The sequence below is a fragment of the Pseudomonas sp. ATCC 13867 genome (assembly GCF_000349845.1).
In the GTDB taxonomy this organism is placed as follows: domain Bacteria; phylum Pseudomonadota; class Gammaproteobacteria; order Pseudomonadales; family Pseudomonadaceae; genus Pseudomonas.
The window spans coordinates 1541208-2002580 of the sequence record NC_020829.1 but is presented as its reverse complement, the minus strand read 5'-3'; the positions used below and the strand labels follow the sequence as shown (position 1 = coordinate 2002580).

The 461373-nt window shown below is 65.3% G+C and carries 422 protein-coding genes, 6 tRNA genes and 4 pseudogenes (2 of these 432 running past the window's edge); 159 read left to right on the top strand and 273 right to left on the bottom strand.

Annotated features, from left to right (window positions below):
* The 9 genes from ccmI to ccmA form a co-directional block, all read right to left on the bottom strand.
* A protein-coding gene (ccmI, locus tag H681_RS09180; protein WP_015476578.1) for a c-type cytochrome biogenesis protein CcmI crosses the window boundary here: on the bottom strand, positions 1–161 show its 5' end (the start). The gene continues 1051 nt to the left of window position 1, outside the view; 161 of the gene's 1212 nt are visible here — the first part of the coding sequence; the start codon lies at positions 159–161; its stop codon lies beyond the left edge, outside the window.
* Complete coding sequence (locus H681_RS09175) at positions 158–628, bottom strand: cytochrome c-type biogenesis protein (protein ID WP_015476577.1); 471 nt, start codon at positions 626–628, stop codon at positions 158–160. Before H681_RS09175 ends, ccmI begins: the two co-directional genes overlap by 4 nt.
* Positions 625–1167: a thiol:disulfide interchange protein DsbE gene (dsbE, locus tag H681_RS09170; protein WP_015476576.1), complete on the bottom strand. Its 543-nt coding sequence runs from the start codon at positions 1165–1167 to the stop codon at positions 625–627. Before dsbE ends, H681_RS09175 begins: the two co-directional genes overlap by 4 nt.
* Positions 1168–1169: 2 nt before the next feature.
* On the bottom strand, positions 1170–3143 hold the full coding sequence (locus H681_RS09165) for a heme lyase CcmF/NrfE family subunit (protein ID WP_015476575.1): 1974 nt from the start codon (positions 3141–3143) through the stop codon (positions 1170–1172).
* 1 nt (position 3144) lies between these two features.
* Complete coding sequence (gene ccmE / locus H681_RS09160) at positions 3145–3630, bottom strand: cytochrome c maturation protein CcmE (protein WP_015476574.1); 486 nt, start codon at positions 3628–3630, stop codon at positions 3145–3147.
* Positions 3627–3803 (bottom strand): heme exporter protein CcmD, encoded by a 177-nt coding sequence (gene ccmD, locus H681_RS09155; RefSeq protein WP_015476573.1) that lies wholly within the window; start codon positions 3801–3803, stop codon positions 3627–3629. Before ccmD ends, ccmE begins: the two co-directional genes overlap by 4 nt.
* On the bottom strand, positions 3800–4546 hold the full coding sequence (locus tag H681_RS09150) for a heme ABC transporter permease (RefSeq protein WP_086009556.1): 747 nt from the start codon (positions 4544–4546) through the stop codon (positions 3800–3802). Before H681_RS09150 ends, ccmD begins: the two co-directional genes overlap by 4 nt.
* Positions 4547–4613: 67 nt before the next feature.
* Positions 4614–5285 carry a heme exporter protein CcmB gene (gene ccmB / locus H681_RS09145; RefSeq protein WP_015476571.1) on the bottom strand — a complete coding sequence of 224 codons (672 nt, stop codon included), beginning with the start codon at positions 5283–5285 and terminating at the stop codon, positions 4614–4616.
* Complete coding sequence (gene ccmA, locus H681_RS09140; protein ID WP_086009555.1) at positions 5282–5938, bottom strand: cytochrome c biogenesis heme-transporting ATPase CcmA; 657 nt, start codon at positions 5936–5938, stop codon at positions 5282–5284. Before ccmA ends, ccmB begins: the two co-directional genes overlap by 4 nt.
* Positions 5939–6196: 258 nt before the next feature.
* Here ccmA and fliK point away from each other — a divergent pair, with 258 nt between their 5' ends.
* Positions 6197–7768 carry a flagellar hook-length control protein FliK gene (gene fliK, locus H681_RS09135; RefSeq protein ID WP_015476569.1) on the top strand — a complete coding sequence of 524 codons (1572 nt, stop codon included), beginning with the start codon at positions 6197–6199 and terminating at the stop codon, positions 7766–7768.
* Positions 7769–7770: 2 nt separating this feature from the next.
* Positions 7771–8100, top strand: coding sequence for an EscU/YscU/HrcU family type III secretion system export apparatus switch protein (locus tag H681_RS09130; RefSeq protein WP_041712524.1), 330 nt, complete (start codon positions 7771–7773; stop codon positions 8098–8100).
* Between the two features lie 9 nt (positions 8101–8109).
* On the opposite strand, the gene H681_RS09125 is transcribed toward H681_RS09130, so the two are convergent.
* The 17 genes from H681_RS09125 to H681_RS09045 form a co-directional block, all read right to left on the bottom strand.
* Complete coding sequence (locus H681_RS09125; protein WP_015476567.1) at positions 8110–8535, bottom strand: hypothetical protein; 426 nt, start codon at positions 8533–8535, stop codon at positions 8110–8112.
* A 457-nt stretch (positions 8536–8992) separates the two neighbouring features.
* Positions 8993–9403 carry a DUF2802 domain-containing protein gene (locus H681_RS09120; protein ID WP_015476566.1) on the bottom strand — a complete coding sequence of 137 codons (411 nt, stop codon included), beginning with the start codon at positions 9401–9403 and terminating at the stop codon, positions 8993–8995.
* Between the two features lies 1 nt (position 9404).
* Positions 9405–9884 carry a chemotaxis protein CheW gene (locus H681_RS09115; RefSeq protein WP_015476565.1) on the bottom strand — a complete coding sequence of 160 codons (480 nt, stop codon included), beginning with the start codon at positions 9882–9884 and terminating at the stop codon, positions 9405–9407.
* Between the two features lie 71 nt (positions 9885–9955).
* Positions 9956–10849, bottom strand: coding sequence for a CheW domain-containing protein (locus H681_RS09110; protein ID WP_015476564.1), 894 nt, complete (start codon positions 10847–10849; stop codon positions 9956–9958).
* A gap of 91 nt (positions 10850–10940) precedes the next feature.
* The gene (locus tag H681_RS09105) at positions 10941–11729 is read right to left on the bottom strand and encodes a ParA family protein (protein ID WP_015476563.1); all 789 of its coding nucleotides are present in this window, start codon (positions 11727–11729) and stop codon (positions 10941–10943) included.
* Positions 11730–11776: 47 nt separating this feature from the next.
* On the bottom strand, positions 11777–12661 hold the full coding sequence (motD, locus tag H681_RS09100) for a flagellar motor protein MotD (RefSeq protein ID WP_015476562.1): 885 nt from the start codon (positions 12659–12661) through the stop codon (positions 11777–11779).
* A gap of 13 nt (positions 12662–12674) precedes the next feature.
* Complete coding sequence (locus H681_RS09095) at positions 12675–13415, bottom strand: flagellar motor protein (RefSeq protein WP_015476561.1); 741 nt, start codon at positions 13413–13415, stop codon at positions 12675–12677.
* Positions 13415–14527 carry a protein-glutamate methylesterase/protein-glutamine glutaminase gene (locus H681_RS09090; protein WP_015476560.1) on the bottom strand — a complete coding sequence of 371 codons (1113 nt, stop codon included), beginning with the start codon at positions 14525–14527 and terminating at the stop codon, positions 13415–13417. Before H681_RS09090 ends, H681_RS09095 begins: the two co-directional genes overlap by 1 nt.
* 56 nt (positions 14528–14583) lie before the next feature.
* The gene (locus H681_RS09085; RefSeq protein WP_015476559.1) at positions 14584–16821 is read right to left on the bottom strand and encodes a chemotaxis protein CheA; all 2238 of its coding nucleotides are present in this window, start codon (positions 16819–16821) and stop codon (positions 14584–14586) included.
* 31 nt (positions 16822–16852) lie between these two features.
* Entirely contained in the window at positions 16853–17638 is a 786-nt protein-coding gene (locus H681_RS09080; protein ID WP_015476558.1) for a protein phosphatase CheZ, read from the bottom strand.
* 66 nt (positions 17639–17704) lie between these two features.
* Positions 17705–18079: a chemotaxis response regulator CheY gene (locus H681_RS09075; protein ID WP_085988857.1), complete on the bottom strand. Its 375-nt coding sequence runs from the start codon at positions 18077–18079 to the stop codon at positions 17705–17707.
* 177 nt (positions 18080–18256) lie between these two features.
* Positions 18257–19006, bottom strand: a complete 750-nt coding sequence (gene fliA / locus H681_RS09070; RefSeq protein ID WP_041711844.1) for an RNA polymerase sigma factor FliA — start codon at positions 19004–19006, stop codon at positions 18257–18259.
* On the bottom strand, positions 19003–19833 hold the full coding sequence (gene fleN / locus H681_RS09065; RefSeq protein WP_015476555.1) for a flagellar synthesis regulator FleN: 831 nt from the start codon (positions 19831–19833) through the stop codon (positions 19003–19005). Before fleN ends, fliA begins: the two co-directional genes overlap by 4 nt.
* Positions 19834–20001: 168 nt before the next feature.
* A complete protein-coding gene (gene flhF / locus H681_RS09060) occupies positions 20002–21303 on the bottom strand; it encodes a flagellar biosynthesis protein FlhF (RefSeq protein WP_015476554.1) in 1302 nt (433 codons plus the stop codon).
* Positions 21304–21339: 36 nt separating this feature from the next.
* A complete protein-coding gene (gene flhA / locus H681_RS09055) occupies positions 21340–23463 on the bottom strand; it encodes a flagellar biosynthesis protein FlhA (protein WP_015476553.1) in 2124 nt (707 codons plus the stop codon).
* A gap of 181 nt (positions 23464–23644) precedes the next feature.
* The gene (locus H681_RS09050) at positions 23645–24580 is read right to left on the bottom strand and encodes a p-hydroxyphenylacetate 3-hydroxylase reductase component (protein ID WP_015476552.1); all 936 of its coding nucleotides are present in this window, start codon (positions 24578–24580) and stop codon (positions 23645–23647) included.
* An 87-nt stretch (positions 24581–24667) separates the two neighbouring features.
* Complete coding sequence (locus tag H681_RS09045) at positions 24668–25840, bottom strand: p-hydroxyphenylacetate 3-hydroxylase oxygenase component (protein ID WP_015476551.1); 1173 nt, start codon at positions 25838–25840, stop codon at positions 24668–24670.
* A gap of 307 nt (positions 25841–26147) precedes the next feature.
* Here H681_RS09045 and H681_RS09040 point away from each other — a divergent pair, with 307 nt between their 5' ends.
* Positions 26148–27392: an MFS transporter gene (locus H681_RS09040; RefSeq protein WP_015476550.1), complete on the top strand. Its 1245-nt coding sequence runs from the start codon at positions 26148–26150 to the stop codon at positions 27390–27392.
* On the opposite strand, the gene H681_RS09035 is transcribed toward H681_RS09040, so the two are convergent.
* From H681_RS09035 to hpaR, 3 genes are all read right to left on the bottom strand, one after another.
* Complete coding sequence (locus H681_RS09035; protein WP_015476549.1) at positions 27346–28551, bottom strand: Bcr/CflA family multidrug efflux MFS transporter; 1206 nt, start codon at positions 28549–28551, stop codon at positions 27346–27348. The genes H681_RS09040 and H681_RS09035 overlap by 47 nt on opposite strands.
* A 66-nt stretch (positions 28552–28617) precedes the next feature.
* Positions 28618–29535 carry a 4-hydroxyphenylacetate catabolism regulatory protein HpaA gene (hpaA, locus tag H681_RS09030; protein WP_015476548.1) on the bottom strand — a complete coding sequence of 306 codons (918 nt, stop codon included), beginning with the start codon at positions 29533–29535 and terminating at the stop codon, positions 28618–28620.
* A 58-nt stretch (positions 29536–29593) separates the two neighbouring features.
* Complete coding sequence (gene hpaR / locus H681_RS09025) at positions 29594–30016, bottom strand: homoprotocatechuate degradation operon regulator HpaR (protein WP_015476547.1); 423 nt, start codon at positions 30014–30016, stop codon at positions 29594–29596.
* 422 nt (positions 30017–30438) lie between these two features.
* On the opposite strand from hpaR, the gene H681_RS09020 reads away from it, so the two are divergent.
* The 9 genes from H681_RS09020 to H681_RS08980 all read left to right on the top strand — a co-directional run bounded on the left by H681_RS09020 (position 30439) and on the right by H681_RS08980 (position 39180).
* Complete coding sequence (locus H681_RS09020) at positions 30439–31098, top strand: fumarylacetoacetate hydrolase family protein (protein ID WP_015476546.1); 660 nt, start codon at positions 30439–30441, stop codon at positions 31096–31098.
* 10 nt (positions 31099–31108) lie between these two features.
* Positions 31109–31882 (top strand): fumarylacetoacetate hydrolase family protein, encoded by a 774-nt coding sequence (locus H681_RS09015; protein ID WP_015476545.1) that lies wholly within the window; start codon positions 31109–31111, stop codon positions 31880–31882.
* A 17-nt stretch (positions 31883–31899) separates the two neighbouring features.
* A complete protein-coding gene (gene hpaE, locus H681_RS09010) occupies positions 31900–33360 on the top strand; it encodes a 5-carboxymethyl-2-hydroxymuconate semialdehyde dehydrogenase (RefSeq protein WP_015476544.1) in 1461 nt (486 codons plus the stop codon).
* 113 nt (positions 33361–33473) lie between these two features.
* Entirely contained in the window at positions 33474–34397 is a 924-nt protein-coding gene (gene hpaD, locus H681_RS09005) for a 3,4-dihydroxyphenylacetate 2,3-dioxygenase (protein ID WP_015476543.1), read from the top strand.
* Positions 34398–34407: 10 nt separating this feature from the next.
* Complete coding sequence (locus H681_RS09000; protein WP_015476542.1) at positions 34408–34800, top strand: 5-carboxymethyl-2-hydroxymuconate Delta-isomerase; 393 nt, start codon at positions 34408–34410, stop codon at positions 34798–34800.
* 51 nt (positions 34801–34851) lie between these two features.
* The gene (locus H681_RS08995) at positions 34852–36156 is read left to right on the top strand and encodes an MFS transporter (protein WP_015476541.1); all 1305 of its coding nucleotides are present in this window, start codon (positions 34852–34854) and stop codon (positions 36154–36156) included.
* Positions 36157–36169: 13 nt separating this feature from the next.
* On the top strand, positions 36170–36973 hold the full coding sequence (gene hpaH, locus H681_RS08990; RefSeq protein WP_015476540.1) for a 2-oxo-hept-4-ene-1,7-dioate hydratase: 804 nt from the start codon (positions 36170–36172) through the stop codon (positions 36971–36973).
* 43 nt (positions 36974–37016) lie between these two features.
* On the top strand, positions 37017–37823 hold the full coding sequence (gene hpaI, locus H681_RS08985) for a 4-hydroxy-2-oxoheptanedioate aldolase (RefSeq protein WP_015476539.1): 807 nt from the start codon (positions 37017–37019) through the stop codon (positions 37821–37823).
* A gap of 97 nt (positions 37824–37920) precedes the next feature.
* A complete protein-coding gene (locus H681_RS08980; protein WP_015476538.1) occupies positions 37921–39180 on the top strand; it encodes an OprD family porin in 1260 nt (419 codons plus the stop codon).
* Between the two features lie 52 nt (positions 39181–39232).
* Here the strand turns inward: H681_RS08980 and flhB are convergent, their stop codons facing one another.
* The 12 genes from flhB to H681_RS08920 all read right to left on the bottom strand — a co-directional run bounded on the left by flhB (position 39233) and on the right by H681_RS08920 (position 48884).
* A complete protein-coding gene (flhB, locus tag H681_RS08975; RefSeq protein WP_015476537.1) occupies positions 39233–40369 on the bottom strand; it encodes a flagellar biosynthesis protein FlhB in 1137 nt (378 codons plus the stop codon).
* Between the two features lie 6 nt (positions 40370–40375).
* Entirely contained in the window at positions 40376–41152 is a 777-nt protein-coding gene (gene fliR / locus H681_RS08970; RefSeq protein ID WP_015476536.1) for a flagellar biosynthetic protein FliR, read from the bottom strand.
* A complete protein-coding gene (gene fliQ / locus H681_RS08965; RefSeq protein WP_015476535.1) occupies positions 41152–41421 on the bottom strand; it encodes a flagellar biosynthesis protein FliQ in 270 nt (89 codons plus the stop codon). Before fliQ ends, fliR begins: the two co-directional genes overlap by 1 nt.
* A 106-nt stretch (positions 41422–41527) precedes the next feature.
* Positions 41528–42262, bottom strand: coding sequence for a flagellar type III secretion system pore protein FliP (fliP, locus tag H681_RS08960; protein WP_442961262.1), 735 nt, complete (start codon positions 42260–42262; stop codon positions 41528–41530).
* 53 nt (positions 42263–42315) lie between these two features.
* Complete coding sequence (gene fliO / locus H681_RS08955; RefSeq protein WP_015476533.1) at positions 42316–42792, bottom strand: flagellar biosynthetic protein FliO; 477 nt, start codon at positions 42790–42792, stop codon at positions 42316–42318.
* 1 nt (position 42793) lies between these two features.
* Positions 42794–43264 (bottom strand): flagellar motor switch protein FliN, encoded by a 471-nt coding sequence (gene fliN / locus H681_RS08950; RefSeq protein ID WP_015476532.1) that lies wholly within the window; start codon positions 43262–43264, stop codon positions 42794–42796.
* Between the two features lie 16 nt (positions 43265–43280).
* A complete protein-coding gene (fliM, locus tag H681_RS08945; protein WP_015476531.1) occupies positions 43281–44252 on the bottom strand; it encodes a flagellar motor switch protein FliM in 972 nt (323 codons plus the stop codon).
* 9 nt (positions 44253–44261) lie between these two features.
* Positions 44262–44786, bottom strand: a complete 525-nt coding sequence (fliL, locus tag H681_RS08940; RefSeq protein ID WP_015476530.1) for a flagellar basal body-associated protein FliL — start codon at positions 44784–44786, stop codon at positions 44262–44264.
* Between the two features lie 307 nt (positions 44787–45093).
* On the bottom strand, positions 45094–46380 hold the full coding sequence (locus H681_RS08935; protein ID WP_015476529.1) for a flagellar hook-length control protein FliK: 1287 nt from the start codon (positions 46378–46380) through the stop codon (positions 45094–45096).
* A 77-nt stretch (positions 46381–46457) separates the two neighbouring features.
* Positions 46458–46799 (bottom strand): Hpt domain-containing protein, encoded by a 342-nt coding sequence (locus H681_RS08930; RefSeq protein WP_015476528.1) that lies wholly within the window; start codon positions 46797–46799, stop codon positions 46458–46460.
* 53 nt (positions 46800–46852) lie between these two features.
* Entirely contained in the window at positions 46853–48550 is a 1698-nt protein-coding gene (locus tag H681_RS08925) for an ATP-binding SpoIIE family protein phosphatase (RefSeq protein WP_015476527.1), read from the bottom strand.
* Positions 48551–48578: 28 nt separating this feature from the next.
* Positions 48579–48884 carry an STAS domain-containing protein gene (locus H681_RS08920; protein WP_015476526.1) on the bottom strand — a complete coding sequence of 102 codons (306 nt, stop codon included), beginning with the start codon at positions 48882–48884 and terminating at the stop codon, positions 48579–48581.
* Positions 48885–49207: 323 nt separating this feature from the next.
* On the opposite strand from H681_RS08920, the gene H681_RS08915 reads away from it, so the two are divergent.
* Positions 49208–49924 (top strand): TorF family putative porin, encoded by a 717-nt coding sequence (locus H681_RS08915; protein WP_015476525.1) that lies wholly within the window; start codon positions 49208–49210, stop codon positions 49922–49924.
* 146 nt (positions 49925–50070) lie between these two features.
* Here H681_RS08915 and H681_RS08910 read toward each other — a convergent pair whose 3' ends face one another.
* Positions 50071–50880 carry an aminoglycoside phosphotransferase family protein gene (locus H681_RS08910; protein WP_015476524.1) on the bottom strand — a complete coding sequence of 270 codons (810 nt, stop codon included), beginning with the start codon at positions 50878–50880 and terminating at the stop codon, positions 50071–50073.
* A 132-nt stretch (positions 50881–51012) separates the two neighbouring features.
* Between H681_RS08910 and H681_RS08905 the strand changes: the two genes are divergently transcribed.
* Positions 51013–51684 (top strand): hypothetical protein, encoded by a 672-nt coding sequence (locus H681_RS08905; protein ID WP_015476523.1) that lies wholly within the window; start codon positions 51013–51015, stop codon positions 51682–51684.
* A 13-nt stretch (positions 51685–51697) separates the two neighbouring features.
* Positions 51698–52375 (top strand): tetratricopeptide repeat protein, encoded by a 678-nt coding sequence (locus H681_RS08900; RefSeq protein WP_015476522.1) that lies wholly within the window; start codon positions 51698–51700, stop codon positions 52373–52375.
* A 3-nt stretch (positions 52376–52378) separates the two neighbouring features.
* On the opposite strand, the gene fliJ is transcribed toward H681_RS08900, so the two are convergent.
* From fliJ to H681_RS08760, 28 genes are all read right to left on the bottom strand, one after another.
* The gene (gene fliJ / locus H681_RS08895) at positions 52379–52822 is read right to left on the bottom strand and encodes a flagellar export protein FliJ (protein ID WP_015476521.1); all 444 of its coding nucleotides are present in this window, start codon (positions 52820–52822) and stop codon (positions 52379–52381) included.
* Between the two features lie 28 nt (positions 52823–52850).
* Positions 52851–54206 (bottom strand): flagellar protein export ATPase FliI, encoded by a 1356-nt coding sequence (gene fliI / locus H681_RS08890; protein WP_015476520.1) that lies wholly within the window; start codon positions 54204–54206, stop codon positions 52851–52853.
* Positions 54196–54978: a flagellar assembly protein FliH gene (gene fliH, locus H681_RS08885; RefSeq protein WP_015476519.1), complete on the bottom strand. Its 783-nt coding sequence runs from the start codon at positions 54976–54978 to the stop codon at positions 54196–54198. The genes fliI and fliH overlap by 11 nt, the downstream gene beginning before the upstream one ends.
* On the bottom strand, positions 54979–55995 hold the full coding sequence (fliG, locus tag H681_RS08880; RefSeq protein WP_015476518.1) for a flagellar motor switch protein FliG: 1017 nt from the start codon (positions 55993–55995) through the stop codon (positions 54979–54981). It abuts the gene before it with no gap.
* Between the two features lie 6 nt (positions 55996–56001).
* Entirely contained in the window at positions 56002–57792 is a 1791-nt protein-coding gene (gene fliF / locus H681_RS08875; RefSeq protein WP_015476517.1) for a flagellar basal-body MS-ring/collar protein FliF, read from the bottom strand.
* An 11-nt stretch (positions 57793–57803) separates the two neighbouring features.
* Entirely contained in the window at positions 57804–58136 is a 333-nt protein-coding gene (gene fliE / locus H681_RS08870; protein ID WP_015476516.1) for a flagellar hook-basal body complex protein FliE, read from the bottom strand.
* A gap of 392 nt (positions 58137–58528) precedes the next feature.
* Entirely contained in the window at positions 58529–58867 is a 339-nt protein-coding gene (locus tag H681_RS08865) for an endonuclease domain-containing protein (RefSeq protein WP_015476515.1), read from the bottom strand.
* Between the two features lie 151 nt (positions 58868–59018).
* Positions 59019–60425, bottom strand: a complete 1407-nt coding sequence (gene fleR / locus H681_RS08860; protein ID WP_015476514.1) for a sigma-54-dependent response regulator transcription factor FleR — start codon at positions 60423–60425, stop codon at positions 59019–59021.
* Between the two features lie 5 nt (positions 60426–60430).
* Positions 60431–61657, bottom strand: a complete 1227-nt coding sequence (locus H681_RS08855) for a sensor histidine kinase (protein ID WP_015476513.1) — start codon at positions 61655–61657, stop codon at positions 60431–60433.
* 120 nt (positions 61658–61777) lie between these two features.
* Positions 61778–63253: a sigma-54 dependent transcriptional regulator gene (locus H681_RS08850; RefSeq protein WP_015476512.1), complete on the bottom strand. Its 1476-nt coding sequence runs from the start codon at positions 63251–63253 to the stop codon at positions 61778–61780.
* A 259-nt stretch (positions 63254–63512) separates the two neighbouring features.
* Positions 63513–63809, bottom strand: coding sequence for a flagellar protein FliT (locus tag H681_RS08845; protein ID WP_015476511.1), 297 nt, complete (start codon positions 63807–63809; stop codon positions 63513–63515).
* Between the two features lie 14 nt (positions 63810–63823).
* On the bottom strand, positions 63824–64204 hold the full coding sequence (gene fliS / locus H681_RS08840) for a flagellar export chaperone FliS (RefSeq protein WP_015476510.1): 381 nt from the start codon (positions 64202–64204) through the stop codon (positions 63824–63826).
* A gap of 126 nt (positions 64205–64330) precedes the next feature.
* Positions 64331–65782, bottom strand: coding sequence for a flagellar filament capping protein FliD (fliD, locus tag H681_RS08835; RefSeq protein ID WP_015476509.1), 1452 nt, complete (start codon positions 65780–65782; stop codon positions 64331–64333).
* 81 nt (positions 65783–65863) lie between these two features.
* Positions 65864–66214: a flagellar protein FlaG gene (locus H681_RS08830; protein ID WP_015476508.1), complete on the bottom strand. Its 351-nt coding sequence runs from the start codon at positions 66212–66214 to the stop codon at positions 65864–65866.
* A 77-nt stretch (positions 66215–66291) separates the two neighbouring features.
* Positions 66292–67803: a flagellin gene (locus H681_RS08825; RefSeq protein ID WP_015476507.1), complete on the bottom strand. Its 1512-nt coding sequence runs from the start codon at positions 67801–67803 to the stop codon at positions 66292–66294.
* Positions 67804–68209: 406 nt separating this feature from the next.
* Positions 68210–69511 carry a flagellar hook-associated protein FlgL gene (flgL, locus tag H681_RS08820; RefSeq protein WP_015476506.1) on the bottom strand — a complete coding sequence of 434 codons (1302 nt, stop codon included), beginning with the start codon at positions 69509–69511 and terminating at the stop codon, positions 68210–68212.
* A 15-nt stretch (positions 69512–69526) separates the two neighbouring features.
* Positions 69527–71551, bottom strand: a complete 2025-nt coding sequence (flgK, locus tag H681_RS08815; RefSeq protein ID WP_015476505.1) for a flagellar hook-associated protein FlgK — start codon at positions 71549–71551, stop codon at positions 69527–69529.
* 279 nt (positions 71552–71830) lie between these two features.
* Complete coding sequence (flgJ, locus tag H681_RS08810) at positions 71831–73030, bottom strand: flagellar assembly peptidoglycan hydrolase FlgJ (RefSeq protein ID WP_015476504.1); 1200 nt, start codon at positions 73028–73030, stop codon at positions 71831–71833.
* A gap of 10 nt (positions 73031–73040) precedes the next feature.
* Positions 73041–74123, bottom strand: coding sequence for a flagellar basal body P-ring protein FlgI (locus H681_RS08805; RefSeq protein WP_041712513.1), 1083 nt, complete (start codon positions 74121–74123; stop codon positions 73041–73043).
* Between the two features lie 95 nt (positions 74124–74218).
* On the bottom strand, positions 74219–74911 hold the full coding sequence (gene flgH, locus H681_RS08800) for a flagellar basal body L-ring protein FlgH (protein ID WP_015476502.1): 693 nt from the start codon (positions 74909–74911) through the stop codon (positions 74219–74221).
* A gap of 61 nt (positions 74912–74972) precedes the next feature.
* The gene (gene flgG / locus H681_RS08795; RefSeq protein WP_015476501.1) at positions 74973–75758 is read right to left on the bottom strand and encodes a flagellar basal-body rod protein FlgG; all 786 of its coding nucleotides are present in this window, start codon (positions 75756–75758) and stop codon (positions 74973–74975) included.
* A gap of 46 nt (positions 75759–75804) precedes the next feature.
* Complete coding sequence (locus tag H681_RS08790; RefSeq protein ID WP_015476500.1) at positions 75805–76554, bottom strand: flagellar basal body rod protein FlgF; 750 nt, start codon at positions 76552–76554, stop codon at positions 75805–75807.
* Positions 76555–76884: 330 nt separating this feature from the next.
* Positions 76885–78399 (bottom strand): flagellar hook protein FlgE, encoded by a 1515-nt coding sequence (locus H681_RS08785; protein WP_015476499.1) that lies wholly within the window; start codon positions 78397–78399, stop codon positions 76885–76887.
* A gap of 162 nt (positions 78400–78561) precedes the next feature.
* Positions 78562–79254, bottom strand: a complete 693-nt coding sequence (flgD, locus tag H681_RS08780) for a flagellar hook assembly protein FlgD (protein WP_015476498.1) — start codon at positions 79252–79254, stop codon at positions 78562–78564.
* Positions 79255–79270: 16 nt separating this feature from the next.
* Positions 79271–79714, bottom strand: coding sequence for a flagellar basal body rod protein FlgC (flgC, locus tag H681_RS08775; protein ID WP_015476497.1), 444 nt, complete (start codon positions 79712–79714; stop codon positions 79271–79273).
* A gap of 5 nt (positions 79715–79719) precedes the next feature.
* On the bottom strand, positions 79720–80127 hold the full coding sequence (gene flgB / locus H681_RS08770; RefSeq protein WP_015476496.1) for a flagellar basal body rod protein FlgB: 408 nt from the start codon (positions 80125–80127) through the stop codon (positions 79720–79722).
* 306 nt (positions 80128–80433) lie between these two features.
* Positions 80434–81255 carry a protein-glutamate O-methyltransferase CheR gene (gene cheR, locus H681_RS08765; protein WP_015476495.1) on the bottom strand — a complete coding sequence of 274 codons (822 nt, stop codon included), beginning with the start codon at positions 81253–81255 and terminating at the stop codon, positions 80434–80436.
* 128 nt (positions 81256–81383) lie between these two features.
* Positions 81384–82322 carry a chemotaxis protein CheV gene (locus H681_RS08760; RefSeq protein WP_015476494.1) on the bottom strand — a complete coding sequence of 313 codons (939 nt, stop codon included), beginning with the start codon at positions 82320–82322 and terminating at the stop codon, positions 81384–81386.
* A 118-nt stretch (positions 82323–82440) separates the two neighbouring features.
* Between H681_RS08760 and flgA the strand changes: the two genes are divergently transcribed.
* The 4 genes from flgA to H681_RS08740 all read left to right on the top strand — a co-directional run bounded on the left by flgA (position 82441) and on the right by H681_RS08740 (position 84953).
* Positions 82441–83148, top strand: coding sequence for a flagellar basal body P-ring formation chaperone FlgA (gene flgA, locus H681_RS08755; protein WP_015476493.1), 708 nt, complete (start codon positions 82441–82443; stop codon positions 83146–83148).
* Positions 83149–83280: 132 nt separating this feature from the next.
* Positions 83281–83595 carry a flagellar biosynthesis anti-sigma factor FlgM gene (gene flgM, locus H681_RS08750; protein WP_015476492.1) on the top strand — a complete coding sequence of 105 codons (315 nt, stop codon included), beginning with the start codon at positions 83281–83283 and terminating at the stop codon, positions 83593–83595.
* Positions 83596–83643: 48 nt separating this feature from the next.
* Complete coding sequence (locus H681_RS08745; protein ID WP_015476491.1) at positions 83644–84105, top strand: flagella synthesis protein FlgN; 462 nt, start codon at positions 83644–83646, stop codon at positions 84103–84105.
* Positions 84106–84203: 98 nt separating this feature from the next.
* The gene (locus H681_RS08740; RefSeq protein ID WP_015476490.1) at positions 84204–84953 is read left to right on the top strand and encodes a flagellar brake protein; all 750 of its coding nucleotides are present in this window, start codon (positions 84204–84206) and stop codon (positions 84951–84953) included.
* Positions 84954–85003: 50 nt separating this feature from the next.
* Here the strand turns inward: H681_RS08740 and H681_RS08735 are convergent, their stop codons facing one another.
* The 8 genes from H681_RS08735 to H681_RS08700 all read right to left on the bottom strand — a co-directional run bounded on the left by H681_RS08735 (position 85004) and on the right by H681_RS08700 (position 96065).
* Entirely contained in the window at positions 85004–86338 is a 1335-nt protein-coding gene (locus H681_RS08735) for an MFS transporter (RefSeq protein WP_015476489.1), read from the bottom strand.
* Positions 86339–86598: 260 nt separating this feature from the next.
* Positions 86599–87837 (bottom strand): glutamine synthetase family protein, encoded by a 1239-nt coding sequence (locus H681_RS08730; RefSeq protein WP_162140836.1) that lies wholly within the window; start codon positions 87835–87837, stop codon positions 86599–86601.
* A gap of 459 nt (positions 87838–88296) precedes the next feature.
* On the bottom strand, positions 88297–89319 hold the full coding sequence (locus tag H681_RS08725) for a transporter (protein ID WP_015476487.1): 1023 nt from the start codon (positions 89317–89319) through the stop codon (positions 88297–88299).
* 162 nt (positions 89320–89481) lie between these two features.
* Positions 89482–90612 (bottom strand): TIGR03364 family FAD-dependent oxidoreductase, encoded by a 1131-nt coding sequence (locus tag H681_RS08720; RefSeq protein ID WP_015476486.1) that lies wholly within the window; start codon positions 90610–90612, stop codon positions 89482–89484.
* 131 nt (positions 90613–90743) lie between these two features.
* Positions 90744–91769, bottom strand: a complete 1026-nt coding sequence (locus H681_RS08715) for a putative 2-aminoethylphosphonate ABC transporter substrate-binding protein (RefSeq protein WP_015476485.1) — start codon at positions 91767–91769, stop codon at positions 90744–90746.
* Positions 91770–91863: 94 nt separating this feature from the next.
* Positions 91864–93567 carry a putative 2-aminoethylphosphonate ABC transporter permease subunit gene (locus H681_RS08710; protein ID WP_015476484.1) on the bottom strand — a complete coding sequence of 568 codons (1704 nt, stop codon included), beginning with the start codon at positions 93565–93567 and terminating at the stop codon, positions 91864–91866.
* A 1-nt stretch (position 93568) separates the two neighbouring features.
* Positions 93569–94624: a putative 2-aminoethylphosphonate ABC transporter ATP-binding protein gene (locus H681_RS08705; protein WP_015476483.1), complete on the bottom strand. Its 1056-nt coding sequence runs from the start codon at positions 94622–94624 to the stop codon at positions 93569–93571.
* Between the two features lie 589 nt (positions 94625–95213).
* Positions 95214–96065 carry a LysR substrate-binding domain-containing protein gene (locus H681_RS08700; RefSeq protein ID WP_015476482.1) on the bottom strand — a complete coding sequence of 284 codons (852 nt, stop codon included), beginning with the start codon at positions 96063–96065 and terminating at the stop codon, positions 95214–95216.
* Between the two features lie 250 nt (positions 96066–96315).
* On the opposite strand from H681_RS08700, the pseudogene H681_RS08695 reads away from it, so the two are divergent.
* Positions 96316–96804, top strand: a pseudogene (locus H681_RS08695) (UDP-N-acetylglucosamine 2-epimerase); the annotation flags it as partial.
* A 170-nt stretch (positions 96805–96974) separates the two neighbouring features.
* Here H681_RS08695 and H681_RS08690 read toward each other — a convergent pair.
* A tRNA-Arg gene (locus tag H681_RS08690) sits at positions 96975–97051 on the bottom strand.
* Positions 97052–97144: 93 nt separating this feature from the next.
* Between H681_RS08690 and H681_RS08685 the strand changes: the two genes are divergently transcribed.
* Positions 97145–97630, top strand: a complete 486-nt coding sequence (locus H681_RS08685; protein ID WP_015476479.1) for a GNAT family N-acetyltransferase — start codon at positions 97145–97147, stop codon at positions 97628–97630.
* 6 nt (positions 97631–97636) lie between these two features.
* On the opposite strand, the gene phnN is transcribed toward H681_RS08685, so the two are convergent.
* On the bottom strand, positions 97637–98200 hold the full coding sequence (gene phnN / locus H681_RS08680) for a phosphonate metabolism protein/1,5-bisphosphokinase (PRPP-forming) PhnN (RefSeq protein WP_041711840.1): 564 nt from the start codon (positions 98198–98200) through the stop codon (positions 97637–97639).
* A 479-nt stretch (positions 98201–98679) separates the two neighbouring features.
* Here phnN and amrZ point away from each other — a divergent pair, with 479 nt between their 5' ends.
* Positions 98680–99012, top strand: coding sequence for a transcriptional regulator AmrZ (gene amrZ / locus H681_RS08675; RefSeq protein ID WP_015476477.1), 333 nt, complete (start codon positions 98680–98682; stop codon positions 99010–99012).
* A 139-nt stretch (positions 99013–99151) separates the two neighbouring features.
* Here the strand turns inward: amrZ and mgtE are convergent, their stop codons facing one another.
* Positions 99152–100594, bottom strand: a complete 1443-nt coding sequence (gene mgtE, locus H681_RS08670; RefSeq protein WP_015476476.1) for a magnesium transporter — start codon at positions 100592–100594, stop codon at positions 99152–99154.
* A 323-nt stretch (positions 100595–100917) separates the two neighbouring features.
* On the opposite strand from mgtE, the gene H681_RS08665 reads away from it, so the two are divergent.
* Positions 100918–101430, top strand: coding sequence for a DUF4124 domain-containing protein (locus H681_RS08665; RefSeq protein ID WP_041711838.1), 513 nt, complete (start codon positions 100918–100920; stop codon positions 101428–101430).
* A 69-nt stretch (positions 101431–101499) separates the two neighbouring features.
* On the opposite strand, the gene H681_RS08660 is transcribed toward H681_RS08665, so the two are convergent.
* The 22 genes from H681_RS08660 to H681_RS08555 all read right to left on the bottom strand — a co-directional run bounded on the left by H681_RS08660 (position 101500) and on the right by H681_RS08555 (position 125351).
* Positions 101500–101576 (bottom strand) — tRNA-Arg (locus H681_RS08660).
* A gap of 98 nt (positions 101577–101674) precedes the next feature.
* Positions 101675–101751: transfer RNA gene (locus H681_RS08655), tRNA-Arg, on the bottom strand.
* A gap of 110 nt (positions 101752–101861) precedes the next feature.
* Positions 101862–101952, bottom strand: a tRNA-Ser gene (locus H681_RS08650).
* A 60-nt stretch (positions 101953–102012) separates the two neighbouring features.
* Positions 102013–102198: a carbon storage regulator CsrA gene (gene csrA, locus H681_RS08645; protein ID WP_003085981.1), complete on the bottom strand. Its 186-nt coding sequence runs from the start codon at positions 102196–102198 to the stop codon at positions 102013–102015.
* A 185-nt stretch (positions 102199–102383) separates the two neighbouring features.
* Positions 102384–103619 carry an aspartate kinase gene (locus H681_RS08640; RefSeq protein WP_015476474.1) on the bottom strand — a complete coding sequence of 412 codons (1236 nt, stop codon included), beginning with the start codon at positions 103617–103619 and terminating at the stop codon, positions 102384–102386.
* A 245-nt stretch (positions 103620–103864) separates the two neighbouring features.
* Positions 103865–106489 (bottom strand): alanine--tRNA ligase, encoded by a 2625-nt coding sequence (alaS, locus tag H681_RS08635; protein ID WP_015476473.1) that lies wholly within the window; start codon positions 106487–106489, stop codon positions 103865–103867.
* A 121-nt stretch (positions 106490–106610) separates the two neighbouring features.
* Positions 106611–107615, bottom strand: a complete 1005-nt coding sequence (ltaE, locus tag H681_RS08630) for a low-specificity L-threonine aldolase (RefSeq protein ID WP_015476472.1) — start codon at positions 107613–107615, stop codon at positions 106611–106613.
* Positions 107616–107789: 174 nt separating this feature from the next.
* The gene (gene astE, locus H681_RS08625; RefSeq protein ID WP_015476471.1) at positions 107790–108788 is read right to left on the bottom strand and encodes a succinylglutamate desuccinylase; all 999 of its coding nucleotides are present in this window, start codon (positions 108786–108788) and stop codon (positions 107790–107792) included.
* 50 nt (positions 108789–108838) lie between these two features.
* On the bottom strand, positions 108839–109120 hold the full coding sequence (locus H681_RS08620; RefSeq protein WP_015476470.1) for a hypothetical protein: 282 nt from the start codon (positions 109118–109120) through the stop codon (positions 108839–108841).
* A 151-nt stretch (positions 109121–109271) separates the two neighbouring features.
* A complete protein-coding gene (astB, locus tag H681_RS08615; RefSeq protein ID WP_015476469.1) occupies positions 109272–110618 on the bottom strand; it encodes an N-succinylarginine dihydrolase in 1347 nt (448 codons plus the stop codon).
* Entirely contained in the window at positions 110618–112084 is a 1467-nt protein-coding gene (gene astD / locus H681_RS08610) for a succinylglutamate-semialdehyde dehydrogenase (RefSeq protein ID WP_086009554.1), read from the bottom strand. The genes astB and astD overlap by 1 nt, the downstream gene beginning before the upstream one ends.
* A gap of 25 nt (positions 112085–112109) precedes the next feature.
* Entirely contained in the window at positions 112110–113129 is a 1020-nt protein-coding gene (gene astA, locus H681_RS08605) for an arginine N-succinyltransferase (RefSeq protein WP_015476467.1), read from the bottom strand.
* A gap of 11 nt (positions 113130–113140) precedes the next feature.
* Positions 113141–114157, bottom strand: coding sequence for an arginine/ornithine succinyltransferase subunit alpha (gene aruF / locus H681_RS08600; protein WP_015476466.1), 1017 nt, complete (start codon positions 114155–114157; stop codon positions 113141–113143).
* A gap of 155 nt (positions 114158–114312) precedes the next feature.
* Positions 114313–115533: an aspartate aminotransferase family protein gene (locus H681_RS08595; RefSeq protein WP_015476465.1), complete on the bottom strand. Its 1221-nt coding sequence runs from the start codon at positions 115531–115533 to the stop codon at positions 114313–114315.
* 342 nt (positions 115534–115875) lie between these two features.
* Positions 115876–116859, bottom strand: coding sequence for a transcriptional regulator ArgR (gene argR, locus H681_RS08590; protein WP_015476464.1), 984 nt, complete (start codon positions 116857–116859; stop codon positions 115876–115878).
* A 34-nt stretch (positions 116860–116893) separates the two neighbouring features.
* Complete coding sequence (gene aotP / locus H681_RS08585) at positions 116894–117658, bottom strand: arginine/ornithine transport ATP-binding protein AotP (protein ID WP_015476463.1); 765 nt, start codon at positions 117656–117658, stop codon at positions 116894–116896.
* Between the two features lie 17 nt (positions 117659–117675).
* On the bottom strand, positions 117676–118788 hold the full coding sequence (locus tag H681_RS08580) for a succinylglutamate desuccinylase/aspartoacylase family protein (RefSeq protein ID WP_015476462.1): 1113 nt from the start codon (positions 118786–118788) through the stop codon (positions 117676–117678).
* 10 nt (positions 118789–118798) lie between these two features.
* Positions 118799–119497 (bottom strand): ABC transporter permease, encoded by a 699-nt coding sequence (locus H681_RS08575; protein WP_015476461.1) that lies wholly within the window; start codon positions 119495–119497, stop codon positions 118799–118801.
* A gap of 16 nt (positions 119498–119513) precedes the next feature.
* Positions 119514–120203 (bottom strand): ABC transporter permease, encoded by a 690-nt coding sequence (locus H681_RS08570; protein WP_015476460.1) that lies wholly within the window; start codon positions 120201–120203, stop codon positions 119514–119516.
* 141 nt (positions 120204–120344) lie between these two features.
* The gene (locus tag H681_RS08565; protein WP_015476459.1) at positions 120345–121124 is read right to left on the bottom strand and encodes an ABC transporter substrate-binding protein; all 780 of its coding nucleotides are present in this window, start codon (positions 121122–121124) and stop codon (positions 120345–120347) included.
* Positions 121125–122298: 1174 nt separating this feature from the next.
* Complete coding sequence (acs, locus tag H681_RS08560) at positions 122299–124254, bottom strand: acetate--CoA ligase (RefSeq protein ID WP_015476457.1); 1956 nt, start codon at positions 124252–124254, stop codon at positions 122299–122301.
* A 149-nt stretch (positions 124255–124403) separates the two neighbouring features.
* Positions 124404–125351 carry a LysR family transcriptional regulator gene (locus H681_RS08555; protein WP_015476456.1) on the bottom strand — a complete coding sequence of 316 codons (948 nt, stop codon included), beginning with the start codon at positions 125349–125351 and terminating at the stop codon, positions 124404–124406.
* A gap of 348 nt (positions 125352–125699) precedes the next feature.
* Between H681_RS08555 and H681_RS08550 the strand changes: the two genes are divergently transcribed.
* Both H681_RS08550 and H681_RS08545 read left to right on the top strand, forming a co-directional pair.
* Entirely contained in the window at positions 125700–127847 is a 2148-nt protein-coding gene (locus H681_RS08550) for an FUSC family protein (protein ID WP_015476455.1), read from the top strand.
* 454 nt (positions 127848–128301) lie between these two features.
* A complete protein-coding gene (locus tag H681_RS08545) occupies positions 128302–128565 on the top strand; it encodes a DUF2790 domain-containing protein (protein ID WP_041711835.1) in 264 nt (87 codons plus the stop codon).
* Positions 128566–128675: 110 nt separating this feature from the next.
* Here the strand turns inward: H681_RS08545 and H681_RS08540 are convergent, their stop codons facing one another.
* A complete protein-coding gene (locus tag H681_RS08540; RefSeq protein ID WP_015476453.1) occupies positions 128676–129971 on the bottom strand; it encodes a hypothetical protein in 1296 nt (431 codons plus the stop codon).
* A gap of 222 nt (positions 129972–130193) precedes the next feature.
* Here H681_RS08540 and H681_RS08535 point away from each other — a divergent pair, with 222 nt between their 5' ends.
* Positions 130194–131858, top strand: a complete 1665-nt coding sequence (locus H681_RS08535) for an MFS transporter (protein WP_015476452.1) — start codon at positions 130194–130196, stop codon at positions 131856–131858.
* A 212-nt stretch (positions 131859–132070) separates the two neighbouring features.
* On the opposite strand, the gene H681_RS08530 is transcribed toward H681_RS08535, so the two are convergent.
* Positions 132071–133408, bottom strand: coding sequence for a DEAD/DEAH box helicase (locus H681_RS08530; RefSeq protein WP_086009601.1), 1338 nt, complete (start codon positions 133406–133408; stop codon positions 132071–132073).
* 160 nt (positions 133409–133568) lie between these two features.
* On the opposite strand from H681_RS08530, the gene H681_RS08525 reads away from it, so the two are divergent.
* The 4 genes from H681_RS08525 (at position 133569) to H681_RS08510 (ending at position 136934) form a co-directional block, all read left to right on the top strand.
* Positions 133569–134933 carry an MFS transporter gene (locus H681_RS08525; RefSeq protein ID WP_015476450.1) on the top strand — a complete coding sequence of 455 codons (1365 nt, stop codon included), beginning with the start codon at positions 133569–133571 and terminating at the stop codon, positions 134931–134933.
* A 96-nt stretch (positions 134934–135029) separates the two neighbouring features.
* Positions 135030–135575 carry a dihydrofolate reductase family protein gene (locus H681_RS08520; RefSeq protein WP_015476449.1) on the top strand — a complete coding sequence of 182 codons (546 nt, stop codon included), beginning with the start codon at positions 135030–135032 and terminating at the stop codon, positions 135573–135575.
* Positions 135572–135979 carry an NUDIX hydrolase gene (locus tag H681_RS08515; RefSeq protein ID WP_015476448.1) on the top strand — a complete coding sequence of 136 codons (408 nt, stop codon included), beginning with the start codon at positions 135572–135574 and terminating at the stop codon, positions 135977–135979. Before H681_RS08520 ends, H681_RS08515 begins: the two co-directional genes overlap by 4 nt.
* A gap of 394 nt (positions 135980–136373) precedes the next feature.
* The gene (locus H681_RS08510; RefSeq protein WP_015476447.1) at positions 136374–136934 is read left to right on the top strand and encodes a C40 family peptidase; all 561 of its coding nucleotides are present in this window, start codon (positions 136374–136376) and stop codon (positions 136932–136934) included.
* 39 nt (positions 136935–136973) lie between these two features.
* On the opposite strand, the gene rarD is transcribed toward H681_RS08510, so the two are convergent.
* From rarD to H681_RS08425, 16 genes and pseudogenes are all read right to left on the bottom strand, one after another.
* A complete protein-coding gene (rarD, locus tag H681_RS08505) occupies positions 136974–137885 on the bottom strand; it encodes an EamA family transporter RarD (RefSeq protein WP_015476446.1) in 912 nt (303 codons plus the stop codon).
* Positions 137882–138751 carry a carboxylate/amino acid/amine transporter gene (locus H681_RS08500; protein ID WP_015476445.1) on the bottom strand — a complete coding sequence of 290 codons (870 nt, stop codon included), beginning with the start codon at positions 138749–138751 and terminating at the stop codon, positions 137882–137884. The genes rarD and H681_RS08500 overlap by 4 nt, the downstream gene beginning before the upstream one ends.
* A gap of 139 nt (positions 138752–138890) precedes the next feature.
* Positions 138891–140110 (bottom strand): annotated as a pseudogene (locus tag H681_RS25710) (IS3 family transposase); the annotation flags it as partial.
* A gap of 110 nt (positions 140111–140220) precedes the next feature.
* Complete coding sequence (gene rpsA, locus H681_RS08485; protein ID WP_015476443.1) at positions 140221–141903, bottom strand: 30S ribosomal protein S1; 1683 nt, start codon at positions 141901–141903, stop codon at positions 140221–140223.
* Between the two features lie 228 nt (positions 141904–142131).
* Entirely contained in the window at positions 142132–143511 is a 1380-nt protein-coding gene (locus tag H681_RS25500) for a sulfotransferase family protein (protein WP_015476442.1), read from the bottom strand.
* Positions 143508–144668, bottom strand: coding sequence for a glycosyltransferase family 2 protein (locus H681_RS08475; protein WP_269078309.1), 1161 nt, complete (start codon positions 144666–144668; stop codon positions 143508–143510). Before H681_RS08475 ends, H681_RS25500 begins: the two co-directional genes overlap by 4 nt.
* 53 nt (positions 144669–144721) lie before the next feature.
* On the bottom strand, positions 144722–146185 hold the full coding sequence (locus tag H681_RS08470; RefSeq protein ID WP_080636266.1) for a glycosyltransferase family 4 protein: 1464 nt from the start codon (positions 146183–146185) through the stop codon (positions 144722–144724).
* A gap of 22 nt (positions 146186–146207) precedes the next feature.
* Positions 146208–147005, bottom strand: coding sequence for a glycosyltransferase family 2 protein (locus H681_RS08465; protein WP_086009553.1), 798 nt, complete (start codon positions 147003–147005; stop codon positions 146208–146210).
* Positions 147006–147016: 11 nt separating this feature from the next.
* The gene (locus H681_RS08460; RefSeq protein ID WP_015476438.1) at positions 147017–148744 is read right to left on the bottom strand and encodes a sulfotransferase family protein; all 1728 of its coding nucleotides are present in this window, start codon (positions 148742–148744) and stop codon (positions 147017–147019) included.
* Positions 148741–149970 carry an ABC transporter ATP-binding protein gene (locus tag H681_RS08455; protein WP_015476437.1) on the bottom strand — a complete coding sequence of 410 codons (1230 nt, stop codon included), beginning with the start codon at positions 149968–149970 and terminating at the stop codon, positions 148741–148743. Before H681_RS08455 ends, H681_RS08460 begins: the two co-directional genes overlap by 4 nt.
* 12 nt (positions 149971–149982) lie before the next feature.
* The gene (locus H681_RS08450; RefSeq protein WP_041711830.1) at positions 149983–151107 is read right to left on the bottom strand and encodes a glycosyltransferase family 4 protein; all 1125 of its coding nucleotides are present in this window, start codon (positions 151105–151107) and stop codon (positions 149983–149985) included.
* Positions 151108–151213: 106 nt separating this feature from the next.
* A complete protein-coding gene (locus H681_RS08445) occupies positions 151214–153040 on the bottom strand; it encodes a hypothetical protein (RefSeq protein ID WP_015476435.1) in 1827 nt (608 codons plus the stop codon).
* Between the two features lie 507 nt (positions 153041–153547).
* Positions 153548–155854 carry a type II secretion system protein GspD gene (locus H681_RS08440; RefSeq protein ID WP_041711828.1) on the bottom strand — a complete coding sequence of 769 codons (2307 nt, stop codon included), beginning with the start codon at positions 155852–155854 and terminating at the stop codon, positions 153548–153550.
* Complete coding sequence (locus H681_RS26345; RefSeq protein WP_162140828.1) at positions 155838–156311, bottom strand: hypothetical protein; 474 nt, start codon at positions 156309–156311, stop codon at positions 155838–155840. The genes H681_RS08440 and H681_RS26345 overlap by 17 nt, the downstream gene beginning before the upstream one ends.
* 524 nt (positions 156312–156835) lie before the next feature.
* Positions 156836–159111 (bottom strand): annotated as a pseudogene (pvdQ, locus tag H681_RS08430) (bifunctional acylase PvdQ).
* A gap of 347 nt (positions 159112–159458) precedes the next feature.
* Complete coding sequence (locus tag H681_RS08425) at positions 159459–160490, bottom strand: AraC family transcriptional regulator (protein WP_015476432.1); 1032 nt, start codon at positions 160488–160490, stop codon at positions 159459–159461.
* Positions 160491–160612: 122 nt separating this feature from the next.
* Between H681_RS08425 and H681_RS08420 the strand changes: the two genes are divergently transcribed.
* On the top strand, positions 160613–161506 hold the full coding sequence (locus H681_RS08420; protein ID WP_015476431.1) for a TauD/TfdA dioxygenase family protein: 894 nt from the start codon (positions 160613–160615) through the stop codon (positions 161504–161506).
* Between the two features lie 11 nt (positions 161507–161517).
* A complete protein-coding gene (locus H681_RS08415; RefSeq protein ID WP_015476430.1) occupies positions 161518–162300 on the top strand; it encodes a 2-keto-4-pentenoate hydratase in 783 nt (260 codons plus the stop codon).
* Positions 162301–162477: 177 nt separating this feature from the next.
* Here the strand turns inward: H681_RS08415 and H681_RS08410 are convergent, their stop codons facing one another.
* Entirely contained in the window at positions 162478–163713 is a 1236-nt protein-coding gene (locus tag H681_RS08410; RefSeq protein WP_015476429.1) for an NADH:flavin oxidoreductase/NADH oxidase family protein, read from the bottom strand.
* A 79-nt stretch (positions 163714–163792) separates the two neighbouring features.
* Here H681_RS08410 and H681_RS08405 point away from each other — a divergent pair, with 79 nt between their 5' ends.
* Together H681_RS08405 and H681_RS08400 are read left to right on the top strand one after the other, a co-directional pair.
* Positions 163793–164305: a MerR family transcriptional regulator gene (locus tag H681_RS08405; protein ID WP_015476428.1), complete on the top strand. Its 513-nt coding sequence runs from the start codon at positions 163793–163795 to the stop codon at positions 164303–164305.
* Positions 164306–164695: 390 nt separating this feature from the next.
* The gene (locus H681_RS08400) at positions 164696–165658 is read left to right on the top strand and encodes a bifunctional GNAT family N-acetyltransferase/nucleoside diphosphate kinase regulator (protein ID WP_041711826.1); all 963 of its coding nucleotides are present in this window, start codon (positions 164696–164698) and stop codon (positions 165656–165658) included.
* 303 nt (positions 165659–165961) lie between these two features.
* Here H681_RS08400 and glcC read toward each other — a convergent pair whose 3' ends face one another.
* The gene (gene glcC, locus H681_RS08395) at positions 165962–166732 is read right to left on the bottom strand and encodes a transcriptional regulator GlcC (RefSeq protein WP_015476426.1); all 771 of its coding nucleotides are present in this window, start codon (positions 166730–166732) and stop codon (positions 165962–165964) included.
* 231 nt (positions 166733–166963) lie between these two features.
* Between glcC and glcD the strand changes: the two genes are divergently transcribed.
* From glcD to H681_RS08370, 5 genes are all read left to right on the top strand, one after another.
* Positions 166964–168463 (top strand): glycolate oxidase subunit GlcD, encoded by a 1500-nt coding sequence (gene glcD, locus H681_RS08390; protein ID WP_015476425.1) that lies wholly within the window; start codon positions 166964–166966, stop codon positions 168461–168463.
* Entirely contained in the window at positions 168463–169503 is a 1041-nt protein-coding gene (gene glcE / locus H681_RS08385) for a glycolate oxidase subunit GlcE (RefSeq protein WP_015476424.1), read from the top strand. The genes glcD and glcE overlap by 1 nt, the downstream gene beginning before the upstream one ends.
* A complete protein-coding gene (gene glcF, locus H681_RS08380) occupies positions 169503–170777 on the top strand; it encodes a glycolate oxidase subunit GlcF (protein ID WP_015476423.1) in 1275 nt (424 codons plus the stop codon). The genes glcE and glcF overlap by 1 nt, the downstream gene beginning before the upstream one ends.
* Positions 170756–171154: a heme-binding protein gene (locus H681_RS08375; protein ID WP_015476422.1), complete on the top strand. Its 399-nt coding sequence runs from the start codon at positions 170756–170758 to the stop codon at positions 171152–171154. Before glcF ends, H681_RS08375 begins: the two co-directional genes overlap by 22 nt.
* Before the next feature lie 229 nt (positions 171155–171383).
* Complete coding sequence (locus H681_RS08370) at positions 171384–173072, top strand: lactate permease LctP family transporter (RefSeq protein ID WP_015476421.1); 1689 nt, start codon at positions 171384–171386, stop codon at positions 173070–173072.
* A 113-nt stretch (positions 173073–173185) separates the two neighbouring features.
* On the opposite strand, the gene arfB is transcribed toward H681_RS08370, so the two are convergent.
* Positions 173186–173599, bottom strand: a complete 414-nt coding sequence (gene arfB, locus H681_RS08365) for an alternative ribosome rescue aminoacyl-tRNA hydrolase ArfB (protein WP_015476420.1) — start codon at positions 173597–173599, stop codon at positions 173186–173188.
* A gap of 370 nt (positions 173600–173969) precedes the next feature.
* Here arfB and H681_RS08360 point away from each other — a divergent pair, with 370 nt between their 5' ends.
* Positions 173970–174764 (top strand): nucleoside-binding protein, encoded by a 795-nt coding sequence (locus H681_RS08360; protein ID WP_086009600.1) that lies wholly within the window; start codon positions 173970–173972, stop codon positions 174762–174764.
* A gap of 315 nt (positions 174765–175079) precedes the next feature.
* Here the strand turns inward: H681_RS08360 and H681_RS08355 are convergent, their stop codons facing one another.
* The 4 genes from H681_RS08355 to hppD all read right to left on the bottom strand — a co-directional run bounded on the left by H681_RS08355 (position 175080) and on the right by hppD (position 178841).
* On the bottom strand, positions 175080–175457 hold the full coding sequence (locus tag H681_RS08355) for an MliC family protein (RefSeq protein WP_015476418.1): 378 nt from the start codon (positions 175455–175457) through the stop codon (positions 175080–175082).
* A 92-nt stretch (positions 175458–175549) separates the two neighbouring features.
* Complete coding sequence (locus H681_RS08350; RefSeq protein WP_015476417.1) at positions 175550–176965, bottom strand: amino acid permease; 1416 nt, start codon at positions 176963–176965, stop codon at positions 175550–175552.
* Between the two features lie 100 nt (positions 176966–177065).
* Positions 177066–177707 (bottom strand): maleylacetoacetate isomerase, encoded by a 642-nt coding sequence (gene maiA, locus H681_RS08345; protein WP_015476416.1) that lies wholly within the window; start codon positions 177705–177707, stop codon positions 177066–177068.
* 48 nt (positions 177708–177755) lie between these two features.
* Positions 177756–178841, bottom strand: coding sequence for a 4-hydroxyphenylpyruvate dioxygenase (gene hppD / locus H681_RS08340; RefSeq protein ID WP_015476415.1), 1086 nt, complete (start codon positions 178839–178841; stop codon positions 177756–177758).
* Positions 178842–179142: 301 nt separating this feature from the next.
* On the opposite strand from hppD, the gene H681_RS08335 reads away from it, so the two are divergent.
* The 3 genes from H681_RS08335 to H681_RS08330 all read left to right on the top strand — a co-directional run bounded on the left by H681_RS08335 (position 179143) and on the right by H681_RS08330 (position 181872).
* Entirely contained in the window at positions 179143–179910 is a 768-nt protein-coding gene (locus H681_RS08335; protein WP_015476414.1) for an AraC family transcriptional regulator, read from the top strand.
* Between the two features lie 809 nt (positions 179911–180719).
* Positions 180720–180881 carry a DUF1427 family protein gene (locus tag H681_RS25700; RefSeq protein ID WP_015476413.1) on the top strand — a complete coding sequence of 54 codons (162 nt, stop codon included), beginning with the start codon at positions 180720–180722 and terminating at the stop codon, positions 180879–180881.
* Positions 180882–180915: 34 nt separating this feature from the next.
* On the top strand, positions 180916–181872 hold the full coding sequence (locus H681_RS08330) for a quinone oxidoreductase family protein (RefSeq protein ID WP_015476412.1): 957 nt from the start codon (positions 180916–180918) through the stop codon (positions 181870–181872).
* A gap of 28 nt (positions 181873–181900) precedes the next feature.
* Here the strand turns inward: H681_RS08330 and H681_RS08325 are convergent, their stop codons facing one another.
* A complete protein-coding gene (locus tag H681_RS08325; protein ID WP_015476411.1) occupies positions 181901–182692 on the bottom strand; it encodes a TenA family transcriptional regulator in 792 nt (263 codons plus the stop codon).
* Between the two features lie 76 nt (positions 182693–182768).
* The gene (locus H681_RS08320; RefSeq protein WP_015476410.1) at positions 182769–185162 is read right to left on the bottom strand and encodes an EAL domain-containing protein; all 2394 of its coding nucleotides are present in this window, start codon (positions 185160–185162) and stop codon (positions 182769–182771) included.
* A gap of 394 nt (positions 185163–185556) precedes the next feature.
* On the opposite strand from H681_RS08320, the gene H681_RS08315 reads away from it, so the two are divergent.
* Positions 185557–186660, top strand: coding sequence for a helix-turn-helix transcriptional regulator (locus H681_RS08315; protein ID WP_041711822.1), 1104 nt, complete (start codon positions 185557–185559; stop codon positions 186658–186660).
* A gap of 119 nt (positions 186661–186779) precedes the next feature.
* Positions 186780–187658 (top strand): class I SAM-dependent methyltransferase, encoded by an 879-nt coding sequence (locus tag H681_RS08310; RefSeq protein ID WP_015476408.1) that lies wholly within the window; start codon positions 186780–186782, stop codon positions 187656–187658.
* Here the strand turns inward: H681_RS08310 and H681_RS08305 are convergent, their stop codons facing one another.
* The 5 genes and pseudogenes from H681_RS08305 to H681_RS08285 form a co-directional block, all read right to left on the bottom strand.
* Entirely contained in the window at positions 187659–189452 is a 1794-nt protein-coding gene (locus H681_RS08305) for an ABC transporter ATP-binding protein (RefSeq protein ID WP_015476407.1), read from the bottom strand.
* Positions 189445–190047 carry a DsbA family protein gene (locus H681_RS08300; protein WP_177324597.1) on the bottom strand — a complete coding sequence of 201 codons (603 nt, stop codon included), beginning with the start codon at positions 190045–190047 and terminating at the stop codon, positions 189445–189447. Before H681_RS08300 ends, H681_RS08305 begins: the two co-directional genes overlap by 8 nt.
* A 36-nt stretch (positions 190048–190083) precedes the next feature.
* Entirely contained in the window at positions 190084–191019 is a 936-nt protein-coding gene (gene trhO, locus H681_RS08295) for an oxygen-dependent tRNA uridine(34) hydroxylase TrhO (RefSeq protein ID WP_015476405.1), read from the bottom strand.
* A gap of 329 nt (positions 191020–191348) precedes the next feature.
* Positions 191349–191654, bottom strand: coding sequence for a BolA family protein (locus H681_RS08290; protein ID WP_015476404.1), 306 nt, complete (start codon positions 191652–191654; stop codon positions 191349–191351).
* 46 nt (positions 191655–191700) lie between these two features.
* Positions 191701–192256 (bottom strand): annotated as a pseudogene (locus H681_RS08285) (DUF2059 domain-containing protein).
* A gap of 121 nt (positions 192257–192377) precedes the next feature.
* Here H681_RS08285 and H681_RS08280 point away from each other — a divergent pair.
* The 3 genes from H681_RS08280 to H681_RS08270 all read left to right on the top strand — a co-directional run bounded on the left by H681_RS08280 (position 192378) and on the right by H681_RS08270 (position 195492).
* On the top strand, positions 192378–193391 hold the full coding sequence (locus H681_RS08280; protein WP_015476402.1) for a DUF2804 domain-containing protein: 1014 nt from the start codon (positions 192378–192380) through the stop codon (positions 193389–193391).
* A gap of 90 nt (positions 193392–193481) precedes the next feature.
* Positions 193482–194876 carry a class II fumarate hydratase gene (locus H681_RS08275; protein ID WP_015476401.1) on the top strand — a complete coding sequence of 465 codons (1395 nt, stop codon included), beginning with the start codon at positions 193482–193484 and terminating at the stop codon, positions 194874–194876.
* Positions 194869–195492 (top strand): NAD(P)H-dependent oxidoreductase, encoded by a 624-nt coding sequence (locus H681_RS08270; protein WP_015476400.1) that lies wholly within the window; start codon positions 194869–194871, stop codon positions 195490–195492. The genes H681_RS08275 and H681_RS08270 overlap by 8 nt, the downstream gene beginning before the upstream one ends.
* Positions 195493–195718: 226 nt before the next feature.
* Here H681_RS08270 and H681_RS08265 read toward each other — a convergent pair whose 3' ends face one another.
* The 12 genes from H681_RS08265 to H681_RS08210 form a co-directional block, all read right to left on the bottom strand.
* Positions 195719–198277: a TonB-dependent receptor gene (locus tag H681_RS08265; RefSeq protein ID WP_015476399.1), complete on the bottom strand. Its 2559-nt coding sequence runs from the start codon at positions 198275–198277 to the stop codon at positions 195719–195721.
* A 236-nt stretch (positions 198278–198513) separates the two neighbouring features.
* The gene (locus H681_RS08260) at positions 198514–199464 is read right to left on the bottom strand and encodes a FecR family protein (RefSeq protein ID WP_015476398.1); all 951 of its coding nucleotides are present in this window, start codon (positions 199462–199464) and stop codon (positions 198514–198516) included.
* Positions 199461–199988: an RNA polymerase sigma factor gene (locus H681_RS08255; protein ID WP_015476397.1), complete on the bottom strand. Its 528-nt coding sequence runs from the start codon at positions 199986–199988 to the stop codon at positions 199461–199463. Before H681_RS08255 ends, H681_RS08260 begins: the two co-directional genes overlap by 4 nt.
* 186 nt (positions 199989–200174) lie before the next feature.
* A complete protein-coding gene (locus tag H681_RS08250; protein ID WP_015476396.1) occupies positions 200175–201134 on the bottom strand; it encodes a DMT family transporter in 960 nt (319 codons plus the stop codon).
* Between the two features lie 113 nt (positions 201135–201247).
* On the bottom strand, positions 201248–201667 hold the full coding sequence (locus H681_RS08245; RefSeq protein ID WP_015476395.1) for an MAPEG family protein: 420 nt from the start codon (positions 201665–201667) through the stop codon (positions 201248–201250).
* 329 nt (positions 201668–201996) lie between these two features.
* The gene (locus tag H681_RS08240; protein WP_015476394.1) at positions 201997–202212 is read right to left on the bottom strand and encodes a TOBE domain-containing protein; all 216 of its coding nucleotides are present in this window, start codon (positions 202210–202212) and stop codon (positions 201997–201999) included.
* A gap of 39 nt (positions 202213–202251) precedes the next feature.
* Positions 202252–203064 carry an aliphatic sulfonates ABC transporter ATP-binding protein gene (ssuB, locus tag H681_RS08235; protein ID WP_015476393.1) on the bottom strand — a complete coding sequence of 271 codons (813 nt, stop codon included), beginning with the start codon at positions 203062–203064 and terminating at the stop codon, positions 202252–202254.
* On the bottom strand, positions 203061–203855 hold the full coding sequence (gene ssuC / locus H681_RS08230) for an aliphatic sulfonate ABC transporter permease SsuC (protein ID WP_015476392.1): 795 nt from the start codon (positions 203853–203855) through the stop codon (positions 203061–203063). The genes ssuB and ssuC overlap by 4 nt, the downstream gene beginning before the upstream one ends.
* Positions 203856–203984: 129 nt before the next feature.
* Positions 203985–205130, bottom strand: coding sequence for an FMNH2-dependent alkanesulfonate monooxygenase (ssuD, locus tag H681_RS08225; RefSeq protein WP_015476391.1), 1146 nt, complete (start codon positions 205128–205130; stop codon positions 203985–203987).
* A 159-nt stretch (positions 205131–205289) separates the two neighbouring features.
* Positions 205290–206246, bottom strand: a complete 957-nt coding sequence (locus tag H681_RS08220) for a sulfonate ABC transporter substrate-binding protein (RefSeq protein ID WP_015476390.1) — start codon at positions 206244–206246, stop codon at positions 205290–205292.
* A 135-nt stretch (positions 206247–206381) separates the two neighbouring features.
* Entirely contained in the window at positions 206382–206975 is a 594-nt protein-coding gene (gene ssuE / locus H681_RS08215) for an NADPH-dependent FMN reductase (RefSeq protein WP_015476389.1), read from the bottom strand.
* Positions 206976–207462: 487 nt separating this feature from the next.
* Positions 207463–208101 carry a peroxiredoxin gene (locus H681_RS08210; protein ID WP_015476388.1) on the bottom strand — a complete coding sequence of 213 codons (639 nt, stop codon included), beginning with the start codon at positions 208099–208101 and terminating at the stop codon, positions 207463–207465.
* A gap of 280 nt (positions 208102–208381) precedes the next feature.
* Between H681_RS08210 and H681_RS08205 the strand changes: the two genes are divergently transcribed.
* Complete coding sequence (locus tag H681_RS08205) at positions 208382–208591, top strand: DUF6316 family protein (RefSeq protein WP_015476387.1); 210 nt, start codon at positions 208382–208384, stop codon at positions 208589–208591.
* Positions 208592–208835: 244 nt separating this feature from the next.
* Here H681_RS08205 and H681_RS08200 read toward each other — a convergent pair whose 3' ends face one another.
* Both H681_RS08200 and H681_RS08195 read right to left on the bottom strand, forming a co-directional pair.
* On the bottom strand, positions 208836–210020 hold the full coding sequence (locus H681_RS08200; protein WP_015476386.1) for a thiolase family protein: 1185 nt from the start codon (positions 210018–210020) through the stop codon (positions 208836–208838).
* A gap of 180 nt (positions 210021–210200) precedes the next feature.
* Entirely contained in the window at positions 210201–219341 is a 9141-nt protein-coding gene (locus H681_RS08195; protein ID WP_162140827.1) for a retention module-containing protein, read from the bottom strand.
* Between the two features lie 548 nt (positions 219342–219889).
* Between H681_RS08195 and H681_RS08190 the strand changes: the two genes are divergently transcribed.
* The 3 genes from H681_RS08190 to H681_RS08180 all read left to right on the top strand — a co-directional run bounded on the left by H681_RS08190 (position 219890) and on the right by H681_RS08180 (position 224879).
* Entirely contained in the window at positions 219890–221179 is a 1290-nt protein-coding gene (locus tag H681_RS08190) for a TolC family outer membrane protein (protein ID WP_442961253.1), read from the top strand.
* A gap of 179 nt (positions 221180–221358) precedes the next feature.
* Positions 221359–223521 (top strand): type I secretion system permease/ATPase, encoded by a 2163-nt coding sequence (locus H681_RS08185; protein ID WP_015476383.1) that lies wholly within the window; start codon positions 221359–221361, stop codon positions 223519–223521.
* A gap of 5 nt (positions 223522–223526) precedes the next feature.
* Complete coding sequence (locus H681_RS08180; RefSeq protein WP_015476382.1) at positions 223527–224879, top strand: HlyD family type I secretion periplasmic adaptor subunit; 1353 nt, start codon at positions 223527–223529, stop codon at positions 224877–224879.
* A 103-nt stretch (positions 224880–224982) separates the two neighbouring features.
* Here the strand turns inward: H681_RS08180 and soxR are convergent, their stop codons facing one another.
* Positions 224983–225444: a redox-sensitive transcriptional activator SoxR gene (gene soxR, locus H681_RS08175; RefSeq protein ID WP_015476381.1), complete on the bottom strand. Its 462-nt coding sequence runs from the start codon at positions 225442–225444 to the stop codon at positions 224983–224985.
* 73 nt (positions 225445–225517) lie between these two features.
* Here soxR and H681_RS08170 point away from each other — a divergent pair, with 73 nt between their 5' ends.
* On the top strand, positions 225518–225874 hold the full coding sequence (locus H681_RS08170; protein ID WP_015476380.1) for a hypothetical protein: 357 nt from the start codon (positions 225518–225520) through the stop codon (positions 225872–225874).
* Positions 225875–225984: 110 nt separating this feature from the next.
* Here the strand turns inward: H681_RS08170 and H681_RS08165 are convergent, their stop codons facing one another.
* The 4 genes from H681_RS08165 to H681_RS08150 form a co-directional block, all read right to left on the bottom strand.
* Positions 225985–226374: an acetyltransferase gene (locus tag H681_RS08165; protein WP_236620534.1), complete on the bottom strand. Its 390-nt coding sequence runs from the start codon at positions 226372–226374 to the stop codon at positions 225985–225987.
* A 232-nt stretch (positions 226375–226606) separates the two neighbouring features.
* On the bottom strand, positions 226607–228217 hold the full coding sequence (locus H681_RS08160; RefSeq protein WP_015476377.1) for an ABC-F family ATP-binding cassette domain-containing protein: 1611 nt from the start codon (positions 228215–228217) through the stop codon (positions 226607–226609).
* 298 nt (positions 228218–228515) lie between these two features.
* A complete protein-coding gene (locus tag H681_RS08155) occupies positions 228516–229115 on the bottom strand; it encodes a tRNA-uridine aminocarboxypropyltransferase (RefSeq protein ID WP_015476376.1) in 600 nt (199 codons plus the stop codon).
* Entirely contained in the window at positions 229112–230008 is an 897-nt protein-coding gene (locus H681_RS08150) for a LysR family transcriptional regulator (RefSeq protein WP_015476375.1), read from the bottom strand. The genes H681_RS08155 and H681_RS08150 overlap by 4 nt, the downstream gene beginning before the upstream one ends.
* A gap of 288 nt (positions 230009–230296) precedes the next feature.
* Between H681_RS08150 and speB the strand changes: the two genes are divergently transcribed.
* From speB to H681_RS08120, 6 genes are all read left to right on the top strand, one after another.
* Positions 230297–231256, top strand: a complete 960-nt coding sequence (gene speB, locus H681_RS08145; protein ID WP_015476374.1) for an agmatinase — start codon at positions 230297–230299, stop codon at positions 231254–231256.
* 16 nt (positions 231257–231272) lie between these two features.
* Positions 231273–231683: a YybH family protein gene (locus H681_RS08140; RefSeq protein WP_015476373.1), complete on the top strand. Its 411-nt coding sequence runs from the start codon at positions 231273–231275 to the stop codon at positions 231681–231683.
* A 25-nt stretch (positions 231684–231708) separates the two neighbouring features.
* Positions 231709–233223 carry a purine-cytosine permease family protein gene (locus H681_RS08135; RefSeq protein ID WP_015476372.1) on the top strand — a complete coding sequence of 505 codons (1515 nt, stop codon included), beginning with the start codon at positions 231709–231711 and terminating at the stop codon, positions 233221–233223.
* Between the two features lie 114 nt (positions 233224–233337).
* On the top strand, positions 233338–234729 hold the full coding sequence (locus H681_RS08130) for a sodium:solute symporter (protein ID WP_015476371.1): 1392 nt from the start codon (positions 233338–233340) through the stop codon (positions 234727–234729).
* An 85-nt stretch (positions 234730–234814) separates the two neighbouring features.
* On the top strand, positions 234815–236416 hold the full coding sequence (locus H681_RS08125) for a 5-guanidino-2-oxopentanoate decarboxylase (RefSeq protein ID WP_015476370.1): 1602 nt from the start codon (positions 234815–234817) through the stop codon (positions 236414–236416).
* 201 nt (positions 236417–236617) lie between these two features.
* Positions 236618–237343 carry an MBL fold metallo-hydrolase gene (locus tag H681_RS08120; RefSeq protein ID WP_015476369.1) on the top strand — a complete coding sequence of 242 codons (726 nt, stop codon included), beginning with the start codon at positions 236618–236620 and terminating at the stop codon, positions 237341–237343.
* A 75-nt stretch (positions 237344–237418) separates the two neighbouring features.
* Here the strand turns inward: H681_RS08120 and H681_RS27045 are convergent, their stop codons facing one another.
* The 4 genes from H681_RS27045 to H681_RS08105 all read right to left on the bottom strand — a co-directional run bounded on the left by H681_RS27045 (position 237419) and on the right by H681_RS08105 (position 241045).
* On the bottom strand, positions 237419–237553 hold the full coding sequence (locus H681_RS27045; protein ID WP_269078304.1) for a PA1414 family protein: 135 nt from the start codon (positions 237551–237553) through the stop codon (positions 237419–237421).
* Positions 237554–237729: 176 nt separating this feature from the next.
* Positions 237730–238650, bottom strand: coding sequence for a DMT family transporter (locus H681_RS08115; RefSeq protein ID WP_015476368.1), 921 nt, complete (start codon positions 238648–238650; stop codon positions 237730–237732).
* A gap of 171 nt (positions 238651–238821) precedes the next feature.
* The gene (locus H681_RS08110) at positions 238822–239919 is read right to left on the bottom strand and encodes an extracellular solute-binding protein (protein WP_015476367.1); all 1098 of its coding nucleotides are present in this window, start codon (positions 239917–239919) and stop codon (positions 238822–238824) included.
* 85 nt (positions 239920–240004) lie between these two features.
* The gene (locus H681_RS08105) at positions 240005–241045 is read right to left on the bottom strand and encodes a histone deacetylase family protein (RefSeq protein ID WP_015476366.1); all 1041 of its coding nucleotides are present in this window, start codon (positions 241043–241045) and stop codon (positions 240005–240007) included.
* Between the two features lie 255 nt (positions 241046–241300).
* Between H681_RS08105 and H681_RS08100 the strand changes: the two genes are divergently transcribed.
* A complete protein-coding gene (locus H681_RS08100) occupies positions 241301–243733 on the top strand; it encodes a DUF3772 domain-containing protein (RefSeq protein WP_015476365.1) in 2433 nt (810 codons plus the stop codon).
* Positions 243734–244061: 328 nt separating this feature from the next.
* Complete coding sequence (locus H681_RS08095; protein WP_015476364.1) at positions 244062–245105, top strand: class I SAM-dependent methyltransferase; 1044 nt, start codon at positions 244062–244064, stop codon at positions 245103–245105.
* Between the two features lie 177 nt (positions 245106–245282).
* Here H681_RS08095 and H681_RS08090 read toward each other — a convergent pair whose 3' ends face one another.
* The 4 genes from H681_RS08090 to H681_RS08075 form a co-directional block, all read right to left on the bottom strand.
* Positions 245283–245498: a DUF3079 domain-containing protein gene (locus H681_RS08090; protein ID WP_015476363.1), complete on the bottom strand. Its 216-nt coding sequence runs from the start codon at positions 245496–245498 to the stop codon at positions 245283–245285.
* A gap of 119 nt (positions 245499–245617) precedes the next feature.
* Positions 245618–246637 (bottom strand): AraC family transcriptional regulator, encoded by a 1020-nt coding sequence (locus H681_RS08085; protein ID WP_015476362.1) that lies wholly within the window; start codon positions 246635–246637, stop codon positions 245618–245620.
* A gap of 226 nt (positions 246638–246863) precedes the next feature.
* The gene (locus tag H681_RS08080) at positions 246864–248045 is read right to left on the bottom strand and encodes a vWA domain-containing protein (protein ID WP_015476361.1); all 1182 of its coding nucleotides are present in this window, start codon (positions 248043–248045) and stop codon (positions 246864–246866) included.
* Positions 248046–248150: 105 nt separating this feature from the next.
* Entirely contained in the window at positions 248151–248996 is an 846-nt protein-coding gene (locus H681_RS08075; RefSeq protein WP_015476360.1) for an AAA family ATPase, read from the bottom strand.
* A 298-nt stretch (positions 248997–249294) separates the two neighbouring features.
* On the opposite strand from H681_RS08075, the gene cysK reads away from it, so the two are divergent.
* The 3 genes from cysK (at position 249295) to H681_RS08060 (ending at position 253082) form a co-directional block, all read left to right on the top strand.
* On the top strand, positions 249295–250269 hold the full coding sequence (gene cysK / locus H681_RS08070) for a cysteine synthase A (RefSeq protein ID WP_015476358.1): 975 nt from the start codon (positions 249295–249297) through the stop codon (positions 250267–250269).
* Between the two features lie 212 nt (positions 250270–250481).
* Complete coding sequence (locus tag H681_RS08065) at positions 250482–251576, top strand: polyamine ABC transporter substrate-binding protein (RefSeq protein WP_015476357.1); 1095 nt, start codon at positions 250482–250484, stop codon at positions 251574–251576.
* Between the two features lie 600 nt (positions 251577–252176).
* Positions 252177–253082 carry a DMT family transporter gene (locus H681_RS08060; RefSeq protein ID WP_015476356.1) on the top strand — a complete coding sequence of 302 codons (906 nt, stop codon included), beginning with the start codon at positions 252177–252179 and terminating at the stop codon, positions 253080–253082.
* A 48-nt stretch (positions 253083–253130) separates the two neighbouring features.
* Here H681_RS08060 and H681_RS08055 read toward each other — a convergent pair whose 3' ends face one another.
* Together H681_RS08055 and H681_RS08050 are read right to left on the bottom strand one after the other, a co-directional pair.
* Complete coding sequence (locus H681_RS08055; protein WP_015476355.1) at positions 253131–254036, bottom strand: DMT family transporter; 906 nt, start codon at positions 254034–254036, stop codon at positions 253131–253133.
* An 85-nt stretch (positions 254037–254121) separates the two neighbouring features.
* On the bottom strand, positions 254122–254619 hold the full coding sequence (locus tag H681_RS08050; protein WP_015476354.1) for a GNAT family N-acetyltransferase: 498 nt from the start codon (positions 254617–254619) through the stop codon (positions 254122–254124).
* Between the two features lie 140 nt (positions 254620–254759).
* Here H681_RS08050 and aceK point away from each other — a divergent pair, with 140 nt between their 5' ends.
* The gene (gene aceK, locus H681_RS08045; RefSeq protein ID WP_015476353.1) at positions 254760–256496 is read left to right on the top strand and encodes a bifunctional isocitrate dehydrogenase kinase/phosphatase; all 1737 of its coding nucleotides are present in this window, start codon (positions 254760–254762) and stop codon (positions 256494–256496) included.
* A gap of 249 nt (positions 256497–256745) precedes the next feature.
* Here aceK and H681_RS08040 read toward each other — a convergent pair whose 3' ends face one another.
* The 4 genes from H681_RS08040 to H681_RS08025 all read right to left on the bottom strand — a co-directional run bounded on the left by H681_RS08040 (position 256746) and on the right by H681_RS08025 (position 259109).
* Complete coding sequence (locus H681_RS08040; protein WP_015476352.1) at positions 256746–257270, bottom strand: DUF2937 family protein; 525 nt, start codon at positions 257268–257270, stop codon at positions 256746–256748.
* A 78-nt stretch (positions 257271–257348) separates the two neighbouring features.
* Positions 257349–258122, bottom strand: coding sequence for a class II glutamine amidotransferase (locus H681_RS08035; RefSeq protein WP_015476351.1), 774 nt, complete (start codon positions 258120–258122; stop codon positions 257349–257351).
* Between the two features lie 3 nt (positions 258123–258125).
* Entirely contained in the window at positions 258126–258572 is a 447-nt protein-coding gene (locus H681_RS08030; protein WP_015476350.1) for an HIT family protein, read from the bottom strand.
* A 66-nt stretch (positions 258573–258638) separates the two neighbouring features.
* Positions 258639–259109 carry a hypothetical protein gene (locus H681_RS08025; RefSeq protein WP_015476349.1) on the bottom strand — a complete coding sequence of 157 codons (471 nt, stop codon included), beginning with the start codon at positions 259107–259109 and terminating at the stop codon, positions 258639–258641.
* A gap of 104 nt (positions 259110–259213) precedes the next feature.
* Between H681_RS08025 and H681_RS08020 the strand changes: the two genes are divergently transcribed.
* Positions 259214–261274, top strand: coding sequence for a S9 family peptidase (locus tag H681_RS08020; protein ID WP_015476348.1), 2061 nt, complete (start codon positions 259214–259216; stop codon positions 261272–261274).
* On the top strand, positions 261274–261615 hold the full coding sequence (locus H681_RS08015; RefSeq protein ID WP_015476347.1) for a CPCC family cysteine-rich protein: 342 nt from the start codon (positions 261274–261276) through the stop codon (positions 261613–261615). The genes H681_RS08020 and H681_RS08015 overlap by 1 nt, the downstream gene beginning before the upstream one ends.
* Positions 261616–261622: 7 nt before the next feature.
* Here H681_RS08015 and H681_RS08010 read toward each other — a convergent pair whose 3' ends face one another.
* Positions 261623–262072: a YcgN family cysteine cluster protein gene (locus H681_RS08010; RefSeq protein ID WP_015476346.1), complete on the bottom strand. Its 450-nt coding sequence runs from the start codon at positions 262070–262072 to the stop codon at positions 261623–261625.
* Between the two features lie 266 nt (positions 262073–262338).
* Here H681_RS08010 and H681_RS08005 point away from each other — a divergent pair, with 266 nt between their 5' ends.
* Positions 262339–262932, top strand: coding sequence for a nitroreductase family protein (locus H681_RS08005; protein WP_015476345.1), 594 nt, complete (start codon positions 262339–262341; stop codon positions 262930–262932).
* Positions 262933–263060: 128 nt separating this feature from the next.
* On the opposite strand, the gene H681_RS08000 is transcribed toward H681_RS08005, so the two are convergent.
* The 3 genes from H681_RS08000 to rnd all read right to left on the bottom strand — a co-directional run bounded on the left by H681_RS08000 (position 263061) and on the right by rnd (position 265687).
* Positions 263061–263993, bottom strand: coding sequence for a D-2-hydroxyacid dehydrogenase (locus tag H681_RS08000; RefSeq protein WP_015476344.1), 933 nt, complete (start codon positions 263991–263993; stop codon positions 263061–263063).
* 251 nt (positions 263994–264244) lie between these two features.
* Entirely contained in the window at positions 264245–264538 is a 294-nt protein-coding gene (locus tag H681_RS07995; RefSeq protein WP_015476343.1) for a YcgL domain-containing protein, read from the bottom strand.
* 15 nt (positions 264539–264553) lie between these two features.
* The gene (gene rnd, locus H681_RS07990) at positions 264554–265687 is read right to left on the bottom strand and encodes a ribonuclease D (RefSeq protein WP_086009599.1); all 1134 of its coding nucleotides are present in this window, start codon (positions 265685–265687) and stop codon (positions 264554–264556) included.
* A 140-nt stretch (positions 265688–265827) separates the two neighbouring features.
* Between rnd and H681_RS07985 the strand changes: the two genes are divergently transcribed.
* Complete coding sequence (locus H681_RS07985; RefSeq protein ID WP_015476341.1) at positions 265828–266889, top strand: SMP-30/gluconolactonase/LRE family protein; 1062 nt, start codon at positions 265828–265830, stop codon at positions 266887–266889.
* Positions 266890–266912: 23 nt separating this feature from the next.
* On the opposite strand, the gene H681_RS07980 is transcribed toward H681_RS07985, so the two are convergent.
* Positions 266913–267707 (bottom strand): lysophospholipid acyltransferase family protein, encoded by a 795-nt coding sequence (locus H681_RS07980; RefSeq protein WP_015476340.1) that lies wholly within the window; start codon positions 267705–267707, stop codon positions 266913–266915.
* Positions 267708–267794: 87 nt separating this feature from the next.
* Here H681_RS07980 and H681_RS07975 point away from each other — a divergent pair, with 87 nt between their 5' ends.
* From H681_RS07975 to H681_RS07960, 4 genes are all read left to right on the top strand, one after another.
* On the top strand, positions 267795–268649 hold the full coding sequence (locus tag H681_RS07975; RefSeq protein ID WP_015476339.1) for a sulfurtransferase: 855 nt from the start codon (positions 267795–267797) through the stop codon (positions 268647–268649).
* A gap of 112 nt (positions 268650–268761) precedes the next feature.
* Positions 268762–269415 (top strand): tetratricopeptide repeat protein, encoded by a 654-nt coding sequence (locus H681_RS07970; RefSeq protein WP_015476338.1) that lies wholly within the window; start codon positions 268762–268764, stop codon positions 269413–269415.
* A 181-nt stretch (positions 269416–269596) separates the two neighbouring features.
* Complete coding sequence (locus H681_RS07965) at positions 269597–270076, top strand: hypothetical protein (RefSeq protein ID WP_015476337.1); 480 nt, start codon at positions 269597–269599, stop codon at positions 270074–270076.
* 185 nt (positions 270077–270261) lie between these two features.
* Positions 270262–271536, top strand: coding sequence for an outer membrane protein transport protein (locus H681_RS07960; protein ID WP_015476336.1), 1275 nt, complete (start codon positions 270262–270264; stop codon positions 271534–271536).
* Between the two features lie 184 nt (positions 271537–271720).
* Here H681_RS07960 and H681_RS07955 read toward each other — a convergent pair whose 3' ends face one another.
* A complete protein-coding gene (locus tag H681_RS07955) occupies positions 271721–272290 on the bottom strand; it encodes a MarR family winged helix-turn-helix transcriptional regulator (protein WP_015476335.1) in 570 nt (189 codons plus the stop codon).
* Between the two features lie 114 nt (positions 272291–272404).
* On the opposite strand from H681_RS07955, the gene H681_RS07950 reads away from it, so the two are divergent.
* The 3 genes from H681_RS07950 to H681_RS07940 are packed head-to-tail and all read left to right on the top strand — an operon-like array spanning position 272405 to position 273178.
* Positions 272405–272629: a hypothetical protein gene (locus tag H681_RS07950; RefSeq protein WP_015476334.1), complete on the top strand. Its 225-nt coding sequence runs from the start codon at positions 272405–272407 to the stop codon at positions 272627–272629.
* Positions 272630–272639: 10 nt separating this feature from the next.
* Complete coding sequence (locus H681_RS07945; RefSeq protein ID WP_015476333.1) at positions 272640–272894, top strand: DUF2024 family protein; 255 nt, start codon at positions 272640–272642, stop codon at positions 272892–272894.
* A 5-nt stretch (positions 272895–272899) separates the two neighbouring features.
* Positions 272900–273178 carry a Rho-binding antiterminator gene (locus H681_RS07940; RefSeq protein ID WP_041712494.1) on the top strand — a complete coding sequence of 93 codons (279 nt, stop codon included), beginning with the start codon at positions 272900–272902 and terminating at the stop codon, positions 273176–273178.
* A gap of 18 nt (positions 273179–273196) precedes the next feature.
* Here H681_RS07940 and H681_RS07935 read toward each other — a convergent pair whose 3' ends face one another.
* Positions 273197–273736: a DUF2058 domain-containing protein gene (locus tag H681_RS07935; protein ID WP_015476331.1), complete on the bottom strand. Its 540-nt coding sequence runs from the start codon at positions 273734–273736 to the stop codon at positions 273197–273199.
* Between the two features lie 149 nt (positions 273737–273885).
* Between H681_RS07935 and H681_RS07930 the strand changes: the two genes are divergently transcribed.
* The gene (locus H681_RS07930) at positions 273886–274818 is read left to right on the top strand and encodes an aspartyl/asparaginyl beta-hydroxylase domain-containing protein (RefSeq protein ID WP_015476330.1); all 933 of its coding nucleotides are present in this window, start codon (positions 273886–273888) and stop codon (positions 274816–274818) included.
* A gap of 157 nt (positions 274819–274975) precedes the next feature.
* Here H681_RS07930 and mazG read toward each other — a convergent pair whose 3' ends face one another.
* The 6 genes from mazG to H681_RS07900 form a co-directional block, all read right to left on the bottom strand.
* Complete coding sequence (gene mazG, locus H681_RS07925; RefSeq protein ID WP_015476329.1) at positions 274976–275809, bottom strand: nucleoside triphosphate pyrophosphohydrolase; 834 nt, start codon at positions 275807–275809, stop codon at positions 274976–274978.
* The gene (relA, locus tag H681_RS07920) at positions 275802–278060 is read right to left on the bottom strand and encodes a GTP diphosphokinase (protein ID WP_015476328.1); all 2259 of its coding nucleotides are present in this window, start codon (positions 278058–278060) and stop codon (positions 275802–275804) included. The genes mazG and relA overlap by 8 nt, the downstream gene beginning before the upstream one ends.
* Before the next feature lie 92 nt (positions 278061–278152).
* Positions 278153–279505, bottom strand: coding sequence for a 23S rRNA (uracil(1939)-C(5))-methyltransferase RlmD (gene rlmD / locus H681_RS07915; RefSeq protein WP_015476327.1), 1353 nt, complete (start codon positions 279503–279505; stop codon positions 278153–278155).
* Between the two features lies 1 nt (position 279506).
* On the bottom strand, positions 279507–280406 hold the full coding sequence (gene cysM / locus H681_RS07910; protein WP_015476326.1) for a cysteine synthase CysM: 900 nt from the start codon (positions 280404–280406) through the stop codon (positions 279507–279509).
* A gap of 69 nt (positions 280407–280475) precedes the next feature.
* Positions 280476–281858 (bottom strand): HAMP domain-containing sensor histidine kinase, encoded by a 1383-nt coding sequence (locus tag H681_RS07905; RefSeq protein ID WP_015476325.1) that lies wholly within the window; start codon positions 281856–281858, stop codon positions 280476–280478.
* On the bottom strand, positions 281845–282552 hold the full coding sequence (locus H681_RS07900) for a response regulator transcription factor (protein ID WP_015476324.1): 708 nt from the start codon (positions 282550–282552) through the stop codon (positions 281845–281847). The genes H681_RS07905 and H681_RS07900 overlap by 14 nt, the downstream gene beginning before the upstream one ends.
* 127 nt (positions 282553–282679) lie before the next feature.
* On the opposite strand from H681_RS07900, the gene H681_RS07895 reads away from it, so the two are divergent.
* The 4 genes from H681_RS07895 to H681_RS07880 all read left to right on the top strand — a co-directional run bounded on the left by H681_RS07895 (position 282680) and on the right by H681_RS07880 (position 287356).
* Positions 282680–285460 carry a response regulator gene (locus H681_RS07895; RefSeq protein WP_015476323.1) on the top strand — a complete coding sequence of 927 codons (2781 nt, stop codon included), beginning with the start codon at positions 282680–282682 and terminating at the stop codon, positions 285458–285460.
* 12 nt (positions 285461–285472) lie between these two features.
* Positions 285473–286459, top strand: a complete 987-nt coding sequence (locus H681_RS07890) for a 2-hydroxyacid dehydrogenase (RefSeq protein ID WP_015476322.1) — start codon at positions 285473–285475, stop codon at positions 286457–286459.
* Positions 286460–286520: 61 nt separating this feature from the next.
* A complete protein-coding gene (locus tag H681_RS07885) occupies positions 286521–286961 on the top strand; it encodes a hypothetical protein (protein ID WP_015476321.1) in 441 nt (146 codons plus the stop codon).
* Entirely contained in the window at positions 286958–287356 is a 399-nt protein-coding gene (locus tag H681_RS07880; RefSeq protein WP_015476320.1) for an META domain-containing protein, read from the top strand. Before H681_RS07885 ends, H681_RS07880 begins: the two co-directional genes overlap by 4 nt.
* Before the next feature lie 18 nt (positions 287357–287374).
* Here the strand turns inward: H681_RS07880 and dinB are convergent, their stop codons facing one another.
* A complete protein-coding gene (gene dinB / locus H681_RS07875; RefSeq protein WP_041712491.1) occupies positions 287375–288448 on the bottom strand; it encodes a DNA polymerase IV in 1074 nt (357 codons plus the stop codon).
* A gap of 310 nt (positions 288449–288758) precedes the next feature.
* Between dinB and H681_RS07870 the strand changes: the two genes are divergently transcribed.
* The 6 genes from H681_RS07870 to H681_RS07845 all read left to right on the top strand — a co-directional run bounded on the left by H681_RS07870 (position 288759) and on the right by H681_RS07845 (position 295824).
* Positions 288759–290681 carry a tyrosine-protein phosphatase gene (locus H681_RS07870; RefSeq protein ID WP_015476318.1) on the top strand — a complete coding sequence of 641 codons (1923 nt, stop codon included), beginning with the start codon at positions 288759–288761 and terminating at the stop codon, positions 290679–290681.
* Between the two features lie 98 nt (positions 290682–290779).
* A tRNA-Met gene (locus H681_RS07865) sits at positions 290780–290856 on the top strand.
* Positions 290857–290982: 126 nt separating this feature from the next.
* Positions 290983–291059, top strand: a tRNA-Met gene (locus H681_RS07860).
* A 145-nt stretch (positions 291060–291204) separates the two neighbouring features.
* Entirely contained in the window at positions 291205–293850 is a 2646-nt protein-coding gene (gene mprF, locus H681_RS07855; RefSeq protein ID WP_086009551.1) for a bifunctional lysylphosphatidylglycerol flippase/synthetase MprF, read from the top strand.
* Between the two features lies 1 nt (position 293851).
* On the top strand, positions 293852–295126 hold the full coding sequence (locus H681_RS07850) for a virulence factor family protein (protein ID WP_015476316.1): 1275 nt from the start codon (positions 293852–293854) through the stop codon (positions 295124–295126).
* Positions 295127–295260: 134 nt separating this feature from the next.
* Positions 295261–295824, top strand: a complete 564-nt coding sequence (locus tag H681_RS07845) for a cytochrome b (RefSeq protein WP_015476315.1) — start codon at positions 295261–295263, stop codon at positions 295822–295824.
* Positions 295825–296195: 371 nt separating this feature from the next.
* Here the strand turns inward: H681_RS07845 and H681_RS07840 are convergent, their stop codons facing one another.
* Positions 296196–298100 (bottom strand): potassium transporter Kup, encoded by a 1905-nt coding sequence (locus tag H681_RS07840; RefSeq protein ID WP_015476314.1) that lies wholly within the window; start codon positions 298098–298100, stop codon positions 296196–296198.
* A gap of 243 nt (positions 298101–298343) precedes the next feature.
* Between H681_RS07840 and rimO the strand changes: the two genes are divergently transcribed.
* The 4 genes from rimO to tsaA all read left to right on the top strand — a co-directional run bounded on the left by rimO (position 298344) and on the right by tsaA (position 301551).
* A complete protein-coding gene (gene rimO, locus H681_RS07835; RefSeq protein ID WP_015476313.1) occupies positions 298344–299666 on the top strand; it encodes a 30S ribosomal protein S12 methylthiotransferase RimO in 1323 nt (440 codons plus the stop codon).
* Between the two features lie 49 nt (positions 299667–299715).
* On the top strand, positions 299716–300177 hold the full coding sequence (locus tag H681_RS07830; RefSeq protein WP_015476312.1) for a DUF1456 family protein: 462 nt from the start codon (positions 299716–299718) through the stop codon (positions 300175–300177).
* A gap of 7 nt (positions 300178–300184) precedes the next feature.
* Positions 300185–300553: a DUF2784 domain-containing protein gene (locus tag H681_RS07825; RefSeq protein ID WP_015476311.1), complete on the top strand. Its 369-nt coding sequence runs from the start codon at positions 300185–300187 to the stop codon at positions 300551–300553.
* Between the two features lie 299 nt (positions 300554–300852).
* Positions 300853–301551: a tRNA (N6-threonylcarbamoyladenosine(37)-N6)-methyltransferase TrmO gene (gene tsaA / locus H681_RS07820; protein WP_015476310.1), complete on the top strand. Its 699-nt coding sequence runs from the start codon at positions 300853–300855 to the stop codon at positions 301549–301551.
* Between the two features lie 6 nt (positions 301552–301557).
* Here the strand turns inward: tsaA and H681_RS07815 are convergent, their stop codons facing one another.
* Positions 301558–301860 (bottom strand): putative quinol monooxygenase, encoded by a 303-nt coding sequence (locus H681_RS07815; protein ID WP_015476309.1) that lies wholly within the window; start codon positions 301858–301860, stop codon positions 301558–301560.
* A 60-nt stretch (positions 301861–301920) separates the two neighbouring features.
* Between H681_RS07815 and H681_RS07810 the strand changes: the two genes are divergently transcribed.
* Positions 301921–302334, top strand: a complete 414-nt coding sequence (locus H681_RS07810) for a VOC family protein (protein WP_015476308.1) — start codon at positions 301921–301923, stop codon at positions 302332–302334.
* A 277-nt stretch (positions 302335–302611) separates the two neighbouring features.
* On the opposite strand, the gene fpr is transcribed toward H681_RS07810, so the two are convergent.
* Entirely contained in the window at positions 302612–303388 is a 777-nt protein-coding gene (fpr, locus tag H681_RS07805) for a ferredoxin-NADP reductase (RefSeq protein ID WP_015476307.1), read from the bottom strand.
* A gap of 222 nt (positions 303389–303610) precedes the next feature.
* Here fpr and H681_RS07800 point away from each other — a divergent pair, with 222 nt between their 5' ends.
* Complete coding sequence (locus H681_RS07800; protein WP_015476306.1) at positions 303611–304537, top strand: LysR family transcriptional regulator; 927 nt, start codon at positions 303611–303613, stop codon at positions 304535–304537.
* Between the two features lie 120 nt (positions 304538–304657).
* On the opposite strand, the gene H681_RS07795 is transcribed toward H681_RS07800, so the two are convergent.
* Positions 304658–305029 (bottom strand): diacylglycerol kinase, encoded by a 372-nt coding sequence (locus H681_RS07795; protein WP_015476305.1) that lies wholly within the window; start codon positions 305027–305029, stop codon positions 304658–304660.
* A gap of 87 nt (positions 305030–305116) precedes the next feature.
* The gene (gene erdR, locus H681_RS07790; protein ID WP_015476304.1) at positions 305117–305767 is read right to left on the bottom strand and encodes a response regulator transcription factor ErdR; all 651 of its coding nucleotides are present in this window, start codon (positions 305765–305767) and stop codon (positions 305117–305119) included.
* Positions 305768–306006: 239 nt separating this feature from the next.
* Between erdR and H681_RS07785 the strand changes: the two genes are divergently transcribed.
* Positions 306007–306891, top strand: coding sequence for a DMT family transporter (locus H681_RS07785; RefSeq protein WP_015476303.1), 885 nt, complete (start codon positions 306007–306009; stop codon positions 306889–306891).
* Between the two features lie 136 nt (positions 306892–307027).
* Here the strand turns inward: H681_RS07785 and H681_RS07780 are convergent, their stop codons facing one another.
* Positions 307028–307753 carry a tRNA-uridine aminocarboxypropyltransferase gene (locus tag H681_RS07780; protein WP_015476302.1) on the bottom strand — a complete coding sequence of 242 codons (726 nt, stop codon included), beginning with the start codon at positions 307751–307753 and terminating at the stop codon, positions 307028–307030.
* Between the two features lie 245 nt (positions 307754–307998).
* Here H681_RS07780 and H681_RS07775 point away from each other — a divergent pair, with 245 nt between their 5' ends.
* Together H681_RS07775 and H681_RS07770 are read left to right on the top strand one after the other, a co-directional pair.
* Complete coding sequence (locus H681_RS07775; protein WP_015476301.1) at positions 307999–308406, top strand: quorum-sensing-regulated virulence factor family protein; 408 nt, start codon at positions 307999–308001, stop codon at positions 308404–308406.
* Between the two features lie 12 nt (positions 308407–308418).
* On the top strand, positions 308419–308634 hold the full coding sequence (locus H681_RS07770; RefSeq protein ID WP_015476300.1) for a DUF3820 family protein: 216 nt from the start codon (positions 308419–308421) through the stop codon (positions 308632–308634).
* Between the two features lie 39 nt (positions 308635–308673).
* Here the strand turns inward: H681_RS07770 and H681_RS07765 are convergent, their stop codons facing one another.
* A complete protein-coding gene (locus tag H681_RS07765) occupies positions 308674–310950 on the bottom strand; it encodes a xylulose 5-phosphate 3-epimerase (RefSeq protein ID WP_236620511.1) in 2277 nt (758 codons plus the stop codon).
* On the opposite strand from H681_RS07765, the gene H681_RS27040 reads away from it, so the two are divergent.
* The 3 genes from H681_RS27040 to H681_RS07755 all read left to right on the top strand — a co-directional run bounded on the left by H681_RS27040 (position 310942) and on the right by H681_RS07755 (position 313862).
* Positions 310942–311076: a hypothetical protein gene (locus H681_RS27040; RefSeq protein ID WP_269078303.1), complete on the top strand. Its 135-nt coding sequence runs from the start codon at positions 310942–310944 to the stop codon at positions 311074–311076. The genes H681_RS07765 and H681_RS27040 overlap by 9 nt on opposite strands.
* A gap of 126 nt (positions 311077–311202) precedes the next feature.
* Complete coding sequence (locus tag H681_RS07760) at positions 311203–312624, top strand: MBL fold metallo-hydrolase RNA specificity domain-containing protein (protein WP_015476298.1); 1422 nt, start codon at positions 311203–311205, stop codon at positions 312622–312624.
* Positions 312625–312788: 164 nt separating this feature from the next.
* Positions 312789–313862 (top strand): TIGR00730 family Rossman fold protein, encoded by a 1074-nt coding sequence (locus H681_RS07755; protein WP_015476297.1) that lies wholly within the window; start codon positions 312789–312791, stop codon positions 313860–313862.
* Positions 313863–313917: 55 nt separating this feature from the next.
* On the opposite strand, the gene recX is transcribed toward H681_RS07755, so the two are convergent.
* The 3 genes from recX to H681_RS07740 all read right to left on the bottom strand — a co-directional run bounded on the left by recX (position 313918) and on the right by H681_RS07740 (position 316056).
* Entirely contained in the window at positions 313918–314382 is a 465-nt protein-coding gene (gene recX, locus H681_RS07750) for a recombination regulator RecX (RefSeq protein WP_015476296.1), read from the bottom strand.
* Positions 314383–314387: 5 nt separating this feature from the next.
* Positions 314388–315443, bottom strand: coding sequence for a recombinase RecA (gene recA / locus H681_RS07745; RefSeq protein ID WP_015476295.1), 1056 nt, complete (start codon positions 315441–315443; stop codon positions 314388–314390).
* An 85-nt stretch (positions 315444–315528) separates the two neighbouring features.
* Positions 315529–316056 (bottom strand): CinA family protein, encoded by a 528-nt coding sequence (locus tag H681_RS07740; protein ID WP_015476294.1) that lies wholly within the window; start codon positions 316054–316056, stop codon positions 315529–315531.
* 82 nt (positions 316057–316138) lie between these two features.
* Here H681_RS07740 and mutS point away from each other — a divergent pair, with 82 nt between their 5' ends.
* Positions 316139–318712, top strand: a complete 2574-nt coding sequence (gene mutS / locus H681_RS07735) for a DNA mismatch repair protein MutS (protein ID WP_177324581.1) — start codon at positions 316139–316141, stop codon at positions 318710–318712.
* A 65-nt stretch (positions 318713–318777) separates the two neighbouring features.
* Positions 318778–319101 (top strand): ferredoxin FdxA, encoded by a 324-nt coding sequence (gene fdxA, locus H681_RS07730; RefSeq protein ID WP_015476292.1) that lies wholly within the window; start codon positions 318778–318780, stop codon positions 319099–319101.
* Between the two features lie 431 nt (positions 319102–319532).
* Here fdxA and rpoS read toward each other — a convergent pair whose 3' ends face one another.
* The 8 genes from rpoS to H681_RS07690 form a co-directional block, all read right to left on the bottom strand.
* The gene (gene rpoS / locus H681_RS07725; RefSeq protein ID WP_015476291.1) at positions 319533–320537 is read right to left on the bottom strand and encodes an RNA polymerase sigma factor RpoS; all 1005 of its coding nucleotides are present in this window, start codon (positions 320535–320537) and stop codon (positions 319533–319535) included.
* A gap of 95 nt (positions 320538–320632) precedes the next feature.
* On the bottom strand, positions 320633–321484 hold the full coding sequence (locus tag H681_RS07720; RefSeq protein ID WP_051070428.1) for a peptidoglycan DD-metalloendopeptidase family protein: 852 nt from the start codon (positions 321482–321484) through the stop codon (positions 320633–320635).
* 70 nt (positions 321485–321554) lie between these two features.
* Positions 321555–322190 carry a protein-L-isoaspartate(D-aspartate) O-methyltransferase gene (locus tag H681_RS07715; protein WP_015476289.1) on the bottom strand — a complete coding sequence of 212 codons (636 nt, stop codon included), beginning with the start codon at positions 322188–322190 and terminating at the stop codon, positions 321555–321557.
* A 22-nt stretch (positions 322191–322212) separates the two neighbouring features.
* Complete coding sequence (gene surE, locus H681_RS07710) at positions 322213–322971, bottom strand: 5'/3'-nucleotidase SurE (RefSeq protein WP_015476288.1); 759 nt, start codon at positions 322969–322971, stop codon at positions 322213–322215.
* Positions 322959–324017: a tRNA pseudouridine(13) synthase TruD gene (gene truD, locus H681_RS07705; protein WP_015476287.1), complete on the bottom strand. Its 1059-nt coding sequence runs from the start codon at positions 324015–324017 to the stop codon at positions 322959–322961. The genes surE and truD overlap by 13 nt, the downstream gene beginning before the upstream one ends.
* Complete coding sequence (gene ispF / locus H681_RS07700; RefSeq protein WP_015476286.1) at positions 324014–324487, bottom strand: 2-C-methyl-D-erythritol 2,4-cyclodiphosphate synthase; 474 nt, start codon at positions 324485–324487, stop codon at positions 324014–324016. Before ispF ends, truD begins: the two co-directional genes overlap by 4 nt.
* An 89-nt stretch (positions 324488–324576) precedes the next feature.
* Positions 324577–325428, bottom strand: a complete 852-nt coding sequence (gene fghA, locus H681_RS07695; RefSeq protein WP_015476285.1) for an S-formylglutathione hydrolase — start codon at positions 325426–325428, stop codon at positions 324577–324579.
* A 51-nt stretch (positions 325429–325479) separates the two neighbouring features.
* Positions 325480–326592: an S-(hydroxymethyl)glutathione dehydrogenase/class III alcohol dehydrogenase gene (locus H681_RS07690; RefSeq protein WP_015476284.1), complete on the bottom strand. Its 1113-nt coding sequence runs from the start codon at positions 326590–326592 to the stop codon at positions 325480–325482.
* A 216-nt stretch (positions 326593–326808) separates the two neighbouring features.
* On the opposite strand from H681_RS07690, the gene H681_RS07685 reads away from it, so the two are divergent.
* The 3 genes from H681_RS07685 (at position 326809) to yedF (ending at position 329212) form a co-directional block, all read left to right on the top strand.
* Positions 326809–327702, top strand: a complete 894-nt coding sequence (locus tag H681_RS07685; protein ID WP_015476283.1) for a LysR substrate-binding domain-containing protein — start codon at positions 326809–326811, stop codon at positions 327700–327702.
* Between the two features lie 69 nt (positions 327703–327771).
* Complete coding sequence (gene yedE, locus H681_RS07680; protein WP_015476282.1) at positions 327772–328998, top strand: selenium metabolism membrane protein YedE/FdhT; 1227 nt, start codon at positions 327772–327774, stop codon at positions 328996–328998.
* Complete coding sequence (gene yedF, locus H681_RS07675; RefSeq protein WP_015476281.1) at positions 328964–329212, top strand: sulfurtransferase-like selenium metabolism protein YedF; 249 nt, start codon at positions 328964–328966, stop codon at positions 329210–329212. Before yedE ends, yedF begins: the two co-directional genes overlap by 35 nt.
* Positions 329213–329302: 90 nt before the next feature.
* Here the strand turns inward: yedF and ispD are convergent, their stop codons facing one another.
* The 23 genes from ispD to rpsB form a co-directional block, all read right to left on the bottom strand.
* Positions 329303–330001, bottom strand: coding sequence for a 2-C-methyl-D-erythritol 4-phosphate cytidylyltransferase (gene ispD / locus H681_RS07670; protein WP_015476280.1), 699 nt, complete (start codon positions 329999–330001; stop codon positions 329303–329305).
* Positions 329998–330282, bottom strand: a complete 285-nt coding sequence (ftsB, locus tag H681_RS07665; RefSeq protein WP_041711814.1) for a cell division protein FtsB — start codon at positions 330280–330282, stop codon at positions 329998–330000. The genes ispD and ftsB overlap by 4 nt, the downstream gene beginning before the upstream one ends.
* A gap of 63 nt (positions 330283–330345) precedes the next feature.
* A complete protein-coding gene (gene eno, locus H681_RS07660) occupies positions 330346–331635 on the bottom strand; it encodes a phosphopyruvate hydratase (protein ID WP_015476278.1) in 1290 nt (429 codons plus the stop codon).
* Between the two features lie 107 nt (positions 331636–331742).
* A complete protein-coding gene (gene kdsA / locus H681_RS07655) occupies positions 331743–332588 on the bottom strand; it encodes a 3-deoxy-8-phosphooctulonate synthase (protein WP_015476277.1) in 846 nt (281 codons plus the stop codon).
* A gap of 2 nt (positions 332589–332590) precedes the next feature.
* Complete coding sequence (locus tag H681_RS07650; RefSeq protein ID WP_015476276.1) at positions 332591–334219, bottom strand: CTP synthase; 1629 nt, start codon at positions 334217–334219, stop codon at positions 332591–332593.
* 169 nt (positions 334220–334388) lie between these two features.
* Entirely contained in the window at positions 334389–335717 is a 1329-nt protein-coding gene (gene tilS / locus H681_RS07645) for a tRNA lysidine(34) synthetase TilS (RefSeq protein WP_041711812.1), read from the bottom strand.
* Between the two features lie 69 nt (positions 335718–335786).
* Positions 335787–336737: an acetyl-CoA carboxylase carboxyl transferase subunit alpha gene (accA, locus tag H681_RS07640; RefSeq protein WP_015476274.1), complete on the bottom strand. Its 951-nt coding sequence runs from the start codon at positions 336735–336737 to the stop codon at positions 335787–335789.
* A gap of 114 nt (positions 336738–336851) precedes the next feature.
* Positions 336852–340382, bottom strand: coding sequence for a DNA polymerase III subunit alpha (dnaE, locus tag H681_RS07635; protein WP_015476273.1), 3531 nt, complete (start codon positions 340380–340382; stop codon positions 336852–336854).
* A gap of 154 nt (positions 340383–340536) precedes the next feature.
* Positions 340537–341148 carry a ribonuclease HII gene (gene rnhB / locus H681_RS07630; protein WP_015476272.1) on the bottom strand — a complete coding sequence of 204 codons (612 nt, stop codon included), beginning with the start codon at positions 341146–341148 and terminating at the stop codon, positions 340537–340539.
* Positions 341148–342290: a lipid-A-disaccharide synthase gene (gene lpxB / locus H681_RS07625; RefSeq protein WP_015476271.1), complete on the bottom strand. Its 1143-nt coding sequence runs from the start codon at positions 342288–342290 to the stop codon at positions 341148–341150. The genes rnhB and lpxB overlap by 1 nt, the downstream gene beginning before the upstream one ends.
* Positions 342291–342292: 2 nt before the next feature.
* A complete protein-coding gene (gene lpxA / locus H681_RS07620) occupies positions 342293–343069 on the bottom strand; it encodes an acyl-ACP--UDP-N-acetylglucosamine O-acyltransferase (RefSeq protein WP_015476270.1) in 777 nt (258 codons plus the stop codon).
* Complete coding sequence (fabZ, locus tag H681_RS07615) at positions 343066–343506, bottom strand: 3-hydroxyacyl-ACP dehydratase FabZ (protein ID WP_015476269.1); 441 nt, start codon at positions 343504–343506, stop codon at positions 343066–343068. Before fabZ ends, lpxA begins: the two co-directional genes overlap by 4 nt.
* A 48-nt stretch (positions 343507–343554) precedes the next feature.
* Positions 343555–344616 (bottom strand): UDP-3-O-(3-hydroxymyristoyl)glucosamine N-acyltransferase, encoded by a 1062-nt coding sequence (lpxD, locus tag H681_RS07610; RefSeq protein WP_015476268.1) that lies wholly within the window; start codon positions 344614–344616, stop codon positions 343555–343557.
* Positions 344616–345119 carry an OmpH family outer membrane protein gene (locus H681_RS07605; protein WP_015476267.1) on the bottom strand — a complete coding sequence of 168 codons (504 nt, stop codon included), beginning with the start codon at positions 345117–345119 and terminating at the stop codon, positions 344616–344618. Before H681_RS07605 ends, lpxD begins: the two co-directional genes overlap by 1 nt.
* Before the next feature lie 48 nt (positions 345120–345167).
* Positions 345168–347522 carry an outer membrane protein assembly factor BamA gene (gene bamA, locus H681_RS07600; RefSeq protein ID WP_015476266.1) on the bottom strand — a complete coding sequence of 785 codons (2355 nt, stop codon included), beginning with the start codon at positions 347520–347522 and terminating at the stop codon, positions 345168–345170.
* A gap of 73 nt (positions 347523–347595) precedes the next feature.
* Complete coding sequence (gene rseP, locus H681_RS07595) at positions 347596–348948, bottom strand: sigma E protease regulator RseP (RefSeq protein WP_015476265.1); 1353 nt, start codon at positions 348946–348948, stop codon at positions 347596–347598.
* Positions 348949–348964: 16 nt separating this feature from the next.
* Positions 348965–350155 (bottom strand): 1-deoxy-D-xylulose-5-phosphate reductoisomerase, encoded by a 1191-nt coding sequence (gene ispC / locus H681_RS07590; RefSeq protein ID WP_015476264.1) that lies wholly within the window; start codon positions 350153–350155, stop codon positions 348965–348967.
* On the bottom strand, positions 350152–350967 hold the full coding sequence (locus H681_RS07585) for a phosphatidate cytidylyltransferase (protein WP_015476263.1): 816 nt from the start codon (positions 350965–350967) through the stop codon (positions 350152–350154). The genes ispC and H681_RS07585 overlap by 4 nt, the downstream gene beginning before the upstream one ends.
* The gene (gene uppS, locus H681_RS07580) at positions 350961–351716 is read right to left on the bottom strand and encodes a polyprenyl diphosphate synthase (RefSeq protein ID WP_015476262.1); all 756 of its coding nucleotides are present in this window, start codon (positions 351714–351716) and stop codon (positions 350961–350963) included. The genes H681_RS07585 and uppS overlap by 7 nt, the downstream gene beginning before the upstream one ends.
* A gap of 16 nt (positions 351717–351732) precedes the next feature.
* Positions 351733–352290 carry a ribosome recycling factor gene (gene frr / locus H681_RS07575; RefSeq protein ID WP_015476261.1) on the bottom strand — a complete coding sequence of 186 codons (558 nt, stop codon included), beginning with the start codon at positions 352288–352290 and terminating at the stop codon, positions 351733–351735.
* Between the two features lies 1 nt (position 352291).
* Positions 352292–353029, bottom strand: coding sequence for a UMP kinase (gene pyrH / locus H681_RS07570; RefSeq protein ID WP_015476260.1), 738 nt, complete (start codon positions 353027–353029; stop codon positions 352292–352294).
* A 205-nt stretch (positions 353030–353234) separates the two neighbouring features.
* On the bottom strand, positions 353235–354104 hold the full coding sequence (tsf, locus tag H681_RS07565; RefSeq protein ID WP_015476259.1) for a translation elongation factor Ts: 870 nt from the start codon (positions 354102–354104) through the stop codon (positions 353235–353237).
* 124 nt (positions 354105–354228) lie between these two features.
* On the bottom strand, positions 354229–354969 hold the full coding sequence (rpsB, locus tag H681_RS07560; RefSeq protein WP_015476258.1) for a 30S ribosomal protein S2: 741 nt from the start codon (positions 354967–354969) through the stop codon (positions 354229–354231).
* Positions 354970–355268: 299 nt separating this feature from the next.
* Here rpsB and map point away from each other — a divergent pair, with 299 nt between their 5' ends.
* From map to dapC, 3 genes are all read left to right on the top strand, one after another.
* Positions 355269–356051 carry a type I methionyl aminopeptidase gene (gene map / locus H681_RS07555; protein ID WP_015476257.1) on the top strand — a complete coding sequence of 261 codons (783 nt, stop codon included), beginning with the start codon at positions 355269–355271 and terminating at the stop codon, positions 356049–356051.
* Positions 356052–356380: 329 nt separating this feature from the next.
* The gene (locus H681_RS07550; RefSeq protein WP_015476256.1) at positions 356381–359080 is read left to right on the top strand and encodes a [protein-PII] uridylyltransferase; all 2700 of its coding nucleotides are present in this window, start codon (positions 356381–356383) and stop codon (positions 359078–359080) included.
* Between the two features lie 39 nt (positions 359081–359119).
* Positions 359120–360316, top strand: coding sequence for a succinyldiaminopimelate transaminase (dapC, locus tag H681_RS07545; protein WP_015476255.1), 1197 nt, complete (start codon positions 359120–359122; stop codon positions 360314–360316).
* 110 nt (positions 360317–360426) lie between these two features.
* Here the strand turns inward: dapC and H681_RS07540 are convergent, their stop codons facing one another.
* A complete protein-coding gene (locus tag H681_RS07540) occupies positions 360427–362088 on the bottom strand; it encodes a Na+/H+ antiporter (protein ID WP_015476254.1) in 1662 nt (553 codons plus the stop codon).
* Between the two features lie 163 nt (positions 362089–362251).
* On the opposite strand from H681_RS07540, the gene H681_RS07535 reads away from it, so the two are divergent.
* From H681_RS07535 to H681_RS07515, 5 genes are all read left to right on the top strand, one after another.
* Positions 362252–362611 (top strand): ArsC family reductase, encoded by a 360-nt coding sequence (locus H681_RS07535; RefSeq protein WP_015476253.1) that lies wholly within the window; start codon positions 362252–362254, stop codon positions 362609–362611.
* An 11-nt stretch (positions 362612–362622) separates the two neighbouring features.
* Entirely contained in the window at positions 362623–363249 is a 627-nt protein-coding gene (locus H681_RS07530; protein WP_015476252.1) for a LysE family translocator, read from the top strand.
* A 43-nt stretch (positions 363250–363292) separates the two neighbouring features.
* Positions 363293–364327 (top strand): 2,3,4,5-tetrahydropyridine-2,6-dicarboxylate N-succinyltransferase, encoded by a 1035-nt coding sequence (dapD, locus tag H681_RS07525; protein WP_015476251.1) that lies wholly within the window; start codon positions 363293–363295, stop codon positions 364325–364327.
* Positions 364328–364421: 94 nt separating this feature from the next.
* Positions 364422–365627, top strand: a complete 1206-nt coding sequence (locus H681_RS07520; RefSeq protein WP_015476250.1) for an aminotransferase class V-fold PLP-dependent enzyme — start codon at positions 364422–364424, stop codon at positions 365625–365627.
* Positions 365624–366034, top strand: a complete 411-nt coding sequence (locus H681_RS07515; RefSeq protein ID WP_015476249.1) for a SufE family protein — start codon at positions 365624–365626, stop codon at positions 366032–366034. The genes H681_RS07520 and H681_RS07515 overlap by 4 nt, the downstream gene beginning before the upstream one ends.
* Before the next feature lie 79 nt (positions 366035–366113).
* Here H681_RS07515 and tcdA read toward each other — a convergent pair whose 3' ends face one another.
* Positions 366114–366920 (bottom strand): tRNA cyclic N6-threonylcarbamoyladenosine(37) synthase TcdA, encoded by an 807-nt coding sequence (gene tcdA / locus H681_RS07510; protein ID WP_015476248.1) that lies wholly within the window; start codon positions 366918–366920, stop codon positions 366114–366116.
* Positions 366921–367219: 299 nt separating this feature from the next.
* Here tcdA and H681_RS07505 point away from each other — a divergent pair, with 299 nt between their 5' ends.
* The 5 genes from H681_RS07505 to H681_RS07485 all read left to right on the top strand — a co-directional run bounded on the left by H681_RS07505 (position 367220) and on the right by H681_RS07485 (position 372461).
* The gene (locus H681_RS07505) at positions 367220–369817 is read left to right on the top strand and encodes a glycosyltransferase (protein ID WP_015476247.1); all 2598 of its coding nucleotides are present in this window, start codon (positions 367220–367222) and stop codon (positions 369815–369817) included.
* A 125-nt stretch (positions 369818–369942) separates the two neighbouring features.
* A complete protein-coding gene (dapE, locus tag H681_RS07500) occupies positions 369943–371100 on the top strand; it encodes a succinyl-diaminopimelate desuccinylase (RefSeq protein ID WP_177324580.1) in 1158 nt (385 codons plus the stop codon).
* The gene (locus H681_RS07495; RefSeq protein WP_041711810.1) at positions 371097–371276 is read left to right on the top strand and encodes a hypothetical protein; all 180 of its coding nucleotides are present in this window, start codon (positions 371097–371099) and stop codon (positions 371274–371276) included. Before dapE ends, H681_RS07495 begins: the two co-directional genes overlap by 4 nt.
* A complete protein-coding gene (locus tag H681_RS07490; RefSeq protein WP_015476245.1) occupies positions 371270–372079 on the top strand; it encodes a putative RNA methyltransferase in 810 nt (269 codons plus the stop codon). Before H681_RS07495 ends, H681_RS07490 begins: the two co-directional genes overlap by 7 nt.
* Before the next feature lie 10 nt (positions 372080–372089).
* Positions 372090–372461, top strand: coding sequence for a hypothetical protein (locus tag H681_RS07485; RefSeq protein ID WP_015476244.1), 372 nt, complete (start codon positions 372090–372092; stop codon positions 372459–372461).
* Positions 372462–372527: 66 nt separating this feature from the next.
* On the opposite strand, the gene H681_RS07480 is transcribed toward H681_RS07485, so the two are convergent.
* From H681_RS07480 to H681_RS07455, 6 genes are all read right to left on the bottom strand, one after another.
* Positions 372528–372737 carry a cold-shock protein gene (locus H681_RS07480; protein ID WP_015476243.1) on the bottom strand — a complete coding sequence of 70 codons (210 nt, stop codon included), beginning with the start codon at positions 372735–372737 and terminating at the stop codon, positions 372528–372530.
* A gap of 367 nt (positions 372738–373104) precedes the next feature.
* Positions 373105–374076: a DUF4340 domain-containing protein gene (locus H681_RS07475; RefSeq protein ID WP_015476242.1), complete on the bottom strand. Its 972-nt coding sequence runs from the start codon at positions 374074–374076 to the stop codon at positions 373105–373107.
* Between the two features lie 10 nt (positions 374077–374086).
* Positions 374087–375925 (bottom strand): GldG family protein, encoded by a 1839-nt coding sequence (locus H681_RS07470; protein WP_015476241.1) that lies wholly within the window; start codon positions 375923–375925, stop codon positions 374087–374089.
* A gap of 10 nt (positions 375926–375935) precedes the next feature.
* A complete protein-coding gene (locus H681_RS07465) occupies positions 375936–376670 on the bottom strand; it encodes an ABC transporter permease subunit (RefSeq protein WP_015476240.1) in 735 nt (244 codons plus the stop codon).
* Complete coding sequence (locus tag H681_RS07460; RefSeq protein WP_015476239.1) at positions 376667–377590, bottom strand: ABC transporter ATP-binding protein; 924 nt, start codon at positions 377588–377590, stop codon at positions 376667–376669. Before H681_RS07460 ends, H681_RS07465 begins: the two co-directional genes overlap by 4 nt.
* A 184-nt stretch (positions 377591–377774) precedes the next feature.
* Complete coding sequence (locus H681_RS07455) at positions 377775–378242, bottom strand: YMGG-like glycine zipper-containing protein (RefSeq protein ID WP_015476238.1); 468 nt, start codon at positions 378240–378242, stop codon at positions 377775–377777.
* 169 nt (positions 378243–378411) lie between these two features.
* On the opposite strand from H681_RS07455, the gene plsB reads away from it, so the two are divergent.
* From plsB to H681_RS07430, 5 genes are all read left to right on the top strand, one after another.
* Complete coding sequence (plsB, locus tag H681_RS07450) at positions 378412–380919, top strand: glycerol-3-phosphate 1-O-acyltransferase PlsB (RefSeq protein ID WP_015476237.1); 2508 nt, start codon at positions 378412–378414, stop codon at positions 380917–380919.
* A 98-nt stretch (positions 380920–381017) separates the two neighbouring features.
* Positions 381018–381497, top strand: a complete 480-nt coding sequence (locus tag H681_RS07445; RefSeq protein WP_015476236.1) for a low molecular weight protein-tyrosine-phosphatase — start codon at positions 381018–381020, stop codon at positions 381495–381497.
* A 78-nt stretch (positions 381498–381575) separates the two neighbouring features.
* Positions 381576–382718, top strand: a complete 1143-nt coding sequence (locus H681_RS07440) for a glycosyltransferase family 4 protein (RefSeq protein ID WP_015476235.1) — start codon at positions 381576–381578, stop codon at positions 382716–382718.
* A gap of 126 nt (positions 382719–382844) precedes the next feature.
* Complete coding sequence (locus H681_RS07435) at positions 382845–383243, top strand: YbaY family lipoprotein (protein ID WP_015476234.1); 399 nt, start codon at positions 382845–382847, stop codon at positions 383241–383243.
* A 110-nt stretch (positions 383244–383353) separates the two neighbouring features.
* Complete coding sequence (locus H681_RS07430; RefSeq protein ID WP_015476233.1) at positions 383354–384031, top strand: DUF4197 domain-containing protein; 678 nt, start codon at positions 383354–383356, stop codon at positions 384029–384031.
* 111 nt (positions 384032–384142) lie between these two features.
* Here the strand turns inward: H681_RS07430 and H681_RS07425 are convergent, their stop codons facing one another.
* Together H681_RS07425 and H681_RS07420 are read right to left on the bottom strand one after the other, a co-directional pair.
* Positions 384143–384841, bottom strand: coding sequence for a GntR family transcriptional regulator (locus H681_RS07425; protein WP_015476232.1), 699 nt, complete (start codon positions 384839–384841; stop codon positions 384143–384145).
* Positions 384842–384913: 72 nt separating this feature from the next.
* Positions 384914–385648, bottom strand: coding sequence for an SDR family NAD(P)-dependent oxidoreductase (locus H681_RS07420; RefSeq protein ID WP_015476231.1), 735 nt, complete (start codon positions 385646–385648; stop codon positions 384914–384916).
* Positions 385649–385950: 302 nt separating this feature from the next.
* Between H681_RS07420 and H681_RS07415 the strand changes: the two genes are divergently transcribed.
* From H681_RS07415 to H681_RS07405, 3 genes are all read left to right on the top strand, one after another.
* Positions 385951–386979 carry an ABC transporter substrate-binding protein gene (locus H681_RS07415; protein ID WP_015476230.1) on the top strand — a complete coding sequence of 343 codons (1029 nt, stop codon included), beginning with the start codon at positions 385951–385953 and terminating at the stop codon, positions 386977–386979.
* A gap of 124 nt (positions 386980–387103) precedes the next feature.
* Entirely contained in the window at positions 387104–388201 is a 1098-nt protein-coding gene (locus tag H681_RS07410) for a phosphotransferase (protein WP_015476229.1), read from the top strand.
* Positions 388198–389520: an aspartate aminotransferase family protein gene (locus H681_RS07405; protein ID WP_015476228.1), complete on the top strand. Its 1323-nt coding sequence runs from the start codon at positions 388198–388200 to the stop codon at positions 389518–389520. Before H681_RS07410 ends, H681_RS07405 begins: the two co-directional genes overlap by 4 nt.
* 81 nt (positions 389521–389601) lie before the next feature.
* On the opposite strand, the gene H681_RS07400 is transcribed toward H681_RS07405, so the two are convergent.
* Both H681_RS07400 and H681_RS07395 read right to left on the bottom strand, forming a co-directional pair.
* Positions 389602–390066, bottom strand: a complete 465-nt coding sequence (locus H681_RS07400) for a hypothetical protein (protein WP_015476227.1) — start codon at positions 390064–390066, stop codon at positions 389602–389604.
* A 104-nt stretch (positions 390067–390170) separates the two neighbouring features.
* Entirely contained in the window at positions 390171–391100 is a 930-nt protein-coding gene (locus H681_RS07395; protein WP_015476226.1) for a LysR family transcriptional regulator, read from the bottom strand.
* 93 nt (positions 391101–391193) lie between these two features.
* On the opposite strand from H681_RS07395, the gene H681_RS07390 reads away from it, so the two are divergent.
* Positions 391194–391793 (top strand): short chain dehydrogenase, encoded by a 600-nt coding sequence (locus H681_RS07390; protein ID WP_015476225.1) that lies wholly within the window; start codon positions 391194–391196, stop codon positions 391791–391793.
* Positions 391794–391894: 101 nt separating this feature from the next.
* Here H681_RS07390 and H681_RS07385 read toward each other — a convergent pair whose 3' ends face one another.
* A complete protein-coding gene (locus H681_RS07385; RefSeq protein ID WP_015476224.1) occupies positions 391895–392293 on the bottom strand; it encodes a DUF488 domain-containing protein in 399 nt (132 codons plus the stop codon).
* Between the two features lie 86 nt (positions 392294–392379).
* Here H681_RS07385 and H681_RS07380 point away from each other — a divergent pair, with 86 nt between their 5' ends.
* On the top strand, positions 392380–393048 hold the full coding sequence (locus H681_RS07380) for a COG3650 family protein (RefSeq protein WP_015476223.1): 669 nt from the start codon (positions 392380–392382) through the stop codon (positions 393046–393048).
* Positions 393049–393130: 82 nt separating this feature from the next.
* Here H681_RS07380 and H681_RS07375 read toward each other — a convergent pair whose 3' ends face one another.
* The 10 genes from H681_RS07375 to H681_RS07330 form a co-directional block, all read right to left on the bottom strand.
* Positions 393131–393820 carry an aspartate/glutamate racemase family protein gene (locus tag H681_RS07375; RefSeq protein ID WP_015476222.1) on the bottom strand — a complete coding sequence of 230 codons (690 nt, stop codon included), beginning with the start codon at positions 393818–393820 and terminating at the stop codon, positions 393131–393133.
* 4 nt (positions 393821–393824) lie between these two features.
* Positions 393825–394925 (bottom strand): PLP-dependent cysteine synthase family protein, encoded by a 1101-nt coding sequence (locus H681_RS07370; RefSeq protein ID WP_015476221.1) that lies wholly within the window; start codon positions 394923–394925, stop codon positions 393825–393827.
* A 27-nt stretch (positions 394926–394952) separates the two neighbouring features.
* Positions 394953–395858 (bottom strand): DMT family transporter, encoded by a 906-nt coding sequence (locus H681_RS07365; RefSeq protein WP_015476220.1) that lies wholly within the window; start codon positions 395856–395858, stop codon positions 394953–394955.
* Between the two features lie 193 nt (positions 395859–396051).
* Entirely contained in the window at positions 396052–396387 is a 336-nt protein-coding gene (locus H681_RS07360; RefSeq protein WP_015476219.1) for a Na+/H+ antiporter subunit G, read from the bottom strand.
* A complete protein-coding gene (locus H681_RS07355; protein WP_015476218.1) occupies positions 396384–396653 on the bottom strand; it encodes a K+/H+ antiporter subunit F in 270 nt (89 codons plus the stop codon). Before H681_RS07355 ends, H681_RS07360 begins: the two co-directional genes overlap by 4 nt.
* Complete coding sequence (locus H681_RS07350; protein WP_015476217.1) at positions 396638–397138, bottom strand: Na+/H+ antiporter subunit E; 501 nt, start codon at positions 397136–397138, stop codon at positions 396638–396640. The genes H681_RS07355 and H681_RS07350 overlap by 16 nt, the downstream gene beginning before the upstream one ends.
* Positions 397135–398637 carry a monovalent cation/H+ antiporter subunit D gene (locus H681_RS07345; RefSeq protein WP_015476216.1) on the bottom strand — a complete coding sequence of 501 codons (1503 nt, stop codon included), beginning with the start codon at positions 398635–398637 and terminating at the stop codon, positions 397135–397137. Before H681_RS07345 ends, H681_RS07350 begins: the two co-directional genes overlap by 4 nt.
* Positions 398634–398975: a Na+/H+ antiporter subunit C gene (locus H681_RS07340; RefSeq protein ID WP_015476215.1), complete on the bottom strand. Its 342-nt coding sequence runs from the start codon at positions 398973–398975 to the stop codon at positions 398634–398636. Before H681_RS07340 ends, H681_RS07345 begins: the two co-directional genes overlap by 4 nt.
* Positions 398975–401776 (bottom strand): monovalent cation/H+ antiporter subunit A, encoded by a 2802-nt coding sequence (locus H681_RS07335; protein ID WP_015476214.1) that lies wholly within the window; start codon positions 401774–401776, stop codon positions 398975–398977. The genes H681_RS07340 and H681_RS07335 overlap by 1 nt, the downstream gene beginning before the upstream one ends.
* A 245-nt stretch (positions 401777–402021) precedes the next feature.
* On the bottom strand, positions 402022–402486 hold the full coding sequence (locus tag H681_RS07330) for a glycine zipper 2TM domain-containing protein (RefSeq protein ID WP_015476213.1): 465 nt from the start codon (positions 402484–402486) through the stop codon (positions 402022–402024).
* A 194-nt stretch (positions 402487–402680) separates the two neighbouring features.
* Here H681_RS07330 and H681_RS07325 point away from each other — a divergent pair, with 194 nt between their 5' ends.
* Positions 402681–402917: a hypothetical protein gene (locus H681_RS07325; protein WP_015476212.1), complete on the top strand. Its 237-nt coding sequence runs from the start codon at positions 402681–402683 to the stop codon at positions 402915–402917.
* On the opposite strand, the gene H681_RS07320 is transcribed toward H681_RS07325, so the two are convergent.
* The 6 genes from H681_RS07320 to dinG all read right to left on the bottom strand — a co-directional run bounded on the left by H681_RS07320 (position 402902) and on the right by dinG (position 411734).
* Positions 402902–404041: a glycerate kinase gene (locus H681_RS07320; protein ID WP_015476211.1), complete on the bottom strand. Its 1140-nt coding sequence runs from the start codon at positions 404039–404041 to the stop codon at positions 402902–402904. The genes H681_RS07325 and H681_RS07320 overlap by 16 nt on opposite strands.
* Before the next feature lie 175 nt (positions 404042–404216).
* Entirely contained in the window at positions 404217–404864 is a 648-nt protein-coding gene (gene pdxH / locus H681_RS07315) for a pyridoxamine 5'-phosphate oxidase (protein WP_015476210.1), read from the bottom strand.
* A 108-nt stretch (positions 404865–404972) separates the two neighbouring features.
* The gene (locus H681_RS07310; RefSeq protein ID WP_015476209.1) at positions 404973–405746 is read right to left on the bottom strand and encodes an OmpA family protein; all 774 of its coding nucleotides are present in this window, start codon (positions 405744–405746) and stop codon (positions 404973–404975) included.
* Positions 405747–405975: 229 nt separating this feature from the next.
* Complete coding sequence (locus H681_RS07305) at positions 405976–407121, bottom strand: serine hydrolase domain-containing protein (RefSeq protein WP_015476208.1); 1146 nt, start codon at positions 407119–407121, stop codon at positions 405976–405978.
* Positions 407122–407233: 112 nt separating this feature from the next.
* Positions 407234–409510 (bottom strand): beta-galactosidase, encoded by a 2277-nt coding sequence (locus tag H681_RS07300; protein ID WP_015476207.1) that lies wholly within the window; start codon positions 409508–409510, stop codon positions 407234–407236.
* A gap of 79 nt (positions 409511–409589) precedes the next feature.
* Positions 409590–411734, bottom strand: a complete 2145-nt coding sequence (gene dinG, locus H681_RS07295; RefSeq protein ID WP_015476206.1) for an ATP-dependent DNA helicase DinG — start codon at positions 411732–411734, stop codon at positions 409590–409592.
* Between the two features lie 122 nt (positions 411735–411856).
* Here dinG and H681_RS07290 point away from each other — a divergent pair, with 122 nt between their 5' ends.
* Positions 411857–412321, top strand: a complete 465-nt coding sequence (locus H681_RS07290) for a CopD family protein (protein ID WP_015476205.1) — start codon at positions 411857–411859, stop codon at positions 412319–412321.
* A 37-nt stretch (positions 412322–412358) separates the two neighbouring features.
* Here the strand turns inward: H681_RS07290 and H681_RS07285 are convergent, their stop codons facing one another.
* The 3 genes from H681_RS07285 to H681_RS07275 form a co-directional block, all read right to left on the bottom strand.
* Complete coding sequence (locus H681_RS07285; RefSeq protein ID WP_015476204.1) at positions 412359–413123, bottom strand: hypothetical protein; 765 nt, start codon at positions 413121–413123, stop codon at positions 412359–412361.
* Complete coding sequence (locus H681_RS07280) at positions 413116–413418, bottom strand: DUF1145 domain-containing protein (RefSeq protein ID WP_015476203.1); 303 nt, start codon at positions 413416–413418, stop codon at positions 413116–413118. Before H681_RS07280 ends, H681_RS07285 begins: the two co-directional genes overlap by 8 nt.
* A 122-nt stretch (positions 413419–413540) precedes the next feature.
* Positions 413541–414173, bottom strand: coding sequence for an OmpA family protein (locus tag H681_RS07275; protein WP_041711805.1), 633 nt, complete (start codon positions 414171–414173; stop codon positions 413541–413543).
* Between the two features lie 140 nt (positions 414174–414313).
* On the opposite strand from H681_RS07275, the gene H681_RS07270 reads away from it, so the two are divergent.
* The 3 genes from H681_RS07270 to H681_RS07260 all read left to right on the top strand — a co-directional run bounded on the left by H681_RS07270 (position 414314) and on the right by H681_RS07260 (position 416013).
* Positions 414314–414802 carry a DUF6231 family protein gene (locus H681_RS07270; protein WP_015476201.1) on the top strand — a complete coding sequence of 163 codons (489 nt, stop codon included), beginning with the start codon at positions 414314–414316 and terminating at the stop codon, positions 414800–414802.
* Between the two features lie 2 nt (positions 414803–414804).
* Positions 414805–415278, top strand: a complete 474-nt coding sequence (locus H681_RS07265) for a YchJ family protein (protein WP_015476200.1) — start codon at positions 414805–414807, stop codon at positions 415276–415278.
* A 108-nt stretch (positions 415279–415386) separates the two neighbouring features.
* Positions 415387–416013: a trimeric intracellular cation channel family protein gene (locus H681_RS07260; protein ID WP_015476199.1), complete on the top strand. Its 627-nt coding sequence runs from the start codon at positions 415387–415389 to the stop codon at positions 416011–416013.
* On the opposite strand, the gene H681_RS07255 is transcribed toward H681_RS07260, so the two are convergent.
* Entirely contained in the window at positions 416014–416568 is a 555-nt protein-coding gene (locus H681_RS07255) for a hypothetical protein (RefSeq protein ID WP_015476198.1), read from the bottom strand.
* A 122-nt stretch (positions 416569–416690) separates the two neighbouring features.
* Between H681_RS07255 and H681_RS07250 the strand changes: the two genes are divergently transcribed.
* The 4 genes from H681_RS07250 to H681_RS07235 all read left to right on the top strand — a co-directional run bounded on the left by H681_RS07250 (position 416691) and on the right by H681_RS07235 (position 420868).
* The gene (locus tag H681_RS07250; RefSeq protein WP_041711803.1) at positions 416691–417176 is read left to right on the top strand and encodes an LEA type 2 family protein; all 486 of its coding nucleotides are present in this window, start codon (positions 416691–416693) and stop codon (positions 417174–417176) included.
* An 8-nt stretch (positions 417177–417184) separates the two neighbouring features.
* Positions 417185–417394 carry an SEC-C metal-binding domain-containing protein gene (locus tag H681_RS07245; protein ID WP_015476196.1) on the top strand — a complete coding sequence of 70 codons (210 nt, stop codon included), beginning with the start codon at positions 417185–417187 and terminating at the stop codon, positions 417392–417394.
* A gap of 170 nt (positions 417395–417564) precedes the next feature.
* On the top strand, positions 417565–420105 hold the full coding sequence (locus H681_RS07240; RefSeq protein WP_015476195.1) for a penicillin acylase family protein: 2541 nt from the start codon (positions 417565–417567) through the stop codon (positions 420103–420105).
* A gap of 196 nt (positions 420106–420301) precedes the next feature.
* Positions 420302–420868, top strand: a complete 567-nt coding sequence (locus H681_RS07235) for an AAA family ATPase (RefSeq protein WP_015476194.1) — start codon at positions 420302–420304, stop codon at positions 420866–420868.
* Between the two features lie 41 nt (positions 420869–420909).
* Here the strand turns inward: H681_RS07235 and dcd are convergent, their stop codons facing one another.
* Together dcd and apbC are read right to left on the bottom strand one after the other, a co-directional pair.
* On the bottom strand, positions 420910–421476 hold the full coding sequence (dcd, locus tag H681_RS07230) for a dCTP deaminase (RefSeq protein WP_015476193.1): 567 nt from the start codon (positions 421474–421476) through the stop codon (positions 420910–420912).
* A gap of 94 nt (positions 421477–421570) precedes the next feature.
* Positions 421571–422665: an iron-sulfur cluster carrier protein ApbC gene (apbC, locus tag H681_RS07225; protein ID WP_015476192.1), complete on the bottom strand. Its 1095-nt coding sequence runs from the start codon at positions 422663–422665 to the stop codon at positions 421571–421573.
* 277 nt (positions 422666–422942) lie between these two features.
* On the opposite strand from apbC, the gene metG reads away from it, so the two are divergent.
* The 11 genes from metG (at position 422943) to H681_RS07170 (ending at position 432465) form a co-directional block, all read left to right on the top strand.
* On the top strand, positions 422943–424979 hold the full coding sequence (metG, locus tag H681_RS07220; protein WP_015476191.1) for a methionine--tRNA ligase: 2037 nt from the start codon (positions 422943–422945) through the stop codon (positions 424977–424979).
* 120 nt (positions 424980–425099) lie between these two features.
* Entirely contained in the window at positions 425100–425345 is a 246-nt protein-coding gene (locus tag H681_RS07215; protein ID WP_015476190.1) for a type II toxin-antitoxin system CcdA family antitoxin, read from the top strand.
* The gene (locus H681_RS07210; RefSeq protein WP_015476189.1) at positions 425345–425656 is read left to right on the top strand and encodes a CcdB family protein; all 312 of its coding nucleotides are present in this window, start codon (positions 425345–425347) and stop codon (positions 425654–425656) included. Before H681_RS07215 ends, H681_RS07210 begins: the two co-directional genes overlap by 1 nt.
* 29 nt (positions 425657–425685) lie before the next feature.
* Positions 425686–426270 (top strand): electron transport complex subunit RsxA, encoded by a 585-nt coding sequence (gene rsxA, locus H681_RS07205; protein ID WP_015476188.1) that lies wholly within the window; start codon positions 425686–425688, stop codon positions 426268–426270.
* Positions 426267–426833 (top strand): electron transport complex subunit RsxB, encoded by a 567-nt coding sequence (gene rsxB, locus H681_RS07200; RefSeq protein ID WP_015476187.1) that lies wholly within the window; start codon positions 426267–426269, stop codon positions 426831–426833. The genes rsxA and rsxB overlap by 4 nt, the downstream gene beginning before the upstream one ends.
* On the top strand, positions 426830–429139 hold the full coding sequence (rsxC, locus tag H681_RS07195; protein WP_015476186.1) for an electron transport complex subunit RsxC: 2310 nt from the start codon (positions 426830–426832) through the stop codon (positions 429137–429139). The genes rsxB and rsxC overlap by 4 nt, the downstream gene beginning before the upstream one ends.
* Positions 429139–430176: an RnfABCDGE type electron transport complex subunit D gene (locus H681_RS07190; protein ID WP_015476185.1), complete on the top strand. Its 1038-nt coding sequence runs from the start codon at positions 429139–429141 to the stop codon at positions 430174–430176. The genes rsxC and H681_RS07190 overlap by 1 nt, the downstream gene beginning before the upstream one ends.
* Position 430177: 1 nt before the next feature.
* A complete protein-coding gene (gene rsxG / locus H681_RS07185) occupies positions 430178–430831 on the top strand; it encodes an electron transport complex subunit RsxG (protein WP_015476184.1) in 654 nt (217 codons plus the stop codon).
* Entirely contained in the window at positions 430824–431540 is a 717-nt protein-coding gene (locus tag H681_RS07180; protein ID WP_015476183.1) for an electron transport complex subunit E, read from the top strand. The genes rsxG and H681_RS07180 overlap by 8 nt, the downstream gene beginning before the upstream one ends.
* Positions 431537–432175: an endonuclease III gene (gene nth, locus H681_RS07175; RefSeq protein ID WP_015476182.1), complete on the top strand. Its 639-nt coding sequence runs from the start codon at positions 431537–431539 to the stop codon at positions 432173–432175. The genes H681_RS07180 and nth overlap by 4 nt, the downstream gene beginning before the upstream one ends.
* A 107-nt stretch (positions 432176–432282) precedes the next feature.
* Positions 432283–432465, top strand: a complete 183-nt coding sequence (locus H681_RS07170; RefSeq protein WP_015476181.1) for a PA3496 family putative envelope integrity protein — start codon at positions 432283–432285, stop codon at positions 432463–432465.
* A gap of 153 nt (positions 432466–432618) precedes the next feature.
* Here the strand turns inward: H681_RS07170 and ppnN are convergent, their stop codons facing one another.
* The 4 genes from ppnN to H681_RS07150 all read right to left on the bottom strand — a co-directional run bounded on the left by ppnN (position 432619) and on the right by H681_RS07150 (position 437168).
* Positions 432619–434010, bottom strand: a complete 1392-nt coding sequence (gene ppnN / locus H681_RS07165) for a nucleotide 5'-monophosphate nucleosidase PpnN (RefSeq protein WP_041712481.1) — start codon at positions 434008–434010, stop codon at positions 432619–432621.
* 298 nt (positions 434011–434308) lie between these two features.
* Positions 434309–434701 carry a lactoylglutathione lyase gene (gloA, locus tag H681_RS07160; protein WP_015476179.1) on the bottom strand — a complete coding sequence of 131 codons (393 nt, stop codon included), beginning with the start codon at positions 434699–434701 and terminating at the stop codon, positions 434309–434311.
* Between the two features lie 156 nt (positions 434702–434857).
* On the bottom strand, positions 434858–436075 hold the full coding sequence (locus H681_RS07155) for an argininosuccinate synthase (protein ID WP_015476178.1): 1218 nt from the start codon (positions 436073–436075) through the stop codon (positions 434858–434860).
* Between the two features lie 133 nt (positions 436076–436208).
* A complete protein-coding gene (locus H681_RS07150) occupies positions 436209–437168 on the bottom strand; it encodes a MotY family protein (RefSeq protein WP_041711800.1) in 960 nt (319 codons plus the stop codon).
* 139 nt (positions 437169–437307) lie between these two features.
* On the opposite strand from H681_RS07150, the gene pyrC reads away from it, so the two are divergent.
* Together pyrC and rnt are read left to right on the top strand one after the other, a co-directional pair.
* The gene (pyrC, locus tag H681_RS07145) at positions 437308–438354 is read left to right on the top strand and encodes a dihydroorotase (protein WP_015476176.1); all 1047 of its coding nucleotides are present in this window, start codon (positions 437308–437310) and stop codon (positions 438352–438354) included.
* Positions 438351–439031: a ribonuclease T gene (rnt, locus tag H681_RS07140; RefSeq protein ID WP_015476175.1), complete on the top strand. Its 681-nt coding sequence runs from the start codon at positions 438351–438353 to the stop codon at positions 439029–439031. Before pyrC ends, rnt begins: the two co-directional genes overlap by 4 nt.
* Positions 439032–439271: 240 nt before the next feature.
* On the opposite strand, the gene H681_RS07135 is transcribed toward rnt, so the two are convergent.
* Positions 439272–439874: a peroxiredoxin gene (locus H681_RS07135; protein WP_015476174.1), complete on the bottom strand. Its 603-nt coding sequence runs from the start codon at positions 439872–439874 to the stop codon at positions 439272–439274.
* A 277-nt stretch (positions 439875–440151) separates the two neighbouring features.
* Between H681_RS07135 and H681_RS07130 the strand changes: the two genes are divergently transcribed.
* Both H681_RS07130 and bfrB read left to right on the top strand, forming a co-directional pair.
* Positions 440152–440367 (top strand): bacterioferritin-associated ferredoxin, encoded by a 216-nt coding sequence (locus H681_RS07130; RefSeq protein WP_015476173.1) that lies wholly within the window; start codon positions 440152–440154, stop codon positions 440365–440367.
* A gap of 219 nt (positions 440368–440586) precedes the next feature.
* Positions 440587–441063 (top strand): bacterioferritin BfrB, encoded by a 477-nt coding sequence (bfrB, locus tag H681_RS07125; RefSeq protein WP_015476172.1) that lies wholly within the window; start codon positions 440587–440589, stop codon positions 441061–441063.
* 49 nt (positions 441064–441112) lie between these two features.
* Here bfrB and H681_RS07120 read toward each other — a convergent pair whose 3' ends face one another.
* From H681_RS07120 to H681_RS07105, 4 genes are all read right to left on the bottom strand, one after another.
* Positions 441113–442276, bottom strand: coding sequence for an MFS transporter (locus tag H681_RS07120; RefSeq protein ID WP_041711798.1), 1164 nt, complete (start codon positions 442274–442276; stop codon positions 441113–441115).
* A 60-nt stretch (positions 442277–442336) separates the two neighbouring features.
* Positions 442337–442663, bottom strand: a complete 327-nt coding sequence (gene grxD, locus H681_RS07115; RefSeq protein WP_015476170.1) for a Grx4 family monothiol glutaredoxin — start codon at positions 442661–442663, stop codon at positions 442337–442339.
* 132 nt (positions 442664–442795) lie between these two features.
* Positions 442796–444889: a molybdopterin oxidoreductase family protein gene (locus H681_RS07110; RefSeq protein ID WP_015476169.1), complete on the bottom strand. Its 2094-nt coding sequence runs from the start codon at positions 444887–444889 to the stop codon at positions 442796–442798.
* 202 nt (positions 444890–445091) lie between these two features.
* On the bottom strand, positions 445092–445529 hold the full coding sequence (locus H681_RS07105) for a hypothetical protein (protein WP_015476168.1): 438 nt from the start codon (positions 445527–445529) through the stop codon (positions 445092–445094).
* Positions 445530–445816: 287 nt separating this feature from the next.
* On the opposite strand from H681_RS07105, the gene argF reads away from it, so the two are divergent.
* The gene (argF, locus tag H681_RS07100; protein ID WP_015476167.1) at positions 445817–446734 is read left to right on the top strand and encodes an ornithine carbamoyltransferase; all 918 of its coding nucleotides are present in this window, start codon (positions 445817–445819) and stop codon (positions 446732–446734) included.
* Between the two features lie 149 nt (positions 446735–446883).
* A complete protein-coding gene (locus tag H681_RS07095) occupies positions 446884–447969 on the top strand; it encodes an ABC transporter ATP-binding protein (protein ID WP_015476166.1) in 1086 nt (361 codons plus the stop codon).
* Positions 447970–447972: 3 nt separating this feature from the next.
* On the opposite strand, the gene H681_RS07090 is transcribed toward H681_RS07095, so the two are convergent.
* Together H681_RS07090 and ybaK are read right to left on the bottom strand one after the other, a co-directional pair.
* Positions 447973–448755, bottom strand: a complete 783-nt coding sequence (locus tag H681_RS07090) for a PhzF family phenazine biosynthesis protein (RefSeq protein WP_015476165.1) — start codon at positions 448753–448755, stop codon at positions 447973–447975.
* A 106-nt stretch (positions 448756–448861) separates the two neighbouring features.
* Positions 448862–449332, bottom strand: a complete 471-nt coding sequence (ybaK, locus tag H681_RS07085) for a Cys-tRNA(Pro) deacylase (RefSeq protein ID WP_015476164.1) — start codon at positions 449330–449332, stop codon at positions 448862–448864.
* A gap of 171 nt (positions 449333–449503) precedes the next feature.
* On the opposite strand from ybaK, the gene glpK reads away from it, so the two are divergent.
* From glpK to H681_RS07065, 4 genes are all read left to right on the top strand, one after another.
* Positions 449504–451018, top strand: a complete 1515-nt coding sequence (gene glpK / locus H681_RS07080; protein WP_015476163.1) for a glycerol kinase GlpK — start codon at positions 449504–449506, stop codon at positions 451016–451018.
* A gap of 157 nt (positions 451019–451175) precedes the next feature.
* Positions 451176–451931, top strand: coding sequence for a DeoR/GlpR family transcriptional regulator (locus H681_RS07075; protein WP_015476162.1), 756 nt, complete (start codon positions 451176–451178; stop codon positions 451929–451931).
* A 145-nt stretch (positions 451932–452076) separates the two neighbouring features.
* Positions 452077–453618, top strand: a complete 1542-nt coding sequence (gene glpD / locus H681_RS07070) for a glycerol-3-phosphate dehydrogenase (RefSeq protein ID WP_015476161.1) — start codon at positions 452077–452079, stop codon at positions 453616–453618.
* A 106-nt stretch (positions 453619–453724) separates the two neighbouring features.
* Positions 453725–454051 (top strand): GlpM family protein, encoded by a 327-nt coding sequence (locus H681_RS07065; protein ID WP_177324596.1) that lies wholly within the window; start codon positions 453725–453727, stop codon positions 454049–454051.
* A 332-nt stretch (positions 454052–454383) separates the two neighbouring features.
* Here the strand turns inward: H681_RS07065 and H681_RS07060 are convergent, their stop codons facing one another.
* A complete protein-coding gene (locus H681_RS07060) occupies positions 454384–455379 on the bottom strand; it encodes an alpha/beta fold hydrolase (protein ID WP_015476159.1) in 996 nt (331 codons plus the stop codon).
* Positions 455380–455572: 193 nt separating this feature from the next.
* On the opposite strand from H681_RS07060, the gene H681_RS07055 reads away from it, so the two are divergent.
* Positions 455573–456016, top strand: coding sequence for a CopD family copper resistance protein (locus tag H681_RS07055; protein WP_015476158.1), 444 nt, complete (start codon positions 455573–455575; stop codon positions 456014–456016).
* 9 nt (positions 456017–456025) lie between these two features.
* Here H681_RS07055 and metE read toward each other — a convergent pair whose 3' ends face one another.
* Positions 456026–458338 carry a 5-methyltetrahydropteroyltriglutamate--homocysteine S-methyltransferase gene (metE, locus tag H681_RS07050; protein ID WP_015476157.1) on the bottom strand — a complete coding sequence of 771 codons (2313 nt, stop codon included), beginning with the start codon at positions 458336–458338 and terminating at the stop codon, positions 456026–456028.
* A 123-nt stretch (positions 458339–458461) separates the two neighbouring features.
* Between metE and metR the strand changes: the two genes are divergently transcribed.
* Entirely contained in the window at positions 458462–459382 is a 921-nt protein-coding gene (metR, locus tag H681_RS07045) for a transcriptional regulator MetR (RefSeq protein WP_015476156.1), read from the top strand.
* 117 nt (positions 459383–459499) lie between these two features.
* Here metR and H681_RS07040 read toward each other — a convergent pair whose 3' ends face one another.
* Together H681_RS07040 and H681_RS07035 are read right to left on the bottom strand one after the other, a co-directional pair.
* Positions 459500–460756, bottom strand: a complete 1257-nt coding sequence (locus H681_RS07040) for an OprD family porin (RefSeq protein WP_015476155.1) — start codon at positions 460754–460756, stop codon at positions 459500–459502.
* Between the two features lie 52 nt (positions 460757–460808).
* Positions 460809–461373: the 3' portion of a 3-oxoadipyl-CoA thiolase gene (locus tag H681_RS07035; protein WP_015476154.1), read on the bottom strand. It continues 638 nt past the right edge of the window; 565 of the gene's 1203 nt are visible here — the last part of the coding sequence; its start codon lies beyond the right edge, outside the window — the gene reads right to left on this strand; it ends in the stop codon at positions 460809–460811.

The following is a 461373-nucleotide window of genomic DNA, read 5'->3' as shown; positions in this document are numbered from 1 at the left end:
CGCTGGGCGCCCAGCTCGGCCAGGCGCTCCTGGTACAGGGCGACGTTGAGGGCAGTACGGTCTTCCTCGGCCTGGGCCTTGCGACCGCGCAGCAGAGGGACGAGGAGAAATGCCAGGGCTACCAGCAACAGCAGGCCGGCGGCGAGCCAGAAATCGATCATTTGTCTTGGTTATCCAGCAATTGGTCGAGACGCGCCTGCTCCTCGGCGGACAGCGTGGTGGAGGTGGCAGCGGCCGGGCGACGGCGACGGACGACGATGGCGCCGATGACGATCACGCCCAGGCCCAGCAGCGCGGCAGGGCCGAACCAGAGCAGCCAGGTGCGCTCGCTGACTTCGGGCTTGTAGCGCACGAACTCGCCATAGCGGTCGACCATGTAGTCGATGATCTGCTGTTTGCTCTTGCCGGCCTGCAACTGGGTGTAGATCTGCTTGCGCAGGTCGGCGGCGATGGGCGCGTTGGAGTCGGCGATATCCTGGTTCTGGCACTTGGGGCAGCGCAACTCGGTGGTCAGGTCGCGGAAGCGCGCGCGCTCGGCGTCATTGGCGAACTCGTAGGTGTCGATGGCGGCGTGGGCGATGCCGGTCAGGCAAAGCCCCAGCGCGGCGGCGGCAAGCAGACGCTTCATTTGCCCTCCGCCTCGTCGACCAGGCCCTGGTAGATCGGCGCCAGCTGTTCACGCCAGACCTTCTCGTCGACGGCGCCGACCAGCTTGTGGCGGATGATGCCGTCCTTGTCGATGATGTAGGTCTCCGGCGCGCCGTAGACGCCCAGGTCGAGGCCCAGGGTGCCCTGCGCGTCGGCGATGTTCATCAGGTAGGGGTTGTGCAGCTCCTTGAGCCACTTCTGTGCGGCAGCGCCATCGTCCTTGTAGTTGATGCCGTAGATCACCACGCCCTTGGCGGCCAGGTCGGTGAGCACCGGATGCTCGAAGCGGCAGGTCGGGCACCAGGTGCCCCAGACGTTGACCAGCGCCGGCTTGCCCTTGAGGTCGGCCTCGGTATAGGTCTTGCCCGGCTCGGTGACGCTGGGCAGGGAGAACGCCGGGAACGGCTTGCCGATCAACGCCGAGGGCAGCTCGCTGGGGTCCAGCCACAGGCCACGGAAGAGGAATACCGCGACGACCAGGAAGATCGCCAGGGGCAACAGCAGGATCGCACGCTTCACACTCAGGCTCCCTGTCCGGCGAGGCCCAGGGCCTCGCGTACACGCGTTTTCACTTTCAGGCGGTAGCGACGGTCCAGCGCCGCCAGCACGCCACCCAGGGCCATCATCAGGCCGCCCAGCCAGATGAAGCGCACGAACGGCTTGATGTGCACCCGCACTGCCCAGGCGCCGTTCTCCAGCGGCTCACCCAGGGCGACGTAGAGGTCGCGGGTCAGGCTGCCGTGGATGCCGGCCTCGGTCATCATCGAGTTCTGCACACTGTACAGACGCTTCTCCGGGTGCAGCACCGCCACTTCGGAACCGTCGCGGGTCACGCGGATGGTGCCCTTGTCGGAGGTGAAGTTCGGGCCTTCGAAGTGATGGGTGCCCTCGAAGCGGAACTGGTAACCGGCCAGCTCCACCGACTCGCCCGGCTCCATGCGCAGGTCGCGCTGGGCGCTGAACTGGCTGGTGAGGACCACGCCGATGGCGCAGATGGCGATACCGAAGTGCGCCAGCTGCATGCCCCAGTAGCTGCGATTGAGGCCCGCGGCACCGGCGATTACCCCCTTGTGGCGGACCTTGTCGAAGAAGTCACGCACGCCGGCCAGCACCACCCAGGCGGCCAGCAGGAACACCGTCAGCACTTCCCAGTGCAACTCGCCATAGAGGAAGCTGCCGGCCACGCCCAGCACCAGGGTACCGATCAGCACCGGGGTGAGCATGCCGCGCAGCCAGCGGGTCGGGGTGTCCTTCCAGCGCACCAGCACGCCGACCGCCAGGGCCAGCATGAGGATGGCGATCAGCGGCACGAACAGCGCGTTGAAGTACGGCGGACCGACCGACAGCTTGGCGCCGCTGATGGCGTCGAGCACCAGCGGGTAGAGGGTGCCCAGCAGGATCATCGAGGCGGTGACCACCAGGATCAGGTTGTTCAGCAGTAGCAGGGTCTCGCGGGACCACAGGGCGAAGCCGACCTGACTCTTGACCACCGGCGCGCGCAGGGCGAACAGCGTCAGTGAGCCACCGACCACCATCAGCAGGAAGGCGAGGACGAACACGCCGCGCTCGGGGTCGGAGGCGAAGGCGTGCACCGAGGTCAGTACGCCGGAGCGGACCAGGAAGGTGCCCAGCAGGCTCAGGGAGAAGGCCGCGATGGCCAGCAGCACGGTCCAGCTCTTGAACACGCCGCGCTTCTCGGTCACCGCCAGCGAGTGGATCAGCGCGGTGCCCACCAGCCAGGGCATGAAGGAGGCGTTTTCCACCGGGTCCCAGAACCACCAGCCGCCCCAGCCCAACTCGTAGTAGGCCCACCAGGAGCCGAGCACGATGCCGATGCCGAGGAAGGTCCAGGCCACCAGGGTCCACGGACGCGACCAGCGCGCCCAGGCGGCGTCGAGGCGGCCGCCGAGCAGCGCGGCGATGGCGAAGGCGAAGGCCACCGAGAAGCCCACGTAGCCCATGTAGAGCATCGGCGGGTGGAAGATCAGGCCGGGGTCCTGCAGCAACGGGTTGAGGTCGTTGCCGTCGGCCGGCACCTGCGGCAGCAAACGGCTGAAGGGGTTGGAGGTGATGATCAGGAACAGCAGGAAGCCGGTGCTGATCATGCCCATCACGGCGAGTACGCGGGCCAGCATCACTTCCGGCAACTGGCGGGAGAACACCGACACGGCGAAGGTCCAGCCGCCGAGAATCAGCGCCCAGAGCAGCAGCGAGCCTTCGTGGGCGCCCCACACGGCGCTGAACTTGTAGAACCAGGGCAGCGCGCTGTTGGAGTTGCTGGCGACGTAGGCCACCGAGAAATCATCGTGGAGGAAGGCCCAGCTCAGGCAGCCGAAGGAGAACAGCAGGAAGGCGAACTGCCCCCAGGCCGCCGGGCGCGCCAGGCTCATCCACTGGCGATCGCCGCGCCAGGCGCCGATCAGCGGGAAGAAGGACATCACCAGCGCCATGCACAGCGCGAGGATCAGCGAAAGGTGGCCGAGTTCGGGAACCATGTCAGTTGCTCCCCTGCTGAGGCGCGGCGTTGCCGCTCTGGCTGGCTTCGTAGTGCTCCAGCTTGCCGCTGTCCTTGAGCGCCTTGGTGACTTCCGGCGGCATGTATTTCTCGTCGTGCTTGGCCAGCACTTCATCGGCGGTCAGCACGCCATTGGCGTCGATCTTGCCCAGGGCGACGATGCCCTGCCCTTCGCGGAACAGGTCCGGGAGGATGCCGCGGTACTTCACCGTGACTTCCTTGGCGAAGTCGGTGACCACGAACTCCACGTCCAGCGAATCCGCGGAGCGCTTGAGCGAGCCCTTCTCCACCATGCCGCCGGCGCGGATGCGCGTGTCGTGCGGGGCCTCGCCGTTGGCGATCTGGGTCGGGGTGTAGAACAGGTTGATGTTCTGCTGCAGCGCCGACAGCGCCAGGCTGACGGCGACGCCCACGCCGGCGACGATGGCGAGTACGATGTACAGGCGCTTCTTGCGGACCGGATTCACTTGTTGGCCTCCCGGCGCAGACGACGCGCCTCTTCTTGCAGGTATCGCCGGCGCGCCAGCAGCGGCGAGACGACGTTGATCGCCAGCACCACCAGACTGATGGCGTAGGCGGACCACACATAAGGGCCATGATGCCCCATAGCGAGGAAATCACCGAAGGACTGGAAACTCATAGCACGCGCTCCACTTCAGCCTTGACCCAGCTCGCACGGGCCTCGCGCTTGAGCACTTCCAGGCGCATGCGCATCAAGAGCACCACGGCGAAGAAGCAGTAGAAGCCGGCGACCATGAGCAGCAGCGGAATCCACATCTCCGGCGGCATCGGCGGCTTCTCGGTGAGGGTGAAGGTGGCCGGCTGGTGCAGGGTGTTCCACCAGTCCACCGAGTACTTGATGATCGGGATGTTCACCACGCCGACGATTGCCAGCACCGCACAGGCCTTGGCCGCGCTGTCGCGGTTGGTGATCGCCTGGCCGAGGGCGATGACGCCGAAATAGAGGAACAGCAGGATCAGCATCGAGGTCAGGCGCGCGTCCCACACCCACCAGGCGCCCCAGGTCGGCTTGCCCCAGATGGCGCCGGTGACCAGCGCGACGAAGGTCATCCAGGCACCGATAGGTGCGGCGCACTGCACGGCGACGTCGGCGATCTTCATCTTCCAGATCAGGCCGATGGCGCCGGCCACGGCCAGCATCACATAGCAGGACTGGGCGAGGAACGCCGCCGGAACGTGGATATAGATGATGCGGAAGCTGTCGCCCTGCTGGTAGTCCGGCGGCGCGAAGGCCAGGCCCCAGACGATGCCGACGCTCATCAGCAGCGCCGCGGCGACGGCGAACCAGGGCATCCAGCGTCCGCTGATCTCGTAGAACCACTTGGGCGACCCAAGCTTGTGAAACCAAGTCCAGTTCATCATCAGGCTCTGTAATTCAGGGCTCTAGTTTCAGTCGCCGGTACCGTTTCCCGATCCGGCGATCGTTCGTTCACTCGCCGACGCTGATCTTCAGCCCGGCGGCGATGGCAAAGGGCGTCAGCGTCAATGCTAACGCCGTCAGGCTGGCCAGCCACAACAGGTGCCCGGCGGTCGGCAACCCCTGCAGGGAGGCCTGCAGCGCACCGCTGCCGAGGATCAGCACGGGTATGTACAGCGGCAGGATCAGCAGCGCCAGCAGCAGGCCGCCGCGCTTCAGGCCCACCGTCAGTGCCGCACCCACCGCGCCCAGCAGGCTCAGGACCGGCGTACCCAGCAACAGTGACAACAGCAGGTCCGGCAGGCAGCGCGCCGGCAGACCCAGCATGAGCGCGAACAGCGGGGACAGCAGAACGAGCGCCAGCCCCGAAATCAGCCAGTGTGCCAGTACTTTGGCCAGTACCAGAAGTGGCAGGGGGTGCGGCGAAAGGACCCACTGCTCCAGCGAACCATCCTCGAAGTCGCTGCGGAACAGGCCATCCAGCGACAGCAGCACCGCCAGCAATGCCGCGACCCAGACCAGGCCCGGCGAGAGGTTCTTGAGCATTTCCGATTCGGGGCCGACCGCCAGCGGGAACATCGCGATGACGATGGCGAAGAACACCAGCGGGTTGGCCAACTCCGCCGGACGGCGGAACAGCAGGCGGGTCTCGCGAGCGAGCAACAGGGTGAAGACGCTGCTCATCGGGCCGCTACCTCACGCGCATGCTGGCCGAGATCGAGCGCCCGATACCCCTCGGGCATCCGCTCCAGGGTGTGGTGGGTGGTCAACACGACCAGGCCGCCGCGCTCGCAATGGCCGGCCAGGTGCTCCTCCAGTTGCGCCACGCCCTGCTTGTCGAGGGCGGTGAAGGGTTCGTCGAGGATCCACAGCGGCGGCGCATCCAGGTACAGGCGCGCCAGGGCCACGCGGCGCTGCTGGCCGGCGGACAGGGTGTGGCAGGGAACGTCTTCGAAACCGCGCAGGCCGACGGCGGCCAGGGCTTCCCAGATGGCGTCGCGGCTGGCCGGCTGGTGCAGGGCACAGAGCCAGGCGAGGTTCTCCTCGGCGCTGAGCAGGCCTTTGATGCCGGCGGCGTGACCGATCCACAGCAGCAGGCGGGCCAGTTCGCCGCGCTGATCGCGCAGGGGCTTGCCATTGAGCAGCACGTCGCCGGCGGTGGGCTGCATCAGCCCGCTGAGCAGGCGCAGCAGGCTGGTCTTGCCGCTACCGTTGGGGCCGACGATCTGTAGCATCTCGCCAGCGCCCAGTCGCAAATCGAGACGCTCGAACAGCATGCGCCAGTCCCGCTCGCAAGCGAGCGCCACGGTTTCGAGAAGTGGATGGGTCAAGGACATCGGCAACCGTCGGGCAGAAAACAGTCAGTGGAGCAAAAATGCGGCCATACCGTCCGGGCCGCCAAGCACGGCCTCGGGCGGCGCATTATACACAGCCGTTCCTACGCCCGACGTCAGGTTTTTCGACAGGGTGTAACGTCAAAACAGCGCACCCCGCCCTTCCCTGAGCCGCCCCGTCGCCGCCGGACGGTCTAAAGTGCCCGCAGCGCACGCCGATACACTGGGCGTCAACCCGTCCCGCTACCCTGCAGGTCTCCGATGCCGAGCGAAATTGGCGCTCCCCGCCCGCTCCCTCCCACGCCGCCGTCGCGCAGCGCCCCAAGCGCCGCGGAGCTGACCCTCAAGCTCGCGCAGAGCCTGGGCGACCTGCTACCGCCGGGTGAAAAGGCGCTGGCCGAAGTCGTCGCGGTACGCGACACCCAGGTCAGCTTCCAACTCCTGCTGCGCCTGACGCTGGCCAGCGGCCAACAGACCCTGGTCAGCGCGGAAAGCCCGCAAGCCCTGCCCCAGGGCAGCACGCTGCAACTGTCGGCGCTGTCCCAGACCCACCTTGCCGTCACCCTGCTGAACCAGGGCATGGCCGGACAGGCGCCCCTGGACAGCCTAGACCTCGACCTGCTGCCGGTAGGCACCCTGCTGCAGGGCAAGGTCGAAGCCAGCCAACTGATCGCCCAGGGCAAGGCGGACCAGGCCCTCTACCAGGTGCTGGTCCGCCTGCTGAACACACCACTGGCGGGACGCCAGTTGAGTCTCGAGTCGCCCCACTCGCTGCCCCTGGGCAGCCTGCTCAGCGCGCGGGTCCAGGGCCAGCAGGCCCTGCAGTTCCTGCCGCTGACCAGCCGTCTCGACCAGCTCGACCTCAACCAGCAACTGGCCGCCCAGCAGGGCCGGCAAGGCTCGCTGGAAGGACTGTTCCACGCGCTGCAGGGCGCGGGACGCGGCCAATCGCTCAGCCCCGAGCTGCGACAGGCGGTGGACAAGCTGCTGAGCGCCCTCCCCGAGCCCCGCCAACTCGGCGACGCCAAGGGCGTGGCCCAGGCCATCCAGCAGAGCGGCGTATTCCTCGAAGCCCAACTGTTGCGCGGTGCGGAAGGTTTGCCACAGGACCTCAAGGGCAATCTGCTGCGCCTGATCGCCCAGTTGCTGCCCGCCCAGAACGGCACTGCCGCCTCGGTGCTGGGCAATCTCTCGGGCAACGCCCTGGCCGGAGCCAGCCATCTGGCGCAGTCGCTGCCGGCCTTCGTACGCAATGCCCTTGGCGTAATCGGCCAGACGGGCGGACGTACGCCGTCGCCGGTCGGTTTCCCGCTGCCCAGCCGCCTGGCGCGCCAACTGGAGGAAGACGGCGACCTGGAATCCCTGCTCAAGCTGGCCGCCGCCGCGGTGGCGCGCCTGCAGACCCACCAGTTGTCCAGCCTGTCGCAGAACGAAGTGCTGCCCGACGGCACCCTGCTCAACACCTGGCAGATGGAAATCCCCCTGCGCCAGCAGCACAACCTGGTGCCACTGCAAGTACGCATTCAGCAGGAAGAACGACAAGGCAGCGAACGCGAGCAGCCCGACACGCTCTGGCGCGTGGAACTGGCCTTCGACCTCGACCCGCTCGGTCCGCTGCAAGCCCAGGCCACCCTCGCCCACGGCAGCATCACCAGCCAGCTCTGGGCCGAGCGCGCCAGCACCGCCAGCCTGATCGACCGCGAGCTGGGCGCCCTGCGCCAGCGCCTGAACGACGCCGGACTCAGCGTTGGCGAACTGTCCTGCAACCTGGGCAAACCGCCCCAAGGTACACGGACCGCCGTGGAGCAACGCTGGGTGGATGAAACCGCATGAGCATGTCGAAGAAAGCCCCGCGCCAGGTCATCGCCCTCAACTACGACGGGCAGAGCGCACCGACCCTCACGGCCAAGGGCGACGACGAACTGGCCGAAACCATCCTCGCCATCGCGCGCCATCACGACGTGCCGATCTACGAGAACGCCGACCTGGTGCGCCTGCTGGCTCGGCTGGAGCTGGGCGAAGCGATTCCCGAGGCGCTCTATCGCACCATCGCCGAGATCATCGCCTTCGCCTGGTACCTGAAAGGCAAGAGCCCGCTGGACGCAACGGCCCCCGCTGGCGAACCGCTGCAGTTGGAAGGACCCGGCCCCCGGACCGACCGATAGCGCTCGACCTCAGGCACGGCCTCGGCGCGGCGTCTCGGGCACCTGGTAATCCTGGAGCTCGCTCACGGATGCTCGAATCGGCTGCTCATCCTCGCCGTGGTAGAGCACCAGGCTGTCGGTGATCTCACGCAACTGCGCCAGGGAGACCGGCTTGTCCAGCACCCGCAGCAGCGGCACGCGATGCCGCCACGCCCACTGGAAGAGCCCGGTCTTTTCTTCAGCGCTGTAGCTCCCGACCAGCACGAACTGGCGGAAGGCGTTGCTCTGGCCAAGGGTTTTCAAGCTCACCAGCTCATCGGGGCCGGGCACGAAGTCGTCGTGGATGAACAAGCTGTAGCGCTGCTGGCTGGCCAGCACCTTGCGCACCTCGTCCAGGTCCTGGCAGAGGCTCAGGTGATAGAACTCCAGGCAATTGAGCAGTGCGCCGTAATCCATCAATCGGCCCGGATGCGCGCACAACACCATAGCCCGTCGCGAAATGGCGGCCATATCGGTGGCCCTCAGGAAAGTTTCTGACAGGGCCAATCTAACGATGATCCGACCAAATTTTTATCAGGCAAATCCGAAATACGCGTAGCTAATGCACTACAACGAACGATTCCGAAGAATCCATCGGACGCCCTGGCCCCACTACAGAGCCTCCCACCCCGTACAGGGCCGCGAGCATTCGCTCCCCGGCAGAGCGCGGCGGAAGCCTTCGAACGAAAGCTGGAACCCGTTCAGCAATGGTCTACACGCTGCTGCTCGCCGCGGTCATCGTCGCGCTGGGACTTGTCGCGCTGGGACTTGTCGCGCAGCGCTTCGATACCGGCACGAAGAACCGCAAAGCCTGAGCGAACGCGGGCTGAAAACAGGGCCCCGCTTCCGGGGCCTTGTTTTTGCGGACGACGGGCTAGTCGCGCGCCTTGCCCTGATGCAGGCGAGCGACCAGTTCGGCCTCGGCCTGGGACAGGCCGCAGCTCTGGGTCAGGTCCTCGGGACTCGCCCCCATGCCGACCAGGCGCGCGGCCTGACTGAAGGTCAGACTGGCGGGATCGCGCTGCTCCATGCGCGTCAGGCGCTCGGGCAAGGGCGCAACCTGCTTGCCGAGTTCGCGCAATTCCTCGCCCATGCGGACGTTGATCTGCTGGTAGGACTCGATGCGCTTGCCCAGCTCCTTCAGGCGCTGCTCCAGCTCGGCGATCCGTCCGGCCTGTTCCGCCGCCTGCGCCTGCTGGACGCGCTGACGCCCCGCCAGCCAGACGCAGGTCCCGGCAAGGCCCGCACAGGCCAGCCCGAGGATCACCAGTGCAATCGACAGCACCTCAGATGCTCTCCAGCTCCGACCACTCTTCCTCGGTCATCATCTTGTCCAGCTCGACCAGGATCAGCAGTTCGCCGTTCTTGTTGCACACGCCCTGGATGAACTTGGCCGATTCCTCGTTACCGACGTTCGGCGCGGTCTCGATCTCGGACTGGCGCAGGTAGACCACCTCGGCGACGCTGTCGACCAGGATGCCCACCACCTGCTTGTCGGCTTCGATGATGACGATGCGGGTATTGTCCGAGACCGGCGCCGGGTCCAGGCCGAAGCGCTGGCGGGTGTCGATCACGGTCACCACGTTGCCGCGCAGGTTGATGATGCCCAGCACGTAGCTCGGGGCACCCGGCACCGGCGCGATCTCGGTGTAGCGCAGCACTTCCTGGACCTGCATCACGTTGATGCCGTAGGTCTCGTTGTCCAGGCGGAAGGTGACCCACTGCAGAATCGGATCTTCGGCACCTTGCGCTGACGTTTTCTTCATATCCCCTCGCCTCTTCGTCGAACCACGCCGCCGGGGGCATGGTGAATTTCGTTAAATGGATCGGCGCGCACTCAATGCCGAGGGCGCCGCGTTGCGCCGCTGGCGATCAGTTCGGCCAGCGCCGAGACGTCCAGCAGCGCGCACATCTGCTCGATCACCGTGCCGGCCAGCCACGGGCGTTGCTGGCGCTGGGTGCGCCACTTCACCTCGGACGGATCCAGGCGCACCGAGCGGCTGACCTGGTGCACCGCCAGCCCCCACTCGTAGCCCTGCACGGAAATCACATACTGCAAGCCTTCGCGATAGTCGTCGCGGTAGCGCTCGGGCATCACCCAGCGCGCGGTGTCCAGCACCTTCAGGTTGCCGGCCTGACCCGGCAGGATGCCGAGGAACCAGTCCGGCTGGCCGAACAGCGGAGTCAGATCGTGGCCCGCCAGCGGATAGATCGAACCCAGGCAGACCAGCGGCACCGCCAGGGTCAGCCCGGCGACGTCGAACAGCAGGCATTCGAAAGGTTCGGCGGCCCATACCGGCCGGCCGTCGTCCAGCAGCGCCAGCGGCGCGACCGGCAGTTCGGCGCTGCCCGGCTGGCGCAGTTCGATGACCTGCGCGCTCTGCGCCGGAGACGCGGTGTGCGGCACCACCGGCTCGGCCCCGACCGGACGCGCAGCGGGCTCGTGGGCAACGCTCAGCCGGGCATCACGCACCTGCTCCTCGAGCACCGCGGCTTCAAATTCATCCAGGCTGACGCTGTCGCGCTGCGGCGACACCAGGGTCGACGGGGGCTCGACAACGGCCGACGCCACGATCTCGGCACTGGCCAGGGCAACCGCTGCCGGAGCTTCGGGCGCGACGACGGGCGCCGGCGGTTCGTCGGCGAACTCTTCGAAAGCATCCTGCAGCAGCGCGTCCAGATAGGACTGCAGCGCAAGCTGGGGGCGCGTGGCGGTAGCGGAACGACTCATGGTTGATGACCGCGCAAAGGGACTTTCCAGCCTATCGGCCGCTGGGTGACGAGACTTGAACGCTCTCGTCGGAAATTCAGGCTCGCCATGCTCAAGCCACCTGCGCCGCCGGCACCTGGGTCAGCAGGTGCTTGAGCAAGGCGCGGTAGGCGATCACGCCCCGGCTGCCGGCCTCGTTGCGCGAGGGCACCAGGCCGTGGCGGCTGGCGTCGCGCAGCTTGGTATCCACCGGCACGAAGGCCTGCCAGAGCGTCTCGGGATAGGTGTCGCGCAACATCCGCAGCGCGCCCAGCGATGCCTGGGTACGACGGTCGAACAGGGTCGGCACGATGGTGAAGGGCAGCGCCTGCTTGCGCGAGCGGTTGACCATCTTCAGGGTGTTGACCATGCGTTCCAGGCCCTTCAGGGCGAGGAACTCGGTCTGCACCGGGATCACCAGGTGCTGGCTGGCCGCCATCGCGTTGACCATCAGCACGCCGAGCAGCGGCGGGCTGTCGATGATCGCGTGGTCGAACTGGCTCCACAACTGCGCCAAGCTCTTGGCGATCACCAGGCCCAGGCCGTTCTGCCCCGGCGACTGGCGCTCCAGGGTGGCCAGCGCGGTACTCGACGGCAGCAGGCGGATGTTCTCGTGACTGGTGGGCAGCAGCAGCGACTCCGGCAGCCCCTCGGGCACGTTGCCCTGGTGCAGGAACAGGTCGAACACGCTGTGCTCCAGGGTGTCCGGGTCGTGGCCGAAATAGCTGGTCATCGAGCCGTGCGGATCGAGGTCGACGATCAGCACACGCTTGCCGGCGTCGGCCAACAGGCCCGCCAGGGCGATGGAGGATGTGGTCTTGCCGACGCCACCTTTCTGGTTGGCTACCGCCCAGACTTTCATAGTGCTCGCTCCCCGCTTGCACAGGATCGGTTCAGGGTCGTCACGTTTCACTCTCCCGCAACCGACGTCGAAGAATTGACGGCGCCACTGCCGGGCGCCTCGCTGGCAACCACCGGTGCAGGTTGCGTGCCAGCGTGACGCAGCGCCGGATCGGGCTGCGCCTTGCCGCTGCCCACGCCGCTCACGCTGCGGCGCACCTCGAGGTTGCGGGAAATCACCAGCACCACCCGACGATTGCGGGCTCGCCCGTCCGCCGTGGCGTTGTCGGCCACCGGCTGAAACTCACCATAGCCCACCGCCGCCAGCCGGCCGGCATCCAGCCCGTCCTGGGCGAGCATGCGCACGATGCTCGCGGCGCGGGCCGCCGACAGTTCCCAGTTGGTCGGGTACTGGGCATTGTGGATCGGCACGTTGTCGGTGAAGCCTTCGACATGCACCGGGTTGCGGTAAGGCGCCAGAATCCTGGCGACCTTCTCGATGATGCCAAAGGCGGTGTCATTGGGAATCGCATCGCCGCTGGGGAACAACAGGCTGGAATTGAGGGTGATCTCGATCCAGAACTCGTTGCCGCGCACGCTGACCTGATCGCTCTTGATCAGTTCGCCGAACGCCTCGCGCATGCTGCTGGATATCTGCTGCAAGGTATCCGGGCTGCCCTGGGCCTGACCTTCGTCCTGCGGCTCGTTCAGCGACTGGTCCGGCTGCTGGGTACGTGGCCGCTCCTCGCCGATGGGGATCGGACGCACCGAGCGGTCGGCCTGGTTGAACACGCCGGTCAGGGTTTCCGAGAGGATCTTGTACTTGCCCTCGTTGATCGAGGAGATCGAGTACATCACCACGAAGAAGGCGAACAGCAGGGTGATAAAGTCCGCGTAGGACACCAGCCAGCGTTCGTGATTCTCGTGTTCCTCGTGGCGGCGACGGCGAGGCATTGATGTCCCCTCCTCAGCCGACGAAGCCTTGCAGCTTCAATTCGATGGAGCGCGGGTTCTCGCCCTCGGCGATGGACAGCAGGCCCTCCATCAGCATTTCGCGGTAGCAGGACTGGCGCAGCACGATGCTCTTGAGCTTGTTGCCCACCGGCAATAGCAACAGGTTGGCCAGGCCCACGCCGTAGATGGTGGCAACGAAGGCCACGGCGATGCCATTGCCCAGCTGGCTGGGGTCGGCGAGGTTGCCCATCACGTGGATCAGGCCCATGACCGCGCCAATGATGCCGATGGTCGGCGAGTAGCCGCCCATGCTTTCGAACACCTTGGCCGCCGCCAGATCGCGGCTTTCCTGGTTGTACAGGTCGACTTCGAGAATGCTGCGGATGGCTTCCGGCTCGGCGCCGTCCACCAGCAATTGCAGACCCTTGCGCGCGTAAGGATCGCGTTCGGCGTCGGCGACGCCTTCCAGGCCCAGCAGGCCTTCCTTGCGCGCGGTCATGCTCCAGCCGACCACGTGGCCGATGCCGCCGACCAGGTCCACCCTGGGCGGCAGGATGATCCAGCGCAGCATGTGCAGCGAACGCTTGAGCACCGCCACCGGGGTCTGCAGCAGCGCGGCGGCCAGGGTGCCACCGACCACGATCAGCGCCGCCGGGCCGTTGGCCAGCGCGCCGACATGCCCGCCCTCGAGGAAGTTGCCGCCGATGATGGCGACCAGCGCGAGGATCAGGCCGACCAGGCTGAGCACATCCATCAGCCGCAGGCCTCGGTGAGGTGGCGGCCGATGTCGTCCAGGCTGTACACCGCGTCGGCCAGGCCCGCCTTGGCGATCGCCATCGGCATGCCGTAGATCACGCAGCTGGCTTCATCCTGCGCCCACACCTGGGCACCGCCCTGCTTGAGCATGCGCGCACCTTCGCGGCCATCGGCGCCCATGCCGGTGAGGACCACCGCCAGCACCTTGTCGCCGTAGGCCTTGGACGCGGAACCGAAGGTCACGTCGACGCAGGGCTTGTAGTTCAGGCGCTCGTCACCGGGCAGGATGCGGATCGCGCCACGGGCGTCGACCATCATCTGCTTGCCGCCGGGGGCCAGCAGGGCCACACCGGGGCGCAGCAGGTCGCCGTCCTCGGCTTCCTTGACGGTGATCCTGCACAGTTTGTCCAGGCGCTCGGCGAAGGCCTTGGTGAAGGCCGCCGGCATGTGCTGGATCAGCACCAGCGGCGCGGGAAAATTGGCGGGCAACTGGGTCAGGACCCGCTGCAGCGCCACCGGCCCACCGGTGGACGTACCGATGGCCACCAGCCGGTAGGCCTTACGCTTTGGGGCGGCGGAGGTCGCCGGCGCGGGAGCGGCGGGCGCCTGGCCGCCGGAGGGGGCCGTCGCGGCCTGGCGCGGGGTACCGCCGGCGGCGGGCGCGGAAGCCGAAGCGCTACCGGAGTAGGAGGCGTAGGCGGCGAAGCGGCGATTGCTCTTGGCAATGGTATGGACCTTCTCGCACAGCAGTTGGCGGACCTTGTCCGGGTTGCGCGAGATGTCCTCGAAGTTCTTCGGCAGGTAGTCCACCGCGCCGGCATCCAGCGCGTCCAGGGTCACCCGCGCGCCCTCGTGGGTCAGCGAGGAGAACATCAGCACCGGCGTCGGGCAGCGCTGCATGATGGTCCGCACGGCGGTGATGCCGTCCATCAGCGGCATCTCGTAGTCCATGGTGATCACGTCGGGCTTGAGCGCCAGCACCTGGTCGATCGCCTCGCGGCCATTGGTGGCCGTGCCGACCACCTGGATCTGCGGATCGGCGGAGAGGATCTCCGAGACACGGCGACGGAAGAATCCCGAATCGTCCACCACCAGGACTTTGACAGCCATAGACACTCCTGAATGAAGCCTTGCCACGCGCGCGGGCGCCCCCACACGCGCAAGAATCAGATACGCCGCGCGTAGCGCTTGAGCATGCTCGGCACATCGAGGATCAGCGCGATGCGCCCGTCCCCGGTGATGGTGGCCCCGGCCATGCCCGGCGTGCCCTGCAGCATCTTGCCCAGCGGCTTGATCACCACCTCTTCCTGGCCCACCAACTGGTCGACCACGAAGCCGATGCGCTGGGTGCCCACGGAGAGGATCACCACGTGGCCCTCGCCCGGCTCGTCATACTGCGCGCCCGGCACCAGCCAGCGCTTGAGGTAGAACAACGGCAGGGCCTTGTCGCGGACGATCACCACTTCCTGGCCATCGACCACGTTGGTGTTCGACAGGTCGAGGTGGAAGATCTCGTTGACGTTGACCAGCGGGAAGGCGAAGGCCTGGTTGCCCAGCATCACCATCAGGGTCGGCATGATCGCCAGGGTCAGCGGGACCTTGATGACGATCTTCGAGCCCTGACCCTTGGCCGAGTAGATGTTGATGATGCCGTTGAGCTGGGAAATCTTGGTCTTCACCACGTCCATACCGACACCACGGCCGGAGACGTCGGAGATCTCGGTCTTGGTCGAGAAGCCCGGGGCGAAGATCAGGTTGTAGCAGTCGGACTCGGACAGGCGATCGGCCGCATCCTTGTCCAGCAGGCCCTTCTCCACGGCCTTGGCGCGCAGCACGTCCGGGTCCATGCCTTTGCCGTCGTCGGAGATCGACAACAGGATGTGGTCGCCTTCCTGCTCGGCGGACAGCACCACCTTGCCCGAACGCGACTTGCCGGCGGCCTCGCGCTCGTCGGGGCCTTCGATGCCGTGGTCCACGGCGTTGCGCACCAGGTGCACCAACGGGTCGGCCAGGGCCTCGACCAGGTTCTTGTCGAGGTCGGTCTCTTCGCCGATCAGTTCCAGGTTGATCTCTTTCTTCAGGCTGCGAGCCAGGTCGCGGACCTGTCGCGGGAAGCGCCCGAAGACCTTCTTGATCGGCTGCATGCGGGTCTTCATGACCGCTGACTGCAAGTCAGCGGTGACCACATCGAGGTTGGAGACGGCCTTGGCCATCGCCTCGTCGCCGCTGTTGGCGCCCAGGCGCACCAGGCGGTTACGCACCAGCACCAGTTCGCCGACCATGTTCATGATCTCGTCCAGGCGCGCGGTGTCCACGCGCACGGTGGTTTCCGCTTCGTTGGCCGGTTTCTCTGCAGCGGCAGCGGCGGGCTTGGCCGCAGCAGGCTTGGCGGCAGCGGCCGGCGCCGGAGCGGCAGCGGGCTTGGGCGCAGGTGCAGCAGCCGCTTTGGGCTGTGCATTGGATGGTGCAGCTGCGACCGGCTCTTCCTTCGCGCCAGTGAACTGGCCCTTGCCGTGCAGCTCGTCGAGCAGCTTCTCGAATTCGTCGTCGGTGATGTTGTCGTCGCCACCGGCAGCCGGAGCTTCCTCGGGCTTGACCTCGGCAGCAGCAGCCTCGACGGGAGCAGCGGCTTCTTCCTTCGCGCCGGTGAACTGGCCCTTGCCGTGCAACTGGTCGAGCAGCGCTTCGAACTCGTCGTCGCTGATCTCGTCGCCAGCACCGGCGGCGGGCGCCTCGGCAACCGGTGCCGGAGCCGCGCTGACGGGTTCCTTGGCAGCAGCGCTGAACTGGCCCTTGCCGTGCAACTGGTCGAGCAGTGCTTCGAATTCGTCGTCGGTGATGTCGTCGCCACCGCTGCCAACCGGCGCAGCAGGCGCTTCTGCGGCAGGCTCGAGGGCATCCATCAGCTGTTCGAACTCGGCGTCGGTGATGTCGCCATACGCGGCCGCAGCGGCCGGGGCTTCTTCAACGACAGGCTCGGCAACGACCGCAGCGGGAGTTTCGGCGGGAGCGGCCCCCGGCTCGGCCAGGCGCGACAGCGCCGCCAGCAGCTCAGGCGTGGCCGGGGTCGGCTCTTGCGCATCGCGCACTTGCTGGAACATGACGTTGACGGTGTCCAGCGCCTGCAGGACCACATCCATCAGTTCGGCATCCACGCGACGCTCGCCCTTGCGCAGGATGTCGAACACGTTCTCGGCGATGTGGCAGCACTCCACCAGCGCGTTCAGCTGGAGAAAGCCCGCGCCGCCCTTGACGGTGTGGAACCCACGGAAAATCGCATTGAGCAGGTCCATATCATCGGGTCGGCTTTCCAGCTCGACCAGTTGCTCGGACAGTTGCTCGAGGATCTCGCCGGCCTCCACCAGGAAGTCCTGGAGGATCTCGTCATCGGCGTCGAAGCTCATTCGGTGCTCCCTCTACAGCGTCAGCGGACGCCTAAAAACCAAGGCTGGACAACAGATCGTCGACATCGTCCTGACCGGATACGACGTCCTTTCTTGTATCGGCAGCGATCTGCGGACCTTCACCCTTGGACGATCTTTCTTTTTCCACCGCGTCGCGCATGCCGTCGTGGTCGTGCTCGATGCCCGCGTAACGGTCCACCTGGCCGGCCATCCAGACCAGCTTGACCAGGTTCGCCTCGACCTCGGTGACCAGCCTGGTGACGCGCTTGATCACCTGCCCGGTGAGGTCCTGGAAGTCCTGTGCGAGGAGGATGTCGTTGAGGTGCGCGGAGAGCTTGCGGCTGTCCTGGGCGCTGATGTAGAGGAACTGCTCGACGCGCTTGGCCAGGTCGCGGAAGGCGTCGGGGCCCAGCTCGCGACGCATGAAGCGCGACCAGTCTTCCTGCAGCGCCTTGGCCTGGGTCTCGATGTGCATCACCACCGGGGTGCACTCTTCCACCAGGTCCATGGTGCGGTTGGCCGCTTTCTCGGTCATCGTCACCACGTAGGACAGGCGGTCGGTGGCGTCGGCGATCTGCGAGACTTCCTGGGCGCGCGGGGAACTGGGATCGATCTGGAAGTTGACGATGGCGTTGTGCAGCTCGCGGGTGAGCTTGCCGACTTCCTGGTAGAGCCCGCGATCGCGCGCCTGGTTGAGCTCGGAGATCAGTTGCACGGCGGTCTGCACATCACCCTGCTCCAGGCAATCGACCAATTCGCGCGCGTGTTTTTTCAGGGTCGACTCGAAGTCACCCGCGGATTCGTTGACGAGATCCATGACGCCCTCTTGATGCGAGGGGCTGTTGGTGTTTCGGCGCAAGCGGCGAAACATCAACAGACCCTACTAGCTGCCGACCCGCTCGAAAATCTTCTCGATCTTTTCTTTCAGCACCTGAGCGGTGAAAGGCTTGACCACATAGCCGTTGACCCCGGCCTGGGCCGCTTCGATGATCTGGTCGCGCTTGGCCTCGGCGGTGACCATCAGCACCGGCAGGTGCTTCAGGCGCTCGTCGGCGCGCACCGCGCGCAGCAGGTCGATGCCGGTCATGCCGGGCATGTTCCAGTCGGTGACGAGGAAGTCGAAATTGCCGCTGTGCAGCATCGGCAGCGCGGTGGTGCCGTCGTCGGCCTCCGCGGTGTTGGTGAACCCCAGGTCCCGCAGGAGGTTCTTGATGATGCGCCTCATCGTGGAAAAATCGTCCACGATGAGAATTTTCATATTCTTGTCCAAACCGACCTCCATCGATACCAGGCACGTCCTGGCGGGCGTACCGTCAATTCATTGAGCGGCGTGCGCTCATCCCGTGTGGGCGGCGTCAAAGGGACGGCGCCCAGGAGAAAACTCAAGACCTGAGGCTTTCTCGCAAGAAAAATCCGACGCGAAACTACCCGAAGCTCAGTGCGCTCGCCACTCCGCCAGGCGTGCCCGCAGGCGCGCGGCGCACTGGCTGTGCAACTGGCTGACCCGGGATTCGCTGACGCCCAGCACTTCGCCGATCTCCTTGAGGTTCAGTTCCTCGTCGTAGTACAGCGCCAGCACCAGCCGCTCGCGTTCGGGCAGCTTGGTGATGGCGTCGGCGAGCGCCGCCTGGAAGCGTTCGTCTTCCAGACCGTGGGCGGGCTCGTTGCCCTGGTGCGAAGCATCTTCGGCCAGGCCGCTGCCCTGCTCGCCGTCCTGCAGCAGATCGTCGAAGCTGTACAGCCGGCTGCCCTGGGTGTCGCTGAGGATGCCGTAATAATCTTCGAGACTCATATTGAGTTCGGCAGCAACTTCCTGATCTTTAGCGTCACGACCGGTTCTGGCCTCGACGGCGCGGATCGCATCACTGACCATGCGGGTGTTGCGATGCACCGAACGCGGGGCCCAGTCGCCCTTGCGCACCTCGTCGAGCATGGCGCCACGGATGCGGATGCCAGCATAGGTTTCGAAGCTCGCGCCCTTGCCGGCGTCGTATTTCTTCGAGGCTTCCAGCAGGCCGATCATGCCGGCCTGCATCAGGTCCTCCACCTGCACGCTGGCCGGCAGGCGGCCGAGCAGGTGGTAGGCGATACGCTTGACCAGCGGCGCGTACCGCTGGATCAGTTGGTCCTGGGAGTTCTGCGCCTGCGCCTTGCTGTACATACGCGCTCCGGAGGCCGTCATCATACGGCCGAACCCGTGGTCGGATGCTGCACCAGGCGTTCGACGAAGAACTCCAGGTGCCCTCGCGGATTGGCCGGCAGCGGCCAGCTGTCGACTTTCTGCGCTATCGCGCGGAAGGCCAGGGAAGCCTTGCTGCGCGGAAACGCCTCATACACCGAACGCTGCTTCTGCACCGCCTTGCGCACCGATTCGTCGTACGGGATGGCGCCCACGTACTGCAGCGCCACGTCGAGGAAGCGGTCGGTGACCTTGGTCAGCTTGGCGAACAGGTTGCGGCCCTCCTGGGGGCTGTGCGCCATGTTCGCCAGTACGCGGAAGCGGGTCATGCCGTAGTCGCGGTTGAGCAGCTTGATCAAAGCGTAGGCATCGGTGATGGAAGTGGGTTCATCACAGACGACCAGCAGCACTTCCTGCGCTGCGCGGACGAAGCTCACCACCGAGTCGCCGATGCCGGCGGCGGTGTCCACCACCAGCACGTCGATGTTGTCGCTGATGTCGCTGAAGGCCTGGATCAGGCCGGCGTGCTGCATCGGCGTGAGGTGCACCATGCTCTGCGTGCCGGAGGCCGCCGGGACGATGCGCACGCCGCCGGGGCCCTGGAGGATCACGTCGCGCAGGTCGCATTCGCCTTCGATGACGTCGGCCAGCGTGCGCTTGGGCGTCAGGCCCAGCAGCACGTCGACGTTGGCCAGGCCCAGGTCGGCGTCCAGCAGCATGACGCGACGGCCCAGATCGGCCAGCGCCAGCGACAGGTTCACCGACACATTGGTCTTGCCGACACCACCCTTGCCGCCGGTGACTGCGATTACCTGTACAGGATGCATGCCCATATCAATACCTTGTCTCGTCGTTCGACCGCCGCGCCCCCTGGCGCTGCGGCCCTGCCGGCCGCGGTGCTCTACCGCTTCCGGCGTTCGCGGATCGTCTCCCAGAGCATCCGCATCGCCGGGTGGCCCTGTCGGCCGCCCTTCGCCCCACCACGGGGCCGTTCAATTCGCTCAACCGGCGCAACGCACCGGCTGCTGGTACAGGCCGGCGAACATGTCGGCCATTGCATCCTCGCTCGGTTCTTCCGGCGCCTGCAGACTCACCGCGCGGCTGACCAACTGGTGACTGCGCGCCACCTGCAGATCATCCGGAATCCGCGGACCATCCGCCAGATAGGCTACCGGGAGACGCTGACCGATAGCCAGAGCCAGGGCTTCGCCGAGGCTGCCGGCTTCGTCCAGCTTGGTCAGGACGCACCCGGCCAGGCCGCACGAACGATAGTTCTGCCAGGCGGCCTTGAGCACCTGGCTCTGGCTGGTCGCGGCCAGCACGAGGTAATTCTTCACGTTCAGGCTCTGCGCGGCCAGCGCTTCGAGCTGCATGCGCAGCGCCGGATCGGTGGCGGGCAGGCCGGCGGTATCGATCAGCACCAGGCGCTTGCGCGCCAGCGGCGCCATCGCCTGGATCAGCGACTGGCCCGGATCGACCAGGGTCACCGGCACGTTGAGGATGCGGCCGAGGGTCTTGATCTGCTCCTGCGCGCCGATGCGGAAGCTGTCCATCGACACCAGGGCGATGCTCTGCGCGCCGTACTTCAGTACGTAGCGAGCGGCCAGCTTGGCCAGGGTGGTGGTCTTGCCCATGCCTGCCGGACCGACCAGCGCGACCACTCCGCCCTGCTCCAGCAGGTCGATTTCCGGGGTGCTGATCGAGCGTGCCAGGTGCGCCAGCAGCATGCGCCAGGCCTGTTTCGGCTCGGCGATGGAGGCCACTTTCTCCAGCAGGCTGCGCGACAGGTCCGCCGGCAGGCCCATGCGCTGCAGGCGACGCCACAGGTTGGCCTGCTTCGGACGCTGGTTCTGCAACTGGTTCCAGGCAATGGAGCCCAGTTGCACTTCGATCAGTTCACGCAGGCCGTTGAGCTCGAAGCGCATGGCGTCCAGCGCCTGTTGGCCGACGCTGGCGGCCGCCGGTGCGGTCATGGTTTCGGCGAGGGTTTCGGCAGCGCTGCGACGCGGCGCTTCGGCGCCGTACATTTGACGGTCCTTGCGCACGGCCTCGCTCATGCGAGCCGGCTCGCTCAGTTCGGCCTTGGCCTCGGCGATGCGCGCCTGGGTCTTGCGCAGTTCGGCTTCCAGCGCCGGGTTCGGCTTGCTCGCCGCCACCGGGGCCTGGTAGTCCAGCGCCGCGGTCAGCTCGACGCCGCCGGCGACACGGCGATTGCCGATGATCGCGGCGTCCGGGCCCAACTCGTCGCGGACCAGTTTCATGGCCTGACGCATATCGGCGGCGAAGAAGCGTTTTACCTGCATGGCCTGGGACCTCGATGCACTCTATCCAACTTCCGACTATTGCTGCCCAACGGTGGCAACGATAGTGACTTGTTTGTTGTCCGGGATTTCCTGGTAAGCCAGCACGTGCATGGTGGGGACCGCCATCCGCGCGAATCGGGACATCATTGCGCGGACCGGACCGGCCACCAGCAGGATCGCCGGCTTGCCGAGCATTTCCTGGCGCTGCGCCGCCTCGACCATCGAGCGTTGCAGCTTTTCGGCCATTCCGGGCTCCAGCAACATGCCGTCTTCGGAGCCCTGTCCGGCCTTCTGAAGACTATTGAGCAATATCTGTTCCAACCTGGGTTCCAGGGTAATCACAGGCAGCTCCGGCTCTAGTCCCACAATGGTTTGCACGATTGCGCGGGACAGCGCGACGCGAACCGCCGCCACCATCGCGGCGGGATCTTGACTCTTGGCGGCAACGTTGGCGATGGCCTCGGCGATGGTGCGGATGTCACGCACCGGCACCTGCTCCTGCAGCAGCGCCTGCAGGACCTTGAGCAGAGTCGACAGGGAAATCATCCCCGGCACCAGCTCTTCGGCGAGCTTGGGCGAAGTCTTGGCCAGCAGTTGCATCAGTTGCTGGACCTCCTCGTGGCCGAGCAGCTCGTGGGCGTGCTTGTGCAGCACCTGGTTGAGGTGGGTGGCGACCACGGTGCTGGCGTCCACCACGGTGTAGCCCAGGGACTGCGCCTGGTCGCGCTGGGACGGCTCGATCCACACCGCTTCAAGCCCGAATGCCGGGTCCTTGCCGGCAATACCGTTGAGGGTGCCGAACACCTGGCCAGGGTTGATCGCCAGCTCGCGGTCCGGGTAGATCTCGGCTTCGGCCACGCTCACGCCCATCAGCGTCAGGCGGTAGGCGTTGGGCAGCAGGTCGAGGTTGTCGCGGATGTGTACCGAGGGCATCAGGAAGCCCAGGTCCTGGGACAGCTTCTTGCGTACGCCCTTGATCCGCGCCAGCAACTGGCCGCCCTGGTTGCGGTCCACCAGCGGAATCAGGCGGTAACCGACCTCCAGGCCAACCATGTCCACCGGGGTCACGTCGTCCCAGCCCAGTTCCTTGGTTTCCTGGGCGCGCTGGGCCGGCAGCAGTTCCTGCTGGCGCTGGGTTTCCTGCTCGGCCTGCTGCGCCGCCTGGCGCTGGCGTTGCCAGATCAGGTACGCGCCGCCAGCAGCCAGACCGCCGAGACCAATGAAGGAAACGTGCGGCATGCCCGGCACCAGCCCCATCGCGATCAGGATCGCGGCGGAAATCGCCAGCGCCTTGGGCGAGGCGAACATCTGCCGGTTGACCTGCTGGCCCATGTCCTCGGCGCTGGAGACGCGGGTCACCATGATCGCCGCGGCAGTGGACAGCAGCAGCGACGGCAACTGCGCCACCAGGCCGTCACCGATGGTCAGCAGGGCGTAGACCTTGCCGGCGTCGCCGAAGCTCATCGAGTGCTGGAGCATGCCGATGGCGATGCCACCGATGAGGTTGATGAAGAGAATCAGCAGGCCGGCGACGGCGTCGCCACGGACGAACTTGCTGGCACCGTCCATCGAACCGTAGAAGTCCGCCTCCTGGGCCACCTCGGCGCGGCGCTTCTTGGCCTCCGCCTGCTCGATCAGGCCGGCGTTGAGGTCGGCGTCGATAGCCATCTGCTTGCCGGGCATGGCGTCGAGGGTGAAGCGCGCGCTCACCTCGGAGATACGCCCGGCGCCCTTGGTAACCACCACGAAGTTGATGATCATGAGGATCGCGAAGACCACGATGCCGACCACGTAGTTGCCGCCGATCACCACCTCGCCGAATGCCTGGATCACCTTGCCTGCGGCAGCGTGGCCGTCATGGCCGTGGAGCAGCACCACGCGGGTGGAAGCGACGTTCAGCGCCAGGCGCAACAGGGTTGCGACCAGCAGGATGGTCGGGAACACGGCGAAGTCCAGCGGCCGCAGCGCGTACACGCAGACCAGCAGGACCACGATGGACAGGGCGATGTTGAAGGTGAACAGCACGTCCAGCAGGAACGGCGGGATCGGCAGGGTCATCATGCCCAGCATGGCCAGCAGCAGCAGCGGCACGCCGAGATTGCCCCGGCCCAGGCCCGCCAGATTGCTGCGAACGTTGCTGATCAGTTGCGTGCGGTCCACCCTCGACTCCCCTGCCCTGCGGCGGGACTCGCGCCCGCCGGATCAAACTTTTGACGCCCAAGCGGGCGTTTGCAGAGGGTTTAGCAGGAAGCGTTCCAACTTTTTGAAAGCGCGCCGATTTCACATCGGCAGAACAGGCCGGGCGCCCTGCGATCGGCTCGCCCGGCCTGCGCAGTCAGCCCTATAGAGGGCGAATCAAGCCTTTCAGCACCTCCGTGAATGTGTCGATCTGCGCCGGAGTAAAGCGCGCAAAAGTCTTTGCCTGCTGCTCCTCGGCGATGTGCCACAACATCTCAGCCTGGTCAATGCCCGCCGGGGTTAGTCCGCAGCCATTCTCACTGACCTGCAACCAGCCCTTGCGCAATAGGTTTGACTGCGCCTCGTCGATTTCGCGCGACGGCATTGCCACCAGCGACTGGAGAGTCGGGACATCCACATTGGCGTCCTTCTCCAGCACCATGAGCATGCGAGCCTCGCTGGTTCGCAAGCCGCTCGCCATCTGCCGAGGCTGATAGTCAGCCTGATAGCAACGCAGAGCCTGGGTCATCAGATAGTAGAGGTTATGATTCAGGCGTCCCTGGAAAGTGGTACGCGGCACTCCCGCCCGGGTTTCCCGCAAACGCGGATGCGGCAGCACACTGGAATACACGCCCTGATGATAGAGCAGAGGTGAACGCCCCAAATCGTCGAATGCCAGTACACGACCGATGAGAATCCAGTGGTCGCCACCATCCACCCGCTGGTGCAGCTCGCATTGGAAGCGCGCCGCACAACCCGGCAATAGCGGCGCGCCGCCAACGCCTGTCTCGCAAGCCACCCCTGAAAACTTGTCTGCACAGGGTCTGGCAAACTGATTGGACAGGTCGATCTGGTCTGCCGCCAGTACGTTGACCGCATAGTGTGTGGCGCGCTCGAAAACCGCCAGGCTGGTCGAGCGCTTATCGATGCTCCACAGAACCAGCGGCGGATCGAGGGATACCGAGTTGAAGCTATTGGCGGTCATGCCGACCCGCTCACCGTCGGAGGCGGCCGTCATCACCGTAACGCCGGTGGCGAAATTGCCAAGGGCACGGCGGAAGGCGCGGGAGTCCACGCCCACTTCATTGTTCCGGTTCATCACAGATTCCTCCACGCCGGCGCGAGACCGGCGGGATAGCGAGATAGTCTTTGCAAGCGAATACGCTTCCAGGGCACGGGCAGACGCTCAGACCATACTCGGATCCGGCTCCAGGCCCATCAGCTCACGGCCGAGGATCTGCGCACAGACGTCGTAGTCGGTGTAGGCGTGGGCGCCGGTCATGTGCGAGTCGCGGAACAGACGCTGCATCTCGTTGCTCTCGAACCAGGCTCCGCCACCAGCAGCCTCGAACAGGCGATCCACCGCCTGGATGCACATCTTCACCGCATAGCCCTGGTTGGTGCGCCAATAGGCCAGGGTCTGGCGGTCCGGGTAGCGCTTCTGCCGGCCATGTTCGGCGTGTTCTTCCCAGGTCTTTTCCAGGAAGGCGCGGGCCGCCGCGACCTGATGGGTGGACTCGGCCAGGCGCATCAGGGCCGGCGTGGCGGTACCGACACTGGCGCCGGTGTAGGCGCGCACGCGGTTCTTGGTCTTCTCGGCGAAGGCTGTGAGCATGCGCTCGGCGATGCCCAGGCTGATGGAGGCGAAGCCGCTGGCGAAGTAAGGGCGGTACGGGGTGTAGAAAATCTTGCTGTCGGGGTACAGGCCGAAACCGGCCGAGCGCCCTTCCATCATGTCCTTGGCCGCTTCGATGCGGTGGTTGGGAATGAACACGTCCTTCAGGAACAGCGTCTTGGTGCCGCTGCTGCGCATGCCGCAGACGAACCAGTCATCACGAATCTCGTACTCGCTGCGCGGCACCACGCCGAAGCAGTACACCGGCGGCTCGCCTTCGCCGGCCTGACGGCGGAAGCCGAGGATGGCCCATTCGGCGTGGTCGCAACCGCTGCTCCAGCCCATCTCGCCGTTGAAGATGACGCCGCCTTCGGTCTCTTCCACGCGACCGAACGGCGCGATACTGCTGCTCGCGGTTGCGTCGGGATTGCTGCCCCAGAATTCGTCCTGCGCCTGCCTGGAAAACATCGCCATCTGATGGCTGTGGGTGCACAGCAGGCTGAAGGCCCAGGCGGTACCGCCGCAGGCGCCGGCGAGGGCGATCACGCACTCGGTGAATTCGGGCAGGGAGATTTCCATGCCGCCATAGGCTTTCGGCTGGAAGGCGCGGTGCATGCCGATGCCCTTGAGCAGGGCGATGTTTTCGGCGGGCACCATCCGGTCCTTCTCCGCCTGGGCGGCGTTGGCGGCGATGGCCGGCAGGATGGCTTTCAGGTCTTCGAGGAGCGGGTTTGGCTTTTTCATGTTATCGGCCCTGATTGTTTTTGACTGATTGCCGGAGTGGCGCGTGGGGCGTCGATGCGACCCGGGCCTATCCGACAGGGCTCTCGAGTGAGATGGCGAGAGTGGCAGGGCGATTATGGGACGCTGTCGCGGCCTCCCTGAATGCAACTTCCAAAGGCTAGATTGCACTTTTCGCAGAATTTCATTTCGTTATTAACGATCTAAGTGGCAGGCCCAATATCACGAAAAACAAAGCTTCCTATCGGTTTTTCTCGGAAACTCATTAATATATGAACTTCTCGCCATCGCAGTCCGCCCAAGGAACTCCATGCCCTCACCCACGACCTGGCCCGCCTCGCTGCGCGCACTCCGTCACCGCAATTTCCGCCTGTATTTCCTCGGTCATGCCGTTTCCACTCTCGGCACCTGGATACAGCAGGTGGCGCTCGCCTGGCTGGTCTATCGGCTGACCAACTCCGCCGCCCTGCTCGGCGTGACCACCTGCGTCGCGCTGCTGCCGCAATTGCTGGTCGGCCCGCTGGCCGGTGCCTGGATCGATCGTCACGACAAGCGCCTGCTGCTGCTCGGCACCCAGACCCTGCTGGCGGTACAGGCGCTGACCCTGGCCGGGTTGACCGCCAGCGGGATGATCGGCCCGACGCTGATCGTCGCAATGTCCGCCCTGCTCGGCGTGCTGAACGCGGTGGACACGCCGCTGCGTCAATCGTTGCTGAGCCGCTTCGTCGACGACCGCGACGACCTGCCCAACGCCCTGGCGCTGAACGCCACGCTGTTCACCTGCTCGCGCTTCATCGGCCCGCCGCTGGCCGGACTGCTGCTGGCGATGGTCAGCGAGGCGACCTGCTTCGCGCTGAATGCCGCGTCCTACCTGGCGCTGGTCATCGGCCTGCTGCTGGTGCGATTGCCGCCGGCGATGCGCGCCACGGGCAGCATGGGCAGCGTGTTCCGCGAAGGGCTGAACTACGCGCTGCAGACGCCCAACGTGCGCATGATGATGCTCAGCGTGCTGATGGTGAACCTGACGGCATCCAGCTATGCCTCGCTGCTGCCGGTATTCGCCCGCGACATCTTCGCCGGCGACGCGCGCACCCTTGGCTGGCTGTGGGGTGCAGCCGGGCTCGGCTCGCTGCTGTCTTCGGTATTTCTCGCCGCGCGGCAGAACGTCGGCGCCCTGCCCCGGCTCATCCTGCTTTCCGCCATCGCCAACGGCGCCGCCCTGCTCGTCTTCGCCGTCAGCCGCAACCTGCCCTTGTCGTTGCTGGCGATGGCCGTGCTGGGCTTCGGCGTGACGATCAACAACGTCGGCACCAACATCATTCTGCAAGGCCAGGCGCCGGAAGAGCTGCGCGGGCGCGTGGTATCGCTGTACACCTCCACCCGCTTCGGCTTCGACGCCATCGGCGGCCTGCTCGCCGGGCTGATCGCAGCGAGCTTCGGCGGTCCCTGGGCGATGGCGGTGGCCGGCGGTCTGCTGCTCGCCTACTGCGTCTGGCTGGGCACCCGGCCTAGGCCGGCTCCGCCAACTGACGCGCATTCCCGGCCCGCAACATGAGGAAGGCAAGGAAGCAGCCGATACCGGCGCTTCCTACCACTGCGCACATCGGCAGCGGCGTGCCGTTTGCCAGGGCCCCGACCAGCGCGCTGAGGCCTGCGCCAATGGCGAACTGTCCCGCCACCGCCAGGCCGGCCGCTGCGCCCGCCTGACGCGGGAATAGCGCCAGCAAGCTCGCAACACAATTGGCGCCGAGCAATCCGGTGACGCTGACATAGGCCAGAAGGCAGGCCGCGATCGCGGGCAAGCCGCCGATTCCGGTGCTGCCACAGAACAGCAGTCCAAGCCCCGCCAGCAGCGCCACCAGCGAACCAAAACCAAGCATGCGCTGCGGCCCGAGCCGGCCGACCAGGCGCGCGTTCAGCCACGTTACGACGATGATCCCGCCGATGTTCATGCTGAACAGCCAGGCGTAGGTCTGCGGCGAGACGCCGAAGAGCTCGATGTAGACGAAGGGCGACGCAGTGATGAAGGCGAACATGCCGCCGAACGGCAGCCCCATGCACAGCAGGTAACCGATGGCGCGCGCATCTGTGGCGATGATCCAGTAGGCGCGGAAGGCGTCCGCCACGCTGCGGCCGCGATTGTCCGATGGGTGCGTCTCCGGGATACGCAGCGTCACCGCCAGCAGGCACATCAGGGCGAAACCCAGCAGCGCGGCGAAGATCGCCCGCCACCCGGCGATGTCCGCCAGCAGACTACCCAGCAGCGGCGCCACCAGGGTGGCGAACATGGTCACCAGGTGCATCAGCGACAGCACCCGCGCCGCCTCGGCCAGTGGGAACAGGTCGCGGACGATGGCCCGCGCCAGCACCGCCGCGGAAGCACCGCCCAGTGCCTGAAGGAAGCGCCAGAGAATCAGGCTGGTGGAACTGTCGGCCACGATGCAGCCGATCGTCGCCAGCAGATAAAGAACGATCCCGCCAAGCAGCAGCCGACGACGGCCGAAGCGATCGGACAGCGGCCCGTACCCCAGCATGCCCAGGCACAGCCCGGCGAGGAACACGCTGATGGTCATCTGCACATCGCTCTCCCCTGCACCGAGGTCGCGGGCGATCAGGGGCAGGCTGGGCAGGTAGGTGTCGATGGACAGCGGCGCGAAGGCTACCAGGGCGGCGAGCAGCGGGATCAATCGCTGCGGCCTGGCGAGGATGGACATGGAAGGCTCCGGTGGAATTCAAACGGAGCACAACGTTAACAAGTTAATGAAATGCGGGAAAGACGGTCAGCGCCAGGCTTCTTCCTTGTCCCCCGCCTTGCTCTGCCGATACTCGCCCGGTGCCATCCCGGCATTGCGGGTGAAAAAGCGGCTGAAATAGGCCGGGTCCTTGAAGCCTAGGTGGTAGCAGATCTCGTTCACCGAACTGCCGGTGAACAGCAGCAGGCGCTTGGCCTCCTGCATCACGCGTTCGTGCACCAGTCGCTTGGAGGGAAGTCCCGCCACGCGACGGCAGATATCGTTGAGCCGCGCTTCGGTCACGCCGATCTGGCTGGCGTAGTCGGTCAGCGGCCAGTGCTCCGCGTAGTGCTCCTCGATCAGCGCATTGAAGCGGTGGAAGAACTGCAGGTCGTCGCGCCGTGTCGGCTGCGCCTTGAGCGAGCGCGCGGAAAGCCGCAGCAGGCTGATGAAGATCAGCCGGGTCAGGGACACCAGGCTCATCTCGCGCCCCGGCCGCGCCGCGCGGAACTCCTCGCGCAGCATGTCGAACAGCCGGTCGACGCGCTCCACCTCGTCGCGGTAGGTCTCGTCCAGTTCGCTGAACGCCACGCACACCGCGCCGATGCGCGGCCCGCCAGCCAGCCCCTGCTCCGGCTCGAGCAACGGCCAGAGCAGTTGCTGGCGGACCGTGAGTACATGGCCGTCGGCATCCGACTCGGTGACGAAGGCATGGGGAATGGTCGGCGGCGTGAGGAAGAACAGCGGCCCCTGCTGGTGGTAGTGCTCTTCGTCGAGGTAGACGCGCACCGAACCGCTCTTCACGTAATGCACCTGGAAGAAGCGGTCGTGCCGATGCACCGGCATGTTGCGGCCGAAGAAGTCCGCCAGCTTGCCGAGTTCCTCGTAGTGCACCTCGGCATCGGCATAGCGCAGGTCGTAGACCTGGCCGATGTCGATGTTGGGAATGGGTGCGCGGGTGGCCATGGCGGAATCTCCGTATTCGGAGCGAAGGATCGCGAGCAAGCTCGCTCCTACGAGAACCTCAGGGCTTGACCTGCTTCAGGTCGTTGAGCAGCTGCAGCAACTGGTCGAGCTTTTCCTCGCCGAATTGCTCCTGGATCTTGCGGTAGTTCGCCTCCATCCCCTCGCTCATGGCGATGTAGCACTGCTGGCCCTGCTCGGTCAGGCAGACGAACACCCGGCGCTGGTCCTGCTCGGACTTCCAGCGGCGCACGATGCCGTCGCGCTCCAGGCGCGACAGCACGCCGGTCATGCTCGGCTTGAGGATGCACGCCTGGTGGGCCAACTGATGGCTCTCCAGCTCGCCGCGCTGGCGGAGGATACGGATCACCCGCCACTGCTGCTCGGTCAGGTCATGCTCGTTGAGCAGCGGACGGAAGAAGCCCATTACGGCCTCGCGGGCCTGCAGCAGCGTGAGGGCAAGGGAAGTGCGTGAACTTTGCATGAGGTGGCGCTCGCTCCTGAATGCCCCTTGAATAACAGGATTTTAACCAGCAACGCGGCCCCGTGGGCAATTCCCCCTGCCCCGCAGCCGGCCCACGGCAGCAACTGTCTTCTGGTTTCCCGCGTCCGCGAGGATGACGGAGTTCCCAGATGACGCCATATAGCTCCCAACTCCGTCATCCTCGCGAACGCGGGGATCCAGAATTCAGGTGGCAGCCACCTGTCATTCTCGATCAAGCCGCTGGCAGCGCGGAACAATTCCGCCATGCGCTTTCCCGATTAAATCCATGCCACAGGTCGACAGCGGAAACATTGCCGCTTGACCTTCATTAACATGTTAACTATAAACGTTTCCATGTTAACGAAATGCGCGCCGGGAGATCGAACCGGTGCGAAAACGAATTCCCAGTTCAGGAGAGCACCATGCGCCGCGCAGTCAGCGAAGTCGCTCAAGGCACCCTGTTCGGCGTCGCGCTGAACTACCAGGGCTTGCTGGAAAGCCGTCTCGGCGAATTCAACGAGCCGCCGTACCAGAAGCCGCCGGTCAAGCCGGTGTTGTTCATCAAGACGCCGAACACCCGCAACGCCAACGGCGAGCCGGTGATCTTCCCGCGTGACGTGCAGCGCCTGCAGCCCGGCCCGGCCCTCGGCGTGGTGATCGGCAGGAATGCCAGCCGCGTCAGCGCCGACAGCGCCATGCAACACGTCGCCGGCTATGTGATCGTCAACGAATTCAGCCTGCCGGAAGACAGCTACTACCGCCCGGCGGTGAAGGCCAAGTGCCGCGACGGCTTCTGCCCTATCGGCCCGGAAGTGGTCGGCACCGGCGAGATCGCCGATCCGCACGCCCTCGCCCTGAAAGTGTTCGTCAACGGCGAACTGCGCCAGCAGAACAGCACCGCCAACCTGGTGCGCAGCATTCCCCAACTGATCGCCGAGATCAGCGAATTCATGACCCTCCACGAAGGCGACGTGCTGATCACCGGCACCCCGGAAGGCCGCGTCGATGTGCAGCCCGGCGACCGTGTGGAAGTCGAGATCGACGGCCTCGGGCGTCTCGTCAGCAACGTGGTAGCGGAGTAAGGAGCCAGCCATGAAACACGCACGCATCCGCTATCAGGGCGAAACCTTCGCCGTCACCGTGGAAGAAGGCAACGCCGTCCGCCTGCCCAATGGCCGCCTGCTCGCCGAATCCCGGGTGGAATGGCTGCCGCCCGCCACCGGCAGCATGTTCGCCCTCGGCCTGAACTACGCCGACCACGCCGCCGAGCTGTCCTTCAAGGCACCCACCGAGCCGCTGGCGTTCATCAAGTCCAAAGGCACCTACACCGGCCACAACCAGGTCACCTGGCGCCCGGACGACGTCGCCTACATGCACTACGAGTGCGAACTGGTGGCGGTGATCGGCAAGCCGGCGCGCAACGTCAAGCGCGAGGACGCGCTGGACTACCTGGCCGGCTACACGGTGTGCAACGACTACGCGATCCGCGACTTCCTGGAGAACTACTACCGGCCCAACCTGCGAGTGAAGAACCGCGATGCCACCACGCCGGTCGGCCCGTGGATCGTCGATACCGCCGACGTGCCGGCCCCGTCGAAGCTCACCCTGCGCACCTGGGTGAACGGCGAGCTGAAGCAGGAAGGGACCACCGCGGACATGATCTTCGACATTCCCTACCTGATCGAATACTTCTCCAGCTTCATGACCCTGCAGCCGGGCGACATGATCGCCACCGGCACGCCGGAAGGCCTGGCCGACGTGGTGCCGGGCGATGAAGTGGTGGTGGAAGTGGAAGGCGTCGGCCGCCTGGTCAACCGAATCGTCAGCGAGGCCGAGTTCTTCGCGAACCGCGCCGGCCAGCAATGAATAGAGGCAACAGCAGCATGATCAAGCACTGGATCAACGGCCGCGAGGTCGAGAGCAAAGAAGTCTTCGAAACCATCAACCCGGCCACCACCGAAGTGATCGCCGAAGTCGCCAGCGGCGGCGCGCAAGAGATCGCCATGGCGGTCGCCGCGGCCAAGGAAGCCTTCCCGAAATGGGCCGCCACCCCCGCCAGGGAACGCGCGAAGCTGATGCGGAGGCTCGGTGAGCTGATCGACCAGAACGTGCCGAACCTGGCCGAGCTGGAGACCCTGGACACCGGTCTGCCGATCCACCAGACCCGCAACGTGCTGATCCCGCGCGCCTCGCACAACTTCGAGTTCTTCGCCGAAGTCTGCACCCGCATGGATGGCCACAGCTACCCGGTCGACGACCAGATGCTCAACTACACCCTGTACCAGCCGGTTGGCGTGTGCGGCCTGGTGTCGCCGTGGAACGTGCCGTTCATGACCGCCACCTGGAAGACTGCACCGTGCCTCGCGCTGGGCAACACGGCAGTGCTGAAGATGTCCGAGCTGTCGCCACTGACCGCCAACAAACTGGGACGCCTGGCGCTGGAAGCCGGCATCCCGGCCGGAGTGCTGAACGTGGTGCAGGGCTACGGCGCCACCGCTGGCGACGCCCTCGTCCGCCACCCGGACGTGCGCGCGATCTCCTTCACCGGCGGCACCGCCACCGGCCGCAGGATCATGCAGACCGCCGGCCTGAAGAAATACTCCATGGAACTGGGCGGCAAGTCGCCGGTGCTGATCTTCGATGACGCCGACCTCGACCGCGCCCTCGACGCCGCGCTGTTCACCATCTTCTCGCTGAACGGCGAACGCTGCACCGCCGGCAGCCGGATCTTCATCCAGGAGAGCGTGTACGACACATTCGTCGCCAAGTTCGCCGCCCGCGCCAAGCGCCTGATCGTCGGCGACCCGCAGGACCCGAAAACCCAGGTCGGCTCGATGATCACCCAGGCCCACTACGACAAGGTCACCGGCTACATCCGCATCGGCATCGAGGAAGGCGCGACCCTTCTCGCCGGCGGCCTGGAACGTCCGGCCAACCTGCCGGCGCACCTCGCCAAGGGGCAGTTCATCCAGCCCACCGTGTTCGCCAACGTGGACAACCGTATGCGTATCGCCCAGGAGGAAATCTTCGGCCCGGTGGTGTGCCTGATGAAATTCAAGGACGAGGCCGAAGCGCTGCGTCTGGCCAACGATACCGAATACGGCCTGGCCTCCTACATCTGGACCCAGGACATCGGCAAGGCCCACCGCCTGGCCCGCGGCATCGAGGCCGGCATGGTGTTCATCAACAGCCAGAACGTCCGCGACCTGCGCCAGCCATTCGGCGGCGTGAAGGGTTCGGGCACCGGCCGCGAAGGTGGCGAGTACAGCTTCGAGGTGTTCGCCGAAGTCAAGAACGTGTGCATTTCCATGGGCAGCCATCACATCCCCCGCTGGGGCGTGTGAGCGCGACCCGATGACAGAGCGGCCGTCCGAGGCCGCCAGCATCGCCGGCGTGCAGCCACAATCACAAGAATCCGGGCGCCCCGCAGGCGGCGCCCAACACCAGGAGAATTGTCATGGGCAAAGTCGCTCTGGCTGCCAAGATCACTCACGTTCCATCGATGTACCTCTCCGAATTGCCCGGCCCGCGCCAGGGCTGCCGCCAGGCGGCCATCGACGGCCATCGCGAAATCGGCCGCCGCTGCCGTGAGCTGGGCGTGGACACCATCGTGGTGTTCGACACCCACTGGCTGGTCAACGCTGGCTACCACATCAACTGCGCCCCGCATTTCCAGGGCGTGTACACCAGCAACGAACTGCCGCACTTCATCTCCAACATGGAGTACGAATTCCCCGGCAACGCCGAACTCGGCCGCATCCTCGCCAGGAGCTGCAACGACCTGGGCGTGGAGACCCTTGCCCACGACGCCACCACTCTCGGTCCCGAATACGGCACCCTGGTGCCGATGCGCTACATGAACGAAGACCAGCACTTCAAGGTGATTTCGGTCTCGGCACTGTGCACCGTGCATTACCTCAACGACAGCGCGCGCCTCGGCTGGGCGATGCGCAAGGCCGTGGAAGAGCACTACGACGGCACCGTGGCCTTCCTCGCCAGCGGCTCGCTGTCCCATCGTTTCGCCCAGAACGGCCAGGCCCCGGAATTCGCCGACCGCGTCTGGAGCCCCTTCCTCGAAGTCCTCGATCACCAGGTGGTGGAGATGTGGCAGCAGGGCCGCTGGCAGGAGTTCTGCGGGATGCTCCCGGAATACGCCGCCAAGGGTCACGGCGAGGGATTCATGCATGACACCGCGATGCTTCTCGGTGCGCTCGGCTGGTCGAAGTACGACGGCAAGGCAGAGGTCGTGACGCCCTACTTCGGTTCCTCCGGTACCGGCCAGATCAACGCGATCTTCCCGGTCACGCCGCAGGACGGCTCGGCGATTCCAGACGCCCAGGCGTCGAATCCCGGCGCGAATCCTTCCGCAGGCCGTCTCTGAGGAATCGCCCATGCCGCACTTCATCGCCGAATACACCGACAACATCGAGCAAGACGCCGACCTGCCCGGGCTGTTCGAAAAGGTCCATGCCTGCCTGGGCGCCAGCGGCGTGTTCCCGCTCGGCGGCATCCGCAGCCGCGCCGTGCGCCTGGACACCTGGCGCATGGCCGACGGCAGGCACGACTACGCGTTCGTCCACATGACCCTCAAGGTCGGAGCCGGGCGTGATCTGGAGACCCGCCGCAAGGTCGCCGAGGAACTGTTCGCGGTGATCACCGCGCACTTCGCCGAACTGCAGGGACGACGCCTGCTGGCGCTGTCGTTCGAGATGACCGAGCTGCACGCCGAGTTGAACTTCAAGCAGAACAACGTCCATGCGTTCCTCAAGGGTCAGGCGAGCTGAGCACAGAGCCCATCCGAACCCACTGCACTCACACACAAGAAGCATAAAGCCATGAGTCCAGCCATCCCCGCGAACACCATCGACCTGCCCGTCAACGACAGCATCCACAGGAGGATCACCTGGCGGCTGATGCCGCTATTGCTGGTCTGCTACATCTTCGCCCACCTCGACCGCATCAATATCGGCTTCGCCAAGCTGCAGATGAGCGGCGACCTGCACTTCAGCGAAACCGTCTACGGCCTGGGCGCCGGCCTGTTCTTCGTCGCCTACGCCATCTTCGGCGTGCCCAGCAACCTGATGCTGGAGCGCGTCGGCCCGCGTCGCTGGATCGCCACCCTGATGGTGGTCTGGGGCCTGCTTTCCACCGCCATGCTGCAGGTCACCAGCGCCGAAGGCTTCTACACCCTGCGCCTGCTCCTCGGCGTGGCCGAAGCCGGTTTCTTCCCCGGCATCCTGGTCTACATCAACCGCTGGTTTCCGGCTCATCGCCGTGGCCAGGTGACCGCTCTGTTCGCCATTGCCGTGCCCATGGCCGGGGTGATCGGCGGGCCGCTGTCGGGTTGGATCCTCGACGGCTTCCACGACTTCCTCGGCATGCGTGGCTGGCAGTGGATGTTCCTCATCGAGGGCCTGCCGGTGGCCCTGCTCGGCATCCTGGTCTGGTGCAAGCTGCCGGAAAGCTTCGAGGACGTCCGCTGGCTCAGCGACGAGCAGAAAGCCGGCCTGCGCAGCCAGATGAACAGCGAGGAACAAGGCAAGTCGATCACTTCGTTCTCCGGCATCCTCCGCGACGGCCACGTCTGGCTGATGGTGGCGATCTACTTCGCCGTGATGCTCGCCGTGAACACCATCGCCTTCTGGATGCCCAGCCTGATCCACACCGCCGGCATCGCCCAGGACAGCCGTATCGGCATGCTCAGCGCCATCCCCTACCTGGCCGGCTGCATCTTCATGGTCGCCCTCGGCCGCTCCTCCGACAGCCGCCGCGAACGCCGCTGGCATCTCTGCGTACCGCTGCTGATGTCCGCCATCGGCCTCGTCGCCGTCGCCCTGGTTCCGCAGAACGCGCTGCTGGTGATGGTCGGGCTGGTGGTCGCCGGCATGGGCGCCAGCGCCGCGCTGCCGATGTTCTGGCAACTGCCGCCGGCCTTCCTCGCCGACCGCACCCAGGCGGCCGGCATCGCGCTGATCAGCTCGTTCGGCAGCGTCGCCTCGTTCCTCGCGCCCTACCTGATCGGCTGGATGCGCGACACCACCCAGAGCGCCAGCCTCGCCCTGTACCTGCTGGCCGCGCTCATCACCCTCGGTGGCCTGCTGGCCCTGAAAACCCCGGCCGCCGTGGTCAACCCCCGTTAAGAGATTGCTCGTCATGCTCGACCAGAACCTCATCCAGCAAGCCGCCGCCCGCCTCGACGCCGCCGAGCGCGAGCGCACCCAGGTGCGCCAGTTCTCCCTGGATTATCCGGAAATCACCATCGAGGATGCCTACGCCATCCAGCGTGCCTGGGTGGCGAAGAAGATCGCGGACGGGCGCAGGCTGATCGGCCACAAGATCGGCCTGACCTCGCGCGCCATGCAGGTCTCCTCCAACATCACCGAGCCGGACTACGGCGCGCTGCTCGACGACATGCTCTTCGAGGAAGGCAGCGATATCCCCTTCCAGCGCTTCATCGTGCCGCGCATGGAAGTGGAACTGGCGTTCATCCTCGGCAAGCCGCTGCGCGGGCCGAACTGCACCGTCTTCGACGTGCTCGACGCCACCGAATGGGTGATCCCGGCGCTGGAGATCATCGACGCGCGCATCCAGCAGATCGACCCGGACACCAGGGCCACCCGCAAGGTCTTCGACACCATCTCCGACAACGCCGCCAACGCCGGCATCGTGATGGGCGGCCGCGCCGTGCGCCCGACGGAGATCGACCTGCGCCGCGTGCCGGCGATCCTCTACCGCAACGGCGTGATCGAGGAATCCGGCGTCTCCGCCGCGGTGCTCAACCACCCGGCCAAAGGCGTGGCCTGGCTGGCGAACAAGCTGGCGCCCTACGACGTCACCCTGGAAGCCGGGCAGATCATCCTCGGCGGCTCGTTCACCCGCCCGGTCGCCGCCGCGCCCGGCGACACCTTCCACGTCGACTACGACCAGCTTGGCTCGATCGCCTGCCGATTTGTCTGACCGTCTCTTCGTAGGAGCAAGCTTGCTCGCGAAAGGAGTTCCCATGCACGTCCCAATCAACGACTTCAAGGCTCGCCTGAAGTCCGGCGAAGCGCAGATCGGCCTCTGGCTCGGTCTGGCCGATCCGTACTGCGCCGAGCTGGCTGCCAATGCCGGCTTCGACTGGCTGCTGATCGACGGCGAACACGCACCCAATGACCTGCGCAGCCTGCTCGGCCAACTGCAGGCGGTAGCGCCCTACCCCAGCCACCCGATCATCCGTCCGGTACTCGGCGATACCGCGCTGATCAAGCAACTGCTCGACATCGGCGCCCAGACCCTGCTGGTGCCGATGGTGGAGAGCGCCGAACAGGCTGCCGAGCTGGTCCGTGCCATGCGCTATCCACCCTCCGGCATTCGTGGCGTCGGCAGCGCCCTTGCCCGCGCCTCGCGCTGGAACAGCATTCCCGGCTACCTCGACAAGGCCGACGAGCAGATGTGCCTGCTGGTGCAGATCGAGAATCTCGAAGGCCTGGCCAACCTCGATGCCATCGTCGCCGTCGAAGGCGTGGACGGCGTCTTCATCGGCCCCGCCGACCTCAGCGCCGCCATGGGCCACCGCGGTAATCCCGGCCATCCCGAAGTACAGGCCGTGATCGACGACGCCATCGTTCGTATCCAGCGAGCGGGCCGGGCAGCCGGCATCCTCAGCGCCGACGAGAGACTCGCTCGGCACTATCTGGAGCTGGGAGCCCGGTTCGTCGCAGTAGGTGTCGACACCAACCTGCTAATGCGCGCGCTTCGTGATCTGGCAGAGCGTTTCAAAGGCTCCGCCGTCACCTTTGCGCCGACGGTACCGGCTGTGTACTGACCCGCCAGCTCACCGGATACCCCTGCTGTGCCGTACTTCGGCACAGCAGGGGCTATTGCTCGATGGGCAGGCATAACAAGAATAACAAGGAGCCACCATGAACAGCATTCCCTCCCAGATAGAGCGCGCAACCCGTCGCTCCCTGCTTCTCGTCGGACTTCTCCCCCTGGCCGTTCAGGCCTCTTTCGTCGACGATAGCAGCGGTCGCCTGGACCTGCGCAACTTCTACCAATTGCGCGACTTCCGCCAGCACGATGCCCGGCAATCCCAGGCCGGCGACTGGTCCCAGGCTTTCGTCCTGCGCCTGCAATCGGGCTTTACCGAGGGCACTGTCGGTTTCGGCCTGGATGCCACAGGGCTGCTAGGTGTCAAGCTGGACTCCGGAGCCGGGCGCAGCGGCGACGGTACCTTGCCATTCGGCCCGCAATCGCATGAGCCCGTGGACAACTTCAGTCATGCCGGGCTGACCGCTAAGGTGCGCTATGCCAAAAGCCAGTTGAACATCGGCTTGCTCGAGCCACAACTGCCCGTGGTATTCCGCGACGACACCCGACTCCTGCCGCAGACATTCCAGGGCGCCCTGCTGACTTCCAGCGACGTCGACAAGCTGACCCTGACCGTTGGCCAGTTGTGGCAGAACCGTCCACGGGACTCATCCGCCGCCGACAACATGTACATCATGGGACGCAGCAGCGAGTTCAACAGCAACCAGTTCAACATCGCTGGCGCCGGCTACGCCCTGACACAGAACCTCAGCGCCAGCTATTTCTATGGCCAGCTCAAGGACATCTACCACCAGCAGTATGCTGGCCTGCTGCATGATCTGCCCCTGCGCGATGGCCTATCGCTGCGTAGCGACCTGCGCTACTTCGACAGCAACGACGATGGCCAGGCGCGCTCCGGAGCGGTGGACAACCGCAACCTAAGCATGATGTTCACGCTACGCGGCGGTGCCCACTCAGTCTCGGTCGCCTATCAGAAGATGATGGGCGACAACGGCTTCCCTACGCTGAACGGATACACCCCGCCTTATTCGCCGAACCTGATGACAGTCCAGACTTTCACCTTGCCCGGTGAAAAGTCCTGGCAGTTGCGCTACGACTATGACTTCGCCTCGCTGGGCCTGCCCGGCCTGACCTTCATGACCCGCTATGCTCGCGGCGACGACATCGAACTCGGAGCGAGCTTGCAGGATGGACATGAATACGAACGAGACAGTGACCTGGCCTATACGCTGCAGAGCGAGTCGCTGAAGGGGCTTTCGCTGCGTTGGCGCAATGCCTCCGTACGCACCAGCTACGGGCCGGACATCGACGAAAACCGCTTGATCGCCAACTACAGCATTCCCCTCTGGTAAAGAGACAGGCCAACGCAACGGGAACATCGTGCCGCCCGCCAGCCCGACGGGCTCACTCGTCCCGCCGCAAATCCGGCGGGATCGGCAGGTCCGGCATCGGCCCCGGGCGCTTGCCCTTGCCGGCGCGGAACTGCTTGAGCTGGTAGACGTAGGCCAGCACCTGGGCGACGGCGAGGTAGAGACCGGCGGGAATCTCGTGCTCCAGTTCGGTGGAGTAGTACACCGCCCGCGCCAGCGCCGGCGACTCCAGCACCGTGATCTTGTGCTCCTGGGCCACCTCGCGGATCTTCAGCGCCATGAAGTCGTTGCCCTTGGCCAGCAGGCGCGGCGCACCGGAGGCTGCGGGGTCGTACTTGAGGGCGACGGCGAAGTGCGTCGGGTTGGTGATCACCACGTCGGCGTCCGGCACCGCCTGCATCATCCGCCGCTGCGCCATCTCGCGCTGCATCTGGCGGACCTTGGCCTTGACCTCCGGCTTGCCCTCGGAGTCCTTGTACTCGTCGCGCACTTCCTGCTTGGTCATCATCAGCTTCTGGCGGTTGTCCCAGAGCTGGTAGGGCACGTCCACGGCGGCGATCAGCATCAGGCTGCAGGCCAGCCAGAAGGCGCTCCAGCCGACCACCTTGGCGGAGTGCAGCAGCGCCTGCCCGGTGGGCTCGTGGGCCATCGCCAGCAGGTCGTCCTTGTCCGACTGCAACACCAGGATCGCCACGGCGAGCACCACGGTGAACTTGATCAGCGCCTTGAACAGTTCCAGCAGGGATTTGGCGGAAAACATCCGCTTGACCCCTTCCAGCGGGTTCAGGCGGTTGAACTTGGGTGCCAGCGCCTCGCTGGAGAACAGCCAGCCGCCCAGGGCCACCGGCCCCAGCAGGGCCGCCACCAGCAGCAGCGCGAGGATCGGCCACAGGCCCTCGCCGGCGATCCGTCCGGCAGTGGCCAGCAGGCTGAGCATGTTGTCGCTGTTCATCACCGTCTCGCGGGACAGCTCGAAGCTGCCGCGCATCAGGCGCATCAGCGCGTCCGCCAGGCCCGCGCCATAGATCAGCAGGCCGCCGGCGCCGGCGACGAGCACGGCGAGTGTATTCAGCTCCCGCGAACGCGGCAGTTGACCTTTCTCGCGCGCCTCCCGGCGCCGTTTCTCCGTGGGTTCCTCTGTCTTGTCCTGACCGCTCTCGCTTTCAGCCATCGCCGGCTACCTCGCTCGAACCAGTTCGCGGAGCAGTTGCAGCCCTTCGCTGGCGAGGGACTGGTACTGCGACAGAATGTCGGCGCTGCCGATCCAGACGATGATGAAGCCCATCACCAGGGTCAGCGGGAAGCCGATGGAGAAGATGTTCAGCTGTGGCGCGGCGCGGGTCATGGCGCCGAAGGCCAGGTTGACCACCAGCAGCGCGGTGATCGCCGGCAACGCCAGCAGCAGGCCGGCGCCGATGATCCAGCCGAGCTTGCCGGCCACGGTGATGAAGTGATTGCTCGACAGCCCCTCGCCCACCGGCAGGGTGACGAAACTTTCCGCCAGCACCTCGAACACCACCAGGTGTCCGTTCATGGCCAGGAACAGCAGGGTCACCAGCATGGTGAAGAACTGCCCGAGCACCGGAACCGAAATACCGTTGGTGGGATCGACCATCGAGGCGAAGCCCAGGCCCATCTGCATGGAGATGATCTGCCCGGCGATGACGAAGGCGTGGAACATCAGTTGCAGGGTGAAACCGAGCATGGCGCCGATGAGGATCTGCTCGCCGATCAGCAACATGGCCTTCACGCTCAGCGCGTCCACCTGCGGCATGGGCGGCAGGTTCGGCACCAGCACCACGGCGATCGCCAGGGACAGGTAGAGGCGCACGCGGGTCGGCACCAACTGCGTGCCGATGATGGGCATCACCATCAGCAGCGCGGCGATGCGGAACAGCGGGAACAGGAAGGCCCCGACCCAACCGCCGATCTGCGCGTTGGTGAGCTCCAGCATCAGCCGATCAGCGTCGGAATGCTGTTGAACAGCGTCTGGGTGTACTCCATCAGCTGCCGAATCAGCCAGGGCCCCAGCACGATCAGGGTGAGCAGCACCACGATCAGGCGCGGCAGGAAGCTCAGGGTCTGTTCGTTGATCTGGGTGGCGGCCTGGAACATCGCCACCACCAGGCCCACCAGCAGGCTGGGCAGGATCAGGATGGCGACGATCATCGCCGTCAGCCAGAGCGCTTCGCGAAACAGGTCTACCGCGACTTCGGGGGTCATATCTGCTCCAGTCGTTCAGCAGCGTGCAGGAGCGAGCTTGCTCGCGAACCGCAATGGTACAAGAGCCTCGCGAGCAAGCTCGCTCCTACGGAAGAGCCGTGCATCGCTACACCGTCCCGAAACTGCCGGCCAGGGTGCCGATGATCAGCGCCCAGCCGTCCACCAGCACGAACAGCATGATCTTGAACGGCAACGAGATGATCAGCGGCGACAGCATCATCATGCCCATCGCCATCAGCACGCTGGATACCACCAGGTCGATGATCAGGAACGGGATGAAGATCATGAAGCCGATCTGGAACGCGGTCTTCAACTCCGAGGTGACGAAGGCCGGGACCAGGATCGTCAGCGGTGTGGCGTCGGCACTCTGGATGTCGGTGCGCTTGGACAGGCGCACGAACAGCTCCAGGTCCGACTGCCGGGTCTGCGCCAGCATGAAGGCTTTCAGCGGCACCTCGGCGCGGCTGATCGCCTCCTGCGCCGGGATCTGCTCGTTGAGGTAGGGCTGCAGCGCGTTGGCGTTGATCTTGTCGAACACCGGCGCCATGACGAACAGGGTGAGGAACAGCGCCAGACCGATCAGCACCTGGTTCGACGGCGTGCTCTGCAGGCCCAGCGCCTGGCGCAGGATGGAGAAGACGATGATGATCCGGGTGAAGCTGGTCATCAGCATGACGAACGCCGGGATGAAGCTCAGCGCGGTCATGATCAGCAGGATCTGCAGGCTGACCGAGTACTCCTGCTGCCCCTGCGCGTTGGTGGTCACGGTGATCGCCGAGATCTGCGTCGGATCGGCGGCAAAAGCCTGCGGCACGACCAGCGCCAGCAGTCCCAGAAGCAACGGCGCGCTGCGCTTGAGCGCGCCGAGCAGAGCGGAAGGATTCGGCGAACGGGTCACTGCGGGCGGCCCTTGTCCTTGTTCAGCAACTCCAGCAGGCGCTGGGCGAATTCCGGCTGCGCCGGTTCCGAGTCGGCGGCGTGCACCGGCTGGCGCAGCACGTGCAACGGGGTGATGCGGCCGGGGGTCAGGCCGAGCAGGATCTGCTCCTCGCCCACCTGCACCAGCACCAGCCGGTCACGCGGGCCGAGGGCCTGGCTGGACACCAGGCGGATCGCCTGGTTGCCGCGCGGACCGACCTGCTGCACGCGACGCACCAGCCAGGCGAGCAGGAAGATCAGCCCGACCACCAGCACAAGGCCCAGCAGCAACTGCATCAGCTGCGCGCCGGCGCTGCCGGTGATCACACTGGGCGTGGAGCTGGCATGGACGATGGCGGGCGTCGACACCGGCGCCTTGCCGTCCTCGCCGAACGCCAGCAGGGACAGCCCCGCCAGCGGCAGGGCGCTGAGGATCGCGGACAGGCGGGCCATGTCAGCGCAACTTCTTGATGCGTTCGCTGGGACTGATCACATCGGTGAGGCGGATGCCGAACTTCTCGTTCACCACCACCACCTCGCCGTGGGCGATCAGGGTGCCGTTGACCAGCACGTCCAGCGGCTCGCCGGCCAGGCGATCGAGTTCGATCACCGAGCCCTGGTTGAGCTGCAGCAGGTTGCGGATGCTGATGTCGGAATTGCCGACCTCCATGGAAATGGTCACCGGAATATCCAGGATCACGTCCAGGTTCGGACCTTCCAGGCCGGCGATGGTCGGCGCCTTGGGCGCCATGCCGAATTCTTCCATCGGCGCGCGCGGCGCGGCCGCTGCCACCGGGGTGGCGCCGCCCTGGGCCATCAGCGCATCGATGTCGTCCTGGGTGGCGTCGCCCGCCTCGGAGAGCGCAGCGGCCCACTCATCGGCCAGGGCCTGTTCTTCGGGAGTCACGTTGTCTTCGTCTGCCATTGGTGGGTCCTCTTGCTCAGCGCGGGCGCTCGAGCGGGTCGAGAATCTGCAAGGCCAGGTTGCCCTTGTGCGAACCCAGCTTGACCTTGAAGGAAGGCACGCCGTTGGCGCGCATGATCATGTGTTCGGGCAGCTCCACCGGGATCACGTCGCCCGGCTGCATGTGCAGGATGTCGCGCAGCTTGAGCTGGCGGCGCACGACGGTGGCGCCCAGCGGCACGCTGACGTCGAGGATGTCCTCGCGCAGGGCGTTGATCCAGCGCTCGTCCTGATCGTCCACGTCGGACTGGAAGCCGGCATCGAGCATCTCGCGGATCGGCTCGATCATCGAATACGGCAGGGTGATGTGCAGGTCGCCGCCGCCGCCGTCCAGTTCGATGTGGAAGGTGGACACCACCACCACTTCGCTGGGGCTGACGATGTTGGCCATCGCCGGGTTCACCTCGGAGTTGACGTACTCGAAGGTGATCGGCATCACCGCGTGCCAGGCCTCGGCGAGATCGACGAAGGCCTGCTCGATGACCATCCGCACCACTCGCAGCTCGGTGGGGGTGAACTCGCGGCCCTCGATCTTGGCGTGCCGGCCGTCGCCGCCGAAGAAGTTGTCCACCAGCTTGAACACCAGCTTGGCGTCGAGGATGAACAGCGCGGTGCCGCGCAGCGGCTTCATCTTCACCAGGTTGAGGCTGGTGGGCACGTACAGCGAGTGCACGTACTCGCCGAACTTCATCACCTGCACGCCGCCCACGGCGACGTCCGCCGAACGGCGCAGCAGGTTGAACATGCTGATGCGGGTGTAACGGGCGAAGCGTTCGTTGATCATCTCCAGGGTCGGCATGCGACCCCGGACGATACGGTCCTGACTGGTCAGGTCGTAGGACTTGATCGTCCCCGGCTCGACGTCGGACTCGGTTTCCACCAAGCCGTCGTCGACGCCGTGCAGCAGCGCGTCGATCTCGTCCTGGGAAAGTAGATCCTGCATGGCCATGACGGGCACCTACTGCAATACGAAGTTGGTGAAAAGCACTTGCTCCACGGTCAACTGACCGGTGGCCTTCTTCGCCAGTTCCTGAAGACTGGCCGTGGCCTGCTGGCGCAGCATTTCCTTGCCCACCGGGGTCACCAGCGAGTCGAAATTCTGGCTGGAGAACAGCATCACCAGTTGGTTGCGCACCAGCGGCATCTGCTCGCGCAGCGCATCCATCCGCCCCTGGTCGCGGCCCATCAGCGCCACCGACACCTGAAGGTAACGCTGGCGGCCGTTCTGATTGAAGTTGACCACGAAGGATGGTGCGAGGATTTCGTAGATCGCCTGCTTGCGGGCGGGCGCCGCGCCGTCCTCGGCTTTCGCCTCGGCCTCGGCGGCGGGCTTGGCGTTCTTGCTGAGGAAGAACCAGGTGCCGCCGACCGACAGCCCCACCGCCAGCAGGAACGCCAGGGCGATAAGGATGATGAGCTTCAGCCTGCCCTTGCCGGGGGCCTGGTCATCAGGGAAGGGAGGCGTCTGATCTTTCTTGGCCATGCCAAATATCCGTCACTTTTCCGGCGCGATGCGCAGATACCGGAGGTAGGAGCAAGGGCTGTGCCAGTTTGTACTTGTCGGACTGGCGCCGCCGCGGATATTACAGGCTAGACGGAGGATGTCACGGGGCGGGGAGAGAAATTTCCGGGGCGTGGGAATTAGCCGTGGACTTCGACGGCGGCCCGCAGGCAGTGGCCAAGTAGCCATTCTGTAGGAGCGAGCTTGCTCGCGAACAGATTTCCCCGGCCACATCGGTGCCGGGCGATTCGCGAGCAAGCTCGCTCCTACAAGAACGCCCGAGCCGCTATCAGGCGTAGTAATCCACCAGCCCCCGGCCCTGCGCCGCCACCCGCGGGCGAATCTCGGACACGCCGCCGATCATCGGCTCGTCATCCCCACTCTCGGAACGGCCGGCGCGTCGGGAGGCACCGCGCTCGTCCCCACCCTGCTGCTGCCAGCCACGGGCGGACTGGTCGGAAACGTTGACGTCCAGTTGCCCCATGCCCTGCTGACTGAACATCTCGCGCAGACGGTGCTGCTGGCTGTCCAGCGCTTCGCGCACGCCGGCGTTGGCGCTGACGAAGTTGACCTGGGTCTGGTCGGCGCTCATGTGGATGCGCACTTCCAGGCGGCCAAGGTCGGCCGGGTCCATCTGGATCTCGGCGGACTTGAGGTTCTGCGAGGACATCCACATCACCCGGTCCACTACCTGATCGGTCCAGCCGTTCTGCTGCACCGACACCGGCTGCCCCGGCACCAGTGGGTTCACCGGGCGGTTGGTCAGGGCCTGGGGGGTGTTGAGCGCCTGGGTCAGGGAGTCCAGCCGCGAGGCAAACGACTCGTTGCGCGGCGCCTCGGGCTTGGTTTCGACCTGCAGCTCCGGCAGTGGCTGGCTCAGGTCGGCCTGCAAGGCTCCTTCGGCAAGCTTGCCGTCGGCAGCCTTTGCCGTGGCATCCGGGTTCAGCGCGGAAAGCATCGCCGACAGGTCGGCCTTGGCATTGCCGTCCACCGGTTTGTCGCCGGCCTTGGCCGCCACGTCACCGGCCACCTGGGCCTGCTGGAGTTGCTGCGCCTGGTCCTGGGCGCCCTGATCGAGGGCCAGTCCCACGCCGGGTAGCGCGTTGAGCTTTTCCAGATCGCCATCGGTGCTGGCCGCGGTCTGCTGGCCAATGCCACTGCTGATCACCAGCGGCGGCGCCTCGCTGACCGGCAACTGGCCGGTCATGCCCAGCATCAGCAACGGATCGAGAGTGGCGTCGGGCTTCTCCTCGCCCTCGCCCAACCGGCTGTCACCGTCAGCCGGCAAGCCCTTGCCGTCATCGGCAAGCGCTGGCTTGTCGGCGGCAGCCGGCTCCTTGGCAGCGTTGCTGTCGACCGCCTTGCCGGAGGCGTCCCCGGGCTTCTCGGTCTTGGGCTTGGCGGCCTTGTCCGGGCGCTCGCTGGCCGCCGGACGCTTCTCCCGCGAGTAGACGTCGGCGAAGCTGGAACCCTTGTCGCTGGCGGCATCGGGCGAATTTTGCGCAGGCTTGGAGAGCGCCGCCTTGGGCCTGGGATCAGGCGTAGGCGTCAATAAAATATCCGGGGCGACAGCCATCGGAGTTCTCCGTTGATGTGAATATCCACCACGGAGATAGCAAGGGGCGGGCCAAGTCGCTTTTCAGGTAGGGAGGGTCAGGTGCGGCCGGGCAGCAACAGGGTGCGGACGATGGAAAATTCGCGCTCGACTTTCGCGATCAGCCCCTGCGCGGCGGCCAGGTCGTTGTGCCGGGCAGCCTCTTCGAGCTGCTTGCACAGGCCGCTCAGCACGGTGGCGCCCATGTTCCCGCAACTGCCCTTGAAGCTGTGCGCCGCATGGCGCAACGCAGCGCCATCGGCCGTCGCGAAGGCCGCACGGATACCACGCAGACGCTCCTCGGAATCGCTCAGGAAGGTCTCCACCAGCAACGGGTACTCGTCTTCCATGATCGACAGCAGGTTGCTCAGCACGGCGCCATCGAGATGCGGCTCGGACATTCGGCACTCCCGGTAGGTCAGCTCGCCACCCGGCGGGGCGAGCGAAGGCCGGATTATGCCTGAGCCGACCAGAAGAACTCCACGGAGACCGATGTGCCATCAGCCGACCACTGGCAGCGGTCCGCCAACTGCCGTACCAGCGCCAGGCCGCGCCCGCAGAGGCTACCGGCGGCGCGCTGGGAGGCCAGTACCGCACCAACGTCGAAGCCATCGCCACTGTCCTCCACCCGCACCAGCAGGCGCCCGCCCTCGCCGTGGGGCGCGAGGTCGAGGTGGAAGCGCACGAAGCCGTCGCGCAATTCCGCCAGGCGCTGGCTGCGCTGCTGGTAATAGCGGGCGAAACCGGCGGCGTCGCATTTGAGCGAGGAATCCAGGCCCATCACGCCGTGCTCCAGGGCGTTGGAATACAGCTCGGCCAGCACGGTGTAGAGCGCACCGCCCTTGGGCCGCAGGTCCTGCACTTCCATCAGCAGCTGCAGCAGGAACGGCAGCGGGTTGAAATGGCGCAAGGTCGGCGCGCGAAACTCGAAGCTGGCGGACCAGTCCAGCGGGCCGCTCAGGCCGCTGTCGGAGAAGGCCAGCGGCGGCCGTTGCAGCGAGTGCTCCGGCACCAGCACGACTTCCAGCATGCTGACGTCGTCCTGCACCTCGCCGCGGAAGCGCGCCAGCGCCGACTGGATGCTGTCGAACAGGCGCGACGGCGACGGCTCGCTTTCGTAGACCTCGCGCAGGCGCTGCTCGCCGAACATCTCGCCGGCGGCATTGCGCGCCTCGGTCACGCCATCGGAGAAGAGGAACACGCGGTCGCCCTCCTCCATGCCGTAGACCTCGCAGTGTTCATTGAACGCCGCCGCATCCAGAATACCCAGCGGCAAGTGGCGCGACACCAGCGGCAGCGCTTCGCGCTTGTCCTGGCGCAGCAGGTAGCCATTGGGCAGGCCACCGTTCCACACCTCAACCAGGCCGCGCTGGAAGCTCAGGTTGAGCATGGTCGCGCAGCAGAACACGCCCACCGGGAGGATGCGCTTGAGCTTGGCGTTCATCTCGCGAAGGATGTCCGCCATCGGATAGCCCTTGGCGGTCATGCCATAGAACACCTCGGCCAGCGGCATGGCGCCGATGGCCGCCGGCAGGCCGTGGCCGGTGAAGTCGCCGAGCAGCACGTGCATGCCGCCGGAGGGCTTGAACGCCGCCAGCAACAGGTCGCCGTTGAACAGCGCGAAGGGCGATTGCAGGTAGCGGATGTTCGCCGCGTTGAGGCAGCCCGAGTGCGCCACCTTGTCGAACACCGCCTTGGCCACCCGCTGCTCGTTGAGCAGGTGTTCGTTGTGCCGGGCGATCAGGTCGCGCTGCTCCAGCACCATCCGCTGCAGGTGGTGCAGGCGGCCCATCGCGCGAATCTTGGCTTCGAGGATGACGCGGTTGTAGGGCTTGGAGATGAAGTCATCGCCGCCCGCCTCCAGGCTCTGCACCAGCGCCTCGGTCTCGCTCAGCGAAGTGAGGAAGATGATCGGCACCAGCTCTTCGCCGGCCTGCCGGCGAATCCTGCGCGCGGCCTCGAAGCCATCCATCACCGGCATCAGCGCGTCCATCAGCACCAGTTGCGGGCGCTCCTGGGCGAACAATGCCAACGCCTCCAGGCCATTGGCGGCGGTAATCACCCGATGCCCCTGGCGGCTGACGATGGTGGACAGCAGCAGGCGGTCGGCGGCGTTGTCGTCGGCGATCAGGACCGTGAGGAAGTCAGCCATGTCCGCGCTCGTCTGGCAGACAGCCGGTTCAGCTGATCGTGAACAGCTGTTCGAAGTTGGAGATGGCGAGGATCTTGCGCACGTCCGAGTTGCAGTGCTCCAGGCTGATCTGTGCGTTCTCGCCGCCGGCATGGTCGCGCAGCAGGAGCAGCATGCCCAGCGCCGAGCTGTCCAGGTAGGTGGCGCCCTTGAGGTCCACCACGTAGCGCTTGGGCGTGGTGTCGACGCGTTCGTAGGCGTCGCGAAACTCCTGGTGCGCGCCGAAATCGAAACGCCCCTGGATCACGATGGTCAGTTCCTGCCCGTCAGCGGAAGGTACGGAAGTGATGGCCATGCGGTTCTCCTTTGGGGCCTGTTCAAGGTCACGCCGGGCTCAGCCGGGCGCGGTGGGAACGAGTGAAACGAAGCGTAGCGCAGTGGCAAGCCCGAGACCGCTCCGAAGGGCGAGCACGGCGCGTCTGAAGATGTAGCAGCAAGTCATGGCAGCGGCAACCTCGGAAGCTATCGGAAAGCCATCACCGGGCCCTGCCGAATTTCAGCGAAATGGACCATCGGCCCACACGGACAGGGCAAATGCCGTTACCCTTTTGTGCTGCGATACCCGACCGAGGCTCGCCAGAAGCCTGCGCCGGGTTGCGCTCTGCAATGGAGGGGAGCATGCACAAGTCCATTCTCATCGTGGCCTGCGCTGTTTGCACGGTGCCGTATGCGAATGCCCAGGTGATGCAGCGCGAGCTGGGCGATTTCGAGCTGAAACTCGCCAATTCACCGACCCGCAGCATGGCCCAGGGGCTGGTCCAGCCTGGCCAGGCGAACAGCGCCCAGGGCGGTGTGGACGTCAGCCACTCCAGTGGCTGGTACGTCGGCAGCTGGACCTCGAACCTCGAGCAGGAAAAGCCACTGGAGATCGACACCTACACGGGCTTCAAGCACCCGCTGGGCAACGGCAAGCTGGGCTACGAACTGGGCACCCTGCGCTACACCCGCCCCGAACAGCCGGACTTCGACAGCCAGGCGCTGTACGGCGGCCTCTCGGTGTTCGGCAGCCGCCTCGGCGCGGCCTACAGCAGCCAGGGCGGCCGCAGCAGCGCGACGCTGTTCACCGACCTGGGCCTGGAACAGGACGTGGGCTTCGACCTGTCCTTCAAGTATTCCACCTACAGCCTCGCCGAGCCGGCGAGCCTGAGCGGCGGCGGCAGCGTCAGCGACTTCGGCGACTGGTCGGTGAACCTCAGCCGGCCCTGGCTGGGCATCGACCTGAACTTTTCCTACAGCGGCAGCAGCCTGACCGGCAGCGATTGCAGCGCCTACTCCGGGCACAACACCTATTGCGATACCGCCTTCATGTTCAAGGCTTCGCGGCCGTTCTTCTGACTCGCGCACCAACGCATTTCGTCGCGGCGAGCTTGCTCGCGAACCCGCCCAACGCCGATGTCGCCGGGGAAACCCGTTCGCGAGCAAGCTCGCTCCTGCGGGTCGCCATCCTGGCCATGCCGATGAGGAGGCGTGACCCGCGTCGATCAGGCACGGCATGACATCCGGTCCAGTTCCGCCGCAGCCAGGTGCGCCACCGCCAGGTCGCTGTCGGCGGCCATGTCATCGTCGAGGAACCAGGCGGCGGACAGCCCGGCGAAGGCCAGCACCCACTCCAGCAGGCGGCGCCGGTCCAGTCCGCCGTGCTCGACCAGCACGTCCAGCTGGCGAAGGAAGCGCCGACGCTCGCGGGAGGTCGGCAGGTCCGGGTTGCAGAGCAGGTTGGCGTAGTCGAACAGACGCTCGCCGTGGAGGCGCTTGGGATCGATCACCAGCCAGCCACGCGGGCCGAAGTCGAGGATGTTGTCGTGGTGGATGTCGCCGTGCAGCACGGCCTTGTCGTGCTCGCTGGCCAGCAGCGCTTCGGCGGTGTCCAGGCAGCGCGGGAACAGGCCGCCGTAGCGTGCGGCGGCGGGCGCCAGGTCGCGGAACCAGGCGCGCAGGCCGATCAGCTCCGGCAAGGGTTTGCCGCGCGGCCGGTGCAAGTGCCGCACCACGTCGCAGGCGATGCGGCTGGCCTGGTCGTCCTCGCCGTGCAGGGCCATGTGCATCAGCGAGCGCGTGCCCTCGGCGCGCTCCATCAGGATCACCTCGCCGTCGTGGGCATAGACCCGCGCCGCGCCCTCTCCGTCCCACCAGCGCATGACCCGCGAGCCGGCCTGTTCTTCCGCCTCGAGGGCGATCTTGATCATCGCCGCGCGGCCCTGCCAGCGCACCGGCAGCAGGTGGCTGCTGTGGGTAACGATGGGATCGCCGTCGATGCCCAGGTTCCACCGTTTCAGAAAGTCGTCGAACATCCGCTGCCTGACCGTTGAGCCTGTCTGGGGGAAAAAAGCTTAACACAGCCACACGGATCCCCCTGCGCAGGTGCGTCGGCAGCTCTGTTCCGGTACGCTCCCCGTGTCCCCAACCCTGTCATGGATGATCCGATGCGATATTTCCAGCGCTTCCCCGGCCTGCTGCTGGGCGTGATGTTCGCCGCCACGGCGAATGCCCAGGATGAAACGCCCGAGCAACTGTTCTCGACCTTCTCGCGCTGCGACGCCAGCTTCTTCCAGGCGCTGCAGGCCAACCCCGCAACCGTCGCCGCCCACATGGAGCTGTCCAGCCAGAATGGCGTCAGTTCGCCGCGCGTGGCCAACCGCCTGCAGGAAGGCGGCCGCTACCAGGCGTTCCGCGAGCCGCTGGTGGTCAACGGCGTACGCCTGCTGGGTTATTACGACGAGGCCATGACGCTCTCCGAGGTCGGCAACTTCCTGTTCTGGGGCTTCGTGGCCGAAGGCGACGTGGAACAGGTGGCTGGCAAACTCCGCCCCCTGGTCGCCGACAACGCGCGCTTCGTGACGCAACGCAACGCGGTCACGCGGCCGGAGATGCGCCGGGTCGGCGACCCGATCCAGCACTGGCGCACCGAGAACCTGCCGGGCCCCGGCAATGCGACGCCCTTCGGCAATGTGGAGCGCATCCTGAGCGTCGAGTCCGGCGGCGACAAGCCCCCCTTCGCCGGCGGCTCCAAGGTGTTCTGCTCGCTGCAGGGCACCGTCACCGCGCCGCTGCTGCAGGTCTATCGCCCCGATCTGGACGCCCATCTGTTCGACTGACAAGGACGCTTCGATGAAAGCCACCTGGATACTCCTTCTCGCCACCCCCGCCCTGCTCGCCGGTTGCGCCGGCCGCCAGGCCGACCCCAACTTCGCCTACTGCACGGCGACCAGCCAGGCGCACAAGGACGGCGACTATGCGCGCGCCGTGGAACAGGCCGACCTGTGCCAGCAGAAGAACACCCTGTCGCCTCGCGGGCTGAGCGCGCTGTACTCGATCCAGGCGGACGCCTACGAACAGCTCAAACGCTACCCGGAGGCCATCGCCACCCAGGAAAAATCCATCAAGGTCGATCCGCACACCTATGGGCGCGACGTCCTGACCCTGAGCCGCTACTACCGGGTTGCGGGTAATCCGCAGAAGGCCCTGGAACTGGTCGAGTCGAACCTCGACAAGGGGCTGGGCGAAGCAGGCGTTGGCGCCGGATTCCACATGCCGACCTACTATCACCAGGGCCTGGCGCTGCTCGATCTGGGGCGCAACCGCGAGGCGGCCGAGGCGCTGAGCGCGGGGCTGATGAAACAGCCCGACTACGCCTGGGCCCATTACTATCGCGGCGTCGCGTACGACCGGCTGGGGCAGAGATCCGACGCCCGCAGCGACTTCCAGGCGTTCGCCAAGAGCGTCGACAAGCAATACGTCGAGCCCGAACACAAGCAGCAGTTGGAGCAGTATCAGATCAGCCTCTGAGGCTCAGGGCCCGCCCGGCCTCAAACGCTGGGCGAATTCATCGAGCTGCTTCTGCTCGTACTTGTCGGCGGCGGCGCGCGCTTCCTCGCGGTAGCGTTCCACCAGCTTGCGCAGGCCTTCCAGGCGGGCGTACTTCTCCTGCCAGGCGGCGCGGGCCTTGTCGACGCTGCCCTGGTGCCATTCCACCGCGCGGTTCTGCTGCTCGACAGCGGTTTCCAGCTGCGAGAGGAAGCGCTGGTAGTTGATCAGCCACTGCCCGGTTACGCCCTGCTGGCCGTTGCGAATCCACTGCTGCTGGTAGTCCAGGCGATAGCGTTCGAGCTCGGCGAGCTTGCGCTGCGCCTGCAGCAGTTGGTTCTGCACCAGGCCGAGCTGGCGCGCGGATTCGCGCTCGGCCTTGAGCGCCATGTCCACCACCGGCGCGAGGCGTTCGGCGCGGCGGTTCATGGTCGGTCCTTACGGAAGCCGCCGGGCATCAGCCGGCCTTGCCGCTGACCACGGCGTCGAGCAGCAAACGGCTGTCGTCGAGGTTCTGGCTCTCGTCCAAGGCCTGGCGGAGGAACTGGCGCATGATCGGGAAGCGCTGGATCGCCAGGTCGGTCTCCGGGTCGCCGCCGGCCACGTAGGCGCCGACGCTGATCAAATCGCGGCTCTGCTGGTAGCGTGACCACAGCTGCTTGAAGCGCTGGGCGTCGCGCAGGTGCTCGGGGCTGGTGACCTGCGGCATCACCCGGCTGATCGAGGCTTCGATGTCGATGGCCGGGTAATGGCCTTCCTCGGCCAGCCGGCGCGACAGCACGAAGTGGCCGTCGAGCACGCCCCGGGCGGCGTCGGCGATCGGGTCCTGCTGGTCGTCACCCTCGCTGAGCACGGTGTAGAAGGCCGTGATCGAACCGCCGCCCTTCTCGCCGTTGCCGGCGCGCTCCACCAGGCGTGGCAGCTTGGCGAACACCGACGGCGGATAGCCCTTGGTCGCCGGCGGCTCGCCGATGGCCAGGGCGATCTCGCGCTGGGCCTGGGCGTAGCGGGTCAGAGAGTCCATCAGCAGCAGGACGTTCTTGCCCTTGTCGCGGAAATATTCGGCGATGCGCGTGCAGTACTGCGCGGCACGCAGGCGCATCAGCGGCGCGTCATCCGCTGGCGAGGCGACGACCACGGAACGCTTCAGGCCTTCCTCGCCGAGAATGTGCTCGATGAATTCCTTCACCTCGCGGCCCCGCTCGCCGATCAGCCCGACCACGATGATATCGGCCTTGGTGAAGCGGGTCATCATGCCCAGCAGCACCGACTTACCCACACCGGTACCGGCGAACAGGCCCAGGCGCTGGCCGCGGCCGACGGTGAGCAGGGAATTGATCGAGCGGATGCCGACGTCCATCGGCTCGTGGATCGGGTCGCGCGCCAGCGGGTTGATGATCGGGCCTTCCATCGGCACCCAATCCTCGGCGCGCATGCCGCCCTTGCCGTCCAGCGCGCGGCCGACGCCATCGAGCACGCGGCCGAGCATCGACATGCCCATCGGCAGGCGGCCGGAATCCGGCAGCGGCACCACGCGAGCGCCGGGGGCGATGCCGGCGAGGCTGCCCACCGGCATCAGGTAGATCTTGCTGCCGGAGAAGCCCATCACCTCAGCCTCTACCTGCACCGGGTGGTAACCGCCGTCGTTGATCACCTGGCAACGGCTCCCGACCGACGCCTGCAAGCCTTCGGCCTCCAGGGTCAGGCCGACCATGCGCAGCAGGCGGCCTTCCACCACCGGCTGCGCCGGCAGGGTCACCGCCTCGCTGTAGCCTTGCAGGCGGCGGGCGAAACTGACCCGCTCAAGACGCATCGGTCGAGCCCAGGTCGATATGCAGGTCCGGCGCCAGCGCGTGGGTCGCCTGCTCGCGCTGTTGTTCGAAGAGCTGCTTGATCGCCTGGGTCAGGCGCGTCTCGATGCTCGCGTCGATACGCGAGTGTTCGGTCTCGATACGGCAGCCGCCCGGCAGCAGGCTGTCGTCCTCGACGATACGCCAGCTTTCCTCATGACGGTCACGCAGTGCCTTGACCAGCTCGAAGTCCTGCGGGTTGACCTGGATACGGATATTGCCCGCGCCCATCGGCAGCAGCTTCAGCGCCTCGCGCAGCACCTGGCGGATCTGGCTCGAATCGGTGGCCAGTTCGCGCTGCACCACCTGGCGCACCACGTGGGTCACCAGACTGAGCATGCCCTGCTCGAGCATCTGGTCCTGTTCGGCGATGGGGTCGAACAGTTGCCCCATCAGGGTTTCCAGGGATTGCAGGCGCAGTTGCAGGGCGGCGTCGGCTTCCTGGCGCGCCTTCAACTGGCCGGCATGAAAGCCGTCCTTCTCGCCGGTGGAGAAGCCCTCGTTGTAGGCGTCCTGGCGGATCGCCTCGAGCTCTTCCAGCGTCAGCGGCTTGACCTCTTCCTCCGGCACTTCCTCGATCTGCGGCTCCTCGGCCACGGGTTCGGGTTCAGGCTCGGGTTCGGGCAGCGGCTTGACCGGGTCGAAGCTGGGCAGCGACCAGCGGTCGAAGCCCGAGACGTCGCGGGCGCGGATCAGCTCGCTGAGCTCCTGTTCGTCTTTCGCCGGGGGCACCACTTAGATCATCTCCTCGCCGCCCTTGCCGCCGAGCACGATCTCGCCGGACTCGGCCATGCGCCGCGCGATGGTGAGGATCTCCTTCTGCGCGCTCTCCACTTCGCTGACGCGCACCGGCCCCTTGGCCTCCAGGTCGTCGCGCAGCAGTTCGGCGGCACGCTTGGACATGTTGCGGAAGATCTTCTCGCGGATCGCCTCGTCGGAGCCCTTGAGCGCCAGCACCAGCACGTCGGAGGACACCTCCCGCAGCAGCGCCTGGATGCCACGGTCGTCGACGTCGGCCAGGTTGTCGAAGACGAACATGAGGTCTTCGATCTGCCCGGAGAGGTCTTCGTCCACGTCGCGGATGGCATCCATCAGCGCGCCTTCCACGGAGCTGTCGAGGAAGTTCATGATGTCCGCCGCGCGCTTCACGCCGCCCATCGTGGTGCGGGTGGAATTGGCGTTGCCGGCGAACTGCTTCTCCAGGATCAGGTTCAGTTCCTTGAGCGCGGACGGCTGCACAGTGTTCAGCGAGGACACGCGCAGGACGATGTCCAGGCGCACCTTGTGGTCGAAGTGGCCGAGCACTTCGGCGGCCTGATCCGGATCGAGGTAGGCGACCACGATGGCCTGGATCTGCGGGTGCTCGTAGCGGATCACGTCGGCCACGGCGCGCGGCTCCATCCGCTTCAGACTGTCCAGGCCGCTGGTGTTGCCGCCCAGCAGGATACGGTCGATCAGGTTGTTGGCCTTGTCCTCGCCCAGGGCCTGGGTGAGCATCTTGCGGATGTAGCTGTCGGCGCCGACGCCCAGGCTGGTCTGGTCGCCGACGATCTCGACGAACTCGCCCATCACCTGCTCGACCTGCTCGCGGTGCACGTTGCGCATCTGCGCCATCGCCACGCCGACCTTCTGTACTTCCTTGGGCCCCATGTGCCGCAGCACCTGCGCCGCGTCGGTCTCGCCGAGGGACAGCAGGAGGATGGCGGCCTTGTCGACCTTGTTCAGTTTGGCGTTCGCCCGAGGTTCGCTCATGTGCGGTCACTCATCGGAATTGATCCACTCTTTCACCACCTGAGCGACACGCCCGGGGTCCTGCGCGACCAGGCTCTTGATCGCATTGAGCTGCGCATCGTACCCCTCGGAAGGGCTGGGCAGCAGAATACTGGCGGGGCCACCGAGGCTGACGCGGTCGTCCGACAGCTCGCCGTCCAGGCCGCCCAGCTCGCCCAGGCCGCCGTCGGCGCCAACGCCGCCGGCCATCAGGGCCTTGCCCTTGCTGCCGGACAGGTTGTTCAGCACCGGGCGCAGCACGCCCAGCACCAGCACCAGGATGAAGACGATGCCCAGCACCTGCTTGACCACGTCCCAGAACCAGGGCTGCGAGTAGAACGGCGGGGAAACGATCTCCTCGCCCTGCTCGGGGGCGAACGGCGCGTTGATCACGCTGACACTGTCGCCACGGCTGGCGTCGTAGCCCACGGCATCCTGCACCAGGCGGGTGAAGCGCGACAGCTCGTCGGCGCTCCACGGCTGGCGGGTCACCTCGCCGGTCTTGGCGTCGGTGATCATCCGGTCATCCAGCACCACCGCGACGGAAAGCCGGCGCAGGCGGCCCTGCTGCTGCTTGGTGTAACTCACCGAGCGGTCCAGCTCGTAGTTGCGGGTGTTCTGCTGGCGCTTGTCGGTCGGGTACGGCGCCAGTTCCGGCTTGCCGGTCTTCGGATCGATGATCGGCTGGCCGTTGGCGTCCTTCAGCGGCTGGCCCGGCGCGACATAATCGGACGGCGCGTTCTGCGCGGTGGTCTGCGGCGCGCTGGACGGCCCCGGCGGCTGGTTCGACAACGCCCCCGGCACGCCTTGCGGGCCGTTGCTGTTCTGCCGTTCCTCGTTGTTGCTCTGCTCGCTGCGCAGCGCCGGCTGGTCGGGGTTGTAGGATTCGGAGGTGGACTCCACCGCGCTGAAGTCGACGTCGGCGGAGACTTCGGCCTTGTAGCGGCCGCTGCCCAGCACCGGCTGCAGGATGCTGTGCACGCGCTGGTTGAGGTTGCTTTCCATGCGGCGGGTGTAGTCGAACTGCTTGCCGGCCATCGTCAGCTCGGAGAGCTCCTGCTGGTCGGACAGCAGGTTGCCCTTCTGGTCGACCACCGTGACCTGGGACTTGTCCAGTTCCGGCACGCTGGTCGCCACCAGATTGACGATCGCCATCACCTGGCTCGGCTCCAGGCTGCGGCCCGGATACAGCTCCACCAGCACCGAGGCGCTGGGCTTGCGGTCGTCGCGGACGAACACCGAACTCTTCGGGATCGCCAGGTGCACGCGGGCGGCCTTGACGTTGTTCAGGCTGGAGATGGTGCGCGCCAACTCGCCTTCCAGGCCGCGACGGTAATTGGTCGCTTCCATGAACTGGCTGGTGCCCAGGGCCTGTTCCTTGTCGAGGATTTCGAAACCGATGTTGTTGTCGGTCGGCGCAACCCCGGCGCTGGCGACCTTCATGCGCGCGCGCCCCAGGTCGTCGGCCTTCACCAGCAGCGCGCCGGAATTGGGTTCGACCTTGTAGGCGATGTCGGCGGCGCCCAGTGCTTCGACCACCTTGTTGGCATCGACGCCGTTGAGGCTGCCGTACAGCGGCTTGTAGTCCGGCTGCTGCGACCAGAGCACCATGCCGAAGCCGATGGCGATGCTCGCGGCGAGACCGACCAGCAGGCCGACCTGGCGCAGCACCGGCATGTCCGCGAGGTTTTCGAGGAAGGTCAGGCCCAGCAGCGGCTTTTTCGACGCATCGGCGCCGAGCTTGGCGGGAACCTGACTGTCTACGGTGGCTTCAGCCATGACCTGCTACCTCAGACCGGCATCTGCATGATGTCCTGGTACGCCTGGACGAGCTTGTTGCGTACCTGGGTCATGGCCTGGAAGGACACACTGGCTTTCTGCGAGGCGATCATCACGTCGGTGAGATCGACGCCGCTCTGGCCGACTTCGAAGGCGGAAGCCATGTCGGTGGCGACCTGCTGGGTGCCGTTCACCTTGTCGACCGCCTGGGTGAGCATCTGCGAAAAGCTCGGCGCGCCAGGCTCGGCCGGTTGCGCAGCCTGCGCCTTCGACTTGGCCATCGCCTCCATCTGCATGGAGCGCATTTCCAGCAGCAGACGATTGAATTCGACACCCTGACTCATTACCTACCCCTCCGACTGGCCGCGGGTTTTTGACGCTACGCGGCGCTTTGCACAGGGGATTGCAACTTGGGTGCCAGGTTTTCAGGATGGATGGGATCGTTGAGCAACAGCTCTGGAATCAGGCATTCAAGGCGAGTCCGGAACAGAGCAAGAGCCCCTCACCCCAGCCCTCTCCCAGAGGGAGAGGGGGTAGATCGGCGCCTGCGTGAAGGACGGTGCTTCGCCGGAAACTTCGGTGAGACTTCGTGAATCATGAATCCGCTGCCACTCAATAGGCGTTCCTCGCTACCAGCGCGAGTCTTTCACCGCGCACCTATCAGGACGAACGCCAATATTCCGATGGGCAGAGGACAGCCCCCTCTCCCTCCGGGAGAGGGTTGGGGTGAGGGCAATCAGCCCACGCCGGACTCGACCACCAAACGAATAGCCTCCAGCACACTATCAGTTCGCACCAGAGCGTCATGATTCCAGAAGCGCAAAACCCTAATCCCCTGCCGCACCAACCAGGCATCCCGCTCAGCATCGTATGCAGACTCCAAGTGCTGCCCACCATCCAGCTCCACCGCCAGCTTCAACTCATGGCAGTAGAAGTCCAGAACGTACATTCCGCAGGGCACCTGCCGGCGAAACTTCAATCCGAGAAATCTTCGATCTCGAAAACATCCCCACAACCGCCGCTCCGCATCGGTTTGCCGTCGCCGCAGCTCCCTCGCAAATTCCACGTCGTCCATAACCCACTCCCTGATAGCCAACCAGGAAGACGGTCCGGCATTTCGAATCCGCCTGCTGCCGGACGAGGGTTGTTTCTCACCGAAGAAACCACCGAGCGCCACCAAGAAAAAGCCCGCACAACGGCGGGCCAAGAGGGGAACTCGCAATCCATCAACTGGCGTACAGATAGGCCTCCACATCCATCCCCGCATCGCGCATCTGCGCCAGCTTGTAGCGCAGGGTACGTGGGCTGATTCCCAGGCGTTCGGCGGCTTCCTTGCGGCGGCCGCGCTCGCTGCGCAGGGTGTCGATGATCATCTGGAACTCCCGGCGCTTGAGGTCTTCCCCCAGCGCGCCCGCGTCCTGCACGGCCGGCGACGGAAATTCGACGCTGGCCGGAGCCTGCGGCATGGGCACGGCGGCCAGCACCGGACGCGGCGCATGGCCGATAGGCGCGGTCAGGCACAGGTCGGCAGCCTGCACCTGACCGCCCTGCTGCAGGATCAGTGAGCGCTGGATGGCGTTGTCCAGTTCGCGCACGTTGCCCGGCCACGGGTGCGCCAGCAAGGCGGCGCGGGCATCGGCACCGAGGCTGACCGGCGCCAGGTTCATCTTGCGGACGTACTTGGCCAGCAGCCGCTCGGCCAACGGCAGGATGTCGGCGGGACGCTCACGCAACGGGCGCCAAGCCAACGGGAAGACCGAAAGACGGTAGTACAGGTCCTCGCGGAAGCGCCCCGCCGCCACTTCGCCGAGCAGGTCGCGGTTGGTGGTGGCGAGCACGCGGATGTCCAGGCTGAGCGGCTTGCGTGCGCCGACGCGCTCCACTTCGCGCTCCTGCAACACGCGCAGCAGCTTGGCCTGCAGGCCCAGCGGCATCTCGGAGATTTCGTCGAGGAGGATGGTGCCGCCGTCGGCCAGTTCGAACTTGCCCGGCTGGGCGGCGATGGCGCCGGTGAAGGCGCCCTTCTCGTGGCCGAACAGGGTGGCCTCGAGCATGTTGTCCGGGATCGCCGCGCAGTTGATCGCCACGAACGGCTTGGCCGCACGCGGCGATTGCTGGTGGATGTACTGCGCCAGCACTTCCTTGCCGGTGCCGGACTCGCCGGAGATGAGCACGGTGGAATCGCTGCGCGCCACGCGGGCGGCCAGTTCCAGCAATTGCCGACTGGCCGGCTCCAGCGCCACCGGCCCGTCGTCTTCGCCGCTGGTGACGGTTCCGAGGGCATGACGCGCCACCAGCTCCAGCAGGGCCTTCGGCTCGAAAGGTTTCACCAGGTAATCCGCCGCGCCCTGGCGCATGGCTTCCACCGCGCGGTCCACCGCGCCGTAGGCGGTCATCAGCAGCACCGGCAGCTGTGGATAACGCGCGCGGATCAGGCCCAGCAACTGGTGCCCGTCCATGCCCGGCATGTTCACGTCACTGATCACCAGGCTGAAGGCGTCTTTCTCCAGCGCCGGCAGCGCGGCCTCGGCACAGTCGACGGCGACGAAGTCGTGCCCGCCGAGCATCAGGGTGTCGGACAAGGCTTCACGCAGGGCACGGTCGTCTTCGACCAGCAGGACTTTGGCGGTCATGGTGTTCATTCCTTGTGAGCGATGGATTGAGCCACGATCAGCGGCAGGATCAGGGTGGCGCAGGTGCCTCGGCCGGGGCGCGAGCGCAGGCGCAGCTCGCCCTGGTGGGCCTTGGCGACGGCCTTGACCACAGCCAGCCCGAGGCCGGTGCCGGTGGTCCTGGTGGTGAAGAAGGGCTCGCCCAGGCGCGCCAGGGTTTCGGCGCTCATGCCCGGCCCGTTGTCGCTGATGGACAGGCGCAGGCTGTCGCCGCGCGCATACAGGTGCACCTTCAGCCGCACTTCGCGGCCGGCGGCCTGGATGGCGTTCTCCACCAGGTTGAGCAGCGTGCCGACCAGGGTGTCGCGGTTGCACAGCAGCTCACCTGCGCGGGCGTCGCACTGCCAGCGGACATTCAGGCCGGTGACATGGGATTCGGCAGCGGCACGCAGGCTGGCGAACAACTGCGGCGGCGCCAGTCGATCCGGCAGCGGCAGTTCGCCACGGGCGAACACCAGCATGTCGCGCACCTGGTTTTCCAGCTCGTGCAGGCGCTCCTTGATGCGCCCGGCGAAACGCTGCTGCTGTTCCAGTGGCAGGGCCTGCTCGCTCAGGTGGCTGGCATAGAGCATGGCGGCGGACAGCGGCGTACGGATCTGGTGAGCCAGCGAGGCAACCATGCGGCCCAGCGCGGACAGGCGTTCGTGGCGGGCCAGTTGGTCCTGCAGGCGACGGGTTTCCGTCAGGTCGTTGAGCAGGATGAGCTGGCCGGGCTCGCCGTTCAGCGAGCGAATGGCGATGGACACGCGGCGCCCATCGCGCAGGGACACTTCATGGCCGTCGTCGGCGCGCGGGGCGAAGCTGCGGGCGATCACTTCGCGCCAGAGCATGCCCACCAGCGGCTTGCCGAGCAGCGCCACCGCCACCGGGTTGGCGTCGCGCACCACACCCTGGCCATCGATCACGATAACGCCGCCGGGCAACACGTCGAGCAGGCTCTGCAGGCGGTTGGCCAGGCGCTCCTTCTCGGCCAGCTCCTGCATGCGCTGGGCGCTGACCAGGGCCAGTTGCCCCTTGAGCTCGGTGACGCGCGCTTCCAGCAGGCTATAGGACTCGCTGAGCTGGCTGGACATCTGGTTGAACAGGGCGAAAGCCTGTTCCAGGTTCGCGCGGCTGCTTTCCTCCAGCGAACCGCTCACGGCGACGGGAGCGTGGGAGGTCGTTTCGGGCTGGCGTTGGGCGACTGGCATCATGCGGTTCTCTCATCCGTCCGACGTCGTAGAACTGTCGGTCGGATGAGTCTTAGCAAACCGCGTGCCTAAAAATTAATCGTTTACTTTCAATGACTTATAGAAACGAGCATGACGGAGGCGTCAATCCTCCGCCATTTCCTCTTCACGACGGCTCATGCCGTACTTGCGCATCTTCTCCACCAGAGTGGTGCGGCGGATGCGCAGGCGTTCGGCGGCACGGGCAACCACGCCGGAGGCATCGTCCAGCGCCTGCTGGATCAGCCCCTGCTCCAGGTTGGCGAGATAGTCCTTCAGGTCGATGCCCTCGGCCGGCAGCATGGCCGGCGAGTCGAGGCCCGGCAGGCCGGCGGTGATCGCCGCGCGCTCTTCCAGTTCCTCGCGCAGGCTGCTCGCCAGTTGCTCGTCCTCGTCGTCGACGTGGCGGAATTTCTTCGGCAGCTCGCCCACGCCGATCACGCCATAGGGGTGCATGATCGCCAGGCGCTCGACCAGGTTGGCCAGCTCGCGCACGTTGCCCGGCCAGTCGTGGCGGTAGAGCGACATGATGGCGGCGGAGTTGAAGCGGATCGACCCGCGCTTCTCGTGCTCCATGCGCGAGATCAGCTCGTTCATCAGCAGCGGGATGTCCTCCACGCGCTCGCGCAGCGGGGCCATCTCGATGGGGAAGACGTTGAGGCGGTAGTACAGGTCCTCGCGGAAGCTGCCGTCCTCGATCATCTTCTCGAGGTTCTTGTGGGTCGCGGCGATGATGCGCACATCGACGTTCTGCGTCTTGTTGCTGCCCACACGCTCGAAGGTGCGCTCCTGCAGCACGCGCAGCAGCTTGACCTGCATCGGCAGCGGCATGTCGCCGATCTCGTCGAGGAACAGGGTGCCGCCGTTGGCCAGTTCGAAGCGGCCGGCGCGGCTGGTGATGGCGCCAGTGAAGGCGCCCTTCTCATGGCCGAACAGTTCGCTTTCCAGCAGCTCCGCCGGGATCGCGCCGCAGTTGACCGGCACGAAAGGCGCGTCGCGGCGCTTGGAGTGGTAGTGCAGGTTGCGCGCCACCACTTCCTTGCCGGTCCCGGACTCGCCGAGGATCAGCACGCTGGCGTCGGTGTCGGCGACCTGCTGCATCATCTGCCGCACCTGCTGGATGGCACGGCTGGTGCCGACCAGGCTGCGGAACAGGTTGGGCTCGCGCTGACGGCCGCGTTCGCGGGCCTGGTCGTACATCTCGCGGTAGACCTGGGCGCGGTGCAGGGAGTCGAGCAGCTTGTTGTAGCTGGGCGGCATCTCGAGACTGGCCAGCACGCGGCGGCGCAACTCCTCGGGCCAGTCGCCGGGCGCCGGCTCGCCGAGCAGCAACACGGGCAGGTACTCGTCCCAGCTCGCCAGTTGCTTGAGCAGTTCCAGCGATCCGCCCTTGCTTTCCACGTTGCCGAGCAGCACGCAGAGCACGTCGCGGCTGCCGTTGGGCAACGCGTCGACCGCCTGGCGCCACTCGCGGCTGCCGCAGGAGAGTTGGTCTTCACCCAGGAAACCGATGATGACCGAGAGGTCACGGCACCGATCCTGGTTGTCGTCGATCAGGAGAATTTTGGTTTCGCGCCACATCTTTAGCTTGTCATCCCGGGGCTTTGAGGCCGTCGAACGGCTGCTGACACGAGACTGGCGATGACACAATTCCTCGCATTCGCCAGCATTTGGCCACTAGTAAAGTCAAAAATGTGGCAAGAGTCAAATTTATGGCGTGCTTTTTTTGATGTGGCCCGACGAAGGGTGTTGATCCGGGTCATGGCATTGGAACTGAGAGCCAGTTCGCACGAACTCGACGGCGGCCCGTGGACCGCCCGGGGAAACCGATCCGAACGGATCAGCCGAACATCTGGTAGACCTTGGCGCCCTGGCTGGAACGGCGCACGGCGGTCAGTTCCTCGCCGATGGCGGTGCGCTGGGCGGTGCAGACCTTGACCAGTTCGCCGTAGAGCGCCAGCAGCTGCTCCATCATTTCGCGCAGGACCTGCTCGTCGCGCCCGGCGTCCTGCATGGCCACGTCCACCTGCTCGCGGCACGCGCGGTCCAGCTCGCCAATGGCGTCCCAGTCCTTGCTGTGCATCGCGGCGGAGAGTGCCGCGCGGGTTTCGTTGAGTTGTTGCATGGCCTGGTTCATGGCTCTTCCTTCTTTCAGGCGGCGATCGCATCCCAGCCCGATTTCACTTCACGCAGCAGGCCGGACACCTCGTCGAGGATCGCGCTATTGCCGCTGCGATTGACCTCCAGCAGACGCTCGGTCATGTAACCGTAAAGCCTGTCGAGGTTCGACGCCAGTTCACCGCCCTGTTCCAGGTTCAGCGCCTCGCGCAGGCCGCCAACGATGCCGATGGCCTTGCTGATCAGCTCGCCACGCTCGGCCAACTGGCCGCGCTCGATGGCGCCACGCGCCTGCGCCATGCGCTCCAGGCCACCCTGCATCAGCATCTGGATCAGAGCGTGCGGCGAGGACTCGGCAACGCGCGACTCCAGGCTGACTTGCTGGTATTGCTTCATGGCTCTCATGGCGTACATGGCAGGCTCCTGCTGGAAATTCATCTACTGACCAGGGTATCGGCCAGTAAGGCAGGAGCTTGAAGGCTTCTTGAGGTTTTTTTGCCGTGCCCGGCTTCACGCCGAGCACGGCACGATGGCTATCGATCAGCTCTTGGCGAACGGCAGGCTGGCCAGCTGGCTGGTCAGGCTGTTGGCGGTGGACTGCAGGCTGCCGACCAGGGCATCCATCGCGTTGAACTGCTTGAGCAGGCGTTCCTGGAGCGACGTAATCCGGCGATTCAGGTCTTCCTGCTGCTTGTCGACGCTCTGCAGAGTGGTCTGCAGCGCCTTGTTGCGCAGTTCGAGTACACCGCCGGTATCGGTATAAGGCTTGAGCGTGCTGGTCAGGCGAGTCGCCAGCCCGTTGTCGCCGACGAAGAGATTGGCCACGTCTTCGAAATTGGAACCGACCATCTTGTCGAGCTTCTTCGTATCCAGCTCCAGGGTGCCGTCCTGCTTGGTGGTGATGCCCAGGTCGGCGAGCACACGCACACCGCCATCGCCCTGGGTGGCTACCAGCTCGTTGCGCACGTTGCTCAGCAGGCTGCGGACGGTGGCATCGCCGACCAGCGCGCCGGTAACCGGTGCCTTGTCCTCGCCGACCTTGGTGACGACGGTCTGTTCCTTGATGGTGCCCATCAGCTTGTTGTAGGCATCGACGAACTTCTTGATGTTGTCCTTGACGCCATCGGTATCCAGGCTGACACCGACGCTCAGCGGCTTGCCGGCTTCGGTCACGCCCTTCAGGTTGAGGGTCACGCCTTCCAGCGCGTTCTCCACGGTGTTGGAGTCGCTGATGACCTTCAACCCATCGATGGTCAGCTCGGCACTCTTGGCGCGACTCAGCATGCGGGCGGCAGCCGGGTCGCTCGGCACCGGCGGGTCGGTGGCGTCGGGGTCGGTCGGTGCGGCGCTGGGGGTGAAGGCCAGGCTGTTCAGGCTCGCACTGCCGCTGCCGTCGTCGCCGCTGACGGCAACGGAAATATCCTTGCCATCACCCATCTTGCTGCTGCTGAGCACCAGGCGCGAACCGTGGGCATCGGTGACGATGGTGGCGCTGACCCCCTCGTCCTTGCCGGCCTTGTTGATCGCATCGCGCAGCCCGGCCAGGGTGTTGTTGCTCTCATTGACCTCGATGGCCGGCAACGCGGTGTCGCCGAGCTTGATGGTCAGGCTGCCCTTGCCAAAGGTCGCGGCCTGGTCGCCATTGGACGGCACGGCGCCCAGGGCGACCTTGCTGCCCTGGGCCAGTTGCTGGATTTCGACCTGATAGCTGCCGACGCCGGCCTTGGCGGTCCCCGAGGCGGCGAGCAGATCGGTCTTGGAGGAGCTGACGGTGCGCCCCTGGAACTTGTCGATCTTGTTCAGATCGGCCAGGGCCGTCTGGAAATCGCTGATGGCGCTCTTGAGGCTGCCCAGCGCAGTGATCTTGGCGGTGGTGTCCTTGCTCAGCTTATCGATCTGGTTCTGCTTGGGGGCCTTTTCCGCCGCCACCAGCGTACTGACGATGTTGTTGATGTCGAGGCCCGAGCCAAGGCCGGTGATGGTGGTAGCCATTTCCCTTCTCCGTCAAGAAACTGCGCGAAACTCCGCTTGGCATAAGCCAGAGCAAGAACTGCGCCAATTACCTCTCCCGCGTCAGGCGCGGGCTTCGAACATCAGGCTGCGCATGTCTTCCAGGCGGGCGGCAAGTTTCAGCACTTCCTCGGAAGGAATTTGCCGCACGACCTTGCCGGATTCCCCATCGATGACCTTGACCACCACGTCGCCGGTCGCGTCGTCGATGCTGAAGTTGAGATTGCGACGAACGCCCTGTACATGCTTCTGGATATCCGACACGGCGGCATCCAGGCGGGCGCGTACGTCACGCGCATCGCTTCCGTTCGCCTCCGCATTCTGCTGCGCGGCGACGGGAGTGGAAGGAGGCGCGGGCTCGCTGCGCGAGGCGCCCTGGAACGCCGATGATCCGGCTACGTTGCCAACGTCCATGATTCACTCCTTCGCAAAGCCAAAAGGGAGGAAGGGTTGCCCCTTCCTCCCGTAGTCGGATCGACGATCCCTCAACCTTAGCGGAGCAGGCTGAGCACCGACTGCGGCAGCTGGTTGGCCTGGGCCAGGATCGCGGTACCGGCCTGTTGCAGCACCTGGTTCTTCGACAGGGTCGCGGTTTCCGCGGCGAAGTCGGCGTCCTTGATGCGGCTGCGGGCAGAGTCGACGTTCTCGGCGATGCTCTGCAGGTTGGCGATGGTATTGTCGAAGCGGTTCTGCACCGCACCCAGGCTGGAACGGGTGTTGTCGATCTGGGCCAGGGCCGAGTCGATGATGCCGATGGCCTGCTGGGCGCCGTTCACGTCGCTGATGTCGATCGACTGCACGGTGTCCATAGCGGAGTTGGTCGCAGTAGTGGCGAAGATTTTCCCGTCAGTGGCAGACGCCTGAATACTGAAGCCACTCAGAGCAGTGGCACGGATATCGCCAGTTACCAACGTAGAGTCGTCAGTCGCCGTCAGACTCGCAGTACTTACAACGTTATCGTCAAAATCATAGGACTTGACGGTTGCAGTAGCCGCAGTACCGGTAAGGGCACCCACCTTCAGGTCAGTGATACCGATATTGTCGCCAGCCTTCGACTCCAGGGTCAGGCTACCTTTGTCGTCGATCTTGGCGGTAATGCCAGTGGACGAGCTCTTGGCATTGATCGCGTCGCGCAGGCTGGAAAGATCAGTGGCATCGCTGATGTTCGCAGTGATCGGTACAGCTGCCCCTCCTTTACCCGTCAGCGACAGAGAGACATCACCGACACCACCGAGATCGGAAATCACGGTCTTGGTACGAGCCTCTGCCTTGACGCCGGTTTTCGACTCCTCGGCATTGATGGCTGCGGCCACGGCTGCAGCGCTGCTACCGGTGGCTCCACCAACGCTGGCCGTGGTCGCCTGACCATCCGGACCAGTGATGGTCAAGGTGCTGGCGGTCATGCCGTTGGTAGTCGGAAGAGCGGCGGCCGCCGCGGTTGCCGTACCGAAGGAAGTGGTAGCGGCAGCGGAACGACCTTTGACGGCGTGGGTCCCCAGATCGTCGGAGCTAGCAGCACCGACGGAAACGCTGATGGTTTCACGGGCGTTGGAGCCAACCTGGAAGTCAACGTTGGTGAAGGAACCGTCCAGCACCTTGCGGCCACCGAAGGTGGTGGTGTCGGCGATACGGGTCAGTTCATCCTGCAGGGCGCTGACTTCCTTCTGCAGGGCCTTGCGGTCGGTGGCGTCGTTGGTGCCGTTGGCCGACTGCAGGGACAGGTCACGCATACGCTGCAGGATGTTGGTGGACTGCTGCAGGGCGCCTTCGGCGGTCTGCGACAGGGAGATACCGTCGTTGGCGTTGCGCACCGCAACGTTCAGGCCGCTGATCTGGCTGGTCATACGGTTGGAGATCTGCAGGCCGGCGGCGTCGTCCTTGGCGCTGTTGATGCGGTTGCCGGTGGACAGGCGCTGCAGCGAGGTGTTCAGGGCGTTCGACGAGCTGCCGAGGTTGCGCTGGGTGTTCAGGGAAGCAATGTTGGTATTGACGGTAAGGGCCATGATGGTCTCCTTCAGAGGTCCTGTTCGTTCCTGAGCTTGCGATATCTCGGCCTGCTTGCTCAGGGACACCAAGAATTCGCATTCGTCCTATGTATCGGCGTTGCTCCAGGGAGCTTTAGGAAAAAATTCAAGAGATTTTTTCAGCTTTTGAATCAGTCACTTGCAAACCATCTCCAGCCAAAGTCGGTGAATGGTTGCAGCGGGATATGCACACCGATCCGCGATGCCGTGTCCGCTCCTGCGAAAAGCCCCATGCCACCCTCCCCTGTAGGAGCGAGCTTGCTCGCGAATGAGCTTCCCGGCGGCTTCGATGCAGGGCGGTTCGCGAGCGAGCTCGCTCCTACGAAAAACAAATGAAAAAGCCCACGAGTTCAGGCTCGTGGGCTTTCTCATTGTCCAGGCGGGCTCAGTTGAGGAAGTTGAACAGGCTCAACCCGCTGATCTTCACGTAGCTCTGCTGCGCGGCCTGGAGGATGGTGGACTGCATCGACAGACGCGACAGCGCCTCGGCGTAATCCAGGTCCTGCAGGTCGGAGATAACACCAGCGTTCACCAGCTTCACGTCGTCGATGAAGGTCTCGGTGGAGTCGATGGTGTTCAAGCGCGCACCGATCTGCCCCCGCCCCTTCAACACCTGGCCACTGGCCGAGTCCAGGTTGGAGATCGCCACACCGGTGGCATCGCGGATCGCCTTGCTGCTCTCGGTGTCGTCGCCCGCTTTTTCCAGCGCCTTGCGCAAGTCCGATACCACGTTGAGCAGGCTGCGTTTCTCGTGCTCCGGGTCGCGCGTGATGCTGAACTCGTCGCCGGCCTTCGGCGTACCGTCGAGGATCACGCTGACGCCGCCGTAACGGATGTAATCCTTGGTCAACGGATCGTCATCGATGGCGCCAGTGGTGAGCTGGCCGGCAGGCGGCGAGGTCGGGTCGTAGGTGCTCCAGTCATAACCCGCCGGCAACTGCACAGGGTCATAGACCACGTAGTTGTTCTGGTCGAGGAAGTGGATACCCACGCCATCGGTGGCCGACGGCGGATTGCTCGACGGGAACACCGTGTCGTAGTCGACCTTGTCGTCCACCATGCCCAGCGAAATACGGCCGGTACCGGTATTGCCCGTGGCGCCGGCAGTGATCACCCGATTGGCGTTGGGCACATCCTCGAACAGCGCCTTGCCGCTGTCGCTGATGCCCAGCAAGGTGCTGCTGGCGATCTGCACCTGGCGTTGACTTTCATCGCCCTGATAGCTGTAGGTGCCATCCGCATTGCGCACGAAGGGCTGCTGATCGCCCTGGCTGCCGGAGAACAGGTACTTGCCGCTGGCGTCCTTGCTGTTGAGCAGGTTCAGCAACTCATCCTCGCGTTGCGCCAGTTCGGTGGCCAGCGCCTTGCGGTCGGAATCGTCCCGCGCGCCGTTGCCCGCCTCCACCGCGATCTCGCGGATGCGCTGCAACACGTTGCCCACCGAATCGAGGATGGATTCCTCGGTGGTGAGATTGTTCTTCGCCGCCGTAATGTTGCTCTTGTACTGGTCGTTCAGCGCCTGCTCCTGGCTCAGCTGCAACAGGCGCACCGAGGCCACCGGGTCGTCCGCCGGGGTGAGGATGCGTTTGCCGGTGCTGATCTGCTCCTGGGTGCGGGTGATGTTGGAGTAGTTGCGCTGCAGGCCGCCGACCGAGTTGTTGTATGCCTGGATGGTGGAGATTCGCATGGTCAACTTCCTCTATCAGCGGAACGCGCCGATCAGCGTGTCGAACAGTGAACGGGCGACCTGGATCACCTGGGCCGAGGCGCTGTAGTACTGCTGGAACTGGATGAGGTTGGCCGCCTCCTCGTCGAGGTTCACCCCCGACAGCGAGTCGCGGTTGTCCTGCGCCTGCTTGAGCACGGTGATGCTGGCATCGGCGTTGTTGCGCACCTGCGCGGTCAGGGTGCCGATACGCTCCACCAGGCCGCCGTAGGCGTCGTTGAAGCTGGCGCCGGTGCTGCCGGTGCCGCCCACGCTGGCCTTGCTTTGCAGGCCGGAGAGCGCCAGGGCGTTGCTGTTGTCGGAGATGCCCTTGCTGTTCATGCCCAGGGTAAAGGTGTCGCCGGCCTGGGGAGCGCCGCTCAGGGTGAACTCGTAGCTGTACTGGTTGCCGGTGTTCGGGTCGGTGTAGTCCAGGCGCAGGGTGTTGGTCTGCCCGGAGGTCAGGCCGGCGCTATCGGGCGAGACGTAGCTCAGGCTGGCGCCCGGCGGCAGCGTGCCGTTCAGTTGCGTGCCACCGGCGTCCAGTTGCAGGCTCAGTCCACCGCCGAACAGGCGCTGCAGATCGTCGACCACCACCGGCGACGGGCCGCCGGTGAGCGTGGGCTGGCCGATGGTGCCGGTGCCGCGGTTGTTGGTGGTGGCTTCGCTGCGCGCGGTGCCGGCGAAGGCCAGTTGATCGCCCTTGGTCAGCACCGTTTCGATGTCCGCCGCGCCGCGGCGAGTGGGTTGCAGGGTGAAACCGTCGCCGGCCGGCGGCAAGGCATTGAGCGTCACCTCGAAGCCCTGGCCGACTCCGGCCTGGTCGGCGAAGCTCAGGGTGTACGGGCCGGTACCGCTCACCTTGACCTCGATGGGCGCGTTGTCGCTCAGGCGGCGTGCCGTGAACTTGGCGCCGTCATATTCCAGGCGGTAGTCGCTGGCGCCGAGCTTGCTGGTGTCGGTGATCTGCAGTTGGGCATCGACCGTTCCCGTGTTGCTGGACTGCGCCAATACCCGCAAGCGGGCGATGTCCGATGCATTGATGTCGCCGAACAGCTTGCTGCCGGCGTTACCGGACAGGTCCAGGCCTTGTCCGAGCTGCTTGTTGACGGCGTCGGCGAAGGTCAGGGCGATCTGCCCGAGTTTGTTGTACGAGGCGTCCAGCGCGGTGTCGCGGTAGGCCAGCAGGCCGCCCATCTGGCCACCGGAAATCTGCGTGGTGATGGTCTGCACGGCGCTGCCGCTGGCCAGTTGCACCTGGAAGCGGGTCGGGTCGTCGATACCCGGCACCACTTGCAGCGTCGAGGTGGTGGTGCCCACCACCAGCGGCTGGCCGGTGCCGATGAACAGGTTGATGGTGTTGTCGTCCTGGGGCACGGCCTGCACGCCGATCAGCTCGGAGAGCTTGCGGATGGTTTCTTCGCGGGCGTCGATCAGGTCGTTGGGCTGGCCGCCGGCGGCCTTGGCCTTGGCGATGGCGTCGTTGTAGCTGGCGACGCTGGACGCCAGGGAATTGACCTGGTTGGCCAGCGAATCGAGCTGCTGGTTGATCAGGCTGTTCTGCTTGTCGAGCTGGTCGTACAGGGTGTTGAAGGACTTCGACAGTCCCTGCGCCTCGGCCAGCAATGCCTCGCGGCCTTCGGTGGCCGAGGGGTTGGCGGCGGCGGTCTGCAACGCGGCGAAGAACTTCTGCAACGCCGGGCTGATGCCGGTGGTGGTGTCGGACAGCAAGGCGTCGAGCTGCTCGATCTGCCCCTGGAAAGCGTTGAGTTCATTGGCCTGGCTGGTGGCGGTGCGCACCTGGGAGAACAGGAAATCGCTGGCCAGCCGGCGTACGTCGACCACCTGGCTGCCCGAACCGATGTAGCCGGCGCCGTTGAACTGCGGGATGCCGGTCTGCTGCACCGATTGCTGGCGGGAATAGCCGGGGGTGTTGACGTTGGCGATGTTGTGGCCGGTCACCCCCAGCGACGTCTGGTTGGACCGGATGCCGGACAGGCCGATGGACAGTAGATCGCTCATTGCTTGTTTTCCTTAGGGCCTGTCGGTGTTTCGTTGTGAGCCGCGTTGCTGCGCCAAATCGCGCCAGGCCAGACGCGGGACGCAGGCAATGGTCAGTCCCTTGGCAAGTCCCGCAACGCAGCATGGCGCGATTTGCCGCGCAACCCGAAGGGACGGTTCCTGTTTTGCGCAGCGTGCGCTGCTGGGTTGTCTATTTGAAATCACTAAAACTTCTCCTTGCGCCCTACCCTGCGCAAAACGGGAACCGTCGAGGCCACAACGGAGCATCGACAGGCCCTACTAACCCAGGGGCGGGGTGTCCGCCGCGGCGACCGCCTGGTACACCTGCATCTGCTTGGCGATCTGCGCGACCTTGCGGGCGTAGTTCGGATCGGTGGCATAGCCGGCGCGCTGCAGTTCCTTCATGAACTGCTCGGGGCGCCGGGTGGAGTCCAGCGCGTCCGAATAGCGGTCGTTGTTCTGCAGGAAGCTCACGTAGTCGTGGAAACTCTGCTCGAAGGAGTCGTAGGAGCGGAACGCGGCGACTTCCTTCACCTTCTTGCCGTTCACGTATTCGCTGGTCACCGCCCGCGCGGAATCGCCGTCCCAGCGCGAACCGGACTTGATGCCGAACAGGTTGTGGCTGCTGGAGCCATCCTGCTCGCGGATGATGGATTTGCCCCAGCCGGTTTCCAGCGCGGCCTGGGCCACCAGGTAGCGCGGGTCGACGCCGATGCGCTCGGCGGCCTTCTGCGCCATCGGCAGCATGGTGGAGATGAACTCATCCCGCGAGCCGAACGCCGACTTGCCCGGCGCCAGCGGCGGCTGGGCGTAGCGGCGGCCGCTGAGGTCCTGGGCGCCGGCGGCGGCGTCGATGGCGTCCACGGCGCTGGCGTAGGACTTGGCGGTCTGCCAATCGTTGCTGGCCAGCGGCTTGCCCGGCCCTTCCGCGCTGGCGGCGCCCGGCACGATGCCGGCCATCACGCGGTCGGCCAATTTGCCCGGCAGGGACAGGCGACGGGCATTGAGCAGCCTGGAGTCGTCGCGGCCTTGCGCCGGTTGCGGCAAGGTCTTGCCGCTGGCGTTGACACCCTGGGTGGACGGCCAGGTGGACGTCTCGGCAACCTTGGCGAAGGGGTTCGCCGCCGCGCTGCGCTTGCCGCCGTTCATCTGCGACAGCTGGCGGGTCAGCACGTCCGACAGGCCGATGCCGTGGCCCTTGGTGGACAGGCTGACGGCCAGTTGCTGGTCGTACATTTCCTGGTACTGCTTGGTGGTCGAGGTGTTCATGAAGTTGCCTTCGGCGAGCACGTCGTTGGCCGAGCGCATCGACTTGAGCATTTCGTTCATGAACAGCGATTCGAACTCCTGGGCGACCTTGCGGATGTTGCCTTCGCTGTCGCGTCCGGCGCCGCTTTTCAGCTGCGCCAGGCGGTTGAGGTCGGTGTAGGCCCCGGAGTTGCCGCCGGAGGTGCCGGCAGAGAAGAGTTTGGCGTCCACGCTGGCGTCCTCAGATCACGATCAGGTCGGCTTGCAGCGCGCCGGCCTGTTTCAGGGCTTCGAGGATCGCCATCAGGTCGCTGGGCGCGGCGCCCACCTGGTTAACGGCGCGGACGATTTCATCCAGCGTGGTGCCCGGGCCGAACTTGAACATCGGCTTGGCTTCCTGGTCGGCGTTCACCCGCGAGCGCGGCACCACGGCGGTCTGGCCGTTGGAGAAGGGGCCGGGCTGGCTGACGATGGGGTCTTCGGTAATGGTCACGGTGAGGCTGCCGTGGGTCACGGCGGCCGGCGACACGCGCACGTTCTGGCCGATCACGATGGTGCCGGTGCGCGAGTTGATGATGACCTTGGCCACGGCTTCGCCGGCCTGCACGTCGAGGTTTTCCAGGACCGACATGTAGTCCACGCGCTGGTTAGGGTCCAGCGGCGCGCTGACGCGAACCGAGCCACCGTCGATGGCCTGGGCCACGCCCGGGCCGAGCAGGTCGTTGATGCGGTCGACGATGTGCTTGGCGGTGGTGAAGTCCGGGCGGTTGAGGTTCAGGGTCAGGCTGTTGCCCTGGTCGAAGCCGCTGGGCACCGCGCGTTCCACGATGGCGCCCGCCGGGATGCGGCCGGCCGACGGCACGTTGACGGTGATCTTCGAGCCGTCGCGGCCTTCGGCGTCGAAGCCGCCGACCACCAGGTTGCCCTGGGCCACGGCGTAGGTCTGGCCGTCGATGCCCTTGAGCTGGGTCATCAGCAGGCTGCCGCCGCGCAGGCTCTTGGCGTTGCCGATGGAGGACACGGTGATGTCGATGGCCTGGCCCGGCTTGGCGAAGGGCGGCAGGTCGGCGTGCACGGACACCGCCGCGACGTTCTTGAGCTGCACGTTGCCGACGTTGGCCGGCACCTTGATGCCGAACTGCGCCAGCATGTTGTTGAAGGTCTGCAGGGTGAACGGCGTCTGGGTGGTCTGGTCGCCGCTGCCGTTGAGGCCCACCACCAGGCCGTAGCCGATCAGCTGGTTGTTGCGTACGCCCTGGATGCTGGCGATGTCCTTGAGCCGCTCGGCATGGGCGGCCGGCACGGCCAGCAGCGCACAGAGCATCAGGAAGATGTAGGAGCGAGCTTGCTCGCGAACACCTTTGGCAGAGAATTTCGCGAGCAATCTCGCTCCTACGATGAGCATGACATTCACCCTGTTCAGAACGGGAACAGCGGGCTGAGGAAGAAGCGATCGAACCAGCCCGGCTGGCTCGCATCGGCGAACGCACCGGTGCCCGAGTAGGTGATGCGCGCATCGGCCACGCGAGTGGACGGCACGGTGTTGTCGGTGGCGATGTCGTCGGCGCGGATCAGGCCTGCGATGCGCACCAGCTCGTTGCCGGTGTTCAGGGTCATCCACTTCTCGCCGCGCACGGCGAGGATGCCGTTGGGCATGACGTCGGCCACGGTGACGGTCACCGAGCCGGTCAGGCTGTTGCTCTGCCCGGCCTGGCTGTCGCCCTTGGCATCGCGGGAACCGCCGTACTCGGCGCTCAGGCTGAGGTCGCCGCCGCCAATGGGGTTGTTGGTGGTCAGGCCGCTGCCGAACATCGAGGTCAGGCCGAGCTTGGTGTTGCTGTCCTTGGAGATGTCCGAGTTGGCTTTCTTGCTGGCCTGGGTCTTCTCGTTGAGGGTGATGGTGATGATGTCGCCCACGCGGAAGGCCTTGCGGTCGCCATAGAGGTTGTTGTCGAAACCGGCCTGGTAGATCGAACCGTTGTTCTGCGCGGCGGGCACCGGGGTGCGCGGCAGCACGGGGGCGTAATAGGGGTCGTCCGGTTTCGGCGGAGGACTGACGCACCCGGCCAGCGCGGCGATGGCCAGCAGCGGAAGAAGGTGGGAACGGTTCATTTACAGCTACCTCTCGGGGAGAGCGATTACGACTCACGGGAGCCTGGGGCTCCGTCATTCACTACAAGTTCTGGGTGACGAAGGAGAGCATCTGGTCGGCGGTGGAGATCACCTTGGAGTTCATCTCGTAGGCGCGCTGGGTGGTGATCATGTTCACCAGTTCCTCGACCACGTTGACGTTGGAGTTTTCCAGGGTGTTCTGCTGCACGGTACCCAGGCCGTTCAGCCCCGGCGTGCCGACCTGCGGCGCGCCGCTGGAGCCGGTCTCCAGGAACAGGTTGTTGCCGATCGCCTGCAGGCCGGCCGGGTTGATGAAGTCGGCGGTCTGGATGTTGCCGATGATCTGCGGCTGCGGGTTGGCGTTGGTGGTCACCGAGACGGTGCCGTCCTGGCCGACGGTGAAGGTCTGGGTCTCGTTCGGCACCACCACGGCCGGCTCCAGCGCGTAGCCGTTGGCGGTGACGATCTGGCCGTCGGAGTCCAGGTGGAAGCTGCCGTCGCGGGTGTAGCCGACGGTGCCGTCCGGCATCAGGACCTGGAAGAAGCCGCGGCCGTTGACCGCCATGTCCAGCGGCTGGTCGGTAGTCTGCAGGCTGCCTTCGGTAAAGTTCTTCTGGGTGCCGACGATGCGCACGCCGGTGCCCAGCTGCAGGCCCGACGGCAGTTGGCTGTCCTGGGTGGAATTGGCGCCCGGCTGACGTTTGATCTGGTACAGCAGGTCCTGGAACTCCGCGCGGTCGCGCTTGAAGCCCGTGGTCGAAACGTTCGCCAGGTTGTTGGAAATGGTGGTCAGGTTCATGTCCTGGGCCGAAAGACCCGTCTTGCTGACCCACAGTGCCGGAAGCATCGTCGTTCTCCTCGGGCGCCGGATTCATGGCGCCTCGATCAGGTGATTAGCTGAATTGCAAAACCCGCGCCATCGCTGCCGAATCGTCTTCGGCAGTGCGCATCATCTTTACGTGGAGCTCGAACTGGCGGGACAGCGAGAGGATCGAGGTCATCTCTTCCACCGCGTTGACGTTGCTCGCTTCGAGGAAGCCCGACTCGATCGTGGCGTTGGCGTCGGCCTGCGGCGCCGGCTGGCCCGGCTGCTGCTTGACCCGCACCAGGCCGTCGAGGCCCTTCTCCAGTTGCCTGGGGTCCGGGGTGACCAGCTTGATGCGGTCCACCTCGGCCACCACGCTGGGGTTGTCGCCCAGGCCACGGATGCTGATGGTGCCGTCTTCGCCGATGTCGATCTTTTCCTGCGGCGGCACGGCGATCGGCCCGCCATTGCCGATCACCGGCAAACCGTCGCCGGTGCGCAGTTGGCCGAGGGCGTCGATTTCCAGGCTGCCGGTGCGCACATAGGCTTCACTGCCGTCGGGCGCCTGCACGGCGATCCAGGCGTCGCCCCTGGCGGCGACGTCGAGGTCGCGACCGGTTTCCTGCAGGCTGCCGGCGGAGAAGTCGGTGGCCGGGCGCTCGCTCATGGCGTAGACCCGCGACGGGAAACTGTCGCCGAACACCTGCATCGAACGCGCCTGCTCGAAGTCGCGGCGGAAGCCGTTGGTGGAAATGTTCGCCAGGTTGTTGGCGTGAGCGCGCATGGCCAGGGTGTTCTGGCTCGCCCCGCTCATCGACACGTACAGCATCTTGTCCATCGAATCCTCCAGGCCCGCGTCGATTGCCGCTCGCGGGCGTTTGAAGGCTATTCAGCAAGGGACGTGCCAGAACTAGAGAACGAGCGTAAGAGTTTGATCTACAAGGGCTTATAAAAAGAAAAGGCTCCCGAAGGAGCCTTTCGAAGCCGGCGGCGGCGATGCCCTGCCGCCACCGGCAAGGGGCCTTGCCGCTCTCTGCAGGATGGCGCCGAGCGAAGCGGTACCCAGCGCGGCGGATAACGTTGTGTTCCTACGAAAAGCATTGCGAACGAAGTCCACTCTACAGTTGAACGTCGGCGCAGGTGGCCAGTTGCAGGAGCGAGCAGGGCCTTAGCGCAGGTTGATGATGGTCTGGGTGACCGCATCCTCGGTCTGGATGGTCTTGGCGTTGGCCTGGTAGTTGCGCTGGGCGACGATCAGGTCCACCAGTTCGTTGGACAGGTCGACGTTGGACGCCTCCAGCGCACCGGACTGCAACGCGCCAAGGGTGCCCGAACGCGGGGTGCCGATCACCGGCTCGCCGGACTCCGAGGACTGCACCCAGGAGGTCTTGCCGATCGGGTTCAGGCCCTGGACGTTGGCGAAGTTCGCCAGCACCACCTGGCCCTGCACCTTGGACTGGCCGTTGGTGTAACGGGCGAAGATGTTGCCCTGATCGTCGATTTCCAGGCCCGATAGCTGGCCGGTGGTGTAGCCGTCCTGGTTGACGCTGTTCACCGCGAAGGCCGTGGCGTACTGGGTGGACTTGCGCACGTCCAGGGTGATGCCACCCGTGTTCGGGGTGGCGCCGTTGGCGTTCCAGGTCGGCGGGGTCTTGCCGTCGGAGATCGCCGGGATCCAGTCGCCCAGCACCAGGGTGCCGTCGCCATTGGGGTTCGGGGTGAAGCCATCGCCCGTGAGGTTGTTCACCGGCGTCTGGGTCAGCAACTGGCCGGCCGCGCTGAAGGTCAGGTTGACCTGGTACGGGCTGCTGCCCATGCCGTTGACCGCGGCAAGCACGCTGGCCGCGGTGGCGCCCGGAGCATTGGCCGCTGCGGTGGCGGCGGCGACGGCAGCCGCCGAGGCACCGGCGGCAGGGTCGCTGACCGCCGCGAGAACGCTCGCCGCATCGGCCCCCGTCGCACCCGCCGCATTGGTCGCAGCGGTGATGGCGGCGGTATCGTCGGTCGGATTGCCCGGGTTGCGGCCGTCAACCAGCACATTCATGGTCCAGTCGTTGGGACCGGTCTTGGTGAAGTACTGGGTCAGCACATGGGCATTGCCCTGGCTGTCGTAGACGTTCACCGAGGTCGAGGAGTTGTAGGTGGTCGGGTCGTTGGCGTTGAACGGGGTGACCGTCGGCGTGGTGTTGGTGGAGTTCAGGTTGAAGGTCTGGGCGATCTGGCTGGTGGCCTTCGGCGCCTGGTTGCCGGTTTCGATGCGCAGGTCTCCGACCACGCCATTCTGCAACTGACCCTGGCCGTTCACCGGGTAGCCCTGCAGGCGGTAGCCGTTGTTGTCGACCACATAGCCGTTCTTGTCGGTACCGAAGTAGCCGGCACGGGTGTAGCTGATCGCGCCGTTGTTGCTGGTGACGAAGAAGCCGTTGCCGTTGATGGCCATGTCCAGCGCGTTCTGCGTGGAATCGATGGTGCCCTGGTTGAACAGCTGCGAGACGTTGGACAGCAGCACGCCGCTGCCGACCGGGTTGCTGCCGGAGCCCAGCACGGAGGCGGCATAGACATCGGAGAACTCCGAACGTGACTGCTTGAAGCCGACGGTGCTGGCGTTGGCGATGTTGTTGCCGGTGGTGTTCAAGTCACTGGAGGCGGCCTTGATGCCGCTGAGTCCGATATTGAAAGACATCTCTAATCTCCTTGTCGGTATCGCCGACGCGAATCTGTTCAGGAGCCTCTGCGCGTCGGCTGGGCGGTGTTGGAAGCGGGCTCGGACGGCTCATTTGCAAACCGCGTCCTCGTCCACTTCCGCCTTGCCCAACGCCAGCTCGATGGCTCCTGGTCTGGTCCGTTACTGGCCGATGATTTGCACTTTGGACAGGCCGATGCTGCCCAGCCCGGCGAGGTTCAGCGTCAGCTCGCCGCCGTTCTGTCCGAGGGTCACGCTGTCGACGTTGGCCGGCAGGAAGGTGGTCAGGCCGTAGGTCTGGCCTTCGTAGTTGGTCTGCGCCTCGAACTTGTAGCGTCCCGGCGGCATGAGATTGCCGCTCGAATCCTTGCCGTCCCACATGAAGTTGACGTTGCCGGCGGTCTGCTGGCCCATCTCGATGCGGTTCACCAGGGTGCCCTTGTCGTCATAGATGTTGACCCAGCTGTTGGCCGTGGAAACCGGCAGGGTGTAGGTGCCCTTGAAGGTTTCGGCGGTGTCGACCATCGACTTGTCGGTCGGCACGATGACCTTGCGCCCCACCAGCGACGAGGCCTGCAGGGCCTGGGACGACTGGTAGTTGGAGAGGATGCTGTCCATGCTGCTGTTCAGCGACTGGATGCCTTCCACGGTACTGAACTGCGCCAGTTGGGCGATGAACTCGCCGTTTTCCTGCGGCGACATCGGGTCCTGGTTGTTCATCTGCGCGACCAGCAGCTTGAGGAACTCATCCTTGCCGAGGTTGTTCTTGCCGGTCGTGCCCTTGCTGTCGTTCTGGATCGAGTACTGGTCCAGAACCGAGCCGGTGCCATTGATGCTGCTGTTGTCGATGCTCATCGTGCTTCCTCAGCGCTTACTGACCCAGGGTCAGGACCTTCTGCATCATCTGCTTGGCGGTGTTCATCATTTCCGCGTTGGTCTGGAACGCACGGCTGGCGGAGATCATGTCGGCCATCTCCTCCACCACGTTGACGTTGGGGTAGTAGACGTAGCCATCCTTGTCGGCGGCCGGGTGGTTGGGCTCGTAGCGCGGGATCAGCGAGCTCTTGTCCTCGACCACGCCCAGCACCTGCACGCCGGTGCCGGCCTGGTCGGTCTCGCCGAACAGCGAACCCTGGTCGCCGCCCCGGGCCTGCTGGAACAGGGTGGCAAACACCGGGTGGCGGGCACGGTAGGTCTGGTCGACGCTGGAGGAGACGGTCTCGGCGTTGGCGATGTTCGACGCGGTGGTGTTCAGACGGGTGGTCTGGGCACTCATGCCGGTACCGGCGATGTTGAAGACACTGGCGAGCGACATGGCGATTACTCCCCGCGCAGGGCGTTCATCAGCCCTTTGAACTTGTTGTTGAGGAAGGTGAAGGAGGCCTGGAACTGCACGGAGTTCTCCGCGTAGTTGGACTGTTCGATCTGTTCATCGACGGTGTTCTGGTCGATCGACGGCTGGGTCGGGTTGCGGTACTTCAGCGACTCGTCGCCCATGCCGAAACCCTCGGCGGCAATGTGGTGCGCGTTGGTCCGGGTGGCGTTGAAGGTACCGTTCTTGAGCTTGTCGGACTGGGCCGCCAGCACCGAGGCGAAATCCAGGTCACGCGCCTTGTAGTTCGGCGTGTCGGCGTTGGCCAGGTTGTTGGCCAGCACTTCAGCGCGCTGGGAGCGGAAGCTCAGCGCTTGCTGGTGGATGCCGAGGGCTTTGTCGAAGCTGATGCTCATGGTCGCGAACCTGTTTGCCGGTGTGGGCTTGCCAACACTTCAGCAAGGTGCGTGCCAGATTTACATATCCTTTAATATCAATGGCTTGAGTGCATACCGAGAGCGGCAAGGGGCGGCAAACAGCGGCAAGCGGCAACCGGTTTCCTTGCCGCCGGGAGCAAGGCGGCAAGCGCGCCGCCCTTCTGCACCGCTGCCGCTTCTGGTTGCCTTTCGTAGGGGCGGAGCGACGCAGAAACACCGACCAAGACGGCGGATAACGCTTGAAACGTCATTCATCCTGAAAAACCATCAAGCCCCCGCCCCCCATCACTTGGCCTTGTAGATGATCCCCGGACTGCACTGGACCATCTGGTAATGGTCCGGCAACGCATTGAGCGCTTCCGACGCACCGAGGAACAGGTACCCGCCCGGCTTCAACGTGGCATGGATGCGCAGCAGGATGTCGCGCTTCATCTCCGCCGAGAAATAGATCAGCACATTGCGGCAGAACACCATGTCGAACTTGCCCAGCGTGGCATAGCTGTCCAGCAGGTTCAGCGCGCGAAACTCCACGCGGCTCCTGATCGCCGGCTTGACCGTCCAGCGCCCCGGCGTCTTCTGGTCGAAGTAGCGGGCCAGGCGCTCCTGCGACAGGCCGCGGCCGATCGCCAGGCTGTCGTACTCGCCGGCGCGGCAGGCAGTGAGCATGGAGCCGGAAAGATCGGTGGCGACGATCTGCACGCCGGCCTTGAGCTGGCCGAGGTTGGTGCGCTCGAATTCGTCGATGGACATCGACAGCGAATAGGGTTCCTGTCCCGAGGAGCAGGCCGCCGACCAGATGCGCAGGCGCTGGCCGGGGCTGGCCTTGATCATCTCCGGCAGCACCCGGCTTTTCAGCACGTCGAAGGGATAGGTATCGCGAAACCACAGGGTCTCGTTGGTGGTCATGGCGTCCACCACCTGCTCGCGCAACTGGCTGCGGCCCTGGACCTTCTGCACCAGTTCCCCGAGGGACTTGATGCCCTGCTGCTCCATCAACTTGTTCAAGCGGCTGGCGACCAGATACTGCTTGTTGGCGCCCAGAAGGATGCCGCAGGTCTTCTCCAGGAAATCCCGGAACAGCTCGAAATCAGCATTGGTGGATGTCACAGATACGCCTCTTTACTCATGGACGGTTGCCGTCGACACGGCGGCAACTGCCTGACCGGTGTTCAAAAACCATAGCCGAAGACCGGGGGGCGGCACCGGCGCCGCCCCATTGACCCGCACGGGCCTACTCAGGCCGCCGTGCCGTCCACCGCCTTGATCCGGTCCGCCACGCGGGCGGCCAGGTCGTCGGGACGGAACTTGGCGAGGAAGTCGTCAGCGCCGACCTTCTTCACCATCGCCTGGTTGAACACCCCGGACAGCGAAGTATGCAGGAGAATATGCACATCCTGCATGCGCGGGTCGTGACGGATTTCCGCGGTCAGGGTGTAGCCATCCATTTCCGGCATCTCGATGTCCGAGATCACCATCAGCAGCTCGCTGCCCGGATGCCCGCCCGCCTCCACCATCTGCCGCAGGTAGTCCAGCGCCTGGCGGCCATCGCCCAGCGCCAGTACCTCGACGCCGACGGTCTCCAGGCAGCGCACCAGTTGCTTGCGCGCCACCGAGGAATCGTCCACCACCAGCACGCGCTTGCTCACCGCGCGGGCCTGGGTGTCGGCGTCCAGCACGCCCTCGGAGATGTCTTCCGGGGTTGGCGCCACCTCGGCGAGGATCTTCTCCACGTCGATGATTTCCACCAGTTGGTTATCGACTCGCGTCACCGCCGTCAGGTAGTGGTCGCGGCCGGTGCCCTTGGGCGGCGGGTGGATCGACTCCCAGTTCATGTTGACGATGCGCTCCACCGAGTGCACCAGGAAGCCCTGCACCTTGGTGTTGTACTCGGTGATGATCACGAAGCTGTTGCCGATGTCCCGCAGGGCGTGACGCCCCGTGGCCAGCGCCAGATCGAGGATCGGAATGGTGCCGCCACGGATGTTCGCCACCCCGCGCACCACCTGGCTGGACTTGGGCATCACGGTCAGGCGCGGGCACTGCAGTACCTCTTTCACCTTGAACACGTTGATCCCGTACAACTGGCTGCCGTTCAGCCGAAACAGCAGCAGCTCGAGACGATTCTGGCCGACCAGCTGCGTCCGCTGGTTGACTGAATCCATGACTCCGGCCATTGAGCCTCCCCTGCACGCAACGCCGCCCGACCCCGTCAGGCGGCACGACCATTGCTTAACCCGTTGCATGAAACAGGCAACGACATTTTTCCGACAGTTCCGAAGCGCGCGCGACCTCATGGCCGCCCTGCTCGGTGTATGTGCCGCACTGGCCGCCGGCCCCACGAGGGCCGGCGGCTTCACCGCGCCTGAAATCCTTATCGGCTCCACCCAGGGCTTTCTTGAGTTCAAAGTGGAAGATTATCTGCGGACCAGCGGAATCGACGCGCGCTATGAAATCGAAGTGGCGCGCATCGACCCCCGTCTGCGCCTGGTGCAATGCGACAAGGACTTGACGCAGGCCCTGGAAAGCCCGGCCCAGCCGGTCGGCCGCGTCACCGTACGGGTACGCTGCGACGGCAGTTCGCCGTGGACGGTATTCGTACCGGCCACGGTGAAGCTGTTCCGCCAGGTGGTCGTCACCACCCTTCCGCTCAAGCGCGACCACGTCATCGAAGCCGCCGACATCTCGATGGTGGAGCGCGACGTCGGCCCGCTGACCCAGGGCTACCTGACCGACCCGGAGCGGGTAATCGGCTTCAAGCTCCGGCGCCCGGCAATGATCGACCAGGTGCTCGCACCGGTCTTCCTGGAACAGGCCGAGGCGATCCGCAAGGGCGACCAGGTGGTGATCCGCGCCCGCACCAGCGCCATCCACGTGATGATGCCCGGCGAAGCCCTCTCCGACGGCGTGCCCGGCCAACAGATCCGCGTGCGCAACCTGCGTTCGCAGCGTATCGTCAAGGCGCGCGTGGTGGAGCCCGGAGCCGTCGAAGTCAACCTGTAGTGCGCCGAGTCTGGCATGATGGGCGCAGCCTTCACTAAACTGTGCTCGGGTGCGCAAAAAATCGGCCTAAAGTTTTCCGCCTGCCGGCCGAAAAGCTTGGCAAGCGTCCAAATACCTCCAGAGGTTTCCAACATGGTTATCGACTTCAACCGGCTGAACCCGGCCTCTACGCCAGCCACCACTGGCCGTAGCGGTGCTGCGCAGAACGGTCGCAGCGAAGCCCCGGCCGAGCCCGCCACCGCCAACGCTCCGACCAAGAGCGGCGAATCGGTACAGCTCAGCGATACCGCCCAGCAGTTGCAGAAAGTCAGCGATCAACTGAAGGACCAGCCCGTGGTCGACAAGGAAAAGGTGGCCCGCATCAAGCAGGCGATCGCCGATGGCAGCTATCAGGTCGACAGCCAGAAAGTCGCCAGCAAGCTGCTCGATTTCGAGTCCCAGCGCTGACGCCTGCGTCGCGCTGGGTAACCCGCTAGCCCGAGTGCCGAGCCCAAGATGTCCGATGCCCTGCTTTCCCTGATCGACGGCGACATCGACGCAGCCCGTCAGTTGCTGCAGTTGATCGATGACGAGTACCAGGCGCTGCAAGCGCGCGATCTGGCGCAGCTGCAACAGTTGCTCGAACGCAAGGTACCGTTGATGCAGCAGCTCGAACGCAATGGCCGCGAGCGCGCCACCGCGCTGCAGCAAGCGGGTGTCAGCGTGGATCGCCAGGGACTGACGCAACTCGCCGAGCGCAGCGGCAACGCCGAACTGCTGGCGCGTGGCGATGAGCTGGGCGCGCTGCTCGAACGATGCCAGGACGCCAGCCAGCGCAACGGCCGGATCATCCGCGCCGGCCAGGCCAGCACCGGCCGCCTGCTCGACATTCTGCGCGGGCAGGACACTCCCAATCTCTACGACCGTCGCGGCAGCTCGACTCAGGGCAGCCGACAGCGTCCGCTCAGCCAGGCCTGAGCACTGGCCTGGCGGCCGGCCTTTGGGCACAATGCCATCATCGGCATGTCCCATGCCCTATCCATAACAAACACAATCAAGATGGAGATCCGCGGACCGTGGCCAACCTGTTTGTCGAGGAAAACGGCCCTCAACCACCGAAGCGGCTCAAGGCCCCAGTGGAGATCCATGCCAGCCTGCGGATGCTCATGGACAGCCACGATCCCCTGGTGATCACCTTCGACGACCGCAACCAGCGCTTCCAGAGCTTCGTCGTCGCGGTCAACCGCGAGCGCAACCTGATCGCCCTGGACGAACTCATCCCCAACGACGGCGAGCGCTTCCTGCAGAACGGCGAAGCGTTCCGCATCGAAGCCTTCCACGAGGGCGTGCGCATCGCCTGGGAATGCCGGCAGAACGCCTATTTCGCCGAGATCGACGGCGCCCGCTGCTACTGGCTGCCCGTGCCGGACGAAGTGCTCTACCACCAGCGCCGCAATGCCTTCCGCGCCAGCGTCAGCCAGGGCCAGCCGGTGGCAGTGGAAATCGCCGGCGAAAAGCTCAAGGCCCCGATCAAGGGCAACCTGATCGACATCTCCGCCACCGGCTGCAAGATTCGCCTGGACGGCAACGCCAGCGACCGCCTGCAACCGGGACAGGTCTACGAGCGCTTCACCGCCCGCCTGCCCTTCGGCGCCATCACCCTGGAAGTGGAACTGCGCCACGTGCACTTCGAGGAAAAGGTCGGCGTCAGCTTCGCCGGCGTGCGCTTCCTGCAGGTCAGCGGCCTGGTCCAGCGCAACATCGAGCGCTTCGTCTACCAGTTGCAGCGCGAAGCCCGGCGCTTCGAGAAGGACGAGCTGTTCTGACCCGCACCTGACGCCGGGCGGCAAGCGTTTGCCGCCCTCCTCACGGCCCCTCAGGCGGGCCGGCTTTCCTCTTCCGCTTCCGGCGCCGACACGCTGCTGTCGTTGCCCTTCATCTGCTCTTCCACCGCCGCTTCATCGACCCGCGGATCGAGTGCGGCGGACAGCGGCGAGGACGCCAGGCTGTCCGGCGTGGCCACGTGCTTGACCGGCGCCTCGTCGACCCGGTGCACGCCGCTGACCTTCTCCGGCTGCACGCGCCAGATCAGGATCAGCGAACAGGCGCTGACGAAGGCATACAGCATGTTCGCACCGAACACCTTCATCAGCGCACCGGCCGCCAGCGGCCCGATGCAGGCGCCGACACCGAAGGTCACCAGCAGCATCGCCGTCAATGACACGCGGCGATCGCCCTCGACGTGGTCGTTGGAGAACGCCACCGCCAGCGGATAGAGGGTGAACTGCACCAGGCAGACCAGGAACCCCATCGGCAGCAGCAGCGCCAGGGACAACGACATCTCCGGCAGCGGCAACATCGGCAGCAGCGCCAGCGGCAAGGCGAACAGCAGCAGCAGGATCGCCGCATTGCGGATCAGCACGGCGCGGTCGTAGCGGTCAGACAGCCAGCCCAGCGGCCACTGCACCAGCAGGCCGGCGAAGATGCAGCCGCCCATGAACAGGCCGACCTGCTCGTTGGAAAGGCCCTGCCGCGTGGCGTACAGGGGGGCCAGGCCGTAGAAGGAACCGATCACCAGCCCGGACACCAGCACCGTGGTCAGCGACTGCGGCACACGCTGGATGAAGAAACGCGGCTCCAGCGGCGCCGGGCGCAGCGGCGCGGGGTGAACCTTGTGGGTGATAGCCACCGGCACCAGCGACAGGGCGAAGCTCAGCGCGATCATCATCGGCAGTTCCTGGCCCAGGGTCGGATGCACCACCAGCACCAGTTGGCCAGCCACCAGGCCAAGGTAGGACGCCACCATGTAGCCGGCGAACACCGCGCCGCGCTGGCGCGCCTCCGCCTGCTCGTTGAGCCAGCTTTCGATGACCATGTACTGGCACATCATCCCCAGGCCGATCAGCGTCCGCAGTACCAGCCAGCCCGACAGCCAGGGCAGCAGGCCGATGCCCAGCACCGCCGCGGTGACCACCCCGCCGCAGGCGACATAGGCGCGGATGTGGCCGACGCGGGCGATCAGCCGGTGGCCGATCTTGCCGCCCAGCACCAGCCCCAGGTAATAGGCCGCCATCATGGCGCCCACCCACAGCCCATCCACCTTCGCCTCCGCCAGGCGCAGGGCGAGGTAGGTACTGAGCAGGCCGGAGCCGGTCAACAACATCACGGTGGCGAAATAGAGTGCGCGGAAGGCGGTGAAAATCCGGTGCATCGGACCTCCTGGTCCAGAACGGCCCCGAGCGCGGCTGGCGGCGCCCGGACAGCGGAAAGCGGGACGTGCGATGACACCTTAGAGCGTGCCGGAGGGCGCGTCGAGAGCCCTGCCGGGCGTGGAACAGAGGGGGTCGCGAAGCGTATTGCGGAGCATCCTGGAGGATGGCGGCGGGATGCGCGAGGATGCTGGAGAAATGCCCGCCGATCGCAGCCGCACCAGTGTTTCGGCGCGACTGTGTCGGCGTGCCCGCGCAGCGGTCAGGCCTGGGCGGCCAGCACGCGGCGCTCCCACGGGGTGATCTCGTCGAAGAAGCTGGTCAGCTCCATCGACTTGGTCGCCACGTAGCCGTCGATGAACTCGTTGCCGAACGCCTCGCGGGCCAGCTCGCTGCGCTTCAGGCGCTGCAGGGCGTCGTACATCGTGCAGGGCAGCAACAGTTCCTCGGGGACCTCGAACTCGCCCTGGATCGCCTCGGTCGGCTCCAGTTCGCGCTCGATGCCGTGCAGGCCGGCCGCCAGGCTGGCGGCGATGGCCAGGTAGGGGTTAGCATCGGCGCCCGGCAGGCGGTTTTCCACGCGGCGGGCCACCGGCGCGCTGGCCGGAATGCGCAGGCCGGCGGCGCGGTTGTCGTGGGACCAGCAGGCGTTGTTCGGCGACGCGTACGGGTGGCACAGGCGCTGGAAGGAGTTCACGTTCGGCGCGAACAGCAGGGTGAAGTCCGCCAGGCACGCCTGCTGGCCGCCGATGAAGTGACGGAACGCCGGCGTAGCCTCGCCGTTGGCATCGGTGAAGATGTTGCGCCCTTCGCCGTCGACGACGCTCTGGTGGATGTGCATCGAACTACCCGGCGTGTGCGCCAGCGGCTTGGCCATGCAGACCACGATCAGGCCGTGCTTGAGCGCCACTTCCTTGAGCAGGTGCTTGAACAGGAAAGTCTGGTCGGCCAGCAGCACCGGGTCGCCATGCAGGAAGTTGATCTCGAACTGGGTAGTACCCATCTCGTGCATGAAGGTGTCGCGTTCCAGCCCCACCGCTGCCATGCAGCGGTAGACGTCCTGGAAGAACGGGCGCAGGCCGTTGTTGGAAGACACGCTGAAGGCCGAGTGGCCGATCTCGCTGCGACCGTCGAGGCCCACCGGCGCCTGGAAGGCTTCGCTGGCGTCGGGATTGGGCGCGAAGACGAAGAACTCCAGCTCGGTCGCCACCACCGGGCTCCAGCCGCGCTCGGCATAGCGCGCCAGCACTCGCTTGAGCAGGCCGCGGGTGGACAGACCGGAGGGCTGGCCGTCGAGCTCCACCGCGTCGCAGATGGCGAAGGCGCGTGGCTCGTCGCTCCAGGGCAGACGGTGGATCTGGGTCGGCTCGGCGACCAGGGCGAGGTCGCCGTCATCGCTGCCATAGAATTTCGCCGGCGGGTAGCCGCCCATGATGCACTGCAACAGGACGCCACGCGCCAGTTGCAGGCGGCGGCCGGTGAGGAAACCTTCCCCGGTCATCACCTTGCCACGCGGCACCCCGTTGAGGTCGGGGGTGACGCACTCGATCTCTTCGACTCCAGCCAGACGCTCGGCGAGCGGGCTGCGCAGATCGCTACTCATGACTTCTTATCCTTGTAATACGAGGCCGCGCACGGTGCGTAGCCTGTACAAAATACGCACCACTCGTTCGATATTTCAAGCAGCGAGGAGAAGGAAGTTTCCGTACAAGCGGACGTCGTCCGCGATGCTCTTCTGTCGGCTTGGCGGCCGAATCGCGGACAGAGTCCGCTCCTGCAGGAAAGGCCATGCCGTCCGCGCCTACGGGACCCGCACCACCGTATGAGCGCGCCTTGCGCGCGATTCGCAGGCATGGCCCGCTTACAGGAAGATCCGCCAATGGGTCAGCCCAACCTTGTAGGAGCGAGCTTGCTCGCGAACCCGAGGGGCATTCCCCTCGACAGAAGAGCTGCCGGGCGCTCAGTAATCATCCCGCTTGCGAAACGCCCAGCGTCCCGCCAGGCCGGTGAAGCTGGCCACCAGCACCACCAGGATCCAGAACCCCTCCGGATCGCCGGAAAACGGAATACCGCCGACGTTCATGCCGAAGAAGCCGGCGATGATGTTGATCGGCAACGCCAGCACCGTGACCACGGTGAGGGTGAACAGCGTGCGGTTGCTCTGCTCGTTGATCTTTGCAGCGATCTCTTCCTGCAGCAGCTTGATGCGTTCGCCCAGCGCGGTGAGGTCGTTGATCACCAGGGAAAACTCTTCGGTGGCCTCGCGCAGCACCCGCACGTCGTCGTCCTTCAACCACTCCGGCGGACGGTTGAGCAGGCGCATCAGCGCGCCCGGCTCCAGCGCCAGCAGGCGTTGCAGGCGTACCAGCACACGGCGCATGGCGCCCAGGTCGGCGCGGCTGGTCGAGAGGCGCGAGGACAACAGCTGGTCCTCGATGCGATCGACGCTGGTGCTGGTCTCGCGGACGATGCGGGTGAGGATCTCAGCCTGGTCGCGCAGCAGATGGATCAGCAGCTCCAGCGGCGAGTGGAAGCACTCGCCGTGCTTCACCGAGGAACGCAGGGTATCCACCGAGCGCAGCGGCTGGGCGCGGGCGGTGACCAGCAGGCGGCCGCGGGCGCACACCCACAAGGTGGAGACGTCCGAGGACATGCGACTGCCGAAGTCGAACACCACATCGTTGACCACCGCCAGCAACGCGCCATCCACATGCTCGATGCGGGTCGAACGCGAGCCTTCGCGCAGGGTTTCGAAGAAGTAGTCCGGCAGCTCCAGGTACGACTTCATCCAGCGCTCGCAAGCCGCGTGCGCCAGGTTCAGGTGCAGCCAGAGAAACTCGTCCGCCGCGCGCGGCTCCCGCAGGCGCTGCAGCGCGGTGGGCGAATCGATTTCCAGGCCAGGCTGGCCGGGACGGAAGCTGAAGCCATAGAGCAGGCCGAACAGGTCGGAATCCTGATGGCTCTGGACGATGCTGTGGTTCATGGGACTCCGCTGCGGACGTATGTCCAACCTTGTAGGAGCGAGCTTGCTCGCGAACCCGCACGGCACGGACTGTTCGCGAGCAAGCTCGCTCCTACGAAGAGCAGATCACACCCGCCCCTTGGTGTTATCAGATGCCCATGAAAGTCAGGTGACAGCTACATGTCAGCCGAACAGGGCCGCGACGGTCCGCTCGCCCAGCTCCGGCCCGACGCTCATGCCCACGCCCGTATGCATCAACACCGCAGTGACCCCGTCCGCCGCCTGCAGCACCGAGAACGGACCCGGCCCGCGCGAGCCATAGACGCCCTGCCAGCGCTCGACCACCTCCACGCACATGCCCAGGGTGTCCTCGGCCAGCGCCAGCATCAGCGTGTCCACAGCCTCCGCATTGAACGGCGCGGCATCGCTACCGTAATGATGCGAGTCGCCGATGATCAGCTCGCCATAAGGCGTCGGGCTGATCAGCAGGTGGATGCCCTGCGCTTCCAGCTCCGGCGTCTCGCGGCGAATCTGCCCCCGGATCGCTTCAGCTTCCGGCAGGTCGGCGAAGGCGCCGTAGTGCACGCAGCTCAGCCCGGTGAGCAGCGCATGGCCCAGGCCGAAGTCGAACTGCGGACGCGCCCGCAGCATCTGCAGGCGGCACACCTGCGGCTCCAGTGGCGCGATGGCCTCGGCCAGCAGCGTCTGGTAGTCGTGGCCGGAGCAGACGATCACCTGCCCGGCGGTGAAGGTGCCCGCCGTGGTGCGCAGCACGCCGGTATCGACGTCGCGGACCAGGGTGGAGAAATGGAACCGCACGTCCAGTTCGCGGCGCAGGTATTCGATCAGCGTCGGCAGTGCCTCGCGGGAGTACAGCTGCTGGTCGTCGAAGCCGTGCAGCGCCGCGCGGTGATGGCGGAAGTGGCCCTGGTAGAGGTCGTTCAGCGCACTGTCGCGCAGCAGCTCGACCTTGTACTCCTGCTCCTTCGCGCGGCCAGCGCAGAAGGCTTCCAGCAGCGCTTCTTCGGCCTCGGTGCGGGCGAACAGCAGCGAGCCGTTGCGGCGCAGGGAGAACCCGGCCCGCTCGGCCCAGTGCGCCCAGATCGACCGGCTGGCCCGCGCCAGGCCCGACATCACGCCCGGCGGCTGGCCGGTGACCAGCGCCTGGCCGAAGTTGCGCACCGAGGCGCCCAGGGGCGTGGCGGAGCGCTCGAAGACGCGCACGCAGAGGCCGCGGCGGGCGGCGGCGTAGGCGTGGGAAAGGCCGAGGATGCCGGCGCCGACGATGGCGACGTCGCAGTGGGTCTGGCTCATGGAGGAATCCTTCTTGCGAGGTGCCCGTCGCGCCTGCCGCACGGATGGCGGCAGGCGCGAGGGTTCAACGATGTGGCCGCGCCGTCGTCGGCGCGGCGCCCTCTTCCGGTGCGCGAAGAGGGCTTGCGCGCTTACTTCTGCGCGACCTTCTCCGACTTGCCGTCGTAGCGCTTGCGCCACTCGGCGAGGATGCTGTCGCGGTTCTTCGAGGCCCAAGCGAAGTCGTTCTTGATCAGGCGCTGCTCGTAGTCGGCCGGCAGTTCGGTCTGCGGCTTGGCGATGCCCGGCTGTGCCAGCACGGCGAAGTTTTCCTTGTACAGCTCCATCGCCTTGGGGCTGGCGGAGAAGTCGGCGAGTTTCTTCGCCGCAGCTTCATGCTGGGTGCCCTTGATGATGCCGGTGGCTTCGATTTCCCAGCCCAGGCCCTCTTTCGGCAGGACGATGTCCAGCGGCGCGCCCTGGCGCTTGAGCTGCACGGCCGGGTACTCGAAGGAGATGCCGATCGGGAACTCGCCGGCGGCGGCCAGCTTGCACGGCTTGGAGCCAGAGTGGACGTACTGGCCGATGTTCTCGTGCAGGGCGTCCATGTAGGCCCAGCCCTGCTTCTCGCCGAAGGTCTGCAGCCAGGCGGAGACGTCGAGGAAGCCAGTGCCGGAGGACGCCGGGTTCGGCATGACGATCTTGCCCTTGTACTCGGGCTTGGTCAGGTCCTGCCAACTGATGGGTTTTTCCAGGCCCAGCTTCTCGGCCTCGATGGTGTTGAAGCAGATGGTCGCGGCCCACACGTCCATGCCGACCCAGGTCGGCGGATTGGCGGCGTCGCGGTAGTTCTTGCCGATGGCGTCCAGGTGCTTGGGCGCGTAGGGCTCGAGCATGCCCTGCTGGTCGAGGATGGCCAGGCTGGAAGCAGCCAGGCCCCAGACGGCGTCGGCCTGCGGACGGTCTTTCTCGGCCAGCAGCTTGGCGGTGACGATACCGGTGGAGTCGCGCACCCACTTGATCCGGATGTCCGGGTTCTCGGCTTCGAAGGCCTGCTTGTAGGCGCTCAGCTGTTCCGGTTCCAGGGCGGTGTAGACGGTCAGCTCGGTGTCGGCGGCGTGCGCCTGTGCGGCAAAACCAGCAACCACGGCGGCGGCGAGGGCAAGACGTTTGAACATGTGGAGCTCCTTTTATTCCTGGGGCCCCGGCTTCGCGGGGATGACGATCAGTGCAACGGTGAGAGTTCAACGAGGTGCAACGGAAAACCGGTGGTCACTTCCTCCAGGCCTGGGAGCGGCGCAGCAGCCCTCGCGAGGCGCCGGCCAGCAGCAGCGACACGGCGGCGGAGGTGAGCAGGATCAGGGTGGACATGGCGGCGGCGCCGCCGACGTTGCCGGAGTCGTCCATGTTCAGCACGGCGACGGCGGCGAGGATGGTGTCCGGGTTGTAGAGGAAGATCGCCGCCGAGACGGTGGTCATCGCCGAGACGAACAGGTAGCGGATGATGTCCAGCAGCGCCGGCAGGCAGATCGGCACGGTGATGCGCAGGTAGTGGCGCCACAGCGGCATCTTCAGCGACAGCGCGGCGGCCTCGAACTCGCCGTCGAGCTGGCGCAGCGCGGCGGTGGCGGTCATCTGCGCGGTGGTCAGGTAGTGGGCGATGGTGCACACCACCAGCAGCGCCATGCTGCCGTAGAACACATGCAGCGGGTTGCTCGGCAGGTTGAAGAAGAACACGTAGCCCAGGCCCAGCACCAGGCCCGGCACGGCCATCGGCACGAAGCAGAGCATGCGCAGCAGTTGGTTCAGCCATTGCTGCTCGCGGGTCTTCTCGATCAGGTAGGCGCCGGTGAAGATCACCGCGCTGCCGATGATCGCCGTGCAGGCGGCCATCGTCAGGCTGTTGCGGTAGGCCAGCCAGCCGCCGCCGGCGGTGGCGTCGAAGTCATAGTGGCGCAGCGACAGCGACAGGTTGTAGGGCCAGAACTTCACCAGCGAGGAGTACACCGCCATGCCCAGCACACCCAGCAGCACCGCGCAGATCGGCACGACGATGGCGAGGAAGGCGGCATCGCGACGACGCGACGGCTTCGGGTGGTAGACCTGCGCGCGGCCGCTCATGGCGTCGCGCTGGCTGCGGCGCAGCCAGGCGTCCACGGCAAAACTGAGCAGCGCCGGCAGCAGCAGGACCATGCCGATCTGCGCGCCGCGGCCGAACTGCTGCTGGCCGACCACCGCCTTGTAGGCTTCCAGCGCCAGCACCTGGTAATCGCCGCCCACCACGACCGGCACGCCGAAGTCGGTGATGGTCAGGGTGAACACCAGGCAGAAGGCGGCGAACACGCCCTGCCGCGAGGCCGGCCAGGTGATGCTGCGAAAAGCCCTCCACGGACTGGCGCCCATGCTGGAGGCGGCGTCGAACAGCCGCGCATCGGCCAGCGACAGGGCCGACAGCAGGATCATCAGTGCATGGGGGAAGGTGTAGATGGCCTCGCCCAGGACGATGCCCCAGAAGCCGTAGATGTTGTCCGGTATCCAACCGCGCAGCAGGCCCTGGTTGCCGAACAGGTAGATCAGCGCGATGCCCGGCAGCATCGACGGCGCCAGCAGCGGCAGCAGGGAAATCCCGCGCCACAGGCCCTTGGCCGGGATCAGCGTGCGTTGCAGCGCATAGGCGAACAGGTAGGCGGCCGGCACCACGATGGCCGCCACGCCCAGGGAAACCTTCAGGCTGTTGCCCAGCAACCAGTGGAAGTTGTCGCTGCGCAGCAACTCGCTCATGGCGGCCAGACCACCGCCCTGCCCCGCTTCGCCGCTGAAGCCGCGCCAGAAGATCGCCAACAGCGGCAACAGCACGGCGAGGATGAGCAGGACCAGCAGCAGCCACTTGCCGCCACGCACGAACAGACGATCGCCCAGATCGCCACGGAGCTTGTCGACGGCCAGCGCCGGACTGCGATTCACCACGGCCTCCATCTCAGGCGAACACCTGCAGGCTGCGCGGAGGCAGCGACACCCAGATATCCGGGGTGCCCAGGCGCGGCATGTCTTCCGGCGCCAGCTCCGCCAGCAGCGCATGTCCCGGCAGTTGCTCCAGCTCGAAGCTCATGCGGCAGCGGTTGCCGAGGAAGGTGATCTCGCGGATCTGCGCGCGGAACAGGTTCTCCTGGTGCACCGCCGGGTTCACGCTGATCGCCTCCGGGCGGCAGAACAGTCGGCCCGAGGCGCTCGCAGCCTGGTCCTGCAGGCGCAGGCTGAGAGTGCCGACGCGAACCTGGCCGTCACTGCCACGCTCGAACGGCAGCCAGTTGCCCTGGCCGACGAACTCGGCGACGAAGGGCGTGCTCGGGGCGCTGTAGATCTCCTGGGCGGTGCCGTACTGCTCGATGCGCCCGTGGTTCATCACCGCGATGCGATCGGCCATCAGCATGGCTTCGTCCTGATTGTGGGTGACCATCACGGTGGTGATGCCCAGGCTCTTCTGCAACTGGCGCAACTCGCCGCACAGGTGCTCGCGGACGCGGGCGTCCAGCGCCGACATCGGTTCGTCGAGCAGCAGCAGCGACGGGCTCGGCGCCAGCGCGCGGGCCATCGCCACGCGCTGCTGCTGGCCACCGGAGAGTTGGCCGGGATACTTCTTCTCGCTGCCTGCCAGGCCGACCAGTTCCAGCATCTCGCCGACGCGGCGGCGGGATTCGTCCTTGCTGGCATTGGCCAGGCCGTAGGCGATGTTCTGCTCGACGGTCAGGTTGGGGAACAGCGCGTAGGACTGGAACAGGATGCCGTAGTCCCGCGCCTGCGGCGGCAGCAGCGAGACATCGCGCTCGCCCAGGTGCAAGCTGCCTTCGTCCTGGCGCTCCAGGCCGGCGATGCAGCGCAGCAGCGTGGTCTTGCCGCAACCGGAGGGGCCGAGCAGACAGACCAGCTCACCGGCCTTGACGTCCAGCGACACGCCGTCGAGGGCGATGAACTGGCCGAAGCGTTTACGGATGTGGCGCACGCTGAGCGGCGTGCCGGCGAGGGTGGGATGCATGGCGGTACCTCGTGCTCCTGTGACTCACGCGCCGTGGGCAGCGGCGTGACTTGACGAGGCTCATGCTAGGGAGCGAATGCGACGGCTCTATTGCGATGATGAAAAGTGCACCGATAGATCCATAGGCAAATTTTGGTATGAGGGTGAAAAATTTTGCGAAACGGCGGGATTGAGTGGTTTGGTCTGCGGCCTAGTCGTCAAGCGGATCGCGGACGGAGTCCGCTACTACGAGAGCACAGCTTCCGCTCTGGCTCTCGCCTTATAAGGCTTCCAGAGAAACCTCCGCACACGCCGGAACGCCCCTTCAGGAGGCCGAGTGGAATCGGAGTTTCAGGGGTTGAGCGACATGGATGTCGCGAGAGCGTCGTTGGGCCATGGATGGCCCATCGACGCGGGCCCCTGAAACTTCGATGGAGCGGGGGAACCCCGGCGAAGCCGGGGCCGGATGCAGGGGCAAGCGCTTTGGTTACTTTCTCGCGTTTGAGAAAGTGACTCGCCCGAGAGGGCGAAACAAAATCTACCAACACACGCCGAAGCGACGCGGAAATTCCTAAACCCAAAAGAAAAGCACCGCGGACGGAGTCCGCTCCTACACCTGCGCCAACCCCAGGAACGCACTCGGCAACCGCGCCTGCCGCCGATCCTTCAGGCAATACAGATACTCATCGATCCGCCGCGCACCAACGATCTCCAGCACGCTCAGTTGCGGATTATCCGGCACCTCCTGGCGAGAAATGATGCTCACGCCCAGGTTGCGGATCACCGCCTCGCGGATCGATTCGCGGCTGCCGATTTCCAGCATCGAGGCCGGCGTCACCCCGGCTTCCTGCAACATCGCCTCGGTGAGTTCGCGAGTGGTCGAACCCGCCTCGCGCATCAGCAGGCAGTGATTGCGCAGATCACCCAGGGCCACCGACGCCTGCATCGCCAGCGGATGGCTGCGGTGCACCGCCAGCACCAGCGGATCGCTGCCGAGCACCACGCGGGTCAGGCGCGCATCGTCCACCTGCTGCGAGGACGCCGCCAGGTCGACCCGGCACTCCACCAGCGCTTCGAGCACCTGCTGGGAGTTGCCGATCTCCACCGACACTTCGATTTGCGGATGACGCTCGCGGAAGCTCTTGATCAGCCCGAGCACGTAGTAAGGAGAGGTGGCGCCGATGCGCAGCGCCCCCTGCATCTGCCCGCAATTGCGCAGGTAGAACTCGATGTCGGCTTCCTGCCGCAGCAGCGCCTCGACCATCGGCAGCAGGCGCGCGCCCTCGTCGCTCAGGGTCAGGCGGCGACCGCCACGGTAGAACAGCTCCACCGCGTACTGGCTTTCCAGGTTGCGGATCTGGGTGGTGACGGTGGGCTGGCTCAGGCCGAGCTTCTTTGCCGCCTGGGTGATGCTACCCAGCTTCGCCACCCGATAGAACGCTTTCAGTTCTGCACTCAGCATCCGCTAGACCCGCTGGTTCGTAAAATTCATCAACATTTTTCCAAGCGCCGCCGGCAATCCGGCGCCAGCCCTCTGACCACGGGCCTGACCGTCTGTCCGCAGCGTCAGAAAGATCAACATGCATGACCTATATGACTGGCAAAGGCCCTTGGGCCTGGGCAGCACGGGCCTCAACGACTTTCATTGCCCTTTGGAAAATTCCCACACGGAAATCAATCGAGGCCTCACGAGGGCCGCTCAGGGAGCACTGATGAAGTACAAGGTCACAATGGTCTTCGAGACACGCCCCGAGGCCATCAAGATGGCGCCGCTGGCCAGGGTCCTGCGACGCACCCCGGAGATCGAGCTGCGTATCTGCTCCACCGGCCAGCACCGGGAGATGCTACAGCAAGTGCTGGAATCCTTCGAACTGGAGGTCGACGAAGACCTTGACGTGATGACCCAGGGCCAGACGCTCAACGGCCTGTCGCAGCAGTTGGTGGCACGCCTGGATGACAGCTACGACCGCCACCACCCCGACATCGTGCTGGTGCATGGCGACACCGCCACCAGCTTCATCGCCGCCCTCACCGCCTTCCACCGGCAGATTTCGGTGGCCCACGTCGAGTCGGGCCTGCGCAGCGGCAACATCCGCCAGCCGTAGCCGGAAGAAGCCAACCGCCGGCTCACCGCGGTGATCGCCGATCTGCACTTCCCGCCGACCAAGAAGTCCCGCAGCAACCTGCTGCGCGAAGGGGTGAACTGGCCTGTCCCGGGCTGACTGTTCACACCGTAACAGGCGAACACAGCAAAGAGCCAGACCCCATCCCGCGGAAGTCCAGCAAGGCACCGTAATTGCCTGCTGCTGGTAGCGTGCTGTCAAACGAAGAGCGAAGAGAAAGCCGAATAGGCTCGATGCAGCGGAAAACGTGGTGTCCCGGAGAGGGGTCGAACCTCCAACCTTCCCCTTAGGAGGGGGACGCTCTATCCAATTGAGCTACCGGGACACGATCGGGTCGGCATGTTAACGAGCGGTGGCGAATTTGTCATGCCGCTGCCACCGGGCGGGCCCATAATTTTTTCGACAGGGGAGGAATACCGTGAACAACAACCCACCGGACCACCAGGCGACGCCCGACTCGCCTTTCGCCACATTCGACGTACGCGTCGCCACGCCGGACGACGCCCCGACCCTCGCGCCGCTGCTGCGGCAACTGGGCGCCCAGGACCCCAGCCCGGATGTCGCCTTGCTGGCATTGGAGCTGGGCAATCAGCGCCCGACGCGGGTCACGCTGGTGGCCGAACGCGACGGCACCCTGCTGGGCACCTGCACCCTGCATCTCATCGAGCACATCGCCCACGGCTTCGCGCGCTCGGCGATCCTCGAAGACATGGTGGTGGACAATCGCGCCCGTGGCCAGGGCATCGGCCAGGCGCTGATCCGACGCGCCGTGGAGTGGGCCGGCGGTTGGGGCTGCTATAAACTGGCGCTGTCCAGCCACCAGGATCGGGAAATGGCCCACCGATTCTACGCGGCGATGGGCTTCGCGCCCCACGGCGTCAGCCTCTCGCTGCAACTGGGTTGACCGGACTCAGACCGCCTCGGCGGTAGGGCCATCCAGCACTTCGAGCAAATCGCGCACCGTCGTATCCAGCGACAGGGAATTGTCCAGTTCGACCAGCGGCCCCGGCAGGCCATCGGCGAAGTGCGCATTGCGCGCCAGCCGTGCCTCGACCTGCGGCAGGCTCTCCCGTCCTCGCGCCAGCAGGCGCGCCCGCAGGACATCCGGCGAAACCCGCAACAGCACCGCCAGCAGCTGTGGATAAAGCTCCCTGGCCCGAGGCAGGTACTTGCGCGAGCCATTGACCAGCACATCGTGCCCCGCCGCCAGCCAGTCATCGATTTCACGGGGGATGCCGTAGTACAGGCCATTGGCACGCCAACTCATGGCAAAGGCGGCCGCCTGTTCCAGGCGTTCAAATTCTTCGCCCGTCACCGGGCGTGCATCCTCTCCCCGGGCTTCCGCCGAACGGGTTATCACCCGCCGCGCGATACGGCAGTCCCGCGCGGCCAGGGGGACGGCGGCGGCTTGCAACAGGCTGTCCTTGCCGGAGCCCGAAGGGCCCATCAGATAAATGAGTCTGCCTGGGGTCATGACACTCTCTGGAGCCGGCGGCTCGGCATTACGTCGTTTCTGATCCGCAGGCCAGATGATACCGTCCGCTGCGCAGGAGATCAGAAGAATTGCTATCGGAAATGGCCTTAAGATCGACCGGCCCTGCATGCGGCCAGCTCACTGTGCCATCATGCGCCCGCCCTCCATCGGATGCACACCGCCCCCTGTCGCAATGATGGCGCGGGGCCCTCTGCGCTTCGGCTACGCTGCCAACATCGGGCCTGACGTCACCTGAACCCATCGAAAGGGCGGTCTGCCGAGGGCATCGTATTTCGGATGATTGGTGCTGGCATTTAGCCTCCATCCGAGCCACAATAAGTCGCAGATTTGACGTCAAGTTATTGGTGTTTTTCAAAAACCATTGACGACACGCTGAACGGCCAACGGAAATTGCTGTCAAAGGGCCTGAACGAACGCTGACCCCTGGCATCGGCCTCCCTGACTTACAGGTTTAATGTATGCGCCCACTGAAACAGGCAACTCCTACCTACTCCAGCCGCACCGCTGACAAATTCGTCGTACGTCTGCCGGAAGGCATGCGCGAGCGTATCGCTGAAGTCGCTCGCAGCCACCATCGCAGCATGAACTCCGAGATCATCGCGCGCCTGGAGCAGAGCCTGCTTCAGGAAGGCGCACTGCAGGACAATCTCGGCATTCGTCTGGACAGCCCGGAGCTGAGCCTGCACGAGCGCGAGTTGCTGCAACGCTTCCGCCAACTGACCCATCGCCAGCAGAATGCCCTGATCGCCCTGATCGCGCACGACGCCGAGATGGCGCAGAACGACGCCTGAGTCGTAAGCAGTACCGAAAACAGCCGGCCTCGAGCCGGCTTTTTCATGTCTGCAGTTTCGCTTCCAACAGCGACTCGCAACAGGCACAAAAAAGCCGCCTCCCAGGCGGGCCTTTTCGGCGTCTCTGGCGGAGCCGGGACTACATCAGGAACAGCGTGGCCAGCCCGAGGAAGATGAAGAAGCCGCCGCTGTCGGTCATGGCGGTGATCATCACGCTGGAGCCCATCGCCGGATCGCGCCCCAGACGCAACAGGGTCATGGGAATCAACACGCCCATCAATGCCGCCAGCAGCAGGTTCAGGGTCATGGCGCCGGTCATCACCGCACCCAGCTCCCAGTTGCCGTACAGGTAGAAGGCGACGAAACCGATCACCCCACCCCACACCAGGCCGTTGACCAGCGCCACACCCAGCTCCTTGCGCAGCAGGCGGTTGGCGCTGTTGGTCTGGATCTGATCCAGCGCCATCGCGCGGACGATCATGGTAATGGTCTGGTTGCCAGAGTTGCCGCCGATGCCGGCGACGATAGGCATCAGCGCGGCCAGCGCCACCAGCTTCTCGATGGAGCCTTCGAACAGACCGATCACCCGCGAGGCGATGAAGGCGGTGATCAGGTTGGTGGCCAGCCAGGCCCAGCGGTTGCGCACCGACTTCCAGACCGAGGCGAAGATGTCTTCCTCTTCTCGCAGACCGGCCATGCTCAGCACTTCGCTTTCGCTCTCCTCACGGATCAGGTCGACCATCTCGTCGATGGTCAGACGACCGATCAGCTTGCCGTTCTTGTCCACCACCGGGGCGGAAATCAGGTCGTAACGCTCGAAGGCCTGGGCGGCGTCGTAGCCGTCCTCGTCGGGGGTGAAGGTCACCGGATCGGTCGCCATGACCTCGGCCACGTCCTTGTCCGGGTCATTCACCAGCAGGCGCTTGATCGGCAGTACGCCCTTGAGCACGCCGTCATAGTCGACCACGAAGAGCTTGTCGGTGTGGCCGGGCAGTTCCTTGAGGCGGCGCAGATAGCGCAGCACCACTTCCAGGCTGACGTCATCGCGGATGGTGACCATCTCGAAGTCCATCAGCGCGCCGACCTGGTCTTCCTCGTAGGACAGCGCCGAACGCACACGTTCGCGCTGCTGCTGATCGAGGCTTTCCATCAGTTCGTGGACTACGTCGCGCGGCAGTTCCGGCGCCAGATCCGCGAGTTCGTCGGCGTCCATGTCCTTGGCGGCGGCGAGGATCTCGTGATCGTCCATGTCGGCGATCAGGGTTTCCCGCACGGCGTCGGAGACTTCGAGGAGGATGTCGCCGTCGCGCTCGGCCTTGACCAACTGCCAGACCGTCAGGCGGTCGTCCAGCGGAAGGGATTCGAGGATGTGGGCGATGTCGGCCGGGTGCAGCTCTTCCAGCTTGCGCTGGAGTTCCGCCAGGTTCTGGCGGTGCACGAGGTTTTCGACGAGGTCTTGATGCTGGCCTTCCTGACGGTGCGTCAGGTCTTCCACCAGCTTGTGCTTGTGCAGCAGGTCGACCACCTGGTTGAGGCGGTCCTGCAGGCTTTCCTGCGGCTTCTTGGCTTCTACTTCGGTCATAGCACGCTCCACCCCCAGTGGCAGAACGCGCCATTGGGGATCAGTACATCAGGTCGTGTGTACGCAATCGGGGTTCTGAGTAACTACTGGGTAAGTCCATGGTGGTTGTCCCATGCGCCCATCAAGGGCAGATGCGGGAAATGATAACACTCCGGGGTGCAATAGGCGTTACAAAATCACGGCTAGAACAATCGCTTGCGCCCGAAAGCTCAGCGTCGGTTCATCGCACGGTTCGACGCGCGAAATCCCCGACAAGACACCCGGCACCGGCTTACAAATTCCCCTCCTAGGCTGCTGGCAGGCCCGCCGTCATGGAGGACATCATGCGCCTGCCCGTCACGCTGTTTTCAATCCTGCTTCTGCTACCGACCGCTGAGGCGGCAGCGGTGTTCCGCTGCACTGCCGCGGACGGCAGCGTACTCTTCAGCCAGTATGGCTGCCCCGGCGACCGGCTGCAGAGCAATCAGGAAGCCTCAAATCCCACGCCAGGAGGCGACAAGCCGGCCCCCCTGGCGAACCCCATGCCCACACCGCGAACCCGCCCTGTAGCGCGCGAGAAGGGCCAAGAGAACGACAAGGCCATCGTCGTCGTGGGAGAGCAGCAGAATGGCTGCGGCAATCGCGTGACCGGCTCAGCCAGACGCAAAGCGATCATCGAAGGCAGGATCAGGAGCGGAATGACCCGCGGCGACGTGGAAAGCACGCTGGGGCGACCGGACAAGGTCAGCCAGAACAATGGAACACTGCGCTACCACTACAAAGCGGACAGGCAGCACGGTGTGCGCACCGTGACTTTCGACGAGGACGGCTGCGTGGCAGGCAAGGCGAAACGCTGAGATTCGCGGCGTCGTTTTTTTCACGGGACAAAGAAAAAGGGCCTGCATTGCTGCAGGCCCTTTCGTATATGGCGCACTCAGGAGGATTCGAACCTCCGACCGCTCGGTTCGTAGCCGAGTACTCTATCCAGCTGAGCTATGAGTGCGTCGTCGGTAAAGTTTAACCAGATTCACCAACTGGTTGCAGCTAATGGCTTTTCAGCCCTTTCGCCACTGAAGCCCTGCTTTCGCGCTACTTCGTATATGGCGCACTCAGGAGGATTCGAACCTCCGACCGCTCGGTTCGTAGCCGAGTACTCTATCCAGCTGAGCTATGAGTGCGCTGATGAGGGCGCAAATTCTAGCGCTATCTTTCTGACCTGTCAACAAGATTTTTTCAATCTTTTCAGTCACTTACGTAACCGGACAACTCACTGCACCAGGAGATGCAATGGCGGAGAGGGGGGGATTCGAACCCCCGACACCCTTTTGAGATGTACTCCCTTAGCAGGGGAGCGCCTTCGGCCACTCGGCCACCTCTCCGCAACACGGGGCGCATAATATCCAGGTTTTCCCCGTTTGCAAAGAAAATTTTTAGAAAAATTAATGGTTTGGTTCTTGGTCTTTCTCTTTCTGGATGCGCTGGTAGATTTCCTCACGGTGCACAGCGACTTCCTTCGGCGCATTCACACCGATACGCACCTGATTTCCCTTGACACCCAACACAGTCACGGTGACGTCATCACCGACCATCAGGGTCTCTCCGACCCGGCGAGTCAGAATCAGCATTCCTTTCTCCTTACGAATTACGGATAAACAGTCTGCAAAAAAGAAATGGTGGCAGATTCGTGCAGTTCAAGTGCGCGAATCCTTCACCCAAGTATTGACCAGTCTTGTCGGAATGAAAGTTCCTAACGGCCAGTCAAAAACGACAAAAGGCGCGGGTTAGCCGCGCCTTTCTGGGTCCACTCCCCTTATTCGCCCTGGTGGGCCGGGGCGTCGAGCTCGAACGCCATGTGCAGGGCACGCACCGCCAGCTCCAGGTACTTCTCTTCGATGACCACGGAAACCTTGATTTCCGAGGTGGAGATCATCTGGATATTGATGGACTCCTTGGCCAGCGCCTCGAACATGCGGCTGGCAACACCGGCATGGGAACGCATGCCGACACCGACGATGGAAACCTTGGCGATGTTGGTGTCGCCGGTAGCTTCGCGCGCACCGATGCTGATGGCGGTCTGCTTGAGGATCTCCAGAGCGGCCTGGTAGTCGTTGCGGTGCACGGTGAAGGTGAAGTCGGTGGTGTTATCGTGCGAAACGTTCTGCACGATCATATCGACTTCTACATTGGCGGCACTGATCGGGCCAAGAATCTTGAAAGCAACGCCGGGGGTATCCGGTACGCCACGGATGGTCAGCTTGGCTTCGTCGCGATTGAAGGCGATGCCGGAGATGATCGGCTGTTCCATGGATTCCTCTTCATCAAGGGTAATGAGGGTGCCCGGACCCTCCTGGAAGCTGTGCAGCACGCGCAGCGGGACGTTGTACTTGCCGGCGAACTCGACCGAACGGATCTGCAGGACCTTGGAGCCGAGGCTGGCCATTTCCAGCATCTCCTCGAAGGTGATCTTGCTCAGGCGGCGCGCCTGCGGCACGACGCGTGGGTCAGTGGTGTAGACGCCATCGACATCTGTGTAGATCTGGCACTCGTCGGCCTTCAGCGCCGCGGCCAGGGCCACGCCAGTGGTGTCGGAACCGCCACGGCCGAGGGTGGTGATGTTGCCGTGCTCGTCCACCCCCTGGAAGCCTGCGACCACTACAACACGGCCAGCTTTCAGATCTGCACGAATATTCGCATCGTCGATGCTCAGGATACGCGCCTTGGTGTGGGAACTGTCGGTCAGGATACGAACCTGATTGCCGGTGTAGGACACCGCCGGCACGCCGCGCTTCATCAGCGCCATGCTCAGCAGCGCGATGGTCACCTGCTCGCCGGTGGATACCATCACGTCCAGCTCGCGCGGAATCGGCACGTCCATGATCTGTTTCGCCAGACCAATCAGGCGGTTGGTCTCGCCGCTCATGGCGGATACCACCACGACGATGTCATCGCCCGCTTCACGGAATTTCTTCACCTTCTCGGCCACCTGCTCGATTCGCTCGACGGTGCCGACGGAGGTCCCTCCAAACTTCTGTACGATCAAAGCCATTTCAAAAGCCGCCTGATTCCTGAAGGGCGCCCATTTAACATGCATCACCGCATGCTGCCAAGGACCGCCGGACGCGCTGCGGACCCCGGTATTTCAGGGCCTTTAGAGCCTGTTTACGATCTCGCGAGCTAGAGCAGAACAAGGCGAAATCGGTTGAGGGAGCGGAGTTTACACACAGTAAATGAGCATCCCGAAACCGATTTCAACGCCGTTATGCCGACGCGCAGCAGATCGTAAGCAGGTTCTTAGAGGCCCTGTTCGACAAATGTACGCGCCAGCGTCAGAGCCTCGTCCAGCTTGCCGGCATCGACGCCACCGCCCTGGGCCATGTCCGGGCGACCACCGCCCTTCCCGTCCACGGCCGCAGCGGCCTGCCTCATCAGATCGCCAGCTTTCAGCTTGGCGGTCAGGTCCTGGGTCACACCGGCAACCAGCACGACCTTCTCCTCGAACACGCCGCCCAGCAGGATCACACCGCTGCCGAGCTTGTTCTTGAGCTGGTCGACCAGAGCCAGCAGCGCCTTGCCGTCCAGGCCGTCGAGACGGGAGGACAGCACCTTCACGCCGCCGACTTCCACGGCGGAGCCCGCCAGGTCATCCCCGGCCGCGCTGGCAGCCTTGGCCTTGAGCTGTTCCAGCTCTTTCTCCAGCTGACGATTGCGCTCGATCAGGCCGGAGAGCTTGTCCAGCAGGTTGTCACGACTACCCTTGACCAGGCCGGCCGCTTCCTTGAGCTGCTCTTCGGCACCGTTGAGATAAGCCAGCGCAGCGCCGCCGGTGACCGCTTCGATACGGCGAACGCCGGAAGCCACACCGCCTTCGCTGGTGATCTTGAACAGACCGATGTCACCGGTACGGGACACGTGGGTGCCGCCGCACAGCTCGACGGAGAACTTGCCGCCCATGCTCAGCACACGTACCTGGTCGCCGTACTTCTCACCGAACAGTGCCATTGCACCCTTGGCCTTGGCGGTGTCGATGTCGGTTTCCTCGGTCTCGACCTCGGAGTTCTTGCGGATTTCGCGGTTGACGATTTCCTCCAGCTGCTTCAATTGCTCGGGCTTGATTGCCTCGAAGTGGCTGAAGTCGAAGCGCAGGCGCTGGCTGTCGACCAGCGAGCCCTTCTGCTGGACGTGATCGCCCAGCACCTGGCGCAGCGCAGCGTGCAGCAGGTGGGTAGCGGAGTGATTCAGCGCGGTGGCCTGGCGCACGGTGGCGTCGACCTCGGCTTTCACAGCAGCGCCAACGCTCAGGCTGCCTTGGGCAACCACGCCGTGGTGCAGGTGGGCGCCGCCCGCCTTGGTCGTGTCGCGCACGTCGAAGCGCACGCCGGCACCGGCGAGGTAGCCGCAGTCGCCGACCTGGCCGCCGGATTCGGCGTAGAACGGGGTCTGGTCGAGGACGACCACGCCCTCCTCGCCTTCGCCCAGTTGCTCGACGGCCTTGCCGTCCTTGAACAGGGCGACGATCTGGCCGGCGCCGGAAACGCCCTGGTAGCCGAGGAAGCGGGTGTCGCCATCCACTTTCACCAGGCTGTTGTAGTCCATGCCGAAGGCGCTGGCGGAGCGGGCACGCTCGCGCTGGGCCTCCATCTCGCGCTCGAAGCCTTCCTCGTCGAGGGTCAGGCTGCGCTCGCGGGCGATGTCGTTGGTCAGGTCCACCGGGAAGCCGTAGGTGTCGTACAGCTTGAACACCACGTTGCCCGGGATGACGCTGCCCTTGAGCTCGGACAGGTCTTGCTCGAGGATCTTCAGGCCCTGCTCCAGGGTCTTGGCGAACTGCTCTTCCTCGGTCTTCAGCACGCGCTCGATGTGCGCCTGCTGCTGCTTGAGCTCGGGGAAGGCCTCGCCCATCTCGCCGACCAGCGCGGCGACGATCTTGTGGAAGAAGGTGCCCTTGGCGCCCAGCTTGTTACCGTGGCGGCAGGCGCGACGGATGATGCGGCGCAGCACGTAGCCGCGGCCTTCGTTGGACGGCAGTACGCCGTCGGCGATGAGGAAACCGCAGGAACGGATGTGGTCGGCCACCACTTTCAGCGACGGTGCGTCGTCGTTGGCGCAGCCGATGGCGTCGGCCGAGGCCTTCAGCAGGCTCTGGAACAGGTCGATCTCGTAGTTCGAGTGGACGTGCTGCAGCACCGCGCTGATGCGCTCCAGGCCCATGCCGGTGTCCACGCTCGGCGCCGGCAGCGGGTGCATGACGCCGTCCGCGGTGCGGTTGAACTGCATGAACACGTTGTTCCAGATCTCGATGTAGCGGTCGCCGTCTTCTTCCGGCGAGCCGGGCGGGCCGCCCCAGATGTCGGCGCCGTGGTCGAAGAATATCTCGGTGCACGGGCCGCACGGGCCGGTGTCGCCCATCGCCCAGAAGTTGTCCGAAGCGTAGGGAGCGCCCTTGTTGTCGCCGATGCGGACCATGCGCTCGGCGGGAATGCCGACTTCCTGGGTCCAGATGTCGTAGGCCTCGTCATCGCTGGCGTAGACGGTGACCCAGAGTTTTTCCTTGGGCAGGTTCAGCCACTTGTCCGAGGTCAGGAATTCCCAGGCGTAGGTGATGGCGTCGCGCTTGAAATAGTCGCCGAAGCTGAAGTTGCCCAGCATTTCGAAGAAAGTGTGGTGGCGCGCGGTGTAGCCGACGTTTTCCAGGTCGTTGTGCTTGCCGCCGGCACGCACGCACTTCTGGCTGGTGGTGGCGCGGGTGTAGGCGCGCTTTTCCAGGCCCAGGAAGCAATCCTTGAACTGGTTCATGCCTGCGTTGGTGAACAGCAGGGTCGGGTCGTTCGCGGGGATCAGCGAACTGGACGCTACGCGGGTGTGCCCCTTCTCTTCGAAGAAGCGGAGGAAGGCTTCACGGATTTCAGCGCTTTTCATAGGTTCTTCCACGGAAAAATGCGGCCACGAATCGCCGGCAAAGGGCCGCATTATATCGGCCCCGCATCAAGGTTGTAGTGTCTTTGCGCGATAGTTAACCCCTATCGCGCAATAATTTCTGTCAGGAACGACGAAAGGCGGCAAAAGCTTCGACGATACGCGGGATATCGGCGTTTTTCACATCCAGGTGGGTGACCAGGCGCAGGCGCGCCGCCGGGCTGACGCGGATGCCCTGCTTGGCAAGGTGCTCGCCCAGGGCGCCGGCCTGCTCGCCGATGCCAACGTAGACCATGTTGCTCTGCACCGGCTCGATGGCGTAGCCCAGTTCGGCCAGGCCACGGCCCAGCGCTTCGGCGTTGGCGTGGTCCTCGGCCAGGCGCTCGACCTGATGGTCCAGCGCATACAGCGCCGCCGCCGCGAGACCACCGGCCTGGCGCATGCCACCGCCGACCATCTTGCGCAAACGCCGTGCGCGGCCGATCAGTCCGGCATCGCCACAGAGCACCGACCCCACCGGCGCACCGAGCCCTTTGGACAGGCACACCGAGACGGAGTCGAAGTGGCGAGTGATCTCGCGGGCGTCCACGCCCAGCTTCACCGCCGCGTTGTACAGGCGCGCGCCGTCCAGGTGCAGCGCCAGGCCACGACGGCGGGTCATCTCCCGCGCGGCAGCCAGGTAGGTCAGCGGCAGGACCTTGCCCTGCATGGTGTTTTCCAGCGCCAGCAGGCGGGTGCGGGCGAAGTGGAAATCGTCCTGCTTGATCGCCGCCTCGACCTTGGCCAGGTCCAGCGAGCCATCGGCTTCACCCTCGATGGGCTGCGGCTGGATCGAGCCCAGCACGGCGGCGCCGCCGCCTTCATATTTATAGGTGTGCGCCTGCTGGCCGACGATGTACTCGTCGCCCCGGCCGCAGTGGGCCATCAGGCCGAGCAGGTTGCTCATGGTGCCGGTGGGCACGAACAGCGCGGCGGCGAAGCCCAGGCGCTCGGCGAGGGTCACTTCCAGGCGGTTCACCGTCGGGTCTTCGCCGTAGACGTCATCGCCCAGTTCGGCCCGCGCCATCGCCTCGCGCATGCCGGTGGTGGGCAAGGTCACGGTGTCGCTGCGAAGGTCGATGATGGACATGGTGGAGTTCCTCGGGCATCAGGCGGAAAGGGCCGATGCTAAGCGCTCGCCAGAGGAGGAACAAGGGTTGAGTGCGCAGGGTCGAGGGGACGCCCAGTTCTTGCTCGCGAACACATTTTCCCGGCGACTTCGGCGTCGGGCGGTTCGCGAGCAAGCTCGCTCCTACAAACGCCGTCAAAGCTCGGTGGGAACGACCAGGATTCCGGCGCGCAAGCCGTTCTTCACCCGCGGGTTGGGGAAGATGATTCGTGCGCCCTGCTCTTCCACGATCCAGCGGGTGCCGCCGATGTCCTCGGCGAGCAGGTAGCCCTGGTCCAGTTCGGTGAAGTTATCCACCGCGTCGTCCAGGTGCAGGCGAAAATGGTCGCTGTGCTTGATCACTTCGCGGGATACGGCGAACAGCTTCAGGCCATCGAGTGGCGCCCCATCGACGACGGCGGCGTCGCCACGGATCAGGCTCTGCAGCATGGCTTCCAGACGATCGAGGTTGACCACCTGGTTCTGTCCGAACGGCCGTGCCTTGCCCAGTTCCAGGGTAAAGGCTTCGGCGTCGAGGCGACTGTAGGTGTAAGCACTGAAGGTAATGCCCGGCTTGTTCTGCAGCAGTACCGCATCGATGCCGGCACTGCGCAGGCGCGCCAGTTCATCGCGGGAGTGCTGGCGACCCTCGCTCCAGGGATAAAGGGCAAACTGTTCGATCTTCGACCCACGGATGGCGGTATGCAGGTCGTAGTGCAGGCGGGTACGCCCGGCACGGGCGAAGAAGGCGGCAGCCAGACGCTCCAGTTCGGCGGCGCGCAAGGCTTCGTTGCCGCTGCCCTCCTCGTGACGACCGCAGAACAGGCGGTTGATATCCTGCTCCAGGTAGCGCTCGCCACGGCGCATGGCCTCGGGGTTGCCCAGCAGGATCAGGGTGCGCGCCGCAGGCTTGAGCTCGCCACGGGCAATGCGTTGCACCAGACGGTCGAGCAGTTCGATGGGCGCGGTCTCGTTACCGTGGATGCCCGCCGAGAGCAGCAGGTCGCGACCCTGGTCGCGGGTGGTCGAAGGGGTGATTTCCAGCGCGCCTTCCGCCAGCCAGTGCAGGCGGGTGCCATCCGCGGTGAGCTGGATCTTTTCCGTCGGCTCACGGCCGGCGAGGGTCAGTTCGAGCAGTTTGCCCAGGGCTAGCATGCGGACGCCTCCATCATTCCCCGCGGCCGGAGCGGCCGCGGGCTCCGCGATCAGTGGTGGTGGTCACATCCACAGTCTGGACCATGTTCGTGGACTTCGGCGGCTTCCAGTTCAAGGCTCAGGCCCAACTGGTTCACCGCCTGCGGACGCACCACCAGCAGCGGGATCTCGGCGTCGTCCTCATGGGAGTCGGCGTAGATCGTAAGGCCGCCCTTGCCATCGGCCTCCAGCCACAGCTCGCGCCCTTCCAGGCGGATGGCCAGGCGCGCGGTGTGGGTCTCGCGGCGCTCGCCCTGGTTGTCTTCGAGAATCAGCGGGAGGCTTTCGGTCATGTCAGTCACCTGACCCGTTCAATGCCTCACCGAGCGCAGCTCAGGCGAGGCAAGAACAGGCGAAAGAGCGCAGTTTACGCGCTGTAAATGAGCATCTTGAGCCTGTTTTTAACGCTGCATGAGCAAGCGCAGGCAGGCAGTGAACGGGTCATCAGATCTGCTGGAACGGATAAACCGAGCCCAGTTTAAGGATCTGGCTCAATTCATCCAACGCCGTCCGGCACTCGACGAGCAATTGCGGGTCGGCCAGGTCGGCTTCGGCCAGGCGATCGCGGTAGTGCTTGTCGACCCAGGTGACCAGGGTGTCGTGCAGGGTCGGGGTCATGATCACGCCTGGATTCACCGCTGCCAGCTCGGCGTCATTGAGCGCCACGCGCAGTCGCAGGCAGGCCGGGCCACCACCGTTCTGCATGCTCTGCTTGAGGTCGAACACCTTCACCTCGCGGATCGGCCCGTCCTCGGCGGTCAGGCGCGAAAGGTATTGCCACACGCGCTCGTTCTTGCGGCACTCCTCCGGGACGATCAGCAGCATGTTGCCGTCGGCACGGGTGAGCAGTTGGCTGTTGAACAGGTAGGACTTCACCGCGTCCTCGACCGTGACCTGGTCACGCGGCACGCACACGGCGCGGAAGCGACCGCCACGGCGGCCCAGCTTGTCGTGCAGCTCGGCGAGCACGCGCTCGGTGTCGAGGAAGGCGTCTTCGTGGTGGAACAGCACTTCGCCGTTACCGACCGCGATCACATCGTTGTGGAACACGCCCTGGTCGATTACCGCCGGGTTCTGCTGGGCGTAGACCACGCCGTCGTCACTCAGGCCGTGCAGGCGGGCGACCGCCTGGCAGGCTTCCAGGGTCTGCCGCGCCGGGTAGCGCTGCGGTGCCGGGAAGCGGCTGTCGAAGGCGCTGCGACCGAACACGAAGAACTCGACGCCGGCTTCGCCATAGGACTTGCAGAAGCGCGTGTGGTTGGCCGCGCCCTCGTCGCCGAACTGGGCGACTGCCGGCAGCGCGGCGTGGTGGGCGAAGTGCTGCTCGTCATTGAACATCGCCGCGAGGATGCGGCTGGTCTGCGGATGCTCGATGGAACGGTGGAACTTGCAGTTCAGGTTGGCGGCGGTGAAGTGCACGCGGCCATCGGCAGTGTCGGCACCGGGGCTGACAGTGGCGGCGTTGGCGGTCCACATGCAGGACGCAGAGCTGACGGCGGCGAGCAGCGGCATGGCCTCTTTCGCGGCCCTGGCGATCACCTCGGCATCAGTGCCGGAAAAACCCAACGCGCGCAACGAGGCCACGGCCGGGCGCTCCTGCGGGGCGAACACGCCCTGCTTGAAGCCCATCTCCATCAGCGCCTTCATCTTCGACAGGCCCTGCTTTGCCGCTTCGCGCGGGTTGGAGGCCGCCTGGCTGTTGCTCTGCGAAGCCACGTTGCCGTAGGACAGGCCGCCGTAGTTGTGCGTCGGCCCGACCAGACCGTCGAAGTTCATTTCATAGGCGGTCATCACAGGCTCACTCCCGGAGTCAGGGTTGCAGGCAGGCTCAGGCTGTCGCTTTCCAGCGAGGCGACCGGGTACGCGCAGTAGTCGGCTGCGTAGTAGGCGCTCGGGCGGTGGTTGCCGGAGGCGCCGATGCCGCCGAACGGCGCGCTACTGGCGGCGCCGGTCAGTTGCTTGTTCCAGTTGACGATGCCGGCGCGGCTCTCGATGAGGAAGTCCTCATAGCGCTCTCGGGAGTCCGACAGCAGGCCGGCGGCGAGGCCGTACTGGGTGGCATTGGCTTCACGCACGGCGGCGTCGAAGCTTGAGTAACGGATCACCTGCAGCAGCGGGCCGAAGAACTCTTCGTCCGGGCGCTCGCTGACGGCGCTCACGTCGAGGATGCCGGGGGTCAGCAGCGCGGCCGTGGCCAGCGGCTGGGTCATCGCCAGCAGCGGCTTGGCGCCCTTGGCCAGCAATTGTTCCTGGGCCTTGATCAGGTGCTGCGCGGCGGCCAGCGAGATCACCGAGCCCATGAAGGGCGCCGGCTGCTCGTCGAAGGCGCCGACCTTGATGGTCGCGGCCACGGCCACCAGGCGCTCGATCAGCGCGTCGCCCCAGGCGCCCTGCGGCACCAGCAGGCGGCGGGCGCAGGTGCAGCGCTGGCCTGCGGAAATGAAGGCGGACTGGATGATGGTGTAGACGGCGGCGTCCAGGTCCTTCACCTCGTCAACGATCAGCGGGTTGTTGCCACCCATCTCCAGCGCCAGGATCTTCTGCGGGCGGCCGCCGAACTGGCTGTGCAGCAGATTGCCGGTGCGGCTGGAGCCGGTGAAGAACAGGCCATCGATATCGTCGTTGCCAGCCAATGCCACGCCAGTATCGCGGGCGCCCTGCACCAGGTTGATCACGCCGGCGGGGATGCCGGCTTCTATCCAGGCCCGCAGGGTCAGTTCGGCGACCTTCGGGGTCAGCTCGCTGGGCTTGAACACCACGGCATTGCCCGCCAGCAGGGCCGGCACGATGTGGCCGTTGGGCAGGTGGCCGGGGAAGTTGTACGGGCCGAACACCGCGACCACGCCGTGGGGCTTGTGGCGCAGCACGGCAGTGGCGTCGGCCAGGGGCCCGCTCTTCTCGCCGGTGCGTTCACGCAAAGCCTGGACCGAGATGGCGACCTTGTTGACCATGCTGGTCACTTCGGTGGCAGCTTCCCACAGCGGCTTGCCGGTTTCCTCGCCAATGGCACGGGCCAGCTCCTCGGAACGGCCCTTGAGGGCAGCGGCGAAGCGCTCCAGCACGGCGATGCGCTCTTCCAGCGGGCGGCGCGCCCAGGCCGGGAAGGCGCTGCGCGCGGCGGCGACGGCGGCGGCGACCTGCGCGGCCGAGGCGGCGTGACCGCTCCAGACCACGGTCTGGCTGACCGGGCAGAGGGATTCCAGCAGCTCGCCTTCGCCCGCCAGCCACTGGCCGGCAATGTAGTGGGTATTCATCATCAGGCTCCCCTGACGCCTCGCGGCGTCAGTTGCGTTTTCCGGAGAGGGGCACCGCGCGGACCGAAGCCCCGGCGGACAGGCGCAGGCGCTTGGCAGTCTGCGCATCGACCACCAGCGAGCCGGCGGCCACGCGCGCCGGCGCCGCGGTGATGCGGCACTCCTCGCGCTTGCGGTTGTGGATCAGGTAGGGCTCGGCGTCGTCGCCCGGCGTGCCGATGGCCAACACCAGGTTCTGGCTGTCGGCGATGGCACGGATCTTCTCGGTCGGCGCCTCGATGGCGGGGCCGGCGTCGAAGATGTCGACGTACCCCTGGTAACTGAAGCCCTCGGCCTTGAGCATGGCCAGCGCCGGTTCGGTGTGCGGGTGCACGCGGCCGATCACCTCCCGCGCATCCTCGGAGAGGAAGCAGGTGTAGAGCGGGAACTTGGGCATCAGCTCGGCGATGAAGGACTTGTTGCCCACGCCGGTCAGGTAGTCGGCCTGGCTGAACTCCATCTTGAAGAAGTGCCGGCCCAGGCTTTCCCAGAACGGCGAACGGCCGTCGCCATCGGACATGCCGCGCATCTCGGCGATCACCTTGTCACCGAACAGTTCGCGGAACTCGGCGATGAACAGGAAGCGCGCCTTGGACAGCAGGCGGCCGTTGAGGCCGGTGCGATGGTCGGCATGCAGGAACAGCGAGCACAGTTCGGACTGGCCGGTGAGGTCGTTGGCCAGGAACAGCGTGGGAATCTCGCGATGGATACCCAGTTCCTGGGAGGCGCTGACGGTCAGGCCGACACGGTAGTTGTACCAGGGCTCGCGCAGGCCGACGGCGCCGGCCACGGCGGAAATCCCCACCACCTTGCCGTCGTCGCTCTCTAGGACGAACAGGTAGTCGGCATCGGCGCGCTCGGCCTCGCCACGGAAGGCCTTCTCGGCCCAGCTCACGCGGTGCTGCAGGCGCTGCTCGTTGGCCGGCAGCGTGGTCAGGCCGGTGCCGGTGCTGCGCGCCAGGTCGAACAGGGCCGGAAGGTCGGCGCTGGTTACGGGACGGACGATCATGCTCTCTCCCCTCAGATCGCGACCAGGCGCACGCTGGCGCCCTCGCCGATACCCAGGGCGTCGGCGGTTTCCTGGTTCAGGGTCACCGGCTTGCCGGGTGCCCAGTCGAGTTCGGTGACAATGGCGCGGAAGTCCTGCAACTGGCCGTTGGTGACCAGATAACCACGGTTGCCCTTGCCGCTCGCGCCGATACGCACCGGTACCTGCCGGCTCTGGGCGATGGAGCGGATGCTGGAGGTGGGCGCGTGCAGGGTCGGGCCGCCGTCGAAGATGTCGACGTAGTTGTCGGACTCGAAGCCATCGCGCATCAGGATGTCGAAGGTGATCTGCGCACGCGGGTGCACCTGGCCCATAGACTCCTGCGCCTCGTCCGGCAGCAGCGGTACGTAGATCGGGTAATGCGGCATCAGTTCGGCGAGGAAGGTCCGGCTCTTCAGACCCGAGAGCTTCTCGGCCGCGGAGTAGTCGAGGTCGAAGAAGTTGCGCCCGATGGCGTTCCAGAACGGCGACTGGCCCTGGTCGTCGCTGTAGCCGACGATCTCCACCACCACCGCATCGGCGAAGCGTTCCGGATGGCTGGCCATGAACAGCAGGCGGCCACGGGAGTTAAGCTCGGCGATGGGTGTGTTCACCAGGTCGCGCTCGACGTAGAAACTGGTCAGCAGGCTGTTGCCGGTGAGGTCGTGGCACAGCGAGAGGACGTGGATCTTGTTGTGGATCGAAAGCGACCGGGAAGCGTGCACGAAGGTCTCGTTGCGGAAGCTGTAGAACGGCTCGGAGAAACCGGCCGACGCAACGATCGCCGAGCAGCCGACCAGGCGGCCGCTGACGCTGTCTTCCAGCACGAAGAAATAGCTCTCTTCACCGTTGAAGCTCACTTCGGCGGCGAACGAGGCCTCCGAGGCGAGGATCTTTTCCCGCAGGCGTTCCGCGTCGTCCGGCAGCGACGTGACGCCGACCGGGCTGTCCGCGGCAAGACGCTGCACCTGCTGCAGGTCGGCCACTTGGGCGGGGCGCATCACCAACATGGCGTCACTCCTCTAACCAGACAAAAGTTTCATGATTCGTGGGCGCGACACGACTCGTGCCGCACTCACCAGGGCATTTTCGAAAACCGGCCGGGGTATCCCGGCCGGTGGGGCGGCGAAATCGCTCCGCCGCCGATTCAGCTTAGCCGCAGGCGTCAGCCGCGGGTCAGCTTGGCGATGGCGCGCTCGAGGCGATCCAGACCTTCGTCGATGTCCGCGTCAGGGATCACCAGGCTGGGCGCGAAGCGCACCACGTCCGGGCCGGCCTGCAGGACCATCACGGCCTCTTTCTCGGCAGCGTTCAGCACATCCTTGGCCTTGCCTTTCCAGGCATCGGCCAGTACGGCGCCGATCAGCATGCCTATGCCGCGCACCTGGGTGAAGATGCCGTACTCGGCGGCAATCTTCTCCAGGCGGACCTTGAAGCGCTCATGCTTGGCTTTCACGCCTTCGAGTACTTCCGGGGTGTTGATCACGTCGAAGGCCGCGCCGGCGACGGCGCAGGCCAGCGGGTTACCGCCGTAGGTGGTGCCGTGGGTGCCGACGACCAGGTGCTCGGCAATCTTCGCGGTGGTCAGCATGGCGCCGATCGGGAAGCCGCCGCCCAGGCCCTTGGCACTGGAAAGGATGTCCGGGTTCACCCCGTAGTACTGGTGGGCGTAGAGGTAGCCGATACGGCCGAAGCCGCTCTGCACTTCGTCGAAGATCAGCAGCGCGTTGTTCTCGTCGCACAGCTTGCGCACGCCTTCCAGGTAGGCCTGGTCGGCCGGCAGCACGCCACTCTCGCCCTGCACCGGTTCGAGGATCACGGCGCAGGTCTTGTCGGAAATGGCCGCCTTCAGGGCTTCCAGGTCGTTGAACGGAATGTGGGTGATACCTTCGATCTTCGGGCCGAAACCATCGGAGTACTTGGCCTGGCCACCGACATTGACGGTGAACAGGGTACGGCCGTGGAAGCTGTTGACCATCGAGATGATCTCGTACTTCTCGGGGCCGTAGACATCGTGGGCATAGCGGCGCGCCAGCTTCAACGCGGCCTCGTTGGCCTCGGCGCCGGAGTTGGCGAAGAACGCGCGCTCGGCGAAGGTGGCGTCGATCAGCTTCTTGGCCAGGCGCAGGGCCGGCTCGTTGGTGAACACGTTGGAGACGTGCCAGATCTTGCCGGCCTGCTCGGTCAGCGCCTGCATCAGCGCCGGGTGCGCATGCCCCAGGGAGTTCACTGCGATGCCGCCGGCGAAGTCGATCAGCTCTCGGCCGTTCTGGTCCCAGACTCGCGAGCCCTCGCCACGCACCGGAATGAAGGCAGCCGGCGAGTAGTTGGGAACCATGACCTGGTCGAAGTCGGAGCGTTGGACCTGAGCTTGCGGAGCAGACATCGGTGTTCTCCTGCCTGGTTGAGGCGGCTATCGATGGAAGGATTGTAGGGACGATTGTCGGGTCGGCATTGTCGCCATGCGACAACTTGTTATAGCGCCAACCCACGGATTGCCGAGCTTTACGGAAATGCGACAGAAAGCGTCGGGAAGGCGCAGTGTACGGCCTGCGGGCTGCTGCGGGTACACGCGGGCGTGGAATTTGTTCGCTGCACGAACCAGGGAAAACGGAATAAGGCAGGAAGAGGATTCGCTGTAGGAGCGAGCTTGCTCGCGAACCGCACTACACCGATACATCCGGCCAGATGGTTCGCGAGCAAGCTCGCTCCTACGAAGAGCAGTGACTCAGCCGCGCTCGGCTGCAACCGGAGCGGCTTCGGTGGCGCCCTGGCCGCGACGCTGGTTGCGGTCTTCGCGCGGGGTCACGCCGAAGAAGTTGCGGTAGGCGCTGGAGAAGTGCGGGCCGCTGGAGAAGCCGCAGGACAGGCCGATCTGGATGATCGATTTGCTGGTCTGCATCAGCATCTGCCGCGCGCGGTTCAGGCGCAGCTCCAGGTAGTACTGGCTGGGCACGCGGGTCAGGTACTGCTTGAAGATGCGTTCCAACTGGCGGCGCGAGACGCACACGTGTTGGGCGATCTCGTCGGTGGTCAGCGGCTCCTCGATGTTCGCCTCCATCAGCAGCACCGCCTGGGTGAGCTTCGGGTGGCTGGAGCCGAGGCGGTTCTTCAGCGGGATGCGCTGGCGCTCGGAGCCTTCGCGGATACGCTCCACCACCAGTTCTTCGGAGACCGCGCCAGCCAGTTCCGCACCGTGGTCGCGGGAGAGCACGGCCAGCAACAGGTCGAGCACGGCCATGCCACCGCAGGCGCTGAGACGGTCGCGATCCCATTCGAACAGATGGTTGGTGGCGATGACCTTGGGGTGACGCTCGGTGAAGTCGTCGTGCCAGCGCCAGTGCACGGCGGCGCGGTAGCCGTCGAGCAGGCCCAACTGCGCCAGCGGGTAGATGCCGGCGGACAGCGCGCCGATGCTCACGCCGCTGCGCGAAAGTTGCTTGAGCGCGGCGGCCAGCGGCGCGGAGACCGGCTGGGGAATCTCGTCGGCCACCAGGAAGATGCGCTGGCACTGCTCCAGCACGCCGTTCCAGGACTGCCCCGGCAGACGCCAGCCATCAGCCTCGGCGACCGCTTCGGCGCTCATGAACACCGGTTCGTAGAGTGCTTCGGGGTGCAGCCGGCGGGCGACCCGCAGGGCCTCCTCGGCCAGCGCCAGGGTCAACGCCCGCGTATGCGGCCAGAGGAGGAATCCGATGCGTTGTGCGGTCATGCGGCTAGATCACCAGGCGACGATGACAGACAGCTTACTTCAAGCTGCCGGAAAGGAACTGCTTGAGGCGTTCCGATTGCGGATTGGCCAGGACTTCCTTCGGACAGCCCGCCTCTTCCACCAGCCCCTTGTGCAGGAACACCAACTGGTTGGATACCTCGCGGGCAAAGCCCATCTCGTGGGTCACCACCACCATGGTGCGGCCTTCCTGGGCCAGGTCCTGCATCACCCGCAGGACTTCGCCGACCAGCTCCGGGTCGAGCGCCGAGGTCGGCTCGTCGAACAGCATGACTTCCGGCTCGACCGCCAGGGCACGGGCGATGGCCACGCGCTGCTGCTCGCCGCCGGACATGTGGGCCGGGTAGGCATCCTTGCGGTGCGCCACGCCGACTTTCGCCAGGTAGTGCTCGGCCTTCTCCAGCGCTTCCTTCTTCGACACGCCCAGCACGTGGACCGGCGCCTCGATAACGTTCTCCAGGGCGCTCATGTGCGACCACAGGTTGAAGTGCTGGAACACCATCGACAGGCGCGAGCGCATGCGCTGCAACTGCTTGGCGTCGGCGGCCTTGAGCGCGCCGTCCTTGTTCGGCACGAGCTTAAGCTCTTCGCCGTTGAGCAGGATCTTGCCCGCATGGGGCTGCTCGAGCAGGTTGATGCAACGCAGGAAGGTGCTCTTGCCCGAGCCGGAGGAGCCGATGATGCTGATCACGTCGCCTGCTTTCGCCGCCAGGGAGACGCCCTTGAGCACCTCGTGGGTGCCGTAGCGCTTGTGCAGGTCCTGGATTTCCAGTTTGTACATGGTGTCGGTTCTCGAATTCAGTCGTTGATCAGCCGGCCCTTGCGGAACGGCTCACGCCCGGCCACCTTGGCCAGCCAAAGCCCCGGCTGGGCGTAGCGCCCACGCTCGATGGCGAACAGCACGCCGGAAGTCCCGGCGCGAACGGTGCTGACCTGGTCGTTCAGCGGGTCGACCACTTCGAACAGTGCGTCGCCCTTCTCCACCCACTCCCCCGCCTTGCGCAGGAAACTCACCACGCCAACGTGGGGTGCGTAGAGATATTCGGTGCCTTCGAAGGGCATGCCTTCGCAGCATTCGGCCGGCGCCGCCGGCCAGTCGCCGGCGATCAGGCCCTGCTCGGCGAGGAAGCCGAGGATTGCCTCGGCATTGGCCTGCCCTTGATCGACGCGGGTATCGCCCACGCCGCCCAGCTCGACGGTCGTGGCCAGGCACGCGAGCGGAATCGCCGCCTGCGGGAAGGCCTGCGCCAGGCGCAGCCAGGGCAGCGAGCAGGATTCGTCGAAGGAGCTGCCGCCGGAATCTTCGGCAAGCAGAGCGACGCCGGCTTTCAGACGCGCAGCCAGCGACTTCCAACGCGGCCAGTGCTGCGGAATCGCGTAGACGTGGATGGCAGCGTCGAAGTCGCAGTGCAGGTCGAGCACCACTTCGGCGTCGCAGGCGTGGCGCAGCAGGATGCGCTGCATGCCCTGCAGCTCGGACGAGGCCGGCGGCAGCGCGTCGAGCCCGTCACGCATGGCCTGGCGGATCAGCTCGACGTTGGCAGCTTCATCGACGCCCAACTGGTCGCCGACGCGCTCGGCAACCAGAGCGCTCAGCTCGACGAAATCGCGGTTGAAGTTCTTCCCGCTGGCGAACTCGAAGCGTCCCAGGTGGCTGGCCTGCAGGGTCTGGCCCAGGCCGATGGGGTTGGCCACCGGCACCAGTTCGACGACGCAGTTCAGTTGCCCGCGCGATTCCAGGTCGGCCAGGCGCTGCTTGAGTTCCCAGGCGGTGCGCATGCCCGGCAGTTCGTCGGCGTGCAGGCTGGACTGGATGTAGACCTTGCGCGGGCCCTTGCCGTAGCGGAACACGCTCAAGCGGCGCTCGCTGCCCAGGCTGCTCCACGGCAACAGATGATCGATACGTTCCACAGTCGACTCCTCAGTGCTTGCGCGGCGCGAGATAGGCCAGCCAGCGGCGTTCGGCCAGCTTGAACAGGCGCACCAGGGTGAAGGTCATGATCAGGTAGAAGATGCCGGCGGTGATGAACGCTTCGAACGGCAGGTAGTACTGCGAGTACACGGTGCGCGCGGCACCGGTGATGTCCACCAGGGTCACGATGGACGCCAGGCTGGTGGTCTGCAGCATCATGATCACCTCGTTGCTGTACTGCGGCAGCGCGCGGCGCAGGGCCGAGGGCAGCAGGATGCGGCGGTACATCTTCAGGCGCGACATGCCCATCGCCTTGGCGGCCTCGATCTCGCCGTGGGGCGTGGCCTTCAGGCTGCCGGCGAGGATTTCCGCGGTGTAGGCGCTGGTATTGATGGCGAAGGCTGCGCAGGCGCAGAAGGTGGCGTTGGACAGCAGCGGCCACATTGCGCTTTCGCGAACCGCCTCGAACTGCGCCAGGCCGTAGTAGATGAGGAACAGTTGCACCAGCATCGGGGTGCCGCGGATCACGTAGGTGTACAGCCAGGCCGGCAGGTTCACCGCCGTATTCTTCGAGCAGCGCATCAGCGCCAGCGGCACGGCCGCCACGAGACCGAAGAACAGCGAGATCGCCAGCAGCTTGAGGGTCACCAACAGACCGCTGAAGTAGAGCGGCAGGCTGTCCCAGATGACGGAGAAGTCGAAAATCATAGTGGCGCTCCCGGACTCAAAGCTCAGCGACTTTCACGCCGACCGAATAGCGGCGTTCGAGCATGCGCAGCAGCAGCAGGGAGACGCTGGTGACCACCAGATACAACGCCGCCACGGCAAGGAAATAGGTGAAGGGTTCGCGGGTGGCGTCCGAGGCCTGCTTGGCCTTGAACATCATGTCCTGCAGGCCGACCACGGAGATCAGCGCGGTGGCCTTGACCAGCACCAGCCAGTTGTTGGTGAAGCCGGGAATGGCCAGGCGGATCATCTGCGGCACCTGGATGCGGAAGAACACCTGAAGCGGGCTCATGCCGTAGGCGAAGCCGGCCTCGCCCTGCCCTTTCGGGATGGCCATGAAGGCGCCACGGAAGGTCTCGGACAGGTAGGCGCCGAAGATGAAGCCCAGGGTGCCGACACCGGAAGCGAAGGGATTGAGGTCGATGTAGTCGTCATAGCCGACCATCGGCGCGATCCAGTTCACCGCGGCCTGGCCGCCGTAGAAGATCAGCAGGATCAGCACCAGGTCCGGTACGCCGCGGATCACGGTCGCATAGAGGTCGCCACACCAGGCCAGCCACTTCACCGGCGACAGGCGGATGGCGGCACCGAGCAATCCCAGGGCGATCGCCAGAGCCATCGACAGCAACGACAGCTGAAGCGTCAGCCAGGCACCATCGACGATGGTGGCTCCGTAGCCATTGAACATAGTTTCGTACCTCTAGACCGAAAGCGGCTCGCAATCACACGGACGCTGCTGGGGCGATCACCCGACGCCGGATCGCCCCCAATAAAAAAGTGGCACAAACTTCAGGTTCAAGCCTGGGTCTGTGCCACTTCCGGACGTGGATCAGTTCTCGCCGTAGACGTCGAACTTGAAGTACTTGTCCTGTACTTCCTTGTACTTGCCGTTGGCACGGATGCCGGCGATGGCAGTGTTGAATTTCTCGGCCAGGGCGGTATCGCCCTTGCGCACGGCGATGCCGGCGCCGCCACCGAAGTACTTCGGATCGTTGTATTCCGGACCTACGAAGGCGTAGCCCTTGCCAGCGTCGGTTTTCAGGAAGCCATCGTCGAGGTTGACCGAGTCGGCCATGGTCGCGTCGATGCGGCCGGAGACCAGGTCCATGTTGGCTTCGTTCTGCGAGTTGTAGCGCACGACCTCGATGCCGGCCGGGGCCAGGACGTCGGTGGCGTAGCGGTCATGGGTGGAAGCGCGCAACACACCAACCTTCTTGCCCTTGAGGTCGACCAGCGGATCGTTCAGGGTCACACCCTGCTTCATCACGAAGCGCGCGGGGGTGTGGTAGTACTTGTTGGTGAAGTCGACGGACTTCTTGCGCTCGTCGGTGATGGTCATGGACGAGAGGATGGCGTCGATCTTGCGGACCTTCAGCGCCGGGATCAGGCCGTCGAACTCCTGCTCGACCCAGGTGCACTTGACCTTCATCTCTTCGCACAGGGCGTTGCCGATATCCACGTCGAAGCCGGCGAGCTTGCCGTCGGGAGTCTTGAAGGAGAACGGCGGATAGCCGGCTTCGATGCCGATGCGAACCGGCTTGTCGTCAGCGTGGGCAACCAGGGAAAGCGCGGACAGGGCCAGCGCACCGAGAAGTGCAAACTTCTTCATCAGTAACTCCTTCGAGGGTAGGACTTCGATTGGCAGGAGAAAGGGGTTGTCCCAGGCTGCCCGTGCAGAAGTGAAGGTTGTTGTTTTCTGCGCATTGCCGGCGTCTTTCTCGTGGAAAAGCACGCCTACCGGGGTGAGCGGCATTCTAGCGACAGCCCCTGAGCGGTTATTTCTTCAATGCGACAAGTAATTATAGAAGCGCCGGAGAGAGGACCCCGGCAGCTTGACGTCGCGGAGTTTACGTGATCCGAAAGCGGATAGTAAAACCCAATTTACCTGCAGTAATTGGGCCACAAATACCGAACCCCAGACACCTTGTGGGGTGCGCGATATCGACCCACTCCTGGCAGACAAGAAAGACGCACCGAAGCTGTGCAAATTGTTTCCTGGCGCCTCATTTTGTCGCAGGAAAATGTTACCGGTGGGTGAGTAGCACACCGTAGGAAGGGCGGGGGCGCCTGGCCCATGCCCGCGATCCGCCGGCAAGGCCGGCACCTGCTTCGGCTTCGGTGTTACAGGCCTGCGGCTTCGGATCCGGTGTTTTTGCGCCGCTGCGGCTTGCGCGTGGACTCCATGTTTCGCCCCCTCGGGCGAGTTACCTTTCCAAACGACGGAAGGCCGCCCCCAAAAAGTAACCAAAAAGCTCGCCCCTGCCATCCGGCTTTTCGCTTCGCGAAAAGTACCCTCGGTTCTTCGGCCTCCTGAAAGGGGCACTCGGCGTGCGCGGATATTTCGCTGGAAGACATCAAAAAACAAAGCTCGAGACAGAGCAGCGCGGCATGGCTTTTCGTAGGAGCAACTGTCTTCTTCCGGGATAACCCCTGCCCATGCTTTCCCCTCACCCCAGCCCTCGACTTTGGCATCCTGCCTCGCTCTACCTCCTGCATCCATGCAGTGCGTAGGGCGCATAACCCGGCACGGGTTATCCGCCCTACGGTCTGTTCGCGAGCAAGCTCGCTCCTGCAGCCCAGCCCATACGCCGGTGTGCTTTTCGTAGGAGCGAGCTTGCTCGCGAACCGCATCCTGCCGGCGCGGGGATCGATGGGTATCGCTGTGCTCCACGCCATCCTACGTTTGTTCTTCGTAAGGATTTCGGCGCCGACCGCCGTCCGGCATAAAAACCCAGAAATGAAAAACGCCCCGGCAAGCAGGGCGTTTTTCATCGAGCCTTGGATCAGGCGGCGCACATGGACTGGTGCGTCTCGACCAGATGCTGCACTACACCCGGATCGGCCAGGGTGGAGATATCCCCCAGCGAATCGTACTCGGCCGTGGCGATCTTGCGCAGAATGCGGCGCATGATCTTGCCCGAGCGGGTCTTCGGCAGGCCGGGCGCCCACTGGATCACGTCCGGAGTGGCGATCGGGCCGATTTCCTTGCGCACCCAGGCCTTCAGTTCCTGGCGCAGTTGCTCGTTGTTGTCCACACCAGCATTCAGGGTGACGTAGACGTAGATGCCCTGCCCCTTGATGTCGTGCGGCACGCCGACCACCGCGGCCTCGGCCACTTTCGGGTGGGCGACCAGGGCGCTCTCGATCTCGGCGGTGCCCATGCGGTGGCCGGAGACGTTGAGCACGTCATCCACCCGACCGGTGATCCAGTAGTACCCATCTTCGTCGCGACGGGCACCGTCACCGGTGAAGTACATGCCCTTGAAGGTCTTGAAGTAGGTGTCCACGTAGCGATCGTGGTCACCGTACAGGGTACGCGCCTGGCCCGGCCAGGAATCGAGGATCACCAGGTTGCCCTCGGTGGCTCCTTCCAGGATGTTGCCCAGGTTGTCCACCAGCGCCGGCACCACGCCGAAGAACGGCTTGGCGGCAGAGCCCGGCTTCAGGCCGTGAGCGCCCGGCAGCGGGGTCATCAGGCACGCGCCGGTCTCGGTCTGCCACCAGGTGTCGACGATCGGGCAGCGCGACTGGCCGACGGTCTCGTAGTACCACTGCCAGGCTTCCGGATTGATCGGCTCGCCAACCGAACCCAGCAGACGCAGGCTGGAGCCATCGGCGCCTTCGACCGCGGCCTTGCCCTCGGCCATCATGGCGCGGATCGCGGTCGGCGCGGTGTAGAGGATGTTGACCTTGTGCTTGTCGACGATCCTGGCGACACGGGTGATGTCCGGATAGTTCGGCACACCCTCGAACAGCACGGTGGTCGCACCATTGGCCAGCGGGCCGTAGACGACGTAGGTGTGACCGGTGACCCAACCGATGTCGGCGGTGCACCAGAAGACTTCGCCCGGACGGTAGTCGAACACGCGCTCATGGGTCAGCGAGGCGTAGACCAGGTAGCCGCCGGTGGTGTGCAGCACGCCCTTGGGTTTGCCGGTGGAGCCGGAGGTGTAGAGGATGAACAGCGGGTCCTCGGCACCCATTTCCTTCGGCGCACAGGTGGAGCCTGCGACCTTCATCAGGTCCTCGAACCACACGTCGCGGTGCTGGTTCCACTTGATCGGGGAGCCGGTGCGCTTGCAGACGATGATCTTCTGCACGCTGCTGGTTTCCGGGTTGGTCAGCGCGTCGTCGACGTTGGCCTTGAGCGGGGTTTTCTTGCCGCCGCGCAGACCTTCGTCGGCGGTGATGACGACCTTGGAGCGGCAGTCGATGATGCGGCCGGCCAGGGCCTCGGGGGAGAAGCCGCCGAACACCACGGAGTGGATCGCGCCGATGCGGGCGCAGGCCAGCATGGCGACAACGGCCTCCGGGATCATCGGCATGTAGATGGTCACCACGTCACCACGGTGCACGTCCTGGCCACGCAGGGCGTTGGCGAACTTGCAGACCTGCTCGTGCAGCTCGCGGTAGGTGATTTCCTTGTGCTCGGAAGGATCGTCGCCTTCCCAGATGATGGCGAGCTGGTCGCCGCGCTCGGCCAGGTGGCGGTCGAGGCAGTTGTAGGAGAGGTTCAGGGTGCCGTCGGCGAACCACTTGATGTCGACGTGGTGGTCGTCGAAGGACGTCTGCTTGACCTTGGTGAACGGCTTGATCCAGTCGATCCGCTGGGCCTGCTCGCGCCAGAAGCCGTCGGGGTTGACCACCGACTGTTGGTACAGCTTCTTGTAGGTGGCCTCGTCGGTCAGAGTATTGGCGGCCACTTCGGGACGCACGGGATACACGGATGCCGCTGTCATGGCGTACTTACCTCGGTCAGGAGTGTTGTTTTTGTTGCCGTCAGTTGTAACGGTGCCACCCTCCCCTAACCATACGACCATCGTCTTACCATTGGAGCCCCATACTGACGGGCCCCATCAGCGCGGCTTCTGCCGGCGCCGCACGGGCGTTAGACCAAGGTCGGACGCCCGTGCTCGACCATCATCCGCTCATGCTCCTCGAGCATCCCGGGCACGCAATCGCGAAGGAACTCCACCCAGGTGCGGATCTTCGCGTCGAGGTACTGGCGCGACGGATACAGCGCATAGACGTTGAGGTGGAACAGGCTGTAGCCCGGCAGCACGCGCACCAGGCTGCCGTCCTTCAGGCCCTGCACGGCGGAGTACACCGGCAGCGCACCGATCCCCATGCCGGCGCGCACCGCCTCGGTCATGGCGTCGGCGGTGTTGACCTGGAAATGAGTATGGTTGATGCCGACCAGTTCCTGTCCGTCCGGGCCGTCGAACAGCCACTTGTCCAGGGACATCACCGAATTCACCAGACGCAGGCAGCGATGCTCGGCGAGCTCCGCCGGCTTGTTCGGGAAGCCATGACGGGCCACGTACTCGGGCGACGCGCAGAGCACGCTGTAGGTCTTGCCGATGCGCTTGGAGACGAAGCCCGAATCCGGCAACTCCTGGGCGATGACCACGGAGATGTCATAGCCCTCGTCGAGGATGTCGGTGATGCGGTTGGCCAGGGTCAGGTCGAAGCTGACCTCGGGGTAGATCTCGCAGTACTGCGAGATCGCGCGGATCAGATAATGCTGGCCGATGCCGGTCATGGCATGCACCTTCACCTTGCCGTGGGGCCGCGCGTGGGCGTCGCCGGCCTCGGCCTCGGCCTCCTCGATATAGCCGAGGATCTGCTGGCAACGCTGCAGGTAGCGCTGGCCGGCTTCGGTCAGGGCGATGCGGCGGGTAGTGCGGTGCAGCAGGCGGGTGTGCAGGTGCGCTTCGAGTTTGGCCACCGTCCGCGAGACATAGGCGGTGGTGAGGTCCATGCGCTGGGCGGCGGCGGTAAAGCTGCCGGTCTCGGCGACACAGACGAAAGCACGCATGTTGTGCAGCAGGTCCATCATTTCTCCGTAAGAGCCTGTCCACGCCACGGCGGGCGGCCTCGGCAACGACACTCGACCGAGCAACGCCTTGTTACAGATTCATGACGGGCGGCGAATTGTCGCACACCTGTCACGACGGGATTATTGTCTTTTCAGGCAACAATAATTCATCCAACCGTCAGCTTATCCTGCCCCCCGGCGCACTTCTAGAATCGCCGTCCCCAACGCGGCCCGCCGCGACACCCCAGGATTCGCACCCGTGCTCCGCCTTTCGTGCAACGTGCTTCCACCCCTTCGCTCCGCCTTCGAACTACAGGGTTCCGAAAACCCGATCCAGCCCGACTACCGCCTGCCGAGATAAGACCGATGAGCAGTCTCTCCGTGCGCCTGCCCAAGGCCGCCGCGCTGCGCTTCGCCCTGTCCGACTGGGCGCACACCGACGGCGTCACCTGGATGTTCATCCTCAAGACGCTGATCACCGCCTTCACCGCCTTGTGGCTGGCCTACCGCCTGGAGCTGCCGCAGCCCAACACCGTGCTGGTGAGCGCCTTCATCGTGCTGCAGCCGCAGAGCGGCCAGGTGCTGGCGAAGAGTTTCTACCGCATCCTCGGTACCCTCGCCGGGCTCACGGTAATGGTCACCTTCATCGCCCTGTTCGCCCAGGAGCGCGTGCTGTTCCTGCTCTGCGTGGCGATCTGGGTCGGCCTGTGCACCGCCGGCGCCGCGCGCTACCGGGATTTTCGCGCCTATGCCTGCCTGCTCGCCGGCTACACGGCGGTGATGATCGGCATCCCCGCCACCCTGCACCCCGAAGGCGCCTTCATGCAGGCGCTGTGGCGGATGATCGAGATCACCCTGGGGATTCTCTGCACCGGCGTGGTCAGCGCCATCGTTCTGCCACAGACCAGCACCGCCGCCCTGCGCAATGCGCTGAACACCCGTTTCGGCGACTTCGCCGGCCTCGCCAGCGCGGGTCTCAACGGCACCCTGGAGCGCGAGCGTTTCGAACAGGCCAGCGCGCACATCGCCGCCGAAGTGGTGGGCCTGGAAAGCCTGCGCAACGTCACCGCCTTCGAAGACCCGCATATGCGCCTGCGCAGCGGCCGCCTGGCGCGCCTGAACAGCGAGTTCATGCAACTGACCACGCGCTTCCACGCCCTGCAGCGCCTGCTCGATCGCCTGCGCCAGCGCCAGGCCAGCAACGTGCTGGAAGTGCTGATGCCGTGCCTGATCGACGTCAGCAAGCTGCTCGCCAGCTGGCACGGCCGGCCGCTCGGCGAAGCGGACGCCGAGCGCCTGAGCGTGCAGCTGGAACTGTGCAAGCACCACCTGATGCCGCGCATCCGCGAAGCCCGCGCCACGCTCGGCCACACCTGCCCGCGGGAGGCCGACCAACTGGATTTCGAGACCGCCGCCGAACTGCTCTACCGCTTCGCCGACGACATGCACAACTATGCCCAGACCCACACTTCGCTCGCCGCGCACAAACACGAGCGCGAGCAGTGGAAGGAGCGCTTCACGCCCAAGGCCAACGCCCTCGCCGCCGCGGTCGCGGGCTTCCGCTGCGCGCTGCTGGTGATCGTCGGCGGGGTATTCTGGATCGAAACCTCCTGGCTCAGCGGCGCCACTTTCGCACTCACCTCGGTGCTGATTGCCGCCCTCTCCTCCGCCTCGCCCAACCCCAAGCGCCTGTCGTTGCAACTGACCCTCGGCACCCTGCTCGGCGCCACGCTCGGCTTCATCCTCACCTTCCGCGTGCTGCCGCACATCGACGGTTTCCCGCTGCTGTGCTTCGTGCTCGCGCCGGTGTTCGCCCTCGGCGCCTTCCTGATCACCCGGCCCAAGTGGAGCGGCTACGGGGTCGGCCTGCTGGTGTGGTTCTGCATCGCCTCGCTGCCGGCGAACCTGGCGCGCTACGACGCCTACACCTTCATCAACGAGTACCTGGCGATGCTCCTGTCGATGGGCATGGCAGTGGTGGCGGCGACCGTTATCCTGCCGCCCAATCGTCCGTGGTTGTGGGAGCGCCTGGAAGCCGAACTGCGCCTGCGCGTGGTACGGGTGATCAGCGATCCGCTGAAGGGGCTGTCATCCGGTTTCGAGAGCGGCACCCGCGACCTGCTCAACCAGGCCTATGGCTTATCCACAGGCCGCCCGGACGTGCAGCGCCGACTGCTGCGCTGGACCTTCCAGGTGCAGGAGATCGGCCTGTCGATCATCGAGCTGCGCCGCGAGCAGGAAGCGCTACCCAAGGAGCCCTGGTACGCCGAGCGCATGCCCTGGCGGCGGGCGATCCGCGCCCTGGGCCGCGCACTGATCCGCCTGTTCATCCAACCCAGCGAGGGCAACCGCCAACGGGCGCTGGCGGCGGTGGAGCATGCCATCCACGCGACTCGCTCGACGGATGATCGTCGGCCGCCGCACTTCGACTCCTCGCCCCTGCGCCGGGTGTGCAGCTACCTGCACTTCATTCGTACCTCGCTGCTGGATCCGCAATCGCCGTTGCGCGATTGAGGCCGGCGGGTTCGCGAGCAAGCTCGCTCCTACGAAGAGCGTCAGGTTTTCCCTGTAGGAGCGAACTTGCTCGCGAACCGCACAGCACAGCCATGCTCCGTAGGAGCGGACTCCGTCCACGATGATCTCCGGCGCGCCGCGGACCTATCGCGGACAGAATCCGCTCCTACGCCAGCCGGCAACCCCGCGCGCGCCCTCGAGCCTGCGACAGCCCGCCGCAACACCACCCCTGGAACCCGCGTACCGCCTGGATTGTTGCCGCTGAGTACGAAGTCTTGTTGGCGCCTGGATATATGACTCAGACCAGGTAAACCCTATTATTTCCGTGCTGTTACAGCGCGCGCCGCAACACTACCCAAGACCCATCATCATCCCCAACGCTTCCCGACGGAGCCCTCGGCTCAGCGTCACGGACCCGTCATGTCCGGACACCGGGAACAAGGCAGGTAAATTCATGAAAGCTGTAGTCATCCTGGCCATGCTGGGCTTCTCCTCGCTCGCCCTCGCCGAGCAGGCGAACGCCGCCGACCAGGCGCAAAGCGCGGCCGTGGAGCAGTACACCTACGACATGAAACTGGACGTTGCCCATGTAATCTCGACCACCGACGTCTCCAACCAGTGCGGCATCGTACCGGCGCGCATGACCTACGAAGACTCCCAGGGTCAGCGCCACACCGTCGAATACCAGGTGTGGGGCAACGGCTGCTCCGGCGGCTGACAGGCTTGGAACCGGCTCCTGATCAGCCACGCGCCAGCTCAGGAGCGGTTCCAAGGCATTCCCGTCGGGGCACCACGCCGCCCCGCCGGGAGTGCTCCGTCTCTACCTGCCTACGGCTGCAGGGCCGCCTTCGCGATATTGCGACTGTGCGCGCCGAAGTGCCGGATCAATTGCAGAATCTGCTCATCCAACGCCTCATCGTGGCGGAATGACGCCGGTGAGTTCCCCGCGCTGAAGTCCCCCGCCGGCGCCTTCTCGTTTTCCAGCCAGTGCCCGATGGCCGCATCGAACGCCGCCGCATGGGCATGGGACTCGCTCGCCACCACCTCGCGCAGATAGTCCGTCGAATACGGTGGATAAGTACCGTCCGTGCCGACATCGGCATAGGCCGCCAGCAACGACGACTGCCCGCCCTGGCGCAGCGTCTCGCGCAGCCAGTCCACCTGATAACGCTCCACGCCCGTATGCCGGTCCGCCACGCGCTGGATCGCCGCCTGCTTGTCGGCATCGAAGCCGGCCATCGACTTGCCCGCCGTCCACAACATGCTGGCGGTGGTCTCGCCCGGCAGCGGCGTCGAGTGGTAGGGCTGGGTCATGTCCTGGATGTAGTGCATCGCCCAACCGAGGAAGCGATAGCCCCAGTACGGGTGCCCCTTGTCGAACGCGAAGCGCGCCAGGCCGTAGAACTGGTAGGCGCGCCACTCCGGCCAGTTGCGCTGCAGATACGGCGCGCCGGCGAAGATGATCGCGTCCTCGTGGTAGAAGCCCATGTGGAATGGCGCCTGGGAGCTGAACTCGTAGCGCGGGTCGCCGAACGGCTGGGTGCCGAAGCCGTAGCGCTGGCCAGCCTCACCCGGGTTGTCGCTGAACAGGTTGATGTCGTGACCGAAGTCCGGCTCGTCGGCGGCGCTGGCCAGCACGTCCAGCGCCGGAATCTTCTCGCCCGCCTGCAGTTGCACGAAACGCCATTGATTCCAGCCCGACAGATTACGGAACACCAGCACATCGGCCGGCCTGAGCGCGGCATGGCCTGGCAGCTCACCGCCTGGCGGCGGCTGCACGGCGGTGGCCAGCTTGATCTCCGGGTTCAGGCGCAGCGCCATGAGGAAGGCCTTGCCCAGGTCCTCGCGGCCATCCTCGGTCAGACGCAGGTCATCCGGGCGCGGCGGGTACTCGCGAAAGTGTTCGCGGGCGTAGGTTTCCTGCTCGTCGAGCAGCTTCACCAGGCCGGCGCGCTGCTGGCTGAGGAAGCTTTCCAGCGGCTCAACCTCGACCTCCGGCGCCTGGGCGAGCGCCGGCAACTGCTGCAGGGCGATATAGCTGCCCAGGGTGTGATTGGACCAGGCCCAGAGGCTTTGCGGCAGGGCCAGCAGGCCGGCCAGCAGGCAGGTGGAAAGTCGCTTCATCGGCTCTTCGCTCTTTTATTCGGCAATACAAAAGGAAATTTCACACGCAGCCTAACAACCCGAAGCCGCTACGGCACTGTCGAAGCTGGCCAGTGCGAGTCACGGATAACGCCACGGCTGACCATCATCAATGGCACGAACCGTACCAGCCACTACACTTGCCCGGCATGGAAAGTCGCCGGCACGGTTCCGCCGCCGGCCTATCGGTATAAGGGCGCTCCCATGCTGCAGTCCGTTTCACCCAAGCACGACCTCCCCCTCAAGCCCGATCCAGCCGAACCCCGCAGTGGCGTCCTCGCCCCCTTCAGCATCGCCGCGTTCCGCATCATCTGGATCTGCAACCTGTTCGCCAACCTGGGCACCTGGGCGCAGTCGGTAGCGGCCGCCTGGGTGGTTACCGAGGCTCATGCCAGCCCGTTGATGGTGGCGATGATCCAGGTCGCCTCGGCGCTGCCGCTGGTGCTGCTGTCGATCATGTCCGGCGTGCTCGCCGACAACCACGACCGCCGCAAGATCATGCTGGTGGGGCTTTCTGTCGAACTCTCCGGCGCCGCCCTGGTGACGGTGCTGGCCTTCCTCGGCTACCTCGACCCGCTGATGCTGATCGTGTCGATCCTCTGGTTGTCGCTGGGCAGCTCCATCACTATCCCGGCCTGGCAGGCGGCGGTGAACGAACAGGTGCCGCCGCGCATGGTGGGCGACGCGGTACTGCTCAACAGCGTCAACTACAACGTCGCCCGCGCCGTCGGCCCGGCCATCGGCGGGTTGCTGCTGTCGGCCACCGGGCCGTCCTGGGTGTTCCTGTTCAACTGCCTGTGCTACGCGGCGCTGATCTGGGCGATCTGGCACTGGCGCCGCGACGTGCCCCAGCGCACCCTGCCGCCGGAGCACATCTTCGAAGGCGTGATCGCCGCGCTGCGCTTCACCCAGTATTCCAGCGTTACGCGCCTGGTGATGATGCGTTCCTTCGCCTTCGGCCTGTCCGCCAGCGCCATCTGGGCGCTGCTGCCGCTACTGGCGCACCGTAACCCGGACGGCAACGCCTCGGTGTACGGCTACATGCTCGGCGCGCTGGGCCTGGGGGCCATCGTCGCCAGCACGATGGTCAGCAAGGCCCGCCAGTTGCTCGGCAGCAGCCGGCTGATCAGCTTTTCCGCCGCCGTGCTGGGGCTGGTGATGCTGACTCTGGGATGGGTCGACAATCTCTGGGTGATCTTCCCGGCGCTGATTCTCGGCGGCAGTTGCTGGATCGCAGCCGTGGCCACCTACAACTCCGCGGTGCAGATCCTCGTGCCCGACTGGGTCAAGGCCCGCGCCCTGGCGCTGTACCAGACCGCTCTGTACGGCGGCCTCGCGGCGGGCTCGTTCCTCTGGGGCCATTTCGCCGAAACCCTGGGCGTACAGGGGTCGCTGGTCGCCGCCGGCTGCCTGCTGCTGGTCTCGGTGGCGCTGCTCTACAACTCGCGCCTGCCGGAACTGGACGCCGCCAACATCGCCCGCGCACCGGGCGGTATGCCGGGCCAGCCAACCTTCGTATTCAACCCCGAACGGGGTTCGGTGCTGGTGTCCATCGAGTACCGCATCCCGGCCGAGCGCACCCGTGACTTCGTCCGCGCCGCCAAGCCGTTGCGCCGCCTGCGCCTGCGCAACGGCGCGGAACGCTGGGCGTTGTACCGTGACGTGAGCAACCCGGAGATCTGGCAGGAGCTGCTCCTGGTGGACAACTGGATCAGCCACCTGCGGATGCTCGATCGCATGACCATCGAGGACAAGACCATCATCGATAACGTCACCAGCCTGCATGCGGGCGATGCGCCTCCGGTGATTCACCACGGAGTGAGCTACGAGTCAGGGAGCTACGAGGCGCCGCCGGAGACGCTGGGGTAATACGCGGGCCTTAAGAATCCCTCCCTCTCCCGACGAGAGAGGGAGCCCTCCAGGACAGTGGGCAGGAAGGAGGTCTGCCGGACGCATCGCAGGGAGCGACTGGCAAACCTGGGACCTGAACAGCACTCTCCCTCGGGGAGGCGACTGCATGGATGCGGGATGCCAAAGCCGAGGACTGGGGATGAAGAGCCCCCAATCCCGAGAAGAACGCCTTACTCCGCCGCCGGCTTCTTGCGCTTCAGGGGCGCCATGCCATCCTGGCTCACCACCCTGGACGGGCCAGCCTTGGGCTTGGCGGCCGGCTTCTTCTTCGCCGGCGCCTTGCCGCCGGTCTTCTTCGCATCGTCCTTTTTCTTCTTGGTGCCGGCGGCCTTGCCCGACGCCTTGACCTTCTTCGGCCCCTTGTAGGTGCCCTTCAGCTCCTTGATGACACGCAGCTCGAAACGCAGCTTGAGGTAGCGCTCGATGCTCGACATCAGGTTCCAGTCGCCATGACCGACCAGCGAGATCGCAGTCCCCGAGGCACCCGCGCGGCCGGTGCGGCCGATGCGGTGCACGTATTCGTCGCCACGACGCGGGATGTCGAAGTTGATCACCAAATCCAGGCCGTCGACGTCCAGGCCACGGGCGGCCACGTCGGTGGCGACCAGCACCTTCACCGCGCCCTGCTTCAGGCGCTCGATGGCCAGCTTGCGGTCCTTCTGGTCCTTCTCGCCGTGCAGGACGAAGACCTTGTGGCCGGCAGCGATCAGGCGGCCGGTGAGGCGGTCGGCGGCAACGCGGGTGTTGGTGAAGACGATGGCCTTCTCATAGGTCTCGTTGGTCAGCAGCCACTGCAGCAACTCTTCCTTGTGGCCGACGTGGTCGGTCAGGATCACCTGCTGGCTGACATCCTCGTTCAACTCGCTGACACGGTTGAGCTGCAGGGTCTCCGGCTCGCGCAGGACCTGCTCGACCATCGCATGCAGGCCGCTGCCGCTGGTGGCGGAGAACAGCAGGGTCTGGCGCTCGGCCGGGCACTGCGCGGCGAGCTTGAGCACGTCCTCGGAGAAGCCCATGTCGAGCATGCGGTCGGCTTCGTCGAGCACCAGCACTTCCACGTCACCCAGCGGCAGGTTGCCAGCGTTGAACTGCTCGTTCAGGCGGCCCGGGGTGCCGATGATGATTTCCGGGTTCTTGCGCAGGCGCGCGCCCTGCACCTTGAAGTCTTCGCCGCCGGTGATCAGGCAGGCCTTGATGAAGGTGAACTGGGCGAAGCGCTCGACTTCCTTGAGGGTCTGCTGGGCCAGTTCGCGGGTCGGCAGCAGGATCAGCGCGCGGGCGCCGCTCCTGGGCTTGTCCTCGGTGAGCAGGCGATGCAGCAACGGCAGCACGAAGGCGGCGGTCTTGCCGCTGCCGGTCTGCGCCGTCACCCGCAGGTCGCGTCCCTCCAGGGCCTTCGGGATGGCCGCGGCCTGGACCGGGGTCGGCTCGGAGAAGGACAACGAATCGAGCGCCTTGAGCAGGCGTTCGTGCAGGGCGAATTGGGAGAACAAGGCAGACCTCGATATCACGAAAAGACCAAATAGCTGCATAGCGTAACCGATGCGCGGGTTTTATTCGCCGGTCGCAATCGGCATGGCCCACGTCGCGTGCGGGACAGCCACCGGTGGAAGCCGCTCCCAGACTGGCCGCAACCCTGTCCAGGAACGCCGAACAAGGAATGCCGCGATGATGCACCGCCCGACCGCCGCCGAGCGCCTGGAGCGCCTACCGCTGAGCCCCTATCACCGGCTGATCTTCGTGATCATCGCCCTGGCGTTCTTCTTCGACTCCGTGGACCTGGCGATGATGACCTTCCTGCTCGGCTCGATCAAAGCCGAGTTCGGCCTCTCCAGCGCCCAGGCCGGGTTGCTGGCCAGCTCCAGTTTCGTCGGCATGGTGATCGGCGCGGCGCTGTCCGGACTGCTCGCCGACCGTTTCGGGCGCAAGCCGGTGTTCCAGTGGAGCATCGTGCTCTGGGGCATCGCCAGCTACCTCTGCTCCACCGCCGCCGACGTGCAGCAGTTGACCCTCTACCGTGTGCTGCTGGGGATCGGCATGGGCATGGAGTTCCCCATCGCCCAGTCGTTGCTCTCGGAAATGATCCCGGCGCAGAAACGCGGCAAGTACATCGCCCTGATGGACGGTTTCTGGCCGCTGGGCTTCCTTGCCGCCGGCTGCCTGTCCTACTTCGTCCTGCCGCTGGCCGGCTGGCGCAGCCTGTTCCTGCTGCTGGCCTTCCCGGCGCTGTTCGTCCTGGCGATCCGCTTCATGATCCCCGAGTCGCCGCGCTGGCTGGAACAGGCCGGGCTGCAGGACAAGGCCGAGCGCTCACTGGAGCGCATCGAGGCACGGGTGATGGCCTCGCTGAAGCTGACCAACCTGCCCGAACCACGCCCGCTGGCCCGCCCGGAACCGAGCGCGCCGGGCTTCTTCCGTGCCTTCGCCGAACTCTGGTCGCCCACCTACCGGCACCGCACCCTGACGGTCTGGAGCCTGTGGTTCCTTGCCCTGCTCGGCTTCTACGGACTGACCTCCTGGCTCAGCGCGCTGATGCAGCAGTCCGGGTTCGCCGTCACCCAGTCGGTGTACTACACCGTGCTGATTTCCCTGGCCGGCATTCCCGGCTTCCTCTGTGCGGCCTGGCTGGTCGAGCGCTGGGGCCGCAAACCCAGTTGCGTGCTGATGCTCCTGGGCGGCGGCGTCATGGCTTACGCCTACGGACAGACGGCGGTATTCGGCGGCAGCCTGGGCCTGCTGATCGGCTTCGGCCTGGCCATGCAGTTCTTCCTGTTCGGCATGTGGGCGGTGCTCTACACCTACACGCCGGAGCTCTATCCCACCTCGGCGCGCGCCACCGGCTCGGGCTTCGCCTCGGCGGTCGGTCGCGTCGGCTCGCTGCTCGGCCCCACCCTCAGCGGCCTGATCCTGCCAGTGGCCGGCCAGGGTGGCGTGTTCACCCTCGGCGCACTGTGTTTCCTGCTGGCTGCCGGCGTGGTCTGGGCCTTCGGCATCGAAACCCGTGGCCGAACCCTGGAGGAACTTGCCGGCTGATGCACCGCCCAACGTAGGTAGGAATCGGACAGACGCACCAGCACCCCGCAGCCGTCGTGCCATGCTCTGATCGTGCCCCCTGCAACGGAGAAACAGGTGCAAGCGACACTCATCTATTTCGTGGCCGCCAGCCTGGACGGATACATCGCCCGCCCCGATGGCAGCGTGGACTGGCTGCAAGGCTACGACAGCGCGACTGACGACCACGGCTACGGCGCCTTCTACGCCAGTATCGACGGCCTGTTGATGGGGCGCGCCAGCTACCTGCATTGCCTGGAGCAGGGCGACTGGCCCTATCCGGACAAGCCGACGCTGGTCATGACCCGCGCCAACCACATGCCCCTGGCGGGCCCTCGGATCGAACTGGTCCACTGTCCGCCGAGCGAGGCCCTGGACGCCCTGCAAGCCAAAGGCTGCGAGCGCATCTGGCTGGTCGGCGGGGGCAGCCTGGCGGGGAACTTTCTCGCCGCGGGCTTGCTCGACGAACTGATCGTCAGCATCATCCCCCACCTGCTCGGAGCCGGCATTCCACTGTTCAGCATCGGGCTCGAACAGCGCCTGCAACTGCTGGAACAGCGCAGCTTCCCCAGCGGCATCGTGCAACTGCGTTACCAAGTCCTCAAGGAAAGTCCCTCGCCATGACCCTCGTCACGATCAACATCGCCGCCGCCTGCCTGCTCGACGACAGCGGCCGACTGCTGCTGGTGCGCAAGCGCGGCACCCAGGCCTTCATGCTGCCGGGAGGCAAGCACGAGCCCGGCGAAACGTCGGTGCAGGCCCTGCTGCGGGAACTGGATGAAGAGCTCAACCTGCGCCTGACGGAAAACGCACTTGCCCCGCTGGGTCGCTTCCAGGCCGACGCCGCCAATGAGCCCGAGACCCGGGTCGACGCACAGGTCTACGTGGCAGCCCTGCCTCACCCGGTCAGCCCGGCGGCGGAACTGGAAGAGCTGGCCTGGCTGGACACCACCGGCAACACCCCGCACAGCCTCGCGCCACTGCTGCGCGAACAGGTACTGCCTGCCCTTCTCCGACACCTGGCCTGATCCCGGACCGCTGCAAAAGCCTGCATTTCGTCGGGTTTTTATCCGCGACACCGCGCCACGCCTGGCTTTGCGCCATCAGCGGCAGGGCGCCCTCCGTCATAGCCGAAACCCCCATGCCATAGGGCTTCCCGCTATAAGGCCCAGGCGTGACCAAAGGGTCTTGATACATGTCACGGAACCTCCGGCAAGTCACATGACGACCGCCAGAATCGACAGGCGGTAAGAACTGTCATGAAAACTCGTTCAGAATGCGTGGAATTTTTGAGCGGACAAAGGAAACCACGCCGCAGAACAACGGCGATCCAGCGGAGTCTGGGTGACATCAACCAGCAAGAAGACATGCCGAATGCGACGTAACATTTTGACATGCCTTTCCATAGGCTTGGCGACCCTCTTGGCCGCCACCGAGGCAACTGCCTCCTCCAAGATCACGCGCACCTACCACCCCGCGCCGGTCGACCTGCGCGTCCCGGTCCAGGGCAGCGCCCTGCTGACCATGACGCCCAAGGCTGAAAAACCTGCCAAGAGCGAGGCGCACCAGGTTACCCAGCGCGCCTTCAGCATGATCGGAACCCCCTACCGCTGGGGCGGCACCTCGCCCAAGCGCGGCTTCGACTGCAGCGGATTGGTCAACTACGTCTTCCAGAACATCGATGAAGTCGACCTGCCGCGCACCGCGCGCGAAATCTACAGCATGCGCGGCAACCCGAAGGTGGCCCGCGGCGACCTGCAGCCAGGCGACCTGGTGTTCTTCCGCATCCACAACCGCCGCACTGTCGACCACGTCGGCATCTACGTTGGCGACAACCAGTTCGTCCATGCTCCACGCCGTGGCCAGAAGGTTCGCGTCTCCGACCTCAATGGCGACTACTGGAAACGCCACTACACCGCCGCTCGCCGCATCCTGCCGGAAACCCTGGCCAAGGCCGACATGGACAACCATCGCTTCGACTGACGGCCTACGCTCTCCCCTTGCGGGAGAGCGCTTCCCACCTCAGCCCTTCACCTTGAAGGCATCGCGACGCGCCTGACGGCGCAGCAGACGCGCGCTATCCCAGCCCGTCAGCAGCACCGCGATCCAGATCGGCCCGTAGGTCCAGATCTGCGCCGACTGAAACGCCTCGCCGAGGAACAGCACGGCAATGGCGAACAACAGCACCGGCTCCACGTAGCTGAGAATCCCGAACAGCCCCATCGGCAACAGCCGGCTGGCCGCCATCATGGCGCCAAAAGCCAGAGCGCTGATCAGCCCCAGCACCGGCAATAACGCCCATAGCCGTGGCGTTTCCTCCAGCACCTGTCCGCTGCCGGTCAGCCACAGCGCCAGGAAGGCGAACGGCAGCAGCACGGCCATCTCGAAGACGAAGCCGGACAATGCATCCACACCCATCCTGCGGCGCAACATGAAATACGGCGGGTAACCCAGCGCGGTGATCAGGGTGAACCAGGAAAACGCCCGGGTCAGCCACAGTTCGTGCAGCACGCCGGCCACCGCGAAGGCGACGGCAACGGCCTGCAATGGCGTCAGGCGTTCGCCGTAGAACACCCGACCACAGAGCACCATCGTCAGCGGCAGCAGGAAATACCCCAGGGACAGCTCCAGGGTGCGCCCGACCATAGGAGCCCAGATGAACACCCCCCACTGCACCAGCATCATCGCCGCCGTCAGCGGGAAACAAGCCAGCAGCCACGGCTCTCGCAGCAGACGCCGACCCGACTCACGCAGCACGCCGCCCTGGCGAGTGAACCACACCAGCAACAGCACCATCGGAATCGACCAGACCACCCGGTGAGCGATCACCTGGATACTGGTCAGCGGCTCCAGCGAATGGATATAGCCCGGCAGGGTCACGAACAGTACGGACGACGCCAGGGATAGCGCCACACCACGTCCGGAGATATTCATGCGTGAAGCTCCCGCTGGCGACGCAATCCCAGGCGATTGACGCCCAGCGACGCAACGATCACCGCCCCGCCCAAAGCCAGGCGCGGCAGGTCCGCCGCCTCATTCCAGATCAGCAGATTGATCAGCAATCCCACCGGCACATGCAGATTGTTCATCACCGCCAAGGTGCCAGCATCGACCAAGGTGCCGCCCTTGTTCCACCAGAACTGCCCCAGCGCGGTAGCCAACAGCCCCATCCACACCAGCACGCCCCATTGCACGTCGGTAGTCGGCAGCTTCTGCGGATTGCCGAACAGCAACCAGCCCGGCAGCGCAATCAGCAGCGCGCCGACGAAGAAATAACCGAAACGGCGGAATTGCGGGATATCCGAGGGATAGCGCTGCACCAGATGCTTGTACATCACCTGGCCGGCCGCGAAGGTGGCGTTGGCCAGTTGCAGCAGCAGGAAGCCTTCGACGTAGTCGCCGCTGACGCCGTCGTAACGGATGATCCCGGCACCCAGCACCGCCACAGCTGCGGCCAGCAGCGCCCAGACGTTGAAGCGACGATTCAAGGCATCGTCGATCAGCGCCACATGCAACGGCGTCAGCACGGTGAACAGCAGCACCTCCGGCACCGTGAGCACACGGAAGCTCTGGTACAGGCAGACGTAGGTGATGCCAAACTGCAACGCTCCCACCAACATCACCCCCGCGACGAAGCGAGGATGCACACCGCGCCAGCGAGTCAGCGGCAGGAACACCAGGCCGGCCAGCACGACACGGGTCAGCACCGCGAAATAGCTATCGACCTGCCCGGCGAGATACTCACCGATCAGGCTGAAGGAGAACGCCCAGAGGACGGTAACGAAAAGCAGGTATGGCATGAGTGGCGCGACCGGAACGGGGCAAGCACCATAGCGCCTGTCTCACATCGGAGAAAGCGCTGCGCGCCCGCCGCCAGCGAAAGGCAGTGTCTAGTCCTGAAATAGGTTTACACCTCTGAGGGTTGGCACCAGACCTCAAAAACGCCCGATGCATTGCATCGGGCGTTTTGTATTTCAGAGCGTGGTGGGGACGCTCCCGGTTATAGATATCGACGGCCTCGTGCACCATTCGACGCGCCTGGGCCAGGTCTGCCGGGGGCTGTATCAGTAGCTCATTCTTCAGGATGCCGTTGACCCGTTCGGCCAGCGCATTCTGGTAGCAGTCATAACCATCGGTCATCGAGCAGGTGATGCCGTGTCGTGCATGCAGGCGCTGGTAATGCGCAGAGCAGTACTGGATACCGCGGTCCGAGTGATGCACCAGGGCATGCCGCGTCCTGCGTCGCTGTAACGCCAGGCTGAACGCGCGGGCCACCGACTCGGCATGCAGGCTGTCATGGACATGGTGACCGACGATCTTGCGCGAATAGGCGTCGGTGACCAGGCTCAGATACAGCGGGCCGCTCAGGCTTGGCAGGTAGGTGATATCGGCCACCCAGACGCGCTCCGGAGCGCTGGGCAACACCTGTTGCGGGCCAGGCTTGAGCAGATTGGGGTGGCGGTAGAAGCGGTGAAAGCTGTGAGTGGTCTTGTGGTACGCCCGCTTGGGCGCAACCAGTAGGCGCTGCTCCGCCAGGACGCGAAACAAGCGATCCCGCCCCACGCGAAGCTCTGCGCGGGCCTGTTCCTGAAGCAGAAAATGCAGCTTGCGCGTGCCCAGCCGAGGCTGACGCATCCGCACCTCCCGGACAAACTGAACAATCTGTCGATCCTGCTGGGAGCGCCGATCCGCCGCGCGGTTGCGCTGGTAATAGGCCTGGCGACTGACGCCCAGAAACTGGCAAGCCCTGCTAATGCTCAGCCCTTGGACTTGCCTTTGCGTGAGGACTTGCCGGGACGCTTTTTTACGATGGAGACGCCGTAGTCATTCTTCAGGACATCCACCACCGCCTCGAAGAACTGAGCCTTTTGGCTCATGACCTCAAGCTGCTGCTCAAGCTCCTTGATTCGCTGCTCCGGCGTCAGCGGTGTTTTCTCATCAGTCATCGAACCCCTCCGACTAGAGCGAATGGATGCGCCCTGGCTCCAGTTCTGTCGGCCGTGCTTGCGTAGCCACACCAACACCGTCGAGCGCCCCTGGATACCGTAGCGGGCCTGGGCCTGCTTGTAACTCATTTCGCCTTTTTCGACCTGCTCGACCACCGCCAGTTTAAAAGCCAGCGTGTAATCACGCTGACTACGACGCACACCTTCTGCCATCGGAGTTCTCCTGAAAATAAGGGCGAAGGTGTAAACCTTATTCAGGACGGGACACAGAAACGAAAAAGGGCGACCGAAGTCGCCCTTTTCCCTGGATGAGGAAGCAGGGATTAGCCCTGGTTCTCCATCTGAGCACGGATCAGGTCACCAATGGTGGTCGGGCCAGTGCTTTCTGCGTCTTGCTTGCTACGCAGTTCTTTCATCGCATCCTTCTCGTCATCAACGTCCTTGGACTTGATGGAGAGGCTGATGACGCGGCTCTTACGGTCGATGCTGATGATCTTGGCTTCGACTTCTTCGCCTTCTTTCAGAACGTTGCGAGCATCTTCAACGCGGTCACGGCTGATTTCGGAGGCTTTCAGGATGCCCTCGATTTCGCCACCCAGGCTGATGACAGCGCCCTTGGCGTCAACTTCCTTCACGGTACCGCGAACGATGGTGCCTTTCTCGTTGAGCGATGCGTAGTTGGAGAACGGATCGTCTTCCAGCTGCTTGATGCCCAGGGAGATGCGCTCACGCTCCGGATCAACGGAGAGGATGACGGTTTCCAGCTCGTCACCCTTCTTGAAGCGGCGAACGGCTTCTTCGCCAACTTCGTTCCAGGAGATGTCGGACAGGTGAACCAGACCGTCGATGCCACCTTCCAGACCGATGAAGATACCGAAGTCGGTGATCGACTTGATGGTGCCGGAGATCTTGTCGCCCTTGTTGAAGCGGCCGGAGAAGTCTTCCCACGGGTTGGACTTGCACTGCTTGATGCCCAGGGAGATACGACGACGCTCTTCGTCGATGTCCAGAACCTGAACTTCCACTTCGTCGCCAACCTGAACAACTTTCGACGGATGGATGTTCTTGTTGGTCCAGTCCATTTCGGAGACGTGTACCAGGCCTTCCACGCCCTCTTCCAGCTCGGCGAAGCAGCCGTAGTCGGTGAGGTTGGTGACGCGGGCCATGACGCGGGTGCCTTCCGGGTAACGAGCCTTGATGGCAACCCACGGGTCTTCGCCCAGTTGCTTCAGGCCCAGGGATACGCGGTTGCGCTCGCGGTCGAACTTCAGAACCTTGACATCGATCTCGTCGCCAACGTTGACGATCTCGGACGGATGCTTGATGCGCTTCCAGGCCATGTCGGTGATGTGCAGCAGACCATCGACGCCGCCCAGGTCAACGAATGCACCGTAGTCGGTGAGGTTCTTGACGATACCCTTGACCTGCTGGCCTTCCTGCAGGGATTCCAGCAGAGCTTCGCGCTCGGCGCTGTTCTCGGCTTCCAGGACGCTGCGGCGGGAAACGACAACGTTGTTGCGCTTCTGGTCCAGCTTGATGACCTTGAACTCGAGCTCTTTGCCTTCCAGGTGAGTGGTGTCGCGTACCGGACGCACATCCACCAGGGAGCCCGGCAGGAACGCGCGGATACCGCTGACGTCGACGGTGAAACCGCCTTTGACCTTGCCGTTGATGACGCCCTTGACCACTTCGTCAGCGTTGAAGGCAGCTTCCAGAACCAGCCAGGATTCTGCACGCTTGGCTTTCTCGCGGGACAGCTTGGTCTCACCGAAGCCGTCTTCTACCGCGTCCAGCGCAACGTGGACTTCGTCACCCACATTGATGGTCAGCTCGCCCTGTTCGTTGTAGAACTGCTCGACCGGGATGACGCCCTCGGACTTCAGGCCGGCATGAACGGTAACCCAGTCACCGTCGATGTCGACCACGATGCCGGTGATGATTGCACCCGGCTGCATGTCGAGGGATTTCAGACTTTCTTCAAAGAGTTCTGCGAAGCTTTCGCTCATGTTTATACCTGTAGTCAAAGGCTTGTAAGCCCGATTCCGCGTCACCAGCAAACACGGTCAAGTGATGAAAAAGAAGCCAGCAGGATCAAGACTGGTATCCTGCCGGCCCCCTGTTGCACCCGCCGAAACGGGCACTCCACATTCAGATTTTAAGGGAGCGATCCGCCTGATATGGACGAAACCCTCCCGATATAAGGTCTGGAATGTTAGCAACGCTCCACGGCTGCGTCAATTGGAGCTGAGCGATGCACGCAAGCTCCACCACTGCATGACGCGCCGCAATGGGGCTGTCAGGCGCCAGGAGCGGCTGTTGAGGACCTGGTCCAGGTGGAGCTGCAAGCCATCGGCATGACACCGCAGCGCATTCAGATCCTGTACCAAGCCCTGCACCTGCACCTGAGAGGCACCCAGGTCCTGTGCCAGGACCGTGATCCGCTGAGTAGACCTCTGCAATTGCTCCCGCCAGCCACTCTCGGCCTGGCGGAACCAGTTTTCGGCCTCTGCACGCCCGGCCTGCTCTTGACGGATGACATCTTCAAGCGTCGAAATCCACGCCACCTGCTCCCGACTGTTGCTCTCAACGTTGCGGAGCCAGCTTTCAGCCTCCGAGCGTCCAGCCTGCTCCTGGCCTATGGTGTATTCGAGCGTCGAGATCCACCCCATCAGGTCTGTCTCACGACTCAGCCACTCTTCTTTATACTGACGCAAATACGTCTCTTGCAGTTGGCAAAACTGGCCGATCGTCCATAGTTCCATGTCCCACTGGCCACATTGACGGAGGATGGGCCAAAGCTCTTCGAATCGCCCAACGAGCCGCTCAATGCCGCAAGACAAGGCCGGGGCGTGAACATGGGCCTGATCGACACTCAAAGCGAGCAGAGTCCGATACAGACGCACCAGTTCAGGAAAACTATCCGGATGCTGCTCCAGCGCATCCAGATCGTAGGTGGCATGACGCAGCCCGGGATCAAACACTTGATCCCGAAATCGCTCCAGCATCCGCGGGTCGGGCTGCAGTCCCAGCCATGCGGCCAGCTCACCCAGAGCCGCCTCCGGCTGTTCGAGGAAGCGGTCATAGTCGACGACCACGAATCGCTTGCCGCCAGTGAACCGCAACGCCCTCACCATGTGCTCATACCAGAGCAACAGGCCTTTGCCGGTCGAGAAACCATCCCGGGCAGTCAGCGACGCCGCCACACTGAGAGGGTTTCTCAAGGGAATCAACAGCCAGTAGTCGATCTTCAGACGATCCAGCACCGGCGACCAAATATCTATCAAGCGTGGCAGACGCGGATCCTTGAGACCAAGCAGTCCTTCGCCCCTCAGCCGGGGCTTCAACCATCGGGCGATCTGCAGTTGAAAACGCCAACGAGCGCCGGCGGCCATCCGCGTGCAGTCCACCCCCAGCGTCGAGGACGTCACCCCCAACGCCTGGTACATGCGCTCGTTAAGCTCCACCACGACCCGATCTTCCCAGAACCCCTTGGGATTATCCGGGGCCGGTCCTATCAGCTCATTGCCATATTCAACGCCCAGCCCCTCCAGCGCAGCGGAAAGCAGACTCGTACCCGAGCGGTGCATACCGAGAGTTATCACCAGCCGCTTCACTGCAGCCCCCCAGCCGCTCGTCCCAACGACATTTCCGGCGTCAATTTCCCCCGGTCTGGCAATACCCATTGATCGACGACCGGGCGAGTCCTCAAGTAGTTTTCATAGAACAGAGCAAACTGCGACCGTTCCATCAGCTCAGGTAAGCGGTACACCACATCGGCAATGGCATCGATCCACGACGGCAGTTTCCGTTCGGTCTCAGACAACACATGCAGAGAATGGCAGCCAAGGCGTACCGCCAGGATCTCCGGCGAGATGTCTTCGGCCCGGCTATCCGTCCCCAGATACAGGGTAAACACTCCTTTCGGATACCGCCGATACCGTGAGGGATGCGATAGATTGCAAAACGGGTTTCCGGTCGGTCTGCGTCGATAGCCCGCCATCAACCCGCTCCTCCAAGCGGCATCATGAAACAAGCGCGGATGGGCTCGACGCAGTATTTTTTTAACTTTCCTGACCTGGTGATTTGCCAGCCCAAGCCGCGACTCACCATGCTTCCGGTAAAGCAACATCGGTTCCTTGAGCACCTTTCCCCTGGTACCCAGGCTGGCTATACGCATCCAGAAATCCCAATCCTCATACAGCAACCCACGGTCCTCACTGAAACCGCCCACCCGCACCCAATCGTCCCGATGAAATACAGCGGAGACACCAAGATGGTTGACGAAGCGCAACAAGCCGGGGTGCAGGTCAAAGGTGCGTCGGATGCCACTCTCGTTGCCAAAGAGCCTTATCCAGCCATGCACCAGGCGTATGCCCAGGTCGCTTTCAAGCATTACGGCGCACTTCTCCAGATAGGAGTCAACCAGGCAGTCATCGGAATCCAGACAGCAGATATAACGACCTCGCGCATGTCGAATCCCCAGATTGCGCGCAGCGCCCGGCCCAGCATTGGGCTGGCGTAACAGCCGAATGGCGGTCATCTGCTTGAGCAACGCCAGCAGTTGCAGAGTGCTTTGCTCCGTCGATCCGTCATCCACCACGATGACCTCGAAATCCTGCAGTGTCTGCGAGCGCAGGCTGCGCAACGTGTCCAGCAGGAATCGACCGTGGTTATGGCAAGGCACGACAACACTGATAAGCGGCTGACTGGAGTCCCAGCACTCAACCTTTACCGTCCCCTCCAGTGTTGGTATTCGAGAGTATTGATGCATGAGCCGGAGCAAAACCGAGCGTCCTGCTCGCCGGACAACAGAGTGAAGACGCCTCATGGGCATCTGGCTTCAGTAGTGGTAACGGCAACCTGCGGAACATATCCGGGAATGGCCAAAACTCCGGATTTGAAAACCTGCCAGGAGTGCCGTTGCAGCACCATCACCTGGGCGCCCAGCGCCCTTAGGCGCGCACCCTCGGCATCGCCGAGAATTTCCCGTAGGGCCTGAATAAAGCGCGGAGCCTCCGCATCTGCCGGTAGCAGATACCCTCGAGCATCGGACACCAACTCGGCAACTCCGCCCACGTCTGGCGTCACGATGGGAAGCCCGGCTGCCGCTGCCTCCAGCAGGACATTGGGCAACCCGTCATAGGCCGAGGTATAGAGAAACGCTGCGTAATGACCAGCCTGGGCGATGCTCCAGAAGTCATCGAAGGCGCCCGCCATTCGAACATTCGGCAACTCCCGCAAGCGCCGCAGCAGCTCGACATCGTATTCCGGCGCAGCCTCACCGAAGACATCGAACACGATGTCCGGAGCCGACGCAGCGATGGCATAGAGGAGTTCAGGACGTTTCTGAGAAGCCAGGCGGCCGGCCCATAGCACCCTGGCGCCAGTTAGAGAGGGCTCGCTGATACGTCCCACGTAGGGAAAATACAAGGTATGAAGATTTTCCGCCGGCACACCGTCGCGTCGCTGGATATCAGCCTTGAATTGCTGGTTATCCGTGATGATTCCTGCCAAGTGCATGCTGGTAGTCGGCACGTAGTCGGTGGCGTACCCACAACGAATGCCATTGCGATCGAAGTCGTCACAATACAGGCTGGCATACAACGCCTTACCGCTGCTGACCAGAGCTTTGCCGAAGCTTTCAAACAGTTGCCAACCCAACTGCGAATTAATGAGATGCAGGGTGGCGGCGGGTGACTGAAGCAGCAGTCGCAGCAGTACCAGGCGTCGGTCTTCTTCCGATGCCTCTCGGGCCATGCGACCGTACTCAACGACACGAACACTACTGGGCAAGCGGTGCAACCAGGGAGAAGTCACATCGCGCGTCACTACCACGGTCGTTCTCCATCCCAGCTCATCACAGAGCTGGACATGATGAAGAACACCTAGATCGGCTCCCCCACGCATCATGTGCGGAATGAGAAAGATGATCTGTGGCCGGATCTCGATGAAGTCACTCACCAGTTGTCGATACAGGTGGGCGGCATAGGTATCCTCGACGGGCTGCCAGGCATGATAGCGAGTCAGCAACTCCGGGGCTGGATACAGAGCCGGCTCGATAGCCGCCAGTTCGCGAAACTCATCGACAATCCATGTAGGCAGCACGGACGAAGCTGTACCGGATGCCCCACTCTGCACAGGCTGCGTACCAATCGGTGCATCCAGGAAATAGTGGCGACGTATCCGACGGCAGAGTCGGACAAATCGCCGCATCTGATGTTCATTCAGACACCGACGCAACACTCGCGCCAGCAGAAAATACCAGTGCCATGCGCTACGGGCGAGCATGCCATCGACTCTCAACTTCATACTATTGCCTACCGCCCCACAAAGGGGCTGCAAAGAAGGGACCGGGGCGTACCACAACCTTCTGCTGCACCCCCAGATTCTGACGCGAGCCCACAGCCTTGCGTCGATAGAAGAGCGCAGTCCTGGGAGCAGTCGTGTGCTTGTATCCCGCAGCCAGCACACACAGACTCCAGTCCCAGTCTTCATAGCCGAAGCCGTTGTATTCCATGTTGGCCTGACGATAGGGACACTGGTCGAACAGATCTCGTCGGGCGAATACCGTGGATGCCCATAGATGGTGTTTGAAGCAAGTTTCCTGGCTGCCGGCGCCGGTCAGTTGATCGGTCTGTCGCGTCATTTCCCAACTGCCACCGAAGGTCAACAGATAGTCGGTATGCACCACAACCTGACGCTGGCTGAGCAACACTCGAACCGACTCGACTATCCAATTCGCAGTGCAATAGTCATCGCCGTCCAGAATGCCTATCCACTCACCGGACGCGTGCTCAATACCGTGATTTCTCGCGAGGCCAGGATCGCCGTGCAACGATTTCAACACTCGATCACCTTCGCGCAACGTCGGATGCGATATCACCACTTGTCGGGTGTATTCATCCGCTCGATCCAGGACCGCGACCAGTTGCACCTGCAGCCCCGCCTTTTCTGCAACAACGCGCATCCGCTCGAAGCCCAACAGAGCCCAATGTGCGACGCCACCTTCTGCATGGAAGGTCATCACCACTGAGACCTGGCCATTTTCTCCAGGTGGCATCGCGAGTTCATCGCAACTTTCCACAGGAACTTCTTCATTACGAGTCATGGATACCCTACTCACAGAATGTATTGCAGACGCTCGGCTACATCGCGCAACACGCTGGCGACCAAATCACGCTCATGAGGCGGCAGCTCTTTCCGCCACGTGATGGGGGTCAGGGCTGGCAATGAGTCTTGAGTCAACAACAGAGCTGTCATCTTCTCAGGTGCAGAGACCAAATCTTCGTAGCGCATCCAGCGTACCCGTGGGCCAGCATCCAGTAACTGGACGACCAGGAAACGCCACCAGAGCGCTCGCCGCAGCGCCAGATTGCCAACATTGGCAATCTCTCTAAGTGCTGAGCGATTTCGTTCGCTGAGTGCAGGATCGTCAGGATTACCCAGCGGCTGGGACAGCAGATCAGCATTGCGTAAATGCTCGAATGTCGACGCCCAGGAGATGAGGCAGTCATAGGGGTGGCGGACCAGAGCGACGACCTTAGCCTTTGGCATCACCCGCAGTAGAGCTGGCAGGCGGACCAAGTAGGCCAAGGTATTCTTGGTTCCCAAGGTAAACCCGTACGCAGGCGAGGAAACCTGGTAAGGCAGCGCAACGTCCTGCTGACGGGCTGTATCGTCGATCAGACGGCCGTTGATGTGTTTATTCAGCACCGGCCTTCCGGCCAGAATTTCTCGCCGCAGCTCTGCATAGAAGCAAGGAATCCCCCAGGGTTCAGGTTCCTTCAAACGCTGGAATATCTGCGCTGGTTCATTGATGATCACCGTCTGCGGGTGTTCGGAAAGCAGCCGGCATAGGAAACTGGTACCACTTCTGGGCAACCCGGTTATGACGAGATCCGTATTCTCACGATCAACCTCTTGTGCAGGCATGGTAGTGCGCAGCACTGCCTTCATGTCACTGCAGACCTGACGCCAGTCCGGATAGAGTTCAAGAGTCCGAGTCAGCTCAGGCCAATGCGATTGCAGCGCGTGCAGGTCTCGCAGCAACGCCGGCTCCCGAGCCAGAACCTCGGGGTCATGGTAGTGACAGAAGCAAGGATCGTTGCCTGCCTCCAAGGGCTTGCGATGCAGCGGATAGTTGTAGCCTTCGCCCAATACTTCCGTGCGCAGCTGCAAGTGAGCCAGGGCCAGCGGCAAGGCCAGTTGATCCAGCCAAGGCCACTTATCCCCAATGTCGGTAGCGGCTTCGATCTCGTGAGCAATTCGCTGCCATTGCTGCGCGAACTCCGTCGCCCCACGTATCCAAATGAAACCGGCATTGAAATAGGGGGGCATCAGATCACCCGATAGACTGGCCAGTACCCGAGTCTCAGGCAACTCCAGCCCCACCAGTGAATACAAACGTCCCCAATAGCCCGCGGAAGTGGGTACCAGCGCAAGATCGGCAGGCTTCAGGGCAGCCTCATGCCGTTGCAGATAGACGAAGTCCGGTGCAGCTCGACAGTACATATCGCTGTCGAGGAACAAGCAGTGGCCATCGGGACCGCCGAGTGCCAACGCAGCGAACTTGTTTCCAATGGGATAGCCAGAGCCGAAGGGATTCTCGATCGGCAAGCATTCGATCTCCAGACGCGTGAGAAGCTGTTCCGTCGACGGGCTCAACGCGCCCCAAAGATGATCCGGCGTGGCCACTGCCGCGATGATGCGTAGCCTGTGGTCAAAGCCGAGCCTGGCCCGCAACGAAGCCGCCAAAATCGCCGACTTAGCCTCCAGCACACCGCCGTGGATAACAAAGACGAGAGTGATTACTCCATGTCGATATTCGTGATGAGCGCTCGGGTTCATGCGGGTAACACCTCGGCCGAACCGTGCAGATTCACCACTGCGTCAAAGCGCTTCCGCGGACTTTCCACCCGAAAGGAGAGAACGCCCACTCGCTTGTCCAACAATACTTGGACCTTTTCCGACAATGCATCGTCGAGACGCAAGGTCAATGCATAATCACCATCCTGTAAGTCCGCGACAAAGCTGAAGCGCACGCGAATCAGGCCGCTGCCATCTACAACCAGCGTGAGTCCCAACTGGCTATTGTTGACGGCATACAGGTTGTAGCCGCGAGCATCGCGCAGAACCAGAGTGATTCTGGGACAACGCACGGGCTCGAATAGCTGGAGACTCACATCCAAACTGACACGCTCACCACTGACGAAGTAGCCACGCTCCGCACCATCACCAACAAGAACCGCAGACTGGATGCGGCCATGCCCGTTGCCGAATGCCAAGCTATCCTGGCGGCTCTCCAGAGACCCTGCCGAAACGGCTCTGGTAGCTGGCGTCGTGTCTCGTAGATAAAGCTCACAACCGGTTTCGCAGTCTCCGTCGAACTGGACAAGCCCGCCTTTCAAATAGATCACCCGGTTGCAGTAGGCCTTTATCAGTTGCAAGTCATGAGAAACCAGTACGACCGTCACCCCTCGCTCAAGAAGTTGATCCAGGCGGTTCAAGCACTTGAACTGAAACTGGGCATCCCCAACTGCCAATGCCTCATCGACGATGACTATATCGGCATCAACATGGGCAGTGATTGCGAAAGCAAGGCGCACCACCATGCCACTGGAATAGGTTTTTACCGGCTGATCAATGAACTCGCCGACTTCAGCAAATTCGATGATCGACTCCTGACGCAATGCAAGCTCTTCGCTGCTCAAGCCAAGCAACCGGGCAGTGAACTCGACGTTCCGACGGCCGGTTTCCTCTGGATCGAAACCGGTACCCAGTTCCAACAATGCTGCAATACGGCCCAGACGAGTGACAGTGCCAACAGACGGCGAGACGGTACCGGCGAGCATTTGCAGCAGAGTCGATTTGCCACTGCCATTGCGCCCTATGACCCCCAATACCTCACCACGTGCCAGATCGAAAGAAATATCCCGTAGCGCCCAGAACTCTCGATGAAAACCAAAGCGCTCGCCCAGTAATGCATGCAGAAAGCGCAGTCCAGGTCTTTCGAATATATGGAACATCTTCCCCAGTCGGTCGGTACGAATGACCGAAGTCGAATCATCAGCCATGTGCAGCAATACTCATGAGAAGCAAGAAATCATCTTTTCATTGATCATCCGAACGTCAAACTTTGCCTCAGCAATTCTTCGACTTTCCCGTCCCATCTTTGCAATCAGCTGTGGATTGTTGATAAACCTCTCCATCGACTCGGCGATATGCTGCGGACTTCTTACCGGAACTAAGAATCCATTGACCTCATCCTCGATGCTTTCGCGGCACCCGACGGAATCAGTAGTAATGATTGGCCGGCCAACGGCCATAGCCTCCTGAATGGCCCTAGGCAAGCCTTCACGATAATAAGACGGGTAAACCAATACACTGGAGTTGGCCAGCCACTCCCGCACATCGGGAACTTTCCCTACCCAACGGATCGTCCCCTCACTCACCCACTGGCTGACTTCCTCCCGGAGTATCGAACCTGGATTAGCATCCACGTCGCCAACCACCACGAACTCAACCGAGGAGTATTTAGCTTTGACTAGTTTGGCGGCAGTGACGAAGTCCGCTACCCCCTTCTCACGCAATAGGCGTCCCACGAAAGAAAAGATCACCGGTTCGACAACTGGTTTCTGCTCGGTGAACCGTTGGAGATCCAGACCAATTCCCGGCAGCATGGTAACTTTTCGGCCATCGACCAAACCCCTACCTACGAACAATCGGTAGTCGTCCGTATTCAGCAGAAAGACCCGCGACGATGAACCGAGGCTGAGGCGATACAAACAGCTGACCAAGACCTTCAGAAGTGCACGAGGAAAGGACACAGCGCTCTCAGAATAAACATACCCTGCGCCCTCGATGAGGGAATAAACACAACTAACCCGCGAAAACCTTGCAGCCAACCCGCCATAGATAACAGGCTTAGTAAAGTAGCTGAGCACTGCATCTATTCTTAGCTCTTTCAGACGCACAACCAATTCCCAAATCGTTCTTATTGCGGAGATAGGGCTAAGCCCTACTCGATCCATTCCAACTGTTACAGGCGTGGCGCCAAGCGCACGAATCTGATACTCCGTTCGCTCATCGTAGTCTGGCGCAAACGCAAAAACCTCAACTCCACGCAAAACCAGGTCGCGAATGAGATCCCCGCGGAAGTTGACAATAGAGAATGCTTGATTCGACACGATGGCCATACGATGAAATTTCATCTACACAAAGCCTTTATGGAAATTTCGCACAACCAACCATTCAAACCAAAAACAAAGAAAGAGGCAGCATCCTAGCTGCCTCCTCCCACGCAGCTAATAAGTCTAGTTAGTTGCGGTTGTTGCCTGCCTTGTGATTGGTGACGGTAGAAGGACCAGAGTCACCGTTGAAGTTACCCTGCGTAGTGCCAGTCATGTTGTTCAGGCTACCGTCCGGAGCGCGGATCAGGCCCAATGCCTCACAGGTTGGGAACTCGCCTTCCATGACTAGGCGGGCTCGGCCGCCGGCACCATTCCAGTCATTGCCGTTAACACCGAAGGCAGTAGCAACTTCCTTGATGCTATACACACCCGTCTCGTGGGCTTTCAGAACGCTCTTGCCAACACTGTCGGTAATATATGCACTGCCAGTTGCCGGATAACGCTTGCCATTCTGGTCGTACAGAACACCACGCACCTTGCCATTGCGACCATCATCACTGGTGTTGGTCAAGCGGATGAAGAACGCATCCTGGTTGTTGGCTGGCGGCAGGTTGAACAGGCTAGCAACGCAACTGCTTTTCCAGAAGTGGTCGATCTGAGCACCATTGATCACACGATCCACATAGCGTACGTTACCGAAATCAACGGTCAGAGGACCAACGTTGAAGTTCTGCTGAGCCATCATTGCGGCAGTACCACTAGCGACGGCGCAGATGTTGTAGGTCTGGTTGACATCTTCGTTCTTAAGGGCGATCGCCAACTTTGAAACACCATCCACTCCTGAGCTCTTAGCAATTTCTGCAGAGCTCCAGGAATAGACAGCGGCGAGTGCACCGCTTGCGTAGTCCGAGCAACTTCCGTTAACCAGTCCAATGGACGAAAGACCCGAGAAATTACCTGCAATATAGCTCTCGAGCTTGTCACTGCCGTTGAAGCCGAATACGTTCCGACCATCCTCGTTGAGCACATCAGTGTTCACACCCATGCGGACGGATCCAAGCCGCTGGTAGTTGGAACCATAGTTCGCTGGATCGCTGGCACCGGCTTGGGCGGTGACATTCGGATCGAATGTTTTATCCTGATTTGCCAGATCCAGAGAATTGAGGACCTGATAAGACCCCCATTGATTGGTGTTCATTACATCCCAGTAAACTGCCGGCAAGGATGTGAAGACCATGAATGGAGCGGCAGAATCGTTATTGGCAGAGCTCAGTGCATTGGCACCTGTAGTGGTATCCAGCTGGGCGGATACCGTTACTTGGAATCGGCGCTCATTCAGTGGATCGTTCAGCAGCGAGACTTGCGGATTGAACGATTGGCCAACGAAAGTGGCATCGCCTTGCAGTGGTGCGCGCAGATGGTCGACTTTGGCAGGAGCAGAAGAGACACTGCCATTGGTGCGGAACAGGAAGTGAACGACACCGTGCTCGGGAGCTGTTGCAGTCGCAGCTGCGATTTCGGCGGCACCTGCAGCATCCAGAGTAAGGCTCAAGGTGTTCACACCAACACCGGAGGTAATCGCGAATCCTGCTCCCGGAGCCAAGGTACCGATCTGAATCTGATTAGGAGAGATCTGATTGGCGAACTGAGCGACTGTACGGTCGAGCGTCAGCTTGATGGTGTGCCCTTGTGCAGCCTTTGCTGCCTTGGCTGGGTCGATCGCATAGTCCAGATCCGGCAGGTCAAACTGGGTGGACTCGGAGAGGTTGCCGAATATTTCTTGGGCAATGGTGATGTTCGCAGCGCGACTGGAATAGTTCGCACCAGTCTCGACACTCACACCAGGAACATAGTTCGCCTGACTAGGCGCATACTGATCCACATCACCCGGAGAGTTCTCGGTCACAGATGGATTTGAACTCTGACCAACGATTATTTTGACTACGCCAGCATTCGCAAAATTAGCAAACATGACAGATGCAATCGCAGCACCCAGCAGCGTTTTCTTCAACATATAGATAACTCCTAATATCATCGACTAGTCATTTATTTTCTTGCCCTCAGCAAGCCTGAGGTATGGAACGTTCGACGTCCGATAGTAGGGAGCGACCATCAGCTCTCTGCATATTCACTCACTACCGCTCGTGATCCTCAGCAGTTGGCCAACTGCTGAGACTTTACCGAGCTCGTTGTCGAATACCTTTAGCTGCCCAGCCCCATATATAGCTTGGCTTACTACAGCAAAAACCGCCCCTCTCGGGATTACGATTTCCGAAGGTTTTATACAACCACAAGGGAGTTTCAACAACAGAAGCAGAGAGCATTAGCGGGCAAAACCAGAAACAAAGAAATTTCCTCAAGCACTCAGGAATAAATCCTTCAGATTCTTCCCTGGCATTTAAAGAACTTCCTACAGATACCATAAATAATCAAAAAAATGCCCCATACCAACGGCACAGGGCATTTTTTAAATATTGACCTAGATCAAACTATCAGAGATATAAAAAACCCAAGTACACCATCAGCCACAAGCCCCCGGACTCTTGTGACATGACAGCTCAGGCTCAATCATCTGCCTGAGCCTCTCAGTGACATCCCTGGCCTCATCAGCCCCCTCGATAATGTAGGGCTGTATAAGCATCACAACCTCACTCCTCGACTTGTTCACGCTACTCTTCCCAAAGAGATATCCAAGCACTGGAACATCCTTTAACCAAGGAATACCGGATTTTCCGTCATCTCCATTCTCTCGAATCAATCCGCCCATGAATATCGAACCACCACTCTGTAGCGTCAGCGCCGTCTCCATAGATGTCCTGGTTATGGTGGGAGTCAAGCTATCAGATCCATCCGATGAGCCACCACTACTTCCGCCGGCTCCGGAAGAGCTAACCTCCTGACTAACAGTCAGATCCACTCTATTATTAGAATAGACAACAGGCGAAACGTTCAATATCACACCTGTAGACCGATAAGATATCCCCTGAATAATGTTTGAAGTACCGTCTGTACTGCTTCCATCGTTCTGACGCGTTGTCGTGACGGGGATATCTGAGCCCACATTTATATTGGCTTGCTGACCACTTTTTACCAGGACCCTGGGAGTAGCCAATATTCTGGCACGATTGTTTTGCGCAACCGCGCTTAACAGCGCATGCGCACCACCCGCAGTATTAATCAGATAGCTGAACTCACCCTTTGGGCCTAGTTCAATTTTCTTGCCAATTTCTTTCAGATCACTGAAATCGCCCGTACCAAAAGACCAGTCGATTCCGAAGCTTCTATTATCAACGAGATCCACACTGGCTATGGTTACTTCAATCAGAACCTGCCGCGCCGGCCTATCCAACTGTTTAAGCATCGGCTGCAACTGTTGCCATGTACGCCCAGGCCCCCGGAAAAGAATGGCATTGCGATTCTCATCTTCGACCAACGTGCCTCCCCCCATCATGCTTGATGCGAGGCTGTCCATCAGGCCGCTATTTCCTGCCCCCCCCAAGAGCGCCTGGGTGCCCGCCAACTGCAACAAGGGCGAAACTCCAGCGTTTCTAGTGCTGCCCATGTCGCCTGAGCCAGGGCGATTGGGCACGGCACTATCGACTGCAGCACGCTTGGAGGCACTGTTGCTCAGATCAGGCGTCAAACCATAAGCGCCCCCACCACCCAAGCCAGACATCAGCGAACGCAGAGACTTCGCCAGATCAGTGGCCCGAGTGTTACGCACTTCATAGAAGAACAGCCCCTCCTTAGCGCTTCCCGATCCGTCCTCGACTGCGCTGATTGCGGGCGCACGATCTGCCTGCTCAGCCCACTCCCGAACCAGGCGGAGCAAAGACTGTTGATTGGCAAAGACAATCAGGCCGTTCGAACTTTCCAGCGGCACCAACACGATACTGCCGGACGCCTCTCCCAATCCGACGCTGTAGCCCTGGGCCACCAGCAAGGTCTTGAGTTGCTTGGCAAGTGTCTCCGACGAAACAAAGGCCGGGTCGATACGCAGGCTGTACTGCCCCCGCATGAAAGGTTGATCCAATAACTCGACAGCTTTGGCTGCCTGAGTGACGATGGATGACATCCCTTTCAGCATCAGCCCACCACGAGCACCATCAGCGGTGGCTGTAAGGCCCGATTTTTCATACGCACTGCTGAGCCAAGGGATCACATCCTTGGCATCGACATTGTGTAACTGGACAAACTGGAACACCGGCCGATACGCAATAGGCACATCAGGACGTGCATCACCACTGATGAGAATCGGCGGCTCGTCCGGGCTCAGGCCGATCTGCTTGATCTGGAAGCGCAGCACATCGCCTTGCTTGACGATTTCCACACCATAGTTCGCCATTACCTGCGAGGCCACGTTGTAAACCATCTGCGAGGTCTGAGGCTGTTCGAGCCGCAAAGTCACACGGTCCGCTTTGTTCTTCAGGTTGTTATCGATTTCAAAGGAAAGCCCCAGGATGTTCCCGAATACCTCATTGATGAAGGCAGCCAACGTCACGTCCTCAACGTTGACGGTGACATCGGCCTTTCCATCATCCAGCTTCACACGGTCCAGCTTGTCCACTACCCCGGCCTGAGCACTCCTGCCCGCCTGGGGCGTTGTCCCGAACGCGGGCCCCTGGGCTTCTCTTGAACCACCATTGCCTGTGCCGGGAGAACTTGCGTTTCCAGGCACCGCTTCGGCTTCCTCCGCCGAGGCCCCGGTACGCAGTGATTCTGGAATTTTCATCGGTTCGGTAGTACATCCTCCTATTGCGCCCCCACAGAGCGCCGCCAGAAGTGCGCGCCGCACGAATGGTAGAAGGACTTTATTCGGCTGGTACATAGAGTTTCCTTTCCTGATCGCCCCCTTCGTCAGGGAGAGAAAAACGAATTCCTTGAGCGTCAATCATCTCCAAGCGCTCGCCACCCGGCAGGGACTCTCCTGGCAGATATCGCTTGGGTTGGGCGTTGGCGTCCTCCGCTACCAGCGCATAGCGCTTGTTAGCCATCAAGACCACGCCTTTGAAGCACCAGGCCACCTTGCGCTTGACGACGGTTGAGGCCTCATGGCTGCCCTGCATTGCCAGCGACTCGTGCTTCTCTCCCCACCATGAGAGGGAAGAAATGTCTGTAGCGACGGTGGGGCCAAATGGTTTTTGCGGAGGCTCAGGCAGGCTCCAATCAGTTTCCAGATTGCTTTCCGGGGGGCCAAGCTGGGCCGGCCGGAGCAGTGACCCGACAGCAATCCCCAACCCAGCGATCAGCAGATAAGGACGAAGAGTTTTTTGCGAAATCATCAAGCATTGTCAGAACGAGGAAACTGACCGCCAGGCCAGCAGAGCCTGTAATTCTGTCATTCCTGAACCGACACAAATGACGACAGATGTGAGTGAAATTTCCGTACTTGCTGCCTTATCGGATGAACTTCGCAGCGCGGCGCGTAACCCGAGGCATACCTGCGCTAACGACTTTTCCCCAGCGAGGTAATCAAGTGCTCCTGGGAAGGCATCAGAACTGATACAGGACGGTGATCCGTGAAGCTGGCCGTCCCCCGCCAACCTTCTCCCGAGCAGGGTAAAGCCGCCGAACAAAGGGGGGACTGAACACGAAGGACCCCATCAAGGCATCGTAGGATCCGTACTGTGCAGACGTAGGGTGGATAACATTCGACGCTATCCACCGCGTGTTCTTCATCGCACACACCGGGCCCGACCATAAGCCGGGCAGGCACCGCATGCGCCGGCGTACAACCGCGAACGGTTGTACGCCTTACGGTGTTCAGGGGTTGGAGCGGGCCATCCCGGAAGAGCGGGCCCTCCATCACTCAAGGTTCCCGCAGGTCCAACACCTTCAGCGCGGGATCGGCCTTGATCTGTTCCTCGGTGAACGGCAACTCCGGCCACTGCTGCCTGGCGAACAGTTCGGTCTGGTCGCGGTAGTGCGGCGAGCCGGGCTCGCTGGATTGCGAGAAGGCCAGCAGCCCCCGTGCCTGCGGGCCGTCGTCGGTGAAGCTCACCAGCTGGATGTAGCTGCTGCCGCTGAGCACCCGGTAGTGATCGCCCTGCCACTCCGAGTGAATCGCGTTGTATACGCCCTCCTCCCCGGTGCCGCCGGGAATGCCCAGGCGTGCGTTCAGGTCGCCCACGCCCTGCAGTTGGCCCCAGGTTTCATCGGCGCGGATGTTGCGTCCATCGATTTCCTTCGCCGCCGCCAGCAGCGCCTCCCGGGCCTGGCGCCGGACCTCGGGCTGGTCCAGGGCGATACCCGATGGGGTCGCCAGCGGCAGCTTGGGGTCGAAAGGCCGGCGCCAGGCGTCGGGGATCTTCTCGAAGCGATCGACGAAGGCCTGGAAGTAGGCGAAACCTGGGTTGCTGTCGAGGTTCACATGGCGGTCCCAGGCGCCCAGCGCCGAGCAGGCCGCGGCGGCACCGTCGGGTACTGGCTGGCAGAGTTGCAGCAGGTCGTCCAGCAGCAGGTCGGCGAGGTACACGCGGTTGTCGGTGACCATTTTCCGCAGGTCGTCCGGGCTGATCTTGCCGTCGCCCTTCAGACGCGTCAGGGCGAAGCGGGTGCGGGCACCGACCGGGATCGAGTCGCGGCTGACCAGCGGCGAGAAACCGGTCAGCGGCGCCTGAGGGTTGCTCAACCAGGCGCTGTCGTTGGAGTTCTGCACGAAGTCCTCGCGCAGCAGCGCGGGCATCTGCGTCGGCGGCGTCAGGCCCGGACGGGCACCCGGCGCACCGCCCAATCGCAGGCCCGGCGACTGCCCTGCAGTACCGGCAGCCCCTGTTTCTGGAATCCGGCGACAGTGCAGTCAGCCAGTTGCTGCGCGCTGAGATAAGGCACCACCGACTGGTTGAGGTAGAGCACCTGGCCACCGGCGTCGGTGGCCAGGGTATTCACCCACGGGATGCCCTGCAGGCGCTCGATGCTGCCACGCAGTTCGTCGAGGCTACGTGCGTGGTCGATGGCGTACCACTGCTGCAGCACCCGGTCGTTGTTCAGGTTGGCGTCGCGCAGGGCGAAGGCTTCCCCGGCGCTCCAGGGAAACTTGCCGGGGACGCTGAGCAGCGGACCATATTCGGATTCGTACAGCGTATGGCTGCGCGTGCTCATGCGTCCGTCAGCCTCGCGTACCCGCACCCGTAGCGTGACCTCGCGCAGCGGGCGCGACTGACCGTCGACGCGGTAGCGGTGGCTGTCCTGCGGATCGAGCTCGAGGCGATACAGGGTAAAGTGGCTGGAGGTATCCACGGTGTGGCTCCAGGCCAGGTCACGGCTGAAGCCGATGTTCACCAGCGGCATGCCCGGCAGCGCGGCGCCCATCACGTCGAGTTGGCCGGGAATGCTCAGGTGCATCTGGTAGAAACGCAGCGCGCCGGACCAGGGAAAGTGCGGATTGCCCAGCAACAGCCCGCCGCCCTCCGCCGAACGCTCGCTGCCCACTGCCACTGCGTTGCTGCCGTGGTCCTGGTGGAAGGTCGCGCGGCGCTCCATCGAGGCCAGTACCTCGTCGTCGCTCACCACCGAGGTCGTCGCTTGCCCGGGAGGTGTGGCGGCCAGCATCGCTTCGGCGAACTGCCCGGCGCCGGACTGCACCAGCAGGCGACGGGTCAGACGCAGCAGATCGTCGGCCTCGATCGGCCGCAACCACGCCTTGCCCGCGCATTGCGTAGCGGTCGCCTGGGTTTCCCACAGCCAGCGGTTGTAACCCGCGGCGTAGCCGTCCAGCAGATCGCGGATCGGCTGCGGCTGCGCGCCGTGCATGCGGTGCAGGGATTCGCTGTCGTTGAGCCAGGTGTAGAAGAAGTCCGAAGGCAGGTTGCCGATACCGGCGGACGACTTGCCATCCGCGCCGAAATAGCGCGAACGCTCGCCACGCGCAGTGACGATTTCCTCAGCCAGCAGGCAGGCGTTGTCACGAGCGTAGGCATAGCCGATGCCGTAGCCCAGGCCCAGTTCATCCTTCGCCTGGATGTGCGGAATGCCGTAGCGGGTCCAGCGGATCTGCGCCTGCAGTTCGCTGGCGCCGGCCTGCGCGGGTACTCCAGCGGCCAGCAGGCAACCCAGCGCGGCGGCCGTTCGGAAGGTCTTGCTCATCGAATCCCTCAATCCTCGGGTAACGGCCGGAAGCCCGGCCAGGGGCACACGGTCGCGCCGCTTGCGCGGCCGCCGGTGCAAGCGGTGGATGGCGGCTCACGCCGGCCAATGCAGTGCGGTGGAATGCGTTTCGGCGTCCGTTCCAGGGCCCGTGCGCGGACAGGTTGCTGAGGGCATGACGTTCTCCTTCTTGTCATGGGCGCATCGCGGGAAAAGGCGATGCGCCTCTTCAGGGCAACGGATGGGACGCGCGCGAAATTAATCCTCGCGGGATGGCTAACCGCCAGCTTGCGAGGCTCTATCTCGGTATTCCTGCCCATTCCAGAGGCTTCGCGGGCGGTTCGACTTCAGCGCGTCGGCAGGGTTCCGGACTGACGTTTCCAGCGTCCCGGCGACTGCCCCGTCCAACGCCGGAAAGCACGGGAAAAACTCGCCGCCTCAGCATACCCCAGGCACTGCGCGATGCCCTGCAGGTCCATCGGCGACTCGCGTAAAAGACGTTCGGCAAGACGCTGCTTGATGCCATCGTTGAGCACCTGAAGACTCTGCCCTTCCTCCGCCAGACGCCGTTGCAGCGTGCGCTCGGAAAGGCCCAGCCGCTCAGCCACCTGCGCGGCGCCCAGCAGGGTCGCGGAGTCGCGCAGCAGCAATTGCTGCACCTGCCGCGCAGTGGCTGTGGCGGCCAGGGTCAGGGCCAGTTCGCCGCACAGGCGTTCGCACAGTTGCTCGCCGCTGTCGCGGGCGCTGATCTGCGCCTGGGGCAACGGCACCCGCAAATCCTCCGCGGCAAACAGCATTGCGTTGCGCGGAGCATCGAAGCTGGGCGCGATGCCGAACATCTCGCGGAACGCTCCGTCATCCGCCGGCGCGGCACAGCGCAGCTCGATGGCCAATGGTTGCAGCGGTCGTTGCAGCAATTCGCCGGACAGTTGCCAGCACCCGGCGATACCCCGTTCCACCACAAAGGCGCGGGCGTCCTCGGGCAGCACGCGGTCATCGAACAGCAGCCACAGCCCGCGCGCCTCCAGCTCGCTGCTGACCGGACAAAGGGTCAGCGCGAGGCTCTGGAAGCGCCCGAAGGTCTCGAAGGCCTCCTGCAGCGTACGGCTGGCGAGCATGGTGAAACCCAGCAACCCCAGCGAGGTGAGGTGATAGCGCCGTCCGGTAGACAGGCCAAGACCGGGCCGAGCGACCCGCTGCAGCAGATTGCGGATCACCGCCAGCTCCTGCCATGCCTGGATACGCCCGGCGCGTGCCTGCAGGTCCGCCGGCGCAATGGCGCTACCCACCAGGCACTCGTCCTCGGCCAGCCCCTCCTCGCGGGCGCTGTCGAGCAGGTAGCGTACGCCGGTGATCTCACGGGTCTGGCGCCAATCCATCGCGGGCTCCTTGGTGGTTTGCTCTGGCGGAAAAAATCAATTTTTGGCGGATTTCATCATGGAAGAAAGCCCGCGCGCTGACCATCCTTGAGTGGCCAACAACACCCACAAGAGGCATCCCCATGTTCGAGTTCTTCTACGCACTGCCGAGTCAGAACCGCGCAGCCGACTACCGCCACTTCAGTATCGTCCCCGCCACCGGCGCCATCGGTGCGGACGTCACCGGCGCCGATCTCAAGCAACTGGGCGAGGAAGGGTTCGCCGAGCTGCGCCAGGCCCTGCTGGCACACAAGGTGCTGTTCATCCGTGGCCAGTCGCTCAGCGTGGAAGACCTCGAAGCCGTCACCCTGCGTTTCGGCGAGTTTGGCCGTGAGCCCTATGTGATCGGCATGCAAGACCATCCTCATGTGGTGCGGGTGGTCAAGGAAGCCAACGAGAAGACCCCGGTGGTGTTCGGTGGCGCCTGGCACACCGACTGGTCCTTCCAGGAGCGCCCGCCCGCCTTCACCCTGCTCTACGGCCACGATATCCCGCCGTTCGGCGGCGACACCCTCTACGCCAACCTGGCACTGGCCTACGAATGGCTGTCGCCCAAGCTGCGCGCCCAGCTGGAGACCCTGGACGCCATCCACAGCCCGGAGCGCGCCTACGGCGCCGAGGCCAAGCACAACGACCTGATGGAAAACATGGCAGTGCGCTACGGCAACCACGACGGCGAGGTGCGCTCCCACCCGCTGGTGACCCACCACCCGGAAACCGGCAAGAAGATCCTTTTCATCAACCCCGCCTACACCAGCGGCATCAAGGGCATGCGCCCCGCCGAGTCGCAGCCGTTGCTGGAGTACCTGTTCAGCATCGCCACCCAGCCCGCCTTCACCTGCCGCATGCGCTGGACCCAGGGTACCCTGGCGATCTGGGACAACCGCAGCACCTGGCACTACCCGGTATCGGACTACCACGGCATGCGCCGCGAGATGTATCGCACCACCGTGGTCGGCGAAATCCCTTGCCGCTGAGGAGACGCGCCATGAGCACCGACAACCATCACGCCGCCGCCCGCGCCCTGGCCCACGCGCGGGCCAGCCGAACGCCCCTCGCCGCACCGGCGGCGACCTACGTCCTGAGCGGGCTCGACGACGCCTACCGCGTGCAGGCGCTGGGCATCGACCTGGCGCTGGCGGCCGGGGAACACCTGGCGGGCGCCAAGGCCGGCCTGATCTCACCGGTGATGCAGGCGGCGCTGAAAGTCGACGAACCGGTCTACGGCCGACTGCTCGCGTCCCTGCGCTGCCAGCCTGGCGCACGCATCCCCCGCGACCGTCTGCTGCAACCCCGCATCGAGGCGGAAATCGCCCTGCTGGTGGGACGCGACCTGCCCGCCAGCGAGCCGGACCTTGCCGACCTGAGCGCCTGCATCGACGGCGCCGTCCCGGCCATCGAGATCAACGACAGCGCCGTGGCCAACTGGCAGATCGGCCTGCTCGACTCCATCGCCGACAATCTCTGTGCGGGCCTCTACCTCACCGGCGGCCAGCCGGTCGCACTGAAGACGCTGGAAGGCACGGCGCTGGCGGTACAACTGTTGCGCAATGGCGCGCCGGCCTTTCCGCCGACCCAGACGAACATTACCGCCGTACTCGACATCGCCCTCTGGCTGGCACGGCGCATGGCGCGCCTCGGCGCACCGCTGAAGGCCGGCGATGTACTGCTCTGCGGGGCGCTGGCGCCGATGTCGCAAGTCACGCCCGGGGATGACTTCGAGCTGGAGATCGAAGGACTGGGACGGATCGGCTGCAGCTTCGAGGGTTGATGGTTCTGCAAGCACGCTCGCTCGGCTGATGCGAGCTGTTCGTGCCCCTCGCCCCCGTCAGCCGTGGCGCCTGCAGCACGCTGCTACCCGGCGGTTCGCCGGGCGCAGCGACAAGCAGATCGCCATCGCAGCCTGCACGCCTGGCGGACGCTATCCGCCGCTAGCATTCGCCACAGCTCAGGCCCCCGACTGCCCGTCCATCCAGCGCCGGTACTGCCGGGTGCGCCGTTGCGTGCGCCATTGCTCCAGCAACAACGCGCGCAGCGGCGAGGCTTGCGGATCGGGGCGGCGGCTGTCGCCCAGGCGGCGCAGTTGCAACTTGACCAAGGCCATGTAGGCCAGCGCCGCCAGCGGCTTCGAGCGCCAGCGGATCGGCCGCAACTGCGGCTGCGCATCGTGGCCGGCGCGCCAGTGCTCGACCAGCCCCGGCTCCAGCGCCAGCGCAGTGCCGATGCCGACCATGTCCAGGCCACTGTCCAGCACCTGTTCGGCGACCGCCAGGCGGCGGATCCCCCCGGTGACCATCAGCGGCATCCGCGCGCCATCGCGCATTTCGCGGGCAAACTCGAGGAAATAGGCCTCGCGGGCCAAGGTGCGCCCATCGCGTGCGTCGCCCTGCATCGCCGGCGCCTCGTAGCTGCCGCCGGAGAGCTCGACCAGGTCCACCGATTCGGCATTCAGCCAACCGATGACCTGCCGGGCGTCGCTGGCATCGAAACCGCCGCGCTGGAAATCCGCCGAGTTGAGTTTCACCCCGACGCAGAAGTCCGGCGAGACTTTCGCACGCACCGCCCGGACGACCTCCAGCAACAGGCGCGCGCGGTTCTCCAGCGTACCGCCCCAGCAATCCCGGCGCCGGTTGCTCAGCGGCGAGAGGAACTGGCTGAGCAGGTAGCCGTGGGCGGCGTGGATCTGCACGCCGCTGAACCCGGCCTGCTCGGCGAGAACGGCGGCGCGGACGAAGCGTTCGATCACCTCGGCGATATCCGCGTCGCTCATTTCCCGAGGCACCGCGAACAGCTTGGAGAAGCGCCCCATCTCCAGCGGCACCACCGACGGCGCCAGCGCGCCCTGGCCGAGATTGGCCTGTACCTGGCGGCCGGGGTGGTTGAGTTGCAGCCAGAACTGCGCGCCGGCGGAGCGCCCGATGCGCGCCCATTCGCGGAAGCGCGCCAGTTGCCGCTCATCCTCCAGCACCACGCCGCCGGGACCGGTCATGGCGCGGCGGTCGATCATCACGTTGCCGCTGATGATCAGGCCGACGCCACCCTCAGCCCAGGCCTGGTACAGGCGCAGCAGTTCGGCCGAGGGCGCCTGATCGGCGTCGGCGAGGTTCTCCTCCATAGCGGCCTTGGCGATGCGATTGGGGACTTCGCCGCCGTTGGGCAGGCGCAGGGGCTGGAAAGGGGACATGGCAGGCCTCCATTGTTGTGGTGCCGGCGAGGTTAAGTTTAAAGTTCACTTTAAGGTCAAGCCCCTTTCGGAGCCCTTCATGAAAATCGGTGAACTGGCCAGCCTCAGCGGGCTGGCGCCCTCGCGCATCCGCTTCTACGAAGCCAGCGGCCTGATCGCCCTGGTGCGTCGTGGCGCCAACGGCTACCGCGAGTACCCGGCGGAAACCCTCGACCTGCTGGAGATCATCCGTTGCGCCCAGCAGACCGGCTTCAGCCTGGAGGAAATCCGCAACCTGCTGCCCCACTCCGCCCCGGCCCTGAAGAATGGCCACGACGAGCTGCTCGCCAGCCTGCGTCGCAAGGTGGCGGAAATCGAAGCGATGGAGCAGCAGTTGCGGCAGAACCGGGAACAGTTGCTGGCGGTGATCGACGGCATCGAGAACAAGCCCGCCGGCATGGATTGCCAGGCCAATGCCGAGCGCATGGTGGCCGAGATGCGCGAACGCAAGGGACGCAGCGAGAAGCCCGAACCTGCAGGAGCGGGCCATGCCTGCGATGAGCGGACAAAGTCCGCCCCTGGAGCGAAGCGCCCTGCCCCCACCGAATCCTGACTTCGCACTCCGGCCGGTAGCCGGCCCGTCACGCAATCACGGGCATGGCCCGCTCGCGGCATTCGCGCGACCGAACTGGCAGTGCTGGAGGTGGGCGGCGTGCTCTACCCCTGCGGCGCAATTCGCCCCGAGGTCTATCTGCGGGCTGGGATGACCAAGGGCTGCCAGGGTGCTGGCCGCGACTGGCGACGTGGATACGTGGGCCATCGGCTCATGGATCACAGCACGCCGTATCTGACGGTCGATCATGGGCTTGCGTTTCCGGCGCCCCGTGGATGCTGGCCCACCGAGGAAACTACCGTGGGACGTCCGGCAAGCCCCTGGCCCCTCACCGTGATTCGGCATTATTCGCGATATGCCTTAAGATGAGCGGTTGCCGAAAGAACCGTCATGGCCATAGCCATGAAGGGCTTTCATTCTTTACAAATAAGTATGGTGAAGATGAACAAGCCTTTCATTTCGCTGTGCCCTGAAATTACTCGGGCACACGCGCTGACGCTGATGGATTGGTTGGAGGATGAGCGCGTAACCTGCTATCTGAGCGATTCGCATCATGTCTCCCGCTCCATCGAACAAGCCATCAATCGGACTCAATTGCCGATCCTGACCCATCTATTCAACCGGGGCGGCCGATTCTTCATGGCCTATGACCGACATGACACCCCGGTGGGCTTTGTCCGTCTCATCAAGACCGGCTCGAATTGCGAGATAGTCCTGGTCATCGGAGACAGCGACAAATGGGGCCGGAACCTTGGCACCCGCACAATCCGCGAAGGCATGAAACTGGCCTTCCTCGACATGCGGGCCGAGAAGCTCATCGCCAAGATCCACCCGGACAACGGGCGCTCGCTGAAGGCCTTTCTGCGCAGCGGCTTTCTGCTGGAGAACGAAACGCCGGCATTGAAGTCGTTTTCCATGACCGCGGGGCGCTATCTCCAGTTCTTGCGCGAAGGTGCCGTTGGCGACTCCACTGAGATCTACATCACTGAAATCGACAAGGCCAGGCTCGAGAGTCTGATCGCGTTCGAGCACGGCCCGGCCGTTGTTGAACTCGAACATGAGCTTGAGCGAGCCATTGTCGTCAAGCCGCAGCAGGTGGCGCGCAATGTCGTGACGATGAACTCCAGAACCTTGCTGCAGCTGGACGACGAAGAGATCGAGGTGGCCTTGGTCTACCCTGAAGACGCGGACAGCAGCGCCGGGAAGCACTCCGTGTGCTCCGACATCGGTGCCGCCATCCTGGGCTATCAGGAGGGAGACGCCATCGACTGGCGAATTTCTGATCGGACCCGCCGGATTGGGATCAGGAAAGTACTTTACCAGCCGGAAGCCGCGGGCGATTTCCACCTGTAATTGCGCCTTTAGCTCAGTGTTCGTCCATCGGCGCGAAGATTCCCCAGATGCGGACCGTCTCGCGCTGTTCACCGTCTATGACTGGGCTGCAGCGGACGGCTGGTCGAAATCGCGCGTTCGGCCAGCTCAAGGAATTTGACGACGAGCGAGCGGAAAAGACCATGGACGCATAAAACCTGATGACCGCCGAACTCAAATACGCCATGCACCGTGACGCGCCATTCTCGTGGGCGAAGTCCCGGAATGTACAGGATGGTGTGTTTGGCGGCGTAAGCAGGTTTCACACCTAAAGCCGAATAACCGTTATTTCCAGCCCTCCAGCCGCAAGGTCGCCCGCACCAGCCGCTGTTCCTCCTGCTCGATCTCCCGCAGGTTGTCGCGCACGCTGTGGATATGTTCGCGGGCGGCGCGCTGGGCCTGTTCCGGCTGGCGTTCGCTGATGGCGCGATGCAGCCGCGCGTGCTGGCGGTCGATCTGGCGCTTCTGCGGCGGGCGGTTGTAGAGGTTGTTCACCGAGGCGAACACGGTGCTGAGCATCAGCTCGTTGAGCGACTGCAGCGTGTGCACCAGCACCGGGTTGTGCGAGGCCTCGCTGATCGCCTGGTGGAAGGCGTGATCGCGCCGCGCATGCTCGCGCGGGTCCAGCGGCTGCGGTTCGTCGTAGGCGGCGTGCATCTCCTCGAAGCGCCGGTCGATCAGCACCAGGTCGGCCTCGGTGGCGCGCAGCGCGGCCAGGCGCGCGGACTCCCCTTCCAGCAGCGCGCGAACCTCCAGCAGGTCGTAGAGCGTGCGCGGCTGCGAGCGGAACAGGTGCAGCAGCGGTGACACGTCGTCGGCGCCGGTCAAATCGGCGACGAACGAACCGCGCCCCTGTTCGGTATCGACGATGCCGCGACCACGCAGCGCACGCAGACCTTCACGCAACGCCGAGCGCGAGCATCCCAGTTTTTCCACCAGCCGCCGTTCGGAGGGCAACGCCTGGCCGACCTTGAGCACGCCGTCGACGATCAACCGCTCGATTTTCTCGGCCACCTGGTCGGCGACACGCTGCTTGCCCTGTGCATAAGTCGTCATCACGGCTCTCCGTAACTGGTAGGACCAGCAGGCTCTCACCCGCACGGCTGTCCAGAACCCTAGCTGTCAGGACTGGGGCTTTCCAGTGTACGACCGTACAAGAACTGGTAGGACCAGCGCCGATGCCAGTGGACGCGACCTGATCGGCGGTCGCATTTTCAGCGTGCCGTGGCTCCACGCGACCGCCTGGCGGGCGCGAACAAAAAAACAAAATCAGAGCACCGTCAGCCTATGAACATCCTCTACGACGAACGCGTCGATGGCGCGCTGCCTGCCGTCGACAAGTCCGCCCTGCTGGCCGAGCTGCGTGCGGCCCTGCCCGACCTCGAACTGCTGCACCGCGCCGAAGACCTCAAGCCCTACGAATGCGACGGCCTTTCCGCCTACCGCACCGTGCCCATGCTGGTGGCGCTGCCCGAGCGCATCGAGCAGGTACAGGCGCTGCTCAGGCTCTGCCATGCGCGCAAGGTGCCAGTGGTCGCGCGCGGCGCGGGCACCGGGCTCTCCGGCGGCGCGCTGCCGCTGGAGAAAGGCATCCTGCTGGTGATGGCGCGCTTCAACCGGATTCTCGAGGTGAACCCGCAGGGGCGCTACGCCCGCGTTCAGCCCGGCGTACGCAACCTGGCGATTTCCCAGGCCGCCGCGCCGCACGGGCTGTATTACGCGCCGGACCCATCCTCGCAGATCGCCTGTTCCATCGGCGGCAACGTCGCCGAGAACGCCGGCGGCGTGCATTGCCTGAAGTACGGCCTGACCGTGCACAACCTGCTGAAGGTCGACATCCTTACCGTCGAGGGCGAGCACCTGACGCTGGGCAGCGACGCCCTGGACAGTCCCGGTCTCGACCTGCTGGCGCTGTTCACCGGTTCCGAGGGCATGCTCGGCATCGTCACCGAAGTCACCGTCAAGCTGCTACCGCGTCCGCAGGTGGCGCGGGTGCTGCTGGCCAGTTTCGATTCGGTGGAAAAGGCCGGCCGCGCGGTGGCCGACATCATCGCCGCCGGCATCATCCCCGGCGGGCTGGAGATGATGGACAACCTGTCGATCCGCGCCGCCGAGGACTTCATCCACGCCGGCTACCCGGTGGACGCGGCGGCCATCCTGCTGTGCGAACTGGACGGAGTGGAAGCCGACGTGCAGGACGACTGCGAGCGCGTCGACCGCGTGCTTCGGGCAGCCGGCGCCACCGACGTGCGCCTGGCCTGTGACGAAGCCGAGCGCGTGCGCTTCTGGGCCGGACGCAAGAACGCCTTCCCGGCGGTGGGGCGCATCTCGCCGGACTACTACTGCATGGACGGCACCATCCCGCGTCGCGAGCTGCCGCGCGTGCTGCATGGCATCGCCGAGCTGTCGCAGGAATTCGGCCTGCGCGTGGCCAACGTGTTCCATGCCGGCGACGGCAACATGCACCCACTGATCCTCTTCGACGCCAACGTGCCCGGCGAGCTGGAACGCGCCGAGGCCATCGGCGGGAAAATCCTCGAACTCTGCGTGGCGGTGGGCGGCAGCATCACCGGCGAGCACGGCGTGGGGCGCGAGAAAATCAACCAGATGTGCGCGCAGTTCAACAGCGACGAGCTGACCCTGTTCCACGCGGTGAAGGCGGCGTTCGACCCGGACCGCCTGCTCAACCCCGGCAAGAACATCCCCACCCTGCACCGCTGCGCCGAATTCGGCGCGATGCACGTGCACCACGGGCAACTGCCCTTCCCCGACCTGGAGCGCTTCTGATGCCCGACGCCAGCAGCGAACTGCTCGAGCAGGTGAACCAGGCGCTCGCGGCGCACACGCCGTTGCGCATTCGCGGCGGCGACAGCAAGGCCTTCCTCGGCCGCCCGGTGAACGGCGTGGAACTGGACATGCGCCCGCACAGCGGCATCGTCAGCTACGACCCGACCGAACTGGTGCTGACCGCCCGCGCCGGCACGCCGCTGGCGGAGATCGAAGCGGCGCTGGAGGCGGCCGGACAGATGCTGCCGTGCGAGCCACCCGATCATTCGGGCGCGACCTTCGGCGGCGTGGTCGCTGCCGGGCTCTCCGGCCCGCGCCGCCCCTGGTCGGGCTCGGTGCGCGACTACGTGCTGGGCACGCGGCTGATCACCGGCCACGGCAAGCTGCTGCGCTTCGGCGGCGAGGTGATGAAGAACGTCGCCGGCTACGACCTGTCGCGCCTGCTGGCGGGCAGCTTCGGCTGCCTGGGAGTGATCACCGAAGTCTCGATGAAGGTGCTGCCCAAGCCGCGGATGTGCGCCAGCCTGCGCCTGGAAATGGGCGTCCGTCAGGCGCTGGGTGAACTCGCCGAATGGGGTGCGCAGCCGATCCCGATCACCGCCGCCTGCTACGACGGCACCGCGCTGCACCTGCGCCTGGAAGGCGGCGAAGGCTCGGTGTGCTCCGCGCGCCTGCGCCTGGGCGGCGAGGAGATCGACAGCGGCTACTGGCAGGACCTGCGCGAGCAGCGCCTGGGCTTCTTCGCCAGCCCCGGCACGCTCTGGCGGCTGTCGCTGCCCAACGCGACGCCGGCGCTGTCCCTGCCGGGCGAACAACTGATCGACTGGGGTGGCGCGCAGCGCTGGCTGAAGTCCGAGGCCGATGCCGAGCTGATCCGCCACAGCGTCGCCGAAGTCGGCGGCCACGCCCTACGCTACGCACCCGGCGACGACGGCTTCCACCCGCTGCCCGCCGCCCTGCTGCGCTACCACCGCAGCCTCAAGCAGCAGCTCGACCCGCAAGGCCTCTTCAACCCCGGCCGGATGTACAGGGAGCTCTGATGCAAACCAACCTGAGCGAACAGGCCAGGCACCTGCCACGCGCCGAGGAAGCCGAGCGCATCCTGCGCTCCTGCGTGCACTGCGGCTTCTGCACCGCCACCTGCCCGACCTACCAGTTGCTGGGCGACGAACTGGACGGTCCGCGCGGGCGCATCTACCTGATCAAGCAGGTGCTCGAAGGCGCGGAGCCCAGCGCCAGCACCCGCGAGCACCTGGACCGCTGCCTGAGCTGCCGCAACTGCGAAACCACCTGCCCTTCCGGCGTGGACTATCACAACCTGCTGGACATCGGCCGCGCGGTGGTCGAGCAGCAGGTGCCGCGTACCTTCAGCGAACGGGTGATGCGTCGCGGCCTGCGCGCCGTGGTGCCGAATGCCGCGCTGTTCGGCGCGCTGGCCAAGGCCGGTCGCACCTTCTACCCGCTGCTGCCGAACAGCCTGCAGAGCAAGCTGCCGCGCCATCCGCATCCGCCCGTGGAGCGCCCGAAGCCGCGCCACACGCGGCGCATGCTGATGCTCGAAGGCTGCGTGCAGCCGGCCCTTTCGCCCAACACCAATGCCGCCGCCACGCGGGTGCTGGATCGTCTCGGCATCAGTGTGATCCCGGCGGCAGACGCCGGTTGCTGCGGCGCCGTGGACTATCACCTGAATGCCCAGGAACAGGGGCTGGAACGGGCGCGCAGGAACATCGACGCCTGGTGGCCGTCGATCCAGGCCGGCGCCGAAGCCATCGTGCAGACGGCCAGCGGCTGCGGCGCCTTCGTCCGCGACTACGGCCATCTGCTGGAGCGCGATGCACAGTACGCGGCCAAGGCCCGGCGGGTCAGCGAACTGTCGCGCGATCTGTCCGAAGTGCTGCGCGACGAGCCGCTGGAGGAATTGCACCTGCACGGCGATCGCCGCCTGGCCTTCCATTGCCCGTGCACGCTGCAGCACGCACTGAAGCTCGGCGGCGCGGTGGAAGGCGTGCTCACACGGATGGGCTTCAGCCTCACCGCCGTGCCGGACAGCCACCTGTGCTGCGGCTCCGCCGGGACCTATTCGCTGACCCAGCCGGAGCTGTCGATACGCCTGCGCGACAACCGCCTGCAGGCGCTGGAAAGCGGCCGGCCGGAAGTCATAGTCACCGCCAACATCGGCTGCCAGACGCACCTGGACGGCGCCGGCCGTACGCCGGTGCGGCACTGGATCGAACTGGTGGAAGAGGCGCTCGCCGATGCGCCTTTGGAATCCCGTCAAGACGAGGTGCAAGCATGCTCAACAAAGCCGTTCTGACCCAGCAGGAAGTCGGCCGCATCCTCGCCGCCGCCCGCGCCGAAGCGCAGCGCAACCACTGGGCGGTGTCCATCGTGGTGGTCGACGACGGCGGCCACCCGCTGGCCCTGGAGCGCCTCGACGGCTGTGCCCCGGCCAGCGCCTACATCGCCACCGAGAAGGCCCGCAGCGCGGCACTGGGCCGGCGCGAAACCAAGGGCTACGAGGACATGGTCAACGGCGGCCGTACCGCCTTCGTCACCGCGCCACTGATCACCTCGCTCGAAGGCGGTGTGCCAGTGGTGCTGGACGGCCAGGTGATCGGCGCGGTGGGCGTTTCCGGAGTGAAGGCCGGCGAGGATGCGCAGGTCGCCAGCGCCGGAGTGGCCGCGCTTTGAAAGCGCTCACGCGGCCCTGGCGACAGACAGCCACCGGCCGGGTGGAGGTCGTCGCCGGTCACAAGCGAGCCGGCGACGACACCCCGAAATGCTTGCCAGAATCAGCTTTCAAAAGCCCCGCTACGCGCCGCGTTGCGGGGCTTTTTCAATACCTGCCGGCGCGTGCGCCACCTGAAAGAGTTATCCACCGCTGACGCTTTGCCACCGACAACAACAAGGGACAAACCCCATGCAAACCTGGCAGCAGCTCTATACCCCGCTCGGCAGCCTCGGCCTCTCGGCCCTGGCGGCCCTCGTGCCGATCATTTTCTTCTTCCTCGCCCTGGCAGTGTTCCGCCTCAAGGGCCACGTCGCCGGCGCCATCACCCTGGTGCTGTCGCTGCTGATCGCCATCACCGTCTACCACATGCCGGTGGACAAGGCGCTGGCCTCAGCGGTCTACGGTTTCTTCTACGGGCTCTGGCCGATCGCCTGGATCATCGTGGCGGCGGTGTTCCTCTACAAGCTGACGGTCAAAAGCGGGCAGTTCGAGATCATCCGCAGCTCGGTGCTGTCGATCACCGTCGACCAGCGCCTGCAGGTGGTGCTGATCGGCTTCTCCTTCGGCGCCTTCCTCGAGGGCGCGGCGGGCTTCGGTGCGCCGGTGGCGATCACCGCGGCGCTGCTGGTGGGGCTGGGCTTCAACCCGTTGTACGCAGCCGGCCTGTGCCTGATCGCCAACACGGCGCCGGTGGCCTTCGGCGCGCTGGGCATCCCGATCATCGTCGCCGGGCAGGTGTCGGGCGTGGATGCCTTCAAGATCGGCGCCATGGCCGGGCGGCAGTTGCCGATCCTGTCGGTGATCGTGCCCTTCTGGCTGGTGGCGATGATGGACGGCTGGCGCGGCATTCGCGAGACCTGGCCGGCGCTGCTGGTGGCCGGCGGCACCTTCGCCATCAGCCAGTTCCTCACTTCCAACTTCATCGGCCCGGAATTGCCGGACATCACCTCGGCGCTGCTGAGCATGGTCTGCCTGACCCTGTTCCTGCGCGTGTGGCAGCCGGCGAACGTGCGTGAGACGGAGTTCTCCAGCATCAACGCCGACGGCACGGCGACGCTGGGCGGCCTCGGTAGCGGCGGCCAGCGCCAGGAGTCGCAGTACAGCTTCGGACAGATCTTCAAGGCCTGGTCGCCCTTCCTGATTCTCACCGTACTGGTGACCATCTGGACCATGAAGCCGTTCAAGGCGATGTTCCTGCCCGGCGGCGCGCTGGAGAACTGGGTGGCGGTGATCGCCGTGCCCTACCTCGACCAGTTGGTGCTCAAGGCGGCGCCCATCGTCGCCAACCCGACGCCCATTCCGGCGATCTACAAGTTCGACCTGGTGTCGGCCAGCGGCACGGCAATCTTCCTCGCGGCGCTGATCTCCATGGCCATCCTGCGCATCGGCGCAAAGAGCGGCGCAGCGACTTTCGGCGAGACGCTGAAGGAGCTCAAGTGGCCGGTGCTGACCATCGGCATGGTGCTGGCCTTCGCCTTCGTCACCAACTACTCGGGGATGTCCACCACCCTGGCGCTGGTGCTGGCGGGAACCGGCGCGGCCTTCCCGTTCTTCTCGCCCTTCCTCGGTTGGCTGGGGGTTTTCCTGACGGGGTCGGACACCTCGTCCAACGCCCTGTTCGGCTCACTGCAGGCGACCACCGCGCACCAGCTCGGGGTCAGCGACACGCTGCTGGTAGCGGCCAACACCACCGGCGGGGTGACCGGCAAGATGATCTCGCCGCAGTCCATCGCCGTGGCTTGCGCGGCCACCGGAATGGTCGGGCGCGAGTCGGACCTGTTCCGCTTCACGGTCAAGCACAGCCTGATCTTCGCCGCCTTCATCGGGTTGATCACGCTGGCGCAGGCCTATGTGTTCACGGGGATGCTGGTGCACTGACGTCATTCGTACCTGGCGTCAGGATTCACTGTAGGAGCGAGCTTGCTCGCGAACCGACTCCGCTGCGGGTGCTGGTTCGCGAGCAAGCTCGCTCCTACAAAAACAGCAGCCCCTCAGTAATCCACCTTCCCCCGCCCCGCCTTGATCGCCCCGCGCTTGCTCTTGCCTTCCAGCCGGCGCGTCTTCGAGCCCAGCGTCGGCTTGGTCGGGCGGCGCTTCTTCTCCACCTTCGCCACGCTGCGGATCAGCTCCGCCAGGCGGTTCAACGCGTCCTCGCGGTTCTGCTCCTGGGTGCGGAACTGCTGGGCCTTGATCACCACCACGCCATCGCCGGTGATGCGCTGGTCGCTCAGCGTGAGCAGGCGCTCCTTGTAGAACGCCGGCAACGACGAGGCCTGGATGTCGAAGCGCAGGTGCACGGCGCTGGACACCTTGTTGACGTTCTGCCCGCCAGCGCCCTGGGCGCGGATGGCGTTCAGCTCGATCTCGGCATCGGGGATCTGCACGGTGTTGGAAATCTGCAGCATGGGAAGGATTCAACGAAGAAATAATGGGCAGGATACCGCGCACCGCCGCACCTGTCCCGAAGCCATCTAGTTCGCCACGCAGCCCCCGTTTCTGACTTTCGCGTCAATTTTTGTATACGAACTTGTGTACAAATTTTTCTTGCAATGTCAGCAATTCACCATTAGAACCCAGCCTGTCACCGACCGCAGTTCACCCTGCGGGACGCCGGCCCCGAAGCCACAAAAAATAAGAACAACACAGAGGTGCAGCATGGTTTCTTCCGCGATGACGGCCCTTGGCGCCGCCCGCCCCCAACCCCGTTCCAGTCGCCGCCTGAGCACCGGCCGCCGGATCGCCCTCGGCACCGCGCTGGTGCTCGCCCCGCTGGGCATGGCGCAGGCCGACGATGACCGTTTCTTCGAGTGGACCAGCAACACCCTCGGGTTCCGCTACGGCAAGGGCTTCACCAACCCGAACAACCCGCACGACATCAGCAAGCGCATCTTCAGCTTCAGCCACGCGGACGGTTACCGCTACGGCAGCAACTTCTTCCACCTCGACGTGCTGCAGTCCGACAGCGACGACCCGCGCAAGGGCACCGACCACGGCAGCAGCGAGGTCTACGGGGTATTCCGCAGCCAGCTGTACGCCTCGCGGGTGTTCGACCTGCCGCAGGGCAAGGGCCTGGTGAAGGACCACGCCTTCACCTTCGGCTTCGACGCCAGCCGCAACAACAACCTCGGCTCGGCGAAGAAACGCGCGCTGGTGTTCGGCCCCACGGTGAAGTTCAACAGCCCCGGCGTACTCGATCTCTCGCTGTTCTACTACCGCGAGAAAAACCACTCCGGCATCCCCAACGTGAAGCACCCGGACCATACCTTCGACACCACCTACATGGTCAACCTGACCTGGCTGCGGCCGTTCCAGCTGGGCGACCACGGGGCGAAGTTCCAGGGTTTCCTGAACTACACCGGGGAAAAGGGCGAGGACTATAACGACAACGACACCGCGCCGGAAACGCTGGTGCGCACCTCGCTGATGTTCGCCACCCTGCCGGGCAACAAGCGCCAGCCGAACCTGTGGCTGGGCGTGGGCTACGAGTACTGGCACAACAAGTTCGGTGTGGACGGCGGGCGCGGCACCCGTACCTCGACGCCGACGGTGAACCTGGAGTTCACCTTCTAGCGTCGGGAGTGGCGGCGGTTCGCGAGCAAGCTCGCTCCTACGAAAAGCAAGCCTGCGCGATCACTAACCTGTAGGAGCGAGGGGGACGCCATCGTTATTGCTCGCGAACCCGCCCGGCACCAATCCCACCGATCGAAAGCCCATGAAAAAGCCCGGCAGGTCGTAGGGCGCATAACCTGGAACAGGTTATCCGCCGTTGCCGCGCGGCGGATAACGCTGGCGCGTTATTCGCCCTACAAAAGCTCCGCCCCTTGGCGCTGACATGAAAAAGCCCGGCTCGTGCCGGGCTCTTTCATTCGGACGCCACAAGAGGAATCAGCTCTCCTTGCAGGCCACACCATCAGCGGGTTCACCGCCTTTCCAGTCCTTGTACAGGGTGGCGTCTTCACCCTTGGTCCACCAGATGTACTGGCCGGCGGCGTACTTGGCGCCGGAGGCGGAGATGACGTTGGCGAAGACCAGGCTGGAAGCGTCGGTCACCGGCACCACGGCCAGGCTGTTGTCGCCCTTGTTCAGGTACTGCACGCTGATCTTGCGGCCGTCCTCGCACTTGTACGAGACGCTGCGCGAATCCAGCTTGGCATCGCCGGGCAGGACCAGCGCGTCGACCTGGGGTGCTTTCTTTTCTTCGCCGCCGCAGGCGACGAGGAGAACCGGCACGGCGGCCGCGAGCAGCCAAAGTGCTTTTTTCATGAGTTTCCCTCTGACGAAAAATGGCCCGGTCACTCTAGGAAAGGTCGGGCCGCACGGTCAATCGCGGGCGGCCCGTCTCAAAGTCGGGTCGCTCAGTCCGCCAACGCCGTCCGCACCTCGCCACGCACCCCGCCCTGGCGCTTGAGGCGATAGCAGCCGTACATCACCAGCAGCCACACCGGAATCGCATAGACCGACACCTGGATGCCCGGGGTGAGCAACATGACGCCGAGGATGAACACCACGAAGCCCAGGCATAGCCAGTTGGCCGCCGGATACGCCACGGCGCGGAAGGCGGTGCGCTTGCCGTCGGCATCCATGCGCGCGCGGAACTTCAGGTGCGCCAGGCTGATCATCGCCCAGTTGATCACCAGCGCGGCGACCACCAGGGACATCAGCAGCTCCAGCGCACGTGCCGGGACCAGGTAGTTCACCAGCACGGCAAGGAAGGTCACCGCCGCCGAGACCATCAGCGAACGCACCGGCACGCCACGGCTGTCCACCTTGGCCAGCGCGCGCGGGGCATCGCCCTGCTCCGCCAGGCCCACCAGCATGCGGCCGTTGCAGTAGGTGCCGCTGTTGTAGACCGACAGCGCGGCGGTGAGCACCACGAAGTTGAGGACATGGGCCGCGGTGCCGCTGCCGATCATCGAGAAGATCTGCACGAAGGGACTGCCGCTGTAGGAGTCGCCGGAGGCATTAAGCGTCTGCAGCAGGCTGTCCCACGGCGTCAGCGAGAGCAGCACGGCCAGCGCGCCGATGTAGAAGATCAGGATGCGGTAGATCACCTGGTTGATCGCCTTGGGAATCACCTGCTTCGGCTGGTCGGCCTCGGCGGCGGTGAAGCCGAGCATTTCCAGGCCGCCGAAGGAGAACATGATGATCGCCATGGCCATCACCAGCCCGCTGATGCCATTGGGGAAGAAGCCGCCGTGGGCCCACAGGTTGCTCACCGCCGCCTGTTCGCCGCCGGTGCCGCTGGCCAGCAGGTAGCAGCCCAGGGCGATCATGCCGACGATGGCGGCGACCTTGATGATGGCGAACCAGAACTCCGCCTCGCCGAAGGCCTTCACGTTGAACAGGTTGATCGCGTTGACCACCACGAAGAACAGCGCGGCGGTGGCCCAGGTCGGCACCTCCGGCCACCAGTAGTGGATGTACTTGCCCACCGCGGTGAGTTCCGACATGCCCACCAGGATGTACAGCACCCAGCAGTTCCAGCCCGAGAGGAAACCGGCGAAGCCGCCCCAGTACTTGTGCGCGAAGTGACTGAAGGAGCCGGCGACGGGCTCCTCGACGATCATCTCGCCGAGCTGGCGCATGATCAGGAAAGCGATGAAACCGGCGATGGCATAGCCGAGGATCATCGACGGGCCGGCGGACTTGAGCACCCCGGCCGAGCCGAGGAACAGCCCGGTACCGATGGCGCCGCCGAGGGCGATCAGCTGGATATGGCGATTCTTCAGGCCGCGCTGGAGCTGGCCTGCGTGTTGAGTTTCACGCGTCATGCGTCACCTGTTGTTTTTATCTGTGACGGGAATCGGCCGCCCGGCTCGTGGCTGGGCGGTGCGGGCAAGGCAAGGCTAAAGAGCGGTGGAACGAGGGAGCTTACTGGGCGTCGGGCTGCACCTCCGGGGCGGCCTGCTGGAAGGCGTCGAGGGATTCGCAGCGCGCGGCGATGGCGAGCAGGCGCGGGCAGGCGGAGAGGTCGCAGTCGAAGCGACGGGCGTTGTACAGCTGGGGAATCAGGCAGGCCTCGAAGTACCCGGGGCGCTCGCCGAGGGACAGCGGGCCGGGCAGCACGTCCAAACCGGCCTCCACTGCGCGCAGGCCGGTCTCGACCCAATGGCGAATCCAGGCATTCTTCGCCTCGTCCGCCACGCCCAGCGGACCGCTGAGGTACTGCAGCACGCGCAGGTTGTTCAGCGGGTGGATGTCGCAGGCGATGTGCAGGGACAGCGCGCGGACCTGGGCGCGTTGCAGCGCATCGCGCGGCAGCAGGCTGGGTTGCGGGTGGGTTTCCTCGAGGTACTCGAGGATGGCCAGGGACTGGGCGATGCGCGCCTCGCCGTCCACCAGCAGCGGCACCAGTTCCTGCGGGTTGAGCGCCTTGTAGGCGTCGGCGTGCTGCTGGCCGCCCTCCTTGACCAGGTGCACCGGCACCTGGCGGTAGGCCAGGCCCTTGAGGCCGAGGGCGATACGCACCCGGTAGGCGGCGCTGGAACGCCAGTAGGAATAGAGGGTCAGCATGACGGCTCTCCGGCGCCGACCGCGAAAAGCGGCCGGCGCGAGTGACGGTTACTTGGTCTCGGAGATCACGCCACGGCGAATCTGGTCTTCCTCGATGGATTCGAACAGGGCCTTGAAGTTGCCCTCGCCGAAGCCCTGGTTGCCCTTGCGCTGGATGATCTCGAAGAAGATCGGGCCGATCACCGTGTTGGTGAAGATCTGCAGCAGGATGCCGTCATCGCCCGGCGCGCCGTCGATGAGGATGTTCAGCTCGCGCAGTTGCTCCAGCGGCTCACCGTGACCGGCGACGCGGGTGTCGACCTTGGCGTAGTAGGTGTCCGGGGTGCTCATGAAATCCACGCCGTTGGCGCGCAGCTGGCGCACGGTGGCGTAGATGTCCTCGGTGGTCAGGGCGATGTGCTGGATGCCTTCGCCGTGGTACTCGCGGATGAATTCCTCGATCTGCGACTTGTCGTCCGCCGACTCGTTGATCGGGATGCGGATCTTGCCGCAGGGCGCGGTCATGGCGCGGGACAGCAGGCCGGTGAGCTTGCCTTCGATGTCGAAGTAGCGGATCTCGCGGAAGTTGGCGATGCGCTCGTAGAAGCCGGACCAGACGTCCATCTGGCCGCGCTTGACGTTGTGGGTCAGGTGGTCGATGCACAGCAGGCCGACGGCGTTGTCGCGGGCGGTGCGGCCTTCGATGAATTCGAAGTCGACGTCGTAGATGCTCTTGTCGCCATAACGGTCGACCAGATACAGCAGCGAACCGCCGATGCCTTCGACGCAGGGGATGTTCAGCTCGCCGAAGTTGGCGTGGCTGCCCACCAGTTTCGCGCCCTGGGATTCGACGTACGCGGCGGCCTGCGCTGCGTTCTTCACCCGGAAGGCCATGGCGCAGGCGCTCGGGCCGTGTTTTTTGGCGAACTCGTGGACATGGCCGGTGGGGCTGCCGTTGAGCACGATGTTGATGTCGTTCTGCTGGAACAGGAAGACTTCCTTGGAACGGTGCTTGGCGGTCTCGGTGAAGCCCATGCCGGTGAACAGCTGGCGCAGCTGCTGGATGCCCTGGGCGTCGGGGGCGGTGAATTCGACGAACTCGAAGCCGTCGGTGCCGATGGGATTGTGTTGTTCGATCTTGGTCACGGCGTTCATCCGGCCTCCTCGTTGTCGTTATCGGCTGGATCGGCGCGGGGCCGTCCAGGCGTCTGGAATACCTTCATCTCAACCGTCCGCGCCGCCGTGGACAAGCCACTCCGACACGCCGCCACCCGGCCTCGCGGGGGCGGCATGGCAAGAAAACCTTACGCCCGCCAAAGCCCCCTGCGGCGAGCCGTCGCACCGTAAAGATTTCATTACAAGGTGGTGCGCCAGCGTGCCACCGCGAGCAGCCCGGCTCGCCAGCGGGCGCGGTCAGCGGCTACCATTCGGTGCATCTCCACCGCCGAATCCGTTCATGGCCCACGCCGCTCCTCCCGACTTCGACGCCACCACCGCGTCGCTCCGCGCCCTGGCCCGCAGCTACCCGCGCGGCCTGCACATCGAGTCGCACTCCCACGACTGGGGGCAGGTGCTCTATGCGATGTCCGGGGTGATGTGGGTGGAGACCCCGCAGGAAGCCCTGCTGGTGCCCCCCAACCGCGCCGTCTGGCTGCCGCCGCAGGTGCCCCACGGCATCCGCGTGGTCAGCGAGTTGCAGATGCGCAATATCTACCTGCGCCCCGGCACCGCCGACTCGCTGGGCGAGCGGGTACAGGCCTTCGAGGTCGGCGGCCTGCTGCGCGAGCTGATCGTGCATCTGGTCGAGCATGAGCGCGCACCGGACACCGACTATTACCAGGCGCTGTCGCACCTGGCCGTGCTGGAACTGCAGCGTGCCCGCAGCCTGCTGCTGCGCGTGCCGCTGCCGGACGAGTCGGACCGCCGCCTGCTGAATCTCTGCCATGCGGTGATGACCGAGCCCTCGCAGGAAATCCCCTTCGAGCAACACGCCGCCGACGCCGGCGCCAGTGTGCGCACGCTCGCCCGCCTGTTCCAGCGCAGCCTGGGCATGGGCTTCGCCCAGTGGCGCCGGCAGGTGCAGTTGGCCACTGCCGTGGCGCAGCTCAACGAGGGCGTGCCGGTGGGCCAGATCGCCCACGCCCTGGGCTACCAGCCGGGGAGCTTCAGCGAGATGTTCCGGCGGGAGTTGGGGATGGCGCCGTCGGAGTATTGCGGGAAGTAATCGCCTCACAGGATCGCAGCAGGTTTCTGCTGCCTATGCGTTATCTGCCGTCTCGTACGGCGTTTCTGCGCCGCTTCGGCATGTGCTGAAAGATTTTGTTTCGCCCCCTCGGGCGAGTCCCTTTTGGGCCCCAAAAGGAACCAAAAGGGCTCGTCCCGACATCCGGCCTCCTGACGGGACTCTGTGCGCGCCTGCAACTTTGGCTGTTTCATGCTGGATGGTTCTTCGTAGGAGCGAGCTTGCTCGCGAACCGCCCAGCGCTGATGCAGCCGGGACATTTGTTCGCGAGCAAGCTCGCTCCTACAAAAATCGGTTTCCAGAGAAACCTCCGCACACGCCGGAGCGCCCCTTCAGGAGGCCGAGTGGAATCGGAGTTTAAGGGGTTGAGCGGCATGGATGCCGCGAGAGCCGCGATGGGCCAGGGATGGCCCTTCGCGGCGTGCCCCTGAAACTTCGATGGAGCGAGGGAAGTCCCGCGAAGCGGGACCCGGATGATGGGGCAAAGACCTTTGGTTACTTTCTGTCGTTTGAGAAAGTAACTCGCCCGAGGGGGCGAAACAGAAGACATCCGAGCACGCCGAAGCAGCGCAGGAACACCGGGCAAGACGGCGGATAATGCTACGCGTTACTCGCCCTACAAGAGCATCGCGGACGGAGTCCGCTCCTACGGGAGCCAGTGAGCCAACCCCGTCCAATCCCCCACCACACATCTGTCCGATATTCCGAAGCCGATGACCGGCGCCAGCCGGTCCCCCGCCCTAGACTTCACTCATCCCCCTTCAACCGCCGAGCCTCGCGCGGAGGACACCATGAGCTACCTGATCTCCCTGGCCATCGGCCTCGCCGTCGGCCTGGCCTACCACTTCCTCGATTTCCGTTCGCCGGCCCCACCGCTGGTGGCGCTGGTCGGCCTGCTGGGCATGCAGATCGGCGAGAACGCCCTGCCGCTGCTCAACCGCTGGCTGCACTGACTCGACCTTCCTCTCACTGTTACGGACCCGTGCCATGAAAGCCCTGCAATTCGACCGTACCGGCGACCTCGCCGCCCTGAGTTTCACCGAACTGCCCGACCCGGTGCCCGCCGCCGGCGAGGTCCTGGTGGAAATCCATGCCGCCGGCCTGAACCCCAGTGACGTGAAGAACGTCCTCGGCCGCTTCCCCTACACCACCCTGCCGCGCGTGCCGGGCCGCGATTTCGCCGGGACCGTGGTGAAAGGCCCGGCCGAGCTGCTCGGCAAGTCCGTCTGGGGCACCGGCAAGGGGCTGGGCTTCACCCGCAACGGCAGCCATGCGCAACTGATGAGCGTGCCGGCCGGCGGCGTGGCGCCGATGCCCGAGCGCATGAGCTTCGCCCAGGCCGCCAGTTGCGGCGTGCCCTACACCACCGCCTGGGACGCGCTGGAGCGCAGCCAGGTGTGTGCGGGCACCCGTCTGCTGGTGATCGGTTCGGGCGCCGTCGGCGCCGCCGCCATCGCCCTGGCCAAGGCCCGTGGCGCCGAGGTGCTGGTCGCGGTGCGCCGCACCGGGTCGCAGGCGGAACTGCAGGCGCAAGGTGTCCGGAGCATCCTGCTGGGTTCCGCCGAAACGCTGCCCGCGCAGGTGGAAGAGCACTTCCCCGGCGGCGCCGAGGTGATCTTCGACACCACCGGCTTCTGGCTGCCGGCAGCCGTCACCGCCTTGGCCACCTTCGGCCGCATCGCCATCATCGCCGCGCCGGTGGACGGCCACGTGCACCTGCCGACCCTGGCGCTGTACCGACGCGGCGGCTCGGTGGTGGGGGTGAATTCACTGCTGTACGACACAGTCGCCTGCGCCGCGATGCTGCGCGAGTTCGGCCAATGGTTCGACGATGGCAGGCTACCGCTGCCGACCGGTCTGCGCGAAGTGCCGCTGAGCGAGGGGGTGCAGCGTTATCACGAGGTCAATGAGGGGAGCAGCGAGAAGATCATTCTCGTGCCCTGAGGCTGGACGGGGCCAGGAGGTTCCCCTCTCAGCCCGCCGCCTGCTGCATCGGCCGTCGCCGCGAGTCGCCTTGCGCCTGCTCCAGCGCCATGCAGTGGTCGAGGAACATGCGCATGTAGCCATAGCTCTTGCAGATCGCCTCGCACAGCGCCAGGCAGCGCGACACCGCGAGTTGCGGGCCGCAGAGGGTGCAGATGATCTCCAGCGCCTCCCACGGATGATCGTCGTCGTAGCGGGCGTGCATCTTCAGCCAGCGCATGCCGTCCTTGCGGCTGCCCGCCGGCAGAGTGCGTTCGTAGGCGTCGGTGGAGCAGACCAGCGCCGACCACTCGCCGGTGGCGCCCTCGATGGCGTAGTTGGTGGCCGCCATCGCCAGCGCCAGCTCGTCGCTGGCGCTGGTGTGCCAGCACCAGTGGCTGAGGGCATGCAGCTCGGCCGGCACCAGTTGGACCTTGAGTTCGCCCAGGGTCACGCCGTAGGTTTCGGCCCAGCGCAGCCAGTAATCGGCGTGGTTGAGCTCGACGCGGATGTTGCGCATCAGCCAGCGCCGCGCCATGTCCTCGCCGGGGCTGCGGCCGAAGCGGGTCTTGAGCAGGTTCTGCGACATGTACAGGGGGAACTGCTCCACCACCGGCCAGCCGCCGATGAGGAAGGCGCGCAGGGTCTGGCGGCTGAGCTGGCCGTCACGCATGCGCGCGTAGAGCGGATGGCCGACCACCGCCTGGCGGCTGCTCTCGCAGTCCTGCACCAGGCGCTGGGCCCAGAGGGGATAACTGGAAAGCTCCTTGAGCGGCCCACTGCGAACAAAGGTTTCGTTCATCCAAGGCTCCGTTGCCGATCGATCCATGCAAGCACCGGTAAGACTGGCCTCAGATTAGTCCTCTGCGCGCCTGGCGTCACCGTCCGGAGGTTGTGTTCGACCCAACGGTCGCCATTTCCGTCTCGCGCAGGAAGCTCCGGTTGAAAGGTTGCGGCCGAGCCAGGCCATACCCCTGAGCGTAATCGACGCCGATTTCCCGCAACACTTCGAGGATTTCCAGCGACTCGACGAACTCGGCCACCGTGCGCTTGCCCATGACGTGGCCGATCTGGTTGATCACCTGGACCATCGCCCGGTCGATGGGGTCGTCGAGCATGTCCTTGATGAAGCTGCCGTCGATTTTCAGGTAGTCCACCGGCAGGTGCTTGAGGTAGACGAAGGAGGACATGCCGGCGCAGAAGTCATCGAGGGAGAAGCGGTAGCCCAGGGCCTTGAGCTCCTGGATGAAGCGCGTGGCGTTGACCAGGTTGGCGATCGCGCTGGTTTCGGTGACCTCGAAGCAGATGCTCGCCGGGGCAATGCCGTAGCGCGGCTGCAGGTCGCGCAGGAAGTCGAGGAAGGTGTCATCGCCGACGGTTGCCCCGGACAGGTTGATCGCGCAGGTCTGGATCGGCTCGTAGTCCCCCTCCGCCGCACGGGCGGCCAGGGTCTTGAAGGCGCTCTCGACCACCCAGCGGTCGATGTCCGGCATCAGGCCATAGCGCTCCGCGGCGGGGATGAAGTTGATCGGTGCCACCAGCCGGCCGCACTCGTCGTTCAGGCGCAGCAGCAGCTCGACGTGGGCGCCCTCCTGCGCGCGCGGATCGACCGGGAAGATCGGTTGTGCGTAGAGGCAGAAGCGCTCCTCGTCCAGCGCCAGGCGGATGCGCTGGACCCACGCCATCTCGCCGACGCGGGTCGACAGCTCGGTATCGTCGGGACGGAACACCTGGGCCCGGTTGCGGCCCTTTTCCTTGGCCATGTAGCAGGCCATGTCGGCGCAGCGCAGCGCCTCTTCCACCGACACCAGCAGCGACGACACGTGCACCACGCCGATGCTGACGGTGATGTTGAACGGCCGGGCTTCCCAGATGAAGTGCAGGCCCTGGACGGTCAGGCGGATACGCTCGCCGATCTGCTCCGCCATTTCTGGCGGACAGTTCTCCAGCAGGATGCCGAACTCGTCGCCCCCCAGCCGCGCCAGGGTGTCGCCGTCGCGCAGGCACTGCTGCAGCACCGAGCAGACCTGGCGCAACAGCTCGTCGCCGGCGGCGTGGCCGCAGGTGTCGTTGACCAGCTTGAACTGGTCCAGGTCCAGGTACATCAGCGCATGGCGGTCATCCATGTGCGCGGAGCGTTCCAACGCCTGCTTGAGGCGAAACTCGAACTCGCGGCGGTTGGTCAGGCCGGTCAGGGCGTCGTGGGTCGCCTGCCACGACAGACTGGCCATGTACTGGCGTTCGCGGGTCATGTCATGCATCACCAGCACCACGCCAACCACGCGACCGTCGGCATGGATCGGCGTGCCCACCAGGGTCACCGCCACGCTGGTGCCGTCCAGCCGCTGGATCAGCTTGCTCGACTCGCTGCCGCCATCCACCTCGCCCCGCAGGATCTGCCCCACCAGCGGCAAGCCCTCCTCCTGGTCGCTCTCGTCGAACACCCGCAGCAGCGAGCGCAGCGGCAGGCCGACGGCCATCGCGCTGTCCCAGCCGATCAGGCGTTCGGCGGCGGGGTTGAAATAGGCGATGCACTCCTGGGAATCGAGGGTGACCACGCCGTCGCCGATCGCCGCCAGGGTGGTCTGCGCACGCTCCTTCTCGGTGTCCAGGGCACTTTCGAAGGCTCGTTGCTGGCGCACCAGCTTGCGGGTCCGCCAGACCGCCAGGATGATCAAGGCCAGCCCCACCAGGCAATTGACCACCAGCAGCATCCACATCAGCATCCGCGAGCCCTTGCCCAGGGCGGCGGAGAAGGCCATAGCGGCGGGCGTCACACCGTCGTTGATGCCCTGGATACGGCTGCTCCAGTAGCTCAGGTCGCCCGGGCTGACGGTGCCGGCCTGGATCCGTGCATGCATTTCGTCGGCCACTTGCAGGAGCTGGTCGAGGTAGGCGTCCCCGACGATCCAGCGCTTCACCGCCTCATCGAAGAAGCTGTATTCGTGGAAGTAGCGGTACAGCCAGATCAGGCTTCCGACGTCGTCCGGGTGGTTGCCACCGTCCAGCGCGCCACGCCGCGCCCGCTCGATATCGGGCGGCACCTGATCGAGGGCCGTGCGGAAGGTACGGTCGCCCAGCGGAATGGCGATGGCCGCCTGGTAGCGGCGGTAATCTTCCGTATCGCGGGTCTGGCCGTAGCGCTGCAGGTAATGGATGGCGTCCTTCTGCCCCTTCGACCAGAGACTTTCGCCGCCCACGTAGGCCCGTACGCCGGAAAGAATGTACAGACTGCCCGCGCCGATCAGCGCCTGCAGCAGTACCACCGCCATGAACGGCCATACCAGCCGCAGCAGCCGGGTTCTTCGACGGATTGGCAAAAGTCCCAAGGCATCCATAACGCGCTTCGACTTCCTTTCTTCTTATCCCTGGCAAGCCACACCGGGCGGCTCGGGTTCGCGCCGCCGTGGGGACTTTCTGTCTGACTACCTTTTACTCATAGCCGATCACGGAAAATCCTCAAACCGCATGGCCGGGCGCCTGGTCGGCTGACGAAGCGTCGACCCGGCCAAACACTGGTAGCACGGTGCCTTTATTCACCATTCGTCGGAAGCCCCGCATCCGACCGACGGGCAGTGGTGGCGCGCCTTTGCGCTGCCTTGCGCGACACAAGGCCATGTGCCATACCTCAGCCAATCGTGCAATCTGCAAGGCCGGAGAAATCCCATGCCGTCTCGGGACATGGAAGCGCTGTACGACCAACTGGTGGGGCTTTCCTATGAATGCGTACTCGACGAGGGCGCCTGGCTGCCCTTGCTCTCCGGCCTGATCGATGCCACCGGCCGCCAGCAGGGCGCCCTGCTGTTCTGGGACCAGACCCGGGACGACGCCCTGGCCAGCGAGATCAACCTGTGCGACCCCAGCGCCATCGATCTCTATAACCGCGACTACTGCAATATCGATCCGTCCAAGGGCTTCATGCTCCACCGCCCCGTGGGCAACTGGTACCACGACCTGGCGGAGTACGGCCCGGAGCGGATCTGCCGCGATCCCTATTACCAGGAGTTCCAGCGCCCCAACGGGATGCAGAACATCTCCTGCCTGAAGATCAACGAGCAGACCAGCGCCGGCATCTACCTGTCGGTGCTGACCAGCGTCGGCGCGCGCGACCCCACCCCCGCCGAACAGGCCCTGCTGAGCCGCCTGAGCCAGCATCTGGTCCGCGCGGCGCAGATGTTCGAACGGGTCGGCGACATGCGCCAGGAGCTGGCCAAGCGCGACCTGCTGGTCGACCTGCACCCCACGCCGCTCTGGCTGCTGGATGGCGATACCCGGGTGCTCTACGCCAACCAGGCCGCCCAGCAGCGGCTCAGGCAGCACAAGCCGACGTTTCATGAAATCTTCGGCCGCCTGCAATGCCGCCAGCACAACGCCCGCCTGCAATCGCTGGTGCGCCATGCCGCACCGCGCCAGGGCAAGGGACAGGCGGGCTGGCTGCCACTGAGCGACGGCAGCGGACTGGAGCTGCTGGTCACCCCCGTGCCGGCCGAGGCCGGCTTCAACCAGAGCTTCCAACGCCCGCTGGCCCTGCTCGCCCTGCTCGATCCGCAACGCCAGGGCAGCCTGCTCGGCGAACTCTTCGGCCTCACCCCGGCCGAGCGGCGCCTGGGCGACCTGCTGGTCCGCGGCCTGACGCCGGAACAGTGCGCCGAACACCTGGGTACCTCGATCAATACCATCCGCAGCCAACTGCGCGCACTGTTCCGCAAGACCCAGACCAGCCGCCAGGCCGAACTGGTCAGCCTGCTGGTGCGCCTGGGGCAACGCTGATCCGGCGAGCGGCGTCATTCATTCAGATGATGGCCAAGGGCTTCGCCCGCCCTACCGTGGTAACTGGACTACCGGCCCGAAGGGGTCGGCCACGCAATCGGACCCCCGGGTGGACAGCAATGGACAATCTGACCCAGCAGAATCCGGAATCGCTCAGGCAAGCCATCGAAGAACTCGAACAGCAACTGCACCGCATCAAGGACAGCAACTCCGAGCTGCTGGCATTGGCCACCGGCCACGCAAGCCTCGAGGAACGCCCCCGTGTGCTGCCCTTCCCCCGCCGGCGAGAGCGGCCAATGGGCGAAGGCGCCGGCAATGCCGTGCTGATGGATTACCTCTACGGCATCGACAGCACCCTGCTGCCCGACGGCCCCACCGACGAGCTGTTCCGCTACGCCTGCTCCGCGCCCGCCTCGCGCGCCCTGCGCTCGCGCCGCCAGTTGCTGGCCCGGGAGATCGACCGCACCTGTGAACAGCTCGGCGGCCAGGCACGCATCCTCTGCGTGGGCTGCGGCCACCTGCGCGAGGCGGATCTTTCGCGGGCCCTGCGCGACGGGTACTTCCGCGAGTTCATCGCCCTCGACGCGCAACTCCAGCCGCTGCAGACCGTGGAGTCCTGCTACGCCTCGCAGGGCATACGGGCCGTGCAGTGCAGCCTCGACGAACTGTTCTATGGGCGAACCGACCTGTGCCATTTCGACCTGATCTACTGCGCCGGGCTCTATGAAGTCCTCGGCGACCAGGACGCCCGCGATCTCACCCGCAACCTGTTCGCCCGCCTGTTGCCGGGCGGACGCCTGTTGCTGAGCAATTTCCTGCCGGGAATACCGGACATCGCCTACCTGGAAGGGCTCCTGGACTGGAAACCGAACTACCGCAGCGACGCCGAACTGCTCGACCTGCTGCTGGGCATTGCCTACAACGACATCGGCCAGGCGCGGATCTTCCATGACCTGGGCAATTGCGTGACCTTCCTCGACGTCACGCGCTACGGCTGATCAGCTCTGCTGCAGATGCCCGTACAGGCGGGCATAGAGCCCGCCTTCGGCGATCAACTGCTGGTGGGCGCCGTCCTCGGCGATGCGCCCGCCATCGAACACCAGCACCCGGTCGGCCTGCTTAACCGCCGACAGGCGGTGGGCAATGATCAGCGTGGTGCGCCCTTCGAGGAAGCGGCCCAGCGCCTGGTGCAAGGCATACTCGGTGGCGGCGTCCAGCGCCGAGGTCGCCTCGTCGAGGATCACCACCTTGGGTTCGGCCAGCACCATCCGGGCAATCGCCAGACGCTGCCGCTGGCCGCCGGAGAGGCGTACGCCGGAGCGGCCGACCACGCTGTCCAGCCCCTGCGGCAGCGCGAGAATGGTGTCCGCCAGTTGCGCCACTTCCAGCGCGCGCCAGCAGGCCTCGTCACTGCGCTCGCGGCCCAGGGTCAGGTTGGCGCGCACGCTGTCGTTGAACAGCGCCGGATGCTGCAACACCACTGCCACATGCTCGCGCACGCACTCCAGGCCGATCTCCTCCAGTGCTACGCCGCCGTAGCGGATGCTGCCGGATTGCGGCTGGTAGAGGCCGAGCAGCAACTGTACCAGGGTGCTCTTGCCGCCGCCGCTGGCGCCGACGATGGCGACCTTCTCGCCGGGGGCGATGTCCAGGTCCATGCCATCGAGCACGCGTTCGTCGCGGTAGGCGAAACTCAGGTCGCGCACCTGGATACCAACCGTGCCGTGACCGACGAAGGGATCGCGGCGCGGCGGATACTGCGGCTCGTCGGCACGGGCCAGCAGCTCGTTGATCCGGGCCAGCGCGCCACCGGCGGCATAGAAGGCGTATTGCAGGCTGAGCAGTTGTTCGACCGGGCCGATCATGAACCAGAGGTAGCTGAACACGGCGAGCATCTGGCCGATGGACAGGTCGGAGAACAGCACGGTAAGCATGGCCGCGGCGCGGAACAGGTCGATGCCGAACTGGAACAGCAGGCCGCTGGCGCGCCCGGCGGCGTCGCTCTTCCACTGCGAGGCGACGGCGTAGTCGCGCACTTCGCGAGCGCGCACGCCGAGACGTCCGAGGAAGAAGCCCTGGCGATTGCCGGCGCGCACTTCCTGGATGGCCTCCAGGGTTTCGGTCAGCGCCTGGGTGAAGCGCGAGGTGCTGTCGTTCTCCAGCTTCTTCAGGTGCTTCACGCGTTTGCCCAGTTGCACCGTGGCGAAGATCACCAGCGGGTTGAACAGCAGGATCAGCAGCGCCAGCTTCCAGTGCATCCAGATCAGGATGCCTGCGGTACCGCAAAGGGTCAGCAGCGCCACCAGGAAGCGGCTCAGGGTGTCGCCGACGAACTTGTCGAGGGTATCGAGATCGGTCACCAGATGCGCGCTGACCGACCCGCCGCCGAGGGTTTCGTATTCGCTCAGGGAGATGTGCTTTAGCCGTTCGATCAGGCGCAGGCGAATGCGGTACACCACGTCCTTGGACAACCGCGCGAACAGCTTGGCCTGGAGGACGTTGAACACCAGCGCGCAACTGCGCAGCACCAGGGTCACCAGCAGCATCAGGCCGATGTAGCCGACCGGCTTGTGCCAGCCGTCGGGCAGCCAGTGGTTCATCACCTGCAGGGCGACGTCGCCCTTGCCCAGCAGCACTTCATCGACCAGCAGCGGCAGCAGCAGCGGGATCGGCACACTGCAGGCGGTGGCCAGCACGGCGACCAGGTTGGCGAGGATCAGGGCCTTGCGGTGACGGAAAGCGAGCCGACGAATCTCCGCCCAGCTCAGGCGGTCAGCGGACAGCTCAGGCATGCCGCCCGCGCTCCAGCCAGCGCTCCAGCAGCGGGGCGAGTTCGCCCAGCGGCTGGTAGCCGTTGGTCAGCAGGGCCAACTGGCCGTCGCGCTCGGCCAGCAGTGTGGGAAAGCCGGCGATGCCCAGGTCGCGGGCCCAGGAAAAGTCGGCCAGGGTCGCCAGATGGTTGTCCTGGCTGTCGAAGGCTTCGGCGAACTCGATGCGCGGCAGGCCGACCTGTTCGGCCAGATCGGTGAGCACCGCGGCCCGGGTGACGTCGCGGCCTTCGGCGTAGAACGCCCGCTGGATTTCGCCGACCAGCGCCCAGGCGCAGTCCTCGTCCAGGCGGCGCGCGGTGACCACCGCGCGGCAGGCCGGCTCGGTGTCGTAGACGAAGCCGTCGGGCAAGGCGTTTTCGAAGCGGAACGGCTGGCCGGTGGCTTCATGCACCGCGTGCCAGTGTTCGAGGATGTAGCGCCTGGTGGTCGGCTCCAGCGCGGCGCCCTGCCCCGTGCGCAGTCCGCCCATCACCAGCGCCAGCGGCACGCCCGCGGCGCGCGCCTGCTCCACCAACTGCCTGGCCACCGGGGCGAAACCCCAGCACCAGGAGCACATCGGGTCCATCACGTAGAGCAGGCGGCTGGTCATGGATCAGTTCTCCGCGCGGGGGTCACGGCCAATGGGGTGCGGCAGGTTGCGCTGGCGCGCCAGCTCGATCTGCTTCTGCCGCTCGCGGGCGCTGGCTCGGGTCTTCTCCGACAGCGAGTCCCAGCAGTGCGGGCAACTGATGCCCGGCGCATAGTGCTCCGAGGCGCGATCGAGGGCCGAGATCGGGTTGCGGCAGGCATGGCACTGATCGTAGTCGCCTTCGGTCAGGTCATGGCGCACGGTCACGCGGTTGTCGAACACGAAGCAGTCGCCGCGCCAGAGGGTCTGCGCCTCGGGTACTTCCTCCAGGTACTTGAGGATGCCGCCCTTGAGGTGGAAGACCTCTTCGAAACCTTCGCTGAGCATGTAGCTCGACGCCTTCTCGCAGCGAATGCCGCCGGTGCAGAACATCGCGACCTTCTTGTGTTTCGCCGGGTCGTAATGCTCGCGGATGTAGTCGGGGAACTCGCGGAACGACTTGGTCTTCGGGTCGATGGCGCCCTCGAAGGTACCGATGGCCACTTCGTAGTCGTTGCGGGTGTCGATCAGCAGCACCTCCGGGTCGGAGATCAGCGCGTTCCAGTCCCGGGGTTCGACGTAGGTGCCAACCTTGGCGTTCGGGTCCACGCCCGGCACGCCGAGGGTGACGATTTCCTTCTTCAGCTTGACCTTGGTGCGGTAGAAGGGTTGCTCCTCGCAGTAGGACTCCTTGTGGTCGACATCGGCCAGGCGCGGGTCGTTGCGCAGCCAGGCCAGCAGGCCGTCGATGCCGGCGCGGGTGCCGGAAACGGTGCCGTTGATGCCTTCCTCGGCGAGTAGCAGGGTGCCCTTCACGCCGTTGTCCAGCAGGGTCTGCAGCAAGGGCTCGCGCAGGGCGACGTAGTCGGGCAGGGAGACGAACTTGTACAACGCCGCGACGACGATTCTTTCGGTGGTCATGCATCACTCCAGTGGTCGCCCGCGTAAAGGGCGGACCGGGTTCTTTGGCTCGACAGCTGAATCAGAAGCTGAAAATGACAGCGCCGGCAGAAGCCGGCGCTGGGAGTCGCATTCTACACGGAGCGGAGCTTGCCTCACATTCCGGTAGTCGGTTGAGAGCTCGCGAGCTAGAGCCATGCAAGGCGAAACGACCAGCGGAAGTAACAGCCGAAGGCTGGCCCGAAGGGTGAGCGCCAGCGAATAAAATCGAGCGAAGTGCGGAGTTTACGTTTTGTAAATGAGCAACTTCGATCGATTTCCAACGCAGCAGGGCCGACGCGCAGCAGCTCTCAAAGATCGTGCTTGCTGCCGCCACGGCAGGTCGGCGAATCCGGTGCTTGTCCCTGCTGCGCCCACTCCTCGGGGGTGTAGGTGTGCATCGCCAGGGCGTGGAACTGGCTCATCAGATCGCCGAGCGCGCCGTAGACCTTCTGATGCCGCTTCACCGCGTTCAGCCCGGCGAACGCCGGGCTGACGATCACGGCCTTGTAGTGCGTTTCCTGCCCGCGGCTGTGCATGTGGCTCTCGTCGAACACCTCCAGGTGCTGCGGTTCGAGGGCGCCCAGGGCGGTCTGGATACGGTCACGCATGCTCATGTCGGGTCTCGCTGTAAATCAGGCGGTTCATGAAAAGCCGTAAAAGTCAGGGCTTCTTGGCCGGAGCCGGGGCTTTCACACCCAGTTCCTTGTCCATGTCGGCCATCAGCTTGTTCACCGGCTCGACTGCGGTCTGCAGCTTGGCCTGGGTCAGTTGGGCGGATTCGGCGGTCAGGCGCGGCATCTTGTCCAGCATCTTGCGGCCCACCGGCGAGGCATAGAAATCGTTGATCTGCTTGAGCTCGGACTCGCTGAAGTTGCTGGTGTAGAGCTTGACCAGTTCAGGCTTGAGCTTGTCCCAGCCGACCGCGCGATCGAGTTCGGCATTGGCCTTGGCCTGATAGCGCTCCAGTACGGCCTTCTTGCTGTCGGGCGCCTTGGCCTCGGCGAAACGCTGGGCGAGCATCTGCTGGACCTGTGCATAGACCGGCACGGTGAGCTTGTCGGCGTGAACCTGCTTGAGGAACTTCTCCGCCTCGGTGTTGGCGTCGGCCAGGGCAAGAGAGCTGAAACCCACCAGTAGAGCTGCGGTGCAGAGGGTACGAAGAACGGTCATGGGGCGGTCCTTGAGTCTGAAGGTGTGTCCGGGTGGGACCCGCCATTCTGCGCCTAAGTTCGGAAAGTGCTCAAGAGACCGCCGAACAGCAGGGAGGTGACCCATTTCTCTTGTCGACGTATCGGCAAACCGGCATGCTGCGTCGCGTTGCCACATGGATGTGTCCAATGAACACCTTCACTCACATGCCGCCCTACGCGAACTCACCGCCCTTGTGCGACCCCCAGGGCCGCCTGAACGCCAGCGCCGTCGGCTGGTCCAGCCGGCCGCAGGTCCTCTGCCACCTGCCGGGCAATCCGGGCCGCCGCAAACGCTGGAACCACTGGTGCATCAACGCGCCGGGGTGGATGCTCTCGCTGACCGTCGCCGACCTCGACTACCTGGGCTACGGCGCCCTCTACTTCCTCGACCTGGAATCCGGCCGCTCGGTGCACCGCACCCGGATCACCGCGCTGGGCCGGGGCTGCGAACTGCCCGAGGTGCCCAACCAGAGCCACAGCTTCCAGCATGGCGACCTGAGCCTGAACTTCGTCGAACAGCCCGGCCAATTGCGCATCACCGCCTGCGCCCCCGACCTCGGCGGCCAGCCGCTGGACCTGGCGCTGGAAGTCCAGCGTCCCGCGCACCTGGAGTCGGTCAACCTGATCGTGCCCATGAGCGGCCACTGCTTCCACGCCTGCAGCCGGCAGATGGGCCTGCCGGTGCGCGGCAGCCTGCAGCTCGGCCGCAGCGTCTACCAGTGCAGCGCCGGCGAAAGCTTCGCCGCCCTGGACTTCGGCCGGGGCGTGTGGCCCTTCCGCACCCACTGGACGCGCGCCGCCTTCGCCGCGCCCGGCGGCATCGCCGGCAACTTCGGCAGCGGCTGGACGGACCACACCCCGCTCAAGGAAAACGCCCTGTGGTTCGGCGGCGAACTGCAACGCCTGGAACACGACGTCGAGATCCACCAGACGCCCCACGATCCCCTGGCTCCGTGGCGCCTGCTCAGCCCCTGCAAGCGGGTCGACCTGACCTTCACGCCGCGCAAGCTGCACCGCGCCTGCCCTCGCCTGGGGCCGCTGTTCGCCGAGACCAGCCAGTGGTTCGGCCACTTCGACGGCTCCCTGCGCAGCCTCGACGGCGAGCACGTCCCGGTACGCGAAGCATTGGGCTGGGTCGGCGCCACCCGGGCGCGCTGGTGAACGGGCTCTATCAGGGCAATTGATCCGACGCGGAACCCGGAGCGCTGACAACGGCCTAAACTGCCCGAGTCATTCCAGGAGGAACGCATCATGAGCCGCACCGAAACCGACAGCCTTGGCCCCATCGAAGTCCCCGACGATGCCTATTGGGGGGCGCAGACCCAGCGTTCGCTGGAAAACTTCGCCATTGGCGGGCAGCGCATGCCGCTGGCCGTGGTGCATGCCCTGGCGCTGGTCAAGAAGGCCGCGGGCCGCGTGAATGCCCAATTGGGCGAACTGCCGGAAAACATCACCAGCCTGATCGAAGAAGCCGCCGACGAAGTCCTCGCCGGCGAGCACGATGATCAGTTCCCGCTGGTGGTCTGGCAGACCGGCAGCGGCACCCAGAGCAACATGAACGTCAACGAGGTGATCGCCGGTCGCGCCAACGAGATCGCCGGCAAAGGTCGCGGCGGCAAGTCGCCAGTACACCCCAACGATCACGTCAACCGCGCACAGAGCTCCAACGACAGCTTCCCCACCGCCATGCACCTCGCCGCCGCGCGCGCCGTGCATGACGACCTGCTGCCGGCCATCGCCGAGCTCAGCGGCGGCCTTGCCCAGCAGGCCGCCCGCCACGCCAGCCTGGTGAAGACCGGCCGCACCCACCTGATGGACGCCACGCCGGTCACCTTCGGCCAGGAGCTTTCCGCCTTCGTCGCCCAGCTGGACTATGCCGAGCGCGCCATTCGCGCCGCGCTGCCGGCGGTCTACGAGCTGGCCCAGGGCGGTACCGCCGTCGGTACCGGGCTGAATGCGCCGAAGGAGTTCGCCGACGCCATCGCCGCCGAACTGGCCGACCTTTCCGGCCTGCCCTTCGTCTCCGCGCCGAACAAGTTCGCCGCATTGGCCGGGCACGAGCCGCTGGTGATTCTCTCCGGCGCCACGAAGGCCCTGGCCACCGCCCTGATGAAGATCGCCAACGACCTGCGCCTGCTCGGCTCCGGCCCGCGCGCAGGCTTCGCCGAAGTGAAGCTGCCGGCCAACGAGCCCGGCTCCTCGATCATGCCCGGCAAGGTCAACCCGACCCAGTGTGAGGCCCTGTCGATGCTCGCCTGCCAGGTATTCGGCAACGACGCGACCATCACCTTCGCCGCCAGCCAGGGTCACCTGCAGTTGAACGTGTTCAAGCCGGTGATCATCCACAACCTGCTCGAATCGGTGCGCCTGCTCGCCGACGGCTGCCGCAACTTCAACAGCCACTGCGTGGCCGGCATGGAGCCGGACGCGGCAAAGATGCGCGAGCACCTGGAGCGCGGCCTGATGCTGGTCACCGCGCTGAACCCGCACATCGGCTACGACAAGGCCGCCGAGATCGCCAAGAAGGCCTACGCCGAGGGCAAGACCCTGCGCGAAGCGGCGCTGGAGCTGGGCTACCTGAGCGACGCCGAGTTCGATCAGTGGGTACGCCCGGAAACCATGCTGGAGGCGGGACAGAATGGTTGATGCGGCCAAGCATGGCGCCACCCCCATCGAAGGCGACGGCAAGCGCGTGCTGCTGGTGCTCGGCTCGCCCAAGCCCGGCGGCTTCTGCCACGCGCTGGCGGAGGCCTACGCCCAGGGCGCGCGCAACAAGGGCCACGTGGTGCACAGCCTGAAGCTCGGCGAGCTGAACTTCGACCCCGTGCTGCGTGGCGGTTACGAACAGAGCCAGAGCCTCGAGGCGGACGTGCTGGAGGCGCAGCGGCAGATTCACTGGGCGCAGCACCTGGCGTTCATCTACCCGGTCTGGTGGGGCGGCTTGCCGGCGCTGCTGCAGGGTTTCTTCGACCGCGTGCTGCAACCGGGCTTCGCCTTCCGCTACCGCTCGGCCGAATCCCGCGAGTTCGAGCCGCTGCTCAGCGGGCGCAGCGCCGACCTGCTGGTCAGCCACGACCAGACCCACTGGCACTACCGCCTGCGCCAGGGCGCTCCGGCGCACCGCCAGATGACCCGCTGCATCCTCGCGCCCTGCGGTATCGAGTTCCATCATCTGGAGGAGTTCAGCCCGATCCGCGGCTCCAGCGAGGAACAGCGCCAGACCTGGCTGCGCCGCGCGGAGCAGTTGGGTACGCAAGCCTGATGCGCTGGCCTTCGGCCTGGCGCTGGCGCTGATCCCCTGATCAGCATCCCGCTCGACAATACCTCGCTGAACCCGGCGCGCAACCTGGGCGAGGCGATCTTCGCCGACCCGCTGTTCATGAAGCAGCTGTGGCTGTTGCGGGTCGCCCCGCCGGTGAGCAGGGTGATCGGCGCGCTGACGGCCTTGCGCAAACGGGCGCGCCGGGGCGCCCGTTTGCGCTCATCGTTCAGAAGTACTGGGTGATGCTGAGCTTGGCGTTGCGGCCCTGGCTGTAGACACTGTCGCCGGACAGCGCTGGCTGGTAGCTGCGGTTGAACAGGTTGTCGACGGTGAAGTTCAGCTCGGTGTCTTCCAGCCCGAGACGGCGCGGCTTCCAACTGGCGAACAGGCGCTGGGTATCGTAGCTGTCGTTGGCCTGCTGGTCCCAGTAGCGGTCGCCGAGCAGGGTGCCCATGCCGCCGGAATACTTGTCGCTGGGCAGGCGGTCGGTCTTGCGCACGAACTCGCCCTGCCAGCCGATCTGGGCGTCCCACGCCGGGATCTTGCTGCCCAGGGTCGCGACCCACTTGGCCGGCGGCACGTCGCGCGCCCACACGTTCGGGCCCCACGGGTTGCTGTAGGCGCCATCGTGCTTGCCGCTCACCCAGGAGTAGGACAGCCCGCCGAACAGCCAGGGGCTGTCGTAGAAGCTCTCGATCTCGAAGCCCTGGTAGGTGACGCCCGGCAGGTTGCGGTAGTTGCCCAGCGGCATGTACTGGCGGCAACTACCGGAGACCGTGCCGTTGCTGGCCGACTGTTCCGCGCAGGCCACGCTGCGGGTGCGGAAGATTTCGTCCTTGACCTTGTTCTGGAACAGCGTGGTGCGAACCTGCAGGTTGTCGCCGTTGATGAACAGGTCCGGCAGGTTGACCACGCTGCCGAAGCGCAGTGCGTGGATGCGCTCCGGATCGAGGTCGCGACTGGTGCCGGTGATGCTGCCCAGGCCCTGCACTTCGTACTGCTCGTCCAGCACCGGTGCGCGCCAGGTGCGTGTGTAGTCGGCGAACAGGGCCAGGCGCTCGGTGGCGGTCCAGAACAGCGACAGGCGCGGCGACCAGCCGGTGTAGGTCTGCGCCCGGTAGTCATGGCCAAGCACCTGGTTGTCGTAGATCGGCGCGAGGTTGTGGTCGCCGTTGTTGCGTACTCGGTCGAAGCGCAGCGACGGGGTCACGGTCAGCCGGCCCCAGGTCAGCGCGTCCTGCACGTAGGCGCTCCGGGTATCCTGGCGGCCACTGGGCATGAAGGCCGGCTGGAAGGTGCCGTAGTTGTATTTCGGCTTGTCGTAGGTCTTGCCGGGGATGTACATCAGGCTGTCGCGGTCGTGCCGGTGCAACTGGGTGCCGACGGTGACGGCATGCTGCAGCGGACCGGTATCGAACAGGCTGGTGTTGCGCAGCTCGAAGACCTTGTCCTGGTATTCGGTGCGGGTCCTCTGGCCGCCGGTGGCGATCTGTACGAAGGCGTCCTTCTCACGCTCGTCGGTCTGATCCACGTCGGATTCCGAGTAGCTCACCATCAGGTCGACCAGCGGGTTGTCGACGGGGTGGAAGTTGTACTTGGCGGACCAGGTCGTGTCGGTGGTGTCGCGCTGGGCGAGGAAGCGCTTGAGCGCGCCTTCGTAGCCGTACTTGTCGATGTTGGTCTGGCTCGGCGGCGTCGGGTAGCTGGCCGAGGAGAACGGCGTCCAGCGGCTGGTCTCGGAGCGGCTGTAGGACAGGCCGAGGTCGTGGTTCTCATCGGGGTGCAGGTTGAGCTTGAACAGCCCGGCGTCGAGGTCCTGGGCGCTATTGGGCAGGCGCTTGGGGTTGACCGGGTACTGGCCGTTCGGATCGGGGATATGCCCGGCGAGCTTGATGTCGCGGCCGTCGCGGGCGTTGAGGTAGACCAGTGCGTCGACCTTGTGGTCGTCGCTGCGGCCGTAGAGCGCGCCGCTGTAGATCTTCTGCTGGTCGTTGGAGTGGTAGCCGTACTTGAGCATAGCGCCGACGTTCTGGTCATCCCGCAGCAGGTCCGGCGCATCCTTGGTCTCCATGTGCACGGTGCCGCCGAAACCACCGTTGCCGTTGAACACCGAATGCGGGCCCTTCTCCACCTCGATGCGCTTGATCAGTTCCGGCTCGATGAACACGGTGCCTTGCTGGTAGCGCTCGAAGCCGCTCTTGGGCGCGCCGTCGAGGGTGAACGGCACGTCTTCGGCGTCGCCGAACCCCCAGATGTTGACGGTCTGCCCGCCCGGCTTGGGCGAGCCGCCCATGCTCACGCCGGGTAGCGTATCGAGCAGGCTGGGAATGTTGTCGGCCTGGATACGCTCGATGTCCTTGCGGGTCAGGGTCGAGCGGCCGACGCTGGCGGCATCCACCGACTGCCCGGTACCGACGATGGTCTGCGAGTCCAGTTCGATGGCGTTGTCGTTGAAGCTGTCCACCTTGCCGCGGCGACGTACCACGAAGCCGTCGCCGACCTCCACCAGTTCCAGCGAGGAGCCCGAGAGCAGCCGTTCGAGTGCCGCGCGCACGCTGTAGAGCCCGCTCAGTGCCGGAGCCTGCTGCCCCTCCAACTGAGCGGCGTCGTACAGCACCTGCACGCCGGCCTGATGCGACAGGCTGCCGATGGAAGCGCTCAGCGATTGCGCCGGCAGGTCGATCTGCCAGTCGGCGGCGCGGCCGTACTCGGCCACCATCAGGCTGCCGAGCAGAACGGCGCAGCCCAGCGGGCGGGCGAACGGGAAGTTGAAACGAGACTGCATGAAGACCCTCCCCAGGGACGAAAAGCACTGCGTGTTTCGCAGCGAACGACGGGGAAGACCCTCATTCGAGAAAAATCCTCACCTGCAAATAAAAATATTTCTCAAAAAAGATTCACAGCTGTGCCGTTCGAGCTCTTTGTAGGAGTGGACTCCGTCCGCGATGCGCAACCGGCCAGCTCAGAGCTGCCGGGAGTCTGCCCCTACGCAATGGGCCAGCACCCGCAGGAACGGGAAAGTCAGCGCGGCAGGATGACCGCGCTGCCGTCGGCCTTGCGTTGCACGCGCACATCCAGCAGTACCGGCAGGGCGGAGAGGAAGTCGTCCGGGCGGGCCAGGCGCACGTTGCCGGAGACGGGTTTCTGCGCGAGGCGCTCGTCACCCAGGCGAATGGGAGCGGCACGGTATTGCGACAGTTCGTCCACCAGCGTACCGAGCGGCTGGTTACGGAAGGCGAGCATGCCGTCGCGCCATGCTGCGATGGAGGCGATAGGCACACGGTCCACCCGTGCCACCCCTACCCCGCTCGGCAACCGGGCGCGGTCGCCCGCAGTCAGCATCTGCTCGCCCGGCGCATCGCGCTGCGCCTGCAACGCCACCTTGCCGTGGCGCACGGCGACGGTCAGCACGCCGCTCTCGCGACGTACGTCGAAGCCGGTACCGAGTACGCGCACCCGGCTGTCACCGACGGTCACGCGGAAGGGTCGGTCGGCATCGTGAACCACTTCGAAATAGGCTTCTCCACGCAGCAGCTGCACATCTCGGAAGCCATCGGAGAAGTCCAGCCGCAGCGCCGAATCCGCCGCCAGGAACACCCGCGTGCCATCGACCAGCGTCACCTCGCGCTGCTCGCCCGGCGCGGTGGATTGCACCTGCTGCGGATCGGCCAGCCGCCCGCCGCTGAAATCGTTGGCCAGCAGCAATGCCGCGCAGAACACGCTGGCGGCGGCGAATCCGCGCCAGGGCAGACTGGAACGGCGTCGCGGAGCGATGGTGGGCCGGTACACCTGGTCGAGATCACTCCACAGCTGCTCGATTTCGCGGTACGCCGATTCATGTGCAGGGTCTTCCGCCAGCCAGTCGACGAAGGCCTGGCGCTCGCGGGCGTCACAGGCATCCGAACGCATGTGGCTGAACCACTTGGCGGCCAGCTCGTCGATCACCCGCTGGCGTTCCTGTCGCGGCGTCATGCCTCGCCCTCCCCTTGTACGTGCCGCTTGCAATGCAGCAAGGCACTGGCGACATGCTTCTCCACCATGCTCAGGGAAATCCCCATTCGTCGGGCCACCTCGGGCTGCGAGAGGCCCTCGAACTTGTGCAGGACGAACGCCTCGCGGCGACGCGGCGGCAATGAGTCCAGCGCTTCGGAAAGCCGGCGCAGGTAGCGCTGCCGCTCGAGCTGAACCACCGGTTCGCCTCCTTCGGCAGCCGGACGCAGGTCTGCCTCGCCGCCCAGCTCCGGTTCGCCGACCTCCGCGGCCTTGTGCTGGCGACGCCAGTGATCGCGCAGGAGATTGCGCGCGACCTGGAAGAGAAACGCGCGCGGCTGTTCGACGTCATGCCGCGAAGATGACTTCAGCCATTGGGCGAAGGCATCCTGGGCCAGGTCGGCAGCATCGGCCGAGCCGTTCAGTTGACGGCGCAGGAAGCGCAGGAGTTCGCCGTGGAACGAACGATAGACCTGCGACACCGAGCGCGAGAAACGCTCATCCATCGACGCACGCTCCCCGCCATAGCCACCCGCTTACCCTGCACACCACCACATCGCCCCCTGGATCGATGCGTCGGCGCATCGGCAAATCTCCAATCACACAAATGATAATACATATCATTTGCAAAAATGAAGCTGATTCGCCAGACAGTAAAAGGCCGCCCCGACGGCGGCCCTTTCACAGTGGCTTCAGACATCCGCCAGGCGCTGGCGGCGGGCCCGGTAACTGCGCAGCAGCGAAGGCGCCAGGGCGGTCAACGCCGAGCCGCCCACCACCAGCAACGCGCCGACGTAGGCCAGGCCGTTGAGGTTTTCCGGGTGCACGTAGTCGGGCCACCACGAAGCGGCCAGTGCCACCGAGGCAAAGGTCACCAGCGGCGTGATGGCCAGCGTGGCGCTGACGCGGGAGGCCTCCCAGTGCGCCAGCGCCTCGGCAAAGGCGCCATAGGCGACCAGGGTGTTCAGGCAACAGGCCAGCAGCAGCCAGCCCTGCAACGGGCTCAGTTGCAACGCCTCCAGCGGATACGCCCAGGGCGTGAGCAGCGCGGCGCAGCCGAGGTAGATCACCATCATCACCTGCACCGACGTCCACTGCGTCAGCAACTGCTTCTGCGCCAGGCCGTAGGCGGTCCAGACGAACGCGGCGAACACCACGATCAGCACGCCGGTGGTGTAGTCGCCCAGCGAGCCGAACAGTTCCGCCAGGCGCTGGTTGAAGAACAGCCCGAAGCCGGTCAGCAGCACCGCCAGCCCGAGGCCCTGGCCGACGCTGAAACTCTCCTTGAACACCAGCAGACTGCCCAGCAGCAGGAGGATCGGTGCGATCTGGATCACCAGTTGCGTGGTCCCCGGCGTGAGCATGCGCAGGCCGATCAGGTAGAACACGTAGTTGCCGGTCAGTCCGAGAATGGCCGCCAGCACCAGACCCGCACCGCGCCGGCCGATGGGGCGAAATGCCGGCAACTGGCGGGTCAGCGTCAGGTAGACGAGCAGCACGCCACCGGAGACCACCAGGCGAAACCAGGTCACGGTGACCGGGTCCATGACCTTCAGGACTTCCTTGAGCTTGATCGGCAGGATGCCCCAGAGCACGGCGGTGATCAGGGCAAGAAACAGGCCGAATTGCCAGCGGCCGGATGAAACATGCATGGGAGCCTCGACGGATGTGCGGTTCGCCATGCTAAGTCATGGCGGTATCACGCCATAGGAACAGTTGCGCCACGCAACTGTTCCGGTCGTCCGGCGGCAGGTGCGAGTCGCCCCTAGACCAGGCTGGCCAGGCGCAGCAGCCACCAGATCAGGATCAGCAACTGGACGAAGAAGGCGGCGAAACGAATCCACACCGCCAGCGCCGAGGTGCTGATCAGGTGCACCGCCGACTGCGCGATGCGCGCGGCCAGCAGGATCGGGGCCAGGGGATCGGTCAGCAGGGTCTGGCCGGTGGCCATCGCGTAGAGCAGCACTGCGGCGAACAGCGGCACATTCTCCACGCAGTTGGCGTGGGCCCGCACCAGGCGCTGGCCGAAGGCGCCGGGGGTATTGCTGCCATCGGCAGCGAAGGCGTTGACCTTCATGCGGCCGGACATCACCAGCAGCCCGCGCTGGTTGACCAGCAGCAGGATCAGCAGCACGCTCCAGGCGACCAGGCCGAGCAGGGCGAAGGCGGAGGGACTCAGGGACATGCGGGACTCCATTCTCTTGTTGGTTTGAGCGGAGTCTAGGGGAAGTAGAGTAATTGCTCTAGTCGTATGAAGGTGGGGTATTGGTAGGAGCGGACTCCGTCCGCGATGTGCCACCAGCCAGCTCGGAGCTGCCGGAAATCGATCGCGGACGGAGTCCGCTCCTACACACGCCGAGTGTGGAGTAGCCGCCCCCATTGTAGGAGCGAGCTTGCTCGCGAACAGAGTTCCAGGCCATTCGGTGCCGGGCGGTTCGCGAGCAAGCTCGCTCCTACGCAAAGCAAGAACGGGCAGCCCGTCGCCGGAGTGCCCGCCCTCCTCTCTTGCCCGCATCACAGCTTGGCGATGGACACCTCGGTGGATTTCACGAAGGCGATCACCTCGCTGCCGATGGTGAGTTCCAGTTCGCGTACGGAACGGGTGGTGATCACCGAGGTGACGATGCCGGCGGCGGTCTGCACGTCGATTTCCGACAGCACATCGCCTTCGACGATTTCCTTGATGGTGCCTTTGAACTGGTTGCGGACGTTGATGGCTTTGATGGTCATGGCGTAGCTCCTTGGGAGAATGAGGTTTTCACTGATGGATCAAAGCGCCCAGCGCAATTGCGTGGGCAGTGGGGATACGGGTTCCGGCTCGGGCGGCTGGGCCGGCAGCGACAGCACGCGCTCGAGTACTTCGGCTTCCAGTGCGGCCAGGCGCGCCGAGCCACGGGCGCGGGGCCGGTGCAGGTCGACGTCGAGATCCAGGCCGATCTCGCCGTCCTCGATGAGGATCACCCGGTCGGCGATGGCCACCGCCTCGCTGACGTCGTGGGTCACCAGCAGCACGGTGAATCCATGTTGCTGCCAGAGGCGTTCGATCAACTGCTGCATCTCGATACGGGTCAGGGCATCCAGCGCACCGAGCGGTTCGTCGAGCAGCAGCAGGCGCGGCCGGTGGATCAGGGCGCGAGCCAGGGCCACGCGCTGTTTCTGTCCACCGGACAAACCCGCCGGCCACTCGTTGGCGCGGTCGGCCAGGCCGACTGCCTCCAGCGCTTCCAGCGCCTGGCCGCGCCAGTCGCCGTCGAGGCCCAGGCCAACGTTGTCGATCACCCGCTTCCACGGCAGCAGGCGCGAGTCCTGGAACATCAGGCGCGTGCCCTCGCGGGCGCTTTCCAGCGGCGCCGAGCCAGCCAGCAACCGGCCTTCGCTGGCGTCGTCGAGCCCGGCCAGCAGGCGCAGCAGGGTGCTCTTGCCGCAGCCGCTGCGGCCGACGATGGCGACGAACTGGCCGGCGGGAATGCGCAGGTCGATGCCTTTGAGCACCTCGCGCTCGCCGAAGCGCTTGGCCACGCCCTCCACCGCCAGGGGGATGCCCGGCTTGAGCTGTTGCGGCAAGGGATTCAGGGCATTCATGCGGCACCTGCCTTGGCCTGGTAGGCCGGGTGCCAGCGCAGCCAGATGCGTTCCAGGCCACGGGCGGCAAGGTCGGCGAGCTTGCCGAGCACGGCGTAGAGCAGGATCGCCAGTACCACCACGTCGGTTTGCAGGAACTCCCGGGCATTCATCGCCAGGTAGCCGATGCCGGCGTTGGCAGAGATAGTCTCGGCGACGATCAGGGTCAGCCACATGAAGCCCAGGGCGAAGCGCACGCCGACCAGGATCGACGGCAGCGCGCCGGGCAGGATCACCTGGCGGAACAGCGCGAAACCGGACAGGCCGTAGCTGCGCGCCATTTCCAGCAGGCCCGGGTCGATGTTGCGGATGCCGTGGTAGGTGTTCAGGTAGATGGGGAACAGGGTGCCGAGGGCGACCAGGAAGATCTTCGCCGACTCGTCGATGCCGAACCACAGGATCACCAGCGGGATCAGCGCCAGGTGCGGCACGTTGCGGATCATCTGCACCGAGCTGTCGAGGAAGCGCTCGCCCCACTTCGACAGGCCGGTGATCAGACCCAGGGCGAGACCGATGACACCGCCGATGACGAAACCGACGGCGGCACGCCAGGTGCTGATCGCCAGGTGTTGCCAGAGCTCGCCGCTGACCACCAGGTGGTAGCCGGCTGCGGCCACCGCGCTGGGCGCGGGCAGGATGCGGCTGGACAGCCAGCCGAACTCCACCGCCAGCTGCCAGATGAGCACGAGGCCCACCGGCAGAGCCCAGGGCGCGAGGCGCTGGGCGAATGTATTCACATGTTTGTTTACCATTGCTCGATTCCTTCGCAGGAGCAACTGTCTTCGTTCCGCTGCGAGGTCTGTTCGCGAGCAAGCTCGCTCCTACAAGGCAAGGCCGCCCCCCGTAGGAGCGAGCTTGCTCGCGAACCCCGCTCCTACATGTCAGCTCGCCGCCGCCTTGGGCAGGATGTCGTTGGCCACCATTTCGCCGAACGGGCTGACGTAGCCGCGCGCCTGCGGTTGCTGTGGACGGGCGAGGTCCAGGTGTGGGAAGAGCAGTTCGGCGACCCGGTAGGATTCTTCCAGGTGCGGGTAGCCGGAGAAGACGAAGGTATCGATACCCAGCTCCGCGTATTCCTTCACACGGGCCGCCACGGTCGGGCCATCGCCCACCAGCGCGGTGCCGGCGCCGCCACGCACCAGGCCGACACCGGCCCAGAGGTTGGGGCTGACTTCCAGGTTGTCCCTGTTGCCGCCGTGCAGCGCGGCCATGCGTTGCTGGCCGACGGAGTCGAAGCGCGCCAGCGAAGCCTGGGCGCGGGCGATGGTGTCGTCGTCCAGATGGGAGATCAGGCAGTCGGCGGCCTGCCAGGCTTCCTCGTTGGTCTCGCGGACGATCACATGCAGGCGGATACCGAAGCGCACGCTGCGGCCCTGCCTGGCGGCCTTCTCGCGGACCTGGGCGATCTTCTCGGCGACAGCGGCCGGCGGCTCGCCCCAGGTCAGGTACAGCTCGACCTGCTCGGCGGCGAGGTCCTGGGCGGCATCGGAAGAGCCACCGAAATACAGCGGCGGACGCGGCTGCTGGATCGGCGGATAGAGCAGCTTGGCGCCCTTCACCTGCAGGTGCTTGCCGTCGTAGTCGACGGTCTCGCCTTCCAGCACGCGGCGCCAGATACGGGTGAACTCGACCGAGGCTTCGTAGCGCTCAGCGTGGCTCAGGTGCAGGCCGTCACCGGCCAGCTCGTCCGGATCGCCCCCGGTCACCAGGTTGAACAGCGCGCGCCCGCCGGAGAGCCGGTCGAGGGTCGCGGCCTGGCGGGCGGCCACGGTCGGGGAAATGATGCCCGGGCGCAGGGCGACCAGGAACTTCAGGCGCTGGGTCACCGGGATCAGCGAGGCGGCGACCAGCCAGGAGTCCTCGCAGGAGCGGCCGGTGGGGATCAGCACGCCGCCGAAGCCGAGGCGGTCGGCGGCCTGGGCGACCTGCTGCAGGTAGCCGTGGTCCACGGCACGGGCGCCTTCGGCGGTGCCCAGGTAGTGGCCGTCGCCGTGGGTGGGAAGGAACCAGAAGATGTTGAGACTCATCGCAATAACTCCAGATAAGCGCACCGGCGCGGCGTGGCCGCGCGATGATGGGATTGGTGTGTGTGTTGCTCTTCGTAGGAGCGAGCCTGCTCGCGAACGGATTCCCCGGTGGCTCTGGAGCCGGGCGGGTTCGCGAGCGAGCTCGCTCCTACAGGGGGATCACTGGGCGGTGGCGACCTTTGCCGGAGCCGTCCACACCACATCCTTGATGCTCAGCGCCTTGGGGATCAGCTTCAGTTGGGTAAAGGTGTCGGCGATTTTCTGTTGCGCGGCGGTGACTTGCGGGGTGATCGGCTGGGCGCCGTAGCCCTGGCGTTTCACCGCGGTCAGGGTGATGTCCGCCGGCAGGCCGAGCAGCGGCGCGACCTGGTCGGTCACCTGCTGCGGGTTCTGCTGCGACCACTCGCCCACCGAGCGCACTTCATCGATCAGGGTGGTGAGCACCTGCGGGTGCTGGTTCGCGTAGGGACGGGTGGCGAGGTAGAACTGGTGGTTGTCCACCAGGCCGGAGCCATCGACCAGAGTGCGCGCGGAGAGCTGCTGCTCGGCGGCGGCCTGGTACGGATCCCAGATCACCCAGGCATCCACGCTGCCGCGCTCGAAGGCGGCGCGGGCGTCGGCCGGCGGCAGGTAGACGGGCTGGATATCGGTGTATTTCAGGCCGGCCTTCTCCAGGGCGCGCACCAGCAGGTAGTGCACGTTGGAGCCCTTGTTCAGGGCGACCTTCTTGCCCTTGAGTTCGGCGACGGACTGGATCGGCGAATCCTTGGGCAGCAGGATCGCTTCGCTGGTCGGCGCCGGCGGTTCGTGGGCGACGTAGACCAGATCGGCGCCAGCGGCCTGGGCGAACACCGGCGGGGTTTCGCCGGTGACGCCGAAGTCGATGCTGCCGACGTTCAGGCCCTCCAGCAGCTGCGGGCCGCCGGGGAACTCGGTCCATTGCACCTTGACGCCCTGCTCGGCCAGGCGCTTTTCCAGCGTGCCGCGGGCCTTGAGCAGCACCAGGGTGCCGTATTTCTGGTAGCCGATACGCAGAGGTTCATCTGCCTGGGCGTTGTAGGACAGGGCTGCGATCAGCAGGGCCGCCAGTCCACTACGCAACGTGAGGGTCCGCATGGGGGGTGCTCCTTCGTCGAGTGTGCTTGCCGGACCTGCGCTCCCGTTATCGGGACGGTGAGGGCCTTGGGTTTTTTGACGCGGTGGGCGCCTGCCGGGTTGGGGCTTGGCGTTCGCCTGCGTTGGTGTTGTCGGTCAGATGCTCCAGCGGGCGTTGATCAGCCGTTCGTTGAGCAGATTCGGATCGATGGGCTTCGGGCGGCGCGCCAGGGCGCCGTGGAACTGTTCCAGGGAGTCCAGCAGGCGATGCAGCAAGGCCGGGGCGAGACGCGCCGGGGCGCTGCCGTCCGGGTACTGCACCTGGTTGTCCTCGGCAAACACGCCGTGCAGGGTCTCCTGGGCCTTGAGCGCGGCCAGAACCGGCTTGAGCGCGTAATCCACCGCCAGCATGTGGGCGGTGCTGCCGCCGGTGGCCAGGGGCAGCACCACCTTGTGCGCCAGCGCCCGCTCCGGCAGCAGGTCCAGCAGGACCTTCAGCGCGCCGGCGATGGACGCCTTGTACACCGGCGTTGCGATCACCAGGCCATCGGCGCGGGACACCTGCTCGATCAGCTCGACCACGCGCGGGCTGTCGAAGCGCGCATGCAGCAGGTCCTCGGCCGGGAAGTCGCGCACCGCGTAGGAACGTACTTCCGTGCCACGCTCATGCAGCCAGTGCCGCGCGATGTCCAGCAGGACAGCGGAACGGGAACGCTGGCTGGGGCTGCCGGCAAGGGTGACCACATACATTTGCACAATTCCTTATAACTATCTTGTCGATATAATCACAGATACGCCAACTAATATGCATATACCTTAACAGCCCGCCACATATTCCAATAAATGTTATTTATTCATTTAGTTAGACCATTTGGTTTTATATGTAGGAGCGAACCTGCTCACGAATGCTGGCTGGCAGCCCCGGCATCAGGCGGTTCGCGAGCAAGCTCGCTCCTACAAGGGCCCCTCTTCCGCAACGGGAGAGGGCGGGATGAGGGGCTGATGCAGTTCGGTCAATGCAACGCTGCCGGGTGGAATGGCCCAGAGCCGTTCCCCTTGGCGTGCGGACTGACATCTTCTCCCCGTTTGGCGGGCCAGCCAGGGCAGATGAAGTACGAGCGGAAGAAAAAAGCGCGGCGTGGCCCGCGCGAGAACGATAAAAAAGTGGGCCGGCGGACCGGCCCTATTGCCCAGCTCGAGGTTCAACGCATGGAGGGGTCGGCGACGCGTCGACGCATCACTTGTTGGGTTGCGGGGTCAGGCGCAGGTAGGGCCTGACGGCGCGGTAGCCTTTGGGGAAGCGCTGCTTGATCTCATCCTCGTCCTTGAGCGAGGGCACGATCACCACCTCGTCGCCGTCCTGCCAGTTCCCCGGCGTGGCCACCTTGTGGTTGTCGGTCAACTGCAGCGAGTCGATCACCCGCAGGATCTCGTTGAAGTTGCGCCCGGTGCTCGCCGGGTAGGTGATGGTCAGGCGCACCTTCTTGTTCGGGTCGATGACGAACAGCGAGCGCACGGTCAGGGTGTCGTTGGCGTTCGGGTGGATCAGGTCGTACAGCTCCGACACTTTGCGATCCGCGTCGGCGATGATCGGGAAATTGACCACGGTGTTCTGGGTTTCGTTGATGTCATCGATCCACTTCACGTGGGAGTCCACCGGGTCGACCGAGAGGGCGATCACCTTGACGCCACGTTCGGCGAACTGGTCTTTCAGCTTGGCGGTCAGGCCAAGCTCGGTGGTGCACACCGGGGTGAAGTCGGCAGGGTGGGAGAACAGCACGCCCCAGCTGCCGCCCAGCCATTCATGGAAACGGATGCGGCCTTCACTGGATTCCTGTTCGAAGTCGGGGGCGATATCGCCAAGTCGCAAGCTCATGGGTCTCTCCTTGTTCGTGTTGAGGTCAACTATGCACAAGGTCTTTTTTCATTAAAAAGAATATATTTTGATTTTCTTATAACCAAAAATCATTCTTACGACCCTGTCCGGGCGGTATTCGCCGCCGGCACTTCAGCATAGTCAACGCCGTTCGAATCCTCCCCCGCCGGCCTGTTGCCCCCCTGGAGCGAAACCCTGCCGTTCGTCGAAAGCCCGGTGGCGCCTGGGCCCGCCGCATACACTCCTAGGTAATTGATCCTTATGTACGGGAGGTCACTTCATGGTTGGCCAACGGTCCGGCGATATCCAATCGGCAACCCACTACCGCAGCGACCGGATCAGTTCGGTCAATGGCCAGTATTTCTTCTCCACCCGGGAAGGGACGCTGGAGGGACCGTACTTCACCCGCTTCGATGCCGAACGCGAGGTGGCGAAGTACATCGCCCGCATGAAGCTGGCGTCTGGCCTGTACGCCCGCCTGGCGCGCTGAACGGTCGCACGCAACGGAGACTCCCGGGATCTTTGTCTTGGGGAAGCGCCGTTAGCGAGCCTGCGCGCGCCTGCCCGGCGCAAAGGGTTGTCCGACGATGCCAGGCGCCCGGCCAGCGGATGGCCGGCAGCGCAGAGTCCCACACCCGGAATGAAAAAGCCCCCGGCACTCGTGCCGGGGGCTTTTTCGTCGCGACGGCCCGCTTGCGTGGAGCGAGCCGGTGGAACGCGGTATCGGAGGGGGCTCAGCGCACCGCTTCGAACAGTCCCGTGGCGCCCATGCCACCGCCCACGCACATGGTGACGATGCCGTAGCGCAGGTTGCGGCGCTGCAGTTCGCGCACCAGGTGGCCGACCTGGCGCGAGCCGGTCATGCCGAAGGGGTGGCCGATGGAAATGGAGCCGCCATTGACGTTGTACTTCTCGTTGTCGATGCCCAGGCGGTCGCGGGCGTAGAGGCACTGGGAGGCGAAGGCTTCGTTGAGCTCCCAGAGGTCGATGTCGGCGACCGAGAGGCCCTTGGCCTTGAGCAGCTTGGGCACCGAGAACACCGGGCCGATACCCATCTCGTCCGGTTCGCAACCGGCGACGGTGAAGCCACGGAAGAAGGCCTTGGGTTTCAGGCCCAGTTCCAGGGCCTTTTCCAGGCTCATCACCAGGGTCATGGAGGCGCCGTCGGAGAGTTGCGAGGCGTTGCCGGCGGTGACCGAGCCGTCCTCGGCGAACACCGGCTTGAGGGCCTTCAGACCTTCGAGGGTGGTATCCGGGCGGTTGCAGTCATCGCGGTCGACCACGCCGTCGAGCACCTTCTTCTCGCCGGTGGCCTTGTCTTCCACCAGGTACTTCACGCTCATCGGCACGATTTCATCGTTGAACAGGCCCTCGGCCTGGGCGCGGGCGGTGCGCTGCTGGCTCTGCAGCGAGTACAGGTCCTGCTGCTCGCGGGTGACGTTGTAGCGGCGGGCGACGATCTCGGCGGTCTGGCCCATCGGGTAGTAGATGCCGGGGAACTCGGCCTCCAGGCGCGGGTTCACGAAGTTGTCGCGGTTCTGCTTGCCCGCCGTCATGGTGATCGACTCGACGCCGCCGGCCACCAGGATGTCGCTGCAACCGGAGGCGATCTGGTTGGCGGCGATGGCGATGGCCTGTAGGCCGGAGGAGCAGTAACGGTTGAGGGTCATGCCGGCGACCTGGATGCCCAGCTTCGACAGCACCGCGGCGTTGCGACCGATGTTGTGGCCCTGGGCGCCTTCGTTGGAGCCGGCGCCGACCACGCAGTCGTCCACCAGCAGCGGATCGAGGTTGTTGCGCGCCAGCAGCGCGTCGATGCAATGGGCGACCATGTCGTCCGGACGGGTCATGTTGAATTTGCCACGGAAGGACTTGGCCAGGCCGGTACGGACGCTGTCGACGATCACCACTTCACGCATGGGAAACCTCATTGCTTGTTGTTCGATGGAGAGGAAAGTGTGCCCCGAGCATAGGCGGCAGTGAGGACGCAGGGCGACGATCATTCACCAGCCGTATAGCCCTGCCCCCAGCCTCGTTGGGCGGGGCACGAACGAAACCGCCGCCCGGAGGCGGCGGTTTCGAGGGTGGGACAACGGCGATCAGACGGTGTCGGTCTTGATCACATGGTCGCCCAGCAGGCCGTTGAGCACCTGGTGGGTGTCCCCCGCCGAGAGCACGCCGTTGCCGACATGGCCCGCGTACTTGGCGGAGAGATCGACGTTGGCCAGGTCGATGGTCTGGGTGGCGGAACCGCCACTGGTTGGGCTGACGCCGATGCTGGTGGTGCCGGATGTGACCGAGAAGCTCAGGTACTGCGAGAGCGAGTCGGCGGTGGGCAGCGCGCCCTGCAGCAGGTCGGCCAGGTTCAGCGTGTCGCCCTCGGCGATGCTGAAGTCCTTGATCACGTCGTGGCCGGTATCGCCGGATTTCCAGATGAACTCGTCCGCGCCGGTACCGCCATACAGGATGTCGTCGCCCGGCCCTCCGATCAGCTTGTCGTTGCCGCCCTGGCCGAACATCAGGTCGTTGCCGGCGCCGCCTTCGAGGATGTCATTGCCGCCGCGGGTGTCACCGGCGACGTTGAACTGATCCGCGTGCTGGACGATGTAGTTGCTCAACTGCGCCACTGTCGGCGCGCTGCCATTGGTGGCTGTCAGGTAGTCCACCAGTGCCTGGAAGCCCTGGCCGTTGTGGGTTCCTGCGGCATGTCCGGCCCAGGACAACTGGTCGGTGTTGATCACATCGCCGAACAGGATGTCGTTGCCGGCCCCACCAACTAGATGGTCGTTGCCCACGGTGACCGGCGTGCTGGTGCTGAAGCCTTCCTGCAACGCCGCCTGCAGCTGTTCGGCGGTGTTGATGACCTGCGGCTGGCCCACCGAGTTGGTGATGTTCTGGCCATCCACGTTGATCGTGCCGCTGCCGGTGGTATCGGTGTTGTCGAAGAACTTCAGGTAGTTGCTGTTGATACCGTTGCCGATACCGATGGCGTTGACGTCCACCGCATTGGCGCCGGTGAGCGCGCCAGCGCCGTGGAGCATGTCGTGGCCAGAGCTCAGCGCGACGCTGATGTCATTGAAGTTGGTGGTGTCGCCACTGCCGTTGTAGCCGTTCCACACCGTGGGGTTACCGTCGGTGAGGAAGAACGCGAGGTTGACGTAGCCGTGGGCGGCGTCGGCGTGATTGACGCTGACCTGGGTGTTGAACCAGGCCGAGGCCTTCTGCATGGCATCGTCGTAGTTGGTCGCACCGTTGGCGCTGAGGGAGTTGATCGCGGCGATCAGCAGCGTCACGTTGGCCGTGGTCAGGCCATTGAAGCTGACGCTCTTGGCGCTGTCGGCGAAGGACACCAGGTTGACGTTGATGACCCCGTCATGCCCCTTGATGGTGTTGACCAGGTTGATCAGCGCGTTCTTCGCCAGGGCCATGCGTGACATGCCGCTGCCCGACGGGTCGACCATGCTGCCGGAGGTGTCGACGATCAGCGAGATGTTGTAGTTCTTGCCCGGCTGGGTATAGACCGACACACCACCCGGATCGCCGATCAGCACGTCGCTGCCGCCACCGCCGCTGATGGTCCCGGATTTGTCCACATCCTGCGGGTTGGGCAGGGTGTGCTGGGTGCTGGAGCCATCGTTGTCGCTGCTGTTGCTGCCCACCACCAGCAGGGGCTGGGGCGTACTCAGGTCCAGGCAGAGGTTGAGCGAAGTGCTGTCGCCATCGCCGTCGGTGATGCCCAGGTGGAAGTCCAGGTCCACGTCATCGGGCAGGACCGATTGGCCGGCGGAGACGCTGACCACGCGGTAGTCACCGCTGTTGCTGCTCAGCACGACGGTATTGAAGCCGCCCTCGGAGAGCTGGAAGGCCGAGCCACTGGTGAAGTGGCCATCGGTCAGCAGGTTGAAGGAGATCGAGCTGTTCTCCCCATAGCCGGCCGGCGGCGAGAAGGTGCCGGTCGCCAGTACCACACCGCCTTCGCCAAGCACTTTCCAGCTCAGCACATCGCTGGTGGAGAGTTTCTGCACATCGAAGCTGGCGTCGTAGATCTTCTCGCTGAAGGCGATGTTGAGATTCTCACCGGGGGTGATGAGGTTGTTGCCGCCCACGCCCATGCCGTTGTCGGACGGGTTCACATTGCCGTTGGGGCTGGTGAAGACCACCGACAGGCCATCGGACGTCAGGGTGATCGAAGGCCGCGGGCCGCCGGCGGAGACCTGGGTCAGGTCGTATTCCACCGTGGAGATCGGCCGCGAATTGAGCACCTCGAAGCTGTAGGTACCATCGGCGTCGACCTTGAGGACGAAGAAGGCCTCGTTGGAACCGTCATAGGCGGTCAGCTGCGAGCCGCCACCGGGCAGTTGGGTGACCACGTAGGTCAGGCCGTCCGGCGCGGTGTTGCCGCTCAGGTCGAATGCACCGAGCCCGTCGCCGCCGAAGCTGACGTCGAGCGTGCCGTTGAGCACGAAGCCCTGCACGTCGGAGACGTCCTGGCACGGCGGCTCGCTGTGCACCACCGGCAGGTCGTCCTGCACGTTGATCACCAGCGAACCGCTGCCCAGGCTGACCGGATCGCCGTCTCCATCGGTGGCCTTGATCAGTCCACCGAGGTTGAGCGAAAGCTGCTCCGCGTCACTGCCATTGTGCAGCGGATGGTCCAGCGGACCAGAGAGCTTGAACTCGTAGTTGCCCGCCGCATCCAGCGACAGGGTGAAGATGGTCTGGGTACCGGCCGTAGCAGTCAGCAGGTTGCCGACCACGCTATAGGCAAGCGCCAAGCCTCCGGAGGTCAGGTGCTGCGAGGTCAGCGAGGAGTAGTCGCCGGTCAGCGAGAAGGCACCGGGGCCGTCCGCGCCGAAGTTCACCAGGCCGGAGAGCGAGCCCTTGGCCACAGTGGTATCGCCGGCGCCGTCGGGGTTGCCGTGGGGCAGTGCATCCTCCATCACTTGGCCGGTCACGCTGCCATTGGCGACAAGCACCGGGCCGTCGTCGTTGAACACCAGCTTGCCGCCCAGATCAATGCTGGCCGATTTCTGGTCGCCGTCGCCATCAGTGATGGTCGCCACCAGGGATATCTTGTCGCCCAGCAGGCTGACCGAGTCGTTGGGGGTGGTGGTGTCAACGTGCCTGAGCGCCAGTTGCTGGTCGAGCTTCAGCTCGCCGGTGGTGGCATTCAGCGTCACGCTGAAGGCGGTCGCGCCATTGATGTCGCCGACCCGCCCTTCGACCTGGGTGGCGCTGACCCGCACCAGCACGATGTCGGTGCCGTCGGTGGTCTGCAGTCCGCTGGGGGCTCCGGTGGTGGCGGTCAGGCTGTAGCTCACGCTGCCGCCGTCGGCGCCGGTGGTGGCGCTGAAGGCGCCGCTGAAGTTGGCGGTGGCGTCGGTGGCCAGCGCCGTTTCATCCACCGTCAGCGTCGGCGCTTTGCCGACATCGGCGCTGATGCTCGGGGCATCGTCGTGGAATACCAGTTTGCTGCCCAGGTCGATGGAGGCGCTCTGGCTGTCACCGTCCTTGTCGGTGATGGTGCCGATCAGGCTGATCTTGCCGCTGGCGATGCTCAGCGTTTCATCGTCGTTGCTGCTGTCAGGATGGATGAACGCCATGCGCTGATCGAGGGTCAGCGCCCCCCCATCGAGACGAACCACGAAGGCGATGGCGCCGCTGCCTTCGACCTTGCCGACCACGCCATTGCCGTCGTTGAACAGCAGGATGCGCGCGCCGCTGGCGGTTTCGCGCAGGCCGCTGTCGGTACCGTCCACGGTGGTGACCTTATAGGTGATCGAGCCGGCCCCGTCAGCGCCGAAGTCCGCGGTGAACAGGTTGGCCACCAGGGGCGCTTCGACGCGCGCGTCGCTGGCGAGGTTGGACTCGTCCACTTCCAGGCGGATATCGGCGTCGGTGCACGGCTCGATGTGCGGGCCGTCGTCGAGGAAGGTCAGCTTGCTGCCCAGGTCCACGCTGGCCGACTCGTGGTCGCCGTCGCCATCGGTGATGGTCGCGGTGAGGGCGATCTTGCCGGTACCGATACCCAGCGGATCATTGGCATCGGTGGTCACCGGATGCACCAGCGCGCGTTGCTGATCGAGGGTGATTGCGCCGTTGTTGACGGTCACGCTGAACGCCACCTGACCGCTGCCGTCCACGCGGCCTTCGACGCCGTTGGCGGTGTTGAAGAGGAAGATCTTGTTACCGGTAGCAGTGTCCTTCAGGCCGCTGTCGGTGCCGTCGGTGGTGGTGATCTTGTAGGTGATCGCGCCGGCACCGTCATTGCCGAAGTGGCTGGTGAACAGCGCCGCGACGTCGTTCGCCGAAGCCTTGTCGTCGACCGCCAGTTTCGTCTCATCCACCGTCAGGCGGATATCCGCGTCGGTGCACGGTTCGATGTGCGGGCCATCGTCGTAGAACACCATCTTGCTACCCAGGTCGACCTGGGCCGAGGCCTTGTCGCCGTCGCCATCGACGATCGTGGCGGTGAGGGTGATCTTGCCGCTGTCCAGGCGCAACGGATCATCGGAGTCGCTGGTGTCAGGGTGCTTGAGCGCCAGGCGCTGGTCGAGCATGAGCGCGCCGTTGTCCTCGCTGACCACGAAGGCGACCGCACCACTGCCCTGTACGCGGCCTTCCACGGTGCCGTTGACGTTGTAAAGCAGAATGGCATCGCCCTGAGTGGTCTTCAGGCCACTGTCAGTTCCATCCACAGTGCTGACCTTGTAGGTGATGCCACCAGCGCCGTCGGCGCCGAAGTGCGACTCGAACAGCAGCGAAACCAGGCTGGACTCGACGCGTGCGTCGTTGTCGAGGTTGGACTCGTCCACTTCCAGGCTGATGTCGTAGATGCTCGACGGGGCGATGCTGGGGCCGTCGTCGAGGAAGGTCAGGCTGCTGCCCAGATCGATATGGGCGCTGGCGCTATCGCCATCCTTGTCGGTAATGGTGGCGGTGAGGGTGACCTGGCCGCTCAGGCTTAGTGCATCATCGGCATCGCTGGTATCCGGATGCACCATCGCGCGCAGCTGTTCCAGGGTGACCTTGCCGTCGCCATCCACGGATACGCGGAAGGCCACGGTATCGGTGCCCTGCAGGCGGCCTTCGATGCCGTTGGCAGTGTTGTACAGATAGACCTTCTGCCCGGTCTCGGTGTCCTTGAACCCGCTGTCGCTATTGTCGGCCCCAGCCAGTTTGTAGGTAATGGAACCGGCGCCATCGGCACCGAAGTGGGTGGTGAACAGGTCGGCCACCGAAGCGCTGCTGGTGTCGGGCACGCCGAGGTGGGTCTCGTCCACGGTCAGCTTGATGTCCGCATCGTTGCAGGGCTCGATGCTCGGGCCATCGTCGAGGAAGGTCAGCTTGCCGCTCAGGTCGATGTGGGCCTGGGCGCTGTCGCCGTCCTTGTCGGTGATGGTCGCGGTGAGGGTCACACTGCCCGTGGCGAGGCTGACGCCTTCGTTATTGTCGCCAGGAGTCGGGTGCACGACAGCGCGCACCTGGTCGAGGGTGATCTTGCCATCCTGCCCCAGGGTCACGCGGAAGGCGACGGTGCCGTCTTCCCCACCCACGCGACCCTCCACACCGCTGGCGGTGTTGAACAGGAATATCTTGCTGCCGGTCGCCGTGTCCTTCAGGCCGCTGTCGGTGTTGTCGTTGGTCTCGACCTTGTAGGTGATCGCGCCCGCGCCGTCGTTGCCGAAGTGCGCGGTGAACAGGTCGGACACCGTGGCGGAACTGGTGGCATCGACGTTCAGGTGGGTCTCATCCACCGTCAGCTTGATGTCCACGTCCTCGCACGGCGCGATGCTCGGACCGTCGTCGAGGAAGGTCAGCTTGCTGCCCAGGTCGATTTTCGCCGAGGAGCTGTCGCCGTCCTTGTCGGTGATGGTGGCGGTCAGGGTCAGGGTGTTCGCATCGAGGCTGACCCCTTCGTTGTTGTCACCCGGAGTCGGATGCACGACGGCGCGCACCTGGTCGAGGGTGATCTTGCCGTCCTGGCCCAGGGTCACGCGGAAGGCGACCGCGCCGTTCTCGCCACCGACCCGGCCTTCTACACCGCTGGCGGTGTTGAACAGGAAGATCTGGTCACCGCTGGCCGTGTCCTTCAGGCCGCTATCGGTGTTGTCCTCGGTCTCGATCTTGTAGGTGATCTGCCCCGGACCATCGGCACCGAAGTGCGCGGTGAACAGGTCGGAAACACTGGCAGTGCTGGTGGCATCCAGGTTCAGGGTGGATTCATCCACGCTCAGTTGGAGGTCATGAGCGGTGTTCGGCGTGATGCTCGGACCATCGTCGAGGAAGGTCAGCTTGCCGCCCAGGTCGATCGAGGTGGTCGCGCTGTCGCCGTCCTTGTCGGTGATGATCGCGCTGAGGGCGATCTTGCCGGCCAGGTTCAGCGAATCATTGGGATCACTGGTGTCGGAATGCACCAGCGCGCGCAGTTGCTCCAGGGTGACCTTGCCGTCCGGCCCGAGGGTCACGCGGAAGGCAGTTTCGCCGCTGGTTTCCAGGCGCCCTTCCACTCCATTGGCGGTGTTGAAGAGGATTACCCGCTGGCCACTGGCGATATCGGTCAGGCCGCTGTCAGTGTTGTTGGCGGCTTCGATCTTGTAGGTGATCGACCCTTCGCCATCGGCGCCGAACTGGCCGTTGAACAGCTCGGCCACCGAGCCAGTGCTGGTTGCCGGTTGGCCCAGGGTGGTTTCGTCCACGCTCAGGTGCAGGTCGCCGCCTTCGATGGGCGCGATGCGCGGGCCGTCGTCGAGGAAGGTCAGCTTGCTGCCCAGGTCGAGCCCGGCGCTCTGATGGTCGCCATCGGCGTCGGTCACGGTAGCGGTCAGGCTGATCTTGCCGGCACCCAGGCTCAGCGGATCATTGGAGTCGGTGTTGTCGAGGTGCACCAGCGCACGGACCTGGTCCAGGGTGATCTTGCCGTCCTGCCCGAGGGTCACGCGGAAGGCGACTTCGCCATTCACGCCCCCCACGCGGCCTTCAACGCCGCTGGCGGTGTTGAACAGGAATATCTGGCTGCCAGTGGCGGTGTCTTTCAGGCCGCTGTCGGTGTTGTCCTGGGTCTCGACCTTGTAGGTGACCGAGCCGGCACCGTCAGCACCGAACTGGGCGTTGAACAGATCGGCCACCGAACCGGTGCTGGTGGCGTTCTGACCGAGGTCGGACTCGTCCACCGTCAGGTGCAGGCCTTCGGTGCTACCCACAGAAATGCTCGGGCCGTCGTCGAGGAAGGTCAGCTTGCTGCCCAGGTCGAGCCCGGCGCTCTGATGGTCGCCATCGGCGTCGGTCACGGTGGCGGTCAGGCTGATCTTGCCGGCACCGATGCTGAGCGGGTCGTTGGAGTCGGTGTTGTCCGGGTGCATCAGGGCACGGACCTGGTCGAGGGTGATCTTGCCGTCCTGCCCGAGGGTCACACGGAACGCAACTTCACCGTTCACGCCGCCCACGCGGCCTTCCACGCCGCTGGCGGTGTTGAACAGGAAGATCTGGCTGCCGGTGGCGGTGTCTTTCAGGCCGCTGTCGGTGTTGTCCTGGGTCTCGACCTTGTAGGTGATCGAGCCGGCGCCGTCCGCGCCGAACTGCGCATTGAACAGGTCGCCTGCCGCCACGCTGCTGGTGGCGTCGGTCCCCAGGGCGGACTCGTCCACCGTCAGGTGCAGGTCTTCGGTGTTGCCCACGGCAATGCTCGGACCGTCGTCGGTGAAGCTGACACGACCGCCGAGGTCCAGCGAGCTGCTGGAGGAAACGCTGTCGCCATCACGGTCGGTTACCGTCAGGTTGCCCTGCAGTTGCACCAGGCCGGAATCGAGCACGGCATTCTGGCTGGCGTAGTTGCCGTCGCTGCCCGGCAGCCCGTGGTCCACGGCGCTGAACTGGGTCAGGGTGACCACACCGATATCGCCGTTCACCGACAGGCTGAAGATGGTGTTCTCGCCGGTGATGCCAGCGGCGCTGGCGGAGGTGGAAGCGACGATGGCGCCGCCCACGCTGTACAGGTAGATGGTCGCGCCGCCGCTGGTCAGGCCCGAGTCGCTGCCGTTGCCGCTCACCAGGTTCAGGTTGTAGCTGAGCTGGGTGGTGCCGGCACCGTCGCCGCCATAGTTGGCCGTCACCTGGAAGGCCGAGCTGTAATCAGCGGTGGAGGTGTCGAAGGCAGCGCCAGCGGTGTTGGCGTCATGGGTCTGCAGCAGCACGTCCACGCCAATGTCGGCGGACAGGCTGGCCTGCGGCGCATCGTCAACGATGCCCACGGTCAGCGTGCCGTTGGCCGGGGTGCCGTTGCCGTCGGTGATGGTGTAGGGGATATCGAAGTTCAGGGTGTCTTCGGAACCCTTGACCGGGTGATCCACCGGCTGCAGCAGGGTGACCTCGAAGGCACCGGTGTTGATATCGGTGAGAGTCACGGTGAAGACCGGCGTGCCATTGGCGCTGCCGGTAAGCACATGACCATCGGGGCTGACGCTATAGGTGATGGCGACGCCACCGGAGGTCAGGCTGGGCAGCCCTGCGGTGCCCCAGGAGAAGCTGCCAACGCCATCTGGCCCGAAGCTGTAGCCCAGGGTGCCGGAGTGGGTCGCCCCCTCCCCCACACCATCGGGAATACCACCGGGCAGGCCGGCCTCGAACACATTGGCGCCACCAGGGCCACTGGGGCCGGCGCTCGGCACGCCATCTGGCGGGACCACGGGCGGTTCGGCCTCGAGGCGTACATCCGGGGTGCCGTCGAACTCACGCAGGGGCAAGGGCCCGGAGCCGATGGGCCCGGTCGGGAAGCCGATGGTCGGGTCGATATGCCCGCCCACTTCGGTCAGCAGCACGAAGGAGTGTCCGCCGCCGGGCTTGCCGCTGGAGGCGCTGCCGGCGCTCGGGCCGGCGGCCGTGGCTTCGGCCGCCTGGGTCGGGTCCACGCCGGCGGCGATCGCGGCTTGCAGGGCCTTCACATCCGTGACGTCCTGCTGGCTCGGCGCTACCGGCTGCTGGGCAACGGATTGCTGGTCGCCACCGTCCGACTGGTGGGCGGCAGCCTGCAGTTGCGCGGTCATCGGCAGAGAGCTGTCGCGCCCGAGCACGATTTCGCCTCCACCGGCAACCTGCAGCGCCACCGAGCCATTGGCGCCAGTGACCAGCTGTTCGCCAACGAACACCTTGTCTCCCTGGCCCAAAGGACGACGCGATCCATCGGCGGCTACCGCAAACACTTCGCCGACCACTTTACTGACGACACCCATCAACGTAGCCATGAGTCCTTCCTCCGCTCCACTGCCAACACCGGTTCCACCGGCACGCAGGTATCCGAAACAGGCCAAGGCACGCATGTATTCGGATGTTGCGAAGAAAGTTGCGAAGGGTGCGAAAAGGACTGGTAGCGCTTCAGCATCAAAAAGCCAGCGACAATTTTTTGTCATTCTGACGACGCTTTTTCTTGTCCTTCTGCCGTAGTCCCCGCCCTAACTGCTACAAACCGTACCTGGCTTCGTTTGCAAGCGCCGTCACCGCCCATACCCAGGAAATACCGGGGCTTGCTGGCATAAACAATGTGCTGCTTTTCAGATGTGTCATAAGACTTTTTCCGAATAACTCATGTGAGAAATTCTTCTGAGCTTTCCAAAAAGTTGTTCTTAGCTGTGATGTTACAGGCGTGAAACGCTTGATAAGAGAAAAAAGCCAATAAATTGGCGACTAAAGAGCATCGAAGTAAGAGAACACCAGGAGCAAAGCCATGCGCAGTCGTAACGCGGCACTATGGAGCGGTGTATTTATGGCAGTGTCTTGCGCTCATGGGCAGGCCATGACGCTGACCGAAGCTATACAAAGTACGCTGCAATACCACCCGGAGATCAGTCAGAGCGTGAACAGCCGCCTGACCGCGGACGAGGAACTCAAGTTTGCCAGGGGCGGCTATCTGCCAACGGTCGATCTGCTGCTCGGCTACGGCCGAGAAAACACCGACAGCCCATCCACCCGCGCCATCGGCGACCACAACGACGAAACCATGAACCGCGGCGATGCCGAAATCCGCCTGCGGCAAATGCTGTTCGACGGTTTCGGCACCCCCAACGAAGTCAAGCGCAACGAAGCCAACGTCAACTCCAAGGCATTTCGGATCCTCGGCACCTCCGAGACCGCAGCCCTGCGCACCGTCGAGGTCTACCTCGAAGTGCTCAAGCGCCGCGAAATGGTGACCCTGGCGAAGAACAACCTGCAGGCTCACGAACGCATCGGCGACCAGATCCGCCTGCGCAGCGAGCGCGGCGTGGGCAGTACCGCCGACAACGACCAGGCCATCGCCCGTCTGGCCCTGGCGCAGAACAACCTCTACACCGAAGAGGTGAACCTGGCGGACGCCGAGGCCAACTTCTACAGTGCCACCGGCAAGATGCCGGACCAGTTAGAGTCGCCCTCCACCGTCAAGGCGGAGATGCCCGCGGACCTGCTGTCGGCGCGCCAGACGATGGTCAGCGAAAACCCGCTGCTCAAATCCGCCCAGGCCGACGTCAATGCCGCGGAGAGCCAGTACGAGGCCGCCAAGGCGCCCTTCTATCCACGCTTCGACCTGGAGTTGGCCAAGGCCGCCAACAACAACGTCGACGGTGACGAAGGCCACTACAACTACTGGGAAGCCCAGGTGGTGATGCGCTACAACCTGTTCAACGGGATGCGCGACAAAGCCCACCTGAACGCCACCACCCACCAGATCGACGAGTCCAAGGACATCCGCAACAACGCCCTGCGCCTGCTCAACGAGAACCTCTCGCTGGCCTGGGACGCGATGGAAAACGCGCGCAAGCAGACCCAGCCCGCCCGCGAGTACGCCGACTACACCCGCAAGGTGCGCGAGGCGTATCAGCAGCAGTTCACCCTAGGCCAGCGCACCCTGCTCGACCTGCTCGACAGCGAGAACGAACTGTTCACCGCCAACCGCCGCTACACCGACGTGCGCTACACCGAGGAGTTCTCGATGTACCGCGTGCTCTCCAGCATGGGCGCGCTGCTCAAGTCGCAGCGGGTGGTCGTTCCGCACGAGTCGGTTGCACTCTCGGATGTGAAGAACGAGGCACGCCTGCCTGATCTGAAATAAGAAAGTCGCTCGCGACCGTCCTCCGTGCCCCGTGCCATCCGGCAACGGGGCGGCGGCCGTGCAGCGATACGACAGGGCACGGAGCCGTCGTGCGGCGACATGCCGGCGCACCTCGCGGGTGTCGGCCGGCGCGCAGCGACGTCAGGCGGCGACGCGGCCCGGGAGGAAGTAGCGTGACCATGATCATCCAGGAGCGCAGCACATCAGCGCCCGGCGACCCACGCCTGAGCCATGACGATCCCCTACTCGACGGCCTGCTGATTCTCTGCCGCCTGCACGGCTGCGCGGTCAGCCGCAACAGCCTGTCCGCCGGCCTGCCGCTGCACGACCAGTGCCTGTCCGCCAGCCTGCTGCCCCGCGCGGCGGCCCGCGCCGGGTTGCAGGGCCGCCTGCTGCGCCGCGAGTTGAAAAGCATCTCCAACCTCAACCTGCCGGTGCTGCTGCTGCTCAACGACGGGCGCAGCGCGGTGCTGCGCCAATGGCGCGACGACGGCCAGGCGCTGATCCTGCCGTGCGAAACCGAAGGCGGCGAGCAGTGCGTCAACGCCGACGAGCTGACCGCCCAGTACAGCGGCCAGGCCCTGTTCGCCCGCCCGCGCCACGAACTGGAAGCCGCGCGCAAGCCGCTGGTGCCGCGGGTCGAAGCCTGGTTCCGCGACACCTTGAGTCTGTCGCGCTGGCTCTATACCGACGCGCTGGTGGCCAGCCTGCTGATCAACCTGCTCGGCATGCTGGTGCCGCTGTTCGTCATGCAGACCTACGACCGCGTGGTGCCCAACCAGGCGCTCTCGACCCTCTGGGTGCTGGCCGTCGGCCTGCTGCTGGGCACGATGTTCGAGCTGCTGCTGCGGGTACTGCGCTCCAACCTGCTGGACATGGCCGGCAAGAAGACCGACGTGGTGCTTTCGGCGACCCTGTTCGAACGCATCACCGGCATGTCGATGGTGGCCAAGCCCGAGACGGTCGGCGGCTTTGCCCAGAGCATCCACGACTTCCAGGGACTGCGCGAATTTCTCACCGCCCTGACCCTGACCAGCCTGATCGACCTGCCCTTCTCCCTGCTGATGATCCTGGTCATCGGCCTGCTCGGCGGCTGGCTGATCGCGATCCCGCTGCTGGCCTTCCCGATCACCATCGTCTTCGCCCTGATCATCCAGAGCCGCCTGCGCGACACGGTACAGAAGAGCCTGACCCTGGGCGCCGAGCGCCAGGCGCTGCTGATCGAAACCCTCGGCGGCCTGGAAACCCTCAAGGCCTGCGGCGCCGAGAGCGAGCGCCAGTACCGCTGGGAAACCACCCACGGCGCCCTGGCGCGGCTGGACAACCACGCCCGCTTCCTCTCCGCACTGGCCACCAACGGCACCCTGTTCCTCCAGCAGTTCGCCGGCATGGCGATGATCTGTGCCGGGGTCTACAGCATCCTCGACGGCAATCTCAGCGTCGGCGCGCTGGTCGCCAGCTACATGCTCAACAGCCGCGTGCTCGCCCCCCTGGGACAGATCGCCGGGCTGATCACCCGCTACCAGCAGGCGCGCCTGACCATGACCAGCACCGACGCGCTGATGGCCCTGCCGCAGGAGCGCCAGCCGCGCCAGCGCCCGCTGGAGCGCACGCAACTGCACGGCGCCCTGGAAGTCCGCCAGCTCAGCTTCAGCTACCAGGGCCAGAGCACCCCGGCGCTGAACCACATCGGCCTGCGCCTGGCTCCCGGCGAGAAGGTCGGCATCATCGGCAAGAGCGGCTCCGGCAAGAGCACCTTCGGCCGCCTGCTGATGGGCTTCTACCATCCCGACGAAGGACAGATCCTGCTCGACGGCCTGGACCTGCGGCAGATCGACGTCGCCGACCTGCGCCAGCAGATCGGCTACGTCGCCCATGACCTGCCGCTGCTGGCCGGCAGCCTGCGCGACAACCTGACCCTCGGCGCCCGCTACATCAGCGACGCGCGGATGCTGGAAGTCGCCGAACTGACCGGCGTCAGCGAGCTGGCCCGGCAGCACCCGCTGGGCTTCGACCGCCCGGTGGGCGAGCGCGGCCAACTGCTTTCCGGCGGCCAGCGCCAGGCCGTGCTGATGGCCCGCGCGCTACTGCTCGACCCACCGATCCTGCTGCTCGACGAACCCACCAGCGCGATGGACAACAGCAGCGAGGAGATCCTGCGCAAGCGCCTGCACGAGGCCTGCCGCGACAAGACCCTGCTGCTGGTCACCCACCGCACCTCGATGCTCAGCCTGGTCGACCGACTGCTGGTGCTCGACAGCGGCCGCATCGTCGCCGACGGCCCGAAAGACGCGGTCATCGAAGCATTGCGCAAGGGCCACGTCGGCCCGGCAGCGGGGTAATCGCCATGCAGTTCTCGCAATCGATCCGCAACTACCTGGGCGGCAGCGGCGCCCGCGACACCGAGTTCATGCCCGAGGTCCAGGGTACCTTGCTGGAAGACTCGCCCAACGCCACCCGCATCACCCTGTGGTCCGCGCTGGCGCTGCTGGTGGTGGCCGTTACCTGGGCCTACTTCGCCGACATCGAGGAAGTCACCAAGGGCGAAGGCAAGGCCATCCCCTCCTCCAAGGTGCAGACCATCCAGAACCTGGAGGGCGGTATCGTCTCGGAGATCTTCGTCCGCGATGGCCAGGTGGTGGAAAAGAACCAGCCGCTGCTGCGCCTGGACGACACCCGCTTCGCCTCCAACAAGGGCGAGACCGAGGCCGACCGCAATTTCCTGGAAGCCCGCGTGGAACGTCTGAGCGCGGAGGTCGATGGCCGCCAACCCGCGTTCGCCGATGAACTGAAGAAGGACGCGCCGCAAGTGGTGGAAGACCAGTTGGCCCTCTACCAGACCCGCCAGCAGCGGCAGAACAGCGAGCTGAGCATCCTCCAGGAACAGCTGCGGCAGAAGACCCAGGAGCTCCAGGAGTTCCGCGCCAAGCAGCAGCAGTACCGCTCGAGCCTGGGCCTGGTGCAGCAGGAGATCAACATGTCCGAACCGCTGGTCAAGAGCGGCGCCGTCTCCCCCGTGGAACTGCTGCGCCTGCGCCGCAGCGCCGTGGAGATCAACGGCGACCTCAACGCCACCAGCCTGGCCATCCCCCGCGCGGAAGCGGCGGTGAATGAAATCCAGCGCAAGGTCGAGGAGTCGAAGCTTGGCTTTCGCAGCGACACGCTGAAGGAACTCAACGAGGCCCGCACCGAGCTCAACAAGCTCACCGCCACCAGCCGCGCCATCGACGACAAGGTCAACCGCACCCTGGTGGTTTCACCCATGCGCGGCATCGTCAAGCAGCTCAAGGTCAACACCATCGGCGGCGTGGTGCAGCCGGGCAGCGACATGGTGGAAATCGTCCCGTTGGAAGACAACCTGCTGGTGGAGGCCCGCGTGCGCCCGCAGGACATCGCCTTCCTCCATCCCGGCCAGCCGGCGACCGTGAAATTCACCGCCTACGACTACACCATCTACGGCGGGCTCAAGGCCAAGCTGGAACTGATCAGCGCCGACACCATCACCGACGACAAGGGCAACAGCTTCTACCTGATCCAGGTGCGCACCGACAAGAACCACCTGGGCACCGACGCCAAGCCGCTGCTGATCATCCCCGGCATGGTGGCGACGGTGGACATCATCACCGGCGAGAAAAGCGTGCTCGACTACATCCTCAAGCCGGTGCTGAAGGCACGCTGGGAGGCGTTGCGGGAGCGCTGAGTTTCATCGCCCCGGCCCCGCTCGCGTAGCGCGAAGGCCCCGCCACCGCACCCGTGCTGCCGAATGAACACCTGTAGGAGCACGCTTGCTCGCGAACCCTCCATCACTCGTCGCCCCGCCAATGCGCCCCCGGCCCCTCCTCCGCCAGTCGATCCCCCGGATTGCGCAGCGGGCACGCCTCCATCGACAGGCAACCACACCCAATGCAGCCGTCCAGTTGATCGCGCAGCAACAACAGCTTCTCGATCCGCTCGTTCAGATCATTCCGCCAGCGCTCCGACAGCCGCGCCCAGTCCGCCGCCGTCGGACTATGGCCGCTGGGCAGCGAATCCAGCGCCTCGGCGATCTCGCCCAGGGGAATGCCAACCCGCTGCGCAACCTTGATCACCGCCACCCGGCGCAACGTATCGCGCGGATAGCGGCGTTGATTGCCGGCATTGCGGCGGCTGCTGATCAGCCCCTTGGCCTCGTAGAAATGCAGGGCCGACACCGCCACGCCGGCGCGTTGCGCCAGTTCGCCGACACTCAGCTCCCGATGGATCGGGCAGGAAGATGATTTTTTCATGGGCTCTTGACCTCAACTTAAGTTGAGGTTTTACCCTTGTCTGGCATTCGGTTCAAGACAGGAGCCAAGAACCATGACCCAGCCCGGCCCGATCCACGCCCATGCCTGCGTGGACAATCCGCACTTCGTCCTGCAGATCGAGATCGACGTCACGCCACAGCGGCGCCCACACATCGCCGCGAAACTGGGTGATTACCTGGAACACCTCCAGCAACTGTTCCACCTGCATCCCGGCTACCTCGCCAGCGAACTGCACGCCGAAGGCGAATCCCAGCGCCTGATCGGCCGCCTGCACTGGCGCCGCCGGGAGGACTGGGAGGCCGCCTGGGATTGCCGCCACGCCGCCAGCGACCTGTTCGCCGACAGCCTGCTGAAGCTCGGTGCGCGGAGCATTCGCTTCGGCAGCGGCGAAACGGAACACAGCGCGTAGAACTGTTGTAGGAGCGAGCTTGCTCGCGAACCCGCTTGACTCCGGGCCTGCCGGAAAATCTGCTCGCGAGCAATAACGAAGGCGTCCCCCTCGCTCCTACGAAGAACCGCTTACGCCTCGTCCGGCAGGCCCATGTGCAGCAACGGGAACGGCCGCCCCTCGCCATCGGTGGGCGAACGACCGGTCTGGACGAAGCCGTAGTGCCGGTAGAACCCCACCGCCTGCGGGTTCTGTTCGTTGACATCGACGCTCAGCGCACCGCGCGCTTCACGCACGAAGTCCAGCAGCGCGCGGCCGATGCCCCGGCCACGCAGCTCCGGGTCGATGAAGAGCATTTCCACATGAGCCTCGTTGAGGCCGATGAAGCCCAACGGACGGTCCTCGGCATCCACCGCCACCCACACCTCGACAGCGGGCAGGTAGAGGTCGCGGACCAGGGGCAACAGGCCGTCGATATCGGACGCCTGGAGAAAATGATGGGTGGCGCGCACGGCGCCCAGTCAGATGTCGAGCAGCCGCGGATTGTCCGCAGCGATGCGTTGGCGAATGAGCATGAATGCATCCTGATTCAGCGAATCACATAGGGATAGCACGCCACGAAAGGTGGCGGCCGGTGGAGCGTCGGCAGCATGAATGCCCGCTTCGCGATTCAACGCCTGGGCGGAACACGGCAGAGGCAGCCGGAAAGAGAGGGAGGTCGATCCTACCCAACCCTTCCCGGCCGGTAAAGCCTCACTCGACCCGCCAGTGCCAGCCGCCCTCCGCGCACTCCAGCCGTGCCTCCAGCTCCAGCCGGTCAAGAAACGCAGCGTCATGAGACACCACCAGCAACGCTCCCCGGTATTGCCGCAGCAGGTTTTCCAGCGCCTCGCGGGACGGCAGGTCGAGGTGGTTGTCCGGCTCATCGAGCAACAGCAGTTGAGCCGGATGCTCGGCGTAGAGCTCGCACGCCAGCGCCGCCTTCAAGCGCTCGCCACCGCTGAGCAGACCGCTGGGCAGATCGACCCGCGTCACCGGCAGTCCCAGCTGCGCCAAGCGCGTACGCAGCACGGACGGGGCCGCCGTGCGGTTGCGCGCCTGCAATAGTTCCAGCACCGAGCGCGCGGGCAACAGCGCGGCGAGGTGCTGATCCAGATAGGCGCTGCGTACCTTCACGTCGCACGAGCCAGCGGCAGGGCCGAGCACGCCTGCGATCACCTTGAGCAGAGTCGACTTGCCGCTGCCGTTGCGCCCGGTGACCGCCACGCGGCGCGGGCCGTTCAACTGCCAGTCCAGCGGCGCTACATTGCCGAATGGCAGGCGCAGCGCCTCCAGCAGCAATACGCCACGGGACTCGGGCAACTCGCAGGCCGGCGCATTCAGGACGACCGCGCTATCGTCGCGCAACTGCCCGAAAGCCTCCTGAACCTCCCGCGCCAGCTGTTCGCGGCGCTCGCCGTGCTGCGTGGCCAGGCGCGCGATGCTGGTCTGGCTGCGCTCCTTCTGCCGGTCGACCAGGATCTTCGCCTGGTTGGCTTGTTTCGCCTCCTTGCGCCCCTTCGCCTGTCGATGCTCCTGGCGCTCGCGCTGTTCCTGCATGGCGAGCTGCTGGCGATCACGTTCCAGCTTGCGCCGCTGCAATTCGCGCAGGGCGCTGTCCTGTTCCTGCTGGCGCATCTCGCGGTAGAAGGCGTGGCCCCCGGAGTAACTGCGCAGGCCGGCGGACGACAGCTCGACGATGCGCTGCATGTCGTCCAGCAGCAGGCGGTCATGGCTGATCAGGATCAGCCCGCCGCGCCAGCGTTGCAGGTGCCCGCGCAGGGCTTCGCGGCCGACGCGGTCAAGGTGGTTGCTCGGCTCGTCGAGGATCAACCAGTCCGCCTCGCTGAGCCAGGCACCGAGCAACGCGACCCGCGTGCATTCACCGCCGCTGAGGCGCGCAGCGGGCGTATCCGGCGACAGGTGAGCGAGCCCGCTGGCGGCCAGTTCGGCTTCCAGGCGGGCCCGGATATCCCAATGGCCATCGAGCCGCTCGAAGTCAGCGGGATCGACGCCTCCCGCCTCGATACGAGCCAACGCATCCAGCAGCGGCTGCACACCGGCCAGGTCCGCCACGCTGCGGAACGCCTGCGGCTCGATGCGCTGTGCCAGGTAGTGCGCCGGGCCGGAGCACAGGCAGCGTCCGGCACTGGGCTGCAACTGGCCAGCCATGATCCGCGCCAGCATGGATTTGCCCACGCCATTGCGCCCGACCAGCGCGGTGCGGCGGTCATCGAAGGTTTCGTTGAGGTCGCTCAGCAACGACTCGCCGCTGGGCAATTGAAAGGAGACGCCTTGCAGCGCCAGGGTGAACGGGCTCGTCATGCGCAGTACCAGATTGATGCCGGAAATCCCCCGGGAACGGGCCAGGGAAGGAAAACGGGCCGTGAAACCACGGCGGCATCAATTGCGCATCGGACGAACACCTCGCGAAGGGGAATGAGCGGCGCAGTATAACGAGTCGACCGCAGCAAGCGAATCCGCCGGCCGGCCCGGCACATGCTTTTCGTAGGAGCGAGTTTGCTCGCGAACCCGCCTGACGCCGTCGTTGCCGGTACTCGTTCGCGAGCGAGCTCGCTCCTACAGGTGGAGACCGCGTCCGGATACCAGGCAGGGTCCGCCGTCAGGAGATGGAACGCGGCCCGTGGTTGCGCAGGAAGGTTTCCTCCCCCATCGCCGCGATCTGCCCTTCGATCAGCGCATCGAACGGGCGCAACAGGTCGGCGTGGGACCGCGGCGCATCCAGCGCATCGAGCGCATGCACCACCGCCTCGATGGTGGACAGCGCGCCTTCAGCCGGCGCCTTGCGCAGGCGGTAGCGCGAGGTCAGCCCTTCCGGCAGGACGACGCGCGGCAGCGCCGCCAGGTTCGGGCTCAGATGCAGCAGCTTGCGCGCCTTGCGCCAGGTGCCGTCGGGCACCACCAGCAGGCGCGGCTTATCCACAGGCTGCGTAGCCAGATCGGCCAACACCACGGCGGACTCGCCGGGGAACAACAGCCAGGCGTCCCAGGCGGACAGATCGAGATCGCTGAAATCCTCGCCCACCATCAACTCCGCATTGGCCAGGCCAAGTGCCGCCAGGCGCGCGGTATTCAGCGCATGCCCGACCTCGCTCGGGTGCTGCAGCAGGAGCACGCGGGTACGGTTGTCCAGGCGCGGGATCAGCGCGCACAGGCAGTGGTTCAGCGGGCGCTCGCAGCGCGGGCAGCGGGCACGGCTCATGACTGGCTCGGCTGGGTGCGCAGCAGGTCGCGGAAGTTCTGGATCAGCGGCTCGCGGGAGCGGCCACGGCGCAGGATCAGCGAGAACGGCGCCTGGTAGCCGAAGGTCGCCGGCAGCAATGCGCGCAGGCGGCCCTGCTCCACCCAGGAATGGGCGTAGTGCTCCGGCAGATAACCGATGTAGCCGCCGGAGAGAATCAGGATCAGCTGCGCCTCCATACTCTCCACGGTGCCCGCGCTGTGCTTGAAGCCGTGCCGCGCCAGTTCCGCCTGGCTCCAGTAGCCACGTCCGACCATGCGCTGCTGGGTGATCAGCTCGGCCGGGATGCGCCGGCCGTCGAACAGCGGGTGGCGGTCGCTGCAATACAGCCAGTGCTGTTCTCTATAAAGAGGCTGGTAGACCAGCCCGTTCATCCGGCTGAAGAAGGAGCCGATGGCCAGGTCCAGGCGGTTGTCCAGCACCGCCAGCTGCAGCTCGTAGGGACTCTGCACCTGCAGGTGCAGGTGCACCGCCGGGTGCAGGCTGCTGAAGGAGCCAATGACATCGGCCAGCGGCAGCGCCGGATCGCTCACGGTGGAATCCAGCACGCCGAGATTCAGGGTGCCGCGCAGCTCGCCCTTGAGGGTCGCCGCATAGCGTTCGAAGCCTTCGAGTTCGCCGAGGATGCGCAGGGTTTCCTGATGGAACAGCTCACCCTTGCTGGTCAGCCCGAAGCCGCCACGGCCGCGATGGCAGAGCACGATGCCCAACTGGTTCTCCAGCTGGCTCATGTAGGTACTGATGGCCGAGGTCGACAGGTTGAGTTCCTGCTGGGCAGCGGCGAAGCCCTGGCTGCGCACCACGCAGGCGAAAATCCGCAGCAGTTTGACGTCGGGCAGTGCGCTCGCGCTCATGAAGACTCCGCAAAACCGCGGCCAGGCCGCTCTAGTTCAATACTTTCTGTACCTGAAAAACGGATGATAGCAAGCCAGCTATCTATTCAGGAACCGCAGCCCACAAGCCCGGCGAGCCGTCTGCTGCGGCAAGGTGGCGCAGTCTAGCGGTGCTGATTAGTTTAGAAAACTCTGAAGTGATTATTTGTAGCCAGCGATTTTTTCCACTACCCGGTCTGATGAGAATCCGGTCTCAGTATTCAACAAGCCTGTTTCCACGAAGACAGCGATCAGCCTGAGGCCCTCCCCATGGACAAGAAACTTCACCAGCCCCTGGGCGGTAACGAAATGCCGCGTTTCGGCGGCATCGCCACCATGATGCGCCTGCCGCACATCCAGTCCCCCGAAGAGCTCAACGAGCTCGATGCCGCCTTCGTCGGCGTGCCTCTGGACATCGGCACCTCCCTGCGCTCCGGCACTCGTTTCGGGCCGCGCGAAATCCGCGCCGAGTCGGTGATGATCCGTCCGTACAACATGGCCACCGGCGCCGCGCCGTTCGACTCGCTGAACATCGCCGACATCGGTGACGTGGCGATCAACACCTTCAACCTGATGGAAGCCGTGCGCATCATCGAAGAGGCGTACGACAAGATCCTCGACCACGGCATCCTCCCGCTGACCCTGGGCGGCGACCACACCATCACCCTGCCGATCCTGCGTGCCATCCACAAGAAGCACGGCAAGGTCGGCCTGGTCCACATCGACGCCCACGCCGATGTGAACGACCACATGTTCGGCGAGAAGATCGCCCACGGCACCACCTTCCGCCGCGCGGTGGAAGAAGGCCTGCTGGACTGCGACCGCGTGGTGCAGATCGGCCTGCGTGCGCAGGGCTACACCGCCGAAGACTTCAACTGGAGCCGCAAGCAGGGCTTCCGCGTGGTGCAGGCCGAAGAGTGCTGGCACAAGTCGCTGGAACCGCTGATGGCCGAAGTCCGCGAGAAAGTCGGCGGCGGCCCGGTTTACCTGTCCTTCGACATCGACGGTATCGACCCGGCCTGGGCGCCCGGTACCGGCACCCCGGAAATCGGCGGCCTGACCACCATCCAGGCCATTGAGATCGTCCGTGGCTGCCAGGGTCTGGACATCATCGGCTGCGACCTGGTCGAGGTCTCCCCGCCCTACGACACCACCGGCAATACCTCGCTGCTCGGCGCCAACCTGCTGTACGAAATGCTCTGCATCCTCCCGGGCGTAGAGCGCCGCTGAGCGCACGAGCACACACATGAATAACGACGCCTGCGTAGCACAGGTGCTGGAGGCTGCCCGCGTTCTCGTGGCAGCCTTCGCGCGCACCGACACCGAAGCCTACTTCGCCGCCTTCAGCGAAGACGCCAGCTTCATCTTCCACACCTGGCCGCAGCCGCTGCTTTCGCGCGCGGCCTACCGCGAGGTGTGGGAAAGCTGGCTGCGTGACGATGGTTTCGAGGTCCTTGACTGCCTTTCGAGCAACACCTTTGTGAGCCTGCAGGGCGAAGACGTGGCCGTGTTCTGCCACGACGTCGCCACGCGGCTGCGCATCCAGGGAGAGGAAAGCCTGAACCACGAACGGGAGACCATCATCTTCCGCCGTGATCCGAAACAGGGCCGATGGCTGGCCACACACGAGCACCTGTCACCGTCTGCGACGCCATAAAGACAGGGCTCCCCGGGAGGAAGTCATGGATAACAAGAACAACACACACGCCATCACAACAATCGAGACATTCGGGGTCGAACAGATCCCGGATCACGAGCGCAACGCCACGCCCACCGACCTGTTCCGCATGATCTTCGGTGGCGCCAACACCTTCGCCACCGCCGTGCTGGGCAGCTTCCCGGTGCTGTTCGGCCTGTCGTTCCAGGCCGGCGTCTGGGCCATCGTCCTGGGCGTGCTGGTCGGCTCGATCATCCTCGCTCCGATGGGCCTGTTCGGCCCGCTCAACGGCACCAACAACGCGGTCTCCTCGGGCGCCCACTTCGGCGTGCACGGGCGGATCGTCGGCTCGTTCCTCTCGCTGCTCACCGCCGTCGCGTTCTTCTCGCTCTCCGTGTGGAGCTCGGGCGATGCGCTGATCGGCGGCGCCAAGCGCCTGTTCGACCTGCCGGAAACCGACCTGACCCTGGGCCTGGCCTACGGCCTGTTCGCCGTGCTGGTGCTGATCGTCTGCATCTACGGCTTCCGCTTCATGCTGATGGTCAACAAGATCGCCGTGTGGGCCGCGAGCCTGCTGTTCCTGCTCGGCCTGTTCGCCTTCTCCGGCCCCTTCGACGCCGGCTACGCCGGTACCGTGCAGATGGGCAGCGAAGGTTTCTGGGCCGCCTTCATCGGCGCCGCCCTGCTGGCCATGAGCAACCCGGTATCGTTCGGCGCCTTCCTCGGTGACTGGGCGCGCTACATCCCGCGCCAGACCTCGCAGAAGCGCATCATGCTGGCGGTGATCTGCGCCCAGCTGGCGACCCTGATCCCGTTCCTGTTCGGCCTGGCCACCGCCACCATCGTCGCGGTCAACGCCCCGGATTACATCGCCCAGAACAACTACGTCGGCGGCCTGCTGGCCGTTTCGCCGAGCTGGTTCTTCCTGCCGGTGTGCCTGATCGCGGTGATCGGCGGCATGTCCACCGGCACCACCTCGCTCTACGGCACCGGCCTGGACATGTCCAGCGTGTTCCCCCGCCTGCTGAGCCGCGTGCAGGCCACCCTGCTGATCGGCCTGCTGTCCATCGCCTTCATCTTCATCGGTCGCTTCGCCGCGAATCTGGTGCAGAGCGTGTCGACCTTCGCCGTGCTGATCATTACCTGCACCAGCCCGTGGATGGTGATCATGATTCTGGGCCTGATCATCCGCCGTGGCTTCTACCACGCCGATGACCTGCAGGTGTTCACCCGTGGCCAGGAAGGCGGCGCCTACTGGTTCCACAACGGCTGGAACTGGCGCGGCATGGGTGCGTGGATCCCCAGCGCGGCCCTGGGCCTGTGCTTCGTCAACCTGCCGGGCCAGTTCGTCGGCCCGCTGGGCGACCTGGCCGGCGGCATCGACATCAGCCTGCCGGTCACCCTCGGCATGGCCGCCCTGCTCTACGTCGCCCTGCTGCGGACCTTCCCGGAACCCGCCGGCGTCTACGGCCCCAAGGGCCCGTGCTGGGTCGGCAGCCACGACCGCCCGGTGCGCGGCATCAACGAACCGGCCGCCTGAAGCGACACCCACAAGACCCGTGAAATCGCACCGGACCGGCCGCGCCGATCCGATGCCCCACCGCACGCCACGAGCGCGCGGCAACAATGACAATGCACGCGTGAGGACCCGAAGATGGGCTTGGATATTCTCGTAGTACTGATCTATGCCGCCGGCATGATCGCTCTGGGTTGGTACGGCATGCGCCGCGCCAAGACCCGCGACGACTACCTGGTTGCCGGGCGCAACCTCGGCCCGGGCTTCTACCTGGGCACCATGGCCGCCACCGTCCTGGGCGGCGCCTCCACCATCGGCACCGTGCGCCTGGGCTATGTCCACGGCATCTCCGGCTTCTGGCTGTGCGCGGCCCTGGGCCTGGGCATCGTCGGCATCAGCCTGTTCCTCGCCAAGCCGCTGCTGAAACTGAAGATCTACACCGTCACCCAGGTTCTGGAGCGCCGCTACAACCCGGCCGCCCGCACCGCCAGCGCGATGATCATGCTGGTGTACGCCCTGATGATCGGCGCCACCTCGACCATCGCCATCGGCACCGTCATGCAGGTGCTGTTCGGCCTGCCATTCTGGGTATCCATCCTGATCGGCGGCGGCGTCGTGGTGCTGTACTCCACCATCGGCGGCATGTGGTCCCTGACCCTGACCGACATCGTGCAGTTCCTGATCATGACCGTCGGCCTGGTTTTCGTACTGATGCCCATGTCGCTGGACCAGGCAGGTGGCTGGGACGCGCTGGCGAGCAAACTGCCGGCCAGCTACTTCTCGCTGACCGCCATTGGCTGGGACACCATCCTCACCTACTTCCTGATCTACTTCTTCGGCATCTTCATCGGCCAGGACATCTGGCAGCGCGTGTTCACCGCCCGCAGTGAAACCGTCGCCAAGGTCGCCGGCTCCGCCGCAGGCATCTACTGCATCCTCTATGGCCTGGCCTGCGCCGCCATCGGCATGGCCGCCAAGGTGCTGCTGCCGGACCTGGACAACGTCAACAACGCCTTCGCCAGCATCGTCGACCACACCCTGCCGTCCGGCATCCGCGGCCTGGTCGTCGCCGCCGCCCTGGCTGCCCTGATGTCCACCGCCAGCGCCGGCCTGCTGGCCGCTTCCACCACCCTGGTGCAGGACCTGATCCCGCGTCTGCGCAAGGGGCGCGGCATGAGCGGCAACGGCGACGCCCACGAAAACCGCATCTCCACCCTGGTGCTGGGCATCGTGGTGCTGGGCATCGCCCTGGTCGTCAGCGACGTGATCAGCGCCCTGACCCTGGCCTACAACCTGTTGGTGGGCGGTATGCTGATCCCGCTGCTGGGCGCCATCTACTGGAAGCGCGCCACCACCACCGGCGCCATCACCAGCATGGCCCTGGGCAGCCTGACATCCCTGGCGTTCATGCTGATCGACGGTCTGGAAGCCAACACCCCGATCTACTACAGCCTGGCCATCGGCCTGGTCAGCTTCATCGTCGTCAGCCTGCTGTCGCGCCGCCCGGCGGCCGCCGCCAGCGTCGCCTGAGCGCGAGACAGCCAATAAAAAGGGCGCGGCGAGTCGATCACCGCGCCCTCTTTCATTTCACGACCTCTCCCTGTAAGGAACTGCCATGACCACCTGCGGCGAATTCCTCGTCAAACAACTCGAAGCCTGGGGCGTCGACACCGTCTTCGGCATCCCCGGCGTACACACCGTCGAGCTGTATCGCGGCCTGCCCCACAGCGGCATCCGCCACATCACCCCGCGCCACGAACAGGGCGCCGGCTTCATGGCCGACGGCTACGCGCGCGTCACCGGCAAGCCGGGCGTGTGCTTCATCATCACCGGCCCGGGCATGACCAACATCCTCACAGCGATGGGCCAGGCCTACGCCGACTCCATTCCCATGCTGGTGATTTCCAGCGTCAACGAGCGCTCGCGCCTGGCCCACGGCAACGGCTACCTGCACGAACTGCCCAACCAGCGCGCCATGACCGCCGGGGTGAGCGCCTTCAGCCATACCCTGATGAGCGTCGAGGAGCTGCCAGCCGTACTGGCCCGCGCCTTCGCCGTGTTCGACAGCGAGCGCCCGCGCCCGGTACACATCGAGCTGCCGCTGGACATCATTACCGCCCCGGCCGACCACATGCAGGTGCTGCCGCGCGTGCAACTGGCGCGTCCGGCTCCGGCCCGCTCGCCGCTGCACGAGGCCGCCGCCAAGCTGGCCAAGGCGCAGAAACCGCTGCTGCTGCTCGGTGGCGGCTGCGTCGCCGCGCAAGCCGAGGCCCGCGCCCTGGCCATCGCCCTTGATGCACCAACCGCGCAGACCATCAATGCCAAGGGCCTGCTGCAGCCGGACCACCCGCTGCTGGTCGGCAGCAACCAGTCGCTGGTCCCGGTCCGTGAACTGGCGCTGGAGGCCGACGTGGTGCTGGCCATCGGCACCGAGCTGGGCGAGACCGATTACGACGTGGTGTTCGACGGCAACTTCAAGATCGGCGGCGAACTGATCCGCATCGACATCGACCCGCAGCAGCTGATGCGCAACTTCGCGCCGCAGATCGCCATCCAGGCCGACGCCCGCACCGCCATGCGCGCCCTGCTGGAACTGCTGCCGGCGCGCGAGGCCGACGCCACCAGCCCCGGCTCCCGGCGCGCGGCCAAGGTGCGCGCGCAACTGGCCGAAGACTTCAGCGGCTGGGCGCACTACCGCACCCTGTTCGACACGATCCTCGACGTGCTGCCCGACGCGCGCTTCGTCGGCGACTCGACCCAGACCGTCTACAGCGGCAACCACCTGGTGGAACTGGACGGCGGCCGCCGCTGGTTCAACGCCTCCACCGGCTACGGCACCCTGGGCTACGGCCTGCCGGCCGCCATCGGCGCCAAGCTCGGCGAGCCGGGCCGCCCGGTGATCAGCCTGATGGGCGACGGTGGCCTGCAGTTCACCCTGACCGAACTGGCCAGCGCCGTGGAAGCCAAGGTGGGCATCGTCGTGCTGCTGTGGAACAACCACGGCTACGGCGAGATCAAGCGCTACATGGAGCGCCGCGACATCACCCCGCTGGGCGTGGACATCTACACCCCGGACTTCCTCGCCATCGCCAGGGGCTTCGGCTGCGCCGCCGAACGCGCCCGCAACCACGCGCACCTGCAGGAACTGCTGCGCAGCGCGCCGAGCGACCGCCCGCTGATCATCGAAGTGATGGAAGCGGCGCCGTTCGCGCCCTAAGCATCATCGCGCGAGGCCCTGCCCCGTAGGAGCGAGCTTGCTCGCGAACCGCCCAGCTCGGGATTGTTCGCGAGCAAGCTCGCTCCTACGAAAAGCTCCAGCACTCCGGGCTTGGCCCTGGCCTCAATGAGTGGCACGGTGTATCGGCGTACAACCGCGAACGGTTGTACGCCCTATGCTCAGCCTTGAAAGGCGCACACCATGAAGATCGTCACCCGCGACCGCTGGTTCGAGGTTCGCCACTGCTACGACGGCGTCAGTCTGATCCACGAGCCCTACGTCCGCCCCTTCTACCGCTGCAACCTGTGGCACATCCAGGGCCGCGACCGCGACGTGCTGGTGGACAGCGGCTCCGGCCTGGTCAGCCTGCGCGAACAACTGCCCTGGCTCACCGAGCGCCCACTGCTGGCAGTCGCCAGCCATACCCACTTCGACCACATCGCCGGCCACCACGAATTCGACGAGCGCCTGGTGCATCCGGCCGAGGCCGACATCCTCGCCAGCCCCGACGGCGAACGCACCCTGGCCACCGCCTTCGTCGGCGACGAGATGTTCGACGCCCACCCCGACTGCCCGCTGTGCTACGCCGAATACCGGGTCAAGGCCGCGCCGGCGACCCGCACCATCGACAAAGGCGACGTGCTCGACCTGGGCGACCGCACCCTGCAGGTGCTGCACACCCCCGGCCACTCGCCGGGCGGCATCAGCCTGTGGGAAGAGAAGACCCGGACGCTGTTCTCCGGCGACATCATCTACGACGGTCCGCTGATCGAGGATGCCTACCACTCCAACCTCGACGACTATGCAAGAAGCCTGGCACGCCTGCGCGAGCTACCGGTGCGCACCGTGCACGGCGGGCATTTCCCGAGCTTCTCCGGGGAACGGTTGAAGACGATGATCGACGACTGGTTCAAGGCCCGCGAATGACGCGTAATCCGTGAAGAACCAAAAGAAAAACCCGCCATCCGGCGGGTTTTTCATGCGGGGGGCGGCGGGGAACGATCAACCGCGCCGGCGCTGCTCCATCAGGCGACGTTGTTCGTCGCTACGGATGGGGATGGGTTGTAAACGTGGAGGCTCGATCAGTCCAAGCGCGACACCGAGCTTCCACGCAATGCTTTGCAGCCAGACTTTCATGGGATGCCTCCTCATTCCAATTCGGGTCGGGCGGTCCGTTACCACCATGAACCGCCCTAGGAAAGAATAGCTCGGCGTCCCACTCTCCGCCCGCGCCACTCATTCCTTGATACAAAGCCTATCGGTTCAGACCGGATCAGCGCCTGACCTGAATCAAGAGCGCGACATATCGACGATCAGCGACGCAGCGTCCGCCGCACCCACTGCTCGCTGCTGACCAGCGTGATCCCCGCCAGCACCAGCACCGCGCCACCGACGAAATTCAGGCTCAGCGGCTCCCCCAGGATCAGCACCCCGAAAGCGATGCCGAACATCGGCGTCATGAAGGAAAACACCGCCAGGTTCGAGGCCAGGTAGCGGCGCAACAGCCAGAACCAGGTGAAATAGCTGAAGAACGACACCAGGATGCCCTGGAACAACACACTGCCCACGCCGATGGCGGTCAGGCTGACGTTATGGGTTTCACCCAGCGCCAGCGCGATGAGCGGCAGCAGCAGCGCAGCGGCGAACAGCTGGTAGAACAGCGTCAGACTCGGCGGCGCCTCGGACAACCGCGTGGTGCGTACCGCCACGGTGGTCAGCCCCCAGGACAGTCCGGCGAGCACACCGAAGGCGTCGCCCAGCAACATGCGGCCATCCATCCCGGCAAGGTCGAAATTGCCACCGAAGCACAGCGCGATACCGCCGAAGCACACCGCGATGCCCAGCCACTGCAGTGGCCGCAGGCGTTCGCTGGGCAGCAGGAAATGCAGGCACAGCGCCGAGAAGATCGGCGCCGTATAGATGAACACCGCCATGTGCGAGGCGGAGGTGTAGACCAGCCCCTGGGCGATGAAGAAAAATTCCGCTGAGAACAGCACCCCGGCCAGCGCGCCGCCGGCCAGGGTGCCCTGGCGCAGCCCTTCCCAGCCACCGCGCCAGCACATCATCAGCCCCACCAGCACGGCGGCGATCACGCTGCGCCCGAAGGCCTGCATGATCGGCGCGATGTCCGGCGCGGCGAGCTTCACCATCACCTGCTGGATACCCCAGATCACGCACAGGCCGGTCATCACCTGGATGGCGAAAGCATCGGCGTTCTTGCGTTCGGCAATCATGGGCGCCTCCGGACGAAGACGCGATCGAGGTTCGGACAGGACATGGCAAGTCTCGGCAGAAGAAGGGAAACGTCCAATGAAAATCGGCGGACATGAAAGTCCGCCGATTATTCCAGTTCGAGACGGCCGGCCGCCAACGAAAATCCGCTGCCCAGCCCACCGCGAACGACATCACTTGCCGGATTTCACCTGACTCCAGGTGCGGGTGCGGAGGCGTTCCAGCTTCTGCGGCAGCGGTTCCACCGAGAACAACCGGGCCTGCACCTCGGCCGGCGGGTAGACGTTGGGGTTGTCACGCAGTTCCGTCGAAATCAGCCCATCCGCCGCCTGGTTGGGGTTGGCGTAGGCCACGTAGTCGGAGATCGGCGCCACCACGTCCGGGCGCAGCAGGTAGTTGAGGAAGGCGTGGGCCTGCCCGACGTTCTTCGAATCCTTCGGAATCGCCAGCACGTCGAACCAGGCTGCCGCTCCTTCCTTGGGAATGCGGTACTCGATGTGGATGCCGTTGCCCGCTTCCTTGGCGCGGTTGGCCGCCTGCATCGCGCCGCCGGACCAGGCCAGGGCCACGCAGACGTCGCCGTTGGCGAGGTCGGTGACGAACTTCGAGGAACTGAAGTAGGTGATGTTCGGGCGCAGTTGCGCCAGCAGCGCCCCCGCCTTCTTGTAGTCCTGGGGGTTGCGGCTGTTCGGCGGCAGCCCCAGGTAATGCAGGACCTGCGGGATCACCTCGGTGGGCGAGTCGAGGAAGGCCACGCCACAGGATTTCAGCTTGGCCAGGTTCTCCGGCTTGAACACCAGGTCCCAGGAGTCCACTGGCGCGTTGTCGCCGAGCACGGCCTTGACCTTGTCGACGTTGTAGGCGATGCCGTTGGTGCCCCACATGTAGGGCATGACGTACCGGTTGCCAGGATCCTTGCTCTCCAGCACCTTGAGCAGTGCCGGGTTGAGGTTCTTCCAGTTCGGCAGTTGGCTCTTGTCCAGCGGCTGGAACACGCCGGCCTTGAGGTAGTTGGGGAGGAAGCTGTCGCTGGGGACGACCACGTCATAGCCGGAATGGCCGGAGAGCAGCTTGGCTTCCAGCACTTCGTTGCTGTCGTAGACGTCGTATTGCGGCTTGATACCGGTTTCAGCCTGGAAGCCCTTCAGGGTGTCCGGGCCGATGTAGTCGAACCAGTTGTAGATGCGCACTTGCGGCTCGGCGCTGGCGACGCTGGCCGTGACGAGGGTGGCGGCGGCGAGCAGGCCGCGCAGCACGGTGTTCTTGTTCATGTCCTTCCCCGGGGTGATGCGCCCGCACAAGCGTTCGCGAGCCAGAATGAAACCGGGCGGACTCTCGTCCGCCCGGTGGCGTCGGTCAACGCGCGGCGGCTTCGAAGCCTTGCAGCACGTTCACCGCGTTGACGCCGATGGCTTCGACCGCGTAACCGCCTTCCATGATGAACAGGGTCGGAATTCCCAGGGCGGCGATGCGTTCGCCCATGCGCAGGTAGTCCGGGCTGTCCAGCTTGAACTGGGAGATCGGGTCGTCCTTGTAGGTATCCACGCCCAGCGAGACCACCACCGCGTCCGGTGCGTAGGCGGCGATCTTGCGGCAGGCATCGTCGAGGGCGGCGGACCAGCCGTCCCAGCCGGTGCCGTGAGCCAGCGGGTAGTTGTGGTTGTAGCCGTCGCCGGCGCCTTCGCCGTGCTCGTCGGCGTGGCCGAGGAAGTATGGGTACTCCACCAGCGGGTCGCCGTGGATCGAGGCGAACAGCACGTCGTTGCGGCGGTAGAAGATGTCCTGGGTGCCGTTGCCGTGGTGGTAGTCCACGTCGAGGATGGCCACGCGCCTGGCGCCCTGGTCGAGGAAGGCCTGGCTGACGATGGCGGCGTTGTTCAGGAAGCAGTAGCCGCCCATGAAATCGCTGCCGGCATGGTGGCCCGGCGGACGGCACAGGCCGAAGGCCATGTTGGCGCCCTGGCGCATGTGGTCCTGGGCGGTCAGCGCGACCTGGGCCGAACTGTAGATGGCCTGCCAGGTGCCCGCGGTGATCGGCGCCTCGGTGTCGAAACTGTAGTGGCCCAGCTCGCCCATCAGCGCGGTGGGGATGGGGCCGTCACGGCGCAGGCGGCGCCCCGGGAAGGTGGTGGAGACCAGGTCGCCGGTATGGCCTTCGGCCGCCCAGCGGGCCCAGGCGCCCTTGAGGAATTCGACGTAGCGGGTGTTGTGGGTGCGCAGGATCGGTTCCAGGCCGAAGTCCTTCGGGGCGATGACCTCGCCCAGGTTCTGCGACTTCACGCGAGCCAGCACGGTGTCTGCGCGGCTGGGCATTTCGAAGCAGGGCTGGAGTTTGCCGTCGACCAGTTCGGACTGGCCGAAGTGCAGGCGGTGATCGTCGCTATAGACCGTGAGCATGGGAATGAACCTCTGACGGATTATTGTTCTCGGGTGGCAGGATTCTGCCCAGCCTGGCCACGGCGCAGAACAGCGTGAGCGGCCAAAAGGGGATCGATATGGCCATAATTTGTGACCCTTAACCAACCGTACCGACCGGAAACCGTCCTGAAACCTTCCCCTAGCGTTCCCCCGCCTCGCTATGCTTCAGGGAATTGCCACGGCGCAGCCCGGTCGAACTCCGGTATCGCGCCATGACCATCGGATGGGGGGAAGATGCGGAAAACCATCGCACGGGTATGCTGCCATGCCCTGTTGCTACTGATGTCGGCACTGATGCTGTCGCTGGCCGGCACCGACGCCGCGCTGGCGGACGAACCGGGCGCGGCGACGCCCGCCTCCGCCTTCGAACTGCCGGACCTGCCCGAGGAGGCCAGTCTGGACCAGTTGGGTGATCGCCTGGAACTGATTCGCCAGCGCGTGTCCGCCGACAGCGACGACAGCCTGCTCTCCACCCTGCGCCAGGCCGCGCTGCAGGTCCAGCTGCACGCCGAACAGAGCGTGGGAGACCTCAGCACCCGGCTCGCCCGCACGGAGGATCAGCTCAAGGTCCTCGGCCCGGAAGTACCCGGCGAAGCGGACAACCTCACCCGCCAGCGCAACGACTTGCAGGCGGAGCAGAAGCAACTGGCACAACAGGTACAGCGCGCCAAGCAGATGGACAACGCCGCCCTGGACCTCGCCGCGCAGATCGTCAACCTGCGCCGCAGCCAGTTCAACTCGCAGATCGCCACGCGCTCCTCGCCACCGTTCAGTCCGCGCTTCTGGTCCAGCCTGATCCGCCCGACCGACGATGACCTGGCGCGCCTGAACGCCGTCCACCAACGGATTGCCGACAGCCTCGTCCAGGCCTGGCAGCCTGGCAACCGCGCGCCCTTCATCGTCTGCCTGATCGCCGCCGCGCTGCTCTGGGTGCCGGGACGCCGCCTGCTGGAGCAACTGCTGACCAAGGCGATGATCCGCTGGATTCCCGTCGGCCGACTACGGCGCAGCGCCCTGGCCCTGTCGGTGAGCCTGGCAACCATCGTCACCCTGGGCGGCGGGGCCGGGCTGATCCGCGAAGGGCTGGACTGGCACGAACAGCTCGACGGCAACATGTCCAACCTGGCCGACCAACTGCTCGCCCTGGTGATCTTCTGCACCTTCACCGCCGGCCTCGGCCGTGGCCTGCTGGCCGTACAGCGCCCCTCCTGGCGCCTCCCCGACCTGCCCGACCCGGTGGCCAAGGCCCTCTCGCCCTTCCCCTGGCTGATGGCCTGGATGCTCCTCCTGCTCGGCACCCAGGAACGCCTGAACAGCGCCAGCGGCGCCAGCCTCGCCCTGACCGTCGCGGTCAACGGCATCACCGCCCTGGCCAGCGCCGTGCTGTTCGCCACGGCACTGTACTGCTACCGCCGCAGCCGTCGCGAGGCGGACGACCACGAGGCCTCCCCGCTCACCAGCGTGATCGTCCTGGCCATCCTGATCACCGTGCTGCTGATTCTGCTCGCGCTGGTCTCCGGCTATCTCTCGCTGGCCTATTTCCTCGCCGGCAAGCTGCTCTGGGCCAGCGTGATCTGCGCCAGCGGCTACCTGCTGACGGCCCTGTTCGGCGACCTCTGCGAGGCACTGCTGTCGCCGAAGCATCCGATCGGCGAGCGCCTGGCGCAGAACCTCGGCGTCAATCCGCAGCATCAGGCGCAGTTCACCACGCTGCTGACCGGCACGGGCCGCACCCTGCTGGTGCTATCGACCCTGCTGGTGGCGTTCTCCACATCCGGCGCCAGCCCGGGCGAGTTGCTGCAAGGACTGGTGCAACTGGTGGAAAGCGGCCAGTCGCTGGGCCGCCTGAACATCGTTCCGCAGGACATCCTGCTGGCCCTGGCGACGCTGGGCGCCGGCCTGTTCGGCCTGCGTCTGCTCAAGCGCTGGCTGGCCGACGAACTGCTGCCGGAAACCAGCATGGATGTGGGCATGCGCGCCTCGCTGGTGACCCTGGTGGGCTACATCGGCATGGTCATCCTGGTGCTGCTGGTGCTTTCGGCCCTGCGCATCAACCTCACCAGCCTGACCTGGGTGGTCAGCGCCCTGTCGGTGGGCATCGGCTTCGGCCTGCAGGCCATCGTGCAGAACTTCATTTCCGGCCTGATCCTGCTGACCGAGCGACCGGTGAAGGTCGGCGACTGGGTCAGCCTGACCGGGGGCGTGGAAGGCGACATCCGGCGGATCAACGTACGCGCCACGGAAATCCAGATGTCCGACCAGTCCACGGTGATCGTCCCCAACTCGCAGTTCATTTCCCAGAACGTGCGCAACGTGACCATGAGCAACGCCCTGGGGGTGGTCAGCATCAGCCTGACGCTGCCGCTGGACACCGATGTGCTGAAGGTTCGCGAGGTGCTGCTGGCGGCCTTTGCCGAGCATGAGTCGATTACCGCCACGCCGGCGCCGTCGGTGACCTTCAAGGAACTCGGCGCCACCGGGCTGACCCTGGGCGTGTCGGGCTACGTGAACAGCCCGCGCGCCGTGGCTACCGCACGCAGCGACCTGCTCTTCACCATCCTCGGCCGCCTGCGCGAACTGGGTATCTCGCTGTCCTCGCCGCAGAGCCTGGTGCTGCAGCAGCCACTGCCGGTTCCGCAGAAGCCCGCAACGGACCCTGGAGAATGAGTCCCCTGGATGCATCGACCACAGGTCGGCCACCGCGCCCGCACACGCGGGCAAACCTAGACTGAACCATAGGCCCCCGCACGGGGCCACACCTCGCTGAGTCCGTCGTCGAGCGCAACACCGTCGGTGCCGGTGCGCTCCGACTCGGCCGGCCCGTACGCAATGCTCCCGCCCGGGACGCCGCCATTGCGTGACGACGCACCGGGCCGTCGCGCCCGGTGTCCGGCGCGGCAAAGGGTCATCCGGCATGCGCCCCTCGCCGCCCTGCCCTCTACCCGACCACCGTCGGGCCGACGCGTGCACGGTGGTCCTGCGCAGGAGTCGCGTCATGGACGAAGCCAAGCTCAACGATTTCATGGGCAAGCTGGTCACCGACATGGGTGGCGCGGCGATGCTCGCCAACATCATCCTCGGCGACGAACTCGGCCTGTACCGCGCGATGGCGGACAGCCAGCCGATCAGCGCCCAGACCCTGGCCGAGCGCACCGGCTGCAACGCCCGCCTGGTGCGCGAATGGCTCAGCGCCCACGCCGCGTCCGGCTACATGGAACACCACGACGGCCTCTTCCGCCTGCCCGAAGAGCAGGCCCTGGCCTTGGCGGTGGAGGACTCGCCGGTCTATGTCGCCGGTGGCGCGGTGGTGGTCGCGGCGCTGTTCCACGACAAGGACAAGCTGGTGGCCGCCATGCGTGGCGACGGCGCATTGCCCTGGGGCGATCACCACCCCTGCATGTTCTCCGGCACCGAGCGGTTCTTCCGTCCCGGCTACCGGGCGCACCTGGTCAGCGAATGGCTGCCGGCGCTCGACGGCGTGCTCGAGAAGCTCCAGCGCGGCGCGCAGGTCGCGGACATCGGCTGCGGCCACGGCGCCTCCACGGTAATCATGGCGCAGGCCTTCCCCGACTCGCGGTTCGCCGGCTTCGACTATCACGCGCCATCGATCGACACCGCCACCCAGCGCGCCACGGAGGCAGGCGTGGCCGATCGCACACGCTTCGAGCGCGCCAGCGCCAAGGACTATCCGGGCGACTACGACCTGATCTGCTTCTTCGACTGCCTGCACGACATGGGCGACCCGGTCGGCGCCGCCCGCCATGCCCGCCAGGCACTCAAGCCGGACGGCACGGTACTGCTGGTGGAGCCCTTCGCCAACGACCACCTCGACGACAACCTCAACCCGGTGGGCCGGCTGTTCTATGCCGCCTCCACCTTCATCTGCACGCCCAATTCGCTGTCCCAGGAAGTCGGCCTGGGCCTGGGCGCGCAAGCGGGCGAAGCACGTCTGCGCAAGGTCTTCGAGGAGGCCGGGTTCAGCCAGTTCCGCCGCGCTGCGGAAACACCCTTCAACCTGATCCTGGAAGCCCGCGCCTGACCGTCATCGAGCGGCAGCCGCAACGGCGAGCACGTGGTTCTGATGCAGACGGCCGGGCTGATCGCGCTTCCGGAAGCTCTACGGCATCGCCCCGGCCAAGAGCTGATGAAACGAAAGCGCGCACTCCCCCGGAGTGCGCGCTTTTTCATCCGGCGCCGCCAGGGCGCGGGGCGAGTGCTAGCTGGAAGGCTCCAGCTGCACTACGGAAATCGTATTCGACGCCTCGATGCCCCAGTCACCGAACTGGTACCAGTCCTCGCCGAGCATCTCGGCCGGGTGCATGGTGCGGTCGGCGCCGTTGCCGCAGGCCAGGTTGGTGGACGGGCAGTAGCGATCGCAGCCCCAGCAGATACGCTCGGGGTGCGGCGGATTGAGGGGGAATTTCTTGGCCATGATCAGGCCCTCGGGCTTCCTTGTGGGATTCCTGAAGGCTATGCCTGTCAGACGGGCCTGATCCTTGATCTGCGACAATTTTACGCGGATTTCATGCACGGCTCTTTGTGCACCGCTCGCTATGCACGGAAGTGGCTCGGCGGCTGGCCGCTCCAGCGCTGGAAGGCGTGGCGCAGGCTGGCGGTCTCGCTGAAGCCGAGTTCCTCGGCGATGCGGTAGATCGGCATGTCGCCGTCCTGTAGCAGTTCCTTGGCGCGGGCGAAGCGCAGTTCGTCGAGCAACTGCTGGTAGCTGGTCTGCTGTTGCTGCAGATGGCGGCGCAGGCTGCGCGAGGAGCAGTTCAGGCGGCGCGCCAGTTCCTCCAGGCCCGGCGGCTCCTGCAGGCGTTCGCCGAGAATCGCGCGAACCTTGTCCAGCCAGGCGCGGCGCGCGGCCAGGTCGATATTCTGCCGGCGGCACTGCTCCAGCATCTCCCGGTGGGTCACCGCGTCGGCCAGCGGCAGACGCATGTCCAGCCAGCTCGCCGGGAAGCCGATGGCGCTGCGCGGGCAGTCGAAATCCAGCTGGCAGCCGAACAGCGTGGCGTAGGCGGCGCAGCGGTCGGCCGGGCCGGTGTAGTCGAATTCGGCGCGCACCAGCGGCAACGGCTGGCCGAGCAGGTCGGCGCAGGCGACCTTCAGCGAGCCCAGGCACAGCTCGGTGTTGAACGGGCGCAGCTCTTCCTCTTCGCCGTAGCCGGTGGCGACCAGCCAGGCCATGTCGCCGTCCACTTCCAGCGCGAGGTGGAAGTAGGTGCCCAGCAACACCGGGTAGCTCAGGCCGATGCGCAGCGCCTCGCCCAGGGTGGGCGCGGAGATCAGCGCATAACCCAACAGGCCGTAGGCGGTGATCCGCGTGCGTACGCCCAGGCGCAGGCCGAGGGCCGGTTCACCGGCGAGGTTCTGCACGTTGGCGAAGACCTGCTGCTCCTGCCACGGGCTGACCAGCCGGCGCAGGTCGAGCAGGTCGTCGCCGGTGATGCCGCTGCCCTCGAGGATGGACTCGCGGCTGTGCCCCTCGGACTCCATCAGCGCGACGGTCAGCGAGGTCATGTGCAGGGAGTTGAGCCAGGTGGAGCGGGAGAAGGTCAGAGAATTCATTCGATGCCCATCGTAGACGCTACGGCGCGCCAGCGGATGTTACCGCGGCAGGCGCAGGTCAGAAGCAGGCAAGTTGCGTGCCGGCCACCTGGCGTGGCCGGATCGATCCCCACTGGACGGGGCTTTCGACGCCAGGCGAGAAACTTCCCGCCTGGCGGCAGGGTTACCTTTGCGGACACCCGGACGGTGCAGGTGCACCGTCTCGGCGCTCAACCGCGGAAGAGTTTCAACCGCGGGAGAGGAAGCGCATGCCCTCTTCCAGGCCGCTCAGGGTCAGCGGGAACATCTGTTCCTTCACCAGCTCGCGCACCAGGCCCGTGGAAGCGGTGTAGTTCCAGGTGTCCTTCGGGTACGGGTTGATCCAGATGAGCTTCTTGTACTTCTCCATGAAGCGCTGCATCCAGACGTAGCCGGCTTCCTCGTTCCAGTGCTCGACGCTGCCGCCGGCCTGGGTGATCTCGTAGGGCGCCATGGCCGCATCGCCAACGAACACCACCTTGTAGTCCGGCCCGTACTTGTGCAGCAGGTCGAAGGTAGCGGTGCGCTCGCTGCTGCGGCGCAGGTTGTTCTTCCACACCGACTCGTAGATGAAGTTGTGGAAGTAGAAATATTCCAAATGCTTGAACTCGGTCTTGCAGGCCGAGAACAGTTCCTCGCAGACCTTCACGTGGGCGTCCATCGAGCCGCCGATGTCCAGCAGCAGCAGGAGCTTCACGGTGTTGCGGCGCTCCGGGCGCATCTGGATGTTGAGCAGGCCGGCATCCTTGGCGGTGTGGTCGATGGTGCCGTCGATGTCCAGCTCTTCCGCCGCGCCCTCGCGAGCGAACTTGCGCAGGCGGCGCAGGGCGATCTTGATGTTGCGCGTGCCCAGCTCGACCTGGTCGTCGAGGTTCTTGTACTCGCGCTGGTCCCACACCTTGGCGGCCTTGCCCTGGCGCTTGCCGGCATCGCCGACGCGGATGCCCTCGGGATTGAAGCCGCCGGAACCGAACGGGCTGGTGCCGCCGGTGCCGATCCACTTGTTGCCGCCGGCATGGCGTTCCTTCTGCTCTTCCAGGCGCTTCTTGAACTCCTCGATGAGCTTGTCCAGGCCACCCAGGGACTGGATCTGCGCGCGTTCCTCGTCGGTCAGCAGGCGCTCGAACTCCTTGCGCAGCCACTCTTCGGGGATCAGCGCCTTGAGGTGGTCGTCGAGCTTTTCCAGGCCCTTGAAGTAGGCGCCGAAGGCCCGGTCGAACTTATCGAAATGGCGCTCGTCCTTCACCATGATGGTCCGGGCGAGGTAATAGAACTCGTCCATGTCGGCGAACACGACGCGGTGCTTGAGCGCATCGATCAGGTCGAGCAGCTCGCGCACCGACACCGGCACCTTGGCCGCGCGCATTTCGTTGAACAGGTTGAGCAGCATGGCTGCACCCTCTCTAAAGCACATGCTCTTGTAGGAGCGAGCTTGCTCGCGAACCGGCAAAGAGCTTCGCGAGCAAGCTCGCTCCTACAGGGAGATACGAAAGAATCAGCGACTGGCGCGGCGACTCATGAACGCCAAGCGTTCCAGCAGTTGCACGTCCTGCTCGTTCTTCACCAGCGCCCCGGCCAGCGGCGGAATGGCCTTGGTGGGATCGCGCTCGCGCAGCACGGCTTCGCCGATGTTGTCGGCCATCAAGAGCTTCAGCCAGTCCACCAGCTCGGAGGTGGAGGGCTTCTTCTTCAGACCCGGTACCTTGCGCACGTCGAAGAAGATGTCCAGCGCCTCGCTGACCAGCGTGCCGCTGATCTTCGGGTAGTGCACGTCGACGATCTTCTGCAGGGTCTCGCGGTCGGGGAAGGCGATGTAGTGGAAGAAGCAGCGGCGCAGGAAGGCGTCCGGCAGTTCCTTCTCGTTGTTCGAGGTGATGATGATGATCGGGCGCTGCTTGGCCTTGATGGTCTCGTTGGTCTCGTAAACGAAGAACTCCATCTTGTCGAGTTCCTGCAACAGGTCGTTGGGGAACTCGATGTCGGCCTTGTCGATCTCGTCGATCAGCAGGATCACGCGCTCTTCGGCCTCGAAGGCCTCCCAGAGCTTGCCCTTCTTGATGTAGTTGCGCACGTCGTGGACCTTGTCCACGCCCAGTTGCGAGTCGCGCAGGCGGCTCACCGCGTCGTACTCGTAGAGCCCCTGGTGGGCCTTGGTGGTGGACTTGATGTGCCAGGTGATCAGCTTGGCGCCGAAGGACTCCGCCAACTGCTCGGCCAGCATGGTCTTGCCGGTGCCCGGCTCGCCCTTCACCAGCAGCGGGCGCTGCAGGGTGATGGCGGCGTTGACCGCCAGCTTGAGGTCGTCGGTGGCGACGTAGGACTGAGTGCCTTCGAACTTCATCGGGAAATCCTCGAACGGTAGCGGCCGGGCCGGACCCGGGCGGAGAGATGCGTTTGGGAGACTGCGACTATAACGCGCATGGCGCTCGACTGTGAACGCAGGTCGAGCATTCAGTCACTGAATGCCCGCTTCCCCCTCGTTCAGCCACCACTTGTGACGCCCCATCGCCCGTACGGTCATTGAGACCCGCTCCAGGCGCCACTGCGACCGATCTTTCCGCCGGTTCTGCGTCTGGACGCAGAGGCGGGCTGGGAATAGGCTTTCGGGTCTACTCAAGAGCGACAAGGACTCTCTCACCATGAGCCGCATTTACGCAGACAACGCGCAGTCCATCGGCAACACGCCGCTGGTCCAGATCAATCGCATCGCCCCGCGCGGCGTCACCATCCTGGCCAAGATCGAAGGACGCAACCCCGGCTACTCGGTGAAATGCCGGATCGGCGCCAACATGATCTGGGATGCCGAGTCGAGCGGCCGCCTCAAGTCCGGCATGACCATCGTCGAGCCGACCTCCGGCAACACCGGCATCGGCCTGGCCTTCGTCGCCGCCGCCCGTGGCTACAAGCTGACCCTCACCATGCCCTCCTCCATGAGTCTGGAGCGCCGCAAGGTGCTCAAGGCCCTGGGCGCAGAGATCGTCCTCACCGAGCCGGCCAAGGGCATGAAAGGCTCGATCGCCAAGGCCGAGGAAATCGTCGCCAGCGACCCGTCCAGGTACTTCATGCCGGCGCAGTTCGACAACCCGGCCAACCCGGCGATCCACGAGAAGACCACCGGCCCGGAAATCTGGAACGACACCGATGGCGCGGTGGACGTTCTGGTGGCCGGCGTCGGCACCGGCGGCACCCTTACCGGCGTGGCGCGCTACATCAAGAACACCAAGGGCAAGCCGATCCTCGCGGTGGCGGTGGAGCCGGTCAGCTCGCCGGTGATCAGCCAGACCCTCGCCGGCGAGGAAGTCAAACCCAGTCCGCACAAGATCCAGGGCATCGGCGCCGGCTTCGTGCCGAAGAACCTCGACCTGTCGCTGGTGGACCGCGTCGCCACCATCACCGACGACGACGCCAAGAGCATGGCCCTGCGCCTGATGCAGGAAGAAGGCATCCTCTGCGGCATTTCCAGCGGCGCCGCGATGGCCGCCGCGGTGAAGCTGGCGGAGGAGCCGAACATGCAGGGCAAGACCCTCGTGGTCATCCTCCCCGACTCGGGAGAGCGCTACCTGTCGACCATGCTCTTCGACGGACTGTTCGACGAACAGGACCTGGTTCAGTAAACCGCCTCCGCCCCGTTCCGGGGCGGCTCCCTGGCGGGCGTTCCGACAGCGGGCGACCCGGGTCACGCGTGGCTGTCTGCGGACCCGCAAGCAGCCACCGCCCCTCGCCATGTTCCGGCAAAACGGTTAATTCTTGCTCAGCCCGTACTACCGCGCCGACCGCCCTGGGCGGACGGCGCCGGGCCTCCCGCACCGCCGTCAGGAACATAAGAATGAAAACGTCCTCCCCGTTGCTCACCACCCTCGCACTGTCCATCACGATGTTCGCAGGCGCCGCCCAGGCTGACTCCGTGAAGATCTACAACTGGTCCGACTACATCGCCCCGGACACCGTGCCGACCTTCACCAAGGAAACCGGCATCCAGGCGACCTACGACGTCTACGACAGCAACGAGACCCTCGACGGCAAGCTGATGACCGGCAAATCCGGTTACGACATCGTGGTGCCGTCGAACCACTTCATGGCCAAGCAGATCCAGGCCGGCGCGCTGAAGAAGCTGGACAAGAGCCAACTGCCGAACTGGAAGAACCTCAACCCGGTGCTGATGAAGGCGCTGGAAGTGAACGATCCGGGCAACGAGCACGGCTTCCCCTACCTGTGGGGCACCACCGGCATCGGCTACAACCCGGCGAAGATCAAGGAAGTGCTGGGCGACAACGCGCCGATCGACTCCTGGGACATCTTCTTCAAGCCCGAGTACATGGAGAAGCTGGCCAAGTGTGGCGTCGCGGTGCTGGACAACGGCCCGGAACTGCTGCCGATCACCCTGAACTACCTGGGCCTGCCGCATCACAGCCAGAAGCTGGATGACTACAAGAAGGCCGAGGAAGCGCTGCTCAAGGTGCGTCCGTACATCCGCTACTTCCACTCCTCCAAGTACGTCAGCGACCTCGCCAACGGCGAGATCTGCGTAGCCGTCGGCTTCTCCGGCGACATCCTGCAGGCCGCCACCCGCGCCAAGGAAGCCAAGAACGGCGTGGAAATCCAGTACTCCACCCCGAAGGAAGGCTCGCCGCTGTGGTTCGACATGGTCGCCATGCCCAACGACGCGCCGGATGAGAAGGCTGCCTACGCCTTCATGAACTACCTGCTGCGCCCCGACGTGATGGCCGGTGTCAGCAACTACGTGCACTACGCCAATGGCAACCTGGCTGCCGACCCGCTGGTGGACAAGGCGATCAAGGCGGACCCTGCGATCTACCCGCCGCAGGACAAGATGGCCAAGCTGTTCGCCCTCGAATCCATGCCGATGAAGATCGACCGCGTGCGTACCCGCACCTGGAACACCATCAAGACCGGCAAGTAAGCGTCACCCTTGCCTGACAGCGCGCGGCCCGGCCGCGCGTTGTCGTTTCTGTCGCTTGCACCGGGCCGGATTTCGCAGACAACGCCTGCTCGCATGAGGGCTTCCTGTAGGAGCGAGCTTGCTCGCGAACGGGCTCCGCGGCAAAATCGGTTCGCGAGCAAGCTCGCTCCTACGAAGAGCACCAGCATCCTGCCCGCGCAGTCGTTTCTGTCGCAGGAATCGCGCATTGCCGCGCGACTCGCACAGGGCTCGCCCCCTCGCGCGAAGGCCGCTATAGTCAGTCCACGCAGCGCCAATGCTGCCCCACTCAACAAGGTTCGTCTTCCATGTCCCGATACCCATTGCCCGATCCGGCAATCACCGTTGCAGCCTCTCCGGCCTGCGGCGCGGGTGCGGGCGCGGCCTGCCCTCCTCCGCCCCCTGTCGTCGCTGTCGCGTCGCCTCCGCCTCCCGGTGCGGCCTACCCGCCACCCGGCGTGAGCTTCTGACGCCACACGCGTTTTCCATCGCCTGGTTTTCCGCGCCCGACTGACGCGGCTCCCGGTATGTATCCGGCCCATTGATGGCCGGTCGTGATCTGCCTGACGACAGGTGCATTGCATGATTTCGCTCAACCGTTCCTCCCTGGCCGCCCTGGCCAGCACCTCCCTGTTCGTGCTGCTGTGGAGCAGTGCCGCCATCATCAGCAAGTGGGGCCTGGCCCATGCTTCGCCGATGGTCTTCCTCATCGCCCGCTTCGGTACCGCGCTGGTGGCGCTGCTGACCCTCTCCCCGCTGATCGGCCTGCGCTGGCCGCGCGAGCGCAAGCAGGTGCGCCACGCCGTGCTCACCGGCCTGGTGATGCTGGGCATCTACCCGATCTTCTACCTGATGGCGCTGGACCTGCACGTCACCCCCGGCGTGATCGCCACGGTGCTGGGCGTACAGCCGATGCTGACCAGCTTCCTGCTCGAGCGCCGGCATTCGGCGCCGCGCCTGGGCGGCCTTGCGCTGGGGCTGATCGGGCTGGTGATGGTGGTCTACCAGAGCATCGGACTGTCAGGCCTGACCTTCGCCGGCCTGGCCTGCTGCCTGCTGGCGCTGCTGTCGATCACCGGCGGTTCGATCCTGCAGAAGAACATCCGCGAGAACCCGCTGGGCACCCTGCCCCTGCAATACATGGCCGGACTGGCGCTGTGCATCGCCGTCGCGCCCTTCCAGCCGCTGCACGTGGAATGGAATGCCGCGTTCATCCTCAGCGCGCTGTGGATGGGCCTGATGGTCTCGGTGCTGGCCACCGTGCTGCTCTACCGGATGATCGCGGCGGGCAACCTGGTCAACGTCACCAGCCTGTTCTACCTGGTCCCGGCGGTCACGGCGCTGATGGATTACGCGGTGTTCGGCAATCGCCTGTCCGCCCTCGGCCTGCTGGGCATGGGGCTGATCGTGCTGGGCTTGATGCTGGTCTTCCGCCCGGCAGTCCCGGCCAGTGAATCCAAGTCGACACAGGCTATGGATAACCGCTAGCCAGCCCCGAAAGACGCAGGTGAGGATCGCTCCTCGCCTGCGCTTCGCTCAGTTGGCTGCCTCTGCCTTCGGCTGCGGCGCCGGGCGCAGTACCAGCCACAGCGCCAGAGCGATCAGTACGCCACCCTGCAAGTGCGCCCAGGAAAGCGACTCATCCAGCAGCAGCACGCCCCAGAACACACCGAACGGCGGAATCAGGAAGGTCACCGTCATGGTCTTCAGCGGACCGATGCTGGCCAGCAGGCGGAAGTACAGGACGTAGGCGAAGGACGTACAGAGGAAGCCCAGCCCGGCCAGCGCGAGCAGGATCTTCGGCTCGGCCAGCGGTGCCAGCGGCATGTCCAGGCTGGTGCCTACGAAGAACGGCAGCAGGCAGAGGGTCGCACCGGTCTGACTGCCCAGCGCCGAGACGGCGAAGTCCAGCCCACCCTGGTCGTTGATCCAGCGCTTGGTGAAATAGCCGGCGAAGCCGTAGCAGGTGGTCGCCACCAGGCAGGCCGCGGCGCCCCAGAGCACCTGGGCATCGAAAGGCACGGGCCCGGCACGGGTCAGCACTGCGACGCCCGCCAACCCCAGCAGCACGCCGAGAGCCTTGCCACCGGTGAGCGCCTCACCGAAGAACAGCGAACCGATCAACACGCCCATCAGCGGCGTGGTGGCGTTGAAAATCGCCGAATACCCCGCCGGCAGCGCCTGCGCCGCCAGGCTGTACATCAGCACCGGAATGCCGGAAGCGATCACGCCGATCAGCAGGATGCGCGTGAGCTTGCCGCGAAAATCCCAGCGGGTGCGCAGTACGAGCATGATCACCACCAACCCCAGCGCCGACAGCACGACGCGGAAGAAGGCCGTTGGCATCACGCCGATAGCCGGCACCAGTTGACGCATGAACAGGAAGCTGGCGCCCCAGATGGCGGCCAGCCCGAACATATTCAGCACAGCAGCGGGATTCATCGCGAAGAGCTCCAGGGCAGGTAAGCCACCAGACTACGCCGGTGGAAAACCACATCCATCTACAGCTGACTTTCAAAATCCACGGTCAACTTCTCCGAAAGCGCGCCATGCTCAGTACGTCGACGTAGGCGCCGTCGCGAATGGCGTATTCACGCAGTTGGCCTTCCACTTCGAAACCAAACTTGCGGTACAGCGCGATGGCCGGGGCGTTGTCGGTGTAGACCGTCAGCTCCACCCGCCGCAGGTTCATCCAGTTGTCGGCCACCTCCAGCAACTCGGCCATCAACCGACTGCCAACGCCACGTCCTTGCCAGGTCACGGCGACTCCCATGCCGATGCTGCCGCAATGGCTGCGGCGCACTCGGGAGAATTGTTCGAGGCTGGCGCTACCGATCACCTGGTCCTGATGCATCGCCATCAATGTCACCCGGCGCTCGTCATCGAGCACCAGCCGCTTGCGCCACAACTCCGGCGCCTGATGCGGCATCTGCAGGACTTGTCGGCACACGGCCGGGTCGTTGTAGAGAGCCGCAAGGCCGTTGATATGCTGCTCCGTGCAGAGCTCGATGCGGATGTCGTCCATCGCTTGAAGGCTCCTTGCCTACGGAAATGGGCCGTCCAGCATACGGCACTGCGTGCACCACCGGCTGTGGGAAATCTCCCTTTCCCTCCTCCTTCCCCCTGGCTAAGCTCGCTGCACAAGAACTCAGCAGAGGCGCTCCCATGACCGAGCACTGGCCGGCGACCGAGATCGCGACCCTGATCCTCGAAGGCTTCGACGACTACCGCGCACGCTTCCACCAGATCACCGACGGTGCGCCGGCACGCTTCGAGCAGGCGCTCTGGCAGGAGGCACAGCAGGCCTCCGCCGAGCGGATCAACCTGTACGAGGAAAAGGTCGCCGAAACCGTGGGACGCCTGACCCGCGCGATGCCCCATATCGACCTGGTGGACGTGGAGCGCTGGCCCATCGCCAAGAGCGCCTACATCAGCCTGATCGATCCGCGCCTGGACGACGAACTGGCGGAAACCTGGTTCAACTCGATCTTCTGCGGCCTGTTCAGCCACGACAACATCAGCGACGGCACCATGTTCGTGCACACCACCCGGCCGTCCCTGCGTGCCCATGCGCGCGACCCGCACACCCGCCTGTACCGTCCCGAAGGCCATCTGCGCCACAGCCTGGAGCAGATCTTCAACGACTACCGTTTCGCCGTGGACTACGACGACCGCGAGCGCGACCTGGAACGCATCGACAACCTGCTGCGCGCCAGCCTGCCGGACTGGGTCTGCAAGGACCCGTTGCTCACCCTCGAACTGATCGGCTCGGTGTTCTACCGCAACAAGGGCGCCTACCTGGTAGGTCGCCTGTTCACCCCGGACGAACAGTGGCCGCTGGTATTTCCGCTGGTGCACCACGAGGGGCGCGGCATCCAGTTCGACACGGTGATCACCGACGAGGCGGAAGTCTCGATCATCTTCTCCTTCACCCGCTCCTACTTCATGGTCGACGCACCGGTGCCGGCGGAGCTGGTGGCGTTCCTCAAGCGCCTGCTGCCGGGCAAGCACATCGCCGAGCTGTACACCTCCATCGGCTTCTACAAGCAGGGCAAGAGCGAGTTCTACCGCGCGCTGATCAACCACCTGGCGACCACCGACGACCTGTTCATCATGGCGCCGGGTGTGCGCGGGATGGTGATGAGCGTGTTCACCCTGCCCGGCTTCAATACCGTGTTCAAGATCATCAAGGACAACTTCAACCCGGCCAAGACCGTGGACCACGCCACGGTGATCCAGAAGTACCAGCTGGTGAAGAACCACGACCGCGTCGGCCGCCTGGCCGATACCCAGCAGTTCGCCGACTTCCGCTTCCCGGTGCGCAAGTTCGACCCGAACTGCCTCGCCGAACTGCTGGAGGTAGCCCCCTCCACCGTGAAGCTGGAAGGCGACGTAGTGCTGATCCGCCACTGCTGGACCGAGCGCCGCATGACCCCGCTGAATATCTACCTGGAGCACGCCACGCAGGCGCAGGTGGAGGAAGCGCTGAACGACTATGGCCTGGCCATCAAGCAACTGGCGGCGGCGAACATCTTCCCCGGCGACATGCTGCTGAAGAACTTCGGCGTCACCCGCCACGGCCGCGTGGTGTTCTACGACTACGACGAGATCAGCTACCTGACCGAGGTGAACTTCCGCCACATTCCGCCGGCGCGCTACGAGGAGGACGAGATGTCCTCCGAACCGTGGTACTCGGTGGGGCCGATGGACGTGTTCCCGGAGGAGTTCCCGCGCTTCCTGTTCGTCGACCTGAAGCAGCGCCGGCTGTTTGCCCGGCTGCACGGCAACCTGTTCGACGCGGATTACTGGAAGGGCCTGCAGGAGCAGATCCTGGCCGGCAAGGTGATCGACGTGTTCCCCTACCGCCGGCATGAATCGCCGGAAGCAGCGCTGGCGCGTTGACCCGTGTCGAGCACGACCTGTAGGAGCGAGCCTGCTCGCGAACAGCGGAGCTGTGCCTGATACCACTTCATCCGGCGAACGCAGGTTCGCGAGCAAGCTCGCTCCTACGAAGAGCCGCCAGGCCTCGGCTTTGGCATCCTGCGTCGCGCTACCTCCTGCATCCATGCAGTCGTCTCCCCCAGGGAGAGGGTTAGGGTGAGGGCTGATCCGAGCCTGGAGCTGTCCGCTCCTACGAAAAGCCGCCAGGCCTCAGTTCCAGTGCCGGCGCGTGGCGCGGCGGTTGTCGCCCAGGCCGACCAGCGCCGCCAGCGAGGCCATCAGCACCTCGGCGATCCATGCCAGCACCAGGCCGCCGGCCAGGCCCCAGCCGATGGCGTCGGGCTCCAGCACAACCTGGTAGCGGTAGTTCGCGTAGGTTTCCTGCAGTAGCTCGGGGTTCGGTGCCGTTGCCATGTGCCAGGCACGCTGTAGCCAGTTGCCCTGCAAGGCCCGCCATTCATTCTCGAACAGTTGGGCGCGGCGCAACAGGCGTTCGATGTTGTCCGCGTCGCGCTGGAATACCGGATCGGCGCTGCCGCGATAATGCGCCACCAGGGCATTCAGATCGCCCCTGAAGAACTGCCCGGAGGTGTCCTTGAAGCCTTGCAGCGCCTGGGCCGCCTCGATGCGATGGGCGTCGATGCGCTGGGTGTAGTCCTTGATGAAGCCCGGCACCTGTACCGCCACCATCAGACCCAGTGCGAACAGCACCATGCGAATGTAGCTGCGCAGCATCTTCTCCCCCTCGTTATTGTCGTATTGGATTCGCCCGCGAGGTCCGGGCCTGCGTCGCACGGATGCGCGCGGGCCGGGTCAGATCCGCCCCTGGTCGACGATCTCGCCGCGCCACCAGAGCATCCATTCGCCGCCCTGCATCAGGGTCCAGTTCTCGTTGTCGGTCAGCGGCTCGGTGGCGATCACCGTGACCACGTCGTTGGGTGTGGTCTCGGACTGGAAGTCCACGGTCAGGTCGGCGTCCTTCAACCGCGCCGGGCCGAACGGCGCGCGGCGGGTGATCCAGGCCAGCTTGCTGCTGCAGAACGTGAACAGCCAGTCACCATCGCTGAGCAGGCAGTTGAACACGCCTTTCTCACGGAAGGCGGCGCAGGCGCTGACCAGCGTGGGCAGCAGCACTTCCACCGGAACCGGCTCGGGAAAGGCACGGCGCACCCGGTTGAGCAGGTCGCAGAAGGCCGTCTCGCTGTCGGTATCGCCCACCGGACGGTACAGCCCCGGCTCGGGATGGAAGTCGGCAAGCTGGCCGTTGTGGGCGAAGGTCCAGTAGCGCCCGCCCATCTCGCGCACGAAGGGGTGCGTATTGGACAGGCAGACCTTGCCGACGTTGGCCTGGCGGATGTGGCCGATCACCGTCTCGCTCTTGATCGGGTAGCGCTGCACCAGGCGCGCCACTTCCGAGTCGATGCTCGCCGACGGGTCCTGGAACAGGCGCACCCCACGCCCTTCGTAGAAAGCGATGCCCCAGCCGTCGCGGTGCGGACCGGTGCCGCCGCCACGCTGCATCAGCCCGGTGAAGCTGAACACGATGTCCGTCGGGACGTTGGCGCTCATGCCGAGCAACTCGCACATGAATCAGTTCTCCTCCAACAGTGCCTCGCGCAGCCGGTGCAGCTCGCGTTCCAGGCGTTGCTGCATCCTCCGCCGCCCCAGCGGCAGGAACCGTATGAGCACGCGCAGCAGCAGGGCCGGCAGATCGTTCAGCTCACGCGGAATCAGGTGCAGATGAAAATGCGCTACGTGCTGGTTGGCCGCGGGGCCGTCGTTGACCAGCAGATTGATGCCGACCCGGCCATAACCGGCCCGGCGCAGCACACGCTGCATGCGTTCGGCCAGCGGGATCAGGTCCTGCTGCGCACTTTCCGAAAGCTGGTGCAGGAAGGTCGCGTGTTCCCGCGCCACCAGCAGCAGATGCGCGGGCCGCAGCGGGTAGATATCCAGCAGCACGATGAAATGATCGTCTTCGTAGAGGGTGCGGGCCGGCACGCGACCGGCCGCGATGGCACAGAACACGCAGTCCATGAGAACTCCTCGAAAGGCCGTTCAGTTCATGCTGGACGCGTGTCGGTCAGGACGCAAGGCGCGAAATCAGAGGCGCGGCTCGATACGCATGCGGCGTTCGCCCTGATCGTCGGTGCGGGTGTCCACGTCGGGCATCAGCTCCGGCTGCATCAATTGGCGCAGGGTCGGCTCGTCTTCCGGGTCCGGCGCTTTGCGGCGCTTTTTCAGCGCCCGCTCGATGGACCAGCGGATCAGCACGAACAACAGGTACACGCCGAACGCCGCCAGCAGCACCAGCGCCAGGTCGGATACTGCGCGCCAGGCGTTGTTGCCGACCTTGAACACCACGTCCAGCGCGGTGATGGCGATGGCCGGGGCGTAGAGGTTATTGGCCGGGTCCACCGGCGTCGGGGTGAACAGCAGCACGACGACGATGATCCGCAGCGGTTCGCGCAGCCAACGCCACATCCAGCCGGTCATCAGGAACCAGACCAGAGTCAGGCCGAGGCCGGCGCCCAGATAGGCGCCCCAGGCGAGCGTGTAATCGTGTTCGTTCATGCGCGTGCGTACGTGCGGTGTCGACAGAGGGGTGCGTATGATAGCTGCTTTTACTCATGGGTGCGCAGCCGGGCGTCATCCATGCCGCCGCCCCAGGAGCCGCCATGATCGACCGCCAGCCCCCCATCGCCCGCCGCGAGCCCGCCGCCGATCCCTACGCCTGGCTGGAAAACCGCGACGCGGAGGATGTCCTCGACTATCTGAAAGCGGAAAATGCCTACCTCGAGGATCAGCTACTTCCTCAGACGAAATTGCGCGAACGGCTGTTCCAGGAGATCAAGGGGCGCATCCGCGAAACCGACCTGTCCCTGCCCACGCCCTGGGGCCCCTGGCTGTACTACCAGCGCACCACCGCCGGTGACGAATACCCGCGCCACTACCGTTGCCCGCGCCCGGCCGACGGTTCGCTGGACGTCGACGAGCAGGCCGAACAACTGCTGCTCGACCCGAACGCCCTGGCCGGCGGCGACTTCCTCTCCGTGGGCACTTTCAGCATCAGCCCGGACCACTCGAAGCTGGCCTACAGCCTGGATACCAGCGGCGACGAGATCTACACGCTCTACGTGAAGGAGCTGGCCGATGGCAGCGTCACCACCCTGCCCTTCGAAAACTGCGACGGCAGCCTGACCTGGGCCAACGACAACCGCACCCTGTTCTTCGGCGAGCTGGACGACACCCACCGCCCGCACAAGCTGTACCGCCACCGCCTGGGCGAAAACAGCGCCGAACAGGTGTTCGAGGAGCGCGACGGACGCTTCTTCCTGCACTGCTACCGTGCCAGTTCCGAGCGCCAACTGATCCTGCTGCTGGGCAGCAAGACCACCAGCGAAGCCTGGGTACTGGACGCCGACACCCCCGACGGCGAGTTCGCCTGCCTCGCGCCGCGCGAGGAAGACCACGAGTACTACCCCGACCACGGCCGCCTGAACGGCGACTGGGCCTGGCTGATCCGCAGCAACCAGACCGGCATCAACTTCGCCCTCTACCACGCCAGCGAGGCGCAGCCGACCCGCGCGCACTGGCAAACCCTGATCGCCCACCGCGACGACGTGATGCTCGAGGACCTGACCCTGAGCGCCGGCGCCCTGACCCTGAGCCTGCGCGAAGGCGGCCTGCCGATCGTCGAGGTGCAGCCGCAAGGCCATCCGGCACACCGCGTGCAGTTGCCGGATGCCGCCTACAACCTCCATGTGCAGGACAGCCTGGAGTTCGACAGTTCGGTGATCCGCCTGCGCTACGAGGCGCTCAACCGCCCGGCGCAGATCCGCCAGCTGGACCTCGCCAGCGGCGAACAGAAAGTCCTCAAGCAGACCCCGGTGGAAGGCCCGTTCGACGCCGACGCCTACGAAAGCCGCCGCCTCTGGGCCGACGCTGCCGACGGCGTGCAGGTGCCGATCAGCCTGGTCGGCCGCCGCGAGGTGCTGGAAGACGTCGCCCAAGGCAAGCCCGCGCCGCTCTACCTCTACGGCTACGGCGCCTACGGCGAGAGCCTCGACCCCTGGTTCTCCCACGCCCGCCTGAGCCTGCTGGAGCGCGGCTTCGTCTTCGCCATCGCCCACGTACGCGGCGGCGGCGAGCTGGGCGAAGCCTGGTACCGCGCCGGCAAGCTCGCGCGCAAGCAGAACACCTTCGGCGACTTCATCGCCTGCGCCGAACACCTGCTGGCCCAGGGCTACAGTACCCCGGCGCAACTGGCCATCAGCGGCGGCAGCGCCGGCGGCCTGCTGATCGGCGCGGTGCTCAACCAGCGCCCGCAGCTGTTCGCCGCGGCCATCGCCGAGGTGCCCTTCGTCGACGTGCTCAACAGCATGCTCAACCCCGACCTGCCGCTGACCATCACCGAGTACGACGAATGGGGCAACCCGGAGGAGCCGGAGGTCTACGCGCGCATCCGCGCCTACGCACCCTACGAGAACGTCAGCGCCCAGAACTATCCGGCGCTGCTGGCGGTGGCCGGCTACAACGACAGCCGCGTGCAGTACTGGGAAGCCGCCAAGTGGGTGGCCAAGCTGCGGGTGAGCAAGACCGACGACAACCTGCTGCTGCTCAAGACCGACCTGGGCGCCGGCCACGGCGGCATGAGCGGCCGTTACCAGGGCCTGAAGGACGTGGCGCTGGAATATGCCTTCCTGTTCAAGGTGCTGGGCATCGAAGGCAACGCCTGATGCTCTACACCTGCCCTTGCTGCGGCTATTTCAGTTTCGGCGACCCGCCGGGGTCGTACGAGATTTGTGAAATCTGCTACTGGGAAGATGACCATCTGCAACTGTGCTTCCCCGATGCACGCGGCGGCGCCAACGCCGTGAGCCTGATCGAGGCGCAGGTCAACTTCGTGCAATGGGGCGCCTGCGAACGGCGCTTCCGCGCGCAGGTACGCCCGGCCACCATCGACGACGAGAAGGACGAGCGTTGGTTCCCGCTGTGGGAAAAGCGCGTGGAATTGCCGGACAACGAGACTCCACTGACCGGCGAGGAAGCCTGTTACTGGCTGCGCGCGCCGCGCTGAGCGCGGATCAGCCGGCGCGGAAGATCAGGTGCTCTTCCCAGTCGTCCTCGGGCACCGAGCCCTCGGCGAGCATGCGGCCGGACTGGGAGATGCGCTCGTGGTGCACCGCATCGGGGTCGCCGCAGACCAGGTGGTGCCACAGCGGCAGGTCCTTGCGCTCGGCCACCAGGCGATAGGCGCAGGTCGGCGGCAGCCACTGGAACTCATCGGCCTGGGCCGGGGTGAGCTGGATGCAGTCCGGCACCGTCACGCGGCGGTTGGCGTAGTCGGTGCAGCGGCAGGTCTTCAGGTCCAGCAGCTTGCAGGCGATGCGCGTGTAGTAGACGGTACCGTCGTCCTCGTCCTCCAGCTTCTGCAGGCAGCACAGGCCGCAACCGTCGCACAGCGACTCCCACTCGTCCTGATCGAGCTGGTCGAGGGTCTTGCGTTTCCAGAAGGGTTCGACTTTGGCGGCCATGTTTTGTACAGGAGCAGTTTCACGGGGCGCAAAGTCTAAGCCCGCAGCGCGCGAAGGCCAAGCGCAGGCGACCATTGACCGCAAGACGCTTGCCAGAGCGCGCCACGCTGGTTAGGTTGGGCGCCCTACGGGCCCGGTCCGTTGCGCCTGTCACACCTGGCGCAGCACCCGCCATCTGCCTCCGCAGCCGCGCCGCCCGTCCCCATCCGCGATGCCCGGCCGTCCACGGCACCATCGGCCCATCCCAAGCCCTCACAGGAGCCACCATGAGCGCCAATCCTCGCGTTGCCGAGCACCCGATCGATCCGCAGTTCATCAATCGCTGGTCGCCCCGCGCCTTCAGCGGCGAAGCCATCCCCGAAGCCACCCTGCTGAGCTTCATCGAAGCCGCGCGCTGGGCGCCGTCCTCCTTCAACTCGCAGCCCTGGCGCTTCCTCTACGCGCGCCGCGACACACCGAACTGGCAGCGCTACCTGAACCTGCTGGGCGAGTTCAACCGTGGCTGGGCGCAGAACGCCTCGGCGCTGGTGGTGGTGCTGTCCAAGACCACCTTCGCCCCGCCCGGCTCCGCCGAAGAGAAGCCCGCCCTCTGGCACAGCTTCGACACCGGCTCGGCCTGGGGCTTCCTGGCGCTGCAGGCGAGCCTGGCCGGTTGGCACACCCACGGCATGGCCGGCTTCGACCGCGACCTGGCGCGCAGCGAGCTGAAGGTCCCGGCGGACCATGAGATCCATGCGGTGATCGCCATCGGCAAGCTGGGCGACAAGTCGACCCTCTCCGAGAGCCTGCAAGCTCGCGAAGTGCCCAATGCCCGCCGCCCACTGGCGGAAATCGTGGCCGAGGGCGACTTCTCGCTCTGAAACCATTCATATAGGAGCGAGCTTGCTCGCGAACGGCGATGCAGCGTGCCTTGCAGGCTCGCTCCCAGGAAAGGCCCGCACATGAAAAAGGCCCCATCCGGGGCCTTTTTCATTGACGGCATCAGGCTTCAATAACCGCGAGTGAAATCCACTTCGCCGCGCATTTCCTGGCCAGCCCAGAAGCGCGTGAGGTTGTCGCGGAACAGTTCGATCAGCGGCCCCGGCAGCGTCGGCGCGGCGGTGTGTCCGGTAAGCAGCAGGCGCGGGGTATGCCAGAACGCATGCTGCGCCGGCAGAGGCTCTTCGCGGCAGACATCGATCACCGCGCCGGCGATCCGGTTGGCCTCCAGCGCCGACACCAGGTCGGCATCGACCACCGAGGTGCCACGGCCGGCATTGATGAACAGCGCGGTCGGTTTCATCCGGTTGAACAGCGGCAGGTTGTAGATATCGCGGGTGTGCTCGGTATCGGGCAACAGGTTCACCACGTAGTCGGCGGTCTGCACCAGGCGTGGCAGATCCTCCAGCGCGCCCACGCGGCTGAACGGCAGCAGCGATCGCGGGTTCTTCGCCACGCCCACCAGGTCCACGCCGAACGGCGCCAGCATGTGCGCCACCGCCTGGCCGATCTCGCCGGTTCCGATGATCAGCACCTGGCGGCCATTGAGCGTGCCGGGCAGGCGATCGTCCCACTGCACGCCGACCTGGCTGGCCAGGCGGCCGAGCATCTGCCGCTCATGGGCAAGCAGGTAGGTGAGCAGGTATTCGGTCATGACCTGGCCGAAGATGCCCACGGCGCGGGTCAGCGCGTAGTCCTTGGGCAGATCGTCCGCCAGCAGCGGCGTGATGCCCGCCCAGCTGGACTGGATCCACACCGGATGCACGCCCTGGCGCAGCAGTTGCGCGGCGAAATCGGGTTGGGCTAGCCAGACGGGGCATTCGGCGGCGGCAGCAACGAGCTTGTCCGGCTGGTCACCGGACACCACCGTAATTCGGGGCTCCGCCGCCATGATCAGGGCGGCGTAAAGGGCATGATCACGATCGAGAACGAGCAGGCGCATGACTCAGGACCTTCGCTTCGATCGGTGTAACGTTTCAGGCTGGCGCATCTGGACTCGCCTCAAGAGAGCTTCCCATTGATATCGGTATTAGTTCGAGGGAAGACAGGCGGCTATAGACACAGCCAGAGACCAAGCGTTCCGCTCCGTTGAACCCTTTTTCTCCGCGCATAATGCGCTCAAGCCGCGAACTTGCACAGTGCCAGCACTGTACCCGTTCACGGCTCGAGAAAATGTTGCCGGACGGCCAGGGATCAGAGCGGATCGTTCATCCGCAGCAGCTCCTCCGGCAGGTGCTCGATGTACTCCTCTTCGACCGGCGGCATCTGCAGGTGGAACCCCTGCTTCTCGATGTTTTCCAGGACCTTGTCGATGTCCTCGCGGGCCAGTTGGCGCTCGGGACTGAGCACCAGGTCGAAGGTGTGCTGCGGCGGGCCGAACACGGCGATCAGCGCCTCCGGCACGCGGGTCAGCGCTTCGCGCTTGTCGACGTACAGGTACATCTCGTTCTTGCGCGGGCTCTTGTAGATGGAGCAGATGCGTTTCATGGTGTCTCTTCCGCGTTATTCGGTGAGCTGGACGGCAAGGCTGTCCAGCAAGGCCTGGCCCATCAGTTCGCGGCGCCAACCCTGCAGCGACTCGGGCAGTTGGTAGGGGCCGTTCGGCCAGCCGGTCTTGAGCAGCGCCTCGAGTACCTTCTTGCGCAGCATCAGCTCGGGGGCCATGTTCAGGCGCTCGGCCTCTTTCTGGCCGACTTCGCGCAACTTCTTCAGTACCGGCGTAACCTCGCGCGGCAGCGGCTCGGGCAGCGTCTCGGGATGAACGGCTTCCGGCAGCCTCGCCGCGTGGGCGATCAGCGCGATCAGGGTGTCGCCATCCTGGCGCACGGTGCGCGGGTGCATGTCGTCGATACGCGCCAGGGCGACCTTGTCGGCCGGCTGGAAACGCGCCAGCGGCCACAGGGTGTGCTCGCGCAGCACATGGTTACGCGGCTTGTTGCGCAACCGCGCCTGCTCCTCGCGCCAGACGCACAGCTCGCGCAGCACGGCCAGTTGCAGGCGATTGAGCTTCCACGCCAGCTTGACGTCGAGGTAGGCCTCCTGCGGGTCGCTGACGCGACTCTGGTTGTTGGTCAGGTCGGTGCCATCGGCCAGCAGCCACTGCAGCTTCTCGTCGCTCAGGCGCGGCGCCAGCTTCACGTAGACCTCGGCCAGGTGCTGCACGTCCTCGGCGGCGTAGCGCACCTGCATGTCGGTCAGCGGGCGCTGCAGCCAGTCGGAGCGGGTCTCGTCCTTGGGCAGGTCGATCCCGAGGATCTCCAGCACCAGCTTCGAATAGCCCATCGAGTGCGGCATGCCCAGGTAGGCGGCGGCCAACTGGGTGTCGAACAGCGGCTGCGGCAGGCTGCCGGTCAGGCGCTGGAAGACTTCCAGGTCCTCGCCGCAGGCATGGAATACCTTGACCACCAGCGGCGACTCCAGCACGGCTGCGAACGGCGACCAGTCGCGGATCAGCAGCGGGTCGATCAGCCACACGCCGCTGCCATCGCCCACCTGCACCAGACCGGCTTCGGGATAGAAGGTATCGACACGCATGAACTCGGTATCGAGCGCGAGGTACGGCAGTTCTTTCCAGTCCCGGCACTTGCGCTCGAGGCTGGCATCGTCGCGAATCCACTGAATATCGAGAGCGGTCACGAACATCTCCTTCGTTTCGGTGCGCGCAGTATATAGAGATGCATGATGTGCGAGCATTCCACTCGGCCATCGGTCTGTGACAACTGCATGGCAATCTCTACGCTTTGCCCCGCCCACGACAACAAGAAGGCAGCTTGCGCATGAAAAAGCTTCTCGGACTGGTCGTTCTGCTGGTCGTAGCCCTCGCGGTCTACCTGGCGCTCACGCCCAGCCCCATCGATCCGTTGGCCTGGACGCCGCCCAAGGCGCCGCCGATGACCGGCGTGATGGAACCCAACGACACGCTGATGAAAGCCGAACTGCTCGCCCAGGGCCAGATCGTCGGCCCCGAAGACACCGCCGTGGACAGCCAGGGCCGGGTTTTCGCCGGACTGGATGACGGGCGCATCGTGCGTATCGGCGCCGACGGCAAGGCCGAAACCTTCGTCGAAACCGGCGGCCGCCCGCTGGGCCTGGCGTTCGACAAGAGCGGCAAGCTGATCGTCGCCGACGCCTGGAAGGGCCTGCTGGAGGTCGACCCGCAGGGCAAGATCCGCGTGCTGACCGATTCGGCCGACGGCATTCCCTTCGCCTTCACCGACGACCTGGACATCGCCAGCGACGGCCGCATCTATTTCAGCGACGCGTCCAGCCGCTTCCACCAGCCCGACTACATCCTCGACCTACTCGAAGCCCGCCCTCACGGCCGCCTGCTGCGCTACGACCCGGCCACCGGCAAGACCGAGACGCTGCTCAAGGACCTGTACTTCGCCAACGGCGTGGCGCTGTCGCAAAACGAGGACTTCGTGCTGGTCAACGAGACCTACCGCTACCGCATCACCCGCTACTGGCTCAAGGGTGAGAAGGCCGGGCAGCATGACGTGTTCATCGACAACCTGCCGGGCCTGCCGGACAACCTCGCCAGTGACCGCAGCGGCACCTTCTGGGTGGCCCTGCCCTCGCCGCGCAAGGCCGACGCCGACCTGATCCAGCAGATGCCCTGGCTCAAGCGCCAATTGACCAAACTGCCGCGCGCCGTGCTACCCAAGCCGGTGCCCTACGGCCTGGTGATCCAGGTGAACGAGAAAGGCGAGATCGTGCGCAGCCTGCATGACACCAGCGGCCAGCACCTGCGCATGGTGACTTCGGCCAAACCGGTGAACGGCGTGCTCTACCTGGGCAGCCTGGAGAACGACCGCATCGGCCGGCTGCCAATCCACTGAAAGGCGCCGGCTCCCAGGACGCTTCAGGCCGGCGTCTGCTCCTTCAGGGCAGGCGCCGGTGCGGGCACGGCGGCGGGTTCCAGCAGCTCCAGCATACGCTCGCGCACCTCCCCCATCAGCGCATCGACGCCATGTTCAGTGAACCGGGTGGAGTCGATGGGCGCGCCGACATGCACCTCCACCGGCATGCCGAGGTTCAGCTTGAGGCCGCCCGCCGGCAGCAGTTGCTGGATGCCACGGATAGCCACCGGAACGATGATCGCGTCGGTCTGCTGGGCCAGGCGGAAGCAGCCTTTCTTGAACGGCTGCAGCTTGCCATCCTTGGAGCGCGTGCCCTCGGGTGCGGCCCAGAGCACGATGCCGCTCTCCATCATTTCCCGCGCCTTGGCCAGGTCGGCCATGGCCTGGTGGCGGTTGTGCCGGTCGATGGACGGGAACTCCGCCGCGCGCATCGCCGCGCCCCAGATCGGCACCGCGAACAGTTCCTTCTTCGCCAGCATGCGGATCGAGCCGGGCATGGTCACGAAGATCGCCGGGATATCGTAAAAGCTGGAGTGGGTGCAAAGGATCATGTAGCGGCGGCCGTCGCCGAAGTCCGGTACTTCGCCGTGGCGGCTCAGGCGCGCACCGGTCAGGCGCAGCAGACTCCCCGACCAGTCGCGGGTGAAACCGTCGACCTTGCCGCGACGCAGCCGGCCGATGGCGCCGAGCGCCAACACACGGACGCTGTAGCCCAGGGTGATCAGGACGGTCGCCAGCCCCACCAGGGCGACGCGCAGCGGGCCGGCCTTGCGCGGCGCCGATTGCAGATTGAGCATTTTCGCCAATTCCCCACCGAGAGTAACTTGTTCGCGATACAAGCCTTATGATGCGCCCAAGCCCCGTCACGACACAGGAATGCGCCCATGACCTACGCCCGCCTGCTCATGCCCGAGCAACTGGCCGCCCGCCTCGATGACCCGAATCTGGTCCTGCTCGACTGCCGTTTCTCCCTCGACGATCCCGGCTACGGGGCCCGCAGCTACCAGGAAAACCATATTCCCGGGGCCCACTTCGCCGACCTCAACAAGGACCTTTCCGCACCTGTCGTTCCCGGCGTGACCGGCCGCCACCCGCTGCCCGATCCGCAACAGTTGCTGGAACGCCTGCGCGCCTGGGGCCTGGAGACGGAAAGCGAAGTAGTGCTGTACGACGACGGCCCCGGCGCCTTCGCCGCCCGCGCCTGGTGGCTGCTGCTGTGGCTGGGCAAGCGCGAGGGTGTCTACCTGCTCGACGGCGGCCTTGCCGCCTGGCACGCCGCCGGCCTGCGCCTGACCACCGCCGAGACGCCCGTGCGCCCCGGCGACTTCCAGGGCAAGCCGGACAACAGCCTGCTGATCGACGCCACGGCTCTCGGCGCGCGCCTGGGCGAACCCGACCTGCCACTGGTGGACGCCCGCGGGCTGCCGCGCTTCCGTGGCGAAGTGGAACCCATAGACCCGGTCGCCGGCCACATCCCCGGCGCCCAGTGCGCGGCGTTCACCGACAACCTCGGCAGCGACGGCCGCTTCCTGCGCCCGGAGCACTTGCACCAGCGCTTCGCCAGCCTGCTGCGCGGCCGCCCGGCGCAAGACCTGGTGGCCTATTGCGGCTCCGGCGTCACCGCCTGCCACAACCTGTTCGCCATGAGCCTGGCCGGCTATCCGCTGGGGCGCCTGTACGCCGGCTCCTGGAGCGAATGGATCACCGATGCCAGGCGCCCGGTGGCCAAGGGCGACTGATCAGTCGTCCCGCAGCGAAAACGGAATACACGTCATGCCGGGCGCTTGTGTTCCGATGGATAGGTACCCGGGCATGCGTCAGACTCATGCCCATTTTCAAAGGAGTGATCCCATGCCCACCCGTCTCCGCCACACCCTGCTCGCCAGCGCCCTGCTGTGCCTGTGGGCCGCCACCCCGATCCAGGCTGCCACCCTGGAGGCCACACCCTGTTCCATCACGGACCAGTGGTCCGACCTGTACGGCGACGAACTGGTGACGGCGGCCAACGCCGGCCACGCCACCGCCCAGTACAGCCTCGGCCTGGAATACGACTCCGGCAGCGACGAGTTCGAGCAGAGCTACGAGCAGGCCGCGTACTGGTACCAGAAGGCCGCCGAACAGGGACACGCCTGCGCCCAGTACAACCTGGGCAACGCCTATGACAGCGGCGACGGCGTGGAGCAGAGCGCGGAGAAGGCCGTGTACTGGTACCAGAAGGCCGTCGACCAGAACGACAAGGACGCCGAGTACAACCTGGCGATCATGTACGAGAACGGCACCGGGGTGACCCGCAGCGACAAGCGGGCCTTCGCGCTGTACAGGAAGTCGGCCGAGCAGGGCGACGTGGATGCCCAGTTCGCCGTGGCCGAGGGCTACGCCAAGGGTCGGGGGGTGGCGAAGAACCCCGCGCAGGCCCGTCTGTGGTACCAGCGCGCGGCGGACCAGGGGCACGAAGAGGCCGAGGAAAAACTCGAGGCCATGCCCGAATTGCCGCCCAGTATCTAATTTCCGGAGGGAATATGGATTATTCCTGCACCATCAAAACAATTTAAAAACAGGCCTTTACAGCATAATTATCGCACTACACTTCAAATCGAGCGGCTAAGTCCGCTTCCGGCGGGGCCAGGAAAATCACTCGAAGCTGCCAAGTCGCCCCGCCCCGCCGGTCACCGAGGACGAGGACGTCATGGGAATTGCCGCCAACGACCTGTGCCACTATGTGATTCGCCCTACCCTGCTGTATCTGGAGCGGCATAGTGTCGCGGCGGAAGCGCTGCTGCTGGGGGCAGCGGCCTGTCAATCGGCGCTGGGGAGTGCGCTGGGCGACAGTCATGGCCACGGGCTGTACCGCATCGGTGAAAGCCGTCACCAGAGCCTCTGGGACTGCTATCTGGCCTGCGACCCGGAGTTGGCTAGCCGGGTTCGCGGGCTGGCCAGTCAGCACGCCTTCCTCGACGCGCCGCACCTGGAACTCACGGTGAACCTGCGCTACAGCACCGCCATCGCCTGGATGATGGTCGAGGCCGAGCGCATCCCCCTGCCCCACGCCGACGATCCCCTGGGCCTGGCCCGGGTCTGGCGCCGGGTCTTCCACCCCCACGGACGCCTGCACGATTTCGTCGACGCCTGGCACAACTACGTTGGCAGTCTCAGCCAGGTGGCCTGAGCGGAGCCGGCAGTCCCTGAATGACCAAACGGTCAGGTTTTTTACATACAGCGACGAACGGTAACGATACCGATAGAACGCTCGTTTGAGCGTTGAAGCCCAAGGTAGAGCGCTTTCCAGAGACTACCCAAGACCTGGGAATCTTGGTAGCTTGCGCGCCGATAAACACAGGAGTTGCTCTTACAATGAAAACAACATGGCTCAAGACCACGCTCGCACTGACCATTAGCGCCGCCTCTGCCCAGGCCCTGGCCAACGGCATCGCTATCAACGAGCAGAGCGCCAGCGGCGCCGGTACTGCCTACGCAGGCCGCGCTTCCTCCGCGCTCGACGCCAGCACCATTTACGGCAACCCGGCCGGTCTGTCCAAACTCAAGCGCACCGAAATCAGCGGCGGTCTCGCCATTGTCGATGCCAAGGACGACATCAGCCAGGCCAACAGCCCGCATCCGGGCTCCAACAAGGGCGATTCCGTGCCCCTGGCCGCCGTGCCGTTCGGCTACATCTCCACGCCGATCAACGAGGACTTCACCTTCGGCTTCGGCATGTACGTCCCCTACGGCATCATCAACGACTATGAGAACGGCTTCCAGGGCAGCTACCACGGTTCCTACAGCAAGGTCCAGGTCATCACCCTGCAGCCGACCATCGCCTACAAGGTCAACGATAAGGTTTCCGTCGGTTTCGGCCCGACCATCAACCGTATCGACGGCCAGCTGAAGAACGACCTGGCCACCAACGGCCTGGCCGGCGGCCAGGGCGACACCCACATCGACATCAAGGGTGACGACACCGCGGTGGGCTACAACATCGGCGTACTGGTCGACGTGACCGACGACACCGCCTGGGGCCTGACCTACCACTCCAAGGTCGACTATCACCTGGACGGCCGCACCAAGGTCAAGAACGCCCCCGGCGCCCTGGGCCTGAACGGCTCCTACGACGCCAAGCTGGACATCACCCTGCCGGAGTCGGTGGATACCTCCATCACCCACAAGTTCAACGACCAGTGGACTGGCTACATCGGCGCGGTATGGACCCGCTGGAGCCGCCTGGAAAAGATCGAAGTGGAAAACAGCGGCGTACCGGCGCTGGGTCAGGCCCTCGGCTTCGGCACCATCGGCGAAGACCTGAAGTGGCATGACACCTGGTCCGCCTCGGTAGGCGCCTCCTACCAGTTGAACCAGGAGTGGGTACTGCGTGCCGGTTACGCCTACGACCCGTCGCCGACCGACAACGACTACCGCAGCGTGCGCATCCCGGTGGGCGATCGCCAGATCGTCACCTTCGGTGCCGGCTGGTCGCCGACCCCGGACCTGACCGTCGACATGGCCTACGCCTACCTGTGGGAAGACACCGCTAGCGTCAACCTGGAAGGCAGCGCCCTGCAGCCGGCCTACAGCGCCAAGTACGACAACAGCGCTCACGGCCTGACCGCACAGATGACCTATCGCTTCTGATAGCGCCACCTGCGGACATGAAAAAGCCGGGCATCTGCCCGGCTTTTTCATGGGTGGCTTTTTTGTAGGAGCGAAGGGGGCTCCCAACCCTTGCTCGCGAACAAAGCGTCCCCCTGACAACGGCGTCAAGCGGTTCGCGAGCAAGCTCGCTCCTACGAAGATCAACGGCGCCGTGCAGCCCGGTTCAGGCGGCTTCGCCGGGCTCTGAGTGCTCGCGGCAGACCAGCTCTCCTTCGCGCGTTTCCAGCCGCTCCCCGGTCAGCCCGCAGAGCGCGCCGTCGTCCCGCTTCTGGTGGAAACGGCAGGTGCGGCACAGGCCGAAGCCCGGCACATCCTCCTGGCGCTGGATGCTGGTCAACAGCTCGCGCAGCAGCGCGACCAGCAGTTCGCGGCGCTCGCCCAAAGCCTCTTCGGCGCGACTCAGGAACGCCGGCGGCACCAGCGCCTCGATCAGTCCTTGCCCCGCGTCCGTCAGTTCCAGGTGCACGCTGCGTCGGTCCTGCGCATCCGGGCGCTTGCGAATCAGCCCCTTGGCCTCCAGCGCTTTCAGCGACTGCGACACCGTGCCTTTGGTCAGCCCGAGGAAGTCCGTGACCGCCAATGGCGTGTTCGAATAGCGGTTGCAGCGCGCCAGGTAGTTCAGCGCACTCAGCTGGATCGGCTGCAGATCCGCCATCAGCGGCTGCTCGCGGGCCCAGGCGCGCATCAGGCTGGCAATGCGCTCAAGATAGTCGTACAGGGTCGTATCGGTCATGGGCTCATCCTCCCGATAGATAGTATCGATCAAAAACCAGTTTGACAGAAGGCTCTTTTCGCTTGCAGACTGATATTGTATCGATTCGATACTTAATCAATCAGGAGAAGGATCATGAGCAAAGCCATCTATTACCATGCCGGTTGCGCCGTCTGCGTCGAGGCCGAACGCACGCTGCTGCCGTTGCTGAACCGGGATGTGGAAGTGGTGCACCTGGGCGAGCAGGCGCCGCGCATCGCCGAGGCCGAGGCCGCCGGGGTCAAATCGGTGCCCGCCCTGGTGGTCGATGGCCAGGTGCTGCACCTGAACTTCGGCGCCGCCATCGCCGACCTGAAGTAAGGGGCTCGCCATGCAGGTTCGCGTCTACGACACCCATGTGCGTACCCACGATGGCCGCTACCTGCACTTCGACGTCCTGGTCGGGCCGGACGCCGCCAGCCGTGCCGCGGAGTTCGCCGCGCACTGGCTGGCGGCGCGCGGCATCCAGGCGCATGACGTGCACATGAGCCGCTGCGAGTTCTGCCACAGCGAGTTTTCCACGCCCCCGGTGGAAGAGGCGCTGCGCCGCCAGGGCTACTACGTCATCGAGATGGAAGGATGCTGAACGGCATGGACGCCTACCAGCCGCTGCACTGCGATCTGCACGACTACCTGGAGATCGCCTGCCTGCACCGCTACTGGCTGCGTATCGAGCTGCGTGACGGCCTGGCGTTCGACGCCCAGGCCTTCACCACGCACACGCGGCGAAACGCGGACGGGGTCGTGGAGGAGTTCCTGGAAGTCCGGGTGGACGATGCCAGCCGGGAGCTCCGGCTGGACCGTCTGCACGCCATCACGCCGCAGGCGGCGGAGGCGCGCTTCGCAAGGGTGGTGCTGAATCCGGCCTGAGGTCCGACCGGGACGGCCTCACCACATGAGGTCGTCGGGCACCACGTAATCCTTGTACGGGTCGTCCTCGTCCGGCTCGCCGCTGGGCTCGTTGAGCAGCACGATACGCCGCTCGTCGCGCTCCTTGATGCGCAGCGCGGCGTCACGCGGGACGATCTCGTAGCGGCCGTCGTAGCTGACGATGGCCAGGCTGCCGCGACTGAGCTTGTCGCGGATCAGGTCGTTCACCGCAATGCGCTTGACCTTCTTCGCATCGACGAAGTTGTAATAGTCCTCGGTTTCCAGCTTCGGCAGACGGGTGCCTTCGATCAGTTGCTTGATCTGCGCGGTCCTGGCCTTCTTCTCGGCCTTTTCCTGCTGCTGGCGATTCAGCTCGGCATCGCGGGCCTGCTTGTCGGCCTGCGCCTGCAAGGCGGCCTGACGCTGGCTGTCATCCTTCTGCACCTGGTTCTTGTGCTCCAGACGCTGCTGCTTCTGCTTCTGCTTGCCGGCCTGTTTGGCCTGTTTCTCACTGACCAGTCCGGCTTTCAGCAACTGGTCACGTAACGACATGCTCATTCGATAAGACTCTCGACAATCCTTGATTGACGCGGAACAACTTTCCTGGCGGCACAACGCTCCGCGCTCATGCCCACAGGGGGTATAATCCTCGGGCCTGTGCGTGCGCTGCGCAAGTGCCCAGCTCGATTTCACTATCCAGGGCCCCCATGATCAAGTTCATCGTTCTCACGATCCTTGCCATCTTCCTCGTCGCCATCCTCTACGTGCACCTGCGCGGCAAGGTACGGCTGCCCTTCCTGCGCCAGGTCGTGAACCACTCTGCCTGGTTCGCCCCGTACAACTCGCTGATGTACCTGAACTCCAGCGTGCCGTCCAAGCCCTACCTGGACCGCGAGCGCTTCCCCGAGCTCGACAGGCTGCGCGACAACTGGCAAATGATTCGCGAGGAAGCCGAAAACCTGTTCGACGAGGGCTACATCCGCGACGCCCTGAACAACAACGAGGCCGGTTTCGGCTCCTTCTTCAAGAAAGGCTGGACCCGCTTTTACCTGACCTGGTACGACGGCCCCCTGCCCTCCGCGCAGAAGCTCTGCCCGAAGACCGTCGAGCTGGTGAGCAGCATCCCCAACGTCAAGGGCGCCATGTTCACCCGCCTGCCGCCGCGCAGCCACCTGAACAAGCACCGCGACCCCTACGCCGGCTCGTTGCGCTACCACCTGGGCCTGGCCACGCCGAACTCCGAAGAGTGCCGCATCTTCGTCGACGGCCAGCCCTACGCCTGGCGTGACGGCCAGGACGTGATGTTCGACGAAACCTTCGTCCACTGGGTGAAGAACGAAACCGACGAATCGCGCCTGATCCTCTTCTGCGACATCGAGCGTCCGCTCAGGTCGTCGCTGCTGACCCGCATCAACCGCCGCGTCAGTGCCTTCCTCGGCCGCGCCACCGCGCCGCAGAACGTCGAAGGCGAGCGCGTCGGCGGGATCAACCAGGCCTACTCGGTGCTGATCCGCCTGGGCAATGCCGTGGGCAGCCAGGTGAAGGTGTTCAAGCGCGCCTATCCCAGAGCCTACCGCATCAGCCGGCCGGTGCTGGCGGTGGTGCTGCTGGTGCTGATCCTGCGCTGGCTGTTCGGCTGAGGGCGCGCGCCCTTCGCATTGACGGAATATTGTAGGAGCGAGCTTGCTCGCGAACAGATTTCCGGCGGCGCCGGCATCAAGCGGTTCGCGAGCAAGCTCGCTCCTACCAGAAAACAAAAGCCCCGCGAATGCGGGGCTTTTTATTGGAGCGAAGAACTTATCCACAGCTGAGCGGGTTCTTCTCGTCGCGCTTGGCGGCGCCCCACAGCTCGTCCATCTCTTCCAGGTTGCTGTCTTCCAGCGTGCGTCCCTGGTCACGCAAGGCCGTCTCGATGTAGCGGAAACGCCGCTCGAACTTGGCATTGGCCGCACGCAGGGCGGTTTCCGGATCGACCTTGAGCTTGCGCGCCAGGTTGACCACCACGAACAGCAGGTCGCCCACTTCTTCCGCCTGGGCCTCGGTGTCGCCGCCGGCCATGGCTTCGAGGACCTCGTCCAGTTCCTCGCGAACCTTGTCCACCACCGGCAGGGCGTCGGTCCAGTCGAAGCCGACCTGGGAAGCACGCTTCTGCAGCTTGGCGGCGCGACTCAGTGCTGGCAGGGCGTGGGGCACGTCGTCCAGCAGGGACAGCTGCACCGGTTCGGCAGCCTTGGCGGCGCGCTCCTCGGCCTTGAGCTCCTCCCAGCGCTGCTTGACCGCAGCTTCCGCAAGCTTCGCCGGGTCCGGCTCGCCGTACAGGTCGCCATCGGGGAACACGTGGGGATGGCGGCGGACCAGTTTGCGGGTGATGCCATCGACCACAGCGTCGAACTCGAAACGCCCCTCTTCCCGCGCCAGCTGCGCGTAGTAGACGACCTGGAACAACAGATCGCCCAGTTCCTCTCGCAGGTGGTCGAAGTCGCCACGCTCGATGGCGTCGGCCACTTCGTAGGCTTCCTCGAGGGTGTAGGGGACGATGGTCGCGTAGCTCTGCTTCAGGTCCCACGGACAGCCATGCTGCGGATCGCGCAGCCGGGCCATCAGGTACAGCAGGTCGTCGAGCTTATGCATCCTTGGCACCCGCGCGGTCGCGCCGCGCCTCGATGATGTTGGGCAACTGCGACACCCGCGCCAGCAGGCGTCCCAGCGCGTCGAGGCCGGGGATCTCGATGGTCAGGCGCATCACCGCGGTGTTGTCTTCCTTGTCCGAGCGGGTGTTCACCGCCAGCACGTTGATGCGCTCGTTGAGCAGCACCTGGGAGACGTCGCGCAGCAGGCCGGAACGGTCGTAGGCGCGAATGACGATATCCACCGGATAGGTGCTGACCGGCACCGGCCCCCAGCTGACCTGGATGATCCGTTCCGGCTCGCGGCCGGCCAGTTGCAGCGCGGTGGCGCAGTCCTGGCGGTGGATGGTCACGCCACGGCCGAGGGTGATGTAGCCGACGATCGGCTCGCCCGGCAGCGGCTGGCAGCAGCCGGCCATCTGCGTGAGCAGGTTGCCGACGCCCTGGATCTGGATGTCGCCGCGCTTGCCGTGGCCGATCTTGCTCGGCTTGCGCGGAATGAGTTCGAGCTGCTCGGTGCCGCGCTCGGGCTCGACCAGTTGCTGCGCGTAGTTGACCACGTGGGCCAGGCGCAGGTCGCCGGCGCCCAGGGCGGCGAACAGGTCTTCGCCGGTCTTGTAGTTGGCCTTCTCGGCAAGCTTCTCGAAGTCCACCGGCGGCAGCGCCAGGCGACCCAGCTCGCGTTCGAGCATGGCCTTGCCGGCGGCGACGTTCTGGTCGCGCGCCTGCAGCTTGAACCAGTGGACGATCTTCGCCCGCGCCCGCGAGGTGGTGACATAGCCCAGGTTCTGGTTCAGCCAGTCGCGGCTCGGCCCGCTCTGCTTGCCGGTGATGATTTCCACCTGCTCACCGGTCTGCAGGCTGTAGTTGAGCGGCACGATGCGGCCGTTGATCTTGGCGCCACGGCAGTTGTGGCCAACCTCGGTGTGCACGCGGTAGGCGAAGTCCAGCGGGGTTGCGCCCTTGGGCAGGTCGATGGCGTGGCCGTCCGGGGTGAAGACGTAGACCCGGTCGGGCTCGATGTCGACGCGCAACTGCTCGGCCAGACCGCCGATGTCGCCCAGCTCCTCGTGCCATTCCAGCACCTGGCGCAGCCAGGAGATCTTTTCTTCGTAGTGATTGGAGCTGGCCTTGACGTCGGTGCCCTTGTAGCGCCAGTGCGCGCACACGCCCAGCTCGGCTTCCTCGTGCATGGAATGGGTGCGGATCTGCACTTCCAGCACCTTGCCCTCGGGGCCGATCACCGCGGTGTGCAGCGAGCGGTAGCCGTTTTCCTTGGGGTTGGCGATGTAGTCGTCGAATTCCTTGGGAATGTGCCGCCAGAGGGTGTGCACGATGCCCAGCGCGGTGTAGCAGTCGCGCATTTCCGGCACCAGCACGCGCACCGCGCGGACGTCGTAGATCTGGCTGAAGTCCAGGCCCTTGCGCTGCATCTTCCGCCAGATGGAATAGATGTGCTTGGCGCGGCCGGACAGGTCGGCCTTGATGCCGGTGGCGGCCAGGGCGTCCTTGAGCTGCTGCATCACGGTGGCGATGTACTGCTCGCGATCCAGCCGGCGCTCGTGCAGCAGCTTGGCGATCTGCTTGTACTGGTCGGGCTCCAGGTAGCGGAAGGACAGGTCCTCCAGTTCCCATTTGATATGGCCGATGCCCAGGCGGTGTGCCAGCGGCGCGTAGATGTCGAACACCTCGCGGGCAACGCGGTGGCGCTTTTCCTCGTCGGCGTTCTTCACCGCGCGGATCGCGCAGGTACGCTCGGCCAGCTTGATCAGCGCGACGCGCACGTCGTCGACCATCGCCACCAGCATCTTGCGCAGGTTCTCGATCTGCGCCTGGGTGCCGAGCACCAGCGATTGCCGGGGGTTGAGGCTGGTGCTGATCGCCGCCATGCGCAGCACGCCTTCGATCAGCTTGGCGACCACAGAACCGAAGCGCTGCGCCACCTCCTCCAGCTTGACCTTGCCCTCGCGCACGCCACGGTAGATCACCGCGGCGACCAGTGATTCCTGGTCGAGCTTGAGGTCCGCCAGGATTTCGGCGATCTCCAGGCCCGTCTGAAAACTGGAGGTGCCGTCCGCCCAGGAGTTGTCAGCCTTGCTGACTGCCTTGTCTTCCACCTCGCGGGCAAATTCGCAGGCGTCCAGCAGGACCTTGCGATCCAGTAGCGGGACCAGAGTCTGGACATGGTCCAGCCAGGCCTCGAGGTTGATGCTGCCGTCAGTATTGACCGGCTGGTGCGCTCTCACCTGTACCATCGTGTCTACCCTTCCCCACGGTGCCCCACGGTGCACCGCTCACAGCGCCGGCCTTTCTTCTTGCTCGGGCCGGTCGGATTGCGCGAGCCGTCCTAGCTCGCCTCGAACAAAGCCATTGCCTCCACATGTGCCGTCTGCGGGAACATGTCGAGGATGCCGGCACGCTTCAGGCGATAGCCCTGTCGGGCCATCTCGCCGGCGTCGCGCGCCAGGGTCGCCGGATTGCAGGACACATACAGTACCCTCTCGGCGCCCAGTGAACGCATCTCCCGTGCTGCCTCGAAGGCTCCGTCTCGCGGAGGGTCGAGCAGCACGGCGGTGAAATCCTCCGCCGCCCAGGGGGCGCCGGCAAGCGGTTTCGAAAGGTCCGCCTGGTGGAACCGGGTATTGGCCAGGCCATTGGCCCGGGCATTGGCGGCGGCGCGATCGACCATCGCCTGCACACCCTCCACCCCGACCACTTCCCGCACCCGGTGCGCCAGCGGCAGGGCGAAGTTGCCCAGGCCGCAGAACAGATCCAGCACACGCTCGCCTGGTGCAGGCTTCAGCCAATCCAGCGCCTGGGCAACCATCGCCTCGTTGACCGGCGCATTCACCTGGACGAAGTCGCCGGGCCGGTAGGCCAGGGTCAGATCCCAGGTATCGAGCCGGAAGCCGAGGTCGGCGTTCCCGGAGCACGGTGTCGGCTCTCCGTCGCCCTGCAACCACAGTTGCACGTCGCGTGCCGAACAGAATCCCAGCAGTCGCGCCAGGTCGCTATCGGACAAAGGTTCGATATGCCGCAGCAGCAGCGCGCTGGCCGTGCCGTGGAACAGTTCGACGTGGCCCAGCGCCTGGGGCTTGGCCAAACCACGCAGCAGGTCCGGCAACTCGCGGGCGAGGATTTGCAGCTCGGGCACCAGCACCAGGCAGTCGTCGAACGGAACGATGGCCTGGCTGGCGGCGGCGCGGAAGCCGACTTCCAGGCGCTTGGCCTTGACGTCCCAGCGCACGGCGAGGCGCGCGCGGCGGCGATAGCCGAACTCCGGCCCCACCAGCGGCGCGGCCCACTCTTCCGGGCTCAGGCCGGAGAAGCGTTCCAGTTGCTCGGCCAAGGTGCGCTGCTTGAGTACCAATTGATCGGCATGGGGCAGGTGCTGCAGGCTGCAGCCGCCACAGGTGCCGGCCACCGGACACGGGGCAGTTCGACGGTTTTCGGCGGCGGTGAAGATCCGCTCGCTACGGGCGTCGACAATCTGCGCGCGCGCCGACAGCACGCGGGCTTCCACCGCTTCGCCCGGCAAGGCGCCGGCGACGAACCAGGTGCGGCCATCGGCATGGGCGATGCCACGGCCGTCGTGGGCCAGGCGCTCGATGCTCAGACGCTGCTTCTTGCCTACCGGTACCGCAGGGCTCCGCGCTCCGCCGCTGGGCTGGAAGCGCAGGCCGGTTCTCTGCTTGGCCATGTCAGTTGGGGTCGAACACGCCCGAGGACAGATAACGGTCGCCACGGTCGCAGATGATCGCCACCAGGGTCGCGTTTTCCAGCTCGCGGGACAGGCGCAACATGGCTGCCACCGCGCCACCGGAGGACACGCCGCAGAAGATGCCCTCTTCGCGGGCCAGACGACGCATCACGTCCTCGGCCTCGCCCTGCTGCATGTCGACCACGCGGTCGACGCGGGTGGCGTCGAAGATCTTCGGCAGGTATTCCTGCGGCCAGCGGCGGATGCCGGGGATGGCCGAACCTTCCATCGGCTGCAGACCGACGATCTGCACCTTGGGGTTCTGCTCCTTGAGGTAGCGCGACACGCCCATGATGGTGCCGGTGGTGCCCATGGAGCTGACGAAATGGGTGATCTCACCGCCGGTCTGCTGCCAGATTTCCGGGCCGGTGGAATCGTAGTGGGCCACCGGGTTGTCGCCGTTGGCGAACTGGTCGAGCACCTTGCCCCGGCCTTCGCGCGCCATCTGGTCGGCGAGGTCGCGGGCGCCTTCCATGCCCTGCTCCTTGGTCACCAGGATCAGTTCGGCGCCGTAGGCGGTCATGGCGGCCTTGCGCTCGGCGGTGGAGTTGTCCGGCATGATCAGGATCATGCGGTAGCCCTTGATCGCCGCCGCCATCGCCAGGGCGATGCCGGTGTTGCCGGAGGTGGCTTCGATCAGCGTGTCGCCGGGCTTGATGTCACCGCGCAGCTCGGCTCGGGTGATCATCGACAGCGCCGGGCGATCCTTCACCGAACCCGCGGGGTTGTTACCCTCGAGTTTCACCAGCAGCGTATTGGAAGTATTCCCGGGCAAGCGTTGCAGACGCACCAGCGGGGTATTGCCGACGCAATCGGCGATAGTCAGATACTGCACGGTCATGGAGGTACTCGGATCTGAAACCAGGCCACCTATGATAACGGCAAACTGTCGCTCGCCATACGAAGTTTCCTAACAAGCCGTGTGCAAATGCTCAGAACCGTCCGCCGCGGGCAACCGCAGGTGCACGCGCAACCCCGCCGTCCCGCGGTCCGCCCAGAGTTCCCCGCCCTGCATGCGCAGCGAGCTGCGGGCGATGCTCAGGCCCAGGCCGAAGCCTTCGTCGCTGCGCGCGGCGGACAACCGGGTGAACGGCAGGAAGATGCGCTCGAGGTCGGCCTCGGGCACGCCGGGGCCGTCGTCTTCCAGCCAGAGATGCCAGCCCGCCCCCTCCCGTTGGCCGCCCAGGCGAATGCAGCCACTCTCCGGCGAGTGACGTATGGAATTGCGCAGCAGGTTTTCAAGCGCCTGCGCCAGGCCGTTGAGATGACCCCGGACACGACACCCCGCCGGCACCTGGTAAAGGAAGCGTTCCGGCGCCCAGCCGGCTTCGAACCGCGCGTCCTCCACCAGCAGTTCCCAGAGCGGTTGCAGGTCGATGTCCTCCCGCTCCAGGCGCGGCCGCTCGGTGTCCAGCCAGGCCAGCTCCAGGGTATCGGCGACCAGGCGCTGCATCACCTCCACCTCGCGCTCGACCCGCTGGCGCAGCGCCGCCTCGCCGATCGGGCTGTCGACCGCCACGCGCAGGCGGCTGAGCGGCGTGCGCAGTTCGTGGGACAGGTCGCGCAACAACTGGCGCTGGAACCCCACATACCCGCGCAGGCGTTCGGCCATGTGGTCCAGCGCGCGGCCCAGTTCGCCCAGCTCATCGTGGCGCGCACTGAGCCCAGGATCGGCCACCGATCCCAGATCGTCGGCCTGCAAGGCATTGGCGTGCTCGCGTAGCCGCCCCAGTGGGCGCACCAGGTGCCGGTAGAGCAGGACGCACAGCAGCAGCGCCAGCACGGCCGGCACCAGGCCGTGGGTCACCGACTGGCGGATGAGCGTGAAACCGCCGGGCAGGTAGCGGGCCGGCAGTTGCAGTACCAGGCGGCCGGCGCTCGGCCCACCGGGGAACGGAATGCCGATGTAGGGCAGGTGCGCCGAACGCGAGCTCGCCGGCCAGTCCAGGCCTCGCTGGAAGGTCAGGTGCGCGATTTCCTCCTCGCTCAACGGGACACTGCCCAGGGCCTGCAACCGACCGTCCACCACCGTCATCCAGCCCGCCTCGCGCTGACGCATCCGCGCCAGCCAGGCATCGACCCCCGTCGCACCGCCGGAGCGCCAGGCCTGCTCCGCTTCGCGGGCGTAGCCGCCCAGGACTTGCCGGGCTTCGGCGGACAGGTAATAGCCCTGGCGCTCGACCTGCTTGCCCCAGGACCAGGACAGCCAGATCAGCAGCAAGCAGAACGCCACCAGCGCGACCGCCAGTTTCCAGAACAGCGAATGACGCCCGGGCACCTCAGCCATCGCCATCGCTGAACACGTAGCCCTTGCCCCACACCGTGTGCAACTGGTGGCGCAGATAGCCGATGCCCTGCAACTTGCGGCGCAGATGGCTGACATGCATGTCCAGGGCGCGATCGTGGGTGGTGTAGGCGCGGTGCAGGACATGCTGATAAAGGAAGGCCTTGCTCAGCGTCTCGCCCTGGCTGCCGAGGAAGGTCTCCAGCAGGCGGAACTCGGTGGCGGTCAGCCCCGCCCAGCGGCCGTCGAGGCTGGCGTCGACCTTCTCGCCATCCAGCAGCAAACCGTCGCCGCCCGTCGGCGCCTGCAAGCCGCGCTCCAGCGCCACGCGACGCAGCACGGCATCGACCCGTACGCTCAGCTCGACCAGGCTGAAGGGCTTGGGCAGATAGTCATCGGCGCCCTGGGAGAAACCGGCGATGCGGTCCTGCTCGGCGCCCAGGGCGGACATCAGGATCACCGGCACCGAACGCTCGCGGCGCAACGTGCGCAGAATGTCCAGGCCGCCGATGCCCGGTAGCATGATGTCCATCAGCACCAGGTCGTAATCGCCACCGCGCGCCTCGGCCAGGCCGGCATCGCCATCCTGGCACCAGGTGACGGCGAAGCCGCGCTCGCTCAGATGGGAAGACAGGTGCGCGCCCAGGGTTGGATCGTCCTCGATGGTCAGCAGGCGCAGGCCCGAGGAAGAAAATGCGTTCATATTGAATAAGAGTGATTAGCAATTGCGCCCAGTATTCCCGATTCCGCGCGATCTCGGCAAGGCAAAGGCTCCGTCCGAAGGTCCGAACCGCTACACTGCCGGGGGAAAACCGCACCGGAGGAATCGCGTGTTCAAGGATCTCGGCATCAAGGGACGGGTACTGCTGCTCACCCTGTTGCCCACCAGCCTGTTGGCGCTGGTATTGGGCGGCTATTTCACCTGGGTGCAGTTGTCGGACATGCGTGCCCAACTGATCGAGCGCGGTCAACTGATCGCCGAGCAACTGGCTCCGCTGTCCGCCCCGGCGTTGGCGCAGAACAACACCGAGCTGCTGTTGCGCATCGCCACCGAGGCGCTGGACCAACCTGACGTGCGCGCCGTTACCTTCCTCGATCCCGAGCGGGAACGACTGGTCCACGCCGGCCCCAGCATCCTCACCCCCATGCCCAGCGGCGACGGTTCGCACCTGAGCATGGCCAGCAACCTCGACACCACCCACTTCCTTCTCCCGGTGCTGGGCCGGCACCGCAGCCTGTCGGGCGCCCCGGACAGCAACGGCGACAAGCTGCTCGGCTGGGTCGAACTGGAGCTGTCGCACCACGGCACCCTGCTGCGCGGCTACCGCAGCCTGTTCACCAGCCTGCTGCTGATCATCACCGGCCTGGTGGTCACCGCCCTCCTCGCCCTGCGCATGAGCCGCGCGATCAACGCCCCGCTCGGGCAGATCGCCCAGGGTGTGGCGCAGCTCAAGGAAGGCCGCCTGGAAACCCGCCTGCCGGCGCTGGGCAGTCACGAACTGGACGAACTGGCCGGCGGCATCAACCGCATGGCCGAGGCCCTGCAGAGCGCGCAGGAAGAAATGCTGCACAACATCGACCAGGCCACCGAGGACGTGCGGCAGAACCTGGAAACCATCGAGATCCAGAACATCGAACTGGACCTCGCGCGCAAGGAAGCCCTGGAGGCGAGCCGGATCAAGTCCGAGTTCCTCGCCAACATGAGCCACGAGATCCGCACCCCGCTCAACGGCATCCTCGGCTTCACCAACCTGCTGCAGAAGAGCGAGCTGACCTCGCGCCAGCAGGACTACCTCTCCACCATCCACAAGTCCGCCGAAAGCCTGCTGGGGATCATCAACGAGATCCTCGACTTCTCGAAGATCGAGGCCGGCAAACTGGTGCTGGAGAACATCCCCTTCAACCTGCGCGAACTGATCCAGGACACCCTGACCATCCTCGCCCCCGCCGCCCACGAAAAGCAGTTGGAGCTGGTCAGCCTGATCTACCGCGACACCCCGCTGCAGCTGGTGGGCGACCCGCAACGCCTGAAGCAGGTGCTGACCAACCTGGTGAGCAACGCCATCAAGTTCACCCATGAAGGCAGCATCGCCGTGCGCGCCATGCTCGAGGACGAGAGCGACGACCGCGCGCAGTTGCGCATCAGCGTGCAGGACACCGGCGTCGGCCTCACCGACGCGGACCTGCGCGCGCTGTTCCAGGCCTTCAGCCAGGCCGACAACTCGCTGTCGCGCCAGGCCGGCGGCACGGGGCTGGGGCCGGTCATCTCCAGGCGCCTGATCGAACAGATGGGCGGCGAGATCGGCGTCGACAGCAGCTCCGGCGAGGGATCGGAGTTCTGGATCAGCCTCAACCTGCCCAAGGCCCGCGACGACGGCGACGACCTGCTGCCGGCCCTGGCCGGCGGGCAACGCGTGGCGCTCTACGAACCCCATGAACTGACCCGTACCGCGCTGCATCACCAACTGGAGGACTGCGGCCTGGAGGTCAGCGAGTTCCCGGACCTGGCGGCGCTGGAACAGGTGCTGGCGGCCGACCCGAAGGGCAAGCCGCCGATCGGCCTGGCCCTGCTCGGCGTCACCTCCGCCACCCATCCGCCGGAAATGCTGCGGCAGTCCATCCGCGAACTAGAGCAGTACGGCTGCAAGAGCCTGGTGCTCTGCCCGACCATCGAGCAGGCGCACTACAACGCGGTGCTGCCCGAGTCCCAGGTACAGAGCAAACCCGCCTGCACCCGCAAGTTGCAGCAGGCACTGAACGAGCTGCTGCACCTGCGCCCGACCCGCAAGGAAAAAGTCGCCAACGGGCTGCTGGAACGCGCGCCGCATCTGCTCTGCGTCGACGACAACCCGGCCAACCTCCTGCTGGTCAAGACCCTGCTCGGCGACCTGGGCGCCCAGGTCGTCGCCGTGGATAGCGGCCTGACCGCGGTGGAGGCGGTGCAGCGCGAGCGCTTCGACCTGGTCTTCATGGACGTGCAGATGCCCGGCATGGATGGCCGCCAGGCCACCGACGCGATCCGCCAGTGGGAAGCCGACCGCGAAGTCAGCCCGGTGCCGATCATCGCGCTCACCGCCCACGCCCTGGCCAACGAGAAACGAGCCCTGCTGCAAGGCGGCATGGACGACTACCTGACCAAGCCCATCGACGAGCGCCAACTGGCCCAGGTGGTGCTGAAGTGGACCGGCATGAGCCTGGGCGCGCCGCGCACGGAGCCGAACGGCACCGAGCCGGGTCCGGGCGCGCTGAGCGTGCTCGACCCCGCCGAAGGCCTGCGCCTGGCCGCCGGCAAGACGGAACTGGCGGCCGACATGCTCGGCATGCTGCTCGCCTCCCTCTCCGCCGACCGCCAGGTGATCCGCCAGGCCCGCCAGCGCAACGACCGCAACACTCTGCTCGAACGCATCCATCGCCTGCACGGCGCCACCCGCTACTGCGGCGTGCCCATGCTGCGCGCCGCCTGCCAACGCGCGGAAACGCTGCTCAAGCAGAACGACCCGGAGGCCCCCGCCGCCCTGGACGAACTCGACAAGGCCATGTCCGAACTGGCCAAGGCCACGGAAAACCGCGAAGCCGAGGCCAACGCGGCGCTTCCGCAAGACACGCACTGAGACCGCGAGACGATGCGCATCATCCTGTTCAGCAACCAGCCCTACGACCACGACAGCTTCCTCGCCGCCAACCACAGCCACGGCTTCGAACTGCACTTCCAGCAGGCGCAGTTGCGCCTGGACACCGTGGCCCTGGCCAGGGACTTCGACGTGGTCTGCCCCTTCGTCAACGACGAGCTGTCGCGACCGGTACTGGAACAGTTGGCCGCCGGCGGCACGCGCCTGATCGCCCTGCGCTCGGCCGGCTACAACCATGTCGACCTCAAGGCCGCCCACGCCCTGGGGCTTTCCGTGGTGCGGGTTCCGGCCTATTCGCCCCATGCCGTGGCCGAACATGCCGTGGGATTGGTCCTGGCGCTCTGTCGGCACCTGCACCGCGCCTACAACCGCACCCGCGATGGCGACTTCTCGCTACACGGACTGACCGGCTTCGACCTGCACGGGCGCACGGTCGGCGTCATCGGCAGCGGCCAGATCGGCGAAGTCTTCGCCCGCATCATGAGCGGCTTCGGCTGCCACATCCTCGCCTACGACCCCTACCCCAACCGCGCCATCGAAGCCCTGGGCGGCCGTTTCGTCGAACTGGACGAACTGCTCGCCCAGTCCGACATCCTCAGCCTGCACTGTCCGCTCAACGACGCCACCCGGCACCTGATCAACCCTCGCAGCCTGCAACAGATGAAACGCGGCGCCATGCTGATCAACACCGGGCGCGGCGCGCTGGTGGACACCCCGGCGCTGATCGAGGCGCTCAAGAGCGGCCAGCTCGGCTACCTGGGCCTGGACGTCTATGAAGAAGAAGCCGAAATCTTCTTCGCCGACCGCTCCGACCTGCCGCTACAGGATGACGTCCTGGCGCGCCTGCTGACCTTCCCCAACGTCATCATCACCGCCCACCAGGCATTCCTGACCCGCGAGGCGCTGGCCGCCATCGCCGAAACCACCCTGGCCAACATCGGCGCCTGGCAGGCGGGTAACCCCGTCAACCAGGTCAGCTAACCGGCAGCACTCGCATCCCCGCGCGCCGCCACCTAGAATGCCGCGCTTTCCCGGAGGACTCATGGCCCAGCACGATTTCCGCTATACCCTGCTCAACCCGCAGTTCACCCTCAACGAATGCCGCGCGCTGACCCCGGGCCTCTACCAGGTCACCGGTATCGGCGGCTCGATCCAGACGGGCGACACCCTGCTGGTCAGCCTCAAGGGCAGCCATAGCCTGAGCATGACGCTGGAGGTGGACAAGGTGCGCCACCTGATCAACCCACCGGGGCAGTGGACAGCGGTTGCGCGCGGTCCGGCGTTCCGCGAGCTGGCGATCCACGAATGGACCGTCAACTGCGACGGCTGCGCAGCTACACTGAAATTCGAATTTGCCGTCGACGCCACCCTCGGCAAGTCCGCCCAGCAACCGGCCGCCGAAGCGCGCATCGGCGAACTGGGTTGGGCGAAGGCTGGTGCTCGCCATCTCTGCCCGGACTGCCTGAGCAAGGAGATTGCATGAAAGTCCTGTTCGCCGGCGCCTGCATGGCGCTGGCCCTGGCTGGCTGCGCCAGCAAACCGGTACCTGAAACCGATCAGACCTATCGCGTCGAATGGGTCGGTGAACGCCCCCTGATCGACTACAGCCACATCACCCTGACCCTCGACGGCAAGGGCCGCGCCTATGGCAGCGCCGGCTGCAACCACTGGTTCGCCAGCTACACGCTGGACGGCGACAAGCTGACCTTCGGCCAGCCTGGCGCCACCCGGAAGATGTGCGCCGAAGCGCTGATGGAGCAGGAAGGACGCTTCCTGCAGATGCTCCGCGAGGTCCAGCGCTGGGACTTCAGCGACCAGGGCGAGCTGCGCCTGTGGCCGGCCTCGGGCCGCGCCATGCGCATGTGGCCGGAAAGCTGAGGAAACGGCAGCAATCCCCTAGAACAGGCTGAGCTGCTCGTGCGCCCCACGCAGATCGACGAGGCGCACGCCCACGCCGATCAGCCGCACCGCCTTGTTGCCGCGCTGGAATGCCTGCCCCAGCAATAGCCGGTAACTGTCCAGGTCGCGCGCCGCGCCGGCCTGCTCCAGGGTGGTCTGGGTGAAGTCGTGGAACTTCAGCTTGATGAACGGCTTGCCCGGCCGGTAGCTGGCGTCCAGGCGGGTCATGCGCCGCTCCAGCTCGCCCAGCAGCGACGGCAGTTCCTCCTGACAGGCCGCCAGGTCCGGCAGATCCTGGTCGAAGGTATTCTCCACGCTGATCGACTGGCGCCGGCTGTCCACCTGCACCGGCCGCTCATCGATCCCCCGCGCCAGGCCCCAGAGGCGCTCGCCGAAGCTGCCAAATTCCTTCGCCAGTTGGATGCGCGACCAGTCGCGCAGGTCCGCGCAGGTGCGAATCCCTAAGCGCGCCAGCTTTTCGGCGGTGACCTTGCCCACGCCGTGCAGCTTCTTCACCGGCAGTTCCGCGACGAATCCGTCCACCTCGTCGGGCGTGACCACGAACAGGCCGTTGGGCTTGCGCCAATCGCTGGCGATCTTGGCGATGAACTTGTTCGGCGCAACACCGGCCGACACCGTGATGTGCAGGGTTTCCCACACGCGCTGGCGAATCTCCCGGGCGATGCGCGTGGCGCTGCCGTCACAACGCTCGCTGTCGCTGACGTCCAGGTAGGCCTCGTCCAGCGACAGCGGCTCGATCTGTTCGGTGTAGTCACGGAAGATCGCGTGGATCTCGCGGGAGGTCTCGCGGTACACGTCCATGCGCGGGCGGACGATGGTCAGGTCGGGACACAGCTTCACCGCCGTGCGCATCGCCATCGCCGAATGCAGGCCATAGGCCCGCGCCTCGTAGTTGCAGGTGGCGACCACGCCGCGCTTGTCCGGCGAACCACCCACGGCCAGCGGCTTGCCCACCAGGCTTGGGTCGTCGCGCATTTCGATGGCGGCATAGAAGCAGTCGCAATCGATGTGGATGATCTTTCGTTGCCGTGTCACGGAAAGGGCCTGCATCGCCATCGGGGTCGCCAGGGAGCGGCGACGGAAAACGCCTTCATGGTAAAGCAAAAAAACGACGCTACCCCAGCCAGGCGTCCTAGGCATCGGAAGGACTGGCGGGAAACTGCGGAAATTTCCTGCAATCCCCCGCAAGCCCACGCGCAGCAGGTCGTTCAGCGTATCCGAGGCTACGCTCCACCCCCGCTCGCTCGCAGAACCTGACCCTGCAATCAATCCTTCACCGAACTGCCGCCAACTGTTCATCGGGTGCGTCAAGGATGTGGCACCACCGTCCAATCCCTATCCATAGACATGGAGTCACAACGTGCACGCTCGTCTGCTGCGTTCCGCTTCCCTGCTGATGCTGCCGCTGGCCGCCCTCGCGGCCGCCGCTCCCGCCCAGGCAGAAATCCTGAACACTCCGCGCCTGACCGGCATCGACAACTTCCGCGATATCGCCGGTACCACCAGCGCCTACGGCACCGCCCATGACGGCGTGATGCGTGGCGGCGTGTTCTACCGCTCCAACGCGCTGACCCCGACCGCCTCCGACCTGGCAACCCTGAACGGCCTGGGCATCAGTCATGTCTTCGACCTGCGCACGCCGACGGAAATCACCGGCACCCCGGACACCCTGCCGGCCGGCGCGGTCTACGAGAACGTCAACATCGTCGGCTCCAGCAACGTGAACCTCTCGCTCACCAGCGCAGCGGCCTCGCGGCAGATGATGCAGGACATGAACCGCGCCTTCGTCACCGACGCCAGCCAGCGCGCGCAGTACCGCCACCTGTTCGAGGAACTGGCGGCCGCCGACGATGCGGCGCTGTTCCACTGCACCGCCGGCAAGGACCGCACCGGCTGGACCGCGGCCATGCTGCAATCCATCGCCGGGGTGGATTCGGCGACCATCCTGCAGGACTACCTGGCCACCAACGCCTACACCGCCGAGCGTACCGCCGCGACGCTCGCGCAGTTGAACGCCCTGTCGCCAACCTTCGCCGCCATCTACCAGCCGCTGCTGGGCGTGGAGGCCAGCTACCTGCAGGCTGGCCTGGACCAGCTCCAGGCCAGCTATGGTTCGGTGGAGAATTACCTGACCCAGGGCCTGGGGCTCGACCAGGAAACCCTCTATGTCCTGCGCGGCAAGCTGGTACGCTTCAACAGCCTGCCCGGCCAGGCCGGCTTCGCGCGCAACGCCGCCGCCGGCGCCGGGCTGCTGGCGGCCCTGCAGGACAGCGAGCTGTCAGGCCGCTACAGCGCCTACAACTATTACCTGCAATCGGCGATCGACGCCGGCACCCTGGGCGGGGTCGAATCGCGGGTCGGTGGGCAGATCCATGCCGACGCTGGCAGCTACCTGCTGCGCGAAGCCGGGCAGATCGACGACGCCATCGCCCCCTACGCCAGCGGCCGCGAGCTGAAGGACGGTGAAACCCGCCTGTGGATGACCGCCCTGGCCAGCTATCTGGGCACCGACAGCCGCGACGGCGTGGCCAGCAGCAACGAACATGCGCAAGGCACCCTGATCGGCGCGACCCACCGCTTCAGCGATAACCTCAGCGCCCGTGTCGGCGCCGGCTACAGCTGGGGCTCACTGGGCAGCGCCGGCGCCGATGCGGATGCCGACCTCGCGCTGCTCACCCTGGGCGCACGCTGGGCACCGGACGATCTCAGCCAGGGCCTGTACGCCGACCTGCGCCTGGATGCCGGCTGGATCGACTACGACGGCAAGCGCGACCTGGGCAACGGCCTGGGCACCGCCAAGGGCGACAGCAACGGCAGCTTCTATGCCGCCACCGGGCTGCTCGGCTATCGCCTGCATGCGGGCGGACTGGACCTGGAGCCGTCCATCGGCCTGCGCAGCGCACGGGTCAAGCTGGACGACTTCCACGAAAAAGGCAGCGACCTCGCCCTGGATGTCGACGGCACCGACCGCAGCCTGAACAGCGCCCTGCTCGGCCTGGACATCGGCCTGGCCAACCAGAGCCTGGGCAACTGGACCCTGGCGCCGGGCGTCAGCCTGGGTTACGAGCGCTTCCTGAACGATCCGCAGGTCGTCAGCAATGCCTCGCTGGAAGGGTTCGAGGTGGAGCAGGTCTCGGCCTTCGACAGCCACCACCTGGTCAAGGCCGGATTGAAGCTGACGGCGACCCGGGACGCGCTGACCCTCGGCGCGGAGGTGAAAGCCCTGAGCGGCGAGGACAGCCACGGCGTCGCCGGCAACCTGAGCGCCAGCCTCGCCTTCTAGCACGCCCACAGCCGGAGGATTTCGCTAAGCACCTGATAAAAAATCACTTTTTCTCAACTTTCGGTTGACACCCCGCCCCCCATGCGTAGAATGGCGACCGCGGGATGGAGCAGTCTGGTAGCTCGTCGGGCTCATAACCCGAAGGTCGTAGGTTCAAATCCTGCTCCCGCAACCAGACACAGGGAAAGGCCACTCTTCGGAGTGGCCTTTTCGTTTGCGCGTAATTTATGCGTGAATTTAAATTATTGATCGAAAACGAAATATTGATTGACAGACCCTCTCATATCCGTAGAATGGCCGCCGCGGGATGGAGCAGTCTGGTAGCTCGTCGGGCTCATAACCCGAAGGTCGTAGGTTCAAATCCTGCTCCCGCAACCAGACATCAAGAAGAAAGCCACTCTTAGGAGTGGCTTTTTTCGTTGCGCCAGAGAAACTGCTTCAGCAAATCTTCGCCCCCAGGAAGAAATCCTCCCGAGGGACTTGGGAAAACGCGCCACTGCCCCTACTCTGTCGCGCAAAATCGATGAGGTGCCCGATGAGCGCCACCCCCTCCGCACCAGACAGCCCCGCCGTCGGCGAACAGCCGCAGCGCAACGGACTTCTGCACTGGATCAACGCCCATCGCCAGGCGATCGGCCTGGGGGTCACGCTGCTGCTGTTCAGCCTCGCGCTGATCGCCTGCCACCACCTGCTGCGCGACATCGATGCCTATTCCCTGCACGACGCCATCCTCGACGTCCCCACCGCCTCGCTCGCGGGCGCCTTCGCCGCCACCGTCGCGGGATTCATCACCCTGCTGGGCTACGAATGGTCGGCCACCCGCTTCGCCGGGGCGAAACTGTCGCCCTCGGCGCTGCTCACCGGCGGTTTCTCGGCCTTCGCCATCGGCAATGCCGTCGGCCTGTCGATGCTCTCCGGCGGCTCGGTGCGTTACCGCCTCTATGCCCGCCAGGGCCTGGGCGCCGCCGAAGTCGCGCGGATGACCCTGTTCGCCAGCCTCTCGCTGGGCTGCGCCCTGCCGATACTGGCCGCGCTGGCCGCCCTGAGCGACCTGTCCGACGCCGCCCTGGCCCTGCACCTGCCGAGCTGGCTGGTGGCCGTGCTCGCCCTGGGCATCATCGCCTTCTGCATCCTGCTGGTGGTGGGCATCGAGCGCCGCCGCCTGCCGGAACAGCCGTCGCCCGACAGCCACCTGGTGCGCATCGGTCGCCGTACCGTGCGCCTGCCGGGCCTGCGCCTGTCGCTGCTGCAACTGCTGATCACCGCGCTGGACGTGGCCGCCGCCGCCACCGTCCTCTACCTGCTGTTGCCGGAAGCCCCGCCCTTCGGCGCCTTCCTGCTGGTCTACCTGATCGCCCTGGCGGCCGGCGTGCTCAGCCACGTCCCCGGCGGCGTAGGCGTCTTCGAGGCGGTGCTGCTGGCGGCCTTCGCCGGGCAACTGGGTGCCGCACCGCTGGCCGCAGCTCTGCTGCTGTACCGCCTGATCTATGTGGTGCTGCCGCTGATCGTCGCCTGCCTGCTGCTGCTGTTTCTCGAAGCCCGCCGTGTCCTGGTGGCCAGGCAGGCGGTGCGCGTGGCCTCAGGCTTCGCCGCACAGATTCTCTCCCTGCTGGTATTCATCTCCGGCGTCGTGCTGCTGTTCTCCGGCGCCACGCCGTCCATCGATACCCGCCTGAATGAAATCGGCTTCCTGGTGCCGCACCGCCTGATCGATGCCTCGCACCTCGCCGCCAGCCTGATCGGCGTGCTCTGCCTGCTGCTCGCCTACGGCCTGCGCCGCCGCCTGTCCGCCGCCTGGGCGCTGACCCTCGGCCTGCTGGTGGCCGGCGCCGTGCTGTCGCTACTCAAGGGCTTCGACTGGGAAGAAGCGCTGATCCTGAGCGTCACCGCCGCCCTGCTGGTGATCTTCCGCAGCGCCTTCTACCGCCGCAGCCGCCTGATGGATCTGCCCTTCTCGCCGCTCTACCTGGGCGCCGCGGCCTGCGTCATCGGCGCATCGATCTGGCTGCTGCTGTTTGCCTACCAGGACGTGCCCTACAGCCATGAGCTCTGGTGGCAGTTCGCCCTGGATGCCGACGCCCCGCGCGGCCTGCGCGCCGCCCTGGGCAGTTGCCTGCTGCTGGCCGCGCTGGCGCTGTACTGGCTGCTGCGCACCGAGCCGCCGGCGATCCTCGAACCCAGCCGCGAGGAGCTGGATACCGCCGCCGGCATCCTGGCCAACTCGTCGCAGCCGGACGGCGGCCTGGCCCTGTCCGGCGACAAGGCGCTGCTGTTCCACGAAGGCAACGACGCCTTCCTGATGTATGCCCGCCGCGGTCGCAGCCTGGTGGCACTGTTCGACCCGGTGGGGCCGACACAGTCCCGCGCCGAGCTGATCTGGCAGTTCCGCGACCTCTGCGACCTGCACCATGCGCGCCCGGTGTTCTACCAGGTGCGGGCGGAGAACCTGCCGCTGTACATGGACATCGGCCTGACCGCCCTCAAGCTCGGCGAGGAGGCACGGGTCGACCTGCGCCGCTTCGACCTGGAGAACAAAGGCAAGGAAATGAAGGACCTGCGCTACACCTGGAACCGGGGTCAGCGCGACGGCCTGAGCCTGGAGTTTTACGACGCGGGCCAGGCGCCGATGGAGGAACTACGGGCGGTCTCCGATGCCTGGCTGGGCGGCAAGAACGTCCGCGAGAAGGGTTTCTCCCTGGGCCGCTTCACCCCCGAGTACCTGAACTACTTCCGCGTCGTGGTGATCCGCCACGAAGGCCGTGCCGTCGCCTTCGCCAACCTGCTGGAAACCGCCAGCAAGGACGTGGCGAGCATCGACCTGATGCGCGTGGCGCCTGACGCGCCAAAGCTGACTATGGAATTTCTCATGCTCGGCCTGATCCTGCATTACAAGGAAAGCGGGCACACCCGCTTCAGCCTTGGCATGGTGCCGCTCGCCGGCCTGCAGCCGCGCCGTGGCGCGCCGCTGACCCAGCGCCTGGGCGCCCTGGTCTTCCGCCGGGGCGAGCAGTTCTACAATTTCCAGGGGCTGCGCCGCTTCAAGGACAAGTTCCAGCCCGACTGGGAGCCCCGTTACCTGGCCGTGCCCGCCGGACTGGATCCGCTGGTGGCCCTGGCCGACACCGCCGCGTTGATCGCCGGCGGCCTGAGTGGATTGGTGAAACGCTGAAATGTCGAAACGTCGCTGGCGGCATCTGCTCGCCCTGCTCCTGCTGATCCTCATCGCCGCCGGACTGTTGCTGTGGAGTCGCCCCGCGTCCCAGGCGGTCGTGGAACACCATCAGTTGCCCGACGGCAGCGCCGTCAGTCTGGCCATCCCTGGCAAGCAACCCAATGCGCGCGTCCTGCTGGCGGTACAACCGGACCAGAAGCTGGACGACGGCCAACTGCTGGCCCTGGCTCACGACAGCGGGGCCCGCGTGGTGCAGTTCGTCTTCCCGGACAAGGATTGCGCCGCCCAGCAGGCGCGCATCAAGGCCGCTGGCGAGTTGCTCGACGGCCAGCCGACCCTGGTTGCCGGCATCGGTCCGGGCGGCACCTATGCCTGGCGCTGGCTCGCCGGACAGAGCGACGACAAGGCCCGCGCCCTGTCGGTCGGTTTCTCCCTGGAAAAGCCCGACTGCGCCGCCGCCCCCCTGCCGCAAAGCGCCGCCCACGGCCGCTGGCTGGCCGCCTGGAACGACAACCCGGATGATCCCAGCGCACGCTTCGCCCGTGGCCTGCAGAATGCCGAGACGGTAATCGCCGACTACGACACCCCGCTGCCCAAGGTACTCGCCGACCAGTTGCGCCACCTGCTGCAAGGCGGCAGCGATAACGTGCCGGTAGTGGAAGTCCCCGCTGCCAAGCCGTCGGAAACCGTCACCCTGTTCTACTCCGGCGACGGGGGCTGGCGCGACCTGGACCGCGACGTCGCCGCGCAGATGGCCGAGCTGGGCTACCCGGTGGTGGGCGTCGATGCCCTGCGCTACTTCTGGGAGCACAAGAGCCCCGAGCAGAGCGCCGCCGACCTTGCCGTGCTGATGCAGCACTACCGCGAGAAATGGGGCGCCAAGCATTTCGTGCTGGCGGGCTACTCCTTTGGCGCCGACGTGCTGCCGGCGATCTACAACCGCCTGCCGGCCGACGCCAAGAAGGACGTCAGCGCGGTAATCCTGCTGGCCTTCGCCCGTAGCGGCAGCTTCGAGATCGAAGTGCAGGGCTGGCTGGGCAAGGCCGGTCAGGAAGCCGCCACCGGCCCGGAAATGGCCCGCCTGCCAGGGCCCAAGGTGCTCTGCGTGTACGGTATCGAAGAGAAGGACGAGAGCGGCTGCACCCAGCCGCAGTCGGTCGGGGAGAATCTCCAGCTCCCCGGCGGCCACCACTTCGACGAGAATTATCCGGCCCTTGCCAAGCGCCTGGTCGACGCCATCCGCTCCCGCCAGGCCACCGACAACGAGGGTTGATCTCGATCAAAGGGCCGCGCCAGGCGGCCCTTTCTCCATGCTCCGATGCAGCTTCAGGCTGGCTTAAGGCTCTATGCTGACACTGTCAGCCCCGTCGCCGGAACGGGGTCCGTGAAGCCACACAAGGAACCGTCATGAGCCTGACCCGAAAACCCTCCCGTTACGGAAGCCTGTCGATCGCCATGCACTGGCTCATGCTGCTGCTGATTGCGGCGGTATATGCCTGCATAGAACTGCGCGGGAACTTCCCGAAGGGCAGCGAAACCCGCGAGTTGCTCAAGCAGTGGCACTTCATGCTCGGTCTGAGCGTCTTCGTGCTGGTCTGGCTGCGCCTGATCGGCCGCTTCATCTACCCGACTCCGCCTATCCTCCCCGCGCCGCCGAGCTGGCAGATGGTACTGGCCAAGCTGATGCACGTGATGCTGTACGTCCTGATGATCGGCCTGCCGCTGGCCGGCTGGGTGATCCTCAGTGCCGCCGACAAGCCGGTCCCCTTCTGGGGGCTGGAGCTGCCCCACCTGGTGGGCAAGAATCCGGACCTGGCCAAGCAGGTCAAGGGCTGGCACGAAAGCATCGCCGTGCTGGGCTACTGGCTGATCGGCCTGCACGCCGCCGCCGCGCTGTTCCACCACTACATCAGCCGCGACAACACCCTGGTGCGAATGCTGCCGGGCAAGGGTGAGGCGAAGCCGGAGTAAGACTCCGCCCTTCGCAGGGCGTGCTTCCGTACAAGCGAGCCTCGTCCGCGATCTCTTCCGGCGCGACACGGGACAGTAGCGGACGGAAGCCGCTCCTGCATCGTGATTGCCGGTGACTGTGGGGGCCATGCCTGTGATTTGCCCCCAAGGAGCGCTTCTGCAGAAGAGTGCAGCGTGGTGCCGTGCGGTTCGCGAGCGAGCTCGCGCCCACACTACCGGCATACACCGGAGTGCTCTTCGTAGGAGCGAGCTTGCTCGCGAACCCACCCAACGCAGACCCTGCCGACGAGTCGCGGACAAAGTCCGCGACTACCCAATACACCCCAAAGAAAAAGCGCGCCAATCGGCGCGCTTTTTCATGCAGCGAAAACTCAGATCTCCACCTGCGTCCCCAGCTCGATCACCCGGTTCAGCGGCAAATTGAAGTAGCGCAGGTTGCCGTTGGCGTTCTTCAGCAGGAAGGCGAACAACGCCTCGCGCCAGCGCGCCATGCCAATCAGCTTGGATGGGATCACCGTCTCGCGGCTGAGGAAGTAGGTGGTGCGCATCGGGCTGAAGTCCAGCTCGTTGAGGTGGCAGAGCTTGAGCGCCAGCGGAATATCCGGGTCCTCCATGAAACCGAAGTGCAACACAACGCGGAAGAAGCCCTCGCCATAGGCGTCCACCTCGAAGCGGCGATCCGGGCTGACCCGGGGGCTGTCTTCGTTGACCACGGTGAGCAGCACCACCTGCTCATGCAGCACCTGGTTGTGCAGCAGGTTGTGCAACAGCGCGTGGGGCACGGCGTCGGTGCGGGCTGTGAGGAACACGGCGGTACCCTGCACGCGGTGCGGCGGCTGCGAGCGAATGCTGGAAATGAACAGCGGCAGCGGCAGCGAGCCCTCGTCGAGGCGATCCACCAGCAGTTGGCGACCGCGCTTCCAGGTGGTCATCAGGATGAACAGGCCGATACCGGCGATCACCGGGAAGGCACCGCCCTGGACAACCTTGGGCAGGTTGGCGGCGAAGAACAGGCTGTCCACCAGCAGCATCATCAGGAAGAACGGAATGGCCAGCCACAGCGGCCACTTCCACAGTAGCCAGACCACCACGCCCATCAACAGGGTGGTCATCAGCATGGTGCCGGTCACCGCCACGCCGTAAGCCGAGGCCAGTGCGGCGGAAGATTCGAAGCCCAGCACCAGCAGTACCACACCCACCATCAGCGCCCAGTTCACCATGCCGATGTAGATCTGTCCCTGCTCATGGCTGGACGTGTGCTGGATCACCATGCGCGGCACGTAGCCAAGCTGGATGGCCTGCCGGGTCAGCGAGAAGGCGCCGGAAATCACCGCCTGGGACGCAATCACCGTGGCCGCGGTGGACAGTGCCACCATCGGTACCAGCGCCCAGCTCGGCGCAGTGAGATAGAACGGGTTGCGCGCGGCTTCGGCGTTGACCAGGATGGTCGCGCCCTGGCCAAAGTAGTTCAGCACCAGCGCCGGCAGCACCAGGGCGAACCAGGCGCGGGCGATCGGCTTGCGGCCGAAATGGCCCATGTCCGCATACAGCGCCTCGGCGCCGGTCAGCGCCAGCACGGTGGCGCCGAGGATGGCGACGCCGATGCCGGGGTGCGAGACGAAGAAATTGAAGGCCCAGGCCGGATTCATCGCCTTCAGCACTTCCGGCTGCCGCGACACGCCATAGGCCCCCAGCGCCGCCAGCGCCACGAACCAGGCCACCATCACCGGGCCGAACAGGATGCCGATGCGCGCAGTGCCGTGCTTCTGGATGAGGAACAGGCCGACCAGCACGATCAGCGACAACGGCACCACCCAGTGCTCCAGGCCGTCGAACGCGATCTCCAGGCCCTCGATGGCCGAGAGCACCGAGATCGCCGGGGTGATCATGCTGTCGCCATAGAACAACGCCGCGCCAATCAGACCGGCGATCACCACGGTCGCCTGCAGGCGGCGGCGCCCGGTGGCGGCGCGGCGAGCCAGGGCCGACAACGCCATCACCCCGCCCTCGCCCTGGTTGTCGGCGCGCAGGACGAAGATCACGTACTTGATCGACACCACCCAGATCAGCGACCAGAAGATCAGCGACAGCACGCCGAGTACGCCGTCATGGTTGGCCTGCACGCCATAGCCGCCGACGAAGACCTCCTTGAGGGTGTACAGCGGGCTGGTGCCGATATCGCCGTAGCAGACGCCCACGGCGCCGACCATCAGGCCGATCGCGGAGCTGGAATGGGGTTGCTCATGCTCAACGGTGCCGGCGCTTGCATCGGACATGTAACAAGATTCCTCAGGAAAATTCGGCGCATCCTGCTCCGACCCATTCATCGATGCAAGAGCCGGCCGCGTTCGTTCTGAATGACTATAGAGCCTGTTGCCTACAATTACCGGCTGGCAGGCGCCGACAGGAGACTGCGACAGCTTGTCCCAGGGAGACTGGTCAAGCGCGCGGGACGCCGCTAGAATTGCGCACTTTTTGATCAGAGGCGCCGCCAGCGCGCCCTTCGAGGTTAGCCGCACATGTCCACCGCCACACCCAAAGTCGGATTCGTAAGCCTTGGTTGCCCGAAGGCCACGGTCGATTCCGAACGCATCCTCACCCAGCTGCGCATGGAAGGGTACGAAATCGTCCCCACCTACCAGGACGCAGACGTGGTAGTGGTGAACACCTGCGGCTTCATCGACAGCGCCAAGGCCGAGTCCCTGGACGCCATCGGCGAAGCCATCGCCGAGAACGGCAAGGTGATCGTCACCGGCTGCATGGGCGTCGCCGAAGACAGCATCCGCGACGTGCACCCCAGCGTGCTGGCCGTGACCGGCCCGCAGCAGTACGAGCAGGTGGTCAATGCCGTCCACGAGGTGATCCCACCCAAGGCCGAGCACAACCCGCTGATCGACCTGGTGCCGCCGCAGGGCATCAAGCTGACCCCACGTCACTACGCCTACCTGAAGATTTCCGAAGGCTGCAACCACAGCTGCAGCTTCTGCATCATCCCGTCCATGCGCGGCAAGCTGGTCAGCCGCCCGGTCGGCGACGTGCTCAGCGAAGCCCAGCGCCTGGTCAAGGCCGGCGTCAAGGAACTGCTGGTGATATCCCAGGACACCAGCGCCTACGGCGTCGACCTGAAGTACAAGATGGACTTCTGGGACGGCCAGCCGGTCAAGACCCGCATGCTGGAGCTATGCCAGGCGCTCTCCGCGATGGGCGTGTGGGTACGCCTGCACTACGTCTACCCGTACCCCAACGTCGACGACGTGATCCCGCTGATGGCCGAGGGCAAGTTGCTGCCCTACCTGGACATCCCCTTCCAGCACGCCAGCCCGAAAGTGCTGAAGCCCATGAAGCGCCCCGCCTTCGAGGACAAGACCCTGGCGCGCATCAAGAAGTGGCGCGAGATCTGCCCCGAGCTGACCATCCGCTCCACCTTCATCGTCGGCTTCCCCGGCGAGACCGAAGAAGACTTCCAGTACCTGCTGGACTGGCTGACCGAAGCCCAGCTCGACCGCGTCGGCTGCTTCCAGTACTCCCCGGTGGAAGGCGCGCCGGCCAACGACCTGGGCCTGGACGTGGTACCCGATGACATCAAGCAGGACCGTTGGGAGCGCTTCATGGCGCACCAGCAGGCGATCTCCGCCGCGCGCCTGCAACTGAAGATCGGCAAGGAAATCGACGTGCTGATCGACGAAGTGGACGACGAAGGCGCGGTCGGCCGCTCCTACGCCGACGCCCCGGAAATCGACGGCGCCGTCTACATCGACAGCTTCGACGTGAAGCCCGGCGACAAGGTGCGCGTGCGCATCACCGACGCCGACGAGTACGACCTCTGGGCCGAACTGGTCTGATCCGCAAGAGCCCCGCTGATGCGGGGCTCTTCATTTGGATGGAAAGAACATGACCAACAACGACGTACTGCGCAGCCTGCGCTACCTGCTGGACATCCGCGATGCACAAGTCGCCGAGATCACCGCGCTGGCCGGCTTCAACCTCAGCGCGGAGGATGTCGGCGCCTTCCTCGCCCGCGACGACGAGCCGGACTTCGAGCCGTGCAGCGACCGCGTACTGGCGCACTTCCTCGACGGCCTGATCGTGCATCGCCGCGGCCGCGACGAATCACGCCCGCTGCCGCCGGTGGAGCTGCCGCTGACCAACAACATCACCCTGAAGAAGCTGCGCGTCGCCTTCGAGCTACGCGACGACGACATCCTCGCGATCCTCGACAGCGTAGGTTTCATCGTCACCAAGACGGAACTGGGTGCGTTGTTCCGCAAGCCCGGCCACAACAACTACCGCCCCTGCGGCGACCAGTTGCTGCGCAACTTCCTCAAGGGCCTGACCCAGCGCCAGCAGCGCTGAGGCCGCCGTGCTCTATCGCCTCGCCGCCGACGCCGTGGTGCTGCTGCACCTGGGCTTCATCCTCTTCGTGCTGCTCGGCGGCCTGCTGGCGCTGCGCTGGCCGCGCCTGGCATGGCTGCATGCGCCGGCGGCGATCTGGGGCATGGCGGTGGAGTTCTTCCACCTCTACTGCCCGCTGACACCGCTGGAAAACCACTTCCGCGCCCTCGCCGGCGATAACGGCTACAGCGGCGGCTTCATCGAGCACTACCTGATCCCGCTGATCTACCCCGCCAGCCTGACCGAGGCAACTCAGGCCGTGCTCGGCCTGCTGGTGCTGGCGATCAATCTGCCGCCCTACCTGCTGCTGGCTCGGCGGGCCTTGCGCTCGCACTGAGCGCAACTGGCAGATAGACCAGGCTGAGCTCGCCGGTCGTGTGAGAGCGGATCCTCGGAGGTGCCTCGGTGATGATCAGGAGCCACGCCGGGTAGAAGCAGGCTCTTCCAGATACATCGACAACCGCGCACCGTAGTCGCCGACAATGGTCATGCCGCCGCTAGGGATTTGCCGGAATCCCGTGATGCCTCGTCCGACGCGCACTGAAAAAGCGCGCGGCCCCTCCCGACGATTCGACCAGGGCGCGGCTTCACCTCTGATCGGGTACCATGTTCGCCCCAGCGCCAGCCTCCACCGCCATGCCTCATTCCGTCACGCCCATCGGCCATGTCCGCTCCTGCTTCAAGGAGAAGTTCGCCATCCCGCGCCAGCCGCAACTGGCTCCGGCCGCGACCGGCGTACTGGAATTGCTGCCGCCGTTCGACACCGGCGATGCGGTGGAAGGCCTGGAGCAGGTCAGCCACGTCTGGTTGATCTTCCTCTTCCACCAGGCACTGGAAAACAAGCCACGGCTGAAGGTGCGCCCGCCGCGCCTGGGCGGCAACCGCTCCCTCGGCGTGTTCGCCACCCGCGCCACCCACCGCCCCAACGGCATCGGCCAGTCGGTGGTGAAGCTGGAGAAGGTCGAACCCGGCCGCCTCTGGCTATCCGGCATCGACCTGCTGGACGGCACGCCGGTACTCGACATCAAGCCCTACGTGCCCTACGCCGACATCGTCAGCGATGCGCGCAACGCCATTGCCGACGCACCGCCCGCCGCCATCGCCGTGCAGTGGAGCGACGAGGCCCTGCGCCAGGCCCACGAGCACGGTGTGCGACTCGGCCAGCCGGTGCGCGAACTGGTCGAACAGTGTCTCGCCCAGGACCCGCGTCCGGCCTACCAGAAGCCGCCGCCCGAGCGCCGCTACGGAGTGCGCCTGTGGGACCTGGACGTGCACTGGCACTACCCGGCCGAGGGCGAGATCCGCGTGCTCGACCTGATTCGCGGCGCCGACTGAAGCGGATCAGCTCACCGGGTTGAGGGCGACCACCTCGCTCTCGAAGCATTCCTGTTCGAGGATCAGCGGCTCCACCAGCGGGCGACTGTCACGGAAGTGCGCGGTCTGGGTGTGCGCGTCATAGGCCGCGTCGTCGCGGTAGATCTCGTAGAGGTAGATCACCTCCGGATCGACGCGGTCCTGGGACACATCGAACACCAGGCACCCCGGCTCATTGGATACCGAAGCGGCGGCATTGACCTTGATGGCGGCCAGGAAATCGTCGGCGGTTCCGGGCTTTACCCGGGTCTTGATAAAGAGACTGTACACAGGATGCTCCTTTTGTTTTAAATTTAAAAACAAATTGTATACAAAAAAGGAATCCCGTCCATGTCCGATCTCCCTGTCCGCCCCGGTCGCCTCAACGGCCTGCGCCACCTCGCCCTGCTGGTGCCGAACCTGGAAGAGTGCGAGCGCTTCTATGTCGACGTACTCGGCATGCAAGTGCTCAACCGCGCCAACGAGGACCTGGTCTACCTCACCTGCGGCAACGACAACCTATCCCTGGGACGCGGCGTCGGCGCGGCCAACGGTCTGCAGACGATGGATCACTACGGCTTCGTGGTCGACAGCGTGGAAGAGCTGGAAGCCTGGTACCAGTACTTCAAGGCCCGTGGCGTAACCCTGCTGGACCGCCCCTTCGACCACGGCGACGGCGCGCGCAGCTTCCACCTGCTCGACCCGGCGGGGAACAAGGTGCAGCCGCTGTATCACCCGGCCGTGTCCGGCCAACGCCTGGCCTGATGCTTCTGTAGGAGCGAGCTTGCTCGCGAACGGTGGTGCACGATACTCCGCAGGTTCGCGAGCAGGCTCGCTCCTACGAAAAGCTCTCCGTGCCGGCTAATACCAGTCTTTCGTCCCGCACCGAACAGTCCCCCTCTGGGAGAGGGCCAGGGTGAGGGCGCTCCCAGCGCACCGACATCCGATCCGACGAAAAACCGCCGCCCTCACGAATCCGGGCCATAAAAAACGCCGCGATCCCATTAGGGACCGCGGCGCTCCTTCAACTCAACAGCGCTGCTTACTTCTCGACGAAGGCGCGCTCGATCAGGTAGTCGCCCGGCTCGCCCATGCGCGGGGAGATCTGCAGACCGAAGCCGTTCAGCACTTCGCTGGTTTCGTCGAGCATGCTCGGGCTACCGCAGATCATCGCGCGGTCGTCCTGCGGGTTCATCGGCGGCAGGCCGATGTCGGCGAACAGCTTGCCGCTGCGCATCAGGTCGGTCTGGCGGCCCATGCTGTGGAACTCTTCACGGGTAACCAGCGGGCAGTAGATCAGCTTCTCTTTCACCATGTCGCCGAAGTACTCATGCTCCGGCAGGACCTTGGTGATGAAGTCCGCATAGGCCAGCTCGCTGACCCAGCGCACGCCGTGAACCAGGATGACCTTCTCGAACTTCTCGTAGACTTCCGGATCCTGGATGACGGAGAGGAACGGCGCCATGCCGGTGCCGGTGCTCAGCAGGTACAGGTGTTTGCCGGGCTTGAGGTCGTCCAGCACCAGGGTGCCGGTGGGCTTGCGGCTGACCATCAGTTCGTCGCCTTCCTTCAGGTGCTGCAGGCGCGAAGTCAGCGGACCGTCCGGGACCTTGATACTGAAGAACTCCAGGTGTTCTTCGTAGTTCGGGCTGGCAATGCTGTACGCGCGCATCAGCGGACGACCGTTGACTTCCAGGCCGATCATCACGAACTGACCGGTCTTGAAGCGCAGACCCGGGTTACGGGTGGTCTTGAAGCTGAAGAGGGTATCGTTCCAGTGGTGCACGCTGAGAACGCGTTCGGTGTACAGGTTGCTCATCAAGGACTCCTAGGAGAAACGTGGCGCACCCCAGCAGATCCCGGACGTAGCGCAATTGCGCGACATTTTATAGGCGTCGACAATATCCGCAAAATAAATTATCTGGATATTGCTAATCCAAAACGCAGATAAGGCCGCCCAGTCGCCGCGAAAGGATACCGTCAGGTGCTTCCTACGCCGGGGTGACGAAATGTCGCGCAGCCTTCTCCGGAGCCCCACAGCATGAAGTTCACCCTGCGCCAGCTCGAAGTCTTCGTCGCCGTCGCCCAGCAGGAAAGCGTCTCCCGCGCGGCCGAAGCGCTGTCCATGTCGCAGTCGGCTACCAGCACCGCCCTGGGCGAGCTGGAACGGCAGTTCGACTGCAAGCTGTTCGACCGTTCCGGCAAACGCCTGACCCTAAACGCTCTCGGCCACCAGTTGCTGCCCCAGGCGGTGGCCCTGCTCGACCGCGGCAGCGAGATCGAGAACATGCTCAACGGCAAGAGCGCCTTCGGCTCGCTGGACCTGGGCGCCACCCTGACCATCGGCAACTACCTGGCGACCCTGCTGATCGGCACCTTCATGCAGCGCCAGCCGGACTGCCGGGTGCGCCTGCACGTGCACAACACCGCCCACGTGGTGCAGCGCATCGCCCACTATGAACTCGACCTGGGCCTGATCGAAGGCGACTGCCAGCACCCGGACATCGAGGTACAACCGTGGATGGAGGACGAACTGGTGGTGTTCTGCGCGCCACAGCACCCGCTGGCCCGCGAAGGCCGCGCGGACCTTGCGCGGTTGATCGAGGAGGCCTGGATCCTGCGGGAGCAGGGCTCCGGCACGCGACTGACCTTCGACCAGGCCATGCGGCACCGCATCGAGCCACTGAACGTGCGCCTGGAACTGGAACACACCGAGGCGATCAAGCGCGCGGTGGAGTCGGGACTGGGGATCGGCTGCATCTCACGCCTGGCCCTGCGCGACGCCTTCCGCCGCGGCAGCCTGGTGGCGGTGGAAACTCCGGATCTGGACCTGCGCCGGCAGTTCTACTTCATCTGGCACCGGCAGAAGTACCAGACCGCGACCATGCGTGAGTTTCTCGACCTGTGCCGCAGCGAAACGGCCGGGGTGACGCGCAGCGACGAGATCGTGCTGCCGATGATTCCATGACGATGCGCTTTTCGTAGGAGCGAGCTTGCTCGCGAACGCTTCACGCCGACGACATCAGGGCCGGGCGATTCGCGAGCAAGGACTGGGCGCCCCCTCGGTCCTGCAAAGGATGACCGACGCTTAACCCAGCAGGATGCCCGCCCAGGTGACGGTGATGATGGTCAGCGCCACGAACTGGGCGGCGCTGCCCATGTCCTTGGCGTTCTTCGACAGCGGGTGACGCTCCAGGGAAACACGATCGACCACCGCCTCGATGGCAGAGTTGAGCAGCTCGACGATCAGCGCCAGCAAACACACCGCGATCAGCAGCGCGCGCTCGCCGCGGGTGACGTCGCAGAAGAACGACAGCGGGATCAGGATGACGTTGATCAGCACTAACTGGCGGAAGGCCGCTTCACCCTTGAAGGCGGCGGCAAAGCCGGCCAGGGAATAACCGGCGGCATTGAAGATGCGTTTCAGGCCGGTCTGGCCTTTGAAGGGGGAAGCGGACACGAGTGTTTCTCACAGGTAAAAGGTCGCGGCACTCTATACCAGCGCGCGTCAAAAAGGAGTCATTCGGTTTGACAGGATGTGACGAAATCACGCCCCCGGGACCGACTCCATCTGCTGCAGCAGCAACGCCGCCTGAGTGCGGGTACGCACGTTGAGCTTACGGAAGATCGCGGTGACGTGGGCCTTCACCGTGGCCTCGGAGACGTTCAGCTCGAAAGCGATCTGCTTGTTCAGCAGACCTTCGCAGACCATCGTCAGCACGCGGAACTGCTGCGGCGTGAGGCTGGCAAGACCGGCACTGGCGGCACGGACCTCCTCGCTCATCTCGGTCACGGCGTCCACCTGCGGCGGCCACCAGACGTCGCCGTCGAGCACCGCGCGCACCGCCTGCTGCAACACGCTCAGTTCGCTGGACTTGGGAATGAAGCCGCTGGCGCCGAACTCGCGGGAGCGCTGCACCACGGCGGCGTCCTCCTGGGCCGAGACCATCACCACCGGAATCTGCGGATACTGGCCGCGCAGCAGCACCAGACCGGAGAAGCCGTAGGCGCCGGGCATGTTCAGGTCCAGCAGCACCAGGTCCCAGTCCGACTTTTCGTTCAACCTGGCCTCCAGCTCCGCGATGCTCGCCGCCTCCACCAGTCGCGCGTCAGGTCCCAGGCCGATGGTCAGGGCCTGGTGCAGGGCACTGCGGAACAGCGGGTGATCGTCAGCGATCAGGATCTCGTAGGAAGCCATGAAAATTCCTTGAAGGCCGCGCCGAAGTCTTGCCGTGGATAACAGCCAAACCTGCGCAGGGAAGGTCGGAGCCGGATAGAGCACTGCCCGCACATTGTACGCAAAGACAACGCCCGCTGTCCGTGCGAATGCAACGTCAAGGGCACTGTCGTCGCACCCGCAGGCAAGGCGCGCCTCTTTCCAAGCGCCGAGGCTTGCGGCAGAGTTCCGCTTTTTTTCCATCGTTCGAGAACAACAAGATGAAAAGCCACGCGCTGCGCGCCGATATCCTGATGCTGTTTACCGCGATGATCTGGGGCGTGTCCTTCGTCGCACAGCGTCTGGGGATGGACGCCATCGGCCCGTTTCTCTATACCGGCCTGCGCTTCGCCCTGGGCGCGCTGGCGCTGTTGCCACTGCTGGCCTGGTCGAGCAAGCGCGGCGCCCAGCCCTTCAATCGCGGCCTGCTGCTGGCGGGCCTGGCCATTGGCGCCGCGCTCACTCTGGGGATCAACCTGCAGCAGGTCGGCCTGCTGTTCACCAGCGTGACCAACTCCGGCTTCATCACCGGCCTGTACGTGATCATCGTGCCCCTGCTGGGACTGCTGTTCGGCCACCGCACCGGCATGGGAACCTGGCTGGGCGCGGCGCTGGCGGTGATCGGCATGGCGATGCTGAGCATCGGGCCGAACTTCCACGTTGCCTCCGGCGATTGGCTGCAGTTGACCGGCGCCTTCGTCTGGGGCGGCCACGTACTGCTGGTGGGCCTGTTCGCCAGCCGCTACGACCCGATCCGCCTGGCCTTCCTGCAGTTCGTCACCTGCGCGGTCGTGAGCCTGGTCCTGGCGCTGATCTTCGAGGAAATCCGCTGGGCCGCCATCGTCCAGGCCGGCCCCGCACTGCTCTATGGCGGCCTGTTCGGCGTCGCCACCGGCTTCACCCTGCAAGTCGTGGCGCAGAAACACGCCATCGCTTCCCACGCGGCGATCATCCTGTCGCTCGAAGCCGTATTCGCCGCCATCGCCGGCGCCCTGTTCCTCGACGAGACACTGCACCTGCGCGGCTACCTGGGGTGCGCACTAATGCTTACCGGCATGCTGGTGGCGCAGTTGTGGCCGAAAAAGGCCGAGGCGAAGCCGGCCTGATTACAGCGCCGCAACGACGCGGTTCGCGAGCAAGCTCGCTCCTACAAAATCCTCCCGGCTGAGCGCGATGCCAGGACTGTAGGAGCGAGCTTGCTCGCGAACAGCCCGGGAATAGAAGCATCGCGGACAGAGTCCGCTACGAGTCCTGGCCCTGGGTGAAGGGCATCAGCACCTGGTGTGCCGGGCTCTTCTCGTCCAGCGGCTGCTGGCACTTGGAGCCCAGGTAGCGCTCGCTGAACACATCCAGATAGGCATCCAGCGCATCCCCGGCGCGGCGGTCGCCGGCCAGCCCCAGGCAGAGCGCCGCCACCTCCGCGGTGCACAGGTGCTCATCGAACTTGGAGCGGCGCAGGCGGTAGCGTGACAGCGCATCGGGGGTGATGCTCAGTACCGGGAAGCGGTCCAGGTAAGGGCTCTTGCGGAACATCTTGCGCGCCTCGTTCCAGGTCGCGTCCAGCAGGATGAACAGCGGGCGCTTGCCCTCCTGCGGCATCACCTCGGTCACCACGCGCTCGGGCTGGACGAACTCGCCGGGGAACACCACGTAGGGCTGCCATTGCGGATCGTCCAGCAACGCCAGCAAGGCCGGATCGACCTCGATGCGCGACCAGCCGAACGCCCAGGTCTCGGGCACGGTCTCGGCGATCAGCCAGCCAGTGTTGCTGGGCTTGAGCGGCTCGGTATCGAACATCACCAGACACATCGCCGCGTTCGACTCGACCTGCGGACGCAGGCCACACATGCAGTAGTTCGGCCGCAGACGGCAGCCGGCGCAACGCGGCGAGCGCGAACCACGGGCCACGAACGGCTTGACGCAACGGGCAAGGCGTTCATCGCGAAGACGGGCAACGGCGTGGCTCATGAACGCGCCACCGGGGCGAGGGAAAGCGATTGGAACATCGGCTGCTCGGACAAAACGAAAGGTGCAGGCCGGTGATTGTAACAGAGCCGTCCTATCTCCCGACGCCAGAGGACCGCCGTGCGGCGCCGCCGCGACACGTGCTCCTCGGCACGGACGCGCTTTTCAGGGACAATGGCGACCAGGAACAACCGGCGAACCCCGATGGGTCCGCACGGTCGAATCGGCACCATTGTCAGGAGATGCCCATGCTGCGCCTCACCGCCCTCGCCCTCTGCCTCGTTCTTCCCGCCGCCCACGCCGCGTCGAAGAAGGACTTCGAACTGACCCAGACCCTGGAAAAGGTCGCCAAGGAGAGCAGTGAAGGTACCCCGCGCGCGATCAACGAAGACATCCTCGACCAGGGCTACACCGTCGACGGTCCTCAGTTGATCAACCACCTGAGCGTGCGCGCCAGCCACGCCGAGAAAATGCGTGCCAATCCCGACAGCGTGCGCAGCCAGCTGGGCGACAGCGTCTGCAGCAATACCGCCTACCGCCAGTTGCTGGCTCAGGGCGCGATCCTCACCTACAGCTTCACCGAGTACAAGACCAACGCCCCGGTCGCCACCGAGCGCTTCGACGCCGGCAGCTGCAAGATCAAGCTGCAGAAGTAACCTCGCCCCGCCATGCTCGACAAGCTGCAGCTGTTGAAGATCGCGCGCACGCCGATGCCGTTCGGCAAGTACCAGGGGCGCATGCTGGTGGACCTGCCGGAAGAGTACCTGCTGTGGTTCCACCGCAAGGGCGAGTTCCCCAAGGGTGAACTGGGCCAGTTGATGCAACTGACCCTGGAGCTGAAGATCGACGGTCTCGATAGCCTGATCAAACCGCTGAAACGCTGAACCCCGCGCAACCGCCCTCCGACGGTTGCGCGCGGCCTGTCAACGCAACAACGCCGGATCGCCCTTTCCCGCCACCGCCGCTGCCTCTTCGGGCGTCAACAACGCGGTGCGCGGGACATCCAGCAGGCGCGCGCAGGCGACCAGCACATTGGCCCAACAGGCGCGGTTGGCGAACAGCATGCCCGCCTCGTCCAGCGTACCGCCCTGGTTGCGATAACCCAGCACCGAAGTTTTCAGCGCGTCCGGCAGGATCGGCCAGAGGTGTCCGCGCGCCACTTCGGGGCGCATGTGCGTCAGCAGCACCCGGCGCTCGCAGTGGTTGGGGAACAAGCGGGCGGTCAGCGCCTCGTCGGCCACCGACTGCAGTTCCCAGCTGTCGCGAGGGGCGCGGAAGCGGCCCGGCTCCTGCAGATACACCAGCCGATAGGGATAGCCAGCCTCCTCCAGGCGCATTGCTGCGCGACGCATCTCCGCCAGTTGATAACTGCCGTTGGCGATCAGCAGCAACGGAGCGCTGCCCGGATGCTCCTCCAGCACCAGCGCGCCATCTCGGGTCAACTGCTCGGCCTGGGCCCGACTGAACTCCGAGGGGCGCTCGCGCTTGGGAATCACCATGCAGGTCAGTTGCCCACGGCTGCGGTAAATCTCCGGCAGCAGCGCCAGCACACTGTTGTGGTCCGCGGGGAAGACCACCCGCACCATATCGCTCATCTCGCCCAGCAGCGCCTCGCAGAAGGTAGTGTCCTGGTGCGACTGCTGGTTCTTGCCGTTCTCCCAGGTGTGCGAAGTCGCCACCAGCGGCCAGCCAAGCCAGCCGGCGGGGCGGCCAACTTCCTTCTGCTGACGGGAGAAGATGATTGTCTGGCGCACCGCGCCCAGCATCTTCACGCAGAAGGCCTCGTAGCTCGCCACCAGATTGAGGCCGCCCTGGTTGGCCAGGCAGGCGGAGACCACCGCTTCCTCGTTGAGGGCGGTGATCACCCGGCCGTCGACCGCCTCCAGCGCGCTCTCCGGCTCGGAAACCCGGTGCCGGAGCGCCTTGAGGACGCCGCCCAGGCGATTGCTCGCCAGCTCGTCCGGGTTGCCGACGCGGGCCCGCAGGTCAGGGTTCGCCGCGCACAGGTCGACATAGAAGCGGTCCAGTGCCGCCATCGGCGAACAGAGGTCGTTGCGGTAATGCAGCTCGGGGATCGACGGCTCGATAGGACGACGCACCGCCAGCGGATTATCCCGCTCCAGCCCCCGGCCAGCGCGAGAGGCACTGAACAGCGCGCAGGCATCGGCCAGCACCTGCGGTTCGACCCAGAGCGGCGCCACATGCTGGTTGAACAACTCACGCGCCTGCGCATCCTCGCTCGGATTGCCCGGCAGCGGCAGGTTGTGCGCGGCGTTGCTGCCGGCACCGTAGAAACCGAAGCCCTTCACCGTTTCCGCAATGCCGTAGGGAATCGGCAAGGGATAGTGGAGGATGCCGCGGTCCTTGTCTTCCACCCGATGTGCCAGCCGCTGCTCCATTTCCCACAGGGCGCAGACGAAGGCCGCGGGATCGCGCCCGTCGAAGCTGACCGGGTCGAAACCGCAACGGCGCAGGTGCTGCTTGAAGCCCGCCAGGCCTTCGTGGGTCCCCAGGTCGGTACGCTGCTCGATGCGCCGGCCATTGGCGATCATCACCGGCAAAGCCGTCCCGCAGTCCTCGGCCCGCCACCAGCGCGGAATCCAGTCGCTGCCGCGTTGCTCCTCGGCGGCACCGTCGGAGAGAAACGCCACCAGCGTCTCGCCCGGCAACGGCATGTGCGCATACATCAGTTCGGCGAAACCGAGGTAGCCGCCTTCGGCGATACCACCCGCGGTGTGCGCATTGACGTGGCTGCCCAGCGGCGCGGCAACCCTGCCGTCCGGCGCCTGAACGTAGCTGTAGAAGTCCCGTACCAGCCGATTCAGCCCGTCCTCGCCCTGCCCGTAGGCGGTGGCCTGCTCCGGGTGCAGGTTACCGGTCAGCACGTTCAGTGCGTCGATCGCCGACACGCAGTGCCCCTGCCCCATCAGCCAGCCCCGCGTCTTGCCGCTCAAGGCATTGAGCGCCAGGTAGCCGGCGTAGGCCGGCACCATGTTCAGCGCGCCACCGGTGTGCCCCTCGGGCTGTGCCTTGAAATCCTCGGCCTGCAGCGGCTCGCCGTTCAGGCGTACGCGCCGGGCATAGGTCATGTGCGCCACCAGCCAAAGGCCGGCACAGGTCAGTTGATCCAGGGCGCTGAACATCCGGTAGACGCTCGCCAGATCCGGCTGCAGGCGGTACTGGACCAATTGATGAGCCATGCGGAAAACCGCCGCCTGGGTCTGCGCGCTATGCTGAAGCGGACCTCGGCCATGCAGCCATCGGGCGTATGCCGGTTCGGCGGCCGCATGGGCGGCGAGTTCTTCCGGACTGGGCAGGATCTGTGACATATCGGCTCTCCCTCGGGTATGACTGGAAGTCTAGGTCGCCAGATCGGAGAGGCGCTGACATGTATCAACGCCCCGTCCGCCCAATCGGGCAAGGCTGAAAGACAATTCCGACAAGGAGGCGATATGGCGCTACTCACCTTCATCGGCGCGATCCAGGAAGTCACCGGTTCCTGCTACCTGCTGGAAACCCGCGACGGCATACGTGTGCTGCTCGAATGCGGCATGCGTCAGGGACGCAGCGCAAGCAAGGGTACCCGCGACAATGAAGCGAGCAATCGCAGTCCGTTCCCGTTCGATCCCAAGGCGTTGGACGCAGTGGTGCTGTCCCACGCCCACCTCGACCACAGCGGTCTGCTGCCGCGCCTGGTGAAGGAGGGCTACAAGGGGCCGATCTATGCCACCGAGTCCTGCTGCGACCTGCTGGAGCTGATGCTGTTGGACTCGGCGCACATCCAGGAAAAGGACGCCGAATGGGAGAACAAATGGCGCGCGCGCCTCAATCGGGCGCCGGTGAAACCGCTGTACACCCAGGAGGACGCTTCCCGCGCGCTTAACCAGCGTCGACGCGTCAGCTATGGCAGCACGGTCGATGTGGCGCGAGGTATTCGCGTCACCTTCCACAATGCCGGCCACATCCTCGGCTCGGCCATCGTCGAGATCGAAATCCACGAATTTGGCATGACCCGTCGCCTGGTGTTCTCCGGCGACCTGGGCAGCACCTGCTCACCGCTGATGCGCACGCCGACACCATTGGCTCGCGCCGACGTGGTGCTACTGGAGTCCACCTACGGCGACCGCGACCACCGCGATGCCAACGAAACTCTGCTGGAACTGGCCGGCATCCTCGCGCAGGCCCAGCGCGACGGCGGCAACGTGCTGATCCCGGCCTTCGCCGTCGGCCGCACACAGGACCTGATCTACTACCTCGGGCGCTTCTACCAGGAAGGCCGGCTACCGCAGCAAGTGGTCTATCTCGACAGCCCGATGGCCGCCCAGGCCAACCGCATCTACCTGCAGCACATCAGCGAGTTCGCCGACAGCGACCGCGAATACATGCGCGGCACCGGCACGGCGAAGGTAGGCGAATGGCTGCCGATCCTGCACACCACCCAGAGCGTGGAGGAATCCATGATGCTGAACCGCATCCAGAGCGGCGCCATCATCATCGCCGGCAGCGGCATGTGTACCGGCGGCCGGATCGTCCACCACCTCAAGCACAACCTCTGGCGCGAGGAATGCCACATCGTCTTCCCCGGCTTCCAGGCCAAAGGCACACTGGGACGCGCCATCGTCGATGGCGCTGAATCGGTACGCATCCTGCGCCAGCGCATCGGCGTGCGGGCGCAGATCCATACCCTTGGCGGATTCTCCGCCCACGCAGGACAATCGCAATTAATTCAGTGGGTTGGCCACTTCGAGCACAAACCCGAGCTATACCTGATACATGGCGAACGAGAAAAAATGGATGCGCTGCAGACGGCCCTCCACGAACGCCTGAACTGGAACGCGAACATACCGGAACCGGGGGACCGGATAGCGATCTGAAGTGGAGGTCTCACGGACTGTCACATCCCGCGTGTCAGACTGCACAGGCCTCCTGCATGAGACCTGTGCATGACGCAACGCACTACCCGTCCCGGCGACACCTTGCGTGAACGGCCGCGGCGCATGGACAGGCCAACAGGGGTTGATGAACAAGGAGTATCAACATGCCCTATGAGCCCGACGACTACCTCTCCAGACACTTCCAGACCAGCGGCATCGACCTTGCGCAGAAAGTAGAGGAGCTGGCCGAACTGGCCGCCCCCGGCGGCAGCCAGAACCTGCCGCTCTACCGCGAAATGCTCACCACCGTCGCCCGCATGGCCCAGGCCGACCGCAACCGCTGGGACGCCAAGATCATGCTGCAGACCCTGCGCGAGATGGAGCACGCCTTCAGCACCCTGGAGCAGTTCAAGCGTCGCCGCAAAGTCACGGTGTTCGGCTCGGCCCGCACGCCGGCCAACCATCCCGTCTATGCCCTGGCCCGCGACCTGGGCGAAACCCTGGCGCGCTACGACCTGATGGTCATCACCGGCGCCGGCGGCGGCATCATGGCCGCCGCCCATGAAGGGGCCGGCCTGGAAAACAGCCTCGGCTTCAACATCACCCTGCCCTTCGAGCAGCACGCCAACCACATCGTGGACGGCACCAGCAACCTGCTGTCGTTCCACTTCTTCTTCCTGCGCAAGCTGTTCTTCGTCAAGGAAGCCGACGCCCTGGTGCTCTGCCCCGGCGGTTTCGGCACCCTCGACGAAGCCCTGGAAGTGCTCACCCTGATCCAGACCGGCAAAAGCCCGCTGGTGCCGGTGGTACTGCTCGACCAGCCCGGCGGCCATTACTGGGACCACGCCCTGGAGTTCATCAAGGAACAGCTCGAAGACAACGGCTACATCCTGCCCAGCGACATGAACCTGATGAAACTGGTGCACACGGCCGAGGAAGCCGTCGAGGAAATCGCCCAGTTCTACAGCAACTTCCACTCCAGTCGCTGGCTCAAGGATCGCTTCGTGATCCGCCTGAACCATCCGCTGAGCACCCGCGCACTGGAACTGCTGGGGCAGGAATTCGGCAACCTCTGCGTTACCGACGGCTTCCATCAACAGCCCTACAGCGAATCGGAACTGGACGAACCGGAGTTCTCCCACCTCACCCGCCTGGCCTTCGCCTTCAATGGGCGCGACCAGGGGCGTCTGCGCGAGCTGCTGAATTTCATCAACCAGCCGGAAAACTGGGAACGCTGATAGCGAGTCCCGTCCCTGAAACGAACAAGGCACCCTCTCGGGTGCCTTGTTCGTTTCAGTCATCCGACCGTCGACCACTCAGGAGTCGACCGATGGCGTCCATCGAATAGCCTCGATAGCTCAGAAACCGTCCCTGCTGGGCGCGCTCACGAGCATCCTGCGGCAGCCGGGCGAACTTGCGGCGCCAGACCTCACGCAGATTCTCGCTCCAATCGACACTCGCCTCGCTCAGCGCACGGTCGATTTCGCTGCGGGGCAAACCACGCTGCGACAGTTCCTCACGGATCCGCACCGGACCGTACCCGGCCCGCGCGCGGCTGGCGATATAGCTTTCCAGATAGCGGCTTTCATTGAGCAACCCCTCCTCGGCCAAACGGTCGAGGGCGGAGTCGATCAGGTCCTGTGCGGCACCGCGTTGCCGCAGCTTGCGCGAGAGTTCCGCACGACCATGCTCGCGTCGCGCCAGCAGGTCCATAGCGACCCGCCGCACCGCGACGGGGGTATCGAGCTCGACGGCCACGGCTATCAGTAGTCGGCTTCCGCTTCCGCTTCGGCTTCCGCCGCCGCGAGCTCGGCCTTGGTCGGCGCCGGCTGGTTGGTCAGCAGTTGCTCACGGATGGCCTTGTCGAGGGTGTTGCAGATCTCGGTGTTCTCTTCCAGGAACTTGGCGGCATTGGCCTTGCCCTGGCCGATCTTGCTGCCCTGGTAGCTGTACCAGGCGCCGGACTTCTCGATCAGGCCCAGTTGCACACCCAGGTCGATGATCTCGCCGGTGCGGTAGATGCCACGACCGTACATGATCTGGAACTCGGCTTGACGGAAGGGCGGTGCGACCTTGTTCTTCACGACCTTGACGCGGGTTTCGCTGCCGACCACCTCGTCGCCTTCCTTCACCGCGCCGGTACGGCGGATATCGAGACGAACGGAGGAGTAGAACTTCAGCGCGTTACCACCGGTGGTGGTTTCCGGGTTGCCGAACATCACGCCGATCTTCATGCGGATCTGGTTGATGAAGATGACCAGGCAGTTGGCGTTCTTGATGTTGCCGGTGATCTTGCGCAGGGCCTGGGACATCAGGCGCGCCTGCAGACCGACGTGCTGATCGCCCATCTCGCCTTCGATTTCGGCCTTGGGTACCAGGGCCGCCACGGAGTCGACGATGATCACGTCAACGGCGTTGGAACGCACCAGCATGTCGGTGATCTCCAGAGCCTGTTCGCCGGTATCCGGCTGGGAAACCAGCAGGTCGTCGACGTTGACGCCCAGCTTGCCGGCGTAGTCCGGGTCCAGCGCGTGTTCGGCATCGACGAAGGCGCAGGTGGCGCCGGCCTTCTGGGCCTGGGCGATGACCGACAGGGTCAGGGTGGTCTTACCCGAGGATTCCGGGCCGTAGATTTCGACGATTCGGCCCTTCGGCAGACCGCCGATGCCCAGCGCGATGTCCAGGCCCAGCGAGCCGGTGGAGATGGCGGGGATAGCCTGGCGCTCATGGTCGCCCATGCGCATGACCGCACCTTTGCCGAATTGGCGTTCGATCTGTCCCAGGGCCGCGGCCAGGGCGCGCTTCTTGTTCTCGTCCATTGAAGTCCTCGCGAAGTCAGGGGGCCGGACGGCCACGAACAACTGTATAAGTAGACAGTATTATTCCACAGGGCAAGCCGCTCGCCTACCCCTGGAGCGGATTTTCCCCGTCCGCCAGTCGCAACAGCCCGGCCAGAGCCGTCGCCACGGTCTGCCGGCGCACCGCCTCCCGATCACCGGCATACAGACGGCGTTCGCTGAACACCTGTTCGCCTTTCCTCCAGGCCAACCAGACGGTGCCTACGGGCTTCTCGGCAGAACCTCCATCCGGCCCGGCAACGCCGCTGACCGCTACGGCAATATCCGCCCCACTGCGCGGCAAGGCGCCGGCGACCATCGCCTCGACCACTTCGCGGCTCACCGCGCCCACTCGCGGGAACAGCTCAGCCGGCACATCCAGCTGGCGCGTCTTCTGGCTGTCGGAGTAGGTAACGTAGCCTGCCTCGAACCAGGCAGAGCTGCCGGAAATACGGGTGATCGCCTCGGCGATGCCACCCCCCGTGCAGGATTCGGCAGTGGTGACGCGCAGCCGGTTGGCGACGAGTCGTGCGCCCAGCCGGGCAGCCAGTTCGGTGATGGAAAGATCGGTAATAAAGGAATCGGTGACGGGCACGCTGCGCTCCGGGGTTAAAGAAGGTCAGGCGGATACCGTACACTAGGCGCTTTTGCATGTTGAAGCCGGACAGCCAGAAGCCATGAGTCAAAGCGACCTCTCAGCTCACACCCCCATGATGCAACAATACTGGCGGCTGAAGAACCAGCACCCGGACCAGCTGATGTTCTACCGCATGGGCGACTTCTACGAGCTGTTCTACGAGGACGCCAAGAAGGCCGCCAAGCTGCTGGACATCACCCTGACCGCACGTGGCCAGTCCGCCGGCAACTCCATTCCCATGGCCGGCATTCCCTTCCACTCCGCCGAAGGCTACCTGGCCAAGCTGGTGAAGCTCGGCGAATCGGTGGTGATCTGCGAGCAGATCGGCGACCCGGCCACCAGCAAGGGACCGGTGGAGCGCCAGGTAGTGCGCATCCTCACCCCCGGCACCGTCAGTGACGAAGCCCTGCTCGACGAACGCCGCGATAACCTGATCGCCGCCGTGCTGGGCGATGAGCGCCTGTTCGGCCTCGCCGTGCTGGATATCACCAGCGGCCGCTTCAACGTCCAGGAAATAAAAGGCTGGGAAACCCTGCTCGCCGAACTGGAGCGTCTGAATCCCGCCGAGCTGCTGATCCCCGACGACTGGCCCCAGGGCCTGCCGGCGGAAAAACGCCGTGGCGCGCACCGTCGCGCGCCCTGGGACTTCGATCGCGACTCGGCGAAAAAGAGCCTGTGCCAGCAGTTCGGCGTGCAGGATCTCAAGGGGTTCGGCTGCCAGGAACTGACCCTGGCCATCGGCGCCGCCGGCTGCCTGCTGGCCTACGCCAAGGAAACCCAGCGCACCGCCCTGCCGCACCTGCGCAGCCTGCGCCATGAACGCATTGACGACACCGTCATCCTCGACGGCGCCAGCCGCCGCAACCTGGAGCTGGACACCAACCTCGCCGGCGGCCGCGACAATACCCTGCAATCGGTGGTCGATCGGTGCCAGACCGCAATGGGCAGCCGCCTGCTGACCCGCTGGCTGAACCGCCCGCTGCGCGACCGCGCCGTCCTCGAAGCCCGCCAGGAGTCCATTGCCTGCCTGCTGGAGCGCTATCGCTTCGAAATCCTTCAGCCACAACTGAAGGAAATCGGCGACGTCGAGCGCATCCTCGCTCGAATCGGCCTGCGTAACGCCCGCCCGCGCGACCTCGCCCGCCTGCGCGACGCACTCGCCGCGCTGCCGGAACTGCAGAACGGTATGACCGAGCTGGAAGCCCCGCACCTGGGCGAACTGGCCAGCAGCATCCGCACCTACCCGGAACTGGCCGACTTGCTGGCCCGCGCCGTGATCGAGAACCCGCCGGCGGTGATCCGCGACGGCGGTGTAATTGCCCGCGGCTACGACGCCGAGCTGGACGAACTGCAGATGCTCAGCGAAAACGCCGGCCAGTATCTGATGGACCTGGAGACTCGCGAAAAGGCCCGCACCGGCCTGCCGAACCTGAAGGTCGGCTACAACCGCATCCACGGCTACTACATCGAATTGCCGCGCGTGCAGGCCGAGCAGGCCCCGGCCGATTACATTCGCCGCCAGACCCTGAAAGGTGCCGAGCGCTTCATCACGCCGGAGCTGAAGGCCTTCGAAGACAAGGCGCTGTCGGCCCAGAGCCGTGCCCTCGCCCGGGAGAAGCAGCTTTATGAAGAACTGCTGGAACTGCTGATCGGCCAACTGGCGCCGCTGCAGGACACCGCTGCTGCCCTGGCCGAGCTGGATGTGCTGTCCAACCTCGCAGAGCGCGCACTGAACCTCGACCTGAACCGCCCGCGCTTCGTCGAAGAGTCCGGCATCCTCATCGAGCAAGGCCGCCATCCGGTAGTCGAGCAGGTGCTGGATACGCCGTTCGTCGCCAACGACCTGAACCTCGACCAGGACACCCGCATGCTAGTGATTACCGGCCCGAACATGGGTGGTAAATCGACCTATATGCGGCAAACGGCGCTGATCGTTCTGCTAGCGCACATCGGCAGTTTCGTCCCCGCCGCGCGCTGCGAACTGTCCCTGGTGGACCGCATTTTCACCCGCATCGGCTCCTCCGACGACCTCGCCGGCGGCCGCTCCACCTTCATGGTGGAGATGAGCGAGACCGCGAACATCCTGCACAACGCCAGCGACCGCAGCCTGGTGCTGATGGACGAAGTGGGTCGCGGCACCAGTACCTTCGACGGCCTGTCGCTGGCATGGTCCGCGGCCGAACACCTGGCCAAGCTGCGCGCCTTCACGCTGTTCGCCACCCACTACTTCGAACTGACCGTGTTGCCGGAAAGCGAGCCGGCGGTCGCCAACGTTCACCTGAACGCCACCGAGCACAACGAGCGCATCGTGTTCCTGCACCACGTACTGCCCGGCCCGGCCAGCCAGAGCTACGGCCTGGCAGTCGCACAATTGGCCGGTGTGCCGGGTGCGGTAATTCAGCGCGCCCGCGAACACCTGTCGCGCCTGGAAACCACCAGCCTGCCCCACGAAACTCCACGCTCGAACGATCCGAAAAGCCCGGCGCCACTGCAGAGCGACCTGTTTGCCAGCCTGCCGCACCCCATCGTCGAAGAGCTGATGCGCGTCAGCCCGGATGACCTGACACCGCGCCAAGCTCTCGAATTGTTATATGCATGGAAGATGCGAGTCTGACGGACCGCGAAACAAGCTGTTAGAATCGCGCGCGCTTAGCCGCCCGCCTGAGGAGAAAATTAGAAATGACCTTCGTCGTCACCGACAACTGCATCAAGTGCAAATACACCGACTGCGTGGAAGTATGCCCGGTGGACTGCTTCTACGAAGGCCCGAACTTCCTGGTCATCCATCCGGATGAGTGCATCGACTGCGCCCTGTGCGAACCGGAGTGCCCGGCACAGGCGATCTTCTCCGAGGACGAGGTCCCGGATGGCATGCAGGAGTTCATCGAGCTGAACAAGGATCTGGCCGACGTCTGGCCGAACATCACCGAGAAGAAGGATTCGTTGCCGGACGCCGAAGAGTGGGACGGCAAGCCGAACAAGATGCAGTATCTGGAGCGCTGATCTGCGCTACCAGCAAAAACAGAAAAGGCCCGCCCAGTGCGGGCCTTTCTGCATCCAGAACGTCACTTTTCTGCGGGCAAAAAAAGGGGCGGGATAACCCGCCCACTCTTTCTTCCCTGGTTCATCATCCTGATGAATCGCATCCTGCGATGTCCTGACCGACATCCTTACCGGCATGCGCCTTTCCTTGTACGCAGGAGTGATATTACTCAACCTCCGCGCCTTGGCAACCGAGGCAGTTTCACCTCGCCGTCCTCTTCGCGTACTGACGACAAAAATAAAAACCCTTATAAAACAAAAATATAGAAAATAATTCAGCTCAAGCGAGCAATATCTCAAGCTGAACACTCACACACGATGTAAGCGAATGCTTACATCACGACGCATAAAAAGCCCGGAATTATCCGGGCTTTTTCGAGGTCGACTGTTGTTTACTGGAACAGTGCGTCGCTGGAGAGACCATTCTTCTCGAGGATCTCGCGCAAGCGCTTGAGTGCCTCGACCTGAATCTGGCGGACGCGTTCGCGGGTCAAGCCGATTTCCTGCCCAACCTCTTCCAGTGTGCTGCTTTCGTGGCCGCGCAGACCGAAGCGGCGAATCACCACTTCACGCTGCTTGTCGGTCAGTTCCGAGAGCCACAGGTCGATGCTCTCGCTGAGATCATCGTCTTGCAGCAGCTCGCAGGGATCGGTAGGCCGATCGTCCGTAAGGGTGTCGAGCAGCGTCTTGTCGGAGTCCGGGCCAAGCGAGACATCCACGGAGGTCACCCGCTCGTTGAGGCCCAGCATGCGCTTGACCTCGCCCACCGGTTTCTCGAGCAGGTTGGCGATTTCCTCGGGCGAAGGCTCGTGGTCCAGCTTGTGGGTCAGCTCGCGAGCCGCCCGCAGGTAGACGTTGAGTTCCTTGACCACATGGATCGGCAGGCGGATGGTGCGGGTCTGGTTCATGATGGCCCGTTCGATGGTCTGTCGAATCCACCAGGTCGCATAGGTGGAGAAGCGGAAGCCGCGCTCCGGGTCGAACTTTTCCACCGCTCGGATCAACCCGAGGTTGCCCTCTTCGATCAGATCGAGCAGCGAGAGGCCGCGATTGACATAACGTCGCGCGATCTTCACCACCAGGCGCAGGTTGCTCTCGATCATTCTCCGCCGACCGGCAGGATCGCCCTTTTGCGCAAGGCGCGCAAAATGGACTTCTTCTTCCGGGGTCAGCAGCGGCGAGAAGCCGATTTCGTTCAGATACAACTGGGTAGCGTCGAGCGCCCGGCTGTAATCGATGTGCTTGTGTTGCTTGAGAGAGGAGAGAGGGGAAGCCTTGGGAGTGACTTGAAGCGATACCTGCTCTTCGGCAAGCGACTCTTCAAAAATGATGCCGGGCTCCAGAAGGAGCACTTCATCATCGACGTCAAACTCCGGCCCTTCTTTTTTAAGTGCCATGTCGTTATCCCTTGCTGAGTTCGACAACAAGCCCAGGTGCGTCCTTATCCTTAGGACACCAGGGCCCGCTCACCTACGCAGGGGAACAGCAAGCGTCAACGATTTGGCAGGTATTGCAGCGGATCTACAGGCTTACCCTGGCGGCGAATCTCAAAGTGCAGCTTCACCCGGTCAGTCCCTGTGGAGCCCATCTCGGCAATGCTCTGCCCAACTTTGACCTGTTGCCCTTCCCGCACCAGCAACCTGCGGTTGTGACCGTAGGCGCTTACGTAGGTATCGCTGTGCTTGATGATCACGAGTTCGCCGTAGCCCCGCAAACCACTACCGGCGTACACCACCGTGCCATTAGACGCAGCCAGGACAGGCTGGCCCAATTGCCCGGCTATATCAATCCCTTTATTCAAACTGCCGTTTGATGCAAAACGCCCAATCAGGGTGCCATTGGTTGGCCATATCCAACCACTGACACCACCGCCCGACGTGGCCGGGGTTGCACTGCCGGTGCTGGCTTGAGATGAAGGCGCAGCGGTCGACGGGGTCGGTTTACTGGCGCTGGAGCTCGTGGAAGTCGACTTATTGACAACCGCCGGAGCGACGGGCGTAGCATTTTTTGCGACGGATGGTTGTGTCGACGGCGGACCGCCATCGAAGCGAATCGATTGTCCGGGGCGGATGGTATAAGGCGCGGAAATGTTGTTGCGCGCGGCCAGGGCTCTCCAGTCCCAGCCATAGCGGAAGGCAATGGAGTACAGGGTGTCGCCGGGACGCACCACGTACTGTCCGCTGGTCACCGCCTTGCGCGCGGACGCGCCGCGGTCGACCACGGTGGTGCTGCTACGTGACGAGGAAGTACAGGCCGCCAGCAGAGAGCAAACGGCAATGGCCAGCACAGCGTGGCCCAGGCCCTTGATCCAGTTCCGTTGTCGCAGGGTCGCTGTCAAGCTCACCCATCCCCCTTATCCATGAATTACGCCCGGCCCACTGGCCGGTATTGTATCCGCTGCCGTTGCGCGTACTTCAGCCCAGCGGGCCGTTGAGCAACGGAACGAAGCGCACGGAGTCCAGCACCTGGCGCTGGAAGCCATCCTCGGCACGGACGATCAGCAGCAGTTGCTGAACCTCGCCACCGCCCACCGGAATCACCAGCCGCCCACCGGGCGCCAGTTGGTCCAGCAAGGCCTGCGGGACCTCGGCCGCTGCCGCGGTGACGATGATGCCGTTGTATGGCGCCAGGGCCGGCCAGCCTTCCCAGCCATCGCCCCAACGAAAGACAACATTTCTCAGGTTTAGCTCCGCAAGTCGTTCTTTTGCCCGATCCTGCAGCGCCTGGATACGCTCGACGGAGAACACCCGTTCAACCAGTTGCGACAGCACGGCGGTCTGGTAGCCGGAGCCGGTGCCGATCTCCAGCACCTTGTCCAGCGGGCCGGCCGCCAGCAGCAATTCGGTCATCCGCGCCACCATGAAGGGCTGCGAGATGGTCTGGTTGTGCCCGATGGGCAACGCGGTGTCCTCGTAGGCGCGATGCGCCAGCGCCTCGTCGACGAACAGGTGGCGCGGCGTGCGGCGAATCACTTCGAGCACATGGGCATTGGACAGGCCCTCCTCGTACAGGCGCTGGATCAGCCGCTCTCGCGTACGCTGGGAGGTCATGCCGATGCCTCGGCGGGACAATTCATTGGCCATGATCGAGTCCTCCGATCCAATCGCCAAGGACATTGAACGCCTCCCGGAAGGTCCGGTCCATCTGCAGCGGCGTGATGGACACGTAGCCCTGCATCACCGCGTGGAAATCGGTGCCTTCGCCGCCGTCCTCGGCATCGCCGGCAGCGGCGATCCAGTAGCCTTCCTTGCCGCGCGGGTTGACCACCTTGACCGGCGGCTTGGCACGGGCGCGGTGGCCCAGGCGGGTCAGCTGGATGCCCTTGATGCGTTCCAGCGGCAGGTTGGGGACGTTCACGTTGAGCACGGTGCGCGGCGGCAGCTCGAGCTTTTCGTGGGACTCCACCAGCAGGCGGGCGAAATGCATCGCCGTGGGCAGATTGTCCGTCAGGCGCGAGCACAGCGAGAAGGCGAAGGCCGGCCGGGACAGGAAGCGCCCTTCCAGGGCCGCCGCCACGGTGCCCGAATAGAGCACGTCGTCGCCCAGGTTGGCGCCGAGGTTGATACCCGAGACGACCATGTCCGGCAGTTCGTCCAGCAGGCCATTGAGGCCCAGGTGCACGCAGTCGGTTGGCGTACCATTGAGGCTGATAAAGCCATTGCCCAGGCGGTGGGGATGCAGAGGCCGGTCCAGCGTCAGCGAACTGCTCGCTCCGCTGCGATCGGCTTCCGGAGCGATCACGACGCAGTCCGCATAAGCGGACAGCGCGTCGTAAAGCGCGGCGATACCGGGTGCAGTGGCCCCGTCGTCGTTGGCAATCAATATGCGCATGGGTTTTCCGTCTGCCCTGCCGGCACGAGTTCGATCAGCTCGCGCACGACCGCGGTGGCGAAGCAGCCAGCCGGCAGGACGAATTCCAGTTGCAGGATGTCAGAAGCGGGATAATGCCATGTAAGACCGGGGATGGGGAGGCGCAGAATGCGCCGTTCGTGCGCCAGGTCCGCACCGGCAAGCCACTGGCAAAGCGCCATCTCCGCCTGTTGCACGCTGCGCTCGATGTTGCCGGGCGTGCCATTGGCCGGTGAATCGCCCTCGCCCCACATCGGCCCGGTGGGGTGCAGATCCAATGCCGCCAGGCGTGGATCGACGCACTCCGCCTCGCCCGCCGGGAAGAAGCTGCGACTGTCGGTGAAGGCCAGCAGATCGCCGACCTGGGCCTGGCTCCAGGTTCCCTCGGCCACGCGCTGCGCCAGTACCCGGTTGAACAGGTAGCTGCGCGCTGCCGAAAGCAGGCGCGAGCGGACATTGCGATGATCCGGCAGCTTGCCGCGTTCGGCGAAGCCACGGGCGTCGAAGACGTTGCCGCCGTCATGGCCGAAGCGCTGGGTGCCGAAGTAGTTGGGCACACCATTGGCCGCTACCGCTTTCAAGCGCGCGTCGAGCTGCTCGCGATCCGCCTGCAGCTCGGTCAGGCGCAGGGTGAAGCCGTTGGCCGAATGCGCGCCGCGCTGCAGCTTGCGGCGATGGCGGTTGCGTTCAAGGATACGCAGGCTGTCGTCTTCGGCGGCGGACAAGTCCGGATCGGCCTTGCCCGGCAGGTGCAGGCTGAACCACTGGCGGGTCAGCGCCTGGCGGTCCTTGAGGCCGGCGTAGCTGATCATCTTCACCGGCACGCCGGCCGCGCGAGCCAGGCGACGCGCCGCCTCTTCGGTATTCAGCCCGCGCTTTTCCACCCACAGCCAGAGGTGTTCGCCATCCCCCGACAGCGGGATGTCCAGCACTTCGTCAACCTGGAAGTCCTCGGCCACGGCTTTCAATACGCCACGTCCGCAAGGCTCCCCGTGGGCGCGCGGCCCCAGCAGCTCCAGCTCGGTCATGCGCGGCTCAGCAGGGCGACGGCGTGCACGGCGATGCCCTCTTCACGGCCAGTGAAGCCGAGTTTCTCGGTGGTGGTCGCCTTGACGTTGACCTGCTCCAGCTCGACCTTCAGGTCAGCGGCGATGGTCTCGCGCATGGTTTGAATGTGCGGGGCTATCTTCGGCGCCTGGGCAATGATGGTGGTGTCGACGTTTCCCACCTTCCAGCCCTTGGCTTCCACCAGCGACAGCACGTGGCGCAGCAGCGCGCGGCTGTCGGCGCCCTTGAACTGCGGGTCGGTATCGGGGAAATGCTTGCCGATGTCGCCCAGCGCGCAGGCGCCGAGCAGCGCATCGGAAAGCGCATGGAGCAGTACGTCGCCGTCGGAATGGGCGATCAGCCCGAACTTGTGGGGGATGCGCACACCGCCGAGGGTGATGAAGTCGCCCTCGCCGAAGCGATGCACGTCGTAGCCATGTCCGATTCGCATGAAAAAACGCCCTGTTGGTATCAGGGCGTCGATTCTACCGGATCATGCGCGCCGGGGTCTGTTGCCATGCGGCGACACCCCGGCCTGTCTCAGCGACAGAGCACGCCGGCATGGTGCCGCAGGTGATCTTCGATGAAGCTGGCGATGAAGTAATAGCTGTGGTCGTATCCCGGCTGCAGGCGCAGTTCCAACAGGTGACCGGCAGCAGCAGCCGCGTCACGCAGGGCTTCGGGCTTGAGCTGGACGGCGAGGAAGTCGTCGCGGTCGCCCTGGTCCACCAGGATCGGCAGGCGCTCGCTGGCGCCGGCCAGCAGTTCCACCGCATCCCACTCGCGCCAGGCGGACGGGTTCTCACCCAGAAAGCGCCCCAGTGCCTTCTGCCCCCAGGGGCAGTCGCTCGGGTGAGCGATCGGGGCGAAGGCCGACAGGGACAGGTAACGCCCCGGATTGCGCAATGCGCAGATCAGCGCGCCGTGGCCGCCCATTGAGTGCCCGCTGATGCCGCGGCGCTGGGACACCGGGAAGTTCGCCTCGATCAGCGCCGGCAGTTCCTGCACCACGTAGTCGTGCATGCGGTAGTGGCGCGACCAGGGCTCCTGGGTGGCATTGACGTAGAAGCCGGCACCGAGACCGAAATCCCAGGCACCGTCCGGGTCGCCCGGCACCTCGGGACCTCTTGGGCTGGTGTCCGGCGCGACGATGACAAGGCCCAGCTCAGCCGCCAGGCGCTGGGCGCCGGCCTTCTGCATGAAGTTCTCGTCGGTGCAGGTCAGGCCGGACAGCCAGTACAGCACCGGCAGGCCCGCCTCGGGCTCGGCCTGGGGCGGCAGGTAGACCGCGAAGGCCATGTCGCAGCCGAGGGTTGCGGAACGGTGGCGGTAGCGCTGGTGCCAGCCGCCGAAGCTTTTCTGGCTGCTGATGAGCTCGATGGAATCCGTCATGGAAATCTCCTTCCTGCAAGGCCGGGGCGCGTGTACGCCCCGACGTGTCTATCAGTAATGGATGACGGAGCGGATGCTCTTGCCTTCGCGCATCAGATCGAAGGCTTCGTTGATCTTCTCCAGGCCCATGGTGTGGGTGATGAAGGTATCCAGCGGGATTTCGCCCTTCTGCGCCTTTTCCACGTAGCTCGGCAGCTCGGTGCGGCCCTTCACACCGCCAAAGGCGGAACCGCGCCAGACGCGGCCGGTGACCAGCTGGAACGGACGGGTGCTGATTTCCTGGCCGGCGCCGGCGACGCCGATGATGGTGGACTCGCCCCAGCCCTTGTGGCAGCACTCCAGCGCCGCACGCATCAGTTGGACGTTGCCCACGCACTCGAAGGAATAGTCCACGCCGCCGTCGGTCATTTCGACGATCACTTCCTGGATCGGCTTCTGGTGGTCCTTCGGATTGACGAAGTCGGTGGCGCCCAGTTCCTTGGCGATGTCGAACTTGGCCGGATTGATGTCCACCGCGATGATGCGCGAGGCCTTGGCCATCTTCGCGCCGATGATCGCTGCCAGGCCGATGCCGCCCAGGCCGAAGATGGCGACGGTAGCGCCTTCTTCCACCTTGGCGGTGTTCAGCACGGCGCCGATGCCGGTGGTCACGCCGCAGCCGAGCAGGCAGACCTTCTCCAGCGGCGCTTCCTCGGGGATCTTCGCCAGGGAAATTTCCGGCAGCACGGTGTACTCGGAGAAAGTCGAGCAGCCCATGTAGTGGAAGATCGGCTCGCCCTTGTAGGAGAAGCGGCTGGTGCCATCGGGCATCAGGCCCTTGCCCTGGGTGGCGCGCACGGCCTGGCAGAGGTTGGTCTTGCCGGATTTGCAGAATTTGCACTCGCGGCATTCGGCGGTGTACAGCGGGATCACGTGGTCACCCACCTTCAGCGAGGTCACGCCCTCACCTACCGCTTCGACGATGCCGCCACCTTCGTGACCGAGGATGCACGGGAACACGCCCTCGGAATCCTGGCCGGACAGGGTGTACGCATCGGTGTGGCAGACGCCGGTGGCGACGATGCGCACCAGGACTTCGCCCTTCTGCGGCGGCGCCACATCCACTTCGACGATTTCCAACGGCTTGTTGGGGGCGAAGGCGACGGCGGCACGGGACTTGATCATCTGGAAACTCCTGAACGAAGGAAACGACAACGCCCGCCTGGGGCGGACGGGTTCGGCGCGGCGGCCGAGAAACCGGGACGGGCCGGGGCCACGTCGGGGAGTGTTCGGGGCAACGCGGCAAAAGTACGCCCCAAAGCCTTGGAAGTGTAGAAAACCCCGTTTCAGGGAATAATCAGGCAATAATCAAAACATTATTGCCATACAGGGATAATCCAGATGCACCGCTGGGAAGGACTGGACGAATTCGTCGCCGTCGCCGAAACCGGCCAATTCACCGCCGCCGCCGAACGCCTGGGTGTTTCGTCATCGCATGTCAGCCGCCAGGTCGCTCGACTGGAAGAGCGTCTGCAGACTCGCCTGCTGTATCGCAACACGCGCAAGGTCACGCTGAGCGAGGCTGGCCAGACCTTCCTGCAGCATTGCCGGCGCCTGCAGGACGCTCGCGAGGAGGCGTTGCGGGCGGTCAGCGACCTGTCCGCCGAACCCAAGGGCCTGCTGCGCATGACCTGCGCCGTGGCCTACGGCGAGCGCTTCGTGGTGCCGCTGGTGAACGGGTTCATGGCGCAGTTTCCGCAACTGCGGGTGGAGATCGAGCTGTCCAACCGTCAGCTCGACCTGCTCCACGAAGGCTTCGACCTGGCGATACGTCTCGGCCGCCTGACCGATTCACGGCTGGTAGCGACACGTCTGGCGCCGCGCGTGATGTACCTCTGCGCCACGCCGGACTATCTGGCCCGCCACGGCACACCAGAGAGCCTCGCGGAGCTGGCGCAGCACAACTGCCTGGTGGGCAGCAGCGACCAGTGGAGCTTCCTCGAGGATGGCCGCGAAATCCAGCACCGGGTGCAGGGCAACTGGCGCTGCAACAGCGGCCAGGCAGTGCTCGATGCGGCACTGCGCGGTTTCGGCCTCTGCCAACTGCCGGACTACTACGTACTGGAACACCTGCGTAGCGGCCGCCTGGTCTCCCTGCTGGAGGCCCACCAGCCGCCGAATACCGGCGTCTGGGCGCTCTACCCGCAACAACGGCACCTATCGCCCAAGGTTCGGCAACTGGTGGATCATTTGAAGGAAGGCCTGCAGAGCCTACAGCCATCGCCCTTGCCATAGGGCAAGCGGAACCCCGCCAGCTTGACTAGAATGGCGGACTTTCCCGCAACACAGGTTCAAGGACGACAAATGTCAGCCCTTTCCTCCTTCCGTGAGCGCTATCTGCTGCGCTTCTGGTCGCCTCTACCGACCCTGGTCGCCCTGGGCATCATTTCGGCCTACTACTTCGCCATGACCGGCACATTCTGGGCGGTCACCGGCGAGTTCACCCGCTGGGGCGGCCACGTGCTGTCCTGGTTCGGCCTGCAGCCCCAGGAATGGAGCTACTTCAAGCTCATCGGCCTGCAGGGCACGCCGCTGGATCGCATCGATGGCGTGATGATCATCGGCATGTTCCTCGGCGCACTGGTCTGCGCGCTCTGGGCCGGCAACGTCAGCCTGCGCTGGCCGACCAGCAAGCGCCGCCTGTTGCAGGGCCTGATCGGCGGCGTGATCGCCGGCTTCGGCGCGCGCCTGGCGATGGGCTGCAACCTCGCCGCCTTCTTCACCGGCATCCCGATGTTCTCGGTGCATGCCTGGGCCTTCATGTTTTCCACGGTAATCGGCGCCTGGTTCGGCGTGAAGATCAGCCTGCTGCCCTTCCTGCGCATTCCGTTGAAAGTGGGCGGCAAGGCTGCGGCGCTACCCAGCGCCGAAGCCCTAGCCCAGCGCGCCAAGTTGCAATGGCGCCTGGGCATGGGCGTGCTGGCCATTGCCGCGCTGTTCGCTGCCTGGCGCTTCGAGGCTTCCCTGGTGCTGGGCATGGCCTGCCTGTTCGGCCTGCTGTTCGGCGGCCTGATCGAGCGCGCGCAGATCTGCTTCACCAGCGCCGCCCGCGACCTCTGGACCACCGGCCGGACCCAGGCCGCACTGGGCATCCTGCTGGGCATGGCCGCCGCCTGCGTCGGCACCTTCGCGGCGATCCACAACGGCCTGCCGCCGAAGATCTTCTGGATGGGCCCGAACGCCGTGATCGGCGGCGTGCTGTTCGGCATCGGCATCGTGCTGGCCGGCGGCTGCGAAACGGGCTGGATGTACCGCTCGATGGAGGGCCAGGTGCACTTCTGGGTAGTCGGGATCGGCAACGTGATTGGCGGCACTTTGGTCGCGGTGTACTGGGATCAGCTCGGCACCAGCCTCGCCCTGCCCTATCCCAAACTCAACCTGCTGCAGGAGCTCGGTCCCGGCGGCGGCCTGCTGATCACCTTCGCCGGCCTCGCCCTGTGCATGCTGCTGGTACAACTCAACGCGCAACGCTTTACCCGTAAACGGAAACCGTCCGATGCCCGACACCAAGACGCCGACGCTGTCGCTTGATCTGCGCGGCGAACACTGCCCGTACAACGCCATCGCCACCCTGGAAACCCTGGAGACGCTGAAGCCGGGCGATCTGCTGGAGGTGATCACCGACTGTTCGCAGTCGGTACATGGCATTCCGGAAGATACCCAGCGCCATGGCTACCATTGCCTGGCGGTGGAGCAGCACGGGGCGCTGTTCCGCTTCCTGATCGAAGTGCCCTTGCTGGGCTGACGGTTTTTTCGTAGGAGCGAGCTTGCTCGCGAGCGGGTTCGCAGCGGGGCTGTTCGCGCGCAAGCTCGCTCCTACAGAGAAGAATTGGGATTAGCGCTTGGCGAAGTTACGCTGCAGGCGCTGCAGGTCTTCCGGAGTGGTGACCTTGATATTGTCCGCCCGCCCTTCCACCATGCGCGGCGCATAGCCCGCCCATTCCATCGCCGAGGCTTCGTCGGTGATGGCCGCGTCGGCCACCAGCGCATCGGCGAGTGCGCGATGCAGCGCGCCAAGGCGGAACATCTGCGGGGTATAGGCCTGCCAGACCACGCTGCGGTCGATGGTTTCCACCACGCGACCGTCGGCACCCACGCGCTTGAGGGTATCCCGCGCAGGCACGCCGAGCAGGCCACCCACGGCGTCGAATTCCAGTTCACCCAACAGGCGATCCAGATCCGCGCGAGCCAGGTTCGGCCGGGCGGCGTCGTGCACCAGCACCCAGTCGTCGCTGCCAGCGCCCAGTTCGGTCAGGCGCAGCAGGCCATTGAGTACGGAATCGGCGCGCTCGCGGCCGCCGTCGGCACGCTGGATCAGTTCGTTGGAAGCGCTCGGCGAGGTCGGCCACCAGGGATCGTCGGCGGCCAGGCACACCACCAGCCCCTTCAGCCGGGGATGGCCGAGGAAGCAGTCGAGGGTGCGTTCGAGAATGCTGCGACCGGCGAGGTCGAGGTATTGCTTGGGGCGGTCGGCGCGCATCCGCGAACCGATGCCGGCGGCCGGGATCACGGCCCAGAAGGCGGGAGTGGTCATTGCGCGAGCTGGTAGAGGGTTTCCTTGTCCTTGACCATGCCGAGTTCGTGGCGTGCACGCTCCTCGACGGTCTCGGTGCCTTTCTTGAGCTCGGCGACTTCCGCCTCGAGGATGCGGTTACGTTCGAGCAGGCGCTCGTTCTCGCCCTGCTGGTCGGCGATCTGCTTCTGCAGGTCGCGTACCTGCGCCAGGCTGCCATCGCCGATCCACAGGCGATACTGCAGGCCAGCGAGCGCCAGGATCAGCACGACGAACAGCCAGTAAGGGCTACGTAACCTCAAACCATCAGCTCCCTATACGCAAAGGGGTGGCTCCTGCCACCCCTTCACCGTACCAGACTCGGATCAGCCGCGGAATTCCGCACGACCACGGTACGGCGCCTTGGCGCCCAGCTGCTCTTCGATACGCAGCAGCTGGTTGTACTTGGAAACGCGGTCGGAGCGGCAGAGGGAACCGGTCTTGATCTGACCAGCGGCAGTGCCGACAGCCAGGTCAGCGATGGTGCTGTCCTCGGTTTCGCCCGAACGGTGCGAGATCACCGCGGTGAAGCCGGCGGCCTTGGCCATCTGGATGGCTTCCAGGGTCTCGGTCAGCGAGCCGATCTGGTTGAACTTGATCAGGATCGAGTTGCCGATCTTCTCGTCGATGCCGCGTTTGAGGATCTTGGTATTGGTCACGAACAGGTCGTCACCGACCAGCTGTACCTTCTCGCCGATCTTGTCGGTCAGGACTTTCCAGCCAGCCCAGTCGGACTCGTCCATGCCGTCTTCGATGGAGATGATCGGGTAGCGCTGGGTCAGACCGGCCAGGTAGTCGGCGAAACCTTCGGCGCTGAATACCTTGCCTTCGCCTTCCAGGTCGTACTGACCGTCCTTGAAGAACTCGGAGGAGGCGCAGTCCAGGGCCAGGGTCACGTCATCGCCCAGCTTGTAGCCGGCGTTGGCGACGGCTTCGGCGATGGCCGCCAGGGCGTCTTCGTTGGAAGCCAGGTTCGGCGCGAAGCCGCCTTCGTCGCCCACGGCGGTGTTCAGGCCACGGGCCTTCAGCACGGCTTTGAGGTGGTGGAAGATCTCGGCGCCCATGCGCAGCGCGTCGGCGAAGTTCTTGGCGCCAACCGGCTGGACCATGAACTCCTGGATGTCGACATTGTTATCGGCGTGCTCGCCGCCGTTGATGATGTTCATCATCGGAACCGGCATGGAGTACTGGCCCGGGGTGCCGTTCAGGTCGGCGATGTGCGCGTACAGCGGTACGCCCTTGGCCTGGGCAGCGGCCTTGGCGGCGGCCAGGGAGACGGCCAGGATGGCGTTGGCGCCCAGCTTGCCCTTGTTCTCGGTGCCGTCGAGGTCGATCATCGCGTGATCCAGACCTTTCTGGTCAGCCGCGTCCTTGCCCAGCAGCAGGTCGCGGATCGGGCCATTGATGTTGGCCACGGCTTTCAGCACGCCCTTGCCCAGGTAACGGCTCTTGTCGCCATCGCGCAGTTCGAGAGCCTCGCGAGAACCGGTGGATGCACCGGACGGGGCGCAAGCGCTGCCGACGATGCCGTTGTCCAGGATCACGTCCGCTTCAACGGTCGGGTTGCCGCGGGAGTCCAGGACCTCACGGCCCTTGATGTCGACGATCTTTGCCATTCTTGATAACACTCCGAAGATAGAGATAAACGGGGCGGCTGGTGAGACATCAGAACCTGCTCGATGCCCCGCCGAGCTTGACGATGCGGGGAACATCGAGCGGACTCTCAGGCAGTCTCGATGGTGGGGAAACTCTTGACCAGGTCGTCCAGCTGCTTGAGCTGGGACAGGAAAGGCTCGAGCTTGTTCAGGCGCAGGGCGCACGGTCCGTCGCATTTTGCCTGCTCGGGCTCCGGATGGGCCTCCAGGAACAGACCGGCCAGGCCCTGGCTCATGCCGGCCTTGGCCAGGTCGGTAACCTGGGCACGGCGGCCGCCGGCGGAATCGGCGCGACCGCCCGGCATCTGCAGGGCGTGGGTCACGTCGAAGAACACCGGGTACTCGAACTGCTTCATGATGCCGAAGCCGAGCATGTCCACCACCAGGTTGTTGTACCCGAAGGAGGAGCCACGCTCGCAGAGGATCAGTTGGTCGTTACCCGCCTCCTCGCACTTGCGCAGGATGTGTTTCATCTCCTGCGGCGCGAGGAACTGGGCCTTCTTGATGTTGATCACCGCGCGGGTCTGGGCCATCGCCACGACCAGGTCGGTCTGCCGGGACAGGAAGGCCGGCAGTTGGATGATGTCGCAGACCTCGGCAACCGGAGCGGCCTGGCAGGGCTCGTGCACGTCGGTGATGACCGGCACATTGAAGGTCTTCTTGATCTCTTCGAAGATCTTCAGCCCTTCCTCCATGCCCGGACCACGGAACGAGGTGATCGAGGAACGGTTGGCCTTGTCGAAGCTGGCCTTGAATACGTAGGGGATGCCGAGTTTCTCGGTAACCTCCACGTACTCTTCGCAGACCTGCATCGCCATGTCGCGCGACTCCAGCACGTTCATGCCGCCGAACAGCACGAACGGCAGGTCGTTGCCGATCTGGATATCCCCGACGCGAATGATCTTCTGGGTCATGCTCAGGCCTTCCCGGCTTGCTTCAGGGCGGCGTTGACGAAGCCGCTGAACAGCGGGTGGCCATCACGCGGGGTGGAGGTGAACTCCGGGTGGAACTGGCAGGCCACGAACCACGGGTGGTCCGGAGCCTCCACGACTTCCACCAGCGCGCCGTCGCCGGAGCGGCCGGAAATCTTCAGGCCGGCGGCTTCCAGTTGCGGACGCAGGTTGTTGTTCACTTCGTAACGGTGACGGTGGCGCTCGACGATCACGTCCTTGCCGTAGCAGTCGTGCACCAGGGTACCGGCGGACAGCAGGCACTCCTGGGCGCCCAGGCGCATGGTGCCGCCCAGGTCGGACGCCTCGGTGCGCACTTCGGTGGCGCCGGTGGCGTCCTGCCATTCGGTGATCAGGCCGACGACCGGGTGGCCGCTGGACTTGTCGAATTCGGTGGAGTTGGCATCGGTCCAGCCCAGCACATTGCGGGCGTATTCGATGACGGCCACCTGCATGCCCAGGCAGATGCCCAGGTACGGAACCTTGTTCTCGCGAGCGTACTGCACGGCGGTGATCTTGCCTTCCACGCCGCGCAGGCCGAAGCCGCCCGGAACCAGGATGGCGTCGGCGCCGTCGAGCAGGCTGGTGCCCTGCTGCTCGATGTCCTCGGAGTCGATGTAGCGCAGGTTGACCTTGGTGCGGCTCTGGATGCCGGCGTGGGTCATGGCTTCGATCAGCGACTTGTAGGCGTCGAGCAGTTCCATGTACTTGCCGACCATGGCGATGGTGACTTCACGCTCGGGGTTGAGCTTGGCGTCGACCACGCGGTCCCACTCGGACAGATCGGCCGGGCCGCACTCGAGGCCGAAGCGCTCGACGACGAAGTCATCGACGCCCTGGGCGTGCAGTACCGACGGAATGCGGTAGATGGTGTCGACGTCTTCCAGCGAAATGACCGCGCGCTCTTCCACGTTGGTGAACAGCGCGATCTTGCGGCGGGAGGACACGTCCACCGGATGGTCGGAACGGCAGACCAGGATATCCGGCTGCAGGCCGATGGAGCGCAGTTCCTTGACCGAGTGCTGGGTCGGCTTGGTCTTGGTCTCGCCAGCGGTGGCGATGTACGGGACCAGCGTCAGGTGCATCAGCATGGCACGGCGCGAACCGATCTCCACGCGCAGCTGGCGGATAGCCTCGAGGAAGGGTTGCGACTCGATGTCACCGACGGTGCCGCCGACCTCCACCAGGGCCACGTCGGCATCGCCGGCGCCCTTGATGATGCGACGCTTGATCTCGTCGGTGATATGCGGGATCACCTGCACGGTGGCGCCCAGGTAGTCACCACGGCGCTCCTTGCGCAGCACGTCCATGTAGACGCGGCCGGTGGTGAAGTTGTTGTTCTGGGTCATCGTGGTACGAACGAAACGCTCGTAGTGGCCCAGATCGAGGTCGGTCTCAGCGCCGTCGTGGGTGACGAACACCTCACCGTGCTGGAACGGGCTCATGGTGCCCGGATCGACGTTGATGTAGGGGTCCAGCTTGAGCATCGTGATCTTCAAGCCACGCGCTTCCAGAATGGCAGCCAAGGAAGCCGAGGCGATGCCTTTCCCCAATGAAGAAACAACACCACCCGTGACGAAGATGTAGCGCGTCATGAAAAGCCCTGAATGTCAGCGTTTAGGCGGCTCGGCCGCCGGGGAAGCGAAGGTCGGGTCGAAACCCGGTTCACGACAACGTCGTGATCAATAGCGAACTCCCGCTGACTCCGAGGGGAATCAACGGGAGCGATATAAGACGGGAGCGTAGTCTACCGGAAAGCGGCTATCAGCTCAAACCCGAGTCATTCGTCGGAGGCGTCCAATACAGCATCCATGACGAACATTCCCCAGCCCGCCACTCCGGCAGCAACGCCACACCCAACAGTTCGTCGGCTCGCCAGAGCAGCGGCAAGCGGCCCCGGAGAAACGCCGGAACACCGGCCTCGTTGAGCAGGCGCTTGAGATCACGACGGCCACGGCCGGGCAATGCCATGACCTCCCCGCCCTGCCGGTAACGGACCTCCAACGGCCCGCGCGGCGGCTCGCCCTGGAAATGCAACGAACCATTGCCAGGCAGGTGCAGCGATTGAGCGGCGTCCACCCAGGGCTGCGTCCGTGGCTCGAAGGCCCGCCAGGCGTTCGCCAGCCACCAGAGCCGGCCATTGGCGCGGCGCAGCTCACCATCGGCGAGGCGCCAGACCGGCTCGGCATCCACCCGCGCGTCGCGCAAATCCCGCCAACCGGCCCAGTGCGCACTGTCGGGCAGGCGCGCCAGGGGAGCGAGCCAGTGGCGCAGCGCATTGCGCTGGCGCGACTCGCTCAGGGAGGTCAGCGGGCCGATGGCCAGGGAAGGCAGGGGCATGCTCCGGTAATGTGTCTGCCGGTCCGCCGCGAGCAGATCGGATTGCGCCAACTCCGTCAGCAGGCCCTCGGCTTCCGCCAGATGCTCGGCGCTGCGGGCAATGGTTTCGCCCGCCGCCGGCCAGCGCCGGGCGATGAGCGGCAACAGCTGGTTGCGCAGGAAATTGCGGTCGTAATCGTCACTGGCATTGGAGGGGTCCTCCACCCAGCTCAGGCCGTGGCTGCGGGCATAGCGCTCCAGTTCGTTGCGGGAGACGCCCAGCAGCGGACGCAGCAGCATCCCGTCCCCCAGCGAACGACAGGCGGACATCCCCGCCAAGCCACGTACACCGGCGCCACGGAACAGACGGAACAGCACGGTCTCCGCCTGGTCGTCGCGGTGCTGCCCGGTCAGCAGGCACTCGCCCTCCTCCAACGTCGCCGCGAATGCGGCATAACGCGCGTTCCGGGCGGCTCGCTCCAGACTGGCACCCGCCTCCACCCGCACACGCTCGACACGCAACGGCATGCCGAGGGCGTCGCAAAACCGCTGGCAGTGCTCCGGCCAGGCGTCAGCGACGGCCTGCAGGCCGTGATGGATATGAATGGCGGAAATCGGCGGCAGTTTCTCGCGACGGGCGAGTTGCGCCAGCAGATGCACAAGGACGGTGGAATCCAGCCCACCGGACAGCGCCACGCGCCACGCCGGTGCGGAACGCCAGGGAGCGAGGGCCGCTAGAAGTCGGTTTTCCAGGGACAGAACGTCAAGGGACATGGCGCAGTATGACGGGACGGATGACGAGGCAAGGATACCTCGTCATCCACGCTGCGCCGAAGACGTCGGTCAGGCGACGCCGTAGCTCATCAGGCGCTCGTAGCGGCGCGCCAGCAGCTCTTCGGTGCTCAGTTGCTTGAGAACATCCAGCTGGCCGAGCAGGGCCTTGCGGATCGACTGGGACATCGCGGCCGGGTCGCGGTGAGCGCTGCCCAGCGGCTCGGGGATGATGCTGTCGACAATGCCCAGATCCTTCAGGCGGTTGGCGGTGATGCCCATCGCCTCGGCCGCTTCCGGCGCCTTCTCGGCGGTACGCCAGAGAATCGAGGCGCAGCCTTCCGGGGAGATCACCGCGTAGGTGGAATACTGCAGCATGTTCAGCTGGTCGCACACGCCAATGGCCAGCGCGCCGCCGGAACCGCCCTCGCCGATAACGGTGGCGATGATCGGGGTCTTCAGGCGCGCCATGACGCGCAGGTTCCAGGCAATCGCCTCGCTCTGACCACGCTCTTCGGCATCGATGCCCGGGTAGGCGCCGGGGGTGTCGATGAAGGTCAGGATCGGCATCTTGAAGCGTTCGGCCATTTCCATCAGGCGGCAGGCCTTGCGGTAGCCTTCCGGACGCGGCATGCCGAAGTTGCGGCGCACCTTCTCGCGGACTTCGCGACCCTTCTGGTGACCGATGATCATCACCGGTTGCTCGTCGAGGCGGGCAACGCCGCCAACGATGGCCGCATCATCGGCGAAATGACGGTCGCCGTGCAGCTCTTCGAACTCGCCGAAGATGTGCTCGATGTAGTCCAGGGTGTAGGGGCGACGCGGATGGCGCGCGAGCTGGGCGATCTGCCAGCTGGTCAGGTTGCCGAAGATGTTCTCGGTCAGCGCCTTGCTCTTCTCCTGCAGACGGGAGATTTCGTCGGTGATGTTCAGCGCGTTGTCGTTGCCAACCAGGCGCAGTTCTTCGATCTTGGCGTGCAGGTCGGCAATGGGCTGTTCGAAATCGAGAAAATTCGGGTTCATGGGCTATCCGTCGTTCTGTTGGCGGCTGGGCCTGGTCCGTAGGCGCCCTACCTTACGGTATCGGGCGTCAAGGGTCGAGACTGGCGGGCGGGCGGCCTTTGGCCACCGGCTTCACTAGCGGTAGTTCAGGAAGACGTTGTCGCGACCGAACTGGTCACGCAACGCTTGAATCAGGTTGTCTGCGGGGTCGATCCGCCATTGCTCGCCGAACTGCAACAGGGCGCGCGCTTGCTCGCCGCTGTAGTCGACGGTGACCGGGCAACTGCCGCGGTGACGGGTGCACAGGTCGGCCAGCCAGCGCAGGCGGTCGCCCTTGAGCGCATCGGCATGCACGCGCACGCGCAGGCTTTCCGCCAGCGAGGTGCGTGCCTCTTCCAGGCCCATCACGCGCTTGGCGCGCAGGCGCAGGCCGCCGGAGAAATCGTCCTGGCTGACTTCGCCCTCGATCACCACCAGCGCATCGGTCTGCAGCAGCGCCTGGTTGGCGGCGAAGGCTTCGGCGAACAACGAGGCTTCGATACGGCCGGAGCGGTCGTCCAGGGTCACGAAGCCCATCTTGTCGCCGCGCTTGTTCTTCATCACCCGCAGGTTGACGATCAGGCCGGCGACGGTCTGGGTATCGCGCGCCGGTTTCAACTCGACGATGCGCTGGCGGGCAAAACGTCGCACTTCACCTTCGTACTCGTCGATCGGATGGCCGGTCAGGTACAGGCCGAGGGTGTCCTTCTCGCCCTTCAGGCGCTCCTTGAGATTGAGCTCTTTGACCTTGCGATGGTTGGCGTAGACATCGGCCTCGGGCTCGGCGAACACCCCGCCGAACAGGTCCATGTGCCCGCTGTCGTGGCTACGCGAGGTCTGCTCGGCGGCCTTGACGGCCTCCTCCATCGACGCCAGCAGCACGGCGCGGTTGATGTCGACGTGGGCCTGGTAGGCCTTGGGTTCGTCGTAGAAGTGCGGGCCGAGGCGGTCCAGCGCACCGGCGCGGATCAACGCCTCCAGGGTGCGTTTGTTGACGCGCTTGAGGTCGATGCGGTCGCAGAAGTCGAACAACGTCTTGAACGGTCCACCTTCGGCGCGACACTCGGTGATGGCTTCCACCGGGCCTTCGCCAACGCCCTTGATCGCGCCCAGGCCGTAGACGATCTGGTCCTCGTCATCCACGGTGAAGCGGAACTCGGAGTTGTTCACGTCCGGCGCAACGATACGCAGCTTCATGTGGCGGCACTCTTCGATGAGCGTCACCACCTTGTCGGTGTTCTGCATATCCGCGGTCAGTACCGCGGCCATGAACGGGGCTTTCCAGTGAGTCTTCAGCCAGGCGGTCTGGTACGACACCAGGCCGTAGGCGGCGGAGTGCGACTTGTTGAAGCCGTAGCCGGCGAACTTTTCCACCAGGTCGAAGATGTTGCCCGAGAGGTTGGGATCGATGCCGTTGGCGGAGCAGCCTTCGATGAAACCGCCGCGCTGCTTGGCCATTTCCTCGGGCTTCTTCTTGCCCATCGCGCGACGCAGCATGTCCGCGCCGCCGAGGCTGTAGCCCGCCATCACCTGGGCGATCTGCATCACCTGTTCCTGGTACAGGATGATGCCGTAGGTGGGCTTGAGCACCGGTTCGAGGCCGGCGTACTGGTAATCCGGGTGCGGGTAGGAGATTTCCTCGCGACCGTGCTTACGGTTGATGAAGTCGTCCACCATGCCCGACTGCAGCGGGCCGGGACGGAACAGCGCCACCAGTGCGATGAGGTCTTCCAGGCAGTCCGGCTTGAGCTTCTTGATCAGCTCCTTCATGCCGCGCGATTCAAGCTGGAAGACCGCAGTGGTCTCCGCCTTCTGCAGCAGGTCGTAGGTCTTCTTGTCGTCCAGCGGGATACGGTCGATGTCGACCAGGTTGGGGTCGCCGGCCTTCTGCTGCTTGCGATGGATGATCTCCATCGCCCATTTGATGATGGTCAGGGTACGCAGGCCGAGGAAGTCGAACTTCACCAGGCCGGCGGCTTCCACGTCGTCCTTGTCGAACTGGGTCACCAGGCCGGCGCCCTCTTCGTCACAGGCGATGGGAGCGAAGTCGGTCAGCTTGGTCGGTGCGATCACCACGCCACCGGCGTGCTTGCCGGTACCGCGGGTGACGCCTTCCAGCTTGAGCGCCATGTCCCAGATTTCCTGGGCTTCCTCGTCGGTCTTGAGGAAGTCGCGGAGCATTTCCTCCTGCTCGAAGGCCTTCTCCAGGGTCATGCCGACTTCGAAGGGAATCATCTTCGACAGTTTGTCGGCCAGGCCGTAGGACTTGCCCTGCACCCGCGCCACGTCGCGCACCACCGCCTTCGCTGCCATCGAGCCGAAGGTGATGATCTGGCTGACCGCATTACGACCATAGGCGCCCGCAACGTAGTCGATCACCCGGTCGCGACCTTCCATGCAGAAGTCGACGTCGAAGTCGGGCATGGAAATACGTTCGGGGTTGAGGAAACGCTCGAACAGCAGGTCATAGGCCAGCGGGTCGAGGTCGGTGATCTTCAGTACGTAGGCGACCAGCGAGCCGGCACCCGAGCCTCGGCCGGGGCCTACCGGCACGCCGTTGTTCTTCGCCCACTTGATGAAGTCCATCACGATCAGGAAGTAGCCGGGGAAGCCCATCTGGATGATGGTGCCCAGCTCGAACTCCAGGCGGTCGACGTAGATCTGCCGCTTCTCTTCGTAATTGGGCGTGGTTTCCCTCGGCCAGAGCACCGCCAGGCGCTCTTCCAGGCCCTCGTAGGAGACATGGCGCAGGTAATCGTTGATGTCCATGTCGTCGAAGGGGATAGGGAAGTTGGGCAGGAAGTACTTGCCCAGTTGCACCTCGATGTTGCAGCGCTTGGCGATCTCGACGGAATTTTCCAGCGCTTCGGGAATATCGCTGAACAGCTCGGCCATTTCCGCCGGGCTCTTCAGGTACTGCTGGTCGGAATAGCTGCGCGAGCGGCGCGGGTCGTCCAGGGCGCGGCCTTCGCCGATGCACACGCGGGTCTCGTGGGCCTCGAAGTCCTCGGGCTTGATGAAGCGCACGTCGTTGGTCGCCACCAGCGGCGCACCGCTGCGTTCGGACAGGGCCATGGCGGCATGCACGTGCTCTTCGTCGTTGACCCGGTTGGTGCGCTGGATGTCCAGGTAGAAACGGTCCGGGAAGACTTCCAGCCACTCGGCCAGCAGCGAGTCCGCCAGGGCATCGTTGCCCTCCAGCAGCGCCAGGCCGATCTCGCCCTCCTTGGAGCCGGACAGCGCAATCAGGCCTTCAGCCGCCTCTTTCACCCACTCGCGCTCGATGATGATCTCGCCGTTGCGCTGGCCTTCCTGCCAGCCACGGGAGATCAGCTCTGTCAGGTTGCGATAGCCCTTGGCATTCATGGCCAGCAGGGTCAGGCGGGTCAGCGGGCCGTCGTCATCGCGGTTTGCCAGCCAGATGTCGGCGCCGCAGATCGGCTTGATACCGCCGCCCATGGCCGTCTTGTAGAACTTCACCAGCGAGCACATGTTGCTCAGATCGGTCACCGCCACCGCCGGCATGCCAGCCCCGCCAACCGCCTTGATCAGCGGCTTGACCCGCACCAGGCCGTCGACCAGGGAGAATTCGGTGTGCAGACGCAGGTGAACGAAGGTGGCGGTCATGGTGGTCCTTGGCAAACGCGAAAAACGGCAAACCCCGGATTGTACCGGGGCTGTCCGCAAAGCTACAGGGATCAATGGGCCAGCCGTCGCGCGGGGTGATTCAACTCACCAACAAGCCGCTGGCCGCGAGAAATTCCAGAGTAATAACAGGGTGTTACAGGATGCCAACAGGGTTTTCCAGCAGCGCGCGCACCGGTCCGAAGGAGCGACGGTGGATCGGCGTCGGGCCCAGACGCCTGAGGGCTTCGAGGTGCACCGGGGTCGGATAGCCCTTGTGCCCGCCGATGCCATAGCCAGGGTAGAGGGCTTCCATTTCCTGCATCTCGCGGTCACGGCTGACCTTGGCCAGGATCGAGGCGGCGGCGATGGCCGGGACCTTGGCATCCCCCTGCACCACCGGCGCAGAAGGCACCTTCAATTTCGGACACCGATTGCCGTCGATCAGCGCCAGTTTCGGCGTGACGCTCAGGCCTTCCACCGCGCGCTGCATGGCCAGCATGGTGGCGTGGAGGATGTTGAGCTGGTCGATCTCGTGGACATCGGCACGGGCGATGCACCATGCCAGGGCCTTGTCGCGGATCTCGTCGAAGAGTTTTTCACGTTTGGCTTCAGTGAGCTTCTTCGAATCGTTGAGCCCGCTGATCGGCCGCGCCGGGTCAAGGATGACAGCGGCGGTAACCACGGGACCGCACAGCGGGCCTCGGCCAACTTCGTCAACACCCGCAACCAGCTCTTCCACCAGGGCGAAATCCAGGCCCATCTGCATCAGTGTTTCTCCACCAGGGCAAGCACGGCCTCGGCCGCTTGCACGGACGCATCCTGGCGCAACGCGCGATGGATGGCGTCGAAGGATTCGGTCTGCACGCTGCCGTCATCCAGCAGTGGCAGCAAGGTATTGGCCAGCGACTCGGGTGTCGCCGCATCCTGGATCAACTCAGGCACCAGCAGTCGGTTGGCCAGCAGATTCGGCAGCGAGATGTACGGACTCTTCACCAGCCGCTTGAGGATGCGGTAGGTCATCGGCGCCACCTTGTAGGCGACGACCATCGGCCGCTTGTACAGCAGCGCTTCAAGGGTGGCGGTGCCGGAGGCGATCAGCACGGCGTCGCAGGCGGCAAGCGCCTCGTGGGAGGCGCCGTCGAGCAACTGCACCGGTAGATCGCGACCGGCGAGCATTGCTTCGATCTGCGCGCGGCGCTCAGGGCTCGCGCAAGGCAGCACGAAACGCAGACCGGGGTGTTCCTGCAGCAGGCGCTGGGCGGTATCGAGGAACAACGCACCGAGCTTGCCGACCTCCCCTCCCCGGCTCCCCGGCAGCAGCGCAACGACACCGGCGTCCTGCGGCAAGCCGAGACGTTCGCGCGCACCGGCGCGGTCGGCCTCCAGCGGAATGGTATTGGCCAACGGATGGCCGACGAAACGCACCGGCACCGCATGCTCTTCGTAGAAACGCGCCTCGAAGGGGAAGAGCGCGAGCATCAGGTCGCAGGCTTCCTTGATCTTCAGCACACGCTTCTGCCGCCAGGCCCAGACCGACGGGCTGACGTAGTGCACCGTACGAATACCCGCACGGCGCAGCTTCAATTCGATGTTCAGGTTGAAGTCCGGCGCATCGATACCGATGAACACATCCGGCTTGGCGGCGATCAGCATCTGCACCAGGTCCTTGCGCCGGCGCAGCAGTTCGCGCAGGCGGCCGAGCACCTCGACCAGGCCCATGACGGCCAGGCGTTCCATCGGGAAATGCGACCGCAGCCCTTCGGCCTGCATGCGCGGACCACCGACACCGATGAATTCGATGCCGGGGTGGCGCTGCTTGAGCGCCTGCATGAGGCCGGAGCCGAGGATATCGCCGGACGCCTCGCCCGCGACCAGGGCGACGCGCAGCTTGCGTGCGGTCGGTTGCATGGTCAGCGGGTGATGCCGCGGGTGGAGCTCTGGATGGAGTCACGGAATACCGCGACTTCCGGGAATTGCTCCGAAACCTCGGCGAGCTCGGCCAGCGCCTCGTCCACCGTCAGCCCCTGGCGGTAGACCACCTTGTAGGCCCGGCGCAGCGCCTGGATGGCCTCGGCACTGAAACCGCGTCGGCGCAGGCCCTCGAAGTTCATGCTGCGAGCCTCGGCGGGATTGCCGAAGACGGTCACGTAGGCCGGGACGTCCTTGCCGATCGCGCTGCCCATGCCGGAGAAGCTGTGCGCGCCGATACGGCAGAACTGATGCACCAGGGTGTAACCGGAGAGGATCGCCCAGTCATCCACATGGACATGACCGGCCAGTGCCGTGTTGTTCACCAGGATGCACTGGTTGCCGATCACACTGTCATGACCGATGTGCACGTAGGCCATGAGCAGGTTGTGGTCGCCAATGGTGGTTTCCGAACGATCCTGGATGGTGCCGCGATGGATGGTCACACCCTCGCGGATCACGTTGTGATCGCCGATCACCAGGCGAGTCCGCTCGCCCTTGTACTTCAGGTCGGGAGTGTCCTCGCCGACGCTGGAGAACTGAAAAATGCGATTGTGCTTGCCGATCTTCGTGGGGCCCTTGAGCACCACGTGCGGACCGATCACCGTACCTTCGCCGATCTCCACATCCGGCCCGACGATGGACCAGGGGCCCACCTCTACGTCGTCAGCCAGCTTTGCGCGCGGGTCGATGATGGCGCGAGGATCGATCAAACTCATAGTTTGCGTTCCGCACAGATGATTTCGGCCGAGCATACCGGCTTGTCATCGACAGTGGCATGGCAGTCGAACTTCCAGATGCCGCGCTTGACGCTGACGAACTGGGCATGCAGTTGCAGCTGGTCTCCCGGCAGCACCGGCTGGCGGAAGCGCAGCTTGTCGGAGCCGACGAAGTAGTACAGGGTGCCGTCGGCCGGCTTCACATCGAGCATCTTGAAGCCGAGGATGCCGGCCGCCTGGGCCATCGCTTCGATGATCAACACGCCCGGCATGATCGGGTGCTGCGGGAAGTGGCCATTGAAGAACGGCTCGTTGATGCTGACATTCTTGTAGGCGCGAATGCGCTTGCCTTCGATGTCCAGCTCCACCACCCGATCCACCAGCAGGAAGGGGTAGCGATGAGGCAGGTATTCGCGAATCTCGTTGATGTCCATCATGTTCAGGGGAGCCTGTTCAGAAAAGGGAAACGCCAAAAAATGCGTGGATCACGCATCTGATGGAACGTCTCCGCTTGGGGTCACGGCGGCCACGCGCTTTTCCAGCTGCTGCAGACGACGGGCCATGTCGTCCAACTGGCGTATACGCGCAGCGCTCTTCTTCCATTCGCCGGCCGGCTGCATGGCAGTACCGGATGAATAGGAGCCCGGTTCGGTGATCGAACGGGTCACCATGGTCATCCCGGTGACGAAGACGTTGTCGCAGATCTCGATGTGACCGACCAGGCCGACACCACCGGCGAGCATGCAATGCTTGCCGATCTTGGCGCTACCGGAAATCCCGCAGCAGCCTGCCATCGCGGTGTGATCACCGATCTGCACGTTGTGGGCGATCATGATCTGGTTGTCCAGCTTCACGCCATTGCCCACCAGGGTATCGGACAGCGCACCGCGGTCGATCGTGGTGTTGGCGCCGATCTCGACGTCATCGCCCACGGTCACGCCGCCAATTTGCGCGATCTTCTGCCAAACGCCCTTGTGGCTGGCAAAGCCGAAGCCCTCGCCGCCCAGCACGGCGCCGGACTGGATCACCACGCGCTTGCCGATGCGCACGTCGTGGTAAAGGGTCACTCTCGGGGCCAGCCAGCCACCTTCGCCGATCACGCTGCGCGCGCCGACGAAGCAATGGGCGCTGACGGTAACGCCGGCACCGATCTGCGCGCCAGCCTCGATCACCGCATAGGGACCGATACTGGCGGTCGGATCGACCTGGGCTCCCTCATCGACCACCGCAGTGGGATGGATACCGGCGGGCACCTTGGGCTTGCGGTCGAACTGATGCGAAAGGCCGGCATACGCGAGGTACGGGTTGGCCACCACCAGCGCATTGCCGGTGAAACCTTCGGCATCGGCCGCCGTCAGCAACACCGCGCCCGCCTTGCTCTCGGGCAGGAACTTGCGGTACTGCGGGTTGGCCAGGAAGCTCAGCTGATCCGCGCCGGCTTCCTGAAGGGTCGCCAGGCCACGAATGACTTGAGCGGAATCGCCACGCAGCTCGGCATCGAGCTGCGCAGCCAGTTCAGCGAGGGTAAAGGACAGCTCGGTCATCATCAGCGCAGTTGGTTCATGCGCTCGATGACTTGACGGGTGATGTCGTACTGCGGCTTCACGTCGACCACGGCACCACGCTCAACCACGAGGTCATAACTGCCTTTCTTGATGGTTTCCTCGACGGCCTGATCCAGCTTCGGCTTGAGCTTCTTGAGCATGTCGCGGTCGGCGACAGCCTTGGCCTCGTTCAGCTCCTTGGACTGGAACTGGAAATCACGGGCCTTCTGCTTGAAATCGCTCTCGGCTCTCTCACGCTCGGACTGGGACATCTTGCTACCGCTGTTGACCAGCTTGTCCTGCAGCGCCTTGGCATCGCTTTCCAGCGATTTCAGCTTGTTCAGCTGGGGGCCGAACTTTTTCTCCGCATCCACGGCGTACTGCTTGGCCGCATCCGACTCGAGGAGTGCCATCTGATAGTTGAGCACCGCGATCTTCATGTCGGCGAACGCGGGGCTCGCCGCCAGGGCTGCGGTGATCAGGACGAACTGGGTCAACTTACGCACGATGCACTCCTGCACAAAGCATGGTTGTCATTACAACGATACGGCCAATTAGAAGGTCTGTCCCAGGGAGAACTGGAAGATCTGGGTTTCGGCGTTGTCCGGCTTCTTGATCGGGGTCGCCAGACTGAAGCTCAACGGGCCCAGCGCGGTGATCCAGGTCAGCCCCACACCCGCGGACATAGCCATATCGTTGAACTTGACGCCATCGCACCCCTGGGTGGTGGACGTCGGGCAATCCGTGTCGAACACGTTACCCACATCCCAGAACACCACGCTGCGCAATTGGCGCTGGTCCTTCACGAACGGCAACGGGAACAGGACTTCGGCACCGCCGGTGATCATGATGCTACCACCGAAGGCTTGCGGATCCTGGTCCGGGTCATACTCGGTCCCCGAGTTGGTGCCCTTACTCGGCGTACTGCGCGGGCCAAGGGTGCTGTCCTTGAAGCCCCGCACCGAGTTGAAGCCACCGGCATAGTAGTTCTCGTAGAACGGCAGGCGCTCGGTAGAACCATAGCCATCACCGTAGCCGAGCTCGGTGTGGAAGCGCATGGTGTAGTTTTCGGTTAGCGGGGCGAAGACCTGGCCACGGTAGTCGAGTTTGTAGAACGACAGGTCGCTACCCGGAATGGTGGATTCCAGCACCAGGCTCTGCGAGTGGCCGCGGTTGGCCAGCACGCCCTTGTTCAGGGTCGATTCGGACCAGCCGATGGAACCCTTGAAGTTGGTGAAGCTGTCGCCTTCGTTCTGAATGAAGTCGAAGATCTCGTCGACGGTGTAGACGCCGGTATCGATCTCATCCTTCTGTACGGTCAGGCCGTAGGTCAGGCGCGACGTTTCGCTGATCGGATAGCCGATGCTTACGCCAGCGCCATAGCTGTTGACGGAGTAGCTGGAAACGTCGACGTCCAGATCGCTGTAGTCGGTCTTGCGGTAGAAGGCATTGTAGCCCAGGCTCACGCCGTCGACGGTCCAGTAGGGGTCGACGAAGCCGAAGTTGTAGCGGGTCTGGTAGTCAGACTTGGTCAGGCCAAGGCTGACCTTGTTACCAGTACCCAGGAAGTTGTTCTGGCTGATCGAGCCGCCGAGGATCAGACCGGCGCTCTGGGCGAAGCCGATACTCGCGGTGATGGAGCCGGACGGCTGCTCTTCCACGCTGTAGTTCACGTCGACCTGGTCGTCGGTACCGGGCACGGCCGGGGTCTCGACGTTGACTTCCTTGAAGTAGCCCAGGCGTTCCAGGCGCTGCTTGGACTGGTCGATCAGGTAGGTCGACGCCCAGCCGCCTTCCATCTGGCGCATTTCGCGACGGAGTACTTCGTCCTCGGTCTTGGTGTTGCCACGGAAGTTGATGCGGTTGACGTAGGCACGCTTGCCCGGATCGACCACGTAGGTGATCGAGACGGTCTTGTCGTCGTCATGGGGCTCCGGCACGCCGTTGACGTTGGCGAAGGTGTAGCCCTCGTTACCCAGGCGGCGGGTGATCAGGTCGGAGGTGGTGGTCATCACCTTGCGCGAGAAGACCTGGCCTTTCTTCACCAGCAGCAGCTTCTTGATCTCGTCTTCCGGAACCTTCAGGTCGCCGGAGAGCTTAACGTCGCTGACGGTGTACTTCTCGCCTTCGTTGACGTTGACGGTGATGTAGACGTGTTTCTTGTCCGGGGTGATGGATACCTGGGTCGAGGCGATATCCATGTGGATGTAGCCACGGTCCAGGTAGTAGGAACGCAGACGCTCCAGGTCACCGGAGAGCTTTTCGCGGGAATACTTGTCATCGTTCTTGAAGAAGGACAGCCAGTTGGTGGTCTTCAGCTCGAACAGGTCGGTCAGGTCTTCCTCGGAGAAAACGGTGTTGCCCACCACGTTGACGTGGGCGATGGCCGCCACGGTGCCTTCGTTGATGGTGATCTTCAGGGCGACGCGGTTGCGCGGTTGCGGCACCACCTCGGTCTCGATCTCGGCCGAGTAACGACCCTGGGCCACGTACTGGCGCTGCAGCTCGTTGCGCACACCTTCGAGGGTCGCGCGCTGGAAGATCTCGCCTTCGGCCAGGCCCGACTGCTTCAGGCCCTTCATCAGGTCTTCGGTGGTGATGGCCTTGTTGCCTTCGATCTCGATGCTGGAGATCGAAGGACGCTCGACCACGTTGACGATCAGCACATTACCGTCGCGGCTGAGCTGGATGTCCTGGAAGAAACCGGTCTTGAACAGGGAGCGAGTCGCCTCGACCAGGCGACGGTCATCGATCTGCTCCCCCACGTTCAGCGGCAGTGCGGCGAACACGCTGCCGGCGGAGACGCGCTGCAGACCATTGACCCGGATGTCGGAGACAGTGAAGGACTCGGCGTGAACCTGGGCGATCATCAGCGCGGAAAGGGCCGCGGGTAGCAGAAAGCGTTTCATGGAGTCCTTTTATTCCAACTGACAAATAAAGAATCTGCCGCATGAGGCGGCAGATCCGAAATTCAACGGCGCGTTACAGTCGACTCAGATCGTTGACCAGGGCCAGCAACATGACCCCCACGACCAGGCTGATGCCGATCTGCATCCCCCAAGCCTGGACCCGTTCCGACAGCGGGCGACCTCGCACCCACTCGACCAGGTAGAACAGCAGATGCCCGCCATCTAGCACGGGAATCGGCAACAGGTTGAGAACCCCCAAACTGATACTCAGATAGGCGAGGAAATGCAGAAAATCCCCCACGCCGGACTGGGCTGAAGCGCCCGCCACTTTAGCAATGGTTATCGGCCCGCTCAAGTTTTTTACCGAGAGCTGCCCGAGCACCATTTTCTTTAGAGAATCCAGAGTTAGCAGGCTCATCGACCAGGTTCGAGAGAGTGCCTGCCCGACTGCGTCCACCGGTCCGTAGCTGATTTCGCGAAGCATTTCCGCCGGCCACTGGCCACCCGCGACCCCTGCCCCGAGGTATCCGGTACGGGCCTTGCCCTCCCCTTTCGCCGCCAGGGTCAGCGCGACGTCCTGTCGCTGTCCAGCACGCTCGATGCCCAGCACGATGCGCTCTTCGGGACGGGCACGGACCTTGTCCACCACCTGCTGCCAATCGTCCACAGACTGGCCATCGACACTCAGCAGACGATCGCCGACCTTGAGCCCGGCCGCCTTGGCCGGTCCCTTCTCGTCGAGCTCCGCCAGGAGCGGCACGATGGCGGGACGCCACGGCCGAATCCCCAATCCGGCAATGGGATCGGGATTGTCGGCGCTCTTCAGCCAGGCATCGAGATGCAGTTGACGCACCACTGGCACGGAGGAACCCGGCTCGAGCACAGAAACGCTCAGCTCCCCGGTTTCGCCGAGACGGCGCACCAGTTGCAGATTGACGCCATTCCAGCCTTCCACCGCCTTGCCATCGACGGCCACGACTTCCTGGCCGGCAGCCAGGCCACCCAGCGCCGCGGGGCTGTCGGCAACGATGGAACCGATGACGGGCTTGATCTGCTGGCTGCCCAGCATCGCCAGCACCCAGAAGAACAGGATTGCCAGGAGGAAGTTCGCCACCGGTCCGGCGGCGACGATGGCAATGCGCTGAAAGACCGGTTTGCGATTGAAGGCGTGGTCGAGCAGTTCCGGCGGAACATCGCCCTCGCGCTCATCGAGCATCTTGACGTAGCCGCCCAGCGGTATGGCGGCGACGACGAACTCGGTTCCCTGGCGATCGTGCCAACGCACCAACGGCGTACCGAATCCCACGGAGAAACGCAGCACTTTCACGCCACAGCGGCGCGCCACCCAGAAATGCCCAAATTCGTGGAAGGTAACCAGCACACCCAGTGCGACCAACAGGCCGACGATCATGTAGAGGGCGCTCATCACTATCTCCTGGGCGTCAACGCCCGCGTTCCTGCAACCACGCCTGCGCGGCGTCACGTGCGCGCCGATCGGCCGCCAGCACCGCATCGAGGGTTTCGACCGGGGCGTGCGCCTCGCGGTTCAGCACGTCTTCGATGATAACCGCGATATCGGTGAAGAGGATGCGTCGTTCGAGGAAGGCCGCCACCGCGACTTCATTGGCGGCGTTGAGCATGGCCGGGACGCTGCCACCGACTTCAGCCGCCTGTCGGGCCAGGCGCAGACAGGGGAAACGCCGTTCGTCCGGCGGACAGAAGTCCAGTCGGGCGATGGCGAACAGATCCAGCGGCGAAACCCCGGAGTCGATCCGCTGCGGCCAGGCCAGCGCATGGGCGATGGGGGTACGCATGTCCGGATTGCCCAGCTGCGCGAGCACCGAGCCGTCCACATAGTCCACCAGGGAATGAATGACGCTCTGTGGATGGATCACCACCTCGACCTTCGACGGCGGCGCATCGAACAACCAGCAGGCCTCGATCAGCTCCAATCCCTTGTTCATCATGCTGGCGGAGTCGACGGAGATCTTCCGTCCCATCGACCAGTTGGGATGGGCGCAGGCCTGCTCAGGAGAAACGTCCGACAGAGCCTCCAGAGGCGTCTCACGGAATGGACCGCCCGAGGCCGTCAACAGAATCCGACGCACCCCAACCTCGCCGAGACCGCGCGCGTAGTCCCGGGGCATGCACTGGAAGATCGCATTGTGCTCACTGTCGATCGGCAGCAGCACCGCACCACTGCAACGCACAGCATCCATGAACAGCGCACCGGACATCACCAGCGCTTCCTTGTTGGCCAGCAGCACCCGCTTGCCGGCCTCGACGGCGGCCAGCGTGGGCTTCAGCCCGGCGGCACCGACGATGGCCGCCATGACGGCATCCACCTCGGGATGGCTGGCAATCTCGCACAGCCCCGCCTCGCCGACGAGCACCCGAGTCTCCAATCCCGCCGCCAGCAGGCCGCCCTGCAGGTGCCGGGCCTGATTAGCCTCCGGCACGACAGCGAAACGCGGACGATGCTGCAGGCACAGCGCTTCCAGCTCAGCGAGCCGAGAGAAGCCGCTCAGGGCGAAGACACGGTAGCGACCGGGATGGCGAGCGATGACGTCGAGGGTACTGAGGCCGATCGAACCGGTCGCCCCCAGCACGGTGATCCACTGCGGACGGTTCACGGCGTACCCCAGCCCACGGCCCAGAGCAGCGCGGTGAACACCGGGATCGCCGCAGTCAGGCTGTCGATTCGATCCAGCACGCCACCATGCCCCGGCAGCAGATTACTGCTGTCCTTGAGGCCGGACTGGCGCTTGAACATGCTTTCGGTCAGGTCGCCAATGACCGACAGGGCCACCACGATGGCCGCGCACGGCAGTGCCAGCAGCAGCTCGCGGACGCTCCAGTCGCGGTAGATGGAGACGGCGACGGTGATCGCCAGGCACAGCGCCATGCCACCGAAGAAACCTTCCCAGCTCTTGCCCGGACTGACCCGTGGCGCCAGCTTGCGCTTGCCAAAGGCCTTGCCGGAGAAATAGGCGCCGATATCGGCGGCCCAGACCAACACCATCACCGCGACGATCAGCCAGTTGGCCAGCGGCCACTGCTTGAGCAGCACCAGCCCCTGCCAGGCCGGCACCAGGATCAGCAGGCCGATCAGCAGGCGGCGCCAGCGGCCACCCCAGCTCGACGCGCTATCCGGATAGGTCAGCACCATGATGGTCGCCAGCAGCCACCAGAGCAACGCCAGCACCAGCACCGCCCCGGCCAGTTGCGGCAGCCAGGAGAGGGTGAACATCAGCGCGGCCACCACGGCGGCATAGCCAACCCGTGCGGGCTGCTCGTTGTAACCCGCCAGGCGCGCCCATTCCCAGGCACCGAGACTGACCACCAGACCGATGAACAGCGAGAACGCCGCCCCATCGAGGAGGAAGAAACCACCCAGCGCGACCGGCAACAGGACCAGCGCCGTGATGATTCGTTGTTTCAACATGTCGGGGGAGCCTCGGCCTCGACCTGATCGCTGGTCTTGCCGAAGCGACGCTGGCGAGAGGCGTAGTCGACCAGCGCAGCCTGCATGGCATCGCGCTTGAAGTCGGGCCAGTAGAGATCGGAGAAATACAGCTCGGCATACGCCAGCTGCCAGAGAAGGAAGTTGCTGATGCGATGTTCGCCGCCGGTACGGATGCACAGGTCGGGCAACGGCTGGTCACCGGTGGAGAGACAACCCTGGATCAGTTCCGGGGTGATCTCATCCGGCGCCAGATGACCGGCCTGCACCTCGCGAGCGAGCCGCTGGGCAGCCTGGGTGATGTCCCACTGGCCGCCATAGTTGGCCGCCACCTGCAGCAGCATGGCGGAGCCATTGGCCGTCAGGTTTTCCGCCTCGCGCATCGCCGTTTGCAACTCGGGGGCGAAACGGCTGCGATCGCCGATGATCCGCAGGCGAATGCCGTTGGCGCTGAGCTTGCGCACCTCACGGCGCAAGGCCATGAGGAACAGCTCCATCAGCGCGCCGACCTCATCGGCCGGGCGCTGCCAGTTCTCGCTGGAGAAGGCGAACAGCGTCAGCACTTCGACGCCCGCCTCGGCACAGGTCTTGATCACCGCGCGAACGGCATCCACACCCGCCTTGTGCCCGGCGACACCGGGCATCAGGCGTTTCTTCGCCCAGCGGTTGTTGCCATCCATGATGATCGCCACGTGCCGAGGCACGGGCGTCACCTGCTTGGTCTTTTCCATGACGAGAACCCGGCCGTCAGACGGCCATCAGATCCGCTTCCTTGGCCTCGAGGGCCTTTTCGATCTCGGCGACGAACTTGTCGGTGATCTTCTGCACATCATCACCAGCACGACGCTCGTCGTCCTCGCTGATTTCCTTCTCTTTCTGCAGGTCCTTCAGTTGAGCCAGGGCATCGCGACGGATGTTGCGCACGGAAACGCGAGCCTGCTCGGCCTCGGCACGGGCCTGCTTGGTGAAGCCCTTGCGGGTTTCCTCGGTCAGGGCCGGCATCGGAACGCGAATGGTGGTGCCGGCGGTCGCCGGGTTCAGGCCCAGGTCGGAGGTCATGATGGCCTTCTCGACCGCCTGGATCATGCTCTTGTCGAACACGCTCAGGGCCAGGGTGCGGGAATCTTCCACGGTGACGTTGGCGACCTGGCGCAGCGGGGTATCGGAACCGTAGTAGGACACCATGACGCTATCCAGGATGCTCGGATGAGCACGGCCGGTACGAATCTTGGCGAAGGCGTGGCCCAGGGCTTCCAGGGTTTTGCCCATGCGATCCTGCGCTTCCTTCTTGATCTCGTTGATCATCTCAATCCTCCTCGATCAGGGTGCCTTCAGCACCACCTACAACAATATTCAGCAGCGCGCCGGGCTTGTTCATGTTGAACACACGCAGCGGCATTTTCTGGTCCCGGCACAGGCAGATGGCGGTGAGGTCCATCACACCCAGCTTGCGATCGAGCACTTCATCGTACGTCAGACGTTCGAATTTCTCGGCATTCGGGTCCTTGAACGGGTCGGCAGTGTACACGCCGTCCACCTTGGTCGCCTTGAGTACTACGTCAGCATCTATTTCGATGGCGCGCAGGCAGGCGGCGGAGTCGGTGGTGAAGAACGGGTTGCCGGTACCGGCGGAGAAGATCACGACCTCGCCGCTGTTCAGGTGGCGCATGGCCTTGCGGCGGTCGTAATGATCGGTGACGCCGACCATGGAAATGGCCGACATGACGATGGCGGTGATGTTCGAACGCTCCAGCGCATCGCGCATGGCCAGGCCGTTCATCACGGTGGCCAGCATGCCCATGTGGTCGCCGGTAACGCGGTCCATGCCCGCCGCGGACAGCGCCGCGCCACGGAACAGGTTGCCACCGCCGATGACCAGGCCGACCTGGACACCGATCCCCACGAGCTGGCCGATTTCCAGGGCCATCCGATCGAGCACCTTGGGGTCGATGCCGAATTCCTCGGCCCCCATCAGGGCTTCGCCGCTCAGTTTTAGAAGAATGCGTTTATAGCGAGGTTGACGAGCGCTCAGCTGCTGAGCCATGACCTATTTCTCCTGCGGCGATTGAATGCTTGGCGCCCACGGCGCCTTGGTTTGGAAGCGTGGACCCGCCACGCTTACGGCGCTGTCAACCCGCCGTGCGGGCCTGCGCTGTGGAAACCGCCCCATTTGGCTTCCCCAGTTTGGCAAAGAGGCCGCGCGCGTTAGCGGGCAGCCTCTTGCGGGGCGACAGTCGTGAGACCGTCTATTACTGCTTGGAAGCGGCTACTTGAGCAGCAACCTCGGCAGCGAAGTCGGCTTCGGCCTTCTCGATGCCTTCGCCTACTTCATAACGAATGAAGGAAACGATTTCGGCGCCGGCTTTCTTGGCCAGTTCACCGACCTTGACTTCCGGATCCTTGACGAACGCCTGCTCGACCAGGCTGGCCTCGGCCAGGAACTTCGAGATACGGCCTTTGACCATGTTCTCGACGATATTCTCCGGCTTGCCGGCGATCTTGTCGGCGTTCAGAGCCAGGAAGATTTCCTTCTCCTTGGCAACGGCTTCTTCGGAAACCTGCGACGGATCGAGGAACTGCGGGTTGCTGGCAGCGATGTGCATGGCGATGTCGCGAGCCAGGTCAGCGTTGCCGCCCTTCAGGGTGACCAGAACGCCGATGCGGTGGCCGTGCAGGTAGGCGCCAACCACGTCACCTTCGGCGCGAGCCAGACGACGGATGTTGACGTTTTCGCCGCACTTGGCGACCAGGGCTTCACGGGCCGGCTCTTGTTCCGCGATCAGCGGAGCGGCATCGGTCAGCTTCTGGGCAAAAGCCTTGTCCAGGCAAGCAGCCACGAAGCCTTTGAAGTCATCCTGCAGGGCCAGGAAGTCGGTCTGCGAGTTGACTTCGATGATGGTAGCGGCCTTGGCGTCATCAGCCACTTTAACGGCGATGGAGCCTTCGGCGGCGATGTTGCCAGCCTTCTTGGCAGCCTTGATGGCGCCGGAAGCGCGCATGTCGTCGATGGCCTTCTCGATATCGCCTTCGGCGGCTACCAGGGCCTTCTTGCACTCCATCATGCCCTGGCCGGTACGCTCACGCAGTTCCTTGACCAGTGCTGCAGTAATTTCTGCCATTTCGAAATCCTCTTGAGTTGCTCTCAAAACCAGATCGCCCGGATGCCCGGGCGGAATTACAGGGTGGCAAAAAGGGGGCCTAGCCCCCTTTCCGCGCACCACAGGACGTCTGGACGTCCTGGAATCAGCCTTCGGCGGATTCGGCCGGCGCTTCTTCTACGAACTCGTCAGCAGTCACGCCACCGGCGCTCTTGCCACGCAGTACGGCTTCGGCCATGGAGCCCAGGTACAGCTGTACGGCGCGGATGGCGTCGTCGTTACCCGGGATAACATAGTCAACGCCTTCCGGGCTGCTGTTGGTATCGACGATGCCGATGACCGGGATGCCCAGCTTGTTGGCTTCGGTGATAGCAATGCGCTCGTGGTCGACGTCGATCACGAACAGAGCGTCCGGCAGGCCGCCCATGTCCTTGATGCCGCCCAGGCTGCGATCCAGTTTTTCCAGATCACGGGAGCGCATCAGGGCTTCTTTCTTGGTCAGCTTGGCGAAGGTGCCGTCCTGAGCCTGGGTTTCCAGCTCGCGCAGACGCTTGATCGACTGACGGATGGTCTTGTAGTTGGTGAGCATGCCGCCCAGCCAACGGTGGTCGACGTACGGCATGCCGCAACGGGCAGCTTCTTCGCGAACGATCTTGCCGGCGGAACGCTTGGTGCCGACGAACAGGATCTTGTTCTTGCCCTGGGCCAGGCGCTCAACGAAGGTCAGGGCCTCGTTGAACATCGGCAGGGTTTTTTCGAGGTTGATGATGTGGATCTTGTTACGCGCGCCGAAAATGAACTTGCCCATTTTCGGGTTCCAGTAACGGGTCTGGTGGCCGAAGTGCACACCGGCCTTCAGCATATCGCGCATATTGACTTGGGACATGATAGTTCCTCGATAAGTCGGGTTAGGCCTCCATGCATCCCAACGGCCAACCCTCCGAACCAGTCGAAAGGCACCCAGGCCATCGTGTCGATGCATGTGTGGGTTAATGCCTCGAAACGGCCGTAGCCTTCGAAGCGGGGCGCTTTATACCACAACCCCGGGCTCAGCGAAACCCGAACAGACATCCGGCACCACCCGACCACCCTGCCGTCCCTTATATAGGAGACCGCCAAGTCTGATAGACTTGCGTATTCCTCTCATTTGACCCGCGCGTACGCTGCGCCTGATAGAGAAATCGCATGACCGTTACCATCAAGACGCCCGAAGACATCGAGAAAATGCGCGTCGCCGGCCGTCTGGCCGCCGAAGTGCTGGAAATGATCGGCGAGCACGTCAAGCCTGGCGTCACCACCGACGAACTGGACCGCATCTGCCACGACTACATTGTCAACGTGCAGAAGGCCATTCCCGCGCCGCTGAACTACAAGGGCTTCCCCAAGTCCATCTGCACCTCGATCAACCACGTGGTGTGCCACGGTATCCCCAACGACAAGCCGCTCAAGGAAGGCGATATCGTCAACCTCGATATCACCGTGATCAAGGACGGCTACCACGGCGACACCAGCAAGATGTTCCTGGTCGGCAAGACCCCGGAATGGGCTGACCGCCTGTGCCAGATCACCCAGGAATGCATGTACAAGGGCATCGACGTGGTCAAGCCGGGTGCGCGCCTGGGCGACATCGGCGAAGTGATCCAGAAGTACGCCGAGAAGAACGGCTTCTCGGTGGTGCGCGAGTACTGCGGCCACGGCATCGGCAAGGTGTTCCACGAGGAGCCCCAGGTGCTGCACTACGGCCGCGCCGGCACCGGCCTGGAGCTCAAGGAAGGCATGATCTTCACCATCGAGCCGATGATCAACCAGGGCCGCCCGGAAACCCGCCTGCTGGGCGACGGCTGGACCGCCATCACCAAGGACCGCAAGCTGTCCGCGCAGTGGGAGCACACCGTGCTGGTCACCGCCGACGGCTACGAGATCCTGACCCTGCGCAACGACGAAAGCTTCCCGCGTACCTCGGTCTGAATGATTGTTCAAAATCTTGCGAGCTAGAGCAGAACAAGGCGCAACGACCAGCGGGAGTAACAGCCACAGGCTGGCCCGAAGGGTGAGCGCCAGCGAATCAAACAGGCGAGGACGCGGAGTTTACGTGCTGTAAATGAGCAGTCCTCGCCTGTTTTTAACGCAGTTATGCCGACGCGCAGCAGATTTTGTGTGGTTTGCAATCTCGCCGACGGCTGGGTAGAACATACAAATCCCGGCCCGGCACAGCCATCGGGCCTGGCGCCAAGCGCACAGGCCCGGTTGCCCTCTTGCCCCTGCCCTCCCCTAAGCCATTGATCAGGAAGGCCGCCATGCCGCAGGTGGATCCCGAGTTGTTCGACCGTGGGCAGTTCCAGGCGGAACTGGCCCTCAAATCCAGCCCCATCGCCGCCTTCAAGAAGGCCATTCGTCAGGCCAACGAGGTGCTCGACGCCCGCTTCAATGGCGGCCGCGACATCCGCCGGCTGATCGAGGACCGCGCCTGGTTCGTCGACCAGATCCTGCAGCGGGCCTGGAATCGCTTCGACTGGGGCGACGACGCCGACATCGCGCTGGTCGCCGTGGGCGGCTACGGGCGCGGCGAACTGCACCCGCACTCGGACATCGACCTGCTGATCCTGCTCGACAGCGAGGACCAGGAGACTTTCCGCGAGCCCATCGAAGGCTTCCTCACCCTGCTCTGGGACATCGGCCTGGAAGTCGGCCAGAGCGTGCGCTCGGTGGCCGAGTGTGCCGAGGAGGCCCGCGCCGACCTCACCGTGGTCACCAACCTGATGGAGTGCCGGACCATCTCCGGCCCCGACAACCTGCGCCTGCGCATGCTCGACGCCACCAGCGCGCAGCAGATGTGGCCCAGCGGACAGTTCTACCTGGCCAAGCGCAAGGAACAGATCCACCGCCACACCAAATACAACGACACCGAATACAACCTCGAGCCCAACGTGAAGGGCTCGCCCGGCGGCCTGCGCGACATCCAGACGCTGCTCTGGGTCGCCCGCCGCCATTTTGGCAGCCTCAACCTGCATGCCCTGGTGCGCGAGGGCTTCCTGGTCGAGAGCGAATGCTCGGTGCTGGCCTCCAGCCAGGAGTTTCTCTGGAAGGTCCGCTACGCCCTGCACATGCTCGCTGGCCGCGCCGAAGACCGCCTGCTGTTCGACCACCAGCGCAGCATCGCGAAGATACTCGGCTACGAGGGCAACGACGCCAAGCTGGCGGTCGAGCGTTTCATGCAGAAGTACTACCGCGTGGTGATGGCGGTTTCCGAGCTGAACGACCTGATCACCCAGCACTTCGAGGAAGTGATACTGCGGGCCGGCGAGAACGGCCAGATCCAGTCGCTCAACAGCCGCTTCCAACTGCGCGACGGCTACCTGGAAGTCACCCACGCCAACGTCTTCAAGCGCACCCCGTTCGCCCTGCTGGAAATCTTCGTACTGCTGGCCCAGCACCCGGAGATCAAAGGCGTGCGCGCCGATACCATCCGCCTGCTGCGCGACAGCCGGCATCTGATCGACGACGACTTCCGCCACGACATCCGCAACACCAGCCTGTTCATCGAGCTGTTCAAGTGCCAGGAAGGCATCCACCGCAACCTGCGGCGGATGAACCGCTACGGCATCCTCGGCCGCTACCTGCCGGAGTTCGGCCTGATCGTCGGGCAGATGCAGCACGACCTGTTCCACATCTATACGGTCGACGCCCACACCCTCAATCTGATCAAGCACCTGCGCAAGCTACGCCGCCCGGATATGGCGGAAAAGTACCCGCTGGCCAGCAAGATCATGGAGCGCCTGCCCAAGCCGGAGCTGATCTACATTGCCGGCCTGTATCACGACATCGCCAAGGGCCGCGGCGGCGACCATTCGGAACTCGGCGCGGTGGATGCCGAGCACTTCTGCCAGCGCCACCAGCTGCCGCCGTGGGACACCAACCTGGTGTCCTGGCTGGTGCAGAACCACCTGATCATGTCGACCACGGCCCAGCGCAAGGATTTGTCCGACCCGCAGGTGATCTACGACTTCGCCCAACTCATGGGCAACCAGACCTACCTCGACTACCTCTACGTGCTCACCGTGGCCGACATCAACGCCACCAACCCGACGCTGTGGAACTCCTGGCGCGCCAGCCTGCTGCGCCAGCTCTACACCGAGACCAAGCGCGCGCTGCGCCGCGGCCTGGAGAACCCGGTGGACCGCGAGGAGCAGATCCGCCAGACGCAGAGCGCGGCCATCGACATCCTGGTGCGCGGCGGCATCGACCAGGACGACGCCGAGCAGCTCTGGAGCCAGCTGGGCGACGACTACTTCCTGCGCCACACCGCCGCCGACGTGGCCTGGCACACCGAGGCCATCCTCCAGCACCCGGACGACGGCACCCCACTGGTACTGATCAGGGAAACCGCCCAGCGCGAGTTCGAAGGTGGCACGCAGATCTTCATTTACGCCGCCGACCAGCACGACTTCTTCGCCGTGACCGTGGCGGCGATGGACCAGCTCAACCTGAACATCCAGGATGCGCGGATCATCACCTCGACCAGCCTGTTCACCCTCGACACCTACATCGTGCTCGACGCCGATGGTGGTTCGATCGGTGACAATCCCGCCCGTGTCGCTGAAATTCGCGAAGGCCTGGTGAGTGCCCTGAAGGACCCGGACGAGTACCCGACCATCATCCAGCGCCGCGTACCGCGCCAGCTCAAGCACTTCGCCTTCGCCCCGCAGGTGACCATCTCCACCGACGCGGCCCGCCAGGTCAGCGTACTGGAAGTCACCGCGCCGGACCGTCCCGGCCTGCTGGCGCGCATCGGCGGGCTGTTCCTGGACTTCGACCTGTCGGTACAGAACGCCAAGATCGCCACCCTGGGCGAGCGCGTGGAGGACGTGTTCTTCGTCACCGATGCGCACAACCAGCCGCTCTCCGACCCAGATTTGTGCAAACGCATCCAGACCGCCCTGGTGGACATCCTCTCGGACAGCGGCCAGTACACCATGCCGGTGCGCATCAGCATCTAAGCCGTCTTTTGTAAGAATCAAGATAGAAAGAGCCTTGCCATGAATCCTGCCCTCGACTCGCTCCAGCCCTACCCCTTCGAGAAGCTCCGCGCCCTGCTGGCCGGCGCCCAGCCGCCGGCGGAGCTGAAGCCCATCGCGCTGTCCATCGGCGAGCCCAAGCACCGCTCGCCGGACTTCGTCGCCAAGGCCCTGGCCGACAACCTCGACCAGTTGGCGGTCTACCCGACCACCCTGGGCATTCCCGCCCTGCGCGAAGCCATCGCCGCATGGTGCGAGCGCCGCTTCAAGGTGCCGGCCGGCTGGCTGGACGCCGCGCGCCACGTGCTGCCGGTGAACGGCACCCGTGAGGCGCTGTTCGCCTTCACCCAGACCGTGGTGGACCGCAACGCCAAGGGCCTGGTGATCAGCCCGAATCCGTTCTACCAGATCTACGAAGGTGCGGCCCTGCTGGCCGGTGCCGAGCCGCACTACCTGCCCTGCCTGGAAGACAACGGCTTCAACCCGGACTTCGACGCCGTGCCGGCGGAGGTGTGGGCGCGCTGCCAGATCCTCTTCCTCTGCTCGCCGGGCAACCCCACCGGTGCTCTGGTGCCGCTGGAGACCCTGAAGAAGCTGATCGCCCTGGCCGACGAACACGACTTCGTGATCGCCGCCGACGAGTGCTACAGCGAGCTGTACTTCGACGAGCAGAACCCACCAGCCGGCCTGCTGACCGCCTGCGCCGAACTGGGCCGCTCGGATTTTGCGCGCTGCGTGGTGTTCCACAGCCTGTCCAAGCGCTCCAACCTGCCGGGCCTGCGTTCGGGCTTCGTCGCCGGTGACGCCGAGGTGCTGAAGAAATTCCTCCTGTACCGCACCTACCACGGCTGCGCCATGCCGGTTCAAACCCAACTGGCCAGCGTCGCGGCCTGGAAGGACGAGGATCACGTGCGCGCCAACCGCGACCTGTACCGCGAGAAGTTCGACGCTGTGCTGGACATCCTCGGCGGCGTGCTCGACGTGCAACGCCCGGACGGCAGCTTCTACCTGTGGGCCAAGACCCCGGTCGCCGACACCGAGTTCTGCCGCGGCCTGTTCGATGCGCAGCACGTTACCGTGGTGCCGGGCTCCTACCTGTCCCGCGAGGTGAACGGCGAGAACCCCGGCGCCAACCGCGTGCGCATGGCGCTGGTGGCTCCGCTGGCCGAATGCGTGGAAGCGGCCGAGCGGATCAAGCGCTACGTACAGGGCCTGTAAAGCTGCACACCCTGTAGGAACGAGCTTGCTCGCGAACGGATTCCTGCCGGACACCGGTGCCAGGCGGTTCGCGAAGCAAGCTCGCCCCTGCGAAAGCAATCAAAGCCTGTTTACACCCACCGCCCCGCCTTGCTGGTCACCCAGGCTTCCTGGGTGTCCAGCTCCCCCAGCACCTCGCGCAGAGTCTCGTCGTCGATCTCGTGCTCGCGGCGCATCCGGTACAGCTCCAGCCGCTGCGCGCGCAGCGCCTTGATGCGCAGCGCCTGATCGGCGAGTTCCAGACTGCGGGCTCGCTCGCGGGCCTCCAGGCTGTCCGGAGCAGGATCCAGCTGATGGCGGTATTCGGCCATCAGCTTCGCCTTGACCTCAGCCAACCGCGCCGTTACCTCGGCATCGGTGTTTTCCCTGGCTGGCAGCTCCTCGCTTTCCAGCATGCGGATCGCCGCCACCGCAGTCTTGCGCCAGACCTGCCCCACCTCCAGCTCGCGGCGGTCATTGCTGGCCGCCGGCAGTCCGCGCAGCAGGATCGGCAGGCCGATGGTCGCCGCCAGCAACGACACCAGGATCACTCCGGCGGCGATGAAGATGATCAGATCGCGCTGCGGAAACGGCGAGCCATCCCCCAGCAGCAACGGCACCGAGAGCACGCCCGCCAGGGTCACCGCCCCGCGCACCCCGCCCAGCGCGGAAATGGCCGACAGCCGCAGGGTCGGCTCCCCCGGACGACCGCCCAGTTCGACGCCCCACCAGCGCTCGAAGCGCACCGCGACCTTCCAGTAGCACCAGACCCAGGCGAAACGCAGCAGCAGCAACGCCGCGAAGACCGCCAGCACATAGAACAGCAGTTGCGACGAATGCCAGAGCATGTCGTCGGCATGGTGCGCCACCGACTTGAGGATGTCGGGCAACTGCAGGCCGAGCAGGAGGAACACCACCCCGTTGAAGGCGAACTCCAGCATCGACCACACGCTGCGGTTGAGCAGCCGGGTATTGGTCTGTCGCGGCAACAGGTCGACCCAGCTCTGCATCATGCCGGCCGCCACCGCGGCGAGGATGCCGGATACGCCCACCTCCTCGGCCACCATGTAGGAGGCGAACGGCAACAGCAGCATCAGCACCACGTGGGTCGCCGGATCGTCCCAGCCGCGACGGATCATCCAGCCACGGATGCGCCCCAGCAGCCAGCTCAGCAGCACGCCGCAGGCCAGGCCGCCCACCGCCACCAGCAGGAACGACAGGCTGGCATCCATCAGCGAGAAGGTTCCGGTCATGGCGGCGGCGATGGCGAACTTGAACGCCACCAGGCCCGAGGCATCGTTCATCAGCGCCTCGCCCTGCAGGACGTGCATCAAGCGCCTGGGCAGGCGATTCTGCGCAATGGCCGAGACCGCCAGCGCATCGGTGGGCGACAGCACCGCCGCCAGGGCGAAGGCCGCCGCCCAGGGAATCTCCGGTATCAACACGTGGATGAAGGCGCCACCGACCACCACCGTGACCAACACCAGGGCGAATGCCAGCGCCAGGATCGGCCCGCGCATCTTCCAGAACTCGCCCTTGGGCATGCGCCAGCCATCGACGAACAGCAGCGGTGGGATGAACAGGAACATGAAGAGTTCGGGATCGAGCGCCACGTGCAGCCCCAGACTCGGCCAGGCCAGCGCGGCGCCGGCGGCGATCTGGATCAATGGCAGCGGCAGCGGGATCAGCTGCGCGGCGAGCCGCGTGCCCCCGACGGTCAGCAGCAGGATCAGCACGGTGTAAACGGTTTGCATCGACGAACTCCCGGCACAGCGCTGCATTGAACCATCGGTGCAACGACGGATCAGCCTCCGGATCGGCAACAGACTGTTGCAATCCGCCGATTCCCCCGCCGGCATCCCGCAAGGCAACGGGAAGTGGCATAATCCCGCGCCTGAATAAAGCATGAAAAAGGAGATGCGCCCCGTGAGTCAGCGGACGCTGTATGGAATCAAGGCGTGCGACACCATGAAGAAAGCCCGCACCTGGCTGGACGAACATGGCGTCGAGTACGCATTCCACGACTACAAGACTAGCGGAATAGACCGCGCGCACCTGGAGCAATGGTGCGCCGAGCACGGTTGGGAAACCCTCCTGAACCGCGCCGGCACCACCTTCCGCAAGCTCGACGACGCCCGCAAAGCCGATCTCGACCAGGCCAAGGCCATCGAACTGATGCTCGCCCAGCCGTCGATGATCAAGCGCCCGGTTCTGGATCTGGGCGGCCGCACCCTGGTCGGCTTCAAGCCCGACAACTACGCCGCCGCGCTGGCCTGAGCCGTCCCGCCATGAGCATCGCCTGGGCCCTGTTCCTCCCCGCCTGCTTCGCCCTGAACCTGGCGCCGGGACCGAACAACCTGCTGTCGCTGAACAACGCCGCGCGCTTCGGCCTGCTGCGCGCGACCCTCGCCGGCAGCGGTCGCCTGCTGGCGTTCGCCGGCATGCTGGCCCTGGCCGCCTCCGGCCTGGCGCTGGTGCTGCAGACCTCGGCCTGGCTGTTCCTGGTGATCAAGGTGATTGGCGCCGCCTACCTGCTGTGGCTGGCCGTGCAACTCTGGCGCGCGCCCACCGCCGACCTGCAGGTGAATGGCGCCGCCGTCCCGGCCAGCAGCCTCTGGCGCCTGACGCGCCAGGAGTTCTGGGTCGCCGCCGGCAATCCCAAGGCAATTTTGATCTTCACCGCCTTCCTGCCGCAGTTCGTCGATCCGCACCAGGCCGTGGCCGCCCAGTTCGCCCAGCTCGGTACGGCCTTCCTGCTGCTGGAATGGCTGGCCATCGCCCTCTACGGGCTTGCCGGGCTCCACCTCGGCAAGCTGCTCGCCGGCGCACGCGCCCGGCGCCTGTTCAACCGTGGTTGCGCCGCGCTGCTGGGCAGCGCCGGGCTGGGCCTGCTGCTCAGCCGTCGTCCGGCCTGACCGAATACCCTCTTCGAGATTCTCTTTTCAAGGAAGCACCCACATGTCGAAATCCCTGTTCAGCCTGGCCTTCGGTGTCGGCACCCAGAACCGCCAGGGCAACTGGCTGGAAGTCTTCTACGCACAGCCGCTGCTCAAGCCCAGCGCCGAACTGGTCGCCGCGATCAGCCCGCTGCTGGCCTATCAGGGCGGCAACCAGGCGATCGCCTTCACTGCCCACCAGGCCTACCAGCTGGCCGACGCCGTCAAGGGCGTCGATGCAGCCCAGGCCGCCCTGCTCAACCGCCTGGCCGAGAGCCAGAAGCCGCTGGTCGCCACCGTGCTGGCCGAAGACGCCGCCCCCACCTCCACCCCGGAGGCGTATCTCAAGCTGCACCTGCTGTCCCATCGCCTGGCCAAGCCGCACGGCCTGAACCTGACCGGCATCTTCCCGCTGCTGCCGAACGTGGCCTGGACCAACCAGGGCGCCGTCGACCTGGCCGAACTGGCCGAGCTGCAACTGGAGGCGCGCCTGAAGGGCAAGCTGCTGGAAGTCTTCTCCGTCGACAAGTTCCCGAAGATGACCGACTACGTGGTCCCGAGCGGCGTGCGCATCGCCGACACCGCTCGCGTGCGCCTGGGCGCCTACATTGGTGAAGGCACCACCGTGATGCACGAAGGCTTCGTCAACTTCAACGGCGGCACCGAAGGCCCGGGCATGATCGAAGGCCGCGTCTCCGCGGGCGTGTTCGTCGGCAAGGGCTCTGACCTGGGCGGCGGCTGCTCCACCATGGGCACCCTGTCCGGCGGCGGCAACATCGTCATCAGCGTCGGCGAAGGCTGCCTGATCGGCGCCAATGCCGGCATCGGCATTCCGCTGGGCGACCGCAACATCGTCGAAGCCGGCCTGTACGTCACCGCCGGCACCAAGATCGCCGTGCTGGACGACCAGAACAACCTGGTGAAAGTGGTCAAGGGCCGCGACCTGGCTGGCCAGCCGGACCTGCTGTTCCGCCGCAACTCCCAGACCGGCGCGGTCGAGTGCAAGACCAACAAGACCGCGATCGAACTGAACGAAGCGCTGCACGCGCACAACTAAGCTTGAGCACCCCGCTCGCGCGGGGTTCGCACTAAGCTTGAAAAACGGGGGCTGCGGCCCCCGTTTTCCATTTTCCGCAACCGGCCACACGCCCATGTCCATTCCCTCGCCCTGGCGCTCCGACTTCCCGGCCCTTGCCACCTTCGAGGCCGAAGGCCAGACCTACCTCGACAGCGCCGCCACCGCACAGAAGCCCCAGGCCATGATCGATGCCCTGGCCGGCTACTACGCCAGCGGCGCCGCCAACGTACACCGCGCCCAGCACCTGCCCGGCGAACGCGCCACCCGTGCCTTCGAGGCCACCCGCACCCTGGCGGCCAATTGGCTGAACGGCGGCAGCCCGGCGCAGATCATCTTCACCGGCGGCACCACCGAAGCGCTGAACCTGCTGGCCTATGGCCTGGAAAGCCAGTTCCAGACCGGCGACGAGATCGTCATCAGCGCCCTGGAGCACCACGCCAACCTGCTGCCCTGGCAACAACTGGCACTCCGACGCGGGCTGAAACTGGTGGTCCTGCCCCTGGATCGTAGCGGGCGCATCGACCTGGAGCGCGCCGCCAGCCTGATCGGCCCGCGCACTCGACTGCTCGCCGTCAGCCAGTTGTCCAACGTGCTCGGCACCTGGCAACCGCTGCCGGAACTGCTGCAGATGGCTCGGCGGCACGCTGCGTTGACCGTGGTCGACGGCGCCCAGGGCGTGGTCCACGGCCGGCACAACCTGTCCGCGCTGGGCTGCGACTTCTACGTCTGCTCCAGCCACAAGCTCTACGGCCCGGAAGGGCTCGGCCTGCTCTGGGGCCGCCCGGAGGCACTGGAACGCCTGGCGCACTGGCAGTTCGGCGGCGAGATGGTCCACGTGGCGGACTACTTCGACGCACAGTTCCACAACGCCCCCATCGGCTTCGAGGCGGGCACCCCGCCCATCGGCGCGGTCATCGCCCTGGGTGCCACGCTGGAATGGCTGGCGCGCCTGGACGGCGCCGAAGTCAGTGCCCACGAGGCCATCCTCCACGCCCGCCTGCTCGCCGGCCTGCGCGCCCGCGATGGCGTGCGCGTGCTGGGCGAGCCGGAAGTGGCGCTGGCCAGCTTCGTGGTGGAGGGCGTGCACGTCGCCGACCTCGGCCACCTGCTCACCGAGCAGGGCATCGCCGTACGCGCCGGGCACCACTGCGCCATGCCGCTGATGAAGACCCTGGATGTCGCCGGTGCCCTGCGAGTCTCCCTCGGCCTGTACAACGACGGCGCCGACCTGGAGCGTTTCTTCCACGCGCTGGACAGTGCCCTGGAGCTGCTGCAATGAACCTGCCCGCCGCTGCCGCCGAGGCGCTGCAGGCCTTCACCGCGCTGCAAGGCTGGGAGCAGCGCGCGCGCCTGCTGATGCAATGGGGTGAACGCCTGGAACCGCTGAGCGATACCGAGCGCAGCGACGAACAGCGCGTGCACGGCTGCGAGAGCAATGTCTGGCTGGTGGCGGATTCGCGCGCTGGCCGTTGGCACTTCCGCGCTTACAGCGATGCGCGCCTGCTGCGCGGGCTGCTGGCGTTGCTGCTGGTGCGGGTGGATGGCTTGCCGGGGCCGGAGCTGGCGGAGGTCGATCTGGCGGGCTGGTTCAACCAACTGGGGCTCGGCCGGCAGCTATCGCCCTCGCGCAGCAATGGCTTGAATGCGGTGCTCAAGCGGATGCAGGAGCTGATCGTAGATTTGTAGGAGCGAGCTTGCTCGCGAACCGCTTGATTCCGTAGCTGCCGGAACCCGTTCGCGAGCAAGCTCGCTCCTACAAGAGCATTCAGCCCGCAGCGCGCTCCGAGGGCCGACGCGCGCCGGCGACAATCTTGTCCACCGCCCGCGCCGCCGCGACCATGCCGAAGGTGGCGGTGACCATCATCACCGCGCCGAAGCCGCCGGCGCAATCCAGCTTCACCCCTTCGCCGACGAAGCTCTTGGACTGGCACACGGTGCCGTCCGGCTTCGGGTAACGCAGCTGCTCGGTGGAAAACACGCACTGCACGCTGTAATGCCGGCCCGGCGTGCGCGAGAAGTTGTAGTCGCGGCGCAGCGTCGAGCGGACCTTGGCGGCCAACGGATCGTTGAAGGTCTTGTTCAGGTCGGCGACCTGGATCTGCGTCGGGTCCACCTGCCCGCCCGCGCCACCGGTGGTGATGATCTGCAACTTGCGGCGCTTGCACCAGGCGATCAGCGCGGCCTTGGCGGCGACGCTGTCGATGCAGTCGATCACGCAGTCCAGCTCGGGAGTGATGTAGTCCGCCATCGTCTCGCGGGTGACGAAATCGGTGACAGCGTGTACGACGATACCAGGGTTGATCGCCTTCAGGCGCTCGGCCATCACCTCGACCTTGGGCTTGCCCACGGCGCCCTGCAGCGCATGCACCTGGCGATTGGTGTTGGTGACGCAAACGTCGTCCAGGTCGAACAGCGAAATCTCGCCCACGCCGCTGCGCGCCAGGGCCTCGGCCGCCCAGGAACCCACGCCGCCGATCCCGACCACCGCCACATGGCTGGCCGCCAGCCGCTCCAGGCCCTCACGGCCGTAAAGCCGGGCGATTCCGCCGAAACGCTGTTCATCCAGTTGCATCGCCCACACCTCGCATCGAAACGGCCGGCATTCTATAACGACCGGACTCCTGTAACGACCGGCCCCCTATAACAATCGGCCTGGGCCCGCCTGCAACAAAGCCCGATTGCCACAGTCTCAGTCACGCGCCTGCCCCACATTCTAAACTGTCGGAAAATGCCCACGAACGCCCGCGCGGCGGACCGCCGGCAACCTGTACAGCCCCCGGAGTGCGGGGTAGGATGCGCCCCGTCCGAGCTATCCCGTACAGAGATTGTCCCGGCCCCTCCCCGTTCCACCCTTTGGAACCCGATCGCACCATGCCTGCACGCAAGTTCGGCCTCAACCTGGTGGTCTTCGTCGCCCTCGCGGCACTCTTCACCGGTTTCTGGGCCCTGTACAACCGCCCCGTCACGGTTCCCGCCTGGCCGGAAAGCATCTCCGGATTCTCCTTCTCGCCCTTTCGCCTGAACCAGAATCCACAGAAGAACCAGTTCCCCAGCGACGACGAGATCCGCTCGGACCTGGAACTGGTGGCGAAACAGACCGACAACATCCGCACCTATTCGGTGAAAGGCTCGCTGGCCGACATCCCGCGCCTGGCCGAGGAGCTCGGTATGCGCGTCAGCCTCGGCATCTGGATCGGTCCGGACGAGGCCGAGAACGAAGCCGAGATCGAGCGCGGCATCGAGATCGCCAACAACTCGCGCAGCGTGGTGCGAGTGATCGTCGGCAACGAGGCGCTGTTCCGCCGCGAGGTCACGGTCGAACAGATGACCGCCTACCTGGACCGCGTACGCAAGGCGGTGAAGGTGCCGGTGACCACCGCCGAGCAGTGGCACATCTATGAGAAGTACCCGGAGCTGGCCAAGCATGTCGACCTGATCGCCGCCCACGTGCTGCCCTACTGGGAGTTCACCCCGATGGACGACTCGGTACAGTTCGTCCTCGACCGCGCCCGCGAGCTGCGCGCCAGGTTCCCGCGCAAGCCGCTGCTGCTGGCCGAAGTCGGTTGGCCGAGCAATGGCCGCATGCGCGGCGGCGCCGACGCCACCGGCGCCGACCAGGCCATCTACCTGCGCCGGCTGACCAACGCACTGAACAAGAAGGGCTACAACTACTTCGTCGTCGAGGCCTTCGACCAGCCGTGGAAAGTCGGTGACGAAGGTTCGGTCGGTGCCTACTGGGGCGTCTACAACGCCCAGCGCCAGCCCAAGTTCAACTTCGAGGGGCCGGTGGTGAACATCCCGCAGTGGCGCGCCCTGGCAGTGGCCTCGGTGGTGATGGCACTGCTCGCCCTGACCCTGCTGATGATCGACGGCAGCGCCCTGCGCCAGCGCGGGCGGACCTTCCTCACCGTGGTCGCCTTCGCCGGCGGCTCGGTGCTGGTATGGATCGCCTACGACTACAGCCAGCAATACAGCACCTGGTTCAGCCTGACCGTCGGCGGCCTGCTGGGCATCGGCGCGCTGGGCGTGTTCATCGTCCTGCTCACCGAGGCCCACGAACTAGCCGAGACCGTCTGGGTGCGCAAGCGCCGCCGGCCGTTCGACCCGGTGCTGACCGACACCAGCTATCGCCCCAAGGTCTCGGTGCACGTGCCGTGCTACAACGAGCCGCCGGAGATGCTGAAGAAGACCCTGGATGCCCTGGCCAAGCTCGATTACCCGGACTACGAAGTCCTGATCATCGACAACAACACCAAGGACCCGGCCGTCTGGGAACCGGTGCGCGACTACTGCGAAGTGCTCGGCCCGCGCTTCCGCTTCTTCCACGTCGCGCCGCTGGCCGGCTTCAAGGGCGGCGCGCTGAACTACATCCTGCCGCACACCGCGCCGGACGCCGAAGTCGTCGCGGTGATCGACGCCGACTACTGCGTCGAGCCGAACTGGCTCAAGCAGATGGTGCCGCACTTCAGTGATCCGAAGATCGCCGTGGTGCAATCGCCGCAGGACTATCGCGACGGCGAGGAGAACGTCTTCAAGAAGCTCTGCTACGCCGAGTACAAGGGCTTCTTCCACATCGGCATGGTCACCCGCAACGACCGCGACGCGATCATCCAGCACGGCACCATGACCATGATCCGCCGTACCGTGATGGACGAGCTGAAGTGGGCCGACTGGACCATCTGCGAGGACGCCGAGCTGGGCCTGCGAGTGTTCGAGAAAGGCTATTCGGCCGCCTACTCGCACCAGAGTTTCGGCAAGGGGCTGATGCCGGATACCTTCATCGACTACAAGAAGCAGCGCTTCCGCTGGGCCTACGGCGCCATCCAGATCATGAAGGGCCACGCCCGCGCCCTGTTCCAGGGCAAAGACAGCAAGCTCACCCTCGGCCAGCGCTACCACTTCATCGCCGGCTGGCTGCCGTGGATCGCCGATGGCATGAACATCTTCTTCACCGTCGGTGCGCTGCTCTGGTCCTCGGCGATGATCATCGTGCCCAAGCGGGTCGACCCGCCGCTGCTGATCTTCGCCATCCCGCCGCTGGCGCTGTTCTTCTTCAAGTTCGGCAAGATCATGTTCCTCTACCGCCGCGCGGTGGGCGTGAACCTGCTGCGCTCGTTCCAGGCGGCCGTGGCCGGTCTGGCCCTGTCGCACACCATCGCCAAGGCGGTGCTCTACGGGGCGTTCACCAAGACCATCCCGTTCTTCCGCACGCCGAAGATGGCCTCCAACCACGGCATCCTCGTAGCCCTCGCCGAGGCGCGGGAGGAAGTCTTCATCATGCTGCTGCTGTGGGGCGCGGCGCTGGGCATCGTGCTGGTGCAGGGCGTACCGAGCCGGGACATGATGTTCTGGGTGTCCATGCTGCTGGTGCAGTCCCTGCCCTACCTCGCCGCACTGGTGATGGCGCTGCTGTCGTCGGCGCCAGGGCCGCAGCCGGCGCCGGCCGCGGACGCCGCGCCAGCCCGCTGAACCTTGTAGGAGCGAGCTGGCTCGCTCCTACCAAGGCCGTCACCGTCCATCTCCTCGTAGCAACGCCGGCCAAACGCCGGCGTTTTTGCTTTAAGATGGGCGCCTTTTTCCGTTCCACCCCCAGGATGCCCCTCATGTCCCTCTCGCCGACACTGGCCCTCGCCTGCGAGCTGATTCGCCGTCCCTCCGTCACACCGGTCGATGCCGACTGCCAGCAGTTGATGATGCAGCGCCTGGACGCCTGCGGCTTCGCCCTGGAGCCCATGCGCATCGAGGAAGTGGACAACTTCTGGGCCCTGCGCCAGGGCCGCGACGGCGCCAACGGCCCGGTGCTGTGCTTCGCCGGCCACACCGACGTGGTCCCCACCGGCCCCGAACAGGCCTGGCAGCACCAGCCGTTCGACGCCCTGATCGACGCCGACGGCATGCTCTGCGGCCGAGGAGCTGCGGACATGAAAGGCAGCCTGGCGTCGATGATCATCGCCACCGAGCGCTTCGTCGCCGACCACCCGGACCATCGCGGCAGCATCGCCTACCTGATCACCAGCGACGAGGAAGGCCCGGCCTATCACGGCACCAAGGCCGTGGTCGAGCGCCTGAAGGCGCGCAACGAGCGCCTGGACTGGTGCATCGTCGGCGAACCCTCCAGCACCACCCTGGTCGGCGACGTGGTGAAGAACGGTCGCCGTGGCTCCCTGGGCGCCACCCTTAGCGTGCGTGGCAAGCAGGGCCACGTGGCCTACCCGCACCTGGCGAAGAACCCGATCCATCTCGCCGCCCCGGCCCTGGCGGAGCTGGCTGCCGAGCACTGGGACAACGGCAACGACTACTTCCCGCCGACCAGCTTCCAGATCTCCAACATCAACGGCGGCACCGGCGCGACCAACGTGATCCCGGGCGAACTGAAGGTGATCTTCAACTTCCGCTTCTCCACCGAATCCACCGTGGAAGGCCTGCAGCAGCGCGTCGCCGCCATCCTCGACAAGCACGGCCTGGACTGGCACATCGACTGGGCGCTGTCCGGCCTGCCGTTCCTCACCCAACCGGGTGAGCTGCTCGACGGCGTGGCCGCCGCGATTCTTGCCGTCACGGGCCGCGAGACCACCCCCTCGACCTCGGGCGGCACTTCCGACGGCCGCTTCATCGCCACGATGGGCACCCAGGTGGTCGAGCTCGGGCCGGTGAACGCCACCATCCACCAGGTGGACGAACGCGTACTGGCCAGCGACCTCGATGTGCTGACCGAAATCTACTACCAGACCCTGGTGCGACTGCTGGCATGAGTGGAACCAACAAAGGCTTCTGCCTGGGCGCCATCCAGCCCGACACCCCGCCGCCCACGCCTGCCGCCGAGCGCCGCTACGCCCTGCGCGTGTACCAGATCGCCCAGCGTCGCCGTTCGCTGCCGACCGTGCTGCGCAGCGACCTGCCGCAGCCGCTGGGGAAAAAGGAATGCTGATCTGTCCGCTGTGCCGCGAGGCGCTCAGTACCGTCGACAATGGCGTGGCCTGCCCCGCCGGCCACCGTTTCGACCGCGCCCGCCAGGGCTATCTGAACCTGCTGCCGGTACAGCACAAGAAGAGTCTCGATCCGGGTGACAACGCAGCGATGGTCGAGGCACGCCGGCACTTCCTCGGCGCCGGCCACTACGCGCCGCTGGCCGGACGACTGGCCGGACTGGCCACCGAGCGCGCACCGGGCCGCTGGCTGGATATCGGTTGCGGCGAGGGCTACTACACCGCGCAACTGGGCGAAGCTCTTCCCGAGGCCGACGGCTATGCACTGGACATTTCCCGCGAGGCCGTCAAACGCGCCTGCCGCCGCGCCCCGCAACTGACCTGGATGGTCGCCAGCATGGCCCGCGTGCCGCTGGCCGATGCCTCCTGCCAGTTGCTGGCCAGCGTGTTCAGCCCGATCGACTGGAAGGAAGCGGCACGCCTGCTCACTCCAGGCGGCGGCGTGCTGCGTCTGGGTCCGGCGCGCGATCACCTGCTGGAACTGCGTCAGCGCCTGTACGACGAAGTCCGCGAGTACGTCGAAGACAAGCACCTCGCCGACTTGCCCGAAGAACTGAAGCTGGCACACAGCGAACAGCTGAGCTTCAAGCTGCCGCTGCACACCCGTGAAGCCCGCGAACACCTGCTGGCGATGACACCCCACGGCTGGCGGGTCAACCCCGAACGGCGCGAGCGCATCCTCGCCGAGCCTTTCGAGGTGACGGTCGCGGTACGCTACGATTGGCTGGAACGCCAAGAACCCTGACGAGGACGCCATGCGCCAACCGGATATCGAGATCTACCTCAAGGATGCCGACCAGGCCGCCGTCGGCGCCTGGCTGGAAAAGGCCCTTGGCCCCCGCTCCGAATGGCGCGCCCAGGGCGAGACGCTCAAGTGCACCGCCGGCAGCATCCCGGTTACCTGGCTGCCGAAAGCCGTGGGCAAGTGGAACAGCCTGTTCCTGGACAGCGACGCCACGCCGTGGGACGACGACGTCGCCTGCGCCCGCGATGCCTGCGCCGCGCTGGAGGTGGAAGTACGCTGCGCACCGGGCGGCTGGAGCGAGGATCAGGGCGAGGAGGACGCGGACCGCTGGCTGAAGGTGACCACCGCGGGCGTCGAAGAGATTACCTGGCGCACGAGCTGAACCCGACCCGGGCAAGGCTTGAAAAACAAAGGCCCATCCATTGGACGGGCCTTTGTCTTCGGGGGCTCAGACCTTGGCGACGTCTTCCGCCTGGAGGCCTTTCTGACCCTGGATCACCGAGAACTCCACTTTCTGGCCTTCGACCAGGGAGCGGTGACCATCGCCACGAATGGCACGGTAGTGAACGAAAACGTCCGGACCGCTATCGCGTTGAATGAATCCATAACCTTTGGCGTCATTGAACCACTTGACGGTTCCGACCTCACGATCAGCCATTACCACACTCTCCAACTTGCCTATTATTTTTGGGTGGCCCCCGAAATGAGGACTTCAACGGTTCGTCCGGCAGAACGTTTTCCTCATCATCCGACCTGGGCCAGAGCCGCGTTGGAAGGCAATTCGAATAACGCCCGCAGGCGACCGCGATCCCGAGTATATAAACCAAAAGTTACAGCTGGAAAGCACTTTTTCATCAACTCCGCGGCCCTATGACCAAACAGGCCAAAGTGCCATTTTTCGGGGCCTGCAGGGCCATTTTGGGGCTCGTTACCCTGCGTAACGAAAGTGTTTCGAACTTGGACTCGCTCACAACTTTGCACGATAGTTCCGGGCGTTTTCGCAACACCCGGCGCCTGTTTCCCAATCAGGGTTTGCGTCCCTGCATATCCTCCAGACGTCGCGCCAGCGCACCGGCCTGCTCCGGTTCGATGCGATAGGCCCAGTCGCTGCGCGCCAGGACCTGTCCCTCGGCAAAGCCTTCCACCCGATCCAGCAGCAACCACGGCTGCCCGCCCTGGCGCTGCAGATGGGCCGAGAGCCGCCCGCCGTCGAGCGTCTTCAGCGTCAGCGAAAGCTGCGGCGGGCCCTTGAACTGCACCTGATCCAACGGCGCAGCCTCGTTGAACAGCAGGTTGCCGAACGGCAGCGCCATTCCGTTCGCCGCCGCCTCATCGGGCAGCCGCGCGTCCTTGGGCAACTGACGCACCCGCAGGTTGGGTTCGCCGGGCTTGTCGCGGTAGACCGTCAAGGTCTCACCCTTGGGGTAGTGCACCGAGACTTCGGCGATGTCCTCGAAGGCAATACGGGTCACCCGCCGGTCCAGCCAGTCCAGTTCGTCGGGGGGCAGGTTCAGGAACTGATCGATCAGCCAGACCTGGTCGTCTCCCGGCTGGCGCACCAGGCGGCCGCCCTGCTGCGCGTTCTTGCCCAGCAGCACGTCGATGGGGGCGCCGGAGACCCGCTCCAGGGTCAGGCGCACGGCGGCGCCCTCGCCCTTCTCCGCCAGCCCGAGTCGGGCGAAGTTGGCCGGATCGCGTGTCTTGGGCTCGACCTTGCGCGCCTGCGCCAGGTCCTGCAGCAGGTCGCCGATCAGGCGTCCCGCCGCCCGGTAGTCTTCCTTCGCCGGCATCACCCAGCCGCCGTCCTTGCGCGCCACCTGGATCGGCGGCTGGCCGGGACGTTCGATACGCACGCCGCTGACCTGCTGCGGGTCGAGCCCCGGCAGGTAGTGGGTGTCTTCTACCGGCAAGGGTTCGGGCCCGCGCTGCAGCCAGAAGAACAGGCCGCCGAGGGCCATCACCAGCACTACCAGCAATAACAGGCTCTTGCGCTGCATGACGATCTCCTCAGCCGTGCCGGCGCCGGCGGCGCCATAACCACAGGGCGAGTACGCCGACCGTCAGCAGCACCGGCACCAGGGCGATGTTGATGACTTTCAGGCGCGTGCCGAGGGCGTCGATATCGGCATTGAGCTGAAACTGCACCTCGCGCAGCTCCTTGCGGATGCGCACGCGTTCCTGGATGAACTGTTGCACGGCATGCTGCTGTTCCGGCGTCAGTTCGGTGACCTTGCTCGGGTCCTGGTTCTGCAGCGCGGCCAGCTTCTGCTCGGTCTCGGCCAGGCGCTGCTTGAGTGCATCCTCCTTCTCGCGGAAGTGCGATTCGGCCTGGCGCTGCAGGTCGTCGACCACGCTGAACGGTCGGCTGAAGCGACCGCGCGAGCGCACGCTGATCAAGGCGTCGGAACCGGTCAGGTTGTCCAGGGTGTTGATCACGTAGTTGGCGTTGTCCGCCCAGGGCTGCGGCACGCGCTCGCCGAAGAAGTCCTGCACCTGTACCCACAGGCGGTCGGTGAGCAGGTCGGTGTCGGCCACGGCAATCACATTGATGTTCTCCGCGCTCGCGAGTCCGTCCTTGTGCCCCTCGATGCCCTGCGGGAACGCGCTCTGCGCCGGTCCCTGGATGCGTGCGGCGAGGGTGTAGCGCTCGCCGCTTGGCTTGAGTTCGCGCATCAGCGCGCCGGGGTCCTGCAGGTTGACGAACAGTCGCGCCTCGAACGGCATGGCGTAGGTGGAACTGCTCAGCAGCGGGGTGAAGCGGGTCTTCGCGCCGTCCAGCGGCTTGAGGATGCCGGCCGTGGCCAGGGTGATGCTGCTCAGCCCGGCGGTGGTGACGTCATCCGGGTCCAGCGCGCGTCTGTCCAGGTTCAGCCAGGCCGGATGGTGCGTCGTACGCTGGCCCTGGCCCATACCTACGTTCATGGCGTAGCGGCCGTCGCCCAGCACCTGGCCCGGCAACAGTTGCACACCCCAGGCCTTGAACAGCGGTTCGAGATCCGACGCCGGTTCACCGACCCCTTCCAGTACCGCCATCGGCGAGGCCTTGTCCGCCTCGCTGTAGGGATCGACGAACACCAGCAGTTTGCCGCCGCGCAGGACGAACTGGTCGATGGCGTAGAGCGTCTGCTGCGGCAGTTGCTTGGGGTGCACCAGCATCAGCACGCTGACGTCGTCGGGAATGCGGTCGACGTCCGTCTTCAGGCTCTTCAGGTCGAACTGCTGGCGCACTTCCTCCAGCAACATCCACGGCGAGGTGGGCTGCTGGGTCTGCATGTCGAAGCCACCGTTCAGGTTCAGCGTCGAGATCAATCCCACCACCGGCCGTTTGGGTTGCGCCAGCCCCTGGATCAGGCGGCTGACGTCGTACTCGAGGAACTGCTCCTGGTCCGGCTGGAAGAACGGGATCACCTGCACATCGTCCAGCGCATTGGTGCCGGCCAGGCCGAAGTACAGCGAATCGCCGCCACCCGGCAGCGGCACGCCCTGCAATCCGAACTCGGTGGCCTTGTCCTCGTCCTCGGAGAACGGCTGCGGGTCGATCAGGTGCAGGCGGATCCTGCCGTCGGCCTGGCGCTCGTAGGCCTTGAGCAGTTCCTCGACGCGCTTGGCGTAGTTGCGCAGCGGGACCAGGTCGCGGCTGCCTTTGTCGGAGTAGAAGAAGTACAGGTTCACCGGCTCCTTGAGCGAGCCGAGGATCTGCCTCGTTCCGTCGGAGATGGTGTAGAGCTTCTGTTGCGTCAGGTCCAGCCGCGCGCCGGTGAACAACAGGCCGGAGAGCATGTTGAACGCCAGGAACAGCAGCGCGATCACCACGAGTCCGGCCCCGGAAAGCATCATCTTTTTCATCTGGGCGTCCTCAGTCGGCTTTCTTCAGGTCGACCACCACCGCGGTGGCGGCCAGCCAGGCGGCGATCAGGCTGGCGAAGTACAGCAGGTCGCGCAGGTCGATCACGCCCTTGCCGATGGCGTCGAAGCGAGTGAGGAAACTCAGCGAGGCCACCGCATCGAGCAACCACTGCGGCGCCCAGGTACTGAAGGCGTCCAGCACCAGCGGGAAGCCACTGGCGATGAAGATGAAGCACACCACCACCGCGAGGATGAAGGCGATCACCTGGTTCTTCGCCAGCGCCGACATGCACGAGCCAATTGCCAGGTAGGCCCCGGCCAGCAGCCAGCTGCCCAGGTAGCCGGCGAGTATCGCGCCGTTGTCCGGCTCGCCCAGGTAATTGACGGTGATCACCATCGGGAAGGTCAGCAGCAGCGCCAGCCCGGCGAAGGCCCAGGCGGCGAGGAACTTGCCGGTCACCGCCTCGGCGCGGGTGATCGGCAGGGTCATCAGCAATTCGATGGTCCCCGACTTGCGTTCCTCCGCCCACAGGCGCATGGCGATGGCCGGAATCAGGAACAGATAGAGCCAGGGGTGGAAGTTGAAGAAGGCGTTCAGATCAGCCTGGTTCCGCTCGTAGAAACTGCCCAGGTAGAAGGTGAAAACGCCCGATAGCACAAGGAAAATGACGATGAACACGTAGGCCAGCGGCGTGGCGAAATAGCTCGCCAGCTCGCGCCTGAAGATGACCGGCAACTGCTTCATGCCGCCTCCCCTCGGGTCAGGCTGCGGAACACTTCGTCGAGGCGGCCGCGCTCGACACCCAGCTCGCGGATGTGCCAGCCGCGCTCGGCGATCAACGCATTGACCTGCGGGAAGATCACCTGCCCCGGCTGCGCCAGCACGGTCAGGATGCCGTCCACGGTGTTCTCTTCCAGCCCGGCGACGCCCGGCAGCGCCGCCAGCGCGGCGTGGTCCAGCGCGCCTTCGGCCACCAGCGTCACCGCCTGGTGGTAGCGCGAGCGGCTTTCCAGCGTCAGCGGCGTGCCGTCGGCCACCAGCCGGCCATTGGCGATCACCACGGCGCGGGTGCAGACCGCCGTGACCTCTTCGAGGATGTGCGTGGAAATGATGATGATGCGCCCGCAGGCCAGGCGGCGGATCAGCTCGCGCACCTGGTGCTTCTGGTTCGGGTCGAGGCCGTCGGTAGGCTCGTCGAGGATCAGCACCTGGGGATCATGGAGGATCGCCTGAGCCACGCCGACGCGGCGTTTGAAGCCTTTGGACAGGGTTTCGATGGACTGCTCGCGGACCTGCTCCAGTTCCAGTTGCTCGACCACCCGGCCGACCCGCTCGCGCTTCTGTGCGCCACGGAAGCCACGGACCTCGGCGATGAACTCGAGAAAGGCGCGGACCCTCATGTCGCCATAGCAGGGCGCCCCTTCGGGCAGGTAGCCGATCTGCCGCTGCGCCTCGAGCGTTTGGGTGAGGATGTCGTGGCCGAAGATGCTCGCGGTGCCGGAAGTCGGCGCGAGGAAGCCGGTCAGCATCTTCATGGTGGTGGACTTGCCGGCGCCGTTGGGGCCGAGGAACCCCAGCACCTCGCCCTGCGCCACGCGCAGCGACAGATCATCGACCGCCGTGTACGGGCCGAAGCGTTTCGTGAGTCTTGTTATTTCGATCATGGTCTCTCACCGTGCGCCCGTCCCGGTACGCGGAAACGCTGGAGGGAGACGGGCTCTCCAAATGGCAGCGGGACTATAGGAATGCACGGCGGGGCAATGCAAGGCAACGTGCCTTACCAAAGATTACAAGGCACGCCGCCATCACCAACGCTGCGGCCGACCCGGCACGGGCAGCCGCGAAGCGTCAGGGACTGACCTGGTAGCCGCGTCCCTGCAGGCAACTGCTGTAGGCGGTGGCGCTGGCCGAACTCTGCGCGCTCTGCTGATCGCGGCGGCCCTGGCGACGCTCCTGGCGCTGGCGCATACCGCCGGCCACCGCGCCGGCAGCGGCGACTTCACCGGCGCGGTTCTGCCGGTACTGCTGCTTGGTATCGTCGCTGACCCGGTCGTAGACCTCGTCATGCTGCCGCCCACGCACCTCGGCGCCGACCGCACCCGCCGCCGCCCCGGCTGCCGCGCCGCGCACGCGTCCGCCGACATGCGGGCTGGACGTGCCGGCGCTGCTCGCGGCGTTGGCGGCAACCCCGTTGCAGTAGTCCATGTCCTGCTGCATCTGCTGGCTGCTCTGGCCATTGAGCGGCATCACCGACTGAGCCCCGGCCGGCGTCGCGCAGACCAGCACCAGCAGACATCCCCAGGTAACGGTACGCATCGCTCCACCTCCATCGAATGGAACCCTGATCAAGCAGGATAGCCCCTGCCGACGGGGCGTCAGCCCGGCTCCGACCAAGCGCCCACGGCTTTGCCGCACGCCCCCTGATCCGGCACACTAGCGCCCCTGAGCAATCGCTCGTTTTACTTCTGCCAGCCATAGGGCCTGTATGCCACGTTACCCGTTCCGCCGCTTCGGCTTTGGTGCCCTGCGCCGCCTGCTGTACCTCTGGGTGCGCTCGGAAACCATCAACCAGTCGGCCTTCAGCCTGAAGATCGACCGCAGCAAGCCGGTCCTCTACGTCCTGCAGCAACCCTCGGTAACCGACCTCGCGGTGGTGGACAGCGAATGCCGCAAGGCCGGCCTGCCGCGGCCGGTGATGCCGGTGACAGTGGGTGAATCCATCGAGCCGGCGGCCTTCTTCTACCTGACGCCGGAGCCCGACTGGCTCGGCCGCCAGGACAAGCGCGGCGCGCCGCCGGCGCTGGTGCGCATGCTCGGCGCCATCGGCCAGAACGGTATCGACGACGCGCAGATCGTCCCGGTCAGCGTGTTCTGGGGGCAATCGCCGGACAGCGAAAAAAGCGCCTGGAAACTGCTGTTCGCCGACAACTGGGCCGTCACCGGGCGCCTGCGCAAACTGGCGCGCATCCTCATCCTCGGCCGCAAGACCCGCGTGCAGTTCTCCGCGCCCATCCACCTGCGCGAACTGGTCGAGCAGGACAAAGGCCATGCGCGCACCCTGCGCATGGTGCAACGCATCCTGCGGGTGCATTTCCGCAACCAGAAGACCGCGGTGATCGGCCCGGACCTCTCCCACCGCCGTACCCTGGTCAAGGGCCTGCTGCGCGCGCCGCTGGTGCGCCAGGCGATCCAGGAAGAGTGCGAGGCCCAGAAGATTTCCCAGGAGAAGGCCGAGGCCACCGCGCTGCGCTACGCCAACGAGATCGCCGCCGACGTCTCCTACCCGGTGATCCGCTTCCTCGAAGTGACCCTGACCTGGTTCTGGAACAAGCTCTACGAGGGCGTGAAGGTCAACCACATCGAGCGCGTGCAGGACGTCGCCCAGGGCCACGAGATCGTCTACGTGCCCTGCCACCGCAGCCACATCGACTACCTGCTGCTGTCCTACCTGCTGTTCCGCAACGGCCTGACCCCGCCGCACATCGCCGCCGGCATCAACCTCAACATGCCCATCGTCGGCTCCATCCTGCGCCGTGGCGGCGCCTTCTTCATGCGCCGCAGCTTCAAGGGCAACCAGCTGTACACCGCGGTGTTCAACGAATACCTGCACACCCTGTTCAGCCGCGGTTTCTCCACCGAGTACTTCGTCGAAGGCGGCCGCTCGCGCACCGGGCGCATGCTGCACCCGCGCACCGGCATGCTGGCGATCACCCTGCGCAGCTTCCTGCGCGACTCGCGCCGGCCCATCGTCTTCGTCCCGGTATACATCGGCTACGAGCGCGTACTCGAAGGCCGCACCTACCTGGGCGAGCTGCGCGGGGCGGCGAAGAAGAAGGAGTCGATCTTCGACATCTTCAAGGTCATCGGCGCGCTGAAGCAGCGCTTCGGCCAGGTCTGGGTGAACTTCGGCGAGCCGATCCACCTCGACCGCTTCCTCGACCAGCAGCAGCCGGACTGGCGCCAGCAGGCGCTGGGCCCGGAATACCGCCCGGCCTGGCTGTCGGACACCACCAACCACCTGGCCCGCGACGTCGCCCGCCACCTCAACGACGCCGCCGCGATCAACCCGGTGAACCTGGTCGCCCTGGCGCTGCTCTCCACCACCCGCCTGGCGCTGGACGAAACCGCCCTGGCGCGGGTGATCGACCTCTACCTCGAGCTGCTGCGCAAGGTGCCCTACTCGCCCAGCGCCACCCTGCCCGAGGGCGACGGCCAGCAGCTGGTCGAGTACGTGAAGAGCATGAACCTGCTCAGCGAGCAGAAGGACGCCCTCGGCCGCATCTGCTATCTCGACGAGCAGAACGCGGTGCTGATGACCTACTACCGCAACAACGTGCTGCACATCTTCGCCCTGCCGGCGCTGATCGCCAGCTTCTTCCAGAACAGCGGGCGGATCAGCCGCGAGCAGTTGCTGCGCTACACCCGCGCGCTGTATCCGTACCTGCAGGCCGAGCTGTTCATCCGCTGGAACCTGGACGAGCTGGACGCCGTGGTCGACCAGTGGCTGCAGGCCCTGGTGGCCAGCGAACTGCTCAAGCAGGAGAACGACACCTTCATCCGTCCGGCCCCCAGCTCGCGCCAGTACGTGCTACTGACCCTGCTGGCCCGCTCCATCGCCCAGACCCTGCAGCGTTTCTACATGGCCATCTCGCTGGTGCTCAACGCCGGACAGAAGCAGCTCAGCGCCGAGGAACTGGAAAACCTCTGCACCGTGATGGCCCAGCGCCTGTCGATCCTCCACGGCCTCAACGCCCCGGAGTTCTTCGACAAGAGCCTGTTCCGTCACTTCATCCAGACCCTGCTGGACGAAGATGTGCTGCGCAAGGACGAACACGGCAAGCTGAGCTACCACGAACTGCTCGGCGAACTGGCCGAAGGCGCGGCCAAGCGGGTGCTGCCGGCGGAAATCCGGCTGTCGATCCGCCAGGTCGCGCTGGACCGGCCCAGCCAGGAGCAATCCCCCAGCGCAGAGCCACCCGCCACCCAGGCCTAGCGCGCCCGTCGGCGACATCCGCCGAATACTTGACGCACCCTGCCGCGATCGTTAGTTTTCTGACACATCATCCATCGATCGCGGTCAGGGACGCTCCCGTGTTCAACAGGATCCTGCTCGTCTGCGTCGGCAACATCTGCCGTAGCCCCACCGCCGAACACCTGCTTCGCGAATCCCTGCCAGGCAGCGGCATCGCTATCGCCTCGGCGGGGATTAGCGCCCTGGTCGGCCACCCTATCGAGAGTACCGCGCTGGCTATCCTCGGCGACCACGGCCACCGTCCGCCGCCCCATCGCGCCCGTCAACTGAACCGCGAGCTGATCCACGAGGCCAACCTGGTGCTGGTCATGGAACACGGCCAGATCCAGGACGTCATCCGACTCTCGCCCGAGGCACGCGGCAAGACCTTCCTGCTCGGCAAATGGCTGCACAACCTGGAAATCCCCGACCCTTATCGCAAGGGCCCGGAGGCGTTCGAGCACAGCTACCGGCTGATCGAACGCGCGGTATCCAGCTGGGCCGGGCGGCTGCGCCCGCGAAGACAGCAGGTGCCCGGCCAGCCGGGCCAATCGGCATGACGCCGACACCTCCACGGACCCCGTTCGGTTGTCGGGTCCACCCTCGGCGCACGAAGCACCAGGAGTCCACAGCCGTCCATGAACAACCAGCACACGCCCCCGCCCTTCGATGACCGCGACCTCGGCCAGCCACCGCGCCGTCTGCGCATCCTGCATGTCGCCGAAACCATCCAGGGTGGCGTCGCCAGCTACCTGGAGACCCTGGACAAGACCTCCCCCCACGACAACCGCTTCCTGATCCCCGGCAGCCAGGCCCACTGCACCTCGATTGCTCCCGACAAACTGCTGCCGTTCAAGGGCGAGCGGCGGCTCACGCGCATCGCCCACCTGTTCAAGGCGCTGCATGGCGCCCTTCGGCGCGAACGCTATGACCTGATCCACCTGCACAGTTCGCTGGCCGGCTACGTCTTCGTCCTGCGCCGGCTGGCGCTGCTGAAATCTCCGCCCGCGGTGTACTGCGCCCACGGCTGGTCGTTCCTGCGCGAAACGTCACGCTTGGAACACCTGGCGTGCCGCTCCCTGGACTTCCTCACCGGCGTGCTCGCGAACGGCATCATTCATATATCCCGCACCGAGCAGGCGCGCGCGGCGTTCATCCCCAATGCCAACCAGGCCGTGCTCTACAACCCGATCGATCCGCACTACATCGCGCAACCGCCATCGACCGCCGAACGGTCGGCCAATACCGTGCTGTTCGTCGGTCGCCTGGATTACCAGAAGGGCTTCGACGTGCTCTACCGCGCCTTCCTCGATCCGGCGCTGCAGGACTGCCGGCTGCTGGTGGCCGGGTCGTCGGTACTCGCAAGCTCCGCCTACGGGGAAACCGCCAACGTCCGCTTTCTTGGCTGGCAGAACAAGGAAAGCCTGCACCGGCTCTACGAGCAGGCCACGCTGACCATCATGCCGTCACGCTGGGAAGGCTTCGGGCTGGTGGCCATCGAATCCCTCGCCAGGGGCACTCAGGTACTGGTCAACCAGACCGGCTCGCTGCCGGAGATCGTCGCGCCCGTAGGGCTGGTGGCGGACCTCTCGCGCGCGGACACACTGGTCGAACAGCTCAGGCACGCCCTCGACGCGCCGCCCCGCCATACGCCCGAAGCCCTGCACGCCTTCGTCAGGGAGCGCTTCGCGCCGGAGCGTTTCGCCCGCGAGCTCTCGGCCTTCTACGCCAGGACCCTGGGCATCGACGCCAGCCTGCAGAACCTGCCCGCGCAGTCGTAGCCAGTGTCTGGAGCCGGCCGCCGGGACATCCGGCAACACATCTCCCTCACCTGGATCAGGGACGCTGCAACTATCCTGGGGCATGCTTGTCCTACGCCCCCCTGAGTTCAAGGAGAGTCCCACCCCATGAAAGCCCTTCCCCTCCTCCTGATGGCCGGCCTGCTCGCCGCCTGCAGTTCCACGCCTCCGGCGAGCAAGGCATCGCTGGACGGCGAAGTGTTCTACCTGCAGCGCATCGCCCTGCCGCCGAGCGCGAAAGTGACGGTCAGCCTGCAGGACGTATCCCTGGCCGACGCCCCCGCCCAGGAACTGGCCCAGCAGACGCTGGAGCCGGGTCGCCAGGTGCCGCTGGCCTTCCATCTGGAATACGACCGCGACGCGGTCAAGCCGGGCCATAGCTATGCCGTCAGCGCGCGCATCGAGGACAATGGCCGCCTGATGTTCATCAGCACCGAGCGCCACAGCGTCAAGCTGGACGGCCAGGACCCGCAACCGCTGCGCGTACGCGTCGACCCGGTGCGCTGATTCACCACGCCGCCGGGTTTTCCCTGGCGGCGTCAGTCCGTTAATCTCCCCGCCTCATTCTCCACCTCGGCGGCCACACTGGCCGCCGAACTCCGTTCAAGGAAGTTTCGATGTTGCGAATCCCCGCTCTGCTGGCCGGCGCCCTGCTCTCGGTCAACGCCTTCGCCCTGTCCCTCTCCGACCTCAGCCAGAGCGACGCCTCGGGCGGCCTGAAGGACGCATTGACCCAGGGCGCGCAGGTCGCCGTGCGCCAGCTCAGCCAGCCTGGCGGCTTCAGCAATGACCCGCAGGTGCGCATCGAACTGCCGGGCAAACTGGGCAAGGCCGCCAAGACCATGAAGCAGTTCGGCATGGGCGCGCAGGTCGACCAGCTGGAAGCCAGCATGAACAAGGCCGCCGAGGCGGCCATGCCGCAGGCCCAGGCACTGCTGCTGGACGCCGTGAAGAAGATGACCGTGACCGACGCCAAGGGCATCCTCCAGGGTGGCGACGATGCCGCCACCGAATACCTCGACCGCAGCAGCCGCGAGCAACTGCGCGCCAAGTTCCTGCCGATCATCAAGCAGGCCACCGACCAGGTCGGCGTGGCCAAGCAGTACAACGCCTTCGCCAGCCAGGCCGCCGCCTTCGGCGTGGTCGACGCGAAAAGCGCCAACATCGAGAACTACGTGACCGAGGAAGCACTGGACGGCCTGTTCAAGGTCATCGCCGAACAGGAGAAAGGCATTCGCCAGAATCCCACCGCCGCGGCCACGGGCCTGGCGAAGAAGGTGTTCGGGGTGCTCTGAGCCTCTCCCGAACGGCAAAAGAAAAGGCCCGGCAGATGCCGGGCCTTTTCATGTCGAGCAGTTCCCGCTCGCGAACATCTCCCGGCGACCAGGGTGTGAAGCGGCTCGCTCCTACAACGGAGCTCGACCAGCAGGCGACTCCTCAGTCTCACTCTGGGCAATGAACTCCAGCATCTTTTCGCTGCCGTCGACCAGATCGGCGTGGATCGCTGCGCGGGCGGCGGTGCCGTCGCCTTCGCGCAGCGCCCGCAGGACGTCCCAATGATGCTCGATGGCCATGCGCTCGTTGAAGTCGGCGTAGGCCTGGGCGATCAGCGGGCCGGTGCGCATCCACAGGCTGTCGAGGAAGGCGCGCAGCAGCGGCATGCCAGCGACGTCGGCCAGGGCGAAATGGAACGCCTGATTGAGCTTGAGCGCCGAAACCAGGTCCTCGGCATGGATTGCCGCCAGGTTGGCGCGGATGTTGGCTTCCAGCGCATTCAATTGCTCGGCGCTGGCCCTGGCGGCAGCCGTCTCGGCCGCCAGCCCTTCGAGGGCCACGCGGATGCTGCGGATTTCCAGGTACTGCTCGCGGGTAAGCAGCGGCACGCGGATATCGCGCGGCGTCCTGAGTACCAGTGCCTGTTCCTTGGCCAGTTGCAGGATGGCGTCGCGCACCGGGGTCACGCTGGTACCCAGTTGCTGGGCCAGGTCGCGGATACGCAGGCGGTCGTCCGGCTTGAAGCGGCCGGTGATCAGCGCCTCGCGCAACAGCGCATAGACGCCGCTGCCCAGGTAGGAATGGTTCAGTCCTTCGATCGGGTAGTTCATCGCTTTCTCATCGCGTGCTGCGGCATTTCCGGCGCGCATGATGCGGATTGAGCGCGCCGGATGCCAGCGGGATCACACATGCTGGCCGCCGTTGATGTGGATTTCCGCGCCATTCACGTAGGACGCGCCACTGGTGCAGAGGAAATGGATCAACGAGGCGACCTCCTCCGGCTTGCCCAGGCGGTGCATGGGAATGTCGCGCTCGACGATCAGCTCGGTCCCGGAGGAAAGGATCGCGGTATCGATCTCCCCCGGCGCGATGGCATTGACGCGCACGCCGTGCGGGCCGAAGTCGTGGGCCATCTCGCGGGTCAGCGCCGCCAGCGCGGCCTTGGAGCAGGCGTAGGCGACGCCGGCGAAGGGATGCACCCGTGAACCGGCAATGGAGGTGACGTTGATCACCGAGCCCTTGGCCGCCTTCAGCTCATCGAACAGCCCGCGCGCCAGCAGCGCGGTGGAGAACAGGTTGACGTTGAACACTTTCAACCAGGTGGCGTAGTCGCTTTCCAGCACGCCCAGGCGCTCCCCGTCCTGCCCTTTCGGCGAGATGCCGGCGTTGTTCACCAGCGCGTGCAGGGTGCCACCGAGCTTTTCGCGGATCTGCGGCAGGCTGGCCTGCACGCTGTCGATGTCTTCCAGGTCCAGGTGGATGTGGTTGATCAGCCCTTCGGCCCAGGGGCATTCGGCGCTCCAGTCCTGGCGCGAGGCGGTGAACACGCGCCAGCCCGCGGCGTTGAAGTGCTTCACCGTCGCGTGGCCGATGCCGCGGCTGGCGCCGGTGAGCAGCAAGGTCTTGGTCGGATTCATTGCATCCCCCTGCAAAAAATGGACGTCCGTGGTGGCACGACGAGTATCGGCGTGCGCAATGGATCAAATAAAAACATGATGCATCATGTTTTGGAAGGTGTTTAAATCGACTTCGCGTCAGCCAATTCCAAACAACAACAAGAAACTGGAGGACATCCCATGCTCGACCGCACCTGCACCGCGCGCTCCTCACCCTGAGCCAACGGGCGACCGGTCGGCCTCCCAGCTCGGGCCGCCCCAGCCCTTCTCTTGAAGCTGCCTTCTTTTCGATGGGCCGGATTGGCCCGACCAGGAGTAATTGCATGTTCAAGAAAGCCGTAGCACTGATGATGCTGGCCGGCGGCGCCGCCCAGCTCCACGCCGAGACACTGACCGTGGTGTCCTTCGGTGGCGATAACAAGGTGGCCCAGGAAAAGGCCTTCTACAAACCCTTCGAGCAACAGGCCAAGGTCACCGTCCAGGGCGCCGAATACAACGGCGAGATGGCCAAGATCAAGGTCATGGCCGACACCGGCAAGACCAGTTGGGACGTGGTCGAGGTGGAATCCCCGGAACTCATGCGCGGTTGCAGCGAAGGCCTGTTCGAGCAGCTCGACTGGTCGAAGCTGGGCAAGCGCGAGGACTTCCTCGATGCGGCCGTGAGCGACTGCGGCGTGGGCATCTTCATCTGGTCCACGGTGCTGACCTATGACGCCAAGAAGCTCGCCAGCGCCCCGACCGGCTGGGCCGACTTCTGGGACGTGAAGAAGTACCCGGGCAAGCGCGGCCTGCGCCGTGGCGCCAAGTTCACCCTGGAGTTCGCCCTGGAAGCGGACGGCGTGAAACAGGCCGACCTGTACAAGGTGCTCGGCACCAAGGAAGGCGTGGACCGCGCGTTCAAGAAACTCGACGAGATCAAGCCCTACATCCAGTGGTGGGAAGCCGGCGCGCAACCGCTGCAATGGCTGGCCGCCGGCGACGTGGTGATGACCAGCGCCTACAACGGCCGCGTCGCCACCGCGCAGAAGGAAGGCCGCGACTTCGCCATCCAGTGGAACGGCAGCATCTACGACCTGGACCACTGGGCCATCGTCAAGGGCAGCCCGAAGAAGGAGCTCTCCGAGCAGTTCATCGCCCTGGCCAACAAGCCCGAGCAGCAGAAGGTCTTCGCCGAGAGCATCCCCTACGGCCCGACCAACAAGAACACCATCCCGCTGATCGACCCGGCCATCGCGCCGAAGCTGCCCACCGCGCCGCAGAACCTGGAAAACGCACGCGCGATGGACACCGAGTTCTGGATCGACCACGGCGAGGAACTGGAACAACGCTTCAACGCCTGGGCGAGCAAGTAAGCCGGTGGCGACCGTCCGGCCCGCCCCGGACGGTCGCGCCAGCCTCGCCGCAGCGCCTGTCCGCCTGAACCCGCAGTACCGCGCTACCCGCTCCACCCACGCTGAACCCGCTGGAGATGTACCCGTGCCCCTCAACACCGCGCCCGTCCACGACCACCTGCTGGAAGCGGCTCCCGCCCAAGTGAGCGACGTCCAGGCCACCGCCATTGCCGAGGAATACTTCGGCCAGCGCGGCACGCTGAACCGCCTCGCCGGCGAACGCGACCTGAACTTCCACATCAGCCACGGCCACGGCGGCGACCGCCTGCTCAAGCTCTCCCACCCGCTGGAAGATCCGCAGGTGGTAGACTTCCAGACCCGCGCCCTGCTGCGTGTCGAAGCTGCCGACCCAACCCTGGCCGTGCAGCGCGTCTATCCCTCGCTGGGCGGCGAGTACCAGATGCCTGTGGAAGTCGACGGCCAGCCAATGCTTGCGCGGCTGTTCTCCTTCGTCGACGGCGTACCGCTGCACCGCGTGCCGCAACGCAGCCGCGCCCTGCGTGAAAACCTCGGCGACGCCCTGGCGCGCCTCGGACTGGCGCTCAACGGCTTCGAACACCCGGCGTCCGGCCACGAACTGCTGTGGGACATGAAGCACGCCTCGCGCCTGCGCCGGCTGCTGGCCTACATCGAGGACCGCGAGCAGCGCGCGCTGGTCGAACGCTTCCTCGATAACTTCGAGCGCCACGCACTGCCCCGCCAGGCCACGCTGCGCGCCCAGGTCATCCATAACGACCTGAATCCGCACAATGTCATCGTCGACGCCGCGCATCCCGACCTGCTGCGCAACATCCTCGACTTCGGCGACATGGTCCACGCCCCGCTGATCAACGACCTCGGCGTCGCCGCCGCCTACCAGGTGGGCGAACCGGACGCGCCGCTGGCCCCCGCCTGCGAGATGATCGCCGCCTACCACCGACGCTGCCCGCTGCTTGAGGCCGAGCAGGAAATCCTCGCCGACCTGATCGCCACGCGCCTGATCATGACCCTGTGCATCACCGCCTGGCGCGCCAGCCTGCATCCCGAGAACCGCGACTACATCCTGCGCAACACCCGTCACGCCTGGCAGGGTCTGCAAGGCCTGGCCCGCCTGAGCCGCGAGCAGGCGCAGGAACAGATCGCCGCCGCCTGCCGCGCCCCGGCCCACTCCATCTCCAGCGGAAAAGAGGAGCCCCGCCCATGACCATGCCCAACGGATTCAGCCCGGCCGACGCCGACCGCCTGAGCGCTGAAGAGCGCCGCCTGATCGAGCGCCGCGAGCGCCTGCTCGGCCCGGCCTACCGGCTGTTCTACGAGCGCCCGCTGCACACCGTGCGCGGCGAAGGGGTCTGGCTCTATGACAAGCAGGGCAACCGCTACCTCGATGCCTACAACAACGTCGCCTCCATCGGCCACTGCCACCCGCGCGTGGTGCAGGCCATCGCCAGCCAGGCGGCGGTGCTGAACACCCACACCCGCTACCTGCAGGAAGGCATCCTCGACTACGCCGAGGACCTGCTCTCCACCTTCCCCGCCGGCCTCGACCAGGCGATGTTCACCTGCACCGGCAGCGAGGCCAACGACCTCGCCCTGCGCATCGCCCGCCACTACACCGGCGGCACCGGGGTGATCATCACCCGCTTCGCCTACCACGGCGTCACCGGCGACATCTCCGAACTCTCGCCCGCCCTGGGCAGCGGCATCACCCTGCCCGCCCACGCCCGTACCGTGCGTGCGCCGGACGCCTACCGGCTCGGCGCCGAAAACGTCGCCAGGACCCTGGCCGACGACGTGCGCGCCGCCATCGCCGACCTGCGCGCCCACGGCATCAAGCCCGCCGCGCTGCTGCTCGACGGCATCTTCGCCAGCGACGGCGTGCTGCCCGATCCAGCCGGTTTCCTCAGCGAAGCGGTGAAGGTTGCCCGCGACGAAGGCCTGCTCTACATCGCCGACGAAGTACAAAGCGGCTTCGCCCGTACCGGCGCGACGATGTGGGGCTTCCAGCGCCACGGCGTGCAGCCGGACCTGGTCACCCTCGGCAAGCCGATGGGCAACGGCCAGCCGATCGCCGGCGTGGTGGCCCGGGCGGACATCCTCGATACCTTCGGGCGCAACGTACGCTACTTCAACACCTTCGGCGGCAACCCGGTGTCCTGCGCGGCGGCCCAGGCGGTGCTCGACGTGATCCGCGACGAACGCTTGCAGGAACGCTCGCAGCGCATTGGCGACTTCATGCTCCAGGGCATCCGCAAGCTGGCCGAGCGCCATGAACTGATCGGCGACGTGCGCGGCGCGGGGTTGTTCCTCGGCGTCGAACTGGTGACCGAGCGCGCCGACAAGACGCCCGCCGCCCACCAGACCCGCCGCGTGGTCAACGCCATGCGCGAACGCGGCGTGCTGATCAGCGCCGCCGGCCCATTGGAGAACATCCTGAAGATCCGCCCGCTGCTGGCCTTCGAGCAGGAACACGCCGAGCTGTTCATCGACTGCCTGGACAAGGCATTGCAGGAAGTTGCCGGCTGAATCGACAGCGCAGGCAGAAACGGGCGTGGGCTACGGAGGTTTACCCCTCGCAGCCCACGCCCGTTTTCAATTCAGTGATCTTCAGAAACCTGCGCCGACGTTGATCATCGCGGCGGAATTGCCCAGCACCACCAGCTCGGTGCCGACCGGCCCGAGGCGAACGCCGAGGGAAGGAATGATCGCCGGTGCCACGCCGTAGCGGTTCAGCGGGATCTTGTCGCGGTACTTGCCGTGATAACCCTGCAACGCACCGCCGGTAACCTTGGCGTAGAACGGCGTACCCTCCCGGTCGAAACGCTTGCCGACGTAGGCATAGTTGGAGCGCTGGCTGAAGGAGTTGCGGAAGGTCGCCCCGCCGAACACGATACCGTCGGCTCGATTGCGCTCGAGGCCGATCAGATCCTGGTGGTTGTTGTGCTCCGGGTCGTGGCTCCAGTGAGTGGTGTAGACACTGCTCTGCAGGTACCAGAAATCCCCGCTCCCGGCTTGGGCGGCGGCGCAGCCGAGTGTCAGCAGCAGCGCAATCGACAGGGCGGAACGGTTCATGGCAACAGCCTCGGGGAGCCTTCAGAAAAACAGGCTCAAAGCCTAAGCCTCCCACCCTGAACCCTCTCTGAACCAATGCCGAACAGACCTGGACGAAGCTTTCTTCAGCCTTCCAGTGCGACCAGTTGCTGCCGGCTCTGCTCGAACCAGCGCAGCAGGTAGCCCGCCAGCAACTGCGTGCGGCGCGGCAGGCGGCCCTGGTACGGATGGATGAGGAATACCGGTTGGGTACGGGTCTGGTACTCGCGCAGCAGCCAGATCAGGCGACCTTCAGCCAATTCCTGCTGAATCATGTAGGACGGCAGCCGGCTGATACCCGCGCCGGCCAGCGCCGCCTTCTTCAGCAAGGTGTAGTGGTTGCTCGCCAGCAGGCCGCTGACCGTCACCCGGAACAGTTCGTGATGGCGCTGGTAGAGCCAGATGCCGCTGTCCTGGTAATGGGTGTTCTGCAGGCAGGAATGCCCGGCCAGTTCCGCCGGCGACTGCGGCACGCCGTGTTGCGCCAGATAATCCGGGGTGGCGCAGGTCAACTCCTGCAGGGCGAACAGCGGCTTGGCCACCAGGCGCTCGTCCACCGCCAGGCTGCCGGAACGAATCGCCAGATCGAAACCGTCCGCCACCAGGTCACGCCGTTCGTTGGACAGGTCCAGTTCGAGACGGACGTCCGGGGACTCGCGGGAAAATTCCATCAGCCAGGCATCGAAGAAAGTCTCGCCCAGGGACACCGGCACGCTCAAACGCACCGTGCCCCGCGCCTCGTCCTGCAACGCCAGCACCGCCTGCCGCGCTCGCACCGCCTGGAGGTTGAGCGCCTGGACCTCGGGCAACAGCGCAGCGCCCGCAGCGGTCAGCGACAGACGCCGCGTCGTGCGGTGCAGCAGCGTTGCACCCAGGGCCTGTTCCAGGGCGGAAATGCGCTTCGACAACTGCCCTTTGCTGCAGCCCAGGCGCTCCGCCGCGCGGGTGAAACTGCCGCATTCCAGGAGCACGGCGAAGGCCGAAAGGTCTTCCAGATCACTGGTAATTGTTTCCATATGAAAACCAAAGGTTGTCGATTGGCTGGATTATCACAACAAGACGCCACTTTACTCTGTAGTCGTCTTCAGCCAAATCCCCTCGGAGCCTTCATGAAAATCATCCTGATCGGTGCCAGCGGCACCCTCGGCCAGGCCGTCGCCAACGAACTGGGCCAGCGCCATGAGATCATCCGCGTCGGCCGCAACAGCGGCGACCTGCGCGTGGACATCACCGACAGCGCCTCGATCCGCGCACTGTTCGAGCAGACCGGCGGTTTCGACGCCCTGATCAGCGCCGCCGGCACGGTACACTTCGGCCCGCTCGCGGAAATGGGCGAGACGGAAATGGCAATCGGCCTGAAGGACAAGCTGATGGGCCAGGTGAACCTGGTGCTGATCGGCAGCCAGTACGCCAACGACGGCGCCTCCTTCACCCTCACCAGCGGCATTCTCAGCGAACAGCCGATCGTGCTGGGCAGCTCGGCCAGCCTGGTCAACGGTGCGCTGGAAGGCTTCGTGCGCAGCGCCGCCCTGGAGCTGCCGCGCGGCCAGCGGATCAACGCGGTGAGCCCGAACGTGCTGGAAGAGTCGATGGAAGGCTATGCGCCGTTCTTCCGCGGCTTCAAGCCGGTGCCGGCCGCCGACGCCGCCCTGGGCTTCGCCCGCAGCGTGGAAGGCGCGCAGACCGGGCAGGTATACAAGATCTGGTGATGGTGCAACGCGGGTGACACGTTCGCCTCGGTTCGCGAGCAAGCTCGCTCCTACAAGTTGCAGCGCTCTTCGTAGGAGCGAGCTTGCTCGCGAACGGATCCCTACTCGGTCTTCCCCGCGTAGCAGACCGGCGAACTCCCCTCGCCCTGCTTCTCCAGCTCGTCCTCGAGAAACTCCGCCAGCACCTGGGCATTGTTGTGATCCTCGTCCTTGGCCGCGTAGAGCAACGTCAAGTTGCCCTTCCGCGCCAGGTCGAGCAGCCCCATCCAGTACTCCGGGTGGGCATTCAGCTCGCGGTGGTACGCCGTGCGAAATTCTTCGAACAGCCCCGGATCGTGGTGGAAGCGCTGACGCAACTCGTTGGACGGTGAAACCTCCTTGGCCCACAGCTCCATCTGCAGGTCTTCCTTGCGGATCCCGCGCGGCCACAGGCGGTCCACCAACACACGCTGGCCATCCTCCGGTGCCGCCGGCTCATAGGCACGCTTGCAACGAATCATCCGATTTCCTCCCCGAGCCTGGCATTACCCTTGAGATGACCGGCTTCGCTGGGTAACGTGGGCCCACTTTCGAGGGAGCCCGTTCCATGCGATCCAGCCGTTTCATTCTGTTCAGCCTGCTACCCCTGTTCGCCGCCTGCCAGGTGTGGACACCGAACAAGACCGATCTTAACGCCTCCACCCGCCTGCAGGGCGAACTCAGCCGACAGGACGGCAAGCTGATGTTCCGCAGTTGCGCCGAACAGCGCCGCTTCAGCGTCGAGGACAGCGGCAATACCGGCCTGCCCCGCGAAGCCAGCAGCCTGTTCGACGACGGCGCCAGCACCCTGTTCGTCGACCTGCGCGGCAACTTCAGCGGCAGTACCGCCTCGGGCACCGACGGCAAGCTGGAAGTCAGCAAGATCTATCGCCTGCAGCACGAAGGCCCCGGCTGCGACGATCCGAACTTCAAGCGCAGCATCGTCCGCGCCCACGGCAATGAACCGGGCTGGAGCGTGCTGATCAACAACCAGGGGCTGCTGCTCGAACAGCCCGGCAAGGCATCGCTGGTGGTGCCCTACATCGCCGAGGGCCTGCCCAATGGCAGCACCAGCTACTCCAGCGAGGCCAACGGCGAAAAGCTGGAGCTCTGGGTCGCCCCGGCGCGCTGCCAGGACAGCATGAGCGGCGCGCTGACCAACCTGTCCGCCGAGCTGCGGGTGGACAACCAGGTCATGCAGGGTTGCGCCTATCCGGGCGGCTCCAGCAACGACTGACTGCCCCGCGCTCCCGCTTGCGGGGGAGAAGTAGCCTGAGGGGCCTTTGATCCTGCAGGAGCGGACCAGCGGTTTTCCCGACTCAGAGCGCTCGTTCGGCGGCCTGCCGTGCGTGGATGGCCGTGGTATCGAACAGCGGCACCGACGCGTCCTGCGGGCCGACCAGCAGGGAAATCTCGGTACAGCCCAGGATCACCGCCTGCGCGCCGCGCGCCACCAGCGAAGCGATGATGCTTCTATAGGCCTCGCGCGACTCATCGCGAATCCGTCCCAGGCACAGCTCCTCGTAGATGATCCGGTGCACCACCTGGCGCTCGTCTGCCGAGGGCGTCAGCACCGCCAGGCCGAACCGCTCCTGCAACCGGTCCTTGTAGAACGCCTGCTCCATCGTGAAGCGCGTGCCGAGCAGGCCGACCGTCGTCACCCCCGCCGCGCGGATCGCCTCGGCGGTCGGGTCGGCGATATGCAGCAGCGGAATGTCCACCGCCGCCTCGATGGCCGACGCCACCTTGTGCATTGTGTTGGTGCAGAGCACCAGGAAGTCCGCGCCAGCCGCCCGCAGCGAACGCGCCGCGTCGGCCAGCAGGCGTCCGGCGGCGTCCCAGTCGCCGGCATGCTGCAGACGCTCGATCTCGTGGAAATCCACGCTGTACAGCACGATCTTCGCCGAGTGAAGGCCGCCCAGGCGTTCCTTGATGGCCTGGTTGATCTGCCGGTAGTAGGGAATGGTGGATTCCCAGCTCATGCCGCCAATCAGTCCGATGGTTTTCATGGGTTCACTCCAGCCCACAGCAGGGAACGCCGCCCGACAGCGCCGCGCCCTGTTCGGCGCACTGGCGCACGGTCTCGATCAGCGGATCGAGATCGAAGCCCTGGGACAGCAGCCACAACGGGTTGTAATAGGTGGTCTCGTAGCGCTCGCCGCTGTCGCAGAGGATCGCCACGATCGAGCCGCTCTCGCCACGCGCCACCATCTGCTGCGCCACCAGCAGCGCGCCGACCAGATTGGTGCCGCTGGAACCGCCGACACGTCGGCCCAGTCGCTGCGCCAGGTAATGCATGGCCGCCAGCGACAGATCGTCCGGCACCTGGCAGCAGGCATCGATCACCGCGGGCAAGAAGGATGCTTCCACGCGCGGCCGACCGATACCCTCGATGCGCGAACCGTAGCTCAGCGTCAGGTTGCGGTCGCCGGTGCGGTAGGCATCGAAGAATACCGAGCGCTCGGCGTCGGCGCAGAGCACGCGGGTGTCATGCCGGCGATAGCGGGCGAAGCGGCCAAGGGTGGCCAGTGTGCCGCCAGTGCCGGGGCTGGAGACCAGCCAGGACGGTTCGGCGAAACGCTCGTGGCGCATCTGCTGGAAGATCGACTCGGCGATGTTGTTGTTCGCCCGCCAGTCGGTGGCGCGCTCAGCGTAGGTGAACTGGTCCATGAAGTGCCCGCCGGTTTCCTTCGCCAGGCGCTCGGACTCGGCGTAGATCTGCGTCGGGTCCTCCACCAGGTGCGCCTGGCCGCCGTAGAAGGCGATCTGCGCGATCTTCTCCTTGGAGGTGCTGGCCGGCACCACGGCAATGAACGGCAGGCCGAGCAGCCGCGCGAAGTAGGCTTCGGAGATCGCTGTCGAGCCGCTGGACGCCTCGATCACCGGAGCGCCCGGCTTCAGCCAGCCGTTGCACAGCGCGTAGAGGAACAGCGAGCGCGCCAGGCGGTGCTTGAGGCTGCCGGTGGGGTGGCTGGACTCGTCCTTGAAATACAGGTCGACGCCCGGCAGGCCAGGCATCTCGAGGGGGATCAAATGGGTATCGGCGCTGCGCTGGAAATCCGCCTCGATGATGCGAATCGCCTCGCGGGTCCAGTTACGGTCTTGGGCGGACATGCTGTTTCCTCGTCGAATGGCAGAAAGTCAGTCCAGCACACCGGCGGGTGGCGTGGGCGGCGCGCTGCGCCACTGACTGACGGCGACCCCGACGAACACCAGGCCGGCGGCCAGCGCCTGCTGGCCGCTGAACACTTCGCCCAGCAGCAGCGCGGCGAAGATCAGGGTGAACACCGGAATCAGGTTGATGAAGCCCGTCGCCTGGCTCGCCGGCAGGCGGCTGACGCCGAAGTTGTACAGGCCGTAGGCGCCGACGGTCACCACGCTGCCCAGGTAGATCAGCGCGAACCAGCCGCTGGGGCCTGGCGCGGACGGCAGCCCGGAGCTGACCAGCGCCAGCGGCAGGAAGAACAGCGAGCCGACGAACGCCTGCATGGCGGTCAGGATGAACGGCGAGTAGCGCGCCGACAGGTGCTTGAGCAACAAGGTGTAGCCGGTGGCGCAGAGCATCGCCAGCAGCTCGTAGAAGTTGCCCAGCAGCGGATGCGGCGCATGGCCGTCCGACTCGCTGGCCAAGGTCAGCCAGAGCGCGCCGAGCACCGCCAGGGCGAAACCGAACCAGGTGTTGCGAGCGATCTTCTCGTGCAGCAGGAAGAACGCCCCCACAGCCACCAGCAACGGCAGCAGCGCCGTGATCATGCCGGCCTGGGCGGCGCTGGTGTGCTGCAGCGCCAGGGACTCGAAGATGAAGTACAGGCAGGGCTCGCAGGCGGCGAGCCCGAGCAGCCATTTCCAGTCGCCCGGCCGGTAGTCGATGCGTCCGCGCCAGCGCCAGGCGATGAGGAAGATCAGGCTGCCCAGCGCCATGCGGGCGAAGATCACCCACATCGCCGGCATTTCCTGGAAGGCGAATTTCAGGGCGATGAAGGAACTGCCCCAGAGCGCCATCGCCAACACCAGGCACGCCAGGGCGAACGGCCGGGATTGCTGCACGGGACGCTCCAGTCAAAAGATCCCCGGAGTATAGGAGGCGCGCGCTTGCGGCCGACAGGTACAGAACGGGAGGGAAACTGTATGGGCCGGGCGGACGCCTGTAGGAGCGAGCTTGCTCGCGAACCGTCTCAACGACCTATCCGCCGGTGAATCCGTTCGCGAGCAAGCTCGCTCCTACAAAAGCAGGTCGGGATCACTCCCAGGGCTTGCCCTTGGTCCCCCGCTCCACCGGCGCACGCTGCTGCATCGCCGCCTTGGCCAGCAGGTGCGCACTGATCGGCGCGGTGATGAACAGGAACACAGTGATCAGCAGCTCATGCAGGCTGACGCCCTCGCCACGGGTGCTGAAGTACAGCATGGAGCCCAGGATCACCCCGCCGACACCCAGGGTCGACGCCTTGGTCGGCGCATGCAGGCGGGTATAGAAATCCGGCAACCGATACAGGCCGATGGCGCCGAACAGGGCGAACAGGCTGCCGGCCAGCAGCAACGCACTGACCAGCGCTTCGATGATCCATTCGCCGTTCATTCGATGATGTCTCCGCGCAGCAGGAACTTGGACAGGGCCACGGTGCTGACGAAGCCCATCACCGCTATCAGCAGCGCCGCCTCGAAGTACAGACCGCTACCCTTCCAGATGCCGAACAGCACGATCAGCGCGATGGCCTCGATCGACAGGGTGTCCAGCGCCAGGACGCGGTCCGCCGTACCCGGCCCGCGAATCAGCCGCGCCACGGTGAGCAGCAGCGCGAGCCCCAGGATCGCCAGGCACAAGGGAATCACGTAGCCGAGCATTCGAATACCTCCTTGAGCGGCGCCTCGTAGCGGGCCTTGATGTCCGCCGCCAGGGCCTGCGGGTCCGGCACGTCGAGGCCGTGGACCAGCAGCGTGCGGCGGTCGTCGCTGAGATCGGCGGAGACGGTTCCCGGCGTCAGGGTGATCACGCTGGCGAGGATGGTGATCGCCAGGTCGTCGGTCAGCTCCAGCGGAATCTCCACGAAGCCCGGCTGCAACCGGGACCTGGGCCCCAGCACCAGCCTGGCCACCTGCAGGTTGGCGAGCACGATGTCGTACAGCACCAGGCCGAGGAAGCGCAGCAGCAGGCCAGGCCGGCGAATGCGCGGCGCGGACAGCAGCAGGTTGCGGCACAGCAGCGGGATCGTCAGGCCGAGGAAGGCGCCGAGCAGCCAGTGGCCGAGGGAGAAATCGTTGACCAGCAGCAGCCAGGCGAACAGCAGGATGGCGCTGAGCAGCGGGTGCGGGAGGACGCGACGGATCATGCGCCACCTCCCAGCAGGATCGCCTGGCGGTACAGGTCGACATCCAGCAGTTGCGCCGCGGTCGCCTGGGCGTAGGCCAGCAGCGGCCGCGCGGCGACCACCAGCAGCGGCGCGCTGGCCAGTAGCCCGAAGGTCGCCAGCAGCTTCACCGGCTCACGCTCGGCGCTGCCCAGCACGGTGCGGCCAGTGCGCCAGAACAGCGTACTGCCAGCGCGGCTCAGCGCGACGATGGTCACCAGGCCGCTCACCAGCACCACGCTCCACAGGGCGATGGCTTCGCTGCCGCCGCTCACCGAACGCAGCAGCATCAGCTTGCCGAGGAACCCCGACAGCGGCGGCAGCCCGGCCACCGCGATGGCACCGAAGAAGAAGGCGCCGCCCAGCAGGTGTGGTTGCAGCAGCGCCGGTCCTTGCACCAGGCGGCCGGCCTTGTCGCCACGCTGGCGGGCGATCAGGTCGGCGAGCAGGAACAGCCCGCCCGCCACCCAGATGCTGTGCAGCATGTAGTAGAGCGCCGCCGACAGCGCCGCCTGGGTCCCCAACGCCAGCGCCGCCAGCAGGGTGCCGGCGGACACCACCACCAGGTACGACAGCAGCCCCTGCAGCGTGGTCGCCGCCAGCGCGCCCAGCGCACCGGCGACGATGCCCGCCAGCGCCAGCGGCCAGAGCCAGGCTTGCGCGAGGTTCGCCAGCTCGCCGGCCTGCTCGCCGAAGATCAGCGTGTAGACCCGCAGGATCGAATAGATGCCCACCTTGGTCATGATCGAGAACAGCGCCGCCACCGGCGCACTCGCCTCGGCATAGGCCCTGGGCAGCCAGAAGTACAGCGGCAGCAGCGCGGCCTTGAGGCCGAACACCACCAGCAGCAACAGCGCCGCCGCCCGCACCAGCGGCGCCTGCTCGACGCCCAGTTGCGCCACGCGCTCGGCCATGTGCGCCATGTTCAGGGTGCCGGTGATGCCGTAGAGCGTGCCCACCGCGATCAGGAAGAACGCCGAGCCGACCAAGTTTAGCACCACGTAGTGCACGCCCGCCCGCACCCGCCCTGCCCCGCCGCCATGCAGCAGCAGCGCATAGGAGGCGATCAGCAGGATCTCGAAGAACACGAAGAGGTTGAACAGATCCCCCGTGAGGAAGGCGCCATTCAGACCCAGCAACTGGAACTGGAACAGCGCGTGGAAGCGCTTGCCACGCCGGTCATCGCCACACAGCGCGTAGATCAGCGACAGGCAGGCGAGCAGCGCGGTGGCCGCGACCATCAGCGCGCTGAGGCGATCGAGCACGAGGATGATGCCGAACGGCGGTTGCCAGTTACCCAACGCGTAGAACTGCACCGCGCCGCTGTCGGCCTGTTGCAGCAGCACGGCGGAGAGCGGCAGCAGCGACAGGGTGGCGAGCAGCGACAGGCCGCGCTGCACCCGCTCGCCGAGCGGACCGGCGAGCAGCAGGCAGCCGGCGAACAGCGGCAGCAGGATGGGCAGGATCAGCCAGTGGTTCATCGGCCCTGCCCTCCTTCCTGGCCATTGCCACCGTCCACATGATCACCACCGGTCTCGGCCAGCCCACGCAGGGCCAGGACGATGACGAAGGCGGTCATGGCGAAGCCGATGACGATGGCGGTCAGCACCAGCGCCTGGGGGATCGGGTCGCCGGCGTTGGCGACCTTGCCGATCACCGCCGGATCGCCGGCCAGCCGGCCCATGGCGAAGAGGAACAGGTTGACCGCGTAGGACAGCAGGGTCAGCCCCAGCACCACCGGGAAGGTCCGCGCGCGCAGCAGCAGGTAGACGCCGCTGGCGGTCAGCAGGCCGAGGGCGATGGCGAACAGCGCTTCCATCAGTGCGCCTCCTTGGACAGCATCGGAGCCTCCGGCGGTGCGGTGACCGACCCCAGGCCCGAGAGGATCAGCAGCGTCGCGCCGACCACGGTGAAGTACACACCCAGGTCGAACAGCATCGCCGTGGCCAGCTCGATCTCACCCACCAGCGGGATGTCGAAGTGGCCGAATGCAGAGGTAAGGAACGGGAAGCCGAAGAACCAGGCGCCCAACCCGGTCAACCCGGCGATCAGCACGCCGAGCCCGGCGAGGCGGCTGTAGTCCAGCGGCAGGCGCGTGTTCACCCAGCGGTTGCCGCAGGCGATGTACTGCAGGACCAGCGCCACCGAGGTGATCAGCCCGGCGATGAAACCGCCGCCCGGCAGGTTGTGCCCGCGCAGGAAGATGAACACCGAAACCAGCAACGCCAGCGGCAGCATCAGCCGCGACAGCACGCCGAGGATCGGCGGGAAGCGGTCCGCCGCCCAGGTCCGCCCCTCGTCGTCACGCTCGGTGCGCAGCAGGCGCAGGCCATCGAGCAGGGCGAAGATGCCGACGGCGGCAATCGCCAGCACGGTGATCTCGCCGAGGGTATCGAAGCCACGGAAGTCGACCAGGATCACGTTCACCACGTTGTGGCCGCCACCGCCGGATACGCTGTTCTCCAGGTAATAGCCGGCGATGCTGTCGTACGGACGGGTCAGCACGGCATAGGCCAGCAGGGTCACCATCACGCCCGCGCCTATCGCCACCACGAAGTCGCGCAGGCGACGCAGGCTGCTGGATGACACCGGCGTGCGCGCCGGCAGGTAGTACAGTGCGAGCATCAGCAGGACCATCGTCACCACTTCCACCGACAGCTGGGTCAGCGCCAGGTCAGGCGCGGCGAAGCGGGCGAAGGCCAGCGCCACCAGCAGGCCGGCGATGCTGAGGATGACCAGCGCGGTCAGGCGCTGGCGATGGAACCACACGGTGAGAGGACCGGCCAGCGCCAGCAGGACCAGGCCCAGCGCGGTGATGCCGTCCAGGGGCGTCTGCGCGCGCGAGCCTTCGAGGCCCGACAGCGGCGCCAGGCCGGCGAACACCACCACCACGGCGGCCAGCACCAGCAGCATGGCGTAGCGCTGCAGAGAACCATTTTCCAGGTAGCCAGTAATCCGTGTGGCGATGCACGCCACGCGTTGCACCTGCTGTTCGAACACCAGCTTGGCGTCCACCACCGGCAACCCCGCGTACCAGTCGAACAGCGGCTTGCGCAGCACATAGAGCAGCACACCGCCGGCGCTGGCGACGAAGCTCATCGCCAGCGGCTCGTTGAAGCCATGCCAGATCGCCAGGCTGTACTCGGGCAACGCGCCGTTGAGGCTCGATGCGGCGGCGCCGGCCAGCAACGGGCCGACGGTCAGCGACGGCAGCACCCCCACCAGCAGGCAGATCAGCACGAGGATTTCCACCGGCACCTTCATGTAGCGCGGCGGCTCGTGGGGATGCGGATTGGGCAGGTTGATCGGCTCGCCGTTGAAGAACACGTCGTGGATGAAGCGCACCGAATAGCTCACCGAGAACAGCGCGCCCAGCGTCGCCAGCGCCGGGATCACCCAGTTGAAACTACCCATCATGCTCTGCGCCAGGGTCTCGCCGAAGAACATCTCCTTGCTGAGGAAACCATTGAGCAGCGGCACGCCGGCCATCGATGCCGAGGCCACCATCGCCAGCACGGCAGTGTGTGGCATGTACTTCCACATGCCGTTGATGCGGCGCATGTCGCGGCTGCCGGTCTCATGGTCGACTATCCCGGCGGCCATGAACAGCGAGGCCTTGAACGTGGCGTGATTGATGATGTGGAAGATCGCCGCGACGTTGGCCATCGGCGAATCGAGGCCGAACAGCAGGGTGATCAGGCCCAGGTGACTGATGGTCGAGTAGGCCAGCAGGCCCTTGAGATCATTCTGGAACAGCGCCATGAAGGCGCCCATCAGCAGGGTCGCAAGGCCGGTCAGGCTGACCAGGTAGAACCACAGGTCATTGCCCGAGAGCAGCGGATACAGGCGCGCCAGCAGGAACACACCGGCCTTCACCATAGTCGCCGAGTGCAGGTAGGCGGACACCGGCGTCGGCGCGGCCATCGCGTGGGGCAGCCAGAAATGGAAAGGGAACTGCGCGGACTTGGTGAATACTCCCAGCAGCACCAGGCACAGCGCCAGCGGGAACAACGGGCTGGACTGCAGCACCTCGCGCGCGCCGAGCACACTGGAAAGCTCGAAGCTGCCGACCACATGGCCGATCAGCAGGATACCGGCCAGCAGCGCGAGACCGCCGCCACCGGTGACCGCCAGAGACATGCGCGCACCCTTGCGCGCATCCGAGCGATGGCCCCAGAAGCCGATCAGCAGGAACGACGACAGGCTGGTCAGCTCCCAGAACACCAGCATCAGCAGCAGGTTCTCGCTCAGCACCACGCCGAGCATGGCGCCCATGAACAGCAGCAGGAAGGCGAAGAAGCGCCCGGCGGGCTCCTTCTCGGAGAGGTAGTAGCGGGCGTAGAGGATCACCAGCAGGCCGATCCCGAGGATCAGCAGGGCGAAGAGGAAGCCCAGGCCGTCCAGGCGCAGGCTGAGGTTCAGGCCCAGCTCCGGCAGCCACGGCGTGCTGACCACCCGGGCCTCGCCGCCCAGCACCGCGCGCTGGCTCAACAGCAGGATCAACCCCGTCAGCGGCACCAGGCCGGTGGCCGCCGCACAGGCGCTACGCCCGAAGCGTTCACTCAGGAGGGGCAGCAGCACCCCGAAGAAAGGCAGCGCAATGATCAGCGCCAGCATCATGACCCACTCCTATCGCCGCCGGGCGGCCCCATACAAACGACCCCGCGCCCTGCGGCCGGCGTGCGAAGGCAACGATTATCCATATCTATCGATTACGTGTCATGGATTGAACTATTACTAAAATCCAGACTGCCCACGCCCGTTGCGGCGCGCGCAGGAAACAGGCTCCCGGAAACGATAGCGCGCGACAGCCGGAAGACTGTCGCGCGCTGAAGTCCGGCTACCTCAGGGTAGCCGCATGGAGCTTAGTGGGAGACGCGGCTGGTGCCGTTGACGGTCAGGATGCGCACGCGCTCGCCGACACGGAACACGGCACCTTCGTCGACCTGCTGGACGTAGGCGCGGGTGCTGCCGTCGTCTTCGCGAACGGTGATTTCCACACCCTGGGTGCGGGTCAGGCCTTCCTCGGTGGCCGCACCGAGCAGGCCGCCAGCCACGGCGCCGATGATGGCGGTGACATAGCTGCCCTTGCCGCCACCGATGGCGCTACCGCCGATACCGCCGACCGCGGCGCCGGCAACGGAGCCAATCGGGGTCTTGGTGCCTTCGATCTTCACGGGGCGCAGGGCCTGGATGGTACCCATGCGAACGTTCTGCACGGTACGTGCCTCTTCACGGGTATAGGTGTCGCCAGTCAGGCTGGACTGGCAACCGCCAAGGGTGAGAGCCAGAGCAGCGAACGTCACAGCGAACAGGGCGGATTTACGCATGTATGAAACCTCCGGATAGGGCGACGAATATTAGACTCCGACGACAGCCCTGCTGTCACGCCAGGCCTTGCAACAAACTCGTACGGTTCAGCTTTCGTACAGTCTGAGCCAATAACCGTGAAAATGCCTGCCCCAGCTCAGCTTTATGTGGATCGATGGATCGGCTAGGGTAGGCGCCCGTACGAGGAGCGCTCATGGATTACTTCATCATCGTCGTCACCACCGCCGCCGGCCTGTACTTCCACTGGTGGATCTACTGGCGCATCCGCCGCTGGATGGATCGCGACCTCGCGCTGTCGCTGGCGGGCGATGATCCGGCCAAGCGCGGCTACCTGCTGCAGCGCCTGGAAGAAGCCAAGCGCCAGCGCGTCAAACGCCGCGACCTGCCCCAATGGTTGCAGCAGGCCGCCGACGATTACCGCGCCGCCTGAGCCAGCGTCCAGAACCGCGCCAAGGCTTCGGCGCGCCGTTCCAGCTCTCCCGCCGCCCGGGCACAGGCCTGGGCCAGGCTGATAGGCCCCGGCACCAGGCTGAACGCGGCCTCGATCCCCTCCTCCCGCAGTTCATCCAATCCTTCGCCCAGACTGCCGGCCAATGCGATCACCGGTACCCCGGCACGACGCGCCAGGCGCGCCACGCCGACCGGCGTCTTGCCGTGCAGGCTCTGGCCATCCAGGCGGCCTTCGCCGGTGATCACCAGCCCGGCGCCTTGCAGCGCCTGCTCCAGCCCCGACAACTCGGCGACCAGCTCGATACCCGGACGGAAGCGCGCCTTGAGGAAAGCCCGGCTGGCGAAGCCCAGGCCTCCCGCCGCCCCGACGCCGGGAAACAGGCTGTGATCCTCGCCCAGCGTTCGCGCGGCAACCTCGGCGAAATGCCGCAGCGCTGCATCCAGTTGTTCCACCTGGGCCGGGCTTGCGCCCTTCTGCGGCCCGAACACCGCCGAGGCGCCGTGCGCTCCGCACAGGGGATTGTTCACATCGGCGGCGACTTCGATCTCCACCTGCCGCAGGCGCGGATCGAGGCCGGACAGGTCGATCGCCATCAGCGTACCGAGCGCCGCGCCGCCGTCCCCCAGCTTGGCACCCTGGGCATCCAGGAAGCGAGCGCCCAGCGCTTGCAGCAAGCCCAGCCCGGCATCGTTGGTGGCGCTGCCGCCCAGCCCGAGAATGATCTTGCGCGCGCCGGCCTCCAGCGCCTCGTGCAGCAGCTCACCGGTACCCCGGCTGGTGGTGCGGGTCGCGTCGCGCTTGCGCTCCGGCACCCAGTGCAAGCCACTGGCGGCCGCCATTTCGATCACTGCGGTGCCGTCCTCGAGCCATCCCCAGTGTGCCGTCACCGGCTGCCCGAGCGGACCGCAGACCCGGCACTCGCGCCGCTCGCCCGGCTTGGCGGCCAGCAGCGCATCCACCGTGCCCTCCCCGCCGTCCGCCATCGGCCGCAGCAGCACCTCATCGGTTGGGCGCGCACGCAGCCAGCCACGGGCGATGGCCCGGGCGACGTCGGGTGCGCAAAGGCTTTCCTTGAAGGAATCCGGGGCGATGACGACTTTCATGGAGGCAGGTCCGTCGTGCGGAGGGATGAAGGCATCCTACACCGCATGAAAGACGAACATGGACCAGACCTGCAGGAGCGAACTTGCTCGCGAACAACCCCGTAGCGGTGGCTGGTTCGCGAGCAAGCTCGCTCCTACGAAAAGCGCATCGTCGTGACGGTGATGCACGGGTCAGTCAGGGGGCGAGACGCTCGCGCACCCAGGCGCCGTTCTCGACGCGGAAATTGAGACGATCATGCAGGCGGCTCGGACGCCCCTGCCAGAACTCGATGCGACTCGGCAGCAGGCGGTACCCGCCCCAGAAATCCGGGCAGGTCGGCGCCGTATCGGCGAAGCGCTTTTCGGTTTCCGCGAGCAGTTGCTCCAGCTCGCCGCGTCCGTCGATCACCCGGCTCTGCGGCGATGCCCAGGCCCCCAGTCGACTGCCCAGCGGGCGTACCCGGTAATAGGCGGCGGATTCTTCGCCGGAGACCTTCTCGACCTGCCCCTCGATGCGCACCTGGCGCTCCAGCGCCGGCCAGAAGAAGGTCATGGCCGCACGCGGGTTTTCACCCAGTTGCTGGCCCTTGGCGCTTTCGTAGTTGCTGAAGAAGGTGAAGCCGCGCTCATCCAGGCCCTTGAGCAGAAGCACCCGGCAATGCGGCTGCCCCTGGGCGTCCACGGTGGCAAGCATCATCGCGTTGGGTTCGACCGGCAGTTGCTCGGTCTTCACGGCCTCCTCGAACCACTGGTGGAACAGACTGAAAGGCTCGACGGGAGCCTGGGACTCATTCAGTCCGTCACGGGTATATTCGCGGCGCATATCGGCCAGGGTCTGAGCCATCGGAAGTCTCCTCGGAACGAAGGCCCCAAGCTTATCCAGAGTTGCGCCTTCGCGCTTGATCCACGACAAGCGACATTCCACTCGGAATGCCGCTTCCGTGAGCCGGGATCAGTTTTTCTGCGCCAGCGCCAGCAGGCTGGTGCGTTGGGTCAGCAGCACTTCGACGCGGCGATTCTGCGCGCGGCCCTCGACGCTGCCATTGTCGGCGCGCGGCAGGCTCGAACCGACGCCCTTCAGGCGCAGCCGGTCGGCGCCCAGGCCGCTCAGGCGGAAGATCGACGACACCGCCTGGGCACGCTGCAGGCTGACCTTGTCATTGAGCGCCTTGTCGCCCGAGCTGTCGCTGTGGCCCAGCACCAGCACGCCGCTTTCCGGGTCGTTCTGCAGCATCTTCGCGACATTGCCCAGCGGGCCGAGGGTGATCGGCAGCAGGAGCTCGGGACGCTTGGGATTGAAGGAGCTGTCCACCGGCGCGATCAGCACCAGTGCATTCTCGCGACGCTCGACGGTGAACTTGCTGCCGGCCACCGCCGCACGCAGGCTCTGCTCGCGCTGGTCCAGCCATTCCTTGCTTACTTGCAGGGTCTGCGGTTTCGCGCTCTTCTCCCCGGCGACCTGGCTATCGCCGGCACCGAACGGCCACCACCAGCGGTCGCCAGGCTGTTTGTCGGCGGCCGAGGCAATCCTGGGTGCCTCGACGGGCTTTTTCTCCACTGCCGGGGCCGCAGCGGTCGTCTCGACGTCCTTGCCGAAGGGCCACCATCCGTGGCTGCTGCCGGCAGCCGGGGCAGCGGCGGTGCTCTCCTTGTCCTTGGCCTGGAACTGACTGCAGGCGGACAGGCCGATGCAGAGGGCGAGCATGGAGATCTTCAGCGCATTCATGAGAGCGATTCCATAAGTCGGAACATGAAGGGAGACTGGAGCGCCACTGGCAGGCAGTGGCGCCCTGACTTCAGCAATCAGCTTAAGAATTGAGCATAACTTACTCAGTTGGAACGAGATTTTAAGTCCCAACTGACGAGCGGTGCATGCCAATGGCTATGCGAAGGCCGTCACAGTCGAGGACGGCCTTTCGAAGGCGCGGTGGGAAGAAGGTTCCTCCCGTCCGTCGCTACAGGCACTCGCCGGCGATGCGCGCCAGGCGCTGGGCGCGGGGGTCCATCAGCACGTAGGGGCCAAGGGTGTTGGTGACGAAGCCGAAGGCGAGCCCGCGCTCGGGGTCGGCGAAACCGATGGAACCGCCAGCGCCTGGGTGGCCGAAGACCCGTGGGCCGAGGCCATAGGTGGCGTTGGCCACGCTTGGTTGGTCAAGCATGCAGCCCAGGCCGAAGCGCGTACAGGTCAACAAGGTTCGATCCTCGCCAACGGCATGTTCGCGGGTGAGTTCGGCCAGCAGCGCGTCGTCCAGCAGCCTGCCCTGCAGCAGGCCGCTGTAGAAACCGGCCAGCGAGCGCGCGTTGCCGTGGCCGTTGGCCGCCGGCTGCGACATGCGCCGCCATTCCGGCTTGTTGGTGCTGGTGAGTACCGACGGCGGATTGGTGAAGGCGCGGGTGGAGAGCGCCGCAGGCTCGGTCATCATGGTCTTGAGCAGGCGCTGGGCGGCGGCATCGCCCAGGTTGCCCTTGCCACGGGCGATATGCGCCACGCGGTGAAACTCGGCGTCGTCCAAGCCGATATGGAAATCCAGCCCCAGCGGCTCAGCGGTGCGCGCGATGATGGCGGCACCCGGCTCACGGCCATCGACACGGCGGATCACTTCGCCGATCAGCCAACCGTAGGTGATCGGCGCGTAACCGTGCTCGACGCCCGGCGTCCACCAGGGCGTCTCGGCGGCCAGCGCAGCGGTCATGCTCGACCAGTCATAAAGGGCCTCCGGCGCCAGCGGCTCGCGGACCGCCGGCAGGCCGGCGCGATGGCAGAGCAGTTGGCGCACGGTGATGGCCTGCTTGCCGGCCTGGGCGAATTCCGGCCAGTAGCGTGCCACCGGGGCATCGAGCTCAAGCCTGCCCTCCCCCACCAGTTGCAGGGCGGCGACGGCCGCGAAGGTCTTGGTGCAGGAGAACAGGTTGAGCAGCGTATCGGCCTGCCAGTCCTGGCCAGGCTCCTTGCCCGCGCTGCCGGCCCAGAGGTCGACCAGCGTCTCGCCGCCAACCTGGATGCACAGCGCCGCACCGCGTTCCTGCGGGTCTTCGAACAGGGCGCTGAAGGCGTCGGCAACAGGGGTGAAGCGGTGGTCGCAATGGCCGTGCAGGGTCATCGGAATCTCCAGTGGGTGGGGCATGAACGAAGGGGCGGAGGCACCATTGTTCCAGCGCACTCCACCCCTGTGAACCCCGCTAAAGGCGGGTATCGGCCTTACGAATGACGCCTCATTGGCTGTCGGCCTGTTCCTCGTCGGCGTCGCCGGCGTCCGCCGGTACCGGTTTGGGTTCCGGCGCGGCCTTCGCCGCCGCGCGAGCCTGCTCGTCGATGGCCTTGAGCGCCTGCTGGTTGGCCTTGCGCACGGCGTCGACGAAGCCGGTGAACGGCAGGTCGGTGATGCCGACCAGGCCGATGTGGCCGTTCTCGCCATCGAGCAGGCGACCGGTCACCGGCTGGTCAAGGTACTGGAACCAGTGCGCGCCGACGACGTTCGGGGCCTTCACCGCCTCGGCGAGGAAGCGCCGGTAGGCTTCGCCGCGCTGCTGCTCGTTGTACACCTCGGCCACCCCGCCCCAGAACGGCCCGCGGTCACGGGAGCCGAAGTGGAACTCGGTGATCAGCACCGGCTTGTCCAGGCTGTTCACGTAGTTGGCGTCATAGCCCTGGTGCGGCAGCGGCACGTAGAGGTTGAAGCTGAGCAGGTCGCAGTACTGCGCGCAGGACGCCAGCGCCTCCGGCGTGCTGACGGCAAAACGCGGACCGAGCAACAGGTGGTTGGGCGCATGCCACTTCAGCGCGTCCTTGAGGGTCTTGAAGTACTGGTCGGCATACAGGCGCAGGAAGGCGCTGTAGTCCTGGGCGACGGCCGGATGTGCGTCGCTCGGCTGCGGCGCCTGGTAGCCGGGCGCGTCGAGGTCCTCCCAGGCGGCGATGGGCACGCCCCAGGCCTCGGCCAGCGCCTCGTGATCCGTGTACTTGTCCTTCAACTGTTTGATGAAGGCGCGCTTGGCCGGGCTGTCGGTGGACAGTTTCAGCGCCCCGAAGGCCAGCGCATAGTGCGACTGCGCATCGTCGCCGCGTCCGGCCCAGGCCAGCTCGTTGTCGGCGTAGTAGCCGAGCAGCCAGGCGTCCTCGCGATGGTCGCGAGCGGCGATGGCGATGGCGCGTTCGGCGGCCATCGCAAAGCGCGGGTCGAACGGGTCGGGCATGGCGCCCCACCAGTCGTAGCCGGTGCTGACGGTGGAATAGTCGCCGCTGATGGACAGCGGCACGCTGTAGGGCAGGCGCGGCGCCTCGGCGAACGCCGGATCGCTCCAGTCGCCCAGGGTGTTGAAGCCCCAGGCGCCGAGACGCTGCAGGGTGCGTTCGCGCCAGGCGGTCGCCGCGGCATCGCCGGTCAGCCCGCCATCGGTACGGAAGCGGTTGGCGGCGTAGAAGTCATACCAGCGGCCATTGCCGAAGGCCCGTCCTTGCTGGGCGCCGACGCCGCTGCGGTCGTCGCTCTGGCCGTAGAAGGCCGCCAGCGGATCGCCTTCCTTGGGCAGGCTGGCGAACATGTATTCACGGCCTTCGACGTAGGTCTGGCTGCTGTCGGCGTTCACCGCGTTGACGCCCAGGGACCAGAACGAATGCCCTTCGGGCGTGACCAGCCACCAGCGGCCATTGCGCTTCTCGGTGCGGAAGAAACCGGTGCCTTCGAAGGCCGGGCCATCCAGCAGGCCGCCAAAGGCATCGCGCCCCGTCGCCGGCTGCCATTTTTTCAGTTGTTCGCCTTCGGCATTCCAGGCATTGGCAAGCTGCTCGGCGCTCTTCACCTTTTCCGGCCAGTCGCCACGGCTGGCCTGGCCGAAGCCATCGACGATACCGGTATAGGCCTTGCGCCACTGGTCGCCGTCGGCATAGGTGCCGAAGCGGCCCAGGAGGATGTCCTGCGCCGCCTTGGGCGCATTCAGGTAGAGCTTCACCGCGCCGACCTGGCTGCGGTTCAGCTCGCCGCTCACCTTGCTGGCCAGCAGCAGGCGCTGGCCATCCTGGGTAACGGGCATGGGCACGCCGGCGCGCATGCCGAAATCTTCCGGCGCGGTGCCCCGCAACGGAATCAGCAGGGTCTGCGCCGGACCGGGCGGCAACGCGATGCTGGCATGCAGCCCCGGCGCGCCGGCGACACCTTCGATCGCCACTTCCAGGGTGATGGCCCAGTCCATGCCGTTCTGGATGCGCAGGCTCATGCTGTCGGCCTGGGACCAGTCCCAGCTGCCGTTGGCCGGCGCCAGGCTCAGGGTCGGCCGGGGTGCGGGGCTGAAGCTCACCCGCCGCAGGATCTCGCCTTCGGGCGTAGCCTCGGCGGTGGTGCTGGGCAGGTCGGCGTTCTGCGTGGTGACGGTGACCACGGCCATCGGTTTGACGAAGTTGAACAGGGTTTCATTGCCGCCGGCCGACCAGGCCGGGGCACTGGCAATGGCCAGGCTGAGCAGCAGCGGCAGATGCCAACGCATCGATGTCATGTGTTCGAGTCCTTGCAGCACGCCCGCCGAGTGGCGGGCGTTCGTTTGACAGCAAGCGCGCGATGGCGCTCCCGCGCACTCAAGCGATTTCGCGGCGGAAGGGAGGCAGCGCGTTGAGAATGGCCTTGCCGTAGCGTTGGGTCACCACGCGGCGGTCCAGCAGCGTGATGGTGCCGCGGTCCTGCTCGGTGCGCAGCAGGCGCCCACAGGCCTGTACCAGGCGCAGCGAGGCGTCGGGCACGGCGATCTCCATGAACGGGTTGCCGCCACGCGCCTCGATCCATTCCGACAGCGCCGCTTCCACCGGGTCGTCCGGCACGGCGAAGGGAATCTTGGCGATCACCACGTGCTCGCAATAGGCACCGGGCAGGTCCACACCCTCGGAGAAGCTGGCCAGGCCGAACAGCACGCTCGGCTCGCCATCGTCGACCCGCGAGCGGTGCTTGTTCAGGGTTTCCTGCTTGGACAGGTTGCCCTGGATCAGCACGCGCTTGCGCCAGTCGCGGTCCAGGCCGTCGAAGACCTCCTGCATCTGCTTGCGCGAAGAGAACAGGATCAGCGAACCGCGCGAACCTTCGACGATCTCCGGCAGCTCGCGGATGATCGCCGCGGTGTGGGCGGCGGCATCGCGCGGGTCGGCCTTGAGGTCGGGCACCCGCAGCACACCGGCGTCGGCATGGTGGAACGGGCTCGGCACCACGGCGGTGACGGCGGCACGCGGCAGGCCGGCGCGCATGCGATAGCGGTCGAAGGTGCCCAGCGCGGTAAGCGTCGCCGAGGTCACCAGCACGCCGTAGGCCACGTTCCACAGGTTGCGGCGCAGGGTCTCGGCGGCGAGGATCGGGCTGGCGTTGGCTTCGATGTCGTAGAAGGTGCCGCTCTCGGCCAGGGTCAGCCAGCGCGCCATCGGCGGGCTGTCTTCCGGGTCCTCGCAGGTGAAGGCGGTCCACAGTTCCCAGTTGCCCTGGGCGCGGGACAGCAGGCTGCCGAACAGCGGGTACCACTCCTCGGCCTGGTAACTGGCGATGCCGACGCTGCCCTCCCCGTCCATGGCTTCCTTGAGCAGTTCGGTGAGGCGGGTGAAGAGGTCGGTGAGCTTGGAGAAGCCCTTCTTCAGCTCGATGCCCATTTCGCGGATGTGCTCGGGGATCACCCCGCCCTCGAAGCGATGGCGCGGCCGCTCGCGGCCTTCCATGTCCTCGCCGGCGCGGAAGTCGCCGACCTCCTCGCAGGCGGTGAACATGAACTGCTGGTGCGTGCGCAGCTCGCGGGCCAGCTCCGGCACCTGCTCGATCAGGCGGCCGAGGTCACCCGGCAGCGGGTTCTGCGCCAGCAGCTTGGTCAGGTTCTTCTCCACCTGGCCCAGCCAGTCGGCGGTGGCGCGCAGGCGGGTGAAGTGGGCGAAGTGGCCGATGGCCTTGTCCGGCAGGTGATGGCCTTCGTCGAATACGTAGAGGGTGTCGCGCGGGTCCGGCAGGATCGCGCCGCCGCCCAGGGCGAGGTCGGCCAGCACCAGGTCATGGTTGGTGACGATCACGTCGACCTTGGTCATGCCTTCGCGCGCCTTGTAGAAGGCGCACTGCTGGAAGTTCGGGCAATGGCGATTGGTGCACTGGCTGTGGTCGGTGGTGACCTGCGCCCACTGCGCGTCCTCGATGGCCTCGGGCCAGGAGTCGCGGTCGCCGTCCCAGCGGTTGCCCGCCAGGCGCTCGATCATCTGGTTGAACAGCTTGGTGGAGGTCTCGTCCACGTCGATGCGGAAGCCTTCCTCCTCGAACAGCTGGGCGGTGGCGCTCTGTGCCTGGCCTTCCTGCAGCAGATGGTCGAGCTTGGACAGGCACATGTAGCGCCCGCGCCCCTTGGCCAGGGCGAAGCTGAACGACAGGCCGGAATTGCGCAGCAGGTCGGGCAGGTCCTTGTGGACGATCTGCTCCTGCAGGGCGACGGTGGCGGTGGCGACGACCAGGCGCTTGCCGGCAGCCTTGGCGCAGGCGATGGCGGCGAGGCTGTAGGCGACGGTCTTGCCGGTGCCGGTGCCGGCTTCCACGGCGACCACGGCGGCATCGCCCAGGCGATGGCCTTCCTCGTCGCTGGCGACGGTCCCCAGGACCTTGGCGACTTCGGCGATCATCAGGCGCTGGCCGTAGCGCGGCTTGAGTTCCTTGGCCTCGAGGAAGCGCGAATAGGCGCCCTGGATCGTGGCCTTGAGTTCGGTGCTGAGCATGGACTTCCCGGGCCCCGGACACGCCCTGGCGGACATATCCGGATGCTGGATAAATTTTCAGTGGTTCGAATCGGCGGCTATGATAGCGCGCTTGACTTCAATCGCCAGCGGAGATCGTCCGAATGACACCCTTTGCCTTCGTCTATGCCCTGCACGTCCTGGCCGCCCTGGTCTGGGTCGGCGGCATGTTCTTCGCCTGGATGGTGCTGCGCCCGGCCGCCGTCGCCGCGCTGGAGGCGCCGCCCCGGCTGAAGCTGTGGCTGGAGGTATTCCCGCGCTTCTTCCGCTGGGTGTGGGCGGCGGTGATCCTGCTGCCGGTGACCGGCATGGGCATGCTGCACCTGAGCTTCAACGGCATGGCCGGCGCGCCGCGTTATGTGCAGGTGATGATGGGCCTCTACGTGGCGATGCTCGCGCTGTTCCTGCGCCTCCAGGCGCTGCAACTGCCGGAGCTGCGCCACGCGGTGGAAGCGCAGGACTGGCCCGCAGGCGGCGCCGCGCTGGGCAAGATCCGCAAGACCGTGGGCCTGAACCTGCTGATCGGCATGGCGCTGGTGGCTTTCGTCGCCGCGCGCCCGCACTGGTAAATCGCTGCGCCCGCCCGCTTGCCGGGCGGGCCTGGCATCAGAAGCGTTTCACATCCAGGCGACCTTCGCGGCCCGCAGGACCTTCCGTGCCGCCCTTGCCATCCGAGCCCGGACGCTCGCCGGCCACCGAATAGAACCAGCAACCGCGCTCGGCACTGCGCGGCCCCGCCTTGCCCGCCTTGCCGCCGGCACCACCGGCGCCGCCCTCGAGACGCACCCTCACCCGCTCGACGTCGAACTGTTCCGGCACCTCCAGGCGCACCACGCCGCCGGCCGCGCCAGAGCTGCCATTGGCACCATCCTGACCATTGCCGGCGGGCCTCCCGCTGCCCCACAGGCAACCGGAGGTCTGCGCGCTGCCACCGTCCAGGCCGTCATAGCCCGGTGCGCCGACACCGCCGCGCACGTCGATCAACAGGTTCTCCACCTGCACGTCCTGCAGGTGCAGGACCAGGTTGCGGCCGCCGCTGGCCGGCTTGCTGAAGCTGCCCGAGCCGCCCTGCGCGGCAATCACGCTGCCGTCGGCCAGATTGCCGTGCTGAACATCGATCTGCAGCGTATCGCCACCGGGGAACACGCCCAGGCGCGCGTTCTTCGCCAGGTCCAGCTCGCCGATCTTCAGCACCTTCACCCGCGACGGAATGAGCAGCGCGCCTTCCTCGCCGACGCTGATGCGATCCAGGCTCAGGCTATCGCCCTTCACCGGCAGGCGCAGCACGGTATTGGCCTGGACCGAGACGTTTCCGGCAGCCGAACACGCCAGCGGCGCGCACAGCGCCAGGCCCAGCAACGACTTACGCATGGGTATCTCCTTCTACCTTCGCGGATGCCGGTCGCTCAGCCGCCGGCTGCGGCAAGGTGGCGAAATGGAAGACGCCGAACAGCAGTATCTGCAGACGGTCCATCCCCGGATGAGGTCGACCGCGCAGGCGTTTGCGCAGCGCCAGGACCTCGATGACGTGAATCAGCAGAATCAGCGCGCCGGCCGCATTGAGCAACGTACCAAAGGGATGTGCGAAAGGCTGGATCAGATTGGCCAGCACCGCCAGCCAGAACAGCAGGGCAATCAGCTTGCCCAAACCCAACAACGCCTTCATGAGATACCCCCGTTTTTTTCTTTGTCGGGGAACATACTCTGCTGCCGGAAGCGATGCCAGTGGCAAGCCACTATGACAAAGGGGGCCAGATGGCCCCCTTTGAGCACTCCATCACGCCTGGATCATTGACGCGTGATCTTGATCTCCACGCGGCGGTTCTCGGCGCGGCCTTCCTTGGTCTTGTTGTCGGCGACCGGCTGGCTCTCGCCATAGCCTTCGACCGACTTGATGCTGCTCGCCGGAACGCCCGCATCGACCAGATAGTTCGTCACGGCGTGGGCACGGCGCTCGGACAGTTTCTGGTTGTAGGCATCGCTGCCGACGCTGTCGGTGTGACCGGCAATGTTCAGCTCGGTGGTCGCCGCTTCGCCCTTCAGGCGGGTGGCGATGGTGTCGAGCTTGTCCTTGTCCTGCGCGTCGATCTTCGACGAGTCGAAGGCGAAGTGCAGGTCACGCACGACGATGGTCTCTTCCTTGGGCAATGGAGCCGGAGCGGGCTCAGGAGCCGGAGCGGGCGGCGGAACCTCCGCCACTTGTTCCTCGGCACCATGCACCCAGCAATAGGACGCCCCCAGCACACCGCCAATCAAGGCACCCCAACCCGCCCAGGCACTGCTTTCCGTAGCGCCCAGACCAGCGCCGCCGACACCGCCAACCACGGCGCACGTCGGCCAATCGGACTTCTGCAACCCTGCGCAGCCGGTGAGCAACGTGCTGACCAGCAGCAGGGGTAAAGCGGTCCTTGTGATGCTCATAAATTCATCTCTCCTCTAATGATCGGGTCTTGACCGACACTTACCGAGTAAAGACGGCACTGACAGAATGCGCCAGCACTAGGCCACAGGGGTGTCACACGCTAGTCTTCGTCCATCCATCATCGCCTTCGACGAGCCCCATGATTTCATCACGCACACCGCAACAAGCTCTCGCCGCCCTGCTCGACCGCTATGCGCCGCAGCGCCTGCTGCTGGTGGGCGCCAGCCAGATCCCGGCGGTGGATGCCTTCTGCGCCGCGCACCCGGACTGCGAACTGTTCCACGCCCCCGCCGGCGCGCTACCGGCGGACATCGCCGCGCACCGCTACGACCTGGCGCTGCTCGCCGACTGCCTGGAGCACCTGCCTCGGCGCGACGCCCAGCAACTGGTGGGCGGTATCCGCAACCTCAACAGCAGCAAGGTTGCCGTGCTGGTCGACCTGGACGCCGCGCAGGCCCAGGACACCGATTTCTACGCGCTGGCCATGCAGGCCAGCGAACGCTTCCAGCGCGACGCGCAGGTGCTCACCCTGTTCACCTACGATCTGCACGAATACAAGCAGGTCCCGGACTGGCTCAACGCCAAGTTCTGGGCCAACCCGGAAAACTTTGGGAAGTACTGGTGGTGACCATGACCGAACCGACCTGCCCCTGCGGAAGCGGCCGTCCTTTACCCGAATGCTGCGGCCGCTTCCATGCCGGCCAGCGCGCGCCCACGGCCGAGGCCCTGATGCGTTCGCGCTACAGCGCCTACGCCCTGGGCCTGGTGGACTACCTGCGCGATACCACCCTACCCGCCCAGCAGGCCAGCCTGGACCTGGAGGCCATCCGCACCTGGAGCCTGGGCAGCACCTGGCTGGGACTGGAGGTGGAAAGCCACGAAGTGCTCGGCGGCCAGCCGGAACATGCGCGGGTCACCTTCATCGCCCGCTGGCACGACGGCAACGGCGAGCACAGCCATCGCGAGTGCTCGGGTTTCGTCCAGCGCGAAGGCCACTGGTACTTCCTCGACCCGACCGTGCCGATGAAGCTCGGGCGCAACGATCCGTGTCCCTGCGGCGCCGGTGGCAAGCTGAAGAAATGCTGCGGACCGTGGATCGAGTGAATCGCGAACTCCCCCCACTTGGGGACGTTCGGTGTCTGGGCTAGAATCCGCGCTTTTTTCCGGGGCGGCGGTGTTTCGCCGCACCGGCTACCCCTGCCGGACCTCGCCATGCTGCTGACCGTTCTCTATATCATCGCCATCACCGCCGAAGCCATGACCGGCGCACTCTCCGCTGGACGCCGCAGCATGGACCTGTTCGGCGTGGTGCTGGTGGCCTGCGTCACCGCCCTGGGTGGCGGCTCGGTGCGCGACATGCTGCTGGGCCATTACCCGCTGACCTGGGTACGCCACCCGGAATACCTGGCGCTGACTGCCGGCGCGGCACTGGTCACCGTGTTCATCGCCCCGCTGATGCGCCACCTGCGCTCGCTGTTCCTCGCGCTGGACGCCGTGGGCCTGGTGGCCTTCACCCTGATCGGCTGCCAGGTCAGCCTGGAAATGGGCCACAGCCTGCTGATCGCGGCGGTCAGCGGCGTGATCACCGGGGTCTTCGGCGGCATCCTGCGGGACATCTTCTGCAACGACGTGCCACTGATCTTCCGTCGCGAACTCTATGCCAGCGTGTCCTTCGCCAGTGCCTGGTGCTACCTGATCTGCCTGCAGATCGACCTGCCCAAGGAGCAGGCCATGCTGATCACCCTGTTCGCCGGCTTCCTGTTCCGCATGCTGGCGATCCGCTTCCGCTGGGAAATGCCCAAGTTCGTCTACCAGGACGATCCGCAGCAGGGCGACTGATCAGTCCGCCAGCTTCAGGTGGCTGGTGTCCGGCGCGGGCGCCGCCGGGGCGGCCTTGGCCTGGCTCATGTCGCTGCCGACCGGGGCGACGCTGAACTGGCTGAGGTCCACGCGCGGCGCCTGGGCCTCGGGTTTCCCGTCCTGCAGGTCGGTGCCCACCGGTGCGAGGCCGAAGTCCGGCGCATCGACGGCAGCAAACGCCGCCATGTACCCGTCGCGCGGCGCCACCTTCAAGCGCCCTTGCGCCTGGGCGGCGGGCGGCTGTGCCGACGCGCTCGCCAGAGCCGCGGCGGGCGGCGGCGCCAGTTCGATCTCCTCGACCGGCGCATCCATGTCCACCACCTCGACAATGGCGCCGGCGCGCTCGATCACGCTGCGGTACTTCTCCGCCGACACCGCGTCCAGGTTGTTCTTGATCACCATGCGCCGGCCGGAGAACAGCAACTCGATGCGCTGAGCATCGGCCTGGAACAGCTTGGCCAGGTTGGCTTTCACGCTGTCGAGCTGGGCACCCGGCACGGTCCGACCCGAAAAGGCGATCTCATAGCGGCTCATCATCACTCTCCTGTGTTAACCCGCCGGTTACATTCGGCCAGTATGGTGCAGCTTCTTTTAACGTAACAACAACTTGCAGCCGAGCAGGTGCTTGGTACACTGGGGCGTCTTGGGGGATAGACATGAATTATCAGGCGCAAATGATAAGAATTTTCAGCCTGTTCTGGCTGCTCGGCCTTGTGTCGGGTTGCAGCTGGATGTCGGGTAACTTCATACAACCAGAAGTGAAACTGGTGAAGGTCGACGTCGTCAAAGCGCGCCTGCTGGAACAGGAATTTACCCTGCACTTCCGCATCGACAATCCGAACGACTTCAGCCTTCCGGTCCGTGGCCTGGCCTACAAGGTCAAGCTGAACGATATCGACCTGGCCGAGGGCGAGTCGAACAACTGGTTCACAGTACCCGCCAACGGCCATGAAACCTTCGAGGTCCCGGTAACCACCAACCTCTGGCGGCACATGAAGTACATCGTCAAGCTGCTGGAAGATCCGGACAAGCCGATCCGCTACCGTCTCGACGGCGAAGTGAAGACCGGCCTGCTGTTCGGCCAAGACGTGCACATCGCTCGCAATGGCGAGATAATTCCCGGCGATTTCATCCCCGAGTGAGCTTCACCATGAGCCAGGAACCCCACGTACACGGTCCGAACTGCAACCACGACCATGATCACGATCACCACCATGACCACCATGACCACGGTCACGTGCACGGCCCGCACTGCAACCACAGCCACGAGCCGGCACGCAATCCGCTGAAGGACGTGGGCCGCAACGATCCATGCCCCTGCGGCAGCGGCAACAAGTTCAAGAAGTGCCACGGCGCCTGAACCACGCCCTGACGCACCCCGCAGAAGGCCCGCCCAGTGCGGGCCTTCTGCTGTCCGTCCCGACGCTCGGCCAGCCGCTGAAAATCCCGCCGCGCGTGGCTTGCACAGCCTCCCTCGGCTCACTAACGTAGCGCCTTTCCACGCGACCCTTTGTGCAGGAGCACACCCTCATGGCCCCGCGAGCCTTCCGCCGGCTTCCCAGCTTCGGCCTTGCCGCCACCCTCAGCGCCGCCGTCAGCCTCGCCGGCTGCCAGAGCTGGCTGAACGACCGTTACGCCGGCAGCGTGACGCCCACCAGCGGCGTGCAGCCGATCAAGGGCCTCGCGGACAACGTATCGATCCGCCGCAACAGCCTGGGCATGCCGTTGATCGAGAGCAGCAACTTCCACGACGCGCTGTTCACCCTGGGCTACGTGCACGCCAGTGACCGCATCAGCCAGATGGTCGGCCTGCGCCTGATGGCCCAGGGGCGCCTGTCGGAAATGGTCGGCCCCGGCGCACTGGAAACCGACCGTTTCATGCGCACAGTGAACCTGAAGAAGGCGGCGGACGCCCTCTATGCCGGCGCCTCGCCGCGCATCAAGCGCTTCTTCGAGACCTATGCGCGCGGCGTCAACGCCTACCTGTTCCGCTACCGCGACAAGCTGCCGATGGACCTGGCCGAATCCGGCTACCGCCCCGAGTACTGGAAGCCAGAGGATTCCGCGCTGGTCTTCAGCCTGCTGAACTTCGGCCTGGCGGTGAACCTGCAGGAGGAAATCGCCTCGCTGGTGCTCGCTCAGAAAGTCGGCGCCGACAAGCTGCCCTGGCTGACACCGATCTACCCGGACGAAGCGCTGCCTCTCGAGGAGGCCGAAAAGCTCAAGGGCCTGCGCCTTGACGGCAAGATTGCCGGCCTCGACGCCCTCGACCGCGCCGCCGGCCAGATCGCCGCCCTGCAGATGATGGGCGTCGCCGCCTCCAACAACTGGGCCATCGCCCCGCAGCGTACGCGCAGCGGCAAGAGCCTCCTGGCCAACGACACCCACCTGCCGCTGTCCATGCCCTCGGTGTGGAACTACGTGCAGATCCGCTCGCCGAAGTTCAGCGCCGCCGGCGTCTCCATCGCCGGCGTACCGGGCGTGGTCGCCGGCTTCAACGGCAAGCTGGCCTGGGGCATGACGATGGTCATGGGCGACAACCAGGACCTCTTCCTCGAACAGGTGAAGCGCCAGGGCGGCAAGCTCTACTACCTCGCCAACGGCCAGTGGAAGCCGGCCATCGAACGCAACGAGACGTTCTTCATCAAGGGCCAGCGGCCGGTCCGTGAGATCATCTACGAGACCCGCCACGGCCCGCTGCTCAACAGCGCCCTGGGCGAGCGCAAGCACGAGTGGCAGCCGCTGCCGCTGTCCAGCGGCTACGGCATTGCCTACCAGAGCATCCAGGGCGAGTCCGACCGTACCCTCGACGCCTTCTTCGACCTGTCCCGTGCGAAGAACGTCGAACAGGCCTTCGATGCCACCCGCGACGTGCGTGCGATGGCGCTGAACATCCTGTTCGCCGACGAGAAGCACATTGGCTGGCAAGTCACCGGGCGCTTCCCCAACCGCAAGGAAGGCCGCGGCCTGCTGCCCTCTCCCGGCTGGGACGGCCGCTACGACTGGGACGGCTACGCCGAGCCGATCCTGCACCCGTCCGACCAGGACCCGGCACAAGGCTGGCTGGGCACCGCCAACCACCGCACCGTGCAGCCCGGCTACGGCGCGCAGCTGTCCAGCTCCTGGTACTACCCGGAGCGCTACGAGCGCATCGCGCAACTGGCCGGCGCCAGCAAGAGCCACGATTACCGCAGCATGATCGCCATGCAGTACGACCAGACCACGCCGTTTGCCGGCAAGCTGCAATCGATGCTGGACGCACCGGGCATGGCGCAACCGCTGAAGAAGGCCATCGACGCCCTGCCCACCGACCAGCGCGCCCGTGCCCGCGAAGCGCTGGACCGGATCATGGCGTTCGACGGCAAGCTCTCGCCGACCTCCTCCGACGCCGCTCTGTACGAGGCCTTCCTGCAGGAAAGCAGCAAGCAGATCTTCCTCGACGAACTGGGGCCGGAAGACAGCCCGGCCTGGAAAGCCTTCGTGGAGAACGCCAATCTCTCCTACTCGGCCCAGGCCGACCACCTGCTGGGCCGCGACGACAGCCCGTTCTGGGACGACGCCCGCACCCCGCAAAAGGAAGACAAGCCGGCGATCCTCGCCCGCAGCCTGGCCGCCGCCATCGCCTTCTGCGAGCAAACGCTGGGCAGCGACCGCCGCGCCTGGCAATGGGGCAAGCTGCACACCTACGAATGGCTCAGCGACAGCACCAGGATGGCGCCCAACCTGAGCGCCGGCCAGCGCGCCAGCCTCAACGCCATCAAAGGCTACCTGGACCGTGGCCCCTACCCCGCCGGCGGCGACCACACGACGCTGAACGTCTCGGCCTATCACTGGGGCCAGGACTTCGATACCTGGCTGATCCCGGCCATGCGCATCGTCGTCGACTTCGGCCAGAGCGAGCCGATGATCGGCCTCAACAGCAGCGGCCAGTCCGGCAACCCGGCCAGCCCGCACTATGCCGACGGCATCGACGCCTGGCTGAAGGGCAACTACATGAGCTTCCCCTTCCAGTCGCAGAACCTGGAGAAGGTCTACGGCGTGAAACGCCTGACGCTGGTCCCGGGCAAGTGACCGACTGAAAAAATTCTCCGGGGTCGGGAACTTGTGTCCCATCCCGGAATCAGAACAGTCGACTTACTCCATGATCATATTCGGGCACCCCTTGGGTGCCTTTCTTTTTTCCCGCCTCACTCCCGCTGTACGCCCCTTCTGCAAGAACCTTCCCGGTTGACACTCCCACGCATCCTTTCGACCAGGAGTCATCGTCATGTCCGAATCCCTCATCGTCATCACCGGCGGCCCCGGCGCCGGCAAAAGCACGCTGCTCGAACACCTGCACCACCATCACGGCCTGAACACCGTCGAGGAAGGCGGTCGGGCGATCATTCGCGAGCAGTTGGCCAGCGGCGGCGATGCCCTGCCGTGGGCGAACCGGGAGGCCTTCTGCCAGGCGATGCTCGCGCACGCGCTGACGACCCGCGAGCGAGCGCTCGATGCGGGTGGATTGTGGCTGTTCGATCGTGGCCTGCCGGATGTGCTGGGGTATGCGCGGCTCTGCGGCCTGCCGATTCCGGAGGAGCTGGAAACCGCCGCAAGGGAACTGCGCTACGGACCGACCGTGTTCCTGGCACCGGCGTGGGAAGCCATCTACCGCAACGACGCCGAACGCCGGCAGGACTTCGCCGAGGCGCAGCGAACGGCCACGATCATGAGCGAGCTTTACGCAGAGTTGGGCTACCGCGTGCTGGAGCTGCCCCGCGGCAGCCTGGAAGAGCGGGCGGAGTTCGTCTTGGCAGAGTGCCCCCCGAAGGTCGCAGCGGCAGATGCCCAATAAAAAACCGGGCCTTGGCCCGGTTCTTCACAACGGCAACGCGATCAGGCCTTGGGCAGGGTAACGCCGGTCTGCCCCTGGTACTTGCCGCCGCGATCGCGGTAGGAGACTTCGCAGGCTTCGTCCGACTGCAGGAACAGCATCTGTGCCACGCCTTCGTTGGCGTAGATTTTCGCCGGCAGGTTGGTGGTGTTGGAGAACTCCAGGGTCACGTGGCCTTCCCACTCCGGCTCCAGCGGTGTGACGTTGACGATGATGCCGCAGCGCGCGTAGGTGCTCTTGCCCAGGCAGATGGTCAGCACGTCGCGCGGAATGCGGAAGTACTCGACGGTACGGGCCAGGGCGAAGGAGTTCGGCGGGATGACGCAAACGTCGCTGTTGATGTCGACGAAACTCTTCTCGTCGAAGTTCTTCGGGTCGACCACAGCCGAATGGATGTTGGTGAACACCTTGAACTCGGCGGCGCAGCGCACATCGTAGCCGTAGCTGGAGACACCGTAGGAGATCACCCGGCTGTCATCGGCACCGCGAATCTGGCGCTCGACGAACGGCTCGATCATGCCGTGCTCCAGAGCCATGCGGCGAATCCACTTGTCCGATTTGATGCTCATGGCGGGCGTCCCGTAGCTGTTGAAAAAAGAAGGCGAATCTTACCGGCAGGCGCGCCGCCCGGCAAAGGGGCGCGCCCGGCGGCATTGTCACGGTTCAGTCGTCGCTGATGGAGATGCTCGGCATGTCCGGCGCGGCCTTCTCGCTCAGGGCGATACGCGCACCGACGCAGCGGGCCATTTCCTGGTAGATCATCGCCAACTGGCTTTCCGGGTCGGCGATCACGGTGGGTTTGCCGCCGTCGGCCTGCATGCGGATGGCCATCGACAGAGGCAGCGACGCCAGCAGCTCCACGCCATACTGCGCCGCCAGCTTCTCGCCGCCACCCTCGCCGAACAGGTGTTCGGCATGGCCGCAGTTGGAGCAGATGTGCACCGCCATGTTCTCCACCACGCCCAGCACCGGGATGTTGACCTTGCGGAACATCTCCACGCCCTTCCTGGCGTCGAGCAGAGCCAGGTCCTGCGGGGTGGTGACGATCACCGAGCCGGCCACCGGCACTTTCTGCGCCAGGGTCAGCTGGATGTCGCCGGTGCCCGGCGGCATGTCGATGACCAGGTAATCCAGGTCGTTCCAGGCGGTCTGGGTGATCAGTTGCAGCAGCGCGCCGGAAACCATCGGACCGCGCCACACCACCGGGGTGTTGTCGTCGGTGAGGAAGGCCATCGACATGACTTCGACGCCGTGGGCTTCCAGGGGGATGAACCACTTCTGCTCGCGGATCTTCGGCCGGGTGCCTTCGGGGATACCGAACATGATGCCCTGGCTCGGGCCATAGATGTCGGCGTCGAGGATGCCGACCCTGGCACCTTCGCGGGCCAGCGCCAGCGCGAGGTTGGCGGCGGTGGTGGACTTGCCCACGCCGCCCTTGCCGGAGGCCACGGCGATGATGTTCTTCACGTTGCTCATGCCCAGCACCTGGGCCTGAGCCTTGTGCGCGGCGATCCGGGTTTCCACCTTGACCTGGGCCGAGTCGACGCCGTCCAGCGCTTCCAGGGCCATCTGCACCGTCTGCGCCAGGCCGTTCTTGAACAGGCCGGCTGCGTAGCCCAGCTCCAGGGTCAGCGCGACGCGCCCGCCCTGGATGTCCAGCTCGCGCAGGTAGCCGGCGTCCAGCAGGTTCTGGCCGGTGTGGGGATCGGTGATCTGGCGGAGAAGGTTTTCTACCGTGGCTCGGTTGGCGGCGCCCATGCGTACTCCCGATGAAAGACTGAGCAGAATAGGCGGGCATAGTACGCCTCTCGCCGCAGCCTTGCTTGGGATCATCGGGAGTAAGCCGGGTTCGCGAGCAAGCTCGCTCCTACGCAAAGCCAGTCCCCTGCGGGGGCGAGCTTGCTCGCGAACAGCCCATGCGCCCAATGGTCGCGGATGGGCTCCGCCCTACAGCCAAGCGGCCCACGGGTGAAAAATTCGCCACGCCCCTATATAGTTGCCGACTTCCCTCGTTTTTCCGTCACGGCCGATCATCATGTCCGAAGCCCGCAAGATCCTCGTCACCAGCGCCCTGCCCTACGCCAACGGTTCGATCCACCTGGGTCACATGCTGGAGTACATCCAGACCGACATCTGGGTGCGTTTCCAGAAGATGCGTGGCAACCAGGCGGTGTACGTGTGCGCGGACGATGCCCACGGTTCGGCCATCATGCTGCGCGCAGAGCGCGAAGGCATCACCTCCGAGCAACTGATCGACGCCGTGCGCGCCGAACACATGGCCGATTTCGCCGACTTCCAGGTGAACTTCGACAACTACTACTCGACCCACTCGGACGAGAACCGCGAGCTGTCGTCCTCCATCTACGTCAAGCTGCGCGAAGCCGGCCACATCGCCACCCGCCCGGTGACCCAGTACTTCGACCCGGAAAAGCAGATGTTCCTGGCCGACCGCTTCATCAAGGGCACCTGCCCGAAGTGCGGCACCGCCGACCAGTACGGCGACAACTGCGAAGCCTGCGGCGCGACCTACTCGCCCACCGAGCTGAAGGACCCGAAATCGGCGATCTCCGGCGCCACGCCGGTGCTCAAGGAGTCGCTGCACTACTTCTTCAAGCTCCCCGACTTCGACGCCATGCTCAAGCAGTGGACCCGCAGCGGCGCCCTGCAGGAGTCGGTGGCGAACAAGATCGCCGAGTGGCTGGATTCCGGCCTGCAGGAATGGGACATCTCCCGCGATGCGCCCTACTTCGGCTTCGAGATCCCGGATGCGCCGGGCAAGTACTTCTACGTCTGGCTGGACGCGCCGATCGGCTACATGGCCAGCTTCCAGAACCTCTGCGCACGCCGTCCGGAGCTGAACTTCGATGCCTACTGGAACAAGGATTCCAAGGCCGAGCTGTACCACTTCATCGGCAAGGACATCGTCAACTTCCATGCGCTGTTCTGGCCGGCCATGCTCGAAGGCGCCGGCTACCGCAAGCCGACCGCGCTGAACGTGCACGGCTACCTGACCGTCAACGGCCAGAAGATGTCCAAGTCGCGCGGCACCTTCGTCAAGGCGCGCACCTACCTGGACCACCTGGACCCGGAATACCTGCGCTACTACTACGCCTCCAAGCTGGGCCGCGGCGTCGACGACCTCGACCTGAACCTCGAGGACTTCGTGCAGAAGGTCAACTCCGACCTGGTCGGCAAGGTGGTCAACATCGCCAGCCGTTGCGCCGGCTTCATCCACAAGGGCAACGCCGGCCTGCTGGTGGGCGCCAATCCGGCGCCGGAACTGGTGGAAGCCTTCCGCAGCGCTGCGCCGAGCATCGCCGCCGCCTACGAAGCCCGCGACTTCGGCCGCGCCATGCGCGAAATCATGGCCCTGGCCGACCAGGCCAACGCCTGGATCGCCGACAAGGCGCCGTGGGCCCTGAACAAGCAGGAAGGCAAGCAGGACGAAGTCCAGGCCATCTGCGCCCTGGGCGTCAACCTGTTCCGCCAGCTGGTGATCTTCCTCAAGCCGGTGCTGCCGAAGCTGGCCGAAGCCGCCGAAGCCTTCCTCAACGTCGCCCCGCTGAAGTGGAGCGACCACGAGCAGCTGCTGGCCAACCACCAGCTGAACCCGTTCAACCCGCTGATGACCCGAATCGAACCCGCGAAAATCGAAGCCATGATCGAAGCCTCCAAGGAAGACCTCGCAGCCTCCGCCGCCCAACCCGTCGGCAATGGCGAACTGGTGAAGAACCCCATCGCCGCCGAAATCAACTTCGACGCCTTCGCCGCCGTCGACCTGCGCATCGCGCTGATCGAGAAGTGTGAGTTCGTCGAGGGCGCCGACAAGCTGCTGCGCCTGACCCTGGATATCGGCGACGAGAAGCGCAACGTGTTCTCCGGCATCAAGAGCGCCTACCCGGAGCCGAGCAAGCTCGAAGGCCGCCTGACCCTCTACGTGGCCAACCTGGCGCCGCGCAAGATGAAGTTCGGCGTCTCCGAAGGCATGGTCCTGGCCGCCGGCCCCGGCGGTTCGGAAATCTACCTGCTGAGCCCGGACAGCGGCGCCAAGCCCGGCCAGCGCGTCAACTGACCGGTAGCCTGCCGCCCGCGAAGCCCAACCGATGTTGGGCTTCGCTGTTTTCAGGCCACGCGGATTGTCTTGCGCCAGCCATGCGCATAAATTATGCGCATATCACCACGGACCATCGCCATGCATGCTCCCTACGATCTCCAGGCCCCGAAGAAGCCGACCAACCTCAGCCTCAACAGCGACCTGCTGAAGAAGGCCCGGGAGCTGGACGTCAACCTGTCCGCCGTGCTGGAAGAGGCGCTGGCCGAAGAGGTCAAACAGCGCCTCGCCCGCCAATGGCTGGAGCAGAACCGCGAGGCCATCGACTCGTACAATCGCCATGTCGAGGAGAACGGTGTGTTCAGCGAGGGACTGCGGAGCTTCTGATGGCGCAGTTCAATCTCTATCGGAATCGCAATCCGCGCTCGCAGGAAGACATTCCGCTGCTGCTGGACGTGCAGAGCGAACTGCTGGATTCGCTGAAGACGCGCATGGTCATTCCGCTGAGCCGCAGCCAGTCGCTGCAGGGCATCAGCCGCCTGACGCCGAAGGTGACCTTCGACGAAATCGACTACCTGCTGCTGACGCCACAGATGGCGGGCATCTCCAGCCGCGATCTGGGCGAGCCGGTCGGCAGCCTGGCGCACTTGCGCGGCGAAATAATCGCGGCTATCGATCTACTGATCACTGGCATCTGAACGGCCATCCGGATGGATAACCCCCTGCAATGACCGAACTCGCCCTCATCCTGGTCAGCGCCATCCTGGTCAACAACTTCGTGCTGGTGCAGTTCCTCGGTCTGTGCCCGTTCATGGGCGTGTCGCGCAAGATCGAGACCGCCCTCGGCCTGTCCCTGGCCACCACCTTCGTCCTCACCCTCGCCTCGGTGTGCAGCTACATCCTGCAACGCTACGTGCTGCAGCCGCTGGACCTGGAGTTCCTGCGCACCATCGGCTTCATCCTGGTAATCGCCGTGGTGGTGCAGTTCACCGAGCTGCTGGTGAAGAAGAGCAGTCCGCTGTTGTACCGCGTGCTGGGCATCTTCCTGCCGCTGATCACCACCAACTGCATCGTCCTGGGCGTGGCGCTGCTCAATGCCAACAAGCCGGAGTACGGTTTCCTGCAATCCACCCTGCAGGGCTTCGGCGCCGGGCTGGGCTTTTCCCTGGTACTGGTGCTGTTCGCCGCCATGCGCGAGCGCATCGCCATCGCCGACGTGCCCAAGCCGTTCCAGGGCGCGGCCATCGGCATGATCACTGCCGGCCTGATGTCGCTGGCCTTCATGGGCTTCACCGGGTTGCTCAAGCCATGAGCACGGTGCTGCTCGCTGTCGCCATCCTCGCCCTGCTCTGCCTCGCCAGCGGCGCGCTGCTGGGCTATGCGGCGGTACGCCTGAAGGTGGAAGGCGACCCCGTGGCCGAACAGATCAACGCCCTGCTGCCGCAGACCCAGTGCGGCCAGTGCGGCTACGCCGGCTGCAAACCCTACGCCCAGGCCATCGCCGAGGGCGACGCGATCAACAAGTGCCCGCCCGGCGGCGCGGCCACCATCGCCGCCCTCGCCGACCTGCTGGACGTCGAGCCGCAGCCGCTGGACGCCGCCGAGGAAACCCCGCCGCGCGTGGCCTACATCCGCGAGGCCGAATGCATCGGCTGCACCAAGTGCATCCGCGCCTGCCCGGTGGACGCCATCGTCGGCGCGGCCAGGCTGATGCACACGGTGATCGTCGACGAATGCACCGGCTGCGACCTGTGCCTGGAGCCCTGCCCGGTGGACTGCATCGAGATGCGCGATCTGCCGGTGAGCATCACGGACTGGAAATGGCCATTGCCGGATACCCGGCTGATCGCCAGCGACCGGGAGCAGGCGGCATGAATGCGCAGGTCTGGAGCTTCCCCGGCGGCATCCATCCGCCGGAGAACAAGCGGCAATCCACCGCAACGCCGATCCAGCGGCCGCCACTGCCGCGCCTGCTGGTCCTGCCGCTGCAACAGCACATTGGAGCGCCCGCGCTGCCCTGCGTCGAGGTCGGCCAGCGCGTGCTCAAGGGGCAGATGATCGCCGAGCCGGGCAGCGCCATCAGCGCCGCGCTGCACGCTCCGACCTCCGGCACCGTGGTCGCGCTGGGCGAACAGCCTTACCCGCACGCCTCCGGGCTGACGGCGCCGGCCATCGTCATCGACAGCGACGGCCAGGATGAATGGGCTGAGCTCGCGCCCTGCCCCGAGTATGCGTCTCTCTCCGCGGTCGAACTGCTGGAGCGCATCCGCCACGCCGGCATCGCCGGGCTGGGTGGTGCCGGCTTCCCCACCGCCGCCAAACTGGCCACGCGCCCGCAGGACGACCTGCACACCCTGGTCATCAACGGCGCCGAGTGCGAACCCTACATCAGCGCCGACGACCTGCTGATGCGCGAGCGCGCGGCGGAGCTGGTGCAAGGCATCGACATCCTCGTGCACATCCTGCAGCCGGAGCAGGTGCTGATCGGCATCGAGGACAACAAGCCCGAGGCACTGGCCGCCGTGCAAGCCGCCATCGGCGAACGGAACGTCACGCTGCGGGCGATTCCGACCAAATACCCCTCGGGCGGCGAGCGTCAGTTGATCCAGGTTCTCAGCGGCCGCGAAGTGCCCTCCGGCGGGCTGCCGGCGGACATCGGCATGCTCTGCGTGAACGTCGGCACCACCGTAGCCGTGGCCGATGCCGTGCTGCGCGGACGGCCGCTGATCTCGCGCATCGCCACCCTGACCGGCGCGGCGCTGGAGCGCCCGTGCAACGTCGAAGCGCTGCTCGGCACGCCAGTGGGCGAACTGCTGGATTTCGCCGGCCTCGACCGTTCGAAGCTGGACCGTCTGATCCTCGGCGGGCCGCTGATGGGCATCAGCCTGCCCTCGCTGGACGTGCCGCTGATCAAGACCAGCAACTGTCTGCTGGCCGCCAGCGCGACGGAACTGCCGCCGGCGCCACCGGCCATGCCCTGCATCCGTTGCGGCGACTGCGCCCAGGTCTGCCCTGCCAGCCTGCTGCCGCAACAGCTGCACTACTTCGCCCTCGGCGCGCAGCACGAGCAGTTGCAGGCGCACAACCTGTTCGACTGTATCGAGTGCGGCGCCTGCGCCTACGTCTGCCCGTCGAGCATCCCGCTGGTGCAGTACTACCGCGCGGCCAAGGCCGATATCCGCGAGTTGCAGCAGCGCCAGTTGAAGGCCGAACAATCGCGCCTGCGCTTCGAACAGCGCCAGGACCGTCTGCGCCGCGAGGAAGAACAACGCACCGTCGACCGCCTGGCCCGCCAGGAACGCGTCGCGCGGGCGCAGGAAAGCGAAGCCAAGGTGGAGGCGACGGTGCCGGCAGCGCAATCGGTGATCGAGCGGGTGAAGGCCGAGAAGGCCGTGGGCAACGCGCCGGACCGGCTCAAGCGGCTGAAGATCGAGGCGAGCATGGCCCAGGTCGCGTTGAAGAAGGCCGAGAAACAGCTCGCCAGCCACGACACCGAACAACTGCGCGCCCAGGTCGTCGAATTGCGTGAGGCCGCCGGGCAGGTCAAGGCCGCGTTGGCGGCAGCCGAGGCGGAGAGCCATACCGCGCCAGCTCCGCTCGACAACGAAGCCACGCTGAAGAAAGCCAGGATCGACGCCGCAATGGCCCGCGCCCAGGTGAAGAAATCCGAGAAGGCCTTCGGCGAATCGCCCACGGACGAACAGCGCGCCACCCTCGCGTCACTGCGCGAGGACGTCGAGCGCATCGAACGCCAACTCAACGAATTGCAGGGGACCGCCATGCCGACCGAACCGAAAGCCACCCAAGCCGTCGACGGAATCCTAGCCCTGCGCCAGGCCAAGCTCGTGTACATCGCCCAGCGCGACGCCCTGCGCCAGGCCGAACGCGACGGCGCTTCCGAAGAAGAACTGGGCGCGGTCCGCCAGGCTCTGGCCGCCGCGGAAGCCGCCCTGCACGCCGCCGAGGACGCCAGTGGCAAGGCGCCGCCGGACCTGGTGCGCACCGACAAGCACCCGATGAGCGCCACCCTCCGGGCCGCCAGGACCGAACTGGCCTACGCCCGCGCCGACCTGAAGAAACTCGAACGCGAAGGCGCCGGCAACGCAGCCCTGGATACCGCCCGTGCCCGCCTGCAAGCGGCCGAACGCGCCGTGGCCGACGCCAGCGGCGAGACGCCTTGATGAAACTGCCGCGCACCGCCTCGCCCCACGCCACCGGCAGCAACCGCACGCAGAAGGTCATGCTGACCTTGCTGGCCGCCTGTGCGCCGGGCGCCCTGGTGCTGATCGGCCTGTACGGCGTCGGCACGCTGTTCAACCTGCTCTGGTGCAGCCTGATCGCGCTGGCCACCGAGGCGGCGATGCTCAGGCTGCGCAATCGCCCGCTGGTTTTCTTCCTCAAGGACGGCAGCGCGCTGGTCACCGCCGTGCTGCTGGCCCTCGCCCTGCCGCCTTACGCGCCGTGGTGGCTGAGCCTGATCGCCACGGTCTTCGCCCTGGTGTTCGGCAAGCACCTGTATGGCGGATTGGGGCAGAACCCGTTCAATCCGGCGATGATCGGCTACGTGGTGGTGCTGGTGTCCTTCCCGCTGCAGATGAGCCAATGGCCGGCGCCGGACAGCGCGCTGGGTCTCGGCGAAGGGCTGCGGCAGATCCTCGGCGTCGCCGGCCAGGCGCCGGACGCCTGGGTCGGCGCCACCGCGCTGGACGTGCTGCGCAACAACAACAGCCTGACGATGGACGAACTGCTGGCACAATCCAGCGCCTTCGGCCATATCGGCGGGCGCGGCATGGAACTGGTCAACCTGGCGTTCCTCGCCGGTGGGCTGTTCCTGCTCTGGCGCAAGCTGTTCACCTGGCACGCGCCGGTGGGCATGCTCGGCGCACTGTTCGTCACGAGCCTGCTGTTCTGGAACGGCTCCGGCTCCGACTCCCACGGCTCGCCGCTGCTGCACCTGTTCAGCGGCGCGACCATGCTCGGCGCCTTCTTCATCGTCACCGATCCCGTCTCCGGCGCCACCAGCAATCGTGGACGCCTGGTGTTCGGCATCGGCGTCGGCGTGCTCACCTATGTGATCCGTGCCTGGGGCGGCTACCCGGACGGCGTGGCCTTCGCCGTGCTGCTGATGAACCTCGCCGCGCCGACCATCGACTACTACAGCCGTCCACGCACCTACGGGCACAAGAAGCCCGAGCGTGGCTTCAAGGTGGGGGACTGACATGCCCGGCGCCCCTCGCTCGATGCTGAAGAACGCCCTGGTGCTCGGCCTGTTCGCCGTGGTCACGGTGGGCGGGGTGGCGCTGGTCCACCAGCTCACCGCGCAGCGCATCGACGATGCCCAGCGCGAAGCGCGCGGCCGCGCCCTGCTGGAACTGTTGCCGGCGGGCAGCTATGACAACCATCCGCTGGACAGCCAGGTCGACGCCTTCGATCCCAAGCTGCTCGGCCGCAACGCGCCGGCCCCTGCCTTCGTCGCCCGCCGCCAGGGCCAGGCCACGGCAGTGATCCTCCAGGCCATAGCGCCGGACGGCTACAGCGGCTCCATCCAACTGCTGGTGGGCGTCACCGCCGAAGGCCGGCTGCTCGGCGTGCGCGTCGCCGCGCACAAGGAAACCCCGGGGCTGGGCGACAAGATCGAGCTGGGCAAGAGCGACTGGCTGCACGGCTTCGACGGCCGCTCGCTGACCGACCCGGCGGAGGCCGGCTGGAAGGTGAAGAAGGACGGCGGCCAGTTCGACCAGTTCGCCGGTGCCACCGTCACCCCGCGCGCCGTGGTGAAGGCTACGCACAAGGCGCTGCAGTACTTCGATGCGCACAAGGCCGAACTGCTCGCGCCCGCCGCGCAAGCGGCCACGGGAGACAGCCATGAGTAACCCCGGCTACCGCGAACTGGCCCTGCAGGGGCTGTGGAAGAACAATCCGGGGCTGGTGCAACTGCTCGGCCTGTGCCCGCTGCTGGGCACCAGCAACTCCGTGGTCAACGCCCTCGGGCTGGGCCTGGCGACCCTCTTCGTGCTGGCTTGCTCCAACGCGGCGGTGGCGCTGATCCGTGGAGCGGTGACCGAGGCCGTGCGCCTGCCCGCCTTCGTCCTGATCATCGCCGCGCTGACCACCTGCATCGAACTGCTGATGCAGGCCTGGACCTACGAGCTGTACCAGATCCTCGGCATCTTCATCCCGCTGATCACCACCAACTGCGTGATCCTCGGCCGCGCCGAAGCCTTTGCCTCGCGCCACGGCGTGCTGCGTTCGACCTTCGACGGCCTGATGATGGGCAGCGGGTTCGCCCTGGTGCTGCTGGTAGTGGGTACGCTGCGCGAACTGCTCGGACATGGCACCCTGCTGGCCGGCATGGAGCTGCTGTTCGGCCCGGCGGCGGCGACCTGGAAAATCCAGATGTTCCCGCATGGCCAGGGCTTCCTGCTGGCCATCCTGCCGCCCGGCGCCTTCCTGGTGCTGGGCCTGCTGATTGCCCTGAAAAACCGTATCGATGAGAGCCTGGCGGAACGCGCCAAGGCGCAGGCGGGCGATGGTCCCGCGAGCGAGCGCCAACGCGTCCGCGTGACCGGAGTGATCGAATGAATGCCGCCAAGCGCGCGGAAATTTTCCGCCGTCTGCAAGAAGACAATCCCAACCCCGAAACCGAACTGGCCTACAGCACGCCCTTCGAGCTGCTGATCGCGGTGATCCTCTCCGCCCAGGCCACCGACGTCGGGGTGAACAAGGCCACGGCGAAGCTCTATCCGGTGGCCAACACCCCGGAGGCCATCCATGCCCTGGGCGTGGACGGGCTGTCGGAGTACATCAAGACCATCGGTCTGTACAACAGCAAGGCCAGGAACGTCATCGAGACGTGCCGCATCCTCGTCGAGAAGCACGGCAGCCAGGTACCGGACAACCGCGAGGACCTCGAAGCCCTGCCCGGCGTCGGCCGCAAGACCGCCAACGTGGTGCTCAACACCGCCTTCCGACAGCCGGCAATGGCCGTGGACACCCACATCTTCCGCGTCGCCAACCGTACCGGGATAGCCCCGGGCAAGAATGTGCTGGAAGTCGAGAAGAAATTGCTGAAATTCGTCCCCAGGGAATACCTGCTCGATGCCCACCACTGGCTGATCCTGCACGGGCGCTACGTTTGCAAGGCGCGCAAGCCGCAGTGCGGCAGTTGCCGGATCGAGGACCTGTGCGAGTACAAGTACAAGACGTCCGACGATTGAGAAATATCGGAAAATTCCTTAGGACTCATTGAAAAAATCTTTTTTACCACCCGGTTCTTTGTCGATATAAGGGGCGCCAACACACCCCGTGTTGTGGAGTGCACCGAATGGCAAACGACAAAGAAGACCTCGAACTCGAGGACGATGTCAGCACAGACGACAGCGATGATGGCGTCGAAGCCTCGGCGGAGGTCGCCAAGACCAACCTGACCAAGCGCCGCATCATCGACAACTACCTCGAAGAGCGTCGCCTGCAGCGTCAGTTGTCCGACTACGACTTCGACCTGTAAGCCTGCTCCTGAACCGTATGAAAAAGCCCCGCATCCTGGCGGGGCTTTTTGTTTGCGTAGGAGCGAGCTTGCTCGCGAACATTGCTTCCCGGCGACTCCGGTGCTGGGCGGTTCGCGAGCAATAACGATGGCGTCCCCCTCGCTCCTACAGGATCAAACCTCGACGCCGGCGCGCTGCACCACCCGGTAGCACGGCTCGTACGCCGCACCGCCCGGCAGCTTCATGCGGTGCTGCTCGACGAAGGCCTGCAGCAGTGCGTCCAGCGGCTCCATGATCGCCGCATCGCCGTTGATCTCATACGGGCCGTACTCCTCGATCATGCGGATGCCATGTTCCTTCACGTTGCCGGCGACGATGCCGGAGAACGCCCGACGCAGGTTCGCCGCCAGCTCGTGAGGCGGTACATCGCGACCCAGATCCAGGCCGGCCATGTTCTCGTGGGTCGGCTCGAACGGACGCTGGAAGCCCTCGTCGATCTTCAGCAGCCAGTTGAAGTGGTAGGCATCGTTGCGCTCGCGGCGGAACTGCTTGACCCGCTTGAGGCCGGTGCTCATTTCCCGCGCCACCTCCGCCGGATCGTCGATGATGATGCGGTAGCGCTGCTGCGCCGCTTCGCCCAGCGTCGCGCCGACGAAGGCGTGCAGTTGCTCGATGTAGGCTGCCGCGCTGCGCGGTCCGGTGAGCACCAGGGGGAATGGCATGTCCTGGTTTTCCGGGTGCATGAGGATGCCCAGCAGGTAGAGGAACTCCTCCGCCGTACCGACGCCGCCGGGGAACACGATGATGCCATGACCGACGCGGACGAAGGCCTCCAGGCGCTTCTCGATATCCGGCAGGATCACCAGTTCGTTGACGATGGGGTTCGGCGCCTCGGCGGCGATGATCCCCGGCTCGCTCAGGCCCAGGTAGCGGCCATCGGTGATGCGCTGCTTGGCATGACCGATGGTGGCGCCCTTCATCGGGCCCTTCATCACGCCCGGGCCGCAGCCGGTGCAGACATCGAGGCTGCGCAAGCCCAGTTCGTGGCCGACCTTCTTGGTGTACTTGTACTCGTTGGTGCTGATGGAGTGGCCGCCCCAGCACACGACGATCTTCGGCTCCACGCCAGCGTGCAGGGCGCGGGCGTTGCGCAGCAGGTGGAAGACGTAGTCGGTGATGCCGGCCGAGCTGTCCAGGCCGAAGCGCCGGCTGTTCAGTGCGTTCTGCGTGTAGACGATGTCGCGCAGGGCGCTGAACAGCATCTCGCGGGTGCTGGCGATCATCTCGCCGTCGACGAAGGCGTCGGCCGGCGCGTTGAACAGTTCCAGGCGCACGCCACGGTCCTGCTGGTGGATTTCCAGTTCGAAGTCGCGGTAGGCGTCGAGGATGTGCTTGGCGTTGTCGATCTGCGTGCCGGTGTTGAGGATGGCCAGGGCACACTGGCGGAAGAGCTTGTAGGTACTGCCCGAGCCCGCTTCGCTGAGCTGGTGGACTTCACGCTGGGAGAGGGTTTCGAGGCTGCCCTTGGGGCTAACCGAGGCATTGTTTACCGGTCTTGGGGACATGCTGTATTCCATGACTTAGGACGCCGGGCGCCTGGGCGCGGGGCCTCCGGAAAATCGGTGCGGCCGCCCATCGGCCGTCATTGCCAGGTGCGGCGCGGCGGGGATTGTCCGGCCCGCGCGCTGCTCCTGAGTCTCTGACAAGCGAATGGCGGAAACTGCTTCCGCAATCGACGCATCCCGCGCCGACGCAGGGTTGAGTATGACCGCTCCGGTGTCGTTCTGATGACAGCCGGGAAAGAAAAACCCCGCCAGGGAGACGGGGTTTCTCGAAGAGTGCGCGGGGGGAATGATCGAAGGATCAGTCCTTGCGCTGCGGCGAAAGCAGCTCGATCTTGTAGCCGTCCGGATCCTCGACGAAGGCCAGGATGCTGGTGCCGTGTTTCATCGGGCCCGGCTCGCGGGTGATCTTGCCGCCACGGGAGCGGATGTCCTCGCAGGCCTTGTAGACATCCGCCACTTCCAGGGCGATGTGACCGTAGCCGGTGCCCAGTTCGTACTGGTCCACGCCCCAGTTGTAGGTCAGCTCGATGACGCTGTTCTCGTCTTCACTGCCGTAGCCGACGAAGGCCAGGGTGAACTGGCCGTCCGGATAGTCCTTGCGGCGTAGCAGGGTCATGCCCAGGATTTCGGTGTAGAAGGCGATGGATTTGTCCAGGTCGCCGACGCGCAGCATGGTGTGCAGCAGTCTCATCGATTCTTCCTCATCAGGCGCCCCGGTGGGGGCTTATAAACACGAACCCCGGCTCGTGGCCGGGGTTCGTTGTGCTTTTCGTAGGAGCGAGCTTGCTCGCGAATCGCGCAAAAAGCAAAGGCTTCGCGAGTACGCTCGCTCCTACCCAAGGGGCGCTCAGAACAGCTTGCGGCCCTTGTTCGCGGCGATGCGCATGCGCAGCGCGTTGAGCTTGATGAAGCCAGCGGCATCGGCCTGGTTGTAGGCGCCGCCGTCTTCCTCGAAGGTCGCGATGTTGGCATCGAACAGCGAGTCATCGGACTTGCGGCCGACCACGATGACGTTGCCCTTGTACAGCTTCAGGCGCACGACGCCGTTCACGTATTCCTGGGACGCATCGATCATCTGCTGGAGCATCTCGCGCTCCGGGCTCCACCAGTAGCCGGTGTAGATCAGCTTGGCGTAGCGCGGCATCAGCTCGTCCTTCAGGTGAGCGACTTCGCGGTCCAGGGTGATCGACTCGATGGCGCGGTGCGCCTTGAGCATGATGGTGCCGCCGGGGGTCTCGTAGCAGCCGCGGGACTTCATGCCGACGTAGCGGTTCTCGACGATGTCCAGACGGCCGATGCCGTTGGCGCCGCCGATACGGTTCAGTTCGGTCAGCACCTGGGCCGGGGTCATGTCCTTGCCGTCGATGGCGACGATGTCGCCCTTGCGGTAGGTCAGCTCGATGTAGGTCGGGGTATCGGGGGCCTTCTCCGGGGAGACGGTCCACTTCCACATGTCCTCTTCGTGCTCGGTCCAGGTGTCTTCCAGCACGCCGCCTTCATAGGAGATGTGCAGCAGGTTGGCATCCATGGAGTACGGCGACTTCTTCTTGCCGTGGCGCTCGATCGGGATGTTGTGGGTTTCGGCGTAGTCCATCAGCTTCTCGCGGGACAGCAGGTCCCACTCGCGCCAGGGAGCGATCACCTTCACGCCCGGCTTGAGGGCATAGGCGCCCAGCTCGAAGCGCACCTGGTCGTTGCCCTTGCCGGTGGCGCCGTGGGAGATGGCATCGGCGCCGGTCTCGTTGGCGATCTCGATCAGGCGCTTGGCGATCAGCGGACGGGCGATGGAAGTACCCAGCAGGTACTCGCCTTCGTAGATGGTGTTGGCACGGAACATCGGGTAGACGAAGTCGCGGACGAACTCTTCTCGCAGGTCCTCGATGTAGATCTCTTTGACACCCAGCGCCTTGGCCTTGGCACGGGCCGGCTCGACCTCCTCGCCCTGACCCAGGTCGGCGGTGAAGGTCACCACTTCGCAGTTATAGGTATCCTGCAGCCACTTCAGAATTACCGAGGTGTCCAGGCCACCGGAATACGCCAGGACTACCTTCTTCACGTCCGCCATGCCACTCAACTCCACGGGGGTTGTCACGAAAGGGACCGATTCTACTGCCCGCTCAGGATTATTTACAGAGGCGCGACAGCTTTTGACGACAAAGCGACAAATACTATCGTCAGTGCGACTCGCTGCCGCAGCTTCAGCTCCTGGGCGCGGGACTGGCCGCCGCCGGTGGGGCCGCGCCCGCTGTCGAGGCTTCCGGCGCAGCGGGCGCCGCTGAAGCCGGAGCGGCCGGCTCTGCCTCGGCGGCAGGTCCGCGAGACAGGTTCACCGTCACCCGACGATTGCGCGCCCGGTTGGCTTCGGAATTGTTCTTCACCAGCGGATAGCGCTCGCCATAGAAACGCAGGGTGATCTGCGACTCCGGCACGCCATTGGCCTTGAGATAGTCCATCACCGCGACGGCACGGCGGCGCGAGGTATCGCGGTTGGCCAGGCGATTGCCGCTGTTGTCGGAATGACCGTCGAGCTCGATGCGGTTCACGCTCGGGTCGGCCTTCATATATTGCAGGATGATGTCCAGCTTGGCGCGGCCCAGCGCGTCGAGCCCGGTGCCGCCGTCCGGGAAGCCGATCTGGCTCTGTCGGACCTGATCGAAATTCACCGGCAGCATCTTCGCCGAACAATCCTGGAACTGCGCATAACCGGCGGCAAAACGCGTCGGCAACAGGCGCACCAGCAAACGCTCGCCATCACGGGTGCGGTGCCGGACCTCCGGCGTACGGCCTTCCAGCAGGCCGCCGAGCAGACGCCCGGCCTGCTGCTGGGTGCTGTTGAACGGCACGTCGCCAGCGCCGACCTGCACGGCGCCCAGGTTTACCTCGCCCTGCCCCGGCCGCCACGGCGGGGCCGCCGCCAGCAGCGTCGCCGCGCCGCGCCCGAGCCAGTCCTGCTGGGGCTTGAGACGGAAGGTCGGTTGCTCACCGGCGCGCCAGACGAACTCGCCCAGGCCGAAGCCCGCCACGTTCTGCGACAGCCGGCATTCGAACTGGTCGCCCGCCACCGTCCATTCGGCGCTTTCCAGGCGCGTCTGAAAGGTCAGCCCCCAGGCCGGCAGGCTCGCGCAAAGGACAAGCAGGAAAAGAAGAGACTGGCGCACGGCGGTTCCACACAAGCTGGATTGGTTCTTCGAATCTATCGGTCAGCCACGGCGAAACTTGATAGCGAGTGCCGCCGACAGCCTTTTCCGGTAGCATTTCCCCACATCTTTCCGCTGCAACCGCCCTCCTGGAATCCGCATGTCCGACCGCCTGACACTCCTGCGCCCCGACGACTGGCACATCCACCTGCGCGACGGCGCCGCGCTCGCGCAAACCGTCGGCGACGCCGCCCGCACCTTCGGCCGCGCCATCATCATGCCGAATCTGGTTCCGCCGGTACGCAATGCCGTCGAAGCCGACGCCTACCGCCAGCGCATCCTGGCCGCCCGTCCGGCCGGCAGCCGCTTCGAGCCGCTGATGGTGCTCTACCTCACCGACCGCACCAGCGCCGACGACGTGCGCGCTGCCAAGGCCTCGGGCTACGTGCACGCCGCCAAGCTGTACCCGGCCGGCGCCACCACCAACTCCGATTCCGGCGTGACCAGCGTCGACAACATCTTCCACGTGCTCGAAGCCATGGCCGACGTCGGCCTGCCGCTGCTGGTGCATGGCGAGGTGACCCGCGCCGAGATCGACGTGTTCGACCGCGAGAAGCGCTTCATCGACGAGCACCTGACCCGCGTGGTCGAGCGCTTCCCGACCCTCAAGGTGGTCCTCGAGCACATCACCACCGGCGATGCCGCCGCCTTCGTCAAGGCCGCCCCGGCCAACGTCGGCGCCACCATCACCGCGCACCACCTGCTGTACAACCGCAACCACATGCTGGTCGGCGGTATCCGCCCGCACTTCTATTGCCTGCCGATCCTCAAGCGCAACACCCACCAGGAAGCCCTGCTGGATGCGGCCACGAGCGGCAGCCCGAAGTTCTTCCTCGGCACCGACTCCGCGCCCCACGCGCGCCACGCCAAGGAAGCCGCCTGCGGTTGCGCCGGCTGCTATACCGCCTATGCCGCCATCGAGATGTACGCCGAGGCCTTCGAGCAACGCAACGCGCTGGACAAGCTGGAAGCCTTCGCCAGCTTCCATGGCCCGGACTTCTACGGCCTGCCGCGCAACAGCGACCGCATCACCCTGGTGCGTGAAGAGTGGGAAGCCCCGGCGGCCCTGCCGTTCGGCGACTTCGACGTGGTCCCGCTGCGTGCCGGCGAGAAACTGCGCTGGCGCCTGCTGGAGACCGAGGCATGAGTGACGAGAACGAAATCTTCGAAGAAGAACTCGACGGTTCCTTCCCGCCCGGCCCGCGCCATCCGATGGCGCGCCGCTTCCGTGGCTACCTGCCGGTGGTGGTGGACGTCGAGACCGGTGGCTTCAACGCCGGCACCGACGCGCTGCTGGAAATCGCCGCCGTCACCATCGGCATGGACGAGAGCGGCTACCTGTTCCCGGAGCACACCTACTTCTTCCGTGTGGAGCCCTTCGAAGGCGCCAACATCGAGCAGGCCGCGCTGGAGTTCACCGGCATCAAGCTGGACCACCCGCTGCGCATGGCCGTGCCGGAAGAACAGGCGCTGACCGAGATCTTCCGCGGCGTGCGCAAGTCGCTGAAGTCCAACGGCTGCAAGCGGGCGATCCTGGTCGGCCACAACAGCAGCTTCGACCTGGGCTTCCTCAACGCCGCGGTGAACCGCAGCGGCGTGAAGCGCAACCCGTTCCACCCGTTCTCCAGCTTCGACACCGCCACCCTCGCCGGCCTCGCCTACGGCCAGACCGTCCTGGCCAAGGCCTGCCAGACCGCCGGCATCGAGTTCGACAACCGCGAGGCGCACTCGGCGCGCTACGACACCGAGAAGACCGCCGAGCTGTTCTGCGGCATCGTCAACCGCTGGAAAGAGTTCGGCGGCTGGATGGAAGACGATCACTGATCGTTCTTCCCGTCTCCATGTAAACGCCTCGCACCTGCGGGGCGTTTTCTTTCTCCTACAAGGCCTGCGCACTCTCTGCACGCGCTTTCTGTAGCGAGCTTGCTCGCGAACAAGACGTCAGCGTCGGGGCTTACGTCCGCGGGGCGATGGTTCGCGAGCAGGCTCGCTCCTACGAAGAGCTTTACCGCGCGCCCACAAAAAAGCCCCGCCAAGGCGGGGCTCTTTCATGCACAGCCAGCCTTACAGCCTGCCGGCATTCTCTGCCAAGTAGGCGGCGACGCCTTCCGGCGAGGCGGTCATGCCCTTGTCGCCCTTCTTCCAGTTGGCCGGGCAGACTTCGCCATGCTCCTCGGTGAACTGCAGGGCATCGACCAGACGCAGCAGTTCGTCCATGTTGCGGCCCAGCGGCAGGTCGTTGACGATCTGCGAGCGCACCACGCCGTTCTGGTCGATCAGGAAGGCGCCACGGAACGCGACACCGTCGGCGGACTCGACGTCATAAGCCTTGGCGATTTCATGGGTGATGTCGGCGGCCAGGGTGTACTGGACCGGGCCGATGCCGCCCTTATCCACCGGGGTGTTGCGCCAGGCGTTATGGGTGAAGTGGGAGTCGATGGACACGCCGATCACTTCGACGTTACGCGCCTTGAAATCAGGGATGCGGCGGTCCAGGGCGATCAGTTCGGACGGGCAGACGAAGGTGAAGTCCAGCGGATAGAAGAACACCAGGCCGTACTTGCCCTTGATGGCTTCGGACAGCACGAAGCTATCGACGATCTCGCCGCTGCCGAGGACGGCGGCTACGTTGAAGTCGGGAGCTTTCTTACCTACGAGTACGCTCATTCCATGTTTCCTTCGGTGGTGAGGACGTAAGGGAGTGCAAGATGCCCTGCCCGGCATGAAGCGGCCGGATCCGCGGCTATCCACTCCAGAGGGGCGGCCATGATACACCGCGGCTTTCCGGTGCGCCCAGCGCACGCCCTTCTCCCCGCAACGCTAACCCTTTGGCGGAAATGACCATTTGTCCGGTGGAAGAAAAGCCCGCCCACAAATTTTGACAATCATTCTCATTAAGATTAGTATCGCCTCCAACAACCCCATAGCGACCAGTAGTGCAACCATGTACGTCTGTCTCTGCCAAGGTGTCACCGATACCCATATCCGCGATGCGATCTACGAAGGTTGCTGCAACTACCGCGAAGTGCGTGAAAGCACCGGCGTCGGTACCCAGTGCGGCAAGTGTGCCTGCCTCGCCAAGCAGGTGGTCCGCGAGACCCTTGGCGAACTGCAGAGCGCGCAGTCGGTGAACTATTCCCTCGCCTATGCGGCAAGCTGATCGAGGCGATCTACGCTCAGTTCAGCTGAAGACTCCAGAAAACCGGGCCATGCCCGGTTTTTTTATGCCTGAAATTCAGCATCTTACTGCCGAGATGAGGAATGAAAACATTCGCATTCATATTCCTTTTTATAAGGTTTTCAAGTACTTATGTTTGACAGCCAGTTATAAGAGGACCACACTTTCAGACTCTCCCACTCCACACGGCAGGACTCCGGCATGAAAGGCGACAAGAAAGTCATCCAGCACTTGAACAAGGTCCTCGGCAACGAGCTGATCGCCATCAACCAATACTTCCTGCACTCGCGCATGTGGAACGACTGGGGCCTGAAACGCCTCGGCGCGCACGAGTACCACGAATCCATCGATGAGATGAAACACGCCGACAAGCTCATCGAACGCATCCTGTTCCTCGAAGGCCTGCCCAACCTGCAGGACCTGGGCAAGCTGCTGGTCGGCGAGAACACCCAGGAAATGCTGCAGTGCGACCTGAACCTGGAACTCAAGGCCGCCAAGGATCTGCGCGACGCCATCGTGCACTGCGAAAACGTGCATGACTACGTGAGCCGCGATCTGCTCAAGGACATCCTCGAGTCCGAGGAAGAACACATCGACTACCTGGAAACCCAGCTGGGCCTGATCCAGAAGGTCGGCCTGGAGAACTACCTGCAGTCGCACATGCACGAAGACGACTGATCAGGAAAAAGGCACCGGCGCGGTTGTGGACGCCGGTGCCCTTCCCTTCTCAAGCGTTCGCCTTCGGCGGACGGCGCACCAGCGATGCCTTGAGCACCAGCCCGGCACACAGCCCCACCACCACCAGCAACGACAGACGCAGCCCCACGTGCTCGGCGAGGAAGCCGATCAGCGGCGGCCCCATCAGCAAGCCCCCATAGCCGAACGACGCCACCGCGGCCACGCCGCTGGAAGGCTCGACACCCGGTCGATTGCCCGCCGCGCCGATCAGGATCGGCACCACCACCGACAGTCCCGCGCCCACCAGGGCGAAGCCGGCGATTGCGCCCGCCACCGAAGGGCTGAACAACGCCAGCAGCATGCCCGTGCACGCCAGCAGCGCCAGGTTGCGCACCAGCGCCTCGTCGGCGAAACGCACCCGCAGGCGGTCGCCGAACAGCCGTCCCAGCACCATAGTCGCGGAGAATGCCGCGAAGCCCAGGGCCGCCAGGCGTTCGGACGCGCCCATTACCTGATGCAGTAGCAAGGCACCCCAGTCGGCAACCGCGCCTTCGGAGACGAATGCGCACAGAGTCAGCAGACCCAGGCCAATCAGCGCCGGTGGCGGCAGGCGCCAGCCGCGTTGGGCTGGCGCCTCTTCCTCCACGGGTTCCGGACGCCCTTCGAACAGGTGACGGGCGAAGAACGGCAGGATCGCCACGGCGATCAGCGCCAGCAGGGTGAAATGCCGGATCGGCGCCAGGTCCGCGAAGGCCGCCGCCCCCACCGCGCCGACCAGGCCGCCCAGGCTGTACATGCCGTGCAGGCTGGAAATGCAGGGCCGACCGAGGCGCCGCTCCACTTCCACGGCCTGGGTGTTCATCGCCACGTCCATGCAGGCGAAGGTCAGACCGACCACCAGGAAGCCTGCCGCCAGCTCCCAGACGTTCCGCGCCAGCCCCAGCAAGGGGAAGCAGGCCATCAGCGCCAACCCGGAGACGACGGTGAGCGCCCGGCTGCCGTAGCGACGCACCAGGGAGCCGGCGAAGACGAACGCCAGCAGCGCGCCGAAGCCCGCGCCCAACAGGGCCTGGCCGAGCTGCTGCTCGTCCACCCCGGTCATGCCCTTGAGCGCCGGCACCCGCCCCATCACGCTCCCGTGCACCATCCCGCCCATCGCGAAACAGTATCCACACGCCCAGCGCGCGGCGTTGGCCCGCGTTTGTTCAGTCATTTGTTTTTCCCAAAAACAAAGCCCCGCCGAAGCGGGGCTTTGTGCGGCAGCAGGAAAGACTCAGGCGTCGGCCTTGCCTACGGCTTCCTTGATCAGCGGTTGCAGCTCACCCTTCTCGAACATCTCGGCCAGGATGTCGCTGCCGCCGACCAGCTCACCGCCGACCCACAGTTGCGGGAAGGTCGGCCAGTTGGCGTACTTGGGCAGGTTGGCGCGGATTTCCGGGTTCTGCAGGATATCCACGTAGGCGAACTTCTCGCCGCAAGCCATCAGCACCTGTGCGGCGCGGGACGAGAAACCGCACTGGGGAGCGTTCGGCGAACCCTTCATGTACAGCAGGACAGGGTTGTTGGCGATCTGCTCTTTGATGGTATCGATGATATCCATGAACTTCCTCGGCTGAACTATCAGATACTGACCCGGCAATCCCCACGGTGGGCTTTGGCCGGCACGGTACCGCGCATTGTACTGCAAAGCCGAGTACAACGCTCGGCTTTGCAGGTGACGTGCGTCAGCTTGTCAGGCCGCCTCGACCTCCACCGGCACGCCATTGAGCGCCGTGTTGCCGGAGAGCGCATCCAGGTGGCGTTCGTCGGTCAGGTCGTTGGCGCTCACCCCACCCTGTTCGCGGGCGATGGACAACTGCACGCCCGGCCGCCCGTGCCCCCAGCCGTGGGGCAGGCTGACCACGCCGGCCATCACCTCGTCACTGGCCGCCACCTCGATCTCGATGCTGCCGACCCGCGAGCGCACTCGCACTTTCTGGCCGTCGACCAGCCCGCGCGACGCGAGGTCCTGCGGGTGCATGAGCAGTTGGTGGCGCGGTTTGCCCTTCACCAGGCGGCGATAGTTGTGCATCCAGGAATTGTTGCTGCGCACATGGCGACGGCCAATCAGCAGCAGTTGATCCAGCGCCGGTGCCTGGGCATCGGCGAAGCGTCGCAGGTCGTTCAGCAGGATTTCCGGGGCGGCCTCGACACTCCGGCTGGCAGTCTTCAGGCGCGCAGCAAGGTTGGGCCGCAGCGGCCCGAGGTCCAGCCCGTGGGGATACTCGCGCAGCCGCGCCAGGTTGAGCTTGTGTTCGGACGCATCGCCATAGGGGCCGAAACGCAGCCCCATTTCGATCATCTGCTCCGGCGCCATCGTTGGTTTCAGCTCACCGCCCATGCGCGCGGCGTAGGCCTTGGCCAGACCGACGAAGATCTCCCAGTCGTGCAGCGCGCCCTGCGGCCTGGACAGCACCGCCTCGTTGAAGCGGGTGACGTTGCGCACCGCGAAGACATTGAAGGTGGTGTCGTAGTGATCGTGCTCCAGCGGCGCGGTGGGCGGCAGGATCAGGTCGGCGTAGCGCGTCGTCTCGTTGATGTAGAGATCGATGCTGAGCATGAACTCCAGGCCGTCCAGTGCCTGTTCCAGGCGCCGGCCATTGGGCGTGGACAACACCGGGTTGCCCGCCACCGTCACCAGCGCGCGGACCTGCCCCTCCCCTTCGCTCAGCATTTCCTCCGCCAGCGCCGCCACCGGCAGCTCGCCGCCGTACTCCGGCAAGCCGGACACGCGGCTCCGCCAGCGGTTGAAGGCGCCACCGGAGGTAGTCGCCACCAGGTCCACCGCCGGCGTGGTGCACAGCGTGCCGCCCACGCGGTCGAGGTTGCCGGTGAGCAGGTTGATCAGTTGCACCAGCCACTGGCAGAGGCTGCCGAACACCTGCGTCGAAACACCCATGCGCCCATAGCAGACGGCCTTGTCGGCGGCGGCGAAGTCGCGCGCCAGCTGGCGAATGTCCTGCGCCGGCACGCCACAGCGTTCGGCCAGCGCCTCGACCTTGAACGGTTTCAGTGCCTCGCGCACCGCGTCCAGGCCGGTTACCGGCAGGTGTGTCTGGCGGAGCAGGTTTTCGCTGAACAACGTATCGAGAATACCCAGCAGCAGCGCCGCGTCCTCGCCGGGGCGGACGAACAGGTGCCGGTCGGCCAGCGCCGCCGTCTCGGTACGGCGCGGATCGACGACCACCAGCTTGCCGCCCCGCGACTTCAGCGTTTTCAGACGCTTCTCCACATCCGGTACGGTCATGATGCTGCCGTTGGATGCCAGTGGGTTGCCACCGAGGATCAGCATGAAATCGGTATGGTCGATGTCCGGGATCGGGATCAGCAGGCCGTGGCCGAACATCTGCTGGCTCACCAGGTGGTGCGGCAACTGGTCCACCGACGTCGCCGAATAGCGGTTGCGCGTTTTCAACTGGCCGAGGAAGTAGTTGCTGTGGGTCATCAGCCCGTAGTTGTGCACGCTGGGATTGCCCTGGTACACGGCCACGGCATCGTTGCCGTGGCGTGAACGGATCTCCGCCAGGCGCGTGGCGACCAGCTCGAAAGCCTCGTCCCAGCCAATCGGTTGCCACTCCTCGCCGACGCGGCGCATCGGTTGGCGCAGGCGGTCCGGGTCATTCTGGATGTCCTGCAGCGCGACGGCCTTGGGGCAAACATGCCCGCGGCTGAAACTATCCTGCGGATCGCCCTTGATCGAGAGGATGCGCTCATCCTCGGTCTCGATGGTCAGGCCGCAGATGGCCTCGCACAGATGGCACGCACGGTGGTGGAGGGTCTTGCTCATGGCTCGCCTCGTTATTGTTGTCGCCGGCGCCTCATGGGGCCGGTCGTCTTGTCGAGCAAGCACTATGGAGCGGGGATACGACGAACGCCACTAGCGTCAGTCGGGTGAATCGGGGGGCATCAGGGGGGAGGATGGAAGGATCGCGCGGACACCGAGGCACCCGCGCAATGCGCCGGCGGGATCATCCCGCCGGCAGGGCGGCTCAGTGGATGCTCTTGATCGAGCCCTTGTTGCCGGTGACCTTGACGTCGACTTTCTTGAAGATGAAGTAATCCTGGACGTTCACTTCATAGCGCGGCGCCACGATCAGGTCGGAGCCGGAGCTCTTCACTGCCTTGAAGGCCGCCGCCGCCTTGGCGCTGGAGACCGGGTCGAAGGCACCCAGACCCAGGCCGCCGGATTCGCCACCGTAGGTCACGCCGTCGGCGAACTGGGAGTCGCCGCCGAACTTCAGGAAACCGAACAGGACGTTGACCTGGGATTGACCGCTGATGGTCTCACCTACGGCGACATCGGCCTTCAGGCCAGTCTTGACTTCCTGGTCCAGCGCAGCGCTCGGCTGGCTGATATTGTAGGTGGTGCAGCCGCCGGCGGTGGCAATCACGGCGGTGATGGCAGCGGACATCCAGAACTTCTTCATGAAACAACTCCTTAGGGGATGAAACGGATACACCACCTTCTGATGGCGGCGAAAAGCTACCAATCGCCCCTGGAGCACGTATGTAGTCCACCGCCTCTAAAGCCGTCGGAAACGTCCCAGAGCCCTGCGCTGTGCGAAACTTGCGTAGATCCGTCATTTCCTTATAGGATCGCGCCTTCCCCCATTTTCCGCTCCATGCGGTCCCGCCGCAGGTTCAGCCCGTTTTTTCTCACGAAAGCCGGTCGGTACCTCGGCCCGATTCTGAGAATAAGTAGTAGGTACGAACCATGAGCGCACGGCACTTCCTCTCGATGCTGGATTACACGACCGACGAACTCCTCGGTCTGATCCGCCGCGGCAGCGAGCTGAAGGACCTGCGTGACCGAGGCGTGCTCTACGAACCGCTGAAGAACCGCGTGCTGGGCATGATCTTCGAGAAGGCCTCGACGCGGACGCGGATTTCCTTCGAAGCCGGCATGATCCAGCTCGGCGGCCAGGCCATCTTCCTCTCCCCGCGCGATACCCAGCTGGGCCGTGGCGAGCCGATCGCCGACGCCGCGCGGGTGATGTCGCGGATGGTCGATGCGGTGATGATCCGCACCTTCGCCCACAGCAACCTGATCGAGTTCTCCGAGAACTCCCGCGTGCCGGTGATCAACGGCCTGTCGGACGACCTGCACCCCTGCCAGTTGCTGGCCGACATGCAGACCTTCCATGAGCATCGCGGCAGCATCGCCGGCAAGACCGTGGCCTGGATCGGCGACGGCAACAACATGTGCAACAGCTACATCGAGGCGGCCATCCGTTTCGACTTCCAGCTGCGCGTGGCCTGCCCGGAAGGTTACGAGCCCAACGCCGACCTGCTGGAACTGGCCGGCGAGCGCGTGAAGGTCGTGCGCGAGCCGCGCGAAGCGGTGGCCGGCGCGCATCTGGTGAGCACCGACGTGTGGGCCTCGATGGGCCAGGAAGACGAAGCGGCCGCGCGCCTGCGCCTGTTCCAGCCATATCAGGTAACACGTGCGCTGCTCGACGGCGCGGCGGCGGATGTACTATTCATGCACTGCCTGCCGGCCCACCGTGGCGAAGAGATCAGCGAAGACCTGCTGGACGACGCGCGCTCAGTGGCCTGGGACCAGGCGGAAAACCGTCTCCACGCCCAGAAGGCCCTGCTCGAACTGCTGGTCGAGCACGCCCACTACGCCTGAGAGCCTGCCCATAATCTGCCTGCGCGGCCCCGGGCGGCGTTGGAATCAGGTAAAAAATGCTCATTCAGCAGGCGTAAACTGCGCTTTTTTACCTGATTCCGCCTGGCCCGGACTGCGCTCGGCGAGATTCTGAACAGGCTCTACGTTCAATGACCCAAACGCTACTGCTCACCCTCGACGATCTTTCCTGTGGCTATGAACAGCAGCGTGTGGTGCAAGGCGTCAGCCTGCACCTGAACGCCGGCGACATCGGCTGCCTGCTCGGCCCCTCGGGCTGCGGCAAGACCACCACCCTGCGCGCCATCGCCGGTTTCGAGCCGGTGCAGAGCGGGCGCATCGAACTGGCCGGCGAAGTGATTTCCCGCCCCGGCTTCACCCTGTCGCCGGAGAAGCGCCGGATCGGCATGGTGTTCCAGGACTACGCGCTGTTCCCGCACCTGTCGGTGGCGGACAACATCGCCTTCGGCATCCGCAAGCATCCCGAGCGCGAGCGCATCGTCACCGAACTGCTGCAGTTGGTGAAGCTCGACCGCCTCGGCCAGCGTTACCCGCACGAACTCTCCGGCGGCCAGCAGCAACGCGTGGCCCTGGCCCGCGCGCTGGCCCCGCAGCCACAACTGCTGCTGCTCGACGAACCCTTCTCCAACCTCGACGTGGAGTTGCGCCGCCAGCTCAGCCACGAGGTACGCGACATCCTCAAGGCGCGCGGCACCAGCGCGATCCTGGTCACCCACGACCAGGAAGAGGCCTTCGCCGTCAGCGACCACGTCGGTGTGTTCCGCCACGGCGTGCTGGAGCAGTGGGACACCCCGTTCAATCTCTACCACGAGCCGCAGACGCCCTTCGTCGCCAGCTTCGTCGGCCAGGGCTATTTCATTCGCGGCCAGATGCACGGAGCCGATGCGGTGCAGACCGAACTGGGCGTGCTGCGCGGCAACCGCGCCTACAACCTGCCCGACGGCTGCGCGGTGGACGTGCTGCTGCGCCCGGACGACCTGGTCCCCGCGACCGATGGCACGCTGAAGGCGCGGATCGTCGGCAAGTCATTCCTGGGCGCGGCGACCCTCTACCGCCTGCAGTTGCCCACGGGCACCCTGCTGGAGTCGATCTTCCCCAGCCACGCCGATCACCAGCCCGGCGATGAAGTGGGCATCAGCGTCGCCGCCGAGCACCTGGTGCTGTTCCCCGCCCAGGGCAGCGTGGAAGCGCACCAGGCCCTCGGCCACCAGCGCTGAACCTCAGAGGACCATCCGGCCACTGGCGATCAGCCGCGCGTGGCCAGCGATGCGCACCCGGTCGCCCTCGAGGCGGCACCACAGTTCACCGCCGCGCGCCGAGCACTGGTAGGCGCGCATCTGCAACTTGTTCAGACGCTGCGACCAGTAAGGGATCAGGCTGCAATGGGCGGCGCCGGTCACCGGGTCTTCGTTGAGGCCGATGGCCGGGGCGAAGAAGCGCGAGACGAAGTCATAGTCGTCGCCACGCGCGGTGACGATCACGCCCAGGTACGGCATCCGCGACAGCGCCGCGAAGTCGGGCGAGCAACTACGCACGGCCTGCTCGGACTCCAGCAGCACCAGCAGGTGCACCGGCGTGTTCAGGGCGTCCACCACCGGCAGGCCCAGCGCCTGTTCCAGTTCCACGGTGCTGCCCACCTCGCTCGGCGGCTGCGCGGGGAAATCCAGGGCCAGCCGGCCTTCCTCGCGGAACACCCGCAGCGGCCCGGATTGCGAGTTGAGTTCCAGGGACTGGCCCGGCTCGCCGAACACCTCGAACAGCACATGGGCGCTGGCCAGCGTGGCATGGCCGCACAGCGGCACCTCGGCGGTCGGGGTGAACCAGCGGATGCGCCAGCCTTCGGCCTCCTGCACCAGGAAAGCGGTCTCGGACAGGTTGTGCTCGGCGGCGATCCTCTGCATCAACTCATCGGCCAGCCAGGCATCGAGGCGGTAAACCATCGCCGGGTTGCCGGCGAAGGGACGGTCGGTGAAGGCGTCCACCTGATGGAAATCGAGTTGCATGGCAGTCTCCTGAAAGTGATGCCCGAGCATGACAGAAGCCGATGGAGCACGAACCGTACAGAAGGGGCCAGACAGTCCCCCGCCCGCTTCAACAAGCAGCGACCGATCAGCTTCGACCGATGGGCGCGAATTTCGCCGAGGTCAGGCCCGCCAGGGTCGCGGCGCTCAGTTCCACTTCCAGCCCGCGCCGGCCGGCGCTGACATGGATGGTCGGGAAGCCCTGGGCGGATTCGTCGATAAAGGTGCGCAGGCGCTTCTTCTGTCCCAGCGGGCTGATGCCGCCCACCAGGTAGCCGGTGGCGCGCTGCGCAGCGTTGGGGTCGGCCATGTCGGCCTTCTTCACGCCCGCCGCGTGGGCCAGCGCCTTGAGGTCCAGGCTGCCCACTACCGGCACCACCGCCACCAGCAGTTCACCCTTCTCGCTCGCCGCCAGCAGCGTCTTGAATACCCGCGCCGGGTCGAGGTTGAGTTTCTCGGCGGCCTCCAGGCCATAGGACGGCGCCTTGGGGTCGTGCTCGTAGCTCAGCACCTGGTGTTCGGCGCGGTTCTTTTTCAGCAGGTCGATGGCGGGGGTCATGATCGGCAGGCTTCTCGCAGGCGGCTTTCCAGCGCATAACAGTAAGCCAAGGTGTGGCGCACTGCACGGTGTTCGCTTCACCGACGCGGATGAATCCCGTATGTTCACCGCCAGTCCCTGCCCGGACCTGCCGCCGGGGTTGCCGAACGAAATCCGCACAAGGCCGCCGCCATGACCGACCTTACGAACAAGAAATACGTCGTTGCCCTCGACCAGGGCACCACCAGCTCGCGCGCCATCGTCTTCGACCATGACGCCAACGTGGTCAGCGTGGCCCAGCGCGAGTTCGCGCAGATCTACCCGCAGCCGGGCTGGGTCGAGCACGACCCGATGGAAATCTGGGCGACCCAGAGTTCGACCCTGGTGGAAGCCCTCGCCCAGGCCAACATCGGCTTCGGCGAAGTGGCCGCCATCGGTATCACCAACCAGCGCGAAACCACCCTGGTGTGGGACAAGGCCAGCGGCCGGCCGATCCACAACGCCATCGTCTGGCAGTGCCGGCGCAGCGCGGCGATCTGCGAGCAGCTCAAGCGCGACGGCCTGGAGCAGCACATCCGCGACACCACCGGGCTGGTCATCGACCCCTACTTCTCCGGCACCAAGCTGAAGTGGATCCTCGACAACGTCGAAGGCGCCCGCGAACGCGCCCAGCGCGGCGAGTTGCTGTTCGGCACGGTCGACAGCTGGCTGATCTGGAAGCTCACCGAAGGCGAGGTGCACGTCACCGACTACACCAACGCCTCGCGCACCCTGATGTTCGACATCCACCAGCGTGACTGGGACGAGCGCCTGCTCACCGCGCTGGACATCCCGCGCGCCATGCTGCCCCAGGTACGCGCGTCCTCGGAAATCTACGGCCACTGCAAGGTCGGCGGCCTGGGCGTGCACCGCACGCCGATTGCCGGGATTGCTGGCGACCAGCAGGCCGCGCTGTTCGGCCAGATGTGCGTGGAACCGGGCCAGGCGAAGAACACCTACGGCACCGGCTGCTTCCTGCTGATGAACACCGGCGCCAAGGCGGTGAAGTCCACCCACGGCCTGCTCACCACCATCGCCTGCGGACCGCGCGGCGAAGTGGCCTATGCGCTGGAAGGCGCGGTGTTCAACGGCGGTTCCACCGTGCAGTGGCTGCGCGACGAACTGAAGGTGATCAACGACGCCCACGACTCGGAGTACTTCGCCACCAAGGTGAAAGACAGCAACGGCGTCTACCTGGTCCCCGCCTTCACCGGCCTCGGCGCGCCCTACTGGGACCCGTACGCCCGTGGCGCGCTGTTCGGCCTGACCCGCGGGGTGAAGGCCGACCACCTGATCCGCGCCACCCTCGAATCCATCGCCTACCAGACCCGCGACGTGCTCGACGCCATGCAGCAGGACGCCGGCGAGCCGCTGCGCGCCCTGCGCGTGGACGGTGGCGCGGTCGCCAACAACTTCCTCATGCAGTTCCAGGCCGACATCCTCGGCACCCCGGTGGAACGCCCGCAAATGCGCGAAACTACAGCGCTGGGCGCCGCGCTGCTGGCGGGCCTGGCCTGCGGTTTCTGGGGCAGCCTGGCCGAACTGAAGAACAAGGCGGTGATCGAGCGGGTATTCCAACCAGCCTGCGACGAGGCCGAGCGCGCGCGGCTGTATGCGGGGTGGAAGAAAGCCGTGGAGCGTACGCGTGGCTGGGCGGCCGAGGACTGACGCGCATGGCTCTTTGTAGGAGCGAGCTTGCTCGCTAACCGCCTGATGCCGACGTGCCAAGTGGGGTTAGCGAGCAAGCTCGCTCCCACAAGTTCATGACATACCCTGCCCACTCCGGCATCCTTGCCCCTTCGGCCCGTCCGCACGAGCACCGCGCATGAACCTGCCACCCCGACAGCAAAGCATCCTCGACCTGGTCCGTGAACGTGGCTACCTGAGCATCGAGGAGCTCGCCCAGCAGTTCACCGTGACCCCGCAGACCATCCGCCGCGACATCAACCAGCTCGCCGAACAGAGCCTGCTGCGCCGCTACCACGGCGGCGCGGCCTGGGATTCGAGCATCGAGAACACCGCCTACAACACCCGCGCCGACCAGATGCGCGACGAGAAGCAGCGCATCGCGGAAGCCATCGCCGGGCACATCCCGGACAACGCCTCGTTGTTCATCAACATCGGCACCACCACCGAAGCCATCGCCCGCGCCCTGCTCGGCCATCGCCACCTGAAGATCATCACCAACAACCTGCACGTGGCCAGCATCCTCGCCGGCAAGGACGACTTCGAAGTGCTGGTCGCCGGCGGCACCGTGCGCGGCGACGGCGGCGTGGTCGGCCAGGCGGCGGTGGACTTCATCGAGCAGTTCCGCGTCGACTTCGCCGTGGTCGGGATCAGCGGCATCGACGAAGACGGCAGCCTGCTGGACTTCGACTACCAGGAAGTGCGCGTCTCCCGCGCCATCATCGACAACGCCCGGCAGGTGTTCCTCGCCGCAGACTCCAGCAAGTTCGGGCGCAACGCCGTGGTGCGCCTGGGCCCGATCGCCCTGGTCAACCGCGTGTTCACCGACAGCCCGCCACCCGCCGCCGTGGCACGCCTGCTGACACAGCACAAGGTCCAGCTCGAGCTGGTCTGAACGCCACTCCAGTCTTTTCAATTTCGAATAATCTGACGAACGCCCGCGCGATTTCGCGCCTTGAACTGGTCATATTTCGTTCATGGAACTAAGATATTTTCGAAAACGAACATAAATACGTTCATTTCCACTCGAGGCGGCCCCCATGAACTCAACCCGCTCGCGCAACGCGCCCCTGGCTGAAGTCTATGACCTGGCCGTCGTCGGCGGCGGCATCAATGGCGTGGGTATCGCGGCGGACGCCGCCGGGCGCGGCCTCTCGGTGTTCCTCTGCGAACAGCACGACCTCGCCAGCCACACCTCCTCCGCCAGCAGCAAGCTCATCCACGGCGGCCTGCGCTACCTCGAACACCATGAGTTCCGCCTGGTGCGCGAAGCCTTGGCCGAACGCGAAGTGCTGCTGGCCAAGGCGCCGCACATCGTCCACCCGCTGCGCTTCGTTCTGCCGCACCGACCGCACCTGCGTCCGGCCTGGATGATCCGCGCCGGCCTGTTCCTCTACGACCACCTGGGCAAGCGCGAAAAACTGCCGGCCTCCCGTGGCCTGCGCTTTGGCCCGCAAAGCCCGCTGAAGGCCGACATCAGCCGCGGTTTCGAATATTCCGACTGCACTGTCGACGACGCTCGCCTGGTGGTGCTCAACGCCATGAGCGCCCGCGAGCACGGCGCGCATATCCACCCGCGCACCCGCTGCGTCAGCGCGCGGCGCAGCAAGGGCTTGTGGCACCTGCATCTGGAGCGCCGGGACGGCAGCCTCTACTCGGTCCGCGCCCGCGGCCTGGTGAACGCCGCCGGGCCCTGGGTCGACCGCTTCCTGCGCGAGGAACTGCGCCAGAAACCGCCCTACGGCATCCGCCTGATCCAGGGCAGCCACCTGATCGTGCCGCGCCTGTACGACGGCGACCACGCCTACATCCTGCAGAACGAGGACCGGCGCATCGTCTTCGCCATTCCCTACCTGCAGCACTTCACCCTGATCGGCACCACCGACCGCGAGTACCGGGGCGACCCGACGCAGCTCCAGATCAGCGAAGATGAAATCGATTACCTGCTGAACGTGGTCAATGCCCACTTCACGCGCCAGCTCGGCCGCGACGACATACTGCGCAGCTTCTCCGGCGTACGGCCGCTGTGCGACGACGAGTCGGACGATCCTTCGGCCGTCACCCGCGACTACACCCTGGCGCTGGACAACACCCCCGGTGAAGCCCCGCTGCTCTCGGTGTTCGGCGGCAAGCTGACCACCTACCGCAAGCTCGCCGAAGCCGCGCTGGAGCAACTGGCACCGTCGTTCACCGGCGTCATGGGCCCGCGCTGGACCGCCACCGCCCCGCTACCCGGCGGCGAATCGATGGGCAGCGTCGAAGACCTGGCGATCCAGCTGATGGGGCGCCTGCGCCAGCTCGACCCGGCCCTCGCCCGGCGCTGGGCCAGCACCTACGGCAGCCGCATCTGGAACCTGCTGGACGGCGCACAAGAGGTCGGCGAGCTGGGCGAACACCTGGGTGGCGGGCTCTATGCCCGCGAAGTGGAATACCTGTGCCGCGAGGAATGGGCGCGCGACGCCGACGACATCCTCTGGCGCCGCACCAAGCTCGGCCTGTTCCTCACCGAGCGGCAGCAGGAGCGGCTGGCACAGTTCCTGCGCAGCGAAAGTCCGAGGGAACCGAGCACACAGGTTGCCTGAGCGTCCGCGGTCGGATTGCAGGCCTGGAGGCAAACGCCATGCTCGCCGATAATGCTCGACGCCATCATCCCTGTGGCGTCGCTGTATCGAGACCTTCGTGGACCTGATTCTCAAGGCAACCCTCGGCGCCGGCGTGGTGCTGATCCTCGCCGCGCTGTCGAAGACACGCAATTACTACATCGCCGGGCTGGTGCCGCTGTTTCCCACCTTCGCCCTGATTGCCCACTACATTGTGGGCAAGAGTCGCTCGCTGGATGACCTGAAGACCACCATCGCGTTCGGCATGTGGTCGATCATCCCCTACTTCGTCTACCTCGCCGCGCTCTACCTATTGGTGGATCGCCTGCGCCTGGATTTGTCGCTGGCGATGGCGGCGCTGGCCTGGCTGGTGGCCGCCTCGCTGCTGGTGACCATCTGGGTGCGCCTGCACTGAATCAGGCGCGCTCGGCGATGGCGCAGTCGTACACGGCCTGCATGGCAGCGATGTCCTCGCCGGAAGTCCTTGCTGGAAGTGGCCGGCCAGCCGTAGACGGCCTCGACGTTGGGCGAGCAGGTCACCTGCTGATCAGGTTGTCGTCGCTGCCACAGGTCACTTGTGCATCGCGGTGCGCGAGATACCCAGCGCCGTGCCCGCGGTCTGCAGATGGTAATCCGTTGCCCGGAAGCCTCTTTACGCAGCGAGCGTGCTCGCGAACCGCCCGACGCCAAAACTCGCCGGGAAACGGATTCGCGAGCAGGCTCGCTCCTGCAAAGAGCCGCGCGACGCTAGAGCTGCGCGACATGCCCGCCGCCGTGATGCGCCCGCAGGTAAGGCAGCACCGCACCGAGCAGCGGCGCCTTGAAATCCTCCTGGAAGCGGTGCGCCATGCCGGGGATCAGTTTCAGCTCCGAACCACGGATATGCGCCGCCACATGCACCCCGTGCATCACCGGCAGCAACGGATCGGCGGTGCCGTGGACCACCAGGGTCGGCACGTCCAGGCGGTTGAGCAAGGCCACCCGGCTCGGTTCGGCGAGGATCGCCAGCAGTTGCCGCTGCACACCCTCGGGGTTGAAGGCACGGTCGTAGGACCGGGCCGCCTGCTCCAGCAGTTGCTGGCGGTCGTCGCGCACGTCGGGGCTGCCGAGCGCGGCCAGCAGGTCGGCCTGCTGCTCGATGGCCTGCTCACGGCTGGCGGCCTCGCGCCGGGCGAGCAGGCGCAACAGCGACTCGCTGGGCGCCGGCAGGCCCTCCGCGCCGGAACTGGTCATCACCAGGGTCAGGCTGATCACCCGGTCCGGCGCAAGGTCGGCGACGTGCTGGGCGATCATCCCGCCCATGCTCGCGCCCAGCACATGGGCACGCTCGACGTGCAAGGCATCGAGCAGGCGCAGCGCATCGTCCGCCATGTCGGTCAGGCTGTAGGGAGCGCTCACCGGCAGCCCCAGGCGGTAGCGGATCACTTCGTAGGTCAGGTTGTCGCTGGGCGTGGGAATGCGCCAGGCGGACAGCCCGACATCGCGGTTGTCATAACGGATCACCCGGAAGCCCTGCTGGCAGAGCGCCTCGACCACCTCGTCGGGCCAGTGGATCAGTTGGCCGCCCAGGCCCATGATCAGCAGCAGCGTCGGGTCCTGCGGACGGCCGATGCTCTGGTAGGCCAGGCGCACGTCGCCCAGGTCGACCAGATCGGTCGGCACCCTGGGATCGCAACGATCGCCGGCAAAGGAAAGCGAGGGCAGTCCGCACAAAAGGGCGACCGCCAGCAGGAAGGCACGCATGATGAAAATCCGGAACGCAAAACCCCAGTGGAACGGGATTCTGATGAATTTCCGTCATTCGCTCTGCCACAGGTCCGTGACAATTTGATGAAAGGCGCCGAGTGGTCACGGACGGCCCTTCCCCTGACCCTGATCAAGGGCGAAGTGCCCCACCGCTGGAGAAGATAAGGGACCACCGCACGGAACCGCTCACATGGCCTACCCCCTCCTGCTCATCCTGCACCTGCTCGCCGCGATCCTGTTCATCGGCACGGTGTTCTTCGAAGTCCTGATCCTGGAGAGCGTTCGCCGCCACGTACCGGCGCGGGCCATGCGCGCGGTGGAGGCCGCCGTCGGCCGGCGCGCCCGGCACCTGATGCCGTGGGTCATCCTGACCCTGTTCGGCGCCGGCCTGGGCATGCTGTACCTACGCTACCTGCCGCTGCTGGCCGATCCGCTGGCATCCCCCTTCGCCACCCTGCTCAGCCTCAAGCTGCTGCTGGCCACCAGCGTGCTCGGACACTTCGCCTTCGCCATGTACTCCTTCCGTACCGGCCGCATGACCGGCCAGCGCTCGCGGCGCATCCACTACAGCGTGTTCGTCCACGTGCTGGCCATCGTCGTGCTGGCCAAGAGCATGTTCTACCTGAGCTGGTGACACCCGCGCTCAGGCGAACTCGCGGCGCAACTGGCGGGCCGCCGCGACCAGGTTGATCAGCGCCGCCTCCGTCTCCGGCCAGCCACGGGTCTTCAGGCCGCAGTCGGGGTTGACCCACAGACGTCCGGCGGGAATCCGCTGCGCCGCCTTGCGCAGCAGGGCGACCATTTCCTCGGTACCCGGTACGCGCGGCGAGTGGATGTCGTAGACGCCCGGGCCGATCTCGTTGGGGTACTCGAACGCCTCGAAGGCCTCCAGCAACTCCATGTCCGAGCGCGAAGTCTCGAGAGTGATCACATCGGCGTCCATCGCGGCGATGGACTCGATCACATCGTTGAATTCGCTGTAGCACATGTGGGTGTGGATCTGGGTTTCGTCGCGCACGCCCGAAGCACACAGGCGGAAGGCCTCGGTGGCCCAGTCCAGATAGGATTTCCACTGTTCCCGGCGTAACGGCAGGCCCTCGCGGAACGCCGCTTCGTCGATCTGCACGATACGGATGCCGGCGCGCTCCAGGTCTTCCACCTCGTCGCGGATCGCCAGCGCCAACTGACGCGCCTGCACCTCGCGCGGCACATCCTCGCGCGGGAAGGACCACATCAGCATGGTCACCGGACCGGTCAGCATGCCCTTCATCACCTTGCCGGTGAGGCTCTGCGCATACCTGATCCACTCCACGGTCATGGCCTGCGGGCGGCTCAGGTCGCCGTAGATCACCGCCGGTTTCACGCAGCGGGAACCGTAGCTCTGCACCCAGCCGAAGCGGGTGAAGGCGTAGCCGTCGAGCTGCTCGGCGAAGTATTCGACCATGTCGTTACGCTCGGCCTCGCCATGTACCAGCACATCCAGGCCAAGCCCTTCCTGCAGCTCCACGGCGTGACGGATTTCGCCGTGCATGGCCTCCGCGTAGTCCGCTTCGGACAGTTGCCCCTGACGGAACGCCTGGCGCGCCAGACGGATCGCCGGCGTCTGCGGGAAGGAACCGATGGTGGTGGTCGGGAACAGCGGCAGGTCGAGCCTGGCTCGCTGCTTTTCGATACGCACGGCAAAGGGCGACTGGCGTCGCGCATCCCGGGGACGAATACCGGCCACTCGCGCCTGCACCTCGGGCTTGTGAATGCGCGGCGAAGCGGCGCGACGGGCCCGCACGGCCGCGTTCCCGGCCAGCGCGGCAAGCACCTCCGGCGCTTCGGGCTCGCTCACCGCCCGTGCCAGCAGCGCCACTTCGGCGCACTTCTGCACGGCGAAAGCCAGGGAATCCTTCAGCTCGGCCTCCAACTGCTCCTCGCGGTCCAGGTCCACCGGGCAATGCAGCAACGAACAGGACGGCGCAACCCAGAGCCGCTCGCCCAGCCGTTCGTGGGCATGGCGCAGTACCTCCAGCGCCGCTTCGAGATCGCAGCGCCAGACATTGCGGCCGTTCACCAGGCCCAGGGACAGCACCTTGTAGGACGGCAGGCGATCGAGAATGCTCGGGTACTGCTGCGGCGCGCGCACCAGGTCGATGTGCAGGCCGTCCAGCGGCAGGCTCGCGGCCAGCCCGAGGTTGTCTTCGAGACCGCCGAAGTAGGTAGCGATCAGCTTCTTCAGCGGTTCGCGCTGGAGCAGGTTGTAGGCGCGCTCGAATGCGTTCTTCCAGTCCTGCGGCAGGTCGAGCGCCAGGATCGGCTCGTCGATCTGCACCCACTCCACGCCCTGGGCGGCCAGACGCTGGAAGATCTGGCCATAGACCGGCAGCAGCCGTTCGAGCAAGTCGAGCTTGTCGAAACCGGCGTGCTCGCCCTTGAGCTTGCCCAGCCACAGGTAGGTCAGCGGGCCGATCAGCACCGGCTTGACCGCATGCCCCAGCGCCAGCGCCTCGTCCACCTCGTCGAACAGTTGCTCCCAGCTCAACTGGAACTGCTGGTCGACGCTGAACTCCGGGACCAGGTAGTGGTAATTGGTGTCGAACCACTTGGTCAGCTCTTGCGCAAAGCCGGGCTGCCCATGCGCACCGCCGCAGCAGGCATCGTTGCCGCGGCCACGGGCCATCGCGAACAGGGTCTGCAGCGTCGGCTGGCCGTCCTGCGGGCGGAAGCGCTCGGGAATCGCGCCGAAGGTCAGAGAATGGGTCAGCACCTGGTCATACCAGGCGAAATCCCCCACCGGCAGCAGATCGATACCGGCGTCCTTCTGTACCTGCCAGTGCGCGGCGCGCAGCTCGCGCCCCACCTTGCGCAGCCCGGCTTCATCCAGCTCGCCTTTCCAGAAGGCTTCCAACGCCTTCTTCAGTTCACGGTCGCGACCGATGCGGGGAAAACCGAGGGTGTGGGCCAATGCCATGACGGAAACTCCAGTCCAATACGTCAGATGCAGGCATTGTCGACAGCCGGGTGTTCATGAGACAAACTCAATTCCTTCGCGTTGAAATCAAGTTTTCCTCATATTGAGATCGAGGCCGGCATCATGCTTGAACTCCGTCACCTGAAAACCCTCCACGCCCTGCGCGAGGCCGACAGTCTCGTGGAGGCGGCCGAGCGCCTGCACCTCACCCAGTCCGCCCTCTCCCACCAGTTCAAGGAGCTGGAGGAGCGCCTGGGCCTGTCGCTGTTCATCCGCAAGACCAAGCCGGTGCGCTTCACCAGCGCCGGCCTGCGCCTGCTGCAACTGGCGGATTCCGTGCTGCCGCAACTGCGCGGCGCCGAACGCGACCTGGCGCGGCTGGCCGGCGGCACCGCGGGACGCCTGCACATGGCGATCGAGTGCCACAGCTGCTTCCAGTGGCTGATGCCGACCATCGACCAGTTCCGCGACGCCTGGCCGGAAGTGGAGCTGGACCTCGCCTCGGGCTTCTCCTTCGCCCCGCTGCCGGCGCTGGCCCGCGGCGACCTCGACCTGGTGGTGACCTCCGACCCGGTGGACCTCGCCGGCATCACCTATGTGCCGCTGTTCACCTACGAGGCGCTGCTGGCGGTGGACAACCACCATGCGCTGTCCGGCAAGTCCTTCATCGTGCCGGAAGACCTCGCCAGCCAGACGCTGATCACCTACCCCATTGAACGCGACCGCCTGGACATCTTCACCCGCTTCCTGGAACCGGCCGACATCGAGCCGGCGCAGGTGCGCACCTCGGAACTGACGGTGATGATGATGCAACTGGTGGCATCCGGGCGCGGCGTCTGCAGCCTGCCCAACTGGGCGCTGCACGAATACAGCTCGCGCGGTTACGTCACCGCCAAGCGCCTGGGGGAGAAAGGTCTGTACTGCACGCTGTTCGCGGCGATCCGTGCCGACATGCTGGACGCGCCGTTCATGCGCGACTTCCTGCTGACGGCGAAGGACACCTCGTTCGCCACCCTGGAAGGGGTCAGCGCGGCGAAGGGGTAAGTCGCGAAGCGCTTGCGGGGCCGATGTTCGGCCGATGTTCGCGAGCAAGCTCGCTCCTACAGGTAGCACCTGCTCTTCGTAGGAGCGAGCTTGCTCGCGAACGAATGCCCACACCCATCAGAACAGCGCAATGCTGTAGCTCAGGTACAGGCGGTTCTCGTCGACGTCGCGGCTGAAGTCGGAGCGGTAGGTCGCGTTGCGCCAGGTCAGGCCCAGGCCCTTCAGGGCGCCGCTCTGCAGCACGTACTTGATGTCGGTGTCGCGCTCCCATTCGCGGCTGCCCGCGCCCGAGGTCGGCTGCGCGTCGCGGCCGCTGAAGTAGCGGGTCATGAAGCTCAGGCCGGGCAGGCCCAGCGGGGCGAAGTCGTAGTCGTAGCGCGCCTGCCAGGAGCGTTCCCCGGCCTCGGCGAAATCGCCGTACTGGCCGAAGTTGATCAGGTAGGGATCGGTCCCGTCCAGGTATGGAAACGCGCTGTCGCCGTGCATGCGCTGGTAACCCAGGCCGATGGCGTGGCCATTGTGCAGGCGGTAGGTGACCAGGCCGCTGAAGGAGCGGTTGTCGATCCTGCCGCCGCGCCCATCGCCGGCGTCCCTGCTGAGCGCCAGGCGCAGGTCGGTTTCCAGGCTGTCCGCGCCGATGCGTGTCTGGCTCTTCAGGCCGAGGAAGTGCTGGTCGTAGACATCCTCCAGCTCGCCGTAGTGGTAGCTTCCGGTCCAGCCCGGCGCGAACTGGTAGTCCAGGCCGCCCAGGTAGAAGTGGTCGGCCTGCACCGCCCCGGCGAAGCGGCCGTTGCGGTTGAACAGCGCCAGGTCGCTGGTGCCCGCCTCGTTGCGCTGGCTGACCTCGTCCAGGCGCCCCAGGTTGAGGGTCAGGCCGCTCACTTCGCCGGAGGTCAGCAGGCCGCCCTGGAACACCTGCGGGAACAGGCGGCCGTAGTTGGGCTGCACGGTGGGCAGCTTGGGCACCAGCGCGCCGATCTTCAGCTCCGTGCGGGAGATGCGCAGCTTGGCCGTCGGATCGAGCCTAGCATAGTCGTCCGCCGCGCGCCCATCGCCCTGCACCGGGAGCAGCCCGGTGCCGCTGCGGTCGGGACTCGAATCGAGCTTGACGCCCAGCTTGCCGAGGACGTCCAGGCCGACGCCGAGCGTGCCGGCGGTATAGCCCGAGCGGTAGTCGAGGAGAAAGCCCTGGGCCCACTCATCGCTCTTCGAGCGGCCGGCGCCGTCGCGGAAATCGCGGTTCATGTAGAAATTGCGCATGGACAGGCTGGCCTTGCCGTCCTCCAGGAAACCGTCGGCCAGCGCCAGCGGCGGGACGCAGCAGGCAGCCAGGGCGGCCGGCAGGAAAACGATGTTTTTCTTGTTGTTGTTCATCGATGCTCTCCAGAAATCTCCAGGGCGCCGGACGGCGCCCCGTCCGCGCGCCTCAGACGCGCTCGATCACCATCGCCACGCCCTGGCCGACCCCGACGCACAGGCTGACCACGGCGTAACGCAGGTTGCGGCTGTGCAACGCCCGGCTGGCGGTCAGGACCAGCCGGGCGCCGGACGCGCCCAACGGATGGCCAAGGGCGATGGCGCCGCCATTGGGGTTGACCCGTGGGTCGTCGAAGTCCAGGCCAAGCGCCTTCAGGCAGGCCAGGACCTGCGAGGCGAACGCCTCGTTGATCTCGATGAGGTCGACCTCGTGCAGGCCGAGGCCGGCGCGCTGCAGCGCGACCTGGATCGCCCGGTGCGGGCCGATGCCCATGATGCGCGGCTCCACGCCGACGCTGGCGGAGGCCAGGACCCGCGCCAGCGGCCGCACACCGTGGCGCTCGCCGATCTCGCGGTCGCCGAGCAGCAGCACCGCCGCGCCGTCGTTGATGCCCGAGGCGTTGCCGGCGGTCACCACGCCGCCGGGGAACAGCGACGGCAGGCGGGACAGCGCCGCCAGGTCCGATTGCGGGCGCGGATGCTCGTCGTGCTCGACCAGCAGCACCTCGCCCCTG

Coding starts and splice junctions, on each gene's coding strand:
- H681_RS07935 (WP_015476331.1), bottom strand. CDS start 273,736: ATGAGCATGTCGTTACGTGACCAGTTGCTGAAAGCCGGACTGGTCAGT.
- H681_RS08140 (WP_015476373.1), top strand. CDS start 231,273: ATGAATAACGACGCCTGCGTAGCACAGGTGCTGGAGGCTGCCCGCGTT.
- rsxA (WP_015476188.1), top strand. CDS start 425,686: ATGACCGAACTCGCCCTCATCCTGGTCAGCGCCATCCTGGTCAACAAC.
- fliG (WP_015476518.1), bottom strand. CDS start 55,995: ATGAGCGAACCTCGGGCGAACGCCAAACTGAACAAGGTCGACAAGGCC.
- H681_RS07775 (WP_015476301.1), top strand. CDS start 307,999: ATGCTGCGCCTCACCGCCCTCGCCCTCTGCCTCGTTCTTCCCGCCGCC.
- H681_RS08035 (WP_015476351.1), bottom strand. CDS start 258,122: ATGTGCGAGTTGCTCGGCATGAGCGCCAACGTCCCGACGGACATCGTG.
- H681_RS07475 (WP_015476242.1), bottom strand. CDS start 374,076: ATGCAGCGCAAGAGCCTGTTATTGCTGGTAGTGCTGGTGATGGCCCTC.
- rnt (WP_015476175.1), top strand. CDS start 438,351: ATGAGTGACGAGAACGAAATCTTCGAAGAAGAACTCGACGGTTCCTTC.
- H681_RS08455 (WP_015476437.1), bottom strand. CDS start 149,970: ATGGCTGATGATTCGACTTCGGTCATTCGTACCGACCGACTGGGGAAG.
- H681_RS07425 (WP_015476232.1), bottom strand. CDS start 384,841: ATGAACTACCCGATCGAAGGACTGAACCATTCCTACCTGGGCAGCGGC.
- trhO (WP_015476405.1), bottom strand. CDS start 191,019: ATGACCACCGAAAGAATCGTCGTCGCGGCGTTGTACAAGTTCGTCTCC.
- tsaA (WP_015476310.1), top strand. CDS start 300,853: ATGCCTCATTCCGTCACGCCCATCGGCCATGTCCGCTCCTGCTTCAAG.
- H681_RS08350 (WP_015476417.1), bottom strand. CDS start 176,965: ATGACGCGTGAAACTCAACACGCAGGCCAGCTCCAGCGCGGCCTGAAG.
- H681_RS08620 (WP_015476470.1), bottom strand. CDS start 109,120: ATGACCGAAAGCCTCCCGCTGATTCTCGAAGACAACCAGGGCGAGCGC.
- aceK (WP_015476353.1), top strand. CDS start 254,760: ATGACCGAGCACTGGCCGGCGACCGAGATCGCGACCCTGATCCTCGAA.
- phnN (WP_041711840.1), bottom strand. CDS start 98,200: ATGACCCCAGGCAGACTCATTTATCTGATGGGCCCTTCGGGCTCCGGC.
- H681_RS09150 (WP_086009556.1), bottom strand. CDS start 4,546: ATGATGAACTGGACTTGGTTTCACAAGCTTGGGTCGCCCAAGTGGTTC.
- H681_RS07180 (WP_015476183.1), top strand. CDS start 430,824: ATGAGTAACCCCGGCTACCGCGAACTGGCCCTGCAGGGGCTGTGGAAG.
- dcd (WP_015476193.1), bottom strand. CDS start 421,476: ATGAGCATCAAATCGGACAAGTGGATTCGCCGCATGGCTCTGGAGCAC.
- mgtE (WP_015476476.1), bottom strand. CDS start 100,594: ATGACCGAAGTAGAAGCCAAGAAGCCGCAGGAAAGCCTGCAGGACCGC.
- H681_RS07780 (WP_015476302.1), bottom strand. CDS start 307,753: ATGAGCCACGCCGTTGCCCGTCTTCGCGATGAACGCCTTGCCCGTTGC.
- H681_RS07845 (WP_015476315.1), top strand. CDS start 295,261: ATGAGCCTGACCCGAAAACCCTCCCGTTACGGAAGCCTGTCGATCGCC.
- H681_RS07950 (WP_015476334.1), top strand. CDS start 272,405: ATGAGCAAAGCCATCTATTACCATGCCGGTTGCGCCGTCTGCGTCGAG.
- H681_RS09165 (WP_015476575.1), bottom strand. CDS start 3,143: ATGGTTCCCGAACTCGGCCACCTTTCGCTGATCCTCGCGCTGTGCATG.
- rpoS (WP_015476291.1), bottom strand. CDS start 320,537: ATGGCACTTAAAAAAGAAGGGCCGGAGTTTGACGTCGATGATGAAGTG.
- H681_RS08110 (WP_015476367.1), bottom strand. CDS start 239,919: ATGAACAAGAACACCGTGCTGCGCGGCCTGCTCGCCGCCGCCACCCTC.
- H681_RS08925 (WP_015476527.1), bottom strand. CDS start 48,550: ATGGCTGACTTCCTCACGGTCCTGATCGCCGACGACAACGCCGCCGAC.
- H681_RS08905 (WP_015476523.1), top strand. CDS start 51,013: ATGCGATATTTCCAGCGCTTCCCCGGCCTGCTGCTGGGCGTGATGTTC.
- fliE (WP_015476516.1), bottom strand. CDS start 58,136: ATGAGTCAGGGTGTCGAATTCAATCGTCTGCTGCTGGAAATGCGCTCC.
- H681_RS07995 (WP_015476343.1), bottom strand. CDS start 264,538: ATGAAACGCATCTGCTCCATCTACAAGAGCCCGCGCAAGAACGAGATG.
- H681_RS08540 (WP_015476453.1), bottom strand. CDS start 129,971: ATGAAGCGACTTTCCACCTGCCTGCTGGCCGGCCTGCTGGCCCTGCCG.
- H681_RS07240 (WP_015476195.1), top strand. CDS start 417,565: ATGGCCCCGCGAGCCTTCCGCCGGCTTCCCAGCTTCGGCCTTGCCGCC.
- ssuC (WP_015476392.1), bottom strand. CDS start 203,855: ATGGTAAACAAACATGTGAATACATTCGCCCAGCGCCTCGCGCCCTGG.
- H681_RS07345 (WP_015476216.1), bottom strand. CDS start 398,637: ATGAACCACTGGCTGATCCTGCCCATCCTGCTGCCGCTGTTCGCCGGC.
- ssuB (WP_015476393.1), bottom strand. CDS start 203,064: ATGAATGCCCTGAATCCCTTGCCGCAACAGCTCAAGCCGGGCATCCCC.
- H681_RS08190 (WP_442961253.1), top strand. CDS start 219,890: ATGACGCTGACCGAAGCTATACAAAGTACGCTGCAATACCACCCGGAG.
- gloA (WP_015476179.1), bottom strand. CDS start 434,701: ATGAGACTGCTGCACACCATGCTGCGCGTCGGCGACCTGGACAAATCC.
- H681_RS08555 (WP_015476456.1), bottom strand. CDS start 125,351: ATGGACCTGCTGCACAACATGCGTGCTTTCGTCTGTGTCGCCGAGACC.
- dapC (WP_015476255.1), top strand. CDS start 359,120: ATGAATCCTGCCCTCGACTCGCTCCAGCCCTACCCCTTCGAGAAGCTC.
- H681_RS08850 (WP_015476512.1), bottom strand. CDS start 63,253: ATGTGGCGCGAAACCAAAATTCTCCTGATCGACGACAACCAGGATCGG.
- H681_RS25700 (WP_015476413.1), top strand. CDS start 180,720: ATGAGCTACCTGATCTCCCTGGCCATCGGCCTCGCCGTCGGCCTGGCC.
- plsB (WP_015476237.1), top strand. CDS start 378,412: ATGCCACGTTACCCGTTCCGCCGCTTCGGCTTTGGTGCCCTGCGCCGC.
- H681_RS08415 (WP_015476430.1), top strand. CDS start 161,518: ATGAGCACCGACAACCATCACGCCGCCGCCCGCGCCCTGGCCCACGCG.
- fleR (WP_015476514.1), bottom strand. CDS start 60,425: ATGACCGCCAAAGTCCTGCTGGTCGAAGACGACCGTGCCCTGCGTGAA.
- H681_RS07770 (WP_015476300.1), top strand. CDS start 308,419: ATGCTCGACAAGCTGCAGCTGTTGAAGATCGCGCGCACGCCGATGCCG.
- pyrH (WP_015476260.1), bottom strand. CDS start 353,029: ATGGCTCAGCAGCTGAGCGCTCGTCAACCTCGCTATAAACGCATTCTT.
- alaS (WP_015476473.1), bottom strand. CDS start 106,489: ATGAAAAGCGCTGAAATCCGTGAAGCCTTCCTCCGCTTCTTCGAAGAG.
- H681_RS08120 (WP_015476369.1), top strand. CDS start 236,618: ATGAAGATCGTCACCCGCGACCGCTGGTTCGAGGTTCGCCACTGCTAC.
- H681_RS07840 (WP_015476314.1), bottom strand. CDS start 298,100: ATGTCCGATGCAAGCGCCGGCACCGTTGAGCATGAGCAACCCCATTCC.
- truD (WP_015476287.1), bottom strand. CDS start 324,017: ATGACCGAGCTGGAGCTGCTGGGGCCGCGCGCCCACGGGGAGCCTTGC.
- aruF (WP_015476466.1), bottom strand. CDS start 114,157: ATGTTGGTGATGCGCCCCGCCCAAGTGGCCGACCTGCAGCAGGTGCAG.
- H681_RS08465 (WP_086009553.1), bottom strand. CDS start 147,005: ATGACTCGTAATGAAGAAGTTCCTGTGGAAAGTTGCGATGAACTCGCG.
- H681_RS08900 (WP_015476522.1), top strand. CDS start 51,698: ATGAAAGCCACCTGGATACTCCTTCTCGCCACCCCCGCCCTGCTCGCC.
- recA (WP_015476295.1), bottom strand. CDS start 315,443: ATGGACGAGAACAAGAAGCGCGCCCTGGCCGCGGCCCTGGGACAGATC.
- flgK (WP_015476505.1), bottom strand. CDS start 71,551: ATGAGCGATCTACTGTCCATCGGCCTGTCCGGCATCCGGTCCAACCAG.
- H681_RS08360 (WP_086009600.1), top strand. CDS start 173,970: ATGGCGCAGGCCGACGATGACCGTTTCTTCGAGTGGACCAGCAACACC.
- H681_RS08085 (WP_015476362.1), bottom strand. CDS start 246,637: ATGAATTCTCTGACCTTCTCCCGCTCCACCTGGCTCAACTCCCTGCAC.
- H681_RS08705 (WP_015476483.1), bottom strand. CDS start 94,624: ATGCATCCCACCCTCGCCGGCACGCCGCTCAGCGTGCGCCACATCCGT.
- H681_RS08245 (WP_015476395.1), bottom strand. CDS start 201,667: ATGTCCCTGAGTCCCTCCGCCTTCGCCCTGCTCGGCCTGGTCGCCTGG.
- H681_RS07400 (WP_015476227.1), bottom strand. CDS start 390,066: ATGAACCGTTCCGCCCTGTCGATTGCGCTGCTGCTGACACTCGGCTGC.
- H681_RS07765 (WP_236620511.1), bottom strand. CDS start 310,950: ATGGCTCATCAATTGGTCCAGTACCGCCTGCAGCCGGATCTGGCGAGC.
- H681_RS08475 (WP_269078309.1), bottom strand. CDS start 144,668: ATGCATCAATACTCTCGAATACCAACACTGGAGGGGACGGTAAAGGTT.
- H681_RS09080 (WP_015476558.1), bottom strand. CDS start 17,638: ATGGATCTCGTCAACGAATCCGCGGGTGACTTCGAGTCGACCCTGAAA.
- H681_RS08450 (WP_041711830.1), bottom strand. CDS start 151,107: ATGAAATTTCATCGTATGGCCATCGTGTCGAATCAAGCATTCTCTATT.
- H681_RS08930 (WP_015476528.1), bottom strand. CDS start 46,799: ATGTCCGAGCCGCATCTCGATGGCGCCGTGCTGAGCAACCTGCTGTCG.
- H681_RS08440 (WP_041711828.1), bottom strand. CDS start 155,854: ATGTACCAGCCGAATAAAGTCCTTCTACCATTCGTGCGGCGCGCACTT.
- H681_RS08570 (WP_015476460.1), bottom strand. CDS start 120,203: ATGTTCAATGGCTACGGAGCCACCATCGTCGATGGTGCCTGGCTGACG.
- glcD (WP_015476425.1), top strand. CDS start 166,964: ATGAACATCCTCTACGACGAACGCGTCGATGGCGCGCTGCCTGCCGTC.
- hpaD (WP_015476543.1), top strand. CDS start 33,474: ATGGGCAAAGTCGCTCTGGCTGCCAAGATCACTCACGTTCCATCGATG.
- H681_RS08575 (WP_015476461.1), bottom strand. CDS start 119,497: ATGATTTTCGACTTCTCCGTCATCTGGGACAGCCTGCCGCTCTACTTC.
- H681_RS07395 (WP_015476226.1), bottom strand. CDS start 391,100: ATGGAAACAATTACCAGTGATCTGGAAGACCTTTCGGCCTTCGCCGTG.
- relA (WP_015476328.1), bottom strand. CDS start 278,060: ATGGTACAGGTGAGAGCGCACCAGCCGGTCAATACTGACGGCAGCATC.
- rsxG (WP_015476184.1), top strand. CDS start 430,178: ATGCCCGGCGCCCCTCGCTCGATGCTGAAGAACGCCCTGGTGCTCGGC.
- H681_RS07830 (WP_015476312.1), top strand. CDS start 299,716: ATGACCAACAACGACGTACTGCGCAGCCTGCGCTACCTGCTGGACATC.
- H681_RS08065 (WP_015476357.1), top strand. CDS start 250,482: ATGAAAACGTCCTCCCCGTTGCTCACCACCCTCGCACTGTCCATCACG.
- H681_RS07260 (WP_015476199.1), top strand. CDS start 415,387: ATGCTGCTGACCGTTCTCTATATCATCGCCATCACCGCCGAAGCCATG.
- H681_RS07120 (WP_041711798.1), bottom strand. CDS start 442,276: ATGACTGAACAAACGCGGGCCAACGCCGCGCGCTGGGCGTGTGGATAC.
- H681_RS08040 (WP_015476352.1), bottom strand. CDS start 257,270: ATGCTGCGCAGCTACATTCGCATGGTGCTGTTCGCACTGGGTCTGATG.
- H681_RS07390 (WP_015476225.1), top strand. CDS start 391,194: ATGAAAATCATCCTGATCGGTGCCAGCGGCACCCTCGGCCAGGCCGTC.
- mprF (WP_086009551.1), top strand. CDS start 291,205: ATGAGGTGCCCGATGAGCGCCACCCCCTCCGCACCAGACAGCCCCGCC.
- H681_RS08210 (WP_015476388.1), bottom strand. CDS start 208,101: ATGAGCTTGCGACTTGGCGATATCGCCCCCGACTTCGAACAGGAATCC.
- H681_RS08445 (WP_015476435.1), bottom strand. CDS start 153,040: ATGTTGAAGAAAACGCTGCTGGGTGCTGCGATTGCATCTGTCATGTTT.
- H681_RS07290 (WP_015476205.1), top strand. CDS start 411,857: ATGACACCCTTTGCCTTCGTCTATGCCCTGCACGTCCTGGCCGCCCTG.
- ybaK (WP_015476164.1), bottom strand. CDS start 449,332: ATGACCCCCGCCATCGACCTGCTGAAAAAGAACCGCGCCGAACACCAG.
- H681_RS07110 (WP_015476169.1), bottom strand. CDS start 444,889: ATGAGCAAGACCCTCCACCACCGTGCGTGCCATCTGTGCGAGGCCATC.
- H681_RS08240 (WP_015476394.1), bottom strand. CDS start 202,212: ATGACCATCAAAGCCATCAACGTCCGCAACCAGTTCAAAGGCACCATC.
- H681_RS07075 (WP_015476162.1), top strand. CDS start 451,176: ATGAACCTGCCACCCCGACAGCAAAGCATCCTCGACCTGGTCCGTGAA.
- H681_RS07440 (WP_015476235.1), top strand. CDS start 381,576: ATGAACAACCAGCACACGCCCCCGCCCTTCGATGACCGCGACCTCGGC.
- H681_RS08790 (WP_015476500.1), bottom strand. CDS start 76,554: ATGGACAAGATGCTGTACGTGTCGATGAGCGGGGCGAGCCAGAACACC.
- fliA (WP_041711844.1), bottom strand. CDS start 19,006: ATGATGACGGCCTCCGGAGCGCGTATGTACAGCAAGGCGCAGGCGCAG.
- H681_RS08300 (WP_177324597.1), bottom strand. CDS start 190,047: ATGTGCTCCTGGTGCTGGGGTTTCGCCCCGGTGGCCAGGCAGTTGGTG.
- H681_RS07280 (WP_015476203.1), bottom strand. CDS start 413,418: ATGAAGGCGTTGTTGGGTTTGGGCAAGCTGATTGCCCTGCTGTTCTGG.
- ccmB (WP_015476571.1), bottom strand. CDS start 5,285: ATGAGCAGCGTCTTCACCCTGTTGCTCGCTCGCGAGACCCGCCTGCTG.
- H681_RS07190 (WP_015476185.1), top strand. CDS start 429,139: ATGAAACTGCCGCGCACCGCCTCGCCCCACGCCACCGGCAGCAACCGC.
- H681_RS08595 (WP_015476465.1), bottom strand. CDS start 115,533: ATGTCTGCTCCGCAAGCTCAGGTCCAACGCTCCGACTTCGACCAGGTC.
- H681_RS07380 (WP_015476223.1), top strand. CDS start 392,380: ATGCGATCCAGCCGTTTCATTCTGTTCAGCCTGCTACCCCTGTTCGCC.
- ltaE (WP_015476472.1), bottom strand. CDS start 107,615: ATGTCCATCATCGACCTTCGCAGCGACACCGTGACCTTGCCCACCACC.
- dapD (WP_015476251.1), top strand. CDS start 363,293: ATGTCGAAATCCCTGTTCAGCCTGGCCTTCGGTGTCGGCACCCAGAAC.
- kdsA (WP_015476277.1), bottom strand. CDS start 332,588: ATGACCCAGAAGATCATTCGCGTCGGGGATATCCAGATCGGCAACGAC.
- H681_RS07810 (WP_015476308.1), top strand. CDS start 301,921: ATGTCCGATCTCCCTGTCCGCCCCGGTCGCCTCAACGGCCTGCGCCAC.
- H681_RS07340 (WP_015476215.1), bottom strand. CDS start 398,975: ATGGAAGCGCTGTTCGCCATCGCCCTCGGCCTGCTGACCGCCAGCGGC.
- H681_RS08710 (WP_015476484.1), bottom strand. CDS start 93,567: ATGGAGGCCGTGGTGAATCGCAGTCCGGCGCTGGCCGTCGACAAGCTC.
- H681_RS08095 (WP_015476364.1), top strand. CDS start 244,062: ATGGACGAAGCCAAGCTCAACGATTTCATGGGCAAGCTGGTCACCGAC.
- H681_RS07090 (WP_015476165.1), bottom strand. CDS start 448,755: ATGCAACTCGATTTCCATCAGGTGGACGCCTTCACCGACCGTCCCTTC.
- apbC (WP_015476192.1), bottom strand. CDS start 422,665: ATGGGCGCCGCCAACCGAGCCACGGTAGAAAACCTTCTCCGCCAGATC.
- flhF (WP_015476554.1), bottom strand. CDS start 21,303: ATGCAGGTAAAACGCTTCTTCGCCGCCGATATGCGTCAGGCCATGAAA.
- H681_RS07235 (WP_015476194.1), top strand. CDS start 420,302: ATGTCCGAATCCCTCATCGTCATCACCGGCGGCCCCGGCGCCGGCAAA.
- argF (WP_015476167.1), top strand. CDS start 445,817: ATGAGCGCACGGCACTTCCTCTCGATGCTGGATTACACGACCGACGAA.
- metE (WP_015476157.1), bottom strand. CDS start 458,338: ATGGCATTGGCCCACACCCTCGGTTTTCCCCGCATCGGTCGCGACCGT.
- H681_RS08735 (WP_015476489.1), bottom strand. CDS start 86,338: ATGCACCGGATTTTCACCGCCTTCCGCGCACTCTATTTCGCCACCGTG.
- H681_RS08195 (WP_162140827.1), bottom strand. CDS start 219,341: ATGGCTACGTTGATGGGTGTCGTCAGTAAAGTGGTCGGCGAAGTGTTT.
- H681_RS08090 (WP_015476363.1), bottom strand. CDS start 245,498: ATGGCCAAGAAATTCCCCCTCAATCCGCCGCACCCCGAGCGTATCTGC.
- fliS (WP_015476510.1), bottom strand. CDS start 64,204: ATGTACGCCATGAGAGCCATGAAGCAATACCAGCAAGTCAGCCTGGAG.
- argR (WP_015476464.1), bottom strand. CDS start 116,859: ATGACCGCACAACGCATCGGATTCCTCCTCTGGCCGCATACGCGGGCG.
- fleN (WP_015476555.1), bottom strand. CDS start 19,833: ATGGGCATGCATCCTGTACAGGTAATCGCAGTCACCGGCGGCAAGGGT.
- H681_RS07435 (WP_015476234.1), top strand. CDS start 382,845: ATGAAAGCCCTTCCCCTCCTCCTGATGGCCGGCCTGCTCGCCGCCTGC.
- H681_RS08760 (WP_015476494.1), bottom strand. CDS start 82,322: ATGGCCGGAGTCATGGATTCAGTCAACCAGCGGACGCAGCTGGTCGGC.
- hpaA (WP_015476548.1), bottom strand. CDS start 29,535: ATGGCCACCCGCGCACCCATTCCCAACATCGACATCGGCCAGGTCTAC.
- map (WP_015476257.1), top strand. CDS start 355,269: ATGACCGTTACCATCAAGACGCCCGAAGACATCGAGAAAATGCGCGTC.
- H681_RS09090 (WP_015476560.1), bottom strand. CDS start 14,527: ATGGCTGTCAAAGTCCTGGTGGTGGACGATTCGGGATTCTTCCGTCGC.
- H681_RS07520 (WP_015476250.1), top strand. CDS start 364,422: ATGTCCATTCCCTCGCCCTGGCGCTCCGACTTCCCGGCCCTTGCCACC.
- ccmD (WP_015476573.1), bottom strand. CDS start 3,803: ATGAGTTTCCAGTCCTTCGGTGATTTCCTCGCTATGGGGCATCATGGC.
- H681_RS08105 (WP_015476366.1), bottom strand. CDS start 241,045: ATGCTCACGGTCTATAGCGACGATCACCGCCTGCACTTCGGCCAGTCC.
- H681_RS08020 (WP_015476348.1), top strand. CDS start 259,214: ATGATCGACCGCCAGCCCCCCATCGCCCGCCGCGAGCCCGCCGCCGAT.
- speB (WP_015476374.1), top strand. CDS start 230,297: ATGGACAAGAAACTTCACCAGCCCCTGGGCGGTAACGAAATGCCGCGT.
- H681_RS08015 (WP_015476347.1), top strand. CDS start 261,274: ATGCTCTACACCTGCCCTTGCTGCGGCTATTTCAGTTTCGGCGACCCG.
- H681_RS08150 (WP_015476375.1), bottom strand. CDS start 230,008: ATGAGCGCGAGCGCACTGCCCGACGTCAAACTGCTGCGGATTTTCGCC.
- H681_RS08050 (WP_015476354.1), bottom strand. CDS start 254,619: ATGGACGACATCCGCATCGAGCTCTGCACGGAGCAGCATATCAACGGC.
- H681_RS07535 (WP_015476253.1), top strand. CDS start 362,252: ATGCGCCCCGTGAGTCAGCGGACGCTGTATGGAATCAAGGCGTGCGAC.
- H681_RS07460 (WP_015476239.1), bottom strand. CDS start 377,590: ATGATCGAAATAACAAGACTCACGAAACGCTTCGGCCCGTACACGGCG.
- H681_RS07040 (WP_015476155.1), bottom strand. CDS start 460,756: ATGAACAACAACAAGAAAAACATCGTTTTCCTGCCGGCCGCCCTGGCT.
- H681_RS08565 (WP_015476459.1), bottom strand. CDS start 121,124: ATGAAGAAGTTTGCACTTCTCGGTGCGCTGGCCCTGTCCGCGCTTTCC.
- grxD (WP_015476170.1), bottom strand. CDS start 442,663: ATGGATATCATCGATACCATCAAAGAGCAGATCGCCAACAACCCTGTC.
- dinG (WP_015476206.1), bottom strand. CDS start 411,734: ATGCTCAGCACCGAACTCAAGGCCACGATCCAGGGCGCCTATTCGCGC.
- H681_RS08410 (WP_015476429.1), bottom strand. CDS start 163,713: ATGTCCCCTTTCCAGCCCCTGCGCCTGCCCAACGGCGGCGAAGTCCCC.
- rimO (WP_015476313.1), top strand. CDS start 298,344: ATGTCCACCGCCACACCCAAAGTCGGATTCGTAAGCCTTGGTTGCCCG.
- H681_RS08160 (WP_015476377.1), bottom strand. CDS start 228,217: ATGACGAGCCCGTTCACCCTGGCGCTGCAAGGCGTCTCCTTTCAATTG.
- motD (WP_015476562.1), bottom strand. CDS start 12,661: ATGCCTCGCCGTCGCCGCCACGAGGAACACGAGAATCACGAACGCTGG.
- H681_RS07415 (WP_015476230.1), top strand. CDS start 385,951: ATGTTCAAGAAAGCCGTAGCACTGATGATGCTGGCCGGCGGCGCCGCC.
- erdR (WP_015476304.1), bottom strand. CDS start 305,767: ATGGCTTCCTACGAGATCCTGATCGCTGACGATCACCCGCTGTTCCGC.
- lpxD (WP_015476268.1), bottom strand. CDS start 344,616: ATGATGACCGAGCTGTCCTTTACCCTCGCTGAACTGGCTGCGCAGCTC.
- H681_RS08545 (WP_041711835.1), top strand. CDS start 128,302: ATGAAAGCTGTAGTCATCCTGGCCATGCTGGGCTTCTCCTCGCTCGCC.
- amrZ (WP_015476477.1), top strand. CDS start 98,680: ATGCGCCCACTGAAACAGGCAACTCCTACCTACTCCAGCCGCACCGCT.
- H681_RS09105 (WP_015476563.1), bottom strand. CDS start 11,729: ATGAAAGTCTGGGCGGTAGCCAACCAGAAAGGTGGCGTCGGCAAGACC.
- rlmD (WP_015476327.1), bottom strand. CDS start 279,505: ATGGCCAAGCAGAGAACCGGCCTGCGCTTCCAGCCCAGCGGCGGAGCG.
- H681_RS07715 (WP_015476289.1), bottom strand. CDS start 322,190: ATGACCTCCCAGCGTACGCGAGAGCGGCTGATCCAGCGCCTGTACGAG.
- H681_RS07685 (WP_015476283.1), top strand. CDS start 326,809: ATGCACCGCTGGGAAGGACTGGACGAATTCGTCGCCGTCGCCGAAACC.
- H681_RS08355 (WP_015476418.1), bottom strand. CDS start 175,457: ATGAAAAAAGCACTTTGGCTGCTCGCGGCCGCCGTGCCGGTTCTCCTC.
- H681_RS07585 (WP_015476263.1), bottom strand. CDS start 350,967: ATGTTGAAACAACGAATCATCACGGCGCTGGTCCTGTTGCCGGTCGCG.
- tilS (WP_041711812.1), bottom strand. CDS start 335,717: ATGTCCCTTGACGTTCTGTCCCTGGAAAACCGACTTCTAGCGGCCCTC.
- hppD (WP_015476415.1), bottom strand. CDS start 178,841: ATGAACGCCGTGACCAAGATCGAACAACACAATCCCATCGGCACCGAC.
- H681_RS09035 (WP_015476549.1), bottom strand. CDS start 28,551: ATGTCCATCCTCGCCAGGCCGCAGCGATTGATCCCGCTGCTCGCCGCC.
- fliL (WP_015476530.1), bottom strand. CDS start 44,786: ATGGCCAAGAAAGATCAGACGCCTCCCTTCCCTGATGACCAGGCCCCC.
- pyrC (WP_015476176.1), top strand. CDS start 437,308: ATGTCCGACCGCCTGACACTCCTGCGCCCCGACGACTGGCACATCCAC.
- H681_RS08270 (WP_015476400.1), top strand. CDS start 194,869: ATGGTTGATGCGGCCAAGCATGGCGCCACCCCCATCGAAGGCGACGGC.
- H681_RS07430 (WP_015476233.1), top strand. CDS start 383,354: ATGTTGCGAATCCCCGCTCTGCTGGCCGGCGCCCTGCTCTCGGTCAAC.
- H681_RS08280 (WP_015476402.1), top strand. CDS start 192,378: ATGAACACCTTCACTCACATGCCGCCCTACGCGAACTCACCGCCCTTG.
- astB (WP_015476469.1), bottom strand. CDS start 110,618: ATGACCGCCTATGAAATGAACTTCGACGGTCTGGTCGGGCCGACGCAC.
- astD (WP_086009554.1), bottom strand. CDS start 112,084: ATGATGAATACCCACTACATTGCCGGCCAGTGGCTGGCGGGCGAAGGC.
- glcE (WP_015476424.1), top strand. CDS start 168,463: ATGCCCGACGCCAGCAGCGAACTGCTCGAGCAGGTGAACCAGGCGCTC.
- fpr (WP_015476307.1), bottom strand. CDS start 303,388: ATGAGCAACCTGTACACCGAACGCGTTCTCAGCGTGCACCACTGGAAC.
- H681_RS09110 (WP_015476564.1), bottom strand. CDS start 10,849: ATGAGTCGTTCCGCTACCGCCACGCGCCCCCAGCTTGCGCTGCAGTCC.
- flgM (WP_015476492.1), top strand. CDS start 83,281: ATGGTTATCGACTTCAACCGGCTGAACCCGGCCTCTACGCCAGCCACC.
- H681_RS07455 (WP_015476238.1), bottom strand. CDS start 378,242: ATGCGTACCGTTACCTGGGGATGTCTGCTGGTGCTGGTCTGCGCGACG.
- maiA (WP_015476416.1), bottom strand. CDS start 177,707: ATGCTGACCCTCTATTCCTACTGGCGTTCCAGCGCCGCCTACCGGGTG.
- H681_RS07275 (WP_041711805.1), bottom strand. CDS start 414,173: ATGAGCATCACAAGGACCGCTTTACCCCTGCTGCTGGTCAGCACGTTG.
- glpK (WP_015476163.1), top strand. CDS start 449,504: ATGACCGACCTTACGAACAAGAAATACGTCGTTGCCCTCGACCAGGGC.
- flgH (WP_015476502.1), bottom strand. CDS start 74,911: ATGAACCGTTCCCACCTTCTTCCGCTGCTGGCCATCGCCGCGCTGGCC.
- H681_RS08060 (WP_015476356.1), top strand. CDS start 252,177: ATGATTTCGCTCAACCGTTCCTCCCTGGCCGCCCTGGCCAGCACCTCC.
- astA (WP_015476467.1), bottom strand. CDS start 113,129: ATGATCGTCCGTCCCGTAACCAGCGCCGACCTTCCGGCCCTGTTCGAC.
- H681_RS09095 (WP_015476561.1), bottom strand. CDS start 13,415: ATGGATGTGCTCAGCCTGGTCGGCCTGATCCTCGCGCTGGTCGCCATC.
- H681_RS09130 (WP_041712524.1), top strand. CDS start 7,771: ATGTCGAAGAAAGCCCCGCGCCAGGTCATCGCCCTCAACTACGACGGG.
- H681_RS07755 (WP_015476297.1), top strand. CDS start 312,789: ATGCCCTATGAGCCCGACGACTACCTCTCCAGACACTTCCAGACCAGC.
- accA (WP_015476274.1), bottom strand. CDS start 336,737: ATGAACCCGAATTTTCTCGATTTCGAACAGCCCATTGCCGACCTGCAC.
- H681_RS07885 (WP_015476321.1), top strand. CDS start 286,521: ATGGCCCAGCACGATTTCCGCTATACCCTGCTCAACCCGCAGTTCACC.
- H681_RS07540 (WP_015476254.1), bottom strand. CDS start 362,088: ATGCAAACCGTTTACACCGTGCTGATCCTGCTGCTGACCGTCGGGGGC.
- H681_RS08335 (WP_015476414.1), top strand. CDS start 179,143: ATGGCCCACGCCGCTCCTCCCGACTTCGACGCCACCACCGCGTCGCTC.
- fliJ (WP_015476521.1), bottom strand. CDS start 52,822: ATGAACCGCCGCGCCGAACGCCTCGCGCCGGTGGTGGACATGGCGCTC.
- H681_RS08265 (WP_015476399.1), bottom strand. CDS start 198,277: ATGCAGTCTCGTTTCAACTTCCCGTTCGCCCGCCCGCTGGGCTGCGCC.
- H681_RS08125 (WP_015476370.1), top strand. CDS start 234,815: ATGACCACCTGCGGCGAATTCCTCGTCAAACAACTCGAAGCCTGGGGC.
- soxR (WP_015476381.1), bottom strand. CDS start 225,444: ATGAAAAAATCATCTTCCTGCCCGATCCATCGGGAGCTGAGTGTCGGC.
- H681_RS08220 (WP_015476390.1), bottom strand. CDS start 206,246: ATGCGGACCCTCACGTTGCGTAGTGGACTGGCGGCCCTGCTGATCGCA.
- ispD (WP_015476280.1), bottom strand. CDS start 330,001: ATGACCACTCCCGCCTTCTGGGCCGTGATCCCGGCCGCCGGCATCGGT.
- H681_RS08170 (WP_015476380.1), top strand. CDS start 225,518: ATGACCCAGCCCGGCCCGATCCACGCCCATGCCTGCGTGGACAATCCG.
- H681_RS07405 (WP_015476228.1), top strand. CDS start 388,198: ATGACCATGCCCAACGGATTCAGCCCGGCCGACGCCGACCGCCTGAGC.
- H681_RS07375 (WP_015476222.1), bottom strand. CDS start 393,820: ATGAAAACCATCGGACTGATTGGCGGCATGAGCTGGGAATCCACCATT.
- H681_RS09040 (WP_015476550.1), top strand. CDS start 26,148: ATGCCCTCACCCACGACCTGGCCCGCCTCGCTGCGCGCACTCCGTCAC.
- H681_RS07480 (WP_015476243.1), bottom strand. CDS start 372,737: ATGGCTGATCGTGAGGTCGGAACCGTCAAGTGGTTCAATGACGCCAAA.
- hpaE (WP_015476544.1), top strand. CDS start 31,900: ATGATCAAGCACTGGATCAACGGCCGCGAGGTCGAGAGCAAAGAAGTC.
- H681_RS07470 (WP_015476241.1), bottom strand. CDS start 375,925: ATGAAAAAGATGATGCTTTCCGGGGCCGGACTCGTGGTGATCGCGCTG.
- H681_RS08700 (WP_015476482.1), bottom strand. CDS start 96,065: ATGCTGAGTGCAGAACTGAAAGCGTTCTATCGGGTGGCGAAGCTGGGT.
- H681_RS09015 (WP_015476545.1), top strand. CDS start 31,109: ATGAAACACGCACGCATCCGCTATCAGGGCGAAACCTTCGCCGTCACC.
- H681_RS08500 (WP_015476445.1), bottom strand. CDS start 138,751: ATGCCATACCTGCTTTTCGTTACCGTCCTCTGGGCGTTCTCCTTCAGC.
- H681_RS07385 (WP_015476224.1), bottom strand. CDS start 392,293: ATGATTCGTTGCAAGCGTGCCTATGAGCCGGCGGCACCGGAGGATGGC.
- H681_RS07320 (WP_015476211.1), bottom strand. CDS start 404,041: ATGAAAGTCGTCATCGCCCCGGATTCCTTCAAGGAAAGCCTTTGCGCA.
- H681_RS08830 (WP_015476508.1), bottom strand. CDS start 66,214: ATGGACGTTGGCAACGTAGCCGGATCATCGGCGTTCCAGGGCGCCTCG.
- H681_RS08535 (WP_015476452.1), top strand. CDS start 130,194: ATGCTGCAGTCCGTTTCACCCAAGCACGACCTCCCCCTCAAGCCCGAT.
- H681_RS08550 (WP_015476455.1), top strand. CDS start 125,700: ATGAGCAGTCTCTCCGTGCGCCTGCCCAAGGCCGCCGCGCTGCGCTTC.
- H681_RS09045 (WP_015476551.1), bottom strand. CDS start 25,840: ATGAAAAAGCCAAACCCGCTCCTCGAAGACCTGAAAGCCATCCTGCCG.
- H681_RS09000 (WP_015476542.1), top strand. CDS start 34,408: ATGCCGCACTTCATCGCCGAATACACCGACAACATCGAGCAAGACGCC.
- H681_RS08250 (WP_015476396.1), bottom strand. CDS start 201,134: ATGCATGTTTCATCCGGCCGCTGGCAATTCGGCCTGTTTCTTGCCCTG.
- H681_RS08785 (WP_015476499.1), bottom strand. CDS start 78,399: ATGTCTTTCAATATCGGACTCAGCGGCATCAAGGCCGCCTCCAGTGAC.
- H681_RS08030 (WP_015476350.1), bottom strand. CDS start 258,572: ATGGACTGCGTGTTCTGTGCCATCGCGGCCGGTCGCGTGCCGGCCCGC.
- H681_RS07215 (WP_015476190.1), top strand. CDS start 425,100: ATGCATGCTCCCTACGATCTCCAGGCCCCGAAGAAGCCGACCAACCTC.
- flgG (WP_015476501.1), bottom strand. CDS start 75,758: ATGCTTCCGGCACTGTGGGTCAGCAAGACGGGTCTTTCGGCCCAGGAC.
- H681_RS08720 (WP_015476486.1), bottom strand. CDS start 90,612: ATGAGCCAGACCCACTGCGACGTCGCCATCGTCGGCGCCGGCATCCTC.
- hpaI (WP_015476539.1), top strand. CDS start 37,017: ATGCACGTCCCAATCAACGACTTCAAGGCTCGCCTGAAGTCCGGCGAA.
- fliM (WP_015476531.1), bottom strand. CDS start 44,252: ATGGCCATGCAGGATCTACTTTCCCAGGACGAGATCGACGCGCTGCTG.
- H681_RS08130 (WP_015476371.1), top strand. CDS start 233,338: ATGGGCTTGGATATTCTCGTAGTACTGATCTATGCCGCCGGCATGATC.
- hpaH (WP_015476540.1), top strand. CDS start 36,170: ATGCTCGACCAGAACCTCATCCAGCAAGCCGCCGCCCGCCTCGACGCC.
- H681_RS07785 (WP_015476303.1), top strand. CDS start 306,007: ATGAAAAGCCACGCGCTGCGCGCCGATATCCTGATGCTGTTTACCGCG.
- H681_RS08075 (WP_015476360.1), bottom strand. CDS start 248,996: ATGAAGTTCGAAGGCACTCAGTCCTACGTCGCCACCGACGACCTCAAG.
- dapE (WP_177324580.1), top strand. CDS start 369,943: ATGCCCCTCATGTCCCTCTCGCCGACACTGGCCCTCGCCTGCGAGCTG.
- H681_RS08100 (WP_015476365.1), top strand. CDS start 241,301: ATGCGGAAAACCATCGCACGGGTATGCTGCCATGCCCTGTTGCTACTG.
- H681_RS07210 (WP_015476189.1), top strand. CDS start 425,345: ATGGCGCAGTTCAATCTCTATCGGAATCGCAATCCGCGCTCGCAGGAA.
- H681_RS08470 (WP_080636266.1), bottom strand. CDS start 146,185: ATGCTCGCCCGTAGCGCATGGCACTGGTATTTTCTGCTGGCGCGAGTG.
- H681_RS07985 (WP_015476341.1), top strand. CDS start 265,828: ATGAAAAAGCTTCTCGGACTGGTCGTTCTGCTGGTCGTAGCCCTCGCG.
- H681_RS08205 (WP_015476387.1), top strand. CDS start 208,382: ATGGTTGGCCAACGGTCCGGCGATATCCAATCGGCAACCCACTACCGC.
- H681_RS08200 (WP_015476386.1), bottom strand. CDS start 210,020: ATGCGTGAAGTGGTGATCGTCGACAGCGTCCGTACCGGCCTGGCCAAG.
- H681_RS07285 (WP_015476204.1), bottom strand. CDS start 413,123: ATGCGTAAGTCGTTGCTGGGCCTGGCGCTGTGCGCGCCGCTGGCGTGT.
- H681_RS08725 (WP_015476487.1), bottom strand. CDS start 89,319: ATGAACCACAGCATCGTCCAGAGCCATCAGGATTCCGACCTGTTCGGC.
- H681_RS08305 (WP_015476407.1), bottom strand. CDS start 189,452: ATGCCTGAGCTGTCCGCTGACCGCCTGAGCTGGGCGGAGATTCGTCGG.
- H681_RS07550 (WP_015476256.1), top strand. CDS start 356,381: ATGCCGCAGGTGGATCCCGAGTTGTTCGACCGTGGGCAGTTCCAGGCG.
- bamA (WP_015476266.1), bottom strand. CDS start 347,522: ATGAAACGCTTTCTGCTACCCGCGGCCCTTTCCGCGCTGATGATCGCC.
- H681_RS07310 (WP_015476209.1), bottom strand. CDS start 405,746: ATGAATGCGCTGAAGATCTCCATGCTCGCCCTCTGCATCGGCCTGTCC.
- H681_RS07130 (WP_015476173.1), top strand. CDS start 440,152: ATGTACGTCTGTCTCTGCCAAGGTGTCACCGATACCCATATCCGCGAT.
- H681_RS08325 (WP_015476411.1), bottom strand. CDS start 182,692: ATGAACGAAACCTTTGTTCGCAGTGGGCCGCTCAAGGAGCTTTCCAGT.
- H681_RS08080 (WP_015476361.1), bottom strand. CDS start 248,045: ATGCTGCTCAACCTGTTCAACGAAATGCGCGCGGCCAAGGTGCCGGTG.
- H681_RS07325 (WP_015476212.1), top strand. CDS start 402,681: ATGGATTACTTCATCATCGTCGTCACCACCGCCGCCGGCCTGTACTTC.
- H681_RS08185 (WP_015476383.1), top strand. CDS start 221,359: ATGATCATCCAGGAGCGCAGCACATCAGCGCCCGGCGACCCACGCCTG.
- aotP (WP_015476463.1), bottom strand. CDS start 117,658: ATGTACAAACTGGAAATCCAGGACCTGCACAAGCGCTACGGCACCCAC.
- H681_RS07135 (WP_015476174.1), bottom strand. CDS start 439,874: ATGAGCGTACTCGTAGGTAAGAAAGCTCCCGACTTCAACGTAGCCGCC.
- frr (WP_015476261.1), bottom strand. CDS start 352,290: ATGATCAACGAGATCAAGAAGGAAGCGCAGGATCGCATGGGCAAAACC.
- H681_RS08370 (WP_015476421.1), top strand. CDS start 171,384: ATGCAAACCTGGCAGCAGCTCTATACCCCGCTCGGCAGCCTCGGCCTC.
- H681_RS07760 (WP_015476298.1), top strand. CDS start 311,203: ATGGCGCTACTCACCTTCATCGGCGCGATCCAGGAAGTCACCGGTTCC.
- H681_RS08135 (WP_015476372.1), top strand. CDS start 231,709: ATGGATAACAAGAACAACACACACGCCATCACAACAATCGAGACATTC.
- H681_RS07360 (WP_015476219.1), bottom strand. CDS start 396,387: ATGAACGGCGAATGGATCATCGAAGCGCTGGTCAGTGCGTTGCTGCTG.
- H681_RS08855 (WP_015476513.1), bottom strand. CDS start 61,657: ATGATGCCAGTCGCCCAACGCCAGCCCGAAACGACCTCCCACGCTCCC.
- ssuD (WP_015476391.1), bottom strand. CDS start 205,130: ATGAGTCTCAACATCTTCTGGTTCCTTCCCACCCACGGCGACGGCCAC.
- H681_RS07350 (WP_015476217.1), bottom strand. CDS start 397,138: ATGATCCGTCGCGTCCTCCCGCACCCGCTGCTCAGCGCCATCCTGCTG.
- H681_RS08315 (WP_041711822.1), top strand. CDS start 185,557: ATGCCGTCTCGGGACATGGAAGCGCTGTACGACCAACTGGTGGGGCTT.
- H681_RS08025 (WP_015476349.1), bottom strand. CDS start 259,109: ATGAACGAACACGATTACACGCTCGCCTGGGGCGCCTATCTGGGCGCC.
- H681_RS07905 (WP_015476325.1), bottom strand. CDS start 281,858: ATGGCGATGGCTGAGGTGCCCGGGCGTCATTCGCTGTTCTGGAAACTG.
- H681_RS08000 (WP_015476344.1), bottom strand. CDS start 263,993: ATGCGCCTGCTCGTTCTCGATCGTGATCATGCCCTTTACGCCGCCCTG.
- H681_RS07650 (WP_015476276.1), bottom strand. CDS start 334,219: ATGACGCGCTACATCTTCGTCACGGGTGGTGTTGTTTCTTCATTGGGG.
- H681_RS07800 (WP_015476306.1), top strand. CDS start 303,611: ATGAAGTTCACCCTGCGCCAGCTCGAAGTCTTCGTCGCCGTCGCCCAG.
- H681_RS07465 (WP_015476240.1), bottom strand. CDS start 376,670: ATGAAGCAGTTGCCGGTCATCTTCAGGCGCGAGCTGGCGAGCTATTTC.
- H681_RS07930 (WP_015476330.1), top strand. CDS start 273,886: ATGATCAAGTTCATCGTTCTCACGATCCTTGCCATCTTCCTCGTCGCC.
- H681_RS08260 (WP_015476398.1), bottom strand. CDS start 199,464: ATGACGCCGCGACAGGAACGCCAGCGGGTGATCGACGAGCTGGCCGCC.
- H681_RS07060 (WP_015476159.1), bottom strand. CDS start 455,379: ATGCGTGCCTTCCTGCTGGCGGTCGCCCTTTTGTGCGGACTGCCCTCG.
- yedE (WP_015476282.1), top strand. CDS start 327,772: ATGTCAGCCCTTTCCTCCTTCCGTGAGCGCTATCTGCTGCGCTTCTGG.
- glcF (WP_015476423.1), top strand. CDS start 169,503: ATGCAAACCAACCTGAGCGAACAGGCCAGGCACCTGCCACGCGCCGAG.
- H681_RS07495 (WP_041711810.1), top strand. CDS start 371,097: ATGAGTGGAACCAACAAAGGCTTCTGCCTGGGCGCCATCCAGCCCGAC.
- H681_RS09175 (WP_015476577.1), bottom strand. CDS start 628: ATGAAGCGTCTGCTTGCCGCCGCCGCGCTGGGGCTTTGCCTGACCGGC.
- H681_RS27040 (WP_269078303.1), top strand. CDS start 310,942: ATGAGCCATGCGGAAAACCGCCGCCTGGGTCTGCGCGCTATGCTGAAG.
- tcdA (WP_015476248.1), bottom strand. CDS start 366,920: ATGCAACTGGATGAACAGCGTTTCGGCGGAATCGCCCGGCTTTACGGC.
- H681_RS08640 (WP_015476474.1), bottom strand. CDS start 103,619: ATGGCTTTGATCGTACAGAAGTTTGGAGGGACCTCCGTCGGCACCGTC.
- H681_RS07250 (WP_041711803.1), top strand. CDS start 416,691: ATGAATTATCAGGCGCAAATGATAAGAATTTTCAGCCTGTTCTGGCTG.
- H681_RS08055 (WP_015476355.1), bottom strand. CDS start 254,036: ATGAATCCCGCTGCTGTGCTGAATATGTTCGGGCTGGCCGCCATCTGG.
- fdxA (WP_015476292.1), top strand. CDS start 318,778: ATGACCTTCGTCGTCACCGACAACTGCATCAAGTGCAAATACACCGAC.
- H681_RS08935 (WP_015476529.1), bottom strand. CDS start 46,380: ATGGCTGTCGCCCCGGATATTTTATTGACGCCTACGCCTGATCCCAGG.
- dinB (WP_041712491.1), bottom strand. CDS start 288,448: ATGCAGGCCCTTTCCGTGACACGGCAACGAAAGATCATCCACATCGAT.
- H681_RS07270 (WP_015476201.1), top strand. CDS start 414,314: ATGATTTCATCACGCACACCGCAACAAGCTCTCGCCGCCCTGCTCGAC.
- fliO (WP_015476533.1), bottom strand. CDS start 42,792: ATGGCCCGCCTGTCCGCGATCCTCAGCGCCCTGCCGCTGGCGGGGCTG.
- H681_RS07300 (WP_015476207.1), bottom strand. CDS start 409,510: ATGACATCGATGCGTTGGCATCTGCCGCTGCTGCTCAGCCTGGCCATT.
- H681_RS09085 (WP_015476559.1), bottom strand. CDS start 16,821: ATGAGCTTCGACGCCGATGACGAGATCCTCCAGGACTTCCTGGTGGAG.
- H681_RS08275 (WP_015476401.1), top strand. CDS start 193,482: ATGAGCCGCACCGAAACCGACAGCCTTGGCCCCATCGAAGTCCCCGAC.
- H681_RS07690 (WP_015476284.1), bottom strand. CDS start 326,592: ATGATCAAGTCCCGTGCCGCCGTCGCCTTCGCCCCCAACAAGCCGTTG.
- H681_RS08310 (WP_015476408.1), top strand. CDS start 186,780: ATGGACAATCTGACCCAGCAGAATCCGGAATCGCTCAGGCAAGCCATC.
- H681_RS08400 (WP_041711826.1), top strand. CDS start 164,696: ATGGCCATAGCCATGAAGGGCTTTCATTCTTTACAAATAAGTATGGTG.
- H681_RS08460 (WP_015476438.1), bottom strand. CDS start 148,744: ATGAACCCGAGCGCTCATCACGAATATCGACATGGAGTAATCACTCTC.
- H681_RS09020 (WP_015476546.1), top strand. CDS start 30,439: ATGCGCCGCGCAGTCAGCGAAGTCGCTCAAGGCACCCTGTTCGGCGTC.
- H681_RS08420 (WP_015476431.1), top strand. CDS start 160,613: ATGTTCGAGTTCTTCTACGCACTGCCGAGTCAGAACCGCGCAGCCGAC.
- flgA (WP_015476493.1), top strand. CDS start 82,441: ATGGCCGCCCTGCTCGGTGTATGTGCCGCACTGGCCGCCGGCCCCACG.
- flhB (WP_015476537.1), bottom strand. CDS start 40,369: ATGGCTGAAAGCGAGAGCGGTCAGGACAAGACAGAGGAACCCACGGAG.
- fliQ (WP_015476535.1), bottom strand. CDS start 41,421: ATGACCCCCGAAGTCGCGGTAGACCTGTTTCGCGAAGCGCTCTGGCTG.
- rnhB (WP_015476272.1), bottom strand. CDS start 341,148: ATGCAGATGGGCCTGGATTTCGCCCTGGTGGAAGAGCTGGTTGCGGGT.
- H681_RS08155 (WP_015476376.1), bottom strand. CDS start 229,115: ATGAGCCGTGCCCGCTGCCCGCGCTGCGAGCGCCCGCTGAACCACTGC.
- eno (WP_015476278.1), bottom strand. CDS start 331,635: ATGGCAAAGATCGTCGACATCAAGGGCCGTGAGGTCCTGGACTCCCGC.
- csrA (WP_003085981.1), bottom strand. CDS start 102,198: ATGCTGATTCTGACTCGCCGGGTCGGAGAGACCCTGATGGTCGGTGAT.
- H681_RS07155 (WP_015476178.1), bottom strand. CDS start 436,075: ATGGCGGACGTGAAGAAGGTAGTCCTGGCGTATTCCGGTGGCCTGGAC.
- fliD (WP_015476509.1), bottom strand. CDS start 65,782: ATGGCTACCACCATCACCGGCCTTGGCTCGGGCCTCGACATCAACAAC.
- H681_RS08180 (WP_015476382.1), top strand. CDS start 223,527: ATGCAGTTCTCGCAATCGATCCGCAACTACCTGGGCGGCAGCGGCGCC.
- mutS (WP_177324581.1), top strand. CDS start 316,139: ATGAGTCAAAGCGACCTCTCAGCTCACACCCCCATGATGCAACAATAC.
- H681_RS07490 (WP_015476245.1), top strand. CDS start 371,270: ATGCTGATCTGTCCGCTGTGCCGCGAGGCGCTCAGTACCGTCGACAAT.
- H681_RS07305 (WP_015476208.1), bottom strand. CDS start 407,121: ATGACCCTGCACGGCCATTGCGACCACCGCTTCACCCCTGTTGCCGAC.
- H681_RS08290 (WP_015476404.1), bottom strand. CDS start 191,654: ATGAGCATGCGTGACCGTATCCAGACCGCCCTGGGCGCCCTCGAACCG.
- rpsA (WP_015476443.1), bottom strand. CDS start 141,903: ATGAGCGAAAGCTTCGCAGAACTCTTTGAAGAAAGTCTGAAATCCCTC.
- H681_RS08330 (WP_015476412.1), top strand. CDS start 180,916: ATGAAAGCCCTGCAATTCGACCGTACCGGCGACCTCGCCGCCCTGAGT.
- H681_RS07485 (WP_015476244.1), top strand. CDS start 372,090: ATGCGCCAACCGGATATCGAGATCTACCTCAAGGATGCCGACCAGGCC.
- rarD (WP_015476446.1), bottom strand. CDS start 137,885: ATGAATATCTCCGGACGTGGTGTGGCGCTATCCCTGGCGTCGTCCGTA.
- metG (WP_015476191.1), top strand. CDS start 422,943: ATGTCCGAAGCCCGCAAGATCCTCGTCACCAGCGCCCTGCCCTACGCC.
- H681_RS08805 (WP_041712513.1), bottom strand. CDS start 74,123: ATGCTCTGTGCGCTGCTGGCCGTGCCGGCCGCCCATGCCGAGCGGCTC.
- H681_RS08375 (WP_015476422.1), top strand. CDS start 170,756: ATGCTCAACAAAGCCGTTCTGACCCAGCAGGAAGTCGGCCGCATCCTC.
- H681_RS07355 (WP_015476218.1), bottom strand. CDS start 396,653: ATGCTCGGCTACGTGATTCCCTTGTGCCTGGCGATCCTGGGGCTCGCG.
- H681_RS07505 (WP_015476247.1), top strand. CDS start 367,220: ATGCCTGCACGCAAGTTCGGCCTCAACCTGGTGGTCTTCGTCGCCCTC.
- H681_RS08665 (WP_041711838.1), top strand. CDS start 100,918: ATGCGCCTGCCCGTCACGCTGTTTTCAATCCTGCTTCTGCTACCGACC.
- H681_RS08845 (WP_015476511.1), bottom strand. CDS start 63,809: ATGAACCAGGCCATGCAACAACTCAACGAAACCCGCGCGGCACTCTCC.
- H681_RS07170 (WP_015476181.1), top strand. CDS start 432,283: ATGGCAAACGACAAAGAAGACCTCGAACTCGAGGACGATGTCAGCACA.
- H681_RS08745 (WP_015476491.1), top strand. CDS start 83,644: ATGTCCGATGCCCTGCTTTCCCTGATCGACGGCGACATCGACGCAGCC.
- fabZ (WP_015476269.1), bottom strand. CDS start 343,506: ATGATGGACATCAACGAGATTCGCGAATACCTGCCTCATCGCTACCCC.
- H681_RS07980 (WP_015476340.1), bottom strand. CDS start 267,707: ATGCTCAATCTGCAATCGGCGCCGCGCAAGGCCGGCCCGCTGCGCGTC.
- rseP (WP_015476265.1), bottom strand. CDS start 348,948: ATGAGCGCCCTCTACATGATCGTCGGCCTGTTGGTCGCACTGGGTGTG.
- fliR (WP_015476536.1), bottom strand. CDS start 41,152: ATGCTGGAGCTCACCAACGCGCAGATCGGCGGTTGGGTCGGGGCCTTC.
- H681_RS07890 (WP_015476322.1), top strand. CDS start 285,473: ATGCGCATCATCCTGTTCAGCAACCAGCCCTACGACCACGACAGCTTC.
- H681_RS07095 (WP_015476166.1), top strand. CDS start 446,884: ATGACCCAAACGCTACTGCTCACCCTCGACGATCTTTCCTGTGGCTAT.
- astE (WP_015476471.1), bottom strand. CDS start 108,788: ATGCTAGCCCTGGGCAAACTGCTCGAACTGACCCTCGCCGGCCGTGAG.
- H681_RS07335 (WP_015476214.1), bottom strand. CDS start 401,776: ATGATGCTGGCGCTGATCATTGCGCTGCCTTTCTTCGGGGTGCTGCTG.
- glcC (WP_015476426.1), bottom strand. CDS start 166,732: ATGACGACTTATGCACAGGGCAAGCAGCGTGTCGCCGACCAGGTGGCC.
- H681_RS07515 (WP_015476249.1), top strand. CDS start 365,624: ATGAACCTGCCCGCCGCTGCCGCCGAGGCGCTGCAGGCCTTCACCGCG.
- mazG (WP_015476329.1), bottom strand. CDS start 275,809: ATGCATAAGCTCGACGACCTGCTGTACCTGATGGCCCGGCTGCGCGAT.
- fliI (WP_015476520.1), bottom strand. CDS start 54,206: ATGCGTCTTGAGCGGGTCAGTTTCGCCCGCCGCCTGCAAGGCTACAGC.
- H681_RS07965 (WP_015476337.1), top strand. CDS start 269,597: ATGGGAATTGCCGCCAACGACCTGTGCCACTATGTGATTCGCCCTACC.
- dnaE (WP_015476273.1), bottom strand. CDS start 340,382: ATGACCGCCACCTTCGTTCACCTGCGTCTGCACACCGAATTCTCCCTG.
- H681_RS07970 (WP_015476338.1), top strand. CDS start 268,762: ATGCCCACCCGTCTCCGCCACACCCTGCTCGCCAGCGCCCTGCTGTGC.
- fliF (WP_015476517.1), bottom strand. CDS start 57,792: ATGGCTGAAGCCACCGTAGACAGTCAGGTTCCCGCCAAGCTCGGCGCC.
- H681_RS09115 (WP_015476565.1), bottom strand. CDS start 9,884: ATGAAGAAAACGTCAGCGCAAGGTGCCGAAGATCCGATTCTGCAGTGG.
- H681_RS07850 (WP_015476316.1), top strand. CDS start 293,852: ATGTCGAAACGTCGCTGGCGGCATCTGCTCGCCCTGCTCCTGCTGATC.
- H681_RS08005 (WP_015476345.1), top strand. CDS start 262,339: ATGAGCGCCAATCCTCGCGTTGCCGAGCACCCGATCGATCCGCAGTTC.
- arfB (WP_015476420.1), bottom strand. CDS start 173,599: ATGCTGCAGATTTCCAACACCGTGCAGATCCCCGATGCCGAGATCGAG.
- H681_RS08915 (WP_015476525.1), top strand. CDS start 49,208: ATGCACAAGTCCATTCTCATCGTGGCCTGCGCTGTTTGCACGGTGCCG.
- cysK (WP_015476358.1), top strand. CDS start 249,295: ATGAGCCGCATTTACGCAGACAACGCGCAGTCCATCGGCAACACGCCG.
- fliN (WP_015476532.1), bottom strand. CDS start 43,264: ATGGCAGACGAAGACAACGTGACTCCCGAAGAACAGGCCCTGGCCGAT.
- H681_RS09075 (WP_085988857.1), bottom strand. CDS start 18,079: ATGAAAATTCTCATCGTGGACGATTTTTCCACGATGAGGCGCATCATC.
- H681_RS08405 (WP_015476428.1), top strand. CDS start 163,793: ATGAAAATCGGTGAACTGGCCAGCCTCAGCGGGCTGGCGCCCTCGCGC.
- H681_RS08730 (WP_162140836.1), bottom strand. CDS start 87,837: ATGACCGGGGAAGGTTTCCTCACCGGCCGCCGCCTGCAACTGGCGCGT.
- H681_RS27045 (WP_269078304.1), bottom strand. CDS start 237,553: ATGAAAGTCTGGCTGCAAAGCATTGCGTGGAAGCTCGGTGTCGCGCTT.
- flgB (WP_015476496.1), bottom strand. CDS start 80,127: ATGAGCATCAGCTTCGACAAAGCCCTCGGCATCCACCAGCAAGCGCTG.
- H681_RS07255 (WP_015476198.1), bottom strand. CDS start 416,568: ATGAGCCGCTATGAGATCGCCTTTTCGGGTCGGACCGTGCCGGGTGCC.
- rpsB (WP_015476258.1), bottom strand. CDS start 354,969: ATGTCCCAAGTCAATATGCGCGATATGCTGAAGGCCGGTGTGCACTTC.
- H681_RS08920 (WP_015476526.1), bottom strand. CDS start 48,884: ATGGCCATCACTTCCGTACCTTCCGCTGACGGGCAGGAACTGACCATC.
- H681_RS07960 (WP_015476336.1), top strand. CDS start 270,262: ATGAAAACAACATGGCTCAAGACCACGCTCGCACTGACCATTAGCGCC.
- H681_RS07370 (WP_015476221.1), bottom strand. CDS start 394,925: ATGTCCGCCCAAGACCGTAACTGGACCCGCGAGGCGATTCGCATCATC.
- H681_RS07940 (WP_041712494.1), top strand. CDS start 272,900: ATGGACGCCTACCAGCCGCTGCACTGCGATCTGCACGACTACCTGGAG.
- bfrB (WP_015476172.1), top strand. CDS start 440,587: ATGAAAGGCGACAAGAAAGTCATCCAGCACTTGAACAAGGTCCTCGGC.
- acs (WP_015476457.1), bottom strand. CDS start 124,254: ATGACAGCGGCATCCGTGTATCCCGTGCGTCCCGAAGTGGCCGCCAAT.
- lpxB (WP_015476271.1), bottom strand. CDS start 342,290: ATGCAACCGACCGCACGCAAGCTGCGCGTCGCCCTGGTCGCGGGCGAG.
- flgL (WP_015476506.1), bottom strand. CDS start 69,511: ATGCGAATCTCCACCATCCAGGCATACAACAACTCGGTCGGCGGCCTG.
- rsxB (WP_015476187.1), top strand. CDS start 426,267: ATGAGCACGGTGCTGCTCGCTGTCGCCATCCTCGCCCTGCTCTGCCTC.
- surE (WP_015476288.1), bottom strand. CDS start 322,971: ATGCGCATATTGATTGCCAACGACGACGGGGCCACTGCACCCGGTATC.
- hpaR (WP_015476547.1), bottom strand. CDS start 30,016: ATGCAAAGTTCACGCACTTCCCTTGCCCTCACGCTGCTGCAGGCCCGC.
- tsf (WP_015476259.1), bottom strand. CDS start 354,104: ATGGCAGAAATTACTGCAGCACTGGTCAAGGAACTGCGTGAGCGTACC.
- ssuE (WP_015476389.1), bottom strand. CDS start 206,975: ATGTATGTGGTCACCCTTGCCGGCAGCCCCAGCCAGCGTTCCCGTTCC.
- H681_RS07945 (WP_015476333.1), top strand. CDS start 272,640: ATGCAGGTTCGCGTCTACGACACCCATGTGCGTACCCACGATGGCCGC.
- H681_RS08995 (WP_015476541.1), top strand. CDS start 34,852: ATGAGTCCAGCCATCCCCGCGAACACCATCGACCTGCCCGTCAACGAC.
- H681_RS08525 (WP_015476450.1), top strand. CDS start 133,569: ATGATGCACCGCCCGACCGCCGCCGAGCGCCTGGAGCGCCTACCGCTG.
- H681_RS08515 (WP_015476448.1), top strand. CDS start 135,572: ATGACCCTCGTCACGATCAACATCGCCGCCGCCTGCCTGCTCGACGAC.
- H681_RS08865 (WP_015476515.1), bottom strand. CDS start 58,867: ATGGACGACGTGGAATTTGCGAGGGAGCTGCGGCGACGGCAAACCGAT.
- H681_RS08980 (WP_015476538.1), top strand. CDS start 37,921: ATGAACAGCATTCCCTCCCAGATAGAGCGCGCAACCCGTCGCTCCCTG.
- H681_RS07880 (WP_015476320.1), top strand. CDS start 286,958: ATGAAAGTCCTGTTCGCCGGCGCCTGCATGGCGCTGGCCCTGGCTGGC.
- H681_RS07265 (WP_015476200.1), top strand. CDS start 414,805: ATGACCGAACCGACCTGCCCCTGCGGAAGCGGCCGTCCTTTACCCGAA.
- H681_RS08255 (WP_015476397.1), bottom strand. CDS start 199,988: ATGGATGAGCGTTTCTCGCGCTCGGTGTCGCAGGTCTATCGTTCGTTC.
- H681_RS07330 (WP_015476213.1), bottom strand. CDS start 402,486: ATGCGTAAATCCGCCCTGTTCGCTGTGACGTTCGCTGCTCTGGCTCTC.
- fghA (WP_015476285.1), bottom strand. CDS start 325,428: ATGACGGATTCCATCGAGCTCATCAGCAGCCAGAAAAGCTTCGGCGGC.
- H681_RS08425 (WP_015476432.1), bottom strand. CDS start 160,490: ATGGATTGGCGCCAGACCCGTGAGATCACCGGCGTACGCTACCTGCTC.
- H681_RS07975 (WP_015476339.1), top strand. CDS start 267,795: ATGACCTACGCCCGCCTGCTCATGCCCGAGCAACTGGCCGCCCGCCTC.
- H681_RS07105 (WP_015476168.1), bottom strand. CDS start 445,529: ATGAAGAAGTTCTGGATGTCCGCTGCCATCACCGCCGTGATTGCCACC.
- H681_RS07245 (WP_015476196.1), top strand. CDS start 417,185: ATGAGCCAGGAACCCCACGTACACGGTCCGAACTGCAACCACGACCAT.
- H681_RS08115 (WP_015476368.1), bottom strand. CDS start 238,650: ATGATTGCCGAACGCAAGAACGCCGATGCTTTCGCCATCCAGGTGATG.
- uppS (WP_015476262.1), bottom strand. CDS start 351,716: ATGGAAAAGACCAAGCAGGTGACGCCCGTGCCTCGGCACGTGGCGATC.
- H681_RS08825 (WP_015476507.1), bottom strand. CDS start 67,803: ATGGCCCTTACCGTCAATACCAACATTGCTTCCCTGAACACCCAGCGC.
- ppnN (WP_041712481.1), bottom strand. CDS start 434,010: ATGTCCCCAAGACCGGTAAACAATGCCTCGGTTAGCCCCAAGGGCAGC.
- H681_RS07055 (WP_015476158.1), top strand. CDS start 455,573: ATGGCCTACCCCCTCCTGCTCATCCTGCACCTGCTCGCCGCGATCCTG.
- H681_RS09125 (WP_015476567.1), bottom strand. CDS start 8,535: ATGGATTACGGCGCACTGCTCAATTGCCTGGAGTTCTATCACCTGAGC.
- rsxC (WP_015476186.1), top strand. CDS start 426,830: ATGAATGCGCAGGTCTGGAGCTTCCCCGGCGGCATCCATCCGCCGGAG.
- cysM (WP_015476326.1), bottom strand. CDS start 280,406: ATGACCGTGCAGTATCTGACTATCGCCGATTGCGTCGGCAATACCCCG.
- H681_RS08010 (WP_015476346.1), bottom strand. CDS start 262,072: ATGGCCGCCAAAGTCGAACCCTTCTGGAAACGCAAGACCCTCGACCAG.
- fliK (WP_015476569.1), top strand. CDS start 6,197: ATGCCGAGCGAAATTGGCGCTCCCCGCCCGCTCCCTCCCACGCCGCCG.
- lpxA (WP_015476270.1), bottom strand. CDS start 343,069: ATGAGTTTGATCGATCCTCGCGCCATCATCGACCCGCGCGCAAAGCTG.
- flgC (WP_015476497.1), bottom strand. CDS start 79,714: ATGTCGCTCGCCAGTGTCTTCAACATCGCCGGTACCGGCATGAGTGCC.
- H681_RS07530 (WP_015476252.1), top strand. CDS start 362,623: ATGAGCATCGCCTGGGCCCTGTTCCTCCCCGCCTGCTTCGCCCTGAAC.
- H681_RS07955 (WP_015476335.1), bottom strand. CDS start 272,290: ATGACCGATACGACCCTGTACGACTATCTTGAGCGCATTGCCAGCCTG.
- metR (WP_015476156.1), top strand. CDS start 458,462: ATGCTTGAACTCCGTCACCTGAAAACCCTCCACGCCCTGCGCGAGGCC.
- pdxH (WP_015476210.1), bottom strand. CDS start 404,864: ATGGCTCAGACCCTGGCCGATATGCGCCGCGAATATACCCGTGACGGA.
- ccmA (WP_086009555.1), bottom strand. CDS start 5,938: ATGTCCTTGACCCATCCACTTCTCGAAACCGTGGCGCTCGCTTGCGAG.
- H681_RS08910 (WP_015476524.1), bottom strand. CDS start 50,880: ATGTTCGACGACTTTCTGAAACGGTGGAACCTGGGCATCGACGGCGAT.
- flgD (WP_015476498.1), bottom strand. CDS start 79,254: ATGAGCATCGACAACAGCAGCATCAATGGCACCGGCTCGGTTCTGGAC.
- nth (WP_015476182.1), top strand. CDS start 431,537: ATGAATGCCGCCAAGCGCGCGGAAATTTTCCGCCGTCTGCAAGAAGAC.
- H681_RS09050 (WP_015476552.1), bottom strand. CDS start 24,580: ATGAACCGGAACAATGAAGTGGGCGTGGACTCCCGCGCCTTCCGCCGT.
- ispF (WP_015476286.1), bottom strand. CDS start 324,487: ATGCGAATCGGACATGGCTACGACGTGCATCGCTTCGGCGAGGGCGAC.
- yedF (WP_015476281.1), top strand. CDS start 328,964: ATGCCCGACACCAAGACGCCGACGCTGTCGCTTGATCTGCGCGGCGAA.
- H681_RS07420 (WP_015476231.1), bottom strand. CDS start 385,648: ATGAATCCGACCAAGACCTTGCTGCTCACCGGCGCCAGCCGCGGCATC.
- H681_RS07900 (WP_015476324.1), bottom strand. CDS start 282,552: ATGAACGCATTTTCTTCCTCGGGCCTGCGCCTGCTGACCATCGAGGAC.
- glpD (WP_015476161.1), top strand. CDS start 452,077: ATGAACTCAACCCGCTCGCGCAACGCGCCCCTGGCTGAAGTCTATGAC.
- H681_RS08715 (WP_015476485.1), bottom strand. CDS start 91,769: ATGTTCAAACGTCTTGCCCTCGCCGCCGCCGTGGTTGCTGGTTTTGCC.
- H681_RS08320 (WP_015476410.1), bottom strand. CDS start 185,162: ATGGCGGTGGTACTGCTGCAGGCGCTGATCGGCGCGGGCAGTCTGTAC.